The 461,373-nt window shown below is 71.6% G+C and carries 349 protein-coding genes, 1 tRNA gene, 3 rRNA genes, 7 pseudogenes and 1 riboswitch (1 of these 361 only partly in view); of the genes and pseudogenes, 152 read left to right on the forward strand and 208 right to left on the reverse strand.

Going from position 1 to position 461,373, the window contains the following annotated elements; genetic code table 11:
* On the forward strand, positions 1–19 hold the 3' portion of the coding sequence (locus tag OG711_RS09145; RefSeq protein ID WP_329559027.1) for an aldo/keto reductase. Its footprint begins 842 nt before the window's first position; only the last 19 of its 861 coding nucleotides appear in the window; its start codon lies off the left edge, out of view; its stop codon occupies positions 17–19.
* On the opposite strand, the gene OG711_RS09150 is transcribed toward OG711_RS09145, so the two are convergent.
* Entirely contained in the window at positions 7–864 is an 858-nt protein-coding gene (locus OG711_RS09150; protein WP_329559028.1) for a hypothetical protein, read from the reverse strand. The genes OG711_RS09145 and OG711_RS09150 overlap by 13 nt on opposite strands.
* A 629-nt stretch (positions 865–1,493) precedes the next feature.
* Here OG711_RS09150 and OG711_RS09155 point away from each other — a divergent pair.
* The 3 genes from OG711_RS09155 to OG711_RS09165 are packed head-to-tail and all read left to right on the forward strand — an operon-like array spanning position 1,494 to position 3,690.
* Positions 1,494–2,288 (forward strand): polysaccharide deacetylase family protein, encoded by a 795-nt coding sequence (locus OG711_RS09155; RefSeq protein ID WP_399505061.1) that lies wholly within the window; start codon positions 1,494–1,496, stop codon positions 2,286–2,288.
* A gap of 29 nt (positions 2,289–2,317) precedes the next feature.
* Complete coding sequence (locus OG711_RS09160) at positions 2,318–2,752, forward strand: SRPBCC family protein (RefSeq protein WP_329559029.1); 435 nt, start codon at positions 2,318–2,320, stop codon at positions 2,750–2,752.
* Positions 2,753–2,802: 50 nt separating this feature from the next.
* Positions 2,803–3,690 carry a hypothetical protein gene (locus OG711_RS09165; protein WP_329559030.1) on the forward strand — a complete coding sequence of 296 codons (888 nt, stop codon included), beginning with the start codon at positions 2,803–2,805 and terminating at the stop codon, positions 3,688–3,690.
* Here OG711_RS09165 and OG711_RS09170 read toward each other — a convergent pair.
* Genes OG711_RS09170 through OG711_RS09185 form a run of 4 tightly spaced genes read right to left on the reverse strand, consistent with a single transcriptional unit; the run spans position 3,647 to position 8,692 of the window.
* Positions 3,647–4,819, reverse strand: coding sequence for an XdhC family protein (locus OG711_RS09170; protein WP_329559031.1), 1,173 nt, complete (start codon positions 4,817–4,819; stop codon positions 3,647–3,649). The two genes, OG711_RS09165 and OG711_RS09170, sit on opposite strands and share 44 nt — an antisense overlap.
* A gap of 30 nt (positions 4,820–4,849) precedes the next feature.
* On the reverse strand, positions 4,850–7,234 hold the full coding sequence (gene pucD / locus OG711_RS09175; protein WP_073789805.1) for a xanthine dehydrogenase subunit D: 2,385 nt from the start codon (positions 7,232–7,234) through the stop codon (positions 4,850–4,852).
* A 1-nt stretch (position 7,235) separates the two neighbouring features.
* The gene (locus OG711_RS09180; RefSeq protein WP_073789803.1) at positions 7,236–7,802 is read right to left on the reverse strand and encodes a (2Fe-2S)-binding protein; all 567 of its coding nucleotides are present in this window, start codon (positions 7,800–7,802) and stop codon (positions 7,236–7,238) included.
* Positions 7,802–8,692, reverse strand: a complete 891-nt coding sequence (locus OG711_RS09185; protein WP_073789801.1) for an FAD binding domain-containing protein — start codon at positions 8,690–8,692, stop codon at positions 7,802–7,804. Before OG711_RS09185 ends, OG711_RS09180 begins: the two co-directional genes overlap by 1 nt.
* A 404-nt stretch (positions 8,693–9,096) precedes the next feature.
* Between OG711_RS09185 and OG711_RS09190 the strand changes: the two genes are divergently transcribed.
* Positions 9,097–10,800, forward strand: a complete 1,704-nt coding sequence (locus OG711_RS09190; protein ID WP_073790464.1) for a PucR family transcriptional regulator — start codon at positions 9,097–9,099, stop codon at positions 10,798–10,800.
* 170 nt (positions 10,801–10,970) lie between these two features.
* Positions 10,971–11,765 (forward strand): hypothetical protein, encoded by a 795-nt coding sequence (locus OG711_RS09195; protein ID WP_073789799.1) that lies wholly within the window; start codon positions 10,971–10,973, stop codon positions 11,763–11,765.
* Between the two features lie 303 nt (positions 11,766–12,068).
* Here the strand turns inward: OG711_RS09195 and OG711_RS09200 are convergent, their stop codons facing one another.
* Positions 12,069–13,022, reverse strand: coding sequence for a GntR family transcriptional regulator (locus OG711_RS09200; RefSeq protein ID WP_329559032.1), 954 nt, complete (start codon positions 13,020–13,022; stop codon positions 12,069–12,071).
* Positions 13,023–13,167: 145 nt separating this feature from the next.
* Here OG711_RS09200 and OG711_RS09205 point away from each other — a divergent pair, with 145 nt between their 5' ends.
* Positions 13,168–14,025, forward strand: coding sequence for a (2Fe-2S)-binding protein (locus OG711_RS09205; protein WP_073789795.1), 858 nt, complete (start codon positions 13,168–13,170; stop codon positions 14,023–14,025).
* Positions 14,026–14,212: 187 nt separating this feature from the next.
* Complete coding sequence (locus OG711_RS09210) at positions 14,213–15,280, forward strand: DUF2637 domain-containing protein (RefSeq protein WP_073789793.1); 1,068 nt, start codon at positions 14,213–14,215, stop codon at positions 15,278–15,280.
* Between the two features lie 116 nt (positions 15,281–15,396).
* Here OG711_RS09210 and OG711_RS09215 read toward each other — a convergent pair whose 3' ends face one another.
* The 3 genes from OG711_RS09215 to OG711_RS09225 all read right to left on the reverse strand — a co-directional run bounded on the left by OG711_RS09215 (position 15,397) and on the right by OG711_RS09225 (position 19,164).
* Positions 15,397–15,825, reverse strand: a complete 429-nt coding sequence (locus OG711_RS09215) for an ATP-binding protein (protein ID WP_099281006.1) — start codon at positions 15,823–15,825, stop codon at positions 15,397–15,399.
* Positions 15,826–15,997: 172 nt separating this feature from the next.
* A complete protein-coding gene (locus OG711_RS09220; protein WP_073789791.1) occupies positions 15,998–17,740 on the reverse strand; it encodes a pyruvate dehydrogenase in 1,743 nt (580 codons plus the stop codon).
* 128 nt (positions 17,741–17,868) lie between these two features.
* Entirely contained in the window at positions 17,869–19,164 is a 1,296-nt protein-coding gene (locus OG711_RS09225; protein WP_329559033.1) for a protein phosphatase 2C domain-containing protein, read from the reverse strand.
* A gap of 961 nt (positions 19,165–20,125) precedes the next feature.
* On the opposite strand from OG711_RS09225, the gene OG711_RS09230 reads away from it, so the two are divergent.
* Together OG711_RS09230 and OG711_RS09235 are read left to right on the forward strand one after the other, a co-directional pair.
* Positions 20,126–21,112 (forward strand): helix-turn-helix domain-containing protein, encoded by a 987-nt coding sequence (locus OG711_RS09230; RefSeq protein WP_266507248.1) that lies wholly within the window; start codon positions 20,126–20,128, stop codon positions 21,110–21,112.
* Positions 21,113–21,199: 87 nt separating this feature from the next.
* Positions 21,200–21,682, forward strand: coding sequence for a DUF456 domain-containing protein (locus tag OG711_RS09235; protein WP_073789784.1), 483 nt, complete (start codon positions 21,200–21,202; stop codon positions 21,680–21,682).
* A 112-nt stretch (positions 21,683–21,794) separates the two neighbouring features.
* Here OG711_RS09235 and OG711_RS09240 read toward each other — a convergent pair whose 3' ends face one another.
* From OG711_RS09240 to rsgA, 4 genes are all read right to left on the reverse strand, one after another.
* Complete coding sequence (locus OG711_RS09240) at positions 21,795–22,787, reverse strand: arsenic resistance protein (RefSeq protein WP_329559034.1); 993 nt, start codon at positions 22,785–22,787, stop codon at positions 21,795–21,797.
* 77 nt (positions 22,788–22,864) lie between these two features.
* Complete coding sequence (locus OG711_RS09245) at positions 22,865–23,410, reverse strand: methylated-DNA--[protein]-cysteine S-methyltransferase (RefSeq protein WP_266510283.1); 546 nt, start codon at positions 23,408–23,410, stop codon at positions 22,865–22,867.
* A gap of 5 nt (positions 23,411–23,415) precedes the next feature.
* Positions 23,416–24,885, reverse strand: coding sequence for a bifunctional transcriptional activator/DNA repair enzyme AdaA (locus tag OG711_RS09250; protein ID WP_329563704.1), 1,470 nt, complete (start codon positions 24,883–24,885; stop codon positions 23,416–23,418).
* A gap of 311 nt (positions 24,886–25,196) precedes the next feature.
* Complete coding sequence (gene rsgA, locus OG711_RS09255) at positions 25,197–26,321, reverse strand: ribosome small subunit-dependent GTPase A (protein WP_329563706.1); 1,125 nt, start codon at positions 26,319–26,321, stop codon at positions 25,197–25,199.
* A gap of 399 nt (positions 26,322–26,720) precedes the next feature.
* On the opposite strand from rsgA, the gene OG711_RS09260 reads away from it, so the two are divergent.
* On the forward strand, positions 26,721–27,266 hold the full coding sequence (locus tag OG711_RS09260) for a hypothetical protein (RefSeq protein WP_329559035.1): 546 nt from the start codon (positions 26,721–26,723) through the stop codon (positions 27,264–27,266).
* Positions 27,267–27,369: 103 nt separating this feature from the next.
* Here OG711_RS09260 and OG711_RS09265 read toward each other — a convergent pair whose 3' ends face one another.
* A complete protein-coding gene (locus tag OG711_RS09265) occupies positions 27,370–28,743 on the reverse strand; it encodes a radical SAM protein (RefSeq protein WP_073789780.1) in 1,374 nt (457 codons plus the stop codon).
* Between the two features lie 253 nt (positions 28,744–28,996).
* Here OG711_RS09265 and OG711_RS09270 point away from each other — a divergent pair, with 253 nt between their 5' ends.
* Entirely contained in the window at positions 28,997–29,383 is a 387-nt protein-coding gene (locus tag OG711_RS09270) for a VOC family protein (protein WP_099281003.1), read from the forward strand.
* 16 nt (positions 29,384–29,399) lie between these two features.
* On the opposite strand, the gene OG711_RS09275 is transcribed toward OG711_RS09270, so the two are convergent.
* The 3 genes and pseudogenes from OG711_RS09275 to OG711_RS09285 all read right to left on the reverse strand — a co-directional run.
* A complete protein-coding gene (locus tag OG711_RS09275; protein WP_329559036.1) occupies positions 29,400–30,095 on the reverse strand; it encodes a helix-turn-helix transcriptional regulator in 696 nt (231 codons plus the stop codon).
* A gap of 11 nt (positions 30,096–30,106) precedes the next feature.
* Positions 30,107–31,036 carry an AraC family transcriptional regulator gene (locus OG711_RS09280; RefSeq protein WP_099280931.1) on the reverse strand — a complete coding sequence of 310 codons (930 nt, stop codon included), beginning with the start codon at positions 31,034–31,036 and terminating at the stop codon, positions 30,107–30,109.
* Positions 31,037–31,483: 447 nt separating this feature from the next.
* Positions 31,484–32,665: pseudogene (locus OG711_RS09285) on the reverse strand (YihY/virulence factor BrkB family protein); the annotation flags it as partial.
* 17 nt (positions 32,666–32,682) lie between these two features.
* Here OG711_RS09285 and OG711_RS09290 point away from each other — a divergent pair.
* Positions 32,683–34,335: an acyl-CoA dehydrogenase family protein gene (locus OG711_RS09290; RefSeq protein WP_329559037.1), complete on the forward strand. Its 1,653-nt coding sequence runs from the start codon at positions 32,683–32,685 to the stop codon at positions 34,333–34,335.
* Positions 34,336–34,738: 403 nt separating this feature from the next.
* Positions 34,739–36,013, forward strand: a complete 1,275-nt coding sequence (locus OG711_RS09295; RefSeq protein WP_245876827.1) for a helix-turn-helix domain-containing protein — start codon at positions 34,739–34,741, stop codon at positions 36,011–36,013.
* Between the two features lie 46 nt (positions 36,014–36,059).
* On the opposite strand, the gene OG711_RS09300 is transcribed toward OG711_RS09295, so the two are convergent.
* Positions 36,060–36,305 (reverse strand): ATP-binding protein, encoded by a 246-nt coding sequence (locus tag OG711_RS09300; RefSeq protein WP_329563708.1) that lies wholly within the window; start codon positions 36,303–36,305, stop codon positions 36,060–36,062.
* A 301-nt stretch (positions 36,306–36,606) separates the two neighbouring features.
* Between OG711_RS09300 and OG711_RS09305 the strand changes: the two genes are divergently transcribed.
* The 14 genes from OG711_RS09305 (at position 36,607) to OG711_RS09365 (ending at position 47,506) form a co-directional block, all read left to right on the forward strand.
* Positions 36,607–36,789: a DUF397 domain-containing protein gene (locus tag OG711_RS09305; protein WP_329559038.1), complete on the forward strand. Its 183-nt coding sequence runs from the start codon at positions 36,607–36,609 to the stop codon at positions 36,787–36,789.
* Positions 36,790–36,912: 123 nt separating this feature from the next.
* A complete protein-coding gene (locus tag OG711_RS09310) occupies positions 36,913–37,482 on the forward strand; it encodes a GNAT family N-acetyltransferase (RefSeq protein ID WP_329559039.1) in 570 nt (189 codons plus the stop codon).
* A gap of 150 nt (positions 37,483–37,632) precedes the next feature.
* A complete protein-coding gene (locus OG711_RS39095) occupies positions 37,633–37,716 on the forward strand; it encodes a putative leader peptide (protein WP_353961789.1) in 84 nt (27 codons plus the stop codon).
* A 173-nt stretch (positions 37,717–37,889) separates the two neighbouring features.
* Positions 37,890–39,599, forward strand: coding sequence for a nitrite/sulfite reductase (locus OG711_RS09315; RefSeq protein ID WP_073789764.1), 1,710 nt, complete (start codon positions 37,890–37,892; stop codon positions 39,597–39,599).
* Complete coding sequence (locus OG711_RS09320; protein WP_073789762.1) at positions 39,596–39,775, forward strand: hypothetical protein; 180 nt, start codon at positions 39,596–39,598, stop codon at positions 39,773–39,775. The genes OG711_RS09315 and OG711_RS09320 overlap by 4 nt, the downstream gene beginning before the upstream one ends.
* Positions 39,772–40,551: a phosphoadenylyl-sulfate reductase gene (locus OG711_RS09325; protein ID WP_329559040.1), complete on the forward strand. Its 780-nt coding sequence runs from the start codon at positions 39,772–39,774 to the stop codon at positions 40,549–40,551. The genes OG711_RS09320 and OG711_RS09325 overlap by 4 nt, the downstream gene beginning before the upstream one ends.
* Entirely contained in the window at positions 40,548–41,147 is a 600-nt protein-coding gene (gene cysC / locus OG711_RS09330; RefSeq protein ID WP_073789760.1) for an adenylyl-sulfate kinase, read from the forward strand. The genes OG711_RS09325 and cysC overlap by 4 nt, the downstream gene beginning before the upstream one ends.
* Positions 41,144–42,133, forward strand: coding sequence for a sulfate adenylyltransferase subunit CysD (gene cysD / locus OG711_RS09335; protein WP_266507279.1), 990 nt, complete (start codon positions 41,144–41,146; stop codon positions 42,131–42,133). The genes cysC and cysD overlap by 4 nt, the downstream gene beginning before the upstream one ends.
* 2 nt (positions 42,134–42,135) lie before the next feature.
* Positions 42,136–43,494: a sulfate adenylyltransferase subunit 1 gene (locus OG711_RS09340; RefSeq protein WP_073789758.1), complete on the forward strand. Its 1,359-nt coding sequence runs from the start codon at positions 42,136–42,138 to the stop codon at positions 43,492–43,494.
* A gap of 2 nt (positions 43,495–43,496) precedes the next feature.
* Positions 43,497–43,664 (forward strand): hypothetical protein, encoded by a 168-nt coding sequence (locus OG711_RS09345; protein ID WP_178391046.1) that lies wholly within the window; start codon positions 43,497–43,499, stop codon positions 43,662–43,664.
* A 114-nt stretch (positions 43,665–43,778) separates the two neighbouring features.
* Positions 43,779–44,900, forward strand: a complete 1,122-nt coding sequence (locus tag OG711_RS09350; protein WP_329559041.1) for an aliphatic sulfonate ABC transporter substrate-binding protein — start codon at positions 43,779–43,781, stop codon at positions 44,898–44,900.
* A 29-nt stretch (positions 44,901–44,929) separates the two neighbouring features.
* Positions 44,930–45,718, forward strand: coding sequence for an ABC transporter ATP-binding protein (locus OG711_RS09355; RefSeq protein WP_073789754.1), 789 nt, complete (start codon positions 44,930–44,932; stop codon positions 45,716–45,718).
* The gene (locus tag OG711_RS09360) at positions 45,705–46,700 is read left to right on the forward strand and encodes an ABC transporter permease (protein ID WP_079184746.1); all 996 of its coding nucleotides are present in this window, start codon (positions 45,705–45,707) and stop codon (positions 46,698–46,700) included. Before OG711_RS09355 ends, OG711_RS09360 begins: the two co-directional genes overlap by 14 nt.
* 5 nt (positions 46,701–46,705) lie before the next feature.
* On the forward strand, positions 46,706–47,506 hold the full coding sequence (locus OG711_RS09365; RefSeq protein ID WP_079184745.1) for a sirohydrochlorin chelatase: 801 nt from the start codon (positions 46,706–46,708) through the stop codon (positions 47,504–47,506).
* Between the two features lie 111 nt (positions 47,507–47,617).
* Here OG711_RS09365 and OG711_RS09370 read toward each other — a convergent pair whose 3' ends face one another.
* The 7 genes and pseudogenes from OG711_RS09370 to OG711_RS09400 all read right to left on the reverse strand — a co-directional run bounded on the left by OG711_RS09370 (position 47,618) and on the right by OG711_RS09400 (position 55,001).
* Positions 47,618–49,159 (reverse strand): outer membrane protein assembly factor BamB family protein, encoded by a 1,542-nt coding sequence (locus tag OG711_RS09370; protein ID WP_329559042.1) that lies wholly within the window; start codon positions 49,157–49,159, stop codon positions 47,618–47,620.
* Between the two features lie 96 nt (positions 49,160–49,255).
* Complete coding sequence (locus OG711_RS09375) at positions 49,256–49,654, reverse strand: nuclear transport factor 2 family protein (protein WP_266507289.1); 399 nt, start codon at positions 49,652–49,654, stop codon at positions 49,256–49,258.
* A complete protein-coding gene (locus OG711_RS09380) occupies positions 49,647–50,264 on the reverse strand; it encodes a DUF1697 domain-containing protein (RefSeq protein ID WP_329559043.1) in 618 nt (205 codons plus the stop codon). The genes OG711_RS09375 and OG711_RS09380 overlap by 8 nt, the downstream gene beginning before the upstream one ends.
* A 111-nt stretch (positions 50,265–50,375) precedes the next feature.
* Positions 50,376–51,633: pseudogene (mgt, locus tag OG711_RS09385) on the reverse strand (macrolide-inactivating glycosyltransferase).
* Positions 51,634–51,814: 181 nt separating this feature from the next.
* Positions 51,815–53,146, reverse strand: a complete 1,332-nt coding sequence (locus OG711_RS09390) for an extracellular solute-binding protein (RefSeq protein ID WP_405673058.1) — start codon at positions 53,144–53,146, stop codon at positions 51,815–51,817.
* Positions 53,146–54,069: a carbohydrate ABC transporter permease gene (locus OG711_RS09395; protein ID WP_329559045.1), complete on the reverse strand. Its 924-nt coding sequence runs from the start codon at positions 54,067–54,069 to the stop codon at positions 53,146–53,148. The genes OG711_RS09390 and OG711_RS09395 overlap by 1 nt, the downstream gene beginning before the upstream one ends.
* Positions 54,066–55,001 carry a carbohydrate ABC transporter permease gene (locus OG711_RS09400; protein ID WP_399545569.1) on the reverse strand — a complete coding sequence of 312 codons (936 nt, stop codon included), beginning with the start codon at positions 54,999–55,001 and terminating at the stop codon, positions 54,066–54,068. Before OG711_RS09400 ends, OG711_RS09395 begins: the two co-directional genes overlap by 4 nt.
* A 206-nt stretch (positions 55,002–55,207) precedes the next feature.
* Here OG711_RS09400 and OG711_RS09405 point away from each other — a divergent pair, with 206 nt between their 5' ends.
* The gene (locus OG711_RS09405; protein ID WP_329559046.1) at positions 55,208–56,158 is read left to right on the forward strand and encodes a phosphotransferase enzyme family protein; all 951 of its coding nucleotides are present in this window, start codon (positions 55,208–55,210) and stop codon (positions 56,156–56,158) included.
* A gap of 648 nt (positions 56,159–56,806) precedes the next feature.
* Here the strand turns inward: OG711_RS09405 and OG711_RS09410 are convergent.
* The 6 genes from OG711_RS09410 to OG711_RS09435 all read right to left on the reverse strand — a co-directional run bounded on the left by OG711_RS09410 (position 56,807) and on the right by OG711_RS09435 (position 63,025).
* Positions 56,807–57,022, reverse strand: coding sequence for a ferredoxin (locus OG711_RS09410; RefSeq protein WP_329559047.1), 216 nt, complete (start codon positions 57,020–57,022; stop codon positions 56,807–56,809).
* Between the two features lie 5 nt (positions 57,023–57,027).
* Complete coding sequence (locus OG711_RS09415; protein ID WP_329559048.1) at positions 57,028–58,254, reverse strand: cytochrome P450; 1,227 nt, start codon at positions 58,252–58,254, stop codon at positions 57,028–57,030.
* Positions 58,255–58,593: 339 nt separating this feature from the next.
* On the reverse strand, positions 58,594–59,325 hold the full coding sequence (locus OG711_RS09420; RefSeq protein ID WP_329559049.1) for a 3'-5' exonuclease: 732 nt from the start codon (positions 59,323–59,325) through the stop codon (positions 58,594–58,596).
* Between the two features lie 96 nt (positions 59,326–59,421).
* On the reverse strand, positions 59,422–60,663 hold the full coding sequence (locus OG711_RS09425) for an SAV2148 family HEPN domain-containing protein (RefSeq protein WP_266507304.1): 1,242 nt from the start codon (positions 60,661–60,663) through the stop codon (positions 59,422–59,424).
* Between the two features lie 126 nt (positions 60,664–60,789).
* Positions 60,790–62,091, reverse strand: coding sequence for a copper amine oxidase (locus OG711_RS09430; RefSeq protein WP_073789735.1), 1,302 nt, complete (start codon positions 62,089–62,091; stop codon positions 60,790–60,792).
* Between the two features lie 40 nt (positions 62,092–62,131).
* Complete coding sequence (locus OG711_RS09435) at positions 62,132–63,025, reverse strand: Tat pathway signal sequence domain protein (RefSeq protein ID WP_329563711.1); 894 nt, start codon at positions 63,023–63,025, stop codon at positions 62,132–62,134.
* A gap of 171 nt (positions 63,026–63,196) precedes the next feature.
* Here OG711_RS09435 and glgX point away from each other — a divergent pair, with 171 nt between their 5' ends.
* Complete coding sequence (glgX, locus tag OG711_RS09440) at positions 63,197–65,362, forward strand: glycogen debranching protein GlgX (RefSeq protein WP_329559050.1); 2,166 nt, start codon at positions 63,197–63,199, stop codon at positions 65,360–65,362.
* 169 nt (positions 65,363–65,531) lie between these two features.
* On the forward strand, positions 65,532–67,964 hold the full coding sequence (gene treY / locus OG711_RS09445; RefSeq protein ID WP_329559051.1) for a malto-oligosyltrehalose synthase: 2,433 nt from the start codon (positions 65,532–65,534) through the stop codon (positions 67,962–67,964).
* 95 nt (positions 67,965–68,059) lie between these two features.
* On the opposite strand, the gene OG711_RS09450 is transcribed toward treY, so the two are convergent.
* Positions 68,060–68,611: a DUF1707 and FHA domain-containing protein gene (locus OG711_RS09450; RefSeq protein WP_073789727.1), complete on the reverse strand. Its 552-nt coding sequence runs from the start codon at positions 68,609–68,611 to the stop codon at positions 68,060–68,062.
* 259 nt (positions 68,612–68,870) lie between these two features.
* Between OG711_RS09450 and treZ the strand changes: the two genes are divergently transcribed.
* Both treZ and OG711_RS09460 read left to right on the forward strand, forming a co-directional pair.
* The gene (treZ, locus tag OG711_RS09455; RefSeq protein ID WP_329559052.1) at positions 68,871–70,616 is read left to right on the forward strand and encodes a malto-oligosyltrehalose trehalohydrolase; all 1,746 of its coding nucleotides are present in this window, start codon (positions 68,871–68,873) and stop codon (positions 70,614–70,616) included.
* A gap of 135 nt (positions 70,617–70,751) precedes the next feature.
* On the forward strand, positions 70,752–71,768 hold the full coding sequence (locus OG711_RS09460; protein WP_073789723.1) for an aldo/keto reductase: 1,017 nt from the start codon (positions 70,752–70,754) through the stop codon (positions 71,766–71,768).
* Between the two features lie 276 nt (positions 71,769–72,044).
* On the opposite strand, the gene OG711_RS09465 is transcribed toward OG711_RS09460, so the two are convergent.
* Together OG711_RS09465 and OG711_RS09470 are read right to left on the reverse strand one after the other, a co-directional pair.
* On the reverse strand, positions 72,045–73,172 hold the full coding sequence (locus OG711_RS09465; RefSeq protein ID WP_329559053.1) for an aminoglycoside phosphotransferase family protein: 1,128 nt from the start codon (positions 73,170–73,172) through the stop codon (positions 72,045–72,047).
* Positions 73,173–73,203: 31 nt separating this feature from the next.
* On the reverse strand, positions 73,204–74,328 hold the full coding sequence (locus OG711_RS09470; RefSeq protein WP_329559054.1) for an aminopeptidase P family protein: 1,125 nt from the start codon (positions 74,326–74,328) through the stop codon (positions 73,204–73,206).
* A gap of 332 nt (positions 74,329–74,660) precedes the next feature.
* Here OG711_RS09470 and OG711_RS09475 point away from each other — a divergent pair, with 332 nt between their 5' ends.
* A complete protein-coding gene (locus tag OG711_RS09475; protein WP_266507317.1) occupies positions 74,661–75,413 on the forward strand; it encodes a metallophosphoesterase in 753 nt (250 codons plus the stop codon).
* Between the two features lie 240 nt (positions 75,414–75,653).
* On the opposite strand, the gene OG711_RS09480 is transcribed toward OG711_RS09475, so the two are convergent.
* The 5 genes from OG711_RS09480 to OG711_RS09500 form a co-directional block, all read right to left on the reverse strand.
* Entirely contained in the window at positions 75,654–78,011 is a 2,358-nt protein-coding gene (locus OG711_RS09480) for a terpene synthase family protein (protein ID WP_329559055.1), read from the reverse strand.
* A gap of 377 nt (positions 78,012–78,388) precedes the next feature.
* On the reverse strand, positions 78,389–78,796 hold the full coding sequence (gene msrB / locus OG711_RS09485; RefSeq protein WP_073789717.1) for a peptide-methionine (R)-S-oxide reductase MsrB: 408 nt from the start codon (positions 78,794–78,796) through the stop codon (positions 78,389–78,391).
* A gap of 78 nt (positions 78,797–78,874) precedes the next feature.
* Positions 78,875–80,260 (reverse strand): UDP-N-acetylmuramate--L-alanine ligase, encoded by a 1,386-nt coding sequence (murC, locus tag OG711_RS09490; protein ID WP_329559056.1) that lies wholly within the window; start codon positions 80,258–80,260, stop codon positions 78,875–78,877.
* A 132-nt stretch (positions 80,261–80,392) separates the two neighbouring features.
* Positions 80,393–80,866, reverse strand: coding sequence for an indole-3-glycerol phosphate synthase (locus OG711_RS09495; protein WP_073789713.1), 474 nt, complete (start codon positions 80,864–80,866; stop codon positions 80,393–80,395).
* Between the two features lie 121 nt (positions 80,867–80,987).
* Positions 80,988–81,866, reverse strand: coding sequence for a pyrimidine reductase family protein (locus OG711_RS09500; RefSeq protein ID WP_329559057.1), 879 nt, complete (start codon positions 81,864–81,866; stop codon positions 80,988–80,990).
* Positions 81,867–81,902: 36 nt separating this feature from the next.
* Here OG711_RS09500 and zapE point away from each other — a divergent pair, with 36 nt between their 5' ends.
* From zapE to OG711_RS09565, 13 genes are all read left to right on the forward strand, one after another.
* Complete coding sequence (gene zapE, locus OG711_RS09505; RefSeq protein ID WP_266507324.1) at positions 81,903–82,997, forward strand: cell division protein ZapE; 1,095 nt, start codon at positions 81,903–81,905, stop codon at positions 82,995–82,997.
* A 528-nt stretch (positions 82,998–83,525) separates the two neighbouring features.
* Positions 83,526–84,020, forward strand: coding sequence for a hypothetical protein (locus OG711_RS09510; protein ID WP_073789709.1), 495 nt, complete (start codon positions 83,526–83,528; stop codon positions 84,018–84,020).
* Between the two features lie 289 nt (positions 84,021–84,309).
* A complete protein-coding gene (locus OG711_RS09515; protein WP_073789708.1) occupies positions 84,310–85,851 on the forward strand; it encodes a SulP family inorganic anion transporter in 1,542 nt (513 codons plus the stop codon).
* A 202-nt stretch (positions 85,852–86,053) separates the two neighbouring features.
* On the forward strand, positions 86,054–86,743 hold the full coding sequence (locus tag OG711_RS09520) for an alpha/beta fold hydrolase (protein WP_073789706.1): 690 nt from the start codon (positions 86,054–86,056) through the stop codon (positions 86,741–86,743).
* A gap of 171 nt (positions 86,744–86,914) precedes the next feature.
* Positions 86,915–87,832 carry a polysaccharide deacetylase family protein gene (locus tag OG711_RS09525; RefSeq protein WP_329559058.1) on the forward strand — a complete coding sequence of 306 codons (918 nt, stop codon included), beginning with the start codon at positions 86,915–86,917 and terminating at the stop codon, positions 87,830–87,832.
* A gap of 23 nt (positions 87,833–87,855) precedes the next feature.
* Positions 87,856–88,050 carry a hypothetical protein gene (locus tag OG711_RS09530; RefSeq protein WP_073789702.1) on the forward strand — a complete coding sequence of 65 codons (195 nt, stop codon included), beginning with the start codon at positions 87,856–87,858 and terminating at the stop codon, positions 88,048–88,050.
* A gap of 191 nt (positions 88,051–88,241) precedes the next feature.
* Positions 88,242–89,000 (forward strand): peptidyl-tRNA hydrolase, encoded by a 759-nt coding sequence (locus OG711_RS09535; RefSeq protein WP_329563713.1) that lies wholly within the window; start codon positions 88,242–88,244, stop codon positions 88,998–89,000.
* A 176-nt stretch (positions 89,001–89,176) separates the two neighbouring features.
* A complete protein-coding gene (locus OG711_RS09540; RefSeq protein WP_329559059.1) occupies positions 89,177–90,046 on the forward strand; it encodes a hypothetical protein in 870 nt (289 codons plus the stop codon).
* 236 nt (positions 90,047–90,282) lie between these two features.
* Positions 90,283–91,044 (forward strand): DUF4142 domain-containing protein, encoded by a 762-nt coding sequence (locus tag OG711_RS09545; RefSeq protein WP_329563715.1) that lies wholly within the window; start codon positions 90,283–90,285, stop codon positions 91,042–91,044.
* A 436-nt stretch (positions 91,045–91,480) separates the two neighbouring features.
* The gene (locus tag OG711_RS09550; RefSeq protein ID WP_405674805.1) at positions 91,481–92,845 is read left to right on the forward strand and encodes a DUF692 domain-containing protein; all 1,365 of its coding nucleotides are present in this window, start codon (positions 91,481–91,483) and stop codon (positions 92,843–92,845) included.
* Positions 92,846–92,852: 7 nt separating this feature from the next.
* Positions 92,853–93,980: a TIGR04222 domain-containing membrane protein gene (locus OG711_RS09555; protein ID WP_073789693.1), complete on the forward strand. Its 1,128-nt coding sequence runs from the start codon at positions 92,853–92,855 to the stop codon at positions 93,978–93,980.
* 528 nt (positions 93,981–94,508) lie between these two features.
* Positions 94,509–95,342 (forward strand): TIGR04222 domain-containing membrane protein, encoded by an 834-nt coding sequence (locus OG711_RS09560; RefSeq protein WP_073789691.1) that lies wholly within the window; start codon positions 94,509–94,511, stop codon positions 95,340–95,342.
* A 355-nt stretch (positions 95,343–95,697) separates the two neighbouring features.
* Entirely contained in the window at positions 95,698–97,422 is a 1,725-nt protein-coding gene (locus OG711_RS09565; protein WP_329559061.1) for an alpha/beta hydrolase, read from the forward strand.
* 136 nt (positions 97,423–97,558) lie between these two features.
* On the opposite strand, the gene hemQ is transcribed toward OG711_RS09565, so the two are convergent.
* Together hemQ and hemG are read right to left on the reverse strand one after the other, a co-directional pair.
* Positions 97,559–98,278, reverse strand: a complete 720-nt coding sequence (gene hemQ, locus OG711_RS09570; RefSeq protein ID WP_073789689.1) for a hydrogen peroxide-dependent heme synthase — start codon at positions 98,276–98,278, stop codon at positions 97,559–97,561.
* 4 nt (positions 98,279–98,282) lie between these two features.
* A complete protein-coding gene (gene hemG, locus OG711_RS09575) occupies positions 98,283–99,758 on the reverse strand; it encodes a protoporphyrinogen oxidase (protein ID WP_329559062.1) in 1,476 nt (491 codons plus the stop codon).
* A gap of 182 nt (positions 99,759–99,940) precedes the next feature.
* On the opposite strand from hemG, the gene OG711_RS09580 reads away from it, so the two are divergent.
* Positions 99,941–100,987, forward strand: a complete 1,047-nt coding sequence (locus tag OG711_RS09580) for a DUF4349 domain-containing protein (protein ID WP_329559063.1) — start codon at positions 99,941–99,943, stop codon at positions 100,985–100,987.
* Between the two features lie 27 nt (positions 100,988–101,014).
* The gene (locus OG711_RS09585; RefSeq protein WP_073789685.1) at positions 101,015–102,409 is read left to right on the forward strand and encodes an FAD-dependent oxidoreductase; all 1,395 of its coding nucleotides are present in this window, start codon (positions 101,015–101,017) and stop codon (positions 102,407–102,409) included.
* Between the two features lie 165 nt (positions 102,410–102,574).
* Here the strand turns inward: OG711_RS09585 and hemE are convergent, their stop codons facing one another.
* Complete coding sequence (gene hemE, locus OG711_RS09590; RefSeq protein ID WP_266507347.1) at positions 102,575–103,651, reverse strand: uroporphyrinogen decarboxylase; 1,077 nt, start codon at positions 103,649–103,651, stop codon at positions 102,575–102,577.
* Between the two features lie 103 nt (positions 103,652–103,754).
* Between hemE and OG711_RS09595 the strand changes: the two genes are divergently transcribed.
* From OG711_RS09595 to OG711_RS09615, 5 genes are all read left to right on the forward strand, one after another.
* Complete coding sequence (locus tag OG711_RS09595) at positions 103,755–104,426, forward strand: DUF3000 domain-containing protein (protein WP_073789680.1); 672 nt, start codon at positions 103,755–103,757, stop codon at positions 104,424–104,426.
* Positions 104,427–105,144: 718 nt separating this feature from the next.
* Complete coding sequence (locus OG711_RS09600) at positions 105,145–105,807, forward strand: response regulator transcription factor (protein ID WP_030687574.1); 663 nt, start codon at positions 105,145–105,147, stop codon at positions 105,805–105,807.
* A gap of 77 nt (positions 105,808–105,884) precedes the next feature.
* On the forward strand, positions 105,885–107,177 hold the full coding sequence (locus OG711_RS09605) for a ribonuclease D (RefSeq protein ID WP_073789678.1): 1,293 nt from the start codon (positions 105,885–105,887) through the stop codon (positions 107,175–107,177).
* A gap of 280 nt (positions 107,178–107,457) precedes the next feature.
* Positions 107,458–108,678, forward strand: a complete 1,221-nt coding sequence (locus tag OG711_RS09610; RefSeq protein WP_073789676.1) for a thiolase family protein — start codon at positions 107,458–107,460, stop codon at positions 108,676–108,678.
* Positions 108,675–110,807 carry a 3-hydroxyacyl-CoA dehydrogenase NAD-binding domain-containing protein gene (locus tag OG711_RS09615; RefSeq protein ID WP_329559064.1) on the forward strand — a complete coding sequence of 711 codons (2,133 nt, stop codon included), beginning with the start codon at positions 108,675–108,677 and terminating at the stop codon, positions 110,805–110,807. Before OG711_RS09610 ends, OG711_RS09615 begins: the two co-directional genes overlap by 4 nt.
* Before the next feature lie 217 nt (positions 110,808–111,024).
* Here OG711_RS09615 and OG711_RS09620 read toward each other — a convergent pair whose 3' ends face one another.
* The 7 genes from OG711_RS09620 to OG711_RS09650 form a co-directional block, all read right to left on the reverse strand.
* Complete coding sequence (locus OG711_RS09620) at positions 111,025–111,399, reverse strand: PIN domain-containing protein (protein ID WP_266507365.1); 375 nt, start codon at positions 111,397–111,399, stop codon at positions 111,025–111,027.
* A gap of 113 nt (positions 111,400–111,512) precedes the next feature.
* Positions 111,513–113,072 carry an amino acid permease gene (locus tag OG711_RS09625; RefSeq protein WP_329559065.1) on the reverse strand — a complete coding sequence of 520 codons (1,560 nt, stop codon included), beginning with the start codon at positions 113,070–113,072 and terminating at the stop codon, positions 111,513–111,515.
* A gap of 129 nt (positions 113,073–113,201) precedes the next feature.
* Entirely contained in the window at positions 113,202–115,124 is a 1,923-nt protein-coding gene (gene dxs, locus OG711_RS09630; RefSeq protein ID WP_329559066.1) for a 1-deoxy-D-xylulose-5-phosphate synthase, read from the reverse strand.
* Between the two features lie 1,049 nt (positions 115,125–116,173).
* Entirely contained in the window at positions 116,174–117,541 is a 1,368-nt protein-coding gene (locus tag OG711_RS09635) for a sugar ABC transporter permease (protein ID WP_079184740.1), read from the reverse strand.
* A complete protein-coding gene (locus tag OG711_RS09640) occupies positions 117,538–118,317 on the reverse strand; it encodes an ATP-binding cassette domain-containing protein (RefSeq protein ID WP_266507371.1) in 780 nt (259 codons plus the stop codon). Before OG711_RS09640 ends, OG711_RS09635 begins: the two co-directional genes overlap by 4 nt.
* Positions 118,318–118,534: 217 nt before the next feature.
* Entirely contained in the window at positions 118,535–119,653 is a 1,119-nt protein-coding gene (locus tag OG711_RS09645) for an ABC transporter substrate-binding protein (RefSeq protein ID WP_245876823.1), read from the reverse strand.
* A gap of 121 nt (positions 119,654–119,774) precedes the next feature.
* On the reverse strand, positions 119,775–120,983 hold the full coding sequence (locus tag OG711_RS09650; protein WP_073789660.1) for an ROK family transcriptional regulator: 1,209 nt from the start codon (positions 120,981–120,983) through the stop codon (positions 119,775–119,777).
* A gap of 734 nt (positions 120,984–121,717) precedes the next feature.
* Between OG711_RS09650 and OG711_RS09655 the strand changes: the two genes are divergently transcribed.
* Positions 121,718–122,233, forward strand: coding sequence for a response regulator transcription factor (locus tag OG711_RS09655; protein WP_266507374.1), 516 nt, complete (start codon positions 121,718–121,720; stop codon positions 122,231–122,233).
* A 153-nt stretch (positions 122,234–122,386) separates the two neighbouring features.
* Here the strand turns inward: OG711_RS09655 and OG711_RS09660 are convergent, their stop codons facing one another.
* From OG711_RS09660 to ngcE, 3 genes are read right to left on the reverse strand one after another with little or no spacing between them, the layout of a single operon-like run.
* Positions 122,387–123,307 (reverse strand): carbohydrate ABC transporter permease, encoded by a 921-nt coding sequence (locus tag OG711_RS09660; protein ID WP_073789655.1) that lies wholly within the window; start codon positions 123,305–123,307, stop codon positions 122,387–122,389.
* A complete protein-coding gene (locus tag OG711_RS09665; RefSeq protein ID WP_073789650.1) occupies positions 123,307–124,233 on the reverse strand; it encodes a carbohydrate ABC transporter permease in 927 nt (308 codons plus the stop codon). The genes OG711_RS09660 and OG711_RS09665 overlap by 1 nt, the downstream gene beginning before the upstream one ends.
* A 50-nt stretch (positions 124,234–124,283) precedes the next feature.
* Positions 124,284–125,732: an N-acetylglucosamine/diacetylchitobiose ABC transporter substrate-binding protein gene (gene ngcE / locus OG711_RS09670; RefSeq protein ID WP_073789647.1), complete on the reverse strand. Its 1,449-nt coding sequence runs from the start codon at positions 125,730–125,732 to the stop codon at positions 124,284–124,286.
* A 504-nt stretch (positions 125,733–126,236) separates the two neighbouring features.
* Here ngcE and OG711_RS09675 point away from each other — a divergent pair.
* A complete protein-coding gene (locus OG711_RS09675; RefSeq protein WP_329559067.1) occupies positions 126,237–129,635 on the forward strand; it encodes a GH92 family glycosyl hydrolase in 3,399 nt (1,132 codons plus the stop codon).
* 135 nt (positions 129,636–129,770) lie between these two features.
* Here the strand turns inward: OG711_RS09675 and acnA are convergent, their stop codons facing one another.
* Both acnA and OG711_RS09685 read right to left on the reverse strand, forming a co-directional pair.
* On the reverse strand, positions 129,771–132,497 hold the full coding sequence (gene acnA / locus OG711_RS09680) for an aconitate hydratase AcnA (protein ID WP_073790427.1): 2,727 nt from the start codon (positions 132,495–132,497) through the stop codon (positions 129,771–129,773).
* Positions 132,498–133,142: 645 nt separating this feature from the next.
* Positions 133,143–133,805 (reverse strand): TetR/AcrR family transcriptional regulator, encoded by a 663-nt coding sequence (locus OG711_RS09685; protein ID WP_329559068.1) that lies wholly within the window; start codon positions 133,803–133,805, stop codon positions 133,143–133,145.
* Positions 133,806–133,978: 173 nt separating this feature from the next.
* On the opposite strand from OG711_RS09685, the gene OG711_RS09690 reads away from it, so the two are divergent.
* A complete protein-coding gene (locus tag OG711_RS09690; RefSeq protein WP_079184737.1) occupies positions 133,979–134,491 on the forward strand; it encodes an SgcJ/EcaC family oxidoreductase in 513 nt (170 codons plus the stop codon).
* Between the two features lie 250 nt (positions 134,492–134,741).
* Positions 134,742–136,271: a helix-turn-helix domain-containing protein gene (locus tag OG711_RS09695; protein ID WP_073789641.1), complete on the forward strand. Its 1,530-nt coding sequence runs from the start codon at positions 134,742–134,744 to the stop codon at positions 136,269–136,271.
* 122 nt (positions 136,272–136,393) lie between these two features.
* Here OG711_RS09695 and OG711_RS09700 read toward each other — a convergent pair whose 3' ends face one another.
* The 4 genes from OG711_RS09700 to OG711_RS09715 all read right to left on the reverse strand — a co-directional run bounded on the left by OG711_RS09700 (position 136,394) and on the right by OG711_RS09715 (position 138,789).
* Positions 136,394–136,717 carry a site-specific integrase gene (locus tag OG711_RS09700; RefSeq protein WP_245876822.1) on the reverse strand — a complete coding sequence of 108 codons (324 nt, stop codon included), beginning with the start codon at positions 136,715–136,717 and terminating at the stop codon, positions 136,394–136,396.
* Complete coding sequence (locus tag OG711_RS09705) at positions 136,714–137,610, reverse strand: tyrosine-type recombinase/integrase (protein WP_245876821.1); 897 nt, start codon at positions 137,608–137,610, stop codon at positions 136,714–136,716. Before OG711_RS09705 ends, OG711_RS09700 begins: the two co-directional genes overlap by 4 nt.
* Positions 137,611–137,676: 66 nt before the next feature.
* Entirely contained in the window at positions 137,677–137,970 is a 294-nt protein-coding gene (locus tag OG711_RS09710) for a helix-turn-helix transcriptional regulator (protein WP_266507386.1), read from the reverse strand.
* A gap of 129 nt (positions 137,971–138,099) precedes the next feature.
* On the reverse strand, positions 138,100–138,789 hold the full coding sequence (locus OG711_RS09715) for a hypothetical protein (protein ID WP_329559069.1): 690 nt from the start codon (positions 138,787–138,789) through the stop codon (positions 138,100–138,102).
* Between the two features lie 812 nt (positions 138,790–139,601).
* On the opposite strand from OG711_RS09715, the gene OG711_RS09720 reads away from it, so the two are divergent.
* Positions 139,602–140,087, forward strand: coding sequence for an ATP-binding protein (locus OG711_RS09720; RefSeq protein ID WP_143201251.1), 486 nt, complete (start codon positions 139,602–139,604; stop codon positions 140,085–140,087).
* 83 nt (positions 140,088–140,170) lie between these two features.
* Here the strand turns inward: OG711_RS09720 and OG711_RS09725 are convergent, their stop codons facing one another.
* A complete protein-coding gene (locus tag OG711_RS09725) occupies positions 140,171–140,644 on the reverse strand; it encodes a MarR family winged helix-turn-helix transcriptional regulator (protein ID WP_073789635.1) in 474 nt (157 codons plus the stop codon).
* Positions 140,645–140,701: 57 nt separating this feature from the next.
* On the opposite strand from OG711_RS09725, the gene OG711_RS09730 reads away from it, so the two are divergent.
* A complete protein-coding gene (locus tag OG711_RS09730) occupies positions 140,702–141,478 on the forward strand; it encodes an alpha/beta fold hydrolase (RefSeq protein ID WP_079184736.1) in 777 nt (258 codons plus the stop codon).
* 415 nt (positions 141,479–141,893) lie between these two features.
* Here OG711_RS09730 and OG711_RS09735 read toward each other — a convergent pair whose 3' ends face one another.
* On the reverse strand, positions 141,894–149,387 hold the full coding sequence (locus OG711_RS09735) for a LamG domain-containing protein (RefSeq protein ID WP_266507392.1): 7,494 nt from the start codon (positions 149,385–149,387) through the stop codon (positions 141,894–141,896).
* 814 nt (positions 149,388–150,201) lie between these two features.
* Here OG711_RS09735 and OG711_RS09740 point away from each other — a divergent pair.
* Positions 150,202–151,293 carry a polyprenyl synthetase family protein gene (locus OG711_RS09740; protein ID WP_329559070.1) on the forward strand — a complete coding sequence of 364 codons (1,092 nt, stop codon included), beginning with the start codon at positions 150,202–150,204 and terminating at the stop codon, positions 151,291–151,293.
* Positions 151,294–151,429: 136 nt separating this feature from the next.
* Positions 151,430–152,347, forward strand: coding sequence for an isopentenyl phosphate kinase (locus OG711_RS09745; RefSeq protein WP_073789627.1), 918 nt, complete (start codon positions 151,430–151,432; stop codon positions 152,345–152,347).
* A 241-nt stretch (positions 152,348–152,588) separates the two neighbouring features.
* Here OG711_RS09745 and OG711_RS09750 read toward each other — a convergent pair whose 3' ends face one another.
* From OG711_RS09750 to OG711_RS09770, 5 genes and pseudogenes are all read right to left on the reverse strand, one after another.
* Positions 152,589–153,107, reverse strand: a complete 519-nt coding sequence (locus OG711_RS09750) for a pyridoxamine 5'-phosphate oxidase family protein (RefSeq protein ID WP_329559071.1) — start codon at positions 153,105–153,107, stop codon at positions 152,589–152,591.
* 115 nt (positions 153,108–153,222) lie between these two features.
* A pseudogene (locus OG711_RS09755) lies at positions 153,223–153,483 on the reverse strand (Imm21 family immunity protein); the annotation flags it as partial.
* Between the two features lie 239 nt (positions 153,484–153,722).
* Entirely contained in the window at positions 153,723–154,826 is a 1,104-nt protein-coding gene (locus tag OG711_RS09760) for an IS110 family RNA-guided transposase (protein ID WP_405673086.1), read from the reverse strand.
* Between the two features lie 372 nt (positions 154,827–155,198).
* Complete coding sequence (locus OG711_RS09765) at positions 155,199–156,044, reverse strand: helix-turn-helix domain-containing protein (RefSeq protein ID WP_073789619.1); 846 nt, start codon at positions 156,042–156,044, stop codon at positions 155,199–155,201.
* A gap of 57 nt (positions 156,045–156,101) precedes the next feature.
* Positions 156,102–156,992: an SRPBCC family protein gene (locus tag OG711_RS09770; protein ID WP_329559073.1), complete on the reverse strand. Its 891-nt coding sequence runs from the start codon at positions 156,990–156,992 to the stop codon at positions 156,102–156,104.
* Positions 156,993–157,338: 346 nt separating this feature from the next.
* Here OG711_RS09770 and OG711_RS09775 point away from each other — a divergent pair, with 346 nt between their 5' ends.
* Complete coding sequence (locus OG711_RS09775; protein ID WP_329559074.1) at positions 157,339–159,549, forward strand: methyltransferase domain-containing protein; 2,211 nt, start codon at positions 157,339–157,341, stop codon at positions 159,547–159,549.
* 228 nt (positions 159,550–159,777) lie between these two features.
* Here OG711_RS09775 and OG711_RS09780 read toward each other — a convergent pair whose 3' ends face one another.
* Positions 159,778–160,569 carry an SDR family NAD(P)-dependent oxidoreductase gene (locus OG711_RS09780; protein WP_329559075.1) on the reverse strand — a complete coding sequence of 264 codons (792 nt, stop codon included), beginning with the start codon at positions 160,567–160,569 and terminating at the stop codon, positions 159,778–159,780.
* 84 nt (positions 160,570–160,653) lie between these two features.
* Positions 160,654–161,361 (reverse strand): winged helix-turn-helix transcriptional regulator, encoded by a 708-nt coding sequence (locus tag OG711_RS09785; protein ID WP_073789609.1) that lies wholly within the window; start codon positions 161,359–161,361, stop codon positions 160,654–160,656.
* A 225-nt stretch (positions 161,362–161,586) separates the two neighbouring features.
* Between OG711_RS09785 and OG711_RS09790 the strand changes: the two genes are divergently transcribed.
* The 3 genes from OG711_RS09790 to OG711_RS09800 are packed head-to-tail and all read left to right on the forward strand — an operon-like array spanning position 161,587 to position 165,651.
* Positions 161,587–162,657, forward strand: coding sequence for a class I SAM-dependent methyltransferase (locus tag OG711_RS09790; RefSeq protein ID WP_329559076.1), 1,071 nt, complete (start codon positions 161,587–161,589; stop codon positions 162,655–162,657).
* A 46-nt stretch (positions 162,658–162,703) separates the two neighbouring features.
* A complete protein-coding gene (locus OG711_RS09795) occupies positions 162,704–164,215 on the forward strand; it encodes an alpha/beta fold hydrolase (protein ID WP_073789604.1) in 1,512 nt (503 codons plus the stop codon).
* Complete coding sequence (locus OG711_RS09800; protein ID WP_073789602.1) at positions 164,212–165,651, forward strand: alpha/beta fold hydrolase; 1,440 nt, start codon at positions 164,212–164,214, stop codon at positions 165,649–165,651. The genes OG711_RS09795 and OG711_RS09800 overlap by 4 nt, the downstream gene beginning before the upstream one ends.
* 65 nt (positions 165,652–165,716) lie before the next feature.
* On the opposite strand, the gene OG711_RS09805 is transcribed toward OG711_RS09800, so the two are convergent.
* Positions 165,717–166,739: a Rieske 2Fe-2S domain-containing protein gene (locus OG711_RS09805; RefSeq protein WP_073789600.1), complete on the reverse strand. Its 1,023-nt coding sequence runs from the start codon at positions 166,737–166,739 to the stop codon at positions 165,717–165,719.
* Between the two features lie 214 nt (positions 166,740–166,953).
* Here OG711_RS09805 and OG711_RS09810 point away from each other — a divergent pair, with 214 nt between their 5' ends.
* Genes OG711_RS09810 through OG711_RS09825 form a run of 4 tightly spaced genes read left to right on the forward strand, consistent with a single transcriptional unit; the run spans position 166,954 to position 170,514 of the window.
* Positions 166,954–167,430, forward strand: a complete 477-nt coding sequence (locus OG711_RS09810) for an ester cyclase (RefSeq protein WP_079184733.1) — start codon at positions 166,954–166,956, stop codon at positions 167,428–167,430.
* Positions 167,431–167,482: 52 nt separating this feature from the next.
* Positions 167,483–168,004 carry an ester cyclase gene (locus OG711_RS09815; protein WP_079184732.1) on the forward strand — a complete coding sequence of 174 codons (522 nt, stop codon included), beginning with the start codon at positions 167,483–167,485 and terminating at the stop codon, positions 168,002–168,004.
* Positions 168,001–169,143 (forward strand): FAD-dependent monooxygenase, encoded by a 1,143-nt coding sequence (locus OG711_RS09820; protein WP_073789583.1) that lies wholly within the window; start codon positions 168,001–168,003, stop codon positions 169,141–169,143. Before OG711_RS09815 ends, OG711_RS09820 begins: the two co-directional genes overlap by 4 nt.
* A 42-nt stretch (positions 169,144–169,185) precedes the next feature.
* Positions 169,186–170,514 carry an ABC1 kinase family protein gene (locus OG711_RS09825; protein WP_079184730.1) on the forward strand — a complete coding sequence of 443 codons (1,329 nt, stop codon included), beginning with the start codon at positions 169,186–169,188 and terminating at the stop codon, positions 170,512–170,514.
* Positions 170,515–170,598: 84 nt separating this feature from the next.
* On the opposite strand, the gene OG711_RS09830 is transcribed toward OG711_RS09825, so the two are convergent.
* The 5 genes from OG711_RS09830 to OG711_RS09850 form a co-directional block, all read right to left on the reverse strand.
* The gene (locus tag OG711_RS09830; RefSeq protein ID WP_073789581.1) at positions 170,599–170,979 is read right to left on the reverse strand and encodes a VOC family protein; all 381 of its coding nucleotides are present in this window, start codon (positions 170,977–170,979) and stop codon (positions 170,599–170,601) included.
* A 77-nt stretch (positions 170,980–171,056) separates the two neighbouring features.
* Entirely contained in the window at positions 171,057–172,727 is a 1,671-nt protein-coding gene (locus tag OG711_RS09835; protein ID WP_329559077.1) for an MFS transporter, read from the reverse strand.
* 27 nt (positions 172,728–172,754) lie between these two features.
* Positions 172,755–173,162 carry a VOC family protein gene (locus tag OG711_RS09840; RefSeq protein ID WP_073789575.1) on the reverse strand — a complete coding sequence of 136 codons (408 nt, stop codon included), beginning with the start codon at positions 173,160–173,162 and terminating at the stop codon, positions 172,755–172,757.
* A 42-nt stretch (positions 173,163–173,204) separates the two neighbouring features.
* The gene (locus OG711_RS09845; RefSeq protein ID WP_323181333.1) at positions 173,205–173,741 is read right to left on the reverse strand and encodes a helix-turn-helix transcriptional regulator; all 537 of its coding nucleotides are present in this window, start codon (positions 173,739–173,741) and stop codon (positions 173,205–173,207) included.
* A gap of 367 nt (positions 173,742–174,108) precedes the next feature.
* On the reverse strand, positions 174,109–174,483 hold the full coding sequence (locus OG711_RS09850; RefSeq protein WP_073789571.1) for a VOC family protein: 375 nt from the start codon (positions 174,481–174,483) through the stop codon (positions 174,109–174,111).
* Between the two features lie 553 nt (positions 174,484–175,036).
* Here OG711_RS09850 and OG711_RS09855 point away from each other — a divergent pair.
* The 11 genes from OG711_RS09855 to OG711_RS09905 all read left to right on the forward strand — a co-directional run bounded on the left by OG711_RS09855 (position 175,037) and on the right by OG711_RS09905 (position 191,920).
* A complete protein-coding gene (locus tag OG711_RS09855) occupies positions 175,037–176,014 on the forward strand; it encodes a DUF1702 family protein (protein ID WP_329559078.1) in 978 nt (325 codons plus the stop codon).
* A 14-nt stretch (positions 176,015–176,028) separates the two neighbouring features.
* A complete protein-coding gene (locus tag OG711_RS09860) occupies positions 176,029–177,978 on the forward strand; it encodes a CRTAC1 family protein (RefSeq protein ID WP_329559079.1) in 1,950 nt (649 codons plus the stop codon).
* Positions 177,975–178,976, forward strand: a complete 1,002-nt coding sequence (locus OG711_RS09865; protein WP_329559080.1) for an enediyne biosynthesis protein — start codon at positions 177,975–177,977, stop codon at positions 178,974–178,976. The genes OG711_RS09860 and OG711_RS09865 overlap by 4 nt, the downstream gene beginning before the upstream one ends.
* A complete protein-coding gene (locus OG711_RS09870; RefSeq protein WP_329559081.1) occupies positions 178,973–184,825 on the forward strand; it encodes a type I polyketide synthase in 5,853 nt (1,950 codons plus the stop codon). Before OG711_RS09865 ends, OG711_RS09870 begins: the two co-directional genes overlap by 4 nt.
* Complete coding sequence (locus tag OG711_RS09875) at positions 184,818–185,252, forward strand: acyl-CoA thioesterase (protein ID WP_073789563.1); 435 nt, start codon at positions 184,818–184,820, stop codon at positions 185,250–185,252. The genes OG711_RS09870 and OG711_RS09875 overlap by 8 nt, the downstream gene beginning before the upstream one ends.
* A 41-nt stretch (positions 185,253–185,293) precedes the next feature.
* Entirely contained in the window at positions 185,294–186,928 is a 1,635-nt protein-coding gene (locus tag OG711_RS09880; RefSeq protein WP_329559082.1) for an MFS transporter, read from the forward strand.
* A gap of 290 nt (positions 186,929–187,218) precedes the next feature.
* Entirely contained in the window at positions 187,219–188,529 is a 1,311-nt protein-coding gene (locus OG711_RS09885; protein ID WP_329559083.1) for an ABC1 kinase family protein, read from the forward strand.
* Between the two features lie 33 nt (positions 188,530–188,562).
* Positions 188,563–189,075 (forward strand): hypothetical protein, encoded by a 513-nt coding sequence (locus OG711_RS09890; protein WP_329559084.1) that lies wholly within the window; start codon positions 188,563–188,565, stop codon positions 189,073–189,075.
* Positions 189,069–189,830, forward strand: coding sequence for a KR domain-containing protein (locus tag OG711_RS09895; protein ID WP_329559085.1), 762 nt, complete (start codon positions 189,069–189,071; stop codon positions 189,828–189,830). Before OG711_RS09890 ends, OG711_RS09895 begins: the two co-directional genes overlap by 7 nt.
* A gap of 73 nt (positions 189,831–189,903) precedes the next feature.
* On the forward strand, positions 189,904–191,223 hold the full coding sequence (locus OG711_RS09900) for a HEAT repeat domain-containing protein (RefSeq protein ID WP_329559086.1): 1,320 nt from the start codon (positions 189,904–189,906) through the stop codon (positions 191,221–191,223).
* Between the two features lie 43 nt (positions 191,224–191,266).
* Complete coding sequence (locus OG711_RS09905) at positions 191,267–191,920, forward strand: DUF6073 family protein (RefSeq protein WP_073789556.1); 654 nt, start codon at positions 191,267–191,269, stop codon at positions 191,918–191,920.
* A gap of 156 nt (positions 191,921–192,076) precedes the next feature.
* Here OG711_RS09905 and OG711_RS09910 read toward each other — a convergent pair whose 3' ends face one another.
* Positions 192,077–193,141 (reverse strand): cobalamin-independent methionine synthase II family protein, encoded by a 1,065-nt coding sequence (locus OG711_RS09910; protein WP_073789554.1) that lies wholly within the window; start codon positions 193,139–193,141, stop codon positions 192,077–192,079.
* 560 nt (positions 193,142–193,701) lie between these two features.
* On the opposite strand from OG711_RS09910, the gene OG711_RS09915 reads away from it, so the two are divergent.
* Both OG711_RS09915 and OG711_RS09920 read left to right on the forward strand, forming a co-directional pair.
* Positions 193,702–196,449 (forward strand): hypothetical protein, encoded by a 2,748-nt coding sequence (locus OG711_RS09915; protein WP_329559087.1) that lies wholly within the window; start codon positions 193,702–193,704, stop codon positions 196,447–196,449.
* Positions 196,450–196,610: 161 nt separating this feature from the next.
* A complete protein-coding gene (locus OG711_RS09920; RefSeq protein ID WP_266507446.1) occupies positions 196,611–197,147 on the forward strand; it encodes an RICIN domain-containing protein in 537 nt (178 codons plus the stop codon).
* Between the two features lie 66 nt (positions 197,148–197,213).
* On the opposite strand, the gene OG711_RS09925 is transcribed toward OG711_RS09920, so the two are convergent.
* The gene (locus OG711_RS09925; RefSeq protein WP_266507448.1) at positions 197,214–198,008 is read right to left on the reverse strand and encodes an alpha/beta fold hydrolase; all 795 of its coding nucleotides are present in this window, start codon (positions 198,006–198,008) and stop codon (positions 197,214–197,216) included.
* A gap of 82 nt (positions 198,009–198,090) precedes the next feature.
* Here OG711_RS09925 and OG711_RS09930 point away from each other — a divergent pair, with 82 nt between their 5' ends.
* Both OG711_RS09930 and OG711_RS09935 read left to right on the forward strand, forming a co-directional pair.
* The gene (locus tag OG711_RS09930) at positions 198,091–198,741 is read left to right on the forward strand and encodes a TetR/AcrR family transcriptional regulator (RefSeq protein WP_329559088.1); all 651 of its coding nucleotides are present in this window, start codon (positions 198,091–198,093) and stop codon (positions 198,739–198,741) included.
* 303 nt (positions 198,742–199,044) lie between these two features.
* On the forward strand, positions 199,045–199,479 hold the full coding sequence (locus tag OG711_RS09935) for an ATP-binding protein (protein WP_178391052.1): 435 nt from the start codon (positions 199,045–199,047) through the stop codon (positions 199,477–199,479).
* 81 nt (positions 199,480–199,560) lie between these two features.
* Here OG711_RS09935 and OG711_RS09940 read toward each other — a convergent pair whose 3' ends face one another.
* The 6 genes and pseudogenes from OG711_RS09940 to OG711_RS09965 all read right to left on the reverse strand — a co-directional run bounded on the left by OG711_RS09940 (position 199,561) and on the right by OG711_RS09965 (position 205,840).
* Positions 199,561–200,835 (reverse strand): serine hydrolase domain-containing protein, encoded by a 1,275-nt coding sequence (locus OG711_RS09940; protein ID WP_329559089.1) that lies wholly within the window; start codon positions 200,833–200,835, stop codon positions 199,561–199,563.
* Between the two features lie 277 nt (positions 200,836–201,112).
* Positions 201,113–202,147: an ornithine carbamoyltransferase gene (gene argF / locus OG711_RS09945; protein ID WP_329559090.1), complete on the reverse strand. Its 1,035-nt coding sequence runs from the start codon at positions 202,145–202,147 to the stop codon at positions 201,113–201,115.
* 353 nt (positions 202,148–202,500) lie between these two features.
* Complete coding sequence (locus tag OG711_RS09950) at positions 202,501–203,733, reverse strand: arginine deiminase (RefSeq protein WP_266507457.1); 1,233 nt, start codon at positions 203,731–203,733, stop codon at positions 202,501–202,503.
* Between the two features lie 218 nt (positions 203,734–203,951).
* Positions 203,952–204,269 (reverse strand): annotated as a pseudogene (locus tag OG711_RS09955) (response regulator transcription factor); the annotation flags it as partial.
* A 179-nt stretch (positions 204,270–204,448) separates the two neighbouring features.
* On the reverse strand, positions 204,449–205,204 hold the full coding sequence (locus tag OG711_RS09960; RefSeq protein WP_079184723.1) for a class F sortase: 756 nt from the start codon (positions 205,202–205,204) through the stop codon (positions 204,449–204,451).
* A 60-nt stretch (positions 205,205–205,264) separates the two neighbouring features.
* Entirely contained in the window at positions 205,265–205,840 is a 576-nt protein-coding gene (locus OG711_RS09965; RefSeq protein WP_143201249.1) for a hypothetical protein, read from the reverse strand.
* A 342-nt stretch (positions 205,841–206,182) separates the two neighbouring features.
* Between OG711_RS09965 and OG711_RS09970 the strand changes: the two genes are divergently transcribed.
* From OG711_RS09970 to OG711_RS09980, 3 genes are all read left to right on the forward strand, one after another.
* Entirely contained in the window at positions 206,183–207,769 is a 1,587-nt protein-coding gene (locus tag OG711_RS09970) for a 3' terminal RNA ribose 2'-O-methyltransferase Hen1 (protein ID WP_329559092.1), read from the forward strand.
* Positions 207,766–210,528: a polynucleotide kinase-phosphatase gene (locus OG711_RS09975; protein ID WP_329559093.1), complete on the forward strand. Its 2,763-nt coding sequence runs from the start codon at positions 207,766–207,768 to the stop codon at positions 210,526–210,528. The genes OG711_RS09970 and OG711_RS09975 overlap by 4 nt, the downstream gene beginning before the upstream one ends.
* Positions 210,529–210,651: 123 nt before the next feature.
* Entirely contained in the window at positions 210,652–211,575 is a 924-nt protein-coding gene (locus OG711_RS09980; RefSeq protein WP_329559094.1) for an LLM class F420-dependent oxidoreductase, read from the forward strand.
* 248 nt (positions 211,576–211,823) lie between these two features.
* On the opposite strand, the gene OG711_RS09985 is transcribed toward OG711_RS09980, so the two are convergent.
* The 6 genes from OG711_RS09985 to OG711_RS10010 all read right to left on the reverse strand — a co-directional run bounded on the left by OG711_RS09985 (position 211,824) and on the right by OG711_RS10010 (position 216,205).
* Positions 211,824–212,306, reverse strand: coding sequence for a DUF6099 family protein (locus OG711_RS09985; protein ID WP_073789525.1), 483 nt, complete (start codon positions 212,304–212,306; stop codon positions 211,824–211,826).
* Between the two features lie 164 nt (positions 212,307–212,470).
* Complete coding sequence (locus OG711_RS09990; protein WP_405673100.1) at positions 212,471–212,968, reverse strand: nucleotide pyrophosphohydrolase; 498 nt, start codon at positions 212,966–212,968, stop codon at positions 212,471–212,473.
* A complete protein-coding gene (locus OG711_RS09995; RefSeq protein WP_329559095.1) occupies positions 212,968–214,275 on the reverse strand; it encodes an AAA family ATPase in 1,308 nt (435 codons plus the stop codon). Before OG711_RS09995 ends, OG711_RS09990 begins: the two co-directional genes overlap by 1 nt.
* A 140-nt stretch (positions 214,276–214,415) precedes the next feature.
* A complete protein-coding gene (locus OG711_RS10000) occupies positions 214,416–214,799 on the reverse strand; it encodes a cell division protein SepF (protein WP_073789520.1) in 384 nt (127 codons plus the stop codon).
* Positions 214,800–215,167: 368 nt separating this feature from the next.
* Positions 215,168–215,632 (reverse strand): pyrophosphohydrolase domain-containing protein, encoded by a 465-nt coding sequence (locus tag OG711_RS10005; RefSeq protein WP_329563719.1) that lies wholly within the window; start codon positions 215,630–215,632, stop codon positions 215,168–215,170.
* Between the two features lie 141 nt (positions 215,633–215,773).
* Positions 215,774–216,205: a hypothetical protein gene (locus OG711_RS10010; protein WP_329559096.1), complete on the reverse strand. Its 432-nt coding sequence runs from the start codon at positions 216,203–216,205 to the stop codon at positions 215,774–215,776.
* Positions 216,206–216,700: 495 nt separating this feature from the next.
* Here OG711_RS10010 and OG711_RS10015 point away from each other — a divergent pair, with 495 nt between their 5' ends.
* Positions 216,701–217,630, forward strand: a complete 930-nt coding sequence (locus tag OG711_RS10015) for a hypothetical protein (RefSeq protein ID WP_329559097.1) — start codon at positions 216,701–216,703, stop codon at positions 217,628–217,630.
* 147 nt (positions 217,631–217,777) lie between these two features.
* Here the strand turns inward: OG711_RS10015 and OG711_RS10020 are convergent, their stop codons facing one another.
* Positions 217,778–219,124, reverse strand: a complete 1,347-nt coding sequence (locus OG711_RS10020) for a M64 family metallopeptidase (protein ID WP_329559098.1) — start codon at positions 219,122–219,124, stop codon at positions 217,778–217,780.
* Positions 219,125–219,876: 752 nt separating this feature from the next.
* Between OG711_RS10020 and OG711_RS10025 the strand changes: the two genes are divergently transcribed.
* Positions 219,877–221,187 carry a helix-turn-helix transcriptional regulator gene (locus OG711_RS10025; RefSeq protein WP_329563721.1) on the forward strand — a complete coding sequence of 437 codons (1,311 nt, stop codon included), beginning with the start codon at positions 219,877–219,879 and terminating at the stop codon, positions 221,185–221,187.
* 69 nt (positions 221,188–221,256) lie between these two features.
* Here OG711_RS10025 and OG711_RS10030 read toward each other — a convergent pair whose 3' ends face one another.
* The 10 genes from OG711_RS10030 to OG711_RS10075 all read right to left on the reverse strand — a co-directional run bounded on the left by OG711_RS10030 (position 221,257) and on the right by OG711_RS10075 (position 230,686).
* Positions 221,257–222,054 carry an enoyl-CoA hydratase/isomerase family protein gene (locus OG711_RS10030; protein ID WP_073789511.1) on the reverse strand — a complete coding sequence of 266 codons (798 nt, stop codon included), beginning with the start codon at positions 222,052–222,054 and terminating at the stop codon, positions 221,257–221,259.
* Positions 222,051–223,181, reverse strand: a complete 1,131-nt coding sequence (locus tag OG711_RS10035) for a cytochrome P450 (RefSeq protein ID WP_079184721.1) — start codon at positions 223,179–223,181, stop codon at positions 222,051–222,053. The genes OG711_RS10030 and OG711_RS10035 overlap by 4 nt, the downstream gene beginning before the upstream one ends.
* A gap of 274 nt (positions 223,182–223,455) precedes the next feature.
* Positions 223,456–224,829, reverse strand: a complete 1,374-nt coding sequence (locus OG711_RS10040) for a cytochrome P450 (RefSeq protein WP_178391051.1) — start codon at positions 224,827–224,829, stop codon at positions 223,456–223,458.
* A 73-nt stretch (positions 224,830–224,902) separates the two neighbouring features.
* Positions 224,903–225,493, reverse strand: a complete 591-nt coding sequence (locus tag OG711_RS10045) for a GTP-binding protein (RefSeq protein WP_073789508.1) — start codon at positions 225,491–225,493, stop codon at positions 224,903–224,905.
* Positions 225,468–225,842: a DUF742 domain-containing protein gene (locus OG711_RS10050; protein WP_073789506.1), complete on the reverse strand. Its 375-nt coding sequence runs from the start codon at positions 225,840–225,842 to the stop codon at positions 225,468–225,470. The genes OG711_RS10045 and OG711_RS10050 overlap by 26 nt, the downstream gene beginning before the upstream one ends.
* The gene (locus tag OG711_RS10055) at positions 225,839–226,243 is read right to left on the reverse strand and encodes a roadblock/LC7 domain-containing protein (RefSeq protein WP_073789505.1); all 405 of its coding nucleotides are present in this window, start codon (positions 226,241–226,243) and stop codon (positions 225,839–225,841) included. The genes OG711_RS10050 and OG711_RS10055 overlap by 4 nt, the downstream gene beginning before the upstream one ends.
* Positions 226,240–227,481, reverse strand: coding sequence for an ATP-binding protein (locus tag OG711_RS10060; protein WP_073790395.1), 1,242 nt, complete (start codon positions 227,479–227,481; stop codon positions 226,240–226,242). Before OG711_RS10060 ends, OG711_RS10055 begins: the two co-directional genes overlap by 4 nt.
* 876 nt (positions 227,482–228,357) lie before the next feature.
* Positions 228,358–229,068: an anti-sigma factor family protein gene (locus OG711_RS10065; protein WP_073789503.1), complete on the reverse strand. Its 711-nt coding sequence runs from the start codon at positions 229,066–229,068 to the stop codon at positions 228,358–228,360.
* Positions 229,065–229,631, reverse strand: coding sequence for a sigma-70 family RNA polymerase sigma factor (locus OG711_RS10070; protein WP_073789502.1), 567 nt, complete (start codon positions 229,629–229,631; stop codon positions 229,065–229,067). Before OG711_RS10070 ends, OG711_RS10065 begins: the two co-directional genes overlap by 4 nt.
* 59 nt (positions 229,632–229,690) lie before the next feature.
* Positions 229,691–230,686 (reverse strand): DUF1996 domain-containing protein, encoded by a 996-nt coding sequence (locus OG711_RS10075; RefSeq protein ID WP_329559099.1) that lies wholly within the window; start codon positions 230,684–230,686, stop codon positions 229,691–229,693.
* A gap of 609 nt (positions 230,687–231,295) precedes the next feature.
* Between OG711_RS10075 and OG711_RS10080 the strand changes: the two genes are divergently transcribed.
* The 6 genes from OG711_RS10080 (at position 231,296) to OG711_RS10105 (ending at position 239,793) form a co-directional block, all read left to right on the forward strand.
* Positions 231,296–231,802: a hypothetical protein gene (locus OG711_RS10080; RefSeq protein ID WP_329559100.1), complete on the forward strand. Its 507-nt coding sequence runs from the start codon at positions 231,296–231,298 to the stop codon at positions 231,800–231,802.
* Between the two features lie 514 nt (positions 231,803–232,316).
* Complete coding sequence (locus OG711_RS10085; RefSeq protein ID WP_329559101.1) at positions 232,317–234,287, forward strand: hypothetical protein; 1,971 nt, start codon at positions 232,317–232,319, stop codon at positions 234,285–234,287.
* Between the two features lie 88 nt (positions 234,288–234,375).
* Complete coding sequence (locus OG711_RS10090) at positions 234,376–235,308, forward strand: SCO0930 family lipoprotein (RefSeq protein ID WP_329559102.1); 933 nt, start codon at positions 234,376–234,378, stop codon at positions 235,306–235,308.
* A 549-nt stretch (positions 235,309–235,857) separates the two neighbouring features.
* The gene (locus tag OG711_RS10095) at positions 235,858–237,330 is read left to right on the forward strand and encodes a DEAD/DEAH box helicase (RefSeq protein ID WP_329559103.1); all 1,473 of its coding nucleotides are present in this window, start codon (positions 235,858–235,860) and stop codon (positions 237,328–237,330) included.
* 173 nt (positions 237,331–237,503) lie between these two features.
* Positions 237,504–239,375 (forward strand): DUF2075 domain-containing protein, encoded by a 1,872-nt coding sequence (locus tag OG711_RS10100; protein ID WP_329559104.1) that lies wholly within the window; start codon positions 237,504–237,506, stop codon positions 239,373–239,375.
* Positions 239,376–239,664: 289 nt separating this feature from the next.
* On the forward strand, positions 239,665–239,793 hold the full coding sequence (locus tag OG711_RS10105; RefSeq protein ID WP_329559105.1) for a DUF6408 family protein: 129 nt from the start codon (positions 239,665–239,667) through the stop codon (positions 239,791–239,793).
* Between the two features lie 55 nt (positions 239,794–239,848).
* On the opposite strand, the gene OG711_RS10110 is transcribed toward OG711_RS10105, so the two are convergent.
* The 4 genes from OG711_RS10110 to OG711_RS10125 all read right to left on the reverse strand — a co-directional run bounded on the left by OG711_RS10110 (position 239,849) and on the right by OG711_RS10125 (position 245,117).
* The gene (locus OG711_RS10110; RefSeq protein WP_329563723.1) at positions 239,849–241,963 is read right to left on the reverse strand and encodes a DUF2075 domain-containing protein; all 2,115 of its coding nucleotides are present in this window, start codon (positions 241,961–241,963) and stop codon (positions 239,849–239,851) included.
* Positions 241,964–242,358: 395 nt separating this feature from the next.
* Positions 242,359–243,633 (reverse strand): NAD(P)/FAD-dependent oxidoreductase, encoded by a 1,275-nt coding sequence (locus OG711_RS10115; RefSeq protein WP_329559106.1) that lies wholly within the window; start codon positions 243,631–243,633, stop codon positions 242,359–242,361.
* Entirely contained in the window at positions 243,633–243,956 is a 324-nt protein-coding gene (locus OG711_RS10120) for a 2Fe-2S iron-sulfur cluster-binding protein (RefSeq protein ID WP_073789498.1), read from the reverse strand. Before OG711_RS10120 ends, OG711_RS10115 begins: the two co-directional genes overlap by 1 nt.
* 228 nt (positions 243,957–244,184) lie before the next feature.
* Positions 244,185–245,117 carry a LysR family transcriptional regulator gene (locus tag OG711_RS10125; RefSeq protein WP_073789497.1) on the reverse strand — a complete coding sequence of 311 codons (933 nt, stop codon included), beginning with the start codon at positions 245,115–245,117 and terminating at the stop codon, positions 244,185–244,187.
* A gap of 242 nt (positions 245,118–245,359) precedes the next feature.
* Between OG711_RS10125 and OG711_RS10130 the strand changes: the two genes are divergently transcribed.
* The 4 genes from OG711_RS10130 (at position 245,360) to cydC (ending at position 251,912) form a co-directional block, all read left to right on the forward strand.
* Entirely contained in the window at positions 245,360–246,712 is a 1,353-nt protein-coding gene (locus tag OG711_RS10130) for a cytochrome ubiquinol oxidase subunit I (RefSeq protein ID WP_266507492.1), read from the forward strand.
* 122 nt (positions 246,713–246,834) lie between these two features.
* Positions 246,835–247,887 (forward strand): cytochrome d ubiquinol oxidase subunit II, encoded by a 1,053-nt coding sequence (gene cydB / locus OG711_RS10135; protein ID WP_329559107.1) that lies wholly within the window; start codon positions 246,835–246,837, stop codon positions 247,885–247,887.
* Positions 247,888–247,968: 81 nt separating this feature from the next.
* A complete protein-coding gene (locus OG711_RS10140; RefSeq protein ID WP_329559108.1) occupies positions 247,969–250,110 on the forward strand; it encodes an ABC transporter ATP-binding protein/permease in 2,142 nt (713 codons plus the stop codon).
* Positions 250,111–250,172: 62 nt separating this feature from the next.
* Positions 250,173–251,912, forward strand: a complete 1,740-nt coding sequence (cydC, locus tag OG711_RS10145) for a thiol reductant ABC exporter subunit CydC (RefSeq protein WP_329559109.1) — start codon at positions 250,173–250,175, stop codon at positions 251,910–251,912.
* A gap of 330 nt (positions 251,913–252,242) precedes the next feature.
* On the opposite strand, the gene OG711_RS10150 is transcribed toward cydC, so the two are convergent.
* Both OG711_RS10150 and OG711_RS10155 read right to left on the reverse strand, forming a co-directional pair.
* The gene (locus tag OG711_RS10150; protein ID WP_329559110.1) at positions 252,243–253,463 is read right to left on the reverse strand and encodes an McrC family protein; all 1,221 of its coding nucleotides are present in this window, start codon (positions 253,461–253,463) and stop codon (positions 252,243–252,245) included.
* Complete coding sequence (locus OG711_RS10155; protein ID WP_329559111.1) at positions 253,460–255,307, reverse strand: DUF4357 domain-containing protein; 1,848 nt, start codon at positions 255,305–255,307, stop codon at positions 253,460–253,462. Before OG711_RS10155 ends, OG711_RS10150 begins: the two co-directional genes overlap by 4 nt.
* Positions 255,308–255,745: 438 nt before the next feature.
* On the opposite strand from OG711_RS10155, the gene OG711_RS10160 reads away from it, so the two are divergent.
* Entirely contained in the window at positions 255,746–256,435 is a 690-nt protein-coding gene (locus OG711_RS10160; RefSeq protein WP_329559112.1) for a hypothetical protein, read from the forward strand.
* A 372-nt stretch (positions 256,436–256,807) separates the two neighbouring features.
* Here the strand turns inward: OG711_RS10160 and OG711_RS10165 are convergent.
* The 6 genes and pseudogenes from OG711_RS10165 to OG711_RS10190 form a co-directional block, all read right to left on the reverse strand.
* Positions 256,808–258,148: pseudogene (locus tag OG711_RS10165) on the reverse strand (TIGR02679 family protein).
* Complete coding sequence (locus OG711_RS10170) at positions 258,040–262,125, reverse strand: TIGR02680 family protein (RefSeq protein ID WP_329559113.1); 4,086 nt, start codon at positions 262,123–262,125, stop codon at positions 258,040–258,042. Before OG711_RS10170 ends, OG711_RS10165 begins: the two are co-directional and overlap by 109 nt.
* Before the next feature lie 38 nt (positions 262,126–262,163).
* Positions 262,164–263,402 carry a TIGR02678 family protein gene (locus OG711_RS10175; protein WP_329559114.1) on the reverse strand — a complete coding sequence of 413 codons (1,239 nt, stop codon included), beginning with the start codon at positions 263,400–263,402 and terminating at the stop codon, positions 262,164–262,166.
* Complete coding sequence (locus OG711_RS10180; protein WP_329559115.1) at positions 263,399–264,961, reverse strand: TIGR02677 family protein; 1,563 nt, start codon at positions 264,959–264,961, stop codon at positions 263,399–263,401. The genes OG711_RS10175 and OG711_RS10180 overlap by 4 nt, the downstream gene beginning before the upstream one ends.
* Positions 264,962–265,581: 620 nt before the next feature.
* Complete coding sequence (locus OG711_RS10185) at positions 265,582–266,910, reverse strand: class I SAM-dependent RNA methyltransferase (RefSeq protein ID WP_073789487.1); 1,329 nt, start codon at positions 266,908–266,910, stop codon at positions 265,582–265,584.
* A gap of 121 nt (positions 266,911–267,031) precedes the next feature.
* The gene (locus OG711_RS10190) at positions 267,032–269,083 is read right to left on the reverse strand and encodes an APC family permease (RefSeq protein ID WP_329559116.1); all 2,052 of its coding nucleotides are present in this window, start codon (positions 269,081–269,083) and stop codon (positions 267,032–267,034) included.
* Between the two features lie 411 nt (positions 269,084–269,494).
* Here OG711_RS10190 and OG711_RS10195 point away from each other — a divergent pair, with 411 nt between their 5' ends.
* Positions 269,495–270,163, forward strand: a complete 669-nt coding sequence (locus OG711_RS10195; RefSeq protein WP_073789485.1) for a potassium channel family protein — start codon at positions 269,495–269,497, stop codon at positions 270,161–270,163.
* Positions 270,163–270,840 (forward strand): potassium channel family protein, encoded by a 678-nt coding sequence (locus OG711_RS10200; protein WP_073789484.1) that lies wholly within the window; start codon positions 270,163–270,165, stop codon positions 270,838–270,840. The genes OG711_RS10195 and OG711_RS10200 overlap by 1 nt, the downstream gene beginning before the upstream one ends.
* A gap of 137 nt (positions 270,841–270,977) precedes the next feature.
* Here OG711_RS10200 and OG711_RS10205 read toward each other — a convergent pair whose 3' ends face one another.
* The 8 genes from OG711_RS10205 to OG711_RS10240 all read right to left on the reverse strand — a co-directional run bounded on the left by OG711_RS10205 (position 270,978) and on the right by OG711_RS10240 (position 278,743).
* Positions 270,978–271,790 carry a DUF3159 domain-containing protein gene (locus OG711_RS10205; protein ID WP_329559117.1) on the reverse strand — a complete coding sequence of 271 codons (813 nt, stop codon included), beginning with the start codon at positions 271,788–271,790 and terminating at the stop codon, positions 270,978–270,980.
* Between the two features lie 3 nt (positions 271,791–271,793).
* Complete coding sequence (locus OG711_RS10210) at positions 271,794–272,201, reverse strand: OB-fold nucleic acid binding domain-containing protein (RefSeq protein ID WP_073789482.1); 408 nt, start codon at positions 272,199–272,201, stop codon at positions 271,794–271,796.
* Positions 272,202–272,377: 176 nt separating this feature from the next.
* Positions 272,378–273,061 carry a response regulator gene (locus OG711_RS10215; RefSeq protein ID WP_073789481.1) on the reverse strand — a complete coding sequence of 228 codons (684 nt, stop codon included), beginning with the start codon at positions 273,059–273,061 and terminating at the stop codon, positions 272,378–272,380.
* 62 nt (positions 273,062–273,123) lie between these two features.
* Positions 273,124–275,667, reverse strand: coding sequence for an ATP-binding protein (locus OG711_RS10220; protein WP_329559118.1), 2,544 nt, complete (start codon positions 275,665–275,667; stop codon positions 273,124–273,126).
* 183 nt (positions 275,668–275,850) lie between these two features.
* Positions 275,851–276,522 carry an ABC transporter ATP-binding protein gene (locus tag OG711_RS10225; RefSeq protein WP_107499290.1) on the reverse strand — a complete coding sequence of 224 codons (672 nt, stop codon included), beginning with the start codon at positions 276,520–276,522 and terminating at the stop codon, positions 275,851–275,853.
* 328 nt (positions 276,523–276,850) lie between these two features.
* Entirely contained in the window at positions 276,851–277,618 is a 768-nt protein-coding gene (locus OG711_RS10230) for a DUF3710 domain-containing protein (protein ID WP_073789478.1), read from the reverse strand.
* A 1-nt stretch (position 277,619) separates the two neighbouring features.
* Complete coding sequence (gene dut / locus OG711_RS10235) at positions 277,620–278,162, reverse strand: dUTP diphosphatase (protein WP_178391050.1); 543 nt, start codon at positions 278,160–278,162, stop codon at positions 277,620–277,622.
* Positions 278,159–278,743 carry a PaaI family thioesterase gene (locus tag OG711_RS10240; RefSeq protein WP_073789477.1) on the reverse strand — a complete coding sequence of 195 codons (585 nt, stop codon included), beginning with the start codon at positions 278,741–278,743 and terminating at the stop codon, positions 278,159–278,161. The genes dut and OG711_RS10240 overlap by 4 nt, the downstream gene beginning before the upstream one ends.
* A 90-nt stretch (positions 278,744–278,833) precedes the next feature.
* Here OG711_RS10240 and OG711_RS10245 point away from each other — a divergent pair, with 90 nt between their 5' ends.
* Positions 278,834–279,292 carry a DUF3093 domain-containing protein gene (locus tag OG711_RS10245; RefSeq protein ID WP_073789476.1) on the forward strand — a complete coding sequence of 153 codons (459 nt, stop codon included), beginning with the start codon at positions 278,834–278,836 and terminating at the stop codon, positions 279,290–279,292.
* A 63-nt stretch (positions 279,293–279,355) separates the two neighbouring features.
* Here OG711_RS10245 and OG711_RS10250 read toward each other — a convergent pair whose 3' ends face one another.
* From OG711_RS10250 to OG711_RS10265, 4 genes are all read right to left on the reverse strand, one after another.
* Positions 279,356–280,348, reverse strand: a complete 993-nt coding sequence (locus tag OG711_RS10250; RefSeq protein WP_073789475.1) for a hypothetical protein — start codon at positions 280,346–280,348, stop codon at positions 279,356–279,358.
* Positions 280,349–280,361: 13 nt separating this feature from the next.
* Positions 280,362–280,658 carry a DUF4193 domain-containing protein gene (locus OG711_RS10255; protein ID WP_073789474.1) on the reverse strand — a complete coding sequence of 99 codons (297 nt, stop codon included), beginning with the start codon at positions 280,656–280,658 and terminating at the stop codon, positions 280,362–280,364.
* A 395-nt stretch (positions 280,659–281,053) separates the two neighbouring features.
* Positions 281,054–282,298, reverse strand: a complete 1,245-nt coding sequence (locus tag OG711_RS10260) for a sensor histidine kinase (protein ID WP_073789473.1) — start codon at positions 282,296–282,298, stop codon at positions 281,054–281,056.
* 4 nt (positions 282,299–282,302) lie between these two features.
* On the reverse strand, positions 282,303–282,956 hold the full coding sequence (locus OG711_RS10265; RefSeq protein ID WP_073789471.1) for a response regulator transcription factor: 654 nt from the start codon (positions 282,954–282,956) through the stop codon (positions 282,303–282,305).
* Between the two features lie 331 nt (positions 282,957–283,287).
* Between OG711_RS10265 and OG711_RS10270 the strand changes: the two genes are divergently transcribed.
* On the forward strand, positions 283,288–283,467 hold the full coding sequence (locus OG711_RS10270; protein WP_073789469.1) for a hypothetical protein: 180 nt from the start codon (positions 283,288–283,290) through the stop codon (positions 283,465–283,467).
* A 264-nt stretch (positions 283,468–283,731) separates the two neighbouring features.
* Here OG711_RS10270 and OG711_RS10275 read toward each other — a convergent pair whose 3' ends face one another.
* Positions 283,732–284,550: an inositol monophosphatase family protein gene (locus OG711_RS10275; protein WP_073789467.1), complete on the reverse strand. Its 819-nt coding sequence runs from the start codon at positions 284,548–284,550 to the stop codon at positions 283,732–283,734.
* Positions 284,547–285,719 carry a ferrochelatase gene (locus OG711_RS10280; RefSeq protein ID WP_329559119.1) on the reverse strand — a complete coding sequence of 391 codons (1,173 nt, stop codon included), beginning with the start codon at positions 285,717–285,719 and terminating at the stop codon, positions 284,547–284,549. The genes OG711_RS10275 and OG711_RS10280 overlap by 4 nt, the downstream gene beginning before the upstream one ends.
* A gap of 210 nt (positions 285,720–285,929) precedes the next feature.
* Between OG711_RS10280 and OG711_RS10285 the strand changes: the two genes are divergently transcribed.
* Entirely contained in the window at positions 285,930–287,165 is a 1,236-nt protein-coding gene (locus tag OG711_RS10285; protein ID WP_073789462.1) for an MFS transporter, read from the forward strand.
* A complete protein-coding gene (locus OG711_RS10290) occupies positions 287,134–288,444 on the forward strand; it encodes a D-arabinono-1,4-lactone oxidase (RefSeq protein WP_073789459.1) in 1,311 nt (436 codons plus the stop codon). The genes OG711_RS10285 and OG711_RS10290 overlap by 32 nt, the downstream gene beginning before the upstream one ends.
* Positions 288,445–288,645: 201 nt before the next feature.
* On the opposite strand, the gene OG711_RS10295 is transcribed toward OG711_RS10290, so the two are convergent.
* Positions 288,646–289,785 (reverse strand): hypothetical protein, encoded by a 1,140-nt coding sequence (locus OG711_RS10295; protein WP_329559120.1) that lies wholly within the window; start codon positions 289,783–289,785, stop codon positions 288,646–288,648.
* A gap of 545 nt (positions 289,786–290,330) precedes the next feature.
* Here OG711_RS10295 and sepH point away from each other — a divergent pair.
* Complete coding sequence (gene sepH / locus OG711_RS10300; protein ID WP_073789455.1) at positions 290,331–291,419, forward strand: septation protein SepH; 1,089 nt, start codon at positions 290,331–290,333, stop codon at positions 291,417–291,419.
* Positions 291,420–291,539: 120 nt separating this feature from the next.
* On the opposite strand, the gene OG711_RS10305 is transcribed toward sepH, so the two are convergent.
* Entirely contained in the window at positions 291,540–292,367 is an 828-nt protein-coding gene (locus OG711_RS10305; RefSeq protein ID WP_073789453.1) for a sulfurtransferase, read from the reverse strand.
* 208 nt (positions 292,368–292,575) lie between these two features.
* Here OG711_RS10305 and OG711_RS10310 point away from each other — a divergent pair, with 208 nt between their 5' ends.
* Positions 292,576–293,379, forward strand: a complete 804-nt coding sequence (locus OG711_RS10310; RefSeq protein WP_329559121.1) for a VOC family protein — start codon at positions 292,576–292,578, stop codon at positions 293,377–293,379.
* 142 nt (positions 293,380–293,521) lie between these two features.
* Here OG711_RS10310 and OG711_RS10315 read toward each other — a convergent pair whose 3' ends face one another.
* The 4 genes and pseudogenes from OG711_RS10315 to OG711_RS10330 all read right to left on the reverse strand — a co-directional run bounded on the left by OG711_RS10315 (position 293,522) and on the right by OG711_RS10330 (position 299,114).
* The gene (locus OG711_RS10315) at positions 293,522–294,181 is read right to left on the reverse strand and encodes a thymidine kinase (RefSeq protein WP_073789448.1); all 660 of its coding nucleotides are present in this window, start codon (positions 294,179–294,181) and stop codon (positions 293,522–293,524) included.
* Between the two features lie 95 nt (positions 294,182–294,276).
* Entirely contained in the window at positions 294,277–295,464 is a 1,188-nt protein-coding gene (locus tag OG711_RS10320) for an alkaline phosphatase family protein (RefSeq protein WP_329559122.1), read from the reverse strand.
* Positions 295,464–296,051 (reverse strand): DUF5998 family protein, encoded by a 588-nt coding sequence (locus OG711_RS10325; protein WP_073789444.1) that lies wholly within the window; start codon positions 296,049–296,051, stop codon positions 295,464–295,466. The genes OG711_RS10320 and OG711_RS10325 overlap by 1 nt, the downstream gene beginning before the upstream one ends.
* A 175-nt stretch (positions 296,052–296,226) precedes the next feature.
* Positions 296,227–299,114 (reverse strand): annotated as a pseudogene (locus OG711_RS10330) (bifunctional acetate--CoA ligase family protein/GNAT family N-acetyltransferase).
* Positions 299,115–299,462: 348 nt separating this feature from the next.
* Between OG711_RS10330 and OG711_RS10335 the strand changes: the two are divergent.
* Complete coding sequence (locus OG711_RS10335; RefSeq protein WP_073789440.1) at positions 299,463–299,744, forward strand: HPr family phosphocarrier protein; 282 nt, start codon at positions 299,463–299,465, stop codon at positions 299,742–299,744.
* 265 nt (positions 299,745–300,009) lie between these two features.
* Here the strand turns inward: OG711_RS10335 and OG711_RS10340 are convergent, their stop codons facing one another.
* From OG711_RS10340 to OG711_RS10355, 4 genes are all read right to left on the reverse strand, one after another.
* Entirely contained in the window at positions 300,010–300,714 is a 705-nt protein-coding gene (locus OG711_RS10340; protein ID WP_073789438.1) for a GntR family transcriptional regulator, read from the reverse strand.
* A gap of 290 nt (positions 300,715–301,004) precedes the next feature.
* Positions 301,005–301,793: a M23 family metallopeptidase gene (locus tag OG711_RS10345; protein ID WP_073789435.1), complete on the reverse strand. Its 789-nt coding sequence runs from the start codon at positions 301,791–301,793 to the stop codon at positions 301,005–301,007.
* 13 nt (positions 301,794–301,806) lie between these two features.
* Positions 301,807–301,970: riboswitch (cyclic di-AMP (ydaO/yuaA leader) on the reverse strand.
* A gap of 396 nt (positions 301,971–302,366) precedes the next feature.
* Positions 302,367–303,737, reverse strand: coding sequence for a M16 family metallopeptidase (locus tag OG711_RS10350; protein ID WP_073790385.1), 1,371 nt, complete (start codon positions 303,735–303,737; stop codon positions 302,367–302,369).
* A 20-nt stretch (positions 303,738–303,757) separates the two neighbouring features.
* Positions 303,758–305,134: a M16 family metallopeptidase gene (locus OG711_RS10355; protein WP_245876846.1), complete on the reverse strand. Its 1,377-nt coding sequence runs from the start codon at positions 305,132–305,134 to the stop codon at positions 303,758–303,760.
* Positions 305,135–305,457: 323 nt separating this feature from the next.
* On the opposite strand from OG711_RS10355, the gene OG711_RS10360 reads away from it, so the two are divergent.
* Positions 305,458–307,908: a DNA gyrase/topoisomerase IV subunit A gene (locus tag OG711_RS10360; protein WP_329559123.1), complete on the forward strand. Its 2,451-nt coding sequence runs from the start codon at positions 305,458–305,460 to the stop codon at positions 307,906–307,908.
* 151 nt (positions 307,909–308,059) lie between these two features.
* Here OG711_RS10360 and OG711_RS10365 read toward each other — a convergent pair whose 3' ends face one another.
* Positions 308,060–309,196, reverse strand: a complete 1,137-nt coding sequence (locus OG711_RS10365) for a CobW family GTP-binding protein (protein WP_329559124.1) — start codon at positions 309,194–309,196, stop codon at positions 308,060–308,062.
* A gap of 277 nt (positions 309,197–309,473) precedes the next feature.
* Here OG711_RS10365 and OG711_RS10370 point away from each other — a divergent pair, with 277 nt between their 5' ends.
* The 3 genes from OG711_RS10370 (at position 309,474) to OG711_RS10380 (ending at position 312,820) form a co-directional block, all read left to right on the forward strand.
* Positions 309,474–310,409 (forward strand): sucrase ferredoxin, encoded by a 936-nt coding sequence (locus OG711_RS10370; protein WP_329559125.1) that lies wholly within the window; start codon positions 309,474–309,476, stop codon positions 310,407–310,409.
* A gap of 96 nt (positions 310,410–310,505) precedes the next feature.
* Positions 310,506–312,146 (forward strand): sensor histidine kinase, encoded by a 1,641-nt coding sequence (locus tag OG711_RS10375; protein ID WP_073789422.1) that lies wholly within the window; start codon positions 310,506–310,508, stop codon positions 312,144–312,146.
* Positions 312,143–312,820 carry a response regulator gene (locus OG711_RS10380; RefSeq protein WP_073789420.1) on the forward strand — a complete coding sequence of 226 codons (678 nt, stop codon included), beginning with the start codon at positions 312,143–312,145 and terminating at the stop codon, positions 312,818–312,820. Before OG711_RS10375 ends, OG711_RS10380 begins: the two co-directional genes overlap by 4 nt.
* Before the next feature lie 140 nt (positions 312,821–312,960).
* On the opposite strand, the gene OG711_RS10385 is transcribed toward OG711_RS10380, so the two are convergent.
* Complete coding sequence (locus OG711_RS10385) at positions 312,961–313,209, reverse strand: hypothetical protein (protein WP_073789417.1); 249 nt, start codon at positions 313,207–313,209, stop codon at positions 312,961–312,963.
* 331 nt (positions 313,210–313,540) lie between these two features.
* Positions 313,541–313,672 carry a hypothetical protein gene (locus OG711_RS10390; RefSeq protein WP_266507550.1) on the reverse strand — a complete coding sequence of 44 codons (132 nt, stop codon included), beginning with the start codon at positions 313,670–313,672 and terminating at the stop codon, positions 313,541–313,543.
* A gap of 146 nt (positions 313,673–313,818) precedes the next feature.
* On the opposite strand from OG711_RS10390, the gene OG711_RS10395 reads away from it, so the two are divergent.
* On the forward strand, positions 313,819–314,514 hold the full coding sequence (locus tag OG711_RS10395; RefSeq protein ID WP_073790383.1) for a response regulator: 696 nt from the start codon (positions 313,819–313,821) through the stop codon (positions 314,512–314,514).
* Positions 314,515–314,774: 260 nt separating this feature from the next.
* Here the strand turns inward: OG711_RS10395 and OG711_RS10400 are convergent, their stop codons facing one another.
* A complete protein-coding gene (locus OG711_RS10400; protein WP_073789414.1) occupies positions 314,775–316,898 on the reverse strand; it encodes a DNA gyrase/topoisomerase IV subunit B in 2,124 nt (707 codons plus the stop codon).
* Between the two features lie 442 nt (positions 316,899–317,340).
* On the opposite strand from OG711_RS10400, the gene OG711_RS10405 reads away from it, so the two are divergent.
* Complete coding sequence (locus OG711_RS10405) at positions 317,341–317,574, forward strand: DUF7455 domain-containing protein (protein ID WP_073789412.1); 234 nt, start codon at positions 317,341–317,343, stop codon at positions 317,572–317,574.
* A 156-nt stretch (positions 317,575–317,730) separates the two neighbouring features.
* Here the strand turns inward: OG711_RS10405 and OG711_RS10410 are convergent, their stop codons facing one another.
* From OG711_RS10410 to OG711_RS10435, 6 genes are all read right to left on the reverse strand, one after another.
* Positions 317,731–318,672: a S1 family peptidase gene (locus OG711_RS10410; protein WP_329559126.1), complete on the reverse strand. Its 942-nt coding sequence runs from the start codon at positions 318,670–318,672 to the stop codon at positions 317,731–317,733.
* A gap of 277 nt (positions 318,673–318,949) precedes the next feature.
* Positions 318,950–320,488 (reverse strand): RNA polymerase sigma factor, encoded by a 1,539-nt coding sequence (locus tag OG711_RS10415; protein ID WP_073790381.1) that lies wholly within the window; start codon positions 320,486–320,488, stop codon positions 318,950–318,952.
* A gap of 1,267 nt (positions 320,489–321,755) precedes the next feature.
* Positions 321,756–322,643: a FadR/GntR family transcriptional regulator gene (locus OG711_RS10420; protein ID WP_073790379.1), complete on the reverse strand. Its 888-nt coding sequence runs from the start codon at positions 322,641–322,643 to the stop codon at positions 321,756–321,758.
* A gap of 162 nt (positions 322,644–322,805) precedes the next feature.
* Positions 322,806–325,418: an ATP-binding cassette domain-containing protein gene (locus tag OG711_RS10425; RefSeq protein ID WP_329559127.1), complete on the reverse strand. Its 2,613-nt coding sequence runs from the start codon at positions 325,416–325,418 to the stop codon at positions 322,806–322,808.
* A 241-nt stretch (positions 325,419–325,659) separates the two neighbouring features.
* Positions 325,660–326,421, reverse strand: a complete 762-nt coding sequence (locus OG711_RS10430) for an NUDIX hydrolase (RefSeq protein ID WP_073790377.1) — start codon at positions 326,419–326,421, stop codon at positions 325,660–325,662.
* A gap of 234 nt (positions 326,422–326,655) precedes the next feature.
* The gene (locus OG711_RS10435) at positions 326,656–328,341 is read right to left on the reverse strand and encodes a DUF4192 domain-containing protein (protein ID WP_329559128.1); all 1,686 of its coding nucleotides are present in this window, start codon (positions 328,339–328,341) and stop codon (positions 326,656–326,658) included.
* A gap of 134 nt (positions 328,342–328,475) precedes the next feature.
* Here OG711_RS10435 and OG711_RS10440 point away from each other — a divergent pair, with 134 nt between their 5' ends.
* A complete protein-coding gene (locus tag OG711_RS10440; protein WP_329559129.1) occupies positions 328,476–330,659 on the forward strand; it encodes a RecQ family ATP-dependent DNA helicase in 2,184 nt (727 codons plus the stop codon).
* Between the two features lie 316 nt (positions 330,660–330,975).
* The gene (locus OG711_RS10445; RefSeq protein WP_073789402.1) at positions 330,976–331,617 is read left to right on the forward strand and encodes a hypothetical protein; all 642 of its coding nucleotides are present in this window, start codon (positions 330,976–330,978) and stop codon (positions 331,615–331,617) included.
* Between the two features lie 244 nt (positions 331,618–331,861).
* Here OG711_RS10445 and OG711_RS10450 read toward each other — a convergent pair whose 3' ends face one another.
* From OG711_RS10450 to OG711_RS10485, 8 genes are all read right to left on the reverse strand, one after another.
* Positions 331,862–332,530 carry a hypothetical protein gene (locus tag OG711_RS10450; RefSeq protein ID WP_073790375.1) on the reverse strand — a complete coding sequence of 223 codons (669 nt, stop codon included), beginning with the start codon at positions 332,528–332,530 and terminating at the stop codon, positions 331,862–331,864.
* A 69-nt stretch (positions 332,531–332,599) separates the two neighbouring features.
* A complete protein-coding gene (locus tag OG711_RS10455; protein ID WP_099279507.1) occupies positions 332,600–333,301 on the reverse strand; it encodes a ribonuclease HII in 702 nt (233 codons plus the stop codon).
* A 335-nt stretch (positions 333,302–333,636) separates the two neighbouring features.
* The gene (locus OG711_RS10460; RefSeq protein WP_073789397.1) at positions 333,637–334,275 is read right to left on the reverse strand and encodes a TetR/AcrR family transcriptional regulator; all 639 of its coding nucleotides are present in this window, start codon (positions 334,273–334,275) and stop codon (positions 333,637–333,639) included.
* A gap of 198 nt (positions 334,276–334,473) precedes the next feature.
* Positions 334,474–334,758 (reverse strand): hypothetical protein, encoded by a 285-nt coding sequence (locus OG711_RS10465; protein WP_329559130.1) that lies wholly within the window; start codon positions 334,756–334,758, stop codon positions 334,474–334,476.
* Between the two features lie 87 nt (positions 334,759–334,845).
* The gene (locus OG711_RS10470) at positions 334,846–336,429 is read right to left on the reverse strand and encodes a DUF4153 domain-containing protein (RefSeq protein WP_405673133.1); all 1,584 of its coding nucleotides are present in this window, start codon (positions 336,427–336,429) and stop codon (positions 334,846–334,848) included.
* A 711-nt stretch (positions 336,430–337,140) separates the two neighbouring features.
* Positions 337,141–338,073: an ADP-ribosylglycohydrolase family protein gene (locus tag OG711_RS10475; protein WP_329559131.1), complete on the reverse strand. Its 933-nt coding sequence runs from the start codon at positions 338,071–338,073 to the stop codon at positions 337,141–337,143.
* 12 nt (positions 338,074–338,085) lie between these two features.
* Complete coding sequence (locus OG711_RS10480) at positions 338,086–338,745, reverse strand: histidine phosphatase family protein (RefSeq protein ID WP_073789391.1); 660 nt, start codon at positions 338,743–338,745, stop codon at positions 338,086–338,088.
* Positions 338,746–338,910: 165 nt separating this feature from the next.
* Entirely contained in the window at positions 338,911–339,516 is a 606-nt protein-coding gene (locus OG711_RS10485) for a YdbC family protein (protein WP_073789388.1), read from the reverse strand.
* Positions 339,517–339,727: 211 nt separating this feature from the next.
* Between OG711_RS10485 and OG711_RS10490 the strand changes: the two genes are divergently transcribed.
* Positions 339,728–340,264 (forward strand): TerD family protein, encoded by a 537-nt coding sequence (locus tag OG711_RS10490; RefSeq protein ID WP_073789386.1) that lies wholly within the window; start codon positions 339,728–339,730, stop codon positions 340,262–340,264.
* Positions 340,265–340,489: 225 nt separating this feature from the next.
* Here OG711_RS10490 and OG711_RS10495 read toward each other — a convergent pair whose 3' ends face one another.
* Positions 340,490–343,387 (reverse strand): vitamin B12-dependent ribonucleotide reductase, encoded by a 2,898-nt coding sequence (locus tag OG711_RS10495; protein WP_073789384.1) that lies wholly within the window; start codon positions 343,385–343,387, stop codon positions 340,490–340,492.
* 166 nt (positions 343,388–343,553) lie between these two features.
* Positions 343,554–344,099, reverse strand: coding sequence for a transcriptional regulator NrdR (gene nrdR / locus OG711_RS10500; RefSeq protein ID WP_099279514.1), 546 nt, complete (start codon positions 344,097–344,099; stop codon positions 343,554–343,556).
* Between the two features lie 717 nt (positions 344,100–344,816).
* Here nrdR and lexA point away from each other — a divergent pair.
* Positions 344,817–345,602, forward strand: a complete 786-nt coding sequence (gene lexA, locus OG711_RS10505) for a transcriptional repressor LexA (protein WP_073789380.1) — start codon at positions 344,817–344,819, stop codon at positions 345,600–345,602.
* 96 nt (positions 345,603–345,698) lie between these two features.
* On the opposite strand, the gene OG711_RS10510 is transcribed toward lexA, so the two are convergent.
* From OG711_RS10510 to OG711_RS10530, 5 genes are all read right to left on the reverse strand, one after another.
* Positions 345,699–347,675 carry an ATP-dependent DNA helicase gene (locus OG711_RS10510; RefSeq protein ID WP_329559132.1) on the reverse strand — a complete coding sequence of 659 codons (1,977 nt, stop codon included), beginning with the start codon at positions 347,673–347,675 and terminating at the stop codon, positions 345,699–345,701.
* 40 nt (positions 347,676–347,715) lie between these two features.
* Positions 347,716–349,647 carry an IucA/IucC family protein gene (locus OG711_RS10515; protein ID WP_079184788.1) on the reverse strand — a complete coding sequence of 644 codons (1,932 nt, stop codon included), beginning with the start codon at positions 349,645–349,647 and terminating at the stop codon, positions 347,716–347,718.
* 153 nt (positions 349,648–349,800) lie between these two features.
* A complete protein-coding gene (locus OG711_RS10520; protein ID WP_405673139.1) occupies positions 349,801–350,523 on the reverse strand; it encodes a GNAT family N-acetyltransferase in 723 nt (240 codons plus the stop codon).
* Between the two features lie 28 nt (positions 350,524–350,551).
* On the reverse strand, positions 350,552–352,525 hold the full coding sequence (locus OG711_RS10525; protein ID WP_405673141.1) for an IucA/IucC family protein: 1,974 nt from the start codon (positions 352,523–352,525) through the stop codon (positions 350,552–350,554).
* 300 nt (positions 352,526–352,825) lie between these two features.
* Positions 352,826–354,187 (reverse strand): diaminobutyrate--2-oxoglutarate transaminase family protein, encoded by a 1,362-nt coding sequence (locus OG711_RS10530; RefSeq protein WP_073789374.1) that lies wholly within the window; start codon positions 354,185–354,187, stop codon positions 352,826–352,828.
* Positions 354,188–354,497: 310 nt separating this feature from the next.
* Between OG711_RS10530 and OG711_RS10535 the strand changes: the two genes are divergently transcribed.
* The gene (locus OG711_RS10535) at positions 354,498–355,712 is read left to right on the forward strand and encodes a trypsin-like serine peptidase (protein WP_073789372.1); all 1,215 of its coding nucleotides are present in this window, start codon (positions 354,498–354,500) and stop codon (positions 355,710–355,712) included.
* 455 nt (positions 355,713–356,167) lie between these two features.
* On the opposite strand, the gene hflX is transcribed toward OG711_RS10535, so the two are convergent.
* Positions 356,168–357,667, reverse strand: coding sequence for a GTPase HflX (hflX, locus tag OG711_RS10540; RefSeq protein WP_073789370.1), 1,500 nt, complete (start codon positions 357,665–357,667; stop codon positions 356,168–356,170).
* A gap of 231 nt (positions 357,668–357,898) precedes the next feature.
* Here hflX and OG711_RS10545 point away from each other — a divergent pair, with 231 nt between their 5' ends.
* Positions 357,899–358,039, forward strand: a complete 141-nt coding sequence (locus tag OG711_RS10545) for a hypothetical protein (protein WP_266507577.1) — start codon at positions 357,899–357,901, stop codon at positions 358,037–358,039.
* A 25-nt stretch (positions 358,040–358,064) separates the two neighbouring features.
* On the opposite strand, the gene OG711_RS10550 is transcribed toward OG711_RS10545, so the two are convergent.
* The 4 genes from OG711_RS10550 to miaA all read right to left on the reverse strand — a co-directional run bounded on the left by OG711_RS10550 (position 358,065) and on the right by miaA (position 364,084).
* Positions 358,065–359,630, reverse strand: coding sequence for a M1 family metallopeptidase (locus OG711_RS10550; protein WP_266507579.1), 1,566 nt, complete (start codon positions 359,628–359,630; stop codon positions 358,065–358,067).
* A gap of 125 nt (positions 359,631–359,755) precedes the next feature.
* Positions 359,756–361,915: a RelA/SpoT family protein gene (locus tag OG711_RS10555; protein WP_073789366.1), complete on the reverse strand. Its 2,160-nt coding sequence runs from the start codon at positions 361,913–361,915 to the stop codon at positions 359,756–359,758.
* Positions 361,916–362,519: 604 nt separating this feature from the next.
* Positions 362,520–363,038: a hypothetical protein gene (locus OG711_RS10560; protein ID WP_266510313.1), complete on the reverse strand. Its 519-nt coding sequence runs from the start codon at positions 363,036–363,038 to the stop codon at positions 362,520–362,522.
* 107 nt (positions 363,039–363,145) lie between these two features.
* Entirely contained in the window at positions 363,146–364,084 is a 939-nt protein-coding gene (gene miaA, locus OG711_RS10565) for a tRNA (adenosine(37)-N6)-dimethylallyltransferase MiaA (protein WP_073789362.1), read from the reverse strand.
* Positions 364,085–364,265: 181 nt separating this feature from the next.
* Between miaA and OG711_RS10570 the strand changes: the two genes are divergently transcribed.
* A complete protein-coding gene (locus tag OG711_RS10570) occupies positions 364,266–364,592 on the forward strand; it encodes a hypothetical protein (RefSeq protein WP_266507583.1) in 327 nt (108 codons plus the stop codon).
* Positions 364,593–365,058: 466 nt separating this feature from the next.
* Here the strand turns inward: OG711_RS10570 and OG711_RS10575 are convergent, their stop codons facing one another.
* Both OG711_RS10575 and miaB read right to left on the reverse strand, forming a co-directional pair.
* The gene (locus OG711_RS10575) at positions 365,059–365,784 is read right to left on the reverse strand and encodes a class III extradiol ring-cleavage dioxygenase family protein (protein ID WP_266507585.1); all 726 of its coding nucleotides are present in this window, start codon (positions 365,782–365,784) and stop codon (positions 365,059–365,061) included.
* A gap of 198 nt (positions 365,785–365,982) precedes the next feature.
* Entirely contained in the window at positions 365,983–367,491 is a 1,509-nt protein-coding gene (miaB, locus tag OG711_RS10580; protein ID WP_405674815.1) for a tRNA (N6-isopentenyl adenosine(37)-C2)-methylthiotransferase MiaB, read from the reverse strand.
* Between the two features lie 206 nt (positions 367,492–367,697).
* On the opposite strand from miaB, the gene OG711_RS10585 reads away from it, so the two are divergent.
* Positions 367,698–368,693 carry a TAXI family TRAP transporter solute-binding subunit gene (locus tag OG711_RS10585; RefSeq protein ID WP_266510315.1) on the forward strand — a complete coding sequence of 332 codons (996 nt, stop codon included), beginning with the start codon at positions 367,698–367,700 and terminating at the stop codon, positions 368,691–368,693.
* A 217-nt stretch (positions 368,694–368,910) separates the two neighbouring features.
* Here OG711_RS10585 and OG711_RS10590 read toward each other — a convergent pair whose 3' ends face one another.
* Together OG711_RS10590 and OG711_RS10595 are read right to left on the reverse strand one after the other, a co-directional pair.
* Positions 368,911–370,314: a sensor histidine kinase gene (locus tag OG711_RS10590; protein ID WP_073789352.1), complete on the reverse strand. Its 1,404-nt coding sequence runs from the start codon at positions 370,312–370,314 to the stop codon at positions 368,911–368,913.
* Between the two features lie 9 nt (positions 370,315–370,323).
* Positions 370,324–371,022, reverse strand: a complete 699-nt coding sequence (locus tag OG711_RS10595; RefSeq protein WP_073790369.1) for a response regulator transcription factor — start codon at positions 371,020–371,022, stop codon at positions 370,324–370,326.
* Between the two features lie 533 nt (positions 371,023–371,555).
* Here OG711_RS10595 and OG711_RS10600 point away from each other — a divergent pair.
* The 8 genes from OG711_RS10600 (at position 371,556) to OG711_RS10630 (ending at position 378,659) form a co-directional block, all read left to right on the forward strand.
* Entirely contained in the window at positions 371,556–372,332 is a 777-nt protein-coding gene (locus OG711_RS10600) for an amino acid ABC transporter ATP-binding protein (protein WP_329559133.1), read from the forward strand.
* Positions 372,333–372,512: 180 nt separating this feature from the next.
* The gene (locus OG711_RS10605) at positions 372,513–373,430 is read left to right on the forward strand and encodes a glutamate ABC transporter substrate-binding protein (protein ID WP_073789348.1); all 918 of its coding nucleotides are present in this window, start codon (positions 372,513–372,515) and stop codon (positions 373,428–373,430) included.
* A 153-nt stretch (positions 373,431–373,583) separates the two neighbouring features.
* Entirely contained in the window at positions 373,584–374,231 is a 648-nt protein-coding gene (locus OG711_RS10610; RefSeq protein ID WP_073789345.1) for an amino acid ABC transporter permease, read from the forward strand.
* The gene (locus OG711_RS10615; protein WP_073789342.1) at positions 374,228–375,178 is read left to right on the forward strand and encodes an amino acid ABC transporter permease; all 951 of its coding nucleotides are present in this window, start codon (positions 374,228–374,230) and stop codon (positions 375,176–375,178) included. The genes OG711_RS10610 and OG711_RS10615 overlap by 4 nt, the downstream gene beginning before the upstream one ends.
* A 384-nt stretch (positions 375,179–375,562) precedes the next feature.
* Positions 375,563–377,155: an FAD-dependent monooxygenase gene (locus OG711_RS10620; protein ID WP_329559134.1), complete on the forward strand. Its 1,593-nt coding sequence runs from the start codon at positions 375,563–375,565 to the stop codon at positions 377,153–377,155.
* Between the two features lie 252 nt (positions 377,156–377,407).
* Positions 377,408–377,455 (forward strand): hypothetical protein, encoded by a 48-nt coding sequence (locus OG711_RS39100; RefSeq protein WP_331454204.1) that lies wholly within the window; start codon positions 377,408–377,410, stop codon positions 377,453–377,455.
* Positions 377,456–377,625: 170 nt separating this feature from the next.
* Complete coding sequence (locus tag OG711_RS10625; RefSeq protein ID WP_245876814.1) at positions 377,626–378,123, forward strand: cupin domain-containing protein; 498 nt, start codon at positions 377,626–377,628, stop codon at positions 378,121–378,123.
* Positions 378,124–378,254: 131 nt separating this feature from the next.
* Positions 378,255–378,659: a rhodanese-like domain-containing protein gene (locus OG711_RS10630; RefSeq protein WP_266510317.1), complete on the forward strand. Its 405-nt coding sequence runs from the start codon at positions 378,255–378,257 to the stop codon at positions 378,657–378,659.
* A gap of 221 nt (positions 378,660–378,880) precedes the next feature.
* On the opposite strand, the gene recX is transcribed toward OG711_RS10630, so the two are convergent.
* The 4 genes from recX to OG711_RS10650 form a co-directional block, all read right to left on the reverse strand.
* Positions 378,881–379,633, reverse strand: a complete 753-nt coding sequence (gene recX / locus OG711_RS10635) for a recombination regulator RecX (RefSeq protein ID WP_266507592.1) — start codon at positions 379,631–379,633, stop codon at positions 378,881–378,883.
* A 3-nt stretch (positions 379,634–379,636) separates the two neighbouring features.
* Positions 379,637–380,761: a recombinase RecA gene (gene recA, locus OG711_RS10640; RefSeq protein ID WP_073789332.1), complete on the reverse strand. Its 1,125-nt coding sequence runs from the start codon at positions 380,759–380,761 to the stop codon at positions 379,637–379,639.
* A gap of 402 nt (positions 380,762–381,163) precedes the next feature.
* On the reverse strand, positions 381,164–382,462 hold the full coding sequence (locus tag OG711_RS10645; protein WP_266507595.1) for an AI-2E family transporter: 1,299 nt from the start codon (positions 382,460–382,462) through the stop codon (positions 381,164–381,166).
* Positions 382,463–382,717: 255 nt separating this feature from the next.
* The gene (locus OG711_RS10650) at positions 382,718–382,912 is read right to left on the reverse strand and encodes a DUF3046 domain-containing protein (RefSeq protein WP_073789327.1); all 195 of its coding nucleotides are present in this window, start codon (positions 382,910–382,912) and stop codon (positions 382,718–382,720) included.
* A gap of 79 nt (positions 382,913–382,991) precedes the next feature.
* Here OG711_RS10650 and OG711_RS10655 point away from each other — a divergent pair, with 79 nt between their 5' ends.
* A complete protein-coding gene (locus OG711_RS10655) occupies positions 382,992–383,993 on the forward strand; it encodes a hypothetical protein (protein WP_266507598.1) in 1,002 nt (333 codons plus the stop codon).
* Positions 383,994–384,012: 19 nt separating this feature from the next.
* Here OG711_RS10655 and OG711_RS10660 read toward each other — a convergent pair whose 3' ends face one another.
* From OG711_RS10660 to OG711_RS10670, 3 genes are read right to left on the reverse strand one after another with little or no spacing between them, the layout of a single operon-like run.
* Positions 384,013–384,321, reverse strand: a complete 309-nt coding sequence (locus tag OG711_RS10660; RefSeq protein WP_073789322.1) for an AzlD domain-containing protein — start codon at positions 384,319–384,321, stop codon at positions 384,013–384,015.
* A complete protein-coding gene (locus OG711_RS10665) occupies positions 384,318–385,235 on the reverse strand; it encodes an AzlC family ABC transporter permease (RefSeq protein WP_329559135.1) in 918 nt (305 codons plus the stop codon). The genes OG711_RS10660 and OG711_RS10665 overlap by 4 nt, the downstream gene beginning before the upstream one ends.
* Position 385,236: 1 nt before the next feature.
* A complete protein-coding gene (locus OG711_RS10670; RefSeq protein ID WP_329559136.1) occupies positions 385,237–386,097 on the reverse strand; it encodes an AraC family transcriptional regulator in 861 nt (286 codons plus the stop codon).
* 125 nt (positions 386,098–386,222) lie between these two features.
* Between OG711_RS10670 and OG711_RS10675 the strand changes: the two genes are divergently transcribed.
* Both OG711_RS10675 and OG711_RS10680 read left to right on the forward strand, forming a co-directional pair.
* Positions 386,223–391,085, forward strand: coding sequence for an ATP-dependent helicase (locus tag OG711_RS10675; protein ID WP_329559137.1), 4,863 nt, complete (start codon positions 386,223–386,225; stop codon positions 391,083–391,085).
* 173 nt (positions 391,086–391,258) lie between these two features.
* Positions 391,259–392,056 carry an Fpg/Nei family DNA glycosylase gene (locus tag OG711_RS10680; RefSeq protein WP_266507608.1) on the forward strand — a complete coding sequence of 266 codons (798 nt, stop codon included), beginning with the start codon at positions 391,259–391,261 and terminating at the stop codon, positions 392,054–392,056.
* A gap of 233 nt (positions 392,057–392,289) precedes the next feature.
* On the opposite strand, the gene OG711_RS10685 is transcribed toward OG711_RS10680, so the two are convergent.
* From OG711_RS10685 to OG711_RS10730, 10 genes are all read right to left on the reverse strand, one after another.
* On the reverse strand, positions 392,290–392,532 hold the full coding sequence (locus OG711_RS10685; RefSeq protein ID WP_399545650.1) for a hypothetical protein: 243 nt from the start codon (positions 392,530–392,532) through the stop codon (positions 392,290–392,292).
* A gap of 236 nt (positions 392,533–392,768) precedes the next feature.
* On the reverse strand, positions 392,769–393,239 hold the full coding sequence (locus OG711_RS10690; protein ID WP_073789312.1) for a Dps family protein: 471 nt from the start codon (positions 393,237–393,239) through the stop codon (positions 392,769–392,771).
* A gap of 396 nt (positions 393,240–393,635) precedes the next feature.
* Positions 393,636–394,007, reverse strand: a complete 372-nt coding sequence (locus tag OG711_RS10695) for a helix-turn-helix domain-containing protein (protein WP_073789309.1) — start codon at positions 394,005–394,007, stop codon at positions 393,636–393,638.
* Between the two features lie 109 nt (positions 394,008–394,116).
* Positions 394,117–394,641: a CinA family protein gene (locus OG711_RS10700; RefSeq protein WP_073789307.1), complete on the reverse strand. Its 525-nt coding sequence runs from the start codon at positions 394,639–394,641 to the stop codon at positions 394,117–394,119.
* On the reverse strand, positions 394,638–395,330 hold the full coding sequence (gene pgsA / locus OG711_RS10705) for a CDP-diacylglycerol--glycerol-3-phosphate 3-phosphatidyltransferase (protein WP_073789305.1): 693 nt from the start codon (positions 395,328–395,330) through the stop codon (positions 394,638–394,640). Before pgsA ends, OG711_RS10700 begins: the two co-directional genes overlap by 4 nt.
* Positions 395,327–396,853 (reverse strand): 30S ribosomal protein S12 methylthiotransferase RimO, encoded by a 1,527-nt coding sequence (rimO, locus tag OG711_RS10710; RefSeq protein WP_073789302.1) that lies wholly within the window; start codon positions 396,851–396,853, stop codon positions 395,327–395,329. The genes pgsA and rimO overlap by 4 nt, the downstream gene beginning before the upstream one ends.
* A 229-nt stretch (positions 396,854–397,082) precedes the next feature.
* On the reverse strand, positions 397,083–397,937 hold the full coding sequence (locus tag OG711_RS10715) for a helix-turn-helix domain-containing protein (protein ID WP_073789300.1): 855 nt from the start codon (positions 397,935–397,937) through the stop codon (positions 397,083–397,085).
* 426 nt (positions 397,938–398,363) lie between these two features.
* Positions 398,364–401,102 (reverse strand): DNA translocase FtsK, encoded by a 2,739-nt coding sequence (locus OG711_RS10720; RefSeq protein ID WP_329559138.1) that lies wholly within the window; start codon positions 401,100–401,102, stop codon positions 398,364–398,366.
* 252 nt (positions 401,103–401,354) lie between these two features.
* Positions 401,355–402,035, reverse strand: coding sequence for a response regulator (locus tag OG711_RS10725; RefSeq protein ID WP_073789294.1), 681 nt, complete (start codon positions 402,033–402,035; stop codon positions 401,355–401,357).
* A gap of 241 nt (positions 402,036–402,276) precedes the next feature.
* The gene (locus tag OG711_RS10730; RefSeq protein ID WP_329559139.1) at positions 402,277–407,817 is read right to left on the reverse strand and encodes a HAMP domain-containing protein; all 5,541 of its coding nucleotides are present in this window, start codon (positions 407,815–407,817) and stop codon (positions 402,277–402,279) included.
* A 262-nt stretch (positions 407,818–408,079) separates the two neighbouring features.
* Here OG711_RS10730 and OG711_RS10735 point away from each other — a divergent pair, with 262 nt between their 5' ends.
* Positions 408,080–410,779, forward strand: coding sequence for a SpoIIE family protein phosphatase (locus OG711_RS10735; RefSeq protein WP_329559140.1), 2,700 nt, complete (start codon positions 408,080–408,082; stop codon positions 410,777–410,779).
* A gap of 64 nt (positions 410,780–410,843) precedes the next feature.
* Here the strand turns inward: OG711_RS10735 and OG711_RS10740 are convergent.
* From OG711_RS10740 to thyX, 8 genes are all read right to left on the reverse strand, one after another.
* Positions 410,844–410,916, reverse strand: a tRNA-Thr gene (locus OG711_RS10740).
* A gap of 126 nt (positions 410,917–411,042) precedes the next feature.
* Positions 411,043–411,777 carry a DegT/DnrJ/EryC1/StrS family aminotransferase gene (locus tag OG711_RS10745; protein WP_329559141.1) on the reverse strand — a complete coding sequence of 245 codons (735 nt, stop codon included), beginning with the start codon at positions 411,775–411,777 and terminating at the stop codon, positions 411,043–411,045.
* Between the two features lie 102 nt (positions 411,778–411,879).
* Positions 411,880–411,996 (reverse strand): 5S ribosomal RNA (gene rrf, locus OG711_RS10750).
* 115 nt (positions 411,997–412,111) lie between these two features.
* Positions 412,112–415,233 (reverse strand): 23S ribosomal RNA (locus OG711_RS10755).
* A gap of 324 nt (positions 415,234–415,557) precedes the next feature.
* Positions 415,558–417,085, reverse strand: a 16S ribosomal RNA gene (locus tag OG711_RS10760).
* Together the 16S, 23S and 5S rRNA genes form the textbook arrangement of a ribosomal RNA operon.
* A 514-nt stretch (positions 417,086–417,599) precedes the next feature.
* Positions 417,600–419,285 (reverse strand): ribonuclease J, encoded by a 1,686-nt coding sequence (locus OG711_RS10765; protein ID WP_073793404.1) that lies wholly within the window; start codon positions 419,283–419,285, stop codon positions 417,600–417,602.
* A gap of 163 nt (positions 419,286–419,448) precedes the next feature.
* The gene (gene dapA / locus OG711_RS10770) at positions 419,449–420,348 is read right to left on the reverse strand and encodes a 4-hydroxy-tetrahydrodipicolinate synthase (RefSeq protein ID WP_073793403.1); all 900 of its coding nucleotides are present in this window, start codon (positions 420,346–420,348) and stop codon (positions 419,449–419,451) included.
* Positions 420,349–420,598: 250 nt separating this feature from the next.
* Positions 420,599–421,339 carry an FAD-dependent thymidylate synthase gene (gene thyX, locus OG711_RS10775; RefSeq protein ID WP_266507627.1) on the reverse strand — a complete coding sequence of 247 codons (741 nt, stop codon included), beginning with the start codon at positions 421,337–421,339 and terminating at the stop codon, positions 420,599–420,601.
* A gap of 231 nt (positions 421,340–421,570) precedes the next feature.
* Here thyX and OG711_RS10780 point away from each other — a divergent pair, with 231 nt between their 5' ends.
* Both OG711_RS10780 and OG711_RS10785 read left to right on the forward strand, forming a co-directional pair.
* On the forward strand, positions 421,571–421,813 hold the full coding sequence (locus tag OG711_RS10780) for a hypothetical protein (protein ID WP_099279622.1): 243 nt from the start codon (positions 421,571–421,573) through the stop codon (positions 421,811–421,813).
* A gap of 189 nt (positions 421,814–422,002) precedes the next feature.
* A complete protein-coding gene (locus OG711_RS10785; protein WP_073793400.1) occupies positions 422,003–422,560 on the forward strand; it encodes a hypothetical protein in 558 nt (185 codons plus the stop codon).
* Positions 422,561–422,621: 61 nt separating this feature from the next.
* On the opposite strand, the gene OG711_RS10790 is transcribed toward OG711_RS10785, so the two are convergent.
* The 6 genes from OG711_RS10790 to eccD all read right to left on the reverse strand — a co-directional run bounded on the left by OG711_RS10790 (position 422,622) and on the right by eccD (position 430,002).
* Positions 422,622–423,074, reverse strand: coding sequence for a hypothetical protein (locus OG711_RS10790; RefSeq protein WP_073793399.1), 453 nt, complete (start codon positions 423,072–423,074; stop codon positions 422,622–422,624).
* Positions 423,075–423,079: 5 nt separating this feature from the next.
* A complete protein-coding gene (gene dapB, locus OG711_RS10795; RefSeq protein ID WP_073793398.1) occupies positions 423,080–423,832 on the reverse strand; it encodes a 4-hydroxy-tetrahydrodipicolinate reductase in 753 nt (250 codons plus the stop codon).
* Between the two features lie 38 nt (positions 423,833–423,870).
* Positions 423,871–425,250: a M16 family metallopeptidase gene (locus OG711_RS10800; RefSeq protein WP_073793397.1), complete on the reverse strand. Its 1,380-nt coding sequence runs from the start codon at positions 425,248–425,250 to the stop codon at positions 423,871–423,873.
* Entirely contained in the window at positions 425,247–427,466 is a 2,220-nt protein-coding gene (locus OG711_RS10805; RefSeq protein ID WP_073793396.1) for a polyribonucleotide nucleotidyltransferase, read from the reverse strand. The genes OG711_RS10800 and OG711_RS10805 overlap by 4 nt, the downstream gene beginning before the upstream one ends.
* Positions 427,467–427,976: 510 nt before the next feature.
* A complete protein-coding gene (gene rpsO, locus OG711_RS10810; RefSeq protein WP_073793395.1) occupies positions 427,977–428,264 on the reverse strand; it encodes a 30S ribosomal protein S15 in 288 nt (95 codons plus the stop codon).
* A 184-nt stretch (positions 428,265–428,448) separates the two neighbouring features.
* Positions 428,449–430,002, reverse strand: a complete 1,554-nt coding sequence (gene eccD / locus OG711_RS10815) for a type VII secretion integral membrane protein EccD (protein WP_266510319.1) — start codon at positions 430,000–430,002, stop codon at positions 428,449–428,451.
* A 516-nt stretch (positions 430,003–430,518) separates the two neighbouring features.
* Between eccD and eccCa the strand changes: the two genes are divergently transcribed.
* The 5 genes from eccCa (at position 430,519) to OG711_RS10840 (ending at position 438,808) form a co-directional block, all read left to right on the forward strand.
* The gene (gene eccCa / locus OG711_RS10820; RefSeq protein ID WP_329559142.1) at positions 430,519–434,511 is read left to right on the forward strand and encodes a type VII secretion protein EccCa; all 3,993 of its coding nucleotides are present in this window, start codon (positions 430,519–430,521) and stop codon (positions 434,509–434,511) included.
* A gap of 456 nt (positions 434,512–434,967) precedes the next feature.
* Positions 434,968–435,459 (forward strand): hypothetical protein, encoded by a 492-nt coding sequence (locus OG711_RS10825; protein ID WP_073793392.1) that lies wholly within the window; start codon positions 434,968–434,970, stop codon positions 435,457–435,459.
* On the forward strand, positions 435,459–437,741 hold the full coding sequence (locus OG711_RS10830) for a DUF6571 family protein (protein ID WP_329559143.1): 2,283 nt from the start codon (positions 435,459–435,461) through the stop codon (positions 437,739–437,741). The genes OG711_RS10825 and OG711_RS10830 overlap by 1 nt, the downstream gene beginning before the upstream one ends.
* Positions 437,742–437,780: 39 nt before the next feature.
* The gene (locus OG711_RS10835; RefSeq protein ID WP_329559144.1) at positions 437,781–438,386 is read left to right on the forward strand and encodes a hypothetical protein; all 606 of its coding nucleotides are present in this window, start codon (positions 437,781–437,783) and stop codon (positions 438,384–438,386) included.
* An 83-nt stretch (positions 438,387–438,469) separates the two neighbouring features.
* Positions 438,470–438,808 (forward strand): DUF397 domain-containing protein, encoded by a 339-nt coding sequence (locus OG711_RS10840; protein WP_266507646.1) that lies wholly within the window; start codon positions 438,470–438,472, stop codon positions 438,806–438,808.
* A 70-nt stretch (positions 438,809–438,878) separates the two neighbouring features.
* Here the strand turns inward: OG711_RS10840 and OG711_RS10845 are convergent, their stop codons facing one another.
* The 7 genes from OG711_RS10845 to eccB form a co-directional block, all read right to left on the reverse strand.
* Positions 438,879–439,181 (reverse strand): WXG100 family type VII secretion target, encoded by a 303-nt coding sequence (locus tag OG711_RS10845; RefSeq protein ID WP_073793389.1) that lies wholly within the window; start codon positions 439,179–439,181, stop codon positions 438,879–438,881.
* A gap of 90 nt (positions 439,182–439,271) precedes the next feature.
* Positions 439,272–439,616 carry a WXG100 family type VII secretion target gene (locus OG711_RS10850; RefSeq protein ID WP_073793388.1) on the reverse strand — a complete coding sequence of 115 codons (345 nt, stop codon included), beginning with the start codon at positions 439,614–439,616 and terminating at the stop codon, positions 439,272–439,274.
* Positions 439,617–439,697: 81 nt separating this feature from the next.
* Complete coding sequence (locus OG711_RS10855; RefSeq protein ID WP_329559145.1) at positions 439,698–440,876, reverse strand: S8 family serine peptidase; 1,179 nt, start codon at positions 440,874–440,876, stop codon at positions 439,698–439,700.
* Positions 440,877–441,078: 202 nt separating this feature from the next.
* Complete coding sequence (locus OG711_RS10860) at positions 441,079–442,830, reverse strand: hypothetical protein (protein ID WP_329559146.1); 1,752 nt, start codon at positions 442,828–442,830, stop codon at positions 441,079–441,081.
* A gap of 50 nt (positions 442,831–442,880) precedes the next feature.
* Positions 442,881–443,324 carry a hypothetical protein gene (locus OG711_RS10865; protein ID WP_245876973.1) on the reverse strand — a complete coding sequence of 148 codons (444 nt, stop codon included), beginning with the start codon at positions 443,322–443,324 and terminating at the stop codon, positions 442,881–442,883.
* A gap of 250 nt (positions 443,325–443,574) precedes the next feature.
* The gene (gene mycP / locus OG711_RS10870) at positions 443,575–444,852 is read right to left on the reverse strand and encodes a type VII secretion-associated serine protease mycosin (protein ID WP_329559147.1); all 1,278 of its coding nucleotides are present in this window, start codon (positions 444,850–444,852) and stop codon (positions 443,575–443,577) included.
* 14 nt (positions 444,853–444,866) lie between these two features.
* The gene (eccB, locus tag OG711_RS10875; protein ID WP_266507656.1) at positions 444,867–446,387 is read right to left on the reverse strand and encodes a type VII secretion protein EccB; all 1,521 of its coding nucleotides are present in this window, start codon (positions 446,385–446,387) and stop codon (positions 444,867–444,869) included.
* Between the two features lie 272 nt (positions 446,388–446,659).
* On the opposite strand from eccB, the gene eccE reads away from it, so the two are divergent.
* The 3 genes and pseudogenes from eccE to OG711_RS39105 all read left to right on the forward strand — a co-directional run.
* A complete protein-coding gene (eccE, locus tag OG711_RS10880; protein WP_266507658.1) occupies positions 446,660–448,009 on the forward strand; it encodes a type VII secretion protein EccE in 1,350 nt (449 codons plus the stop codon).
* Between the two features lie 203 nt (positions 448,010–448,212).
* Complete coding sequence (locus OG711_RS10885; RefSeq protein ID WP_266510321.1) at positions 448,213–448,965, forward strand: hypothetical protein; 753 nt, start codon at positions 448,213–448,215, stop codon at positions 448,963–448,965.
* 383 nt (positions 448,966–449,348) lie between these two features.
* A pseudogene (locus OG711_RS39105) lies at positions 449,349–449,429 on the forward strand (SCO5717 family growth-regulating ATPase); the annotation flags it as partial.
* A 23-nt stretch (positions 449,430–449,452) separates the two neighbouring features.
* Here OG711_RS39105 and OG711_RS39110 read toward each other — a convergent pair.
* Complete coding sequence (locus OG711_RS39110; RefSeq protein WP_405675115.1) at positions 449,453–449,641, reverse strand: hypothetical protein; 189 nt, start codon at positions 449,639–449,641, stop codon at positions 449,453–449,455.
* 361 nt (positions 449,642–450,002) lie between these two features.
* Here OG711_RS39110 and OG711_RS10890 point away from each other — a divergent pair, with 361 nt between their 5' ends.
* The 6 genes from OG711_RS10890 (at position 450,003) to OG711_RS10915 (ending at position 459,842) form a co-directional block, all read left to right on the forward strand.
* A complete protein-coding gene (locus tag OG711_RS10890) occupies positions 450,003–453,239 on the forward strand; it encodes an AAA family ATPase (RefSeq protein WP_405674821.1) in 3,237 nt (1,078 codons plus the stop codon).
* A 299-nt stretch (positions 453,240–453,538) separates the two neighbouring features.
* The gene (locus tag OG711_RS10895) at positions 453,539–455,533 is read left to right on the forward strand and encodes an ABC transporter substrate-binding protein (RefSeq protein ID WP_329559149.1); all 1,995 of its coding nucleotides are present in this window, start codon (positions 453,539–453,541) and stop codon (positions 455,531–455,533) included.
* Positions 455,534–455,564: 31 nt separating this feature from the next.
* Positions 455,565–456,578, forward strand: a complete 1,014-nt coding sequence (locus tag OG711_RS10900; RefSeq protein ID WP_329563737.1) for an ABC transporter permease — start codon at positions 455,565–455,567, stop codon at positions 456,576–456,578.
* Positions 456,575–457,555, forward strand: coding sequence for an ABC transporter permease (locus OG711_RS10905; RefSeq protein ID WP_099279641.1), 981 nt, complete (start codon positions 456,575–456,577; stop codon positions 457,553–457,555). Before OG711_RS10900 ends, OG711_RS10905 begins: the two co-directional genes overlap by 4 nt.
* The gene (locus tag OG711_RS10910) at positions 457,552–458,679 is read left to right on the forward strand and encodes an ABC transporter ATP-binding protein (RefSeq protein ID WP_329559150.1); all 1,128 of its coding nucleotides are present in this window, start codon (positions 457,552–457,554) and stop codon (positions 458,677–458,679) included. The genes OG711_RS10905 and OG711_RS10910 overlap by 4 nt, the downstream gene beginning before the upstream one ends.
* Positions 458,676–459,842, forward strand: coding sequence for an ABC transporter ATP-binding protein (locus OG711_RS10915; RefSeq protein WP_329559151.1), 1,167 nt, complete (start codon positions 458,676–458,678; stop codon positions 459,840–459,842). Before OG711_RS10910 ends, OG711_RS10915 begins: the two co-directional genes overlap by 4 nt.
* Positions 459,843–459,929: 87 nt before the next feature.
* Here OG711_RS10915 and OG711_RS10920 read toward each other — a convergent pair whose 3' ends face one another.
* Positions 459,930–460,874 (reverse strand): bifunctional riboflavin kinase/FAD synthetase, encoded by a 945-nt coding sequence (locus tag OG711_RS10920; protein ID WP_073793379.1) that lies wholly within the window; start codon positions 460,872–460,874, stop codon positions 459,930–459,932.
* Between the last annotated feature and the right edge of the window lie 499 nt (positions 460,875–461,373).

The raw sequence follows: 461,373 nt of genomic DNA on the forward strand, positions 1-461,373 counted from the left end.
GGATCGTCAGCCTCGCTGAAGCTCGTCCGCTACCCGGGCCGCCATGTGACGCGCCGGATCGAGGCGCGGGTCCTCGGGGTGGGCGTCCGGAGCCAGGATCTTCGCGCAGACGAACAGGGTCATCAGCCGGCCGTCCCGGCTCTCCAGGTCGTGTCCCCGCTCCCGGCGGACCCGCTCGGCCAAGGCCGGGACGGCGAGGGAGTTACCCCACAAAGACGCGGCATCCAGCCCGCGCGGGGCCAAGCCCCAGTCCTCCCAGTCGAAGAGACAGAACTGCGGACCGGTCATGTTCGCCCAGTTGAGGTCGGCATGCGCCGACTGCCACTGCTGGACGGTTGGGTCGACGCCGCCGGGGAGGAATCGCTTGATCGCGCCTGTCACGTCGTGCTGCGTGATGGTGACGGTGTCCGGGGTGGCAACCCGGCTCGTGTGCTGGGCCGACAGCGCATCCAGCGACGCATTGAACTCCCGCCACCAACCGTTCGGCAGCTCGGGATCCGCGAGCAGGACGCTGCCACCGACCGGCGCCCCGGGCAGGAGGTCCGTCTCATCCGCACGCCACATCGCGGCCTCATCCGGCCTGCTCCACGCGATGGCCCGGTACCATCCGGGCTTCGCGATGCCCTCCAGCAGGGCCGCGCATTCCGTCCCGTTCCAACCCTGGCCTCCGATCCTGCCGAAGGGACGCCGCTCGATCCGTACCCACGTATCCCGGTCCGTACGGGCACCGATCGAGCGTCGCTTGCGCACCAGTGTGTGGCGGTCGACCCATGTTCGGAGGGAGCGCTCGACCTCGTCGAGCACGGTATCCACTGGCTCAACACGCAGGTCAACGACGGCAGTAGCGGGGAAAGAAGACGGCACTGAACCTCCTTGGCGACTGGCCGACGTTAGCAAGAAGCGGCTCACTCGGTTCCTGGTGACATCAGTGGGAAAGGCAGTGCCGGGGCACGTCAGAGGCGCCTCGGTCTGCCGGACACGTTCATCAGCGGTGACGCTGGGGCTGGCCAGTGCCCATAGGGAAGTAATTGCGGGGTGCGAATCCCAGGGCTGATGGATGGGACCGTGGGGCAAGGTGGTGCGTCGGCGGGCGGCTTCTGCTCGGCGGCCGGCAAGGCCAGGCGCAAAGGCAAGAAGAAGGACAAGCGGAAGAAGCGCGACCGCTGGACCGGCAGGCGGTCCGCTCACGAATCGTTCACGCAAGCCGACTCGCGGCGTCCCCACCGCGTGCCGCGCCCCGCCCCGGGAACGAGAGAAAGCCAGGTCACGGGCTATGTGACCTGGCCTTCCGCTGGAGCCCCCTCTCGGATTCGAACCGACGACCTGCGCATACAAGTGCGTCCAGCCGGACGGACCTCAGAAGCGCGAGCGAAGGCGACCCTTAGGGGGCGGACCAGCGGTTACCCCACTATGCGCTGCGCGTATACACCGTGCGTATAGTGGCGGCCATGCCAATCCACGACCAGCGCGGCGCGACGGCCGCGCGCAACAAGATGTCCACGCCACACAAGACGGGGAACCGACCGCGCGGGTTGCGTTCGCGCGCGGGTGTGGCCGTGATCACCCTCGTCACCCTCGGACTCACCACCGCGCTGACCGGGTGCGGCACCGACACCGAGGCGCCCAGCAAGGTCCGCTCCGACGCGGGTGACGACGGGAAGGGGAAGTTCGGGTCCGTCGACTGCCGCGAGGACAAGTGCATAGCCCTGACCTTCGACGCGGGGCCGCACGGCAAGCACACACCCCGGCTGCTGGACATCCTCAAGAAGGAGAAGGTCCCGGCGACGTTCTTCCTGCTGGGCAAGAAGCACATCGACACCCACCCCGAGCTGGTGCGGCGGATCGACGCCGAGGGGCATGAGATAGCCAGCCACACCTGGACGCACCGCAGGCTCACCGAGCTCGACGCCGACGAGGTGCGGTGGGAGCTGGAGCGCACGAACAAGGAGCTCAAGAAGCTGACGGGACGCGCCCCCACGCTGATGAGGCCGCCGCAGGGCCGCACCGACGAGGAGGTCAACAAGATATCCAAGAGCCTCGGGCTCTCCGAGATCCTGTGGACCGTCACGGCGAAGGACTACAAGACGACCGACTCCGCGCTGATCAAGCGCCGGGTGCTGGAACAGTCCGGGCGCGACGGGATCATCCTGCTCCACGACATCTACGACGGCACGGTGCCCGCGGTGCCGGGGATCATCGAGGAGCTGAAGTCCAAGGGCTACACGTTCGTCACCGTGCCGCAGCTGTTCGCGCCGGGGGTCCCGGAGCCGGGCAAGGTCTACCGCTGACCCGGGGCCGGGGGATCTAGGGTCGGGGGGTGGCTCTCATCGACCTGGAACGGCACTGCGCACTCGACGCGGACGAGGCATGGCGGCGGCTCACGGACTGGCCCCGGCACGGCGCTTTCGTCCCGTTCACCCGTGTCGGGGTGGACACCCCGGTGGGCGAGGGATCGACGGTGCTCGCGCGGACCGCGCTCGGACCCGTCGGCTTCGACGATCCGATGGAGATCACCGTCTGGCGCCCGCCCGAGGAGGGCCGGCCGGGCCTGTGCGGGCTGGAGAAACGCGGACGGCTGGTGCTCGGCCGGGCCGAGATCGAGGTCCGTCCCGACGGACCGGGCAGCCGGGTCCGGTGGCGCGAGGAGATCCGGGTCCGCGGTCTTCCCCAGTTCTGCGATCCCGTCCTGGCGGCGGCAGGCCGCCGGATGTTCGGGCGCACCGTGGACGGGTTGCTGCGCACCGGGAGTTGAGCCCCCGGGGAAGCCTTGGTGGCCGTGGCGTGTGTACCTATCATCTGATCATGTCCTCAGACAGAGCCCTGCCCGTGACCCCGGTGACCGTACTGACCCGGGGCGGGACCACGGCACGCTTCGACGGCGTCCGGCTGATCGTCGTACGGGGCCGGTCGACCTGGACCGTGCCGGTGCGGGCGCTGGAGTACGTCGAGCTGACGGACGACGGTGCGATACGCGCGCTGATCGCCGGTTCCGCCGACTCGGCGGATCACGGTCTGGGAGCCGTGGTCGATCTGCGGGGCCCCAACCGGTCGGCGGTCGAGGCGTTCTTCGGGCAGCTGAGCTCCGCCGTGGACCGGACCCCGTCGGCGGCCGACGGTCATGCGCTGGTCCGCCAACACGTCCGGGCGGCCGGCCGCGCCCCGCTGAGTCCCGGCTTGCGCAAGGGGCTCAGGGTCGCGGGGCTGATCCTGCTGCATCACACGGCGCTCTTCGTGTTCGGTGTGATCGCCGTGGGTTACCCCTGGCTGGTCCTGTTCACCGTGGTCACGACGGGGACGCTCGGGCTCGCGGGCGGGCTCGTCCTGTGGCGGGTCGGTCGGCGGTTCAGGTCGCTGTGGCTGCTGCGACGGCGCGGGATCGGGGTGGTCGGCGAGGCGGTCGGCCATGTCCGGATCTGGTCCAAGGGCGGGCACTGGTGGGAGTTCTCGCGGATGGACTTCGTCACGGTCGACGGGCGGCGGATGAAGGGCGTTCCCTCGGTCGTGACCGTCTGGTCCTTCTCCGACGCGTCGCGCGGCCGGGTCGAGCTCAGCTACGACCCCGAGAACCCGGAGCGCGCGAGCCGTCCGCTCACGGCCGGGTTCAGCTTGCGGACCCTGATCCTGGCCGCGCCGGGTGTGGCGCTGTTCAGCGGTTACGTGGTGACGTTCGCGCTGTTCCTGGAGGTCTGAGCTCCGGGCGGCGGACGCGGCCGGGCGCGTCGTGGTGGATCGGGGTGCGACCGCCGGTCAGGGGCGGTCCGGCGCCGCCGCGCAGTACGGCGACGATCTCCGCGGCGATCGACAGGGCCGTCTCCTGCGGGGTGCGGGCGCCGAGGTCCAGTCCGATCGGGGAACGCAGCCGCTTCAGCTGGTGTTCCGTCACACCGGTCTCGCGCAGCCGCCGTATCCGGTCCTCGTGGGTGGTGCGTGAGCCCATCGCGCCGATGTACGCGACGGGCAGCCGCAGGGCGAGCCGCAGCAGCGGTACGTCGAACTTCGGGTCATGGGTGAGGACGCAGAGCACCGTACGGGCGTCCACCTCGGTGCGCTCCAGATAGCGGTGCGGCCAGTCGACGACGACCTCGTGGGCCGCCGGGAAGCGGGCGGGGGTCGCGAAGACGGGGCGGGCGTCGCAGACGGTGACGCGGTAGCCGAGGAACGCGCCGAGGCCGACGAGGGCGGAGGCGACGTCGACCGCGCCGAAGACGATCAGCCGGGGCGGGGCGGCGGACGACTCCACGAAGAGGGCGGGCCGTCCGGTCGAGGCGCAGCCGGGAACGGTTCCGGTGCGGCCCGCCGCGAGCAGCGCCGCCGCATCATGGGCCGCCCACCGGTCCAGCTCCGGGGGGCCGCCGAGGGTCCCTTCGTGGGTGCTGTCCGGGTGGACCAGCAGGGGGCTGGGGTCCTCCGGGGTGTCGGCGGGGGGCAGTGGGCGGGCCAGGGCGGTGGGCCGGCCGTTCGCGGCGGCGGCCAGGGCGCGGGCGGTCAGGGAACGGGCGGGGCTGGTCCGGGGGACGGGGGTGACCAGGACGTCGATGCTGCCGCCGCAGGTCAGGCCGGTGGCGAAGGGGTCGTCGGCGGTGGGGCCGAAGGGTGCCAGGACGGTCCGGCCGTCCCGCAGGGCCTGTCGGCACAGCTCGTACACGGCGGCTTCGACACAGCCGCCGGAGACGGAGCCGACCGCTTCGCCGCCGGTGTCGACGGCGAGCGTCGCGCCGGGGCCCCGGGGGGCGCTGCCGTCCACGGCGACGACGGTGGCCACCGCGAAGTCGCGGCCCTGGCGGACCCATTCGTGGAGTTCCGCGGCGATGTCCAGCATCTCTCGCTCCTCGCCCTCGTCGTGCGGTCCCTACCCGGTGCCCGTCAGATGTTCGGGGCGCACGGGGGTCCGGTTCAGCTCCAGGCCCGTCGCGGCGCGGATCGCGGCGAGGACCGCCGGGGTGGCGGACAGGGTGGGCGCCTCCCCCACCCCGCGCAGTCCGTAGGGGGCGTTCGCGTCGGGGAGTTCGAGCATGTCGACGGGGAGCGAGGGGGTGTCGAGGATCGTGGGGATCAGATAGTCGGTGAAGGACGGGTTGCGCACCTTCGCGGTCACCGGGTCGACCACGATCTCCTCCATCACCGCGATCCCGAGGCCCTGGACGGTGCCGCCCTGGATCTGGCCGATGACGGACAGCGGGTTGAGGGCCTTGCCCACGTCCTGCGCGCAGGCGAGTTCGACGACCTTGACCAGTCCGAGTCCGGTGTCGACCTCGACCACCGCGCGGTGTGCGGCGAAGGAGTACTGGAGGTGGCCGTCGCCCTGGCCGGTGCGCGGGTCGAGGGACCTGGTGGGGCGGTGGCGCCACTCGCGTTCCTCCTCGATCACCTCGTCGTCGAGGACGTCCGCGAGGGAGGCGAGGACCTCCCCCGCCTCGGTGACCACGTGCCCGTCCTCCAGCCGGAGCTCGGCGGTGGCCCAGGCCGGGTGGTGGCTGCCGAATCTGCGGCGGCCCAGCTCCAGGGCGCGTTCGCGGACGAGTGCGCAGGCGTTGCGGACGGCACCGCCGGTCATGTACGTCTGCCGGGAGGCGGAGGTGGAGCCCGCGCTGCCGACCTGGGTGTCGGCGGGGTGGATGGTCACCTGGTCGACGCCGAGTTCGGTCCGGGCGATCTGCGCGTGGACGGTGACACCGCCCTGGCCGACCTCCGCCATCGCGGTGTGCACGACGGCGACGGCCTCCCCGCCCGCGCTCTCCAGCCGGACCTTGGCGGTGGAGTAGTCGTCGAAGCCCTCGGAGAAGCCGACGTTCTTGATGCCGACGGCGTATCCGACGCCCCGGACGACGTCCTCGCCGTGGGTGGTGTTGGACAGTCCGCCGGGGAGCTGGCGGATGTCGGCGCCCTCGGTGGTCTCCCACTGGCGTTCGGGGGGCATCGGCCTCGCCTTGACCCGGCGCAGCAGTTCGGCGACCGGGGCGGGGGCGTCCACGATCTGTCCGGTGGGCAGCCGGCTGCCCTGTTCCATGGCGTTGAGCCGCCGGAACTCGACGGGGTCCAGGCCGAGTTCGGCGGCGAGTTTGTCCATCTGCGCCTCGTAGGCGAAGCAGGCCTGCACCGCGCCGAAGCCGCGCATCGCTCCGCAGGGCGGGTTGTTGGTGTAGAGGGCGAGGGCCTCGATGTCGACGTGGTCGACCACGTAGGGGCCGACGGACAGGGAGGAGGCGTTGCCGACGACGGCCGGGGACGAGGAGGCGTAGGCGCCGCCGTCGAGGACGATCCGGCAGCGGACGTGGGTGAGTTTGCCGTCGCGGGTGGCGCCATGTTCGTAGTGGAGTTTCGCGGGGTGGCGGTGGACATGGCCGAAGAACGACTCGAACCGGTTGTAGACGATCTTCACGGGCCTGCCGGTGCGCAGGGCGAGCAGGCAGGCGTGGATCTGCATCGACAGGTCCTCACGGCCGCCGAACGCGCCGCCGACCCCGGCGAGCGTCATCCGTACCTTGTCCTCGGGCAGTCCGAGGACGGGCGCGATCTGGGCGCGGTCGTTGTGCAGCCACTGGGTGGCGATGTAGAGGTCGACCCCGCCGTCCTCGGCGGGGACGGCGAGCCCCGATTCGGGGCCGAGGAAGGCCTGGTCCTGCATCCCGAAGACGTATTCGCCGCGCACCACGGCGTCGGCGCGGCGGGCGGCGGCGTCGGCGTCGCCGCGGACGATGGGCTGGCGGTGGACGATGTTGGGGTGCGGGACCCGGTGGGAGTGGTGGTCGGCGCGGTCGGGGTGCAGGACGGGCGCGCCGGGCGCGGTGGCGGAGTCCTCGTCGGTGACGACGGGGAGTTCCCGGTACTCGACCTTGATCTTGGCGGCGGCGCGGCGGGCGGTCTCGGGGTGGTCGGCGGCGACGGCGGCGACGGGTTCGCCGTGGTGGCGGACCCGGCCGTGCGCGAGGACGGGGGTGTCCTGGATCTCCAGCCCGTAGTGGCGTACGGCGGTGGGCAGGTCGTCGTAGGTGAGGACGGCGTGGACGCCGGGCAGGGCGAGGGCCTCGGAGACGTCGAGGGAGACGATCTCGGCGTGGGCGACGGGTGAGCGCAGGATCTGGCCCCACAGCATGTCCTCGTGCCACATGTCGGAGGAGTACGCGAACTCGCCGGTGACCTTGAGGGTGCCGTCGGGGCGGAGGGTGGAGACGCCGATGCCGCCGGGGGCGCGGGTGGGGCGGGTGAGGCCGGTGGGGGTCGGGTCGGTGCCCATGTCAGGAGCCTTCCTGCCGGGCGGCGGCGAGCCGTACCGCGTCCATGATCTTCTCGTAGCCGGTGCAGCGGCACAGATTGCCGGACAGCGCCTCGCGGATGTCCGCGTCGGACGGGTCGGGGCAGCGGGCCAGCAGGTCGTCGGCGGCGACGAGGAGTCCGGGGGTGCAGAAGCCGCACTGGACGGCGCCCGCGTCGACGAACGCCCGCTGGACGGGGGCGAGGGTGTCGGCCCCGGCGGTGCGCGGGCCGCCGGTGGCCGGTTCCGGACGGTCGGTGTCCGGTACGTCCCGCTCGCGTCCGCGTTCGGCGGCGCGGTGGCGGGCGTGCTCGGCGAGGCCCTCGACGGTGACCACGTCCCGGCCCTCGGCCTGTCCGGCGGCGACCAGGCAGGAGCACACGGGGACATCGTCGAGGCGGACCGTGCAGGAGCCGCACTCGCCCTGTTCGCAGGCGTTCTTGGAGCCGGGCAGCCCGAGCCGTTCGCGCAGGACGTGAAGCAGGCTCTCGCCCTCCCAGACGTCGTCGGCGGTCCGGGTGCGGCCGTTGACGGTGAAGGTGACACGCATCAGAGGGCTCCTCCGCTCGCGGGGCCGGGGCGGCGGTACGACTCCCAGGCCCAGGTGAGGGTGCGGCGGGCCAGTACGGCGACCGCGTGGCGGCGGTACGCGGCGGTGCCGCGGACATCGTCGATCGGGGCGCAGGCGGCGGCGCAGAGCCCCGCGAACTCCTTGGCGACGGAGGGCGGGACGGGCCGTCCGCTGTCCCACAGGCCGTCCTCGTCGAGGGCGGCGGTCAGGAACTCCTCGGCGGTGCCCGCCCGGATCGGGGTGGGGGCGGCGGAGCCGACGCCGGTGCGGACGGTCCGGGTCCGGGGGTGCAGGGCGAACGCGAACGCGCACACGGCGATGACCATCGCGTTGCGGGTGCCGACCTTCGAGAACTGCTGGGGTCCGTCGGCCGTGTCGACATGGACGGCGCGGATCAGCTCGTCGGGGGCCAGGGCATTGCGCTTGACCCCGGTGTAGAAGGCGTCCACGGGGATGCGCCGGACGCCGCGCACCGACTCGGCCTCGATCTCGGCGCCGGCGGCGAGCAGCGCGGGGTGGGCGTCCCCGGCGGGCGAGGCGGTGCCGAGGTTGCCGCCGACCCCGCCGCGGTTGCGGATCTGCGGGGAGGCGACGGTGTGCGCGGCGAGCGCGAGGCCGGGCAGTTCGGCGCGCAGCTCGGTCATGACGCGGGTGTAGGGGACGGAGGCGCCGAGCCGGACGGTCCGCTCGCCGCGCTCCCACTCGTACAGCTCATCGATCCGGGTCAGATCGAGCAGGTGGTCCGGACGCAGATGGTCGAAGTTGATGCCGACCATCACATCGGTGCCGCCTGCGATCGGTACGGCGGCGGGGTGCGCGGCCTTCGCGGCCAGCGCCTCCTGCCAGGTCGCGGGGCGGAGGAAGTCCATCGGGCCCTCTTCGGGTCGGGCGTCGGCGGGGTGCCGGGCCGCACGGGCCCGGTCCGGTGGGCGGTCCGGTGGCCCCGGGGAGGGCGGGCCGGCCGGAGGGCCCGTTGCCCGCGCTGAGCGCGCGGTACCTCCAGTACACCGCTCGTGGGGGCCCCGCGTCAGTCAACGAACCCATGAAGAGGTCGTTCCGCCCTTCCGCGAGTCTTGTAGATTCGTATGAACAACGGGACCCGGACATCCCGGGGACTTCGTACGGAAAACCACCGCTCGCGAAGGCCGCGGGCGGGGAGCGGGTGGGCGCTGTTCCCCTGCTCCCCGTGTCCAGCGGTGCCCGGTACGGGCCGTCACCCATCGGCCCGTGCCATGACCGGATCACGACGGAACAGAACGGCGGCGACGACACCATGCGGCTGCGCGCACTGCTGGACACGGACGCGCTGGGGCTGCGGCTGCTCGGCGGCGAGGACGAGCTGGACCGGACGGTGCGCGGGGTGATGACCACCGATCTGCGGGACCCCAGCCGCTATCTGTCGGGGGGCGAGCTGGTCCTGACGGGGCTGGCGTGGCGGCGCGGACCGGCGGACTCCGAGCCGTTCGTACGCATCCTGGCGGGCGCCGGGGTCGTGGCGCTGGCGGCCGGGGAGGCGGAGCTGGGGGATGTCCCCGAGGACATGGTGCGGGCCTGCGCCAAGCACCGGCTGCCGCTCTTCGCGGTGAACGAGCGGGTGGCGTTCGCGACGATCACCGAGCACGTGGTGCGCCAGGTGTCGGGCGAGCGGGCCGGTGACCTCGCGGCGGTCGTGGACCGGCACCGCAGGCTGATGACCTCCGGGCCCGCGGGCGGCGGCCCCGACGCCGTACTGGACCTGCTCGGCTCGGACCTGGATCTGCGGGCCTGGGTGCTGTCCCCGACCGGACGCCGGATCGCCGGGCCGCACGGCCCCGGCCGGGACCTGCCGGCCGAGACGCGTACGGAGCTCGCCGCGGCCCATCTGGCGGCGGTGCGGGGCGGGCGGCGCGGGCCGCACCGGACGGCCGTCGGCGGGACCACGTACTCGCTGTTCCCGGTGCGCGGGACGCGGGGCGCCGGGGGCGGCGGCAGGGAGGGCGCCCTCGCCCAGTGGGTGCTCGCGGTGGCGGCGGACGCCGGGGAGTGGCCCGAGGAGCGTCTGGACCTGCTGCGCGGGGTGACCCAGCTGATCGCGGTGGAACGGGACCGCCGGGACTCGGCCCGCACGGTCCGGCGGCGGCTCGCGCACGAGGTGCTGGAGCTGGTGCGGTCGGGCGCCGCGCCCACCGAGATCGCGGCCCGGCTGCGGGTCGCGGCCCCGGTGCTGCTGCCGGGCCTCACGGCGGCGCCGCACTGGCAGGTGGTCGTGGCCAAGGTCGACTGGCGCGGCGAGCCGGACGGCGCCGAGCGGACCCCGGACACGGGTGACGGCGGGGCGGCCGTCCAAGCGCTGCTGGAGGAGATCCTGGTCGACCCCCGGACGGCCGGGACCGAGCCGTCGGACCGGATCGCCGTCACCCACGCGGGGGACGAGGCCGTCGCGCTGGTACCGCTGCCCGCGGTGGCCGCCGACGGGGCTCCCGTGGACGGCACGACCGGTTGCGAGCTGGCCGCCGACATCCTGCTGCGGACGGTGCGGGAACCGCTGTCGGCGGGGCTGGGCGACGAGGGGCGGCTCACCCTCGGGGTGAGCGCCACGGTCCACTCGGCGGAGGGGCTGCGCGGGGCGCTGGAGGAGGCCCGGCACGCCCGCCGGGTCGCCGCGGCCCGCCCGGGGCGGGTCAGCGCGGCGGGCCACCAGGAGCTGGCGTCGCACGTACTGCTGCTGCCGTTCGTGCCGGACGACGTGCGGCGCGCGTTCACCGCGCGACTGCTCGACCCGCTGCGGGAGTACGACCAGCGGCACCGGGCGGAGCTGATCGCGACGCTGGAGGCGTTCCTGGACTCCGACGGCTCATGGACCCGTTGCGCGGCGCGGCTGCACCTCCACGTCAACACGCTGCGCTACCGCGTCGGGCGTATCGAGCAGTTGACGGGACGGGATCTGTCGCGCCTTGAGGACAAGCTCGATTTCTTCCTCGCGCTGCGGATGAGCTGACGTCCCAAGGGGCCGCGCGGGTTCCGGGTCGTCGCTTCTACCCCGGTCGAACAGGTTTCGCACCCCAGGACTTTGTGAAATCCTTCACCTACCCCCTTGGCCGGGTGTGCCGATCCATGCTGAGATTCCGCATCGGCTCAAGACGCACGGGTGTGCTCCGGGAGGGCAATGTGGCGTATACCGCCAGGTCTGGTACAGGAACGACCAAAGGTGACGATCCACTCCAGACCGCGGTATGGCGGTTGCGTTCGCGCGCCTGCTGGACCGACGCGGCAGCCTTGCTGGAGCGGCGCGCCGCCACGGACGCGGGGGCCGCGCTCCAGCGGGTGGCCCTGCTGGGGGAACGCTGCCTCTACACGGCGCAGGGCTGGGCGGAGGCGGAGGACGCGCTGCGGACCGCCGAGGCGCTGGCCCAGGGTGACGACGAACGCGGGGCCGCCGCGTGCGAGCGGGGGCACCTGGCCTATGCCTCGACACTGCTCGGGGTACGGGACCGGGCCGACGAGGCGCGGTCCGCGCTGGGGCGGGCCGCCGCGCTCATCGCGCCCGGGGCGCAGGCGCGGGCCCTGCTCGACTTCCGGCGCGGACTGATCGCCGAGAACCTGTCGGACTCGCCGCAGTCCGCTCGCGCGGCGTACCGGCGGGCCCACGCGGGGGCCACCGCCTCCGGGGACGCGCTGCTGCTGTCCTTCACCTGGCGGCAGCTGGCGGGGCTCGCGCTCGCGGACGGGGAGCTGGCGGAGGCGCGGCACGGGTTCGCGGAGTCGCTGCGCATCCGGGAGGAGCTGGGGTATCTCGTCGGTACGGCGCCCGCGTTGGCGTCGCTCGCGCAGGCCGAGACGGAGCCGGAGGCGACGAGGCTGCGGCAGGAGGCCGCGCGGTTGCTGCGGTTGTTGGGGGGCGTCCCCACGTGGTTGGGTCCGCAGCTTGTCGCTGCGCAGGCTCGGGGGGTTCAGGCGGTGTGACGGGGCGCCGCCTCCCGTTGCCCGCCGGTTCCCCGGGGCGCGCCGCCGGTCCCCGGGGCCTGTCCGATGCTTCACCGGTGTCCGGGGTCGGCGGGGGGCTTGTCCGATGCTTCACCGGCATACGGGCTGGGGTACGCGCAGTTCCTCGCGCCCCTGGGTAATGCGTCCGGGTGTCGGACGTTGGCTCACCGGTGTCCGGGGTCGGCCGGGGGCTTGTCCGTTGCCTCGCCGGATTACGAGGTTGGGGTACGCGCAGTTCCTCGCGGCCCTTTGGGGCTCGGGGGGTGTCGGGCGTTGGTTGGGTCAGGTGCCTGCGAAGTGGTTTCGGACCAGGGACTGGACCTTGGTGGCGTCGCGGGCCGTGAGGGCGTCGAGGAGGGCGCTGTGCTCGGCCGCGTCGGAGACGAGGTCGGCGCGGCGCATCGGGAGGGGGCCGCTGATCAGGGGCCACTGGGCGCGGCGGTGGAGGTCGTCGGCGACCTGGACGAGCTGCTGGTTGCCCGACAGGCCCAGCAGCGCCCGGTGGAACGCGCGGTCGGACTCGGCGTAGGCCGCCCGGTCCCCGCACGCCGCCGCGACGGCGGTGGCCTCGGCCAGCGGACGCAGCTCCGCCCAGCGGGCGGCGGACACCGACTGGGTCAGCCGGAGCATCACCGGCACCTCGATCAGCGCCCGGACCTCCGCCAGCTCGGCGAGCTGGCGCTCACTACGCTCCACGACCCGGAAGCCGCGGTTGGGCACGACCTCGACGGCCCCCTCCGCGGCGAGCTGCTGCATGGCCTCCCGTACGGGGGTCGCGGAGACGCCGAGCCGTTCGCCCAGCACGGGCGCCGAGTAGACCGCGCCGGGCGCGAGTTCCCCTTCGACGAGGGCGACGCGCAGCGCGGCGAGGACCTGTCCCCGTACGCTCGCGCGGACCACCGGCCGGGGGCGGCGGGGCAGCGGGGGTTCTCCGTGGGTGTGCTCGCCCCGGGCGGGCACCGTGCCCGTCGCGGGTTCCCGGGCGGGCGGCGGTGCGGGGGTGGGCGGCGGTACGGGGGCGGGGCGGGGGGTGTCCGCGGCCTGCGGGTCGGGCTGGGGGGCCGGACGGGACCGGGGCTGCGGGGGGACACGGGTGTCGCCGCCGACCGGGCACCAGGGGGCCTCCGGGGGCCCTAAGGGCCGGGGAGCGCGGCCGGGCGGTGGGCAGGCACGGTCACCGCCGCCGGGTGCGGGGCCCGTCGAGCCCGGGGCGGGGAGCGGTCCGGGACGGGTCATCGGGTCCTCCTCCGGCGCTCGTGCGCTGCGGCGGCCGGTCGGCCGCACCCGGAGAACGATAGGGGGACGGGCCCTCAGTTCAAACCTCGATCACATCTTGTAAGGTTAGCCTTACCTGTAGACGATCGTGATTCGGTGGTCCCGTATGAGCGCTCCCACCCTGGCCGCGGCGCCGGAGGCGTCCTCCCCCGTGGCCGCGGCGTATGCCCGGCTCACCGAGGTGTTCCCGGGTGTGCGGATCGAGGAGCTGGGTCCGGGTGACCCGCTGCCCGGAGGCAGCGGCTGGGTGACCGCGGCGGAGCTCGCGCGGGGCGGCGCGGAGCTGGACTCCTTCCTCGACTGGGACGACGCGCAGGTGCTCAAGGACTACGGCACCCGGGCCCGTCCCGATGTCGTCGCCAGTTTCGGGCTGCACCGCTACGCCTGGCCCGCCTGTCTGCTCGTCACCATGCCCTGGTTCCTGCACCGCAGGGTCCCCCGCTTCCCCGCCGAACGCGTCGCGTTCCAGCGCGCGCTCGGCCGGATGGCCGTACGGACGGGCGAGTTCGCGTGTCTGGCCGACGACCCGCTCGCGGATCACCCCGACGCCCGGGTCGTGGCGGACGAACACGCCCTGCGCGAGGAGGTCCGGGCCGCGGTCGCGGAGCATCTGGAGCCGCTGCTCGGCGCGTTCGGGCCGCGGATGCGGCGCCGCGGCCGGGCGCTGTGGGGCATGGCGACCGACGAGATCGTCGAGGGCCTCTGGTACATCGCGCATCTCCTCGGCGAGGAGGGGCGCGGGATGAGCGAGCTGGAACAGCTGCTGCCCGGGGCCACCCAGCCCTACGTGGGCGCGGCCGGATTCCGTTCGCTGACCGGTCCGGCCGGTGAATCCCTGGCCACCCGGGACCGCGCGAGCTGCTGCATGTTCTACACGCTGCGGCCCGAGGACACCTGTGTGACGTGCCCTCGCACGTGCGATGCGGATAGGGTAGCCAGGTTGGGCGAAGCAGCTTCCTCCTGAACCACCCGTACCGGTAGTGTTTCTCGAACTCAACTCGCACGAATCGCGTGGGAGTTCGAGCGGACGGCGGCACTTGGCGGCTCCCCACACCCCCTTGGCGTTCTCTTGCACCGAAACCCCCTGAGCGGCTCCGGGTTTGAGGAACGATGACGCCCGAAAAGCCCTACTGCGATGCAAGGGACGCGTGATGAGATTGACCGACATATCGCTTGACTGGTTGCTTCCGGGCGCCGTACTGCTCCTGGGCATACTGGCGGCGGTTGCGGTGCTGGCGCGGTCCAAGCGGGCCAAGGACTCGACCAAGCCCGCGGACGACAGCTGGGAGCGCACCGAGGAACGCCGCAGGCGCAAGGAAGCGATGTACGGCACCGCCTCCTATCTGCTGCTGTTCTGCTGTGCGGCGGTCGCCGCGGCACTGTCCTTCCACGGCCTGGTCGGCTTCGGCCGGCAGAACCTGAACCTGTCCGGCGGCTGGGAGTACCTGGTCCCGTTCGGTCTCGACGGCGCGGCGATGTTCTGCTCCGTCCTCGCGGTGCGCGAGGCCAGCCACGGTGACGCGGCCCTCGGTTCGCGACTGCTGGTGTGGACGTTCGCCGGTGCCGCCGCCTGGTTCAACTGGGTGCACGCCCCCCGTGGCCTCGACCACGCGGGCGCCCCGCACTTCTTCGCCGGTATGTCCCTGTCGGCGGCCGTGCTCTTCGACCGCGCGCTGAAGCAGACCCGTCGGGCCGCGCTCCGCGAGCAGGGCCTGGTGCCCCGTCCGCTGCCGCAGATCCGGGTGGTCCGCTGGCTGCGCGCGCCCCGCGAGACCTTCGCCGCCTGGTCGCTGATGCTGCTGGAGAACGTGCGCACCCTGGACGAGGCGGTCGACGAGGTCCGTGAGGACCGCCGTCAGAAGCTGCACAACCGTCAGATCAGGCGTGAGCAGGACAAGCTGAAGCGTGCTCAGCTGAAGGCCATAAGCCGGAGCCAGCCCCGCGGCATCCTCCCGCGCGGTGGCGGTGGCGGCGGTGGTGGCCGGCAGGTCGACATGCAGCCCGCGATGAGCGGCGGTGGTGGCGGTGGCGGCTCGGACCCCGCTATATCGGACCCCGAGCCACTGCCCCCCGTCGCTTCCCGTCCCTCCCTCACGCCCGTCCGGCGCAAAAGTGAACCGATCACCGTCGACCTGACGGCCGAGGACGACACCCAGGCCCTGCCGAGGCTCGATTCCCTGGAGCGCAAGCTCAAGGACCTTGAGCAGCAGTTCGGCTGAGTCCCGGTCGGCCACGCCGACCGGTTGAACGGCGCTTTCGGGGCGGCGGTGCACGGCGTGAGCCGTGCCGCCGCCCCGGCCCCGTTCCAGGGCGGTGCACGGCGCCGGCGGAGCGCTCACGAGCGTCCGCTGTCGAGTCCGCTGTCCAGTTCGAACCACACCGCCTTGCCGAAGCCGAGGCCCTTCACCCCCCACGCGTCCGCCAGCGACTCCACCAGCATCAGCCCCCGGCCGCCCGTCCCCTCGTCGGGAACCGGGACCCGGCTCCTCGGGCGCCGGCGGACGAAGTCCCGCACCTCCACCCGCAGTCGCCGCGGTCCCGCCGCGACCGTGAGGACCGCCGGACGTTCCGTATGGACGAGTGCGTTGGTGACGAGTTCACTGGTGAGCAGTTCGGCGGTCTCCGCCTGTCCCGGCTCGCCCCAGTGCCCGAGAAGTTCGCGCACCGCGCGGCGGGACTCGGGCACCGCCCGCAGATCCGCCCGCGCGAGTCTTCTCCTCAGCCGTCGCACCCTTGCCTGCCCCGTCATGGCCCCCGCCCGCATGATGCCGTCCACCTCTTCCGAACGTCGGTCGAACACGTACACCGGAATGCATGCCCGCGACGGTCGCGGGCACGCCTCCCGATCGCCTCGGCTGTGACGGGTGTGGCGTGCGCCGGTGCGCGGCGCGGGGGTGGGCGCGGGCCCCGCGCACACCCTGCGGACCGGCCGGACGTCAAGGCCGGGGCACGTTGCGGAGGTTGGAACGGGCCATCTGCACCATCCGCCCCACACCTCCGTCGAGAACCATCTTCGACGCCGACAGGGCGAAGCCCGTGACCATCTCGGCGCTGATCTTCGGCGGGATGGACAGCGCGTTGGGGTCGGTGACCACATCGACCAGGGCCGGTCCCTTGTGCCGGAACGCCGCCTTCAGCGCCCCCGTCAGATCCTTGGGCTTCTCGACCCGGACCCCGAAGGCACCGCACGCCCGCGCCACCGCGGCGAAGTCCGGATTGAGATTGGTGGTGCCGTACGAGGGCAGCCCCGCGACCAGCATCTCCAGTTCGACCATGCCGAGCGACGAGTTGTTGAACAGGACCACCTTCACCGGCAGGTCGTACTGGACGAGGGTGAGGAAGTCACCCATCAGCATGGTGAAGCCGCCGTCCCCGGACATCGAGACGACCTGGCGTCGCCGGTCCACGAACTGGGCGCCGATGGCCTGCGGCAGGGCGTTGGCCATGGAGCCGTGGGAGAACGAGCCGATGATGCGGCGGCGGCCGTTCGGCGAGAGATAGCGGGCCGCCCACACGTTGCACATCCCGGTGTCGACGGTGAACACGGCGTCCTCGGCCGCGAGATCGTCGAGGACCGAGGCGACGTACTCGGGGTGGATGGGGATGTGCTTGTCGACCTTGCGGGTGTACGCCTTGATGACCCCTTCGAGCGCGTCGGCGTGCTTCTTCAGCATCTTGTCCAGGAAGCGCCGGTTGCTCTTCTCCTTCACCCGCGGGATCAGACACCGCAGGGTCTCCCGGACATCGCCCCACACCGCGAGGTCCAGCTTGGACCGCCGCCCGAGCCGTTCGGGCCGGACATCGACCTGCGCGATCAGCGCGTCATCGGGCAGGAACGCGTTGTACGGGAAGTCGGTGCCCAGCAGGATCAGCAGATCGCACTCGTTGGTCGCCTCATAGGCCGCGCCGTAACCCAGCAGCCCACTCATCCCCACGTCGTACGGATTGTCGTACTGGATCCACTCCTTGCCGCGCAGCGCGTGCCCGACCGGGGACTTCACCTTCCCGGCGAACTCCATGACCTCGGAGTGCGCCCCGGCCGTACCGCTGCCGCAGAAGAGCGTGACCTTGTCGGCGGCGTCGATCATCCGGACCAGCTTGTCGATCTCCTCGTCGCCGGGCCGCACGGTCGGCCGTGAGGTGACCAGCGCGCTCTCGGCGGCCTTGTCGGGGGCGGGCTGGTCGGCGATGTCCCCGGGCAGCGAGACGACACTGACCCCGCCCTGTCCGACGGCGTGCTGGATCGCCGTCTGGAGCAGCCGGGGCATCTGCTTGGGGTTGGAGATCAGCTCGCTGTAGTGGCTGCACTCGCGGAACAGCTGGTCCGGATGGGTCTCCTGGAAGTAGCCGAGACCGATCTCGCTGGACGGGATGTGCGAGGCGAGCGCGAGGACCGGGGCCATCGAGCGGTGCGCGTCGTACAGACCGTTGATGAGATGCAGATTGCCGGGCCCGCAGGACCCGGCGCACGCGGCGAGCTGCCCCGTGATCTGGGCCTCGGCGCCCGCCGCGAAGGCGGCGGTCTCCTCGTGCCGGACATGGATCCAGTCCATGTCCGGGCTGCGGCGGATCGCGTCGACGACCGGGTTGAGGCTGTCGCCGACGACCCCGTAGAGCCGTTTGACCCCCGCGCGGGAAAGGATGTCGACGAACTGTTCGGCGACGTTCTGCTTGGCCATGAGCTCACGTATCCCGTCCGTGTCGCGGGCGCCGCGCCTTCGCGTCGCCTGTGTTCTCCGGTCGCAGCGCCGGGTACCCGCTCACGGGCCCGGTATGTGCTGCGTCCATGAATTCACAGGCCGCGGGATCACGCCTCCCAGACGGCGGCGGCGGTGCGGTCGTCGGAGTAGCCCTTGACCCGGACGGTGGCGTCCGCGAGGAACGCGGCGAGCCCGGGTGGTCCCTCCGACCAGCGGGACGTGAGATGCGCGGCCAGCGCCCGCTCCCCGCGCAGGGGTTCCGCGAGGCCGCGTGAGCACAGCAGCAGGGTGTCCCCCGGGCGGGCGACGGACGCCCGGAAGCGGAACGGGTCGCGGGGCTGCTCCGGGGCCGGTTCGTAGGGGCTCGGGGGCGCGGCGATCCCCGGCTCCCCGGCCTGCGGGTCGTCCGGGACGCTCGCGTCCGGCGGTGAGCCGAAGCCCATCACCGGCTCACCGGCGGCGTCGGTGGCCCGGGGTTCGATGTCCTGCCACTCACCGTCGCGCAGCCGGAACAGTCCGCCGTCACCGACCCCGAAGAAGACCCGGGTCCGGCAGGCCGGGTCGGCGGGCAGCAGCAGACAGCGCAGGCTCACCGGGTGCTCCGGCGGCGCCTCGCTGGCCCGGGCGCGGAGCATCCCGAGACCGCGGTCGGTGAGCCGGTGCAGTCCGGACTTCAGATCGCCCCGGCGGGCCGCCCGGATGTCCCCCGCGAGCCGGGCGTGACTGCGGCCGACGGCACCGGCGATCCACCGGGTGGCCTCGACGGCGTCGGGCCGGGCGGTCGCCGATCCACGCGCGCCGGTGGCCAGGGCCACCAGGACCAGCGCGTCGTCGCCGCCGCCGAACCGGACGGTCAGCAGGGCGTCCCCGCGGTGCTCGCCCCGGTAGCGGGCCGAGTCCCCCCGGGTGGACACGGCCCGCAGCACGGACGTCCCGTACCGGGCCCCGTCCAGCACGGTGTCCGGCACGAGTTCCGCCAGCGCGTCCGGATCGGCGGCGGGCAGCGCGGTGGGCTCGGCCTCGTACGTGGGCGGACGGTCCCCCACATGGGCGACCACCGGCGGCTCCCCCGGTTCGGCGCGTTCCCGGCGCGCGCGTGCGGGACGGCCCAGCCGGAAGGTACGGGGTCCGGTGGACGAGCCGGCGGGCTGCCACGGCGGCGGCACCACAGCGGGCTCCGCCGGACGCGGAGCGGGTACGGGCGCCTCGGGCGGTTCCACCGGCCCGGCCTCGCTTGTGCCGGTGTCAGTCACGGTGGCGACGGAGACGAAACGGTCGTCGACGGTGTCGGTGTCCCCGGCGGGGGCCGGGTCCTCGCTCCGCCCCTCGGACCAGTCGGCGTACAAGTCGCCCCACCCGTCGTCCTCTTGGCGGTCCGACGGCTTCTCCCCCTGCTGGCTCATGGCGGTATTGTTCACGGCCCGCGGCGCCCGAAAACGGTCATACAGAAAATCCGTCGATACATAAGAAGACGAATCGACAAAGTGAGACCACGGGTCGCCTTCGCTTGCGCTTCTGAGGTTCCCCACCTGGACGTACCTGTTCCCGTGCGGGTACTCCGGGGGTGCGCAGTTCCCCGCGGGTCGCCTTCGCTCGCGCCCCATAGGGTTCCCCACCTGGACGTACCTGTCCCCGTGCGGGCCGTCCGGGGGTGCGCAGTTCCCCGCGGGTCGCCTTCGCTCGCGCCCCATAGGGTTCCCCACCTGGACGTACCTGTCCCCGTGCGGGCCGTCCGGGGGTGCGCAGTTCCCCGCGCCCCTTTGGGGGCGCCCCCTGCGGTAGCCGTTCGGCTGCGGGTGGCCCGTGGTTGCTCGCGCAGTTCCCCGCGCCCCTGAAGGGGCGGCCGACTGGGGCTGCCGTCCGTCTGCGGGCCGGCGTCAGCCCGGGCGGGGTTGGCACACCCTCCTCGCGCAGTCGCAGGACTCAGCGAAGGGGGTGGGCGGGAATCTCTGCCCGCAGACTCCGATGCTCTTCAGCCGGGTAAGGACACGTCGTACCGAGCGCGTTGGAGCGAGGACGGAGAATCCCGACCGGCACCGACCCGAAGAACCAGCAGATGGCGCCCCGACAGGGGCGCGGGGAACTGCGCGAAGACGAGAACCGGCCCGCACCCGACGAGCGACAGCAGGAGGCAGCATCCAGGGGCGCGGGGAACTGCGCAAAACCCACAAGCGACAGCACAGGAACAAGCGCGTCCACCCGGACAGACCTAGGAAGCGCAAGCGAAGGCGACCCGCGGGGAACTGCGCGAAAACGACGAACGACGGCACAGGAACGAAGTGCGTCCCGCCGGACCGACCTGGGAAGCGCAAGCGAAGGCGACCCGCATACTGCACATGAACGAACGGGGAGGGACACCGTCTGATGCTGTCCGCACTGGGACTGGACGAGGTGCACGAATCCGCGTACCGCGCCCTCGTGGCGGTGGGCGCCGCCGACATCCCCGAACTGGCCCGCAGGCTCACCCTCGCGGAACCGGCCACCGACCGGGCCCTGCGCCAGCTGGAACGGCACGGCCTCGCCGCACAGGCGTCGGGCCGCCCGGGCCGCTGGGTGGCCGCACCCCCGGGAGTCGCCCTCGCCGCCCTGCTGGCCCGCCGCCGCCGGGAGCTGGAGCGGGCGGAGCTCTCGGCCGCGCTGCTGGCGCAGGAGTACCAGGAGCGGGCCGCCGCACCCGCCGTGCACGACCTGGTCGAGGTGGTGACCGGCACCGGCGCGATCGCCCAGCGCTTCCTCCAGCTCCAGCTCGGCGCGCAACGCGAGGTCTGCGCCCTGGTGACCGGCGACCCGATCGCCGTGTCGGGCGCCGACAACGAGGCCGAGGCGGCTGCGGCGGGACGCGGCGTCGCGTACCGGGTGGTGGTCGAGCGCGAGGTGCTGTCGCAGCCGACCGGGGTGCGGGAGCTGTCCGCCGCGCTCGGCCGGGACGAGGAGGTCCGGGTCGCGGACCGCGTCCCGACGAAGCTGCTGATAGCGGACCGTTCGCTGGCGATGGTGCCCCTGGTGGCGCACTCGGCCGAGCCGTCCGCGCTCGTCGTGCACAGCTGCGGCCTCCTGGAGTCGCTGTCCGGGCTGTTCGAGGCGGTCTGGCGGGAGGCGCTCCCGCTGCGGCTGGGCCGGGGCGGCACCGTCGCGGCGCCGTCCCCCGACGGACCGGACGCGCTCGATCTGGAGATCCTCTCGCTGCTGCTGATGGGACTGACCGACGCGAGCGCCGCGCATCAGCTGGAACTCGGGCTGCGGACCGTGCAGCGCCGGGTGAAACGGCTGATGGAACTGGCGGACGTGACGACCCGGCTCCAGCTCGGCTGGCACGCGTACGAGCGCGGCTGGGTGTCCCGGACCCCCTGACCCGGCGGCGGTTCCGGGAGGCCGGAGCCGCCGAAGGCTCCCGACGCCCGGCGCGCGCGGTGGGGCGTACTCCGGCAGGCTGGGCGGATGGGAGCGTGGGAACTCCTGCTGGTCGGCGTGGTGATGCTGCTCGGCCTGTGCGGGGTGCTGGTGCCGGGCGTGCCGGGTTCGTGGCTGGTGTGGGCGGCGGTGGCGTGGTGGGCGGTGCAGGACACCCGGACGACCGCGTGGGGGGTCCTCGTCGGTTCCACCGTGCTGATGCTGGTGGCGCAGGCGGTGCGCTGGCAGCTGCCGCCCCGCAGACTGCGGCACAGCGGCGCCACCCGCCGGATGGCCCTGTACGCGGGGCTCGGCTCGGTCGTCGGTTTCTGTCTGGTGCCGGTGGTGGGGTCGGTGCCCGGCTTCGTCGGCGGTATCTATCTCGCGGAGCGGGTACGGCTGGGCGGCCACGGCGAGGCGGTCGCCTCGACCCGTACCGCGCTGCGGGCCGGAGGCTGGAGCGTCCTCGTCGAGTGGTGCGCCTGCCTGCTGGTCGCGGGCGCGTGGCTGGGCACGGTGCTGTGGGGCTAGCGCTCCCGCCACGGGGGACCACGCCATGAGCCCGAACCGGCCAGGACCCGGCCCGCTCACCCGTCCGGCCGTACGGGTCGGGTGCGACCGGACCGGTGCGTGGGGACCGGGATCAGACGGTGACGGTGGCCTCGCGGTCGGGGACGAGACGGGGGACGAGGCGGACGTAGGCGACCATGCCGAGGACCTCGACCAGGGTCTGGGTGACCACCACGACCGCGGCCACCGACAGGGCGTCGGGCAGCGCCAGCGCGAGGGGCAGGACGACCAGGGAGTTGCGGGTCGCGCCGGAGAAGACGACGGCCCGGGAGGCGGGGGCGTCCAGGCGGAACACCCGGGCGACGGCCTTCCCCGCGAAGGCCATGACGACGAGGAACGCCACGTAGAACGGGACGACGGCCGCGACATCGGTGAGGCCGGCGCCCAGCTTGGGGACCTGGGAGGCGACCACGACCAGCAGCGTGGCGGCCATCAGCGGCACCATCGTGGCCGTCGCGGCGTCGGAGACCCGCCGCCCGGCCGGGCGGCGCGCGGCCCATGCCTGGAGGGCCCAGGCCAGCGCCAGCGGGACGACGATCAGGACGGCGAACGCCTCCACGAACGGCCCGGTCTCGACGATGTCGGCGAGGTCCGGGCCCATGAACAGATACAGGAAACCGGGCAGCAGGAGCATCTGCGCGACCAGCAGCAGCGGGGTCGCGGCCAGCAGCCTGCGCGCGGAGCCACCGGCGAGTCCGGAGAACACGATCACGTAGTCCACGCACGGGCACAGCAGGACCAGCAGGACCCCGATCCGCACGGCCTGGTCGGCGGGCAGCAGGACGAACATCGCGGCGACCACCAGCGGCACCACCACGAAGTTCACCACCAGGGCGGCGGACAGGAACCGTCCGTCGCGCAGGGAGCGGACCAGCTCGGCGGCCGGGACCTGGAGGAAGGTGACGAACAGCAGCACGCCGAGCACCGGGTTGATGGCGTGCTCCAGGCCCGGTCCGGCCGCCGGGGCCGCCCAGCCGGTGAGGGCGCCCGCCGCCATCGCGCCGAGATACACCGCGATCTGGTGGCGCTCCATCCGCTCGACCGGACCGGACCGTTCCTGCGACACCCGTGCTCCTCGCTCCGTACCGGCGCCCGCCCCTGACTTTCAAGACCTCCATGGTCCCTCGCGGACGACCACCATTCTCAGGCCGACGGCGGTACCGGTGCTCCCCCGGGTCCGGACCCCTCCAGTGCGAGCAGCAGCCGCTTGCGGTCGAGGCCGCCCGCGTACCCCGTGAGGGAGCCGTCGGCGCCGATGACCCGGTGGCAGGGGCGCAGCACGAGCAGCGGGTTGGCGCCGATCGCGCCGCCCACCGCGCGGACGGCGGCACGGGACGCGCCGATCCGGGCGGCCAGCTCGCCGTAGCTGGTGGTCGTGCCGTAGGGCACGGCGTCGAGGGCGTCCCAGACGCGGCGCCGGAACTCGGTGCCCTCGGGGCGCAGCGGGAGCCGGAACTCCGTACGTTCCCCGGCGAAGTAGGCGGCGAGCTGTTCGCGGGCGTCCCGGAACGGTTCCTCCGCGGTGCGCCAGCCGTCCTCGGACGTCCGGCCGCCCTTCTGCCCGGGGACGGAGAGCGAGGTGAGGGCCCCGGAGTCGTCGGCGGTGAGCAACAGCGGGCCGAGGGGGCTGTCGAGGGTGGTGCAGAGGACGACGGGTGCGGTGGCGGCGGTCGTGCTCGGGCCGGTCATGGTGATCACGGGCTCTCTGTCGGGGTGTGCGGTCGGGGTGCGGGGCGCGGGCAGGGGGTGGCCACGGCGTGCGGTGGCCTGCCCGCCGCCCACAGATGCCACAGGGCGTAGGCGCGCCAGGGCCGCCAGGCGTCCGGGACGGGCAGACCGTATGAACCGGGTTCCGGGGCCGCGTCCGGGTCGCCGAGGGCGCGGGCGCGGATCGTCGCGGCGGTGCCCGGGTCCATACCGGGCAGGGCGAGCAGGGCGCGGTGGGCGGTGTCACGGTCGGCGCCCGCGTCGAGGCGCAGCGTGCCGTCGGCGAGCGCGGTGGTGAGCGCGCCGAGGAGGCCGCCGGGTTCGGCTGCGGCGAGCACGGCGGGCTCGGGGAAGAGATGGGTGAGGGTGCCGGACGGGGCGTCGAGTGCCTTGCCGTAGCGGGCGACGAGCCGCCGGACGTCGGCGGGGCCGAGCAGCGCGCGGACGGCCAGTTCGTCGGGGTCGGCGGTGCCGGGTGCGCGCAGTCCGGGGCGGGCGGCGACGAGCGGGGCGAGCCGGGGGTCCGCGCCGAGGCGTTCGTCCACGGCGTAGGGGTCGGCGTCCAGGTCGAACAGGCGCCGCAGTCGCTGGACGGCGGTGGTCAGGTCCCGCAGATCGGTGAGGTGCAGCCGGGCGTCGAGCCAGCCGCCGTGCCGGATGCCGCCGGTGGCGGTGCGGCGGGGTCCGCCGGGGCGTTCGTCCACGGCGACGACACCCGCGCCGTGCGGCAGCCGCAGGGTGCGGCGGTAGACGCGGGCGCCCGGGACCCCGGTGACCTCCTCGATGCCGGGGACGGCCTCCTCGGCGAGCAGGTCGAGGAGGGGCCCGGTCGGGCAGGGGCCCCGGTGGGCGAGGCGCAGGGGAAGGCCGGTCGACGGGGTGACCGGGCCGCGCGGGCCGCGGGGCGCGGCGGCGCGCAGTCCGGTGGGGGTCGTGCCGTAACCGTCGCGGATGGTGTCGTTGAACTGGCGGACGCTGGCGAACCCGGCGGCGAACGCGATCTCGGTGACGGGCAGGGCGGTGGTCTGGAGGAGGACGCGAGCGGAGTGCGCGCGCTGCGCGCGGGCGAGGGCGACCGGGCCCGCGCCGAGTTCGGCGGTGAGCTGGCGCTGGACCTGGCGGGCGCTGTAGCCGAGCCGGGTGGCGAGTCCGGCGACGCCCTCGCGGTCGATGACGCCGTCACCGATCATGCGCATGGCGCGGGCGACGGTGTCGGCGCGGGTGTTCCACTCGGCGGAGCCGGGTACCGCGTCGGGGCGGCAGCGGCGGCAGGCCCGGAAGCCGGAGCGCTGGGCCGCCGCCGAGGTGGGGTAGTAGTGGACGTTCTGCCGTTTGGGGGTCACCGCGGGGCAGCTGGGACGGCAGTAGATGCCGGTGGTCTCGACGGCGAAGAAGAACTCCCCGTCGAAGCGGGCATCGCGGCTGCGTACCGCCTCGTACCTGGTCTCTTCATCGATCACGGTTCCCATTGTCCGCGAGCCGAGGGCATGGTTCCGGCGGATTTCGGACATGGAGTCCGGGCGTCACGGCCGGTCCCCCGGATGAGCGCCCCGGGTGAGCGCCCGAAGGGGCACGGGGAACCCCGCGCCCCCGGACGTACCCGCGCGGGAACAAGCGGGCCCACTCGCACGAACCCGCGGCGGGCACGGGGAACCGCCCTCCCGCGGACGTACCCGCACGGGAGCGAGCACGTCCGCGGGCGAGCACCCGGGGCACGGCGGCACGGCGGCACGGCGGCACGGGGCACGACGGCACGCGGCACGACGGCTCAGAGCCGGCCGCCCCGCTTGATCGCACCCGCCGCCCGCCCCTCGGCGTCCTTCCGCTTCCATTCGCGCCGCAGTTCCGCGCGGGCCCTGGCGTCGGACTTGGCGACGATCCGCTGGTTCTCCCGCATCAGCTTGCGGAAGCTCTCCAGGCGCCGTTCGGGGAGGGTGCCGTCCGCGACGGCCGCGGTGACCGCGCAGCCGGGTTCGGCCTCGTGGGCGCAGTCGTGGAAGCGGCAGTCGCGGGCCATCGCGTCGATCTCGGAGAAGACCTGTCCCACGCCGCTGCCCGCGTCGAAGAGTCCGACGCCGCGCAGTCCGGGGGTGTCGATGAGGACCCCGCCCCCGGGCAGCACGAGGAGGTTGCGGGTGGTCGTGGTGTGGCGGCCCTTGCCGTCCACGTCCCGGTTGTCCTGGACGGTCTGGACGTCCTCGCCGAGCAGCGCGTTGGCGAGGGTGGACTTCCCGGCGCCGGACTGCCCGAGGAGCACGCTCGTCCCTCCGGCGACCACCGCGGCGAGCACGTCGAGGCCCTCCGCGGACCGGGCGCTGACCGGCAGTACGGGCACCCCGGGCGCGCTGGTGCCCACGTCCTCCACGAGGTGGGACAGGGTCGTGGCGTCGGGGACGAGGTCGGCCTTGGTGAGGACGACGACGGGCTGGGCGCCGGACTCCCAGCCGAGCGCGAGGAAGCGTTCGATCCGGCCGAGGTCGAGTTCCACGGCGAGGGACACGGCGATGATCGCGTGGTCGACGTTGGCCGCGAGGATCTGCCCCTCGGACCGCTTCGAGGAGGTGGAGCGGACGAACGCGGAACGGCGCGGCAGATAGCTGCGGACATAGCGGGGGTCGCCGCCCTCGGGGTCGACGGCGGCCCAGTCACCGGTGCAGATGACCCGCAGCGGGTCGTGGGGGACGACGAAGGCGGTGTCGGGACGGACGAGTCCGTCCTCGGTCATGACGTCGCACTGTCCCCGGTCGACCCGGACGACCCGGCCGGGCACGAGCCCCCGCGCGGCGTGCGGGGCGAACGAGGCCGCCCAGTCGTCGTCCCAGCCGTAGACCGCGAGCGGATGCGGGGCGGGCAGCGACGGGACGGCCGGGGAGTACGCAGAGCGCGCGGACAGCGCGGAAGAGGAAGGTACGGAGGATACGGAAGGCACAGCGGACAACGGAGTTGACCCTTCAGGGGTGTGGCTCCCGCCGCGCGAGGGGCGCGGGTCGCTGATGGAGAGAGTTCTCGCTGTCAGCCGGGAACCACGGAGGTGGCATACGTGGACTTCGGGTCGAGGGCAAGGCCCTTAGCGGCGACAGCCATGGTCGACACCTCCTGGATCACACTGCGCTGTGGTGCCGGCGGTCCGCCGGCACGGGAACGGGATCACCGTAGCGTCCGCACCCGGCGGCACGTCAACGGGTTTTCCGGGCCGGGCGTCCATGGATCACGGGAGCGTCACTTCGCCCGTCCGGCGGGGTCCGGCCGCGCATCATGTCCGTGGGGACATCCATCACGTACAGGGGGAATCGTGCACCGACGTATCGTCGCGCTGCTGACCACGGGGCTGCTGGCTCTCGCCGGGTGCGGGAGTCCGCAGGAGGAGAAGGCGAAGCTGCCGGATCTGGCGGGCAAGGGGCTCCATTCCGCGCAGGACCAGGCGAAGGAGGCCGGGTTCAGCCGTCTCACCTCGCACGACGCGCTGGGGCGCGGACGGCTCCAGGCACTCGACCGCAACTGGAAGGTGTGCGGCCAGAGTCCGGGGCCGGGGACGCATCCGAAGCGGACGAAGATCGATCTGGCGACGGTGAAGCTGGCGGAGAAGTGTCCGGCGAAGGACGGGGAGCTCCAGCGGACCCGGAGCACCCTGCTCGACTTCCGGGGCAAGTCGGTCCGGGCGGTACGGCAGTCCCTCGACAGTTCGGCGAGCGTCACCGTGAACGATCTGGGCGGGAAGGACCGTTCGGTGGTCGTGGAGTCCAACTGGAAGGTGTGCACGCAGAAACCGGCGCCGGGGAGCGCGTACGCGGGTGAGCCGGTGACGCTCGGCGTGGTGAAGTTCGGCGAGCGCTGCTGAGGTCCGGCGAGCGCCGATCAGGTCCCGCGGGTCCCCGGCCGGTGCGCGGCCGGGGACCGTCATGGGTCGGGGGCCGGCGCGGTCGGCCGGGGACCCCGCCGGGTCAGTCGCGGGTGACGGCGACCGGTTCCTGCGGGGCGAGGCTGTCCATGAACGAGCTGACGGAGAACACGGCGCGGCCGGGGCCCGCCGGACCGTAGCCGGGCGGGGAGGTCAGCCCGAACTCGTCCATCGTCGCGCGGTACGCCTCCAGCAGCCGGATGTGGTACTCCAGCGGCGCGCCCTGCGGGTTGGCCTTGCCGAGGGGGGTGGTCGGTTCGGGGCACCAGGTGGTGAACCGGGGGGTGATGCCGTGCGACATGAAGTAGCGCAGGCCCTCGGTGGTGGAGGCGATCGCCTCGTCCACGGTGGTGAAGCCGAAGGGCTCCGCCATCTCTACCCCGGCGACGAAGTTGGGGATGACGTTGCGGGCGCCGAACACGTCCGCCGAGTCGAGGACACGGCGGTGCCATTCGTCGCGGCCGACGTAACGTTCCTTCCCGGGGCAGTACAGCTGGAACAGCCTGCGGTCCCACACCTCGTAGTTGGGGTGGTAGATCTGCACGCCGTAGTCCTTGAAGCGCTGGACGTCGTCCTTGGGCAGCGCCTGGGCGACGACCTTGCCGATCCAGCGGCCGGGGAAGCGCTCCTCGATGGCCTTGGCGTAGTGGCCGTAGAAGTCGGCCTCGTCGCGCCCGGCGATCTTCGAGGTGACGGCGCCGCCGGTGAGGGTGTACGCGGTGGACGTCCTGGCGGTGTCGTACTTGTCGATGATCTCCAGGGCCTCCAGCACCTCGTCGACGTCCTTGACGCCGGTGTAGGGGCGGCCCGCGGCCTTCTGCTGGCGCCAGTTGTGGTTGATGTCGCAGTACTGGCACTCCTCCTTGGCGCCGAAGTACTGGCAGACCCGGAAGACCGTCAGATAGATGAGGTAGCCCCACTGGATGGTCGGGGCGACCTCCATCACGGACTTGCCGTTCGCGAGCTTGTGCCGGTAGTAGTCGGGCATCGGCGGCAGGCCCACATCGGCGATGCGGCGGCCGTCGAGGTACAGCCCGAGGACCCCGTCGTCACCGGCGGCGACCCGGTACGGGGACGCCGGGTTGACCCGGACCGAGACCACCGTACGGCGCAGGTCGTAGGGGCCGCCGGTGAGCACGATCTCCTCGGGCGGGCGGCGCAGCGCGGCGGCGCCCAGCTCGGGGAGGGTGCCGTGGTCGAAGGAGAAGATGAAGTACGACTTCGGTTTGACGTCGCCGGTGGCCTCGTTGCCGGTGTCGCTGAGGGCGGACTCGTCGAAGGCCATCCCGCCGCGCAGCAGGTCCTCCTTGAACACCGCCTCCCGGGGTACGTGCGGGAACCGTTCCAGCAGATCCTCGACCAGCGCGGTGCGTGGCACCGTGCCGTCCGCGGTGTCGGTGCTGTCGGTGGTACCCATCGTGTCTCCTCGCTCCCTGGCCGCGGACGGGTGCCGTGCACCGGGTCCGCGGCGCCGGTGCTCGCCGCTGTCCGTCTGCGTTCCGGTCCTCCACCGTATGCCCCCGCGCGCGGGGGACGGACCTGGGCCCGGGCCCAGGAGACCTACGACCTGCGACGTATCCCGTCCCGGTCGCGGCGGTCGCGGGGCCGACCGGGCGGCGCTGTCCGATTCGTTCAAGACCGGGGCGGCCGGAGGTGTCTACGCTCGCCCCATGAACGTACGATTCGATCTTGTCAGTGTCGTGGTCTCCGACATGGCGGCATCCGTCGCCTTCTACCGCCGGCTCGGCCTGGCGTTCCCCGCCGGTTCCGAGACCGCTCCGCACGCGGAGGCCGAACTGCCCGGGGGCCTGCGCTTCGCGCTCGACACGGAGGAGACCATCCGGTCCTTCCTGCCCGGGTTCACCACGCCGTCCGGTGACGGCCGGGTGGGCCTCGCGTTCCTCTGCGAGGACGGGGTGGACGCCGTCTACGAGGAGTTGCTCGCCGCGGGGTACAAGGGCGAGCACCCGCCGTGGGACGCGCCCTGGGGGCAGCGTTACGCGCTGGTCCTGGACCCGGACGGCAACTCGGTGGACCTGTTCGCGCCGCTGGGCTGACCGGGGGGCCGGTGGTTCAGGCGAGCAGACCGGTCAGCGGGGTGCCGGTGAGGGCGCGGGCCTCGCGGGCGAGGTGCGGCTGGTCGGCGTAGCCGCAGCGCACGGCGACCTCGGCGAGCGGCGCACCCGTCCGCGCGAGGTCCAGCGCCCGCTGGAAGCGCAGGACCCGGGCCAGGGTCTTGGGCCCGTACCCGAACACGTCGAGGGAGAGCCGGTGCAGGGCCCGCGCCCCGATCCCGGCCCCGTCCGCGACGGCCGCGACGCTGCGTCCGGCCCGCAGTCCCGCGACGATCCGTCCGACGAGCGGGTCGGTGCCCGCCGAGCGGCTCCACCCCTCCCCCGCGACAGCCTCCAGCTCACGCATCGGGTCGTCGGCCGCGTCCACCCGGCCGATGAGCGCGCGCACCAGCGGCCGGGGCCACAGCTCGGTGAGGTCGACCCGGCGGTCGCGCAGCACGCGGGCGGGCGTCCCGAGGACGGCCGGCGCGGTCCCGGGCGCGAAGCGGACGCCCACGACACGGCGCACGTCACCGCCGCCGCCGTGCTGGGCGCGGGTGTCCGGTCCGGCGACGAAAAGACGCCCCTCGGTCCACAGCAGATCCATGCAGCCGTCGGGCAGCACCGGTGTCCGGCGCCCGCCCGCGCCGGGCGGCATGTCCCGGCTCCACACCACCGCCCCGGGCACCCGGGAGGCGCGTTCCACGTACCCCATGCGTACCAAGGCTACGGCGCCCGGTGCTCCTGCGGGCTCACCCCGTACACCCGCTTGAAGGCGCTGGACAGGGCGAACGCGCTGCCGTAGCCCACCTGGCGGGCTATCGCGCCGATGGTCAGGTCGGTGTCCCGCAGCAGATCGGCGCAGAGCGCGAGCCGCCAGCCGGTGAGGTACGCCATCGGGGGCTCGCCGACGAGGTCCGTGAAGCGGCGGGCGAGGGCCGCCCGGGAGACTCCGGCCTTGGCGGCGAGCGAGGCGACGGTCCAGGGGTGCGCGGGATCGTCCTGGAGCAGCCGCAGGGCGCGTCCGACGACGGGGTCGGCCAGGGCGAGGTACCACGCGGGCGCCTCGGCCTCCGGGCGGGAGAACCAGGCCCGCAGCGCCTGGATGGCGATCAGGTCGAGCAGCCGGTCGAGGACGACGTCCTGGCCGGGTTCCTCACGGTCCATCTCCTGGGCGAGCAGCGGCAGCAGCGCGTGGTCCCAGCTCCCGGCGGTGAGGGTGAGCAGCGGGGGCAGCGCTTCGAGGAGACGTCCGCTGATCTCGCCGCGCAGCTGGTACGTCCCGATGAGCAGCGACACCGCCCCGTCGGCCCGTTCGCCCCAGTTGCGCGAACCCAGGTCGAGCGCGCCGCCGAGGAGTACGCCGTCGGGGGTCGCGCAGACCTCTCCGGGCAGGCAGTGGACGCGGGGCGCGGTCGCGGGGTCGTCGGCGCAGGTGTACGGGTCGGGGCCGCGGGCGATGGCGATGTCACCGGGGCCGATACGGACGGTGGCGCCGGACTCGGGGACGATGTACGCCTCGCCGCGGAGCATGACCATCAGGGACAGCGGCGCGCGGTCCTCGACCCGGACCGACCAGGGCGGGTCGAAGCAGGCGCGGATCAGGAAGGCGCCACGCGCGCGTGGGCCTTCCAGCAGACCGGCGAGGGCGTCCATGGCGGTCAGCGTAGCCGCGGCACCCCGGGCCCCGGAACCGGGTTCCCGCACCTGGGCCGACCGGTACGGGACGGGTGCCGGTGCGGGTACTCGCGCGGGTGCGGGCGTGACGGGTCAGGGGCGGTGGTCGTCGCGGCGGTGGCGTCCCGCCGGGCTGCCGGGGGGACGGGCCGTGCCGCCGCCCCACACGTCCTCGCCGTTCTCGGTCTCGGTGACCCACCAGCCGCCCTGACCGCCCTGGACGGCGGCGCCCTCAGTACTCCCCGCGGGCCCGGGGCCGACCGCCCAGCCGTTGGCCACGCCCCTGCCGTTCGTCCCATTCAGGCCGTGGGCACCGCTCCCACCCTGGGCGCCGTTCATCTCGCGGGTGCCGTCGGCGGGTGGTGGCTTCCCGGGGCCGCCCTCGGCGGTGGGGTCCTCGTCGGGGCGGCCGGGGTCGGCGCCGCGGCGCAGATGGTGACGGAGCCGGGAGCCCACGTCCTCCGGCGGCAGGAACCTCGACCAGCGCTCGGGGAACTCGGACGGCATCCCGGGTTCGTCCGAGTAGTCGGCGTAGTCCGCGTCGTCGGAGAAGCCCGTCGGCGCGGGCTCGCCGAGGTCGGGGAAGACGGAGTACTCCTCGCCGCCGTGCCGTCGCCAGGCGGCGGCGCGGGCGACGTACTCCGCGATCTGCGCCTGCCGCGCCCGCTCCTGCGCGGCGCGGGCCGCGGCGGTGGCGACGGACGGCCAGACCCGGTCGATCGCGGCGTTCACCGCGGCGCCCACGAGGACCGCGAACGCGGAGACACCGATCCACAGCAGCACCGCGACGGGCGCGGCGAGCGAGCCGTAGATGGTGGGGCCCTCGACGGTGTTCGTCAGATAGATACGGAGCAGGAAGCTGCCGAGCACCCACATGGCGAGGGCGACGAGCGCGCCGGGCACGTCCTCGACCCAGGGCGAGCGGACGGGTACGGACACGTGGTAGAGCGTGGTCAGGAAGGCCACGGACAGCACGATGACGACCGGCCAGTAGAACACCTGGACGACCGTCGCGGACCAGGGCACCACCTTCACCACCGCGTCCGGCCCGGCGACCATCAGCGGCAGCGCCACCGAACCGATCAGCAGGGCCACCAGGAACAGCAGGAAGGACAGGAGCCGGGTCCTGACGATGCCCCGGGCGCCGTCGAGGCCGTACATGACGGTGATGGTGTCGATGAAGACGTTCACCGCGCGGGAGCCGGACCACAGGGCGAACAGGAACCCCAGCGAGATGATGTCGGGCCTGCCGCCCTTCATCACGTCCTCCAGGATGGGTTGGGCGATCTCGCTGACGCCCTTGTCCGAGAGGACCGTTCGGGACGCCTCCAGGAGATTGGCCTCCACGCTGGCGATGGTGGAGGCGCCGGTCCAGGAGTCGACGTAGCCGAGCAGTCCGATGAGGCTCAGCAGCAGCGGCGGCACCGACAGCAGGGTGAAGAACGCGGCCTCCGCCGCGAGGCCGAGAATCCGGTACTCGATGCACGAGTTGACGGTGTCCTTGAGCAGCAACCAGGTGGTCCTGCGTTTGGAGACGTCCCGGTAGAGGGCTCGGGCCCGATGAAGACGACCGGCTGGCCGGTCAGGTGTTTCTTTTGCCTGCTGCACGTCCTTACCGTATCGGCATGGCAGCGAGCACCCACACAGTGACCAACCAGTCCCCGCCCCTGACGGGGTACGACGTTTTCGCCGCCGACCGGGCCCTGTCGGAGGCGGTGGCGCGGCATCTCGACCCGGTGCTCCTGCCGGTGGCGGCGGCCGAGTTGTCGGTGCTCGGGGAGGCCGCCGGGTCGGCGCAGGCGCAGGAGTGGGGTGCCCAGGCGAACGAGAACCCGCCGAAGCTGCGGACCCATGACCGCTACGGCCACCGGATCGACGAGGTCGACTTCCATCCGGCCTGGCACCGGGTGCTCGGCAAGGGGGTCGGGGCGGGGCTGACAGCCGCGTGGGCGACCCCGGGCGGGCATGTGCGGCGGGCGGCCGGATTCATGGTCTGGTCGCAGGTCGAGGCGGGGCACGGCTGCCCGCTGTCGATGACCCACGCGGCGGTGCCCGCGCTGCGCGCCGAGCCGGAGCTGGCGGCCGAGTGGGAGCCCCGGCTCACCTCCCGGGTGTACGAGGCGGGGCTGCGTCCGGCGGCGTCGAAGGCGGGGGCACTGCTCGGGATGGGGATGACCGAGAAGCAGGGCGGCAGTGACGTCCGGGGGAACTCGACGGTCGCGCGGGCGCTCGCCGCGGACGGCGAGTACGCGCTGACCGGTCACAAATGGTTCTGTTCGGCGCCGATGTCGGACGGTTTCCTGGTGCTGGCGCGGGCGGCGGACGGGCTGACGTGCTTCCTGGTGCCACGGGTGCTGGGGGACGGTTCACGGAACGTGTTCGCGATCCAGCGGCTCAAGGACAAGCTGGGCAACCGGTCGAACGCGTCCGCCGAGGTCGAGTTCGACGGGACCTGGGCGCGGCGGGTGGGGCCGGAGGGGCGCGGGGTGCGCACCCTCGTGGAGATGGTGGCGGCGACCCGGCTGGACTGCGTCCTCGGTTCGGCGGCGCTGATGCGGCAGGCGGTCGCGCAGGCGGTGCACCACGCGACGCACCGGGAGGCGTTCGGCGGGCCGCTGATCGACAAGCCGCTGATGCGCAATGTGCTGGCCGATCTGGCGCTGGAGTCGGAGGCGGCGACGACGCTGGCGCTGCGGCTGGCGGCGGCCTGCGACGCGGCGGAGGCGGCGGACGGCTCCGGGGAGTCGGAGCGGGCGTTCCTGCGGCTCGCGGTGCCCGTCGCCAAGTACTGGGTGACCAAGCGCTGCACCCCGCTGGTGGTGGAGGCGCTGGAGTGCCTGGGCGGCAACGGGTACGTGGAGGAGTCCGGGATGCCGAGGCTGCTGCGCGAGTCGCCGCTGAACTCCGTCTGGGAGGGCTCGGGCAATGTGCAGGCGCTGGACGTGCTGCGGGCGCTGCAACGCGAACCGTCGGCGCTCAACGCGTTCCTGGTGGAGGTGGGACGGGCGCGGGGCGCCGACCACCGGCTGGACCGGGCCGTGAGGGACCTGCTGACGGAGCTGGCGGACCTGAGCGGGCTGGAGGCGCGGGCGCGGCGGGTGGTGGAGCGGATGGCCCTGGTGCTGACCGGTTCGCTGCTGGTGCGGTTCGCACCGGCGGAGGTCGCGGACGCGTTCTGCTCCTCACGGCTGGGCGGCGACTGGGGCCACGCGTTCGGCACCCTCGCGCACACCCTGGACCTGGGGTCGGTGGTGGAGCGGGCCCGTCCCGTGGCGTAGGGGGACGCGCGGGCGGGAGCGCCGGAAGAGGGGAGCGCCGGAAGGCGTGCGGGCCCGGTGGATTCGCGGCCGGGCGGGGTGCGGCTCCGGCGGGATCGCGCGTGGCCGACGGCCACGGGCCCGGCGGGTGCGCGGCCGGGCGGTACGTACGGTCGCGGGGGTGGTGCCGCGCCGACACGGCGCCACCCCCGCACCCGGCCCCGTGAACGGAGCGCGCGCCGAACGAGCGGCGCCGTGCTCAGCTTTGAACAACGTTCGACGGTCCGCCAGAGTTGCACAGGGTTGCAACGGAAGCGCACGGTCCGTGTGCCCGGACCATGTATGGGGGCACCATGGGTACGGGGGAGCCCGCTCCCGGATGGCGGTACGCGCGGGCGGTGCGTGAATCGGGGAGGCTTTTGTGATGCCGTCAGCCATGGACGTGGCCAGGCTCGCCGCCATGGACGCGGAGCGGGCGGCCGGACTGCTCAAGGAGATCCGGGCGGCGACCCTGGCGGGCCGGCGGGCCGGCCCGCCGCCGCGCGCGGTGATCAACGAGTCCTGGATACGGGCGGTGCGTGACGGTCTCGATCCGGAGCAGTGCTGTGTGGGCGATCTGCTGAGCCTGGAGGAGCTGGCCGAGCGGCGTCAGCGCTCACCGCTGGCCGAGGTGCTGCCCCTGGTGAGGGAGTCGCTCGCGCCGGTCACCGACGAGGCGCAGTCGATCATGGCGATCTGTGACGCGGAGGGCCGGGTGCTGTGGCGGGAGGGGCATCCGGCGGTGCTGCGGAAGGCGGATCTGCTCGGCTTCGAGCCGGGCGCCGACTGGAGCGAGCGGGCGGTCGGGACCAACGGGGTGGGGACGCCGCTGGTGATCCGGCGGCCGGTGCGGGTCCACTCCGCCGAGCACTTCGTCCGCGCGCAGCACCCCTGGACGTGCGCGGGCGCGCCGATCACCGATCCGCGGGACGGGCGGCTGCTCGGCGGGATCGATGTGAGCGGCCCGCACGAGACCCAGCATCCGGCGACGCAGGCCTTGGTGGCGTCCGTGGCGAAGCTGGCCGAGGCGTGGCTGAGGGAACGCCATCTGACCGGGCTGGACCGGCTGCGGTCGGTGGCGGCGCCGGTGCTGGCGCGGGTCGGCGGGCGGGCGCTCGCGGTCGACCGGGACGGCTGGACGGCCGGGGTGACGGGGATGCCGCCGGTGGACCGGGTGGCGCTGCCCCGGGGGCTCGCCCAGGGACGGGCGTGGCTGCCGTCGCTCGGTGACTGCCGGGTGGAGATGCTGCCCGGGGGATGGCTGCTGCGGATCGAGGAGCCGCGTGAAGCGGCCGCTACGCGCGTCTTCCTGGATGTCTCCGGGACCCGGCGGTCGTTCGTGACGGTGTCCGGCGGGGCGGGCGACTGGACCCATGAACTGACGCCAAGGCACGCCGAGTTGCTGTACCTGCTCGCCGTGCACCGCCCCGGGCGCAGCGCCTCCGAACTGGCCGAGGCACTGTTCGGCGACCCGGGCCGCACGGTGACCGTCCGGGCCGAGGTGTCACGGATACGGAGGTACCTGGGCGGGCTGCTGGAGCACCGGCCGTACCGGTTCCGGGAGGACGCGGTGGTGGAGGTCGCCCGCCCGGAGCGGGGGTGCGACCTGCTCCCCCATTCGTCGGCCCCGTCGATCCGGGGCGGGCCGGAGGCGGGGTGACGGCTGCCATGTCCGCCATCGGCGCGGATACGGCACACGGCTACCGTCATCGCCGCACCTCCGCCCAGACGGCCTTGCCCAGCGGCCTCGCGTCGACACCCCACCGGGCCGACAGCACGTCGAGCAGGAGGAGACCGCGCCCACGGGTGCCCGGTGCGGCGTTCCGGCGGCGCCGTGGACGGCGTCGCGAATGATCCATCACCTCCACCCGCGTCCGGGACTCGTCGGCGTCGATGACGACGTGTACGGCGTCCCCCGGACGGGACCCGTACCGCACGGCGTTGGTCACCAGCTCGCGGCAGCAGCAGGGCGGGTGCGTTACCGGTGCCGGCCCGTGGTCGTTGCCATTGCTGGATCATGTGTCCCTTTCGAGCGGGTGCCACGCCATGCCCGGCACGCCGCTTCACGCGTCGACACAGGCCCTCTTCTCGCGGCCGGCGCCACCTACCCTGCTGGGGCGCTGGGGGGTACCACGACAAGATGGCCGAGTCATCACAGTACGAGCGCGCGTTCGCGGGTATCTGGTCAGTGGCACTCGACGAGGACGCGACACTCCGCGTCCTCGCGGACGGAGCAAGGAGATACAGGGAGTCATGAGTCAGGAATGGGTGAAGTCGTCGTACAGCAGCGGGCAGGCCAACTGCGTTGAGGTACGCCTCGGGGAGTCGGTGGCCCAGCGGGACAGCAAGCAGGCGGCAGGACCGGTGATCATGCACACCCATGAGGGGTGGCGGACGTTCGTGACGAGCCTGCGTCGCGGCGACCTCGCCTCGTAGCGGCGGTGCGGCCGGACCCGCGCGACGAAACGCCCCCAGCGCGGCCGTAGCCGCACCGGGGGCGTACTCCATGGACGCGAGGGGCCCCGTGACCTGCCCGGACGGGCTCCGTACCCTTGCCCCATGAGCATCTCCGTGACCACGTGGTCCCTGGAACAGACCGCCCCGGGGGACCTGGTCCCGGCGAAGGAGCCCGACGGCGACGTCCGGATCGTCCGCGCCGAGGTCCCGTCCCCGGAATTCAGCCGTTTCCTGTACACCGCCGTGGGCGGTGACATCCGCTGGACGGACCTGCTGCCCCGGACGTACGCCGAGTGGCGGCGGCATCTGGAGCGGCCGGGCACGGAGACGTGGGTCGCCTACGAGCGGGGCACCCCGGCGGGGTACGTGGAGCTCCAGGCCCAGGAACACGGTTCGGTGGAGATCGTGTACTTCGGCTTGATCCCGGCGTTCCGGGGCCGCAGGATCGGGGGTCATCTGCTGACGTACGGCACGGCCCGCGCCTGGGATCTGGCGGACCGCTGGCCCGGTCTGCCCCCGACCGACCGGGTCTGGCTGCACACCTGCAGCAAGGACGGGGAGCACGCCCTGGGCAACTACCAGCGGCGGGGCTTCCGGCTCTTCGACACCCGCGTCGAGGAGGAGCGGGACGTGGCGACGCCGGGGCCCTGGCCGGCCGCCGGACCGTACTGACCTGCGAGGACGCCGAACGACCCCGCGGGGCGCGCCCTGGCGCCCCGCGCCATGTGACCCACACCACCCTCGTCTCACGATGCGGGACCAGGGTGTCCACATCTCGGATAACGCTGGACCGGCCCGACAACCCCGTGCCACGCTTCCGCCATGCCTTCCGCTGGAATCCCCTTGGTGAGTCGACGTCATGTCGACCTCGGCCGCGTGTCCAGCGCCATCTGTCCGGCGCGCTGACCGCTCTCCGCAAGCCGTCGCACAGCCGTCCCCCCACCCGCAGCACCTCACGTCACCGCTGACGTCTTCCTCGAACGCAACTGCGCAGCGCAGCGCACGGATGCACACATCCGTGCCCTTCCCGTATGCGCAGGCAAGAGCCGCATTCCTGCCTGTCCGAAGGACGTATACCCATGGTCTCCACGGCCTCGACGCCGCCGCAGAAGCCCGCCGCAGCCGCGCCCCGCCGCAAGGTGAGCCGTCACCGCGGTGAGGGCCAGTGGGCCAAGGGGCACTACACCCCGCTGAACGGCAACGAGCAGTTCAAGAAGGACGACGACGGTCTCAATGTGCGGACCCGCATCGAGACGATCTACTCCAAGGCCGGTTTCGACTCGATCGACCCCAACGACCTCCGGGGACGCATGCGTTGGTGGGGTCTGTACACCCAGCGCAAGCCCGGGATCGACGGCGGCAAGACCGCGATCCTGGAGCCCGAGGAGCTGGACGACAAGTACTTCATGATGCGCGTGCGCATCGACGGCGGACGGCTCAGCACCCAGCAGCTGCGGGTGATCGGTGAGATCTCCCAGGAGTTCGCGCGCGGCACCGCCGACCTCACCGACCGGCAGAACGTCCAGTACCACTGGATCCGGATCGAGGACGTCCCGGAGATCTGGCGGCGGCTGGAAGCGGTCGGTCTGTCCAGCACCGAGGCGTGCGGCGACACCCCGCGGGTGATCCTCGGTTCGCCCGTCGCGGGCATCGCCGAGGAGGAGATCATCGACGGCACCCCCGCCATCGAGGAGATCTACCGCCGGATCGTGGGCAACAAGGACTTCTCCAACCTGCCCCGCAAGTTCAAGTCCGCGGTCTCCGGCTCACCGCTGCTCGACGTGGCGCACGAGATCAACGACATCGCCTTCGTCGGGGTCGAACACCCCGAGCTGGGACCCGGCTTCGACGTCTGGGTCGGCGGCGGGCTGTCCACCAACCCCAAGCTCGGTGTCCGGCTGGGCACCTGGGTGTCCCTGGACGACGTCCCGGACGTCTACGAGGGCGTCATCTCGATCTTCCGCGACCACGGCTTCCGCCGGCTGCGGACCCGCGCCCGGCTGAAGTTCCTCGTGGCCGACTGGGGCGCGGAGAAGTTCCGCCAGGTCCTGGAGGACGAGTACCTGCTGCGCAAGCTGCACGACGGGCCCGCGCCCGAACAGCCCGTGGAGCGCTGGCGCGACCATGTCGGCGTCCACCGCCAGAAGGACGGCCGCTACTACATCGGTTTCGCGCCGCGCGTCGGCCGGGTGGACGGCACGATCCTCACCAAGATCGCCCAACTCGCCGAGGACCACGGCTCGGGACGCCTGCGGACCACCGCCGAGCAGAAGATGATCGTCCTCGACATCACGGAGGACCGGGTCGACTCGGTGGTCGCCGCGCTCGAAGCGCTGGACCTGCGGGTCACCCCGTCCCCGTTCCGCCGCGGCACCATGGCGTGCACGGGCATCGAGTACTGCAAGCTCGCCATCGTCGAGACCAAGGCGCGTGCCGCGTCCCTCATCGACGAGCTGGAGCGCAGACTGCCCGAGTTCGAGGAGCCGCTGACCATCAACCTCAACGGCTGCCCCAACGCCTGTGCCCGTATCCAGGTGGCGGACATCGGTCTCAAGGGACAGCTCGTCCTGGACGACGACGGCAACCAGGTCGAGGGCTACCAGGTGCACCTCGGCGGCGCGCTCGGTCTGGAGGCCGGGTTCGGCCGCAAGGTGCGCGGGCTCAAGGTCACCTCCAGCGAACTTCCCGACTATGTCGAGCGTGTGGTGCGACGGTTCGAGGCGGAGCGCGAGGACGGCGAGCGGTTCGCCACCTGGGTGACCCGTGCCTCCGAGGAGGCACTGTCATGAGCGAGCGCGCGGCACCCTTCCACTGCCCCTACTGCGGCGACGAGGATCTGCGTCCCAACGAGCAGGGCCACGGCGCCTGGGAATGCGCGGCGTGCAGCCGCGCCTTTCAGTTGAAGTTCCTCGGGTTGCTCTCCCGGGGACTTCGACGGCAGGACAGCGGAGGGGACGAGATATGACGGCCACTCAGACCTCGGATCAGCGCGACACGGAAGGCCACCATCCGGACGGCCACCGCAGCGGAGGACCGGCCGGTCCGCCCACCGGCCGGGACGCCGAACTGAAGGCCCTCGCCGAGCGGGCCGGACGCGAACTGGAGGACGCCCCCGCGCTCGACGTCCTCACCTGGGCCACCACCACCTTCGGCCCCCGGTTCTGCGTCACCTCCTCGATGGAGGACGCGGTCGTCGCCCATCTCGCCGCCCGCGCCATGCCCGGTGTGGACGTCGTCTTCCTCGACACCGGCTACCACTTCCCCGAGACCATCGGCACCCGGGACGCGGTCGAGGTCGTGATGGACGTCAACCTCATCACCCTCACCCCCCGCCGCACCGTCGCCGAACAGGACGCCGAGCACGGCCCGCGGCTGCACGACCGCGACCCGGACCTCTGCTGCGCGCTGCGCAAGGTCAAGCCGCTGGAGGAGGGCCTGACCCACTACGACGCGTGGGCGACGGGACTGCGCCGCGACGAGTCCCCGACCCGGGCGAACACCCCGGTCGTCGGCTGGGACGCCAAGCGCCGCAAGGTGAAGGTCTCCCCCATCGCCCGCTGGACGCAGGACGACGTGGACCGGTACGTGACCGAGCACGGCGTGCTCACCAACCCCCTGCTCATGGACGGCTACGCCTCCGTCGGCTGCGCGCCCTGCACCCGCCGGGTCCTGGCGGGCGAGGACGCCCGTACGGGCCGCTGGGCGGGCCGCGCCAAGACCGAGTGCGGGCTGCACGGATGACCGCCCCCACCCAGGGCGCCCCCACCCCCCAGGAGGAGAACCACAGTGCCGAGGAGAACGACGTGACGGGAGCCACCGTCTGGCTCACGGGCCTGCCCAGCGCGGGCAAGACCACGATCGCGTACGCGCTGGCCGACCGGCTGCGCGCCGCGGGCCGCCGGGTCGAGGTGCTCGACGGTGACGAGATCCGTGAGTTCCTCTCCGCGGGCCTCGGCTTCAGCCGCGAGGACCGGCACACCAACGTCCAGCGCATCGCCTTCGTCGCCGAACTCCTCGCCTCCCACGGCGTGCTCGCGCTGGTGCCGGTGATCGCGCCGTACGCCGACAGCCGGGACGCCGTACGCAAGCGGCACCAGGCGGCGGGTACCACCTATGTCGAGGTGCATGTGGCCACCCCCGTGGACGTGTGCTCCGTACGCGATGTGAAGGGCCTGTACGCCAAGCAGGCGGCGGGCGAGATCTCCGGACTGACCGGGGTGGACGACCCGTACGAGGAGCCCGAGGCGCCCGATCTGCGGATCGAGTCGCAGGACCAGACCGTGCAGGAGTCCGCGGCGGCGCTGCACGCGCTGCTCACCGAGAGGGGTCTGGCATGACACCGACCGCGACCACGGCCCGCGGCGAGCACGGCAGCCACGGCGAGCACGGCGGCCACCGCGCACCGGCGCCGGCGCAGACACGGAGCCCGTACGCGCTGTCGCACCTGGACGCGCTGGAGTCCGAGGCCGTCCATATCTTCCGCGAGGTGGCGGGCGAGTTCGAACGGCCGGTGGTCCTGTTCTCCGGCGGCAAGGACTCCATCGTCATGCTGCATCTGGCGCTGAAGGCGTTCGCCCCCGCGGCCGTGCCGTTCACGCTGCTGCACGTCGACACCGGGCACAACTTCCCCGAGGTCCTCGACTACCGCGACCGGACGGTGGCCCGGCACGGACTGCGGCTGCACATCGCGTCCGTGCAGGACTACATCGACCGCGGGGTGCTGCGCGAACGCCCGGACGGCACCCGCAACCCCCTCCAGACCGTGCCGCTGACCGAGGCCATCCAGCAGCACCGCTTCGACGCCGTGTTCGGCGGCGGACGGCGCGACGAGGAGAAGGCCCGCGCCAAGGAGCGGGTGTTCTCGCTGCGCGACGAGTTCTCCCAGTGGGACCCGCGCCGTCAGCGCCCCGAGCTGTGGCAGCTCTACAACGGCCGGCACGCGCCCGGTGAGCACGTCCGGGTGTTCCCGCTGTCCAACTGGACCGAGCTGGACGTGTGGCAGTACATCGCCCGGGAGTCGATCGAGCTGCCGCGGATCTACTTCGCCCACGAGCGCGAGGTGTTCCAGCGCTCCGGTATGTGGCTGACCCCCGGCGAATGGGGCGGCCCGAAGGACGGCGAACCGCTGGAGCGCCGGCTGGTGCGCTACCGCACCGTCGGGGACATGTCCTGCACCGGAGCCGTCGACTCGGACGCGGTCACGCTCGACGCCGTGATCACGGAGATCGCCGCGTCCCGGCTCACCGAGCGGGGTGCCACCCGCGCCGACGACAAGATGTCCGAGGCCGCGATGGAAGACCGCAAGCGCGAGGGGTACTTCTAGCCATGACGAACAGCACTGCCACCACGGACCCGTTCGCCGGTCTCGCGGCGACGACCCTGCTGCGCTTCGCGACCGCCGGTTCCGTGGACGACGGCAAGTCGACGCTGGTGGGGCGGCTGCTGCACGACTCCAAGTCGGTCCTCACCGACCAGCTGGAGGCCGTCGCGCACGCCTCCCTCAGCCGTGGCCAGGAGACCCCCGACCTGGCGCTGCTCACCGACGGCCTGCGCGCCGAACGGGAGCAGGGCATCACCATCGACGTGGCGTACCGCTACTTCGCGACCCCGCGCAGACGGTTCATCCTCGCGGACACCCCGGGCCATGTGCAGTACACCCGGAACATGGTCACCGGCGCGTCCACCGCCGAGCTGACGGTGATCCTGGTGGACGCCCGCAACGGCGTGGTCGAGCAGACCCGGCGGCACGCGGCCATCGCGGCCCTGCTGCGGGTGCCGCACGTCGTCCTCGCGGTCAACAAGATGGACCTGGTGGACTTCGCCGAGCCCGTCTTCGCGGACATCGCGGAGGAGTTCACCGCGTACGCCACCGAGCTGGGCGTGCCCGAGGTGACCGCGATCCCGATCTCGGCGCTCACCGGGGACAACGTCGTGGACCCGTCGGCGCGGATGGACTGGTACGGCGGCCCCACGGTGCTGGAGCACCTGGAGACGGTCCCCGTCAGCCATGACCTGGCCGAGTGCCACGCGCGGCTGCCGGTGCAGTACGTGATCCGGCCGCAGACCGCCGAGCACCCCGACTACCGGGGGTACGCCGGGCAGATCGCCGCCGGGACGTTCCGGGTCGGCGAGGAGGTCATGGTCCTTCCGTCGGGCCGCACCTCCACGGTCACCGGGATCGATCTGCTGGGCGTACCGGTGGACGTGGCGTGGACCCCGCAGTCGGTGACGCTGCTGCTGGCGGACGACATCGACATCTCCCGCGGTGACCTCGTCGTCCCGGCGCGGGACGCGCCGTCGACCACCCGGGACATCGAGGCGACGGTCTGCCATGTCGCGGACATACCGCTCACCGTGGGGCAGCGGGTGCTGCTGAAGCACACGACCCGCACGGTCAAGGCGATCGTCCAGGAGATCCCGTCCCGGCTCACGCTGGACGATCTCTCGCAGGCCAGGAACCCGGAGCGGCTGGTCGCCAACGACATCGGCCGGGTCCGGGTCCGCACCGCCGAACCGCTCGCGCTCGACGCGTACGCGGAGTCACGGCGCACCGGGTCGTTCCTCCTGATCGACCCGGCGGACGGTACGACACTCGCCGCCGGAATGGCGGGCGAGTCGTTCGCGGCGACCGGGGCGGCCACGGCCACCGGCACGACGGACGACGAGGAGGGGTGGGACTTCTAGCGATGAGCACGCAGGGGGAGCAGGGGGAGGTGACCGGCAGGATGAACGACACCACGACCACGACCGTGGGTCTGTTCTCCGTCTTCGCGACCTTCGCGAAGGAGGGGGGCCGCGTCGGCAGCGGCGCACTGGGCAGTGGGCAGGGCGGTGTGGGGCGATGTGCGCGATGACGTACGCGCACCGCTTGCGCGCCCTCACCCCCCACCCGCCGTGCCGAAAACCCGCCGAATTCCCGGCCACGACTTGAGTACGTGAGCGCCGGGCCGACGAGAGGACCACCTCCCGTGCCTGCCACCTTCCGATCCACCGCCCTGCGCCGCCACCTGGCCGTCGCGGCGGCCCTGCCGCTCCTCGCGATCACCGCGGCCGCCTGCGGCTACGGCTCCGAGGCCGACGAGGACACGGCCGACAAGGCCGCCCCGGCCGCGAACGCCAAGAAGCTCTCCGCCGACACGGTGAAGATCGGATACTTTCCCAACCTCACCCATGCCACCGCGCTGATCGGTGACCACAGAGGGCTCTTCCAGAAGGAACTCGGCGGCACCAAGGTGTCGTACTCGCAGTTCAACGCCGGACCGTCGGAGATCGAGGCGCTGAACTCGGGCTCCATAGACATCGGCTGGATCGGCCCCTCCCCCGCGATCAACGGCTACACCAAGTCCAACGGTGAGAACCTGCGCATCGTCGGCGGTTCGGCCTCCGGCGGGGTGAAGCTCGTCGTCGACCCGAAGAAGATCAAGACGGTCGACGACGTCAAGGGCAAGAACATCGCCACCCCGCAGCTCGGCAACACCCAGGACGTGGCCCTGCTCAACTGGGCCGCCGAAAAGGGCTGGAAGATCGACGCGCAGAGCGGCAAGGGCGATGTCAACGTCGTCCGCACCGACAACAAGATCACCCCGGACGCCTACAAGGCGGGGTCCGTCGACGGTGCCTGGGTGCCGGAGCCGACCGCGTCCCGTCTGGTGGCCCTCGGCGGGAAGGTCCTGCTCAACGAGGCCGACCTGTGGCCGGACAAGAAGTTCGTGATCACGCATGTGATCGTGTCGCAGAAGTTCCTCAAGTCCCACCCGGACGTGGTCGAGGCGGTGCTGCGCGGCACGGTGAAGACCAACGCGTGGATCAACGCCAACCCGGACGAGGCCAAGAAGGCCGCCAACGACAAGCTGAAGGCCCTGTCCGGCAAGCCGCTGCCCGCGGACGTCCTCGACAGCGCCTGGCCGTCGATCGAGTTCATCGACGACCCGCTGGCGTCGACCCTGAAGACCGGGGCGGACTACGCGGTGAAGGCGGGTCTGCTGGAGGACCCGGACCTGGACGGCATCTACGACCTGTCGACCCTGAACAAGGTCCTGAAGGCCGAGGGCAAGCCCGCGGTCGAAGACGCCGGGCTCGGCGTCAAGTAGCGGTTCCCCGACCTCAGGAGGTGACGACCATGGCCACGACCTTCGCCAAGGCCGCCGACGGTATCCGGCACGCCGCTCCGGCGGCCCGGATCGAGCATGTCTCGAAGTCCTTCAACGGTCCCGCCGGGGCCCAGCTCGTCCTGGACGACATCACCCTCGATGTCGCGCCCGGGGAGTTCGTCACCCTCCTGGGGGCGTCGGGCTGCGGGAAGTCGACCCTGCTGAACCTGGTCGCCGGGCTGGACCGCCCGAGCACCGGGACCATCAGCACCGAGGGGCGGCCCGCCCTGATGTTCCAGGAGCACGCGCTGTTCCCCTGGCTCACCGCGGGCAAGAACATCGAACTCGCCCTGAAGCTGCGGGGTGTCACGAAGTCCGACCGCCGCGACAAGGCGGAGGAACTGCTGGAGCTGGTACGGCTGAAGGGCTCGTACGGCAAGCGGGTGCACGAGCTGTCCGGCGGGATGCGGCAGCGGGTGGCGATGGCCCGCGCGCTGGCGCAGGACAGCCAGCTGCTGCTGATGGACGAGCCGTTCGCCGCGCTCGACGCGATCACCCGCGATGTGCTGCACGACGAACTGACCCGCATCTGGCGGGAGACGAAGGTGTCGGTGCTGTTCGTGACGCACAACGTGCGGGAGGCGGTACGGCTCGCCGAGCGGGTCGTACTGCTGTCGTCCCGGCCCGGCCGGGTGGCGCACCAGTGGACGGTGGACATCCCGCAGCCGCGCCGTATCGAGGACAGCGCCGTCGCGGAGCTGTCCGTCGAGATCACCGAAAAACTGCGTGGGGAGATCCGCCGCCATGGCCAGCACTGACCCGACCGCCGGTCACGACGGCACCGACGGAACCGGCCGGGACACCGTCCCGGCCGGGGGCGGCACCGTCACCAAGGAGGACCCCGCCAAGGGCACCGGCGCCCAGGGCCGGGCCGACAGCGATCCGCACGACCTCGCGGGACTGGAGGCCGGGCTCGACGCGCTGGACGCCGTGCCGAGCAGCCGTACCCCGCTGCGCCAGACCCTGGTGCAGAAGGTGCTGCCGCCGCTGATCGCGGTGGCGCTGGTGCTGGTGGTGTGGCAGGTCCTCGTCTGGGCGGAGGTCACCGAGAGCTACAAGCTGCCCGCGCCGGCCGAGGTGTGGGACGAGGTGGTGACCGCCTGGCAGCGGGGCACGCTCCTCGAATACATCTGGACCAGTGTGTCCCGGGGGCTGCTCGGGTTCCTGCTGGCCCTGTCGATCGGTACCCCGCTGGGGCTGGTGGTCGCCCGGGTGAAGTTCGTCCGGGCGGCGATCGGTCCGATCCTCTCGGGCCTCCAGTCGCTGCCGTCGGTGGCCTGGGTGCCGCCCGCGGTGATCTGGCTCGGGCTGAACGACTCCATGATGTTCGCGGTGATCCTGCTGGGCGCGGTCCCCTCGATCGCGAACGGTCTGGTCTCCGGTGTCGACCAGGTGCCCCCGCTGTTCCTGCGGGCGGGCCGCACCCTGGGCGCCACGGGACTGCGGCACACCTGGCACATCGTCATGCCGGCGGCGCTGCCCGGTTATCTGGCGGGACTGAAGCAGGGCTGGGCGTTCTCCTGGCGTTCGCTGATGGCCGCCGAGATCATCGCGTCGTCGCCGGAGCTCGGGGTGGGCCTCGGACAGCTGCTGGAGAACGGCCGTACCGCCAGCAGCATGTCCATGGTGTTCCTCGCCATCCTCATGATCCTGATCGTCGGTATCGCGATCGACCTGCTGATCTTCAGTCCGCTGGAGCGGTGGGTCCTGCGCAGCCGCGGCCTGCTGGTGAAGAGCTGATCGTCATGAACGAACCGGTCCTGTTGGTCGTCGCCCACGGCAGTCGTGACCCGCGCCATGCCGCGACCGTGCACGCTCTGGTGGAGCGGGTACGGGCGCTGCGGCCGGGGCTGCGGGTGGAGACCGGCTTCCTCGACTTCACCGTGCCGTCGGTCGCGGCGGTACTGGAGTCACTGGCCGCCGAGGGCGTCCGGGACGTGGTGGCCCAACCGCTGCTGCTCACCCGGGCGTTCCACGCCAAGGCGGACATCCCCGCGGTGCTGCGGGAGGCTCCCGCGGCGCTGCGTATCCGGCAGGCCGGGGTCCTGGGACCGTCCCCGCTGCTCACGGCCGTGCTGGAACGGCGGCTGTACGAGGCCGGGCTCACGCCCGGCGACAAGCCCGCGACCGGGGTCGTCCTGGCCTCGGCGGGCTCCACAGACCCGGAGGCGATCGCGGTGATCGCAGAAATCGCGCGGGAGTGGCGGCACACCGGTTGGTGCGCCGTGCGGCCCGCGTTCGCCTCCGCGTCCCTTCCCCGTACCGAGGACGCGGTACGGGAGCTGCGCGCGCGGGGGGTCCGCCGGATCGCGGTGGCCCCCTATGTCCTGGCCCCGGGCAGGCTGCCGGACCGGATAGCGCGCGGCGCGGCCGAGGCGGGCGCCGATGTGATCGCCGGGGTACTGGGCCCCGCGCCGGAGGTGGCGCGGGTCCTGCTGCGACGCTACGACGAGGCGGCGGCCCGTCCGGCGGCGTACGGTCCCCCGGCTCATGGCGCCCCGTCGTACGGCCCTGGGGCCCGGCAGCGGGTCGCGCTGGGCGCCTGAGCGCCTGAGTACGAACCGGACACACGATCCGGACGCCGGTGTGTCCGGCAAACACGGTGGTCCCGTACCCGCTCGGGTACGGGACCACCGTGCTTGCCGGACCGGTCGGGGTCAGTCCTTGGGGGTGAGGCCCAGCAGCGGCGGGTACTCACCGCTGTCGGCGTTGACCAGGGTCCAGCCGTCACCGGGCCCGCCGAGGAGTTGTGTGTCCATGCCGATCTCCAACCCCGCTTCGTCGACCACGGCGCCGTGGTCGTGCTGCTTCGCACCGGTCCGCGGATCGAGACTCAGCACCCGCCGGTCCTCGACGTACACCCCGATCCGCCCGTCGGCCACCGTCAGCGATCCGACTGCGTCCCCCCAGCTGTCCGCGGCCTTGACCCGCCACTGCCGCGCTCCGTCCCGCAACGAGTACGCCGAGACGTGCTGCGGCACGTCCTCGCCGGTGGTCCGGGTGGCGGCGATCAGGGTGTTCTTGTGCACCAACGCCTTCAGCCCCGCCTGGGCCGGGAAGCGGGACTGCGCGGTGCCCAGGGCGAGTTCCTCATCCGTCCCGATCCGCTTCACCACGACGGGCTCGACGCCGTCCTCCCCGAAGGCGAGCACCGCGTCGAGCCCCCGCTCGTCACTCTCCGTCACACGGATCACGAAGGGGTCGGCGGAGATCACGTCGAGCTCGCTCAGGCTCGTCTCCGTCGGCAGGTCGTACCGACGGAGCTTCTTGCCGTCGCCGCTGTCCAGGGTCAGGACGCGGGCCGTCACCTTGCCGGCATCCAAGGGGTCGCAGACCTCCACGATCCGGGTCCGCCCACCGCCCGCGGACACGAGTGCCGGCGCGCAGTCGTCGTCCAGCCGGTACGACCAACGCGGCTTGCCGGCCCGCAGACCGAAGGCCCGGGCGCCGTCCTTCGTCGCGACGACCGCCGTCCCGCCGTCGCTCGCGACCCGCCCGCCCTGCGGCCGGGTGAAGCGGAGGTCGTCCGCGTCGACCGTCTTCCTCCACAGGGTGCGGCCGCTGTCCGTGTCGATCGCCGCCACGGTCCCACAGGGCTTCTCGTGCCGGGCGTACGCGGCGAGCGCGATTCCCTGCGACATGGTGTCACTCATCGAGCAGAGGGACATCCGCACCGGGGCGTCGACGCTCCAGCGGTGTTCACCGCCGCGCGGATCATGGGCGATCAGGGCGTCGGGGCGGCCCCGGACCACCGTTCCGTCACCGGTCACCCAAAGGCCCTGGGCATGTGTTGTCTCGGGTCGGTCGAGCGGGGTGGTCCAGGCGATGTCCAGCATGGGTCCGCGCAGCCACTCGGTGAGCTGCCAGCCCGGCCAGGCGATCAGCAGGGCACCGGCGAGGGGCAGCCCGATGAGACGGTTCTTGCCGAACCGGTCGGCGGCCATCAGCATCAGCCCCAGGATGAGCATGAGCACGCCGGTGAAGGTGAACACGAAGGCGAGGACGATCAGCGTGCCCGTCCCGTCCGCGCACGCCTGGGCCCTGGAGCCGCACGAACCCCCGGGTATCGAGCCCCAGCCCCGGATGTGGAAGATGACGGCCAGCACGACGAGCGCGCCCCCGAGCGGGCCGAGCACCCAGCCGAGGGGACTCCTCCTTCCCGATGGGGTACGGTCCGGCGGTCTGCGGTCCTGTGTCATGGATGTCCCCTTGTCCCCGGGTGCTCCCCAGCACCCCATGAATGAAGATCACATCGTAGGGGCAGGGCTCCCGGACGGGCGGAGGGACCAGGGCAATCAGAGCTCTTCGTCGTCGATGTACGGCGTGCCCTGGTGGAAGTACAGCAGCCAGCCCGCCTCGGTGCGGCGCCACACGGAACTGCGGTGGGCGAGGCGGCCGTTGTTGTCGGTGTCGAAGGTGAGGTGGACGCAGTCCGGGGTGAGCTGCACGCCCCGCATCCGTGAGGTGGTGATGGGGCGGACGCCGTTGCCGGGCCGCTCCGCGAGTGCGACGAGGACAGAGTCACGGTCCCAGAGCCGGCCGGAGGCACCGATCTCGGTGAACTCGGGGTGCAGCAGCGCGCCGACCAGTTCCGGGGAGGGCCGCACGTCCGGGTCGAGAAGCCGCAACTCCCCCTGGACGGCGGCGTCCACGGCGGACAGCGCGTCGGCCGCGGCGGACGGGGTGTCAGTCACGGGTCATCTCCATGAGTCTGGTGACGGTGTTCCAGTTGCGGGACGTGGCGACGACGCCCTTCCACAGCGCGGGCTTCGCGAGGGCGTCGGCGAGGCGGGAGCGGCCGAGCCCGTCGGGGACGTACAGGTACAGGGCGTGGTCGCCGACGCGGAACTCCTCAGGGAGGAACGCGGCCCGGTCCAGCGCCGCGAAGCGGTCCTCGTCCACGTCCTTCGAGAGGTAGGTGACGTGCAGTTGGCGTCCCTCCAGGCTCTCGGCCGGGAAGGGGCAGTCCTCGACGACGGCCCGCAGATATCCGTGGTCGCGGACCAGGATCTCCACGGCGAAGCCGAAGCGGTCCTCGACGGCCCTGCCCAGGGCGGCGGTTACGGCGTCGGTGTCCCCGCAGACGGCGGCACCGGAGCGGGCGGCGGGCCCGGCGCCACCGGTCGGCGCCCCGGCAGTGCCCGGCTCCGCCGCACCGGTCGAGAAGACCGCGTTGCCGCTCTGGAGATACGTCCGCACGTTCTCGTACCCGAGGTCCTCAAGGAGCCGTCGGAGGTCCGCCATGGGAACCTTCCGGTGGCCGCCCACGTTGATGCCCCGTAACAGCGCCGCGTACGTCGTCATGAGGTCACGATAGGGGACCTCGGGGGCCCTCTCAGGGACGCTCCGGCCCGTGCGGCCCACGGTCAGGGGGATCTGACCCATGACTTCCCGTACCGCCCGTGGGGTTCGCGTTCAGCCCTCGCGCGCCGCCGTGGCGGCCAGCTCCGCCTCGATCAGATCGGCCGCCCGCTTCGTCCCGCCCTCACCCGCCATGTCCGCCCGGATCTCCGCGAGCCTGCGCGCCACCTCCGGGTCGCCCACCAGGTCGAGGACGGCGGCGCGCAGCGTGTCGGCGGTCGCCTCCGCCTTGGGCACATGCCGGGCGACGCCGAGGCCCTGGAGCATGTCGGCGTTGCCGAACTGGTCGACCGCCTGCGGTACGGCGACCATCGGGGTACCCGTCGCCAGGCCCTCCTGGCTGCCGCCCGCGCCCGCGTGGGTGATGAAGGCGTCCGCCTGCCGCAGCACCGCGAGCTGCGGCACCCACGAGTGGACCTCCACATTGCCGGGCACCTCGCCCAACTCCGCGGGGTCCACGAACTTGCCGATCTGGAGCACCACATGCCAGCCCGGCAGATCCCCGAACGCCTTCACGCACTCACGGTAGAAGCCGGGTTCCTTGGTGAAGGTGGAGCCGAGCGACACCAGCAGCACCTGCTCCGCACCGGCGGGCCGGTGCCATACGCCCTGCTCACCACGGTCGCCCTGGCAGGCGCCGACGAAGGAGTACACGGATTCGTCGACCCGGTCCGCGTTCGGCTGGAGCACCTTGGGGATGAGGACGAGACTGCGGTCGGGCCTGCCGCTGAAGTCGTCCACGGACAGGTCGAGCCCGTTCTCCGTGAGCCATTCGCCGAAGGTGTCGTAGTACGCCTTGCCGCGCGGGGTCTGCTTCAACGGCTCGAACATGGGCCGGCCGACCTCCTCCTCGTACCCCTCCCACGCGACGAGGTTCGGGGAGAGCTGCACCTGGGGAACGCCCCAGCGGTGTGCGAGCACCCGCGCCGGATACGCGGTGATGTCGGAGAGCACGAGGTCCGGTTCATCGCCCTCGTAGGCCGCGATCAGCTGCGGCAGCGCCTGCCGGGCGTCCGCGAGGAAGGGCTCGATGTTGTCGATCAGCTCGGTGCCCCACTTCTCCGGTTCGTCGTCGGTGGGCAGGGTCGAGTTCCAGAGCCGGGGTTCCGCGCCGGTCGCGGCGACCTTCTCGGCGAAGGCCGGCGGAATGGCGTAGGTGACGCGATGGCCGCGGGCGACGAGTTCCCTGATCACTTCGAGGCTCGGGTTCACATGGCCATGGGCCGCGATCGAGAACATGGCGATATGGGCAGGTCGGGGGGTAGGCATACCGGGAACCATACGTGAGACGATACGTCTCGTCCAATCTGATTCCCGGACGCCGGGGATCACTCCGGGGGCGGGGGCCGGGGGCGGGGCGCCAGGGGGGCGGGCTCCGAGGGGCGCGGGTCGGCCAGGGGGCGGGGTCGGACGCCGGGGGCCGGGGCCGGGCCGGGGACGAGGTCGGGGCCCGGGACCGGGACCGGGACCACCGGAACCGGAACCGGAACCGCTCAACGCTGGTAGCGCGCCAGCACCAGGTTCCCGTCCCGCTCCAGCCTGCGACGCAGTTCGTCCAGCCCGATGGCGCCGCTGTAGTACTCCTGGAAGGCCGGTGTCGCCACCTTGTCCTTCCACTCGGGGTAGCCCCGTACCGACGGCGCGGGCGCCGCGCGCAGATGTGCCGCCAGCGCGGTACCGGTCGCCCAGCCATGGGAGGCGGTACGCAGCGCCGGGTCCCGCAGGGCCTCTTCGCCCGTGGGCAGCATCCAGTCACCGAGCGCCAGCCGGACCATGTTGCGCGGCTGGAGCAGGAAGTCGACGAACCGTGCCGCCTCCTCCTTGTGCGGGCTCTCCTCCGCGATCGACAGCGTCTGCGGGCTGACCCCCTGCACCGGTCCTTCCGGTCCGGCAGGCGCCGGAAGGACCCGCCAGCGGAACCCGGCCGGTGCCTGCTGCACGATCTGCTGCCGGTAGGAGAAACCGAGCGGCACCATCGCGTACCGCCCGCCGAAGAAGCCGGGCAGGGTGTCCGAACCGCCCATCCCGAGGGTGGTGCGCGCCGCGCTGCGGTCGTCGTTCACCTGATCGCGCACGGTCCGGGGCATCACCTCGTCACCCGGCCCGAACGTGACCCTGGCCTTGCCGTCCGCTCCCCGGACGAACATCCGGCCGCCGGTGGACAGCGACAGATTGAGCGTCGAGGAGACCGGCTCCCTGAGCGGCCAGCCCACCCCGTGCACCCCGTCCCCGGTCAGCCGCCGGGTGACCTCGCGGAACTCCGGCCAGCTCCACGGCTCCTGCGGGGTGGGGACGCGCACCCCGGAGCGCTCCAGCAGCTCCGCGTTGGCGATGAGCACCCTCGGCTCCTGGAGGAACGGAACGCCGTACACCCCGTCCCCGAAGGTCACCGTGTCCCAGCTGCGCCGGGGGATGTCCCGCTCCAGCCGCCGGGACAGCAGCCCCCGCAGATCGGCGAGATACCCCCCGTACGCGAAGTCCGCGAGATCGTCCGAGGCGTCATGGATGATGTCCGGCGCCTCGCCGCCCTCGAACGAGGTCAGCAACTGGTCGTGGACGCTGTCCCAACTGCCCTGGACATAGCTGACCCGCACCCGCGGATTACGCGCGTTCCACTCCCGGACGAGTTCCCGGGTGACGTCGACCGAGTCCTTCTGCCACGCGAGCGACTGGAACCGCAGGGTGATCCGGCCGTCGGGACCGGTGCCGTCCCCGCCTCCCGCGCACCCGCCCAGCAGCAGCGCGAGAACGGTGAGGACCGCGAGCACCCCCGAACGGCCGCGCACGGTCCCCGTGCTCCTCCCCTGCCGACGGCCGCGCCGCATCAGCTCTTCACCGCCCCGGCCATCATCCCGCCGGTGATCCGCTTCTGGATCAGCGCGAAGATGACCAGCGAGGGAAGCGTGGCGAGGAACGCCGCCGCGGCCAGCGGACCGAGATCCGCCGCGCCCTCCGCCCCGATGAAGTGCGTCAGCACCACCGGCAGGGTCTGCCGCTCGGGTGTCTTCAGCAGCACCAGCGCGAAGAAGAACTCGTTCCACGCGCTGATGAAGGCGAACAGCCCGGTCGCCACGATCCCCGGCGCCAGCAGCGGCGCCACCACCGACACCAGGGTCCGCGCCCGTCCCGCCCCGTCGACCGCGGCGGCCTCCTCCAGTTCGGGCGGCACGGCACGGACGTATCCGACGAGCATCCACAGCGCGAAGGGCAGGGCCCACACCACGTACACGAGGATCAGCCCCGGTACGGAGTTGACCAGCCGCAGTTCACGCAGCACCAGGAACAGCGGAATGATGACCAGGACGAACGGGAACGCCTGGCTCACCACCACCCATCCCGTCGCCGCCCGCGCCAGTACCGTCCGCCGCCGGGCCATCACATACGCCATCGGGGTCGCCAGCACGACCGCCACCAGCGCCGCGCAGAACGCCGCGACGAACGAGTTGAGCCCCGCGCGCAGCAGCGGCTGCTCGTCGAAGGCCTGCCGGAAGTTCGCGAGCGTCGGGTCGTCGGGCAGCCAGCCGGGGTGCAGTCCGCCCAGCTCACGCGGCGGCTTGAAGGCCGTCGAGATCAGCCACACGAACGGGAAGGCGAGGAACACCAGATACGCCAGCAGCGCCGCGTACTGTCCGGCCCGCCGGAGCCGGGCCCCGCCCCGGCGCCGCACCGGCCGGCGTTTCCCGGGCCGCCCCCGCCCGCCGGTGACCGGCCCTTCCCCCACCGCGTGTGTCACAGGGTCCCGTGTCATCGGTCGCCGCCCTCCCGCAGCCGCCCCACCAGATACAGCGCGAGCAGCACCGCGACCAGCGCCACCATCACACAGCCCATCGCGGCCGCGTACCCGAACTGCCCGTACCGGAAGGCCTCCTCGTACGCGAACAGCATCGGGAGCCGGGTCCGGCCGCCGGGGCCTCCCGCGGTCAGTACATAGACCAGGGCGAAGGCGTTGAAGTTCCAGATGAGGTTGAGCGCGGAGACGGCCAGCGCGATCGGGCGCAACGCCGGCCAGGTGACCGTCCGGAAGCGGCGCCAGGCCCCGGCGCCGTCCATCGCCGCCGCCTCGTGGAGTTCGCGTGGGGTGTTCTGGAGCCCGGCGAGCAGCACGACCGTGGTCTGCGGCATGCCCGCCCAGATCCCGACGACGATCACCGCGGGCAGTGCCGTGGCCAGCCCGGTCAGCCAGTCCCGGCCGTCGCCGAGCCCCAGATCCCGCAGGGTCTCGTTGAGGACGCCCGCGTCGGGGTGGTAGACGAGTCGCCATATGATGCCGACGACGACCTCCGGCATCGCCCAGGGGATGATCGCCAGCGCCCGTGCCAGCCAGCGCAGCCGCAGCCGCTCGTTCAGCAGCAGCGCCAGCCCGAGCGCGAGCACGAACTGGGGGATCGTCACCCCGACGGCCCACACCAGCCCGATCCGGAACGATTCCCAGAACAGGGTGTCCTGGAGCAGGTCCCGGAAGTTCAGCGTCCCGATCCACTGGGTGGAGCGGGTCCGGCCGGACTGCGCGTCGGTGAACGCCAGCGCGATCCCGTAGAGCAGCGGACCGACACTGAGCACGAGGATGGGGATCAGCGCGGGCAGTACCAGGAACCACGCCCCGTGATCCGGACGGCGCCGGGACCTGCCGGGGGTGGGCCCGGCCCGCTCGGCCCGTTCCGTCGGGGGCGCCAGTGTCACCGGTCCGGCTCCTTCCGGGGGCCTCGTCCGGTCCGCCCACGGCGGCGGCCCCGGCCATCGTGCTGTCGTCGGCGGACCTCGTCAAGACGCCCCGCTGGCCCTTGTGAACCCCGCGAACAGGCCGAATGCGACACTTGCGCCCGGCGCCGGTCCCGGAACGCGGACGCGGTGCGGTGCGGTCAGGTCGGTTCGGCGGAGGGTCGGGGATGGACGAGGCACGGGCGCGCGAGGTGCTGGAGGCCGCGCGGGTACTGCCCGCCGACGGCGGCGGAGGTACGGACACGGGCCCCGGTGGGATCGGTGGCCCGGGCGGTACGGGGGCCAGTACGGGAACCTGGCCCGGTACGGGGGCTGCGGGCGCCGAGCTGCTGGCGCTCGGTGAGAACGCGGTCTTCGCGGCGGGCGACCTCGTGGTCAAGGTGGGCCGTGGCGCCGAACTGCTGGCGCGGGCCCGCCGGGAACTGGCCGTCGCGGCCTGGCTGGCCTCGGCGGACGTACCCGCGGTCCGCGCGGCGCGTCCCGATCCGCTGCTGGTCGACGGGCACCCCGTGACCGTGTGGTGGCGGCTGCCCGACGCGGTCCGGCCCGCGGGCGGAAGTGACCTCGCGACGCTGCTGCGCAGGGTGCACTCCCTTCCCGCCCCGGAGATCGAGCTGCCCCGCCGTGAGCTGCTGGGCGGGGTGGAACGCTGGCTGCGGCTGGCCGGTGACGCGATCGATCCGGCCGACGCCGCGTATCTGCGGGAGCGGCGGGACGGTTTCGCCGCGGCCGCCGCCGCGCTCACCCCTCGGCTCGTCCCCGGGCCGATCCATGGTGACGCGCTCCCCCGCAATGTCCATGTCGGGCCGGACGGGCCGGTCCTGGTCGATCTGGAGACCTTCGCCCACGACTTCCGCGAACACGATCTGGTGGTCATGGCCCTGTCCCACGACCGCTACGGCCTGCCCGGCCATGAGTACGACGCGTTCACCGACGCGTACGGCTGGGATGTGCGGGAGTGGGACGGCTGCGGGGTGTTGCGGGGCGCGCGGGAGACTGCGAGCTGTGCGTGGGTCGCGCAGCATGCGTCGGCCAATCCGGGGGCCCTCGCGGAGTTCCGCCGCCGGGTGGGGTCCCTGCGGGACGGCGACGAATCAGTGCGCTGGCACCCGTTCTAACGGGTCGTCCTGGCTTCCGTCCCTATGGTTTCGCGTACTGGACGCACTTGTTCCTGTGCCGTCGCTCGTGGGTTTCGTGTGCTGGACGCACTTCGTTCCTGTGCCGTCGCTCGGTGGGTTTGCGCAGTTCCCCGCGGGTCGCCTTCGCTTGCGCTTCCCAGGTCTGTCCGGCAGGACGCACTTCGTTCCTGTGCCGTCGCTCGGTGGTTTCGCGCAGTTCCCCGCGCCCCTTTGGGGCGCGTTCTGCCGGTCCTTCGGGTCGGGGCCGGTCGGGATTCTCCGTCCTCGATCCGACACGCTCGGTACGACGTGACCTTGCCCGACTGAAGAGCATCGGAGTCTGCGAGCAGAGATTCCCGCCCACCCCCTCCCGCAGCCGAGCGCCTGCACGAGGAGGAGGGTGAAAAGCAACCCCAGGTGGGCGCCCCCGAAGGGGCGCGGGGAACTGCGCAAAAATGAGGACCGACCCGCACCCGACGAACAACCGCAAGAGGGCAGCACCTCAGGGGCGCGGGGAACTGCGCACCCACGGACGACCCGCACGGGAACAAGTACGCCCAGCACAGGAAACCCAGGGGCGCGGGGAACTGCGCACCCACGAGCGACCCGCAGGGGAACAAGTGGGTTCAGCCGGGGGACACGGACACGTCACCCGGTGAGGGTGATCGCTTCTGCGGGGCAGAGGCCGGCGGCCATCCGGGCGGCGGGGCGGTGCTCCGGAGCCGGCGCGGGGCTGAGGAGTACCACCAGGCCCTCCTCCTCGTCCTGGTCGAACACGGCGGGAGCCGTCAGCGCGCACATACCGGCGCCGACACAGCGCTCACGGTCGACACCGAGACGCAGCGGCGCTCGCGGGTCGCTCATGGCGGCTACACCTGATCCCAGGTGACGGGCAGGCTGACCACCCCGTAGATGTTGGAGCGCTCCCGCAGCGGCACCTCCCGCGGCGGCACCGCGAGCCGCAGCGTGGGGAAGCGGGCGAGAAGCGCCGGGAACGCGACGGCCATCTCGACGCGGGCGAGCTGCTGGCCCAGGCACTGGTGGACGCCGTGGCCGAACGCCAGATGCCCCGTGGCCTTGCGGTGGATGTCGAGCCGGTCGGGGTCGGGGAACCTGCGCGGGTCCCGGTTGACGGCCTGCACGGAAACGGTCACCGTCTCGCCCGCCTTGATGAGCGTGCCGTCCACCTCGACGTCCTCAAGCGCCGACCGGAGCAGGGGGTCGGCCACGCTGAGGTAGCGCAGCAGCTCCTCCACGGTCTGCGCGGCAAGGCCCGGGTCCGCGCGCAGGGCGTCCAGCTGGTCGGGGTTGCTGAGCAGGGCGAAGGTGCCGAGGGCGAGCATGTTCGCGGTGGTGTCGAGTCCGGCGGCGAGCAGCAGCCCGCCGAGTCCGGCCAGTTCCTCGTCGGTGAGGTCGGAGGTGGTCAGATCGCTGAGCAGGTCATCGGTGGGCTCGGCGCGCTTGGCGAGGACGAGTTCGCCCAGGTACTGGAGCAGCGCCGTATGGGCATCGCCCTTGGCTCCCGCGTCCGCCGTCTGGTCGAAGAGGGTCGCCACCTGGCTCTGGAAGCGCTCCCGGTCGGAGTACGGGACGCCGAGCAGTTCGCAGATCACGAGTGCCGGCACGGGTTGCGCGAAGGCCTCCACCAGGTCGGCCGTGGGTCCGGCCTCTTCCATGGCGTCCAGGCATTCCTTGGTGAACCGCTCGACGCGTTCGGTGAGTTGACGCATCCTGCGGACGGTGAACCGGCCGGTGAGCAGACGCCGGTAGCGGGTGTGCTCGGGGGCGTCGAGGCCGATGATGTCGCCGATCGGCGCCGGGGGTATCTGCCCCGGCATGCCTTCCATCGGCTCCGGCAGATGCAAGAGTTCGTAGCGTGAGCTGAAGCGGGGGTCGGCCAGGATCGCGCGGGCCGCGGCATGGCCGGTGACCAGCCGGCCCACATGTCCGTCGCCGTAGCGCATACGCCGCATCGGCTCATCGCTCAGGGCGGTGAGTCCTTCGGGCGGGTCGAAGGGGCAGCCGGTGTGCCGGTCGGTGGGCAGGGTGGGCAGATCGTCGGTGGTGGTGCCGACGGCGTTCGGGTCGTGCGACATGGGTTCTCCCGTGATCGTGGGCCCAGGTGCGGCTGATGCGAAGCGGTGAGGCGGTCCGAGGCGAGCGGCGGATACCGCGAAGGTGCGGCCCTGAAGGCGCGGATCACGCCCTCGGCCATGGCGCCATCATGGCACACCCTTGGCGCCACAGCGAGCCAACGTGACCCCTCAGTGCCCGCCGGAGCTCTGACCTGCAATGCTCTGCCGAACGCCGACGCGATAGCGCATATTCTTCAGCAGGAGCAGCGCCAGCGAGCCATCTCAGTGGCGCCAATATGACACCACCGGCGCCAGCCTCAGCGGCCTCCCCGGTGAACCCGGGACGGGGCGACCCGCTCGCTAGACGCCGCCGGTCACGGAGTCCGTGAGTTCCCGCATCGGCCACTCGGAGTCCACCACGGCGGTCTCGTTCCCCTTGCGCCGCAGGAAGCTCTGGAAGTCGGCGGCCCACTCCGCGTACCAGCCGACCTGCCGGCGGTGCAGCTCCGCGGGGCCCACCTCGGCGACCTTCGGGTGCCGCTCCGCTATCGCGCAGGCGAGGCGCGCCGCGGCCAGCGCGTCGGCGCAGGCGTCGTGCGCGGTGCCGAGCACCACCCCGTACTCGGCGCTCACCGCCTCCAGGTTCCGCTTGCCCCGGCGGTACCGCTCGACGGTCCGGTCGATGGTGTAGGGGTCGATCACCGGCGCCGGGTCGAGGCCCCCGAGCCGTTCGCGCAGGGACGGCAGGCCGTGGCGGCGGAGCTCGGCGGACAGCAGGGTGAGGTCGAAGGCCGCGTTGTAGGCGACCACCGGGACCCCGGTCTTCCAGTAGCCGGTGAGGACATCGGCGATCGCGTCGGCGACCTCGGGGGCCGGGCGGCCCTCCGCCTTCGCCCGCTCGTCGGATATCCCGTGCACCGCGGAGGCCTCCCGCGGTATCGGGACGCCCGGGTCGGCCAGCCACTCGCGGCGCCCCAGCGTCAGGCCCGCCCGCACTTCGATCACCGCGGCGGTGACGATCCGCGACTCACCCGGATCCGTCCCGGTCGTCTCCAGGTCGAATCCGACCAGCAACTCCTGGTGCCAGCCCATGCGGCGCCCCCTCCTTCGTGGTGCTTTATCCCCCGGTGGTTCTCACCCTCGCACGGGCCACTGACAACAGGACGGCAGGCCGACTCCCCGGCCGGTTCAGGACACGGGCCGGGAGTCGGCCCACGCCGTCTCGAACTCCTCCCGGTATGTCTCGAAAAGACAGCTCTCGCCGGGTTCACCCGGCTTCACGATCCGGCCGCCGCCGCGCAGGACGAACACCGGCGCCTCCATCCCGCGGCTGCGGCGCAGATACGTCTGGACGACACCGACGCCGTCGGGGCCGTCCCCGTCCACGAGGTAGGCGGTGAACCTCGGGGTCTCGTCGAAGACCTGGATCTCGAAGGCGCCCGGGTCCCGCAGCCGCGCGCGTACCCGGCGCATGTGCAGGATGTTCATCTCCACGGAACGGCTCAGCTCACCGCGTTTGAGCCCCAGCTCGCGCTCGCGCCGTTTGACCGAGCTGGAGGCGGGGTTCAGGAAGAGCAGCCGGACCCGGCAGCCGGACTCCGCGAGCCGCATCAGACGCCGCCCGGAGAAGTTCTGGACCAGCAGGTTCAGCCCGATGCCTATCGCGTCGAGCCGCCGCGCGCCGCGGAAGATGTCCTCGGCCGGGAACTGCCGCAGCAGCCGCACCCGGTCCGGGTGCACCGCCACCACGTCGGCGTACCGGTCACCGACCAGGTCCTCGACCGCGTCGACGGGAAGCCGGCGGCCGGACGGCGCGTCGGAGCCCGCGCCGAGGATCTCCAGGAGCCGCGCCGAGGCCCGCTCGGCCTGGGCGAGGACGGCCTCGGACAGGGCCCGGTTGCGGGAGACGACATTGCGGGTGACCTCCAGTTCGTCGAGTGCCAGCTCGACATCGCGGCGGTCGTCGAAGTACGGCTCGAAGCAGGGCCAGTGCTGCACCATCAGCTCACGGAGCTGCGGCAGGGTGAGGAAGCTGAGGACGTTGTCGTCGGCGGGGTCGAGCAGATACCCCTTGCGGCGGCTCACCTCCCGGACGGCGACCGCGCGCTGCACCCACTCCTGCCCGGCCGGTCCGGCCGCGGCGACGACCCAGTCGTCGCCGTGCACCGGTTCGTAGACCGGACGCAGTACAGCGGCCACGACGGTGCGCAGCCGCTGTTCCACGAGGTTCAGCCAGATGTAGGCCCGTCCCGCGCGCTGGGCACGGGTGCGGACCTCGCTCCACTGTTCGGCGCCCCAGACGAGTTCGGGGCCGATCTGTGATCCCGTCTCCATGGGGCGGGCCAGTGACACCGCTCCGGGCGGGCCCTCGGTGGAGCCCCCCTCGTGACCACTGTCACCAGGTGGCAGCTCCAGCCCTCCCGAGCTCACCCGCGCACCGCCTTCCGCACCCCTTGTGACTCCCCTGGTCAACGATCAAGGAAGGGTACTCCGGGAGCGGCCGGCGGTGCAGCCCGATGGGCAGGGTCGTCGATTCCCGCCGGAACGGGACACGGGCTACGGCAGCGGACCGACGTTGCCGTTGCGCCGCGCGAGGTCGGCGGGCGTGAGCGGGTTCATCGCGGTGACGTCACGGGGCGAGAGGGAGAATCCCTGCCAGTGGACCGGCATGGGCTCCTGGTCCTCGTCCCTGGCTATGTGGTGGAAACCTATGTTCACCCAGGTGACGGGGTTCTTCAGCGCCTGTCCGTTGACCCACTTGTCGACGCTGTTCGGGGTGCCGGAGGGGCAGCCCGCGTTGTGGCTCGCGTACTTCTCGCACTTCTTGTACTCGGTGAAGTACACATCGCGCTTGGTGTAGGACCGGCCGGGGAACTTGTCGGTGCGGCCGGGCACGATCTCGTAGCTGCGCGCGTGGCCGTCCTTGTTCTTGCCGGTGGTGCTCACGAGCCGCCACCAGCGCATGCTCTTCGCGTCGCCGCCGAGTTCCTTGGTGACGGCCGTGCGCTTGGTCTTCGTGGTGGGGCTGCCGCCGCCGGTGGGCGCGGTGACGGTGGAGTCGAACTGCTCGACCTTGTTCTTGGTGTTGCCGTCGAGCGCGGTGTCCAGCCGCCAGAAGACATTGTGGTTGTGGCTCTCGGCGTGCGCGGTGGCGTTCTTGCCGATCGGCCAGCCGCGGCTGTCGCCGCCGTCGTAGTCGAACGGGGACAGCATGCCGGTGGCACCCACGTTCGACGTGATGGTGCCGTCCGAGGCGAACCGCCACTCGGTGATGTACTCGTACCAGGAGGCCTTGTTCACCGAGTAGACCAGCAGGTCCTTGCCCTGGGCCTGCCACACCTTGGTGCCGGAGTCGTTGGCGAGGCGGTAGGCGTGGCCACGCGCGCGCGTGGTGGTGCACAGGCCCTTGACGTTGCCGCGCTGCGGGACCTTGACGGTCTTGATGGTGCCGCCGGGGCACTCGGCGGCACTCAGGTTCTGGAGGGCGTATCCGAAGTCGGTGCCCGTGACGTCGTCGTACTCGGTCTTGCCGTCGTCGTAGGGAACGTGGATCTGGGCGAGACGCGCGCTGTTGAGCACCCGGATGGGCTTCGGCTCACCCTTGGGCTGGTAGGTGACCTTGTCGAGGACTACCCCGGCCAGCGTGTCGTAGCGCCAGCACATACGCCATGTGGTGCCGCCGTCGAGCTTCTGTTCGATGCGGTAGGCGGCGCTGCAGTCGGCGGCGGGGGCGGGCGCCTCCGGCGGTGACTGGGGAGCGGCCTGGGCGGGCCCGACGGTGGCGGTGCCCAGGAGCGCGGTGACCGCGAGGGCCAGTCCGGCCCCCTTCTGGGCACGCGAAAGTCTGCGGACGTGCATACGGAATGACTCCTCGTCGAGAAGTGGAGGCGAAAGAGATTCAGCCGAGGCGGCCGACGGTGCGCGCGCTCAGATCGACGATGTTCGCGCGGGTGTCGATCCAGGGGCCGTTCTTGACCTTGAAGACCACGCTCAGGCAGCGGTTCTTGCCGCAGTCCTTGAGGACGGCCGGAACCTTGAGGGTGGTGTCCTTACGGAAGATCATGCCGCTGAGCTCAGCCTGACCGGGTTCCGTGAGGTTCTTCCCGGTGGCGTGGCGGAAGTCCTTCTTCAGGTCCCGGCCGAGCGGGTGCGCGATCAGCAGTCGCGCCGCCTCGGCGAGCTCCCCCTGGCTGGGCGGCGGCTGCGCGCCGCGCGTGGTGACGGTGTCCAGCACCTTGCCGCTGCCCAGGTCGACCGTCTTGGTGACGGTGGCTTCCTGGTCGTAGTCGTAGAAGACGACCTCGGCCATACGGTTCGCCTGACCGGCCGGCGCGTTCGGGTCCGGCTCCTGGAGGTTCGTGTAGAGGAGCTCCGGCCCCCGGTCCCCCTCGACATCGCGCGCGGCGCGGCGCAGATCGCCCGCCGACGCGAGCCGCTCGGCCTGCTTCAGCTCGTCGTCGGTCAGCGGGTCGCTGCCGATGCCCTTCTCGCCCTCGGTGGGCGCGGCCTGGATCTCGGCGGGCGGCGGCACGTCCGCGTCGGCCGAGCCCTGCCGCTGTCCGTCGTCCTGCCCGGCGCCCGCCTTGCCGTCCTCGGCCCGGCCCTGCTCGCCCTGCTCGCTCGGGTCGCCCTGACGGCTCTGTCCCGCGCTGTCGCCCTGGCTCTGCCCCGGGCGGTCGTCCGCGTTCTCGTCGGCGCCTGCCGTGCCCGGCAGGGTCACGGCCACCATGAGGGCCGTACCGGCCACCGCGATCGCCCCGCCCGCCATGACCTTCCCCAGATGGCGTCTCACCAATTGACGCACTGTCTCCCCCAACTCCCCCACGTGCTGTACCCGTAGACATACCGGGTATGCGGTCACCCGGTAGGACGGACCGAAGTCCTAGGAGGTTGCCTCGGTTTCGGGAAGACTCTGCCCGCAGTGGCCCCAGGGACAAGGGCCTGGAACGGAAGAGTCTCATCCATGCAGGTCTGGCCCGGACAGGCGTATCCGCTGGGTGCCACGTACGACGGCGCCGGCACCAACTTCGCGGTCTTCTCGGAGGCCGCCCACCGCATCGAACTGTGTCTGCTGCACGACGACGGCTCGGAGACACGCACGGAGCTGCGCGAGACGGACGCGTTCGTCCGGCACGCCTATCTGCCCGGTGTGATGCCGGGACAGCGCTACGGCTTCCGTGTGCACGGTCCGTACGCGCCCGAACGGGGGATGCGCTGCAACGCGGCGAAGCTCCTCCTCGACCCGTACGCGCGCGCGGTGAGCGGCGCCGTCGACTGGGGCGAGGAGGTGTACGGCTACCACTTCGGCTCGCCCGAACGGCGCAACGACATGGACTCGGGGCCGCACACCATGGCGTCGGTGGTGGTGAACCCCTACTTCGACTGGGGCGACGACCGGCCCCCGCGCACCGACTACCACCGCACGGTGATCTACGAGGCCCATGTGAAGGGCCTGACGATGACCCATCCGGCGCTGCCCGCCGAGCTGCGCGGCACCTACGCGGCGCTGGCGCACCCGGCGGTCCTCGAACACCTCACCGAGCTCGGGGTGACCGCGCTGGAGCTGATGCCGGTGCACCAGTTCGTCGACGACCACCGGCTGGTCGACATGGGGCTGAACAACTACTGGGGGTACAACACCATCGGCTTCTTCGCCCCCCACAACGCGTACGCGTCGTGGGGGGACCGGGGCCAGCAGGTCCTGGAGTTCAAATCGGCGGTCCGGGCCCTCCACAAGGCGGGCATCGAGGTGATCCTCGACGTGGTCTACAACCACACCGCGGAGGGGAACCATCTGGGCCCGACCCTGTCCTTCCGGGGGCTGGACAACGCGTCCTATTACCGGCTGGCGGACAGTCCACGGCACTACATGGACACCACCGGCACGGGGAACTCCCTGTTGATGCGGTCCCCGCACGTGCTGCAACTGATCATGGACTCGCTGCGGTACTGGGTCACGGAGATGCATGTCGACGGCTTCCGCTTCGACCTGGCGGCGACCCTCGCCCGGCAGTTCCACGAGGTGGACCGGCTGTCCTCGTTCTTCGACCTGGTCCAGCAGGACCCGGTGGTCTCCCAGGCCAAGCTGATCGCCGAGCCGTGGGACGTGGGCGAGGGCGGCTACCAGGTGGGGAACTTCCCCCCGCTGTGGACGGAGTGGAACGGCAAGTACCGGGACACGGTCCGCGACCTGTGGCGCGGTGAGCCCCGAACGCTCGCGGAGTTCGCGTCCCGGCTGACCGGTTCCTCGGACCTCTATCAGGACGACGGCCGCCGCCCGCTGGCCTCGATCAACTTCGTCACCTGCCACGACGGCTTCACCATGCACGACCTGGTCGCCTACGACGAGAAGCACAACGAGGACAACGGCGAGGACAACCGCGACGGCGAGAACCACAACCGCTCCTGGAACTGCGGCGCGGAGGGCCCGACGGACGATCCGGCGGTACGGGAACTGCGGCAGCGCCAGATGCGCAACCTCACCGCCACCCTCCTGCTGTCCCAGGGTGTGCCGATGCTCAGCCACGGCGACGAGTTCGCCCGTACCCAGGGCGGCAACAACAACGCCTACTGCCAGGACAACACGGTCTCCTGGGTGCGCTGGCCCGGCGCGGCGCCGGACGGACGGGCCGCCGGTGACGTGGCGGAGGAACCCGTCGAGGACTCGGTGGCGGCCCGGCATCTGGCGTTCACCCGGTCGATGGTGTGGCTGCGCCGGGACCACCCCGTCTTCCGCAGACGGCGGTTCTTCCAGGGCCGCACGCTCCGGGGCACCCCCGACGAACTGTCCGACATCGCCTGGTTCACCCCGGAGGGTGGTCAGATGCGGCAACGGGACTGGAGCGCGGCCCAGGCCAGGGCGCTGACCGTGTTCCTGAACGGCAACGCGATCTCGGAGCCCGGACCGCGCGGGGAGCGCGTCAAGGACGATTCGTTCCTGCTGATGTTCAACGCCTCCCCCGAGACGCTGGACTTCGTCGTCCCGCTCGACCACGGCCATCAGTGGCGGATCGTGGTGGACACGGCCTGCCCGGAGGGCGTGCCGCCGGGCGGCGCGACCAAGGTGACCGCCGGGGACCGGATCACCCTGGTGGACCACAGCATGGCGGTGCTCCAACGGCCGACGTGAGGGCGGCGGCGGAGCCGGTGACCGCCCCTGGAGGCCCCGGCACGGCTCCGCCCCGTACGGGCGGTGCCCCCGAGGCCTCCCGGGCCCGGACGTACGGTTCGCGGCCCGGACTGCGCCACCTGCTGCCGACGGTGACAGGAAGGGCGTCCGTCCGGGTACGTACCGTCGCATGACACCTGAGCCCGCCGAGCCATGGATTCCCGCGCCGCCGACCGCCACGTACCGTCTTCAGCTCCAGCCGGACTTCCCGTTCGCCGCGGCGGAGGCGGCCGTGCCCCATCTCGCCGGGCTCGGCGTGTCCCATCTGCATCTGTCGCCCGTCCTGGAGGCCGTACCGGGTTCCACCCACGGCTACGACGTGGTGGACCACGCGCGCGTGCGTGACGAGTTGGGCGGCGAGGAAGGGCTGCGGGCGCTGGCGGGTACCGCGCGGCGGCACGGGCTGGGGCTGATCGCGGACATCGTGCCCAACCACATGGCCGCCGCGCCCCGGTGGAACCGCTCCTGGTGGGAGGTGCTGCGCGACGGCCCGGGATCGCCCTACGCGCGCTGGTTCGACATCGACTGGGACGCCCACGGAGGGCGGGTGCTGCTGCCTGTGCTGGCCCACCGGATCGGCACGGAACCCGGCGCGCTCCGGGTCGACGGGGACGTCCTGCGCTATCACGAGCACACGTTCCCGCTGCGGGCCGGCACCGAGGGGCTGCCCGTCGAGCGGCTGCTGGACGCCCAGTGGTACCGCCTCGCCTGGTGGCGGCTGGCCCGTACGGAGCTGAACTACCGGCGTTTCTTCACCGTCCCGGAACTGATCGGGCTACGGGTCGAGGACCCGGAGGTGTTCCACGCGACCCACGCCAAGGTGCTGGACCTGCTGCGGGCGGGGGTCCTGGAGGGACTGCGGGTCGACCACCCGGACGGGCTGGCCGACCCGGGCGGCTATCTGCGGCGGCTCCACGCGGCCACCGGTGGCCGCTGGACGGTCGTGGAGAAGATCCTCACCGACGGGGAGGTGCTGCCCGCCTCCTGGCCGGTGGCGGGGACCACCGGGTACGACGCGCTGCGGCGGGTGGACGGGCTGTTCACCGACCCGGCGGGCGCGGCCGAACTCCGCCGCCGGTACCGGGACTTCACCGGCCTGCCCGCCGACCGGGGCGGCCGCTGGCCGGACACCGTGCGGCGGGCCGCCTACCGGGTCGTCACCCATGAGCTGGCCGCCGAGGTGGAGCGCCTCACGCGCGCGTGCCACCGGCTGTGCGCTGCGGACCCGGCACTGCGCGATCACGCGCCCTGGGCGCTGCGCACGGCGATCCGCGAGCTGCTGGTCCGGCTGCGGGTGTACCGCCCGTACGGCCCCGGGGACGCGGCACAGGTGCTGACCGAGGAGGCCGCGCGGGACGCCAGGAGCGTGTACACCGTGCCCGAGGAGGCCACCGCCGTCGACGCCGTACGGGGCCTGCTGACCGGGGAGCGGGGCCGGGGGGCGGAGGTGGACGCGTTCCGCGCGAGGTTCGCGCAGACGGCGTCCGCGGCGCACGCCAAGTCCGTCGAGGACACCGCCTTCTACCGCTACGCGTCCCTGCTGTCCGCCACCGAGGTGGGCGGTGATCCCGGCGTGCCCGCGTCGTCGGCCGACGACTTCCACCGGCACTGCGCGCGCGTGCAGCGCGACTGGCCGCTGAGCGGGACGGTGCTGTCCACCCACGACACCAAGCGCAGCGCGGACGTACGGGCGAGGATCGCCGTCCTCACCGAGGTCCCCGAACGGTGGGCCGCCCTCCTCGCCGACCTGACGGAACGTACCGCGCGTCCCGGGGGCGTCCCGGCGCCCGATCCGCTCGTCGCCTGGGCGGCCTGGCAGTTGGTGGTGGGGATCGGCTTCCCCGGCGCGGGACGGCTGGAGGGGGCCCTGCTCAAGCATGTGCGCGAGGCGGGACTGCGTACCTCGTGGACGGAGCCGGACGCGGACTACGAGCGGTCCGTGACGGACTTCGTCGCCGCGGGTCCCGGCGGGGCTCCCGTGGAGAGGGTGACGGAGTTCCTGGCCGGACTGCGGCCCCATGTGCGGGCGAACGTCCTGGGTGCGGTCCTGCTCCAGTTGACGATGCCCGGGGTTCCCGATGTGTACCAGGGCACCGAGGCGGAGTACCTGGCGCTGGTGGACCCCGACAACCGGCGGCCCGTCCGCTTCCGGCCCGAGGACCTTCCCGCACCGGGGGCCGCTGTCGCGGGGCCGGACCCGTCCGCCGAGAAGGCAGCGCTCACCGCCACGGCGCTGCGTCTGCGCCGCCGCCTGCCCGGGGTGTTCGGCGAGGCGGCCTCGTACACGCCGCTGTATGCCTCGGGGAGCGCCGCGGAGCATGTCGTCGCCCATGTGCGGCGCGGCGGGGGCCCCGAGGCGGTCCTGGTGGCCGTCACGCGGCTTTCCGCACGGCTGCTCGACGCGGGCGGCTGGGGCGGCACCGGGCTGCCCCTGCCGGACGGGGTGTGGCGCGATCTGCTCACTCCTGGGCGGGAGTTCACCGGCCAGGTGCTGACGCGGGATCTGTTCGCGGACCTGCCGGTCGCGTTGCTGCTGCGGGACTCCGCCGAGGGCGGCGGGTGAGACGCGGTCCGCGACGGGGGTCCTGGGCGGGGCCGGGTGTCCGTACGAGGTCGGGGCCGGGCCCCGGTCCGGTAGCGGCCAGGTACGACCAGGGTTCAGGAAGCGGTGAGGCGGTACGTCACGTTTCCGAAGCCGATGTGGTCACCGTCGCGTACCACCGCGGCGCCCACGACCCGCCGTCCGTTCACGGAGGTGCCGTTGGTCGACCCCAGGTCGCGCAGCACCCACAGACCGCTCTGCCGGGACAGTTCGGCGTGCACCCGGGACACCGTCTCGTGGTTGAGCCGGAGCCCGTTGCCGGGGTCCCTGCCGATACGCAGCGGGGACGTGGCGGTGTGCCCCGGCAGGAGCAGCTTCGGCAGCCGCTCGCCCTGCCAGGCCCGGCGCAGCCGCCCGGGGAAGCCGGAGGCCGCCGCGACCCCGCCGAGCACCACGCGCGACCAGCGGCCCTCGGACCGCAGATCGGCGGTCAGTACCGCGAGTTCGTCGGGCCGCCGCGCCACGAGGGCGAGTTCCATGCGCCGGATGTAGGTGTCCTGCGACAGCCTGCCCTCCGCGACACCGTCCCGCAGGGCGGTGAGCGCTCTGTCGCGGTCCGCGTCGGAGATCCGCGCGGGATACGTGGAGAACTCGGAGGACGACGTCACAGATCCGATTGTCGGACAACGCGACCCGAGGTGTCCACCACGGCGACGGTCCTGTGACCAGGCACGGACACACGGCACCGCCGCCGGTCCCCGGTGGCGTCCGGGCGGACGTACCGGCGGGGGCACCCGCGCGCGGGCCGTCGTCCGCCCGGCTCCCACGCGGTGGGGAGCACGCCGGCCGTGGCGGATCGACCGGTCGCGGCCCTGGTGCCGCACGATGGTTTCGTAGTCCGCCGTCCGACGACGAGGGGAACCGTCCGTGCAGTTCGAGGTGTGGGCACCGGAAGCCGGAGAGGTGGCCCTTGAGGTGGAGGGCGGCACGCGCGCGTTGTCACGCGACCCGGACCGCGCGGGGTGGTGGACGGGGGACGCCGAGGCCGTGGACGGCACCCGGTACGGCTTCCGGCTGGACGGCGGCCCCGTGCTGCCCGATCCGCGTTCCCGGCGGCAGCCGGACGGCCCGGACGGGCTCAGCGCGGTCGTCGTCCCGGACGGACAGGTCCGGGGTGCCCCATGGCCGGGGCGGGGGCTGCCCGGCGCCGTCCTGTACGAGCTGCATGTGGGCACGTACACCCCTGAGGGCACCTTCGACGCGGCGGCCGACCGGCTCGGCCATCTCGCGGAACTCGGCGTCACCCATGTGGAGCTGCTGCCGGTGTGCCCCTTCCCGGGGCGGCATGGGTGGGGCTACGAGGGTGTGTCCCCGTGGGCGGTGCACGAACCGTACGGCGGCCCGGCGGGGCTGAGGCGCTTCGTGGACCGGGCGCACGCGCTGGGGCTCGGTGTGGTGCTCGACGTGGTGCACAACCATCTGGGGCCGTCGGGCAATCATCTGCCCGCGTTCGGACCGTACTTCACGGACACCCATCACACCCCCTGGGGCGCCGCGGTCAATCTGGACGCCCCCGGCTCGGACGAGGTACGCGCGTATCTGCGGGACAGCGCGCTGGCCTGGCTGCGCGAGTTCGGTCTGGACGGGCTGCGGCTGGACGCCGTGCACGCGCTGCGGGACACCCGCGCCCACACGTTCCTGGAGGAGCTGTCGGAGGCCGTCGACACGCTCTCGGGCGAGCTGGGCAGGCCCCTGTTCCTGATCGCCGAGTCGGACCTCGGTGACCCCCGGCTCATCACCCCCCGCAAGGAGAACGGTCTCGGGCTGCACGCGCAGTGGAACGACGACTTCCATCACGCGCTGCACACCGCCTTCACGGGTGAGTCAGGCGGTTACTACGCCGACTTCGCCGAGGACCCGTTCGCCGCTCTCGCGAAGACCCTCACGGGCGGCTTCTTCCATGACGGCACGTACTCGTCGTTCCGGGGCCGCCGGCACGGCCGTCCCCTGGACCGGGGGCGGGTGTCCGGTCATCGGCTGCTGGGCTACGCGCAGACCCATGACCAGATCGGCAACCGTGCCCAGGGCGACCGGCTGTCGGCGTCCCTGTCCCCCGGGCTCCTGGCCTGCGTGGCCGCGCTGGTGCTGACCGCGCCGTTCACCCCGATGCTGTTCATGGGCGAGGAATGGGCGGCGGGCACCCCTTGGCAGTTCTTCACCGACCACACGGACCCGGAGCTGGCCGAGGCGGTACGGCAGGGCAGGAGGCGGGAGTTCACCGACCACGGCTGGGCCGCGCGGGACGTGCCCGACCCGCAGGACCCGGCGACGCGTGAGCGGTCCTGTCTGGACTGGTCGGAGCCGGGGCGCGAGCCCCACGCGCGCGTGCTGGCCTGGTACCGCGAGCTGATCGCGCTGCGCCGCACCCACCCCGATCTCGCGAGCACGGACCTGACGGCGGTACGGGTCACGTACGACCGGACGGCCCGGTGGCTGATGGTGCGGCGCGGTGATCTGCGGATCGTCGTCAACGTCTCCGAGCGACCGGCCGTCATCGGGCTGGGGCCCCGCCCCGCGCGCGCGGTGGCGGCCTGGGAGCCCGTGTCCGGGCCCGGTACCGACGGACTGCTCACCGTGCCCGCCGAGTCCTGCGCGGTGCTCGTCCAGCCCTGACGGCCCCGGAGCCCGTACCGCCCCTCCCCGCCCGATCCCGCCCGTCTCCCTCGCCGTCCCCTCGCCCGTCCACTTGCGTTGGAGCGCACTCCACCTCCTAGCCTTCGCCACGAACCGATCTGGAGGAGACACACCATGCGACAGCGATTTCTGGGCGGTACGGGACTGCGCGTCAGCGAGCTGTGCCTCGGCGCGATGACCTTCGGCGGCGGGGCCGACGAACCGGCCTCGCACCGCATGCTCGACACGTTCGTGGAGGCGGGCGGCACGTTCGTCGACACGGCCGACGTGTACGGCAAGGGCGTGTCCGAGGAGATCCTGGGACGGTGGCTCAAGGACCGGCGCCGTGACGAGCTGGTCATCGCGACCAAGGTGTTCGGCACCATGGGCGAGGCACCGAACGCGGGCGGTCTCGGACGCAAGCACATCCTGTCGGCGGTCGACGCGAGCCTGCGGCGGCTCGGCACGGACCACATCGACCTTTATCAGACGCATGTGTGGGACGCGTCCACGCCGATCGAGGAGACCCTGTCCACCCTGGACACACTCGTGACCGCCGGCAAGGTCCGCTACATCGGCGCCAGCAATCTGTCCGCTGCGCAGCTCCAGAAGTCGCTGGACGTGTCCCGCGCGGGTGGCTGGGAGCGCTATGTGTGCCTTCAGCCGCTGTACAACCTGCTGGCACGTGAGACGGAGTGGGAACTCCTTCCGCTGAGCCGCGCCGAGGGGGTCGGGGTCATCCCGTGGAGCCCGCTCCAGGGCGGCTGGCTGACGGGCAAGTACACCCGGGGGATGTCCTCGGCGCCCACCGGGTCACGGGAGGCCGGTGCCGAGCGGGACCATGGGCGGGAGACCTGGCGGGACAGGGACACCGAGGACACCTGGCGGGTCGTCGACGCGGTCCTCGCGGTGGCCGAGGAGACGGGACGCACCCCGGCTCAGGTGGCGCTGCGCTGGCTGCTCCAGCGCCCGGGGGTCACGGCGCCGATCATCGGCGCCCGCACGGTCGAACAGCTCACCGACAACCTCGGCGCGGTGGGCTGGGAGCTGTCCGCCGAGCAGGAGTCCCGGCTCACCGAGGCCGGTAAGCGGCCCCTGCCGTACCCGTACGACGTCCTGGAGCAGTTCCGGGACAAGGACGCCCGGGACTGACTCCTCGGCCGCCCCAGGGGCCACCGAGGGCCCGTACGGGCCCAACGGCTCACCCTCGCCCCGGTGTCGGCCCGCCCGCTCGGCGGAGCGGCACCGGGCCGGGTAGGGGCGGGCCGGGTAGGGGCGGGCCGGGTAGGGGTCGGCGGCGCGGGTGGTTCGCCGGGTCCCCGAACGGCCGACGGGCCGCCATCCGCCCGCTGCCCGTCGCTCGTCGCGCGCCGACCGTCACCCCCCGTCACCCCCCGTCGGCCGTCGGCCGTCGGCGACCGTCGACCGCTACCCGTCGTCCTCGCTGAGCCGCTCCAGCAGGATCGCCTCCCAGGCGCGCGCGAGTTGCGACCGCAGCAGCGGCAGCGGGCTGTCGTCCGTCCCGTGCAGGCGTTCGGCCAGCAGGATCAGGGTGTCGCACCGGGCGAGCCACAGTCCGCGCAGGCACTCACGGGGGCTGTATCCGGCGAGGGTCGCCGCACGGACCGCGGCCGGGGCGCCCACCGACAGGGCGAGGCCGCGGATGTCCTCGGCCGGGTCGCCGATGAGGGCGTCCGCCCAGTCCAGGACCCCGCGTACCCGGCCGTCCGCGCTGATCCGCAGATGCTCGCCCTTGAGGTCACCGTGCACCACCACGGCGGCGGCGCGCGGGGCGAGCTCCACGACCGCGCGGGGCGTGAGCCGGGCGAGCTTCCCCGCGTCGAACTCACGGTCCGGGACGAGTTGCCGGGCGGCGTGGCGCGCGGCCGTGCGCAGGTCGTCCAGGGAGCGCGGCGGGGTACGCGGCACCCCGAGCGCGGCGGCGTCCGCGACGGGCACCTCGCGCAGCCCGGTGAGCAGCGCCGCGAGATCCGGCTCCCCCACCGCCGAGACGCTCACGTCCTCACCGGATTCACCGAACAGCCGCTGATCGAGTGTGTACACATGGGCCTCGGCCCAGATCCCGGTGGCGGCGCTGACGGGCACGGGTACGGCGACATGCCGGCGGACCAGGTCCCGCAGCCGGATCTCCCGGCGCAGCCGCGCGGAGACCTCCCGGTCGGGGGCCATGCGCAGCACATGACGGGCGCCGACCCACCAGCTCCAGTGCTCCCCGCCCTCGGCCACGGGACGGACCCGCGGGCCGTCGTCCGCGCGCGGGACGCGGGCCGGGGTGGCGGTCGCGGACGGGGTGGTCGGGGCGGTCGCGGACGTAGCGGTCGGGGATTCGTGCCAGTGGGCGGCACCGGGGGTGGCGGTGTCCGCGCCGGTGCGCAGGGCGGCGCGGGCGATGCGCCGCACCGTGTCGTCGGTCGGACGTCGGGGGTGACCTGGTCGTGTTCCGGTGAGGGGTGAGGTGTGGTCACCCGGCGGCTCTTCACCGGTGCGCGGGTCCGCGGTGGCGCGGGTCCGTTTGTCGATGGGAGGCTGCTTCATCTCTCGTTCCCAGGGCCGGTCCGTCACGCGGTCAGTGCACGATGGCCATCTCGCGCGCGGTGTCGTTGAGTCGTCGACCGCCGTCCTCGGTGACGGTCACGATGTCCTCGATCCTGACGCCGAATCGCCCCGGGAGGTAGATGCCCGGCTCCACGGAGAAGCACATCCCGGGAACCAGGGGCTGCTCCTCGCCCTCGATCATGTAGGGCGGTTCATGCGTGGTGACCCCGATGCCGTGGCCCGTGCGGTGGATGAAGAAGTCGCCGTATCCCGCGTCGGTGATGTACGCGCGTGCCGCGCGGTCGATCTCCTGGCACGCCACTCCGGGGCGCACGGCCTGGAATCCCGCCTCCTGAGCGGCGCGGACGATGTCGTGGACGGTCTGTTCGACGGCGCCCGGCTCGCCGACGTGGACGGTGCGGGAGGTGTCGGACCCGTAGCCGTGTTTCAGACCGCCGAAGTCGAGGACGACCATGTCCCCCTGCCGGATGACCCGGTCGTCCGCCTCATGATGCGGATCCGCGCCGTTGGGTCCGGAGCCGACGACGGTGAAGTCCACCTGTTCGTGGCCGAAGTGCCGCAGCAGATCCGCCAGATCACCGGCGACGTCCGTCTCCTTCCGCCCGGCGAAGGGAACTTCCCTGATCGCCTCGTACGTTGCGTCAGCGGCGGCTCCGGCCGCTGTGAGACGTTCCAGTTCGGCCGTGTCCTTGACCGCGCGCAGCATCGGCAGGGAGCGCGTGAGCGAGACGTAGGAGGTGTCGGGCAGGGTGCTTTGGAGACCGAGCAGATGCATGGACCAGGCGTTGTCGCTGATACCGAAGCGGCCCCGGGGGTCGAGCAGGGGCGCTGTCACGTCGTAGGGGTCCTTGCCGTCGGTCCAGTCGCGCAGGGTGAGCGCGGGGGCTCCGACGGACCTGGCCGCGTCGGGGGCCTCCAGGGTCGGGACGACGAGGACGGGGTCGCGGCCGGGCGCGAGGACGAGCGCGGTGAGGCGTTCGGTGACGGCCGTGGGCCGGTATCCGGTGAGCCACACCAGGTCCGGTCCCGGGGCCACGACGATCCCGGCGAGACCCGCGTCGGCCGCGGCCCGCGCGGCCCGGTCCATCCGGGCCCGGTAGTCGTCCACCGTGAACGGATCGGGGGTGGTGGTCATCAAGGTCTCCGTCCCGTCGGGCGCGCGGCCCGGAAGGCCGCCGCGGCGGCGGGCCCGGGTCACCGCTGTGGAGCCTCGGCGGCCCCTGGGCAGCATCCTGCCCGTACGGCGGGGCCCACGCGAGCGGGATTCGCCGCGCGGCGACAGGGGAACAGTGGGTTCGGACAGGCGGGTTCGGAACCGCGCCCCACCCCGCGCGCGTCCTCCGCTCCGTCCCGCTCCCATGGCTTGCAACCCTGCTCCAGGTAATGCTTGTATGCGCTTCAACCATTAGATCGGAGCTGCTCCCGGCATCGGGGACGGGCAGCCCATGAGGGGGAGGGCCCACGACGATGGTGGTGCTGGCTCAGATCAGCGATCTGCACCTGGACGGGACCGCGCGGGCGACGGAGCGCGCGGAGCGGGTCATGCGCCGACTGCTCGCCCTGCCCGGGCCCCTGGACGCGCTGCTGGTCACCGGGGACATCACCGACCACGGTACGGAGGCCGAGTACGAGGAAGCCGCACGGATCCTGGGACTCCATGACCCGGACCCGCCCTTCCCGGTCCTGATGTGTCCGGGCAACCACGACAGACGTGAGCCCTATCGCAAGGCGCTGCTGGGCGAGCCGCCCGCGAGCGATCCGGTGAACCGGTCCTACTGGGTCGGCGAAGCCGTGGTCGTGATGCTGGACTCCAGCATTCCCGGCTCCGACGAGGGGGAGCTGGATCGCGGCACCTACGCCTGGCTTGAGGACACCCTGGACGAGTTGGACGGTGAGACACCCGTGCTGCTGGCGCTGCACCACCCGCCCGTGGCGGTGCACCATCCGCTGCCGGACGGCTTCGGCCTGCGTCGGCCGGCCCGGTTGGCCGCGCTGATACGGGACCGGCCGGAGGTCGCCGGGGTCGTCACGGGCCACGCGCACTCCCCCGCCGCCTCGGTGTTCGCGGGCCGCCCGCTGATCGTCGGCCCCGGTGTCACCTGGACGCTGCGGTTGCCCTGGGAGGGCGAGGACCCGGCCGATCTGGACGCGCCCGTCGGCTTCGCCTTCCATGTGCTCGACGACGAGAGACGGCTGACGACCCACTTCAGGGCCGCCTGACCGTCGGCGGGCCGCCTCACCCCCGGCGGGGCGCGCGCCCGACGTGGACGGCGCGGCGCGCACGACCCGTCGGACGAACCGCCGGAGGGCGCCCGCCCCGGCCCTTCGTACCCACAGGAGCGCGCCCGCCGGGATCACCCGCACGCGTCCCGTGAAGCCACCTCCGTGGTGTGCCGCACGGGTGCGCGGCACACCACGGGGCCACGGACAGCCACGGCGGTCAGCCGGGCCGACGGGCCGTCACAAGGCCATGGCCTGGGTAGCCGCCTTCCACGCGAACGGCAGCCCCGGGTTCGCGGGAACGATTCCGCGCGGCTCACCGGAGGACGCGCCCGCGCCCGGCGGACGCAGCGTCCCCACCCCGTGCGAGAGGTACTGCGACGAGTAGCGCTGGCAGCCGTAGTGCCAGGTCAGAATGCCCGCGAGCCAGTTCTCCAGCTCCTTGACATGCCCGGCGAGGATCTCCCGGACCTCGTCGTCGAGGTCGAAGTCGTCGTACAGGATCGGCAGTTCGTGCTCCGCGACATGCTGGAACTGGCGCAGCCGCCCGTTCATCAGGTCGTGGACGATCGTGAGCGCGGTCGGATAGTCGCAGCCGAAGAAGTTCTGGACGACCAGGATCAGGTTGTGCACCTCACCCTCGTACTCGATCTCCTTCTGGTACGAGAAGACATCGTTGATGAGCATGCCGTAGTCGATGGCCGCGTTCTCCAGGGAACGCATGGGGCCGCTCTCGTAGATCTCCGGCGGAACCTTTTTCCCATGGGCGATCCGCGACAGGCTCAGCGTCAGATCGGAGCCGAACGTCGCGCGCCGCATCTCGATGTAGTCCACGGGGTCGGGGATGCGGTGCTGCGCCTGGTTCATGAGTTCCCACATCCAGGAGTCGAGCATGACCTCGACGGAGTCGCGGAACATCACCCGCGAGTCATGGTCCATGGGACCCGCGGTCCGCGCCCAGAGGTCCACCAGGGCGCGTTCCAGTCCGTTCTGCGCAGCCACGCCCGCCCCGGCTCCGGCGCTGGCCGCGAGCGCCTCGGGGGCGCCGCCCCCGGAAGCGGCCCGGAGCGTCTCCCGTGCGGCGGCGCCGGCGTCCGCCGGGACGTCCCGCTCCGTACCCGGCTCGGGGAGCAGGGGCCCGTCGACCGGCATCAGCGCCTTCAGCCGGTCGGTGAGCGCCTGGGCCCCTACCAGGTCGCGGGTGCGGCCGTAGACCACCGGGTACCAGTCGTCGCCGTAGGTCCCCCAGGCCAGCCAGGCGGCGCTGAGGTCGATCTCGGCCTGGGTCCCGGAGGGGTCGAGTCCGGCGGAGCACAGGGGCAGGTCGTAGCGGCGCAGCGCCGCCTCGTCCCACACCCCCTCATGGACGATGCCCATCGCGTGGCACCAGTCCACGAGGTTCTCGCGGGCGGCGGGCAGATGCTGGTTGAGGGTGGTGGGGTAGGGGAGTTGGAAGTCCGGCAGGATGGACGGCCCCACCCGCTGATGGGGTACGTGGGTGTGCGCGCGGAAGCGTTCCGTGCCCGCGGCCGTCAGCAGGTCCGCGACACGGGCCGCCGAGGTGCCGAGGCCGGTGGGGCCGCCGAGCGGGGAGTCCTTCTCGTCGAGCGCGCCCTGGTTCATGTACCGGCTGGAGCGCAGATGCCACTCATGGCCGCCGGACTGCCAGTCCTGGAGGCCCTTCACATAGGCGGCGACCGCGGCGCACCGGGCCGGGTCGAGACCTTCCTGGACGCACAGCGCGGGTGTCTCGGTGAGGGCCGTGTGCTCGAACTGGTGCAGCCGTGAGGTGAGGATGTCGTTGACCATGTCGGCGGCCTGCTGTGTGGTGCAGCCGAAGAAGGTCTCCAGGACGAGGACGCCGTTGCTGAGCTCGCCCTCGTCCTCCACCTCCCGCTGGTACGAGAACAGGTCGTTGCGCAGATGGACCCCGTCGGAGAACGTCTCCATGAGGACACGCAGTGGCCGCGACCTGGCCACTTCGGCGGGCACCTCCGCGGTCGCGTACTCGATGAGCCCCGCCGACCAGGGCGCCCCGCCCACCTTGCGGCGCATCTCGATGTACTCGACGGGGTTGGCGACCCGTCCTTCGTTGATGTTGGAGAGTTCCCAGATCGACTCGTTGAGCAGATGTTCCGTACTGACCGCGAACCGTGCGCGCCACTCACGTGACATCGCCGGGACCGTACGGGCCCACAGATCCGCGAGGCCCGCCTCGACGGGGTTCGTCGGTTCGGGCACGGGGGTGGACAGGTCCAGCGGCATGAACATGGGCAGACGGTCCAGGTACGCCTTGCCGCCGACCCGGTCCTGGCTGCGCTTGAAGGTCTCCAGGAAGTGGTCGTCGAAGAAGAACACCCATACGTACCAGTCGGTGATCAGCGACAGCGCGGGGCCGTCGCAGTCGGGGTGGGTGTAGGAACAGAGCAAGGCGTAGTCATGGGCGTCGAGGTCGCTCAGCTCCCAGATGCCGGAGCCTTCCAGCATCCCCATGTCGCGGGCCCACTCCCTGGAGTGGACACGCGCCTGTTCGAGATGGGGATTCAGGCTCGCCTCGTACGGCATGTAGAACGATGGGAGTTCAAACGGCTGGGTCATGGCCCGGCCCTACCCCTGGTCGCGGAAAGCCATCCCCGACCGGTCTCACGATCGCTCCATAGCGTGAAACGACCGCCCGGGACGCATCGAATGGCGAAACCCTGTACACGCGATGCCCGTACACCTGACCAGCGCACAGATGTACGAAACGGGAGCACGTACGGCCGCACACGCGGGTGTCCACCCCTACGGAAAACCGGAAGGGCGCCCCCGGGCGCCTGGCGGGCTGCCAGGCACCGGGAGCGCCCTTCCGGACGCGTCCAGGGCCGCTCAAGCGTTCCGTACGGGACCGGCCGCCGCGCGGGTGTTCCGCGCGGCGTCGGAGCGCCGCGTGAGCGTTCCCTGCGGCAGCGACGGAGTCCGCCGCGGCCGGGGCGTCACTCCGCCTCGGGCGCCAGGGTCAGCGAGATGCTGTTGATGCAGTACCGCTGGTCGGTCGGCGTCGCGTAGCCCTCACCCTCGAACACATGACCGAGGTGGGAGCCGCAGCGGGCGCAGCGGACCTCGGTGCGGCGCATGCCGTGGGAGCTGTCCTCCAGGAGTTCCACGGCGTCGGTGTCCTTGGGGTCGAAGAAGGACGGCCAGCCGCAGCGGGAGTCGAACTTGGTCTCCGAGGTGAACAGCTCGGCCCCGCACGCGCGGCAGGAATAGACGCCCTTCGTCTTGGTGTCGGTGTACTCACCGACGAACGCGGGCTCGGTACCGGCCTGGCGCAGCACCGCGTACTCCGCCGGGTCCAGCTCGGCGCGCCACTGCTCGTCCGGCTTCTCGATGTCGTACGCCATGGGATCGGTTCCTCACTTCCGTCGGCGGATCACTGCGGTACGGGCCGTCCGGGGACGGCCGCGTACGGGTCCGTCCCGCTACTTCGCGAGCCGGTCCAGAATCCGTGGGCCGAGCTCCGTGACGTCACCCGCGCCCATGGTGAGAACGAGATCACCGGGCGCCGCCATTCCCGCGACGATCTCAGGAGCGGTGTCCTTGTCGTGTGCGGCCCGCACATCGGCGCCGGCGGCCCGCGCGGCGTCGATGATCATGGCGCTGGTGACACCGGGCAGGGGGTCCTCGCGCGCGGGGTAGATGTCCAGCACCACGGAGGCGTCCGCGAGGGCCAGGGCCTCGCCCATCTCCTTGCCGAGCTCCTGGGTGCGGGAGAACAGATGCGGCTGGAAGAGCACGAGGATGCGGCCGTCGCCGGCGGCGGCCCGCATGGCGTCGAGGTCGGCGGTCATCTCGGTGGGGTGGTGCGCGTAGGAGTCGATGACCTGGACCCCGGCCTCCTCGCCCTTGAGCTGGAGGCGCCGCTTGACACCCGTGTAGGTGGCGAGGGCGGGGGCCAGATCGTCGGCGGGCACGCCGAGGGCGACGCCCGCGACCAGGGCGGCGACGGCGTTGTGCGCGTAGTGACGGCCGGGGACGGACACCGTGAAGGTCGTCTCGTGGCCGTCGAGCAGGACGGTGACCTCGCTCATGAGGCCCTGGGGGACGACGGACAGGACGCGGACGTCGGCGTCGGCGGACTCGCCGTAGGTGACCACGCGCGCGTGGCGCACGCGCCGGGTCAGTTCCCGGGCGCCTTCGTTGTCGGCGTTGACGACCAGCGTCCCGCCGGGGACGACGCGGCCCACGAAGGTCTCGAATGACTCGTAGATCTCGTCCATCGACGCGTAGTTGGCGTGATGGTCGAGTTCGACGTTGAGGACGATGGCGACCTCGGGCGCGTACTTGTGGAAGCTGCGGTCGCTCTCGTCGGCCTCCGCGACGAAGATCTCGCCGTCGCCGTGGGTCGCGTTGGAGCCGGGCGCGTCCAGGTCGCCGCCGATGGCGTAGGAGGGGTCCAGACCGAGCGAGGTCAGGGAGACCGCCAGCATCGAGGTGGTGGTGGTCTTGCCGTGCGTGCCCGCGACCGCGATGGGCCGCACTCCGTCCATCAGGGACGCGAGGGCGTCGGAGCGGTGGACGACCGGCACGCCCAGTTCGGCGGCGCGGGCCAGCTCGGGGTTGTCCTGGCGGATGGCGGAGGAGACCACGACACAGGTGGCGTCGTCGGCGAGGTGGCCGGCGGCGTGGCCGATGTGGACGGTGGCGCCCAGCGCGCGCAGCGCGGCGGCGGTGTCGGAGTCCTTGGCGTCGCTCCCAGCGACCTTGGCGCCGCGCTGGGCGAGGATCTTCGCGATGCCCGACATCCCGGCGCCGCCGATGCCGATGAAGTGCGGTCGGTCCATGGCGGTGGGAAGGCCGGGTGCCATGCGTGTCTCTCCCTGCGGTGGTGTGGCGCTGTGTCGTGGTCCCCACGGGTGCCGTGGGATCGCCTGGCCGTGGCGGGTCCGGTGCCCTGGGCTGCCGGTCACGCGCGCCGGGCGGCCGGGCGCGGCCCCAGCCTAAGCCTTGCTGTGCGAGAACAGTTTCAGCACGGGTACGCCCACCTTGTGACGGGCCCGGGAGGCCCAGTCCCGGTGGAAGAACTCCTCCACGTAGTGCGGGTCGGTGAGGACGATCACCTCGTCGGCCCCGACCTCGTCCACGAGGGCCTTCAGGGCGTCCAGCGGATGGTTCTCGATGAGTTTGCCCTCGGCCTGGCAGCCGGCCGCCCGCAGGGCCGTCAGGGAGACGCTGAGCGCCTGTTCCGCCGGGCCGGTGGCCTCATGTCCTTCGGGGGTGTCGCCCTCGCGTGCGGCGTCCTCCAGCTCGCCGAGCGCCACGTCGTCGATGGCCCGCAGAAGGCGGTCCGCCTGGTCGCCGCGGGGCTGGAGGAGCACATGGAAGGTGGCGCCCTCGTCGCCGTGCAAGGTCGTGACGAACTCCACGTCGACGGACGTCAGGGCTTTTTCGATCATCAGTACGCTCGTGAACACGACAGGTGCCCTTCTCCATCCCGTGGGCCCCTTCCGGAGCCCGCTGCGGAAACCATCCTGCCCCGTGATCGCACGGGGTCTGCGTGTTTTAGTGTGCCCACCGGAAGCGAAGCGGAACAGATCATTCCGCTGAATGTCGACCTTGGTGGTACCGAGCGAACAAGAAGCCGTCCTCCTCCAGGAGCGAGCGGAGGGCGAACCGTTCCGGCACGGTGAGCGCGGGGCCGCCCGCGATCCGCTGGGCGTCCCCGGCGGTGAGCATCGGCGAGACGGTCAGACACAGCTCGTCCAGGACCCGCGCCGCCACGAACTGGCCGAGCAGCCGGGGTCCCCCTTCGGTGAGCAGCCGCCGCAGTCCCCGCTCCGCCAGGGCGCGCACCGCGCGCGCGGGATCCACCGCCGCACCGTCCCCGGCGATCACGATCTCCGCGCCCGCCGCGCGGGCGGCGGCGACCCGGTCGGCGGGGGCACCGGCCCCGGTCACCAGCAGGGTGGGCACCAAGGGCTCGGTGAACAGGGGAGACGAGAAGTCGAGGTCGAGACCGGCGCTGACGACCGCGACGGCCGGAGCGGGCGCCTGTCCGTCGGCGGCGCGGCGGGCGGCGAACGCCTCCCGCGCGCGGGCGGGCCGGTAGCCCTCCTGGCGTACCGTTTCTGCACCGACGACCACGACATCGGCCAGACCACGCAGGGTGCCGAAGACACGCATGTCGGCGGCGCTGGAGATGGGCTGTGAGCGGCCGTCGTGCTGGGCGGCACCGTCGAGGGTCGACACCATGTTGGCGCGCAGCCATACGTCGCGGTCCGCCGGATAGGCGTAGGCGTCCGCGAGTTCGTCCAGACTCCACTCACGGTCCGGGGCGGGAGCAGCGGCCTGCGTCTGCGTCTGCGCCGATAGGTCGTCCGGGGCGGACGCACCCGTGGGGACGCGAGCGCTCCCGGTCCCGCCCAGGGGCCCACGGCCGGATGTCTGGTCGGTCACAGGGAGCAGGCGTCGCATTCGTGCAGTCTCGCATGGCGCATAGAGTGGGGAATCGTGTCGTCATCCCCCGCCTCCGCAGGCCGCAGCCCCATAGCCGACCTGGCTCCGCAGTCCCTGTGCGCCCGCGAGCCCCATGTCGCGGCGGACCGTCTGGTCGCCGAGATGGTCCCGCCGCCACGCTTCGACTCGGTCCGTTTCGAGACCTACGTACCGGACCCGGACCAGCCGAGCCAGACCGAGGCGGTGCGGGTGCTCAGCGGTTTCGCCGCGGGCCTGGGGGGCGCCCACGCGACGGGGTCCGGCCGACGGCGATGGTTCACCCGGACGAAGCCCGCGGCCCCGGCGGGACCGCGCGGTGTCTACCTCGACGGCGGCTACGGCGTCGGCAAGACGCATCTGCTGGCCTCCCTGTGGCACGCCACCCCGGCGGCACCCGAACAGAAGGCGTTCGGCACCTTCGTGGAGCTCACGAACCTCGTGGGGGCCCTCGGCTTCCAGCAGACGGTGCGGACGCTCGGCGGGCACCGGCTGCTGTGCATCGACGAGTTCGAACTGGACGACCCCGGTGACACGGTCCTCGTGTCCACCCTGCTCGGCAAACTGGTCGAACAAGGGGTGGCGCTGGCGGCGACCTCGAACACGCTGCCGGGCAAGCTCGGCGAGGGCCGCTTCGCCGCGGCGGACTTCCTCCGGGAGATCCAGGGGCTGTCCGCCCAGTTCCGGCCCCTGCGCATCGACGGCGAGGACTACCGCCACCGGGGGCTGCCGCAGGCTCCGGCACCGTACTCGGACGAACAGGTGACCAAGGCGGCGTACGCCACCGAAGGTGCGTCGCTGGACGACTTCCCGCATCTGCTGAAGCACCTCGCCCGGGTGCACCCGAGCAGGTACGGGGCGCTGACGGACGGGGTACGGGCGGTATGCCTGACCGGGGTGGAGCCGGTGCCCGACCAGTCCACGGCCCTGCGGCTCGTGGTGCTGGCCGACCGCCTGTACGACCGCGAGGTCCCGGTCCTGGCGTCCGGGCTGCCGTTCGACCAGCTGTTCAGCGAGGAGATGCTGAACGGCGGATACCGCAAGAAGTACTTCCGGGCCATCTCGCGGCTCACCGCGCTGGCCCGTGACGCGAAGGCGCTGGTCGAGGACTGACGGCCGGTCGGCCCCGTGCTGATCCTGCCCGGGGCGGACGGTGGCCGGTTCCGGGCGGTGAACGGCGACCGGACGGCGGCGGGTTCCGGGGTTCCGGGGCGGTGGGTTCCGGGTGGCGGCGGTTCCGGGCGGCGGGCACCGCCCGATGGTCCGCAGCGTGTCGTCCGCACCCGTCGGCTGCGCGACGTCCGCACCGGGCGGCTGTCCGGGCGGCTGAATCGATGCGCGAGGGCGGGCACGTGGCGGGGGGCGCACTCGTCCCCTGAGGCGTATCAAGGTGCGCAGGGGCGCGTTACCGAGGGTCGCGCCCCCTTGTTTCGGTCATCACCTTCCTCCATCTGATCATTTCCGGTCGATCACCTCCCCGCAACGTCTCGGTAACCACATCAGGCGGTCAGCCCGCTAACGTGGTCGTTGCCGAAGGGAACGCGGCGCCCGCTCCCGACCGTTGAGGTCGACGGACGCCGGCGCTCCGTTCCGCCGACGCTCCTAGACCGGTGCCACAGGGACCAAGGGGGAGGTGGACAGATGACGCGCAGCCCGTTCGCGTGGATACTGCCGACCGCTCTCGCCGCCCTGCTGCTCGCCCTGCACCTCTTCACGCCCGTCTCCCCGTTGGCGATCGCACATTCTTCCGAACGGCCCACGGCGTCGGCGCCCGCGGCCTCCGCGGCCGTCGTGCACGGCGTCTCCGCCACGGTCGCCGAGGCGGAGACACCCACCGAGGCGGCCGACAGCGGGAGCCGGGCCCTGGTGCGCCCGCGCGCCACCCGTCTGGTCTGGTCGACCCCCGTCCATGACCGGCTGCGGCACCGCCACCCGGTGGAGGAACCGGCGCCGGTGCTGCGGGCCCGTGACCGGTACCGGTGCGAGGAAGCCGCGCCGCAGCTGCCGCCGGACATGGACCGGCTCGGGTCGGTGCCCGCCGTCCGGCCGCCGCAGGCGGTCGGCGCCACGGACCGGACCGCCGTCCGGCTCAGACCCACCACATGTCCGTCGGAGCTCCAGGTCTTCCGCTGCTGAGCGTTCCCGCGGACGGGTCCGGCCACGGCTGATCACTCGAACGGAGCAACTCCGCCCAGGAATCGCCCGCCCCGTCGTTGGGCAGGCGGGGCGGAAGCACACGGTTGCGATCACCTCCCGAACCACGACAGCGCCTGCCCGTGCGTCGGGTGCCGTCGGGGCTCCGGCGAAACGTGCCCGGGTCTCCCTACGCGGCCCGCACGGTACGAACGGTCCCCGTCCGATCCCTCGCACGACTTCCCCCACACGCAAGACCCACGCGCCCACCCGGCGCGCAGGAGGCATACCCATGAACACCCTCAAAGGACGCGTCAGCCGTCCTGGTTCCGCCGGACCCCCGGGTCCCGCCCCCACCCCCGTCACCGGCCGTGGGCTCTCCGCCCTCAGGCAGGATCTCCCCGCCTCGCTCGTCGTCTTCCTGGTCGCGCTGCCGCTGTGCGTCGGCGTCGCGGTCGCCTCCGGCGTACCGGCCGAACTCGGCCTGGTCACCGGCATCGTGGGCGGCATCGTCGTGGGCGCCCTGCCCGGCAGCAGTCTCCAGGTGTCGGGTCCGGCGGCCGGCCTCACCGTGCTCGTCCTGGAGGCCGTGCGGGCCTACGGGCTCGCCGCGCTGGGAGTCATCGTCCTCGCCACCGGACTGCTCCAACTGCTCATGGGCGCACTGCGCTGGGGCCGTTGGTTCCGCGCCATCTCGGTGTCCGTGGTCGAGGGCATGCTCGCCGGGATCGGGCTGGTGCTGATCGCGGGCCAGCTCTACTCCCTGACGGGCGCCGAGGCCCCCGCCGCCGGTCTCGACAAGATCGCGGGACTGCCCGGCATGCTCATCGAGGCCCTGGGCTCCCCCGGCCCCCGGGCGTCCCTGCTGCTCGGTGCCGGGACGATCGCCGTACTGGTGCTGTGGAAGCGGCTGCCCGCGAAGGTGCGCGTCGTTCCCGCCCCCCTCGCGGCCGTCGCCCTCGCCACGATCGCCACGGCGGCGCTCTCCCTGCCCGTGGCCATGGTGGAGGTCAAGGGACTCCTGGACTCCGTACGGCTGCCGGGCGCCGACGACTTCGCGTCGCTGGTCAGCGTCGGTGTCCTCGGCACGGTCCTCGCGTTCACCCTGATCGCCTCGGCGGAGTCCCTGTTCAGCGCCGCGGCGGTGGACCGGATGCACGAGGGACGGCGTACCGACTACGACAAGGAGCTGATGGCCCAGGGCGTCGGCAACACGGTGTGCGGGATCCTCGGCGCACTGCCGATGACGGCGGTGATCGTGCGCAGCGCCGCCAATGTGCAGGCGGGGGCGCGCACCAAGGCGTCCCGGGTGCTGCACGGCGTATGGCTGCTGCTCTTCGCGGCGCTGCTGCCCGGCGCGCTGGCGCTCATCCCCCTGCCCGCGCTGGCGGCGGTGCTGGTGCACGCCGGAGGCAAGCTGGTCCCGCTGCGGTCGCTTCCGCCGCTGTGGCGTGATCACCGGGGCGAGGTGGTGATCCTCGGGGTGACCGCGGTGTCGATCGTCGCCATCAGCATGTTCGAAGGGGTACTCATCGGGCTGGCCCTCGCGGTGGCGAAGACCGCCTGGGAGGCGTCGCATGTACGCCTGGAGGTCCAGGACACCGGGCGCGGTCCCGTACGGGCCCGGCTGTCGGGCAACGCGACGTTCCTGCGGCTGCCCCGCATCCTCGACACCCTGGAGTCCCTGCCGAGCGACCGGCCCGTCGAGTTGGACCTGTCGGGTCTGCACCATCTGGACCACGCGTGCCGCACCGCGCTGGAGAACTGGTCGGCACGGCACAGCGCCTGCGGTCCGGAGCGTGTGACGGTGACATCGACGGGCGGCCGTATCTGACCGTCCCGCCCGGGAGCGGCACCCGTCGGACGGCGGGTGCCGCTCCCGCTCCGCGCCCGGACACCGTGACGAACACCTCCCCCGTGCGGACGATCAGCTGCTCGGACGCACTCCTCGGGAGGGAGGGCGCCGTGTTACGTATGGGGAGCGCGTGCCGTTCCCGCAGGCGGCACCAAGGGTTCATCAGGGAAGGGGCGTCGCCGTGAAGTTGCACAGCCAGGAGTGGGGCACGGGCGATCGGGTGGCCGTACTCGTGCACGGGATCATGTCGGACCACCGGACATGGCGGAAGGTGGGTCCGGCCCTCGCGGCACGGGGCTACCGGGTCATCGGTGTCGATCTGCGTGGTCATGGAGCGAGCGGGCGGGGCGCGTACGACGCCTCGTCGTTCGCCGACGACCTGGTCGAGAGCGTGCCAGCGGGAGTGGAGCTGGCGCTGGGTCACTCACTGGGCGGGCTGGTGCTGTCGCTGGCCGTGGAACGGCTCGCGCCCGCACGGGCCGTGTACTCCGACCCCGCCTGGGCGCTCGGCACCACGCGGGTGGACCCCGTCGCGATGCGCGAGTTCCAGCACGCGGACCGGGCCCGGATCGAGATGCTCGCCCCCCGGTGGGATGCGGAGGACATCGACATCGAGCTGGCGACCTTGCGGGCGTGGGACCCGGACACCACGCTCGTCCTGACAGGGGACGGAGCGGTGGACCGGATACCGGAACGCGCGGTCACCAGGTCGTTGATCCAGCTCGCGGACCCGAGCCAACTGGTGCCGGCCGAGCTGAGGGACGACCTCACGGCACGAGGGTTCGAGATACGCACGGTGCCGGGCGCGGGGCACAGCATCCACCGGGACGACTTCGACGGGTTCATGGCGTCGTTGGACGGCTGGATCTGAGGATCCGCGGGCACAGGGGGCGCTGACCGGCCGGAAGGAACGCGGGAACGGCGCGGGTTCCGAGGGCGGCAAGGACCCGCAGTGACGGTAAGCGGGTGATGTTCGACGGGACATCACTCCGCCGGTCCGGATGATCACAGCGTGATGCTTATCTGACTATACGTTCGGATAATGATCATTTCCGTACGTAGAGCCGTCGGCGTGCGCGAGGTCGCCGCCCTCGGGCTGGTCTGTGCCGTACTCGCGGGGTGCGGAGCCGAGGGTGCTCAGCGGGCGGGCCGGAACGGGGTGTCGTCGTCCACCGTGTCACCGGCGCCCGCCGCCGAGCCCTCCCGGGTCCCCACGCTGGCACCGGGTCCGGGTGGTCTCACCCCGGTGTTCATGAACGGTTCCAGGGACCTGGGCAAGACCGTCGCGCTCACGTTCGACGCCGATATGACCGCCGATCAGGGACCGAGGGCCGCCGCCGGGGAGCAGTTCGACAACCCGGGGCTGATCGCGGCACTGCGGGGCCTGAAGGTGCCGTCGACGGTGTTCATGACCGGCCGGTGGGCCGAGCAGTATCCGGACCAGGCACGGTCGATCGGCCGTGATCCGCTGTTCGAGGTCGCCAACCACTCGTACAGCCATCACGCCTTCACCGGTGACTGCTACGGCCTGCCGACGGTGCCGCCCGAGCGGATGCGGTCGGATGTGGAGCGGGCCTACGCCTCCTTCCGGAAGGTCGGTGTCCCCGACCCGATGCCGTACTTCCGGTTCCCCGGCGGTTGCTACGACGATCGCGCGCTCAAGGCACTCGTCCCGGCGGGTGTGACGGCGGTGCAGTGGGACGTGGTGGGCGGCGACGCCTTCGCCACGGACGCCGGCGCGGTGGCACAGGAGGTGCTGGGCGGGGTGCGGCCGGGTTCGGTGGTCGTCCTGCACTGCACGAGGAGCGCGGCCCCGACCACCGAGCGGGTGATCCGGGAGGTGGTTCCGAAGCTGCGCGAGCGCGGGTACCGGTTCGTGAAGGTGTCGGAGCTGATCGGGCCGACGGGTACGGGGAACGGCCCGGACACGGCCGGCCCGGACGCGCCCGCCCGGCCGTGAGGGGGTCCGCCTACCCTGACCGTATGGACGAGTACCGCGCGCGACCCGCACGTTCCGGGCCGGTCCCCTCCGCTCCCGTACCGGACGGGGACGAGGTGGAGTACGCCGAGTGTGTGCTGTGCCGGGAGCGGACCGAGTACCCCGAGACGCACAAGGGGATCACGCTCTGCCCGGTGTGCGAGTGGCACGAGGCGCAGCGTTCGGCCTGCTCGGGCTGAGTACCGGCTGGCCGGAACCGGGTTACGGCTGGTGGTGACCGGGTTGCGGCCGGTCGGGCGGGCGAGGCGACCGGGGTGCCGTGCGGGCGGGGGCGGCGACCGTCACGGGTCGGCGCCCGGAAGGGTCCACGGGGTGGCCGGGCGGGGCGTCGCGCGGCCTGGTGACCGCCCGCGCCGGGGGCCGGTGGCGGATGTCCCGGGGCTGGCAGACTGGACGGGTGAGCAGCCAGGAGAGCCGGCCCGAGGGCCAGGAGAGTCCGTTCCGTATCGAGCCGACCGGGCGGGACGAAGCGCCGCAGTTCGTGTTGCCCATGGTCGTGCAGCTGGAGCGGGCCGATCCGCCGGGCCGGACCGACGCGCTGGAGACGGCCGCCCGATCGGTGCTCCTGATGCTGAGCGATCCGCGCTCGACGGGTGACGGCGAGTGGGCCGAGGCGGTCCGGCTGTGGCAGGACGCGCGTATCCGCAAGGTGGTGCGCAGGGCACGGGGCGCGGAGTGGCGGCGGGCCGAGGCGCTGCCGGGGATCACGGTGACCGGGAAGTCGGCGCAGGTACGGGTCTTCCCGCCGGTGCCGCTGGACGGCTGGCCCAAGGATCTGGCACGGCTCCAGGTCTCGGGGACCGAACTGGAGGACCCGCAGCCGCCGGGGGAACCGGCGCCCGGCGCGCCGGTGCTGTGGATGAGCCCCGAGGTCACCCTGACGGCGGGCAAGGCCATGGCGCAGGCCGGACACGGCGCCCAGCTCGCGTGGTGGGACCAGTCGGACGCGGAACGGGAGGCGTGGCGGGCCGCGGGCTTCCCGCTGTCCGTGCGGATCGCCGGGCCGGAGCGGTGGCGGACCTTGGTGACGAGCGGACTGCCGGTGGTGCGGGACGCCGGGTTCACCGAGATCGCGCCGAGCGACACGGTGGTGGCCGAGGGGCACCGGGGGTTCGGAGCTCACCAGTAGGGCGCCGCTCCCCCCGTACGCGGGACCTCCTGGACGCACGTTCGACACGTAACGTAACGCTTACGTCACCATCCGTAGGATCGCACTCGGATCGTGCGCGGCGCGCGGCATCGTCGGGCGGGTCGGGGTGGTGACCGGTGTGTCCACGGACCGCCGGGTGCCACGGGTGGGGAAGCGTGGGGAGTGTCGTGCTGGAGATCCTGCTCGTCGGGGTGCTCGGAGCGTTGGTGCTGGTTCTGGTGTTGCTGCTGCGGCAGTTGCGGGACCTGCGGCGCGGCGGTGGGCCCGCGCACGCGATGCCCCGGCGGCTCTCACGCGGGGTCAGGGCGCTGGCGCTCACGGGGGTGGCCGTGGCCGTGACGGTCGCGGCCACGACACTGTCGTGGATGGACCGGCCGCACGCCGGTGCCACCGCCGAACGGTGGGGCCGGGGGCCCACGGCCCTCGCCGCACCGGCGGAGACGCCCCCTCCGAGGCAGGACGTGGCCGCTCCGTCCCGACCGGACACCGACAGCGTCGGGGACCGGCGCGGCTCGGTGTCACCCGGTGACGGGACGCGGGCGCACCGGCCGACCGGTACGGAGGACGGCGCCCTGGGGTCCGGGTCCGCCGGGGGCAGCACCCCGGGAAACGGGGCGGAAGGGCCGCACGCCCAGGACACCCCGGACACCCCGGATGCCGCGGAGGCCGGAGGGCCGGGAGACACCTCGGGAGGCGGTCCGGGGCGAGAGGGCGGAAGCGGGAGCGGGGACCGGCCGGGTGCGGTGGACGGCGGGGCCGCGGGCCGTGGTCCCGGTGGCGGGAGCGGTGGCGGGAGCGGTGGCGGCGCGCCGGGCGGAGCGGCGGGCGGCGGGTCCGGCGGCGGCAGCCCGGCACCCACCACGCGGCCGGGCACGACTCCGCCGCATTCCCCCCGGCCGTCCGGCTCCCCGGCGCCGTCCGCCCCCGCGCCGTCCACCCCGCCGGGTCCCGTTCCGGTCGGCGAGAGATGCCTGGACTCCAGGCTGCTCCCCCTGCTCGGCCTGGGAATCTGCCTGGCCGACTGAGGGGCCGGAGCGGGCGAACGCCCGGCCCAAGGGCACATCCGGTCACGCACCGGCAGTTCGGCCACAGCGGACCGATCTGCTCCGCTCCGCAGGGCCGACGTTGAACGGACGGGCTCCCGGCTGCGTACGTCCCCATGTCACGAAGCAGGTCGGCCCCGCCCGTTCGGCCGGCGGTTCATCCGGGTATCCCGCGCGTCCCCACGCGTGAAGCACCGTCGCTCCAGGAGGTCCATTTGCTGCGGCGTATCAACGGCACAGCACTCATCATCGGCGCGCTCGTCGCCACCCTGGCCGCGCTGGCCTACCCGGTGTGGTCGTACGCCGACCGCTCGGGGACCCCGCGGGCGAACCTCGCGGCGGGCACCGTGGCCACGCAGTGGGGGCCGCTGACGGCCACCGACCGGGACTTCATCGTGCGGGTGCGGCTCGCCGGGCTCTGGGAACTGCCCGCCGGGCAGCAGGCGCTGGAGCGGGCGCCCACCGAGTCGATCAGGACCGCCGGGGACCATCTGGTCGTCGGGCACACCGACCTCGACAACCGGGTCCGCGAGGTCGCCGCGCAGCTGAACGTCGCCCTGCCGAACCAGCCCAACGACCAGCAGCAGGCATGGCTCCGCCGGCTCACCGACGCGACGGGGGAGCAGTACCAGAGGGACTTCGTGAACCTGCTGCGCATCGCGCACGGCAAGGTCTTCGCGCTGGTCGCCCAGGTCCGCGACAGCACCCGCAACACCCTGGTGCGCCAGCTCGCGACGGACGCCAACCAGACCGTGCTCGACCACATCACGGTGCTGGAGAACACAGGGCTGGTCGACTTCGACGCGATCGCCGACGGCGCGGCCACCGCCACCGCGAGTCCCACCGGGCCTCCCCCGCCCAGCGGGATCGCCCCGCCCGCGCCCGGAGTGACGGCCGGCGGGGACATCTCCACCACCTCGCGGCCCTCCGCGACCGCCCCGGGTACCGTGAACACGGACCGGGCGGAACCTCAAAACTAGCTCTGAACATCCTCCTCCGTGGATTCGGCGGCGCGCGACAGGGCCATGACCCCTGCACGCGCCGCCGCGTCCGCTTGTACCGCCGCGCGCTCCCGAGTGCCGGGGTCGCGGATACGGTCCCGCACCCGCGGGCGGCACACCCGCCCGGAGGGGGGCGGGCCGGAGCACGACCCATCCACGGTACGGGCGGGGCGTGCGCGGCTCATCGAAGGAGGGGGACATGACCATCACACCGACGGCAGGACCAGCACCGACCTCACGGCCCACAGCGGCCTCACGGCCCGAGGCGCTCCCACCGCCCGCAGCGCTCGCACAGCCCGCGGCACGGGACGCCGCCGCCCGGCGGACGCGGACCGGCAGCGGACTCGCCCGGAGCGCCACCCGGCTGGGGACCGGGATCGGCTGGCGTCCCGAGATAGCCGACGCGGTCGAGCGGATGCCCGGGATCGACTGGGTGGAGGCCGTGTCCGAGAACCTCTGCCCGGGTCATCTGCCGGAGTCCCTGCTGAGGCTGCGGGCGCGCGGGGTCACGGTCGTCCCGCACGGTGTGTCCCTGGGTCTCGGCGGCGCGGACCGGCCCGACGAGAACCGCCTCGCGGAGCTGGCCGCACGGGCCGAGGCGCTCGGCTCGCCGCTCGTCACCGAGCACATCGCGTTCGTCCGGGCCGGGGGCGGGCTCACCGCGTCGCCGCCGCTGGAGGCGGGGCATCTGCTGCCCGTGCCCAGGAGCCGGGACGCGCTGGACGTCCTGTGCGAGAACATCCGCATCGCCCAGGACGCGCTGCCGGTACCGCTCGCGGTGGAGAACATCGCGGCGCTGATCTCCTGGCCGCACGAGGAGATGACGGAGGGCCAGTTCCTGTACGAGCTGGTCGAGCGCACCGGCGTCCGGCTGCTGATCGACGTGGCCAATCTGCACACCAACCACGTCAACCGGGGCGAGGACCCGGCGCGGGCCCTGGACGAGCTGCCCGTGGAGGCGATCGCGTACGTGCATGTGGCGGGCGGCTTCGAGCGGGACGGCGTGTGGCACGACAGCCACGCCCACCCCGTCCCGGACGCGGTCCTGGACATCCTGGGCGACCTGGCCTCGCGAGTGGACCCGCCCGGGGTCCTGTTGGAACGCGACGAAGACTTCCCCGCGGCCCACGAACTGGAACGCGAACTGACGTCGATCCGCACCGCCGTGGTCAAGGCCCGCGCGACCGCCACCGTCCTCCCCCCGCCCCCGAACCCCATCACCGCCACCGCCACCGCCACCGACGTCTCCGACGCCGCCGCCTCCGAGACCCCTGGTACCTCCGGTGCCTCCGGTGCCTCCGGTGTCTCCGACGCCGCCCGGCAGCGCGTCGGGCTCGCGCAGGCGGCGCTGCTGTCCGCCCTGGTCGCCGGGACCCCGGTCCCGGAAGGCTTCGACCGGGCACGGCTCGCCGTACAGAGCCGTGCGCTGCTGGCCAAGCGGGCGGACATCATCGCGAAGGTCGCCCCGGAGCTGCCGGAGATCCTGGGCGCCGCGTACCGGCCCGCGTTCGTCGCGTACGCCCACGCGCGGCCGATGACCGGCGGATACCGGCGGGACGCGCTCGGCTTCGCCGAACACCTGCTGCTGGACCACGCGCCCGGGGACCCACGGACCCGAAGGCTGCTGACGCAATGGTGGCTCGAACGCTCGGGGGCGAAGCCGCCGTCCGGACGGCGGCTGGCCCGGCTCGTACGGGCGGCGCGGCTCAGGGCTCCGGCACGGTTCGCCGGACCGTCCCGGCCCCGCCCGGTCACCCGCTCCGTGCCGGGCAGGGGGTGACGGGACGATGCCCACCACCCTGCCCTGGCTGATCACCGCCGGGCTCTACAGCGTGCTGCTCGCCCTGCTGCTGGTGGCGGTCGGGAAGACGCGCGGTGCCCGCGCCGGCCGTTTCACGGGAAACGACGTGCCGGTCGGAACGCTGGAGGCCGCGTTCCTCGCCGGAGGTCCCGGCCGGACCACCGACGCGGCGATCGCCACGATGGCCGAGGACGGACGCCTCGCCGTCGGACTGCCGGGGATCGTCGCCGTCCGCCGCGCCGAGGCCCGGCACCCCGTCGAACAGGCCGTGCTCGACGCCTGCGCGGCAGCGCCCAGCGGCGACCTGTCCTGGGTGCGGGGCGTGGTGACACGCAGCCCGGCCGTCCAGTCGATGGGCGACGACCTCGCGGAGCGGGCGCTGATCGCCCGACCGGCCCGGCTGCGTCCCGTACGGGGATGGCTCGCCGCGCACCTCTTCGTCGCGTTCCTGGCGTTCATGGCGAGCATTCCGCTGACCGTCCTCCAGCTCGCGCTGTGGACCACGGGCTGGCACTCACCGCCGCTGCTCCTGACCACGACTCCGGCACTCGTCCTGGCCGTCGTCGCCATGTGGCGATACGGCAAGCGGGCCAAGAACCTGCTGACCCCGGCGGGTCGCCGGTCGCTGGAGCGCTACCGCACGGCGGGCTGGGGATCGGCCGACCCGGGATACACGGTGGCGGCGCGCAGCGCGTACCTCCTGGAGGACGAGACACTGCGCACCGTGCTGTGCGCCCGGGCGACCTTCCCCCGGACGGTGCCCCGAACGGCGGCGCTGCGGACCGGGGGCGGTGCGGGTGCCGGTTCCACCGGGGCGGACATCGCGTACTGGGCGACGGTGCCCACCGTGTGGTGCGGGGCGGGTCCGGGACGCGGTGCCTCAGCCGGCCGGGTGGACGGCGCGGACTGGGGCTGGGGTGATGTGCCCGCACCGGGTCCCTGGTCGGGCGGGTCCGGCGCCGGTCACGGGGGCAGCGGCTACGGCGGCGGATCGAGCTGCGGGAGCGGGAGTTCCTGCGGCGGTTCCAGCTCCGGCGGATCGAGTTGCGGGGGCGGTGGCGGCGGTTCCAGCTGCGGTGGCGGCGGATCGAGCTGCGGAGGCGGCTCCTCGTAACGGCCAAGGCGGCGTGGGCCGGGCGACGCGCGGAGCGGGCGGACACACCGGGACGGAGCGCACCGCACGAGACCGCCCGGCACCGCACGAGGACGACCCGGCACAGAGGTACGTACGCGAGACCCGAGGGACGGGCGAGCGCCGCCCTGACCGGGGAACCGGCCAGGGCCGCCTCGCATCCTCGTATGAGGGGTGCCCACGAAGGGGACGGGGGGCAGGGCCGGACCCGTCGTGCGACGGCTCCGCGGCGGGCCGTGGCCACCGCCAGGTCAGCCGTTCGTCCTGGTGCCCCTCCCCCGCCGCGTCGACCCGCGTCACCTGCGAACGGCCGGTGGCGAATACGCCGATCGCGGCAGAGTGCCGGTCGGGGTGCGCGTACCTGATCCGGTCCCCAGGGCAGGACGACAGAGCGGCGATGCCCTCCAGACGACAGCTGATGGCGACCGACACGTCACAGCGTGGCAACACCCGGTCCACATCGCGGATAAGTCATGGCGGTTACCCACCTCGGTCACATAGAAAACCGCCATGTTCTGGCTCTTCTTCCTGTCGGCCTGTGCGGTGGCCGGCATCTCGTGCACCAGGCTCTGCCGCGCGGCCGTCCGCGCGGCGGCGGCCGAGGGCGCGCCCATCCCTCGTGGGCACCGGCTGACGGTCTATGAGGCCGCGTTCCTGTCAGGCGGTCCCTATCGCGTCGCCGATGTCGCCATGGTCTCGATGGCGCGTCAAAGACGCCTGCTGCTCGCCCACACCGGTTGGGCGACCGTGATCGACCCACGCGGCCGGGACGCCCTGGAGCGTTCCGTCCTGGGGGCGATCGGCCCTGACGGACAGTCACGTATCGGCACGGTCCGGGAGGCCGCGGCGGTCGGCGACCCGGTGCGGGTGCTCGCCGACCGGCTGGTGGCGGCGGGACTCGCGGTGCCGGAGAGCGCGCGGGGCACGGTCGCGGAGGCGGTCCGCCAGGTGCGGGCCGCGCTGTTCGCCGTTCTCGTGCTCGGAGCGCTGGCCCTGTCCACGGCCCCACGGGGTTCCGGCGGCGACGAACCGGCCTGGTTCGCGCTGCCGCTGCTGCTGATCGTCAGCTGTCTGCTGATCGCCCGGGTCGAGGCGTACCCGTACACGCGCTGGGCGTCCGCCTCGGGCCACCGGCTGCTGGGCGGGCTGTCGTCGCGGTCCGCCGGTGACGACCGGACGTATCTGACGGCGGTGGCCCTCGGCGGGGTCACCGCCGTGGACGATCCGGACCTTGAGGCGGCGTTCGCCCGTCCCGACCGGCGCGGCGACCGGGAGGACGTCCCGGGTGCGCGCCGGGACGGACGCGACGGGCCGGACCGGGGCACGGCGAAGCGCGAGCGCTGACGCCCGTCTCGCGTGAGGTCGGGCGAGGTCGGGCGAGGTCGGGTGAGGTCGGGCGGGACGCGGGCACTCACGCCCGCACGCCCGCCTGACCTGAGCCCACGGTCACGCGGGAGTGTCAGCCCGTCCAGCTGCCGGCGCACCCGGTGGGCGCCTGAGCCCACGGTCACCCGGGGTGTCCCGCACCCGACGGGACACCCCCGACCCCCTCGGCCGCCGCGTCCCCTCGGCCCCCGCGACCCCGCGCATCGGAGTCATTGCGCCGACATCCGGGGCCGGGTGCTTTACAACGCGCATCACCGAACGAAACATCTTTCTTGTCAGCTTTTACGGCAAACCTCTCCCGCAGGAGCGCGCGATGAGAGCAGCCGCCCTCCGGGGCGCCGCCGGGTCCCTGGTCCTGTCGGCGCTGGCCGTCGCGCCCACCGGCGTGTCGGCCCTGCCCGGCGGCCCCGGGCCGCCCGCCCCCGCCCCGGCGGCGAGCCCCCTCGCCGCGCCCCGGACCGACACCCGGGCCCACGCCCAGGCCGACGCCCAGGCCGACGCCCAGGCCGACGCCCGGGCCGACACTCGGGCCCTCACCGCTCGGGAGAACGCGGGGACCAGGGCCGCCGCCGCCCGTGCCGCCGACGAGGGCATCCGGTTCGGGGCGTGTGCCGCCGAGGAGTACCTGGAGGCGCCCGTGGAATGCGGCACCGTCCAGGTCCCGCTCGACTACGCCGACCCGGACGGCCGCCGCATCACCCTCACCGTGAGCCGGGTACGGGCCACCGGCCGGACCCCGGACGGCGAACCGGCCGCCCGCCAGGGCGCGCTCGTCTTCAACCCGGGCGGACCGGGCGCCAGCGGAATGTACTTCCCGCTGGTCGGGGCGGTCCCCGCCTGGCGGAACATCGCCGCCGCGTACGACCTGGTCGGCTACGCCGCGCGCGGGGTGGGCCGCTCCGCGCCGCTGTCCTGCCAGGAGCCCAGGCACTTCCTGAAGGCGCCGACCCACGCGCCCGCGGACCCCTCGCCCTCGTACAAGAAGGAACGCGTCGCGGAGGCCACGTCGTACGCGCGGGGCTGCGCGCGGCGGGCCGGGGACGCGCTGGCGCACTACACGTCCCTCAACAACGCCCGTGACCTGGACGTCCTGCGGGCCGCGCTCGGTGAGCCGCGGCTGACGTTCATGGGCGCGTCGTACGGGACGTACATCGGCTCGCTGTACGCGACGCTGTTCCCCGAGCGGGTGCGCCGGATGGTGTTCGACTCGGCGGTCGACCCGAGGCCCGAGCGGATCTGGTACCGCAACAACCTCGACCAGGCCACGGCCTTCGAGCGGCGGTGGGAGGACTTCCGGACCTGGGTCGCGAAGCACGACGACGTCTACGGACTGGGCCGGACCGCCGACGCCGTGCGCCTCTCGTACGAGGAGGTGCGGGCGGCTGTCGCGGCACAGCCGGCGGGCGGCAAGGTCGGCCCCGGCCAGCTGCACTCGGCGTTCCTGCGGACCGCGTACTACGACGACTACTGGCCGATGCGGGCCGCCGCGCTCGCCGCGTACCGCGAGGGCGAACCGGAACTGCTGATCGCGCAGGCAACGCCGGTCGCGGAGGCCGCGGTGGAGGCGGAGAACTCGCACGCCGTGTACACGGCCGTCGAGTGCAACGACGCGCCCTGGCCGACGGACTTCAGGGTCTGGGACGACGACCACACCGCGCTCGCGCGCACCGCGCCCTTCGAGACCTGGGACAACGCGTGGGCCAATCTGCCGTGCGCGTTCTGGACAGCGCCCCAGCGGCAGCCGCTGGACATCAGGGCCGACGCCGGGTCGCTGGCCCCGACCCTGATCCTGGCGGCGGAACGCGACGCGGCGACCCCGTACCAGGGGGCGGTGGAGCTGCGGCGCCGACTGGGCGGTTCACGTCTGGTGACCGAGCGCGGCGCCGGTCAGCACGGGGTCGGGGGCGGCCCCAACACCTGTGTCAACGCCCACCTCGACGCCTATCTGCTGACCGGCGAGGTACCCGCCGAGGACACGGACTGCGCCGCCCACCCGGAACCCCGCCCGCTGGCCCCGCGCGCCGCGAAACACCGCTGAGACGCCCCGCCGGAAAGCCGGGGCAGGGACCGCCGGACCTCACGCCACCATGACGCCCCGGGGCCGACGCCACCACGGCGTCCCGGTGCCGCCGTCGCGGAGACCGGCGGACGGCATGGTGGCGGCAAGGGCAGGGTCAGGCGAGCCCGGCGACGAGTTCGGCGACGCTGCGGCGGCGGCCCGTGTAGAAGGGGACCTCCTCGCGGACGTGCATCCGCGCCTCGGACGCGCGCAGCAGACGCATCAGGTCCACGATCCGGTACAGCTCGTCGGCCTCGAAGGCGAGAATCCACTCGTAGTCGCCGAGGGAGAACGACGCGACGGTGTTGGCCCGGACGTCCGGGTAGCCGCGCGCCATCTTGCCGTGGTCGGCGAGCATCTTGCGGCGCTCGTCGTCCGGCAGCAGGTACCACTCGTAGGAGCGGACGAACGGGTACACGCTCACGTAGTCGCGCGGGGTCTCGTCGGCGAGGAACGCCGGGATGTGCGAGCGGTTGAACTCGGCGGGACGGTGCAGTGCCATGTTCGACCAGACCGGCACGAGCGCGCGGCCGAGGCGCGTACGGCGGAAGAGGTTGTACGCCTCCTGGAGCTCGTCGGCGGTCTCGGCGTGCCACCAGATCATGAGATCGGCGTCGGCGCGCAGCCCGGACACGTCGTACGTGCCCCGGATCTTGACGTCCTTGGCGGCGAGCTGGTCGAACAGCTCCTGGACCTCTTCGGCGTAGCCGGTGCGGTCGTCGGGGAGCACATCACGGAGTTTGAAGACGGACCACAGCGTGTAGCGGATGACCTCGTTGAGGTCCTTGGCCAGCTTGCCGCGGTTGGGTGTCCTTGCGGGGGCGTCGTCGCTCATGTCCTCATTCTCCCGCGCCGCCGTGACGGCTCGGCACCGGGTGCCTCCTGAGGTGTCCGGTGCTCGCCGTGTCCGCCGCGACCAGGTCGGCGGCGGCGTGTCCGCTCGCCACGCACGCGGGGATGCCGACGCCGTCGTAGGCGGCGCCGCAGACGGCGAGGCCCGGCAGAGCGGCCAGTCGCGCGCGGACCCTGGCCACCCGGGCGTGATGGCCGACCGGGTACTGGGGCAGCCCGTCGTCCCAGCGGGTGACCCGGGTGGCGACCGGTTCGGCGGTGAGGCCGACGGCGTCCCGCAGATCACCGCGGGACAGGGCGACCAGCTCGCTGTCGTCGCGCGCCAGGTCGGCCTGGTCGCCGTACCGTCCGACGGAGGTCCGTACGACCAGGAGTTCCGGGGCCCCGGCGGCGATCCACTCCCACTTCTGGGAGGCGAACGTCGACGCCTTGACGGTGTGCCCGTCGACCGGCGGTACGAGGAAGCCGCTGCCCGCGGGCAGCCGTACGGCGTCCCGCCGGTACGCGAGGGTGACCAGGGCCATGGAGGCGTACTCGACGGCGTTCAGTTCGGCGGCGGCCGCCGGGGCCCGGTCGGTGAGCAGCCGGGCGGCGGCGGGGGCGGGCAGGGCGACGACGACCCCGTCGGTGTCGAGGACCTGGTCCCCGGCCGTGATCCGCCAGCGGGCGTCGGGGGTGCGGCGCAGCTCCGTCACGGGTGCGCCGAGGCGGATGTCGCCGCCCAGGGCGCGTACGGCGTCCGCGACGGCGAGCGGGAGGGTGCCGACACCGCCCTCGATACCGAGGAAGACGGGGCCCGGGTCGGGGTGGGCGGCGGCGCGGCGCTGGATCGCGCGGACGGCGTCGGTGAGCGAGGGGTGGGTGCGGGCGGCCTCGAAGAGCTGGGGGACGGCCATCCGCAGGGAGATGCGGTACGCGTCCCCGGCGTAGACCCCGCCGAGGAGGGGTTCCACGAGGCGGTCGACGACCTCGCGGCCGAGGCGCGCGGCGACGAGGGCGCCCACGGCGATGTCCTCGCCGAGACTGTCGGGGTCCAGCGGCGGCAGTTCGTGCTCGGCGGCGGCGCGGCGCAGGCCCGCCGGGGAGAGGATGTCCGCGAGGGCGTCGGCGGTGCCGGGGACCCCCATCACATGGCCCTTCGGCATGGGCCGCAGGGTGTTCCGGGTCCACAGGGACGCGGTGGCCGTGGCCGGGGGCCGGAGCCGGTCCGCGAGGCCCACCTCGCGGGCGAGGTCCACCGCCTCGGGGCGGCGGGCCAGGATCGACTCGGCGCCGAGGTCGACGCGGGCGCCCGCGATCTCACCCGGGAGCAGCTTTCCCCCGACCCGCCCGGACGCCTCCAGCAGGGTCACCCGGGCGCCGCCGCGCAGCAGCCGGTGGGCGGCGGCGAGCCCGCTGATCCCGCCTCCGACGACGGCGAAGTGACGCGGGGACGGGCCGGACGGAAGGTGCTCTGCGCGCATGCCCCCACTCTCTCAAACGCCCCGGCCGGACGAGGCCGGAGGCCGCTCGCGGCGCGTGCCGATCGCGGGAGGCACGCCGAGTCCGGACCGTGATCCGTTCGGGACCGGACGGCGACATCGTCCGGGGGGTCCGCCGCGTCGAAGGGATGTCAGCAACCGGCCACCGCTCGGGGGAGAACGACATGAACACGATCCCAGGACCCGCCCGGGTCCGCGTCACGGCACACCCGGGCGGAGCGCGTCGCGCCCGTACCCGGCTCGTCGCCGCCGTCCTGCTCGCCGCGTCGCTGGGCCTCGCGGGGTGCTCCACCGGGGGCGACAGCGGCGAGTCGGGCAGCGCCAAGGCGTACGCGCCGTCCGCCGAGGGCGCGGGCGGCGGGGCCGCCGAGAAGGCGGACCGGAGCGCCCCGGCGGACGGGGACGGGAAGTCCGCCGGTGGGCTCAGGGCGGACCAGCTCACCGACCGGGAGATCATCCGGACCGCGGAGCTGAGCGTCCGGGTCGAGGATGTGCCGAAGGCGCTGGTCATGGCGCGCTCGGCGGTGCGGGCGGCGGACGGTCTGATCGGCGACGAGTCGACGGACCGCGACGACCTGGGCCATGAGCACTCGACGATCGTGATGCGGGTCCCGCAGGACCGGTACGACGACCTCCTCAAGAAGCTGGGCGACGCCGGTACGCTGCTCAGCCGCGACACGAAGGCGGAGGACGTCACCGAGAAGGTCGTCGATGTCGAGAGCAGGCTCAAGAACCAGCGGGCCAGCGTCGCCCGTATCCGGGAGCTGATGGACCGGGCGACGAGGATCAGCGACGTGGTGACCCTGGAGGGCGAGCTGAGCAGCCGCCAGGCCGATCTGGAGTCGCTGCTGGCCCAGCGGGAATCGCTGAAGAACCGCACGGCGATGGCGACGGTCACCCTGTCCCTCACCGAGGCCCCGGCCGAGGACGGCGGCGACGACGGGTTCCCCGGCGCGGTGGCCGACGGCTGGGACGCGTTCCTGTCCATGCTGCGCTGGCTTTCGGTCGCCCTCGGCACCGCGCTGCCGTTCCTGGCCCTGGCGCTGGCGCTGCTCGTGCTGTGGCGGTGGCTGGCGCGCCCGCTGCGGGCCCGGCGGGCGACGGCCGCGGCCCCCGCACCGGTCCGGGTCCCGGCCCCGGTGGGCGCCCCGGCCGCGCCCACCCGGGCCCCGGAGACCGCGCAGGCCCCGGAGCAGGGCGGCGACCACTGAAACACCCGTTCCACGTAGCGTGTTCGTATGAGCGATTCGAGGGAGCGGCTGGTAGTCGTCGGCGGCGACGCGGCGGGCATGTCCGCCGCGTCGCAGGCGCGCAGACTCAAGGGCCCGGACGAGCTGGAGATCGTGGCGTTCGAGCGGGGCCATTTCACCTCGTACTCGGCGTGCGGCATCCCGTACTGGGTCGGCGGGCAGGTGTCCGAGCGGGACGAGCTGATCGCGCGGACACCACAGGAGCACCGGGAGCGCGCGATCGATCTGCGCACCCGGACCGAGGTCGTGGCGATCGACCCGGAGCGGCGCCGGGTCCGCAGCCGGGTCCTGGACGGCCCGGGGCGCGGCACCGAGGAGTGGACCGGCTACGACAAGCTCGTCATCGCGACCGGCGCGCGTCCGGTGCGCCCGCCGCTGCCGGGCATCGACGCGCCCGGGGTGCACGGGGTGCAGACCCTGGACGACGGCCAGGCCCTCCTCGACACCCTGGAGGGCACCCCGGGACGCCGCGCGGTGGTCGTCGGCGGCGGGTACATCGGCGTGGAGATGGCCGAGGCGATGATCAACCGGGGCTACGAGGTCACCGTCGTCAACCGCGGCAAGGAACCCATGTCGACGCTGGACCCCGACATGGGCCGGCTGGTGCACGACGCGATGAGCTGGCTCGGCATCACGATGGTCAACGACACCGAGGTCACCGAGATCCGCACCGGGGACGACGGACAGGTCCGGGCGGTGGTCACGGCGGACGGTGAGTACCCGGCGGACGTGGTGATCCTCGGGCTCGGCGTCCGCCCGGAGACCGGGCTGGCGCGGGCGGCGGGACTGCCGCTCGGCGCGTACGGCGGGCTGCTCACCGACCTCGGGATGCGGGTGCGGGGCCATGACGACATCTGGGCGGGCGGCGACTGCGTGGAGGTCCTGGACCTGGTGTCCGGCCAGGAGCGCCATGTCGCGCTCGGCACGCACGCCAACAAGCACGGTCAGATCATCGGCACCAATGTCGGCGGCGGCTACGCGACGTTCCCCGGGGTGGTGGGGACGGCGGTCAGCAAGGTGTGCGATCTGGAGATCGCGCGGACCGGTCTGCGGGAGAAGGACGCGCGGGCCGTGGGCCTGCGCTTCGTGACGGCGACGATCGAGTCGACGAGCCGGGCCGGGTACTACCCGGGGGCGCAGCTGATGACGGTGAAGATGCTGGCCGAGCACCGTACGGGACGGCTGCTCGGGGTGCAGATCGTGGGCCGGGAGAGCGCGGCGAAGCGGGTCGACATCGCGGCGGTGGCGCTGACCGCCGGGATGACCGTGGAGCAGATGACGGCCCTGGACCTGGGGTACGCGCCGCCTTTCTCCCCGGTGTGGGACCCGGTACTGGTCGCCGCGCGCAAGGCGGTCCGGGCGGTACGGGAGGCGGGCTGGTGAGCCGCCGTCCCGTTCTCGCGCCGCACGGGCGCGAGAACGGCCGGAACTGAACGATTGGCGGCGGCCCCGGACGGACATCAAGGGTCGCCGCCGACCGATACGACTGCCCCGGCACGGCCGTGCCGGGGCAGTCATGTCAGCGCTTGTCGTACCGGCCCGGTCGGGTCAGCGGGCGGTGCGCGCGTGCACGTCCGCCACCAGCCGGGTGAGGGCGTCGGGGTCGGTGTCGGGCAGGACACCGTGGCCGAGGTTGAAGATATGGCCCTCCAGCCCACGGGCCGCGTCGAGCACCTCGGTGGTCTTGGCGACGACGGCCTCCGGGGTGGCGAACAGCACCGCGGGGTCGAGGTTGCCCTGGAGCGCCTTGCCCGGGCCGACCCGGCGGGCGGCCTCGTCCAGCGGGACACGCCAGTCGACGCCCACGACATCGGCCCCGGCCTCACCGAGCAGCCCGAGCAGTTCCCCGGTGCCGACGCCGAAGTGGATACGCGGGACGCCGTAGCCCTCTACCGCCTCGAACACCTTGCGGGAGGCGGGCATCACCGAACGGCGGTAGTCGGCGGGCGCGAGGGCCCCGACCCAGGAGTCGAAGAGCTGGACGGCGCTCGCGCCCGCCTCGATCTGGACCTTCAGGAACGCCGAGGTGATCCGGGCGAGCCGGTCCAGCAGGTCGGCCCACAGCTGCGGGTCGCCGTACATGAGGGCCTTGGTGTGCTCGTGGTTGCGGGACGGGCCGCCCTCCACGAGATAGCTGGCCAGGGTGAAGGGCGCGCCCGCGAAGCCGATCAGCGGGGTCGGGCCGAGTTCCGCGGTGAGCAGCCCGATGGCCTCCGTGACGTACCAGACGTCCTCGGGCGTGAGGTCACGCAGCCGGTCGAGGTCGGCGCGGGTACGGATCGGGCGCTCGACGACCGGGCCGACACCGGGCTTGATGTCGAGGTCGATCCCGATGGCCTTCAGGGGGACGACGATGTCGCTGAAGTAGATCGCGGCGTCGACGTCGTGCCTGCGCACGGGCTGAAGGGTGATCTCGGTGACCAGGTCGGGACGCATGCAGGAGTCGAGCATGGCGGTGCCCTCGCGCACCTTGCGGTACTCCGGCAGGGAGCGGCCCGCCTGGCGCATGAACCAGACCGGGGTGTGCGGCACCGGTTCACGGCGGCACGCCCTCAGGAACGCGGAATCCTTGACGCCGTCTCGCGTCGCTGTCGGCTGGTTCGTGGGGATGTCGTTGGCACTCACGCCGCAAAGTCTCCCACGCGGACAGGGTCGCGATCCGGACAGCCCTCACGCGTGCGGGTGTCTCTCCCTGCGCCGGGCGCGGGTTCCCCTTACTCTTCCGGGCATGGCTGCGGCTCAGGAACGACTGTCGGACGGCACGGGCGGGACGGACAACGGCGAGGGGGCGACACGGGAGACGGACCCGGGCCCCCCGGCGTTCCGCTCGGCGGTCGACGCGCTGCGCGCGGCGCGGCTGCGGCCGGGGATCGAGGTCGATCCGACCCCGGCGCCCAAGCGGCTCGCGCCGCACGCGTACGCGCTGGAGGCCGCGGTCGTCGAGGGCGACGAGGATCTCGCGGACGGCCGGCTGGTGCTGCTGCACGACCCCGACGGTCACGACGGCTGGCAGGGCACGTTCCGGCTGGTCACCCTGGTCCGGGCGGAGCTGGAGGCCGAGATGGCCGCGGATCCGCTGCTGCCGGAGGTGTGCTGGTCGTGGCTGACCGGGGCGCTGGAGGACCGGGGGCTGTCGTACGGGGAGCCGAGCGGCACGGTGACCCGGGCGGGGTCGCACTACTTCGGGGGGCTGGCGGAGCGGGCGCCCGCCTCCCAGATCGAGATCCGGGCGTCCTGGACGCCCCGGGAGGGCGTCGGCGGGGTGCCCGACACCGCGGCGCACCTGGCCGCCTGGTGCGATCTGCTGTGCCAGGTGGCGGGGCTTCCCCCGACCCCGGCGCCGGCGCCCGACGCCTCGGTGGTCACCCTCCCCCAGCGCAGGGGGCCCCGCCCGGCCTGATCCCCGTCCCGGTGCGGCTGCGCGGGTCGCCTTCGCTTGCGCCTTCGAGGTTTCCTGTGCCGGGCGCACTTCTCCCTGTGCCGTCGCTCGTGGGGTGCGCGGTTCCCCGCGGGTCGCCTTCGCTCGCGCCGCCGAGGTTTCCTGTGCCGGGCGCACTTGTCCCTGTGCCGTCGCTCGGTGGGTGCGCGGTTCCCCGCGCCCCTGGGTGCTGCCCCTTTGCGGTCGCTCTTCGGGTGCGGGGCGGTTCTCGTCTTTTGCGCAGTTCCCCGCGCCCCTTTGGGGCGCGTTCTGCTGTCTTTCGGGGCGGGGCCGGTCGGGATTCTCCGTCCTCGCTCCAACGCGCTCGGTACGACGTCCAGTGGCTGTACTGGTGGCGTCGGAGTCTGCGGGCAGAGATTCCCGCCCACCCCCTCCCGCAGCCGGGCGCCTGCGAGAGGAGAGGAGTGCCTCTTCAGGGGCGCGGGGAACTGCGCGAAAGCGACGAACGACGGCACAGGGACAAGTACGCCCAGCCGGACGAACCTCGGAAGCGCAAGCGAACACGACTCTCACGATGATCGATCGCGTGTCCGAATTGCACGAAATGTTCTCACGAATTCGTGATCTTTCTCTAAAGGCGACCGGGTTTGATGCCGAAGAGGTCTGTGACCTTGAAAGCACGGTTCGTCCCGGCTTCATCCCCAGAGCCGGCCCCGTCCCGCCACCCCAGGAGGGCCTTGTGTCCGTTCTCCTTGAGCAGCCCGCAAGCCTGGTCGCCTACCGTCCGAACAAGCCGACCGCCATGGTCGTCGTGGCCGACCCGCGCGTCCGCTCCACCGTCACCCGCCACCTGTGGGCGCTCGGGGTGCGCGATGTCATCGAGGCGTCGTCCATCGCCGAGGCCCGGCCCCGTATCGGCAATCCCCGAGACATCTGCGTCGCCGACGTCCATCTTCCCGACGGCAGCGGCCTCACCCTTCTCTCCGAGACCCGTGCCGCGGGCTGGCCCAACGGCCTCGCCCTTTCGGCCGCCGATGACATCGGCGCCGTCCGCAACGCCCTCGCGGGCGGCGTCAAGGGCTATGTCGTCACCGGCACCCGTACCAATGTCGGGCTCCCCACCCGGCCGGGTGCCGCTCCGATCGGGTCCGCCGCGGCCCGTATGCACCGCCGCCCCCCGGGTGCCCCGAGCCACCCGGGCGGCTACCGAGAACTGTCCGGACGCGAGGTCGAGGTGCTGCGGCTGGTCGCCGAAGGCCAGTCCAACAAGGCCATCGGCGTCTCGATGGGCCTGTCCGCCCTGACCGTGAAGAGCCACCTCGCCAGGATCGCCCGCAAGCTCGGCACGGGCGACCGTGCCGGGATGGTGGCCGTGGCCCTGCGTACGGGGATCATCCACTGACCCTTCTCACCCGCACCGCGCCCGCCGACGGAACGTTCCGTCGGCGGGCGCGGTGTTTTCGCAAGTACCCTTGACAGGTGACAGACGCCCAAGAGACCGCAGCAGACACATCACTGCGAACCACCGGGGGCGCCCCTCCGGACGACGGCGTCACCGGCGTCACCGAGGACGGAGCACCGATCGCGCTGCTGGAGCCGCGCGAGGGTGTTCCGCCGGTCGTCGCCGACGAGGGCGCCCTGGCGGACGTGATCGCCGCCTTCGCGGCGGGCAGCGGACCCGTCGCGGTCGACGCGGAACGCGCGTCCGGCTATCGCTACGGGCAGCGCGCCTATCTCGTGCAGCTGCGCCGCGCGGGCGCCGGGACCGCGCTCATCGACCCGGTGGCCTGCCCCGATCTCACCGCGCTCGGGGACGCGCTCGACGGCACCGAGTGGGTGCTGCACGCCGCGACCCAGGATCTGCCGTGCCTGCGGGAAATAGGCATGCGGCCGACCGAGCTGTTCGACACGGAGCTGGCGGGCCGGCTCGCCGGATTCCCCCGGGTCGGACTCGGCGCGATGGTCGAGGGCGTCCTCGGCTACGTCCTGGAGAAGGGCCACTCCGCCGTCGACTGGTCCACCCGCCCGCTGCCCGAGCCCTGGCTCCGTTACGCCGCGCTGGACGTGGAGCTGCTGGTCGATCTGCGGGACGCCCTGGAGGAGGAGCTGGAGCGCCAGGGCAAACTCGACTGGGCGCGCCAGGAGTTCGCCGCGATCGCCACCGCCCCGCCCGCGCCCCCGCGCAAGGACCCCTGGCGGCGGACCTCCGGCATGCACAAGGTGCGGCGGCGCCGTCAGATGGCGGTCGTCCGGGAGCTGTGGGAGGCGCGGGACCGGATCGCCCAGCGGCGGGACGTGTCGCCCGGGAAGGTGCTGGGCGACACCGCGATCGTGGAGGCCGCGCTCGCGCTGCCGCTGACCGTACGGGCGCTCGGGGCGCTGCCCGGGTTCGGCAGCCGGACCGGGCGCAGGCAGCTCGAACAGTGGCAGGCGGCGGTGGAGCGGGCCCGGGCGCTGCCCGAGACACAGCTGCCACAGCCTGGTCTGACGGTGGCCGGACCGCCGCCGCCGCGGGCCTGGGCGGACAAGGACCCCGCCGCGGCGGCGCGGCTGTCCGCGGCGCGGGCCGGGGTGTCGGAGGTGGCCGAGCGGCTCGGGATGCCCCAGGAGAACCTGATCGCCCCGGACACGGTGCGCCGGGTGTGCTGGGAGCCGCCCGTGGTCGTGTCGGTGGAGTCGGTGGGCGACGCGCTGCGGGCGCTGGGCGCCCGCGAGTGGCAGGTCGAGCAGGTCACCCCGGTGCTGACGGAGTCGCTGGCGGCGCATCCCTGACCGGACGCACCCGCCGGAACTGACGCATCCCTGACCGGACGCACTGCCGGACGCGGCACATCTGCCGGAGCGGGCCTGTCCCGGAGCGGCCACTTCGCCGCTCCGGCGCACCGGCTCCGGCGCGTCCGCCCCGCGCGGGGGCCGGTGTGATGTACGCCGCTCGCGGCGGGGGGACTGGGCAGTCTGGTTACCCGCAAGTAGCATGTGGGTACCGCGGTGCGCCGGTGCCTTCGGCGAGGTGGGCCGTGTCGTGCCAGTTCGCGTCTGGAGGAGAGCCATCGTGCCTCGTACCGTCAGGGATGTCGTCTTTGTCGACGGTGTCCGTACCCCGTTCGGCAAGGCGGGCCCGAAGGGCATCTACCACGAGACCCGGGCCGACGACCTCGTCGTGAAGGCGATCCGGGAGCTGCTGCGCCGCAACCCGGGCCTCGACCCGGCGAAGATCGACGAGGTGGCGATCGCGGCCACCACCCAGATCGGTGACCAGGGGCTGACCCTCGGCCGCACCGCCGGCATCCTCGCGGGCCTGCCGCAGTCCGTACCCGGGTACTCGATCGACCGGATGTGCGCGGGCGCGCTGACGGCCGTCACGAGCACCGCCGGATCGATCGCCTTCGGCGCGTACGACATCGTCGTGGCCGGTGGTGTCGAGCACATGGGGCGGCACCCGATGGGTGAGGGCGTCGACCCGAACCCCCGGTTCGTCAGCGAGAAGCTGGTCGACGAGTCGGCGCTGTTCATGGGGATGACCGCGGAGAACCTGCACGACCGGTTCCCGCATCTCACCAAGCGGCGGGCCGACGAGTACGCGGTGCGCTCGCAGGAGAAGGCCGCCAAGGCGTACGCCGACGGCAAGATCCAGCAGGACCTGGTGCCGGTCTCGGTACGGCGGACCAGCCCGGAGGCCGGGGAGACCGGCTGGGGGCTCGCCACCCAGGACGAGCCGATGCGGCCCGGCACGACGCTGGAGACGCTGGCCGGTCTGAAGACTCCCTTCCGTACCCATGGGCGGGTCACCGCGGGCAACGCGGCCGGGCTGAACGACGGCGCCACCGCCTCGCTGATCGCCGCCGAGGACTTCGCGCGCGCCCATGACCTGCCGGTCCGGATGCGGCTGGTGTCGTACGCCTTCGCCGGTGTCGAGCCCGAGGTGATGGGGTACGGACCGATCCCGGCGACCGAGAAGGCGCTCGCCCAGGCGGGCCTGTCGATCTCCGACATCGGACTGTTCGAGATCAACGAGGCGTTCGCCGTGCAGGTGCTCGCCTTCCTCGACCACTACGGCATCGCCGACGACGACAGCCGGGTCAACCAGTACGGCGGCGCCATCGCCTACGGGCACCCGCTGGCGTCCTCCGGGGTCCGGCTGATGACCCAGCTCGCCCGGCAGTTCGAGGAGCAGCCCGAGGTCCGTTACGGCCTCACCACCATGTGCGTCGGCTTCGGCATGGGCGCGACGGTCGTCTGGGAGAACCCGCACTTCGACGGAGGCACCAAGTGAGCACGTCCACCACCGAACTGCTCAAGGGCGCGGCCGAACTGTTCCCGGACGAGGTCGTCACCCAGGCGCACGTCCGTCATCTGGAGCTGCCCGACGGCGCCGGCCGGTTCGCGCTGATCACCCTGGACAACGGCTTCGACCACACCAAGCCGACCACCTTCGGCCCGCAGTCGCTGGCCAATCTGGACGCCGCGCTCGACCAGGTCGAGCAGGAGGCCACCGCCGGGACGATCGTGGGTGCCGGGCTCACCGGCAAGCCGTTCATCTTCGCCGTCGGCGCCGACCTCAAGGGTGTCGAGCTGCTGAAGCGGCACGAGGACGCGCTCGCCATCGGCAAGGGCGGCCACGATGTCTTCAAGCGCTTCGCCTCCCTCGCCGTCCCCACGTTCGCGTACTACAACGGCGCGGCGATGGGCGGCGGGGTCGAGGCCGGGCTGCACTGCTCGTACCGCACCGTCTCCCGGGCGGTGCCCGCGTTCTCGCTGCCGGAGGTCTTCCTCGGGCTGGTACCCGGCTGGGGCGGCTGCGCGCTGCTGCCGAACCTGATCGGCGCGGACAAGGCCGTCTCGGTGATCATCGAGAACTCGCTCAACCAGAACCGCCAGCTCAAGGGCGCCCAGGTCTTCGAGCTGGGGATCGCCGACGCCCTCTTCGACGGCGCCGACTTCCTGGAGCGGTCGCTGGTCTGGACCGCCGGGGTGCTGAACGGCTCGGTCACCGTGGAGCGGCCCGAGGTGGACCGCGGCGAGGGATGGGACCGGGCCGTGGCCCGGGGCCGGTCCGTCGCGGACTCCAAGGTGCACGGGGCGGCGCCCGCCGCGTACCGCGCGCTCGACATCATCGCCGCCGCCAAGGACGGTGACCTCCAGGCCGGGTTCGACGCCGAGGACCAGGCCCTCGCGGATCTGATCATGGGCGGGGAACTGCGCGCCGGGCTCTACGCGTTCAACCTGGTGCAGAAGCGCGCCAAGCGGCCCGCCGGCGCCCCCGACAGGAGCCTCGCGCGGCCCGTCACCAAGGTCGGTGTGGTGGGCGCGGGCCTGATGGCCTCGCAGCTCGCGATGCTGTTTCTGCGCCGCCTTGAGGTGCCGGTCGTGCTGACCGACATCGACCAGGAGCGGGTCGACAAGGGCGTCGGTTACGTCCACGCCGAGATCGACAAGCTGCTGCTCAAGGGCCGGGTGAACCAGGACAAGGCCAACCGGCTCAAGGGCCTGGTCAGCGGGGTGCTGGACAAGGCGGAGGGCTTCTCCGACGCGGACTTCGTCATCGAGGCCGTGTTCGAGGAGATCGGCGTCAAGCAGCGGGTGTTCGCCGAGGTCGAGGCCGTCGTCCCGGCGCACGCGATCCTCGCGACGAACACCTCGTCCCTCTCCGTGAGCGAGATGGCGGCCGGGCTGAAACACCCCGAGCGGGTCGTGGGCTTCCACTTCTTCAACCCGGTGGCGATCCTTCCGCTGCTGGAGATCGTGCGCGGCGAGCAGACGGACGACGCCTCGCTGGCCACCGCGTTCGCCGTGGCGAAGAAGCTGCGGAAGACCGCGGTACTGGTCAAGGACGCCCCGGCGTTCGTGGTGAACCGCATCCTGACGCGCTTCATGGGCGAGATCCAGAACGTCATCGACGAGGGCACGCCCGTCGTCGCGGCGGAGAAGGCCGTCGAGCCGCTGGGGCTGCCGATGTCGCCGCTGGTCCTGCTGGAGCTGGTCGGACCCGCGATCGGTCTGCATGTCTCCGAGACGCTGAACCGCGCGTTCCCCGACCGCTTCACCGTCTCCCCGAACCTGGCCGCCGTGGTCAAGGCGGGCAAGCGCGGCTTCTACGTCCATGACTCCGGCACCCCGGAGCTGGACCCCGAGGTCGCCGCGCTGCTGGTGCAGGGCGACACCGTGCTGACCGAGGAGCAGGTGCGGGCGCGGGTCCTGGACGCGGTGGCCCAGGAGATCGGGCTCATGCTGGACGAGGGTGTCGTCGCCGAGGCGCAGGACATCGACCTGTGCCTGATCACCGGCGCGGGCTGGCCCTTCCATCTGGGCGGCATCACCCCGTACCTGGACCGCGCGGGCGTCAGCGAGCGGGTCAACGGCAAGCCGTTCCTGGCGCCGGGCCTGGCGAGCGTCCCCGAGTAGCGGACCGGACGGACGACCGGCGGACACCGGCGGACACCGGCGGACACGTCGTGGCAGGGGCGGTACGGGGTCTCCGTGCCGCCCCTGGCGCATGCCCGGGGGCGGGGCGGCGGCTGCCCGGCCCGGGACCCGTCCGTACACCGCCCGGGACCCGTCCGTGCACCGCCCGGCCCACCACTCGTACACCGCCCGCGGCTGTCCCCGCACCGGCCGGGGCCTATCCGTACACCGTGCGGGGGCCGACCGTACGGGCTCCCACCGCGCTCACCCGCTCCCTCAGCTCACGGTCGGCGGTGACCACCACGCACTCCCCCGGCGCGCTCCGCGCCCCGGCGGCGAGCTCCACGATCCGGTCGTCCCCGCTGCCCGGCGCCTCGTCCACCCGGACCCCGGGGACCGGCGCGACCCCCTTGGCGGCGCCCTCGACGACCAGCACGATCTCGACCGGCCCCGGCAGCCCCTCGACGCCCTTCGCCGCCTGCCGGGCCAGCCGGTCGCGCAGCCGCTCGGCGGCGCCCCTGCGGTCCTTCCACCAGCCGTCGGGCACCGACCCCACGACGTTCGCCCCGTCCACGATCAGCAGTGTCGTCATCCGCCGGACACGCTCCCTTCCCCGGCCGCCCGGTGCCGCGCGCCGGACCGGAACACCCATCATCGCGTCCGGCGGGGCGTCCCGGGAGGTTGTCCACAGGGCTGTTCCTGCGGTCACGGGTACGGGATCTGGCTGTCGTCGCCCTTGGCCGGTGGGGTGGGACGGCGCGGCATGCCCTTGCCGAGGCGGCTGTGATGACGGCCGTAGAAGAAGTAGACGACCACGCCGATGACCATCCAGGCGCCGAAGCGGAGCCAGGTCTCGGCGGGCAGGTTCAGCATCAGCCACAGCGAGGCCAGGATGGACAGCGCGGGAATCCAGGGGACCAGCGGGGTGCGGAACGCGCGGTGCAGATCGGGCCGGCTGCGCCGGAGCAGGATGATGCCCGCGGCGACCACGACGAACGCGGACAGGGTGCCGATGTTGACCAGTTCGGCGAGTTCGCTGATCGAGGTGAAGCCCGCGACGATCGCCACGACGCCCCCGAGGAGGATCGTCGAACGGTACGGGGTGCCGAAGCGGGGGTGCACCTTGGAGAAGGTCTGCGGGATCAGCCCGTCCCGGCTCATCGCGAAGAAGACCCGGGTCTGCCCGAGCAGCAGGATCATGCAGACCGAGGTGAGGCCGACCGCGGCCCCGAAGCTGATCAGACCCGCCCAGAAGGGGTGCCCCACGGCCTTGAAGGCGTCCGCCAGGGGGGCGTCGACCGTCAGGTCCGTGTACTTCTGCATCCCGGTGACGACGATGGACACGGCGACGTAGAGGACCGTGCAGATCAGCAGCGAGCCGAGGATGCCGCGGGGCACGTCCCGCTGCGGGTTGCGGGTCTCCTCGGCGGCGGTGGCGACGATGTCGAAGCCGATGAACGCGAAGAACACCACGGCCGCGGCGGTGAAGATGCCCATCACCCCGAAGTTGGTCGGGGTGTAGCCGAACATCAGCTGGATCAGCGGCGCGGTGATGTCGGAACTGCCGCTGGTGTGCTCGGCCGGCGGGATGAACGGGTCGTAGTTGGAGCCGGTGATGAAGAAGGCGCCGACGACGATGACGATCAGGACGACCGTGACCTTGATCGCCACGACCACCCCGGTGACCCGTGACGACAGCTTCATACCCACCACCAGGACGCAGGTCAGGACGAGCACCAGCAGACACGCCAGCAGATCGAAGCCGAACTCCCCGCCGTGCGTCCCGGACAGCGGCTGCGGCATACGCAGACCCGCGCTGTCCAGCAGCGACTGGATGTACCCGGACCAGCCGACCGCGACCACCGCACAGCCCAGCGCCAGCTCCAGGATCAGGTCCCAGCCGATGAGCCAGGCGGGGAACTCCCCCAGCGACGCGTACGAGAAGGTGTACGCCGACCCGGCGACCGGGACCGTCGACGCGAACTCGGCGTAGCACAGGGCCGCGAGGGCGCACACGACGCCCGCGACGACGAAGCTGAGGGCGACCGAGGGGCCCGCGTTCTCCTTGGCGATCTTCCCGGTCAGGACGAAGATGCCCGTCCCGATGATGACGCCGACACCGAACACGGTCAGGTCGAGGGCGGACAGCGATTTCTTGAGCGCGTGTTCCGGTTCCTCGGTGTCCTGGATGGACTGTTCGACGGTCTTCGTCCGGAAGAGAGTGCTGCTCACAGACGTACCTCCCACGCTTGTCGTCCCCGACATGATCGAGAGGGCTGCCAGTGGTCAAGCTCCGGCGCGCGGGGGTTCACCCGTACGGGGTGGGCGGGTACGGATACGGGCCGGTGCCCCGCCCCTGGCGGGGAAGGCACCGGCCCGTGTCCACGGCTCGGGTCAGTCGCGGGCGCTCTCCACGGCTCCGGCGGCGGCGCCTTCGTAACGGCCGTCGAGCCGGGCCACCAGACCGGTGACCTGGCGGGCGATGTCGGGGGCCGTCAGCCCGATCTCCGCCATGACCTCCTTGCGGGAGGCATGGTCGAGGAAGCGCGGCGGGATACCGAAGTCACGCAGCGGTACGTCGACACCGGCGTCCCGCAGATGCTGGGCGACGGCGGAGCCGACACCTCCGGCGCGGGAGTTGTCCTCGACGGTGACGACGACCCGGTGGCCTTCCGCGAGCGGGGCCATCGCCTCGTCCACCGGCTTGACCCAGCGGGGGTCCACCACGGTCGTGGAGATGCCCTGCTTGTCCAGCAGGTCCGCGATCTCCAGGCACATCGGCGCGAGCGCGCCGACGGAGACCAGCAGGACATCGGGCCGGTCGGCGCCCGGCTCGCGCAGCACGTCCATCCCGCCGACCTTGCGCAGCGCGCGGACGGCGGGGCCGACGGCGCCCTTGGAGTAGCGGACCACGGTCGGGGCGTCGTCCACCTCGACGGCCTCGCGCAGCTGGAGCCGGACCTGGTCGGCGTCCCGGGGCGCGGCGATCCGTACGTTCGGGACGCACTGGAGGATCGACATGTCCCACATGCCGTTGTGGGAGGCGCCGTCGGTACCGGTGACCCCGGCCCGGTCCAGGACGAAGGTGACCCCGCACTTGTGCAGGGCGACGTCCATGAGGAGCTGGTCGAAGGCCCGGTTGAGGAAGGTCGCGTACACCGCGAAGACGGGGTGCAGTCCGCCCGTCGCCAGCCCGGCGGCGGACACCGCGGCGTGCTGTTCGGCGATCCCCACGTCGTACACCCGGTCGGGGAACGTCTGCGCGAACCGCTTCAGGCCGACCGGCTGGAGCATCGCCGCCGTGATCGCGACGATGTCCGGCCGCTCGTGACCGAGCTTGACCATCTCCTCGCCGAAGACGGACGTCCAGTCCATACCGCCCGCGGCGATGGGCAGGCCCGTGTCGGGGTGGATGGGGCCGATGCCGTGGAAACGATCCGCCTCGTCCTCCTCGGCGGGCTGGTAGCCCCGGCCCTTCTCGGTGAGGCAGTGCACGATGACGGGGCCGCCGAACCGTTTCGCGCGGGACAGCGCGGACTCCAGGGCCTCGATGTCATGGCCGTCGATGGGGCCGACGTACTTGAGACCCAGGTCCTCGAACATGCCCTGCGGGGCGATGAAGTCCTTGAGGCCCTTCTTCGCGCCGTGCAGCGTCTCGTACAGGGGGCGGCCGACGACCGGGGTGCGCTCCAGGAGGTCCTTGCCGCGGGCCAGGAAGCGCTCGTAGCCGTCCGTGGTGCGCAGGGTCGCCAGATGGTCCGCGAGGCCGCCGATCGTCGGCGCGTAGGAGCGCTCGTTGTCGTTGACGACGATGACCAGGGGGCGGTCCTTGGCGGCGGCGATGTTGTTCAGCGCCTCCCAGGCCATACCGCCGGTGAGCGCGCCGTCACCGATCACGGCGACGACATGGTCGTCCTTGGCGAGGACCTGGTTCGCCTTGGCGAGGCCGTCGGCCCAGCCGAGGACGGTCGAGGCGTGGCTGTTCTCGATGACGTCGTGCTCGGACTCCGCGCGGGAGGGGTAGCCCGACAGGCCGCCCTTGGCGCGCAGGCCGCTGAAGTCCTGGCGGCCGGTGAGAAGCTTGTGGACGTAGCTCTGGTGGCCGGTGTCGAACAGGACACGGTCCTTGGGCGACTCGAAGACTCTGTGCAGGGCGATGGTCAGCTCGACCACACCGAGGTTGGGGCCGAGGTGGCCGCCGGTCTTGGACACCGCCTCGACCAGGAAGGTCCGGATCTCTCCGGCGAGCTCGGTCAGCTCATCCGGGGTGAGCCGGTCCAGATCGCGCGGTCCCGTGATGCGGGTCAGCAACGGCACCCGTGCCTCCTTGCAATAGAGCATCGACCTTTGCCGGGTCTGTCGAGTCTAATGTTCCCCGCGGGTCGCCTTCGCTTGCGCCCCGAGGTTTCGCCTCCGGTCGTACTTTGTTCGAAGGGTTGCCCCTTCGGTTGCGCTTCCGGGGTCCGTCCGGCTGGACGTACTCCGTTCCTGTGCCGTGGTTCGGTGGTTTCGCGCAGTTCCCCGCGGGCCGCCTTCGCTTGCGCTCCCCAGGTCCGTCCGGCGGGACGCACTCCGTTCCTGCGCCGTCGCTCGTGGGGTGCGCAGTTCCCCGCGCCCCTGGATGCTGCTCCGGTCCGTCGCCCTTCGGGTGCGGGTGCGCCCTCGTTTTCGCGCAGTTCCCCGCGGGCCGCCTTCGCTTGCGCGCCTCCCAGGTCCGTCCGGCGGGACGCACTCCGTTCCTGCGCCGTCGCTCGTGGGGTGCGCAGTTCCCCGCGCCCCTGGATGCTGCCCCGGTCCGTCGCCCTTCGGGTGCGGGTGCGCCCTCGTTTTCGCGCAGTTCCCCGCGCCCCTTTGGGGCGCGTTCTGCCGGTCTTTTGGGTCGGTGCCGGTCGGGATTCTCCGTCCTCGATCCGACACGCTCGGTAAGACGTTCCCTTGCCCGACTGAAGAGCATCGGAGTCTGCGGGCAGAGATTCCCGCCCACCCCCTCCCGCAGCCGAGCGCCTGCACGAGGAGGATGGTCCAACCCCGTCCCCGCAGACAGAGAACAGCCCCAGGTGGCGCCCCCAAAGGGGCGCGGGGAACTGCGCAAAAGCGAGGACGGCCCGCACCCGAGGGACAACCGCAATGGGGCACCACCCCAGGGGCGCGGGGAACTGCGCAAAGACGAGGACGGCCCCGCACCCGAAGAGCGACCGCAACGGGGCAGCACCTCAGGGGCGCGGGGAACTGCGCAAAGACGAGGACGGCCCCGCACCCGAAGAGCGACCGCAAGGGGGCAGCATCCAGGGGCGCGGGGAACTGCGCACCCCCGGACGGCCCGCACAGGGACAGGTACGTCCAGGTGGGAGTACCTCGAAGGTCAGCTACACGCGACCCGCTGCCTTCTGGGTGCGGCGGGAGACCGAGTCGATCACGACCGCCGCCAGGAGGACGCCGCCCGTGATCATGTACTTGACCGGTTCCGCGATGGACTCCAGCTGGAGGCCCTTCTGGATGGAGACGATCACCAGTACGCCGAGCAGCGCGGACCAGGTCCGGCCCCGCCCCCCGAACAGGCTCGTCCCGCCGATCACCGCGGCGGCGATCGAGCTCATCAGAAGGTCACCCGCCCCCGCGCCCTGGTTCGCCGCGGCGATCTTCGACGCGATCATGAGGCCGCCCATCGCGGCCAGCGTCCCCGAGATCGCGAAAACCGTGATCCGGACCGCGGTGACATCGATCCCCGCCCGCCGGGACGCCTCGATGCTCCCGCCGAGCGCGAACACCTGGCGTCCGAAGGCCGTGCGGCGCAGGACGAGGTCCGTGACGACGACCACACCCACGAAGATCACCAGGGCCAGCGGCAGGCCCTTGTACTGGTTGAGCAGATACGCGGCGGAGTAGCACAGCACTGCCAGCACGCCCGCGCGCAGCGCCAGCTCGCTCAGCGGCCGGGAGGGGATGCCCGCGGCGTCGCGTTTGCGGGCGGCGTGCAGGGCGGAGAGGAAGTACCCGGCGACGGCGACGGTCGCGAGCCCGTAGGCGGCGGCGATGTCGGTGAAGTAGTAGCGGGTGAGCTGGGCGACGAGCCCGGCGTCGTCGAGGTTGATGGTGCCGTTCGCGCCGAGGATCTGGAGCATGAGCCCGTTCCAGGCGAGCAGCCCGGCCATGGTGACGACGAAGGCGGGTACGCCGATCCGGGCGAAGAAGAAGCCGTGGACGGCCCCGGCGGCGGTACCGGTGAGGATCGCGAGGATCAGCGCGGGCCACTCGGGCATTCCGTGGCTGACGCTCAGTACCGCGAAGGCGGCGCCGGCCAGTCCGCTGACCGAGCCGACCGCGAGGTCGATCTCGCCGATCAGCAGGACGAAGACGACGCCGACGGCGATGAGCCCCGTACCGGCGATGTCGACGGAGATGTTGGAGAGGTTCTCCGCCGAGAGGAAGGCGGGGTTGAGGGACTGGAAGACGGCCCAGATGACGACGAGCCCGACGACCACGGGGACGGAGCCCAGCTCGCCGGAGCCGAGCCGTCGGCGGAACTCCGCCGCGTAGCCGCCGAAGCCCTGTTCGCGGACCAGCAGCCGGGGGTCGGTCACGGTCACCGCGCCCCGGGCGGGCGCGGGCGCGTCGACCGGGGTGAGCACCGCGGCCGGGGCGTCGGACGGGGTGGCGGTGTCCGCCGGGGCGGGGGTCTTCCGCAGGTCGGCGGCGGGGTCGGGGGCCGGACCGTTCAGGTTGTCGGTGCTCATCGGACCGCCTCCTCGCCGCGTGCCGCGCGCCGGGTCACCGCGTTGTCGGTGGCGCCCGTGATCGCGGAGACGATCTCCTCCTGGGAGGTGGTGGCCATCGGGAAGAAGCCGTTGTTGCGGCCGAGCCGCAGTACGGCGACCCGGTCCGCGACGGCTTTGACGTCGGCCATGTTGTGGCTGATCAGGATGACCGCGAGGCCGCGTTCGCGGAGCCGTTCCACCAGGTCGAGCACCTGCGCGGTCTGTTCGACGCCGAGGGCGGCGGTCGGCTCGTCGAGGATCACGAGGCCCGGGTCCCCGAGCAGTGAGCGGGCGATGGCGACGGTCTGGCGCTGGCCGCCGGACAGCGAGGCGATCGGGATGCGGACGCTCGGGATGCGGATGGAGAGGGTGGTCAGCAGTTCACGGGAGCGGCGTTCCATCTCGACCTCGTCGAGGACCGCGTACCGGCGCAGCTCCCGGCCGAGGAAGAGGTTGCCGACGACATCGAGGTTGTCGCAGAGCGCGAGGTCCTGGTAGACGGTGGCGATGCCCAGTTCCTGCGCGTCATGGGGCTTGTCGATCCGGACGGGGGCGCCACGCCATTCGATGGCGCCGCCGTCGACGGGGTGGACCCCGGCGATCGCCTTGACGAGGGTGGACTTCCCGGCGCCGTTGTCGCCGACAAGGGCGACCACCTCACCGGCGTGGACCTCTAGTTCGACCTCGGTGAGCGCCTGGACGGCTCCGAAGCGTTTCGAGATCCCGCGCAGCGCCAGCACGGGGGTTGCGGACACGTGGCACCATCTCCTTCACCGCCTGACCGGCGGGGGTACCGCGCCTTGGGGGCCGGGCGCGGAGCTGAGGGGAAGGACGGGTTCGTGCGGTGGCCGTGCGGCCCTGGGTGGTCCGGTGCCCTGTCCGTGCTCGCGGGGCGTCGGTGACGGGACACCGGACGGGGGCGGGTCCCGCCGGGGACCCGCGCGGCCCGTGGGCCGCCTGCCATGGGGCGGGTCAGTCCGTCAGACCGAGCTTGTCGCAGTCGGCCCGGTACTTGGCGGTGCAGATCTCCGCGACGGAGTAGACGCCGTCCTTGAGGACGGTGTCCTTGATGTTGTCCTTGGTCAGCGCGACGACGGGGACGAGGACGGACGGGACGCCCTTGGTGGTGGGGCTGTCGACGGTGTCCTGGGTGAGGGTGTCGAGCTTCTCGCCCCTGGCCAGGGCGACGGCCATCTCGGCGGCGGCGTCCGCCTCGGGCGCGTACGGCTTGTAGACGCTCATGTACTGCTCACCGGCGACGATGCGCTGGACCCCGGCGAGTTCGGCGTCCTGGCCGGTGACCGGCGGCAGTGGGGAGACACCGGCGGCCTTGAGGGCCTGGATGATGCCGCCGGCCATGCCGTCGTTGGCGGAGTAGACGCCGATGATCTCGCCCTTGCCGAGGGCGGTGATGGCGCTCTCCATGTTGGAGTTGGCGTTCTCCGGCTTCCACTCCTTGGTGTCGAACTCCCGGCCTATGGTCACCTTGCCGTCGAGTTCCTCGTGGGCGCCCGCCTTGAACAGGGCCGCGTTGGGGTCGGTGACGGAGCCGTTCATCATGACGACCCGGCCGTCCTTGGGCTTGTCACCGAGGGCCGCCACCAGGGCCTTTCCCTGGACACGGCCCACCTCCTCGTTGTCGAAGGAGGTGTACGCGTCGATCGGGCCCTCGGCCAGCCGGTCGTAGGCGACGACGGGGATGTCCGCCTCCTTGGCCTTGCGGACGGCCCCGGCGATGGCCTTGGAGTCGACGGCGTCCAGGACGAGCACGTCGACCTTGTTCGTGATCATCGTGTCGACCTGCTGGTTCTGCACGGTGGCGTCCTGCTTGGCGTTGGCGTACCTGACGTCCGCCTTGCCGTCGGTGAGTTCCTTGACGCGCTTCTCGATGAGGGGTTTGTCGAACTTCTCGTACCGGGCGGTCTGGTTCTCCGGCAGGAGCAGACCTATCTTCAGTGAGTCGCTCTTCTTCGGGCTCCGGCTGCCGTCGGACTGACGGCCGGATTCCTTGGCACTGCCGCAGGCGGCCAGTGTGACAGCCGCGGCCGTGACGACAGCGGCCATGGCCGCCCGACGCGTACGCGTGTTCACCACAGATACCTCCCTGACGGGGCCGCGTCATTGCGGCCGAGGTGGCTGGCAGTCAACTCGGCCCCACCACAAGCGTCAAGGAGTTAAGCCTTAACGAGACGACAACGGTGCCATGTGTGAACTAAGTGAAGGCGGGAGTGGTCCGCCCGTTCACGGGAACGGACGCGTCCAGAAGAGTGGACGCGTCCATCTCGGTGAGCGCCAGCACGAGCGCGCCCAGCACCTCGGCCCGGCCGCCGAGCGCGCCGGGCAGTACGGAGAGCTGCCGTGCCGCGCTCGGTATCGCGTACCGGCCGACGGATTCGCGTACCGGGCCGAGCAGCAGTTCACCGGCTTCCGCCAGGTCACCGCCGATGACGATCCGGCTCGGGTTCAGCAGATTGCACAGGCTCGCCACTCCGGTGCCGATGTGGCGGCCGACGTCCGCGACGACCCGGCGGCATCCGGGGTCGCCGTCGCGGGCCAGCCTGACGACGCGCTCCATGGTCAGATCGGGGCCGTGGCTGGAGCGCAGCAGGGGCAGGACGTAGCGGGCGGCGGTGAACGTCTCCAGGCAGCCGCGGTTGCCGCAGCGGCAGACCGGGCCGGACTCGTCGAGGGTGATGTGCCCGATCTCCCCGGCGGTGCCGCCGGGGCCCCGGTAGATCTCCCCGTTGATCACCAGTCCGGCGCCGACCCCGCTGGAGACCTTGATGTACGCGAGGTCCTTGACGCCCCGCCCGCTGCCCCAGACGAGTTCGCCGAGGGCGCCGAGGTTGGCGTCGTTGTCGACGTGGACGGGGATGCCGAGCCGGCCGCCCAGTTCCTCGGCGGGCCTGGTGCCGACCCAGCCGGGCAGTATCGAGGTGGACCCGAGGGTGCCGGTGACCAGATCGATGGGGCCGGGGACCCCGAGGCCCAGGCCGGTGATCTTGGCGCGGTCCAGTCCGGCGGCCTCGATCAGCCGGTCGACCAGCCGTTCCGCGCGGTCGAAGCCGTCCTGCGCGGAGGCGTCGACGTCCACCGGTTCGGACTCCTCGGCGAGCACCTGGTGGGCGAGGTTGCCGATCGCCACCCGGAGGTGGGTGTGTCCGAAGTCGACCCCGACGACGATGCCCGCGTCCCCGCTGAGGGAGACGCTGCGGGCCCGCCTGCCACCCGCCGAGGTGGGGGTGACCTGGACCTTTCCCTGGTCCTTCAGCTCGCGGACGATGTTCGAGACGGTCGCCGCCGACAGTCCTGTGCCCCGGGCGATCTCCGCCTGGGTGAGGGAGCCCGCCAGCCGTACGGCCCGGACCACGCGTTCCAGATTGGCCCGGTGCAACGACGACTGCGAACCCGGAGTCTCCATCGGCCCATCCACTCCTGTTTCCCGGGGGCGGCCACGGTGCGCCGCCCCAGTGCCCGGGTCGGTGAAGCGGAACCGGGCTGTGTACAAGTCATGAACACCAAGCTCCGCCGAACGGGTTACCGCAGTCAAGTCCTTGAGGGAAATCGGTGACGAATCGCATCAAGTACCCCAAGGCCCCCGGACCGCTGCCGCGAGGTCTTCCCGGACCCGCCCCGGGCCCGCGGCACCCGTCGCGCGGTCCGGACAGCACGGGCGCCCCGGTTTGTCCAGCGCGGACCCGCCCGGTAGCCGTCCGCGGCTGATACCCACCCCTGTACGACCGTCCGGGGGAATTCGGTGCGATCCACGGGAACCGGACGGCCCCGTACATGGCACCCCCTCCGCCCTTCGGAGGACGGGGGGCGGGCAGGGGTTCGCTGGGGTCGCCCAGAGGGTCCGGCACCACCGATCGGCGGGGGCGATCCCCCGGTCACCCCCCGATCGGTGGGGCGCAATGTCACTCCAGTGGTGTAGACGTATACCTGACCACGTTCTACGTATGGACACATGCGTTCATGAGACCCGGGGGGGCCGTGATCGACATAGGGCTGTTTGACGACAGCGAAGTGTATCGAGCAGGGATCGAAGCCGTTTTAGCTACTGAAGCGGACATCAAGGTCACTGTCTCCGGAAAGGTGCATGAGGCGACGGCGCAATTGCGCCATGTTCGCCCGCAGGTAGTGCTGCTGGGCAGTGTGCGCGGGCATGATCAGGTGCTCACCGCGCTGGGACGGCTGCGGCGGATGGGCACCCCGCCCGTGCTGCTGCTGATCCCCGCGCAGGAGCGGATCTCGCTGCACGGACTGCTGGAGGCCGGGGCACTCGGCATCACCGACCGTGACGGCGGGGCGGCAGCACTCGCCCATGCCGTCAGAACCGTCGCCTCCGGAGGGTGGTCGCTGCCCGCGCAGCTCGCCCGGACGGTGGTGACGGGCTATCTGCGCGGTGGTGCGCGGGAGCACGGCAACCGCGCGCTCCAGGAGGTCCGGGAGAGACTGACGCCCCGGCAGCAGGAGGTGCTGACGCTGATGAGCGAGGGAATGACCAACCCCGAGATCGCCGAGGTCCTCTCCGTCGGCACCGCGACCGTCAAGGATCATGTCCAGACGATCCTGGACCGGCTGGGCACGCCCAACCGGACACTGGCGGCGCGGCTCGCCTGGGAGGCGCAGCTCGCGACATGCGGGCCCGCGACCCCTTCCGGGGTGTGACGCACGGGGGCGGACCTGGTCCGCCCCCGCTTCACCCGCGGGTTCCACGGGTGCGCGGTTCCACGCGTCGTACGTGCCGGGTACGGCGGAAGCCGGATACGACGGAAGGGGCCCGGGGCTTCGCGCCTCGGACCCCTTCCGGAGTGGTGCTTGTTACTTCAGGGCGCCGGCCGTGAGGCCGGAGACCACCTGGCGCTGGAAGACGATGTACGCGGCGAGCACCGGCAGCATCGCCATGACGAGACCGGCGAAGAGGCCGGACCAGTCACCCTTGTAGCCCTGCGAGACGGAGAGCTGCACCAGGCCCTGGGTCAGCACCCGGTTCTCCGGGTCGCTGTTGAGCACGGTGGGCAGCATGTACTGGTTCCACTGGCCCAGGAAGTTGAAGATGCCGACGCTGATCAGACCGGGCCGCGCCATCGGCAGCATGATCTGGAAGAACGTCCTGGTGTGGGTGGCCCCGTCCACGAACGCCGCCTCCGCCACCGAACTGGGCAGGCTGCGGAAGAAGGAGGTCAGGAAGAACACCGTGAACGGCAGTGAGTAGGCGATGTACACCAGGATCAGACCGTGGATGGTGTTCAGGAGCCCCATGTTGTTCACGACGTAGAACAGGGGCACCAGGGCCAGCATCACCGGGAAGCTCATACCACCGACGAACAGGTAGTAGAGGAACCGGTTCCCCGGGAACTCGAACCGGGCCAGCACATAGGCCGCCATCGAACCGAGGACCAGGGTGCCGATCAGCGACCCGCCCACCACCATGATGGTGTTCAGGAAGTAGTCGGCCATACGGGCCTGGCTCCAGGCCCTCGACCAGTTGTCGAAGTTCAGCGAGGTCGGGAGCGACCAGGGCGAGTTGAAGATCGCCGCGTCGTCCTTGAAGGAGGTCATCACCGCCCAGAGCAGCGGCATCACCACCAGGATCGCCCAGACGATCAGGATGCCGTGCGAGAAGACGTTGAGGACCTGGCCCTCGGACTTCTCCTTCGGACGCGGCGGGCGTCCGTCCTGCTTGCTGACCCGGGGCGCGGGAACGGCATCCGGGGCGGTGGGGGTCTCAGTGGTCTTCATCAGAACTCCAGCCGCTCGCGCCGGCCCAGCTTCATCACGATGGCCGCGAAGGCCAGGGTCACGACGAGCAGAGCGACACCGATCGTGGTTGCGTAGGCGGCCTGGCCGTCACGGAACGCCTTCTGGTACACGTACAGCACCATGACGGTGGTGGAGTAGTCCGGGCCGCCGGGGCCGATCGTCATGATCTGTACGACCGCGAACGACTCGGCGCCGAGCGCCAGGACACCGATGTAGACCCAGCCGGACTGGACCGTGTCCCACAGCAGCGGCAGGGTGACCCTGAAGAAGGTCGTGATCCTGCTGGCGCCGTCGAGCAGCGCGGCCTCGTACAGCTCGGTCGGGATCGACGCCATTCCGGCGGAGAAGAGGACCACGAAGAATCCGACCGTGGACCAGACGAGTACCGCCATCACGCACCAGAGCGCGAGATCCGGGTCCCCCAGCCACACCGGCTGGAGGTCGTCGAGTCCGATCGCCTTGAAAGTGGAGTTCAGGGCCCCGCTCTGCGGGTTGTAGGCGAACTGGAAGAGCAGGGCGACGATCGCGATCGACAGGACCTGCGGGAAGAAATAGACGATCTTGTAGAAGCCCGAGCCACGTACCCCGCTGACCACGGGGCCGCCCTTGCGGCGCCTTCCTCCGACGTTGATCATAAACGCGAAGAAAAGCGCCAGGCTGAGTGTCACCAGCGGCAGCAGCAACGCGAACAACATGCTGTGCTGCAACGATCTCCAGAAGATGTCGTCTTCGAACATCCTGCTGTAGTTGTCGAAGCCCACCATCTCGAAGTCCGGGCTCAGGCCGGTCCAGTTCGTGAAGGAATAGAAGATGGACTGGATGAACGGCCAGATGACGAAGAGTGTGTACAACGTCATCGGGATCACTAGGAATCCCACGATGAACCGGTACTTACCGTGCTGCATTGCTACCGACCCCGATCTTTCCGCGGGTGCCGCCGCTGGTGACCCATGGCTTACTGGTGCTTGTAGTGCTTGATCGAATCGTCCTTGGCCGTGGCGTCGGCGAAGTCCTGGATCCGCTTGACGGCCTCGGCCGGTGTCACGCTGCCGGCCAGCAGACCGCTGAGCACCGCGACACCGATCTGCTCACGCTGGAGCTGCCCGTACCAGTCCTGGAGACGCGGGTTCACCACGTTCTCCCCGGCCTTCTCCAGCGCGGCCACGCCCGCCTTGAGACCCGGGCTGAGGTCGATGCCCGTGGTGCCACCGTTGAAGGCGGTCAGGGACTTGACCTTGGAGGTGAAGTTCTTGGAGGACTCCTCGCTCAGCATGGTGCGCAGGAGCTCCATGCCTCCCTCGGGGTTCTTCGCCTTCGCGGGGACGATGAAGGGCTCGCCGCCGGACGCCCAGATGGTCCCGAAGGGCATCTTGTCGGAGGAGTCGATACCGGTCGGGGCGGAAACCGTGAGACCGAAGTCCTTCGGCATGGTGGACGCGGCCTCGTTCTCGACCCAGGAGCCGTTGGGGATGAACAGCGCCTTCCCCTTGGTCCACTCGGTCTGCGACTGGATGTGGTCGAGACCGGGGGTGCCCTTGAGGATGTAGCCCTTCTTGAAGAGCTCGTAGTACGCCTCGAAACACTCCTTGACCGCGGGGTGCTTCCACGCGTTGGGCTCAAGGTTGTCGATCGCGTCGAGGACCTCGCGGCCACCGCGCTTGGCGATCATCGGGTACAGCGAGAACGGCAGGTAGTACGGGTGCTTGCCCGCGTAGGTCCAGCCCGCGATGCCCTTCCTCTTGGCCTTCTCGCAGACCTTGAGCATGTCGTCCCAGGTCTCGGGGTAGGTCTCGTCCAGGCCGTCGAGGGCCTTCTGCGAGTACCAGACGCCGTACAGGGTGTAGGCGTAGTAGAGGATCCAGACCTGCTCGCCCTCGAACTGGCCCATCTCGACGATGCCGGGCCGCAGGGTGTCGCGGACCTTCTTGTTCGGGTCGTCGTACGACGCCGAGTCGAGCAGGGTGGTGAGGTCGGACAGCTGCTTCTTGCCGACCAGGACCCCCATGTCCATCTGGTCCTTGCCGGAGTTGTCGATGAGGTCCGGCGGGGTGCCCCCGTTGAAGCGGGGCTGGAGGACGGGCTGGATCGTCTGGGTGGTGGTGAACTTGACCTTCCCGGCCTTGGGGAAGTTCTTCTCGTAGATCTTGTTGGCGTCCTCGGCGTACTCCTTGCCGAATCCACCGTCGAAGAGGACGAATTCCACCTGGGCGCTCTCGTTCACGCCAAGCGGGTTCTTCTCCGTCTTCTTGCCCTTTTCCACCTTGTTGCCCGAATCGCTGTCGCCGCTCGCGCAGGCCGACAGGAAGCTCATCGTGGGCACGGCCACCAGGCCGAGTGCAGCGGACCGCTTGATCAGATCACGGCGGCCGACGCCGTTCTGCTTGTTCTGGGCGGAAGATCCCATGCTCAAGTCCTCGCCTTCTCCAGGACTCAGGCGGTGAACCGGACCCTCCCCGGCACCGCGGTGTGATGAAGCTGGGGTCGAACAGAAAACCACGGGATCGGCTGGAATGTGCGGTACCGGTGCCCCCTGACACCACTGTTCCGCGTTCCCCTCTTCCCCCCCGGTCGGCCCGCGGCCAGAAACTGCTGCGGACGCGCACAGGTATAGTCCACTTGAGGACGCGCGGGCAAGATCGAATGCAGGTTTGGGCGGCAGTCTTTCCCTAGTTGAGACCTCACGGATATATAGCCCGACCTCCCCCGGGCCCTCCCCGCGACCACCGCGGGACGCGTTCGCTTCCGCACATCCGATGACCCGATGAACCTCCCGGGCCCGGCGCGCCGAACCCCCCGTACGCCCCACGGCATCACGGACAACACCCTGGACACCTCACGCCACTTACCGCAGTACTGTTCCTTGCGCAACGGAATTGACAACGTTGTCCACTTCCCGGAGGGAACTCGGATGCGGCGTGGAACGCGGCATGGATCAGGTAACGGCCTCATCGTGGGCGTGGCGGCCCTCGCGCTGCTGGCCCCGGGGCGGGCGGACCCCGCCGTAGCCCTCCCCGGGGCGCCACCGCCCGGGCCCGCGGCGGGGTTCGCGTCCTCCTTCGAGAACGGTGAACCCGCGCCGGACTGGCTGGACTCCGCCGAGACCACGGCCACCGGTGAACGCCGGACCTCCGGTGTCGACGGCGGCTCCCCGGATCTCCCGCACATGCGGACCCGGGTCGACCGGGGCCCGACCGCCTCCCCCACCGCCAAGGCCCGGGCCGGCTTCACCGGGGCCAGGGCGCTCACCTACGCGGGGCGGCACCGCGGCGAGGGACGGGCGTACGCGTACCACAAGGTCTTCGACGTGGATGTGGCCGTCGGCCGGGACACGGAGCTGGCCTACCGGGTCTTCCCCGCGATGGCCGACGGGGACCCCGACTGGGCGGCGACCCATGTGGCCGTGGACCTGGCGTTCACCGACGGCGGCTACTTGAGCGATCTCGGCGCGGTCGACCAGCACGGTTTCCCGCTGAGCCCGCGGGGCCAGGGCGCGGCGAAGTCGCTGTACGTCAACCAGTGGAACGACGTGGTCGCGCGGATCGGCGCGGTGGCGCGGGGCCGGACGGTGGACCGGGTGCTGGTGGCGTACGACGCGCCCGGCGGTCCGGCGCGGTTCCAGGGCTGGGTCGACGACATCGCGCTGCGCACCGCGGAGCCGGAACCGGTGGCGGCGGCCGGGGTGCGGCCGTCGGAGCGGGTCTCCACGGTCCGGGGCACCCACTCCAGCCGGGCGTACTCGCGTGGCAACACCTTTCCGGCGACGGCCGTGCCGCACGGTTTCAACTTCTGGACGCCGGTGACCGACGCGGGCTCGCTGAGCTGGCTGTACGACTACGCGCGGAAGAACGGCGCGGACAATCTGCCGAGACTCCAGGCGTTCAGCGCCAGCCATGAGCCCAGTCCGTGGATGGGTGACCGGCAGACGTTCCAGATCATGCCGTCGGCCGCGCCCGGCATCCCGGACGCGGGGCGGCGGGCCCGCGCGCTGGCGTTCCGGCACGAGAACGAGACGGCGCGCCCGCATCACTACGCGGTGACGTTCGAGAACGGGCTGCGGGCGGAGATGACGCCGACGGACCACGCGGCGATGCTGCGCTTCACCTTCCCCGGTGCGGACGCGAGCGTCGTCCTCGACAACATCTCCGACCGGGCGGGGCTCACCCTGGACCAGGAGCGGGGGGTGGTGACCGGCTTCTCCGATGTGAGGTCGGATCTGTCGACGGGGGCGACACGGCTGTTCGTGTACGGGGAGTTCGACGCGCCGGTGCGTGACGGCGGCAGGCTGCGGAGCGACGCGGGCGGAGAGGTCGCCGGGTTCCTGCGGTTCGACGCGGGCCGGGACCGGACGGTCACGCTGCGGCTGGCGACCTCGCTGATCGGGGTGGAGCAGGCGAAGACCAATCTGCGGCGCGAGATCCCGGAGGGCATGCCGTTCGGCGCGGTGCGGGCGGCGGCGGGGCGGAGCTGGGACCGGCTGCTGGGCCGGGTGGAGGTCAAGGGCGCGACCCCGGAGCAGCTCACGACCCTGTACTCCGGTCTGTACCGGCTGTATCTGTATCCGAACTCGGGCTTCGAGCGGGTCGGCCGGCGGTTCCTCTACGCGTCGCCGTTCTCGCCGCAGCCCGGTCCGGACACGCCCACCCGTACCGGGGCGCGGATCGTCGAGGGCAGACCGTATGTCAACAACGGTTTCTGGGACACGTACCGCACGACCTGGCCGGCGTACGCGCTGCTGACGCCGCGGCACGCGGGCACCCTGGTGGACGGGTTCGTGCAGCAGTACAAGGACGGCGGCTGGACCTCGCGGTGGTCCTCGCCGGGGTACGCGGACCTGATGACGGGCACGTCCTCGGACGTGGCGTTCGCGGACGCCCATCTGAAGGGGGTCCGCTTCGACGCGGGGGCCGCGTACGAGGCGGCGCTGAAGAACGCGACGGTGGTGCCGCCGATGCCGGGGGTGGGCCGCAAGGGCATGGAGACCTCGCCGTATCTCGGGTACACGGCGACGGACACCCGGGAGGGGCTGTCCTGGGCGATGGAGGGGTACGTCAACGACCACGGCATCGCGCGGATGGCCGGGGCGCTGTACGCGCGGACCGGTGAGCGGCGCTACCGGGAGGAGGCGGAGTACTTCCTGGACCGGGCCCGGGACTATGTCACCCTCTTCGACGCGAAGGCCGGGTTCTTCCAGGGGCGGGACCGGCTGGGCCGCTGGCGGGTGCCGTCGCGGAGCTACGACCCGAGGGTGTGGGGCCATGACTACACCGAGACCAACGGCTGGGGCTACGCCTTCACGGTGCCGCAGGACTCCCGGGGGCTGGCGAACCTGTACGGCGGCCGGGCCGCGCTCGCGGCCAAGCTGGACACGTACTTCGCCACCCCGGAGACGGCGCGGTTCCCCGGTTCGTACGGTTCGGTCATCCATGAGATGACGGAGGCGCGGGACGTCCGGATGGGGCAGTACGGGCATTCCAACCAGGTGGCGCACCACACGCTGTACATGTACGACGCGGCGGGGCAGCCGTGGAAGACGCAGAAGAAGGTCCGCGAGGTGCTGGCCCGGCTGTACACGGGGTCGGGGATCGGCCAGGGCTACCACGGGGACGAGGACAACGGCGAGCAGTCGGCCTGGTACCTGTTCTCCGCGCTGGGGTTCTATCCGCTGGTGCTCGGCGGGAACGAGTACGCGGTGGGGTCGCCGCTGTTCACCGAGGCGCGGGTGCGGATGGACAACGGCCGCACGCTGGTGGTGAAGGCGCCGCGCAACAGCGCGCGCAATGTGTATGTGCGGGGGCTCAAGGTCAACGGGAGGCCGTGGCACTCGACGGCGCTGCCGCACGGGGTGCTGGCGCGGGGCGGGGTGCTGGAGTTCGAGATGGGGCCGGAGCCCTCGTCATGGGGTACCGGGCCGGACGCCGCGCCCGCCTCGATCACCGGGGACGACCGGCCGCCCGCGCCCCGTTCGGACATCCAGCGGGGCACGGGTCCGCTGTTCGACGACACCTCGGCGACCTCGGCCGAGGTGGGAGTGCTGGCGCTGCCGGTGGCCGGGGCGAGGCGGGCCGCGCAGTACACGCTGACCTCGGCGGACCGGGGGCGGGCGCCCACCGGCTGGACGCTGGAGGGTTCGGCGGACGGGCGGCGCTGGCGAATCCTGGACCGCCGGGCGGGTGAATCGTTCGCGTGGGACCGGCAGTTGCGGGTGTTCCCGGTCGGCGCGGAGCAGGGGGCACCGGTGGCCTATCCCCACTACCGGCTGGTGTTCGACGGTCCGGGGACCCTCGCGGAGGTGGAGCTGCTGGGCTGAGCGGCGCGTGGGTGCCCCGTACAGCCGTCCGTACGGCTCCCTGGCGGCCGGGGCCGCATGGAAAGGAGGGCCGCACCCCGTTCAGGGGGAGCGGCCCTCCTCGGTGTCCTGACGCGGGCCGGGGCCCGCCGCCGGCTACTTGCGGATCAGCGAGCGCAGCACGTACTGCATGATGCCGCCGTTGCGGTAGTAGTCGGCCTCACCCGGGGTGTCGATGCGGACGACCGCGTCGAAGTCCACGCCCGTGTCGGTGGTGACCTTCACGGTGCGGGGGGTGGAGCCGTCGTTCAGCACGGTGACGCCGGTGAAGGAGAAGGTCTCCTCGCCGGTCAGGCCGAGCGACTCGGCCGTGGCGCCCTCGGGGAACTGGAGCGGGAGGACGCCCATGCCGATGAGGTTCGAGCGGTGGATGCGCTCGTAGGACTCGGCGATGACGGCCTTGACGCCGAGCAGCGCGGTGCCCTTGGCGGCCCAGTCACGGGACGAGCCGGAGCCGTACTCCTTGCCCGCGAGGACGACGAGCGGGGTGCCCTGCTCGATGTAGTTGCGGGACGCGTCGTAGATGAACGACACGGGCGCGTCGGCGGACTCGGCGGCCTGGGTGAAGTCGCGGGTGTAGCCGCCCTCGGTGCCCGGCGCGATCTGGTTGCGCAGCCGGATGTTGGCGAACGTGCCCCGGATCATGACCTCGTGGTTGCCGCGGCGGGAGCCGTAGCTGTTGAAGTCGCGGCGCTCGACGCCGTGCTCCGTGAGGTACTTGCCGGCGGGGGTGTCGGCCTTGATGGCACCGGCCGGGGAGATGTGGTCGGTGGTGACCGAGTCGCCCAGCTTGGCCAGCACCCGGGCGCCGGTGATGTCGGAGACCGGGGTGGTCTCCATCGTCATGCCCTCGAAGTACGGGGGCTTGCGGACGTAGGTGGACTCGGTGTCCCACTCGAAGGTGTTGCCGGTCGGGATCGGCAGGGACTGCCACTGGGCGTCGCCCGCGAAGACGTCGCTGTAGGACTTGTTGAACATGTCCTCGCCGATGGAGTTGGCGACGACGTCGTTCACCTCGGCCTCGGTGGGCCAGATGTCCTGGAGGTAGACCGGCTTGCCGTCCTGGTCGATGCCCAGGGCGTCACGGGTGATGTCGACCTTCATGGAGCCCGCGAGGGCGTAGGCGACGACCAGCGGCGGGGACGCCAGGTAGTTCATCTTGACGTCGGGGTTGATCCGGCCCTCGAAGTTTCGGTTGCCGGAGAGCACCGAGGTGACCGCGAGGTCGTGGTCGTTGACGGCCTTGGAGACCTCTTCCGGCAGCGGGCCGGAGTTGCCGATGCAGGTGGTGCAGCCGTAGCCGACGAGGTTGAAGCCGACCTTGTCGAGGTAGGGGGTGAGCCCCGCCTTGTCGAAGTAGTCGGTGACGACCTTGGAACCCGGCGCGAGGGTCGTCTTGACCCACGGCTTGCGGGTGAGGCCCTTCTCGACCGCCTTCTTGGCCACCAGCGCGGCGGCGACCATGACGTACGGGTTCGAGGTGTTGGTGCACGAGGTGATCGCGGCGACGGTGACGGCGCCGTGGTCGATCTCGTAGGTGGACCCGTCGGGCGCGGTGACCGTGGTCGGGTTCGACGGCACGCCGTTGGAGGAGGCCGGGGCGTCGGACGCGGGGAAGGACTCCTTGCCCGCCTCCTCGTCGTCGGACACGTAGTTGCGGACGTCCAGCGCGAACTGCTGGGCGGCGTTGGCGAGGACGATCCGGTCCTGCGGGCGCTTGGGACCGGCGATCGACGGGACGACCGTCGAGAGGTCCAGCTCCAGCTTCTCGGAGAAGTCGGGCTCGGCGGCCGGGTCCAGCCACAGGCCCTGCGCCTTGGCGTACGCCTCGACGAGCGCGACCTGCTGCTCGCTGCGGCCGGTCAGGCGCAGGTACTTCAGCGTCTCGCCGTCGATCGGGAAGATCGCGGCGGTGGAGCCGAACTCCGGCGACATGTTGCCGATGGTGGCGCGGTTGGCGAGCGAGGTCGCGGCGACGCCCTCGCCGTAGAACTCCACGAACTTGCCGACGACACCGTGCTTGCGGAGCATCTCGGTGATGGTCAGCACCAGGTCGGTGGCGGTGGTGCCGGGGGTGAGCTCACCGGTCAGCTTGAAGCCGACGACGCGCGGGATGAGCATCGAGACCGGCTGGCCCAGCATCGCGGCCTCGGCCTCGATACCGCCGACGCCCCAGCCCAGCACACCGAGGCCGTTGACCATGGTGGTGTGCGAGTCGGTGCCGACGAGGGTGTCGGGGTACGCCTGGCCGCCTCGGACCATGATCGTGCGGGCCAGGTGCTCGATGTTCACCTGGTGGACGATGCCGGTGCCCGGCGGGACGACCTTGAACTCGTCGAACGCGGTCTGGCCCCAGCGCAGGAACTGGTACCGCTCGCGGTTGCGGCCGTACTCCAGCTCGACGTTCTGCGCGAAGGCGGTGTTGGTGCCGAACTTGTCGGCGATGACGGAGTGATCGATGACCAGCTCGGCCGGGGCCAGCGGGTTGATCTTCGCCGGATCGCCGCCCAGCTCCTTCACGGCCTCACGCATGGTGGCGAGGTCCACGACACAGGGCACACCGGTGAAGTCCTGCATGATCACACGGGCCGGGGTGAACTGGATCTCCTGGCTGGGCTGCGCCTGCGAGTCCCAGCCACCGAGGGCCCGGATGTGGTCGGCGGTGATGTTCGCGCCGTCCTCGGTACGGAGCAGGTTCTCCAGCAGCACCTTCAGGCTGTAGGGAAGGCGCGCGGAGCCCTCGACCTTGTCCAGCTTGAAGATCTCGTACGACTCGTCGCCCACACTCAGTGTGGCGCGGGCGTCGAAGCTGTTCGCCGACACGACAGTCTCCTTCATCAGTGCGCGTACTACCGCCATCGCAATCCTGCCGCCACGCCCCCTCGCCGATCCGCTAAGGTAAGGCTAAGTTAGGTAGACCTAACCGGGGTGGGCGGCTGCGGTACGCCTCGGCAGATATCTCGATGTCGAGATAACTCTAGTACATCGCGGCGGCGCGGTCATGCCCGGACCCGGTGTCCTGGCTCACCGCGCCGTCCCCCATGCCCCGGACCCGCCGCCCCTTCCCGCGCTCCCGCCCCCCACGACCCGGCCGCCCCATACGCGTTGACCACGGGCGGGGGGGCGATCGCCGGTCCGCGGCGGCACGGGGAGGTCCCGGACCGGCCACCGGAAGAGAATCGGTCACCGACGGGACGAGATCGGTCGCCGGTGGGGCCGGATCGGTCCGGGGCGGTGCCGGATCGGTCGCCGGGTGGGCGGGGCCGGTCGCCGGGTGGGCAGGACCGGTCACCGGAGGCGGTCGGCGGGGTGGACCCCGGTCGGTCGCGGACCCCGGCCACCGTCGCGGGGCCGGGTCGCGGACATGGGAGCGGGGCACGAACACGGCAGCGGGTCACAGTCACGGGGCCGGTCGCGAACAACGGGAGCGGATCGCAGGCACCGGCCCAGGTCGGCATCAGGGCCGGGTCAGTCGCGGGACCAGCGCTCCGTGAACAGCCGGAGCGAGGGGGGCGTGCCGGGCAGCCGACCCGCGCCCGGTGCGCGCAGACCGTCCAGCGCGAGGGCGACGAGTCGCCGCCGGGCCGCCTCGGCCTCGGGCACCAGATCGTCACGGCCCTGCTTGCGGAGCTGGTCCAGCACCGGGGAGGTCCCGAGCTGCTCGATGAGCAGCGCGATGTCGACCGGGGTGACGTCGGCGCGCAGCACTCCGGCCCGGTGGGCGCGGTCCACGAGCTCGTCCAGGAGCCGGTCCGAGCGGTCGCTCGCCTTCCGCATCCGGTCGGTGACCTCGATGGTCCCGGCGATCGGGCCGAGCGAACCCTGGCCGAACTCGACGCATGCGGTGAGGAACCCGGCCAGTCCGGACCAGGCGTCGGGGTCGGTCAGGCCCTGTTCGGCGGCGGCGATCCAGTGCTCGACGGAGAGCACGCTCAGCCGCTGGAACAGCTCCTCCTTGGTGCGGTAGCGGCGGTAGAGGCTGCCGATGCCGACCCCGGCGCGCGCGGCGATCGCGGCCACCGAGGCGTGCGCGCCCTCGGTGGCCAGCACCTCACGAGCGGCCCGCAGCAGCGCGCGGTCGTTGCGCTCGGCCTCCGCCTGGCGGGGGCCCCGTCGTTCGGGTGGCGTCATAGCGACGCATCGTAATCGCCGTGCGGGCGGGCAAAGCGGGCGGGATTCCCCGGACCTCTTGCGGAGCGAAACGCTCCGCGATTAGAGTCCCCCTCTAACCGGAGCAATTCGCTCCGCAGGGCGTTCGCGGGCAACCGGCCGGACGGCCCACCGACATGACGGGGAGCGGCACCATGACCAGCACACCGCAGGGGACGACCACGGGCGACGGACCGGGCACCGGTTCCACGGCACCCGAGGTGACCGGGGTCGGCGTGGCGAGCGGGGAGCGGGTGGCCGACATCGATGCCATCCAGCGGCTGATCGCGGACGCCGGCGAGCACCAGAACGATGTCGAGCGGCTCATCGCGCTGCACACCCCGGACGTGTCGATCGTGAACTTCGTCGGACGCCGGCTGCTGGGCCGGGACTCCATGGAGAAGGTCATGCGCGTGGCCGTCGCCTCGCCGCTGGCCAAGATCCTCACCACGGTCGACGTGCTGCACATCCGGTTCGTCCGCGCGGATGTGGCGGTGGTCGCCTGCGTCAAGCATGTGAGCGACGAGCGGGACCCGGCGACCGTGACAGGCGACGACGTACAGGTGCATACGACGACCGGTTCGCTCACCTATGTCCTGGAGAAGAGCGGAACGCCCGGTACCGGATGGCGGATCACCCATGCGCAGACCACTCCGGTCCTGGGCTGACCACTCGACCGGACGGGCGAGGTGCGGGGCCGGTGCCCGGGGAGGCGACGGCCCCGACTCCCCCACTGGGCCCAACAGGCGGTTCGCGCCCGGACGGAGCAGGCGCGGTTGCCCCGCCGGGCCGGGTCCCGCAGGATCGGAAGCAGACCGCCGACCGGGCGACAACGGTGGGTCCATCCGAGGGATTCGGCAACTCCAATGGCGCACCCTGGCGATAACGTCATCTCATATCTGAGATAGCCTGCGGCACATGGCAGACGACTACCTCGTACGCATCGGCAAGCTCATCCGTGACGCCCGGCAGCATCGTGGCTGGACCCAGTCCCAGCTCGCCGAGGCGCTCGGCACAAGTCAGAGCGCCGTCAACCGCATCGAGCGCGGAAACCAGAACATCAGCCTTGAGATGATCGCCCGCATCGGTGAGGCTCTCGACAGCGAGATCGTGTCCCTCGGCTACGCGGGCCCCATGCATCTGCGTGTGGTCGGTGGACGCCGACTGTCCGGTTCCATCGACGTCAAGACGAGCAAGAACGCCTGCGTCGCGCTGCTGTGCGCGACCCTCCTCAACAAGGGCCGTACGGTCCTGCGCCGGGTCGCCCGTATCGAGGAGGTCTTCCGGCTGCTGGAGGTCCTCAACTCCATCGGTGTGCGCACCCGCTGGATCAACGACGGTGTCGACCTGGAGATCGTGCCGCCCGCCGAGCTCGACATGGGGGCCATCGACGCGGACGCCGCCCGCCGCACCCGCTCCATCATCATGTTCCTCGGTCCGCTGCTGCACCGGATGGACCACTTCAAGCTGCCCTACGCGGGCGGCTGCGACCTCGGCACCCGCACCATCGAGCCGCACATGATCGCCCTGCGCCGGTTCGGCCTGGACATCACCGCGACCGAAGGGCTCTACCACGCGGAGGTCGAGAGCCGCACCGAGCTCGACCGGCCGATCGTCCTGACCGAGCGCGGCGACACCGTGACCGAGAACGCGCTGCTGGCCGCCGCCCGGCACGCCGGCACCACGGTCATCCGCAACGCGTCCTCCAACTACATGGTCCAGGACCTGTGCTTCTTCCTGGAGGCGCTCGGCGTACGGGTCGACGGCGTCGGCACCACCACCCTGACCGTGCACGGCGTCCCCACCATCGACGTGGATGTGGACTACTCCCCCTCCGAGGACCCGGTCGAGGCGATGAGCCTGCTGGCCGCGGCCGTCGTCACCGAGTCGGAGCTGACGATCCGCCGGGTGCCCATCGAGTTCCTGGAGATCGAGCTGGCGGTCCTGGAGGAGATGGGACTCGACCACGACCGCTCCGCCGAGTACGTCGCCGACAACGCGCGCACCCGGCTGATCGACCTCACGGTCCGCCCCTCCAAACTGGAGGCGCCGATCGACAAGATCCACCCGATGCCCTTCCCCGGCCTGAACATCGACAACGTGCCCTTCTTCGCGGCCATCGCCGCGACCGCGCAGGGCAAGACCCTCATCCACGACTGGGTCTACGACAACCGCGCGATCTACCTCACCGACCTCAACCGGCTCGGCGGCCGCCTCCAGCTCCTGGACCCGCACCGCGTCCTGGTGGAGGGCCCGACCCGCTGGCGCGCCGCCGAGATGATGTGCCCGCCCGCGCTGCGCCCGGCGGTGGTCGTCCTGCTGGCGATGATGGCCGCGGAGGGCACGTCCGTCCTGCGGAACGTGTACGTCATCAACCGCGGCTACGAGGAACTGGCGGAGCGCCTCAACTCCGTGGGCGCCCAGATCGAGACGTTCCGGGACATTTGACATACGAGCGCCGCCGCACCTCGTCTGACCTGCCAAAACAAAGGTCTGATGGGGGTGCGGCGGCGTCTGTGGGACTTCTCTGGGACTTTGGGCCCGGGAGCACTCCCGGGCCGCAATCTCGGTTAGCCGAACAGGGCGTCGATGGCGGCGGTGCCGCGGGCGCCCGCCCGGGGCAGGAAGTGCGCGTACTTCCTCAGAGTGAACCCCGGGTCGGAGTGTCCCAGCCACTGGGCGAGTGAGACGACCGACTCACCGGCCTCCAGCTGCTCCGAGGCGTAGAAGTGGCGCAGCGCGTGGAAGCCGTGTTCGCGGGAGGGTTCCCAGACGCGCTGTCCGTCGGCGCGCTGCTCCAGGCCGCCGATTACGCCGGCCTTGGTGAGTGCGGGTTTCCAGATGTAGGAGTTGAAGTAGTTCCGGTTGATCGCCTTGCGCTCGCGGCCGGTCACGAGCAGGTTGTACGTCCGGGGCGGCGGTGCTTGGCCTCCACCGGTGTCTCCGGTGGGCGGGGGTCGTCCCAGGCCATGGTGACCGGCACGGACGGGAACGCGGTCGCGTACCGTCGTGCTGCTTCGCCAACGCTGGAGGGCAGTGCCACGTCGCGGACCTTGCGGCCTTTGGGGAGCGCGAAGCACAGGCTCGCCCGGACCATCTTGATCTGGCGGCGGATGTGGACGACGCCCTCGTCGAAGTCGAAGTCGTCCAGGCTGAGTCCGAACGCCTCGCCCTGGCGCAGGCCGAGACCGGCGCCGATCTCCACGAGGATCCGGTAGCGGTCCGGGAGGGCGGCGCGGACTGTCCGTACGTGTTCCTGCGGCCATGCCTCCAGCCTGCCCGGAGCAGCGGCGGGCGGCCGGACGGTTTTAGCGCGGCACGGGTTGCGTGCGAGCCTGCGGTCCTCGACGGCTGCCTGGAGCACGCTGGACAGCGTGGCCCAGACGAGGCGGATGGAGGTGGGCCCGAGGTCCTGTTCCAGCCGCTTCTTCCAGCTTCGGAGGACGTCGGTGCCCACGGCGTTCAGGGGGAGCGCTCCGAGGTGCGGAAGGATGTGGCGCCGCACCCGCTGTTCGATGCGCTCGATCGTGGACGGGTCCCCGCTCTGGGTAGGCCACCAGTGCACGCTGATGTAGTCCTTGACAGGCAGGTCGCCGTCCCGCGGGTCGACGAATTCCTGGCGCCGCACGTCGGTCTGGGCTGTCGCGAGCCAGGTCTTGGCATCGTTCAGCGCGTCGAACGAACGGTCCTTGACACCCGGGATCCCCTTCACCCGGTAGCGGGTGCACTTTCCGTACATGGCGGTGCGCTCACGCCTGCCGGTCTCCCGGCTGGGGCGCTTCTTCAACCAGCGATCTTCGATGTAGCCGGGCAAATCTCTCCTTCGAACGGAAACGGGGGGCGCCCGATCAGGTCAGGCGACCGCTGAGCTGCCGGATCGGTAGTGACGCGGGGCGTTGAGGGGGCTCAGTTCCGTATTGCAGCGGGAGTCGGCCTGTTCTTGTTCATGGATCCAGGCGTCCAGGGTTTCCCGGCGGTACATGACGCGGCCCCGTGGCCCCATACGGAAACTCGGCGGCCCTTGGCGCCGGTGCCGCCAGACGTAGAGCGTATGTGGCGAGAGGCCGAGGTATTCGGCCGCGTCTTTCACATTCAGGAACGCCGCGCCGACAGCGACGAAGGGGGCGGGAAGTGGGTGTGTGGGCATGGGGAGTCCTGTGTGAGTGAAGCGAGTGGCCGACCGCGGGCGGGGAACGGCGAGGTTCTCCCACCCGCGGCAGTTGCTGAGAAAGCGACGAGATCTGTGATCCGGCCGCTGATCGAATGCGCGTTGCGGCTATCGGGCAGCGTGCGTCGGTGCGCGCTCCGGGCCGGCTGTGCCGAAGGCGGCTTCAATAAGGGCGTTGGAAGCTTCGGCCGACGCGGGCGGCTGAAAGCGGTGCGGGAAGCGGCGGGCGAGTGCAGAAACGCTGATGCCGGTCCGATCAGCCAGGTTGGAGATATCCCAAGCGGTGCGGTGCCCGCTCAGCCAGGTTGCAATACAGGTGTCTCGGAGGTCGGAGACCCTTCTGCCCAGAGGCGAGCTGAACTCGTGGGGCTCCAGGACGGCTTCCCGCGCGCTGCGCCATGCCTTGCGGTAGACGGCCCCGGGCAACGGTCGACCGTCATCGCGGGTGAACATCAGGTCCGCCGGACCTAGGCCACGCCGGGCGACTTCCGCCTTCAGAATCTCCACCAATTCCGGGCTTGCCGGAACCACCCGCACAACACCAACGCCCTCCACGGCTTCGTCCCCGCTCCTGAGACGGCCAGGAAGAACCATCAGCTCGCCCGGGCCTTGGTTGGGCAGATTCGCGTCACGCACCCGCAGAGCCAATGCCTCATGCGGCCTCAGTGCCGCCAGGGCTACGGACGACAGGAAGGCGCGCAGTGGGCGGCCGTTCCGCGGGCATTGACCGATCCGATTCAGCAAGTCGTCTCGCTGCCGATCCGACAGCAGGAACCTTTCATCAACAACAGCAGCCACAGGGGAGACTCCTCGAAATAGGGGTGCGTTTCCAACGGAACAAGACGCCCATCCGGCTTCAGCACCGAAGGACACCTACAAGGCTCCGGAAGATTCCCGGTTTCGCGAACCGGGGATTGCGTGGTACAAGGAGCGACGAAGCCCGACTTGCCGTTCGTGGTTGAGTCACATGGCCGGCGTCTCACGAGAGAGAAGAGTTCGGGTGCGCCGAGCACCTTGGCAGATCACTGGGCCACAGGTTTCGACTGTTTCCCGAGGCCCCTCAGCAGGCCCTCGCACCGACATGATCAAGGTTGACATATCTCTGGCGAAAATATCCAGTCAAATCAAGCACGAATTGGTCTGCCGTCGGCGAACTGCACTCGAACGCATCGCGCACCCAACGCCTCGCCGACACAAGGGGAAACCCGGAGGTGAGTTCTGCCAGACGTACAGCCACCCTGAACAAATACCGACCAGAGCGCCTCCCGCCAAGCCGCTGACACCTTTCCGCTCGATCGACTACTCGTCACTAAAAAAGCGAAACGGCCTCCGGAGCCGTGTGCGCAGGTTCGAATCCTGCCGGAGCCTCGCCTCAACCGGCACGATGTTGCGGTTGACCAGCGCAGATGCCAAGGATGAAGAGCGGGAACCAGTCTCACTGGTTCCCGCTCTTTGTCGTTGGTTCGCGCTGATCGCGATAGACCTGCGACAGGGGCTGACCTCCAGGCATCATCTGAAGACCGCAGCGGCGAACAGGGGCCGCGCAGCGACGGGATGCGCGACCCCGCGCCAAACGATCGCCCCCGTCGACACCCCTGGGAGGCCCTCCGTTGCCGCGAACCATCCGCTTCGACAAGACCCAAGAGGAACTTCAGTTCGAGAACACCTGTCGCCCGTATCGCGATGTTGAAGCCGCCGAGAGCGGGGAACTTACCCGCGAGACGACCATCGAGCCGCTCCGTGCGGGGCGGGCCGATGTTCTGATCGGCCAACCAGAAGGCTCATGGCTCGACGTAAAGCGTGCACATTATGACCTCGATACACAGCACGGAAAGATCTCAATTGCCCAGGCAGTAGCAAGGTTTGCAAACGCCGAGCACGGCGGCATCGTCGTGGTGGGCATGCGAGGAAAGAAAATTCCTTCGGGAGAACTGATTCACAGCATTTGCCCCGTACCCCTCGACGGACGCACGCTGCGTCGCTATCAGAGCGCCCTGGAGCACCACCTATACCCTCCTCCGAATCTCCTTGACATTGAGGAGTTCTCCCATGGATCAGGGCAATGGATTGTCTTTCTCCATATCCCGCCACAGTGACGGCGGCCAGTTGGGATTCCCCACGTACGGCCAGTTACTTTGTCACTCCCTGCGAGCAATCGGGCGATCTCCTGCGGCCTGGCTCAGTCGACGTCGCCGTTGCCCATGAGTTCGAGGAGGCGGGAGAGGACCCGAAGGCAGGCGTCGACCTCGGTGTCGGTGAGGTCACCGCCGACTTGGCGCAGCACTGCGCGTTCGCGGTCGAGCACGGCGGTGATAGCGGTCCGACCCTGTTCGGCCAGCCGGATGAGGGGGGACCTTTTGTGGGCCGGGTTGGGGGCAGGTTCGACCAGACCTCGTGTGGTCGCGTCGTTGACCATACGCTGGACGAACTGGCGGCTGAGTGTCTGCGCCCGTGCCATCTGAGGGACGGTCATGGGGCCATGTTCATGGAGCAGATTGAGTACGGCCCGCACCCCTACCGACAGTCCTTCGACGGACACGTCCTGCTCCACCTTGCGCTGGGTACGCCGGTACAGCGGGCCCACCAAGTCGAACACCTCGGTGAGTCGTTCAGTGAGTTCTTCGGATGCCAGGCCACGATCTGTCTCATTCATCCCACAAGGATGACACCCTGGTTGCCATTTTCCTACAGGAATGACACCTTGATTGTCATGAATGATCTGTTCTGGCTCGATACCGGCACTGGCCGCCCCCTCGTCCTGCTGCACGGTGGCTTCCTGGACCACCGCATGTGGAATGACCAGATCCCCGCCCTCGCCGCGCGGTACCGCATTATCGCGCCCGATGCCCGAGGCCACGGCCGGTCCGCCAACGCCACCGAACCGTTCCGGCACACCGACGTCCTCGCCGCGCTGCTACGACATTTGGGCACCGGCCCCGCCATCCTGGTGGGCGTCTCCATGGGGGGAAGCATCGCGGTCGACACCGCGCTGGAGCATCCGGAACTGGTCAGTGCGGTGGTCGTCAGCGGCTCCGGGACCAGCGAACCGTACTTCACCGACCCCTGGACCACTCAAACCTGGACCGCGTGGCAGTCGGCGATGTCCGCCGGCGACCTGGACGCCGCCGTCGAGGAGTTCACACTCTTCGCCGCAGGCCCGCACCGCACCCTCGACGATCTCGACCCGGAAGTCGTCAGCCGACTGCGCGAGATGACACGCAGCACCCTGTCCAAGCACACCCCCGACGAACCCGACCCGCGCATCCCCGTCCGCGACACCTGGAACCGTGCCGCCAAGATCGACGTACCCGTGCTGGCCATCAACGGCACCATCGACTCACCCGACCACCTCGGCATGGCCGAACGCCTCACCAACACCGTCACCAACGGCCACGCGACATCGATCGACGGAACCGCCCACTACCCCAACATGGAACGCCCGAACGTCTTCAATAGGGCGCTCGAAGACTTCCTACGCACCTTGTGACCACCCAACCGACTCCTCGCTCCACGATCACCGAATGTCACCAACGGCGGCCAGATAGCTCCCCCGCTAATTGGCCGCCAGTGGGGGAATCCCAACTGGCCAACATCACCACAGCCCGAGGAACTTAAGCCTTTCCTTGTCCATGGGTCAGTAGTCGACGGATGCATCGAGGGCGCCTTCATCAGCATCGTCCGCCGCAGAGGCGAAGGGTCGATCCCTATTACCGCGCCTGCAATTCACTCCACGCTGGCTGCTGGCCGCGCCCTACTCAGGCGCGGCCAACTGCCCAGGGGCCCACAGAACTAATCGGCCCAGGCAAACTCCTTCTCAATCTTCATTTGCTGCTTGGTGGCCGTAGACGCACCCTTCGTAAACGCGATGGGTCACTTCGACGGAGTGCGGGCCCGGTGCTCTGCTAGTCGGTGATGCCGTAGTAGTCGCCGAGGAACTGGGCGATCTCCGCTGCGTGGGGCAGGAGCAGGGGGAGGTGGGTGGTGAGGGCGGTGCGGGTGGCGTCGGCGAGTTCGGCGCGGGAGGAGGTGGCGGTGGAGACGTAGGGGTCGAGGCGTCGGATGAGTTCGTAGTTGCTGGTGACGTCGACGTCGTGGAGGGCCTTCTCCAGCGGGGGTGCTCCGGGTGGGGGGATGGCGGGGAGGATGCGGGAGATGTAGGTGACGCGGTGGAGGATGCGCCAGCAGGGGGGTTTGCGGTCGCTGTGGCGGGCCTGGCGCAGGGCGGCTGCGTTGGGGTTGTTGCTGTTGGCGAGCCAGGTGGGGTCGGCGACTTTGTTGTAGAAGTCGTCGAAGTGGGTGGTGTCCTGGCCGAGGTAGAAGGTCATGAAGCGGTAGGCGTCGACTTTGCCGGGGACGAGGACGGGTTTGCCCGCGGCGTATACCGGTACGCCCTTGTCGTCGTATTTCTGGAGGTCGCGGGTGGGATTGCACTCGACTTCGATGCTGTGGGAGCGGGTGGCTTCGCGGCTTCGGGTGCGGGTGACGGTGGTGCCGCCGCCGAGGCTGGCCTCGAACTGGAGGCCGACGCCGACGCCGGAGATTTCGAAGCTGGTTTCCAGGGTGCCGGTGACTTTGCCGGAGAAGGTGTAGGAGCCGCCGGTGGTCTGGGTGACGACGTCGGTGGTGCCGGTGGTTTCGGCGAAGAAGCCGCCGTCGGCGGTCCAGACGTAGGTGTTGGCGATGTTGCGGTTGGCGAAGGCGTCGGCGGTGGCGGTGGGCTGTTTGGCGTCGGGGCTGGGGGGTGTTGCTCCGATGAAGGATTCCAGGACCTTGCCGGCGCGCTCGGCGGTGGGGTCGCTCTTGCTCGTTTCGGTGGAGACGGTGTTGTAGTAGTTCTCCAGTTGCTGGCGTTCGCGCATGATGCGGCGTTTGATGGCGTACGCCTCGCGGGGTTTGAAGTAGCTGTAGTCGCCGCGCTGAGTGGCGTTGGGGTAGGCGGGGTCGAGAACCTTGCCGCGTTCGTTGAAACCGACGGCTCCGTCGAGGGTGCCCTGTTTGGTGTATTGGGGGTTGATGGGGAAGCTGATGATGTTCCAGTCCCTGGGGATGTCGGGGTTGGGCATCATCCGGTAGGCGACCAGGTCACCGGTGTGGGCCAGGCGCAGGGCGTAGACGTCGGCGGTCTCGGACTGGACGAGGGCGTAGCCCTGGTTGGCGGGGGCGTAGCGGCGGCCGATGGCGTCATTGAGGAGGGTGGCGGGGTCTTCCCAGGCGCCGGTGAGGGTGGCGGTGGTGTTGCGTTCGGTGCTGGTGCCCTGGGAGACGGAGGTCTCGTTGGTCCAGGCGTTGGAGAATTCGAGGCTGCCGCCGAGGCCGCCTTTGACCTTGGCGTCGAAGAGTGGCCTGGCGATGCCGAACCCGACGGGCGCGATGATCATCAGGGTTTCCTGGTCGACTTCGGTTGCGGCGGTGAGGCTGAAGCTGGTGTCGACGCTGCGTTCGTGGGCGGAGGAGAGGGTGGAGGTGACCTCGTCGGCCTGCTGGAAGGTGACGGTGGAGCAGCCGGCGGGGTCGGTGCCGCCGGTGAGGTTTTCGGAGGGGACGGGTGGGGCGCCTTCGATGTAGCCGATGAGCTGGGGGTCGAACTGGATCTGGCTGACCCATTCGCTGACCAGGTCGCCGACCTTGTAGCCGGTGGTCAGGTGCCAGAAGCCGTCGCTGAGGTGGCTGTAGGAGCGTTTGAGGACGCCGTATGCCTCGCCGCTCTGGGTGTACTGGAGGTCGGCGTATTCGGCTGCGGCGGGTCCGGCGGTGGCGCTCTGGTGGAAGAGGGTGCGGACGCCGGCGAGGGCTGAGCGGACGGTGGCGGTGTCGGTGGAGACAGGGGCGGTGGACAGAACGATGCGGGGGCGGGTGGCGTCGGTGCCGACATCGAGGTGGTTGCCGCGCAGGGAGTGGTCCGCCACGGTTTCGGCGGTGACCGTGGTGGAGTCGGAGTCGAAGGGCCAGTAGGCGAGCAAGTCCTGTTTGTCACCCTTGAGGCGGGTGAAGAGGTTGTCCAGGAGCTGTTCGGGGGTGCGGGCGGTGCGCCACAGGCGCACCTCTTCGAGGGTGCCGTGGAAGAAGTCGCTGACGGTGCCGGCACGGTTGAGAGCGCCGAGGGTGAGCTGTTCGTCGCCCCACTCGCCGAGAGGAGAGGTGGCGGGGGTGTCGCAGGGGATGGGGCGGCCGTCGCGGTAGAGGGTGAAGGCGCTGGCGCGGGGGTCGGGGTCGGTGGTCCAACGGGCCCGGCGCAGCTTCAGGTCGTATCCGCCGGCGGTGTCGGTGGTGGAGTTGCCCTCGTTCTCCTCGAACGTCCAGCGGGCGATCAGGCCGTCGTCCCTCGGCTGGAGTACGGTGCCGAGCTGCTGGTTGTCCCGGGCCTTGCCCCAGATGCGGACCTCGCCGATGGTGCCCTTGAGCGCATGGGCGGTGGTGCCGTCCTGGACGCGGCCGATCTCCAGGGCGCCGTCGTTGCCGCGGGGGCCGGGGCCGGTGTACCGGCCGTAGTCGACGGGGATGAGTGTTGCGGGCTGGTTCTGGGGCTGGGGCTGCAAAAGGAATGCGGGGTTGATGATGGCGAGCTCGGTGCCGTCGACGACGAACCGGATGTCCTGCCATTCCGCGACGTCGACGCGTTCCACGACGTCGAATTCCTGGCTTGTGGTGGTGCCGTCGGCGCCGGTGACGGGGAAGTTGCGTTTGCCCTTGACTTCCTGGGTGGTGCTGCCGGCCTTGCGGACGACGGCGATCCGGTGGAAGCCCGCGGTGATCGCGGTGGCGGAGGTGAAACGTTTGACGACCGGTCCCGGTTCCTCGAAGGCAAACTCCAGCTTCCCGTTCGCGAGGACAGTGAGCTGGTAGGGGACGCTGCCGCCGGTGCCGTCCCCGAGCCGGCCCTTGGAGATCAGGCCCTGGCGGGTGCCGATCGCGTCGATGGTGGCGAAGACCTCGACGGTCAGGTCCCCGGTGATGTCGAGGGCGTCCGCGTCCGGGGTCTCGGCCCACGCCGTGCCGTCGAACCGCAGCGCCCAGGACTGCTCGTGGACGGCCGCCAGATGGGACCAGTCACCGCAGGGGTAGCTGTCCCGGCTCTGCCGGACCTTGTCCCCGACGGCCGCCACGATGCGGTACTTCGTCAGGGCGGAATCGGACGTGGCGGGGTCGCCCCAGACGCCGCCGTGACGTCCGAGCGGACCCGTGTCCGTGAACAGGAGCTGGCCGTCCGCGTACGCGGTGTCCAGACGGGACTTCTCGTAGATCCAGGCGCCGGTCAGCCCCGGCTCGGTGGAGGTGATACGGCGGTAGCGGTCGGCGTTGATGTCGGCCGCCGACCGGGCCACGTTCCACGTCCGCAGCTCCGCCAGCCGCCCGGAGAAGAAGTAGGTGGTGCCGGTGTCGGTGCGGCCGACGACGATGAAGGTACTGGCGGTGGGCACCCCGGTGGCTGTGCGGCGGGCGACCTCCAGCCCGTCCCGGTAGATGACCTGGACCTTGCTGGTCCGGTCGAAGGTGACCGCCCAGTGATGCCACTCACTGTCGTTGTAGGCCGCGGCGGTGGTGAGAGTCTGCGCGGAGCCTGAGGCGTTGAACCCGAAGCTGAATTTCCCGTCCGCGGTGAAACCCATGGTCAGCCCGTTGACACCACAGCAGACGATGGTGTCCACGGAGGTGCGGTTCGCAGTGCGCTTGAGCCAGCACTCGATGGTGAAATCCGTCCCCGTGGGGTCGGCCTGGTTAATCCCCAGGGCGTCGTTGCTGCCGTCCAGGAGCATGCCCCCGGGGAGCGCCTCTGCGGAGGTGAGGGCGAGAGCCGCCTTGGTGTCCGCGCTCCTGGCGTGCAGGATCCGTGAGCGGGCGGCGGGGATGAGGTGGGGCTTGATCCATGCCTCCGCGGTCAGGTCCCCAGCCGGGGCGGTGACCTGTTCGAGCCGGGCGGCGGGCAGGGACAGCCGGTGCGAGGCCCCGTTGAACGAGAAGGCCCGGCCCGGGGAGTCCCCGCGCCACCGGCTGCCGTGCCCGGACACCCGCACGGTCGCGGTCCCGTTCGGCACCGGCGACTCGGCCTTGTCCGCGCTCACCGTGATCCACCGCGAGCCCCGGGTCAGTGACACACCGGGCTGCGAGGCGGTGGCCTTGGTGGTGTCGTAACGCACGAGGGAGATCACCGTCCCGGGGGTGATCCCGGCCGACGGCGGGGGCGTCACCCGCAGCGTGGTCGCACCGACCACGGCGGCCGTCGTCACCAGATGGGAGGCACTCCCGATCCACAGATACCCATACGCGGGAACCGCCACGGGAGTGGCCTGGGTCAGGCGCACCTGGTCGCCGGAGACACTGGCCACCGTGCCGACCTGGACCGGCTCGTCCGGCACACCGTTGACGATCGCCGCCAGATCCCGGGCCCGCCGCGGCAGCCGCGCGAACACCTCCGTCTCCGTACCCCGGGTGACCGTCAGATCACACAATCCTGCGGCCGCCGCGCCGTTCACCGTCGCATCGGTGACACGGATCTGCGTTCCCGCCCCCAGATCGAGCCCCGGATCACGGGCGGTGAACAGCGCCGTCACCCCGGCCGCGGCGATCTGCTGAACCCCGCGCACCGCACTGGTGTCCAGATACGCGGCGAACAATTGCCCGTTCGCCCCCCGGAAATACATGGCCACCCGCCCGGCCGCACTGTCCATCAGGAACGGTGTGGCCGAACTCCGCGCGAACCGCAGCACCGCCCCCGCACTGCTCAGACCGTTCGCGTCGACCGCGATGATCGGCACCGACAGCACCAGATCAGCCGAACCCAGCAGCGCCCCGGTCAGCCGCGACAGCTCCTCGCGCGCCAGCCCGAGGTCCGCCTGCTTCACCGCCAGATCCTGCTCCCGACGCTGGATAAGGGGACCGACGACAGCGAGCCGGCTCTGCTTCAGCAGCAGCTGCGGGTCCGGGGCCATCCCCACCTTCTCGGCCCGTAACGCGATGGCAAGGTCCTCCGGCCCCACTTGAAAGCCGCGATACCAGAGATTGGAGTCCACCTGCTGGAGGGTGAAGCCGGTACGTATGTCGCCCTTCACATACCACTGGACGTTCGTGGACGGCGTGCCGGTGACAGCGGGCTGCAGCACGCTGCCCACAGCGCCCGGTGGGTGGGGGCTGGGGAGTGCCGACGACGTGCCCATGACCCTGTCGCCCACATCCAGAGCGACCACCATCACCCTGGGGTTGCCGTAACGGCCCTCCACACCGGGCACCGGCCTCAACTGCCAACGCATCCCGGGCGTGGAAGTATCCCCCACCATATCGCCGGACCAGCGGCCCAGGTAAATTTCCTGGCCGGCCATCCTGATAGAGACGGCCCATTTCATCGGGTCGGTGGAACCCGACCCGATGATCCGGGCGATCTCCGCCTCAAGCCCCGCCTTCTCCACCGTCAGGGCAGTGACCTCGTTCTGAATGGTCCGCACTTCCTGCTCCAGCTGCCCGACCCGCCCTTCCTGAGCGGTGACCCGGTCGGCGGACTCCTCCACCGGGCGGCCGACCTCCGACAGGGTCACCACGTCCGGCACGTCGGCGAGACGCCCGTCCACCCCCACCCCGAAGTCGACAGCGGCGATGTGCGCCTCCGCCGCCGGGGTCCCGCTGGGCCGGGTGGCACACGCGAGCAGGACGCGGGCCTGACGTTTCGCCGGCTTGGCCTCGTCACCGTAGCCGGACACCGCCTCCTCCTGCTGGTAGTACAGCGAGGCCGACAGACCGGACACCACATCCCGCCCGGACACCGTGAAACTGTCCCGGCGCACCCCCGGATGGTCACCGACCGGGGCCAGCGAGGTCACCCACGCGGGCGTCCCGGTCAGTGTCCCGTGCGCGGCGCTGTCCGTCTGGTCAAAGGCCCGCGTCCCGGCGGCCTCGTCCAGCCGGTAGTACGCGGCGAGACCCGGCTCGTTGCCGATCAGCCGGTGGACCCGCTCCTCGGCCACCTCGTGCTGGGCCCGGCCCCGCCGCCAGATCCGCACCTCGTCGATCACCCCGGCGAAGAACCCGCCGCCCTGCGCCGCACCGATCCGCAGCCCCGCCGTGCCGTCCTGCCCGTAAGCGAGCACGGCGCTCCCGCTGAACGCACCGTTCACGTACACGGTGGCGACCGACCCGTCGAAGGAGACCGCCACATGCGCGTACACGCCGGCGGTGATCGTCTGCGCCGCGGTCAGCGAACCCGCGCCGTGGTCCAGCACCACCTGCCCCGTACCGGTCACCCGCAGGCGGAACCCGCCCTGCCCCGTACCCGACCAGCGCGCCACCACCGGACCACCGGCCGCATCCGGACGGATCCACGCTTCCACCGCATACGCCCGGCCCTCGAACCTCAGCGCCGGCGCCGCCCCGAGATCGACATACGCACTCGTGCCGTTGAACCTGAGCGCGGTCTCGGCGTGCCGGGTCTCCGAGCTGACCGGCACCAGCGCCAGACCCGTGAACGGGCACGTCCCCGGCTCCCGCTCGAACACCGAAGCCCGGTAACGCTCATCCGGACTCGTCCAGTACCGGCTGCCCTGCGTGTTGAACAGACCGTCCGCGCCCTGCTCCACATTGAACGAGTCGATCCGCCCGGTGACCTGGTTGAAGGCGAAGAACTGCCACCGCTGCTGCCCCTGTACCGCCGTCGGCGTCAGCACCGCCGCGAACCGTCCCCCGGTCAGATTCCGGATGAACGCCAGCTCCTGCGTCGGCTCGAAGAACGGCTGCCCGTCCATGTCCGCCGCGCCCAGACTGTCCTTCGCCGACTCCGGCTCGCTCTTGTGCCGGCTGCGCTTGAACCGCACCTCGCCCACCGGCTTCAGCGCACCGCCGACCAGCAGAAACCGGTCACACAACAGGGTGTCGGCCACCACCGGCACCTTCGCCCCCGCGGTGTCCGTCACCACGTCCGCCCGCGACCGGTCACCCGAGCAGCCACCGCCCGACAGCGCGAACACCGCATCCGCATGGGCCGCGCCGACCGCCTGCCGCAGCACCACCACATGGGTCCCGTCCGATATCACCTGGAACGGCACACCGGACGCGGTCAACCGCGCCGTCGACGACAGGAAACCATCGGTCTCCTCCGCCGACAGCTCCTCACCGTCCTCCGCCTCGACCCGACCACCCCGCTTGACCACCGGCATCGCCGTCGACCCCACCACCGCGTACCCGACGGTGACGATCTCCCCCGGGAACGGCAGCTCGACCGGGTTCTCCGACCAGTACGCGGCATCCAGCTCACCCCGCTTCTCGTCATGCAAGGACAGATCCAGCACCGTGTACACGATCCGCCGCCGGTCATCCAGCGCGAACGCCAGCACCGTCCCCTGATGCCGCACCATCGTCGTATACGTGTACGTCCGATCGCTGTACACCTTCAGCAAGCCCTGATCGACCGTCATGAACCATCCGTCCTCGAAGGCCACCCCCCGAAACAGCAAAGGGCAGCAGGCAGCGAAAGCACCGCGATATCCCGCCGCCCAAGAGCGGCGCAAATGACCAAGAAACCTTGGGCAGCAGTGGACCACGCCCCCATACCGCTCGGATATCGAACACCCAAGCCAATGGGCCCCCTCCCGCGCTCGGATGGCTGGTACCACACCAACGCCCGTGCCCAACCTGACTGAAATCGAGTCGAGACCCTTCTCTCGCATTGCCCTACAAGTGCCTGCACCGCATTACCCCGCTAGCACCAATGCGAGTCTCTGGTGCAGGAGGGTCATGTGTTCCCCGTGCGGTGTCGCGCACGCCGGGGGTGCACGCAAACGGGCAGGCGCAAACAAGTAGAACCGCTCTTCGCATCACACCGGGCCGGAAACCAGCCCGCCCCGTCCCGCCGCATCCCCTTGGATTGTCCGGAACCACTCTCGCCATCACACCTGGTCCACCCGACGCTTACACCGACCCATCCACCGGGCAGACAAGTGGTCCCGCCAGCAGGAGCAACCCCTCGTACCGGCCTGCGTACCCGACAAAACCGCAGCCCGGTCCGGGCACCATCCGGGGTATTGGTTTCCGGCACGGCTGAAACACGACTCTTGCTGCGCAAAAGACACGCACTTAGGCTCCCGTGAACGATCACCACATACGGAATTCTCGTATCCGGTTCCATGCAGCCCGGTACCGGGAAAATCCATCCGCCCGGGGAACGAAAGAATGCCGGTACTCGACCGGCTGGACGTGCATCGTGCAGAAAGCAGGAAGGGGAGTCGGTCAATGAACGCGCCGGAACTGACCCGAGCCGTTACCGATGCGCTGGACCTCCCCCTGCGGGCGGCCGTCGACCGCCTGGAGGATCCGCTGCGGGAGATGGCCCGGCATCATTTCGGATGGGACGATTCCTCAGGAGTCCCTCCCTCCCGCCACAAGGGCGCGATCCTCGCCTACTTGTGTGCCGGCAGCGACCCGGAGCGGGAGTGGGTCCGGGCCACGACGGCAGCGGTCGCGGCGACCGTCCTGCTCCACGGGTTCCTCATCCATGACGACATCATCGACAACGACCGGGTACGGCGGTTCAGGCCGACGTGCTGGACGGTGTACGGCAAGTCCGCGGCGATCGAACTCGGCGCCGCGATGGAGGCGCTCGCGTTCGAGCTGATCGCGGAGACCGACTGGGCGGCGAAGGGTGTCGCTGCGGCTGCCCGGTGCGCGCGGCGCATGGCGGCCGGGCAGACGATGGACATCGCACACGAGGACCGGGACGACATCACCCTGGAGCTCGCGCTGGAGACCTGCCGCCGCAAGGACGCGACCTGCACGGAACTCTTCCTGCTGCTGGGCACCCTCGCGGTGAGCGACGACCCCGACCGGCTCACCGCCGCCGCGGAAGTGGGCAGAAGCGCGGGCATGGCGTTCTCCCTCAACGGCTTCCTGGACGAGATCTGGGGCAGCCCGGACCACCACGGCAAACTCACCCTGTCCGACCTGCGGCAGCGGAAGAAGACCCCGCTGATCACCGCCGCACTCGAACGGCTCGGCCAGCGTGAGGGCCTGCGGCTCCTCGGCCTGCTGGACGCCTACTCCCGGGACGACAGCGGCGCACAGCAGCTCATCGCCCTCCTCGACAGCTCCGGGGCGCGGCAGCACCTCACGGGACTGATCGACGGATACACCGCCGAGGCCGCCCACGCTCTCCCCGCCGCCCTCACCGACCCCGCCGCGCGCCACGCGGCCCACGACTACATCCTGTCCCGGCTCGGCCGCCGCGATGCCGCCGCCGCAGGTGCGGCGGGCATGGCCGCCCAGCAGCCGCACCGGACCGCACCCGGCGATCCGGCAGCGGCCGGCGTACGGAAAGGACCGCGGTGAAGGTTCTGATCAGCCCCGTCAACGCCGCTGAAGCGGTGATCTCGGCACACAGCGGTCCGAAGGTGGAGGCGTTCATGACCCGGGCGAGACAGCTCAGCGGTCCGAACGACCCGGGAGCAGACGGGACCCGGCTCTCTTGACCTCCGACCGACCCCGAGCGAGTGGGCCCGCCGAAGCGGCCGGCTGCCGCATCGTCAAACTGGGCGGCAGCCTCATCACCACCACCGACCCCGACGGCAGTCCCCACGTCAACGAGCAGCGTGTGGCCGCCTTGGCGCAGGAGATCGCCGCAACCGGCCTGCCCACCATCCTCGTCCACGGAACAGGCGCCTTCGGCAAGCCCGCCGCCCGCCGCCACAACTACCTGGACGGCGTCATCACAGCCGGCCGCCAGAAAGTCTTCGCCGAGGTCTCCGCCCTGCTGGCCCGGCTGGAGCTCGCGGTCCTGGAAGCGCTGCAACGGGGTGGCCTGTGCGCGGTGCGGGTGCCGCTCTCCGGACTGTGCGCCTACACCGACGGCAAGATCCGGCTCCGGAGCGTGGATGGGGTACGGCTTCTGCTGAACCACGGCATCGTGCCGGTCCTCGGCGGCAACCTGGCCTGGGGACGAGACGGCTTCGCCGTCCACTCCAGCGACACACTCGCCGCCGACCTCGCCATCGCCTTGCACGCCACCGCACTGATCATGGCCACCAACGCGGGAGGCGTCCACCTCCACCACGGAGCATCCGACCGGATACACCGCGAACTGGACGCGGACGACCCCGTACTGAGCGGCTCGATCCCCCCGGACCGGCAGGACGTCTCCGGCGGCATGCGCGCGAAAGTACGCGAGTGCGGGAGAGTCGCCCGCACCGGCATCCCCACATTCATCATCGACGGCAGACTCCCCGGCAACCTCGCCGCGAGTCTGCGCGGAGCCACTCCCTCCGGTACACGCATCCGGGCAGGCGGCCCCCAAGACACTGATAGCCCGTCACCCGACCGACCCACCTCGACCACGCCGGAGGCACCCCCGGAAGAGGCGCTGCGCTTCCCTCGCGAGCAAGGGTGAACCCGTTGGCACTGTCCTGTGTCATCGAACTTTGAGCGATTGCCACCGAAGTTTGAGTGGTAGGGGGCCGAGCGTCAGGAGCGACAGTTTTCGATCGGGCGGGGCAGCCTTGGGGCGCTGCTGTACCGGCGGGCGCTGGGCGAGGCTGTCGCCACGGTGCCGGCGGTACGTGACGGCGCGCCGTCGACCGGCCCCGCACCCACGTACGCGCAGGTGCAGGTCCTCGTCGACGGTCCCGGCGTCACGGGCCGGTGAGCTTGTCGAGGTCGGGGGCGTAGACGGTCGTCCAGTGCGGGTTCAGCCGGTAGTAGACGACCTCGCGGTTCCAGTCGAAGGCGTCGTCGTTGTAGAAGTCCTTCAAGTAGGCGCGGAGTTCCTGCCAGTCGGCCGTGGTCCCGGCGTCCTCGGGGTTCATCTCCTCCACCGTGCCGTGGGTGAACACGCCGAGGTCCTCGCCGCGCATGTGCGCGACGCTGGCGGCCGGACGGGCCGCGAGATGACGCGCCTTGGCGGCGTTGCGCGCCGTGCCGAAGTGCCACCGGCCGTGCAGGAAGTGCCCGTCGGCGCCGCTGATCCGCGGTTCGCCCTTCGCGGTCACCGTGGAGAGGGCGAGCGTGCACATGCCGGTGAGGACCCCGGTGAGCTGCGCCGCCGTGATGGTGCGGCCCTCGACGATCGAGCGGAGGTGTGCGGTCGAGCCGGAGAGGGAGGAGTCGAGGAGGGACTGGAGCTTGTCGAGTTCTTCCGGGGTTTCGCGCATACGTCCATCGTCGGCCGTAAACCCGACACCCTCTGTCGTCATTGATGAAGCAGCGGTGAGGTTGCTCCGCGCGGGTCGCGCTCGGTGCTGCGTGGATGGCAACAGTGACCCACAGTCCGTTGTCCTCCCAAGCGGTGTCCGGATCGGCCAGAACCGCCTCGGCTGCCGTGAACACCTCGGCCTCGGAGTCCGCAGCCAGCCACCGCACGAACACCCGCTTCTCCGGCAGGAAGCACGTAGTCTGCCGCCCTCCACTGACACCGCTCGGAAGCCAGAGCCGGGTCGGCCCCCGACCACTCAAACTTCGGTGGCAATCGCTCAAAGTTCGATGACACAGGACAGGCACCCTCGCATACGACCAGCGCGCACCCCACACTCTGCACAGATCCGAAAGCGTGGCTGCGGGCAGTGGGATTCCCTGGGACTTCCGGCTACATCAACGGGCACGATCGTGAAAGAGCCGAAAGTTCATTTACGCAGGTCAGCAGCCCGACCGCAGCAAACGCAGCAGGTCACAGACCTGGCTGGTCTCTTCCCGGACATCTGACGACTCCCTCGGAGGACGGTTGCCGCACTCCGCCTGGCCTTCCGAGATGTGGGATGCTCTTATGGATGTCAAGCAGCGGTTGTGAGGTGGCTTGGGGCCGCTGCTGTGGCGTTCGTGGTGGTCAGGGCGTGGTAGATCTCGCGGGCGACGAACCGCTTGAGGCAGCGAATGATCTCTTTCTTCGACAGGCCCTGCCTGGTGCGACGTTCCATGTAGGTGCGGGTGCGCTGGTCCCAGCGCAGGCGGCAGAGAACGATCCGGTAGAGGGCCGCGTTCGCGGCCCGGTCGCCGCCCCGGTTGAGGCGGTGGCGGTGGGTTCGGCCGGATGACGCGGGCAGCGGGGCGACGCCGCAGAGCATGGCGAACGCCGCTTCCGAGCGGAGCCGGTCGGGGTTGTCCCCGGCCGTGACCAGCAGCTGGCCCGCGACGTCCGGGCCGACGCCGTTCAGTTCGGTCAGGGCAGGGTTGATCTTCTGGGTGAGCGGGGCTATCAGCTCGTCCAGTTCGTCGATCTCCTGGCCCAGGCCTCGGTGGCGGCGGGCGAGGGACCGCAGGGCGATCTTCGTCGCGGTGACCGGATCGCCCGCCTGGTCCAGGCCCGGGCGGAAGCCCGTGCAGACGGCCAGGAGGTCCTTGTCCTTCAGGTACCGCAGCATCGTGCGGACGCCTTCCGGCGCGGTGACGATCAGGTTCTTGATCTGCCGGGTGACGTCGGCCCGCTGCTGGACCGCGCTGCGGCGGGCGACCCGCAGCGCCCGCAGGGCCTCGACCCGGCCGTCCCGGAACTTCGGGGTGCCGGTGCGGCGTTCGGCGAGCGCGGCCCGCGCCGCCGCCTCGGCGTCGACCGGGTCGGACTTGCCCTGCCAGCGGCGTGTCTTGCGGTCCGGGCGGTCGATCTCGACCACCCTCACGTCGTGTTCACGCAGGTAGCGGGCAAGGCCGGCGCCGTAGGCGCCGGTGCCCTCGACCCCGACCATCAGCAGGGTGCCGAAGGAAGAGAGCCAGGTCAGAAGCTTGCGGTAGCCGAGCGCGGAAGCGGGGAACTGGGCCGAGCCCAGGACCCGGCCCGCCGAATCGATCGCCGCCGCGGTGTGGGTGTCCTTGTGGGTGTCGACGCCGCCGGTGACCTCGACCTGGTGCTGTGCCATCGTGGGTTGTGCCGTCCTGTCCATTCGACCGGGTGGGATGGCACCCGTCGGCCGGGAGGGCGGACAAGACAGTGATGGGGCCTCTGGCCAGGCTCTTATGAAGTCACGTCCCCCGGCCCGACGGATGCACACGAGCGCCCCCCGAACGGGGCCGACAGATCCCGTTGAGGACCCTGAGTCAGTCAGGCGGTGGGTCAGACCCCGCCGGGGAACGCTCACGAACATCCTCATTGTCAGGCGGGGACGCGGTCGCGTCCATGTGAATGTCGTGTGCGCGCATGCGATGCCCGGCGCGGCGCCGCTCCGGCCGCCCATTCCTGTGACGGACCTCGTGCCGGTCCACCTGCCGCCGCGGGCGGGGGCTGAGGCGGGGGCGTTCCCCCGGCCCCGCTGCGGTCACCTGACGGCCCGGTTCAGCAGCGGCAGGGCGACGACGATCGGCGGGTCACTGATCTCCGGGGCCCGCAGACGGACGCTGAACCTGACCCGGGAACCGCGCCGGGGCGCACGGGCCGCGCCGATGAGGCGGCGCTCGCCCGCGGGGTCGTCCAGCGCGTCGGCGACCCGGGTGTCCCGGTCGAACCGGACGGCGAGGACCCGGTAGGTCCCGTCGTCGGGCGGTCGCAGACGGACGGGGCCGGGCGCGGTGGTGACGGCGCAGCCGACCGGACCGTCCTGCGGCACCCCGTGCGGGAACAGGCCCGTGAACAGCACCCCGTCGGTGGCGGGGCCGCCGACGATCTCGCCGGCGATCTCGTCCGGCGCCGGCCGGTCGCCGTCTTGGGCAACGGACGTGACGGGACCGCGGGTGTCGACGAGTTCCCCGATCCGGCGGTCGCCGTGCTCGTCGACGAGGAGTTTGAAGCGGCTCGGCGACATGCCAACGAGCCGGGTGAACTGGGTGGTGAAGGTACCCAGGCTCGAATAGCCGACGGCCGTGCACACATCGGTGACACGCGGTGCGCCTCGGATCATCATCCGCTGGGCCTCGGCCATCCGCAGCGCCGCGAGGAATCGCGCGGGGGTCACGGCGGTGACGCTGCGGAAGACCCGGTGGAAGTGGAAGGGGCTGAACAGAGCGGCCTCGGCGTGATCGGAGAGGCACTGGACCTCGCCGAGACGTTCACGCATCCGGTGGACGGCACGTTCGACGGAGGCCAGCCGGTGATCGGCCGACAGGGGAGGCACGGTGGCCGTCGCTCCGGGCGGCAGTTCCGTCGGCAGGCCGTCGTGGACAGTCATGTCCGTCGTCCCCTTCGTACGAAGTCCGAACGAGCAGCACGGCAGGGCCGGGTACTGTCATCCCGGCCCGGGGGAACCGGCACGGGCGGCGACCGCCTCAAGGGAGGCGACCCATACCGCGGCGAAGCGCCCGCGCAGTTCCTGGGACCGCCGCGGCGTCAGCCCGAGCCGGGCCCAGCCCCGGTGCACGAAGGACAGCCGGACGGTGTCCCTCCCCACCGGGACGAGCGCGACATGGCAGGCGGGCCGGATCCGGGCGCCGGGGATCTCGACGGTGAAGGCCAGTTGCTCGTCGGACCGCAGCCGCCAGTCGTTGACGGCGAACCTGCGGGGGCCCTCGTCGTCGACGGTGAAGAACCAGGCGGGCCGGAACCCGTCGAAGGCGATGGGGAGCCAGTCGAAGACGGCCGGGTGCCGCAGCGGCCGGTAGGGCCCGGCGGACAGGTCGACCGAGCCGTCGATGTCGTCGCGCCACTGGTAGCGGGTATCACGCCCGGAGTCCAGACAGGCGCCCAGCCGGGTGAGGAAGTCGGTCCAGCCCTCGCGCAGTTGGCTCGCCTCGGCCTGGCCGCGCGTGCCGTCGTGGTCCTCGACGGTGAGCACGGACCCGGTGCCCCCGGGGCCCTCCGCGGGCCCGAGGGTCCACACGACGGACTGCCGGTTGCCGACGCCGAGGAATCTCCAGTCGAACGCGAGACTCCGTCCCGGGACGATCGATGTGGGGCGGAGGGTGAAGAAGTCCCCGTCCCCGAACTCCAGGCGGTTGTCCGCGCCGATGCGCAGAGGTCCGGCCAGATCGCCGAACCACCGCGCCAGACACGGCGGTTCGGTGAGCATCGGCCACACCGTTGCGGGCTCATGGGCCAGCCGGAGGATGACCCGGACCTTCCCCGGGAGCACTTCCCCGACGGGCGACTCCCTGGGTGAGGGGCCATGGCTGTCCGACATCGTTCCTCCGATGTTCGACGGTTGCCTGCGCCGCGCCGGTGGGCTACCGCCCACCACATCACTACCATATTATGTAGTCGCCAAGCAGTGTCAACGGTGCTGCTCCCCCGCAGTATCCCCTTGAGATCGCTGAAGTTCACGCCTCATCACATCCATGTCAGTAGTTCTTCAATGAGTCATCTCTTACGGGGACCACGGCGGGGAACCGGGGACGGCCGACCGCGCGGCACCCACCGCGACATGACGCGAGGCCGCCTTGCACCGCGGTGCGCCCGACCGCCCGTGCACGCCGGCGGCCCGCCCTCCCCGCCCGCCCGTTCAGCCGATCGGTGAGAAGAAGGTGCCCATGACGTTCGAAGACACGAACCCCCAAGGCCCACGTATCCACCGCCCGTCCGGCGCCGCCGACCTGGCGCGGGAATCGGCGGCGTTCCCGCCGTTGCAGGGCAGCGCGGTCCCGGTCGCCCAGGAGCGCTGGGAACGGCTGGTCAGCACCGTCACCGTCCCCGAGCCCCCGGACGAGGTGTGGACCGCGCTCACCGACCCGGAACGGGTGGCCAGTTGGCTGGCCGTCTGCCGTGGCCCCTGGGCCGTCGCGGGACAGGAATCGATGCTGGACTTCGAGGACGGCGAGTTCTTCTGGTGCCGGACCCTGGACGCCGTCGCCCCGCAGACACAGCGCCGTGGTGTGCTGCGACTGCTGTGGCGCTGGGTCGGGGTGGGTCCGGCCACCTCGGTCACCTGGAGGGTCGCCGCCGCGGAAGCGGGCGGCACCACGGTCACCGTCGTCGAGGAGGCCGAGAACCCCCCGTCGGACTGGCGTTCGTGGAACGGGATGGGGTGGCCGGGGATCCTCGACCAGCTCGCGGCACATCTGCGCACCGGCACGCAGTGGCGGTGGCCGTGGCGCCGGTTCGGCCCGTACCTCCAGATCCCGCTGCCCGTCCCCCCGTACCAGGCGTGGCAGGAACTCACCAGTGCGGCAGGGATACAGCACTGGCTCCAGCGCTCCAGCGGCACCCTCGCCCCGGGTGAGGAACTCACCCTGGTCATGGGGGACGCCAGCGGTACCGTCCGGATGCGTGTCACCAAGGTGGTGGACGCCGCCCAGGAGTTTCCCTCGTACCTGCCGTATCTGGAGTTCGAGCTGCGCCGTCCGACCTGGTCGGCGGCGCTCGGGGGACGGCTGTGGATCGAGCCCGCCGGCCTGGATTCGTCCCTGCTCCAGGTGTGTCACTTCGGCTGGGAGAACCTGGACATCCCCGAGCCGGTGACCGAGCGCAAACTGCTCACCGGCTTCTGGACGGCGGCGGCGGGCCGCGCGAGCATGCTGTTCCTCCCCCAGGGCCCGCCGGCCGGACCGCACGGCTGGTCGGTCTCGGGAGCTCCGCGACCGCGGGAGGCCACGGAGCGGGCACCCGGTCACGGGTCCGGCGGCGCCATGCCCGCGGCCATGCCCGCGATGCCGCCCGACGCGGACCCGTCGGCCGTGGGGGAGTTCCTCGACCGGGTCGTCTCGGACCTCGGCACCGCCATGGGCGGGGTGCTCTGTTCCCTGGGGGTCAGGCTGGGGCTGTTCACCGCGTTGGGCCAGGGCGGTCCGGCCACCGCGACCGAGCTCGCCGAGCGGACGGGACTGCCGGAACGTCAGCTGCTGGAGTGGCTGCGCGGTCTGACCGGCACCGGATACCTCACCCACGACCGTACCGACGGACGGTTCGCCCTGCCCTCGGCCCACGCGGCGGTCCTCGCCTTCGAGGACTCCCCCTTCCATCTCGGCCCCGGGTACGAGCTGCTGCCTCCGCTGGCCGCCGCCGTCGACGCGGTCGCCGCCGGTTTCCGCTCCGGCGGGGGCGTGGCCCGCTCGGCCTACGCGGAGCCGTTGTTCACCGCGATGGAACGGATGAGCGCGACGTGGCTGGACACCCAGCTGGTGTCCCAGTGGATACCCGCTGTCGAGGGACTCCTTCCCGCGCTGGAGCGGGGCGGCGAGGTGGCCGACATCGGGTGCGGCGGCGGCCGGGCCCTGGTACGTATGGCGCGCGCCTTCGGCAACTGCAGGTTCACCGGATACGACCTGCACCGGCCGAACGTCCTGCGCGCTCGCGAGGCCGTCCGTGCCGCGAAGGTGGACGACCGGGTGTCCGTGGAGGAGACGGACGCGGTCGGCGCCCTGGCCGCCGGCACCCGGGCGTCGGGCGATTCCCTCCCGCTCCTGCTGGTGACGATGTTCGACGTGCTGCACGATGTCGCGGCCCCGGAGGAACTGCTGCGCACGGTCCGTGAGTCGCTGTCCCCGGACGGGGCGCTGCTGGTGCTGGAGTCGCTGTCGGCCGACGACCCGGCGGACAACACCGGGCCCCGTTCCACTGTGCTGTACGCCACCAGCACCCTGTACTGCCTGCCGACCTCCCTAGCCGACGGCGCTCCGGGCCTCGGTACGCTCGGTCTGCCCCCGGCCACGCTGCGCCGGATGGCGACGGCGGCGGGATTCGGCCGCGTCGAGCAGGTGCCGACGGCGAACCCGTTCACGGCCCTCTACGCGCTGCGGCCCTAGAGAGCCGGACGGGGCGCGGTCGCGACGGGCTCCGCGACCGGGCAGTCCCTCGGGGGCGGCAACCCCCCGTCGTCCGTTCGTGGCCCGGTCCCGCGGTGTGCGGAACCGGGTCACGCGTTCCTCCGTACCGGGCTCGGCCCGTCCGCTACATGATCCCGTAGCAAGATCGCAGGCCGCTTCGATCCGGCGACCCCGTGGAGCGGACGTCCGTCCTTGGGGCGGGCCGGGTCAGTCCAGTTGTTCCGTCGGGCGCAGCAGTACCTCGTTGACGGCCATGTGCCGGGGGCGGGTCACCACATGGACGATCGTCTCCGCGACATCGGCCGGATCCAGCGGGACCCCGGGGTCGAAGCCACCGGCCAGCCGCTGGAGCACCTCAGGGCGTGAGTGCAGGGGCAGTTCGGTGGCGACGAAGCCGGGTTCGATCACGGCGACCCGTACATGACGGCGCGCCACCTCCTGGCGCAGCGACTCGCTGAAGGCGTTGACCCCGAACTTGGCGGCGTTGTAGACGGCGGTGTTGGGGGTGGCGATCCGTCCGCCGACGGAGCTGATGTTGACGAGGTCGGCGACGTACCGGGGGCCGGTGCCGGCGGCGCGCAGCAGATGGGGCAGTGCCGCACGGGACACCAAGGCTACGCCCAGCAGGTTGAGTTCGAGCATGCGGCGCCATTCCTCGGTGGGCGCGTCCTCGACGGGGCCGAGCAGCAGGACACCGGCGTTGTTCACCACGATGTCCAGTCGCCCCGACTCGGCGACCGCGGCCGCCACGGCGGCTTCCGCGCCGGGCTCGTCGCTCACGTCCGCCTCGACCACCAGGGCGGCGCCGCCTTTGGCCCTGATGTTCTCGGCGACCTGGGTGAGGCGGTCCCGGCGGCGGGCGGCGAGTGCCACCAGGGCACCCCGGGCGGCCAGCGCCCCGGCCACGGCTTCCCCGATCCCGCTGGAGGCGCCCGTCACCAGGGCGGTGGTGCCGGCCAGTCCGGTGGTGGAGGGTGAGTCCGGTGTCTGCGACGTCATGGAGGAGCCCCTTCGTCTGGGTGCGGCTGGTCGGGCGTCGGTCATGGCCCGGTCCGCTCCCCCAGGTCCTGGGGCGGCGGACCGTCATTCAGGCGCGGCTCCGGCCGGTACCGCCGGCGCGGTCGCGCGCCGTGGCGCGTCGAGCAGGCCGAGGAACTCCACGCATCTCTGGACGGCGTCCGCGTGGCCGTCGATCCTGAGACGGCCGGAGAGCAGCGCCTCGAACGGGGTGCGCATCTCCGCCCCGATCCGTACGAACGTCTGGGCGTCGGTGGTCACGACCAGCGCCGGATCGGCCGCAGGTCCGCGGTGGGTGACGGCGCTGCCGCCGCGTACCTCGATATGGAAGACCTCCTCGGCCACGCGGAACTCGTAGCTCTCGTCCACCGAGGGCACCGGCCGGCCGTTGATCATCGCCTGGACGGCGAGGAAGCCCCAGGCCGCCCGGGTGGTGCCGCTGACCGCGTCCTCCTCGGTCAGGAAAGGCATGCCCCAGCGGGCGAGTGCCAGCACCGGCTCCCTGAGCTGCTCGCCCCGGGCGGTGAGCCGGTACTGCTTGCCCCGGCCGTCGCCGCGTACCCCGCCCGCTTCGACCACCCCGTGCTCGGTGAGCGCACGCAGCCGGTCGGAGAGCAGATTGGGGCCGAGTCCGGGCAGATTGTTGAGGATCTCGTTGAACCGGGCCGGGCCGATGAGCAGTTCCCGCACGATCAGCAGGGCCCAGCGTTCACCGATGATGTTCAGCCCGGCAGCGAGTCCGCAGAACTGAGCGTAGTTCCGCTTACCTGTCATGACGCGTCCTCAGTATTCATGCGGAGTCACTACCACTCATAGTAGCAATATCGGCCAGCGTGCTCCAGGTCGGAGCGGCTCTCCCGGCGGCCGGGGTGCGCGGTCGCCGCCCCCGGCGTGAGCAACCTGAGAGAAGGCCGTCTTCGGCCGCGGCACCTAGAGTCGAGCCGCACGTGCCGCCGACGTGCGGTGCGGTCCGCTCACGAACCCGCTCGGGAGGCGCGCGTGAACGATGCGACGGTAACGGAGGCGTTCGTCACCCGTGTCATGGACGACATGAGCGGTGGCATGGTCAGCATCATGTGTGCCCTGGGAGACCAGTTGGGTCTCTTCCGGGCACTGGCCGAGCAGGGCCCCGCCGACAGCGCGGGACTCGCCACGCGGACCGGGCTCGACGAGCGGTATGTACGCGAATGGCTGCTGTGTCTGTCCAGCGCGGGCTATCTGACCGTCGGGAAGGCGGACGAGGAGGGGCGGGAGCGGTTCGTCCTGCCGCCCGAGCACGCGGCGGTGCTGGCGTTCGAGGAGTCACCGTTCTTCATCGCGGGCGCGGCGCGTCTGGTGCCTGCCCTGTCGATGATGCTCGACGGTGTGACCGAGGGTTTCCGCTCGGGCGGCGGGCTGACACCTGAGCAGTACCCCGAGTCGCTGTACCGGACGATGTGGCAGATGAGTGCGAGCTGGCTGGACTCCCTGCTGCTGCCGCAGTGGGTGCCCGCCGTCGACGGTCTGGCGCGGGCTCTGGAGGACGGTACGCGCGTCGCCCATGTCGGCAGCGGTGGCGGCCGGGCCCTCGTCCTGCTCGCCGGGCGCTTCCCCCGTTCCCGGTTCGTCGGGTACGACCGGCTGCGGCTGAACGTGGAGCGCGCCCGTCGGGCGGCCCAGGAGGCCGGGGTGGCGGACCGGGTGGAGTTCGTCGAGGCCGACGCCCGGGAGGCGCTGTCCGGGGAGCACGGCCTGATCATGTCCTTCGACGTCCTGCACGATGCCCCCGATCCGGGCGGGACCCTGCGCGCGGTGCGCTCGGCGCTCGCCCCCGGCGGGGTGTTCCTGCTGCTGGAGAGCAACGGCGTCGACCGTGCCGTCGAGAACACCGGGTCCGGTGCCGCCCTGCTGTACGGGGCGAGCGTGCTGTACAGCGTGCCCATCACCCGGGCCGGCGAGGGTCCTTCGCTCGGGATGCTGGGGCTGCCACCCGGCACCCTGCGCACGCTGTGCGAGGAGGCGGGCCTGACCTCGGTACGGCCGATGCCCAGCCCGACGCCCTTCAACGCGCTGTACGAGATTCGTCCCTGAACACGGTTCCCCGCACGATCCGGTACTCCCTCTCTCGGAAGGGAAGATGGTGACAGCACAGGTGCCGCCGCCGCGCGACGGACACGACAGGACCGGACCGGGCAGCGCGGAGTTCTCCGCGCAGCGCCCCGTGTGGCGCGCGCCCGACGACGACGCGCTCGCCGGGCTGGACTTCGCGACCGTCACGGTTCCGGTGGACCATGCCCGCCCCCAGGGCCCGACCCTCGATCTGGCGCTGGCCCGGCACCGGGCCCGCTCCCCCGGGCGGCGGCGCGGGGTACTGCTGGTCGGCCCCGACGACCCGGGCAACCGGGGCACCCTCCTGGTGCCGGATCTGGTGCGGTCGCTGCCGGGCGAGGTGCTCGACAGCTACGACCTCGTGGGGTTCGATCACCGGTTCAGCGGGCTCAGCGAGCCTCTGACCTGCGGGCTGAGCCCCGAGCAGTGGCTGTGGATCTTCCACAGCCAGCAGGGCTTCGACGCGGAGGTGGAGTTCCAGCGCGGTGTGGTCGAGCGGTGCTTCCAGGAGGCGGCGGACGTCCTGCCCCATGTGACGTCGCGGAACATCGCACGGGACATGGAGGTCATCCGCGCCGCGCTGGGCGAGGAGCGGATCTCCTATCTCGGCTACTCCTACGGCAGCTATCTGGGCGCGGTGTGGACCCAGATGTCCGGCGAGCACGCCGACCGGGTGGTCCTCGACAGCGTCATCGACCCCGACTCGGTGTGGCGTCCGATGTTCCTCGGCTACGCGGCCAGTTGCGAGACGGCACTGGGCAACTGGGCGCGCTGGGCCGCCGAGCGCCACGGCGAACTCGGCCTGGGCGCTACCGGGCAGCGGGTGCGTACGGCGGTCGACCGGCTGGTCGAGCGGGCGGACCGCTCCCCGGTGCCGGTCGCCGGGATGCCCGTGGACGGCACCATGCTGCGGCTGTTCACCATGGTGCTGCTGAGCATGGACCGGGCCTGGGGTGTCCTCGCCGACATCCTGCGGGCCGCCGCGCACGGCGGCGAGGCGTCGCCGTCGTCGCTGCGGACCCTGGGCGAGATGTTCGGGCGGGGCAAGGAGGAGAGCGCCGCCGTGGCGCAGTTGGCGGTCCTGTGCGGTGACGCGGCCTGGCCGCGGGACCTCGATGTGTACCGCCGGGGCCTGGCCGGGCACGGTGAGCGGTTCCGGTTCATCGGACCCGCGATGGCCGGCCCGAAGGCCGGTGCGTTCTGGCCGCTGCCGCCCCGGGAGCCGGTGACCGTGTTCGGTGCGGACAACCGTGCGGAGAGCCATTTGCTGGTGCAGTCGGCCGAGGACATGTTCACGCCCGCCCATGGTGCTGTTCGGCTGCGCGGGCAGTTGCCGCGCACCGCCCGGCTGGTCACGGTGGCCGGATCGGCGCATCACCGGGTCTTCCCGTTCCAGGGCGATCCCGGTGTGAACGAGGTGGCGACCGAGTACCTGCTCACCGGGAAGCTCCCGGACACGGACGTGACCCTCACCGGCCGGCCGTCGACGCCGGAGGAGCGACGGACGGACAGCGGCGGACAGCGGGGGAGCCGGTCATGAGCGAGGTGCGGACGGACGCCGTCCGGAGTTTCCAGACGCAGGAGCTGACCTGGACGGAGGCCGACGAACAGGCCCTGGGCAGTCTCGAATGCGCCCGGTTGAGCGTCCCGCTGGACTACGCCAGGCCGGACGGAGGCACCCTCACCCTCGGTCTGGTCCGGCACCGGGCGACCGCGCCGGAGCGGCGGCGGGGTGTGCTGCTGATCGGCCCCGGGGACGATCTGGGCAACCGGGGCACCCTCCTGGGCGCCCAACTGGTGGGAACGCTGCCGAAGGAGGTACTGGCGCAGTACGACGTGGTGGCGTTCGACCACCGGTTCATGGGGCGCAGCAGTCCGGTGGTGTGCGGCCTGGACCCGGAGGAGCGGTTCTGGGTCTTCCACCAGCCTCGGGACTTCGACCACGAGGTGCGGTTCCAGGCGAACGTGGCGGCGAAGGTCGCCGAGCACGCCCTGGACATCCTGCCGTACGCCAATTCGCGGAACATCGCACGGGACATGGAGGTGATCCGCGGGGCGCTCGGTGAGCAGCGGATCTCCTATCTCGGCTACTCCTACGGCACCTATCTGGGCGCGGTGTGGACCCAGATGTTCGGCGAGCACGCCGACCGGGTGGTCCTCGACAGCGTCTGCAGCCCCGACTGGGTGTGGCGCGGGCTGTTCACCGACTTCCCGCCCAACGGTGAGCGGGCGCTGACGCGCTGGGCGCGCTGGGCGGCGCCGCGCGACACGGGGCTGGGGCTGGGTGCTTCCGCGGCCCTGGTGCGGGCTTCCTACGACCGGCTGCTGGCCAGGGTGGACGCCGGTGAACCGGTGGCGGTGGCGGGGTTCCCACTGGACCGCACCCTGGCGCGACTGCTCGTGGTGGGGATGCTGAACAGTGACCGCAACTACGGCTTCCTCGGGGACATCATCCGTTCGGCCGTGCACGGCGGTCCGCTGGAGCCGGCGACGACGGGCTTTCTGGCCTCGATGTTCGGGCAGCCGAAGGAGGAGAGCGGTACGGTCGCGCAGATGGCCATTCTCGCCGGTGACTGGGCGTGGCCGCGGAACGTGGACGTGTACCGGCGGGACATGGAACGCGCGGCGCGCAGTCATCCGTTCACCGGGGCGGCGATGGCGGGGATCAAGGCGACGGCCTTCTGGCCGGTGCCGCCGAGCGAGCCGGTGACGGCGCTGGGCGAGGGCAACGCCGCGGAGAGTGTCCTGCTCGTGCAGTCGGCCGAGGACATGTCGACCCCGCACGCGGCCGCGGTACGGATGGGTGAGGTGCTGCGGCACAACTCCCGGCTGCTCACCCTGGAGGGCTCGGCGCACCATCGGGTCTTCCCGTTCTACGGTGATCCGGGTGTCGACGAGGTCGTCACGTCGTATCTGATCGACGGGGTGCTGCCCGGGTCCGATGTGACGCTCACCCACCGGGAGCCGCAGGTCTGACGGGTGTGCGGGCGTGGTCGCGGGGTGCGGTGCAAGCTGCCGCACCCCGCGCGGCCGGTCGCGGGTCAGGTCAGGAAGTCTCGTGCCGGGTTGGCCCGGGGGTAGCGCCTGACGTACTCCAGGAACCGGGCCAGGGTGTCGTCGCTGCGGGTCAGCATGCCGGGGCGGAACCGGATGGTCGTCAGGACCGGGGCGTCGTCGGCGAACATCCCCATCATCAGTTCCATGGCCCGGTCGAGGAACGCCTCCGTCGCCGGCGGTTCCTCGCCGTCCTCGCGGCGCGCGCCGAGGACGAAGACGGGCCTGGACGCCCCGGGCCGGACCGGGCACAGGGCGGTGATCCAGAAGAACCAGCGGCCGTCGAGAGTTCCGGTCTGCCAGAAGATGTTGGTTCCGTGAATGTCGACCCGCAGGTCGAGCCGGCTGCCGTCGGGTTCGCTGACGCGCAGGGGGTAGCCCATCGAGTGATCGGTGGCGCTGACCGCGTCCTTGGGGTCCTCTTCCATCGTGAACTCGTGCTGGAGGCCGAAGTGCTGGAGGTCAAGGGTCTGCGCGGTCACCAGCCAGGGGTCGAAGGGCGCCTCGTCGAGGACGGAGTGGCGGAACACCAGCTCGTCCTGCGGATAGGGGAGATCCGGGACGTCGAACGTGGGCCGCTCGCCGTTGAACGCCCAGACGATCCCGTGCCGCTCCCGTGCCGGGAAGCGGAACAGCCGTGCCCCCGGCGGCACCGGGTCGCCGATGCCCGTCACCGCGCACATCCCGGCGCCGTCGTACTCCCAGCGGTGGAAGCGGCACCGCAGCCGATCTCCCACCACCTCCCCCACCGACAGATCAGCGCCGAGATGGACGCAGTACGCGCTGAGCACCCGGGCCTCGCCGCCGCCGGCGGCCCGGAACGCGACCACCCGGCCACCCAGGAAGTCCGCGCCGACCACCGAACCCGCGGTCAGTTCGTCCGACAGACAGACCGGGAACCAACTCTGGCTGTACAGACCGTCCTCCCCCTCCCCGGGTACGGGAGGACCGAGTTCCCGGTGGGGTGATTCCTCGGCGGACGGAATGCCGGAACGATCGAGCCCGGTCATGACAACTCCCCTGCCGCGATAAGGCGGCCCGTAGTCATTGATGCTCTTTCTTTTTCCCTGCGAAATTGTTTCCACGGCCTGATCGGCACGTCAACCCCTCGCCCGATCAGGCAGGGCACAGCAATCTGCGAGAAGTGGCATACGGCGGCTCGCGGCTATTGTTTCCAGAACTGCGCACACCCACAGCAGACTGCGACTTCCGGAAGGAATTGGCATGCCGGCTCAGCGGGAAAACCCCCCGGGGAACGACTCCCCCGGCGCGTCGACGGCCGCGAACAAGGCGGTGGTGCGGCAGATGATCGACACCTGGAACAACGGCGACCTCGCGGGGATGATGCGGTTCTGGTCCCCGGACATGGTCCATCACGGCCGGGACGGAAGCCCGATGCCCGGCGCGGACGTCGCCGCCGAGATGGCGCGGTTCATGCGGGCCTTCCCCGATCTGCGTCTCACGGTGCACAGCCTGGTCGCGGAGGACGATCTGGTGTCCACCCGGCTCACCGTGGAGGGCACTCACCAGGGCGAGTACCTGGGTCTGCCGCCCACCGGCCGCAAGGTGAGCTGCGCGCTGCTCGGCCAGCTGCGCATCGATTCCGGCACCGTGGTCGAGCACTGGGGTGTGGCCGACGGACTGTATCTGCTGGAACAGCTCGGACTCCTGCCCGCCGATCTCCTCCAGGCCACCGCCTGACATCCCGTGCTCAGTTCTCCGTCGGTTCACGTCGCTGAGGGGAGTCGCTCTTATGACGCAGTACGCCACCGCGGCGCAGCGGAAATCCACTTACGAGGAAACCGTCCGCCGATTCCGTGGAGCCGTGCTTTTCACCCATGAATACTCGGTGATCCAGGATGTTCTCACACCGGATTTCGTGGATCATTTCGCGCCGCCCTGGGATCCGCCCGGGCGGGAGGGTGTGGCGCACCGGTTCGGTCAGGCCGCTGACGCCCTGACCACCCGCCGGGTGGAGGTGGTGGTCTCGGTGTGCGAGGGCGACATCCTCGCGCAGGCGATCGAACTGCACTTCGAACACACCGGTGAGTTCATGGGTCTGCCGCCCACCGGACGCGCCTTCACCATCGGCGGCTCCAACACCTTCCGGTTCCGGGAGGGAAGGATCGCCGAGCACTGGGGGGTGTTCGATGTCGCGAAGATCCCGGACCTGCTCGCCGCCGCCCCGGGCCCCGAAGGGGGCTGGAGTTCCATGTGGGAACCGGGTGCCCCCCATGGCGGGCGGCCCGCGAACGGTGCCCCGGGGCCGGGGTGAGAGCCCGGCGCGCGCTGATCATCGGGGCGGGCCCCGCCGGACTCGCAACCGCCGTCCTGCTGCGCCGCGCGGGTCTGGAGACCCGGGTGCACGAAGGCGCGCCAGGCCCGCGGACGGGCGGCAGCGCGCTGACGCTGTGGCCGAACGCGCTCACGGCGCTGGAGAGCGTCGGTGTCGCCGCGGCGGTGCTGGCCCGCAGCGCGCCGAGCGCCGGGCTCGCGATGCGTACCGCGGGTGGTGACACCTTGCAGTACACGTCCCCGGATCTTCTGGAGCGGTGCGGGGGCACCGGACGGGCGCTGCTGCGCGCTGATCTTCTCGACGCCCTGTACGGCGCGTACGGGGCGGAGGAGGTGCGGTTCGGGGACCGCTGTGTCGCCGTCGGGGAGGAGCACGGGGTCGTCGTCGCCCGGTTCGACGACGGCCGGGAGGAGGAGGGCGATCTGCTGATCGGGGCGGACGGCATCCGCTCCCGGGTGCGCGCGTCGCTCTTCGGGGGCGGCGATCTGCGGTACAGCGGGTACGCGGTGAGCCGTGGCGTGGCGTCCGTCGCGGAGCCCGGTCATCCGGCCCTGCTCTCCCTGGGCGCCGGACGGCAGTTCGGGCTGTTCCCGCTCCCGAACGGCAGGATGTACTGGTTCGCGGCCTTCGCCGCCCCCGAGAGGAGGACGGTGGGCAGTACCGGGCATCTGCCGTTCCTCCTGGAGCGTTTCGGTGACTGGCACGATCCCGTACCGCGGGTGCTGCGGGCCACCGATCCGGCGGACGTGAGTGTGACGGGCATCCACGACCGGCGTCCGCTGCGGCACTGGGGCACAGGTGCGGTGACCCTGGTGGGTGACGCCGCCCATCCGAGCGCCCCGGCGATGGGGCAGGGCACCTGTCAGGCGTTCGAGGACGCGGTGGTGCTCGCTCGTCATCTCGCCGGTACCGACGATGTCCCGGGGGCGCTGCGCGCGTACGCGGCGCGGCGCCGGCGGCGGGCGCATTCCGTCACCGTCCAGTCCCACTGGATGGGCCGGATGGGCCAGTGGCGCCATCCGCTGCTGTGCGGGGTGCGGGACGGACTGATCGCAGTGATGCCCCAGTCGGCCCAACTGCGGGGCTTGCGCGGCATGTTCGCGTTCGACGCCGCCTGACGGGCCTTCACCGACCGGATCGACGAGCTCCAAGGAGACCCCATGGATCAGCTGGATCCTGCGAAGGAGTCCGCCGCGACCGGCTCCCCGGCCGCCGGGGACCAGCCACCGAAGGTACGGGTCCCCGTGCACCGGGTCCTGCTGCGGCTGTGCTCCCTCACCCTCGCGGTGGCCGCCGAGGCTTTGGTGACCCTCCCGGTCCTGGCCGTCGTACGGGCGGTGCGGGGCCGGGACGCCGCCGGACGCTTCCTGCGCCGCCGGCTCGTACGGCGGATCCAGGCCCTCGGGCCCACCTTCGTGAAGTTCGCGCAGATCGCGGGCGCCCGCCGGGATGTGCTTCCGGGGCCCCTGTGCGACGAGCTGTCCCGGCTCCATGACTCGGTGCGGCCCATCACCGCCCGGCAGTCCCGGCGGGCCTGGCGCAAGGCGTACGGCGGCGCGCCCCCGCCGTTCCTGGCCGGACTCGACGCCGTTCCGGTGGCGGGTGGCAGCATCGCGTGTGTGTACCGCGGGGTGCTGCATGACGGCCGCGTGGTCGCGCTGAAGCTGAAACGTCCCGGTATCGACGGGGTGATGCGGGCGGACCTGGCACTGATCCGCGCGCTGGTACGGGCGTGCGAACGTCTTCCCCAGCTGCGGGGGATGCCGATGGCCGATCTCGTGGGGTATGTCAGCAACGCCATCCTGGGCCAGCTCGACCTGCGCCGCGAGGAGGCGAACATCGTCCGGCTGCGGGAGAACCTGGCGGCCGTGCCCGATGTGGATGTCCCCGAGCTCCATCCGCGGCTGTCCCGGCCGACGTGTCTGGTCTTCGAATTCATCCCGGAGTTGGACACAGGTACTCCGGGGACCCTGCCCGACCCGGTGCGGGCCAGACTCGCCTCCGCCGTGCTGTCCGCGGCGCACAAGATGATGTTCGTGGACGGGTTCGTGCACTGCGACCCGCATCCGGGGAACATCTATCTCCTGCCGCGGGGGCGGGCGGTGATCCTCGACGCCGGGTACAGCGTCCAACTCCCGGACCGGGTGCGGAACCTGATCGGCGGGTTCTTCTCCGCGCTGGCCTCCGGGGACGGCCGCCGGTGCGGGGAGATCATGCTGGCGAGCATGGCCGACGTCGGTCCTGACTGCGACACGGACGCCTTCGTGGACGACATCGCGGAGCTCGTCGCGCGGTCGGCGGGGCCGGGCAACGCCTTCGCCATGGCGCCGTTCGGCAACGGGGTCTTCGAGGTGCAGAGCGCCCACCGGCTTTACGCCGCCTCGGACTTCGCCTTCCCGATCATGTCGTTGATGATTCTGGAGAGCACCGTGCGGGGCCTGTGGCCGGAGGCGGACTTCCAGCAGGTGGGTGCCGCGGCGCCGCAGTGAGACAGCGGCGCCGTCCGTGACCCCGGGCGGACCACCGCCCGCCGGACCCCCGGAGGGCGGCGGGCGGCGGGCGTCCGTGCCGGGTCAGCCGGCGGGCTGGAGCAGGAAGAACTCGTTCCCGTCCGGGTCCTTGAAGCTGGCGTTGGAGCCGCCGAAAGGCATCTGCTCCGGCGGACGGGTGAAGGTCACGCCACGGCCCACGAGTTCCTCATGGGTCGCCTTGATGTCCTCGGTGACCAGCTGGATGTCCGTGAACCTGCCGATCTTGCCCTCCTCGTAGACGGGGAAGTCCTTAGTGCAGAGCACGATCCGGGTCTGGGAGCCGGGGGGCGCGACCTCGACCCAGCGGACGGGCCCGAAGCTCTGGTCCTCCCGGAGCTCGAAGCCGAGGGTGTTCACATAGAAGTCGACGGCCTTGTCCTGGTCGTTGACGAAGACGTCGATCGTACCGATGTGCGAGATCACGGTTCCTCCTGATATATCCGGGCACCGAGGGCGCCGTCGTTGATGTGCTGGACGAGTGGTGTGCGGTGGGAGCGCCGCTACGACGCGGTTTCCGCCCCGGCGGCGGTGTCCCGCTCACCGTCGGACGTCGGCGTGGCGTCCGCGTCCGCGTCCGCCACGATCTCCGCCCGGGGCGCGAGCAGCAGCACGAGCAGCGCGCCCAAGACGACGAACGCCGCACCGCCGAGCATGGCGAGCTGGAATCCCTCCATGAACGCGGCGTGTCCCGCGTCGGCCGCGGCCCGCGCCACCGAGGCCGGTGTGCCCTCCGGCACGGGCACGACGCCCTGGGAGACGACCTTGCTCATCTGTTCGAGTGACGTGGCGAGAGGTTCGGGCACGTCCGCGTCCGCCAGTTCCTGCGGCAGCACGGTGCTGACCCGGGCCGAGATCATCGAGCCGAGGGCGGCCGTACCGAGGACACCGCCGAGCATCAGGGCCGTCTGCTGGAGCCCGGACGCCACGCCCGTGAGCTGGCTGGGCGCGCTGTTGACAATCATCTCGATGGCGGTGGGGGCGACCATGCCCATGCCCACCCCGAGCGGGGCGAGGAACGGCCACATCGCGTGGTACGAGGAGTCCCCCGTCATCCAGGAGAGCCCCAGGAGGGCCACCGCGATCAGGGACAGACCGAGCGAGAGCGGGACCCTGGGCCCGAACCGCTGGTTGAGCACGGCTCCCGTCGGCGCGCCGACACCGAACAGCACGGTGAACGGCAGCAGTCCGAGTCCCGCCTGCATCGGCTCGAAACCGTGCACCTGCTGGAGGTACAGCGCCAGGTAGAACGTGGCGCCGAAGGCGGCGAACCCGCCGACGAGCAGGGCCGTCGTACCGATCGAGATGGCGCGCAGCCGGAACAGCGAGGGTGGGAGGAGCGCTTCGGCGGTCGTGCGTTCGCGCAGGACGAACAGCGTGCCGAGGACGAGCGCCGCGGCGAACGAGCCGAGTGTCCGGCCCGCCCCCCAGCCGTGTTCGGGGACCTGGATGATTCCCCAGACCAGGGCGAACAGCGTGGCGGTGAGCAGGACGACACCGGGCAGATCGAAGGACCGGCCGGCGCCCTCCGGGCGGATCGCGGGGATCGCCCATGCCCCGAGGGCGAACGCGGCGACCCCGACGACCAGGTTGACGAAGAAGACCCAGCGCCAGTTCAGCAGGTCCACCATCACCCCGCCGATGAAGGGTCCGGCCGCCATGGCCAGGGCGCCGACGGCGCTCCAGACCCCGATGGCCACCTTCAGCCTGTCCTTGGGGAAGGTGGCCTTGAGCACTGCGAGTCCGCTGGGTGCGAGCACCGCGCCGCTGATGCCCTGGAGGACGCGCCAGAAGATCAGCATGCCGATGTTGTCGGCGAGGCCCGCCATCACCGAGGTGGCGGAGAAGGCGGCCATCCCGATGAGGAAGAACTTCTTGTGCCCGTAGCGGTCACCGAGTTTTCCCGCGGTGACCAGCACACAGGCGACGGCCAGCATGTAGCCGTTGGTCACCCACTGGAGCGTGGAGAGGTCGGTGTCGAGATCGACGGCGATGACCGGGTTGGCCACGGCGACGACGGTGCCGTCCAGGGCCTCCATCATCGTGCCCAGGGCGACCGCGGTCAGGACGATCCAGGGGCTGCGGAGGCCGTTGCTGCTGCGGTCGCCGGCCGTGGGGGCCGCGGAGCCGGCCGGGCCCGCGCTCCGCCCGGCCTGCTTCGGATCTTGAACCACGATGTGGTCCTTCCCTTCTCAGCGGGTTCAGCCCCGGCTGTCGTTGAGGCTGAACCAGTTGCCGGAGTCGTCGCGGAACACCGCCTCCGTACCGAAGGGCCGCTTGACCGGTTCCTGGACGAACGTGACTCCCGCCTGGCGCAGCCGTTCGTACGTGGCACGGGTGTTCTCCACGTGCAGCACGCCGACGCCGATGACTCCCTTGGCGATGAGGTCCCGGAAGTGCGCGGTGGTCTCCTCGTCGTACTCGGGGGGCCCGACCTTGCGCAGGACCATCTCGACCTCGGGCTCGTCCTTGGGGCCGACGGTGAGCCAGCGCAGTTCGCCTATGGTCATGTCGTTGCGGACCTCGAACCCGAGCTTCTCGGTGTAGAAGGCCTTCGCGGAATCCTGGTCGAGCACCGGGATGGTGACATGGGAGAGACGAGCGCGCATGGACTTCCTTCCGACGTGGAGCAGTTGAGCTGTGAGCAGACGTTATCGAGGCGTCCGGTCAGTGACATCTCCTGGATTGCGGACCTTGGTTCCGCTTGTGTCCGGGGGGTTGCGCGGATCGTCCGGAGGGTCCTGGGGCGCGCTCGCGGTCCGCGGTCCGGCGGTGACGCCCTCACGGCGGGCACACATGAACAGGTAGCACCCGGGGATGGGCGGAGGGCCGCCCTGCCGCGCGATCTCCCCCCGGTAGGCGGTCGGGGAGACACCCACGACCTCGGAGAACCGGGAGCTGAACGAGCCGACGCTCGAATACCCGACGAGATGGCAGATCTCCGCCACCGTGAGGTTCGTGGCGCGCAGCAGATCGCGGGCCCGTTCGATACGCCGCTGGGTCAGATAGCGGCCGGGTGTCTCGCCGTACGCCGCCTGGAACGAGCGCAGGAAGTGGAAGCGCGAGCACCCGGCCTCGGCGGCCAGGGTGGTGAGATCCAGCGGATCGGCGTACGAGCGGTCCATCAGGTCCTTCGCCCGGCGCAGAAACGGGAGCAGTCCGGAGGAGGGGAGTTCGTGGCCTGGCATGACCTCATTAATGGGTGCACTTCCTCACCGTGCGAACGGATTCGGACATCCCGCGGCCACCGGCGTGGAGCGCTGCGCGGCAGGGTGCCGGCCGCCCACGGCCACCGCCCGAACGGGACGGGTGGACACGCGTCGGCGGTGCGGACGTGGCCCTCGCTCTCCCTGCCCGCGGTCCGGCCCGCCAGGACGGCGGGGCGAGCCCGCCGTCACCACGGGGGCCCACGCCGGTGCCCGTCGCCGTGTCCTCCCCGGCGGGCAGCCCGCCGACGGTGTCCGGCTACTCGATTGCGCAGTGACCTTTCTAGCAGCGGGGCAGGGTGCGGACAAGTGGCCTTCAGGTCGTCAGGTCCGGCCGTGACCTAGGGCCTCAACCGCGTTCGTCCGCACTCTGGTTGAGCCCCAGGACATTGCCGTCCGGATCGGTGAAGGTGGCCTGCCGTCCCCATGGAGTGGCCCTCGGGCCCTCGACCGTCACCCCGCGCTCCCGCAGCCGCGCGCAGTCCGCGTCCACGTCCGTCGTCCGCAGGAGCAGTCCCCGGCCGCTGCCCGGCGCCATCGTCTCGAACCAGTCGACGAGCACCAGGCTGGTGTCCGCCCCTTTCGGTGCGACCTGCAACCACCTTCCGTGCACGCCCGGCTGATCCCTGAGCAGTTCGAAGCCGACGGTCCCGACGTAGAAGTCCTTGGCCTTCTCCTGGTCCGACACCGGCACCGAGAAGAGCTGCACATGCGTGATTCCCATCCACCGACGATAGGAGGGGCCGCCGCCACGATCACCCACTTCGTCCGTGGACGTCATGGATTCCACCGAACGGCGGAATCCGGTTGCCGCACCGCCACTTCCCCCGAGGACGCCCCTCGGGGAGGGGGGTGTACAGGTCGGCGCCGGACCACCGGAGGCGTCCACTCCGGTCGCATCACGCGGTAATCCGGCATATATGGCGGTACATACACCTCAGCATGCCGCCCAGAACCTCAACTGATCCTATATCTTTACAAAGTGACCGACCGGCGGGACGATGCGATCCAGGCATGGCGGAAGGGTGCGACGACCCTCATATCCGCAGGCAGAGGGCACGCGTGCGAGGGAGAAGCAACGGGCACCTATCCCAGGAACGCTATATCTTATAGAAACACACAAGCTGCTTTGAGCCAGAATCCATCGGTTTGTGATCCTCTCTTCTATATGAAGAGCGAACTTATAAGAATATGACACGGCGTCTATGCCGTGTGCCGGCTGGACCCGTACGGCCTTGATTCCGTGGGCATCCAGCCGACTGGGGTGAAACGTGTCCGTGTCCGTGTCACAGCGCTTCCTCGCCCGGCCCCTCCAACGTCTGAGGGGCGGTCTGATCACCCCCGCGGCCACCGTCGCCACGTTCGAACGCAGAGGCTTCCATCCGGGCGCCGAGCCCGACCGGCGGGCCCTGGAGGCGGCGGGCACGACCTTCCTGTCCGGGCTGCGCAGCGCGACCTCCGGGACCGGGGTCGACCGGCTCGGGGACACCCTCACCGGCTCCGTACCCCGCGAACGGCAGGGATTCGCCTTCGAGGGGGCCGCGATGGGACTCGCCCTGCTCGACGCCGTCGGCCCGCGCCACGACCGGGTGGCCGGCCTGCTGAAGACCTCGGGGGCCGCCCACACCTATATGGTCCATGTCGGCGCGGGCTGGGCGCTCGCACGGCTGCCGCGCCCCCTGTGGCGGCACGCCGTCCCCACCGACCCGCTGCTGCGCTGGCTGGCCCTGGACGGCTACGGCTTCCACGAAGCGTACTTCCGGACCCCGGCCCGCGCCGACGGACGGTGGTCGGCCCGGCTGCCCGGCTGGCCGGGCCCGCCGGACGCCGTTGCCAACGTTGTCGACCAGGGGATCGGCAGAGCCCTGTGGTTCGTGGAGTGCGCGGACCCCGAACGCATCGCGGCACGGCTGCGCGGGTTCGCCCCGCGGCGCCACCCCGATCTGTGGGCCGGGGTGGGACTGGCGGCCGTCTACGCGCAGGCGGGCACCGACCAGGCGTTGCGGCTGCTGGTCGAGAAGGCGGGCGAGCACCTCCCCCCGCTGCGGCAGGGCGCGGCCTTCGCCGCGGAGGCCCGGACGCACGCCGGACTGACCACCGACCGCACCGAGCACGCCGTGCGGGTGCTGTGCGGTGTGGACGCCCGTACCGCGGCGGCGGTCACCCGTGAGACCCGGCAGGCACTGCCCCCGGACGGGAGGGAGCCCGCCTACCAGGAATGGCGTCGCAGGATCCAGCGGCACTTCACCGACTGACGGATTGGACACCCATGCCCGGAGACCGCTCCTCCCGCCTACGCAAGAGCATCCCCGTCCTGGTCGCCCTTGTCCTGATGACGACCACGATGGTCGCCGCACGCAAACCCGAACCGTCGCCCGGAGCCGTGGCCAGAACCGCCGCCGACTACGCCTTCACCCGCCTGCCGATCGCCTACCCCCCGGGCTACCAGCCGGGCGAGCGGACCGTCCGGCCGGTGCACCCCGCCTACAGCAGGATCCAGTCGTGGATCTCGTCGGTGGGCGCGGGGATCGCCATGAACGACCTGGACGGCACCGGCTCGTCCGCGGACCTGTGCGTCGTGGACTCCCGTACCGACAAGGTGGTGGTTACACCGGTCCCGGGGACGGGCACGCGCTACACCCCCTTCGTGCTGGACCCCGCGCCGCTGCCCATGGACTCCGTGATGGCGCCCATGGGCTGCGTCCCGGGCGACTACGACGAGGACGGGCGGATGGATCTGCTCGTCTACTACTGGGGCCGTACCCCGGTCCTGTTCCTGCGCGACGGCTCACGGACCCCGCTGTCCCACCGCTCGTACACCCCGCGTGAACTCGTACCGGCCGAGGGGCCGGCGGGCGGCACCTACCGGGGCCCGCGCTGGAACTCCAACGCCGTGTCCGTCGCGGACTTCGACGGCGACAGCCACCCGGACATCTTCGTCGGCAACTACTTCCCCGACTCCAGGATCCTGGACCCCGAGGGCACCGACGACGTCGTCATGCAGCACTCCATGTCCCACGCCCGGAACGCGGGAGGCGGGCATCTGCTGCGCCGCACCGCGGCCGGGGCCCGCTACACGGAGGTGCCGGGCGCCCTGCCGCGCGGCCAGGCGAAGGGCTGGACGCTGGCCGCCGCCGCCGCGGACATCGACGGGGACCTGCTGCCCGAGCTGTACATCGGCAACGACTTCGGCCCCGACCATCTGCTGCGCAACGACTCGTCGCCGGGCCGGATCGCCTTCACGGCGGTGCACGGGCGCCGGGGCCCGACGACCCCCAAGTCGAAGGCGCTCGGCAACGACTCCTTCAAGGGGATGGGCGTCGACTTCGCCGATCTGCGCGGCAGGGGACGCTTCGACATCTTCGTCTCGAACATCACGACGTCCTTCGGGCTCCAGGAGAGCAACTTCGCGTTCCTCAACGACGCCTCCGGACCCGAGGCGGCCCGGCGCGCGTTGAAGGACGGCCGTGCCCCGTTCACGGACCGCAGCGCGGACCTCGGGGTGGCGTGGAGCGGCTGGAGCTGGGATGCCAAGGCCGCCGACTTCGCCGGTGGCGGGCTGCCCGCGATCGTACAGACCAACGGCTTCGTGCGGGGCGACACCAACCGCTGGCCCGAGCTCCAGGAACTGGCCATGGCCAACGACGAACTGCTCAGGTTCCCCCAGGTCTGGCCGGATTTCGAACCCGGCGACGATTTGTCGGGCCGTCAGCCGCTGTCCTTCTGGGCACCCGACGGCAAGGGCGGGTACATAGACATCGCGGAGCGTCTCGGCATCGACGAGTCGATCCCCAGCCGGGGCGTCGCCCTCGGGCACTCCCGGCCCGGCGGCGCTCCAGGACTCGCCGTCGCCCGGCAGTGGGGCGCGCCCGTCTACTACCGCAACGACGCTCCGGCCGCCGACCGGCGGATCACCCTGGACCTGCGCAAGCCGGTCCGCGGGGACCGAGCGCCGTCCGGCGGCACACCGGCCGTCGGCGCCCAGGCCCGGATCACCGTCGACGGACGGACCACCCTGCACCAGGTCGACGGCGGCAGCGGCCACTCAGGCAAACGCGACTTCCTCCTGTCCGGCGGACTCGGCGACAGCGCGTCCGCCCACGTGGAGATCCGGTGGCTCGACGCGACGGGCACCCCGCGACGGCAGTCGCTCACGCTGAACGCCGGACGGCACACGCTCCTGCTCGACGCCCGCGCCACGGAGGTGACCAAGCGATGACCCATCTCGCCCGGCCCCAGCAGGACATACCCGACCGGACGCGCCCCGGTGCCGACCCGGAGGCACCGCCCGGGACGGAGAAGAAACGTCCCCTCCCCGATCCCCGCTATGTGGCCCTGCGCAACTTCGCCCTGTCGATCTCGGTACTCAACATCCTCGGCTACACCGTGCTGGGCTTCGAACAGCCGTGGCTCTGGCCGCTGGCGGCGGTCGCCGCCGCCTACGCGACGGAGATCCTGCTGGAGTGGCTCACCGCCTGGAGCGAGCGGCGGCCCACGCGCTTCGGCGGGGGGTTCCGGGCGCTCTACGAGTTCCTGCTGCCCGCCCACATCACCGCGCTCGCGTGCAACATGCTGCTCTACGCCAACGACCACATCCTGCCGATGCTGTGCGCCGTGGTGATCGGGGTCGCCCAGAAGACCGTGCTGCGGGCCCCGGTGAAGGGCCGGATGCGGCACTTCATGAACCCGTCGAACTTCGGGATCACCGTCGTGCTGCTCGCCTACAGCTGGATCGCCATCGCGCCGCCCTACCACTTCACCGAGCACCTCAACGCGTACGGGAGCTGGGGGCTGCCCGCCGTGATCCTGATCGCCGGGACCCTGCTGAACGCCAAGCTGACCCGCAAACTGCCCCTGATCGCGGGGTGGGTGGGGGCCTTCGTCCTCCAGGCCGTGGCCCGCTGGCTGTTCCTGGACAGCAGTCTGGTGTCGGCGCTCTCGGTGATGAGCGGGGTGGCGTTCATCCTGTTCACCAACTACATGATCACCGACCCGGGCACCACCCCGTTCCGGCCCCGGGACCAGGTGGTCTTCGGGGCGAGCGTGGGCGTCGTGTACGGACTGCTCATCCTCGCGCACATCCCGTACACGCTGTTCTTCGCGGTGAGCCTGGTGTGCGCGGTACGCGGCGCGGGCTGGTGGGCCGCGCACGCGCTGACCGTGCTCCGCCGTCCGGCGGTCCCCTCGGGCGCGCCCGCCGCCGGGGCCGGCGCGTGAACGCGGCGCCGCGGATCAGCGTGGTCGGGATGGCCTGCCGCTATCCGGACGCGGACGATCCGGACCAGCTCTGGGAGAACGTCCTGGCGGGCCGCCGGGCCTTCCGGCCCATCCCGCCGGAGCGGCTCGACACCGCGGACTACCTCCCCGGGGCAGCGGGCGCCGACTCGTTCGCGCTGACGCATGCCGCGCTCCTGGAGGGATTCACCTTCGACCGGGCGGACTTCGGGATCGCGGGCACCACGTTCCGCACCACCGACACCGTGCACTGGCTCGCGCTGGACACCGCGCGCCGCGCGCTGCTCGACGCCGGTCTGCCGCGGGGCCGGGGGCTGCCGCGGGCGTCGACCGCGGTGGTCCTCGGCAACTCCCTCACCGGGGACAGCAGCCGGGCCAACTCGCTGAGGCTGCGCTATCCGTACGTCCGGCGGATCGTCGCACGACTGCTCGACGAGCGGGGCATGGGCCTGCGGGAGTCGGCCGAACTGCTCAGGGAACTGGAGCACCGGTTCAAGGCGCCGTTCCCCGAACCCGACGAGGACACCCTCGCGGGTGGGCTGGCCAATACCGTGGCCGGACGGATCTGCAACCACTTCGATCTGCGGGGCGGCGGGTTCACCGTGGACGGCGCGTGCGCGTCGTCGCTCCTCGCGGTCGCGGACGGCTGCCGGATGCTGGCCTCCGGTGAGGCCGACGCGGCGATCGTCGGCGGGGTCGACCTCAGCATCGATCCGTTCGAGCTGATCGGTTTCGCCCGTACCGGGGCGCTCGCCACCGACGAGATGCTGGTGTACGACCGGGCGTCGCGGGGCTTTCTGCCCGGCGAGGGCTGCGGCGTCCTGGTGCTGATGCGCGAGCGGGACGCCGACGCCGCCGGTCTTGAGGGCCGCGCCGTGCTGACGGGGTGGGGGGTCTCCAGCGACGGCGCGGGCAGCATCACCCGCCCCACGGCCGAGGGGCATCTGCTGGCCGTCCACCGGGCCTACACACTGGCCGGGTACGCGCCCGGGTCCGTCGGCTGCTTCGAGGGGCACGGGACGGGCACCAAGGTCGGTGACACCACGGAACTGGGCGCCCTGTCCACCGCGCACGGCACGGACGGGCCGCCCGCGGTCATCGGCTCGGTCAAGGCCAACATCGGTCACACCAAGGCCGCCGCGGGGGTCGCGGGACTCATCAAGGCGGTCCAGGCGGTACGGCACCGCGTGCTGCCGCCCGCGACCGGGGTGCGGCTGCCCCATTCGCTGCTGACCGCGCGGGGCCGGTCGCTGCGGCTCGCGGAGCGGCCGGAGGAGTTCCCCGCGGGCCCGGTCCGGGCCGGGGTCTCCGCCATGGGTTTCGGGGGGATCAACACCCATGTCGCCGTCGAGGCGGCCGGGCCGCGTCCGGCGGCCCGTACGGTGGTGCCGCTCGCGGCCCGTACCCCCCAGACGTCCGAACTGCTGGTCCTCGCCGCGGCGGACGGCCCGGCGCTGCGGGAGCGGTGTCTGCGGCTCGCCGCCCTGACCGCGCGGATGTCGTACGCGGAACTCACCGATCTCGCCGCCACCCTGGCCGCCGGGCACAGCGGCCCGGCGCACGGGGCGCGGGGCGCCGTCGTCGCGGCCACCCCCCGGGAGGCGGGCGCCCGGCTGACCCGGCTCGCGGACCTCGCCGTCTCCGGGGCCGGTCAGGTCGTGGACCCGTCGGGCGGGGTGTTCCTCGGCCAGGGCTCCGGACGGCCACGGATCACCCTGCTGCTGCCCGGCCAGGGCGCCCGCGGCGCGGGACAGGCGTTCCGGGCGCGTTTCGACCGGGTGTGGGCCGAGGTCGCGGCCCTCGGCGGGGCCGGTGTCCAGGACGGCGCGGACACCCGGGTGGCACAGCCGCGCATCGTGTCCGCGTCCCTGGCCGCGCTGCGGGTGCTGACCGGGGTGGGGGTCGAGGCGGACACCGCGATCGGGCACAGCCTCGGGGAACTGACCGCGCTGCACTGGGCGGGGAGCTTCGACGCCGCGACCCTGCTGCGGCTCGTCGGGCACCGCGCGGAGCTCATGGCCGCGGCGCCCGGGGGCGCGGGCGCGATGACCGCGCTGAACGCGGCGGCCGACCGGGTGGAGGAGTGGGCCAAGGGCACCGGGGCGGTGGTGGCGGCGCTGAACGGGCCCCGGCAGACCGTGGTGTCCGGGCCGCCGCCGGAGGTCGCGGCCGTCACGGCCGCGGCGCGGCGGGAGGGGGTGGACGCCACCGCGCTCCAGGTGTCGCACGCGTTCCACTCACCGCAGATGGCCGGGGCCGCGCGGGCCCTCCCGGACGCCCTGGCCGGCGAGCCGGTCGGTCCTGCGCGGCGGCCGGTCGTCTCCACCGTCACGGGGCGGCTGCTGGGACCCGGCGACGATCTCTCCGCCCTGCTCGCCCGGCAGTTGGTCTCCCCCGTGCTGTTCGCGCGGGCGGTGGGCGCGGTGGCCGACACCACCGAACTGTTCGTCGAGGCGGGTCCCGGCCACTCCCTCGCGGCGTTCGCCGCGGCATGCGCCCCCGGGGTGCCGGTGGTCAGCGTCGCCACGGACGCCGCCTCCGTACGGGGGCTGCTGGACGTGGTGGCCGCGGCCCACGCGCTCGGTGCCCCGGTACGGCCGCGGGTCCTGTTCGACGACCGGCTGACCCGGCCGTTCCCCCTCGACCGGACGTTCCGGTTCCTGACCAACCCCTGCGAGGAGGTACCGCCCGCCCCCGTCGGCCATGAGCCCCCGCCGAGCGCCGCGGACGGCACGCCCGGGAAGGCCGAGGGCCCGGCGGCCGGGATCGCGGACGCCCCCGCCGACGCGCTCACCGCGCTGCGGGCGCGTGTCGCGGAGCGGGCGGAGCTGCCGGTGGCGGCGATCGGCCCGGAGCTGGCGCTCCTCGACGACCTCCATCTGAGCTCCATCACGGTCGGTCAGATCGTGGCGCGCACGGCGGCGGACATCGGTGTGGATCCGCCGGTGGAGATGACCCCGATGGCCACGGCGACGGTCGGCGAGATCGCCGCGCTGCTCTCCGCCGGGCCGGAGCGCGCCGACGAGGCCGCCTCCGCGCCGGTCCCCGGGGTGGGTTCCTGGGTACGCGGGTACCGGATGGACTGGGCGGCGGACCCGCTGCCCGCCACCGGCCCGGACACGGAACCGGACACCGCGCCCACCGGTACCGAAGGCTGGCAGGTCGTCGCGGACCCGCGCGACGCGTTGGCCGGTGTGCTGCCGGCCGCGCTGGCCCGGGTGTCCCGGTCCGGCGGCACCCTGCTGTGCCTGCCCGCACGCGCCGGCGCCGGGACGGCCGGGCTGCTCCTGGCCGCGGCCGGCGCGGTCAAGGACGACGGTCTGCTGGTCGTGGTCCAGCGCGGCCCGGTGGGCGGCGGCTTCGTCAAGTCGCTGCACCTCGAACGTCCGGCCACCACCGTCTGTCTGATCACCGTCCCCGGGATCCCGGACGGCGAGCTGCGCGGGGAGCGGTGGGTGTCGCGGCTCGCGGCCGAGACCGCGGCGGCGCGGGGCTTCACCGAGGCGCGCTATCGCGCCGACGGCACCCGGCTGACCCCCGCGCTGGCCCCGGTCCCGCTCCCGGCCGCGCCGGGGCCCGCGCTCAGCGCCGACGATGTCGTCCTCGTCACCGGGGGCGGCCGGGGGATCACCGCCGAGTGCGCCCGGATGCTGGCCGCGGGGAGCGGCGGAGCCCGGATCGCCGTCCTGGGACGTACCCGGCCCGAGGACGACGAATCGCTGCGGGAGAACCTCGCCCGGCTCGGCCCGGACGTGCGGTACACGCGCGCCGATGTCACCGACCCCGAGGCCGTCAGGTCCGCCGTCCGCGGCATCCGGGCCGCCCTCGGTCCGGTCACCGTGGTGGTGCACGGCGCGGGACGCAATGTGCCGACCGCGCTGCGGTATCTGGACGAGGAGGAGTTCGACGCCACCGTCCGCCCGAAGGTGGACGGACTGCGGCTGGTCCTGGACGCCCTCGGCGACCGGGCCCCGCGGCTGCTGCTCGCCTTCGGCAGTGTCATCGGCCGTTCCGGGCTGCGCGGTGAGGCGCACTACGCCGCCGCGAACGAGTGGCTGCGCGCCTTCGTCGACGACTACCGCCGTGACCGGCCCGGCTGCCGGGGCCTGACCCTGGAGTGGTCGGTGTGGTCCGGCACCGGGATGGGCGACCGGCTGGGGGTCCTCGACTCGCTCGCGCGGCAGGGCGTCAGCCCGCTCACCGTGGACGACGGACTCGATGCCCTGGGCCGGGTGCTGGCCGATCCGGCGCTGGCAGGTCCGGTGATCCTCGCTTCCCGGACCGGCACCCCGGCGACCCTCGCGTACCGGGACCGGACCGAGCGGGACGGACGGTTCGCGGAGCGTGTGCTGGTGGACTGCCCCGGCGCCGAACTGATCACCGAGGCGGAACTGTCCCTGGGCACCGACCCGTACCTCCAGGACCATGTGCTGGAGGGCCAGGCGCTGCTGCCGGGGGTGATGGCCCTGGAGGCGATGGCCCAGACGGCGACCGCGGTCCGCGGGCCGTCCCGGGTCACGGCGCTGACCGATGTCGTGTTCCACCGGGCGGTCACGGTCGCCGAGCGCGGCACCACGGTCCTGCGCATCGCGGCGCTCGCCCGGCACGACGGCACGGTCGACGTGGTGATCCGCGGCGACGGGACGGGGTTCGCGGTCGACCATATGAGCGGCACGGTCCAGTTGAGCTGGACCGGCGATCCGGCCGCCGTCGCGGAACCGGAACCGGCGCCCGTACGGGAGATGCCGGCCGGCCCGGTCTCCGACGGCCGCGGACCGGCGCTGGACCCGGGGCGCGATCTGTACGGCGGCCCGCTGTTCCAGAGCGGCCGCTTCCGGCGGGTGCTGCGGTACCGGGAGATCGCCGCCCGCGGTTGTGCCGCGGTGATCTCCACGGCGGACGACGGCGACTGGTTCGGGATGTTCCACCCGCGGACGCTCGTGCTCGGTGACCCGGGCGCGCGGGACGCCTTCCTGCACGCCGTGCAGGTCTGTGTGCCCCATCGGACGCTGCTGCCCGTCTCGGTGGGCCGGATCACCTTCGGGCGGACCGCCCGGGCGGCGGGAGAACTGCTGCTGACGGCGAGGGAGACGGCGCACGACGGCGACGAGTTCGTCTACCGGCTCACCGTCACCGACAGCTCGGGCCGGGTGGTCGAGCGCTGGGACGACCTGGTGCTGCACGCCGTCCGCGCACCGCGTCGCGCCGGAGGCCCGCGGCCCTGGCCCGCCGCGCTGCTGCCCCCGCTGCTCACCAGGGCGTGGGGGCCCGCCGGGCCCGGTCCACGGGTCCTGGTGGAGCGCACGGGGGGCCCGGGCCGGGGTAGTTCACGGGATGTCCTCGCCCGGCTCACCGGGGGCGGCCTCCCCGGTACCCGCCGCCCGGACGGCAGGCCGGACCCCGAGGACGGCGGCCCGCACGTCAGCGCGTCCCACGGCGCCGGACTCACCCTCGCGCTCGCGGCGGACCGACCGGTGGGCTGCGACATCGAGGAGGTCGCCCACCGGGACGAGCCGGACTGGGCCGGGCTGCTGGGCCCGGGCGGCACGGCGCTGGCCGCCGCCCTGGTCACGGCCGGCTGGCCCGCCGCCGCGCTGCCCGCCGACCACGCGCGGACGGCCGTCTGGGCGGTGGCCGAGGCCCTGCAGAAGGCCGGTGGCGGTCGCGGCGACCGCCCCCATCTGCGGCGGGTCCGCGACGACGGCGGCGCCGAGTTCACGGCGGGCCGGTTCACGGCTCTCGCCTATCCGGTCGTCACCAGGACCGGGCCGGACGGGACGGTGCCCTGTGTGGTCGCCGTCGCTCATGAGGAAAGGGAGGGTCATGCCTGATTTCTTCGAGTACCGGCACATCGTGGGCTTCGAGGACACCAACCTCGTCGGCAATGTCTACTTCGCCCACTACGTGTCCTGGCAGGGGCGCTGCCGGGAGAGCTTCCTGAAGGAACACGCGCCCACGGTGCTCGACGAACTGCGTGCGGGACTGAGGCTGTTCACCGTGAGCTGCCGTTGCGAGTACTTCCGGGAGCTGACCGCCTTCGACACCGTCGCCGTCCGGTTGCGGCTGGATGAACTCCTCAGCACCCAGGTCGGCTTCAGCTTCGACTACGTCCTTCTCGACGCGGAGGGCGAACACCTGGTGGCACGTGGTACCCAGCGGGTGGCCTGTCTGCGCAGCGACGGCCGGGAGACGGTACCCGTACCGGTGCCCGCCGCGCTGCGCGCCGCCCTGGAGCCGTTCCGCCGGATACCGGCGTGAGGGGCCCCCGCAGGTCAGGGAGCATCACCTTCCGCCGACCGGTGGTCTTCTGGACCGGGACGGCCCTGGGCACCCTGGGTGCCGCACTGCATCTGCCCATGTACATCGAGGCGCGGTCCATGGACTACCACATGGCCGGGATGCGCCCCGACGCCACGATGAACATCGGTATGGCCGTCATCGTCCTCGGGGTCGGGCTGGTCCTGTGGGGTCTGCTGCCGCCGCGCCGGGAGAAGCCGGCCCCCGCCGACCTGCGCGTCCGTCCGCTGGACGACTCACGGCTGCGCCCCGCGCACATGGGTCTGATCATCGTGCTGACGCTCGCCGTCACCATCGACGTGATGAAACCGACCACCCTCTCCTTCGTCGCACCGGGGATGGCGGCCGAGTACCACCTCACCTCGCCGCTGCACCCCGACGGAGGTCTCCCGGTGGCGCTGCTGCCGTTCTTCGGACTTCTGGGCACGGTGGTGGGCTCGCTGCTGTGGGGCACCCTCGCGGACCGCATCGGGCGGCGTCCGGCCATCCTCTTCGCGGGCGTGCTGTTCATCACCACGTCGGTCTGCGGGGCGATGCCCTCGTTCACCGGGAACCTGGTGATGTGCTTCTTCATGGGTGTCAGCGCGGGCGGCATGCTCCCGGTGACCTTCACCCTGCTGGCGGAGACGGTGCCCACCCGTCACCGCGGCTGGCTGCTCGTCCTCATCGGCGGGAACGCCGCCCTCGCCTACGCGATCACCAGTCAGCTCGCGGAGTCCCTGATGCCGCAGTACGGCTGGCGCATCCTGTGGCTGGTCGGCATGCCCACCGGGGTACTCCTGCTCCTGCTCAACCGGTGGATACCGGAGTCCCCCCGCTATCTGCTGCTGGCGGGCCGCGCCGACGAGGCCCGCGCGGTGATGGAGCGGTTCGGATCGGCGGCCGTCACCCCGGCGCGGACCGGGCCACCGGCCGGGCCGCGCACGGCGGAGCCCGGACCGCGTACGGAGTCCGGTACGAGGGCGGCGCCGGGGAGCGGAGCGGGAACCGGATCGCGAGCGGGGGCCGGCCACCAGGGCGGGCCGCTGCTGCTGGCCGGACTGCTGCTGCTGGCGCTCAGCGTCGGCATCGTCACCTACGGCTTCCAGTTGTGGGTACCGACCGACCTCCAGCGCATGGGCATCAAGGACATGGACGCCGACCGCATCCTGCGCAACGCGGCGCTGTTCGGACTGCCGCTGAACGTCGTGGCCGCGCTGGCCTACGGGTTCTGGAGTTCGAAGTGGACAGCCGTGGGACTGAGCGCCCTGACGGTGGTGCCGCTGGTCTGCTTCACCGTGCTCGGTGACGGGGTCGCCGACCGGCGCGGACTGCTGATGGCCCTGCTGGCGGTACCCATCGCCAGCATCTACGCCCTGGGGGCGATCACGATCGCCTACGCCGCGGAGATCTTCCCCACCGCCCGCCGCGGGGGCGCCACCGGACGGGTCGCCGGTCTCACCAAGTTCGGCGGGGTGGCGATGCTGGTGCTCACCCTGCTGTCCCTCACCGCACCGGAGTTGGGGGTCACGGCGGCGGCGGGCGCGATCCCCCTGGCCGCCGCCGTGCTGCTGCTGGCGGTGGCGGGGGTGGAGACCCGGCACCGCGCGATCGACGAACCCCTCGACGTACGACCCCGCCCGGTCGAAGTGCCGTAGTCCCGCCGCTCCCGGGAGCGGACGGACGGCCGGACGGTGTCGTACGGGTCCCTGGCCGGCCGCTCCCGAACGCGCGGACGCCCTGGCCGTTCCGCTGGGCCGACCGGGGGACCCGCTCTGCCGGGTGCGCCGGAGGGGCCAGGCCGGGATCGGCCCACGAACAAACAACGACTATACGATTCTTAAGCTTCACCCTCGTGCCAACGCCCCCGCGCGGACCGGTCGGACGAGTTCCGGCCCGGTCCGCGCTGGAGCACCTGTCCGACGCCGGAACCAGCCGAGGAGACACGATGGCCGTGCACACCCCGTCCGGAGCGCGAGCCGACGCGGCGCCGCCAGGGCCCTCCCCTGTCGGCTGGCCCCGTCGGTCCGGCCGCCTGCTGTCCCTCACCGCGGTGGCCGCGCGGCATCTCGCCGCCGGGGCCGCCGACCGGCTGGCCCGCCCCGGGCGACGGGGCCGGCCGCCGGAGCGGCTGCCCCGGCTCCTCGGCGACCTGGGCCCCACCTATGTCAAGGGCGCCCAACTCCTCAGCACCCGCGCGGATCTGCTGTCCCCGGCGGTCTGCGACGCGCTGGGACGGCTGCACGACCGGGTCCCCGGGATGAGCGCGGCGCAACTGGACCGCGCCCTGTCCGAGGCGTACCCGGACGGCTCCGCATGGCCGTTCCGGACGTTCGACCGGACGGCCGTCGCCGGGGGCAGCATCGCCTGTGTGTACCGGGCGGCCCTGCTGGACGGCACCGACGTGGCCGTGAAGCTGCTGCGGCCGGGGGTGCGCCGGGCGATGGAGACCGACTTCGCGCTGCTGGCGTCCGGCGCGCGCCTGGCCGAACGGCTGCCGCCGCTGCGCGGGGTCCCGGCCCGCAGGGTGGTCCGGCAGCTCGGCGACGCGCTGCTGCGCCAGGTCGACCTCGCACGGGAGGCGGACTCCCTGGCCCTGCTGCGGGCCAACCTCGCCGATCTGCCGTTCGTGCGGGTGCCCGCGCCGTTCCCCGCCGCCGCGGGTCCGGGCGCGCTGGTGATGGAGTACGTCGAGCGTCTCGAACGCTTCGCCCCGGGCGACTTCGGCAAGGAGGACCGCAGACAGATCGTCAGGAACGTGCTCCGGTGCGTGTACCGGATGCTGTTCATCGACGGTCTCGTCCACTGCGACATGCATCCGGGCAATCTGTATCTCGGCCCGGACGGCTCCATGGTGCTTCTCGACGCCGGGTTCGTGGTCCGGCTGGAGCCCCGGGTGCGGCTGCTGTTCGCCCGGTTCTTCATGAACCTCTCGCTCGGCCGGGCGGCGGAGGCGGCCGAGTCGGTGCTGCGGAGCGCCGAGCACGTACCGGCCGGCTGCGACCTCGACGCGTTCCGGGCCGAGATCGGCGCCCTGGTGGAGGAGAGCGCCGGGCGGACGGCCGGCCAGTTCAGGCTCGCGCCGTTCGCGACCAGGCTGTTCGACATCCAGCGCCGCAGCGGGGTGGCGGCGGCCCCCGAGTTCGTCTTCCCGCTGATGTCGCTGCTGGTGCTCGAAGGCATGATCAACGACTTCGACGTGGACGTCGACTTCCAGGGCGAGGCCATCCCCACCCTGCTCGCCGCCCTGAACCGCTGACGACCGCCCGCCGATCCCGGAAGAGGCACCGCGATGGACGAACTCGCCGTACACCGGTACGCGCCGGGACCCCGGGCCCGGCTGGGCAGCGGTCCGCCCCGCTCCTGGTCCGTGCTCGGGGAACCCTCCACCGCCGCCGAGCGGATGCACCGGGCCCGGGTGAGCGGCGCCGCGCCGGCCGTCGCCGTCGTGCTCGGCGAGCACTACGGGCGGCACGCGGACCGCGCGCTGCTCCAGGGACTCGCCCTGCGCCGGACGCACGGCTGGCCCCTGGTCCTGGTGCACCGGGGCGCGGGTGGCGGGAGCCTGCTGCGGGCCGTGGCGCTGGAGGAACCCGGCCCGCCGCTGGCCACGGTGGAACTTACGTGCGCCGGGGCCGAGGCGACAGTGGCCGAGGTCGCCCGCGCGGCGCTCGGCGACACCCGCTGGCCGGACCCGCCGGGAAGCCGCCGGGACGTACTGGCCGGCGCGGACGGGCGCACAGCCTTCGCCCGCTGGCGGCCGTCGGCGCTCCCCGCGGCGCGCCCGCCGACGGGCCCGTGCTGATCACGGGCGGACTCGGGGGCCTCGGACTGCGGATCGCGGCGGTGCTGGCGGCGGCCGGTGCCGACGACATCACCCTGCTCGACGTGACGCCCCCGGGCGCGCTGCCCCGCGCGGACGCCGCGGTGCTGGGAAGGCTGCGGGCCCGGGTCCCAGGGCTGCGTGTGCTGACCGCCGACGTGACCGATCGCGCGGCGGTGGCCCGGACGCTGGCCGGGGCACGGCCGGTGACCGTGGTGCACTGCGCGGGCCGGGTCGCCGGGGCCCCGGTGAGCGACTGCGCGCCCGGCGATCTCGCGGCGCTGCGCGGGCCGAAGTCCACCGGGCTGTCCCATGTCCTCGCCGCGGTACGGCACTCGTCGTTGCGCGCCCTGCTGTGTTTCGGCTCGGTGACGTCCCACCGCGCGCACCGGATGATGGGGGGATACGGGCTCGCCAACGAGATCCTGCGCAGAAGGGCGCTGGCCGTCGCCCCCCGGCTGCCCGGCTGCGCCGTGGTGGTGGCCGAGTGGTCGCTGTGGAGCGGTGCGGGGCAGGCCCATCGGATGGGCGTGGTCGCCGGGGCGGCCCGTCAGGGCATGGCCCCCATACCGCTGCGGACGGGGCTGGACGCGGTGACCCGGCTGTTGGCGTGGCCCCGGGGTCCGGAGCACGCCGCCGCCCTGCTGCTCACTCCCGTCGCTTACGGCGCTCTGCCCACGGCGGTGGTCGACGAGGGCGACACGGCGGGGCACTCCGGCAGGCGTGCCAATCTCTGAGAAGCGCTCCCCACCTTCCCTCACTTAATTTGTCTATAACGACCAGCCGACTACATGGTAGGGAAGGACTGGTATGGCCATCGACTTGCGCCGAAAGTCACCGGCAGATCTGGCGGAGGGCCGGGCGAACGGCTGGGCCGATACGGTCGAGGACCCGGTACTGCTGGAGGACCTCGGCACCGAACAACGCGAAGCGCTGAACTTCGCCTACCGGACCACGCTCAGCAATGTGGACCCCCGGTTCGTCGCCGGTGACCCCGCCGCGTGGGCGAGCGACTTCGGGTACGCCCTGGACCGGGTGGCGATCCGACTGGACAACCGCAGCAACGAGGAGCTGCGCCGTGCGGCCCTCCAGCACGCCGACCCCGCGATGCGGGAGCAGGCGCTGTTCGAGTACGCGGACCGTGACCACGCGGACGCGATCGAGCTGCTGGCCCAGGCGATCAGGCAGGACACCGACCGTCAGGTCCGCTGGGACGCGCTGTGGGCGGTCGAGAAGCTGGGCGGCCCCGAAGCCATCGCGGCGCTGCGGCAGTTCCTCGACGACCCCGACCCGGAGATCGCGGAGTGGTCGAAGCTGTTCATCAGCGAGTTGCAGACCGGCGACCCGGCCTTCGACGACCGTGAAGGCAGCTTCACCCCCGGCCGGACGTTCGACGAGACGATCTTCCTGCTGATCCACTGCGATCTGTATGTGCGGCTCGACCCGTCGAACCAGCACTGGGGCAAGATCTCCCTGGCCCCGCAGGGTCTGGCGCGCATCTACGGGCAGGCGCACGCGTGCCCGAACGTCGCCACGCGTGAGAAGCAACTGGTCATCGCGAAGACGATCGAGGGGCTGCACGCCGACGGCACCCCGCACGTGGACAACTATCTGTTCCGCGGGTTCACCGAGCGCAGCCGGCGGGACCGCGGCAACTTCTTCTTCGAGTCGCTGGTGCCCCGGCCGTTCTTCAAGTCCGGCCGCGCCGACGACCCGTCGGAAGGTGTCCGGGAGGCGAACATCGGCTTCGCCCGGTACGGGACCTGGCATCTCGACCCCAAGTTCCAGGTGCGCGGCGAGGCCGCCATCCGGTACGTACGCGGTCGCTTCCAGGGCTGGGGGCACGTCAATCTCTCCCGGATCGCCGGGCGCTCGCTGGAAGAGATCCTGGTCCCGGGCAACGGCGTCCTGTCGACCCTGCACGACGAGGAGGTCGGTCCGATGACCAACGCCTTCATCCTCGGCACGTTCAAGGGCAAGCTCAACGACTGGGACGGCGACGGGGTCATCGACCTCAACTCCCGGGACGTGTACTCGACGGCCGATGGGGACATCGACACCGACCAGGACGGGATCCCCGACCAGGCCGGACTCACCTGCTGCGACTGGACCACCCAGCAACTTCCGTGAGCGGCCGCCGGTTGCCACCTCCCAACGACGAAAGGCAATTGAGATGACCGACTCGTCATCCCGGCCCACCACCGTGTACGGCCGTCCGGTCACCACGGACGGTGTTCCCAACCTGTACGAGGGCACCGCGGTGGCCCCGTGGACACCTCCGGCGCCCGGTATCGACAATCTGGGCATCACCTCGGTCGACACCTTCGCCGTCCCGGGTGTCGGTGAGTACACCGTCGACTTCAGCGGCTATGTCCGGGTGGTGCGGTCCGAACCGACCTCCGAGGAATGGTCCAGCGCCGAGGTCTACACCAACCTGATCGAGATGAAGATGGTCGGTGAGTGCGCCGAACTCGGGCGCATCACCGTCACCCTCAACCCGGACTGCCTGTCGACGGGCCAGATCCGTACCCCGTTCGACCCCTACGCGGGTGAGGGTCCGGCCGCCAAGGCGTGCCGGATGGCGGTGGGAGCCATCTTCGACATGCCGAAGCTCGGTCTGCGGCTGGCGAACAAGGAACCCATCATCCTCACCATCGACGATGTGCGGCAGATCCCGCCCGCCGGTTCCCCCGGCAAGGGCCAGATCTACCGGATGCTGCCGCTGCACGACGTCCAGCGGCTCGACGACTCCCCGGTGGCCTATGTGACCAGCCTGCGCTTCACCATGGGCGGGTACACCACGGTGGAGGCCATGGCCGCACGGTGACGGCCGCCCGCGTCAAGGGGCGGGCAGGGGCCGGCTCCCGGCCTCTGCCCGTCGGGGCGCCCGGGCTTCCCTCCGCCCGGCGCCCATACCGCGGGCGGCACCAGGGTGCCGGACCCCGGCCCGGGGTCCGGCACCCGTCGCGGGTGCGCTACCGCTTCAGAGTCCGAGGGCCTCGGCGGCCAGGGCGGTCCCCCGTACCCGCGCGTCGATCTTCGCGAAGGCCACGTCGCGCGAGGTGGAAGTGTCGTCGGCGAACGGCGAGAAGCCGCAGTCGTCGCAGGTGCCCAACTGCTCCACCGGGAGGTGACGGGCCGCGAGCAGCACCCGGTCACGTACTTCCTCCGGGGTCTCCACCCTAGGGTCGATCGGATCGGTCACGCCCACGAACACCCGCACACCGGGCGGCAGATGCTCGGCGATGATGCCGAGGACGCGTTCGGGGTCGGGCTCGCTGGCGAGCTGGACGTAGAAGTTGCCCGCCTTCAGCTGGAAGAGCTTCGGCAGCAGGCCCGCGTAGTCGACATCGAGGCTGTGGGTGGAGTCGAGGTCGCCGCCGGGGCAGGTGTGCACCCCGATCCGGGCCCGGTCGGCCTCGTCGAACCGGCCGAGGACCTCATTGTTCAGGGCGATGAAGCCGTCGAGCAGGGCGCCGCCCGGGTCCAGCTTGAGTGCCAGACGGCCTTCGGTGAAGTCGAGCTGCACCACATGCGCGCCCGCTTCCAGACAGCCGCGGATGTCGGCCTCGGCCTCGTCGGCCAGATCGCTCAGGAACGCCTCGCGGGAGTATCCGTCGATGGCGTCGGCCGGGTACAGCAGGCTGAGCGCCGAAGGCGCGATGACCGCCTGCTTGAGGGGACGACCGGTGTGCCGCCGGGCGTCACGCAGATACGAGTCCGCGCGGACCTGGTAGCGGAAGGGGCCCTCGGTCAGATGCGGCAGCTGCCGGACATGGCCGTCGGCGAAGGGGAGGGTGACGCCGTGCGGGTCGAGGGTGGCCAGACCCGCGACCGGGTAAGTGGCGAAGCTCGGCTTGGACTGCTCGCCGTCGACCAGGACCGGGCAGCCGAGCGCCTCCAGACGGGCGAGCGTGTCCACCGTCGCCCGCTGCTGAAGCTCCGTCAACTTCCCTTCGCTTAGGCGTCCTTGGGCGTGCTCACCGAGCGCCTCCTGGAGGGCGCGGGGCCGGGGGATGCTGCCGACAGGTTCTGTGGGGATGCTCATGCGCGGACCATAGGAAGCCTCCCTCCTCCCACGCAAGGCAGCGTGACCGGGTCGAGCGGTCGTACTCCCGGGCGGCGGTCCGGGGCGGGCGGACCTCCGGACGCCGTATCGCCCCAGGTCACCGAGTTCCTCGCGGCGCGACCGCCCGCCGGTACGCACCGTGGACCGGCCCGCGCGACGAACCATGGGCCTTGGCGGGTTCACCGGTTCTGAGTACTTCCCCCGGTGCCGGACGGCGGCGGAGCGTGGCCCCGGATCGGAACCGCCGACAGCTCCGCCGCAGCACCGACGCCGCCCACGGGGAGCCCGCGCGCCTCGCGTCCGGACCGGGCGGCGCCGGGGTTCACGCCAAAGCCCGGCGGGGGCGTGCGCGGGCGGCGGCGGGGTGGTACCCCGGTTCCTCGTCGCAGGTGGGAGGTCCGGGCGCGGTGACACGGGAACGCCACAGAAATCGGACATGTCTTCTTGTTGTGGGGTATTCGGGGTGGTGCGGCGCTGCCAGAATCCCGCTCCGGCTGGGGCTTACCCGGGCTTCAGGGCCTTCGAGAGGAGAGCGTGTCATGGGGTTCATGCGGTTCAAGACGACGGGCTACAACTGGGTGCAGGCGTATCCGGCGGGCGGTGAGTGGCGGCTGCTGTTCGGGCGGGGCAAGGAGGGTGCCCTGGTCAGTGAGCAGCGCCTGCTGAGCCAGGAGTGGCTCAGCACGATCGTGCCGAAGCTGGTCCACGCCCAAGGGCTGTACGCGAGTGACTGCGCGCTGCTGCTGTCCCGTCCCGGGGAGTCCCTGCGGAGCCTGTTCCTCCGGGGCGACACCTACGAGTGGTTCGACTGGGAGCAGGGGAGGGTCCTGAGCGAGGGGCCGTGGGCCGGGCTGGAGAACTGGGGCGCCGCGCTCCCGGCCGGCTGGCGTTCGCAGATCGACGCCCTGTTCCCGGCGCCCGACGCGGCGGACGGGGCGCGGCAGACGTACTTCTTCAAGGGGAACCGGGTCCTCACCCTGAACTCGTCCACCGGGGTGGTGCGCGAGGCGCTGATCACCGACGGTCCGGACGCCTCGGACTGTGCGGGCTGGGCGCGGTTACCGGAGGAGTTCCGCCAGGACCTGGATCATGTCGCGGCGTACAAGGCGGCGTCCGACGGGACCCGGCAGAGTCTGCTGATCAAGGGCACCCAGGGTGTTCTGCTGAACTGGAGGACCGGGTTACTGGCCTCCGGCGCTCTCGACCGCCTCGGGATACCCGGCCTGGCGGCGCTCCCGGAGCGGTTCCGCGTTCCCTACCGTCCGGTCACCGGTCGCTGGACCGGTGCCGTCGGCAACCAGCGGATCGAGCTCCGGGTCGATCTGGAGGGCGAGCGTCCGCTGGGCGTCGTCAGCGGTGATCTGTTCACCGGCGACACCTGGACCGACTCCTTCCGCACCAGCGGCACTCTGATCGTCACACCGAGTGTCAACAGGTTCACCCTCATCCAGTCGGGTCTGTCCTGGGCGAACAACTCACCGCTGACCGACCTCTTCCTCACGCTCCCCCGGACCGCCGTGACCAGCCCCGAAGGCAGCAACGCCAGCCTGATCCTCCACGGCGCCGGCGCCGGCCAGGAACTGAACCTCGGCTGCTACTACGCCGGTCCGGCGCTGCGGTCGGTGGAGATGGAGACCGACGCCCTGGCGGGCACCCAGGTCTTCCAGCAGTACGACACCTCCCGGGGCAATGCCCCGCGGGGCTACCGCCACCGGAGCCTGACCGTCGCCTCCGCCTACGCCGAGGCGGGCGTCGAGCTCAAGAACGCGGGGCAGGTCAATGTGGTCGCCAATACCTCGGGCGACGACCTGCGGTGGTCGGAGGCGGAGCTGCATGCCGCGATGACGGCCAACTTCAGTCTGCACCGCGAGGTGGAGCAGTGGAAGATCTGGACCTTCGTCGCCACCCGCTACACCCTCGACGGCGCCGCCGGGCTCATGTTCGACCAGATGGGCAGGGAACGTCAGGGCATGGTCGTCTTCCACGACACCCTGCGGGACTACGGTCTCATCGGCGACTCCATGGAGCTGTTCTGCTACGTCCACGAACTCGGGCATGTCTTCAACATGCTCCACGCCTGGGAGAAGAACATTGCCAAACCGCCCGCCCCGCTGGGGCCGAACAGCGGCTTCGGCGAACTGTCGTGGATGAACTACCCGCAGGCGTACAACAACGGTGACCGGGCCGGAGGACAGCACTTCTGGCAGGACTTCCCCTACCAGTTCAGCGACAACGAACTGCGCCATCTGCGCCACGGCTACTACCGTCATATCGTCCCCGGCGGTGACAACGCCCTCACCAACGCCGCCCTTGACCTCAGCGCCACCGCACAGGCGTTCATCCTCCCGTCGGCCGGTGAGGACCCGGGGCTCTCCCTCTCCCTCGGGGGGAAGCAGGTCTTCGGCTACGGCGAACCGGTCATGGCCGAACTCCGGCTCTCCCGTACCGGTGTGACCGGGGACGCGACAGTGGCCGCGAGCATCGGCCCGAAGGGCGAACGCACCACCATCGTGATCAGCGACCCCTACGGCCGTACCCGCGCCTTCCGCCCCGTCGCCCGCGCCTGCACCGGCCACGGCGACGCCGAACGGACGGTCACCCTCACCGAGGACCGGCCGTCGGTGTACGAGACCGCCTACCTCGGATACGGCAGCGACGGACTGTACTTCGCCGAACCCGGCACCTACCGGGTCACCGCCGTCCACACCGGACTCGACGGCGCCCGCACCGTCTCCGCCACCCGCACCCTCCGGGTCCGGACCCCGCTGGACCGCGCGGACCAGGAGGTCGGTGAACTCCTCACCGGCGACCAACAGGGCACCCTGCTCGCCTTCCTCGGCTCCGACGCCCCCCATCTCACCAGCGGCAACGACGCCCTCCAGGAACTGATCGAACGCCACGGCGACCACCCGCTCGCCGCCTACGCCCGCCTCGCACACGGCGCCAACGCCGGACGCCACTTCCAGACCATCGGTGACGGACAACTCCATGTCCGCCAACCCGACATCACCACATCGGTCACCCAGCTCACCGAGGCCATCGCCACGTCGCGCACCGACCAGGACACCGGACTCGACAACCTCACCCTCAACGCCGCCCTGCGCCGTCTCGCCACCGTCCACGCCAAGGCCGGTGACCTCGAACGCGCCGACGCCACCCTCGACACCCTCGTCACCCACTTCCACGACCAGGGCGTCCCGGCCCACGTCGAGCAGCGCATCCAGCAGCAGGCCGACGAGACCCGCGCCCGGATCCACGAAGCGGCCGGAGAACCCACGGCTCCCTGAACCGGCAAGGCACCCGCCCCGGCAGCGGGGCCGTCACCCGAACGGCTGAACTGACGGCCTCGGCTGTTTCCCTCGGTCTCCGCTGGCAAGCCATCAGCTTGCCAGCGGGGCGGGCATGTCACGGCGCCCCGTCCGAGACGCAGAGGAACCGAGGTGTCGTCATGCGCACACGTCACAAGGCGCTGACCGCTCTGGCCGTACTGGCCGCCGCCCTGGGCGCCGTCACCGGTCCGGCTGCCCTGGCCGCACCCGAAGCCGCGGCGCCCGCCGAGCCGCCGGGCACCCAGGTCTCCATCGAGACCTTCGCCGCCAAATGCCTCGACGTGCAGACCCCGGACAGCGGCGCGCCGCTCGTCCAGGCCGACTGCGACAACACCTCCCGTACCCAGCGGTTCTGGGTGAACACCGTCGCCGGGGGTGTGGAGATCCGCACCGCCGACAACCTGTGTCTCGATCTGGAGGCCGCGAAGCGCGGCAACGGGACACGGATCATCCAGTACCCCTGCGGAACGCTTCCCAGGTTCTCCCAGACCTTCCTCACCTTCCCGGCCGCCGGGGACGCGACCTTGTCCACGATCCACACCATCGACCTCAGGTGCTTCGACGTCGCGAACGCCGACGAGGCGGCCGGCGCGGGCATCATCCAGTTCACGTGCAGCGGCGACTCCAACCAGAGCTTCAGGCTCCGCGAGGTCTAGCCGGGCTGTCGCGCCAGGCCGGGGGCGTGACCTGACACCGGCAGGCGGCGATCACTCCGGTCCGCGTCAGCGTTCCAGGTGGTCCAGGAAGTCCGTGATGAGCCCCAGCCATGCTTCGGGACGCTCGGCGAAGGGCAGATGGCCGGTCGGTATCCCGACGAGCCGGGCCCCGGGGATCCCCTCGGCCACCTCGTGGTGCAGCTCGGGACCGACCATGAAGTCCTCGGTCGTGGAGATCACGAGGACCGGCACCGCGATCCGGGCCAGATCCTCGCGGACGTCGGTCCGGACGACCAGGTCGGCGTGATCGCCGCCGCCCGGCGGGAGGGATCGCGCGGTCTCCCTCACCAGGGCGTCGAGCTCGTCCGAGCTCATGGCCGCCAGCGCCGACGTGCCGAGCGCCAGAGGTGTGAGGTAGCGGGCCAGCGGCACATGGGCGCCGGAGGTGTGGAGGTGCCGCCAGCGTTCGGCGAGACGGCGCAGCGCGGCGTCGGGCCGGGCCACCGGAGCGGTCAGCACCAGGGCGGTGACCCGCTCCGGGTGCCGGACGGCGGCCCGTATCGCGACGGCGGTACCCAGGGAGTAGCCGACGACCGCGAAGGTCTCCAGCCCCTCGGCGACCGCGGCGGCCACCAGCTGGTCGGCCAGCCCGTCCAGGGTGAGGGGTGCGGCCGAACGGGGGGTCGCCCCGGTACCGGGGTAGTCGGCACCGACGACGGTGCGGTTCGCGGCGAGCCCGTCGAGGATCGGTCCGTAGTTGCCCGCGACGCTTCCGCCCGCGCCGTGGGCGAGGAGCAGCCCCGGCCCGGCACCTTGGACGCTGCGGGCGAAAACCGGTACGGGCAGCGCGATTTCGGGCACGGGGATCTCCTCAGATGTTCTGTAGCGATCACTAGCAATCCGACGGTAGCAGGTTTCTTAGCGAGCGCTATAAAATGCCTCCATGACGAAGACCGGAGGCCGCCCCAGGAGCTTCGACCGTGAGGTCGCCCTGGAGCGCGCGCTCACCGAGTTCTGGCTGCACGGCTACGAGGCCACCTCGATCGCCGCGCTCACCGCGGCGATGGGGATCAACGCACCCAGCCTGTACGGAGCCTTCGGGGACAAGCGGAGGCTCTTCCGTGAGGCGATCGGCCGGTACCGGGTGACCTACGGCGCGTTCGGTGGACGGGCGCTGGCGGAGGAGACGACGGCGTTCCTGGCGATCCGGCGGGTGCTGCGCGAGGCCGCCCACGAGTACACCGACCCGGGCCATCCGCCCGGCTGCATGATCATCACCGCCGCGACCAACTGCACCCCGGCGGCCGACGAGGTCAAGGCCGAACTGCGCGCCCTGCGCGAAGCGGGCAGGGACGCGCTCCAGGAGAGGATCGCCGCCGACGCGCGGGCCGGGCGCCTGGCCCCCTCGGTCGACGTCCCCGCGCTCGCCATGTTCTACGCGGCCACGCTTCAGGGCATGTCCACCCAGGCGTGCGACGGTGTCGGCCGCGAAGCCCTGGAACGGGTCGCCGACATCGCCATGACCGCCTGGCCCGACGGGGCCGGGGCCAACCGGGCCGGTACTGGTACCGACCGGGCCGGGGCGGTGCGGTAGCGGTCCGGGCGCAATGGTGGGGCGCGGCGGCGGGGCCGGGGCGGCGCGGGGTACCAGGGGCGCGGCGGCAATGCCGGTGCTGGGCGGTGCCGGGGCGGGGCAGGGCTGGGCCGGTGCCGACGCGCGGTCGGCGGGGCCGGGGCGGGGCGGCACCCGGTCCCGGAACGGTGCGGCGGCGGTACCGGGCGAGGGGTCCCACCTGGGGTGGAGGGCGTGGGGGCGCCCTGCCGTCGGTGGGGCGGGGGCACCCCGTACCATTTCCTTGGTTGACGGCAGAACCATTCTCGCCCGATCGGATTCGCCTTGTACGAGCATTCCGCTCCCGCCTCCTGGCGTATCGCGTTGCCGCATTCCGCGGCCGCGGTGCCGGTGGCACGTGCGCTCGTACGGACCGCGCTCGCGGACATCGAGCACGCCGCCGACTGCGACACTGCGGAACTCCTCACGGCGGAGCTGGTGGCGAACGCCGTGGAGCACACCTCGGGCGACGACCCGATAGAGCTGGTGGTCGAGCTGCGGTCGGGCGGCTGTCAGGTCGAGGTGCACGATCCCGACCCGTGTCCGCCGGGCAGTCTCACCCGGCCCGATCCGGCGGGACCGCCGGACCCCTGGCAGGAGCACGGACGGGGACTGCTGCTGATCCGCGCGCTGAGCTCGTCCTGCGGGCACCGCCCCACCGAGTCCGGCAAGGCGGTGTGGTTCACACTGCCCGCGCTCCCCCGCCCGCGGCCCGCCTGACGCGACGGCCCCCGCCGCGGGACGACCGGCCCGGAACCGCGACGCGCCGTCGCCGGTGCGTCACCCGAGGTCGCCGGTGCGTCACCCGAGGCAGTCCCGGACGGCCTTGACCAGGTTCGCCGCCCGGGGGTCGTCCGGCCGGAAGTTCCAGAGGTTGGTGACATAGCCGAAACCGACACCGGCGTCGGGGTCCGCGAAGCCGATCGATCCGCCGGAGCCCGGGTGACCGAACGACCCCGGCCCGAGCATCGGCATCGGCGGGCAGGCCCGCCAGAACCCGAGCGACATGTTGAAGGAGCGTTCCGCCGGGATGTCGAGTCCCGGCGGCAGCCCATGCATCCGGGTGCCGCCCGTCTGGACGGCCGTCGCCCGCTCGACCGCCGGCGGATCGAGCAGCCGGACACCGTCCACGTCACTCACCGTGGCGGCGTACATCCGGGCCACCGAGCGCGCGTCCGAGAGCATGTTGGCCGCCGGGAACTCCGCCTCGCGCCAGGCCCGGGTGGTGTAGTAGTCGGAGGTGTTGTCCAGCGCGCCACCGAGCTCGCCGCTGCGGGCCTGGACCGAGTCGGCGCCCCACACGGCCTCGACCCACGCGACGACCGTGTCCGGGTCCAGCCCGGTCGCCGCGGCCATCCCGGCGATCAGCTCCTCCAGACCGAACGGCGCGGCGGCCGCGATCCGGGCCACCCGGTCCTCCTGCTCCTCGGGCAGCCCGATCCAGGCGCTCAGTCCGAGCGGGGCGGCCACCTCCTCGGCGAAGAACGTACCGAGCGACCTGCCGGAGATCCGGCGCACGACCTCGCCGACCAGGAACCCGTACGTGACGCTGTGGTAGACGTGCTCCGTACCCGGCCGCCACAGCGGCTCCTGCGTTTCGAGCGCGCGGATCACCGGGTCCCAGTCGCATGCCTGCTCGAACGTCAGCGGTCCGTCGACGAGCGGCAGTCCGGCCTGGTGCGACAGCAGCCAGCGCACCGATATCCGTTCCTTGCCCGCGGCACCGAACTCCGGCCAGTACCGGACCACCGGGGCGTCCAGATCCAGCTCACCGCGCTGCGCCAGCATATGGGCGCAGATCGCGGTGGCACCCTTCGTCGTGGACGCCACCTGGACGATGGTGTCCCCGCGCCACGGCCGGTTCGCCTCGCGGTCGGCGAGGCCGCCCCACAGATCGACGACGGGCCGCCCGCCCACGTAGACACCACAGGCCGCACCGACCTCGCCGGGCTCCCCCGCGAAGTTCGCGCGGAACACGTCGGCGACCTTTCCCCAGCCGTCCTCGACCCCGTGCCCGGCCACCCCGTACCCGGCGTCCTCGCTCAGCGCGGGGGTCCCGTTCGTCGTGTTCTCCATGCTGTGTCCTCTCCGGCGCGGTGACGGCTCCGCGCTCCCCTGGTCCCTCGGTGTGAAGAACATCAGGTACCGCTCGACAGCGTCGACCGACCGGTGGGAGTTGTCGGGAAGCCGCCTGACGCGTGCCTTGCACACACGCCGCCACCGCTGAATGCCGCTCCACCGGCGAGCGGTGGGACGGGCCAGAGCCAGGGCCAGGGTCAGAGTCAGGACGGGTACGGGTACGGGTACGGGTACCGGGACCGGGATGCGGGCAGCCGGGAGAAGCCGCCGCCCGTCAGCTGCCGGACCGGGCCTCCGCCGGGTCGGACAGGGTCGCCACCAGGACGGCCTTGATGGTGTGCAGGCGGTTCTCCGCCTCGTCGAAGACGACGGAGTGGGACGACTCGAAGACCTCGTCGGTGACCTCCAGCGACTCCAGTCCGTGCCGCTCGTACAGATCACGGCCCACCTGGGTGCCGAGGTCGTGGAAGGCCGGAAGGCAGTGCAGAAAGCGGACGTCCGCGTTGCCGGTGGCGCGCAGCACGTCCATGGTCACGGCGTACGGGCCGAGCGCGGCGATCCGCTCGTCCCACACCTCCTTGGGCTCACCCATCGACACCCACACATCGGTCGCGACAAAGTCGGCGCCGCGCACGCCCTGCCCGATGTCCTCGGTCAGGGTGACGGTGGCACCGCTGGCCGCGGCCAGCTCGCGGGCACGGGCGACGACTGCGGGCGCTGGCCAGTACGCCTCGGGCGCCACGATCCGGACGTCCATACCGAGCAGCGCGCCCGTGACGAGGTACGAGTTGCCCATGTTGAAGCGGGCGTCACCGAGGTAGGCGAAGGCGACCCGGTCGAGCGGCTTGGCGGTGTGCTCGGTCATGGTGAGCACATCGGCGAGCATCTGGGTGGGGTGCCAGTCGTCCGTCAGCCCGTTGTAGACGGGGACACCCGCGTACGCGGCGAGTTCCTCGACCGCGGGCTGGCTGTCGCCGCGGTACTCGATCGCGTCGTACATCCGGCCGAGCACCCGGGCGGTGTCCTTGACCGACTCCTTGTGCCCCATCTGGGAGCCGGACGGGTCGAGGTAGGTGGTGGCGGCCCCCTGGTCGGCGGCGGCGACCTCGAAGGCGCAGCGGGTGCGGGTCGAGGTCTTCTCGAAGATGAGGGCGATGTTCCGGCCGCGCAGCAGGGGGGTCTCGGTGCGCGCCCGCTTCGCCGCCTTCAGCTCTGCGGCCAGGGTGACCAGGGCCCGGAACTCGTCGGCGGTGAAGTCCACCTCCTTGAGGAAGTGACGGCCGGTGAAACCGGTCGGGACAGTCACCATGCTGAGCTCCAGGGGCGTGGACGGCTGACGAAGAGGTGGGAGGACTTGGAAGTCTATACGACAGGTCACATTTCTATGCAAGCACCCCGGTCCCCTGCCGCCCCTGGTCCCCTGGTGTCCGCCGGCCTCCTCGGTCCTCTGGTCTCCTGATGCGCTGATGCTCTTGGTCTCCCGGTCCCCGGGTGTCCCGGTCCCTCGGTCCCTCGGTCTCCCGGTCCTCGCGTGCCCGGGCAGCGGGCCCGCACCCCGCCCGGCCCGGTCACGCGGTCACGCGGTCACGCGGTCACGCGGTCACGCGGTCACTCAGTCCACCCCGGTCACCCCGGTCACCCCGGTCACCTCGGTCACCCCGGTCACGCGGGGTCCCGTTGCAGGGGGCAGCTCATGCAGCGCGGGCCGCCCCGGCCCCGGCCCAGCTCGCTGCCGAGGATCTCGATGACCTCGATGCCCTGCTTGCGCAGATGCGTGTTGGTCGTGGCGTTGCGCTCGTACGCGACGACGACCCCCGGTTCGACGGCGAGGACGTTGCAGCCGTCGTCCCACTGCTCCCGCTCCGCCGCGTGCACGTCCTGGGTGGCGGTGAGCACCCGGATCTCGCTGAGGCCGAGGGCGGCGGCAATCGCCCGGTGCATCTGCTCCGGCGGATGGTCGGTGACCTTCAGTTCGTGCGCCGCGTCGCCCGGTTCGATGGTGTACGAGCGGAGCATCCCGAGACCGGCGTACTGGGTGAAGGTGTCGGCGTCGACCATCGTCATCACCGTGTCGAGGTGCATGAAGGCACGCCGCTTGGGCATGTCCAGCGCCACGATGGTGCGCGCGGAACCGGCCGCGAAGAGCCGCTGCGCCAGCATCTCGACGGCCTGCGGGGTGGTGCGCTCGCTCATCCCGATGAGGACCGCGCCGTTGCCGATGACCAGGACGTCCCCGCCCTCGATCGTGGACGGGTAGTCGGTCTGCCCCTCGGACCAGATGTGGAACGGGCCCGCCGAGGCGGGCCGGAACAGCGGATGGTGCCGGTAGATCGCCTCGAAGTGGACGGTCTCGCGGCGCCGCGCGGGCCAGCGCATCGCGTTGATGGAGACCCCGTCGTAGATCCACGCGGAGGTGTCCCGGGTGAAGAGGTGGTTGGGCAGCGGGTCCAGCAGGAAGTCGTCCAGCTCCATCACATGGAAGCGGACGGAGACGGGCTCGGCGTGCCGCTCCAGGAACTCACGCTTCGTCATCCCGCCCACCAGCGCCTCGCACAGCTCCGCCGACGGCAGCCGCGCGAACGCGGCCCGCAGATGATCGGTGGCGAGCGGACCGTACTCCTTCTCGTCGAAGACCCGGTCCAGGACCAGCTCCCGGGCCTCCGGCACCTCCAGCGACTCGGTGAGCAGGTCACCGAACAGATGGACGCTCACACCCCGGTCGCGCAGGACGTCCGCGAACCCGTCGTGCTCCTGGCGGGCCCGGCGCACCCACAGGACGTCGTCGAAGAGGAGGGCGTCGCGGTTGCTGGGCGTGAGCCGTTTCAGCTCCAGGTCGGGCCGGTGCAGTATGACGTGGCGCAGCCGTCCGGTCTCGGAGTCGACGTGGAATCCCATGGAGCCATCCTTCCCCGACGCGGCGCATCGGGCGCGGCGTTCGCTCATCCGCCGACGGTAGCCCGCCCGGCCCGTGGAGGAGGGGCGCTCGTCGGCGGCGGCGCCGCGCGGGTCGCCGCCGTCGCTCGGGCGCCGGTCGGGCGCCGCTCGGGTTCGGCTCGGGTTCGGCTCGGGTTCGGCTGGGGCTCAGCTCGGCTCAGGCCCTGCTCGGGCGGCGCTCAGGCGCGCAGGTATGTGAGGACGGCGAGTACCCGGCGGTGGGTGTCTCCGGCGGGCGGCAGGTCGAGCTTGGCGAGGATGTTGCCGATGTGCTTGACCACGGCCGCCTCGGAGACCACGAGTTCCCGGGCGACCGAACCGTTGGACCGGCCCTCGGCGACGAGCGCCAGCACCTCGCGCTCACGCGGCGTCAGCCGTTCCAGCGGGTCACGGCGGCGGCGCAGCAACTGGCGGACGACCTCGGGGTCGACGACCGTGCCCCCGCCCGCGACGGTCCGCAGGGCGTCCAGGAACTGCTCGACCTGACCGATCCGGTCGGGAGGGGAACCGCGCACCCATGAACGACCCGCACAGGAACAAGTGCGCCCGCACGAGAGGACCCGGAGGCGCAAGCGAAGGCGCCCCGCGGGGAACCGCGCACACCCGGCACAGGCCCACGGGACCCTGGGACCCCGGGGCCCCAGGGACCCAAGAACCCCTGACCCGCCGGAAGGCTTCAGCGGACTCCGCTGAGGGTCGCGAAGACGACCACGTTGGCGTCGTAGCCCGCCTCACCGGTGAACGTCCCACCGCAGGTGATGAGGCGGAGTTCGGCGCGCCCCAGATCGCCGTAGACCCGCTCGGAGGGGAACCCGTCGCGCTTGAGGACCTCGATCCCGTACACGGTGAACAGGGCGGTCCGGCCGTCCGCGCGGGGCACCTCGACGGTCGCGCCCTTGTCCAGGGCGCCGAGCGGGTAGAAGACCGCCGGGCCGGTGCGGGTGTCCACATGGCCGGTGATCACGGCGGTGCCCCGTTCGCCCGGGGTGGGGCCCTGGGCGAACCAGCCCGCGAGGTCCGGCCGGTCGGGCGGCGGCGCCGCGATCTGCCCGCGCGGGTCGTACCCGATGTCCTGGAGCGGCGCGTCCACCCCGACGGCCGGGACGAGGACCCGGGCGGGGCGGCTGACGGCGAGGGGGGCGTGGGCGCTCCGGGCGGCCGGGCCGGAGGGTGCCGCCCGGACGGCCGCGGCGGGCGTGGGCCGTGGCGGCTCGGCGGGCGGCTCGCCCTGCACCAGCCGGATTCCGACGAGGACCGCGAGCGCCATCGAGGACCAGCCCACGCGCAGCCGTCTGCCGGTCTCGGCGCGGCTCGCCCGCTCATGGGCCGCGAGGGCCGCCCGCAGCACCTCGCCCTCGTCACGGCCCTGTTCCGTACCACCCGCAACGGCCGGAACACCCGCACGGCCCGAACCGCCCGTATACCGATCCATACCGAACCCTCCTCGTCACCCGCCGCGCACAGCCCCCCGACCGCCCCCGGGCGGCGGACCTCAGACGGCCTGCCGCACCCGCCGCAGCCGGTACAGGTATCCGCCGCCGAGCGCGGCCCCGGTGATCAGTACGGCTCCGGCACCGGTCGCCACCGCGGAGCCGTCCCGGTCACCGCCGAACCCCGCGTGGGAGCCGCCCGAGGGCACGACCTCCAGCACTCCGGTGAGACGCGCGCCGCTGTCGCACGTCCCGTGGACGTTGTAGCGGCCGGGGCGGGTGTTCCAGGGCACGTCGAGGCGTCCGCTCAGCTCGTCGCGTCCCCCGAGCTGCTGGCCGCGCCCGGCGTCCTGGTCACGGCCGTCGCCGCCGCGGCCGTCCCGGGTGAGCCGGACATGGCGTCCGCCGAGCGACTCCGTGTTGACCGTCGCGGACCGGCTGTTGCCGCAGGAGAAGGTGCGGACCGTCGTGTGGTTCCCGGCCCGGACCGGGTTCGGCGAGAACGACAGCGTTTCCGCGCCGGGCCGCGGTCCCGGCTCCCCGCCCGCCGGGGTGCCGGTGGCGAAGGCGAGCGGCGCGGTGAGGGCGACCGTGGCCGCGGCCACCCCGGCCGAGGCCAGCATGCGTCGAGCGTTCATTTGATCCTCCGTCAGGCGCCAGCCGCGTGCGGGGCCTTGCCCGCACGCTGACGAGAGCCGGTGCCGTCGCACCCTCATGTGACGGTCCGTCGGGTGCGAGCGCATCTCCACCGGCTCCCCGCACCAGCGGGGCGGCCCGCCCCACCGCCCCGTCCGCAGGGGATCACCGCAGGTCACCGCCGCCCGCGCCGGGCCACTCAGGTGATCTTCCGGCGGTACGTCCGCGCGGGTGGCCCGGCCCCGTACGGCGCACTCCCCCTCGCGGGTCCGGCCGGGCGGGAGCAGGGTGTACGCGGGAAAAGTCCCTCGCTCCGGACGGGCGGCGGGGGAATACTCGTACAGGTGCTTCTCACCGTCACCACCACCGGTACCCCCGAGCGTCCCGCGACCGACCTGGGATTCCTGCTGCACAAGCACCCGGACGGCTGCCAGGCGTTCTCCACGTCCCATGGCACCGCGCACGTCTTCTACCCGGAGGCGGCGCCCGGGCGCTGCACGGCGGCGCTGCTGCTGGAGGTCGACCCCGTGGCGCTGGTCCGCAGGAGCAAGGGCCCGGGGGGCTCCCCCGATCCGACGCACGCGAGCTATGTGAACGACCGTCCGTACGCGGCGACCTCGCTGCTCGCGGTGGCCCTCGCCCGGGTGTTCTCCAGCGCGCTGAGCGGTCGGTGCAAGGCGATGCCCGAGCGGGCCGCGCAGCCGCTGCCGCTGCGGATCGAGGTGCCCTCGCTGTCCGCGCGGGGCGGCCCCGAGCTGGTGCGCGCGCTGTTCGCGCCGCTCGGCTGGACGGTCACCGCGACCCCGGTGCCGCTGGACGAGCGGTTCCCCGAGTGGGGCGACTCCCGCTGTGTGGACCTGGTCCTGGAGGGCACGGAACACACTCTCGGCCAGGCCCTGCGGCATCTGTACGTACTGATGCCGGTGCTGGACGACGCCAAGCACTACTGGGTGTCGCCGGACGAGGTCGACAAACTGCTGCGCGCCGGGGAGGGCTGGCTGGCCGGCCACCCGGAGCAGCAGGTCATCGTGGGCCGCTATCTGTCGCACCGGGGGGCCCTGGCGCGTACCGCGCTGGAACGGCTGGCGCTGGAGCGGCTCGCCGAGAGCGACGGCACCGGGATCGAGGAGATCGACAACGCCGTCGACGAGGCCACGGACACCGAGGAGAAGCCCGTGCCGCTGGCGGTGGCCCGCCGGGAGGCGATCACGGCCGCGCTGCGTGAGAGCGGCGCGGCGCGGGTCGTGGATCTGGGCTGCGGTCAGGGACAGCTGGTGCAGGCCCTGCTGAAGGACCCGCGCTTCACGCGGATCGCGGGGGTCGATGTGTCGACCCGGGCGCTCGCGGTCGCCGCGCGGCGGTTGCGGCTGGACCGGATGGGCGAGCGGCAGGCGGCGCGGGCGACGCTGTTCCAGGGCTCGCTCACGTACACGGACCCCAGGCTGGAGGGGTACGACGCGGCCGTGCTGTGCGAGGTGATCGAGCATGTCGACCCGGCGCGGCTGCCCGCGCTGGAGTACGCCGTGTTCGGAGCCGCGCGCCCCGGGACGGTCGTGGTGACGACCCCGAACTCCGAGTACAACGTGCGCTGGGAGTCGCTGCCCGCGGGCCAGGTACGCCACCGCGACCACCGGTTCGAGTGGCGCCGCGACGAGTTCCGGGAGTGGGCAGGCTCGGTGGCCCGGCGCCACGGCTACACCGTGGAGCTGCGACAGGTCGGACCGGACGACCCGGAGGTGGGCCCGCCCACCCAGCTCGCCCTGTTCCAGCGGGACGACGAAGCGAGCGCGACAGCGCGTACGGCCGAGCGGGCGGGTACGGGCACTGTCGCGGGCACAGGCACAGGCACAGGCACTCTCGCGAACGCGGGCAATGTCTCGCACACGGGCAACGCGCCCACCGACGCGGTGAGGGAGGACGGAGCGGCATGAACGACGCAGTGAACACCGGCGCGGGGTCCACGTCGGACACCGGATCGCGGGCAGCACGGGACACCGACCGGGCCACGCCCCAGGACGCCTCACGTGACACGACGCGGGACGCCCCACCGGCCACCGCACCGGACACCGGACCGGACATCGCTCGGCACGCCGCGCAGGTAGCCACACCGAACACCACACCGGACACCGCACCGGACACCGCGCTCGTCACCGCGCCGGGGGCTCCCGCCCGCACGCTGCCGGTCACCGATCTGTCCCTCGTGGTGCTCGTCGGAGCGTCCGGCTCCGGCAAGTCGACCTTCGCCCGCAGACACTTCCGGCCGACCGAGGTGCTCTCCAGCGACTTCTGCCGGGGGCTGGTCGCGGACGACGAGAACGACCAGTCGGCGTCCGGCGACGCCTTCGACGTGCTCCACTACATCGCGGGCAAGCGTCTCGCGGCGGGCCGCCGGACCGTCGTGGACGCCACCAATGTGCAGTCCTCGGCGCGGGCCGGGCTGATCCGGCTGGCCCGGGAGCACGATGTCCTGCCCATCGCGATCGTGCTCGACGTGCCCGAGGCGGTGTGCGCGCGGCGCAACGCCGAGCGGGCCGACCGCGCGGACATGCCCGCGCATGTGATCCGCCGTCACCAGCGCGAACTGCGGTGTTCGCTGCGGGGACTGGAGCGCGAGGGCTTCCGCAAGGTCCATGTGCTGCGGGGGACCGAGGAGATCGACGCGGCCCGGATCGTCACCGAGAAGCGGTACAACGACCTGTCCCACCTCACCGGACCGTTCGACCTGATCGGGGACGTCCATGGCTGCCGCTCCGAGCTGGAGACACTGCTCACCGCGCTCGGCTACGCCGACGGGGTCCACCCCGAGGGCCGTACGGCCGTCTTCGTGGGCGACCTGGTCGACCGGGGACCGGACAGTCCCGGGGTGCTGCGCCGGGTCATGGGCATGGTCTCCGCAGGGAGCGCGCTGTGCGTGCCCGGCAACCACGAGAACAAGCTGGGCCGCTGGCTGAAGGGCCGCAAGGTGCGGCTCACCCATGGGCTGCCGGAGACGGTGGCGCAGCTGGAGCGCGAGAGCGAGGAGTTCCGGGCGGAGGTCGCCGCGTTCGTGGACGGGCTGGTCGGCCACTATGTGCTGGACGGCGGCAGGCTCGTCGTCTCGCACGCGGGTCTGCCGGAGAAGTACCACGGCCGTACCTCGGGCCGGGTGCGTTCGCACGCGCTGTACGGGGACACCACCGGGGAGACCGACGAGTTCGGGCTGCCGGTGCGCTACCCGTGGGCAGAGGAGTACCGGGGCGCCGCGGCCGTCGTGTACGGCCACACCCCGGTGCCGCAGGCCCGCTGGCTGAACAACACCCTGTGCCTGGACACCGGCTGTGTGTTCGGCGGGAAGCTGACGGCGCTGCGCTATCCGGAGCGCGAGCTGGTGGACGTCCCGGCCGAGCGGGTCTGGTACGAGCCGGTCCGGCCGCTGGTCGCCGAGGTGCCCGGCGGGCACGACGGACGGCCCCTGGCCCTGTCCGACGTGCACGGCCGCCGGACCGTGGAGACCCGGTACGGGGGCCGGGTCGCGGTGCGCGAGGAGAACGCGGCGGCGGCGCTGGAGGTCATGAGCCGGTTCGCGGTCGACCCCCGGCTGATGCCGTATCTGCCGCCGACGATGGCCCCGACCGCCACCTCCCGGGAGGACGGCTTCCTGGAGCACCCGGCGGAGGCGTTCGCCCAGTACGCGGCCGACGGGGTGGCGCGGGTGGTGTGCGAGGAGAAGCACATGGGCTCCCGGGCGGTGGTCCTGGTCTGCCGGGACGCGGCGGCGGCCCGTGAGCGGTTCGGGGTCGACGGTCCCACCGGCTCCCTCTACACCCGGACGGGTCGCCCTTTCCTGGACGACGCGGCGCTCACCGAGGAACTTCTGGGACGGCTGCGGACGGCCGCGGGCAAGGCCGGGCTCTGGGAGGCGCTGGACACCGACTGGCTGCTGCTCGACGCGGAGCTGATGCCCTGGTCGCTGAAGGCGTCCGGGCTGCTGCGCGCGCAGTACGCGGCGGTCGGCGCCGCCGCGGGCGCGGCCCTGCCGAGGGCGGTCGCGGCCCTGGAGGCCGCCGCCGCGCGGGGTGTCGACGTCGGCGGGCTGGCGGACGCGCAGCGCGGACGGGCCGTGGACACCGCCGCGTTCACCGAGGCGTACCGACGGTACTGCCGGCCGACCGACGGTCTCGACGGGGTACGGCTCGCGCCGTTCCAGATCCTCGCGGTACGTGGCCGGTCGCTGGCCGGGCTGCCGCACGACGAACAGCTCGCCCTCCTCGACCGGCTGGTGGAGCACGACCCGACCGGGCTGCTCCAGGGCACCCGGCGCCTCATGGTGGACACCGGGGACGAGGAGTCGGTGCGCGCGGGTGTCGATTGGTGGCTGGAGCTGACCGGCGCCGGGGGCGAGGGCATGGTGGTCAAGCCGCTCCAGGCGCTGGTGCGGGGCGCGCGGGACCGGCTCGTGCAGCCCGGCGTCAAATGCCGGGGCCGTGAGTACCTGCGGATCGTCTACGGACCCGAGTACACCCGTCCCGAACACCTGGAACGGCTGCGCTCGCGGCACCTCGGGCACAAGCGCTCGCTGGCACTGCGTGAGTACGCGCTGGGGCTGGAGGCGCTGGAACGGCTGGCCGAGGGGGAGCCGCTGTGGCGGGTCCACGAGGCGGTGTTCGCGGTCCTGGCCCTGGAGTCGGAGCCGGTCGACCCCCGGCTGTGAGCGGTACGCGCTCCGCGCCCCGGCCCCGGGGCGCGGAGCGCCCGCCGTGCCGGGGCACCCCGCTGACCAGCGGTGACGTCCCCGGTCCGGGCCGGACCGGGGGGCGGCGGGCATGATGGGGGCATGGATCTTCGAGTTTTCACCGAGCCCCAGCAGGGCGCCACGTACGACACGCTGCTCCGGGTGGCGCGGACCGCGGAGGAACTGAACTACAGCGCGTTCTTCCGGTCGGACCACTATCTCCACATGGGGGCGGTGGACGGGCTGCCCGGTCCCACGGACGCGTGGACCACCCTGGCCGGTCTGGCCCGGGAGACCGAGCGGATCAGGCTCGGGACCCTGATGACCGCGGGCACGTTCCGGCTGCCCGGTGTGCTGGCGATCCAGGTGGCGCAGGTCGATCAGATGTCCGGCGGCCGGGTCGAGCTGGGCCTGGGCTCCGGCTGGTACGAGGAGGAGCACACGGCGTACGGCATCCCCTTCCCGAAGGAGAAGTTCGGACGGCTGGAGGAGCAGCTGGAGATCCTGACGGGGCTGTGGAACACGCCCGTCGGTGAGCGCTTCGACTTCGACGGCACCTACTACCAGCTCAAGGACTCCCCCGCGCTGGCGAAGCCCCGGCAGTCCCCGCTGCCGATCCTCATCGGCGGGCACGGGGCGAAGCGCACCCCCGCGCTCGCCGCGCGCTTCGCCCATGAGTTCAACATCCCCTTCGCCTCGATCGAGGACAGCGAGCGGCAGTTCGGCCGGGTGCGGGCCGCCACCGAGGAGGCCGGGCGGGCCCCCTCCGAGCTGGTGTACTCCAACGCGCTGGTGGCTTGTGTGGGCCGCACCGACAAGGAGGTCGCCCGGCGGGCGGCGGTGATCGGCCGTGAGGTGGACGAGCTGAAGGCCAACGGGCTCGCGGGCTCCCCGGCCGAGGTCGTGGAGAAGCTGGGCCGGTACGCCGCGGTCGGCTCGCAGCGGGTGTACCTCCAGATGCTGGACCTGGACGACCTGGACCATCTGGAGCTGATCGCCGCCGAGGTCATGCCGCACGTGGCGTGAGCCGCACCGGGTACGGGCGCGCCCAAGGGCCGCCCGTACCCGGCCTCGCACACCCGGGCCCCGCGCACCCCGCCCCACACACCAGCGGCTCCGCGCACCCGGGCCCCGCACATCCCACCCCACACACCAGCGGCTCCGCGCACCCCGTCCCGCCCGCCACCGGCTTCCCGCGTCCCACAGCCCGCGTGCCCGACGGACCGCCCGCCCGACAAGGCCGCGTACCCCACGCCATGTGCCCTCGGCCGCCGCTACCACCTCTGCGCGCCCAGGTCCCGGCCCGGCAGGGTGCGGTCCGGGGGCGGGAGGCGGCGGATCATCTCCAGGACGCGGTCACGGCATTCGTCGGCCGCGTCGATCGCCTCCATGCACTGCCAGTACGCCCCCTGGTCCTCCGCCGCGCTGGCGATGCCGACCAGGGCGATGCCGACCTCGCCCAGCAGATCGCCGAGGGCGTGGAGGGTGACATGGACGTCCGCGATCCCGGTGAGCCGCGCGGCGCGTATGCCGTCGGGGCCCAGGGACGGGATGTGCAGCGCGGAGCAGCCCCGGCCGCCGATCTCGCTCAGCCCCAGCGCCTCGCCCCGCAGCTCGGACAGCCCCGTGACGGCGAGTCTGCTGCCCACCGCCTGGGCCAGCGCCTGGGCCTGCCAGGACTCGACCATGACCTCTGCGGCGTCCTCGCTCGCCGCCAGTGCCCCGCCGGTCGCCTTGATGAGTCGCACCGCGTCCATAGCGCTGCCCCCGCCTTCCTGGATACCGGGAGGCAGAACACCTCCTGGCACCTCTCCTCAGTTCATTACCCAGAGTGAGCGCATCTGAGACGAAGAACCAGAGGAAGGCCGAAATCTGTGGACAACCAGTCGATTCACGCACCGCCCACCACTCCGGAGAGTGACTAATAGGGAGGAGTGTGCTCCGGTTCGTCCACAGGTGCGGGGCGGCCCGTGCCGTCGGAACGGCCGGGCGTGGGGGCCGGGAACCGCTGCTCGTTGCGTTCGATCTTCGCGGCCAGCGCCGTCAGCGGGTCCACGCCCACGGCCGCGCAGAACTGGAGCAGATAGGCGAGCACGTCCGCGACCTCGTCCCTGACCCGGTGTGCCTGCCCCGGATCGTCCATCACCCGCGCGGACTCCTCGGGGGTCGACCACTGGAAGATCTCCACCAGTTCCGACGCCTCGACGCTCAGCGCGGCGACCAGGTTCTTCGGGGTGTGGAACGGCTGCCAGTGGCGGGCCTCGGCGAACGCGACCAGCCGGCGGCCCAGTTCCGCCGCCGAGGGCCCGTCGCCGTCACCGTCGGGTCCCGGCCATCCGGGCGCGGGCGGTACGGCGGACGGCCCCGCGCCGGGGTGGCGGGGGTGCGGGGAACCGGGGGGCTGAGGGGTCGTCGGCATCACCGTCCCAGGTCTACCACGGTGAGCATCCCGGCCTCCGACCCGTGTCCGCCCTCGGACCGGTATCCGTCACCGGCCCCGTATCCGTCACCGGCCGGGTGGTGTCCGTCCGCGGCCGTTCCGGCGGCGGCGACGCCCTCCCGGACCGCCGTGGCGTCCCGTACCGAGCCCACCAGCCGCACATGGCCGCGTGCGCACATCGACGCGGCGAGCCGGGCCAGCGCCCGGGTCTGCCGGTTGTCCAGACAGCGGTCGAAGTCGTCGGCGAGGACCGTGAGGCACTGGAACGCGGCCGGGACCTCGGCCACCGGGTCCACGTCGAGCACCCCGGGCCCGGTGAGCAGTACCAGGGCCAGGGCGAGATAGCGCAACTCGCCGTCCCCGAGCCGGTGCAGCGGCGTGAGATGGCCGTCCCCCCGGTCCAGCACCGCGCGGACCGTGCCGTCGGGCCGGTCCTCGGTCCGGACATCGGCCACCGGACCGGCGCATCCCGCGCGGGCGGCGGCGACGAACCTGGCGTGCCGCTGGGGGCATTCCGCGCGGGTGCGGCGCAGCACCGCGGCGAGGTTCCCGCAGTCGGTCCGCAGCCGTCCGTGCTCCGGACCCGGACGCGTTCCGGCACGGCCGGGCGCGGTGGCGGGGGTCGCGGTGGCAAGGGCGCGCATCCGGTCGGGGCGCGGATCGCAGACGAACACCGAGCGCAGGGCGACGACGAGTTGTTCGGCCGCGGCGAGCACCAGCCGTTGTCCTTCGGTGCTGCCCGCGACCCGCAGCGGCAGCAGGGCCGTGCCCAGCCGGTCGTCGGGGAGCGGGGCATGGGTCACCCGGGCGCCGCCGCCGGTGTGCCAGGCGGCCTGCACGGTGCGGCGGCGCGGATCGCGCAGCGCGCTGCTGAGCAGGACGGTGCCGTCGGCGGTGGTCAGCCGTTCGGCCACGAGCCGCAGTTCGGGTTCCGCCTGGATCGTGAGGTCGAGCCGCACCGGACCGGCCGGGCCTGCGGTGGTGCAGCCGAGCCGGAACCCCCGGCGCCGCTGCGGGTCGGGGCGGGCGCGTTCCGGTACCCAGGCGCCGGGGTCGGGGAACGTCTCGTCGAGCGGGGCACCGCCGCCGAGCCGCGCGAGTGCCTCGTACCCGCGCAGGGCGCTCGTACGGCCGCTGCCGCTCGGGCCGCTGAGGAACGTCAGCGGGCCGCATCCGAAGGTGGTGCCCAGATGCGCGGCGCACGCGGTGAGACGCAGTTCGGTGAGGCCGGGCCGCACCGGCGGTCGCAGGACCGGGGCGGCCCCGGCAAGGGTGAGCGGGGTCATCCCTGGACGGTAGGGACCGTCGGTGGCGGCGAACCGTTACCTCCGTACGGCTTTCCTACGAACGGGGGAACGCCGGGCCGGGGGCTGCCGGATCAGTTCCGGCAGCACCCGGCCCGGCGGCCGTCGGCGCGGTGGCCTGGTCAGGGGAACGACGCGCCCGCGACCAGGCCCTTGATCTCCGTGCCGGGCGGGGCCAGCAGGAAGACGTTCCGGTCGACCCGGTGCATCCCGCTGCCCAGGCCGAACACCACCCCGCTGCTGAAGTCCAGCACCCGCTTGGCGACATCCGTCTCCGCGCCGGTGAGGTCCAGCAGCACCGGGATGCCGGACATCAGGGTCTCGGCGACCTCTCGGGCGTCCGAGAAGACATTGACCCGCAGTACCACGAAACGGCGTCTGGGTTCGGTCTCGGGTTCGCGTTCGGCCCGGTGGCCCGGCCATGAGGGCCACTCGTCCCGCCCCCGGAGCGGAACGACCTGGGCGAGCCCCTCCCACTGTTCATCTGTGACGTCGTGGCTGTTCAACGGCCCACCCCGTCCTGGCTCGCACTCGTCTTACGCACCACACCATTCTTACGTCACCTCACCCGATCGGCCCAACAGCGACACGGGTGGGAGTCGACCGCCGACGGAAATCCGACGGTCGTACGAAGGACGTACCCCGCGACCGGGGCACGGAAATCCTCCTTGGCGGGGTGTCTCGCGCGGACCTGGACGGACGGGTGTCCGTGCTCGGCCGCACCGCGGGCGGCTGAACGACTGGCCTGCCGACGGGGCCGGCCGGGTCCCGTCGGCTGAGGGGCGGTCAACTCCCCGCGACATGGCCGAACCGCGTCGCGCCGCGCGGGAACTCACCTGGTACGGCGCGACGTTGGACGGTACGCGGTAGGTGCTCAGCCTTCGGTGGGGCGGTCCCCGGCCGGGTCCCAGCCCTGGCCGCGCAGGACCGCCGACACATCGGGGGCCACGTAGTGGTCGCCCTTGAGGACCTTGCCGTCGGCGCGTACCTGGGGTGTGCCGTCGGGGCCGAGCTTGGTCATGTTGGCGCGATGGATCTCGGCGATCACCTGGTCGAGGTCGATACCGTGGACCAGGGCGGTGCCGTAGGCGATGTAGACCACGTCCGCCAGTTCATGGGCGATCTTGTCGAGCGGTCCGTCCACGGCGACCTCCGCCACCTCGGCGACCTCCTCGGCCAGCAGGTCGTGCCGGTGGGCGGCGAGCGTCGGCGGGACCTCGGTGGGAACGCTGCCGGTTTCGAGCCCGAACGCCCGGTGGAACTCCCGGACGAACCGCGCGGGCGACGGGGCGGAGGACGCGGCGGGGCCGGTGGGGCCGGTGGGGCCGGTGGAACCGATGGGGCCGGTGGGGTCAGCAGATGATGTACGCACGGAACGGGAATCTACCGGGACGCGACCACGGCCGTCGCCGGGCCGGGGAAGCACCCCGACGCCCCATGGGGGCCGAGGGGCGGGAGGGGTGGACGGCGGTACCGAGCGCTAGCGGAGCCGTCGTTCGATCTCCGTGAAGAACGCGGCCGCCAGCCGGACGAAGTCCGCCTCGCGCAGCCGGACCCGGTCCCCCGCGGCGAGCCCCAGCACCGAGGACTGCCGGTCCGCACCGGGGTCGGCGCGCAGTGTGCCGTCCCCCGTCAGCAGGGCCTCGCTCAGCAGCCGTACCTCTTCGAGGGGGTCGCCGTAGGCGTCGCGGGGTCCGGGCGCGCGGTGGGCGAAGTGGAGTTCCAGGGCGAGCAGCAGATCGTTGAAGAAGACCGGCTCGAACGCGAGCAGCGAGGTCTGGAAGGCGATCTTCGCCTCCCCGCCCAGCTCGGCGGCGGTCGCCGCGAGCCGCCGGTACGACGCGACGCGGGCGGCGATCCGGGCGCGGCTGCCGTCGATGTACTCCTGGCCGTAGTGCTGGACGCTGGGCATGGCGGGCGCCGCCTCCCGTACGGTGACGGACTGCTGGGCCGGGCCCGGGGAGATCCGTCGGCACGCCCCGGACCGGGGGACACCTTCCGTTGTACACCGCGCGGGCCCGCCGTACCCGTGGCGGCACGGCGGGGTACTGCGGGGTACTGCGGGCGGGGTCCGGAGCGCGGGTCCGGCGGCGTGCGTCCAGGGGCGCGTGCTCAGGCCGTGCCGGGCGGGGCGGGGCGGGGCGGGTCCGACGGGAGCCCGGGGCGGGGGACGTTCCGTACGCGCACGGTCCCGCACCGCGAGCGGCACAGGCGCGCGGCGGGCCCCGGTGCGGGCCGCCCGGGAGGACGAAATCGGACTCCAGGGCCGTGTCCGCAGGTCGGGGCGGACGTTGACCGGCATGTGGATCGCGAGGAGCGCGGACCACATGTCCGAATCTGCTGGAGGTAGACGGTGTCACATCGGTGTCGGAGGCTGGGAGTACTGGCCACCGCGGCTCTCGTTCTGTTGGGTCCCTCGGTCACGCCGACCGCCGTCGCGGCCCCTCGGCCCCTCGGCGGCGCGCACGGGCAGGCCGTCGGTGCGGGTACGGCCGTCGAGGCGGACCCCGGCTTCGCCGAGCGGCGCCGGGCGGCGCAGAGCGCGGGGCTCATCGACGCCGACGGCAGGGTCCCGGGAAGTCAGCGCGCGGGACTCCGCGCGTGGCCGCGCGACGACACGGGGTACCGCGTCCGGACCCGGGACCTGGCGTTCCTCGGGCTGAAGTGGCGGCAGGTCGACTGGTGGCGCCGCTACCAGGCGCCCTTGGGCACCACTCCGCAGCAGTTCAAGGACATGTCGTCGTCCCTGTACACGGCGCTGTGCGGGGCCTGCGAACGTCCCCAGGACTACGACGTACGGCTCCAGGGATCCTGGGCGTTCTTCTTCTCGGGCCGCCACAAGAACTTCCCGACCGAGCAGGAGCTGGCGGGGCAGCCGGTGGCGCTGGAGCGGTTCCGGGAGTGGATGGGTTCCACCCCGCCCGCCGAGCGGCCGGCCCGCCGTCCCTTCGAGACGCTGTACAAGCTGGGGGCGCTCGACGAGAAGGGGAAGCCGGTCGGCCCCAGCGACGGTGACCTCCATGTGTCGTCCGATGTGCTGGTGACCGAGGCCCGTAAGAAGTGGGACGAGCTGAAGAACGACGGAAAGCTGACCGCTGACGAGCTCCGGACGGGGTTCATCCACCCGAAGTACAGCTTCGTCAACCGGACCGCGGTCCGGGAGGCGTTCCCGGATCTCGCGAAGTGGGCGACCGGGTGGAAGGAGCGGCTGGGACGTCCTGTCGCGCCCTCGCTGTTCCCCAGCTCCGGACCGCCGGACAAGTCCCAGGAGGGGACCGGGGTGTCCACCCACTACCGGGACTCCGACTGGGTGGTGGCGTACTCGCCGCAGTCCTGATCCCGATCCTGGTCCTGTTCCTGTTCCTGTTCCCGGACCGCCGGTGCCCCGAGACCTTGACCTCGGGGCACCGGCGGTCCGCGCCCACCCGCCTCCGGCGGACGGCTACCGGCTACCGGCTACCGGCTACCGGCTACCGGCTACCGGCTACCGGGCCATGGTCCAGGTCACCGTGCTGCTCGCGGCTTCCCGTACCTGCGGGTCGCGGATCGCGGAGGTCGTGTCGACCGCCCTCGCCGTGATCGTCCTGCCGTGCCAGTGGCCCCGGTGCTTGCGGACGCCCAGCTCACGGGGTGTCACCACGCGTTCCCCGCGTGCCTTGCGGACCTCGGCCCCGTCCACGTACCAGCGCAGTTCCACCCGGGCGATGCCCTTGCGGTCGAAGTCGGCGAGCCGGGCGCGCAGCCGCTGGTCCGACCGGACCGGGCGGTCCGTGGGTGTGGTGGTGGTGAGTGCCTTGGCGTAGCGGTAGAAGCCGTTGATCATGCCTTCGCGGCCGACGTGGTTGAAGGCGTCGGTGTCGAGCTTGCGCATCAGGGAGTTCTCGGTGGGCCGGTACAGGCCCTGGGGGTGGTAGCCGCTGCCCTCGTAGGTGCCGACCGTGCCGCCGGCCGGGTCCTGCTCGCCCATCCAGCGCCACCATTTGACGCGGTTGGCGAGCTGGTGGGGCGCCTGGTGGACGGAGGAGTTGCGGTCGGCGGGCTCGGCGCCCTGGTAGCGGCCGTAGCTGTCGTACGTGTACTCGTCGGCGAGATGGCCGATGGAGTGGCCGAGTTCGTGGGCCCCGATCAGGGTGGCGCGGTCGTTGTCGGAGGACATGGTGGCGATGCCGTCGTAGCCCACGTCGTTCTGGACGCCGCTGTAGCCCGCGCCGCCGTACATCGTGGTGTTCGCGAGGACGAAGACGATGTCGGCGGCCGGGGCCCGCGCGGCGTGCGCGCTGACCTTGTCGATGTCGACGCACAGCAGCCGCTCGATGTCACCGCACCAGAAGTACGAGGACAGCGCCGTGTTCCGTACGACGCCCTTGGTGGGGTCGCCGGACACCCCGGACTCCTGGGAGACGGCGTCCACGACCCAGATGTTGAACAGGTCGCGGTAGCTCTTGTACGGCTCGATCTGGAAGACGGCCTCGACCTTGGCCCTGGCGTCGGCCTGGAAGTCCCCCTGCTGGTCGGCGGTGTAGCCGTCGCCCATCACGACGAGGTCCAGCCGGGCGTCGGTGGGGCCGGTGTCCTGGATCGCGCCCACGGCCGCCCGGGCGGGGGCCCGGTCCGGCGCGGACCGCTTCTGGGCGGTGAGCCTGCCGGGCGCGGAGGCCGGGACCTCGGTGTACCTGCCCTCGGCGTCCGGCGAGGGGAAGTACTCGACGGACACCTTCCCGGCGCCCGCGCCGGACGGTTCGGGGGCGGCGGCCGCCGGGCCGGCCGCGGTGGCGGCGACACAGAGCAGCGCGGTCGCGCCGACGGCGGCGACGCGGGGACGTATGCGCACGGGAGTCTCCTGGGTGCGTGGATCGGGGCGGGGCGTTGCGGGGGGCGGCCACCGGGGTGGCGCGGTCCGGGTCCGTCCGGGTGGCGGGCGGACCGGACCGCGCCCGGCCGTGGTGAGGCCGGTTGAGGAGCCGGATCGGGCAGGGGGTACGGCCGGGGACGGTACGGGCCGTACAGTGCTTAACTGCGTTCTTAAACGCAGTTGAATCACGGCTTAACTTAGAATCGCCGGACGCCGGGCGCAAGGCCCGGAGCGGGTACGGCACGGGGAAGCACCGTCAGGAACGGTTGGCCCAGGGGAGGTTCCGCCCGGTCCGGAGGGTCGGTCGCGAGAGTGGCCGTCCCGTCGGGCGCGCGGGCCGGGCATCCGTGCGGCCCTAGGCTGGTGGGGCGTGACGGCACGTCATGGGCCTGATCGTGGGACGACGGAGCGGGGAGAGGTCGGCAGTGGCGCAGAGGGCGACAGGCAGACGAACGGCGGACGGACCATCCGGCGGCGGCCCCGCACCGCACCACCCGCCCGGCACGGCCCCGGACACCGCCGGGGACCTCACCGGGGCGGCCGGGGAAGCCCCGGACACCCCCGACACCGCGCCCGCGCCCGCCGCGGACACCCCGGACACCACGACCGTGACCACTGCGGACACCCCGTACACCCCGAACGACCCGAGCAACCCGGAAGCCCCAGCCGCCGCCGACACCCCAGCCGCCCCCGCCGCCCCGGACGGCTCCCCCGGGGCCATCGGCCGCCGGGTGCACCGGCTGCGCGCCGCGCTCGGGCTGACCCAGCGCCAGCTCGCCGAGCCCGCGTACACCGCCGCGTACATCTCCACCCTGGAGGCCGGGCGGGTCCAGCCCTCCGAGAGGGCGTTGCGTCATCTCGCCGAACGGCTGGGCAGCAGCTACGAGGAGCTGGCCACCGGACGTCCCGCCCATCTCGCGACCGGGCTGCGGCTGCGGCTCACCGAGGCGCAGCGCGTCCTCGCCACCCAGGACCCGGCGCGGGCCGCCGAACGGTACGCGGAGCTGGCCAGGGAGGCCGGACGGCACGGGCTGGACCAGGAACGCGCGACCGCCCTGGTCGGTCTCGGCCAGTGCGCGCTGGAGACCGGCGAGCTCGACGCGGCCCGTGAGCACTTCGAGGCGGCGGAAGCCGTCCTGACCGGGCTCGGGGTGCCGCTGCCGCGGCGGGTGCCCGCGATCCGGGGCCGCGCTCTGGCGCATCTGCTGGCCGGAGAACTCCGCTACGCCTGCTACCTGGTCGAGAACGCGCTCGACGAGCTGAACGCGTCCGGGCTGCACGACCCCGACGCGCTGGTGCTGCTGTACACGGCGGCCATCGGCCCGTACATGGACCTCGGCGCCCACGCGCGGGCCGCCCAGGCGGCGGAACTCGCGCTCGCGCTCGCCCCCCGGGTGTCGGACCCGGCCCTGGTCGCCCGGATGCACCGGGGGGTCGCCCGTACGCTGATCGCGGAGGGCCGGGCCGCCGAGGCTGACGCCTCACTGGCCAAGGCCGCCGCCTACTACCAGCAGCTCCAGATCGGCGCGGAGCTCGCCCTGTGCCACTGGATGCGCGGCTATGTCCGGGCCCAGGACGGCGATCTGGAGCGTGCGGAGGCCGAACTGCGCACCGCGCGGGACATGCTGACGGCCCGCCGGGCCACCCTCTACACCCATCAGGTCGGGGTGGAGCTGGCCGGGGTGCTACACCGGCGCGGCAAGGACACCGAGGCGCAGGCGCTGCTCGGGGAACTGCTCGGGGGGCTGAGCCCGGAGCGGGGTTCGGTCCACGCGGGCGGCGCGCACCGGCTGCTCGGGCTCATCGCGCAGCGGCGCGGGGACACGGAGAGCGCCGAGGAGCACTACGTACGGGCGCTCGCCCTGCTCGAACACGCGGGTGCGGCGGGCGATCTGGCGGACATCTGCCGGCTGCTCGGGGATCTGCTGCGCCGCGCGGGCCGTACCGAGGCCGCGCTGGACGCGTACCGTACCGGGCTCGGGCATCGCGCGGCCCCCGGCACCACCACTCTCGGGCCCCCGCCCGCGAGCCCTCCGCTGTGAGGTGACCCCCGGCGGGCCAGAAGAGGACGCCCGGCCGGTCGGCCGGCCCGGCGCCCTCGGGAGCGGGTGTCAGACGGTCTCGCCGGGCCGCGCGTGGTACCGGGCACCGACCACCGCGGCCAGCAGCTCCGCGTCCAGGCCCGTGGGGTCCGCGAGCCGGGTCGGCGCCGTGTACGAGGTGAGCATCGCCTTGGTGATCCGCAGGGCCATCGCGGGGCGGCGCACGATCGGCCCGGCCCAGGCCCGTACCGCGGCGTCCAGCGACTCCTCCGGCACCACCTTCTGGAGCACGGACAGCCGGTGGGCCTCCTCGGCGCGGAACACGCGAGCCGTGAGGACGAGTTCCCGTACCCGTGCCGCGCCGATCTCGTGCAGCAGCCGCGGCAGCGCGCCGCCCCACGCGGTGGGCATCCCGAGGGCGAGTTCCGGCAGCCGGAAGGTGGCCGTCTCGGCGCCGACGCGCAGGTCGCAGGCGAGGGCGAGGGCGAGTCCCGCGCCGATGGCCCGTCCCTGCACCCGGGCGATGGTGACGGCGGGGCTGTCCGTGAGGGCCTCGACCACCCGGCGGGCCTTGGTCCCCATCCGCTGCACCTGACGCCCCGTGGGGTCGCCCTCCGCCAGGAGTCCGAACTCAGCGCGGTCCCCGCCGAGGCAGAAGTCGTCGCCGGCCGCGGACAGCACGATGACCCGGACCTCGGGGTCCGGGTCCACGAGGGCGGCCAGGAGTTCGTCCAGCATCGCCTCGGACACCGCGTTGCCGTTGCCAGGGCTGTCGAGCCGTACCGTGAGAACGGCGTCGTCACGGGTGACGGCGACACACCCGGTCCGTGCGGCGGGCGGGAGGGGCGCAGCGATCGCCTCGCTCATACCGACACGCCCATGGAGGCCACCCGGCGGATCGCCATCCGCGGCTCGTAGACGGGGGGCGAGGTGACCCGCAGTCCGGGGAAGCGTTTCAACAGTCCGACGAGGAGCGCCCTGGCCTCCAGCCGGGCGAGGGCGGGGCCCATGCAGTAGTGGGATCCCGCGCCGAAGCTCAGATGGCTGCCCTGGCGGAGCATGTCGAAGGAGTGCGGGTCCTCGTTGCGCCGGGGGTCGTGGCTGGCCGCGCCGTACATCACATGCACCATGCTGTCCTTCGGTATCGGTACGCCCGCCAGGACGATGTCCTCCTGGGCGTAGCGGGTGTTGAAACGTATGGGCGGGTCGTAGCGCAGGACCTCCTCCAGGGCGTGGTCGATGTGTTCGGGGTGGTCGGCGAGCCAGGACCACCGGCCGGGTTCGCGCAGCAGTTGCCAGACCATGCTGGAGAGGTACGTCGCCGTCGTCTCCAGCGAGGCCAGGGCGATGAAGAAGGTCAGCGCGCGGAGCATCTCGTCGACCACCTCCCGGTCGGGTTCCGCGGCGTCGAGATCCCGTATCCAGTGGGACACGGTGTCGTCGGCGGGGGCGGCCCGGCGCTCGTCGACGAGTGCGGCGAAGAAGTCCCAGAGTTCCGCGCTGGCGTCGCAGGCGTCGGCGAGCTGGACCGGGGAGGGCAGGAGTTCCTGCGAGTAGGCCTGGACATGGGCGAGCCGGACCAGCTTCGGGTGGGACTCGGCCGGGATGCCCAGCCAGCCGCCGACGGTGCTGATCGGGAGCCGTTCCCCGACCAGGTCCGCGTAGTCGGCCTCACCGTGGGCCAGGGCGTCCGACAGCCCGTCGAGCAGCCGCCCGACGTCCTTCTCGACCTGGTCGGTCAGCGTGTTCATGGTGTCCCGGCCGAAGAGATTGCCCAGGCAGCGTCGCTGGAGCGGGTGGTCGGGGGCGTTGAGCCGGGTGAGCGTCTTGTTCATGTCCGACGATGCCCGGTTGTGCCAGCGGTAGTTCTCGGGCTGGCGCTCCTGCCACGCGGCGTCGAGCGCGAGCCAGTTCCTGCCGCGCAGCACCTGGCTGCACGCCTCGTAGCCGGTGACGAGATAGGCGTTCCACGGGGCGGGGACGACGTCGCCCATCGCGTGCAAAGCGTCGTAGATCCCCGCGGGGTTTGCCTGCCCTTCGGGTGACCGCAGTCGTCGCATCAGGGACACGACGGCACGGCGATCAGATGATATGTCGACTCTTTCACCCACGGAAGTCACTCAGGGGCTCCTTGAACTGGGAGGGGAGGGGGGCGGGCGAAACCTACCCACCCTCCTACCCAAGTCATGAGCCTCTGAGTGTTGCCTGTGTCACCTTCCCGGAGAATAGTCGCAGGGCCTCCGTGGATGTGCCCTTCTTGTGCGCTTCCTACATACGGAAGACATCAAGGAAGGAACTCCACCAGCCCTTCTGCTTCCGCGGTTCGGTCCTGGCGCCCTGGGGGCCGGGCATCATGCCGTCGGCGGCGCGGGCCGGGGCCGCGGGCCGGGGCGGGACCCGGCGGGCCGGCACCGGGCTGAAGTGCACCGGCATCGAGACGAGGGCCCGGTGGAAGGGGCCGGGGCGCCATTCCAGCTTCTCCTCGGGCACCGCGAGGGCGAGGTCCGGCAGGGCGTTGAGGATGCGCTCGATGGCCGCGATGGCGATCACCCGGGCCGGGGACTTCGCCGGGCAGGTGTGCGGCCCCGCGCCGAACGCCAGATGGGCGCCCTTGCTGAGGGTGAGCCGGGCGTCGGTGAGGCTGGGGTCCGTGTTGGCCGCGGCGAAGCTGATGACGACCGGGTCGTTGGCCCGCAGGGTGATGTCCCCGAGCATGATGTCCTGGACCGGGAAGTGCGTCGCGTAGTTGGCGAGCGGCGAGTTGTTCCACAGGACGTTGTCGAGGGCGTCCTCGACCAGCAGTCCGGTGCCTCTGCCGTGCCCGGTGCCGCTTCCGTTCAGCAGCAGGAGCACGGCGCTGCATATCAGGCTGCTCTGTGGCTCGATGCCGGCCGCCATCATGGTGACGAGCTGGTCCTTGAGCTCCTCGTCGGTGAGTCCGGCGTGGTGCTGGATCATCCAGGTCGTCACGTCCTCGCCGGGGCTGCGCCGCTTCAGTGCGACGAGTTCCAGCAGGGCCGAGGTCAGTTCCTCGTTGGCGCGGATCGCGTCCTGGCCGCCGTCGAAGATCCCGGCGATCCCCCGGGTCATCCGGTCACCGATGTCGGCGGGGCAGCCGAAGAGCTGGTTGAACAGCAGCATCGGGAGGATCTTGGCGTAGTCCCGGAGCAGATCGGCGCCGCCCCGCTCGCTGAACTGGTCGATCAGATAGTCGGCGACGCGCTCGACGTCCCGGGTGAGCCGGTTCATGTTGAGCTGGTTGAGGCTGTCGGTGGCCGCCTTGCGCAGCCTCAGATGCTCGGCGCCGTCGGAGAACAGGCAGTTGGGCCGGTAGTACATCATCGGCAGCACCGGGCTGTCGAGCGGCACCCGCCCTTCGTTCAGGGCCCGCCACCGCCGGGAGTCCCGGACGAACAGCGCGGGGTTCTGGAGGACCCGCAGGGCGGCCTCGTGCTGGATGACCAGCGTGGCGTCCACACCCGGCGCCAGTTCGACCGGCACCGCGGGGCCCTGGGCCCGCATCCGGTCGTACGTCCCGTACGGGTCCGCGGCGAACTCCTCCCCGTACAGGGGTGTCCGCCCCTGGTGCATCGGGCACCCGGGAGGAGGGGTCTGCGGGGTGGACCCCGAATGTGCGTCCATGCGTGTTTCCTCAGGGTGATCCCGGGGCCCACGCGGGGGCCCCGGGCGGTGGATGACGAAGTGCCGTGGGGGGTCAGGACGTCCGGGCGAGCAGGTGCTGGACGAGCGTGATCAGTGCCTGGGCCGACGAGTTCTGGTCACGTGCGTCACAGAACACGACGGGGGTGTGCGGCAGCAGATCCAGCGCTTCGCGCAGTTCCTCCTCGGCATGCCCGTTGTCCGCTTCGAAGCTGTTGACCGCGATCGCGTACTCAAGGCCGTACTTCTCGATCAGGTCGATGACAGGGAACGACTCGGTGAGCCGTGACGGGTCGACCAGGAGCAGCGCTCCCAGCGCTCCCCGCGCCATGTCCTCCCACAACTGCATGAACCGCTGCTGGCCGGGTGTACCGAACAGGTACAGCACCAGCTCCTCGCTCAGCGTCAGCCGCCCGAAGTCCAGGGCGACCGTGGTGGTCTCCTTGCCGGTGACCCCCCGCAGATCGTCGACGTGCGCCGACGCCTGCGTCATCTTCTCCTCGGTGCGCAGCGGTGTGATCTCCGACAGCGTGCCGATGAACGTCGTCTTGCCCACGGCGAAGTGGCCGACGACGAGGATCTTCGCGGCCGTGCGTACCGCCTCCGGTACGTAGACGCTCTCAGCCGAACCGGCGTTGGAGTCCATGCAGCACCTCTTCGAGGATCTTCCGGTCGACGAGCTTGGCGGCGGGGGGCGCCGCGCGGCGGAGCAGATGGCCCTGGTCGGCGAGGTCGGTCAGCAGCAGCCTGACCACCCCGACCGGCAGCCCGAGCCGGCCCGCCACCTCGGCGACCGACAGATAGCCGCCCACGCACAGGGTCCAGATGGCCTGGACCTCCGGGCTGGGACGGGCCGGAGGCGTCCGGTCGGCGCCGATGGTCACCAGGGTGACCAGGGACAGCTCCTCGGCGTCGGGCAGGGTCCGCCCGCCGGTGATGACGTAGGAACGGATGAAGCCGCCGCTGACCGGCTGCTCCTCGCCCGGCGCGGTCATATGTCGCTGCCCGCGTTCTGGCGCGGCGGCGAGGTCATCGCCTTGCCGAGGGCGCCCACCTGCTGCTGCATCCGGAACGACATGGACTCCATGTCCACGTCGGCGGAGGCGGCCGCCGCGAGGTAGGCACCGCTGCCCGCCGCGATGAGGAAGATCCAGCCGTCCTCGTACTCCAGGAGGGTCTGCCGCCAGCGGCCCGTGGTCCCGCCCCCGATGAACGGCGCGACGGCCCGGCTCAGCGACTGCATCGAGCTCATGGCGGCGGCGACGGTCTCCGCGTCGTCGCGGCCGATCGCGCTGGAGTGCTCCAGCAGGAGACCGTCGGCCGATACGAGGATCGCGTGCCGCGCCCCGCGCACCTGGAGCACGTCGTTGAGCACCCACGACAGATCGGGGTTCACTGGTGGTCAGGTCCTTCCGTGGTCGACTTCGTATCGCGCCCGGTCAGCGTGCCGCGCTGGAAGGCGCCCAGCAGTGAGGCGGTCTCCTCCTGGCTGCGGGGCGGCTCGGCGGTGGCCGCCGGCTGCGGTACCACCGCGACCGACCGCTGCCTGCGGCGCTTGGGCAGACCACCGGCGGTGGTACCGCGTCCCGGGTACGCCTCTGATCCGGGGACCGAGGAGAAGAGAGGGGTGGGCTGGGCCTGCGGAGGCTCGGCCGGGGCCCTGCGCTGCGAGATCTGCGGGACACCGTCCTGCGCCTCGTAGCCGACGACGGCCGGCGCGGGCGGCGCGTCGCTGGTGAGGAGTTCGTCGGGCAGCAGGATCACCGCGCGTACACCTCCGTACGGGGACACGGAGTCGACGGACACCTTGAAGCCGTAACGGGCGGCGAGCATGCCGGAGACGGCGAACCCGAACTGCGGCGGATTGCCGAGCCCGGATATATGGATCGGGGACTGCGGGGAGAGGAGGGCGGACGCCCGGTCCTTCTCCTCCTGGCCCATTCCGAGGCCCGCGTCGTCGACGATCAGACAGACGCCCTTGGGGACGGCCTGGATGTTGATCTCGACGGGGGCGCCGGGGGCGGAGTAGTTGGTCGCGTTGGCGAGCAGCTCCGCGAGGACGACCGCCACGGGTTCGACGACCTTGCTGACGACCGAGAAGTTGACCTGGGCATGGATCTGGACCCGGTCGAACTGCCGTATTCGGCCCTGGGCGCTGCGGGCCACGTCGTAGACGGAGGCGACCGTCTCACGGCGCCCCAGCCAGCCGCCGCACAGCACCGCGATGCCCTGGGCCCGGCGCCCGAACTGGCTGTTGGTGTGGTCGATGGACATCAGGTCGACGAGCATCTCCGGGTCGTCCCCGTACTTCGTCTGCACCTTCTCGATGACGAGCTGCTGCTCGTCGGCGAGCCCCTGAAGGGTGCGCATGGCCGACTTGAGTACCGCCTTGGTCTCCTCCTCCGCGTCCTTGCGGACCTCTGCCAGCTCGCTGGCGTGGCTGTTGCGCAGACCGCTGTGCGCCGCTCCGAGTTCGTTGCGCTGGCGTAGCAGCGTCTCGTTCTCGTTCTTGAGGTTGGCATTGCGTCTGCGCAGCCCGATGTTCGTTTGCCGTGCCCGCAGGACCCCGCCTATGGCGGCCAGCACTACGGTGACCAGGACCCAGAAGAAAGGGTCCTGCACAAATGACGTCATGAGACTCTCTTCGAGTGACATCCCGGCAGGAGCGGTCGCTTCTTCCCCGGCCGGGGGCACCCCCCGCGACTCGTAGAGACGCGGACCGTGCCGTCCGGTGCGGAGAACGTTCCTCCGGGACGGGGCCCGAGCGGCTGATTCCCCCGGGCGCGTCTAACGCGCCGTCAGCCCACATGGAAGATCACACACTGTACCAGCGGGGCACATCCCGCACGCAAGTGTCCACGGGCCCCGGGAGCACGCTGCGCACCCGGACAGTTACCGCATCCAGGACCTTCCGGCACCTACTCATGTATATGCCAATCACCTCGGCGGCCGGGGCCGCGGGGACCACCCCGGGACCCCGGCGGAGGAACCACCGCACCGCCCGCACCGCACGGCGTACCGCCCGGGGCGCCCGCCACCTCGCCTTTTTCTGCGAGGACATGACAGAGCAGCAGAGAACCGGAATCTGTCATTCCGATCAAGGAGAGCGAAACTTCCCGGCCGCACCCGGCGCCACATCCACCACAAGATGAACACTTTGCGAAGAGATCGTGCGAGTGCCACGATCACCGGCGGATTCCAGCCGATCACGGACCACTCCGGCCCCGCCCCGCGAACCAGGTCCGCACTACCCGAAGGTGACGCAGCGTCACCTTCACCCCAGCACGCCCTCCCGCTCCCCCGGGCAAACGCATCGGGCCGGGGCCACCCCCGCACCGCCACGATCAGGGTGGCGCGGTCACCGTGGCGGGCGGCGGCGCGCCGACCGGACGCTCACCGGGCCGGGGCCGCGCGCCGACCGGACACGCACCGGGCCGGGACCGCGAACCCGCCGCGGCCCCGGCCCCTGACCCGGAACCCGGGGCCCCTCCGGCCCCGGGGTGGATCACGTCAGACGATGTGCGCCGAAACGTACTGTTTGCCCTTGTCGTTCTCCACCAGGATCTCCTTGACGTCCTCCGGGGGCACCGCCGCCGAGCCGTCGAGATTGGCGCCCTTCTCCGCGCCCGCCACGAGCCAGCTCCCGGCGATCTCCCGGGTGCCGTCCCCGGCGACGACGACCAGCCGGCAGCGCTCCCCGGCGGGAATCCCGCTGACCGCCGCGTTCACCCGGACCCAGCCGACGGCCGGGGTCATCCGGACGGCGATCCGGGCACCGGTCCCGGGGTCGGTGGCCGAGGCGAACCGGGTGCCCTCGACGGGCAGCGTCGCCGTCGGCACCGCCCCCCGGTCCGGCTCCGCCACCTCATGGTCCGCGGTGCCCCGGCCGAACAGGAACCCGCCGCCGAGGACCGCCGCCGCGGCCACCGCCGCGACCGCGCCGACGACCGCCCGGCGCCGCGCACCCGCCCGGGTCCGCTCGGCGTCCGCCTGCCGCAGCGTGCGGCCCAGCAGCAGTTCGCCCCCTTCCGGGGGCCCCTCCAGGAACGCCTCGGGCGGGACCTCGCCGAGGGTGGACTCCATCTCCTCCAGCGCCGCCAGCTCAAGGCGGCAATCCCCGCACGCCTCCACATGTTCGTCGACCGTGCGCACCTCCCGCTCGTCCAGGGCGCCGAGCACATAGGCGCCGAGCAGTGTGTTGTCATGCTGCTGGATGCTCATGCCGCCGCCTCCTTCACCACGGCCAGCTTCGCTGTCCCGGGTCTCTCCGTGCAGAGCTGTCTCAACGCCTTCAAGGCATAGTGTGAACGGGATTTGACGGTACCCGCCGGTATCCCCAGGGACTTCGCGGTCTCCGCTACGGTCCGCCCCCGGAAGTAGATCTCCACCAGGACGTCGCGGTGCTCCGCGGAGAGCTGGTCGAGTGCCTCCATCACGACCATCGAGTCCACGACCGCCTCGGCGTGGTCCCGTTCCACCGGACCGGTGCCGGGCGACTCCGCGACCTCGGTGGGCCGCGCCGCCTTCGCCCGGTACCGGTCCGTCACGATGTTGCGGGCGACGGTCAGCAGCCAGCCGCGCACGGAGCCCTTGCCGTTCACCATGATCTCGGGGTGGCGCCAGGCCCGGATCAGCGTCTCCTGCACCACGTCCTCCGCGGCGCCGCGGTCCCCGGTGAGCCGCCCGGCGTACGCGAGCAGGGCTCTGCCGTGTTCCTCGTAGAGAGCCCTGATCAGTACCTCGTCACTCGTCCGCTGCCGAGTGCGCGACCACAGTGTCGCCATCCACTCACTCCGTCCTGGCCTGTCCGACGCGTTCAACACGGACGGCGGGTGCGGCCGGTTCACCCGGAGGCGCCCGGTGCCCCCGGACGGACCGCGCGGCAGCGCCGGCCCTCGTTGACGCAGTCCGTGAGCGCGGCGCGGCGCGCGTCGCTGAGGACGCCGATGAACATCGCGTGGTCGGTGACGGGCGCACGCCGCTGCTCGGGGAACGAGTCGACCGCGAACCGCACCCCGGCCGGGATGTCGTAGGTGAGGGTGAGCCGCAGCCTCGGCACCGGGAAGGTCGCCCGGGGGCAACCGCCGTCCGCGAGGGGGAACACGATGTGCGAGCGGTGGTCGGGGCTGTCCGTATGCAACCCGTTCCAGCAGCTCGGGAAGTCGAACGTACGGGTGACGCCGCTGCCCGCCGGACAGGTGGGGTAGTCCGTGGTGAAGCGTTCCGGATGGCCGGAGCAGCCCCACTGGGCGCGGGCCAGGCCGCGGTCGGTGGTCGCCGCCACCGGATCACCCGTGATCATCCGCAGCCCCTTCGGCGGGACGAGCACCTGGCTCACCGGACTGCCGTGGAACTCCACCCGGACCGCCGACGGGACAAGGATCTCCCCGGTGTTGCCGTGTCTGCCGCCGCCATGGGCGTCGGCGTCCGGCCCGTGCCGGTCCAGGCGGCGCAGCACGGGCCAGTAGTAGGCGGAGCGGTCGCCGCCCGCGCAGGTCGTCGCGGCGGCGGCCAGGCTCCGGTCGGTGGACAGCGCGTCGGTGGACACATTGCCCACATAGTCGTGCGTGTGGTGCGCGCCGCCGACCAGACCGGGCGAGACCACAACGTTGTCAGTGTTGCGGTGGCCGCGTTCGTTGCGTCCGCAGTCCACCGACAGCGAGCCGGTGGCCGCGTCCGGCCCGGGGCGCGGCAGGGGCGCCGGGTCCGGGATGTCCGCGAGGGCCGTGTAGGAGCCCTCCGGCGGCGAGGCGGGCGGCCCGGCCGGCCGGTTGGCCACGACACCCGTGACGACAAGTCCGAGGCACAGCGCCAACAGCGCTGACCTCATCGTCAACATGCCCCTGATAGAAGGGAGTTGCCTCACCACAATGTCAGCGTTCCAGCTTTCACCCAGGTGTTCAACAACGGTGGTTGAACCTTTTCGTACCGCCGTCCGTGCCCGGGGTGAGGCGGGTTCCGCCCGCCCTTCCGCGCGGTCAGGAGGGCCGATGGCCGAGATCGACGCTTCCGGTGACGACGAGCGGCCCACGGCCGCGCCGCCCGGACGAACGGGCGAACCGACCGGTATGAGGGCGGCCCGAAGCGGCGGAGGCATGGGGTGACCAGGGCACGTGGGGTGGTCGCGGTGCGGGGAGCGGGCCGGATGTGCGGGGGGACCGGGGTGGGTGATGTGCGCGAGTCGGGCGAGGGGACCGGGGTGCGCGGGGCCGGTGATGTGGCCGGAGTGGGTAGGGCGAACGGTGTGACCAAGGCGCTCGGGGCGGGTGGTGCGACCGGAGTGCCCGGGGCGGGTGGTGAGCCGGATTCCTTCGGTATCGCGGTTCCCGGGACATGGACGCGGTACGACCTGCCGGAGGACGGGACTCCCCCGGCTTGCGCGGAGATCCGGCGCGGGACGGCGGTGAGCGGGCCGGGCGGGTTGGACGGAAGAGGTAGGCCGGGTGGGGTGCCAGGCGGGCCTGGCGGGGGCCGGTCCGACGAAGGGGTCAGCGGCGCCCTGCGCATCCTGGAGGGCGCGCGGCGGCGCGGGGCGCTGTACGCGGCGGGCACCACGCCGTCGGACGGGAGCGAGCCCCTGACGGCCGGGGTGATGATCTTCAGCGTCACCCCGCCGCCCGGGAAGGCGGCTTCCGCGCACGCGCTGGCCAGGCGGTTTCCGGCGGCGGGGCGGCAGTGGGCGAGGGGCGGCGCCCGGACCTTCAGCACGGAGACACTGCCCCGGGTCGGGCCCGTCCGACGGCTGATGGGAGTGGAGGAGGGCGAGCTGGCCGACGGGGCCCCGTACCGGTTGCTGGTCATGCACACCGTGGTGCCGGTGCCGGGCTCCCGGCGGGTGCTCGTCGTGCTGTGCTTCAGCCCGGACCTGCCGCTGGTCGTGCGCGTGCACGAGCTGTTCGACACGGTGACCGCGACGTTCTCCTTCGGGTACGGGCCGCCGACGGCGACCGGCTGAGACGGGGATGCCGGCCGGGGTGCGGAGGTTGGCGGGGGTGGGGATGCTGGCCGGGGTGCGGAGGTTGGCCGGGGTGCGTGTGATCGCCGGGATGCCGGGGGCGGGGCGGAACCCTCGTCGGGGGCGGGGCTGGAGCCGGGGCGGGGATCAACGGGCCTCCTGGGCAAGGGGTCGGCCCCTCGCCTCCGACACGTGCACAACTGAAGCACGGTTCAGTATCGTCTCGGGCCGAACGCCCGTGAAATCCCTTCGGCGAACCGTTGAACCGAACCGGGCCCACCGTCCGTGTGCTCCCCGACGTGAGCCGTACGGCGCGCGTACGGCGCGGCGGGCGGACCCGGCACGGCCTGCCCGGCGGCCCGGGAATCCGGCGGAGAAGGAGACGGGGAAGATGCGAGACGCGCCCAGGAGGACGACCGCGCCTGCCACCGTTCGACGGCAGGGGAACCGGAACGGGAACACCCGGTCACTCGCCCATCGGCTGGGATCGGTACGGGGTCCCGCCGCGCGGCCGGTGGCACTGTACGGGGTGGCGCTCGGCGCCGCCCTCGCCGGACTGCTGGCGCTGCCCACGGAGGCCCACGCGCGGCCGGGCGCTCCGGCGGCCAGGGAACTGGAGCTACCGGCTGCGACAGGCCCGGGGACACGGACGGGCCTGGGACCGGGGGTCCGGACGGGCCTGGAGCCGGGGACTTGGACGGCCGCAGAACCGAGGGTGCGGACGGCCGTGGCCCCGAAGGCACAGGCAGGGGTGGAGCCGGGGGTGCGGGCCGCGGGGGTCGGCCGGATCTCCGCGCGGGCACCCGGGGCCCTACCCGCAGTCGACGAACTGAGCAAGTTCTATGTCGTCAAGGCGCCCGAGGACAACGGCGGCAGGGCCGAAACCCTGGTCGGCATCGCGGCCCGGACCCTGGGCGACGGCGACCGCGTCCAGGAGATCCTGGTGCTGAACACGGGGCGGGTGCTGCCGGACGGTGAGGTGTTCGCCGGAGCGGAACAGGTCGCGCCCGGCTTCGCCTTGCGGCTGCCCGTGGACGCGGAGGGACCCGGCGTCCGCTTCGGGGTGCTGCCCGACGGGCCAGGGGCCACCGGACCGGACGCCGGTCGGGCGGATGTCGCGCCGCACGTGCAGGTCGCGGTGGAGGGCAGGTCCGCCGGTCCGTCGACGTCCGGCGGCGACCCGGTCCCGTTCCCCGTGCTCGTCGGCGGGACGGCGGGCGTCGCGGCGCTGGCCCTGGCGGTCCTCGTCCGCCGGAACCCGGCCCCGGTGCCGGTGTCGGTGCCGCGCGGGGCGGGGGCGTCGGGGGCGGTCCTGGTCGGATCGGGCGCGGCGTGGGCCGTGGGGTCGGCGGGGGCAGTGGGTGTCGGCCGGGGGCGGGCGTCGGGGACGGGTGGGGCGTCGGGGACGGGTGGGGCGTGGGGTCCGGGAGCGGGTACGGGCCGAGCGGTTCGGGCTTCCGGGACGGGCATGTCGCGGGTGGCGCGGGGGCCGGGGAAGGGAGCGGCGGGCGCAACGCGGGGTCCGGCGGCGAACGTGGCCGGAATGGCGCGGGTGTCACGTCCCCGGTTGCCGCGGAGCATGGCGCTGGCCGTGGTGCGCCGTCGCCGGGGCGCGCTGGCCAGACAGCTCGCGGCGGACATCCGCACCCCGGTGGTGGTCCGGCACGCGCTGGAGGAGCTGATGACGGCGGGTACTCCCGACGCGCCGGTCCGCGTCCACACGGTGCTCGCGGAAGGTGACCGGCTGCGTGCCTGTGTGTCGGGTCCGCCGACCGGTACCGCGCCGGAGCCCTGGACCGTCGTCGACACCACGCACTGGCAGCGGGACGGACTGCCGCCGGCCCTCGGCCCCGCGCCGCCCGACCCGGTCCTGCCGCTGCCGCATCTGGCGCGGCTCGGGGTGGACGGCCGGGGTGCCCAGGTGATGGTCGGCCTCGGCCAGCTCGACGGCGCGCTGAGCGTGCGGGGGGATCTGCGGGTGGCACGGGACACCGTCGCGGCCCTGGCCCTCGGGCTGCTGGAACCGCCCTGGCAGAACACCGTGGTGGTGATCGTCGGCCCACCGGCGGGTGTGCTGCCCGGACAGCACGGGCTGGTACGTATCCCCTCGGTGAGCGATGTCCGCGACCGCGCCCCCGCGGAGGTCTTCGCGACGGCGGAGGATCTCGGCATCGGACCCGTCCTCGGCTCGGCCCGTTCCGGCGGGGTGACCGGCTTCCTCCTGATGCTCCAGCCCCCGGGGCCCGAGGAGGCAAGGGCGCTCACCGAACTGGCCGCGCCGCACGGCGGCTGGACGGTCCTCACGGTCGGCGACGTCCCAGGCGCCCACTGGCGCTGGTACGCGGAGCCCGGGGGCACCGTGGATCTGGGGCTGCTGGGCCTGCGGGTGACGGTCCCGGCCCACTGCCCCGCCGACGCGAGGACGGCCACGCCCGTACGGGATTCCCGTCCCAGGAATTCGAGAACACTCCCCACCGGAATCTGAACCCCACTCACCGGACCGCTACTCATTCCCGCACCGGCAAGCGGTCGAAGAACCCAGGCAATTCCATGAACGGGAAACAGGAGCAGTCATGCGGAACCCACGGAAAACGCGGAGCGCGACGGTCACGGCGGCCGGGACGGCGACCGCTCTCGCCCTGCTGAGCGCTTGCGGGAGCGGCCAGGGCGAGCCGGGTTCGGTGCGGTCGACGGTCGCCGCGTCGCCCGGGACGGCGGAGAGGGATACGGCGTCCCCGGACGCGGGGAGCGGACCGTCGGCGGCGGGGAAGCTGGGTGTGCGGACGGGCGGGGCACTCGGGAAGGTGGTGACGGACAGCGAGGGCCGCACGCTGTACCGCTTCGACAACGACGCCGCGAGGCCGTCCAACTCCACGTGCGACGGCGGCTGCGCGCAGATGTGGCCCCCGGTCCTCGCCACGGGCGCCCGGGCGGCGCGGGGCATGGACCCGGCCCTGCTCGGCGAGGTGACCCGCGCCGACGGTTCCCAGCAGCTCACGCTGGACGGCTGGCCGCTGTACCGCTTCGCCGAGGACACGGCGCCCGGCCGGGCCAAGGGGCAGGGGGTGGGCGGCACCTGGTTCGCGGCGGCCCCGGACGGCACGAAGGCCGGCGCCCCGGCCCCGGCGCCCGTCGAGCCCCTGCCCGCGCTGTCGACACGTGACGACGCGAAGCTGGGCGAGATCGTCAGGGACGCCGAGGGCCGCACGCTGTACCGCTTCACCAAGGACAGGGCCTCGCCGAAGAAGCCCGCTTGCGCGGACTCCTGCCTCAAGAAGTGGAAGCCCGCGAAAATGCTGGCAAGGGCGGCGTTGAAGAACGCGAAGGATATCGATCCGAAGCTCATCATTCCGTACCGGCGCCCGGACGACGGCGGGGTACAACTCACCATCGACGGCTGGCCGCTCTATTGGTTCACCGGCGACCTGAATCCGGGTGACACGAATGGCCAGGGCGTGGGCGGAACATGGTTCGCGATACGAAAGACCGGCAACCTGGCGAAGTAGCCCTGGGGGCCCCTCGCGGTACTCGTTCAGGTCGCCCGTCCAGTACAGGTCGCCTTCGCTCGCGCCCCTGGGTCTCCTGTGCGGGGCGTACTTGTCCCGGTGCCGTCGCTCGTGGGGTGCGCAGTTCCCCGCAGGTCGCCTTCGCTTGCGCTTCCCAGGTCTGTCCGGCTGGGCGCACTTGTCCCTGTGCGGGTCGCTCGTGGGGTGCGCAGTTCCCCGCGCCCCTTTGGGGGCGCCCCCTGATGTTGTTCTTCACACTCCTCCCCGTGCAGTCGCAGGACTCGCGTAAGGGGGTGGGCGGGAATCTCTGCCCGCAGACTCCGACGCCACCAGTACGGCCACTGGACGTCGTACCGAGCGCGTTGAGCGAGGACGGAGAATCCCGACCGGCACCGACCCGAAGAACAAACCGGATGCGCCCCAAAGGGGCGCGGGGAACTGCGCGAAACCACCGAACGACCTGCACAGAAACGAAGTACGCCCAGCACAGGAAACCTCGGAAGCGCAAGCGAAGGCGACCACAGCGGACCCCGTCGCCCTCCCTTCCCCGTGGCGGCAGCGAACGGCACGGCGGACGCGGACCCGGCGGCCGACCCGAGCGCGACTCCCGCCCCGGCCGCCGCACCCAGCGCGCTTCTGCGGTTCATGACGTGGCTCGGCCGCAGTGCGGAACTGTTGCACGGGGACACGAAGGAATCGCGCCGGCGCCGAATCCGGACCGACCCGCCGGACATCCTGCTCACCACCCCGGAGTCGCTGGAGGCCATGCTCATCGGGGTGAAGACCGACCACGCCCAACTGCTCGGCGGTGTATGGGCGGTCGTGGTGGACGAGGTGCACGCCTTCGCCGGGGACGACCGCGGCTGGCATCTGCTGGCCGTACTGGAGCGGCTGGAACGGGTCACGGGACGCCCCATCCAGCGGATCGGACTCTCCGCCACCGTCGGCAACCCCGAGCGGCAGATGACCTGGCTGCAGGGGGCGGGCGCGGGGAAGCGTCCGGGCCGGGCCATCGCCCCCGGCCTCGCCGGTCCGGGCGACGCCGGAGGGACCGCCGCGCCGCCCCCGGGCAAGGTGGAACCGCACCGTCGCCTCGTTCCTCCAGCGCATCGGTGGACCGGAAGGCGGCCGGGCAGTACGCGCAACTGTCTGCTGCTCGCCACCACGAAGGACACCCTGCTCCAAGCCGCCGCGCTGCTGCTCCGGGGCCGGGGCTGGGTCGAGGCGGTGACACCGCCGCCCGAGCCCCGCCACCTCGTGGCGCAGCAGCTCCTGGCGGCGACCTTGCAGGAGCACCGGGTGGGCGACCAGCTGTGGCCCGCGCAGTTCACGGTGCTGGCGGGCCGCAAGGAGATCGGGCAGACCGCCCCTTCCGTCCTGACCGAGGAACGGCCGGGTCCCCGGGGGCTGCTGCTCGGCGGGCGGAGCTGGCAGGTGACGTTCGTCGACTGGGGCCGCAAGCGCGTCTTCGTCGAGCCGGCCGACGGCGGCGGGGTCGCCAAGTGGACGAGCGGATCGGTGGCCGGACTGTCTCACACCCTGGCCCGGGCCATGCGCGAGGTGCTCCTCGGGGCGGACCCGCCGGTGTCGCTCACCGGCTGGGCCCGGGCGGGCCTGGAGCAGTGGCGCGACGAGGACGCTCCTGAGACGGTCCATCCCGGCGGGAGCCTGGTCACCCGCCACGGAACCGATGTGCGCTGGTGGACCTGGGCGGGCCATCGTGCGAACGCGACCCTCGCGGCGACACTCCCGTCCGTCTCGGACCCGGTCCAGCGGCCGACCGACTGCTGGGTGCGTCTGCGCGAGGACGCGACCCCCGAGCTGTGGCGCGCGGCCCGTGAAGGGGCCGAGGGAGGCAACGCTCTGGTGCTCCCGGACGTCGACCCGCGCGCGGTGCGGGGGCTGAAGTTCTCGGCGGCCCTCTCCCAGCGGCTCGCGGTGTCCACGCTCGCCGCCAGGCTCGCCGACTTCGAAGGAGTACGGGCGGCGCTCGCCGAGCCGGTGCGGTTCGAGAGCCGCTGACCGCTCCGGGACCCGCCGCGGGCAGCCCCCGGCCGACGGCCCGGCGTCGAGGACTGGTTCTAGAATGACGGGAACCTACTCAGCGGCCCGACAGGCTTCCGCTCCACCCCGGTGGACTTCGAGGACACGCCCCCACCCGCACGAGTCACTTCGTGCTGCCTGGGGGCGATCTCTTGCTGTTCCGTGAGTCCGCGACGTCCATCGCGGGACGTACCCGCCTCGAAGGACGACTCGCGGAGCTCCTCACCGAGAACTTCCTGCACAAGCACCGCCACCGGCCGCACCCTTCGGAGGTACGTTCCTGGGAGCGCAGCATCCCGGCGCTCACCAACGCGCTGGTCGAGGCCGGGCTCGGTGAGGTCGAGATGCTGCTGGAGTACGCCCTGCCCCTGACCAGCAAGCGGGCGGACGTGATACTCGCCGGGGTGCATCCGGTCACGGGCGGTCCGTCGTACGTGGTGGTGGAGCTCAAGCAGTGGAGCGAGGCGCATCCGGAGGAGGATGATCCGCTGCGGTGCCGGATCGACGCGTACCCCGAGCCCGTCCTCAACCCCATCGAGCAGGTGCGGGGCTACTGCGACTACCTCCTGTCGTTCAACGGCGCGCTGGAGCACGTTCCCGAGTCGGTGGCCGGGGTGGCGTACCTGCACAACGCGACCGAGTTCGGAGTGACGGGGCTGCGCCTTGTCACGGAGGACCACCGGGGGCGGATGTATACCGGCGAGCAGCGTGGGGCCTTCCTGGACTATCTGCGCTCGCTGCTGGCGCCGAAGGCGGGGGCCGACGCGGCCGACGCGTTGCTCCAGGGCAAGGTCCGCCCGTCCCGGCAGCTGATGGCGGTCGCCGCCGAGGAGGTGCGCGACCGGGAACAGTTCGTCCTGCTGGCCGACCAGCGGCTCGCCTACGCGACGGTGATGTCGGCCGTCCAGAAGGCGCGGCGGTCCGACCACAAGGAAGTGGTGGTGGTGGCCGGCGGACCGGGTTCCGGCAAGAGCGTGATCGCGCTGTCCCTGCTCGGAGAGCTGTACCGGCGGGGGGTGCCCGCCCTGCACGCGACGGGATCGCAGTCGTTCACCAAGACGATGCGCAAGGTCGCCGGGGCCCGGAAGCCCGAGGTCCAGCGGCTCTTCCGTTACTTCAACAGCTTCATGGAGGCGGAGCCCAACGACCTCGACGTGCTCGTCTGCGACGAGGCCCACCGGCTGCGCAAGACCTCCGTCAACCGCTACACCAAGGCCGAGCTGCGCACCGGCCGTCCGCAGGTGGCGGAGCTGATGGACGCTGCCCGGGTGCCGGTGTTCCTGCTGGACCAGCACCAGGTGGTGCGTCCTGGCGAGATGGGAACGGTGGAGCAGATCGAGGAGGCCGCCGCGGCGAAAGAGCTGAAGTGCACGGTCGTGCGTCTGGACAGCCAGTTCCGGTGCGGTGGCAGCGACGCGTATCTGGCGTGGGTCACGGGCCTGCTGGGCCTGGAGGGCGACGGGCCCGTCCTCTGGGAGCCGGACGGCAAGGTGGGGCTGCTGACCGTGGACGGCCCGCGGGAACTCGAGGAGTTCCTCGTCGCACGACGGGCCGAGGGCTACGGGGCCAGGATGTCGGCGGGTTACTGCTGGAAATGGACGACGAAGATCACTCCGGACATGACGGCACTGCCCGCCGACGTGGTCATCGGCGACTGGGCCAGGCCATGGAACCTGTACGGGGACCGCGCCTTGCTCGGTGCGCCACCCGCTCCCCTGTGGGCCACCGATCCCGCAGGTTTCGGACAGGTGGGGTGCGTGTACACCGCGCAGGGCTTCGAGTACGACTGGTCCGGCGTGATCATGGGCCCGGATCTGGTCTGGCGGACCGACCGCTGGGTCGTGGACCGCACCGCGTCCAAGGACCCCTCCTTCACCAAGGCGACCCCGGACGAGGACATCGACCGGCTGGTCCGCAACACCTACAAGGTACTGCTGACCCGGGGCATGATCGGAACGATCGTCTACTCGACCGACCCGGAGACCCGCGAGAAGCTCCGCTCGCTGATCCCTCCGGCCGGGTAAGCACCCGGCCGCGCAGGCCACCGGCCCTCCGATGGGGGCCGACGGGAGTGCCGTCCGGGGCCGGCGGATGAGCTGCGGACCGGAGTTGTCCCCTCAACCGCAACTTTCCCTTGCGGTATCGTGAGTTCACGCTGCGCACCTTCCCGGAGGGTACGTCGGCGGAGTTCCGGTGCTGGTCCTCGGCCGTGACTGACGAGTGGTTTCCATCGCGTGCTTCACGTGGTGTGACTGCGGATGCCCGGTAGGGCTGTCCCTGCCATTCCCAGCTCACGCCAAGGAGTGGTCACGTATGAACCCCGTTGAGTACAAGCCCGCACGTCGTCACCGGTTTCGCGAGATCCTGGTCGACGTCGCTGTCGGTGTCGTCGCCAATCTTGTGGTGGCGGCTCTGACCGTGGCAGCGCGCCTGGTCTTCTGACCGGGCAGGTGGCGGGCCCGGCGAGCCCGCCACTCCCTCTCTTCCCGCCGCTCCGTCAGAACAGCCGCAGTTCGGGTTCCTGGGGACCGGACTGCCCACGGTTGCGGCGCGAGCGCCTTCCTCGCCTGGGCCTGGGCAGATGCGGGACGCGTGCTTCCTGAGGCAGGTTCTGCCAGGTGGGGCGAAGTCCGTGGATCTCGACCGGACCGACGAGCGTCCGCAGATGATCCCGGGTCTCCTCGTCCGTGGAGTAGAGCACCGTGGCGCGGCTCGCCCGGGTCATCAGCACGTGATAGGCGTGACGGACGAGCCGGGCGAACTCCTGGTCGTCTACGCTTCCGGCCTTCACCTTGGGGTCGAACGAGCCGGGCCGGGCCACTCGCTTGGCGTCCGACTCAGGGTCCTTTCGGTCCTTGCCCCGGTTGAACACCCATCGGCCGTCGCGGCGCACCATGTCCTCACCCATGATGACGCCGCACCAGTCCCACTCGAGGCCCTGCGCCGTGTACACACAGCCGATCTGACCGAGACCGTTCTCGTGCACGGACCAGATCTTCGACGGGGGCGCGTCGTTCTCGCAGAAGCTCTCGCTGTCCGCGTTCCACGGCCGGTGCCAGTCACCGATGCGGACATCGTCCTCCAGTCGCCTCTCCTCGCCCAGCGGCTTCGTCCAGGGCCAGCAGTATCCGGCGACCATACGGGCGGAGGCCCCGGCGAGGGCTTCGGTACGGATGATGTCCTCGAGCTCCGCCGGAGTCTCCGCCACCTCGATGTGCATCAGCCCGTCAGGAGTCCAAGGGTCCAGCACCTCGTCCGTCACACCGAGCAGCCCGCGTACCCAGCGGATGTAGGCGTCGCTGCCGCCGCATCGGTACTGCTCCCGGAGGCCGTACTCCACGACCCGGGCACCGCGCCGCTGGCCGGCGTCCTTGATCAGGCCGACGGTGCCGACCTCGTTCGGACGGACGCACTGCCCCTCGTCGAGGAAGAACACGGTCAGGCGCGACGCGTCGAGCAACTCGTCCACCTGAGGCTGTGTGCCCTGGTCCTCGGGCTTCCAGAAGCGGCTGGTGGACCGGTCACGCAGGCGGTGCGCCTCGTCGCAGATCAAGACGTCCAAGAGCGGGTCCGGCGGGGTGACGAAGCTGCTGAAGTAGGTGAACGTCTCCCTGAACTCCCGGTCGCCGTAGCCGACGTGTTCCTGGAGCGCACCGTTGAAGGCCCTGCTGCCGCTCGCGTACTTGACCGTCCGCCCCTGGCCCTCCAGCTCCGCCTTCACCTGGAGCCCGATGGCGCTCTTGCCGGTACCGGCGCCCCCGGTCACCAGGAAGATCACGCGCTGCTCGTCCGGGATCAAGGCGGGGTGGGTAGAGGACGGCAGGACTCGTTCGGCGGCGTTCAGGATGTGGTCGGCGACTGTCTTCTGCCGCCCGCGCAGAGTGAACACGGTGTCGAGTCCCTCCGACCAGATCATGGCGTCCAGCAGGGGGGTGTTGCGCAGTCCCATCCTTCTCATGAGGCTCTCAGCGGCGGCGGCGCTGCCCTCCGGGGCGAAGTGCGTCCGCAGGTCGGCCAAGAGCTCTTCGCGCCGGTCACCCGTGTACACGGGTGCATAGACGCCGGTCGGAGCGTCCACATCGGTCAGGGGCCGCGCGGAGGAGTCCGTGGCATTGTGCAGATAGGCGAATCCCCCGCACTCGAAGTCGCTCCCGTACAAGGGCCCTTTGTCGCTCGTGAAGGCTTCGAAGTACTCGCGCAACTGCAGTGCGGGATGCTTCTTGGCTCCCATTCCCTCCACATACAGCAGCTCCGCGGTGGCATGCTCCACCCTGGTCACCATCGACCAGCGTTTCAACTCGACAAGTTGTACGGACAGCCGATGTTCCAGCGGATGCTGTCCCACGAGGACGACATCGATGAGACGAGGATCCCCCGGGCGGTCGGTCTCGTCGAGCGTGGCGGCGCACTCCACGATCATCTCGACGTTCCCACGGTCGGCGGCGACCAGGTCCGAAGCGAGGCTCACCAGGCTCTCCGCCCACGCCGCGCGCTCGGTCTCCGAGGCATCCGCGCCTCTGAAGTGCCGCCATCTGGCGGCGAGATGCGGCACCATACGATGCCTCGAGTTCAGGGTGAGCAGATCCTGCGCCGCCAATTTCAGCAGGAGCATGGACACGAGGTGGTTCCCCCCAGGGCACGAGTGATTCGTGCGGGTGGGGGCGTGTCCGTGTGAGGAAGCCCGTCGGGCCGCGACCGGTACCGATGATCTTAGGCAAACCGTCGCGGAAGCCGACAACGCCGTCCCGTCGCGGACCGGATCGGTGTGGTGGGTGGCTGGATCACGGGGTCGCGGATGGATGACCCCGCAGGGGCACCGGCCCGCGAGCGATGTGCCCCCTCGCGGCGTTGCGCCGGAGCCGCCGCTCCCGTCCTGTCCCGAGGCCGCCAGCACGGCATGGCACAGGACGGGAGCCGTCCTGGCAGGTCCGGACCGGATCCGACCGGGCCCGCCACCGCCCGGCCACCGCCCGGGCGGGGTCCGATCACCGCCCGGGCGGAGGCCGGTCAGCCGACGGAGCCCGCGTAGCCTCCGCTGCGGTTCGCCACGTGGTCCTGGAGCGAGAAGCCCTCCCCCCTCGCCTCGTCGAGGGTCAGCCCGGCCCCCGGTTGCATGAGTCGGCGGGCCGCCAGATGGTCCACGGGGCGGTTGACGGATTCGACCGCCAGCAGGGTTCCGCCTCTGAACAGGAGGACGGAGAACGCCCTGGGGCCGTCGCCGAGCAACACCTCCTCGTCGTGGCCGTCGGCATGTCCCGCGATCTGGAGCGTCGTCGAGAACTGGTCGCTCCAGAACCAGGGCGCTTCCTCGTAGGAGCCCGGTGCGCCGGTCAGCCGGGCCGCGACCAGCCGGGCGTGACCGACGGCGTTCTGGACCGATTCGAGCCGCCGCAGGTCTCCGGAGCGGACCTGCGGGAACGCCGCGCAGTCGCCGATGGCCGAGATGTGGGAGTCGCCGGTCAGCAACCGGGAATCGACGGTGATGCCGTCGCCCACGGCGAGACCGGCCGCGGCGGCCAGTTCCGTGCGCGGGGTGACTCCGACACCGATCAGGACGAGGTCGGCGGGGAGCCTTCGGCCGTCGGCCAGTTCCACCGCCGTCACCGCCCCGCGACGGTCCCCGTGCAGGGCCGCGACCCCCTGACCGCACAGCAACCGGGTGCCCTTGCTCCGGTGCAACCGTGCGAAGTGCCCGGCGGTTCGCGCCGAGACGGTCCGGGCGAGCGGGCGGTCCAGCGCCTCGACGACCGTCACCTCACAGCCCGACTCCCGCGCCGCCGCAGCGAATTCCAGCCCGATGAACCCGGCCCCCACCACGACCGCGTGCCGGGCGGAGGCGAGTGACGCCCGCAGTGCGACGGCGTCTTCCGCGGTACGCAGGACATGCACTCCGCGCAGTCCGGCCCCCGGCACACCGAGTGTGCGCGGCCGGGCTCCGGTGGCGAGGACGAGATGGCCGTACCCGTACCCGGAGCCGTCGGCGAGACGGACCGTGCGGGCGACCGGGTCGATTCCCGTCACCGTGCCCCTGACCAGGTCGATCGACCGGCGTACGTAGTACGTGGCGGGCCGCAGCCACAGCTGCGACTCGTCCGCCTCGCCCATGAGATACGTCTTGGAGAGCGGCGGGCGTTCGTAAGGAAGCGCGTCCTCGGCGCTGATGAGCGTGATGGGTCCCGGGTATCCGTGCTCGCGCAGGGACGCCGCTGTCTGGAACCCGCCCTGCCCCGCTCCCACCACGACGACGGATTCCGGCCGCGTGGGCCGTGCGGCGGCCGTCATCAGTACTGCCGTTCGGGCAGGTGGACGATCAGGCCGTCCAGGGCGCCGGTCACCTTGAGCTGGCAGCTCAGCCGGCTGTTGGGCAGCCGGTCGGCGGCGGTGAAGCCGAGCATGTGCTCCTCCTCCGGCTGCGCCTGCTCCAGCGCGTCCAGGGAGGTCTCGTCCACGTAGACATGGCAGGTGGCGCACTGCGCGTTGCCGCCGCACTGGGCCACGATGCCGTCGATGTCGTTGAAGACGGCGCCGCGCATGACGCTGGTCCCGAGGGGGACTTCGACCGAACACGCGGTCCCGTCGACGGCTACATAGGTGATTTCGGGCATGGCGAAGCTCCTCGATGGCGTCCGGCGGCGCACGAGGGTGCGCGGGGGCACGGATGCCGGTCAGGGGAATCGGAAGGTACGCGGAAAGTCGCTGATGGCCGGTGGGGGACGCGACACCCCTGCCGACCCGTATCGGACACCGGACCGTTCGGACACGCGACGTCCTCGGCCAGGGATACGGCAGCGCGATGGAAGTTAGCAGAGGAGTGCTGGGCGCGCCAGGGGTCGTCAGGAGGGGCGGCGGGGGGCGCGGCCGCGCCGCGGGTCCGGGAGGCGGTGCGTCATGAAGGGCCTGCTGGTGGTGAACTCACGGAACTTGAGGGCCGCGTCGGAGAGGTAGGTGTCGCGGTTCCACACCAGGGTGAGCACCCGGTGGCAGTCCGGCGCGACCATGTGGACCCAGGCGACCGGGACATGCGACTCCGTGCCGACCCGGCGGGAGATGGCCGGGATCAGACCGATGCCGAGGCCGGCGCTGATCATGTCCTGGCTGGCACCCGGCTCGTCGCCCTCGCAGGACAGCAGCGGGGTCAGCCCCTCGGACGCGAACATCCGGTCGAGGAGCGCGCGCTGCCAGTGGCCCGGACGGGTGGTGACGAAGGGCTCGTGGGCGATCTCGGGGATCGTCACGCTCTCCCGCCCGTCGAGCCAGTGCCCGCGCGGCACCGCGAGCAGCACCTCCTCACGGGCGAGCTCCACCGAATCGAGGTTCGCGCCGGTCAGCGGCTGTGAGGCGACACAGAAGTCGACTTCTCCGGCGCGCAGTTGGCGGTCCATCTCCTCCGCCGTCGACTGGTGGAGACGTACATCGGCCCGGGGGTACGCGGCCCGGAAACTGCCGAGGAGATGGGTGATCGTCAGCAGGGTCTCCGAGGCCACGCCGACCCGGCCGAGCCCCGTGTCGCGGGCGTCGAGCAGGGCCCTGCGGCCGTCGTCGAGCTCGCTCAGGGCGCGGTCGACATGGCGCAGGAACATCGCGCCGTACTCGTTCAGCCGGATACGGCGGCCCCGCCGGTCGAAGAGCGTAGTGCCGAGGTCGGCCTCCAGCCGGGCGATCGTGCGGCTGAGCGAGGGCTGGGCGACGCGCAGTTCCTCCGCGGCACGGCTCATGTGCTCGTAACGCGCGACGGCCTGGAAGTAGCGCAACTGCAACAGATCCACGGTCCACCTCCACTGATGCCTCTGGAGTCATCCTCACATGGCGAAACCGGTCTTGGAACGCATAAGCGATTCTCCCTACGGTCTCCAGTGGGGTCACCGCACAGGTGACGGGCAACGGCGCCCGGCATCTGCCCACGCGAAGCGGGGACCCCGCCCGCACCAATCCTCCTCCCCCGCCCCTTCCACCACTTTCACCACTTCCACCACTTCCACCACTTCCGACACTCCCGAAAGGTCGCATCATGAGCGCTGCGGAGCTGGCCCGGCTCCAGTTCGCGGCCACGACCGGCATCCACTGGCTGTTCGTGATCCTCACCATGGGGCTCGTCCCTCTCGTGGCGGTCATGCACACCCGGGCCGTCTTCACCCGGGACCCCGCCAGAAGAGCCGTCCGGGAGCGCATGACGCGCTTCTGGGGCCAGCTCTACGTCATCAACTACGCGGTCGGCATCGTCACCGGCCTGGTCATGGAGTTCCAGTTCGGGCTCAGCTGGAGCGGACTGAGCAAGTACGCGGGCAATGTCTTCGGCGCCCCGCTGGCACTCGAAACCCTCATCGCCTTCTTCGCCGAGTCCACGTTCCTCGGGATGTGGATCTTCGGCTGGGGCCGGTTGGGGCGCGGTACGCACATCACGCTGATCTGGCTGGTCACCCTGACCGCGTACGCGTCGGGGTACTGGATCATGGTCGCCAACGGCTTCATGCAGAACCCCGTGGGCCACGAGGTCCGCGGCGGCGTCGCCTATCTGACCGACTTCTGGGCGCTGCTCACCAACCCCAACGCGCTGATCGCCCTCGCCCACATCACCCTCGCCGCGCTGACGACGGGCACCGTCCTGGTCATGGGGATCAGCGCCTTCCATCTGCGCCGTGGCACCAAGGACACCGAACTGTTCCGGGGCTCCATGCGGCTGGGGCTCCTGGTGGGCACGCCCGCCGCCTGGTTCGTCGCCACGGTCGGCGAGATGCAGGTCCCGCTGATCCGCCGGAACCAGCCGATGAAGATGGCCGCCCTGGAGAACGGCGATGTCGCCCGGGTGGAAGCCGCGCTCGTCAAGGAGCACGGTCCCGGCGACTACGTGTTCGCGCACGACTGGCTGCGGTTCTCGATGGAGAGCATGACACTCATCGGCTACAGCATCTCCACGGTCACCCTCGTCGCCGTCGGCCTGCTGTGGAAGGGCCGCCTGTGGCGCGGGCGCCGCTTCGCCCTGCTGATGATCGCGATGATCCCGTTCCCGTTCCTCGCCTCGCTGGGCGGCTGGGCCCTGCGGGAGATGGGCCGCCAGCCCTGGATCATCTACGGCGAACTGACCGTCGAGGACGCGCTCTCCCCCGTGAGCAGGGCTTCCCTGATCGCGTCCTGCGTCCTGTTCATCGCCGTCTTCGTCGCACTGGCGGTGACGAACTGGACCCTGATCACCCGCTACGCCCGCCGCGGACCGGACGCCACCCAGCTGGGCACCACCGAGCCGCTCCCCGACGACGTACCCGGGGGACGCGCGGGACCCGGGACCGGGGGACGTGGTGGAGGCGCGGGTCCCGGAGGACCCGCGGACGGCGCGGGTCATGAACAGCCGGTCCCGGCCTTCTGAGCCACCCGTCCGGCACGCCCGCGCCCACCCCGGCCCGAATCCGGCCCGAACCGGGTCGACCACCTGACTGCCCTCCACCCACCTGCCGGGACGATCCCCCCTCTCATGGAAAGTTGAGCGAGATGAGCTTGGAGACCCTCTGGCTGCTCCTCCTCGGGCTGCTGCTCGCCGGGTACTTCGTGCTCGGCGGCTACGACCAGGGCGTGCAGATGCTGCACCCCTTCCTCGGCTCCCGGGACACACGGGACGGCCAGGACGCCGGAGCCCAAGGGAGGAACGGCCTCGGTGACCGGAACGCCGCCCTCGACGCAATCGCACCGTTCTTCCTGGGCAACGAGGTCTGGCTGGTCGCCTTCACCGGTGTCCTGTTCGGCGCCTTCCCGTACCTGGAGGGCACCCTGCTGTCCGGGCTGTACCCGCTGATCGTGGCGATCCTCGTCGGTCTGGTCCTGGGCAACGCCGCCGTCCAACTGCGTGGTCGTGCCCGTACCGCCCGGGGCCGCCGCCGCTGGGACGCGCTGATCGTGTTCGGCGGCGCGCTGCCCGCCCTGTGCTGGGGACTCGTCCTCGGTCTGCTGCTCCATGGCGTGCCACGGCGGGCGGACGGATACGTCCGGATCGGAACCGACGACGTGCTCACGCCGTTCGTGCTGGCCTGCGGGGTGACCACCGCGCTGCTGTTCGCGGCACACGGGGCGGCCTTCGTCGCGTTGCGCTCGGAACCGGAACTCGCTGCCAGGGCACGGAAGATGGGAACCGCCTTGCTGCGTGCGGTGGGCGCCGCAGGTTCCCTCGCGTTGCTGCTGACCCTCTTCGGCGCGGGCGCGTCGATGACGAACCGGGCGGCTTCGGCGGTCCTCGCCGCCCTGTTCGCGACGGCCCTCGTCGTCGCCTGGTGGTGCCTCGTTCGCGGACACCGGATCCGGGCGTTCGCGGCCACGTGCTCCGCGACCCTGCTGCCCGTACCGCTCCTGGGGGCCGGTCAGTACCCGTACGTCCTGGTCGACACGGCCGGCGGCGGACTGACGGTCCAGCAGGCCGCTTCGGACGGCGCCACGCTGACGATCCTGACCGCGTTCGGGGTCGTGGTGATCCCGGTGATCCTCGCGTACCAGCTGTGGAGCTGGTGGCTCTTCCGGGGCCGGACGGGCCGCCGTCACCCCCGCTACTTCTGAACCACCACCGCCACCGCCACCGCCACCGGCCACTTTCACCACCACTGCCCCCGATCCGCGGATGTCACGAGAGGTCCCAGGATGAAGCCGGTCGAACGCCGCATGCTGCGGGAACTGCCTGCGCTGCGCCGCCATATGACGTGTTCGGCGGTGCTGGCGCTGCTGGGCGCGGGGCTCGTCGTCGTCCAGGTGAGCCTGCTGGCGACGGTCCTCGCGGACGGCTTCGCGGGGCACGGGTTCCGGACGGCGACCCTGGCCGCGCTGGGTGCCGTCATGACGTCGCGCGCCCTGCTGAGCTGGACCCGTGGGGTGCTCGCGGAGCGCGCGGCGGCCGATCTCAAGCACGGCCTGCGCGACCGGATCACCGCCCGGCTGCGGCAGACCGGCCCCGTACACATGGCGGCCCGCCGCCACGGCGAGACCGCGACCCTGCTCACCCGCGGTCTCGACGCCCTGGACCCGTACGTCGTGGGGTACCTGCCGACCATGGCGGCCACCGCGGTCGTGCCCCTCACGGTCGTCGGCTGGCTGTGGTGGACCGACTGGACCTCGGCGCTGATCGTCGTCGTGACGCTGCCGCTGATCCCCGTGTTCGGTGCGCTGGTCGGCATGCACACGGCTCGCCGCACCGCGCATCAATGGCGCCTGCTGGCACGGCTGGGCGGCCATTTCCTGGACGTGGTGGCCGGACTGCCCACGCTGCGCGCGTTCGGCCGTGAGCGGCACCAGACCCGGGTGGTGGGCGAGATGGCCGACGCCCACCGGCGGGCCACCATGCGGACACTGCGGGTGGCGTTCCTGTCCTCATTCGTCCTGGAGACGGTCGCCACCTTCTCCGTGGCGCTGGTGGCCGTCCCGGTCGGACTGCGGCTGCTCGGCGGCGGGACCGACCTGCGTACGGCACTGGTCGTGCTGTTCCTCGCCCCCGAGGCGTATCTTCCGCTGCGCGCGATGGGCGCGGCCTTCCACAACAGCGCGGAGGGCATCGCGGTGGCCGAACGGGTCTTCGCGATCCTCGACGACGAGGCCCCGAAGCCGGGACGTGGCACCGGCGGTGTCCGGGCAGACGGCGCCCGTCGTGGCCAGGCAAGCGGCACCCGTCGCAGTCCGGTACGCGACACCACCCGCCGTGGCCCGGTCGGCAGCGTCCGCCGGGACCTGGTCAGCGGTGCCCGCCATGGCTCGGTCAACGGTGCCCGCCAAGACCGGGTCGCCAGCACCCGCCATGGTCCGGTCAGCGACACCCGCCGTGACCCGGTCAGCGGTATGCCCGACGCCCGGACGGCGCCTCTGTGCCTGGACGGAGTCACGGTCCGCTACCCGGACCGGGCCGCGCCCGCCCTGCGGAACGTCTCCCTCTCCGTGCGCCCCGGCGAACACATCGCCCTGGTGGGACCGAGCGGCGCGGGCAAGTCCACGCTCCTGGCGCTGCTGCTCGGCTTCGTGGCACCCGCGTCGGGCCGGGTCACGCTCGGCGGCACGGACCTGGTCACGCCCGACGCCGTCCCGCCCGACCCCTGCCCGTCCGACCACTGCTCGCCCGGCGCCTGCCAGCCCGACCCCTGCCCGCCCGACCTCGCCAGGCCCGACGCCTGCCCGCCCCACCGCTGCCCGCCCAACCGTTGCCCGCGCGACCAGGTCAGGCCCGACCTCGACGCGTGGCCCGACCTCGACGCGTGGCGCGCCCAAGTGGCGTGGGTGCCCCAGCGCCCGCACCTGTTCGCGGCGTCCGTCGCGGACAACATCCGGCTGGGCCGACCCGACGCGAGCGACGCCGAGGTGCGGCGGGCGGCCCGTGCCGCGTCGGCGGACCTCTTCGTCGAGGCCCTGCCGCAGGCGTACGACACCCCGCTCGGCGAACACGGCACCGGGCTCTCGGCGGGTCAGCGTCAACGGATCGCGCTGGCACGCGCGTTCCTCATGGACGCCCCCGTACTGCTCCTCGACGAACCGACCGCCCATCTCGACCCGGAGAGCGAGGCCGCCGTCACCCGCGCCACGGTCGACCTGATGCGCGGCCGGACCTCGATCGTGGTCGCCCACCGCACGAGCCTGCTGCCCCACGCCGACCGGATCATCACGGTACGGGCAGGCGGCCTCGTCCTCCCCCGACCTGAACCGGAACTCGTACCCGCGCTCGTACCCGAACCCGTACCCGAACTCGGACTCGCACCCGCACCCGCACCCGCACCCGCACCCGGGAAGGGAAAGGTGGCCTCATGACCCGAAAGGGTGCCCTCGTGGCCCGTAGGGATGATGCCCTCAGGACCCGGAAGAGCGACCGCATGACCCCCCACCCCAGGATCGCGGACCCCGTCCGTACGCGCGGACCCCGCCCCACCTCCCGGCTGCTGCGCCACCTGCTCCCGTACTGGCGCAGACTGCTGCCCGCCGCGCTCGCCTCGGCGGGCAGCGAACTCGCCGGTGCCGCGCTGATGGCGACCGCGGCCTGGCTGATCACCCGCGCCGCCGAACAGCCGCCGCTGGCCTCGGTAAGTGTCGCGATCGTCGCGGTACGGGCCCTGGCCCTGGGGCGCGGAGCGCTGCGCTACACCGACCGGCTGCTGGGCCACGACGCCGCGCTGCGGGCCGTGGCGGGATTCCGTACGCGGGTGTACGAGTCGCTGGTGCCGCTGGCCCCGGCGGGCACCCCGGCCTTTCGCAGCGGCGATCTGCTGACCCGGCTCGTGGACGACGTCGACGCCGCGCAGGATCTGCTGTTGCGGGTGCTGATCCCGGCGTCGGCCGCCGTCACGGTCGCGGTCACCGCCACCGCGACGGCCGCGGTGCTGCTGCCGCAGGCGGGTGTCCTGCTCGGCCTCTCCCTGGCCGTGGCGGGACTCGTCGTGCCCGCGCTGGTGCTCGCCCTGTCCCGTCGCACGGGCCGGACGGAGAAGGCGGCCCGCGCCGAACTCGCCTCGCTCACCCTCGACCTGACCCGGGGGGCGGCCGATCTCGCCGCGTACGGGGCGGGGGGCCGGGCCGAGGAGCGGGCCCGTCGGGCCTCGGCCCGGATCGCCGCGCTGGAACGCCAGGGAGCGCTGACCGCTTCGCTCGCCTCGGCCGTGGTCCTGCTGTTCCAGGGCGCCGCGACGGTCGGCGTCACCTGGCTCGCGCTGCGCGCCCACGCGGCAGGCGCGGTGCCCGCGCCGCATCTCACCGTGCTCGCGGTCCTCGCGCTGCTCTCCTTCGACGCGCTCGCGCCACTGCCGGCCGCCGCCCGCCGTCTCGCCGAGGTACGCGCGTCGGCGCACCGGCTGGCCGGCCTGCTCCACACCCCGCCCCCGGTCACCGAGCCCGCCGACCCGGTCCCGCTCCCCACCGACGGGCCGCTCGGCGTGGAGATCACCGGCCTGCGGGTGCGCCACCACCCGGGCGGTCCCCCGGTACTGGACGGGCTGGACCTGCGGCTGCCGCCCGGCCGCCGGGTGGTGCTGCGCGGCGCGAGCGGCTCCGGGAAGTCGACGCTGATCGCGGCGCTCATGCGGTTCGTCCCGTACGAGTCGGGGAGCATCCGCGTCGGCGGACGCGAACTGCGCGACTGCGCGAGCACCGATGTCCGCCGCGCGATCACCGGCGTGACCCAGGACGCACATGTCTTCCACACCACGATCCGCGCCAACCTGCTCCTGGCCCGACCCGACGCCACGGACAGCGATCTGCGCGCGGCGGCGGACCGGGCCCGGCTCCTGGACTGGATCGAGTCGCTGCCCGACCGCTGGGACACGGTCCTCGGCGAGAACGGCGCGGCGATGTCGGGCGGCCAGCGCCAACGCCTCCTGCTGGCCCGGGCCCTGCTGGCCGACCCACCCGTCCTCGTCCTCGACGAACCCACGGAGGGCCTGGACCCGGCCACGGCCACCGCGGTCCTCACCGACATCCTCACCGCCACCCACGGCCGCACCACCCTCCTGATCACCCACGCCCGCGCGGGCCTCACGGGGGCGGACCGGGTCGTGACACTGGAGGGGGGTGCGGTGGTCACGGCCGGGGGACGGCAGACGGTCCGAACGGGCGGACCGTAGTCCGCGGTGGAGACGTGCGGCAGGAGCGGCATGGTCAGGGCGGGAGGACGACGGCTTCGCACACCTCGCCCGCCACGGACAAGCCCACCCGTACACGTTCTGCGCCGCCGACCGGAACCGCGGGTGGCCACCACCGCTGACGACCTCGGCCCCGTGCGCAAGGGCATTCCGGGGCTGCTGGACGCCCTGCTCGGCGACGGTGGAGAACGCGTTCACCACTTGCACGGCCACCTTGCGAACGGATTCAGAGACGCCGACCAAGGCTGATGGCGATGTTCGACCAACACGGCCTGTGGGACCCCACCACCAGCTCATGCCGTACATCGACTGTCACAAGCCGCCTTCACCGGCACCCGTGACCATACGCCGGGTCAGTGCCCGGACTTCCGCCAACAGAAGTGCCGGCTGTTGGTCCAGGTCGAGGGCGTGCTGGTGCAGGACCGTCCTGGCACGGCGTACCCGGTGACTGGCGTGCGGCGCATTGCCCTTCGCATAGACCAGGTGGCCCTCGGTCAGCCCCAACGCGGTGCAGTAGGCCAGCATCTGATAGAGATCCTCGTTCGGATAGCTCCGCCGCTTGTCGACCTTGTACTTGGCGTCAGCGACTATGCCTGGCACCCCTGCGCCCGTGTACCAGAGGAAATCCGGCTTCAGGCGCACGGAATCGCTTTCGTCCAGGTGCGTGCCCCTGGCCTGAAGGACACTCCGTCCGCCGTAGGGCCGCATCGCCTCCCGCAGCGCCACGCACACGAAGTCCTCGTACACGCGGTTCATATCGAAGACGAAGCTGTCGATGCGCAGCCCGCCGGGCCGATGTTCGGCGGATGATCCGGCCAGAACAGCCTCGGCGAGGTGGAGGGCCTGGTGGTAGCGGGTGTTGAGACGGGTCGGTCGCCAGAGCGGGAGCGCCTGTCCCCGTACGACCGGTGTGATGTCCGCCAGCCGTGCCCTCTGGTGCACCAGGCGCGTCCGTACGGCCTTGGGCACACCTGGAAGGAGCAGCAGACGATCGACGGCGGTACGCAGAATCCGGTTCTCGGCGATATCGGTGGTGAACTCGTCGTATGTCACCTCCACCGGCAGAGACATGCCGAACCGGCGCCGGATCTGCTCGGTCTCCCGAATGCGGCCCCGTACGACGAAGGACGACTCCTCGACGCTCCGGTAGCCCTGCAGCAGGCCCCGTCCCAGAGCCCGGTCCGTCTGCCGTTCGACGGCATGGGCAAGAGCGGGGAGCAGTTCGGTGTGCTCGGCAGCATCGACCGTGCCGTCCCGCCAGCCGTGTGGGTCCTTGCTGTAGCCGAGCAGGAAGAAGAGGCGTGGGACGGGCACCTTGGGGGTGATCCGCACGGTGACCGTCTCCACACCGGGAACCGCGACGGCCATCGCCCCGACACGGCTCCCCGCACGCAGACGCCACACTCCCGGCTCATGGGCGTCGGGCGCGGCCTCTCCGAGGATCTTCAGGCCGGCCAGCGCGCGGCCGACCGCGTCCGGCAGTGGGAACCCCCTGGCAGGCGCGTGCTCGACGAGGGAGACGACGACTGTCACTCCGGGTCGAACCCCTCACTCGTCTTCTCTTGGCCCATGGCCACCGCACGGCGCAGCGCCGGCAGCCCGTAGCGGCCTTCGATGTCCACGTCGTCGCCGTAGTGGTGCTCCTCCAGCAGCGGAAGGATCTTGGTCCGCCACGTCCGATCCAGCCCGCCGTCCCGGAAGACTCCCGGCTTCATCAGGTAGGAGGGTCCGATCCGGAAGTCGGCGTCATCGATCCGGGCGTTGAGCGCGTCGAGCAGTTCGGCCGGTTCGGGACCCCTGCCCTCGGCCGCCAGCCAGCGGCGCAGCAGCCCGGCGGTCGGCTCGATACGCGGAGACAGCTCGACGAAGGCGAAGCGCCGTCGCATCGCCGCGTCCACGAGGGCGATCGAGCGGTCGGCCGTGTTCATGGTGCCGATGATGAACAGGTTCCGGGGGAGGAAGAAGTCCTCCCCCGAATAGGTCAGCCGAACCGAGCGGTCGCGGTACTCCAGGAGGAAGTACAGCTCACCGAAGACCTTGGCGAGGTTGGCCCGGTTGATCTCGTCGATGATCAGGAAGTGCGGGACGTGCCGGTTTCCCTCACGGCCGGCCACCTTGGCGAACTCACGCAGCGGGCCGGCGGTGAGGCGGAAGGCGACCTCGTGTGTCTGGGGGTCCTCGATGGGACGGAATCCCTCGAAGAAGTCCTCGTACGCGTAGGAGGGGTGGAACTGGACCAGCTTCACCTGCTCGCGCCCGGCACCGAGGTACTCGGCGATCTCCTGCGCGAGGAAGGTCTTGCCCGTCCCGGGCGGGCCGTAGAAGATCAGCTGCTTCTCGTCCTCCACGAGATCCCTGATCTCCTGCAACCAGTCCACGTGATGGACGTTGAGCCTCTCCCGCAGCTCTTCCGTGGGCCGGGGCAGCTCCACCTCGCGACGAGCGGTGAGGGCCGCGGGCTCGGCTCCGGACTCGGCTGTGGTGTCCCGGGCCTCCTCCACGAGCTCTTCATCACTGACGCCCAGACCATCGATGATGGCCTTGGACGTCGTCAGGTCGACCACTTCGTGCTTCAGCAACAGCCGCAGGCGGAGTTCCTCGGGCAGGGTCTCCAGCGCGAAGCCCTCCCTGCCCCATTCCACGGGCCGCCGCAGATTACTGCCGCCGTCCTCGGCGACGCGCTGCTCGACGCTTCCGGTGACCTCTCCGATGTAGAGGCGGCCCTCGGAGACCGCGCACACCGTGTCCCCCGGCCGCATCCGGGAGAAGAAGGCATGCAGTTCGTCGACGAGCTGCACCTTCTCGTTGTAGGCAGCGGTCGACTCGTAGTCCTCGTCGACGAAGGTGCGCAGTTGCTCCTTGCTGACGCCCTGGACGACCTCCGGCCGAAGCCAGGGCGCGGCGAGCGTCACCCTGCCCTCAGGGAGCCACACCCGCTGCACGAGGTCCGGGCCCGCGGGGTGGACGCCCCTCACGAGCCACGCGCGACTGGGACCCGACCAGACCTGCTCAAGAAAATCGGCGAGCGGCCGGCCGTCAGCGGTCTTCCACTCGAGCCATCCGTTGCTGCTGCGCCCCATCAGGATGTCGCCCGCGGCGGACGGTGAATTGCACTCGACGTCCCGGACGACCTCCAGCCATCCTGGAAAAGTGGTGGTCTCGCGTATCGCGCCTTCTGCGATCAGCTTCTCCCGCAGCCTGTGTGAGGAAGGCGTCCGCAGGAGGAAGGAGGGCACGACATCCGGGCGGGCCGGGGACCCGGCGAGCACGACCATCTTCTGGCTGCCGTTGGTCCCCATCTCGGAGAGCAGCCGCCCGTGTGCCGTCGGCCCGCCGTGCGGCAGGCGCAACTGGAACTCCGGGTATTCCTCGCCCATCGGGCTCCTCGTCCGTGTTGATGCGGTGACTCGTTCGGTCGATCTTGCGAAGGGTACGGTGGCGTGGCGTGGCGGTCAGGCGGCCGAGCGCCCGCGACCTGCACGGTCGGCGCGCAACCGGGGTAGCCGGTGACCGGGGGTCGGCTGGGAACACGTGTCTGCCCGATCGGGCGTGGACCGACCAGGGTGCCCGGGTCCGGGCAAGGCCCGGGACAGGATCGTCCTCGCCCCCGCGACCTCCGTCGCTGAAGCCGACCGCCTCGGTTCATGGATGGGCATGGAGGCATTGTGGCCCGGATGATCGACTGTGACGGGATGTAACCCATTTCCGGCCAACGACGGCACCGGGTAGCCACGGGTTCCGGCCATGGATTGCCTCAGGCGGCAACCGCTGCCCATGATCTACAGCGAGGACACCGTCACAGCAAGGGGGAAACGGTGGGAATCAGAACACCTGAGGGCACGGCCAGGCATCCGCACACCGACGAGTTGGCCGCCGCTGTCTCCATGACGGGCTCTCAGCTGGCCCAGGCGGTGGGCCGCTTCGACGGCGACAAGGCTGCCATGGTGCTCGCGGCCGTGCGCACGGCCGAGCGGGCTTTCACTGAACTCGACGACTGCGACAAAGTCATCGACGAGGCATCGGAGACAGGCCGTGCCATCGCCGACCGATTGGGCGAACTGCTCGCGGCCGAGGCGGCAGACGAGATCCCTCCCCAGCTCGACGCGTTGGCAGCCACGTCCGCACGCGTACGCGACACGGACGGCCCACGCACCCTGTTGAACCGCCTCCTCGGACGCGAGGAGGAAGCCGGACAGACACCGTCCACGGTCCGGCCCCTCACGTCCGTCGACCTTCCCGGCCTCCCCTCTGCTTACCAGGACGAGGAGAGGTTCACGGACTTGATAGCCATGGCCGCACGGGGAGCGGAGCTGGCACCACGGCTGCGGCACGCCCACGCCGAGCGGCTCGGCGATGTGGCTGCCCATCTGGTGCGCGTGGTGCGACAGGCGGCCGACGTCGGCTTCGCCGAGCCAGTGTTCGCCGACGAGTCGGTTCATGAGGCCCGCCGCGCGTACGCACTCTGGCTCCGATGTCTCGCGGAGCGCAAACGGGACCTCGACTAGCCCGGTCACATCGACGAGCGGTTCTTCCCTCCTGCGGGTACGGACCCACCATCCGATGGATACCGCGTCCCGAATCGCCCGAGAAAGGAGATCTCTCCTGATGGCACCTGGCTGAGCCCCGGGCGGCAAACCCGTCCCAGTCACGTGCCCCGTCGGCCGCGTAGCCGATTGTCCAGCCACGACTTCCGCCGTATGCAGGTTCGGGTGCCCGCCTGACCTCCACCAGGGTCGGCAGCCGTCCGCGTCCATGAACAAGTGCTCCAGCCAGCACGTGGAGCCGTTCTCGTGCCTGGTGGGCGCCTTCCCTCCCTCTTCCCGTACACCCCGATCGCAACTGCCGACAGGCATGTCCGACGACACTCACCACCGACTTCACGCAAGGTCGGACAGCAGCACGTCGAGGACCGTCTCCTCCTCGACTCGTACAGCGAGTTGCAAGAGGGCCTGCCGCAGATCCGGGTCCCAGGGAGCTTCAGCCGGCGGCCCCGCGAGTGGCAGGCCATCGGGCCTTGCGAGCGCTGCGGCACGGTAGTCGGCAGCCGTATAGCGCCAGGGCCGCCAGGGCACGCGACGCAGCAGTGCGGAAGCGATACGGAGCCCGCCCCAGTCGAAGTCCCCGTGGTATCGCAGTGCTGCCCCGCCCTCGTTCAGCCGGCTCAAGAGGGTGAGCGCCGCGGCGGACGGCTATCCCTGGACGCACACCAGCGGAGCGGAATCCGGCCCGTGGACGTCGGCTGCCGCTGCGAGGACCGCCGGGTTCTCGCAGATCCACACCGACGGGACGGAAAGGGCGACGGGGCAGCGGATGAGCTGACGGAGAGTGAGGACGGACGGCTCGCCCGCGTCGGCCATCCAGTCCATGGCGGGCGTGCCCCGCAGGTTCAGTGTCAGGACCGTCGAGGACAGCTCGTCGCGGAGCAGACCCGCTGATGCCCACGCCTCCCGGCGCCATGCGGCGCCCGTCCCGTCGGGAAAGCCTGTCAGCGCTCGGATGCCCGAGAGGGTGAGGGTGGCCAAAGGGGTGCCGTCGTCCAGGGCGTGGGCGCCACCGAGCAGCCGTGCCGCGAAGGCGGGAAGCGAGACGGGCGGGTCTACCGGCAGAGCACTCAGAACAGTGGCGACCTGATCCAGGAGGTCTTGAGCTGCGGCCGACGTGCCGGCGAGGCGGCGTACCAGGCCGTCGCCCCGGAGCCGGCCCGCCCATCCGGCAAGGCCCGGGGTCCGGTCCGCGAGAGCGTCGGTCACGGCGAACGCCTCTTGCCAGGCCCGTTCCTCGGCCTGGCGGGACGGGCCGAGCAGGACGGTCGGCCCGGTGAGCGCGACGACCGCTGCGGCCAGGCCCCCGGGACTGATCCCGGAGCGGCGCAGGACGGCGTCCACCTCGTCGAGCCGGATGGTCAGGGAGCGCCCCCTTCCGGGGGAGCGGCCCAACAGCAGCTCGGCCGCGGCCCGCTGGTCCGGCATGGGCGCCCTGAGGGAGACGGGTCCGGTGAGAGGCTGCTCACGCTCCAAGCGCCGACGCACCCGGTCGACCAGCCAGTCGAGGGCGGGATCTCCCAGCAGACGGCGCAGCCGGGCACCGTCGACCGGGCCGGTGGCGGACGTCAGGTCCACAGGGGCTCCGGCCCGGCTGTCGCCTCCGCGAGCGGGCCCGCTTTCGGAGTCTGCGACCGCACCGGGTCCTCTCGGCGGATCCTTCGGTTGCCGTCCCATTCCCAGCGGGTGACGAGTACCGCCGCCACCTCGTCGATCCGCGAGAGTTGGGCGATGGCGACGCCGGGCACCTGCGGGTAGCATGCCCACTCGCGCTCACTCGTCATCACCACGTCCAGGTCGAACGCGTGCAGCAGGCCGAGGCACTTGGCGCGCGAGTCGTCGTCCACTCCCGCGAAAGCCTCGTCGAGGGTGACCAGGCGTGGCGCGTACGGACTGCCGGCGCTCGCATAGTGCGAGGAAGCCGCGGCGAACAACGGTACGGACACGGCAAGGACGCGCTCGCCACCCGAGGCCGGGCCGGTGGCCGGGACCCAGCGGCCGTGCTGGTGCCGCTCGACCCCGAATTCGTGCCAGGCCCGGTAGTCGAGCGCGGCGGTGAGGTGTTCGAGCCAGCTGCCGGAGGTGTCGTCCGACTGCTGCCGGGCGATCTGTGTCTGGAGGAACTCACCCACCGCCGCCCGGTCCTCCGGGGTCCAGGCGTCAGCGGACTGGCGCAGCCGCTCACGGGCGGTGGCGAGACCGGAGGGGGCTTTGCGGGAGGCCCGCCAGACCAGCCGCAGCTTCATCCCTGTGGAGGTGGGGCGGTTATCCAGCTCGGCGTTCATGTCCCGCACCTGGCGTTCGGCGGCCCCGATGAGCTCCTGGAGGGTACCCGCGACCTCGGTGATCAGATGGGTTTCGAGGATCTCCCGTTCATGGGCGGAGAGGATACGGGTGAGTTCGCCGACTTCGGCGGTGAGTGCCGCCGCGAGCTCCGGTACGGCGCGTCCACGGCCCTGGTAGACGATGTCGACGACCATGCCGTCCTCCACCATCCGGGCGGAGGCGGTGTGCCCGTGCCGGGACAGGGTGTCCTGAAGGGTCTTGAGTTCCTCACTCAGTCGACGCTGTACGCGTTCCCAGGCGCTGTCCGAGTCGTCGGTCGACGCCAGCCCGGACTCGACGGCTCGGGCGAGCGCGATCGCCGGGGTGGCCGCCCAGGGTGCGTCCCCCGCCGTCGGCACCGTCAGATCGGGCAGGGCGACCTTGATCAAGCCGGTGGCGGTGAACCGCTGGAGTCCCGCGATGGCTTCCGCCCGTGTCCCGGCGGCTTCCGCGAGGTTCTTCTCCAGACGCTCGATATGGCCTTCGGCCTTGCTCGCTTCCCGGTCGGCGTCGCCATGGCGCTGCCGGGTGGTCCTCTGATCCGCCTCGCAGGCCCGCAGGGCTTCGGCGGTCTCGGTGAGGCGGCGTTCGAGTTCGACGACGGCGGCGCCGATGGTGGAGCGCAGGGTGGCGTGCCGCTCGTCGGCCGCCACCGCCTCGCGCCCGGCCTCGTCGGCGCGCCAGGTGAGTTCGGCGGTCCGCTCCCCGGCCTGCGCGACCTCGGTGCGTTCCTCCTCGGCCTGGAGGGCCGCCTCATCGCGTTCACGCAGGGTCGGCCACAAGGCGGCCAGGGACAAGGCGAGGGACCCAAGGGCCCGGCGCACCTCGGCAAGGCCCGCGCGGTCGGCCGGCAGACCGAGTTCGGCCGTGGTTCCCGCGAGTTCGGTGGTGGCCGCTTCGGCCCGCCCGGCCGCTTCCAGGAGGTCGGCGGCTCGCTCCTCGCGCCGTGAGCGAGTGCGACGCACCGCCTCGACGGCAGCGGTCACCTGGGCGTGCGCCCGGGTGAGCGGGCTCTCCTCGGGTACGCCGGCCAGCTCGGCATCGAGGGTGCGGCGGCGTGCGGCGACCCCTTCGGACCGCGCCACGAGGGTGTCCGACTCAAGTCTGAGAGCGCCGAGTTCTGCACGCAAGGTGGCGATGCGGGCCCGCCGCGCCGCCTCCCGCGCCCCCTCCCCGACGTACTCGGCGGCCGGTTTGGCCCAGCGGCCGGTCAGCGGGCCGACCCGGAAGCGCCCGTCCGGCCCCGCCCATGTGTCCGTTCCGCCGTCGCCTCCCGCGCCGATGGCGGCGAGCAGTCGTGCGACTGTGTCCTCGCCCACCGCCGCGGCCTGCGCGTCGCCGCTGTCCACGGCTGGGCGCAACAGCCCGCCGAGCGAGGGCCCGGCCACCGGCCCGGTCAGCGGAGCGAGGAGTACGTCGTACCCGTCCGCGGCGAGGGCGGTGCCGTCGGGGAGCACCCAGGCGTCAAGCAGTCCAGAGGCTTCCAACGCCGCCTCCAGTCCGGCGCGTTGCGCTTCCGGGAGGTGGTCGTGGAAGTCCACCAGTCGCCACAGGGGTGCGCCTGAGAGCCGCTCGCGCAGGCCGGGTGTGCGGCTGAGCGGCGGTCGGGGACCTCGTCGGCCGCCGGCCTCCAGCATGGTGAGTTCCTCGCGGAACCGGCCGAAACGTACCTCCAGCTCCGCCGTCCGGCGCGCCGCGTCGGCCGCCTCGTCCGCCAGTCGCGCCGAGGCCGTGCTGTGCGCTCGTGCCGCGTGCACGCGGGCCGGGTAGGGCCCGTCGAGGTGTCGCGTCCAGTCCTGGAGTTCGTCGAGCAGGCCGACCGGGTCGGGGCAGACCAGCTCGGTCCAGGCGCGCGCGTTCTCTCGTACGTCGTCCAGCAGTGCCCGCGCTGCCCGTGCGGCTGCTTCCTCCGCCTGGCCTTGCGCCGCGACGGTCTGGTCGAGGTCGGTATCCGCCTCGTCGAGGCGGACGGAAGCCTGCCGCTGCCCCTGGGCCGCCCGCTCAGCCGTCTCCGCGAGGTCCTCCGCATGGGCGAGCGCACGATGCCCGCGATCCATCGACTGGTCGGCCGCGAGCCGCAGTTCAGGCCACCGCTGCCCGTCGTCCCCCGGTAGGTCGATACGTGCGGCGGCGGCCGCCTCCCGTGCGGTGCGGAAGGTGTCCTCGGCAAGCCGTTCGGCCGCCCCCAGCCGGTTCTCGGCCGTGGTGAGCCGCCCGAGCGCCCGGGAGTGCAGGCCCGCGGCCTGGTGCCGGTCGTCCCGGGCCTGGATGCGGGCGCGATCGGTCCGCTCCGCCTCCTTGGCCGCTTGCTCCAGCTCCCGGGCACTGCGCATCTCGGGGCCCTCGCGCAGGGCCGCGTCCTGGGCCCGCAAGCGTGCCCGGGTCTCTTCCAGGGCGGTGATCCGTTCTTCCGCCGCCGCCCGTGCCTCCTGGGCACGGGTCTGCTGGGCCTGTGCTTCGACGAGGTCCCGCTGGATGTGTTCGTAGCGGGAGTGTTCCCCGCGTGGGGTGCGGGCGCGTCGGCGGGTGGCGATCCGGGCATAGCGCCGGTAGTGGTCCAGGAAGGCTGTGGCGGCCCGCTCCGCGGCGGTGGCGGCCGCCAGTTCCTCCTTCTCCTCGTCCAGGGAGCGGAAGGCTTCGGCCACGTCGGCGATGACCGCCTGGTCCATGGGCGGCAGGGCCTCGGTGAGGGCTCGGGACAGGGCTGCCTCGTTCGGGCGCTTGGACAGCTGGGGCTGGCGCAGCTGGATGAGCAGGTCGACCAGAGCGCCGTACCGCTGCTCGCCGAGTCCGAAGAGGGCCTCGTCAACGGCCCTGCGGTAGGTCCTGGCCTGGTCGTACACCATGCCGTGCCCGGTGAGGGCCTCAGCGAGACGGTCCCTGGACAGGGCCGTGCCGGTGGCGTCGAGCAGGCTGAGAGACGCCTCGGCGGCGGGTGCCGGACCGTGGTCGACGCGCTGACTGGTGAGTGCGTACCAATGGCGTGCGATACCCCGCCCGCTGACTGCCTTCAGTCCGCAGAGCAGCGTACGGAAGTGCCGCTCGCCGGTGGATTCGTCCACCCTGCCGAACTCGATCCAGGTGTAGCCGAGCCGCTCGGAGTGCGGGTGCTCGCCGCCGAGCAGCAGATTCCACTCCATCCGCTTGCCCGGGTCGCCGTCGGGTTCGACACGGCGTGAGGTGAGGTCGCCGTCGAGCAGGAAGGGCAGTGTCAGGGCAAGCACCTTGGACTTGCCGGTGCCGTTGTTCCCCCGGAGGAGCAGGCGACCATCCTTGAAGTGGAACTCCTCCACGTCGTAGTGGAAGAGGTCGACGAGTCCGATGCGCAAGGGTTGCCAACGGGAGCGCAGGGGATCAGGGAGGCGGGTCACGGCTTGCTGGCCTTTCGCTGCGCGGGCATACGTGAGGTGCCGGGTTCGAGTACGACGGCCTCGCCGACCGCGTACCGGGCGAGGGCTGGGCGCGGTGCCACGCCGTGGGCGGTACGGGAGACCAGCCCGAGGGCGGCGAGCCGGGCGACGGCCTGCTCCACGAGTTCGGCTTCCATGCCGGGTTCCCGCGCGGACTTGGCCCAGAATCCGCCGTGCTCGGCGGCGAGGTCCCGGACCCGGAGCCCCAGTTGATGGGTGGTGAGGGGAGCGTCCGAGGCTGCCAGGTACTCGGCGAGCAGCAGCGTGACGTGACCGTGGGTTCCCTGCTCGGGCATCCGGACGTCGGTGAGGTCGTCGTCCGGGTCGACCATCGCGATGCCCTCCGCGCGCACCTCCGGAACCAGACCGGTCAGCTCGGTGATCCGGGCGGTGAGGAACCCGCGCTGCCGGGTGAGGTAGCCGAGCTCCGCGTCGGTCAGCTCGTCGTAGTAAAGGACCGGATCGTCCAGGAGCCTGCGGGTCAGCGAGCGCCGCATCGCGCGGAAGCGCAGTTCGTCGCTGTCCAGAGCGGTCTCGGCGACGAGTTCGGCGAGGCGGTCCGCGAAAGCCTCGGCGTGCACGGTGGAGGGGCCGCGCCGCGCGGCGAGCAGCCCGGCCAGCACGCGCCGTTCCACGTCGTACAGCGCGTCGCCCGCTCCGCTGACGTACGCTTCCTCGTCGCCGGCCACCCTCCGCAGCACACCCAGGCTGAGCAGGAGCCTCACCACAGCGGCGAGGTCGAGGCGCTCGTCGCGGCGGTCCAAGGTGAACTGGATGCCCGCGCGGGCGAGGTGAGGGTCCGCAGCGTCGAGGACTACCTGGTCGGCGAGGCGGCCGAGGGCGATCTGGGCCTCACCTCGTTCGAGGGCGGCGAGGGCGAGGCAGAGCAGGACGTATCGGCGGCGTGTGAAGGGGGCCGCCGCACGGGTCGCATCACGCGCGGGGTGTGTGGGGTCGCTGAGGACGCCGGGTATCTTGCGCAGCCGAGCCGCCTCGGCATCCGTCTGGAGGGACCAACCGGTGTTGCGGTCGAACCATTCGCGCAATTCCGAGGCGTGCCGACGGACGAGACGGAACTCGTCGGCGTATCGGCCGCGGGCGAGCAGGAGTGGCTGCTTCAGCAGGGCACGAGCCGCCTTGCGAAGGTCAGCCGCGTGCTGGCCGTCGAGCACCTCGGCGAGCGGGTTGCTGTTCATCGGTCCTCGCCTCCGTCCGTGAGGTCGATGATCTCGATGAGGTGGTCGGGACCGCGGAAAGCGCCCCCAGCCGTCCGGATCTCTGCCGTACCGCCGTCGGCGAGCGCGCTGAGCCGGATCCCCATGGAGCCGTCGTTGCTGGTGGCCACGGTGTGGCGCATACCGGGCCGCCAGGTGGCCAGCGCGTCGCCGAGCAACTGGAGGAAGAGCCCGAAGGAAGCCGGGTCCAGTTCACCGAGTCCGGACAGCCGGGTGATTCCGTCGGTGACGAGCCGGGCGCGTGCCGCCGCGGTCTCGGCGGCCTGCTTGGCGGCCACCTCGGCGAGTCTGCGGCGCGACTCCTCCCGGCTCTCGACCCTGCGTGGCCTGCCGCGGCGCTCATAGCTGCCCGTACGGCGCAGCTGCGGGCTGATCCGCAAGGGCTCGGCGTCGGCCCAGGGAGTGGCCGTGGGGACCGGCAGGGCTGCGCGGGCGGCGAGGGTCCCGGCATCGACGGTGAGATGCCGTGCGGGGTACAGCCCGAAGGCGGTGCGCCACAGCCGGTGCCGGGCGTCGTCATCCGGGGCCTCGGCGAACCACCGGGCAAGGGTTCGGAAGTCGGCGGACCGGTCCGAGCGCCCGGCCCTGCGCTCGTTCAGCGACCGTACGACCGCGAGGAGCTGGGGAATCGCGCCGAGGGCCCGACCGCGCAGCAGCCTGGCCTGCGATTCACGCCCCTCCCTGCTGATGAACCACGCTGCGAGCCCGGTCCAGCGCCCGTACCAGCGCTGGTACGCCTCCCCCTCGGCGTGGTCCGCCTCCTCCGGTGAGGCGTCGGCAGCCTCACGGGCAGCGGCTGCCCGAAGCAGCGGTTCGATACGTCCGGCGTCTTCCAGTTCCAGGATCAGGCGGGCGATGCGCCCGCCGAGGGTGATCAGATCCTGGATGAACCGCTCCAGGTACTGGATCAGCCGGTCCTTGTAGGCGAGGAACACTTCCTCGCCGACGTCATGAAGGTCGATGGTCTGCTGCAAGGACCCCATGAAGGCGCGGGCGTTGTCGGCCAGGGCTGCGAACCGGCTGGCCAGTACGTCAAGAGCCAGGTGGATCTTGGCCCGATCCGGCTGTTCCTCGGCTGCCAGCACGAGGAGGGCCCGCAACTGGGTGATGATGTCGTGCAGGGCGACGGCCTGCAGCGCGCCACGCCGCCCGAGCGCGTCGTCGTATACGCCCAGGGCTTCCTCGGCCGCTTCCCCGGCCCGGGTGAGCTGGTAGATGAACCGCTTCCGGTAGAAGTCCTCCACGGCGGTGACACGCGCGGTGTCGGGATCGGCGCGGAGATTGCCCCAGCCCACGAGGCTCTCCAGCGCCTTCACCAAGGCGTCCAGGTCGGGGGGACGCACCTCGGCCGGCAGGGCCGTGTACACATCCTCGGGGCGCAGGTGTACGGCGAAGCGCTCCTTGGCGACGACGAAGGCCCCCATCACCTGACGGTAGAGGTCTGTGTTCTGCACGGTGAGGTGGGCAAAGGGGCTGAACCCGTACGGCAGCGGTTCCCGGGAGATGGTGGTGGCGGTCATTGCCGGCCATTGTCCCGCAGCGAACAGGATCGCAGACAGGGTCGGAAACAGTTGGCCGATTCACACCGGTATGTCATCTTGCGGACCTCTGTCCCACCGGGCTCCGGAGGATGCCAGGCCGTGGAAGGCAGCATGCGGATCTCCCGATCGACCGAGGCGGAGACCATGTGAAGCAGCAGCTCGACGAAGGTCGGCCAGCGGTGTTGCGGTCGATCGGGCAGGGGTGCCCGAATCGTCTCCGGGAAAACAGCCCTACAGGACCAGCTGTCGGGCTCCGCAGGGGCGCGGGCTGCTGGGGCCGGGCGACGGGGACAGTGGAGCGCCGGACGCACCGACGCGGGCCAGCACTACCGGAAGCAGTCGTCCACGCCCGTCCCCGGGGTATCCAGGGGCGCTCGCGGACGGTTTCCGCTGCCATGGGCGTTGGCAAACCATGGCAGCGAACAGTCAGGACTTCACGATGCCACGTCTCGGGACGCGGGCCCGGCGCCTATGTGACCTGCTCGAACACGGTGCTGGCGATCCGTCAGAACACGCGCCGGGACGAGGGCCGAACGCGCGTCAGGACACCGCCCGTAACGCCCCCCCACCGCACCTCACGCACACCGGCAAACCCCAGCTCACGCGTCCTTCTTCACCGGCTCCAAAATAGCCACGCACTCCACATGGTGCGTCATCGGAAACAGGTCGAACGCCCGCAGCGTCCGCACCTTGTACCCGCCCTCGGCGAAGTACGCGATGTCCCGGGCCAGGGCGGCCGGGTCGCAGGCCACGTAGGCGATCTTGCGGGCGCCGAGGCCCGCCAGGTGCTGGACCGTGCGGCGGCCCGCGCCCGCCCTCGGGGGGTCGAGGACGACCAGGTCGGCCTCGGTGATGCCGGTGCGGGGCAGCACCTGCTCGACCTTGCCCTGCTCCACCCGTACCCGGGGGAAGTCCCGCAGATTGTGCCGGGCGTCCTCCACCGACCGCTTGCCCGACTCGATGCCCAGCACCGCGCCCTGCTCGCCGACCCGGTCGGCCAACGCTCCGGCGAAGAGGCCGACACCGCAGTAGAGGTCCAGCGCGGTGTCGCCCTTGCGGGGCAGCAGGCCCTGCATGACCGCCTTCACCAGGGTGTCCGCCGCCTTGGGGTGGACCTGCCAGAAGCCGCCGTTGCCCACCCGGTACGTACGGTCGTCGGCCCGCTCGCGGACGAAGGGGCGGCCGTGCACCCGGTGCACCCCGCCGTCGTGCTCGTCGACCCGCAGCACCGACACCGGACGGTCCAGCTCCACCAGCGGCAGCCGCGCCCCGGGGCGCGGGGTGAGGATCACCTGACGGTCCTGGGACCCCGTCGCGGCGATCGCCTCGACCGACGCCATGCCCAGCCACTGCCGCGCCTCGACGCCCAGCTCCGTCACGCCCTGTGCGGCGATCATGCAGTGGTCGACGGGCTCCACCTCGTGCGAGCGGTGGCGACGCAGCCCGGCACGGCCCTCCGTGTCGACCGCGTACTGCACCCGGGTGCGCCACGCGGGCACCTGGCCGACGGGCAGCTTGTCGCCCTCGACGGGCATCACCGTGCCGTCCCAGCCCACCTGCTCGGGGGTGAGCCCCGCGAGCCGCTGGAGCTGCTCGGTGACGACCTCGCCCTTGAGCCTGCGCTGCGCGCCCGGCTTGGCGTGCTGCCAGTCGCAGCCTCCGCAGCGGCCCGGCCCGGCGTACGGGCAGGGGGCCATCACGCGGTCCTTGGACGGGTCGTGCACCTTCACGGCGTCCGCGCGCAGGAATCGGGAGTCCTCGTCACCCTCGGTGACCCTGGCGAGCACGCGCTCCCCGGGCAGCGCGTGCCGGACGAACAGCACCTGACCGTCGTCGGTACGGGCGACACAGTGCCCGCCGTGGGCGACGGGCCCGACCTCGACCTCGTACTCCTGACCCACCAGCGTTTTCTTCGGTTCTTCCTGCATGGCGGGGTGACTCCACTACTGGGTGAGGAAATGCGGCCGGACAACAGCCCACCAGTCTACGTGGGCGCCGTCCGACCGCTCACCACCTCGGACCCGGGGCGGGCCGCGGCGGCGGGGAACCTCACTTCTTCGCCGTGGGCTCCTTCGGTGACCGCTTCTCCACCGGGCCCCGGCGCACCGCTCCCGGCGCGCTCCACTCCTGGCGGCGGCGGGCCCGCTTCTTGGCCGCCTCGGAGGACTCCAGCTGGTACGGCACCGAGGTCACCATCACCCCGGGGGTGAACAGCAGCCGGCCCTTGAGCCGCAGCGCGCTCTGGTTGTGCAGCAGGTGCTCGTACCAGTGGCCCACCACGTACTCGGGGATGATCACGCTGACGGCCTCGCGCGGGGACTCGTGGCGCAGGTTCTTCACGTACTCGATGATCGGGCGGGTGATCTCGCGGTACGGCGAGTCGAGGACCTTGAGCGGGACGTCTATGGCGCGCCGGTCCCACTCCTCCTTGAGGGCGCGGGTCTCCTCCGGGTCGACGTTGACGCTCAGTGCCTCCAGGGTGTCGGAGCGCATGAGCTTGGCGTAGGAGAGGGCCCGCAGGGTGGGGCGGTGGAGCTTGGAGACCAGGACGATGGAGTGCACCCGGGACGGGCGGACCACGTCGTCGGTCGGTTCCTCGGGGGCGCTGATCTCCTCCGCGACCCGGTCATAGTGGCGGCGGATCGCGGTCATCGTCGCGTAGAAGATGACCATGCCGAGCAGCGCGACCCACGCGCCGTGCGTGAACTTGGTGACCAGGACGACCACGAGCACCAGGCCGGTGAAGAACGCGCCGAAGGCGTTGATCGCCCGGGAGCGCTTCATATGGCGGCGCTTGGCCAGGTCGTTCTCGGTGCGCAGATGGCGGTTCCAGTGCCGGACCATGCCGGTCTGGCTCAGGGTGAAGGAGACGAAGACCCCGACGATGTAGAGCTGGATCAGCCGGGTCGAGTCGGCTCCGTAGATCACCACGAGCAGGGTCGCGGCGCCCGCGAGGACGACGATGCCGTTGGAGAAGGCGAGCCGGTCGCCGCGGGTGTGGAGCTGGCGCGGCAGATAGCGGTCCTGGGCGAGGATCGAGCCGAGCAGCGGGAAGCCGTTGTACGCCGTGTTGGCCGCGAGGAACAGCACCAGCGCGGTGGCCGCGGCGAGGACCACGAACAGGAAGGTGCCGTCCCCGAAGACCGCCGCCGCCACCTGGGAGATCACCGGGTCCTGGACATAGCCGTCCCCGACCGGGGCGCCGTCGTGGACGAGGTCCTTGGCCGGGTTCTCGGCCATCCGGACGTCGGAGGCCATGGCGAGGCCGATGATCCCGCAGAACATGGTGACGGCGAGCAGTCCCATCAGCGCCAGGGTGTTCGCGGCGTTGCGGGACTTCGGCTTGCGGAAGGCGGGGACGCCGTTGCTGATGGCCTCGACACCGGTGAGCGCCGCACAACCCGAGGAGAAGGCCCGCAGCAGCAGGAAGACCAGGGCGAATCCCGCGAGCCCCTGGTGCTCGGCCTGGATCTCGAAGTCGGCGGTGGGCGCCTTCAGCGTGTCGTCGAGGACCAGCCCGCGGAACGCGCCCCAGGCGATCATCAGGAAGACCCCGGTGACGAAGACATAGGTGGGGATCGCGAAGAGCTTCCCGGACTCCCGCACCCCGCGCAGGTTCATCACGGTGAGCAGCACGATGATGGTGACCGCGACGAGGACCTTGTTCTCGACCACGAACGGGATCGCGGAGCCGAGGTTCTCGACCCCCGAGGAGATGGACACGGCGACGGTGAGCACGTAGTCGACCAGCAGGGCGCTGGCGACGGTGAGGCCCGCCTTGGGACCGAGGTTGGTGGTCGCCACCTCGTAGTCGCCGCCGCCGCTGGGGTAGGCGTGCACGTTCTGACGGTACGAGGCCACCACCGTGAACATCAGGACGACGACGGCGAGGGCGATCCAGGGGCTGAAGTGGTAGGCCGACACGCCCGCGATGGAGAGCACCAGCAGCACCTCACCGGGCGCGTACGCCACCGAGGAGAGCGGGTCGGACGCGAAGACAGGGAGAGCGATGCGCTTCGGCAGGAGCGTCTCACCGAGCCGGTCACTGCGCAGGGCGCGCCCGATGAGGATCCGTTTGGGCACGTCGGTCAGTTTGGACACGCAAGGGATCGTAAGCGTTCGAACGGGGGGCCGCCCACCCACCACCCCAGAAGTCATGGTGACGATCGGATGCCGTTCCCGGCGGTGCGGGCGGGTGCCGTCCCCCGACCGCGCGTGTGTAGCTTGGGCCCCGGTCTGAGACCCTGTTAAGCCTGAGTCGTCACGATCAGGGGGGACTTGGTAAAGCCCGGGTCAAGTCCGCAGGCCCGGCCCTCTCCTGACCCCGACCGACCCCGACGGCATCGCGGTCCGCCGCGACACCGTGTCCGCCACCGACGCCGGACAACGCCGGCGTCCACCACGACGTCAACCAAACCAACGACACCGAACGGTTCCTCCACGGCGGAGCGGCCGGGCGGTGGCGCCGACGAGATCCACGTCAACGACATATCGACAGCCGGAAGGACGGTCGTGCACATCGTCATCATGGGCTGCGGCAGAGTGGGCTCCGCTCTCGCCCAGACCCTGGAGCAGCAGGGCCACACGGTCGCCGTGATCGACCAGGACCCCACCGCCTTCCGGCGTCTGGGCTCCGGGTTCGGCGGCCGGCGCGTCACGGGTATCGGCTTCGACCAGGACACCCTGCGGGAGGCCGGGATCGAGGAGGCGGGCGCGTTCGCCGCCGTCTCCAGCGGCGACAACTCCAACATCATCGCGGCCCGGGTGGCCCGCGAGATGTTCGGGATCGAGCATGTGGCGGCCCGTATCTACGACCCCCGGCGCGCCGAGGTCTACCAGCGGCTGGGCATCCCGACGGTCGCCACCGTCCGCTGGACCGCCGACCAGATGCTGCGCCGGCTGCTGCCGTCCGGCTCCGAGCCGCTGTGGCGGGACCCGACGGGCGGTGTCCAGCTCGCCGAGGTGCACACCACCACCGCGTGGGTGGGCCACAAGATCAGCCGCCTCCAGGACGAGACAGGGGTACGGGTCGCGTTCCTCACCCGTTTGGGCGAGGCGATCCTGCCGACCTCGCAGACCGTGCTCCAGGAAGGCGATCTGGTGCACGTGATGATGCGTTCGGACGATGTCGAGAAGGTCGAGGCCGCGTTCGCGGAGGGCCCCGAGGAAGGCGGTCAGTGATGAGGGTCGCCATTGCGGGAGCCGGCGCGGTGGGCCGTTCCATCGCCGGTGAGCTGCTGGAGAACGGTCACGAGATCCTGCTGATCGACAAGGCGCCCACGGCGATCTCCGTCGAGCGCGTCCCGCAGGCCGAGTGGCTGCTCGCCGACGCCTGCGAGATCACCTCGCTGGACGAGGCGGCGCTCCAGCGCTGCAACGTGGTCATCGCGGCGACCGGTGACGACAAGGTCAACCTGGTCGTCTCGCTGCTCGCGAAGACGGAGTACGGCGTTCCCCGGGTGGTCGCCCGGGTGAACAACCCCAAGAACGAGTGGCTGTTCAACGAGTCCTGGGGTGTCGATGTCGCCGTGTCGACACCGCGGCTGATGTCGGCCCTGGTCGAGGAGGCGGTGAGCGTCGGTGATCTGGTCAGGCTGCTGCGCTTCAGCCATGGCGACGCCAACCTCGTCGAGCTGACGCTGCCGCCGGAGTCCGCGCTCGCGGGCACCCGGGTCGGTGACGTGGCGTGGCCGCAGGACACCTCCCTCGTCACGATCATCCGGGGCACCCGGGTACTGGCTCCGACCCGGGAGGACTCGCTGGAGGCGGGCGACGAGCTGCTGTTCGTCGCGGCGCAGGCCCGCGAGGAGCAGTTGGAGGACCTGTTGTCGGTCCGCCGCGGACCCGAGGACGACTGAGGTACCGCGCCCCGGAGGAACGACGAGAGGGGGCGCCCGGATCACTCCGGGCGCCCCCTCTCTCACGCTCTCAGGCACCTACGTCACGCGCGGACTGTCGCGCTTACGTCACGCACGGGCCGTGCGCACCACCGGGGTCACGTCCGGTGGCCGGGGTCGTCCCCGGCCGGGGCGGCGGCACGCGCCGCCTTCTCGGCCTTTTCGGCCTTCTCGGCCTTCTCGCGCTCCTCCTGCGCCTCCAGCTCCGCGAAGACGTCGATGGGCGGCGGGGCCTTGGCCAGGAACACCCAGGTGAGCCAGACCGCGAGCAGGAACGGCGGGATCTTCAGCGCGACGAGGACCCAGCCGAGCTGGGTGGTGTCGGCCCACAGGTACAGCGGGAAGAGGATCGCGCACTTGGCGAGCAGGATCGCGCCCCACGCGTAGCTGGCCTTGGCGTACGCCTTCTTGCGGCCGGGGTTGCGGGTGCGCCAGGAGAGGTTCTCCTTGAAGACCGGGCCGAGGACCAGTCCGATCAGGGGGACGCCCGCGAGCGTGGTGATGATGTAGGCGAGGCCGAGGCCCAGCGTGTAGAGCATGCCCGGGAGGTAGAAGTCCTTGGCGTTGCCGGTCATCATCGCGAAGACCACACCGAAGGCGACCCCGAAGACACCGCTGAAGGCGTGCTTGACGGTGTCCTTCATGGCGATGCGCACCACGACCAGCAGCAGCGACACGGCGAGCGCCGCGATCGCGGAGATGTGCAGATCCTTGTTGATCGTGTAGATGGTGACGAAGAGCAGTCCGGGGAGGACCGTCTCGACCATCCCGCGCACCCCGCCGAACGCTTCGAAGAGCGCCGCCTCGGTCACGGCTCTGGAGTCACCGCCCGTGGCGCCGTCCCCGGCCGTGGGACCGGTGCCGTCCGGGTCTGCGTTCCGGTGGTCGGTCGGCTTGTCGAGGGACGTCACCGGCTACTCCCGTCCAAGGGGTCGGAGTTCGTACTTGGGGTTGAACAGCACCCGGCGGCCGTGGCTCATCGCGATCCGGCCGGACGCGATCAGTTTGCGGCCCGGTTCGATCCCGACGATGGAGCGCCGGCCGAGCCACACCACGTCGAGCGCGGCCGAACCGTCGAACAGCTCGGCCTCCAGGGCGGGTACTCCCGCCCGGGGGCGCAGAGTGACCGTGCGCAAGGTACCAGTAACGGTGACGACCTCGCGGTCGCGGCAGTCGCCGATCCGGACGCACCCGGCCGTCTCGGTGTCCTCGCGCAGCTCCTCCGACTCGATGTCCTCCTGGGACGCCGATATGTCGGCCAGCCGGTCGAGCATGCGCCGGAACCGGCCCGTCGGCTTCTCGGAACGTGGGACAGCGCTCATACCCGAAGGGTACCGGGGCGCGCCGGTACCCGGCCCGGCCAGGGACCGCCGTGCTCGCGGACGGCCACGGCGCCCGTCCCGCCCGCCACCAGCGCACCGCGCACGCGGATATTCCTAGGTCACCGTGACACGCGCCGTCACCGCGGGGTCACCTCGGCGGGGTCACCGGGGCGGCGTCACCGTTCGAAGCGGTACCCCATGCCCGGCTCGGTGATGAAGTGCCGGGGGTGCGAGGGGTCGGACTCCAGCTTCCGCCGCAGCTGGGCCATGTAGACCCGCAGATAGTTGGTCTCGGTGCCGTAGGACGGCCCCCACACCTCCTGGAGCAGCTGCTTCTGGCTGACGAGCCGCCCCGTGTTGCGGACCAGCACCTCCAGCAGATGCCATTCGGTGGGCGTGAGCCGTACGTCACGGCCGCCGCGGTTGACCTTCTTGGCGGCGAGGTCGACGGTGAAGTCGGCGGTGTCGACGATCACGTCGTCCTCACCGCCGCCCGTCGGCTCGGCCCGTCGCACGGCGGCCCGCAGCCGTGCCAGCAGCTCGTCCATGCCGAACGGTTTGGTGACGTAGTCGTCGGCGCCCGCGTCGAGCGCCTCGACCTTCTCGTCGGAGCTGTGGCGCGCGGACAGCACCAGGATGGGGACGCGGGTCCAGCCCCGCAGGCCCTTGATCACCTCGACGCCGTCCATGTCCGGCAGCCCGAGATCGAGCACCACGACATCGGGATGGCGGGCGGCGGCGAGCTGGAGCGCGGTGGCCCCGTCGGGGGCGGCGTCCACCTCGTACTTCCGTGCCTTGAGGTTGATCACGAGCGCGCGGACGATCTGGGGTTCGTCGTCGACCACGAGCACCCGGGTCATGGGCGCCTGCCTTTCTGGTTGTCCGGGGCCCGGGACGTCCCCGGTCCGGCAGGAGTACGCGGTCATGAGGTGACCTGGGCGGACAGTTCGGCGCGCGGGCGGGCGCGGCCGGCGGCCGCGGTGAGCGTGAGGACCATGGTGAGGCCGCCGCCGGGGGTGTCCTCGGCGGCGAGGGTGCCGCTCATGGCCTCGGCGAAGCCACGGGCGACGGCGAGCCCGAGTCCGACGCCGGCACCGCGCGGGGCGTCACCATAGCGCTGGAAGGGCTCGAAGATACGGTCCTTGGCGTCGTCGGGGACGCCGGGGCCCCGGTCGACCACGCGCAGTTCGACCCGGTCGCCGAGCGTGCTCGCGGCCACGAGGACCCGCTGGCCCTCGGGGCTGTACTTGACGGCATTCTCGACGATGTTGGCGACGGCGCGTTCCAGCAGCCCCGGATCGACGCGGACCATCGGCAGACTCTCGGGGATGTCCAGGCCGACGCTGTCCTCGGGGACTCCGCCGAGGGCCATCGGCACCACTTCGTCCAGGTCGATCTCGCGGATCAGCGGCTGGACGGTGCCGGTCTGGAGGCGGGACATGTCGAGGAGGTTGCCGACAAGGTTGTCGAGCCGGTCGGCGCCCTCCTCGATCGCGGCCAGCAGCTCGGCCTCGTCGTCGTCGGACCAGGCCACGTCGTCGGACCGGAGGGAGGACACGGCGGCCTTGATCGCGGCGAGCGGGGTGCGCAGATCGTGGCTGACGGCGGCGAGCAGCGCGGTGCGGATGCGGTTGCCCTCCGCGAGGGTGCGGGCGCGTTCGGCCTCCTGCTGGAGGCGCTGGCGGTCGAGGACCACGGCCGCCTGGGCGGCGAACGCGGCGAGGACCCGGCGGTCCTCGGCGGGCAGCACCCGTCCGGAGAGCGCGAGCGCCATATGGTCGCCGACCGGCATGTCGACGTCGGCGTCCTCGGGCCGTTCCACCGGCGCCGGGCCGACGCTGCCCGCGCAGGTCCACGGCTCGCCGTCCCCGGCGCGTTCCAGCAGGGCCACCGACTCCATCGCGAACGTCTCCCGCACCCGCTCCAGCAGTGCGTCGAGGGTGGTCTCGCCGCGCAGCACACTGCCCGCGAGGAAGGACAGGATCTCCGACTCGGCGCGCAGCCGCGCCGCCTGATGGGTGCGCCGCGCCGCGAGATCCACCACCGACGCCACCGCCACCGCGACCCCGACGAAGATCACGATGGCGACGATGTTCTTGGGGTCCGCGATGGTGACGCGGTGCAGCGGCGGGGTGAAGAACCAGTTGAGCAGGAAGGACCCGAAGGCGGCGGACGCCAGTGCCGGGAGGAGTCCGCCGAGCAGGGCAGCGGCGACCGTCAGCGACAGGAACAGCAGCATGTCGTTGGCGAGACCGAGGTCGGCGTCGACATTGGACAGCGTCAGCGCGAGGACGACCGGCCCGGCGACCCCGACGAGCCAGCCCCAGATGATCCGCGGGCGGCCGAGCCGGGCGCCCCGGGCGACGGGCAGTCCGCGGCCCTTCGCGGCTTCCTCGTGGGTGACGATGTGCACGTCGAGGTCGGGTCCGGACTCCCGGGCGACGGTCGCCCCGACCCCGGGGCCGAACACGTACTGCCATGCCTTGCGGCGGGAGGACCCGAGCACGATCTGGGTGGCGTTGACCCCGCGCGCGAACTCCAGCAGCGCGGAGGGGATGTCGTCCCCTATGACGTGGTGGAAGGTGCCGCCCATGTCCTCCACGAGGGTGCGCTGGACGGCGAGTTCCTTCGGGGAGGCGGCGGTGAGGCCGTCGCTGCGGGAGATGTAGACGGCGAGCACCTCTCCGCCCGCGCCCTTCTCGGCGAGCCGCGCGGCACGCCGTATCAACGTCCGGCCCTCCGGACCGCCCGTGATACCGACCACGATCCGCTCGCGCGCCTGCCAGGTGGTGCGGATGTTGTGCTCGCCCCGGTATGCCTGGAGGTATTCGTCGACCCGGTCCGCGACCCACAGCAGCGCCAGCTCACGCAACGCCGTCAGGTTCCCCGGCCGGAAGTAGTTCGACAACGCCGCGTCGACCTTGTCCGACTTGTAGATGTTCCCGTGCGCCATCCGACGCCGCAACGCCTGCGGCGACATGTCCACCAACTCGATCTGATCCGCCCGCCGCACCACCTCATCAGGCACCGTCTCCCGCTGCCGCACCCCCGTGATCGACTCCACCACATCACCCAACGACTCCAGATGCTGGATGTTCACCGTCGACACCACATCAATACCCGCGGCCAGCAACTCCGCCACGTCCTGCCACCGCTTGCCGTTCCGCGAACCCGGCACATTCGAATGCGCCAACTCGTCCACCAGCACCACCGCAGGACCCCGCGCCAGCACCGCGTCCACATCCATCTCCGTGAACACCGCACCCCGGTACACCAGCTCCCGACGCCCCACCTCCTCCAGGCCGTGCAGCATCACCTCCGTACGCGGGCGGCCGTGATGCTCCACAAAACCCACCACACAGTCCGTACCCCGCTCCACCCGACGATGCGCCTCCGACAACATCGCGTACGTCTTGCCCACACCCGGCGCCGCACCGAGATAGATCCGAAGCTTGCCGCGTCCCATGGCCCCATTGTCTTCCACTCATGACCGCACACGGCGTCGGCCGCGCTCCGACGGTACAGCCATGAAGTCCGACAAATCGGACGTGTGATCGATCGGGTGGGGTCCTTGACGCAACCCTGATACGGGTGTGCACGGAGAGAGGAGGTGCTGGTCACGCAGGGGCAGGGGGACGTACCGGGCCGGTCAGACGGCCTCGGTGATCTCCCCGTCGCTGAGCTCCAGGACCCGGTCCGCGAGGTCGAGGAGGGCCGTGTCATGGGTGGCCACCAGGGCGGTGACGCCCTCGCTGCGGACGACCGCGCGCAGCAGTTCCATGACGGCGTGCCCGGTCTCGGCGTCGAGCTGGCCGGTGGGCTCGTCCGCGATGATCAGGGACGGCTGGTTGGCGAGCGCGCGGGCGATGGCGACGCGCTGGCGCTGTCCGCCGGAGAGCTCCCCGGGCCGCTGGAGAGCGTGGTCCGCGAGCCCGACGAGCGAGAGCAGCAGGGAGACGCGTTCGTCGCGCTCCTTGGGGTCGGCCTTGCGCAACCGCAGCGGTACCCCGACGTTCTCGGCGGCGCTGAGGATCGGGATCAGCCCGAAGGACTGGAAGATGAATCCGACCCGGTCGCGGCGCAGCTCCAGGAGCTCGTTCTCACCGAGCTCCGCGAGGTCGTGGCCGTCGACCCGGACGGAGCCCTGGTCGGGGGTGTCGAGACCGCCGACCAGGTTGAGCAGGGTGGTCTTCCCCGATCCGGAACGGCCCTTGAGCGCGACCAGCTCACCGCGCGGCACGCTGAAGGACACCCCGCGCAGCGCGTGGACGGCGGCCGCTCCGGTGCCGTACGAACGGTGCAGGTTGTCCACCCGCAGCATGGGGCCGCCGGTGTCCGGCCCGCCCGGGGCCACCGCCGTACCGCTGAGCCCACCGACTCCCTGCACCACAGCCCCTCCCCGGACCCCGCGTTCGATCAGCCGACAGTATCCCCCGCCCACCCCGTGACGCGAGCCCCGGCGGTCGGCGGACCGGCGGTCGCACCGTCGTGCGGCGCCCACGGAACCCGTGCGGGAACGTGCACGGCCGGGCCCGCGGACCAGGCGCACGAGCGGGGGCGCCCCGCACCGGGCCCGCCCCCGGACAGAGCTGTGCCCCGCCAAAGGAGCGCAGCGGCTTCCGGCGGGGCACAGGCCCGATGTCAGGGGTCTAGCGGATCTCGGTGATCTCCGGGCCCCGGGCCAGCTGTCCCATTCCGCCGGAGAACCGGCTGTTGGCCTGGTCCTCCTGCTGCACCCCTTCGGGCACCATCTGCGCGTTGTTGGGCAGCTGGAGGACGATCGGGTCACGGGGCGCCATCGGGCCGTCACCGCGCACCACCACGGTGTCCCGGAAGATCTGCTCCAGCAGTCCCGCGGCCTGCGGCTGCACGGCGCCCTGACCGGAGATGACTCCCCGCAGGAACCAGCGCGGCCCGTCGATACCGACGAAGCGGACGACCTGGAAGCCGCCGGTGCCGTCGGGCAGCTGTACGGGCACCTGGGCCCGCAGCTCCCAGCCGAGCGGCCCCTCGACCTCGTCGATCACGCCACCCTGCTGGGTGATCCCGGAGGCGATCTCCTCGCGTACCTCGCCCCAGATGCCCTCACGCTTGGGGGCGGCGAAGCCCTGGAGCTGGATGGCGCTGTCCTTGAGCACGACGGTGGCGGCGACGATCGCGTCACCGGCGACCTCGACCCGCAGCTCCATGCCCTCGACCCCGGGCACGAAGAGCCCGCCCAGGTCGACCCGGCCCTCGCCGGGCTCGCCGACCTCGGTGCTGTCCCAAGGTCCGTCGGGGCGCGGCTCCGGCTCCAGCCGTACGCGCTCCGCCTCGTCCGCCGCGTCGGCGTCGACGACCTGCTCGGCCTCGCCCGCCGCGTCCGCCGCGTCCGCCGCGTCCTCGGCGGAGCTCATCTTCTTGCGACGTCCGAACACGTCAATGTCCTTCCCGGTCGGTTCCGACCGATGCGTATTGATTCCCACCCACGGGCCCGCCTGCGCCGCCCACCGAGGCGTGGCCCCCGGTGGAGCCGAAGCCCCCCTCGGCCCGTGCCGAAGCGGGAAGCTCCGCGACCTCTTGGAAGCGGACCCTCTCGATCTGCTGGACAACCAGTTGAGCGATCCGGTCGAATCGTTCGAACCGCACATTCTCGCGCGGGTCGAGATTCACCACGATCACCTTGATCTCCCCACGGTACCCGGCATCAACCGTCCCTGGGGCATTCACCAGGGCGACACCGCAGCGGGCGGCCAGTCCGGAGCGCGGGTGCACGAAGGCGGCGTACCCCTCGGGCAGGGCGATGGCCACCCCGGTCGGCAGCACGGCCCGTTCACCGGGGGCGAGTTCGCATGCCTCGGTGGTCCGCAGATCGGCCCCGGCGTCACCGGGCCGCGCGTACGACGGGAGGGGTACGTCGGGGTCGATGCGCCGCAGCATCACAGGGAGTTCGGGGCGCGTCACACCCTCGGTGCCGATCATGGGTTCACCTCGAAGGCGCGCACGCGCCGGACGCTGTCGGGATCGTTCATGGCGGCCCGGATCTCCTCCGGGCGGCCGTTGTCGATGAAGTGGTCGACCTTGACCTCGATGAAGAGGGCCTCGGCGCGTACGGCGACGGGGCCGTCGGGACCGCCGATCCGGCCGGTGGCGCGGCAGTAGATCTTCCGGCCGGCCACGGCGGTGGCCTCGGCGTCGAGGTGCAGGACGGTGTCGACCGGCACGGGCAGGACGTAGTCGGTCTCCAGCCGGCCGGTGACGGCGATGACCCGCAGCAGCCAGCTCAGCGAGCCGAGGGTCTCGTCGAGCGCGGTGGCGAGGACCCCGCCGTGCGCGAGCCCGGGGGCGCCCTGGTGGGCGGGCCGTACGGTGAACTCGGCCGTGACCCGGACACCGTCGCGGGCACGGGTCGCGAGGTGCAGTCCGTGGGGTTGCTCCCCGCCGCAGCCGAAGCACTGGTCGTAGTGGGAGCCGAGGAGTTCGCCGGGCGCGGGGGCGTCGGGATGCCGCACCGGCGCCGTGGCGTCCGCCGGGGGCGTCAGGACCGTAGAAGTACCACTCACAGGCGCAGACCTTACCCGTCCGCGCGGCCGTCCCCGGACGGGCGGGCCCCGCTCCTGGCGGGCCCCGCGCAGCGTGCCAAGCTTGCGTGCATGGAGCTTTCCGCACCCCCTTACGAAGAACGTCTCACCACGCCCCGTTCGTGGTGGGTGGTCGCGGTGCTGGCGGGGGTCTCGATGGCGCTGATCCTGCTGCCGCTCGGCACCCTGCCGATGCTGGGCGGTCTGGTCGGCGGTACGGCGGCCGTGGGGCTGCTGGCCGGTTCGTACGGCTCGGTCCGGATCAGGGTCGTGGCGGGGTCGCTGGTGATCGGTGACGCGCGTATCCCGCTGTCGGCGCTCGGGGAACCGCAGCCGCTGGACGCGGAGGAGGCCCGCGCCTGGCGTTCCCATCGGGCGGACCCGCGCGCGCACATGCTGCTGCGGAGCTACATCCCGACGGCGCTGCGGGTGCCGGTCACGGACCCGGAGGACCCGACACCGTACGTGTATGTCTCCACACGTGATCCGGAGGCTCTGGCGAAGGCGCTGACGGCCGCCCGTACGGTCTGATCCCGTACCCCGTCAGCCGGTCCGGGGTCCTGTCCGGACCCCGGGCGCCCGCTCCCGCGGGGCTCAGCCCTCGATCTCGCGGCGGCCCGGGTCGTCCTCCAGCTCGCCCCGCCGCCCGCGCGCGGGCAGCCGCGGCAGGTCGGTCAGCTCTCTCCACGGGATCTGCTGTTTGCGCAGATCGGCCCGGATACGGGTGGCGAGCTTCCTGGTGTCCCGCCGGTTCATCACGGCACCGACGGCCGCGCCGACCATGAACGGCATCAGGTTCGGCAGATTGCGCACCATCCGCTTCATGATCTGCTGACGCAGCTCGCGTTTCATGTGCACGCCGAGAGCGGCGTTGACCGTCGACGGCTTGGTCACGTCGATGCCCCGCTCCTGCGACCAGGTGGCGAGGTACACGGTGGTGCGTTCCTTGACGCCACCGGGCGGGCGCCGGCCGTACACCTCGTACAGCTCGGCGATGAGTTTCAGTTCGATCGCGGCGACGCCGGTGATCTCGGCGGCCATCTCCGCGGGCATGGCGGGCGGGACGGGCATCATCGCGGCGGCGCCGACCCCGGCACCGACCGTCGAGGTGGCGTTCGCCGCGCCGGAGACGAGCTTGTCGGCCAGCTGCTCCGGCGTGAGGCCGGGGAACTGGGCGCGCAAGGTCTCAAGATCGCGGACGGGTACCCGTGGCGCGTTCTCGATGATCCGGTCGGCGAGGAACGCCAGGCCCGCCTTGGCCCGGCTGCCGCTCTTGCGGACGCCGTCGCGTACGCCGTCCCGGACGGCCGCCACGCGGCCTTTGGCGGGCCCTGGCGGCCCGCTGTGCGGGTCGGACGGCACAACCGCCCCGGCGGCCAGCAGGGCGTCCGCCCATGCCGCCGTTCCGGACTGTTCTGCGTCCGCCCCTCGTATGACCCCTGCCTGCCCCGGGGAACCGTCCCGATCGTCGCGCGCTTCGAGCGAGGCCGGGTGGCCCCGCTCGTGGTCACGCGCGCCGTCGGACGGTCCTGTGTCCGCTCCCCGCTTCAGGAAGCGGCGCTTCCGGGGTGGGGTCGAGCCAGTCACGGCCGACCCCTCCTCAGTCGCAGTCGCGGCAGATGGGCTGGCCGTTCTTCTCCCTGGCCAGCTGACTGCGGTGGTGGACCAGGAAGCAGCTCATGCAGGTGAACTCGTCCGCCTGCTTGGGCATGACCCTGACGGCCAGCTCCTCGTTCGAGAGGTCTGCTCCCGGGAGCTCCAATCCTTCCGCGGCCTCGAACTCGTCGACATCGACGGTCGACGCCGACTTGTCGTTGCGCCGGGACTTCAGCTCTTCGAGGCTGTCCTCGTTGAGATCGTCATCGGTCTTGCGTGGGGTGTCGTAATCCGTTGCCATATCGCTCTCCCCCTCTGGGTGTCTGCGGGTGTCTCAGCGCACGTAACGCGTGAGAGGCCGGACTTGTGCCCGACCTGAGGCGGAGATTTTGCCTCACATCAAGGTCTGTTACTCAATCGACACCCGAACGGACCCCCCTGGGGTGATCCGCGTGGATGGCGATCGGGACCCTATCCGGTCCTGATGGCGCACCTCACGGGCGCCACCCCGTGTACTTCCCGTGATCAGGACCCCTGAAAACCCGGACTTTCCAGGCCCGTCAGCGGCTTCACCGATCACAGAGAGTAGAAAACGGGATTCTCGCTCTTGTGATCGATCACACACGGATTTCCCGGGAACAGGTCCCGAAAATTCCGCGTAAAGCGAACATCCCCTGCGTGTCGGAGGGCAGTGTGTCAGATCGGGAGCGTGACACGCATCACGAGCCCTCCCCCTTCCCGCGGCTCCGCGATGATACGGCCGCGATGCGCCCGGGCCACCGACCTGGCGATGGAAAGACCGAGACCCACACCCTTGTCGCTGTTGGTCCGCTCGGTACGCAGTCTGCGGAATGGCTCGAAAAGGTTGTCGATCTCGTACGCGGGGACCACCGGGCCGGTGTTCGACACCACGAGGACCGCCTGTCCGTGCTGGACCTCCGTGGTCACCTCGACCCAGCCGTCCTCGGGGACGTTGTAGCGGACGGCGTTCTGCACGAGGTTCAGCGCGATGCGCTCCAGCAGCACGCCGTTGCCCTGGACCACCGCGGGCGCGCGCTCCCCGCGGATCTCCACGCCCTTCTGCTGGGCCTCGCCGTGCGCCTGGTCGATGGCGCGGGAGGCGACCTCGGCGAGGTCCACCGGCTTGCGCTCCACGATCTGGTTGTCACTGCGGGCGAGCAGCAGCAACCCCTCCACCAGCTGCTCACTGCGCTCATTGGTGGCCAGCAGCGTCTTGCCGAGCTGGTGCAGCTCGGGCGGCGCCTCGGGGTCGGAGAGATGGACCTCCAGCAGGGTGCGGTTGATCGCGAGGGGCGTGCGCAGTTCGTGCGAGGCATTGCCGACGAAGCGCTGCTGGGCCGTGAAGGCCCGCTGAAGGCGCTCCAGCATGTCGTCGAAGGTGTCCGCGAGCTCCTTGAGCTCGTCGTCCGGGCCGTCGAGCTCGATCCGCCGGGTCAGATCGGAACCGGCCACCTGGCGCGCGGTGCGCGTGATGCGGCCGAGCGGCGACAGGACCCGGCCGGCCATCGCGTACCCGAAGGCGAAGGCGATGACGCTGAGGCCGAGAAGTGCCATCAGGGAACGGCTGAGGAGTTCGTCCAGGGCCTGCTGACGGCGGTGGTTCAGGCACTGCGCCAGGGCGTCGTTGATCGCGTCCTGGGTGCGCGGGGTGTCGGCGAGGTCGGGACAGCTCTGGCTGGAGACCTGGAGCTCGCCGGAGACGATCGTGAACGGCATCTTGTTGCCGACCCCGATGGCCTGGGCCGCCAGCAGGTAGATGATCGACAGCAGCAGGATGCCCGCGATCAGGAACATGCCGCCGTACAGCAGCGTGAGCCGTATCCGGATGGTCGGGCGCAGCCAGGGGAAGGGCGGCTCGGGACGTGCCGGGTCCCAGGTGGGTTTCGGGGGCGCCGTGGGCGGCGGCGGTGTAGCGGCCATGTGCTCAGATCCGGTAGCCGGAGCCGGGGACGGTGATGATCACGGCGGGCTCACCGAGCTTGCGGCGCAGCGTCATCACGGTGACCCGGACGACATTGGTGAACGGGTCGGTGTTCTCGTCCCACGCCTTCTCCAGCAGTTGCTCCGCCGAGACGACCGCGCCCTCGCTGCGCAGCAGGACCTCCAGGACGGCGAACTCCTTGGGGGCGAGCTGCACCTCCTTGCCGTCGCGGAAGACCTCGCGGCGGTTGGGGTCCAGCTTGATGCCCGCGCGCTCCAGGACGGGCGGCAGCGGCACACTGGTGCGCCGTCCGAGCGCGCGTACCCGCGCGATCAGCTCGCTGAAGGCGAACGGCTTGGGCAGATAGTCGTCGGCGCCGATCTCCAGCCCCTCGACCCGGTCGCTCACATCGCCGGAGGCGGTGAGCATCAGGACCCGGGTCGGCATGCCGAGCTCGACGATCCTGCGGCAGACGTCGTCACCGTGGACGAGCGGGAGGTCGCGGTCGAGGACGACGACGTCGTAGTCGTTCACACCGATCCGCTCCAGGGCCGCGGCGCCGTCGTAGACGACGTCGACGGCCATGGCCTCCCGGCGCAGCCCGGTGGCCACCGCATCGGCGAGAAGCTGCTCGTCCTCGACGACGAGTACGCGCACGTCGTAGTCCTTCCTTAGGCGCCCGCGCGCTCGCGGGCGCGGACGGGCGACATGAAAATCGTGGGGTGGGGCTCCATCCTGCCTCTTTCGGTCATAAACCGGCTGTAAGGCGGGAACGGCCTGTGGAAGGGCCCGGGAATGGGGGATTTTCTCGCGGGGTTCAGGTTTCCGTGGAAGAGCGTGGGGGGAGGACGACCACACACCCGCGATCACACTGTGCATATGGCACGCCATGAACAGCTTTCCGCAGAGCTGCGACAGTCGTGATCGCCCCTTCCCAGGGCACACCCCCGTGCCATCGACCCACGACCCAGGACGAGGGGGCGCAACCATGGACGCATTCACCGCAGGACTCGTGCAGCGCATAAGGGCGACCGAGTCCGACCTGACCCGGGCCCGCGAGACCGGCGACGAATTCCTTGTCGAGGTGGAGCAGTCCGAGCTGGACGATCTCCGCCGTCTGGCCGCCGAGCACGGCGTCCAGGTCGAACTCGGCGGCGCGCGAGTCTGAGCCACCACCGTGGGAGCCGTCCGCGCGGCGGTGCCCATGGGAGCAGGCACACGGCCGGCGGCCGTACCCGCGTCCGCGCCACGGGAGAACCCTGGACGGTCTCCGGGGACGGCGGACACAGCACACGTGAGGCGCAGGGCCCGGCGGCTTCGCCGGGCCCTGCTCCGTTCGTGCGGCCCTGCCGGGGCCATGCGGGTGCCCTTCGGGCCCGTACAGCCTGTACGCGCCGTACAGGCCCATGGGGGGTCCGGGAGGGGGTCCCGGTCAGTCGTGCCAGGCGCCCAGCTCGTCCAGTCGGGTCTGGAGGAGTGCGAAGAGACCGGCCGGGGCCGCGACCACCAGGTCACCGGACGGAGGCTCACCGGGACGGCCGCCGGTCAGGGCGCCCGCCTCCCGTGCGATCAGATCGCCCGCCGCCAGGTCCCACGGGTTCAGGCCGCGCTCGTAGTAGGCGTCGAGTCGTCCCGTCGCCACGTCGCAGAGGTCGATCGCGGCCGATCCGCCGCGGCGGATGTCCCGCACCTTCGGAATGAGCCGGCGCACCACCTCGGCCTGCTGTTCGCGCCGCTCGGCGAGATAGCCGAAACCCGTGCCCACCAGGGCCCTCTCGAACGGGGGTGCGGGGCGGGTACGCGCGGGCTCGTCGTTGACGAAGGCCCCGCCGCCGAGGACCGCCCGGCAGGTCTCGCCGCGCATCGGGGCCCGGACCACCCCCACCAGGGTCTCGCCGTCCTTGCGGGCGGCGATGGACACCGACCAGCTGGGCAGCCCGTACAGATAGTTCACGGTGCCGTCGAGCGGGTCGATCACCCACTGCACGCCGGAGGTGCCCGTACGGTCGGCGCCCTCCTCCCCGAGCACGCCGTCGTCCGGCCTGCGCTCGGCCAGCAGCCCGGTGATCAGCTTCTCGGAGGCGAGATCCATCTCGGTGACGACGTCGACGGCGCTGGTCTTGGTCGCGGCCACCCCCAGATCGGCGGGCCGGGTGTCCCGCAGCAGGTCACCCGCGAGGCGGGCGGCCTCCAGGGCCACGTCCAGCAGCTCGGCCGTCAGCTCGTCGGTGGCTCGTACGCGCTCGTTCACGGTGTCGTCTCCTTCTCGCGGCCCCGGCCCTCGCCCCGCCGCTGGTCGTAGGGGCTGTCGGCGCCGGCCGCCGCCGCCTTGGGGGCCCGCGCCGGACAGCAGCCGACGGGGCACAGGTCGTGGCTGGGTCCCAGGGCGCCGAGGGCGCAGCGCTCCACCGGCCGGCCGCGCTCCGTCGCGGCCCGCTCCAGCACCAGCTCCCGGACCCCGGCGACGAACCGGGGGTCGGCGCCGACGGTGGCCGAGCGGCGGACCGGCAGGCCCAGTTCGGCGGCCTTGGCGGTGGCCTCGGTGTCGAGGTCGTAGAGGACCTCCATATGGTCCGAGACGAACCCGATGGGGACCATCACCGCCGCGGGCGCCCCGGCGGCGTGCAGCTCCTCCAGGTGGTCGCAGATGTCCGGTTCCAGCCAGGGGATGTGCGGGGCGCCGGAGCGTGACTGGTACACGAGGCTCCAGGGGTGGTCCACCCCGGTGCGCTCGCGCACGGCGTCGGCGATCAGCCGGGCCACGTCGAGGTGCTGGGCCACATAGGCCCCGCCGTCGCCGTGCTCCCCCACCGGCCCCGAGGTGTCGGCCGAGGCGTCCGGGATGGAGTGGGTGGTGAAGGCGAGCCGGGCGCCCGCGCGCACGTCCGCGGGCAGGTCGTCGAGGGCCGCGAGGACTCCGTCGATCATGGGCTGTACGAAGCCGGGGTGGTTGAAGTAGTGCCGCAGCTTGTCGACGCCCGGCAGCGGAAGGCCCTCGTCGGCCAGGGTCGCCAGGGCGCCCGCCAGGTCCTCGCGGTACTGGCGGCAGCCGGAGTACGAGGCGTAGGCGCTGGTCGCCAGGACCAGCACGCGCCGGCGGCCGTCCTGGACCAGCTCGCGGAGGGTGTCCGTCAGATACGGCGCCCAGTTGCGGTTGCCCCAGTACACGGGGAGGTCCAGGCCGTGGTCGGCGAAGTCCTCTCGGAGGGCGCCGAGCAGTTCGCGGTTCTGGTCGTTGATCGGGCTGACGCCGCCGAACAGGAAGTAGTGCTGCCCCACCTCCTTCAGCCGCTCCTTAGGGATACCGCGGCCCCGGGTCACGTTCTCCAGGAACGGGAGCACGTCGTCGGGGCCCTCGGGACCGCCGAAGGACAGCAGCAGCAGGGCGTCGTACGGTGTGGGATCGAGCGCGTCGGGCATGTCTTCGATCCTGCCACTCCGTACCGGGAGCACCGAAACGGCCATACGCGTGAGGTGTCCGTCCCCGGGGTGCGGCCGGTTCGCGGCCGCCCGTCCACCCTGTGGTGCGCCCGTCCACGCGGTGCCGTGGGCGGTCGGGCCGCCACGTAAGCTGTATATGCCATCCATATGCCTGACCGGCTCCGTCGCGGGCCCGCAACGGAGCGTGCCGTGCCCAGCCCGTATCGCGTGATCTTCGCCAGCCCCGGCACCAAGGCCTTCTCGGCCGCGGGCTTCATCGGGCGGCTGCCGCTGTCGATGATGGGCATCGGCGTGGTGACGATGGTCTCCCAGCTCACCGGCCGCTACGGTCTCGCGGGCGCCCTGTCGGCCACCATCGCGCTGTCGGCGGCCGTGATCGGTCCGCAGGTCTCCCGGCTCGTCGACCGGCACGGTCAGCGGCGGGTGCTGCGTCCGGCGACGCTGGTGACCCTGGTGGCCGCCACGGGGCTGCTGCTGTCGGCGTCGATGTCGCTGCCGGACTGGACGCTCTTCGCGTTCTCGGCACTGATCGGCTTCACCCCGAGCATCGGCTCGATGACCCGCGCGCGGTGGGCGGTGCTGTACCGCGACACCCCGCAGCTGCACACCGCGTACTCCCTGGAGTCGGTGATCGACGAGGCGTGCTTCATCTTCGGCCCGATCATCTCCATCGGGCTCTCCACGGTGTGGTTCCCGGAGGCGGGCCCGCTGCTCGCGGCCGTGTTCCTCGCGGTGGGCGTCTTCTGGCTGACCTCGCTGCGGGCCACCGAGCCGGTCCCCCAGTCCCGCGAGCACCACACCAAGGGCTCCGCGATGCGCTCCCCCGGGCTCCAGGTACTGGTGGCGACGTTCGTGGGCACCGGGGCCATCTTCGGGGCCGTGGACGTGGTGACCGTGGCCTACGCGGACGAGGAGGGCCACAAGGCGCTGGCGAGTGTCGTGCTCGCGCTGTACGCCGCCGGTTCCTGTCTCGCCGGGGTCCTGTTCGGTCTGGTGCGCTTCACCGGCGACCCTTCGCGCAGATGGCTGCTGGGTGTGTGTGCCATGGGCGTGAGTATGATCCCGCTTCAACTGGTAGGGAACCTGCCGGTCCTGGCCGTGGCGCTGTTCGTCGCGGGGCTGGCGATAGCTCCGACGATGATCACGACGATGGCCCTGGTCGAACAGCACGTGCCGCGCGCCAAGCTGACCGAGGGCATGACCTGGGTCAGCACGGGGCTCGCGGTCGGTATCGCGCTCGGCTCGTCGGCGTCGGGCTGGGTGATCGACGCGCGGGGCGCCGAGGCCGGGTACGTGGTGCCGGGGATCTCCGGTGCCGTCGTGGTGATCGTCGGGTTCCTGGGATACCGCCGGCTGAAGCAGCCGGCTCCACAGCGGGGAGGGGCCCTCGGAGATGGCGAACGGGAAGAGCGGCGCGTGGCGTAACTGGGCCGGGAACGTCACGGCCCGGCCGGCGCGGGAGGTCACTCCCGCCTCGGTGGACGAACTCGCCGACGCCGTACGCGAGGCCGCCGAGGACGGTCTGCGGATCAAGGCCGTCGGTACGGGGCACTCGTTCACGGCGGCCGCCGTCACGGACGGACTGCTGATCCGTCCCCGTCTGCTCACGGGGATCCGCCGGATCGACCGCGCCGCCATGACGGTCACCGTGGAGGCGGGCACCCCACTGGCGCGCCTGAACCTCGCCCTCGCGCGCGAGGGGCTCTCGCTCACGAACATGGGCGACATCATGGTGCAGACCGTCGCGGGCGCCACCAGCACCGGCACCCACGGCACCGGCCGGGACTCCGCGTCGACGTCCGCCCTGATCCGCGGCATCGAACTGGTCACCGCCGACGGGTCGGTGCTCACCTGTTCCGAGCAGGAGAACCCGGAGGTCTTCGCCGCCGCCCGCATCGGACTGGGCGCGCTCGGGGTGATCACGGCGATCACGTTCGCGGTGGAGCCGGTCTTCCTGCTCACCGCGCGGGAGGAGCCGATGTCCTTCGACCGGGTCACCTCCGACTTCGACGCGCTGGTCGCGGAGAACGAGCACTTCGAGTTCTACTGGTTCCCGCACACCGCGAATTGCAGCACCAAGCGCAACAACCGCAGCGCGGGTCCCGCCCGGCCGGTCCCGCCGGTGAGCGGCTGGATCGAGGACGAGCTGCTCTCCAACGGCCTCTTCCAGGCCGTCAACAGCGTGGGACGCGTGATACCCGCCGCGATACCGGCCATCGCGAAGGTCTCCAGCCGCGCCCTGTCGGCCCGCACCTACACGGACATCCCGTACAAGGTCTTCACCAGCCCGCGCCGGGTGCGCTTCATGGAGATGGAGTACGCCGTCCCCCGCGAGGCGCTGGTGAGCGCGCTGCTCGAACTGCGGACCATGGTCGAGCGGTCCGGGCTGCGGGTGAGCTTCCCGGTGGAGGTGCGTACCGCGCCCGCCGACGACATCCCGCTGTCCACGGCGTCCGCGCGGGACACCGCGTACATCGCCGTCCATATGTACCGGGGCACCCCCTACCAGGCGTACTTCACCGCCGCGGAACGTGTCTTCACGGCCCATGGGGGCCGCCCCCACTGGGGCAAGATCCACACCCAGGGCGCGGAGTACCTCTCCGAGGTCTACCCGCGCTTCGGTGAGTTCACCGCGGTACGCGACCGGCTCGACCCCGAGCGGCGGTTCGGCAACGACTATCTGCGGCGGGTCCTGGGCGACTGAGCACCCGGCGCGACCGGAGCGGCGAACGCCCTCCCCGCGCGCGGGGAGGGCGTCGTCGTTCCCGGGTCCGCCGGTTCCCGGGTCCGCCGACCTCCTGGGTCCATCGGCTCCCGTGGCCGCCGACCTCCTGGGTACGCCGACCTCCCGGATCCGTCGGCTTCTTGGGTCCTTGGGTTCCAGGGTCCGTCGGTTCCCGGTCCGTCAGGGCGAAGGTGTGGTGCCCTGGCGCTGCTCGGGGACGGACTGTGTGGGGCCGCCCGTCGAGGGCGACGGGGTCGGCGCGGGGGGCGGGGTGCTCCCGGTGCCGGTGCCGGGCGGGGTCGCGGTGCCCGGGCCGCCGTCCTGGCCGGTGCTGGGCTCCGGTTCGGTGCTGGGCTCGTCCGACGGCCGCTCGCTCTGCTGCCCGCCGGTCCCCGGGTCGTCCTCGGGTGTCGGTGCGGTCGGGTCGGTACCGCCGTCGCCGTCCCGGTCGGTGTCCTCCCCGCCGTCCGTGCTGTCCTGGCCGGGGCTGCCTGACGGCTCCTCGGCGGGCGCCTCGGGCGCGGGCGCCGGGTCGTCGGGGCGTGCGCCGCGACCGCTGTCGCCTGTGACCGCCTCTCCGATGGTGGTGCCCTTGCCCCCGCCGCTGAAGGTCTCCCCCGAGACGAGTTCATAGGTGGTGATACCGCCCATGGTCACGCCGAAGACCACCGCGGCGGCGATCAGGGGCCGCTTCCAGCGGCGGGTACGCGCGCGGTGCACCGTGCTTTCGCCGTACTCCTCGTACTCGTCACCGCCGACACCGTCCCCGTCGTGCGGGCCATACGGACCGCCACCGCGGTCCGCCCGGTCGCCGTGCGGGTGGGACGGGCGCACCGTGCCGAGCAGACGCGTGGGTGTGTCCCCCGCGGGTGGGTGACCGGGGCCGGCCGTGCCGAACCGTGCGGTGGCCTCCGGGTCCACGGCGGCGAGCAGTTGGGTGCGGGCCGGATCGGGGACCTGGGCACGCGCCGGGTCGCGGGTGTCGATGACACGGGTCGGTTCGGGATCGCCGGGCACACCCTCCGGACCGCCGGGGAACGGGACCTGACGTGCCCTCGGCATCGACTGGACGGCCGCGCCACGCACCCGTTCACCGGTGCGCGCGAAGAAGTGCTGGAAGACCGAACCTCCGCAGGTGGCGACGATGCTCACCAGTCCCGCGCCGATGATCGTGCCGTAGACACCGACGTTGGAGGCGAGTTTGGCGGCCACCACCGCGGCGACCGCGCTGCCCGCGACCTGAGGAACACTCAGGTCCAGCCGCTTCCTGCCGTCACTCTCCGCGTTCGCGGCTTCCGTCACCCCGGAGCCTGTCGGCACCGGGTGATCTTCCGCTGTGCGCGTCGGCCGGCGCGCTCGGCTCCCTTCGTCTCCCTGTGACCGCCTGCCGGTATCCGGCTTCTCACGCATCTCCGTACCCAGCCTGCCTTTCTCGACGTCTTGCACGAGAAAGGGACGTACACACGAAGTGATTAGTTCCGTTTAGGGGGATTACGTGAAGCTTGCCACGTCGATCCGTCGAGCTCAGCGGCGTGTTCCGGCCCGGGAAGGCGGCTCGCGCGCGCATCAACTCCCGCCCTCCACGAGAACTTCGGCGGCGTGCCGGTCTCCCCGGGTGGCCCGAATGGAGTACTGTTGCGAGCCCTGGGTCCGGTCCCCCACAGGGGTGCCCGGAGCCTTCCAGACCCACCCGGGAGGGGACTCGTTGCACAGGGCGACCATCACGGTCACTTAGCGTTGCGATCAGGTCACCGTGTCATAACGGCGGCCCCGGGCCCTCGCCCGACACGCCGAATCATCTCGGCAAGGTTGTGGCAGGCCGCACCCGGGCAGGCCACACTCGACTAGCGGAAGCAGCGACGCACGTGACGTCGGCAGGCACCACCCGGGAGGTCCCCATGCCCGAACTGCGTGTCGTGGCCGTCTCCAATGACGGCACACGGCTGGTGCTGAAGGCTGCGGACAGCACGGAGTACACGCTTCCGATCGACGAACGTCTCCGTGCCGCCGTACGTGGCGACCGACCCCGCCTCGGCCAGATCGAGATCGAGGTGGAGAGCCACCTCAGGCCCCGTGACATCCAGGCCCGTATACGCGCTGGCGCCAGCGCCGAAGAGGTCGCCTCGCTCGCCGGTATCCCCGTCGACCGGGTCCGCCGCTTCGAAGGCCCCGTCCTGGCCGAGCGTGCCTTCATGGCCGAGCGGGCGCGCAAGACACCGGTACGCCGCCCCGGGGAGAACGCCGGACCCCAGCTCGGTGAGGCCGTCCAGGAGCGCCTGGTGCTGCGCGGTGCCGAGAAGGACACCGTCCAGTGGGACTCCTGGCGCCGCGACGACGGCACCTGGGAGGTGCTGCTCGTCTACCGCGTGGCCGGTGAACCGCACGCCGCGAGCTGGACGTACGACCCGCCGCGCCGTCTGGTGCAGGCCGTCGACGAAGAGGCGCGCTCGCTGATCGGCGAGACCGACGACATGGCGGCGCCCGAGCCGAGCTTCCCGTTCGTCCCCCGCATCGCCCGGCTGCCCCGCGACCGGTCGATGGACCGCGCCCTGGACCGGCAGACGGACCGCGCGGGACTGCCGCCCGGGGAGTCCGACGAGATCACCGCCGAGCAGAACCGTGACTCGCTCACCAGCCTGCTGGAGGCCGTCCCGAGCTTCCGCGGCGACATGGTCGTACCGGAACGCCCCCCGGCGGCCACCGCCGAGCACCAGGCCGACGAGCCCGAGGCCGACCCCGAGGCCGAGGAGCCGCCCGCCCCGGCGGCCTCCGCCGGGGCCGGGTCCGCCTACGCCGATGTCCTGATGCCGCGTGCCGTCACGAGCCACCGGGACCGGCTGGTCGGGGCCACCGACCGGCAGGCGGAGGCGGACGGCGTCCGGCCGGGCCGCCGCGCGGCGGTGCCCAGCTGGGACGAGATCGTCTTCGGCACCCGCCGTAAGAAGCCCGACTGACCCCGCGTCCCGACCTGCACGATCCGTGTCCGCCGCGCCGCCCGGCCGGGTGGCGCGGCGGACACGCTCCACGCGCGCGGGGCGGCCACCCCCGGTGACCGCCCCTCATCCCGCCATCGGCTACTGGGGTTCCGGACCCGTCGCCACCGGACGGGAACCGTCCGACGACCACTCCGACCAGGAGCCCACGTACAGGGCCGCCGGGACACCCGCGACCGCGAGGGCCAGCACCTGGTGCGCCCCGGAGACCCCCGACCCGCAGTACACCCCGACCCGGCGTCCCTCCGACACGCCCAGCGACCCGAACCGCCCGGTCAGTTCACCGGCGGAGCGGAAGCGGCCGTCCGCGGTGACGTTGTCGCTCGTGGGGGCGGACACCGCGCCCGGGATATGACCGCCGACGCGGTCGATCGGTTCGACCTCGCCCCGGTAGCGCTCCCCCGCCCGCGCGTCGAGCAGCAGCCCGGTGCGGGCCAGCGCCGCGGCGCCGTCGGCGTCAAGCAGCGGGAGGGCGCCCGGCGCGGGCCGGAAGCTCCCCGGCTCCGGTTCCGGCTCTCCTGCCTCCAGCGGGCCCTCCCAGGCCGCCAGACCACCGTCCAGGACCCGGACCGAGGGGTGTCCGGTCCAGCGCAGCAGCCACCAGGCGCGCGCCGCGGCCCAGCCCTGACCGCCGTCGTACGTGACCACGTCCCGGTCGGCGTCGACCCCCGCCGCGCGCATCGCCGCGCCGAACTCCGCCACGTCCGGCAGCGGATGGCGGCCGCCCGCGCCGGCGGGACCCGCCAGATCGGCGTCCAGGTCGACGAACACGGCACCCGGTACATGCGCCTGCTCGTAGGCGGACCGCAGCGAGGGGCCGCCGAGCTGCCAGCGGACGTCGAGCACCACCGGCGGACGCGGGCCCGTCAGGTCGCTCGCGAGTTCGGATGCGGAGATGATGGCATTCATGGCCCCATCCTGGCGCACGGGCGGCCGACGCGGCCGTCCGCGGCTGGCATAGTGGGCCGGGCGTGGCTGAGCACTCGCTGTACGGGGCTGCGTACCCGGTGTACAAATGATCGGCATTGACTGCCCCACGGCGCAGAAATGACCGAGTGAGGTCGCTCGACGACCACTCCATGGCGACGGCGACCGGCAGACCAAGGAGAGACCGACGATGACCGAGGCACGGCAGGAAGCCGGCCGACGGGACGGCGCGGAACAGGTCCGGCGCGCTCCCGGCACACCCTGCTGGGTGAGTCTGATGGCGCACGGCATGACCGCGACCCAGGAGTTCTACCAAGCGTTGTTCGGCTGGGAGTTCCGTCCCGGCCCAGAGCAGCTGGGCCCCTATGTGAGGGCCCTGCTGGACGGACAGGAGGTCGCCGGAATAGGGCAACTGCCGGGCGGTGCCCGTCTTCAGGTGGCGTGGACACCGTATCTGGCGTCGGACCGGGTGGACCGGACCGCCGACACCGTGCGGGTGTGCGGCGGCACGGTGGCCGTCGGACCGCTGGACGCGGCGGACGCGGGACGGCTGGCCATCGCGTCGGACCCGGCGGGCGCGGTGTTCGGGATCTGGCAGGGAGCGGCCCATCTGGGCGCGGCCGTGTCAGGAGTGCCCGGGGCACCCGTCTGGAACGAGCTGATCACCCGCGACACCAGGAGTGTCGCGACGTTCTACCGGTATGTGTTCGGCTACGCGGAGGAACGCGCGCCGACCGCGGGCGGGGTCGACCGGCTGGACCTGCTGCTGGGCGGGAAGCCCGTGGCCACGGTCACCGGTGTCGGCACCCTGCCGCGGGACCGGGGCGCCCACTGGCTGACCTCGTTCGGGGTCACCGACATCGACGCGTCCGTGGGGCTGGTCACCCGGCTCGGCGGCCGGGTCGTGCACCCTCCCGCGGCGTCCGACCAGGGACGGGCGGCGACCGTCGCCGACCCCGAGGGGGCGGTGTTCGCCCTCGTCGAGCTGGGCTGAGGTGGTCAGTCCGTGAAACGACCGAACCCCGGGACGCTCATGGGCGTTCCGGGGTTCGGTCGTTTCACGGACTGACGGTCGAAGGCCTTGCGGTTCCCGGCCGGACGGTCGCCAGCCGGGGGGCCGGTTCAACGGCCGGGGGTCAGTTCACGGCTGGGCTGTCCACCGGCAGTACGTCCGGGGAGAGGGCGCCCGCGCGCGCGGTGGCCGCTGTCGCCCGGCGCCGGTGATGGCGGCGGCACAGCACCTCGTACCCGACCTCGTCCGCCGCCTGGTTGACGTCCCCGACGACGACCTGGGCGCCCTCGACGACCATGCGTCCGCCTATGGTGCGCGCGTTGTGCGTGGCCCGTGCCCCGCACCAGCACAGCGCCTCGACCTGGAGGACCTCGACCCGGTCGGCCAGTTCGACCAGACGCTGCGAACCGGGGAACAGCTTGGAGCGGAAGTCGGTGGTGATGCCGAAGGCGTAGACGTCGATCCGCAGATCGTCGACCACGCGCGCGAGCTGGTCGATCTGCTCCGGGGACAGGAACTGCGCCTCGTCGGCGATGACGTAGTCGGCGCGGCTGCCCTGGGACAGCACGCTGATCAGATGCGCGTAGACATCGAAGTCCGCGGCGACCTCCACCGCGTCGGTGACCAGACCCAGGCGTGAGGAGAGCTTGCCCTCCCCCGCGCGGTCGTTGCGGGTGAAGATCATTCCCTGGAGGCCGCGCGCCGACCGGTTGTGCTCGATCTGGAGCGCGAGCGTGCTCTTCCCGCAGTCCATGGTTCCGCAGAAGAAGACCAGCTCGGACATGGGGAGGTGAGCACCTTTCGGGGGCGGGGGCGTGGGAACCCGCCGCGGGTCGCGGTCGTTCCCAGGGGGACGGGCGGCGCGCGGAGCGCGGGCCCTCAGGAGCGTACTTGCAGCAGGGGGACGAGTTGTTCGACGGGGGTCATGGAGCCGTGGTTGCCCACCAGGACGGATTCCTTGGGCTCGCGTTCGCTCGCGATGATCAGCATGTCGTCGCGGGCGGCGGCCACCACGTCACCGACCCGTCCCAGCACCCGCTCGTCGACCTTCGGGCCGAACCACCCGGCGGCGACCGCCTCGTCCCGGCCGGCCACCCAGAACTGCTCCCCCAGCACCTCGCGCCATACGGCGAGGACATCGGAGGCGGCACCGGGGACGGCGTACACATGGCGGGCGCGGCCCTCGCCGCCCAGCAGGGCGACGCCCGCGCGCAGTTCCCAGTCCTCGTCGAAGTCGATGCGGTGCTCGGGGCCGAAGGGGATGTCGAGCATCCCGTGGTCGGCGGTCACATAGAGCGCGGTGCGCGGCGGCAGTTGCTCGGCCAGCCGCTGCACCAGCCGGTCGACGTACATCAGCTGGCCGCGCCAGGCGTCGGAGTCCACGCCGTAGCGGTGTCCGTTGCCGTCGACCTCGGAGTAGTACGTATAGACGAGCGAGCGGTCCCCCGCGGCGAGCTGCTCGGCCGCCAGATCCATCCGGCCCTCGCCGGTCAGCCGTCCGTGGAAGGTGCCGCCGCTGAGGGCGATCTTGGTGAGCGGGGTGTTCTGGAAGTGCGGTGCGGAGACCTGCGCGGTGTGGACGCCCGCCCGGTCGGCGAGCTGGAAGACCGTCGGATAGGGCTGCCAGACCTCCGGCGGGGTCCAGGGATACCAGCGGAGCTGGTTCATCAGTTGGCCGGTCTCGGGGTTGCGCGCGGTGTAGCCGGGCAGTCCGTGGGCCCCGGGCGGCAGTCCGGTGCCCACCGAGGCCAGCGAGGTCGCGGTGGTGGCCGGGAAGCCGGTGGTGAGGGGGCGGCCGGTGCCACCGAAGGAGCTGCCGAGGAGGGCACTCATGAAGGGTGCTTCCTCGGGATGGGCCTTGAGCTGTTCCCAGCCGAGCCCGTCGATCAAAAAGACGCAGTTCCGGTCGGCTGGGGTCAGCTCCGGTATCGCGGCGGTCGTCCCGGGGACGCCCATTCCCGCGGCGAGGGTGGGCAGCAGATCGGCCAGCGAGCCCGAGCCGTAGGCGGGCACGGGCGCGGAGCCGATGGGCAGCGGCTCCACCGGGTCCCAGTCGGGCTGGGCCATCAGCGGCTGGTCTCCACGGTCGCCTCGGACAGGGCCTGGGCGAAGGCCAGCGTATGGCGGACGGCGTCCAGACCGTCACCGGCCTCGCTGACCCGCAGGCTGAGGTCGTCGGCGGTGGAGTTCCCGGTGTAGCCGTGGTCCGCCTCGCAGTTGGGGTCACCGCACGCGGCGGGCTCCAGCTCGATCCGGGAGACGGCGCCCCATCCGATGGTCAGCACGACCTCGCGCGGCAGGGTGCCGGGGCTGTACGCCTCGGGGTTGGCGACCACCCGGCTGACCACGACGGAGGAGATGCGCTCGACCTTCACGGACTCCGTGGAGGTGGTGGCGTACGGCGTCGGGGAAGTGCCGTCGGCGGCCTGCTCGTCGGTGTGGCTGACGATGAAGCGGGTACCGGTGAGGACGAGCACGGTGACGTGCCTGCGGACCTCGTTGGCGTCGAAGGTGGTCTCCTGGTGGACCAGGTACGAGCCGATCGGCTCGCTGCCGACCGCGGCCTCCACCGCCTCGGCCACAAGAGCCGGGTAGTAGCCGCTGCGCTCGATCGCCGTGCGCAGCCCCTGGGTCGTCGTACTGGTCTTGGCCATGACGCCCATCCTACGGCCCCCGCACGTGCCTGAGGTGACCGAAGAGGTGACCTGGTGGGCGGGAGTGGGCGGCGCCACACAGGGAAAGGTTCACGCCACTCGCCGCGAGGCGGTCCGCCGGCGCCCGGGTGGGGACGGCCGGACCCGGATCAGGCCCGGCGGGAGGCGTGCGCGGTCAGTACGCGGGGAGCGTGCGCGGTCCCAGGTCGTCACGGGCGGGCGGATGCGCGAGCCGGACGGAGGCGCTGAGGACGGAGAGCCCGTGCTGGGCGACGACGACGGGTTCCAGGGTGATGCCGACCACCTCCGGGTGCTCGTCGACCAGCAGGGACACCCGTAGGAGGAGTTCCTCCAGGGCGTCCGTGTCGGCGGGCGCCGAACCGCGCCAGCCGAAGAGGACGGGCGCGGTACGGATGGCGCGCACCACCGACCGGGCGTCGCGGTCGGTGACCGGTATCAGCCGGTGCGCGGTGTCCCCGAGCAGTTCCGAGGCGGCCCCGGCGAGACCGAAGGAGAGCACCGCGCCGGCGACCGGGTCGATCACCGCCCGGACGACGGTGTCGACGCCGCGCGGCGCCATGGCCTGGACGACGGGCCGCAGCTCCGTCGGCCTGCCGAAGCTGTCGGAGAGTTCGGTGTAGGAGCGGCGCAGCTGGTCCTCGTCGGCGAGGTCGAGCCGGACCCCGCCGAGGTCGGCCCGGTGGCGCAGATGCGGGGCGGTGGCCTTGAGCGCGACGGGGTAGCCGAGGAGCTGGGCCGCCGCCACGGCCTCGTCCGGGGTGGGCGCGGGGAGCGTGGTGTGGACGCCGATGCCGTAGCGGGCGAGCAGTTCCCGGGCGGCTTCGTCGGGGAGGGTGAACCCGCTCGGGTCGTCGTCCGCGGCACCGAGCAGTGTCCCGATCAGTTCGGCCGCCCCGCCGCTGTCGACACCGTCGAACTCGGGCACCCGGCCGGGATCGGCGGCCTCCCGGCGCCACTGGGCGTACTTCACGGCTTCCCCGAGCGCGCGGACGGCCCGCTCGGTGGCCGGGTAGGCGGGGATACGGACCGCCGCGGCGAGGGTTTCGGCGGGGGCGGGTGCTGCGGCCGGTGTGGGGGCGTCGGCGGAGGCGGGGCGGGGCGCGGATGCCGCGGGTGCCGCGTGCGGGGCGGGGGTGCGGGGCCGGGCCTGGGCGTTGTCGGCACGCGGCCCCGTCCCGACGGCCTCCGAGAGGGCTTCCGCGAGTCCGCCGAGTTCCACATGGGCCACGGCGACCGGCTTCGCCGGATGGGCCGAGGCGGCGGCGCGCAGGGCGTCGGCGAGGTCCTCGTCGGTGCCCTGACCCTCACCGACCCGGGGGATCGCCGTGACGATCACGGCGTCGCAGGTGCGGTCGGCGAGGGCCCGGCCCAGCGCGTCCCGGAAGTCGTCGGGGGTGGCGGCGCGGTGCCGAGGTCCAGCGGCCCGAGCGGGCGCAGGCCCTCGGACAGGCAGGCGTCGTACGTGAGCAGGCCCAGCGACTCGGAGTTCCCGAGGATGGCGACCCGTGGCCCTTCGGGCAGCGGCTGACCGGCGAGCATGAGGCCCACGTCGACGAGTTCGGTGATGGTGTCGACCCGGATGACACCGGCCTGCCGCAGCAGGTCCGACACCGTGGCGTGCGGCAGCCGGGTCACGGGCACCGCGTGCCCGAGGGGTGCCACCCCGCTATGGCGGGCGCCCTGGACGACGACCAGGGGCTTGGTGGCGGCGGTGCGCCGGGCGAGCCGGGTGAACTTGCGCGGGTTGCCGATGGATTCGAGGTACATCAGGGCGACGTCGGTGTCGGGGTCGTCGTACCAGTACTGGAGCACGTCGTTGCCGGACACGTCCGCGCGGTTGCCCGCCGAGACGAACGTGGACACGCCGTGCGCGCCGGTCACGGCGCCGCCCCGGCGGTGCAGCCGGGACAGCAGGGCGATACCGATCGCGCCGGACTGGGCGAACATACCGATCCGGCCGGGCCTCGGCAGCTCCGGCGCGAGGGAGGCGTTGAGGCTGGTGGCCGGGGAGGTGTTGATGACGCCGAAGGCGTTGGGGCCGATGATCCGCATGCCGTACGAGCGTGCCTGGCGCACCAGGGCGCGCTGCCGCGCCCTGCCTTCCTCGCCCTGGTCGGCGTAACCGGCGGAGACCACGACGAGTCCTCGCACGCCGTGCGCCCCGCACTCGTCGACCACGGCGGGGACGTGTTCGGCGGGCACGGCCACGACGGCCAGGTCGACTCCGCCCGGGATGTCCGCGACGGACCGGTGGGCGGGTACGCCGTCGAGTTCCGCGAGGTCCTCGGGGAAGGCCCGGTTGACCGCGTGCAGGGGGCCGGTGAATCCGGCGGCGACCAGATTGCCGAGGAGGGTGCGGCCGACGCCTCCGGGAGCCCGTCCGGCGCCCACGACGGCGACGGAACCGGGGCGCAGCAGCCGCTGCACGGAGTGGGCCTCGGCGCGCTGTTCCCGGGCCCGCTGCACGGCGACGGACGCCTCCGTCGGCTCCAGGTCGAACTCCAGCCGGACCACGCCGTCCTCGAAGCTGCGCTTCTGCTGGTAGCCCGCGTCCGTGAAGACCTTGATCATCTTGGTGTTGGCGGGGAGCACCTCGGCGGCGAAGCGCCTGATGTCGCGTTCCCGTGCGACGGCGGCGATGTGTTCGAGCAGCGCGGAGGCCACCCCGCGCCCCTGGTGGGCGTCCTGCACCAGGAACGCGACCTCGGCCTCGTCGGCGGGGGCGGTCGCGGGCCGTCCGACGGCGTCGATGCGGTCGTAGCGCACGGTGGCGATGAACTCGCCGCCGATGGTCGCGGCGAGGCCCACCCGGTCCACGAAGTCGTGGTGGGTGAAGCGGTGCACGTCCTTGTCGGACAGCCTCGGGTAGGGCGCGAAGAAGCGGTAGTACTTCGATTCGTCGGAGACATGTTCGTAGAAGCTGACCAGCCGGTCGGCGTCATCCACGGTGATCGGTCTGATCCGGGCGGTGCCGCCGTCGCGCAGCACCACGTCGGCCTCCCAGTGCGCGGGGTACTCATGCCGGTCCGACGGGGTCTGCATGGGGCCAGCGTACGGGTCGCGCCCCGGTCGGGCGCGGGGCGGAGGCCGAGGGTTTCCGGCGGTCGGCGGAGCGGGCCGGGCGGGCCTCAGCGCGGGGCGCGAGGGGGTGCGGGGAAGGCTTGGGGGGCGGAGCGGAGGGGGTCCGGCGTGGATCTCCCGGCCGGGGGGCGACGCGGCCCGGGAGGGGCCCCGCAGGTGAGGCGGGCGCGGCCCGGGGGTGGCCCCTCAGGTGAAGCGGACACGGACACGCGGCCCGGTCGGCCCGGGGTCGGCGTACCCCGCTGTGGGACACTGGTCTAGACAACCATGCACAGCGAATCGCAACCTTGAGCACCCGAAGGGCATCACATGGCTGAGCGCCGCGTCAACGTCGGCTGGGCCGAGGGTCTCCACGCCCGTCCCGCCTCCATCTTCGTCCGTGCGGCCTCCGCTGCCGGCGTCCCGGTGACGATCGCCAAGGGCGACGGCGACCCGGTGAACGCCGCCTCCATGCTCGCGGTGCTCGGCCTCGGCGCCCAGGGCGGCGAGGAGGTCGTCCTGACATCCGGCGCGGACGGCGCGGACGCGGCGCTGGACCGGCTCGCGAAGCTGGTCGCCGAGGGTCTGGACGAGCTCCCCGAGACCGTCTGAACCGGGAGCGTGCGACCCCGGTCACGGTGAGCACAGGGCGATGTCCGCGACAGCGGGCATCGCCCTTTTCGTCGCCCTGCTGCCGCCCCAGCCCCGCCGGCACGCGTCCATAACCGCGCCACAAAAAATACCGACACCGATCGCACCATCAGGAATTCACCGGAAATGGGCACGGCGATTCCGCACCGTCGGACCGGATTCGCATTCTCACGGTCCATGTGAATACCGCTTCCGGAATTGCGCTTCCCTGTATAAGGCCGCTTTGTTACCGAAGGCCGCCTGTTGTGTGTACGGGATGTTGCGGATGCGGCGACAGCCGGGAGCGGTTGCGGGGCTCCGGGCGGCCCGGGACCCGCCGGTGGTACGCGGAGGCGGCGCGTTCGGTGTGCGCGGCCATCAGCGCGCGGGCCCGCTCGGCGTCACCACGGGCCACCGCGTCGACGATCGCGCCGTGCTCCGTCCAGGTCTCGGCGGGGTACGCGGCGGGCTCGACCACGTACATCCAGGCGATCTTGTGCCGCAGCTGGGTGAGCAGCGAGGTCAGGGGATGGCTGGCGGAGGCCTGGGCGAGGGTCTCGTGGAACCAGCCGTCCAGGGCCCGCAGATCGTCGCTGGTCCCGCTTCTGGCCCGGTCCTGGCCGAGCTTCACGAGTCCGCGCAGCACCTTCAGATGCGCGTCGGTCCGGCGCTGGGCCGCGCGGGCGGCCCCCAGCGGCTCCAGGAGCGCGCGGGCGTCCAGCAGGTCCGCGGCCTCCTGGACGGTCGGTTCGGCGACGCAGGCACCCGCGTGGCGCCGCGCCACCACGAACCCCTCCGCCTCCAGGGTGCGCAGCGCCTCGCGCACCGGGACGCGGGAGACACCGTAGCGGCGGGCGAGGACCTCCTCGGTGAGTCTGCTGCCGCGTTCCAGCGCGCCGCTGATGATGTCGTCCCGGATGGCCGTGCATACCGAGTGCGCGGGAATACGCATGACCGGACCTCCGCCTGAATCACCGCGAGTCGCGGTCGATCGCCGCTGATCCGGAGACTCTATTGCAGCGCGCGGCGATTTCCGACGGCGCACGGTATTCCGATGATGTTTTTGGACAACCGAAGCGGTACGGGACAGCGAAAAGCCCCGGCGTGGAGCCGGGGCTTTCGGGGGGTGCGCGACGGGAGGTCGTCCCTGTGCCCTCGTCCGTCACGTGCGCGCGCGTGGGGGGTGTGCGCCGGTCCTCGGGGCGGGTCCGCCGGACGCGCCCCGGGGGCCGGGCGGCGCGCTCAGAGGTTGACGCCGTGTCCGCGCAGATAGGCGAGCGGGTCGAGGTCGGAGCCGTAGTCGGCGGTGGCGCGGGCCTCGAAGTGGAGGTGCGACCCGGTGACGTTGCCGGTGGCGCCGGAGATGCCTATCTGCTGACCCGTGGTGACGGCCTGGCCGGCCTGTACGGCGACGGAGAGCAGATGCGCGTACTGGGTGTACGTGCCGTCGTGCATCTTGATGACGACGTTGTTGCCGTACGCGCCACCCCAGCCCGCCTCCACGACGGTGCCGTAGCCGACGGACTGCACGACGGTGCCGGTCTCGGCGTGGAAGTCGATACCGGTGTGGGTGCCCGAGGACCAGACGGCGCCGCCCGCGCCGTAGGACGTGGACACATGGCTGCCGGCGATCGGACTGACGAAGGTGTTCAGTCGCTTGCGCTCGGCCTCGCGCGCGGCGCGCTCCCGTGCCTCGCGCTCCTTCTTGGCGTCGGCCTCCGCCTGGCGCTTCTGCTCGGCGGCGCGCTGCTTGGCCTCCGCCTCGGCGTGCTCCTTGGCGGCGCTCTCCTGGGCCGCGATCTGCTGGGCGGTGGCCTGGGCGTCGATCTCGCCCGCGACCGCGTCGCCGATGGAGATGGTCTTGGTGAGGCCCGTGTCCTCAAGCGAGGTGTCCTCCGCGGCGAGCGCGGGGGAGGCGAGGGTACCGATGACACCGGTGGTGGTGAGGGTGGCGACGCCGGCGACGTTCGCGGTGGTCCGCGACATTCTGCTCGGACGGCGGTGCTTCCCGGTGGCGCGGGTGAACGCCATGGAGTGGGTGGTCCTTTCCTTCCTTCTCGCCTACCGGGTTAGCTGACGGGTTCGGAGCAGGAAGGTCTCCTACGGGCCCCCTCCGCGCGAGGCGACGGGCGTCCGATTCACCCCAGGGACGGTTGGGTCCCCGGCTCCCCTGGCTCGCGCCGTACGGGGACTCGGCGATGACTGCCCGCTGCCGCGGGTGCGGCGTACTGCACGACGAACAGCCGGACCGACGCTAAGGGGAGGATCTTTCGATCGACAAACGAATCATCGATTTTGTAGCGCACGCCACACCCGGGACGGGGCAGCGCACCGGTTTCAGGACAAAGGAGTCGTTGCCGGACGCGCCGGACCGGGGCGCGGTGGCCGGTTCCTGACGGCGGATGAGGCGGCGCCAGGGCGCGCGGGAACGCGGCACCGCCCCCACACACGCCCGTGGGGGCGGCGGTCGGAGGTGGCGGACCTGGATCCCGGCGACGGCCCCCACGCGTGTCCGTGGGGCGGCTCACGGCGGGGTACGACGGCCCCCGGCCGGTCGGACGGTCCGACCGGCCGGGGGCCGGGGTGACACGGAAAGCGGGCGGACTACTGGCCGCCGACCACGGTCACTTCACCGAGGCCGAGGGCCTTCACGGGCTCCTCGATCTGCGCCGCGTCCCCGACGAGGACGGTCACCAGACGGTCCACCGGGAAGGCGTTCACGACGGCCGCGGTGGCCTCCACGGTGCCGGTCGCGGCGAGCCGCTGGTAGAGCTGCGCCTGGAAGTCGTCCGGGAGCTCCTGCTCGACCTGGTCGGCGAGGGTGGCCGCGACGGCCGCGGCCGTCTCGTACTTGAGCGGGGCGACCCCGACGAGGTTCTGCACGGCGACATCCCGCTCGGGGTCCGTCAGGCCCTCCCGCGCGAGGGTGCGCAGGACCTTCCAGAGGTCGTCGAGCGCCGGGCCGGTGGAGCCCGTGTCGACGGAACCGGAGATGCCGAGCATCGCCGCGCCCGATCCGTCCGCCGTCGACCGCAGCACCTGCGCGAAGGCCCGCACCCCGTAGGTGTAGCCCTTCTCCTCACGCAGGACCCGGTCCAGCCGCGAGGTGAGGGTGCCGCCCAGGCAGTACGTGCCGAGGACCTGCGCGGGCCACACACGGTCGTGCCGGTCGGCGCCGACCCGGCCGATGAGGACCTGGGTCTGGACCGCTCCGGGACGGTCCACGATGAAGACCCGCCCGGTGTCGTCGGCGGACACCGGGGGCACGGGCCGGGGCTCGGCCTGACCGCCCGTCCAGGCGCCGAGGGTGTCCGTGAGGACCTCGTCCACGTCGACACCGGTGAAGTCCCCGACGATGACGGCCGTCGCGGTGGCGGGCCGCACATGCCGCTCGTAGAACGCGCGGACGGCCGCCGAGTCGATCGCCGAGACGGTCTCCTCGGTGCCCTGCCGCGGCCGGGACATCCGTACCTCGGCCGGGAAGAGCCGCTTGTACAGCTCCTTCGCCGCGCGGCGGGCCGGGTTGGCCGACTCGTGCGGGATCTCGTCCAGGCGGTTGCGGACCAGGCGCTCGACCTCGCTGTCCGCGAAGGCGGGCGCGCGCAGGGCGTCCGCGAGCAGCCCGAGGGCCTTCGGCAGCCGGGAGACGGGCACTTCGAGGGAGACCCGCACACAGGGATGGTCGGCGTGGGCGTCGAGGGTGGCGCCGCAGCGCTCCAGCTCCGCGGCGAACTCCTCCGCCGAGTGCTTGTCGGTGCCCTCGGAGAAGGCACGCGCCATGATGGTGGCGACACCGTCGAGTCCGGCCGGTTCGGCGTCCAGCGGGCTGTCGAGCAGGATCTCCACCGCGACGACCTGCTGACCGGGACGGTCGCAGCGCAGCACGGTCAGGCCGTTGCCGAGGGTCGCGCGGGTGGGCGCCGGGAAGGCCCACGGCTTGGCCTCGCCGGCCTGCGGCTGAGGATGGAAGTCCATGGTCACGGTGGGCTGGGTGGTCACTTGGCGGCCTCCTCGTCTGCGTGTCCGCCGGCCGCGGCGGCGGGTTCGGGGGTGTCGGCGGCCTCGTCCTGGTCGCCCTGGTCGGTGGGTTCGTACACGAGCACCGCGCGGTTGTCGGGGCGCAGCCGTGCCCCGGCGATCTCGCGGACCTCCTCGGCGGTGACGTCCAGCACGCGCTGGACGGCCGTCAGGGCGAGCTGCGGGTCGCCGAACAGCACCGCGTACCGGCACAGTTCGTCGGCGCGTCCCGCGACCGTCCCGAGCCGGTCCAGCCACTCGCGCTCCAGCTGTGCCTGGGCGCGCTCCATCTCCTCCGGGGTGGGCCCGTCCTGTGCGAAGCGGGCCAGCTCCTCGTCGACGGCGGACTCGATGTCCGGGACCTCGACACCCGCGGACGTCTTGACGTCCAGCCAGCCGAGCGAGGGGGCACCCGCGAGACGCAGCAGCCCGAATCCGGCGGCCACCGCGCTGCGGTCGCGGCGCACGAGGCGGTTGTACAGGCGTGAGGACTCGCCGCCGCCGAGGACGGTGAGCGCCAGGTCGGCGGCGTCGCACGCGCGCGTGCCGTCCTCCGGGAGCCGGTAGGCGGCCATCAGCGCGCGTGAGGGCACCTCCTCCTCGACGACCTCGCGCAGCTGCTCACCGATGGTGTCGGGCAGCGCGCCGTCCCGGGGGGCGGGCTTGCCGTCGTGACCCGGGATGGAGCCGAAGTACTTCTCGACCCAGGCCAGGGTCTCCTCCGGATTGATGTCCCCGACGACCGACAGCACCGCGTTGTTCGGCGCGTAGTAGGTGCGGAAGAAGGCGCGGGCGTCCTCCAGGGTCGCCGCGTCCAGGTCGGCCATCGAGCCGATGGGCGTGTGGTGGTACGGGTGGCCCTCCGGGTAGGAGAGGGCGGTGAGCTTCTCGAACGCGGTGCCGTAGGGCACGTTGTCGTAGCGCTGACGCCGTTCGTTCTTGACGACGTCACGCTGGTTGTCGAGGGACTCCAGGTCGAGCGCGGCGAGCAGTGAGCCCATCCGGTCGGCCTCCAGCCACAGCGCCAGCTCCAGCTGGTGCGCGGGCATGGTCTCGAAGTAGTTGGTCCGCTCGAAGCTGGTGGTGCCGTTGAGGGAGCCGCCGGCGCCCTGGACCAGTTCGAAGTGGCCGTTGCCGCCCACCTGCTTCGACCCCTGGAACATGAGGTGCTCGAAAAGGTGAGCCAGGCCGGTACGGCCCTTGACCTCGTGGCGTGAGCCGACGTCGTACCAGAGGCAGACAGCGGCGACCGGGGTCAGGTGGTCCTCGGAGAGCACCACCCGCAAGCCGTTGTCCAGGCGGTGCTCGGTCGCTGTCAGGCCGCCGGAGCCGGCCTGCGTGGCCGTGTGACCCATGGGCATGTACGTCCCTTCGATCGCGGAAACAGAAGAAGTTCCTGCCGGTTCTGCCACTGTATGCAAGCGTGCTGACACCTGGCGAAGTTCCCGGCCCGGCTACGCCGTGAGCGAGCGGCGCGGATCGTGCCGTCCCCGCCGCGCGCCGGCCGCGCGAGGCGGCGGAACACGTCGCCGGGGCCCGTCCGCGGGTCCGTCCGACGGCCGTCGCACACACCGTACGGACGGGTCGCGGTCCGCGTTGTCGGTGCGTCGGGCCACAATGGTCCGCGTCCGTTCCCGTTCGATGCCCTGGCACACACTGTGAAGGAGCCGCAGCAGCGATGGCCCGCCGCAGCACGAAAACCCCGCCGCCCGACGATTTCGAGGAGAAGATCCTCGACATCGACGTCGTCGACGAGATGCAGGGCTCCTTCCTTGAGTACGCGTACTCCGTGATCTACTCACGTGCCCTGCCGGACGCACGTGACGGTATGAAGCCGGTACAGCGCCGGATCGTCTATCAGATGAACGAGATGGGCCTGCGCCCCGACCGCGGCTATGTGAAGTGCGCCCGGGTCGTCGGCGAGGTCATGGGCAAGCTGCACCCGCACGGTGACGCGTCGATCTACGACGCGCTGGTGAGGATGGCGCAGCCGTTCTCGATGCGGGTGCCCCTGATCGACGGCCATGGCAACTTCGGTTCCCTGGGCAATGACGACCCTCCGGCCGCGATGCGGTACACGGAGTGCCGGATGGCCGACGCCGCCACGTTGATGACGGAGTCCATCGACGAGGACACCGTCGATTTCTCGCCGAACTACGACGGCCAGGAGCAGGAGCCGGTGGCTCTCCCGGCCGCCTATCCCAACCTCCTGGTGAACGGCTCGTCAGGGATCGCCGTCGGCATGGCGACGAACATGCCGCCGCACAACCTGGGCGAGGTCATCGCCGCGGCACGGCACCTCATCCGCTATCCGGGCGCCGACCTGGAGACGTTGATGAAGCACGTCCCGGGCCCCGATCTGCCGACGGGTGGCCGGATCGTCGGCCTCTCGGGGGTACGGGACGCCTACGAGACGGGGCGGGGCACGTTCAAGATCCGTGCGACCGTCTCCGTGGAGGCGGTGACGGCGCGCCGCAAGGGACTTGTGGTGACGGAGCTGCCGTTCTCGGTCGGTCCCGAGAAGGTGATCGCCAAGATCAAGGACCTGGTCGGGTCGAAGAAGCTCCAGGGCATCGCGGACGTCAAGGACCTCACGGACCGTGCGCACGGTCTGCGGCTGGTGATCGAGATCAAGAACGGCTTCGTCCCGGAGGCCGTCCTGGAGCAGCTCTACAAGCTGACGCCGATGGAGGAGTCCTTCGGTATCAACAACGTCGCCCTGGTGGACGGCCAGCCCCTGACCCTGGGTCTGAAGGAGCTGCTGGAGGTCTATCTGGACCACCGCTTCACCGTGGTGCGCCGCCGCAGCGAGTTCCGCCGCGCCAAGCGCCGCGACCGGCTGCATCTGGTGGAGGGTCTGCTGGTGGCCCTCGTCGACATCGACGAGGTCATCCGGGTGATCCGGTCCAGCGACAACTCGGCGCAGGCCAAGGAGCGGCTGATCGAGCGGTTCTCGCTGAGCGAGATCCAGACGCAGTACATCCTGGACACCCCGCTGCGCCGTCTGACCAAATTCGACCGGATCGAGCTGGAGTCCGAGCGCGACCGGCTGGACGCGGAGATCGCCGAGCTGACGCGCATCCTGGACTCGGACGCGGAGCTGCGCAAGCTGGTCTCCGGTGAGCTGGCGGCGGTGGCGAAGAAGTTCGGCACCGACCGGCGCACGGTCCTGCTGGAGTCCTCGGGCACCCCCGCGGCCACGGTGCCGCTCCAGGTCGCGGACGACCCGTGCCGTGTCCTGATGTCGTCCACGGGCCTGCTGGCGCGTACGGCCGACGGCGAGACGTCCTCGGAGGACGGCGGTCGCCGGGTGAAGCACGACGTGATCGTGTCCGCGGTGCCTGCCACCGCGCGCGGGGAGGTCGGCGCGGTCACCTCCACGGGGCGGCTGCTGCGGATCGCGGTGGTCGATCTGCCACAGCTTCCGGGCACCGCTTCGGCGCCCGTGCTGTCGGGCGGCGCGCCGATCGCCGAGTTCCTCACCCTGGAGGGCGACGAGACGGTCGTCTGTCTGACGACGCTCGACGAGGCGTCACCGGGTCTGGCGATCGGCACCGCCCAGGGTGTCGTGAAGCGTGTGGTGCCGGACTATCCGACGAACAAGGACGAGTTGGAGGTCATCGCCCTGCGTGACGGTGACCGGATCGTCGGGGCGGTGGAGCTGCGTACCGGCGAGGAGGATCTCGTCTTCATCACGGACGACGCGCAGTTGCTGCGCTTCCAGGCGTCCCAGGTGCGTCCCCAGGGCCGTCCCGCCGGAGGCATGGCGGGCATCAAGCTCACGGACGGCGCCAAGGTGATCTCGTTCACCGCGGTCGACCCCGCGGTCGACGCGGTGGTCTTCACGGTCGCCGGTTCACGCGGCACGCTGGACGACTCGGTGCAGACGACGGCGAAGCTGACGCCGTTCGACCAGTACCCGCGCAAGGGCCGTGCCACGGGCGGTGTGCGCTGCCAGCGGTTCCTGAAGGGCGAGGACTGTCTGAGTCTGGCCTGGGCGGGCGCGGCGCCCCCCCGCGCGGCGCAGAAGAACGGCACTCCGGTGGACATGCCGGAGCCGGACCCGAGACGGGACGGTTCCGGACTGCCCCTCGGCAGGACGGTCTCGGTGGTCGCGGGCCCGGTGTGACGGCGCCACGCGCGCGTGGCGCCTTCGGGTGCCCCGCGCGCGTGCGGACGGTTTCGGGGCGATGGTCCCGACGGTGACCGCGATGCGCGGGTGCCGCGCGTGCGGACGGTTCAGGGGCGGGCGGTGTCCGCGGTGTCCACCCCGCGGTGAGTCACCCGTCGCCGTACGGGTCGCCCAGTTCGGCGGGGTCGGCGGGGTCGTCCTGGCCGGACCCGTCCCCGTCGGGTTCCGGCTCGGGGACGTAGCGCAGCACTCCCCACATGACGTGCTCCTCGACGGCGCCTTCCGCGTCGCCGAGGGGACACAGGTCCAGCCGGGCGCGCAGTTCCCCGGTGTCGATGCCGGAGCCGATGAGGACGAGCTGGGTGAGCCGCCGCGCGTCGGACGGCCAGGGCTCGGGGGTGAAGCGCAGGAAGCGGCCCACCGCGTGGACGGCGTACCGGTTGCGCGGATCGGCGGCCCCGAAGTCGACATATCCCTTGATCCGGTACAGCCCGTCCGGCCTGCTGTCGAGGAAGTCCAGCAGCCGTCGCGGGTGCAGGGGCCGGTCGGCGGTGAAGGACACCGTCTCGTAGCCGGTGTGGGGATGCGCCGCCGGGTGTCCGTGACCCGGTGCGGCCTCCTCGCAGCCGTCACCGGCGAGCGCGGCGAGGTCGTCGAAGGTCAGCTGTCCGACGCGTTCACGGACCGCCTTGGGGTCGAACAGCAGCTCGGGGTCGACCCGCCCGTGGACGGAGGTCACCACGGCCGCGCCGTCGACGAGCCCCCGGACCGTGCCCAGCACCCTGCCCAGCGCCCCGTCGTCCACCCGGTCGGCCTTGTTCACGACCACGAGGTCGGCGATCCGCAGATGCCGGTCGAGCTCCGGATGGCGTTCGCGGGTGGCGTCGAACTCGACTGCGTCCACGACCTCGACGAGCCCTCCGTACACGATCCGCCGGTTGTCGCTGGCGAGGACCATCCGGACGAGTTCCTGCGGTTCGGCGAGGCCGCTGGCCTCGATGACGATGATGTCGATCCGGGCGGCGGGGCGGGTGAGCCGTTCCAGATAGGCGTCGAGTTCGCTGACGTCGACCGCGCAGCACAGACAGCCGTTCCCGAGGGACACCGTGGAGTCGCCGAGCCGGCCGGCCACCGCCATCGCGTCGATCTCGATGCTGCCGAAGTCGTTGACGATCGCTCCGATGCGGCTTCCCCCGCTGGTGTGGAGCAGATGGTTCAGGAGGGTGGTCTTGCCCGACCCGAGGAAGCCCGCGAGGACGACGACCGGGATCTGCTGCTGACTCAACGCGCGCTCTCTCCTGCTGCTCGGGCCACTGCTGCTCGGGCCACGCACGCTCGCACGCACGCGCTGGAGCCCTTCCGGCACGGCCGGGGCACCTGGGACCGGCCCGGCCCCAGGGCGGGACCCGGCCCGGTCCCAGGATACGAGGGCGCCCGGACACTCCCGGTCGCCCGTCGGCCTCCGAGCGGGCCAGGGCCACGTCCCGCGCGCGGGACGTCACCGACGGGGAGCGACCGCGCCCGGAAGTCCCCGTCGAGCACGTCAGGTTAGGCTCACCTCTGTGAGTACGTGCGCAACCGCTTCGCGGAGCTCCGACGAACCGCTGGCCGGCACCGCGGCCACGGCCCGGACCTGGCTGCTGCTCGAACAGCCCGGTCCCTGGGGCGCCAAGGCGCTGACGGCGAGCCATCTGGACCCGGCGGTGGGGCGTGCCCTGGAGTCGGCGGCGGAGGGCACCGGGGTGCGGATCGCGCTGATCCGCAGGCCGGGCAGGCACGCGGACCGTCACACGGACGGCACCCGCCGGGTGTACGCCGCGCACACCGTGCCGGGCGGGACCTGGCTGCGGGAGGCCGACATCGACGACCCGGCGCGGCTGCTCGGCCTGGACCTCGGGGCGCTCGGCGCGGGCGACGCCGACGGCTTCGACCGGGCGCTGGGCGGGCGGGCGCACACGGGCGCCCCCCTGGTCCTCGTCTGCACCAACGGCAAGCGGGACCGCTGCTGCGCCCTGCTGGGGCGCCCGCTCGCCCAGGAGCTCACCGACTCCGGTGAGCGCGGCGTCTGGGAGGTCACCCACCTCGGTGGGCACCGTTTCTCGCCGACGCTGCTGGTGCTGCCGTACGGCTACGCGTACGGCAGGGTCGAGGCCCCGCTCGTCAAGGAGATCCTGGAGGCCGTCACCGACGGCCGGATCGTGACGGAGGGCTGCCGGGGCGGCTCCGCGTGGGAGCGTCCGGGCCAGGCGGCGGAGCTGGCCGTCCGCAAGGCGGCCCAGGAGGCCGCAGCGGGCGTTCTGAGCGTCGAACGGACCGAGGGGGCCGCTCCCCGCTGGGAGGTCTCCGTTCGGCACGTGGACGGCCGTACGTGGCGTGTCACGGTCGCGCGGGGGGCGTCCCTGCCCGCCCGGCCGGAGAGCTGCGGGGCCGCCCTGGCGACCCCGGCGCGTATGGACGTCGTCGCGGTACGTGAGCTGGTCACCGCCGTGGAGGGCTGAACGGCGCGCCGCCGAAGGACCCAGCACAGCAAAGCCACGAGATCCGCACCACAGGGGCTTCGACTGGGACGCCCGCGCCCCGTACCGTTCGTACGCATGAGCCCGTCCCCCCCCGTCCGACGCCTGCGTCTCGGTCTGCCCCGCCGGGTCTTCTCGCAGGTGCTCCTGATGCAACTGGCGATCGCCGGCGGAGTCGTGGTGCTCGCCACCGGCCTGTTCCTCGCGCCCCTCAGCAACGAGCTGGACGACCAGGCCATGCAGCGCGCCCTGGCGATAGCGCAGACCACCGCGGCCCAGCCCCAGATAGCCGCGGACATGAAGACCTCGCTGCCCACGGTCGACGGTCCGGTGCAGGCGGTCGCGGAGCGCATACGGCACGCGAGCGGCGCCGAGTACATCGTGATCATGAACATGGACGGGGTCCGCTGGTCGCACACCGACACCCTCCAGATCGGCAAGGTCGTCTCCACGGACCCCAGCGTCCCGCTCGCGGGCCGGGAGATCATGCAGATCGACAACGGCACCCTGGGCCGCTCCGCGCGCGGGAAGGTGCCGCTGCGTGACGCGAGCGGCGACATCATCGGCGCGGTGTCAGTCGGCATCGAGTACGACAGCGTCCGGGCGCGGCTCTTCCACACGATCCCCAGCCTGCTCGCCTACGCGGGCGGGGCGCTGGCGGTCGGGGCGCTGGCGGCGTACCTGATCTCCCGGCGGGTGCAGAAGCAGACCAGGGACCTCGCCTTCTCGGACATCTCCGCGCTGCTCGCGGAGCGCGAGGCGATGCTGCACAGCATCCGCGAGGGTGTGGTGGCCCTGGACCGCGGCGGCCGCATCCGGCTGCTCAACGACGAGGCGCAGCGGCTGCTGGGCCTCGGCACGGAGGTCGTCGGCAAGTCGCTGGACTCGGCGCTGGGCCCGGGCCGCACCACCGATGTCCTCGCGGGCCGGGTGACGGGGACGGACCTGGTGACCGTGCGGGGGCAGCGGGTGCTGATCGCCAACCGGATGCCCACCGACGACGGCGGCGCCGTGGCCACGCTGCGTGACCGTACCGAGCTGGAGCAGCTCGGCCGCGAGCTGGACTCCACCCGTGGTCTCATCGACGCGCTGCGCGCGCAGGACCATGAGCACGCGAACCGTATGCACACCCTGCTCGGGCTGCTGGAGCTGGAGATGTTCGACGAGGCCGTCGAGTTCGTCGGGGAGGTCGCCGGGGCCCACCGGGTGACCGCCGAGCAGATCACGGAGAAGATCCACGACCCGCTGCTGGCGGCCCTGCTGGTCGGCAAGGCCACGGTCGCGGCCGAACGCGGTGTGACGCTCGCGGTGTCCCCGGACACCTCGCTGCCGGACCGGCTGATCGACCCGCGTGGGCTGGTCACCATCGTGGGGAACCTCGTCGACAACGCGCTGGACGCCTCGTCCGGATCGCCCCACGCGCGCGTGGAGGTCGTGCTGCGGGCGGAGGGCCGGGCCGCGGTGCTGCGGGTGCGGGACACCGGTCCCGGTGTCCCGCCCGAGCAGCGGGAGACGATCTTCATGGAGGGCTGGACCACCAAGAAGATCCCCGCGCGCGGCAAGCGCGGCATCGGTCTGGCGCTGGTGCGCCGGCTGGCCGAGCGGCAGGGCGGCGGCGCCGAGGTCGGCGAGGGCCCGGACGGCGGCGCGGAGTTCATCGTGCGGCTGCCGGAGGCCCTGTCGGAGGCACCACTGGCGAGCGCGGAGGAGGTGCGGTGATCGCGGTCCTGGTGGTGGACGACGACATCCGGGTGGCGGACGTCAACGCGGCGTACGTCGAGAAGATCGCCGGTTTCCGGGTGGCGGCGAAGGCGCACAACGCCGCCGAGGCGCTGCACTGCGTGGAGACCGACGAGGTCGATCTGGTGCTGCTCGACCACCATCTGCCCGACGAGACCGGGCTGGACGTGGTCCGCAGACTGCGGGAGCGCGGCCATGAGACCGACGTGATCATGGTGACGGCCGCCCGGGACGTGGGCACCGTGCAGGCGGCGATGCGGCTGGGCGCTCTCCAGTACCTGGTGAAGCCGTTCGCGTTCTCCGGGCTGCGGACCAAGCTGGAGGCGTACGCGGCCCTCCAGCGCACCCTCAGGGGCGGCGGCGAGGCCGAACAGGCGGAGGTGGACCGGATCTTCGGCGCGCTCACGGTGTCCGCCGAACCCGAACTCCCGAAAGGCCACTCCCCCACCACCGCGGAACTGGTGCGCAGGGTGCTGATGTCCGCCGAAGGACCGGTGTCCGCACAGGAACTCGCCGACAGCACCCAGTTGAGCCGGCAGACGGCCCAGCGCTACCTCAAACTGCTGGAGCGCGCCGGGCGGGTCCGGCTCAGTCTGCGGTACGGGGACACGGGCCGCCCCGAGCACCGGTACCGGTGGGCCACCCGGGGGTGAGCCCCCGCGCGGCGGGGGAAGTGGCGCGGGGGCTCACGTGGCGGGCCCGAGCGGTCGCGGCGCGCGGTGCGCGGCGGTCTCGTACGGGCCTTGCGGGCGGCGCACCTCGTACGGTGCGGCGCCGCGTCGGTGGCCGGGGTTCAGCCGTCGGTGGTGGCGGACCGGGCCCCGGTCGTGGTGCCGAAGTCGGCGGGCAGGGTACGGCCCGAGCGCCGGTTCACGGGCGCTTCACGGCGTTCCGCCTCGTCGACGGTCGTCCCCACATGACGCGGGGTGCGGGAGCCGTCGTCGCCGACACCTCCGCCGCTGACCGATGAGAGCCCCACGAGTGCGCCCAGCGCCATCATCCCCGCACCGGCGGCCGACGCCCATCTGGTGGTGTCCCGCATGCGCATCACGTCCTTGTGAGATGAAACGGCCTCAGAGCCCCGCCAGGGGCCTGGGGTTCTTCGGTCCGCCCCGGAGGACGGATGCGGTCTCGGAGGCCCGCAGCGGGGCGTACAGCGCGACTGTGGACACAAAGCCGGGCGGGGGCCGGGAACCGGAACGGGACGGGCGGCGGACCGGAGTACGGTCGACCGGCCGTCGGCCGCCCACGAGCGCCCGCCACGATGCGAGCCGCTCACGGGTTCACGCTCCCGTGACGGAAGAGCGGTCCGTCACCCCGGCGTCGGGGGCGGTGCCCCGTCGTCGGGTCGCGCTCAGGGTTCGGTGCCGGGCTCAGCGGTCCTCGACCACCGTGGCGTCCGGCCCCTCGGGGCACCTCCGCTTCCCGGCTCCGGGCAGCGTGCCGCGCGAGGACTCCCCGCCCGCGGTCCGTGACCCGGTGGCCCGGTTGGTTTCTGTGCTCATGGCCCGGCACGGTAAGTGCGATGTGCGTCGCAGTGCGATCCTTGTGCGCGCTGGCCCATCTTCTGATTGCAAACCCCTGTTGTGCTCATTTTGCGCGCGCTAGAACACGAAGCCTCACCATGGGCTTAACCAGAAAGGCCCGGTCGATGATTGACGTCCTGGTCGTGGACGACGATTTCCGAGTCGCAGAGATCAACGCCCGCTACGTGGCCAAAGTCCCGGGCTTTCGTGTGGTCGGTCGCGCCCACGACGCCGCCCAGGCGCTCGCCACCGTGGAACGCGAGCAGATAGACCTCGTCCTGCTCGACCACTACCTCCCGGACCGGACCGGGCTGTCGCTGGTGCAGCACATGCGTCAGCTCGGCCATCGCACCGACGTCATCATGATCACGGCGGCGAGCGATGTGACCACCATCCAGGACGCCATGCGGCTCGGCGCCCTGCACTACCTGGTGAAGCCCTTCACGTTCGACGCGCTGCGCAGCCGCCTGGAGGCGTACGCCGCCCTGCGCCGCACGGTCGACCGGGTGGGCGGCAGCGGGATGGCCGCACAGGAGCAGGTCGACCGGATCTTCGGCGCGCTGCGCACGACCACGACGACCCCGCCCCAGGGGCTGCCGAGCGGTCACTCGCTTCCCACCACCGATTTGATATGCGGCGTTCTGCACCGTGCCGCTCAGCCGTTGTCCGCACACGAGGTGGCCGCCCAGACCGGTTTGAGTCGCTCGACCGCCCAGCGTTACCTCCGTCATCTGGAGCAGGCGGGCCGGCTCCAGCTCACGTTGCGTTACGGCGACACCGGACGGCCCGAGCACCGCTACGCCTGGGTGTCGCCCCGCTGACGCCGCCCCCCCTCCGGCCCCGCGCCCCGGCCCGCGCGCGTCGGTCGTCCCGAGGGGCCGGTCGTCCAGGTCGTCCCGGAACACACGTCGCCCTCCCGTCCCGGACGGCGCAACCCGGGTGGGGAGGGCGACGAAGCATGTCCGCGGCGGCGGACGCGTGCGGCGGGCACGACCCCGACCGGGATCGGCCCGACCTGATTCGGCCCCATCCCGGACCGGCCGGAGCCGGTACGACCCGGACCGGACCGGACACGGCCGGATCAGGCGTCGATACGCGAACGGTCGAGGGTGGCCGCCGAGCTGGTGATGAACTCCTTGCGCGGGGCGACCTCGTTGCCCATCAGCAGGTCGAAGACCCGCTCGGAGGACTCCAGATCGGAGATGTTGATCCGGCGCAGGGTCCGGAACCGCGGGTCCATCGTGGTCTCGGCCAGCTGGTCGGCGTCCATCTCACCGAGCCCCTTGTAGCGCTGGATGGAGTCCTTGTAGCGGACGTTCTTGCGCTGGAACTCCAGCAGCGTGTCACGCAGCTCCCGGTCAGAGTAGGTGTACACGTACTTGTCCTGGCCCTTCTTGGGCTGGACGAGCTCGATCCGGTGCAGCGGCGGCACCGCCGCGAAGACGCGGCCCGCAGCGACCATCGGGCGCATGTAGCGCTGGAACAGCGTCAGCAGCAGACACCGGATGTGCGCGCCGTCCACATCGGCGTCGACCAGCAGGATGATCTTCCCGTACCGGGCCGCGTCCAGGTCGAAGGTACGCCCCGAACCCGCTCCTATGACCTGGATGATCGCCCCGCACTCGGCGTTCTTCAGCATGTCCGAGACGGACGACTTCTGAACGTTGAGGATCTTGCCCCGGATCGGCAGCAACGCCTGGAACTCGGAGTTGCGGGCCAGCTTCGCCGTACCCAGCGCCGAGTCACCCTCCACGATGAACAGCTCACTGCGCTCCACGTCGTCACTGCGGCAGTCCGCCAGCTTCGCCGGCAGCGACGACGACTCCAGCGCCGTCTTCCGACGCTGCGCCTCCTTGTGCTGACGAGCCGCGATCCGGGTCCGGGCAGCCGCGACCGCCTTGTCCATCACCGAGCGGGCCTGCGCCTTCGCGTCCCGCTTGGTGGACGTCAGGAACGCCTTCAGCTCCTTGGCGACGACCGCCGCGACGATGCGGTTGGCGGCCGACGTACCGAGGACCTCCTTGGTCTGCCCCTCGAACTGTGGCTCGGCCAGCCGTACGGTGACGACCGCGGTGAGGCCCTCCAGGGCGTCGTCCTTGACGATGTCGTCCTCGGCGACCCGGAGCAGCTTCTGGCCGCGGAGCACCTCGTTCATCGTCTTGGTGACGGAGCGTTCGAATCCGGTGACATGGGTGCCGCCCTTGGGGGTGGCGATGATGTTCACGAAGGACCTGAGCTTGGTCTCGTACCCCGTGCCCCAGCGCATGGCCACGTCCACGCCGAGTTCCCGGGTGACCTCGGTGGGTGTCATATGGCCGCGGTCGTCGAGGACCGGGACGGTCTCCTTGAAGCTGCCCGTGCCGGAGAAACGCAGGACGTCGCAGACCGCCTTGTCGGTGGCCAGGTACTCGCAGAACTCGCTGATACCGCCGTCGAAGCGGAAGGACTCCTCGCCCTTGCTGCCGCCCTCGCCCAGGCCGTACTCGTCGCGGACGACGATGGTCAGACCGGGCACCAGGAACGCGGTCTGCCGCGCGCGCTGGTGCAGGGTGTCCAGGGAGAGCTTGGCGTCCTTGAGGAAGATCTGGCGGTCCGCCCAGTAGCGCAGACGCGTGCCGGTACGGGCCTTGGGGACGCGCTTGGTCTTGCGCAGGCCGCTGTGGGGTTCGAAGGGCGACTCCGCCCCCGGCTTCGCGAAGGCCCCGGGAACGCCCCGGCGGAAGCTGATCGCGTGGGTGCTGCCACCGCGGTCCACCTCGACGTCCAGACGCGCCGAGAGCGCGTTCACGACGGAGGCGCCGACGCCGTGGAGGCCACCAGAGGCGGCGTACGAGCCGCCGCCGAACTTGCCACCGGCGTGCAGCTTGGTCAGGACGACCTCGACACCCGACAGCCCGGTCTTCGGCTCCACGTCCACGGGGATGCCGCGGCCGTTGTCACGGACCTCGACGGACCCGTCGTCGTGCAGCACGACATCGATGTGATCGCAGTAGCCGCCCAGGGCCTCGTCGACGGAATTGTCGATGATCTCCCAGAGGCAGTGCATCAGGCCACGGCTGTCGGTCGACCCGATGTACATACCGGGCCGCTTGCGAACCGCTTCGAGGCCCTCCAGGACGAGCAGGTGCCGCGCGGTGTAGTTGGAACCGTCCCGGTCTGCTCCGGTCAGCAGCGCAGTGGACGGCACGGACGTATCGGCGGTCACGCGGTTCGCTCCTCGCTGAATTTCAGATACGACCCTTTGGGGTAAGGGCCCGGCTTCGGTTGCCGCTCAGAGGGTACCGAGCCCTGGTAGAGCCGTTGTCACGCCACCCTCGCGCAGAACCAGCCTAGTCCAGAGTCGCATGCTTGTTCGATGCCTCGATGGAGTGAAGGGCATATCACGTTCCCTTCGAGGCATGAACCATTTAGGCTCCGGGCACGTCCTCTTGAACAACCGGCAAGCCAGCCGGGAGGACCGGACCCCATGCAAACCGCGCGAACCCGTAAGACACATAGACACGCAATACGGCACATTCGCCGCCAATGGGCAGCAGACAGCCACCTCGGGGAGAAATTTTCGAGGAGAAGCCGCGAGCGGGAACGTTTTCGGCCTGGTTGGATGTTGACCCTGGTACGACAGCTCGTCGAGCTAGAGAAGAGGCGACGTGACTACTGTTCTGACCCCCGCGAGCCCGCTGACGGCCGCTGACCGCTGCGACCGTTGCGGCGCCCAGGCTTACCTGCGCGTCGTCCTGTTGAGCGGCGGTGAACTGCTCTTCTGCGCCCACCACGGTCGCAAGTTCGAGCCGGAACTCAAGAAGATCGCCGCTGAGATACAGGACGAGACGGAGCGCCTGACCGCCGTCCCGGCCTCGGCCGAGGAGCAGCAAGAACGCTGACACCTCGCATCCACCGACGAGCCAGCACCGGCCCAGGCCGGCGAAATGGGCGGCACCCCGTACGCGGGGTGGCCGCCCGTTCACGTTCCCGCACCGCCCGACGCTCCCAGCGCCGGGCGGTCTCGACGCCCGGCGGTCTCGACGCCCGGCGCTATCTCAGCGCCGGGCGGTTTCCGGTGACTCGGGGGTGGTGCCACCGGGGAGGCGCGCTATGACAGGCCCTGCCCGGCCCCTGTCGCCTCGCTCAGCGGCTTCCGGGGCCGGTCCGGTCCCGGACACCTCGGGCTCGCCCAGCGCGGCGGAGAGGCGCGTGTAGACGCCCGGGCTACCGGCCCTGCCGCAGCCGCTCCCCCACGAGACGAGACCGATGAGCCGTCCTTCCGCGACGAGCGGGCCACCGCTGTCGCCCTGGCACGCGTCCCGTCCCCCTTCGCGCACCCCGGCGCAGAGCATGGAATCGGCCAGATACCGGCCTTCGGGTCCACCGGGGTACGCGTCCTGGCAGAGTTCGTCGGGCAGCACCTCGACCTGCCCGACCCGCAGGCTCCGCGCGTAGTCGCCCCGTCCGGTGGCGTCCCCCCAGCCGTAGACGGCCGCGGGGGTACCCGCCCGATACGCGGGGTCACCGGACTCCGCCATGGGGATCACATGGCTGTCGGGCAGCGGCTCCGCGAGGGTCAGCACGGCGAGGTCCCACGCGTTCGTCGTACGGTCGTGCTCCGGGCTGACCCAGATGTCACGTACCCGGACCTCCGTCCCGCCACCGGCCAGCAGATCGCCGCGGCCCGCGATCACCGCCAGATCACCGACCTCGCCGGGAGACGTGCCGAGCACCTCCGGCCCCACACAGTGCGCGGCGGTCAGCACCGTCGTGGGCCCCACCACGGCACCGCCGCAGAACTGTCCGGCACGGGTACCGCCGAACCGGTCACGGCTGGAGAGGGCCACCACCCAGGGACTGTGGACGATGTCGGCCGGTTGTCCGCCCACCACCAGACTGTCGGCGGCGGCGGGCCGCGGGTGGGCCAGGGGCAGCACGGTGGCGGCGGCCGTCAGGACCAGCACACCGGTCAGGGCGCGGGCATGGGGACGGGACATGCGCTCTCCTCACTCAGGGTCGCGATCTCCCACCCAGCGTCGATCAGCGGTACCGGACCCGCACCCGCGCATGCCGAAGGGCCCGGCTCCACGAAGGAGCCGGGCCCTTGGCCACGGTCACCGGCCGGCGTGCCGACCGATGGACGACCGCAGACCGTCCGTCCGGTCCGCACCGGTCGGCGGTGATCCTGGATGCCGTCCAGGTGGCCCCGGATCCGATCCCGCTGATCCCGCATCGGATCCGAGTGGCCCCGGATCCGATCCGAGTGGTCGCGATCTAGTCCAGGTAGTCGCGCAGTACCTGCGAACGCGACGGGTGGCGCAGCTTCGACATCGTCTTCGACTCGATCTGGCGGATGCGCTCACGGGTGACGCCGTACACCTTGCCGATCTCGTCGAGGGTCTTCGGCTGACCGTCGGTGAGACCGAACCGCATCGACACCACACCCGCCTCACGCTCGGAGAGGGTGTCGAGCACGGAGTGCAGCTGCTCCTGGAGCAGCGTGAAGCTGACGGCGTCGGCGGGCACGACGGCCTCGGAGTCCTCGATGAGGTCACCGAACTCGCTGTCACCGTCCTCACCGAGCGGCGTGTGCAGGGAGATGGGCTCACGGCCGTACTTCTGGACCTCGATGACCTTCTCGGGGGTCATGTCGAGTTCCTTGGCCAGCTCCTCCGGGGTGGGCTCGCGGCCCAGGTCCTGGAGCATCTGGCGCTGCACCCGCGCCAGCTTGTTGATGACCTCGACCATGTGCACCGGGATACGGATGGTGCGTGCCTGGTCGGCCATCGCGCGGGTGATCGCCTGACGGATCCACCAGGTGGCGTACGTGGAGAACTTGTAGCCCTTGGTGTAGTCGAACTTCTCCACCGCGCGGATCAGACCGAGGTTGCCCTCCTGGATCAGGTCCAGGAACAGCATGCCGCGGCCCGTGTACCGCTTGGCCAGGGAGACCACGAGACGGAGGTTGGCCTCCAGCAGGTGGTTCTTGGCGCGGCGGCCGTCCTCGGCGATGATCTCCAGCTCGCGCTTGAGCTTGGGCGCCAGCTTGTCGGCGTTGGCGAGCTTGTCCTCGGCGAAGAGACCGGCCTCGATGCGCTTGGCCAGCTCCACCTCCTGCTCGGCGTTGAGGAGGGGGACCTTGCCGATCTGCTTCAGGTAGTCCTTGACGGGGTCGGCGGTGGCACCGGCCGCGGCGACCTGCTGCGCGGGCGCGTCGTCCTCGTCGTCGTCGGACAGGACGAAGCCCTGGCTCCCGTCCTCCGCGGGCTCCTCACCGGGCTTGCCGGGGGTACCCGAGGTCTCCTCGGCCGACTCGTCGTCGACGATCTCGTCGGAGTCCTTCTTGCCGGTCGCCTTCTTGGCCGCGGTCTTCTTGACAGCGGTCTTCTTGGCGACCGCCTTCTTGGCCACCGTCTTCTTGGCGGCGGCCTTCTTGGCGGGCGCGCCCTCGGCGTCGGACGCGTCGCCCGACGCGGCGGTGGGGGCGGTCGCCGCCTTCTTGGTCGTGACCGTCTTGGCGGCCACGGTCCTGGTGGCGGTCCGCTTGGCCGGACTCTTCGCTGCGACGCTCTTTCGGGTGCGCTTCGGTTCCGCGGCACTGACCATCAGCGTCACACCCTCTTCCTCGAGGATCTGGTTGAGGCTGCGCAGTACGTTCTTCCACTGAGTGGCCGGAATCTGGTCAGCTTCGAAGGCCCGACGCACGTCATCGCCGGCGATCTGCCCCTCAGCCTTTCCCCGCTCGATGAGCGCCATGACAGAGACGGACTCGGCGATCTCCGGCGGGAGCGTACGGGATGTGCTGGCCGACACGAACAACCTCTCGGAACGTTGGAAAACGGCTTCCGGCCCCGTCCACAACGGACTGGGACCGACGACCGCCGACTAGGGATGGGCCGGCGGCGCGGGCGTGGTCCAGGAGATTCACAGCGCCATCGGCGGCTGCTGCATTCCCTCCTCGACTGTCACCTCTTAGGTCATCGCGCAGTTCCCAGGAGCGTTACGCCCAATCTGCGTGGCCCGAGTCACACCCCGTAAGCATACAAAAGCTTCTAGATACGGTCAGAAGTGGTCAGGTTTTGCGACTGTCTGCCCCACCTCGATCCGTCGCCGCCGCATTAGGTCATGTTCTTGACCTGGCGGGGCCGCCGAGCGGGGCAACCGGGCCCGATGACCGACCGACGGACCGCACGGTCGGCGGACACGGGGCCGGTCGGGTGTGCGACGGTCGGGACCGGCACACACCTGCCGGGTAGAAGGGATGCTTCCCCGTTCGATTCAAACCACGCATGGGACCACCCGGAGCAACCGCCCCGGGGCGGTTGGGGACACCTTCCCCGGGACCGGGAACCGGCTGCGGGCCGGGGGTCCGGCGGCGGACGGGAAAGCCTGGCGGAGGGGAACCGGCGGGGAGCGGGTGAGGGCCGGCGGGAGGCGTCGGTGGCGAGAAATGAGCTGCGGCAGAGCTGGGCGGGGCGGGTGCCGTTCGTGGGGCGGGTGCCGTCGCGGGATGGTTTCGGGTGCTGCGGCGGGGCGGTTCCATGGGCCGGCGGGGCGGGACCGGGCGGGGCGGGTATCGGGTGCCGTCGTGGGGCCGGGCGGGGCGGGTATCGGGTGCCGTCGTGGGGCCGGGCGGGGCGGGTGCCGTCGCAGGTGGGGCGGGGCCTCGGGGAGGACGGCGGAGCGGGAGTCGTCGCGTGTACGCCCCGGAAAGCGCGGCGGCCGGACCCGCCGCCGGGCCGGGTGCGGCCGCCGGGGAGGGTCCGGCCCGCATCAGATGCTGTGCCGGGGGTGTGCCACGTGTGCACACGGAGTTCGGATACGCGAGGCACGCGCACGCGTGGCCGTCGCGGGGGAACGCGAGAGGTACCAAGAGGCGCAGGAGACAGGGAACCGGGCGGGCGGGTGCCCGTACGCCTCGCCGGGGCGACCGCGGCGCCGCTCGTGCGCGGCGATACGGACGACACCTGGCGGAACGGTTCCCTGGGGCAGACACACGAGGGCCGTTCGCGGACGCGGTTCACGCGTGGGAACCGCCGACCGCGGGATGACCCGCGCGAAGGTGAGCGGAACGGTCCGCTCAGTGCTCCCGGGGGGCGGGAACCACCCGCTCCACCTCGGGGTGGACGGTCAGCAGCTGACGCATCGCGGCCTCGGCGGCGGCGGCGTCCCCCTGGGCGAGGGCTTCGGCGATCCGGGCGTGGTGCGCGAGCGAGTGCTCGTGCGGACGGTCACAGCCTGTGACAGGACCGCCGGAGACATGGAGCGCGGACGAGACGATCCCGGACAGGTGCTCCAGCATGCGGTTGCCCGCGAGCTGGATCAGCAGGGCGTGGAACTCGGCGTCCGCCCGGCCGAAGGTGATCGTGTCGGCCTGACCGAGGGCGTGGCCCATGATCTCGACCATGTCCGTCAGCCGCTGCTGCACGTCCTCACGTCCGTGCCCGGCGGCGAGACGGGCCGCGAGCGGCTCGATCGTCCACCGCAGCTCGCTGAGCTCACGGCGCTGGTCGTCCCGCTGGGGGCCGAAGGCCCGCCACTCGATGATGTCCGGGTCGAGGAGGTTCCAGTCGCTGACCGGCCGTACACGTGTGCCGACGTTGGGGCGGGCGCTGACGAGCCCTTTGGCCTCCAGCACCCGCAGGGACTCCCGTACGACGGTGCGGGAGACCTCGAAGCGCTGTCCGATCTCCTCGGGGACGAGCGGACGGTCGGCGCCCAGATCGCCGGAGACGATCATCTGGCCGAGCTGCTGGACGAGTTGGCCGTGCAGACCGCGGCCGCGGGTGCCCGCGGTACGGCGGCCGACGCGGCCGAGTTCCTGATCTGCGCCGTCCCAGACGGAGGCGCCGGCTCGTTCGGCGGCGGGTGCCTGCGGGTACGGGTAGCGGTCGAGTTCGCCCGGTCCGGCGATGCCGGACTCTGTGGAACGGGCGTTGGTCATCATGGTGTGCGCAAGGGTACTCACGGAACCTTTGTCGGCCTTGCTCTCAGGCGCCTTGAGGTCTTTGGTGAAAAGCACACGAAAGGGTGATCGCTCACCTCTTCGCAATTGACGCCTTATCGGAAAGAAGTGAGCGCCACCCAGGAAGTTGTGTCCGGCGGCCGACCAAGGGGGCAACTTCGGTCGTCAACGCGCCCTGCTGCGTACGGTCATGAGCAGATACGCGCACAGCAGGGCCGTCAGTGACAACGTCAACGCACTCCCGACCGGTTGAACGATCATCCGCAGACCCGCCGCGAGATATCGCTCGGTCCCGAACGGCCACATGGTGAGGTCACGCAATCGGGCCGGGAGACCCATCGCGGTGCGCACCGTCGGCCCCGCCAGCGCCTGCTGCACCGCGGGACCGACAAGCACCGGGACCGCGACGACGGCCGCCAGCCCCGCGGCGGTCGACTTGAAGATCCCGGCCGCGAGAACCCCTGCCCAGGCGCATCCGATCACCAATGCGCCCCAACTCACTACAAGAGTGGGCCAGTGCGGGGGAACTACGCCAACTTCCTGTCCGTACACGAGGTGGAGCGCCAGAGCGTCGCAGCCCACGGTGAGCAGTGCGAGGAGCAGCGCGGTCGCCGCCGCGACGGCGAGTTTGGCGCCGAGCAGCCCGAGCCGTCGGGGGACGTTCCCGCGGTCCACGGCGAGGGCGGGGTGTCGGAACTCGTCGCCGAAGGCCAGCGCGCCGAGCAGTCCCGCCCCCAGGGCGGCGGGCGGCAGCGGCAGTTGTACGGGCCAGGCCGCCAGCAGTCTGGCGTGGGAGGTGTGACCGTTCCGGGCCAGGAAGAGGGCGAGGACCACCGAGGTGACGAACACCGCCGCGCCGGTGCGGTAGCCGGCGCCGATCCCGGCGGCACGACGCAGCTCGTACCGCAGCGGCCGAAGGGGAACGCGTACGGAGCGCACGGTGATGGCGGGTGGCAGCAGCGAGAGATCCGCGCCGCCATCGGGGTACGGGGCGGGGGGGCGGAGGACAGAGGGGCCCGTGGCTGTGGGACGGGGGGCTGTGGGACCCGTGGCCGTGGGCCGACTCCGGGGTCGTTCGGGGGGCGCGGTGCGGTGGGAGGCAGCTGCCGGGAGAGCGGCGTCCGGTTCGTCGGCGGGGAGCGCGGCGGTGGCCTGCGGCTGTTCCTGACCCTCGGGGTGGGTCGGCTCGGGGCGAGCGGGCTGGGCGTAGGTGGGCTCTGGATGGGTGGACTCTGGGTGAGCGGGCTCGGGGTAGGTGGACTCTGGGCAGGCGAGTTCGGCGGGGCCGGGACCTGGGCTTTCAGAATCGGTGGGGACGGGGTTGGGGTCCGTGCGGTCAAGGTCGTCGCGGGCCGGGAGGTTGCCGTCGGGGCCGGGGTCGGGGTCCGTACGGTAAAGGCCTTCGTGGTCGGGGAGGTTGCGGTCGAGGGCGTGGTCGTTGACGTCCAGGCGGTCATGGTCAGGAAGGTGGCGTTCGGGGCCTGGATCGGTGACTGCAAGTCCGTTGGGCTCGAAGGTGGTGTGGTCAGGCCCGGTGGGGTCGGGGGCGGCGGGTACGGAGGCGGCGGCCTCAAGTTCGGTGACCGGCGGTTCGACGGTGTCGGATACGGCGCCTTCGAGCCCGATGCCTTCGGGGGCGGCATGGACCGGTACGTGCGGCACGCCCGGGCCGCCGTCGCTGATGGCCGCGCCGACGGAGTGGGGTGAGCGAGTGTCGACGGCGGAGTCGGTGGCGATGGCCCGGTCGGCGGCGGGGTCGGGGGCGATGGATGTGGCGGTGGCCGGGTCGGCGGCGGGGTCGGCGGCGATGGATGTGGCGGTGGCCGGGTCGGCGGCGGGGTCGGCGGCGATGAAGGTGACGGTGGCCCGTTCGGTGGCCGGGTGGGTGTCCGTAGCGCCTCCCGGTCCCATGTCCCCCGTCTCGTCGGCGAGCTGATGGACGAGGATGCCGTGCCGGTACGCGGCGTCACCGACGTCCGCGCAACTGCTTCCGTACACCGAGAGCCGGTTGCCGCCCTCCTGCACCACCTCGACCGAACGTCTCGCGGAGCGCGCCTCCTGAGTGATCAGCAGTCCGAGACGGGCGGCGTGCGGGCTGCGTACGGCGACCCTCGGCCGCAGTCGTGTCCTGGCGAAATCTGTCGCTTCCTGATCGGCGACGACACGCCCCTCCCCCAGCGTCACGACACGGTCCGCGTTCCGGGCCGCCTCCTTGGCGTCGTCCGTCGTGAACAGCACGGTGCCGCCCAGCGATGTGTGGGCGCGCAGGACGCCATGCAGCCAGGACCGGTCGCGCGCGGAAAGGCCGTGCGTGGGCGCGTCCAGCACCAGCGTGTGCGGGTCCGCGAGCAGGGCGCAGGCGACCGCGAGACGGCGGTCCAGGGCGCGGGAGAGGATGCCCAACGGCTCGTCACGCTGGCCGACCAGCCCCACGGTCTCCAACACGTCGTCGGCACGCTGGATCGTCACCCCGGCGGCCGCGCACAGCATCCTCAAGTGCCCTCGCACCGTACGTGCGGGGTGTCCCGGTACCTCACCGAGGACGACGCCGACCTCGCGGGCGGGATGGGCGATACGGTGCAGGGGGCGGCCCCGGAAATGGGCGACGCCCCGCCCCCGCTGGAGTTCGAGCATCAGACGCAGGGTCGTCGACTTCCCCGAACCGGGAACGCCGAGCAGTGCCGTGATCCGGCCCGTCGGAGCCTCGAACGACACGTCGTCGACGGCCGGCGGAGACTCCTTGCGCGGTGTGCTGGTCAGTCCGATGGCCTGGATCATCGCTTCTCTCACGGGAGGGGCGACCGTCTCGGCGGCGGGGGCCGTCAGCCGAGCGAGGCCGTCCGCCGGGCGGGGACGGACGACCCCGTGGATACCCCAGCAAGATAGCGCGACATTCCAGACTTTTCGGGCATCGACCACCGTTGAGTGTTGCCCCGGTAGCCGATCAGGAACGTACAGAACCGGTCAGGGCCCATCGTCACCCGAACCTCGCCGTCTGCGGCGGCCGGCCTCAGGACGCTCAGACCTCCGGTCGCAGCATCGGCGGATTGAGGAGTGTGGCGCCGCCCGCGCGGAACAACTGCGCGGGACGACCCCCCTGGCGCGTGGTCGTGCCACCCGTCGGAACGAGGAAGCCGGGTGTTCCGGTCACCTTGCGATGGAAGTTCCGGGGGTCCAGGGCCACGCCCCAGACGGCCTCATAAACCCTGCGCAGCTCCCCCACGGTGAACTCCGGTGTGCAGAAGGCGGTGGCGAGCGACGAGTACTCGATCTTCGACTTGGCGCGCTCCACCCCGTCGGTCAGGATCCTCGCGTGGTCGAAGGCCAGTGGAGCGGCCTGCTCCCCTTCGCGCCCGTATCCCCCTGAGGCGAGAAGCTCCTCCACAGGAGCCCAGCGTGCGTTGCTCGCGTCGCCGCCCGCGCGGGGCGCGGGCAGATCGGGCGCGAGGGCGAGATGCGCGACACTGACCACCCGCATCCGGGGGTCCCGCTGAGGGTCGCCATAGGTCGCGAGCTGTTCGAGATGCGCACCTTGGGCCTGTGTCGGGGTCGACGGATCATGAGCGGAGAGCCCGGTCTCCTCGACGAGCTCCCTCGCCGCGGCCAACGACAGATCCTCATCGGCACGCACGAACCCGCCGGGGAGCGCCCAACGCCCCTGGAACGGCGCCTCACCGCGCCGCACCGCCAACGCGCACAGGGCGTCGCGCCGCACGGTCAGTACCACCAGGTCGACGGTGACGGCGAAGGGCGGGAAAGCTGACGGGTCGTAGGGCGGCATGCTCGTGATCATAGTCGTCTGCCTGACGATAAACACTCCCTCGCCGAGCCACCGACCGATTCGTTCGCAATCCCTGGCCACGCCGGGGCGCCACCCGGATCGCCCGCCCGGTGCGCCCACCTGCGCGGCGAACCGCCCGGCGCCGGTGCCGCCCGGGCCCTGAGCACGTTCGGGCTGCGAACCCGGGCCATGATCGGCACAGGCGCTTGAGGCGCGCCCGGAGTGTTGGTGCCCTCATCGCTGCCTCCGGCTACCGCCCGACCGGGCCGGGCGGCCGCCGGGACGGGTGGACGGCCCCTTGGGACGCGGGCCGCGGGCTCCTCCGGCCGCCCGCTGCCGGGCATTGGCTCGCCGGAGGGCGGCCCCGGTCCGCGACGACCTCAGGGCGGTGGCCCCCACGGCGGGCAGGACGGGGCGGGAGGAGCCCATGCCCTCGGCGGCCTCGGCCTCACGCTCGACCGCTGTCAGCTCACGGTTCGTGGCTGTCAGCTCTTGGCCCGCGGCTGTCAGCTCGCCGTCCGCACCTGTGGCCTCGTCGTCCACGCCTGACGGCTCATGGCCAACAGCCGCCGACTGGCGATCCTCGGCCCCGGCCCCAGCCTCAGCCCCGGCAGCGGCAGCGGCAGCGGCAGCGGCAGCGGCAGCGGCAGCGCGCTCCTCGGCCGCCGCTTCGCGTTCGGCTCGACCCCGCCTGATGCACTCGCGGATCGCCTCGGCCCCGAGCCCTTCGTTGCATGCCGTGTGCAGCAGCAAGGCGAACAGGTAGTCGGGGTCGGCAGCGAGTGCCATGGCCAGCGCCTCACGCGCCTCCAGATTGTCGCCCGTCGACCAGGCGGCCCAGCCCGCGAGGGCCAGTGGCGCCGCGGCGTGATCGCCGTACGGGCCGACGCAGCGACGGGCCAGCGCCCGCCAGAGCCTGAGGGCGAGCTCCGCGTCCGTTCCCTCCATCCACTCCGCGGCCTCGTCGCGGGTCTCGCGGTCCTGGAGTCCGACGATGAGCGCCGCCGCCTCGTCATGGGTGAGCAGTGCGTCGTCCTGGTCGTCCATGTCCATCCGGCCGGGAGTCGTGGGCCGGTCGGCCAGGCGGACCATCGCACGGCGGGCCAGATCGAGTGTCGCGGTGGTCACGGCCGGTCGGCTCGTCTCATCGTCGATCCTCGGTCGGAGCGTGCGACGTGCCGCGTCGAGCGCGGCTTCCTGCTCGGGGGCGGCGCCGTCCTTCGGCCGCAGCCGGGCCTGGAACTCCTTCAACGATCCGCGTACCTGAAGTCCGGCGTAGGTCGCCGCCGCGGCCAGCGCGGAGGAGCCCGGCAGTCCCATGGACGTCCCCTCGGGCGGGCAGCATCCACCCGGGCAGCAGTAGGACCAGAAGCGACCGTCGGAGATGCACAGGGCCTCGACCACCGGCACCCCGAAGTCACCGCACGAGGTGCGCAGAAGCTGGACGAAGAGCTGAAGCCGGTCGCGCACGCGCCGGCCTGTCTCGCCCTCCGTCGGCTCCTTGCAGACGAAGACGACGATGGCGTCGGACTTGTCCCCGCGGTGCTCGCCTCCGATGATCAGGGACCGCGCCAGCTGGCGTGCCACGGCCGGCCAGTCCTCGGCTCGGGCGGGGATTCCGAGGCGGACGCGACCGCCGAAGCGTCCGTAGCCGTCCCGCTGGCGGAGCCCCAGCAGGACGACGCAGTCCTCCGGGCGGTAACCGAGGATGTAGGGCAGCGCGTCCGCCAGCTCCGAGGCGGATCGCACCTTGATCGGGGTGTCCGGCTCGGGGCAGTCGATCGGGTCGACCGCGCCATCGAGGTCAGGGACACCGGGTCCGCCGGGGTGAGCGCCGTGCGCCGGGCGGGATACCGGGGTCGGTCCGTGCGGGTCCGGCTGGTGCTCGGCGGGACCGGTTGCTCCGTTGTGGTTCGTCATGTGGCGACCATCTCGCGGAACTCAAGATTCCGGTTCTGCCTGTGGATAACCCACGACAGGGACACGACATTACTTGTCCACAGGTCAGGGAGGTGTGGTCGCGCGATGTCGGACCCATCAGGTTGCATGGGGGCATGAACAACGAAGACCTGCGTACAGCGGCGGACACCGTCCTCTCCCGGCTCGTCGGCGACCCGGCCGCCCGGCTGCGCGGGGACCAGTGGCGCGCCATCGAAGCGCTGGTCGCCGACAGACGCCGGGCCTTGGTGGTGCAGCGCACCGGCTGGGGCAAGTCCGCGGTGTATTTCGTCGCGACCGCGCTGCTGCGGGAACGCGGCGGCGGCCCGACGGTGATCGTCTCCCCCCTGCTGGCGCTCATGCGAAACCAGGTGGAGGCCGCGGCACGTGCGGGTATCCACGCCCGCACGATCAATTCGTCGAACCCGGAGGAGTGGTCGACCGTCCAGGCCGAGATCGGCGCGGGCACCGTCGATGTCCTCCTGGTGAGCCCCGAGCGGCTGAACAACCCCGATTTCCGGGACAACGTCCTGCCCGAGCTGGCCGCGGCGACCGGACTCCTGGTGGTCGACGAGGCGCACTGCATCTCGGACTGGGGGCACGACTTCCGGCCGGACTACCGACGGCTACGGACGATGCTGGCCGACCTGCCGTCCGGCGTACCGGTCCTGGCCACGACGGCGACGGCGAACGCCCGGGTGACCGCGGACGTCGCCGAGCAGCTCGGCACCGGCGGGCACCCGTCCGCGCCGGGTTCCAAGGAGGGCGAGGGGGCGCTGGTGCTCCGAGGCCCGCTGGACCGGTCGAGCCTGAGCCTGAGCGTCCTCGAACTGCCCGACGCGGCCCACCGTCTCGCCTGGCTCGCCGAGCACCTGGACAACCTGCCGGGCTCAGGAATCATCTACACCCTGACCGTCGCGGCCGCCGAGGAGGTCACCGCCTACCTCCGTCAGCGCGGGCACATCGTGGCCCCGTACACCGGCAAGACGGAGAACGCCGACCGCCAGCAGGCGGAGGACGATCTGCTGGCCAACCGCGTCAAGGCACTGGTCGCCACCTCCGCCCTCGGGATGGGCTTCGACAAACCGGATCTCGGATTCGTGGTCCACCTCGGCTCCCCCGCCTCCCCCATCGCCTACTACCAGCAGGTCGGACGCGCGGGCCGAGGCGTCGAGCACGCGGAGGTGCTGTTGCTGCCGGGCAAGGAGGACGAGGCGATCTGGCAGTACTTCGCCTCGCTGGCCTTCCCCTCCGAGGACCAGGTCCGCCGCACGCTGGACGTCCTCGCGGCAGCCGGGCGGCCCCTCTCACTACCCGCGCTGGAGCCCTTGGTCGAACTGCGGCGCAACCGCTTGGAGACGATGCTGAAGGTCCTGGACGTGGACGGCGCGGTGCGGCGCGTGAAGGGCGGCTGGATCTCCACCGGTGAACCCTGGGCGTACGACAGCGAGCGCTACGCGTGGGTGAGCAAGCAGCGATCGGCCGAACAGGAGGCGATGCGGGAGTACGTACGGACCACGGGATGCCGCATGGAGTTCCTCCGCCGTCAGCTGGACGACGAGGAAGCAGCGCCTTGTGGCCGGTGCGACAACTGCGCGGGCGGCCGGTTCAGCGCGGAGGTCTCCGGCTCCTCGCTCGACTCCGCGCGTGACGAGCTGCGCCGCCCCGGTGCTGAGGTGGAACCCCGCCGGATGTGGCCCACGGGGCTGTCCGCCGTGGGGATCACGCTCAAGGGCCGCATCCCCGCGACCGAGCAGGCCTCGACCGGGCGTGCGCTGGGCCGGCTCTCCGACATCGGCTGGGGCAACCGGCTCCGTCCCATGCTTGCTCCGGACGCGCCGGACGGGCCGATCCCGGACGATGTGGCACAGGCCGTGGTGGAGGTTCTCGCCGACTGGGCCAAGGGGCCGGGCGGCTGGGCCTCCAAGGCTCCCGACGCGATGCCCCGCCCCGTCGGCGTGGTGACGATGACCTCGCGCGCCAAGCCCGGTCTGATCCACTCACTGGGTGCCCGTATCGCCGACGTAGGGCGCCTCCCCCTGCTGGGCACCATCGAGTACGCCCCGGGACACGAACCCGCTCATGTCCCCAGGAGCAACAGCGCCCAGCGGCTCAGGGTCCTCGACGGCGCGCTGGTCCTGCCGCCGGAGCTGTCCGTGGCGTTGAAGGCCGCGGAGGGCCCCGTCCTGCTGGTGGACGATCAGACGGACACCGGCTGGACGCTCGCCGTGGCCGCGCGACTGCTCAGACGTGCGGGGGCGTCGGCGGTGCTGCCGCTGGTGCTGGCGGTGCAGGGCTGACCTGCGTTCCCGGCGGGCGAGCAGCCTTTGGGGCGCGTTGCCCCGGCGCACGGCGTCACGGGTGACGGTGGGATGCGATCATGGGAAACGACGGGTGGACACGTCGCCCCGAGATCTTCGGGTGAGGGATATAAGCGACGAATGGCAACACATGGGTCGACAGTCCCAATTGCTCGTTGCCGCAAGCCAATACGACGGGAAGAATTGGCATTGCTCCCCTGCGGCTCGCCCGTCACCCAAGAGGGTTTCGCCGTGGTGCGCTCCCCCACGTCCGACCCCGCCCCCAGTGTGTGGGCGCGTAGCCGAAGGGAGGGCCGTGACCTTCGGATTCGCTCCGTCCAAGGCGGCATCGATGTCTGCGTCCCCGACGCGTGCAAACATGCCGACCGACGCCGCCAACCAACTCGCCCGGATGCTCGAACCCGCCGAATGGGCAGAGGCCGGGATTCCGCTGTTGCGCAATCCGCGCGAGGTCGTCAGCGGGCTCCACGCCCGACACCGTCCGACACCCGCCACGGCGGTCGTCGCGGTCCTCGACCCGGATGAACGGCTCAACGCCAGCGCGTCGTTCACCCGCCGCGCCCCGACGGCGGACGGGTGGGTGTTCCGCAATGCCCTGCTCGCCCAGCTCCGCCGGGTGATCCCGCACGATCTCCGGCGCCGCACCCCGGTCCGGACCGCGGTGTTGCTCTACTGCCGGGACGGAGACGCCCGCTGGACCGAGGAGGACGGTGCCTGGATGTGGGGATTGCGCGACGCGTGCACCCTGCATGGATTGCGTTGCGGGGCGTACATCACGCTGACCCGTGACGGATGGCAGGTTCTCGGTGAGGGCCGAGGCGGCCGTCGCCCGAGTTCCCTGTCGTCGTCGCAGGACTTCGTCACGGATCTCGCTCCGCCTCAGCCACGAGCCGGTGGCGCCGCTTCGGATCTGCTGCGCCGCGCGGCGGCCCGCTGAGACCGCGACAACCAGGGCGGTGAGGCCTCCGAGCACGGCGACCTCACCCGCCCACCAGGTCGTGGACCCGAGGGAACCGCGCGGGCACCCGAAGGACGCGAGGCAAGGCACATATCCGGCCACAGCCGATCAACGAGCGCATCGGGCCCGGCCGCGCCGTCGCACGGAACCCGGGAGTCACACACGTACAGCTGGTTCCGGTGTCCGCACCCGGCGAATTCCCGGGTGCGGACACCGGAACCGGTCAGACGCCGACGCCCAGGATCGCGTTGACGCGCTGGGCCTCACCGCAGACGATGAGCAGAGCGCCCGCCTTGGCCAAGGCCAGCGGCAGGGCGGTCGCGGCGACGGAGTCGGCACCGCCGTTGACAGCGGCGACCACGACCGGCCGGGACGCGGCCCGGTCGAGGGCAGCCGCGTCGGCGTAGAAGACATCCTCGCCCGCGTCGTGCTGTGCCCAGTAGGCGTGCTCACCGAACGACAACTCGTGCGCGGCCCAGGGATGCGGATCGCCGGTGGTGATCACCAGGATCTCACTCGGGGTCCGACCGGAGTCGAGCAGCAGGTCGACGGCTTCCTCAGCGGCGTCCAGCGCACCCTCGGCCGAGGCCGGGATGAGCTGGAGCTGAGGAGTGGCCGACGCCCGGGAAGCGGGTGCGGGGGCCGACTGCCCGGGAACGGCGGCAGTCGCGACCGGGGCGGACGGCCCCGGCTCGGCGGTCGACGACTCGCGCGGCGTGCGCTGCGCGGGTGGCGTGGGCCGCAGCGGACCCGGACGGCCGGGGCGAGGTGGCGCCACGGGACGAGGACCGGGTACGGGACGAGGGGTCGGCGCGGTACGGCCGCTGGCCGGAGTGGCGCGGGGACCCTGGGCACTCTCGTGAATCTGAGGCTCCTCGGGAATGAGAGGAATGAACTGATATCTAACGAACGCCGGTGCGGCTCGCGTCGGCGGGTGGCACATGAGTGCGAGCGAGAACGATCAGAAGTCGAAGCCGAGCTGCCCCTCGATCTCCGGAACGCTTTCGTCCGCCCAGCTGCGGACCTTCTTGAGATGCCGCCACTGGGGCAGCGCATCAAGATACGCCCACGTCAGCCGGTGGTACGGGGTGGGGCCCCGTTCCGCCAGCGCGGCCTGGTGCACCGGTGACGGGTAACCGGCATTGGCCGCGAAGTCGAAGTCTGCATGGTCGACCCCCAGTTCGGCCATCATTTTGTCGCGGCGCACCTTGGCGATCACGGACGCGGCGGCCACGGCGACGCAGGAGCGGTCGCCTTTGATCACGGTACGCACACGCCAAGGCCCGCCCAGGTAGTCGTGCTTGCCGTCGAGGATCACCGCGTCGGGTCGCACCGGAAGCGCCTCCAGCGCGCGTACGGCCGCCAGCCGCAGGGCGGCCGTCATGCCCATGGCGTCGATCTCGTCGTGCGAGGCGTGTCCGAGGGCATGGGAGGTGACCCAGCTCTCCAACTCGGCGGCGAGCGGGGTGCGCCGCTTGGGGGTGATCAGCTTGGAGTCCGTGAGGCCGTCCGGGGGGCGCCGCAGTCCGGTGACCGCCGCGCAGACGGTGACAGGTCCGGCCCAGGCCCCGCGGCCCACTTCGTCGACACCCGCGATGACCTTCGCTCCCGTGGTGGCGCGCAGTGAGCGCTCGACGGTGTGCGTGGGTGGTTCGTATGCCATGACGTCTGTCAGCCTACGCCGCCCGGTTCACCCGCCGACACACCGGTCCCGGCCAACCGCGATACCGATGGCCGTTTCGCGACCGGACGGAGCGACGCCGGATGTCGCGACTGCGGGCCGACCACGCCTCACCAGGGCTGATCGGAGGCTGCCAGCTGTGCTGCGGACACCCTGACCACCCGACGCATGGGAGCGTGGGCGCCCCAGCCGCCCGACGGCACGGCCGCATGGGGCGTGACCGGATGACCACCCGCCCGCGTGAAGACGAGGGGCGTAACCGCGCGATCGACAGTCCCGACCCGGCCGGCACCACACCCCGGATAGGGGCCCATTGCTCAACTCCGCTGCCGCCAGGCGTCCGTGGGGCGCAGCAGCGGGACCATGACCCGGTCGATCATCCGCGTCAGTTCACCCTCCGTCCATTCGCTCGCGCACATCTTGGATCGGTACATCATGAGAGCGGGGATGACATCGCAGACGTAGTCGTCCAGAGCTTCGGGTCGGACCTCTCCACGTTCCACACCACGGGAGATGACTTCCTTGATCAGCCTCGCGCCGGGCTCGACCACACCTTCGTCGATCACCGAGTGGAACCGGTCCGCGGCTGCCGCATCGCATTCGTGAATCACAGAACGCAAGGCCATCCCGGATCGTGAGTACATGACCTCGCGCATTCGAAGGCAGAGGCTCAGCAGATCGTCGCGCACGCCTCCGAGGTCGGGCGCGCCATGGAACATCGGCAGCGCGACCCGGAGGGCGTCGGCGACCAGATCCTCCTTGGACGGCCAGCGGCGGTAGATCGCGGCCTTGCCCGTGTGGGCCTCGGCGGCGATCCCCTCCATGGTGAGCGCGCTCCATCCGACGCTACCGAGCTGCGCGAGGACCGCTTCGAGGATCGCGTGTTCCAGGACCGCGCCACGGCGGCGGGAGGGGCCGGCCGGGGCAGGGCTGTCGGGTCGGCGCGAACTGTCCATCTTCAAGTCTCCGAAGGGCCGTGGGCGGGCGAAAGGGCTATGGGCGGGCGGAAGGTGCGGGTGCGGGTGCGGGTGCGGGTGCGGGTGCGGGTGCGGGTGCGGGTGCGGGTAACCCGAACGAGGGACATCCCTAGTGAACGCTTGCGTTCACTATCGCGACCTCCCTACGGTGGAATGGACAGTGAACGAGGGCGTTCACTATTTTCCGGGGGACTCATTCATGCCGATCTTTCCCTTGAACCATTCCGCGAAGCCGGGTGCCGGACCCCCCTTCGGGCGCCGGGACCCCGCTCCGATGGCGATCGCGGCCTGCCAGCTCATGATCATGCTGGCCGCCACCGTCGCGAGCTCCGCTATCGCCCTGCCCCGCGCCCAGGGTGCGTGGAGGTTCCTCACCCCGGATCTCGCCCAGGTCATCAGCGTGCTCGGCCCCGCGATCGCCATAGCCGCCTTGGCCATGCTCCGCCAGGCCGAGTCGGCCAAGGTCCGCAGAAGAGATCCGGCAGAGCTGTCACCGCGGCCGGGGCCACGGTCGGCTCTGTTGCCGACCACCCGCTCCGCTGCCACCCGTCACCGATACGCCGTCGCGTGTGCCGCCTCCTGGCACTGTTCCCATGTCGCCTTCACCGGGCGGTTTTTGAGAACGGCGCGCGCCCGGACCACACCAAGGCTGGTGGCGTGCCAGGGATCGTCTTCGTACCGCAGATCCTCGTCGATCACCTGAAGCGCACAGGAGCGAAGCGGCTCGGGCAATGAGTCGAGGGCAGGGACGGCATCGGCGGAGAGCTCCCTGACGTACTGGAGGTCGAGTCTGCCCGTCTCCTCATAGCGTTCGGCGTTGCGCTCGGCGATCAGGGCGTCCGGGGACACCAATCCGAAGGCCAGTACTCCGAAGGCGGCACTGGCGGCGACGGCCCTCGGAAGCCACCGCGCGCCCCACACACCGGCCGCCATGATCAGCAGGATCACGACACCCAGCCACAGCTCGACCGTCACGACCGAGATCCGCAGCCGGGTCAGACCATATGCCTCGACGTACATGTCCATCCGCCGCACCGCGGACGCGACCACGACAAGCGTGAGAACGCAGAGGGTTCCGAGCACTCCCCGGACGAGTGCGCTATCACGCGGTCCACCGCGCGGCGCCCAGCGCAGGGCGACAACGATCACGACCAGCACGAGGAGGGTGGCGAGAAGAAGATGCCAGAAGCCTTGGCGGGCGTATCGGGCATACGAGAGGCCGGTCTTGTCCAGAACCGCGTCGTAGCCACCGAAGAGCACGGCGAGTTGGACGGCGTTGAACGAGGCGAAGAGCGCGTTGAGCACCAGCAGGGGCAAGGCCCACTCCACCCGGCCACGAGCGCGCCAAGGAGCCGACGAGACCTTGTCCCACTTCACCGGAGCGGCGGCCGTGTAGGCAGCCCCCAGAGCGCCCGCCAGCCCTGCGGCAAGCAGAAGGAGGTGCATCGGTCCGTCGGACGGGGACATGTCGGGCACCAGGCTGCCCAGCAGGTCGGCGAAAGCCGCGTCGGCCGCGCTGAACAGCGCCCCGAAGACGAGCAGCAATCCGGCCGTGACTCCAAAGACACGTAGCGCGGGACCGACCAGGCTGGAGGTGTCGCCCGTTCGGGCACGCAGCCCGCGCCAGCCCCAGACGAGTCCACGGGGTACGGCCTCGACAAGGCCAACGGCGCTCAACGCGATTCCCGCCCAGGTGCGCGAACCGTGCAGGGCGAGTGCCCCGAGTCCGAACGCCGTGGCGACTGCGAGGAAGGAGGGCCATGCCGCGTCACGGAACACGGGTACCACGAGCAGGGCGACCCCGCCGACGCCCCATAGCAAGGTCCAGGGGCGCGCCCGCCTTCCCGCCTGCTCGGCGGCGTAGTAGGCGGCGAGCGACGCCGGTAGCGCGACGATCAGGAGGTTGAGGCCGATGCCGTCACCCAGCAGAAGCGTGCTCAGGACACCGGTGGCGAGGACGGCCCACAAGGTGGCCGCGCGGATCGCGGCGGGTGGGTCGCCACGCAGTGCGGCGATCCTCTGATCGAGGGGCGCTACCTGCGGACGGTTCCGACCGGGCCGCGAAGGGAGGGAGTGCCCGACCGGCGACTGCTCCTGGGGGGACGTGGTCCTGGCCGACGCACGACGGGGCACGGCGGATGGGTCCTCGTTCGGCGCACCCTTCGCGGCAGTGGCCCCTTTCGGAACGATCGGGTCCGTGGCCGACAGCGCACCGGGGGTCGCGGGGTCGGGCGTCGGCGCCGGTTCGGAGACGGCCGGGGAGACCCCTGGCCCGAGTAGCGGCAAGTCCGCCGCGACAGGCCCGGAGCGCCCGATCGTCCCGGGTGGCTTCTTCGAATCGGCGGGTTCCGGCCGATCGGACGGCACAGGCTTCTCGGTCACGGGCCCCTCCACTCCGCTCCCGGCACACGTGTGACGCCGAAGCAGTGGGGAGCAGGTCCTCATACGGAGCACGCCATCCATGATCGACAGACGTGCGAGCGCCAGCGTAGGACGCGGACCGGGTCGGGGAAACGGTGGGAGACCACCCTGTGTCACGACCGTGACAGTTGGTACGGGTGGGGCGAAAGACCCCGGGAGGGGCAGGGAAGCGATGCGGTGAAAGTGTCGCCAGGGGCGGGAGGGCCAGGATGGCGTGGCGGAGACTGATCGTGCACAGCTCCAGGCAGGGCGTCCGGCGGGTGGGTAGGCCGGCCACCCCGTCGCGCCACGGCATCTCCCTGCCGGGGTGGCGACAGCGAGTACCGAGCCGCGGGGCCGCGGGGCCTCGACACGATGCGGAGCCCTGGCCATCGTGCAAAGCGGGGGCACCGGAGCGTGCCAGGTTGGCTTCGGGCGGTGGGGTTACGCGCTCGGGACGTCGTCCGAGCCGGGCAGCCGAAGAGGTACCCAGCCGGGCAGTGGTTCGGTGCGTTCCAGCCACGCGGCGGGCGGGGCGCCGGGCGCCGCGGCCGCCACCACTCCCCCAGCGATAGCGCAGGTGGTGTCCACGTCCCCGCCGACCTGTGCGGTCTGCCAGAACGTGGCCTCGAAGTCGCGGAGGCCCTGGGCGGCCGACCACAGGGCGAACGGGACGGTGTCATGGGCGCTGGTCCGTCGGCCGCACCCCAGGACAGCGGCGACGGTGCCCGGGTCGCCGTAGTCGAGCATGTCCCGGGCTCGCCTCAGTCCCGCTTCCACGGCGCTGCGCGGCATCAGGGCGATGACACCGTCGAGCAGTTCCTCGGCGGTGGGCGGCCCCGAGGGAGCCGCGGCGAGGGCGGCCGCTGCGGCGACCGCCATCGCGCCGACGACGGCCTCGCGGTGCTGATGGGTGGGGTAGGCGGAGATCTCGGCCTGGTGCGTCGCCTGTTCGGGATCGTCGGCGTACCACGCGCCGAGAGGCGCGATCCGCATGGCGGCGCCGTTGCCCCAGGAGCCCTGACCCTCGAAGAGGGCGGCGGCCAGTTCACGCCAGTCGCCACCTTCGCGGACGAGCCTCAGCAGCCTGTTCACGGCGGGGCCGTAGCCACGGTCGAAGTCATGGCGCTCGGCGAAGGACAGCGCCAGCGCGTCCTGGTCGGCGCGCTGGTGAGCGGCGAGCACGGTGACGACGGAGCAGGCCATCTCGGTGTCGTCGGTCCACTGCCAGTCACCTGCGGGCAGTTCACGACGCTTCAGGAGGGGATGGTTCGCGGGGACGAAGAACTGGGAGCCGAGCGCGTCCCCCACGGAGAGGCCGCGCAGACTGGCGAGGGCTCGCCCCAGGCGCTGTTCGGGTTCGGTGGCAGCGGTCATGTCTTCATCACTCTATCCGGTGATTCCGTACGGTTCCGGCTCTCGCCAGCGTTCGAATGGGCGGTTCAGCGTGTACCGGCCGTCGGCTCCGAGTTCCAGGACCCGGACCTCGCCGTTGCCGGGATTGGACAGCGATTCGAACTCGGCGACGCTCCAGTGGAACCAGCGCATGCAGAACAGCCGCATGGTCAGTCCATGGGTGACCAGCAGGACGTTGGGCGGATGGTCCGGTTCCTCGAAGCTGCGGAACAGGCTCTCCAGGAAGGCGCCCACCCGGTCGTACACATCGGCCCCGGACTCGCCTTGGGCGAAGCGGTAGAAGAAGTGGCCGTAGGCATCGCGGTAGGTCTTCTGGAGGCGTACGTCCTCGCGGTCCTGCCAGTTGCCCCAGTCCTGCTCGCGCAGTCGCGGTTCCTCTCGGACCCGCATCGACCCGGGGGCGAGATCGAAGGCGCGCAGTGTCTGATGGGTGCGTCGGTAGGGGGACACGTACACACTGACACGCTCGGGACCGAACAGGTCCCGGAGCTGCTTGCCCGTCTCCTCCGCCTGCCGTCGCCCGGTGTGGGTCAGGGCCAGTGCGTGGTCGGGCTCACGCTCGTAGACGGTGTCGTCGGAGTTGCCCTCCGACTCCCCGTGCCGGACAAGAACGATGCGGCGTGGTCGTACCATACGGAAACCCTAGATCGCTTCGCCGTTCGAGGGGTTGTCCGGGGGTCGCGCGGCGGGTCGTCCTCCGCGGGGACGTCCGAACGGTTCCCGAGCCGGCGGTGGCCGAAAACGTTCACACAGGTGGGGCCGCCCTGTCGGGCTCCTCTCGTCGGGCGCAGCCCCGGGTCAGACGGTCCATCCCTTCTCCATGTCCACGATGTCCCCGCTCAGCGCGGCCACATCAGCCTCCGTCTGCGCGCGCAGGGAAAGTCGTTCCACCCGCTCGGCACGGTACTTGCCGTGCTCGGCGTCGGACTGCCACATGGACAGGATCAGGAACTCGCTGCCCGGCGCCTCACCGAACAGACCGCGCACCATGCCCGGCGAACCAGCCATGGCGGGGTTCCAGACCTTCTCCTGCATCAGCGCGAAATGCTCGGCCCGTTCGGCGTGCACCCGGCAATGGGCCACCCGCAGCAGATCGCATTCCGTGAAGCGGGGTTCGAATCCGGTCTTCACATCGAAGCGGTGGTCGAACAGCTTGACCTGCGCGTTCGTGAACGTCCCGGCCTGAGAGGCGGCCAGCCGGTCATGGGAGCGCGCCATGAACGAGTCGTAGAAGGCACGGCTCTCCCAGAACGAGAAGACATGGGCGACACCCTGCCGGGTCCGGCTCCAGCCGCCGCCCTGCCCCCGGAACCCCGGCTCACCGAGAAGCCCCGCCCATTTCCGCTGCCCTCGTTCGAAACCACGACGGTCGACGACGGTGCAGCGAATCCACTTGACCAGCACCGCGCCATGGTAAGGCCGCGGAGCGTGGCGGGGACCATGCTCCGGTGGAGTGCGCCCCCTCGGTCCTCCCGTGAGCGGGGTGCGCGGGTCCTTCACCGCTCGCGCCCCTGCGCGTGCGGTATCCGACCGGGCACTGTCGGTGGTGCGTGGCACCATGGAGGGCAACACAGACATGGCATGCGGAAGTTGACCTCGACCGGAGGGGGAACTGGTGAGCGGCGGACTCAACAAGGGGCTCGCGAAAGTGGAAGTGGGCGTCCGGTGGGACCCGAGTCCCGCGGGTACGTCCGCGCACGATCTCGACATCATCGCGGCGGCGTACGCCAAGGACGCGCCCTACGGCTCCCCCGAGTACCTGGTGTACTTCGGCAGCCGTTCGCCGGACGGCACGATCACCTTGAACCGTGACAGCCGTACCGGCCAGGGCTTCGGGTACGACGAGGTCATGATCCTCGAACTGGACCGGCTCGCCCCGAGGTTCGAGCGCGTGGTCGTGGGGGTCGCCATCCAGCAGCCCGCCCAGGAGCTGACCTTCGGCGACATCGTGAACGCCTCGGTCCGTATCCGTACCGGCCCGACGGACATCGCTCAGCACGACTTCGTCGAGGTCCGGGAGCGGAACGCGACGACGGTGGCCGAGTTCACCCGGGACTCCTCGGGCGCCTGGCAGTACCGCCGGATCGTCCAGGGGTTCGACGCCGATCCGGCGTCGTTCGCGGAGCAGATGGGCCGAGTGATGAATCCCTGAGCCGTTCGTCGTCCACGGCGGTGGGGCGTGAGCGGGGGCCGCGCCGACCGGCATCGCACAGCCGACCGGCATCGCGTAAACGGGTCACCGCGGCCGGAGCGGAAAGCCTCGGCACCAAGGCGGAACCGCTCGGGAATGCCGGTGGGGCGGGGAGCACGTCGTCGTGTGCTCCCCCCCCCCCCGGCCCGGTCCGGCCCCGCCGAGACGGGTCCGGACCTCACACGGTCAGCTGCAACCGCTGGTCGAGCCGCATCCCTCGCAGATGTAGCACGAGCCGGCGCGCTGCATCTTCGTCCCGCAGGAGAAGCACAGCGGTGCGTCCGCCTGGATACCGAGCTGCATCTCCACCAGCTCGGCGCTGGTGTGCGCCTGCTGAGGAGCGGGCTGCACGGCCGGCGACTCCGCCTTGGGGGTCACGACCGCCTTCAGGGGCTCCGTCTGGCGGGGTGCCGACTGGGCCAGACCCTCGACGTCGACCTCGTCCTCGGTGGGCTCGTACGAGCCCGTCTCCAGATGACGCTGACGCTCCTCGGCGGAGTGGATGCCGAGCGCGGAGCGCGTCTCGAAGGGCAGGAAGTCCAGCGCGAGCCGTCGGAAGATGTAGTCGACGATCGACTGCGCCATCCGGACATCGGGGTCGTCGGTCATCCCGGCGGGCTCGAAGCGCATGTTGGTGAACTTCGAGACGTACGTCTCCAGCGGCACCCCGTACTGGAGGCCGACGGAGACCGCGATGGAGAAGGCGTCCATCATGCCCGCGAGGGTCGAGCCCTGCTTGGACATCTTGAGGAAGACCTCGCCCAGCCCGTCGTCGGGGTAGGAGTTGGCGGTCATGTAACCCTCGGCGCCGCCCACGGTGAAGGACGTGGTGATGCCGGGACGCCCCTTCGGGAGCCGCTTGCGCACCGGGCGGTACTCGACGACCTTCTCGACCGCGGCACGGATCGTGCCCTCGGTCTTCTCGGTGATCTCGGCCTTCGCGGTCTCCTTCTTCTTCGCGGAGAGCGGCTGACCGACCTTGCAGTTGTCGCGGTAGATCGCGAGCGCCTTCACACCCAGCTTCCACGCCTCGAAGTAGATCTCCTCGACCTCTTCGACGGTGGCGGACTCGGGCATGTTCACGGTCTTGGAGAGAGCGCCGGAGATCCACGGCTGGATAGCGGCCATCATGCGGACATGGCCCATCGCGGAGATGGAGCGCTCGCCCATGGCGCAGTCGAACACCTCGTAGTGCTCCTGCTTCAGACCGGGAGCGTCGACGACAACGCCGTGATCGGCGATGTGGGCGACGATCGCCTCGATCTGCTCCTCGTGGTAGCCGAGCCGACGCAGGGCCTGCGGCACGGTGCCGTTGACGATCTGCATCGAGCCGCCGCCGACGAGCTTCTTGAACTTGACCAGGGCCAGGTCGGGCTCCAGGCCGGTCGTGTCGCAGGACATGGCCAGACCGATGGTGCCGGTCGGGGCGATCACCGACGCCTGCGAGTTGCGGAAGCCGTTCTTCTCGCCCAGGCGGATCACGTCCTGCCACGCCTCCGTGGCGGCGGCCCAGATCGTGCTGTCCAGGTCGTCCACGCGGATGGCCTTGGTGTTGGCGTCGGCGTGCTGCCGCATGACCCGCTGGTGCGGCTCGGCGTTGCGCGCGTACCCGTCGTACGGGCCCACCACGGCCGCCAGCTCGGCGGAGCGGCGGTACGAGGTGCTCGTCATCAGGGAGGTGATCGCACCGGCGAGGGCCCGGCCACCGTCGGAGTCGTACGCGTGACCGGTGGCCATCAGCAGGGCGCCGAGGTTGGCGTAGCCGATACCGAGCTGGCGGAAGGCCCGGGTGTTCTCACCGATCTTCTGGGTCGGGAAGTCGGCGAAGCAGATGGAGATGTCCATCGCGGTGATGACCAGCTCGACGACCTTGGCGAAACGCTCGGCCTCGAAGGACTGGTTGCCCTGACCGTCGTCCTTCAGGAACTTCATGAGGTTCAGCGAGGCGAGGTTGCACGACGTGTTGTCCAGGTGCATGTACTCGCTGCACGGGTTCGAGCCGTTGATACGACCGGACTCGGGGCAGGTGTGCCACTGGTTGATCGTGTCGTCGTACTGGATGCCCGGGTCGGCGCAGGCCCACGCGGCCTCGGCCATCTTGCGGAAGAGGGACTTGGCGTCGACCTCCTCGATGACATCGCCGGTCATCCGCGCGCGGAGGCCGAACTTGTCGCCGTTCTCGACGGCCCGCATGAACTCGTCGTTCACCCGGACGGAGTTGTTGGCGTTCTGGTACTGGACGGAGGTGATGTCGTCGCCACCCAGGTCCATGTCGAAGCCCGCGTCACGCAGGGCGCGGATCTTCTCCTCCTCCTTGACCTTGGTCTCGATGAAGTTCTCGATGTCGGGGTGGTCGACATCGAGGATCACCATCTTGGCCGCGCGACGGGTGGCGCCACCCGACTTGATCGTTCCCGCGGAGGCGTCGGCACCCCGCATGAACGAGACCGGGCCGGAGGCGTTGCCGCCGGAGGAGAGCAGTTCCTTGGAGGAACGGATGCGCGACAGGTTCAGACCCGCCCCGGAGCCCCCCTTGAAGATCATTCCCTCTTCCTTGTACCAGTCGAGGATCGACTCCATGGAGTCGTCGACGGCCAGGATGAAGCAGGCGGACACCTGCTGCGGCTGAGGGGTACCGACGTTGAACCACACCGGAGAGTTGAAGCTGAACACCTGGTGCAGCAGGGCGTAAGCCAGTTCGTGCTCGAAAATCTCCGCGTCGGCGGGAGAGGCGAAGTACTTGTAGTCCTCACCGGCCTTCCGGTACGTCTTCACGATGCGGTCGATGAGCTGCCGCAGACCGGTCTCACGCTGCGGAGTGCCCACGGCACCGCGGAAGTACTTGCTGGTGACGATGTTGACCGCGTTCACCGACCAAAAGTCGGGGAACTCGACGCCGCGCTGCTCGAAGTTGACCGAGCCGTCGCGCCAGTTGGTCATCACGACATCACGGCGTTCCCAGGCCACCTCGTCGTACGGGTGCACACCCGGGCTGGTGTGGATGCGCTCCATACGCAGCCCCTTGGTGGCCTTCGCCCCCTTGGCACGGGAACCCCGCGCCGGGCCGCTCGCCGTCTCTGTCATGCCGCCTCCCTGTATCGGGCGATAACGCCCTGAAGTGCCTCGTTCTTCCCGTGGCACGGTGTGATGTGTACGCACCGGAGGCTTCACTGTGCCGCCCCCGGCAGATCTGTGGTCGCCGTCGACCGTCCGGTCGCCCCGGGTGACCCCACCCGGTCCGGCGTGTGTGTCAGCCGCCGGCCGTGGCGGGTGCGGGAACGTCCGCCGTCCGCCCCGCCGCGCGCCCGGTGGCCTCGGCCTCCGCCCCCGCGCCTGCGGCGGGTGAGCGGTCCGGCTGCTCCCGCAGCTCGGTGATGGCGGCCTCGAAGTCCTCCAGCGAATCGAACGCCCGGTAGACGGACGCGAAACGCAGATAGGCGACGAGGTCGAGTTCCTGCAAGGGCCCGAGTATGGCCAGTCCCACGTCGTGGGTGGTCAGCTCGGCGCTCCCGGTGGCCCGCACCGCTTCCTCGACCCGCTGGCCGAGCTGGGCGAGGGCGTCCTCCGTGACGGGCCGTCCCTGGCATGCCTTGCGCACGCCGTTGATGACCTTCGTCCGGCTGAAGGGTTCGGTGACTCCGCTGCGCTTGACCACCATCAGTGAGCACGTCTCCACTGTCGTGAAACGACGGGAGCAGTCCGGGCACTGACGGCGTCGGCGGATCGACGTACCGTCGTCGGTCGTACGACTGTCGACGACACGGCTGTCGGGGTGCCTGCAGAAGGGGCAGTGCATTACGTCCAAGCCTCCTTCGCGGCACGTCTCCATGGCCTCGCGGAACCCGCAGGTCCCTCGAAGCAGCCCCCAGCATAGGCGATGACCGGAGAGGCGAAGACCTCGGGACCACAACTTCTGGGCTGCTGTCGCAATCCAACCACTAGATCTGGGGTTTGGCCGCAATTCGCCGTCTGCGCGTGTCGTGATCCGACAGCCTCCCGGCGAGGCCGGCCGCCCCAGTACGGGCATTCAGGACGCGCGCCACCGCACCGCCCCCATGACCGGCCGCCATCGGGCGGCACTCGGCCCGGCACGGCACCTCGGCCCGCACTCCACCGGATCGGGGACGACCGCTCCGGGCGGCACGGGCCGACCGGACAGGGCGAAACACTCCCCGATCGGGGCGGCGGCCACACAGAGTGACCGACGTCCGGACCCCACCCACCGTAGCGACACCGGGTCCCGGGCCGAGGGCAGGGGCGCCTCCTTGCCGACGCCGACCAGGATGGCAGACTGAGGCCCGGTACGGAGCCCTCGCGCGAGCCCGCCCCGGCGGTGAAGCGCGGCGGGGGCCACGTCGGGCCGCTCAAGCGACCGACTGTCGTCCATACACCTGGACATGCGATCGCGTCAGTCTCTCCCCGGTTTTTCACTCGAACGTGTGTTTGGCGCAACCTTTCGAAAGCAACTACCGTTGGCTAGCTAGGGAGAGCACATTCGAGAGGGGCCGCCGAGATGACCACCACCGCAAACAGCGCCACGATCACCGCCCAGGACCGTACCCGGGGCCGACTTGAGGCGGTGCACGCCATGACAGACGCAGCCACGAACCCGGAGGGGCCCAAGCCCGCCCGCTCCCTTCCCGGGCGACCTCCAGGCATCCGCGCGGACAGCTCGGGCCTCACCGACCGGCAGCGCCGCGTCATCGAGGTGATCAGGGATTCCGTGCAGCGGCGGGGCTATCCGCCGTCCATGCGGGAGATCGGCCAGGCCGTGGGCCTCTCCAGCACCTCATCGGTGGCCCATCAGCTGATGGCCCTGGAGCGCAAGGGTTTCCTGCGCCGTGACCCCCACCGCCCGCGCGCGTACGAGGTACGGGGCTCCGACCAGTCGACCGCGCAGCCCACGGACACCGCGGGCAAGCCCGCCGCGTCGTACGTCCCGCTGGTCGGCCGGATCGCGGCCGGTGGCCCGATCCTCGCCGAGGAGTCCGTCGAGGATGTGTTCCCCCTCCCCCGGCAGCTCGTGGGTGACGGTGAGCTCTTCGTGCTCAAGGTCGTCGGTGACTCCATGATCGAGGCGGCCATCTGTGACGGTGACTGGGTGACCGTGCGTCGCCAGCCCGTCGCGGAGAACGGTGACATCGTCGCCGCGATGCTGGACGGCGAGGCGACCGTGAAGCGCTTCAAGCGCGAGGACGGCCACGTCTGGCTGCTGCCGCACAACTCCGCGTACCAGCCCATCCCCGGCGACGAGGCGACGATCCTCGGCAAGGTCGTGGCAGTACTCCGACGCGTCTGACCGTTCCCCCGGGCCACACGCCCACTCCCCCTGGCCGACCCCGGAACCTCCTGCGCCTGGTTCCGGGGTCTGTTCTTGCCCGCGAACGCTGGTCGGCTACTTGGCGTCGTCCGCCGCCGCGTCGATCGCCGCGAGCGAGCGACGTACCTGATTACGGTCCGTGGTGTACCAGAACTCGGGCAGCGACGACTTGAGGTAGCGGCCGTAGCGAGCGGTGGCGAGCCGGGAGTCGAGGACGGCGACGACCCCCCGGTCGCCGGAGGCCCGGACGAGACGACCCGCCCCCTGGGCCATCAGCAGCGCCGCGTGGGTGGCGGCCACCGCCATGAAGCCGTTGCCCCCCGCCTCCTCCACCGCCTTCTGGCGCGCGCTCATCAGCGGGTCGTCGGGACGCGGGAAGGGGATCTTGTCCATGACGACGAGCTGGCAGCTCGGGCCCGGCACATCGACCCCCTGCCAGAGGGACAGCGTGCCGAACAGACAGGTCCGGGGGTCTGCCGCGAAGTTCTTGATCAGCTCGCCCAGTGTCTCCTCGCCCTGGAGAAGGATCGGGTACTCGGGGATGCGCGAGCGCAGTTCCTCGGCGGCGTTCTGCGCGGCGCGCATCGAGGAGAAGAGCCCGAGGGTGCGGCCACCGGCGGACTGGATCAGGTCGGTGAGCTCCTCCAGCATGTCGGCGCGGTCGCCGTCACGGGCGGGCCGGGCCAGATGCTTGGCGACATAGAGGATGCCCTGCCTGGGGTAGTCGAAGGGCGAGCCGACGTCGATGCCCTTCCAGACGGGCTGATCGCCCTCGGCGGTCGCCGTGCCCTCGGGCGCGAGTCCGAGGGAGGCGCCCACGCCGTTGAAGTCGCCACCCAGTTTGAGTGTCGCGGAGGTGAGCACCACCGAGCGTTCGGCGAAGAGCTTCTCCCTCAGCAGCCCGGACACCGACAGCGGAGCGACCCGCAGGGAGGCCCCGAAACGGTCGTGCCGCTCGTACCAGACCACGTCGTACTCGGAGCCCAGGGTGATCCGCTCCGCGACCGCGTGGACCGTCTCGACGGAGGCGATGGCCTGTTTGCGGACGGCGTCCTCGTCCTGCACGGACTTGTCGCGTGTGGAGCCCAGCGCCACGATGACGTTCCGCGCGGCGTCCCGCAGGGCCATCAGCGCGTATCCGAGGTCCTCCGGGACCTCCTCCAGACGACCCGGCAGCGCCAGCTCCATGACCCGTTCGAAGCCCTCGGCGGCGGTCTGGAGCTGGTCGGCGACCTTCTCGTCGGCGAGCTTCGCGCAGCGGCGGACGGCACGGTTGACCTGGCCGGGGGTCAGCTCGCCCGTGGCGACACCGGTGACCCGGGAGACGAGCTCATGGGCCTCGTCGACGATCAGCACCTCGTGCGGCGGCAGCACCGGGGCACCCTCGATGGCGTCGATGGCGAGCAGCGCGTGGTTGGTGACCACGACCTCGGCCAGCTTGGCGCGCTCCCGGGCCATCTCCGCGAAGCATTCCGCCCCGTACGCGCAGCGTGAGGCGCCGAGGCACTCCCGGGACGATACGGAGACCTGTGCCCAGGCACGGTCGGAGACGCCCGGGGTGAGGTCGTCGCGGTCGCCGTTCTCGGTCTCGCCGGACCAGTCGCGCAGCCGCAGGAGGTCCTGGCCGAGCTTGCTGGTGGGTGCCGCCGCCTCGAACTGGTCGAAGAGGCCCTCTTCCTCGTCCTGCGGCATGCCCTCATGGAGCCGGTGCAGACACAGGTAGTTCGACCGGCCCTTCAGCATCGCGAACTCGGGGCGGCGGCGCAGCAGCGGATGCAGCGCGTCGACCGTACGCGGAAGATCGCGTTCCACCAGCTGCCGCTGGAGTGCCAGGGTCGCTGTGGCGACGACGACACGCTCGCCCTGGGCGAGGGCCGGGACCAGATAGCCGAGGGACTTTCCGGTGCCGGTACCGGCCTGGACCAGCAGGTGGGAGCCGTCGTCGACAGCTTCGGCGACGGCTTCGGCCATGGTCACCTGGCCGGGGCGCTCCGTACCGCCGACAGCGTCGACGGCGGCATGCAGGAGGTCGGGGAGTGAGGGCTTCGTCATAGGCCGACCAGCCTACGGGGCACCACTGACAACGCGCCGGTCACGTGCCGCTCAGCGGGTTGGGCACGGTCCCGTGGACGGCGGCGTGGGGGCGCTCGGCGCGGTCCCGGTAGCCGTCGAGGTGCAGTCGGTTCCGATTCAGGCACAGGCGGGCGATCTCGGGGGTCAGCAGGTCGAACGTCTCGTAACGTTCCTTGAGTTCCGGGAAGCGGGTCTGGTGCCGGAGGATCTCGGCCCGTACCAGTGACCAGAAGTCGGCCTCCGGCACACCGAGCTGCTGTTCGCACAGGAGCGCGAGGTAGCGGAAGACGCCGACGAAGAGCCCGGAGTGGATGAACTGGATCAGGTATCCGGGCGGCTCGGTGAGAAGCACCTCGCGGACCTCGTCGGGCATGGTGGCGTGCTCGGGCAGGGCCTCGGAGCTGACGTTGACGTCGTCCACGAAGTCCTTGACCGCGAGCCTGACCGGGACGTCCCGCTCGTCGAAGATCACGATGGCGTTCTCGCCGTGCGGTGAGAAGACGGTGCCGTACTTGTAGAGGAACCGCAGCAGCGGTGGCAGCAGGGCGGCGAAGAGATGGCGCAGCCAGGTGTGCGGGGGCAGGCCGGAGCGGGCGACGAGTTCCGCGGTGAAGGCCGTGCCGCCGGGGTCGGTGTGGAGCAGTGCGGCGAGGGTACGGGCGCGTTCGCCCGGGGCGAGGTGCCGGCCGAGGGGTTCGCGCCAGATCGCGCCGAGCAGTTCCTTGTACTGGTACGGCACCTCCCGGAGGGTGTCGTAGACGGGGTGCTCGACGGTGACCGACGCGACCTCGCCCAGCAGGACCACGCCGCACTCCTCCCGTAGGAACGGGTCGGAGTCCCGCAGCCCCAGCATCCAGGCGGTGACGGCGGGAGCCGCGAGGGTGCGTTCGGTGGGCAGCCCGCGCCAGACGAGGGTGTTGAGGACGGACAACGGCAGTTTGAGGGTGTGCCGGTCGGGTCGGGTGACGTTGAGGAACGAGCGGATGGACTGCTGGGGCAGCCGCTGGTCACCGTCGGTGGGGAGCGGGATGATCGCGTCGGCGGCCACCGCGGGGGCGAAGAGCGTCAGCACGATGTCGTCCCACTGCCAGGGGTGCACCGGCAGATAGAGGTAGCCGGACGGATCGACCCCCCTGGCCCGGAGGGTCGCGGCGAACGTGTCCCGGGTCTGCTGCTCCAGCTCCGCGGCATAGAGGTCGGCGGCCCTGTCGAGGCCGCTCACGCCCCGGTATGTGGCGAGGTCCTGGCGGACGGCGAGCCACGGCAGGGTGACCGGGGTGCGCGCTTCCGGGGCCCAGCGTTTCGTGTCGGTGGCCGAGAACCCGATACGGCCCTTGTTGAGGACGAGCCAGGGGTGACCGGTCTGGTGCCCTTCGAGGTCCGCGTACGAGAGGTCCGCGAGGGTCGCCGCCGAGAGCGCGAAGTGGTCGAGCCGCGCGTCGGCGGCGAGGGTGGCGGTCAGTTCCCGGATCACATGGCCGAGGGTCGCGCCATCGATCCCGAGGGTCTTGCGCGCCCGGGCGAGGAACGACAGCGGATCACCGAACGGCTTGGGCCACGCCCCGGCCTCGGTGAGGGTGATCGTCTCGGGGTCCACCTGCCAGCTGTCGTAGGCGTAGCGGCGGGCGTGGAAGGTCAGGTGGGTGGTCGGCGCGTCGAGGACCAGGGTGAAGGGCGCGAATCGCTCGGCGCGGTCCGGCAGGAGGTAGGGCGGGGCGATGTCGCCGTGGAGGTCGTCGTCGGTGCGCGGGGGTGGCACGGGTCCGTGGTGCGGGAACGACATGCGGGCGGACGGCGAGCCGTGGTGAGCGGGCGGCGTGCCGTGGCCCGCCAGGGGTTCCCCGCCGGGGAGAAATCCCTGGACCGGAGACGTTCCGTGGCCCGGGAGCGGGGCAGGGTCCACGCCCGGCACCGGCCGGATGATCTCCTCGTACGCGAACTCCCCGAGCATCTTGGCCAGCAGGCGTCGGCCCACCCGGGCCCAGTTCTCGCTGGTCAGCTCGGGTGGGACGGTCGGCGGGACTACGGCGCCGGAGGGCTGTTCGGCGTACGGACTCGGCACGGGTGCTCCTCGGGGCGGAACCGGATCGGGTCGGGCGGTGTACTAGGAGTGATGGGGGCACAGCGGATCGTCAGGGGATCTGTCCCGGACCATCAGTGCGGCTCGTTTGTCGGGGAGGGCCACCTCGGCGGTGAGTCGGAACCCCGCTCGCAGAAAGGCGGTGACGGAGGGGATGTTGCGCAGATCCGGCTCCGCGACCACCCGGGAGCAGGCGGGCCGATGGTCGAGGATGAGGTCGGCGACGGCCCTGATCAGTAAGGAGCCGAGCCCGCGTCCGCGGCGTATGGCTCCACCGATGAGGAGGTGAACACCTGTGTCATGAGGACGGGCGGGGTAGTGATCGGCGAGCGGATCGAGGTCGGCCCGGTAGATCTCCCAATAGCTCATGGGGGTGGTGCCGAGGACGCCGAGACAGGGGACGCTGCGTCCGTCACCGTCGAGTTGGGGGCGCAGATGCCGCTCGCTGACGGACGGGGGGCCGGCGAGTTCCCAGTAGGCGTCGACAGCGGGCGCGTTTATCCAGTGGGTGATGAGCGGAAGGTCCCGGCCGAGCGAGACGGGGACCAGCCGGAAGCTGCCTGCCGGGGTGGTGGCGGGGCACCAGTCGGCCAGACCGTTCAGGAGGTCGTCGCCAGCAGGTGCTGTCGCCGGAGTCGCACCGTCGGGTCCTTGTCCGGGCCGGAGCACGGAACGGGGGGTGCGAGGGTCGAGGGTCTCCCCTACCGGGTCGACACCGGGTGCGGGCTGGGCGTCGGTGGGTGGCACGGTGGCGTCCTCTCAGCGGAGGGAGCGGTCATGTTCCACAGAGATGAAGGGGGTTGGTGAGTGTGACGTAGACGGACTGGGTGTCGACCGGGCCGACGAGTTCGTCCAGGCCGTGCAGTCGGGTCAGCAAGTTGGCCTTGCAGCGCAGGACCGGGGAGTCCAACAGCAGTGGTGGCAAGGAGGAGCGCAGTCGGGTGGGTCCTGTGGCGGCGTCGGTGAGGAAGCGGCGGAAGGCCGCGATCAGCAGTCGCTCGTCCGCGAGCCGCTGGGACCCGAAGGCGCCGATCAGACCGAGGACGTTGTTGATGGCGAGGTAGTAGGCGAAGCGCTCGTCCGCGACGGCGTCCGCGACGAAGGTGTCGCTCTGCTCCCCGATGCCGGGGAGTCTGCGGTCGAGTTCGGCGCGGCGCGACTCGCGGAAGTAGTAGCCCTGGTTGTCGCGGTACCGGCCGCCGATGGGCCAGCCGTCGTGGTCCAGCAGCAGGAGGGCGTTCTGTTGGTGTGCTTCCAGGGCGATCCCCGCTTCGCTGTCGAGCCACAGCACCGGACGGACCACATGGTGGAGGTACCGCAGGAACCACTCGGTGGCCACCGCTCCGCGTGGTCGGCCGGTGCGTCCGGCAAGCCGGGTGATGATCTCACCGAGTCGGGAGCGCATCGGGCCGGCGGAGGGGTCCGGGGTCCGGCCAGGGGTTCCTGGTAGCGGTCCGGTCCTGTCCCGGACGGTCGGCTGGTCATGGGGCCGGTCGGTGGTGTGGCCTGTGGGCCTGGGTGAGACAAGCCCGGCTACACAGATCGCGGCGACATCGCTGGTGAACGGGTTGTGGCGGATCATCACATCGAGTCCGGCCACGGCTTGTCCGTCGGTTCCGGTCACACCGAGCCAGGCCGGGTCTCGGACGATGTCGAAGCCGGGGTGGGTCGTCTGCCACTGCTCGGCGAGTCCGCTGCGGAGCAGTCGGTGCACTTCCACTCCGCGGTGGAGTTCCTTGCGGAGGTTCTCCCGGCGGGAGTTGGTGATCCGCAGTCCGAGCGACAGTTTGAGCATGGCGGCGGCGCCGGACCGGTAGAGCGTTCGCACGGAGGAGGTGGGGAACCAGGCCGGGCCATGGGCGCCCATGTCGCGCAGGAGTCCGGAGTCGAAGAGGTCCGCGACATCGGGACGCGGGGTGAGCTCCCGCATCTGCCAGGGGTGCAGGGGGAGCGCGGCCCAGCCGTCGGGCAGGGGCAGGGTGGTACCGGCGAGACGGGCGGTGAGCTGCGGCGCGGGGACGGCGCGACCGCGTTCGGTCCAGGCCGAGTCACCGGCCAGCACGGAAGGGGCGACGGCGAGCCAGTGCAGGGGGAAGGAGCCACGCAGCTCGGGTGAGTAGCGATCCGATTCGGTGTCCGAGAGACCCTCGCGGCTCTTCGGGGTGGGGTGCAGGGGGTGTCCGAGCAGCAGCGCTTGCTCGCCGGCGAGGAAGGTGTCGGGGCCGTCCTCGGGTCGGTGCCGTCGGTCGGTGACGAAGGACGAGGTGCGGCGGACCGAGTCCGCGACCCGTCCGGCGAGGTCCGTGGTGTCCGTGTGGCCGGGTGCTTCACGGCCGAGGAGTGCGGCCAGCGTCACCGCGTCGATGGGCGGCGCCGTCTCGGGGGCGCCTTCCAAGTAGGGCGGGCCGAAGCGGTGCCATCCGCTGGCCGACCAGTACCGGACGGCGACGAGAAGGGCGGTGGCACTCGCCGGAAGGGGGATGCGCAGGACGCCGTGTGCGGGGGCGGTCAGATTCAGCTCCCGGACCCAGCAGCGAAGGAGGTTCTCGGTGGCCGCGGCTTGGGCGGCGATCCAGGGGTCGGGGTGGTCGAGCAGGTCGGCGGTGGCACCACGCAGCCGTTCCGTCCCGTGGCTTCCCCCCTTCTGCCGGGGAACCGTACGGGGCTCCGCCACCGACACGGACGGTACGGCGCTCCGGCCCCGTACCGAGAGGTGGGGAGGGTGATCGGGTGCGGGGTTGGCGTTCACGAGGGCTTCCTTGGAGGTTTGTCCGGCCTGTGCGACGACGGGCCCGGTTACTCAGTCTTCTTGGCTTCCTGCGGGGGTCCGGGAATGCGGCGGGGTGGGGGTGGGGCAGTCGGGACGAGCTACATGCGCCGGCTCCCGGTGCGCCGGACCGCGTGACCGGTCCTGGGGCCGACCTGGACCTGAGGCCGGCCTGCTCCCTGGAGCCGGCCTGGGCGTGATCTCTGGGGCTCAGGTCCGGGCCCTGGGTGCCTGGTCGTGGAGTGAGCGGGCAGGTGGGGAGAGGCTCGGGGGCATGGCTGGTCAGCGTCCGGTGGACAGGGTGCGGGCGGTGGTGGTGATCGCGTCGGCCAGTCGGTCGAGCACGGCGGACGCCTGTTCGTCGGTGAGATTGAGAGGCGGGAGAAGGCGGATGACACTGGCGTCACGGCCGCCGAGCTCGATGATCAGACCGCGTCGAAGGCATGCTCGCTGGACGGCTGCGGCGAGTTCAGGGGCGGCGGGTGGTGGGCCCGGGGCGGTGAGCACCGCTGCCGCAGGGTCGACCAGTTCCACCCCGATCATCAGGCCACGGCCCCGGACGTCACCGATGCAGGGCTGCTCGGCAGCGAGGGCCCGGAGCTGGGCGAGCATCCGGGCACCGAGCTGCGCGGCGCGTTCGGCCAGCCCGTTCTCGCGGACATGGGCGAGGGTGGCGGTGCCCGCGGCCATCGCGAGCTGGTTGCCGCGGAAGGTGCCGGCGTGGGCGCCCGGTCCCCAGACATCGAGGTCGTCCCGGTAGACGATGACAGCGAGCGGCAGACTGCCGCCGATCGCCTTGGAGAGGACCATGATGTCGGGCGTCACCCCGCTGTGCTCGACGGCCCAGAAGGCTCCGGTACGGCCGACCCCGGTCTGGACCTCGTCCACGATGAGGGGGATGTCGCGGGCGGCGGTGACGGCACGCATCCGGCGCATCCAGTCGTCCGGGGCGGGGATGACGCCGCCCTCGCCCTGGACGGGTTCGAGGATCATGGCGGCGGGCCGGGGGACACCGGACTTGCTGTCGTCGAGAAGGGACTCCGTCCAGCGCGCGGAGAGTTCGGCGCCGTGAGGTCCGCCGGTCCCGAACGGGCAGCGGTAGTCCTGTGGATAGGGCAGCCGGGTCACCCGTACGTCGCGTGCGCCGCCGGACGCTTCGAGCGCCCCCGCGGTCATCCCGTGGTAGGCGCCGGTGAAGGCGAGGAGTCCGTCGCGGCCGGTGGCCGTCCGGGCGAGTTTCAGGGCGGCTTCCACCGCGTCCGTACCGGCCGGGCCGCAGAACTGGATTCGGGCCCGGCGCGCGAACTCCTCGGGCAGGGTGCGGAAGAGTTCGGTGGTGAAGGCGTCCTTGACGGGGGTGGCGAGATCGAGGACGTGCAGGGGCGCACCGGAGTCGAGCACCTTGCGGATGGCTTCGAGGACGACGGGATGGTTGTGGCCGAGGGCGAGGGTGCCCGCTCCGGACAGACAGTCGAGGTAGCGCCGCCCGTCGGCGCCCTCGATGGTCAGCCCCCGAGCCCGGACGGGCACGATCGGCAGTGCACGGGCGTAGGTGCGTGCCGCCGACTCCCGGGCCGACTGTCTGCGGAGGATGCCCTCATGGGCGGTGGTCACCGCCGAGGGCGCGGGCTCGGTCATGGCCACGGCTGTTGTTCCTCCCGCTGCGGATGTCGTCTGCCCGCCGGAGCGGCGGGTGGGCAGGGGGATGAACGCCGTCAGCGAGTCCCCCGTACGTACCAACGACGGGAGTTGCCGGGGATCACGGGTGATCGGAAGATCCTTGCCGTGACGGAACCGTTGCGGTTCCGTCGGCCGTCCCCCACCGCACCGGCATAGTGTGGGGGGCCGTTCGGCTGTATCGGAGCAGGTGGCGTCACTCATGGCGCCGTTCGTCCGGTCCACCGGACGCCGCACTCGGCAGTACACAGGACCCGAAGCCAGGGGGAGTCACACCATGCGATCCATACGCCCGCTCTTCACCGCGCGCCGTGAAGGGGGCGCGCGCCGTAGAAGGCCGTTGACGGCCGTGGTCGCACTGGGCGCGGCCCTCGCGCTCACCGCGACGGCCTGCGGTTCGGAGGACGACACCGTGGGCGGTCAGCAGACCGGCCAGGCCGCCGACGACGGCAAGATCCAGATACCCGACGACATCAAGAACCGTCTCAAGGATCATGGGATCGATCTGGACAAGTGGCGGGACGGCGCCTGGAAGGACTGGGACAAGGACAAGTGGCTGCGCGAGGCGCAGGACTACGTCAACCCCATCATCGACGGTCTGTGGGACCCGGATCGGATGCGTGACGCCGAGCAGCCCGACCAGGGGGTCGAGGAGGGCGACATCTCCGACGACCAGGGGGTGACCGATCCGACGCCGGAGCCGGTGGACGCGCAGCCGGTGACCGCGCCGTACCGGACGGGTGCGGCCGAGGCGGGCAAGGTGTTCTTCGACGGCCCCGACGGTTCCATGGTGTGCTCGGCGACGGTCGTCAAGGATCCGGCGAACCCGGGCAAGTCCAACCTCGTCTGGACGGCCGGGCACTGTGTCCACGCGGGCAAGAGCGGCGGCTGGTACCGGAACATCGCGTTCGTGCCGTCGTACAACAACAACGGCAAGTCGTCGGCGGAGCTGGAGAGCGCGGCCCGCGAGGAGGTCGCTCCGCTCGGTGTGTGGTGGTCCAACTGGGCGCAGACGTCGACGCAGTGGATCGAGCAGGGCGGTCCGACCGGTGGGCAGGGCGCCCCGTACGACTTCGCGGTGCTGCATGTGACGCCCGAGGAGGGCGGCGACGGACGATCGCTGGAGGAGACGGTGGGCGCGGCGCTGCCGGTCGACTTCGACGCCCCGGAGGCGTCCGAGATCGGGAGCGTGACGGCGAAGGGGTATCCCGCCTCGGCACCGTTCGACGGACAGAAGCTGTTCCAGTGCCCCGACACGCCTGGACGGCTGTCGCTCTCGGCGAACGAGCCGACGATGTACCGGATCGGTTGCACCATGACGGGTGGCTCCTCCGGCGGTGGCTGGATCGCGGAGGGTTCCGACGGTCAGCCCGCCCTTGTCTCCAACACCTCGATCGGCCCGGTGACGGCCGGCTGGCTCGCTGGGCCGAATCTGGGCACGGAGGCGAAGGGTGTGTACGACGCGGTGAGCAAGAAGTTCGCCGGTCAGTAGCCTCCCGACGGCCGGTGTCCGGCAGTCGGGAGCCGTAGCCGTAGCCGTAGCCATAGCCATAGCCATAGCCGTCCGACGGCTGGTATCCGGCATCCGGCGGTGACGGACCCGGGCAGGCTGTCGGGCCTGGACGGAATGGACGCCACACCCATCCGGCAAGCACGGCTTGGCTGTGGAAGGCGAAGGGGTGGTGCTTGGTCCCCCGGGATCAGCGCGACCCCTTCGTGGTGCCGGGTGCCGGGGTCCGGGGTCCGGTGGGCGCCGGGGTACCGGGGTTGCCAGAGGCGGAATCCCTGTCCACCCGACGACGACGGCCCTGTGCCGGTCCCTCCAGGGAGGGACCGGCACAGGGCCGTCGATCATGACTGCTACGGGCCTGGCGGCGGTGCCGCGAGGGCCCCGGTACGACGAGCAAGGGGCGGAGCACTCAGGCGCCGCCCCCGCTCCTCACCGGATCAGGCTGTGGCCGACGCCTGGGGAGCGTACGGCGCCAGGTCGGCCGCCAGTTCCTGATGCACCCGGGCCTTGAGCAGGGTGCCCTCCGGGGTGTGCTCCTCGGAGATCACCTCGCCGTCGGAATGGGCGCGGGCGACGAGCTGACCGTGGGTGTACGGCACCAGGGCCTCGACCTCGACCTCGGGCCTGGGCAGTTCCGAGTCGATCAGCGCGAGCAGTTCCTCGATGCCCTGGCCGGTGCGCGCGGAGACGGCGAGCGAGTGCTTCTCGATCCGCATGAGTCGCTGAAGGACGAGCGGGTCCGCCGCGTCCGCCTTGTTGATCACGACGATCTCGCGCACATGGGTCGCGCCGACATCGCGGATGACCTCGCGCACGGCGGCCAGCTGCTCCTCCGGTGCCGGGTGGGAACCGTCGACGACGTGCAGGATGAGATCGGAGTCCCCGACCTCTTCCATGGTGGAACGGAACGCCTCGACCAGGTGGTGCGGCAGATGCCGGACGAATCCGACGGTGTCGGCGAGCGTGTACACCCGGCCGCCCGGGGTCTCGGCCCGGCGCACGGTCGGGTCGAGGGTGGCGAAGAGGGAGTTCTCCACGAGTACTCCCGCACCGGTCAGCCGGTTCAGCAAGGAGGACTTGCCGGCGTTGGTGTAGCCCGCGATGGCGACCGAGGGGACCTTGTTACGCCGACGTTCCTGGCGCTTGATCTCGCGGCCGGTCTTCATCTCCGCGATCTCCCGGCGCATCTTGGCCATCTTCTCGCGGATACGGCGCCGGTCCGTCTCGATCTTGGTCTCACCAGGGCCTCGGGTGGCGAGACCGCCGCCCTTGCCGCCGCCCATCTGACGGGACAGCGACTGACCCCAGCCGCGCAGTCGCGGAAGCATGTACTGCATCTGCGCGAGCGCGACCTGCGCCTTGCCCTCACGGGACTTGGCGTGCTGGGCGAAGATGTCGAGGATCAGGGCCGTACGGTCGATGACCTTGACCTTGACGACATCTTCCAGGTGGATGAGCTGGCCCGGGGAGAGCTCTCCGTCGCAGATGACGGTGTCCGCGCCCGACTCGATCACCAGATCGAGCAGTTCGCGGGCCTTGCCCGAACCGATGTACGTGGCCGCGTCGGGCTTGTCACGGCGCTGGATCACGCCGTCCAGCACCACCGCGCCGGCGGTCTCGGCCAGGGCGGCGAGCTCCGCGAGGGAGTTGTCCGCGTCCTGTGCGGTGCCGGAGGTCCACACCCCGACGAGAACCACACGCTCCAGGCGGAGCTGGCGGTACTCGACCTCGGTGATGTCCTCCAGCTCGGTGGAGAGACCCGCCACGCGCCTGAGGGCCGCGCGTTCGGAGCGGTCGAGCTGCTCGCCGTCCCGCTCGCCGTCGATCTCGTGGCTCCAGGCGACGTCCTCTTCCATCAGGGCATCGGCCCGAAGACCTTCGGTGTAGTTCTGAGCGAAGTTCTGCGTGTCCTGGGAAGGGGATGAAGAGGAGGTCATTTGATCCTTACGCCGTGGGGAGAGGTGGCTGGACGGGTGCCGACCCGACCGTACGACGAGCTGATGCCCGTCACTTCGTCAACGTGCGGGGCCGTCCGGAGATTCCCGGAGGTCCCGCTTCCGGCCGCGTTTCCTCGTGGAAGCGGAGGCGTCGCCGACCTGATGATGGTCGCACGGCACGGGCCGTCTCGTCACTGAGGTTTTCCGCAGAGCGCACTGAGGTTTTCCGCAGTGTCCATCGCCCGGCCCGGCCCGGACCGGACCGTGGCCGGGGAGCCGGTGCCGCCTGAGCGGGAGGAGCAGCCAGGGCCGGAGCAGGCGGGGCAGGAACAGGCCCGTGCGCGGTTCGGCCGGGGCGGCCTCACCAGGTGAGGCCGGCATCGTCGGGCGGTCGGCGTCATGGCCGGTGGTGGTGGGCCGTCGGGGCGGTCGGCTCGGCGTCGGGCGACTCGCCGCGCGAGGTGGCCGGGGGCGGTGGATCGCTCCATTCGGGATGGCCGGGCATGGGCGGTGTCGTCGTGCCGTGCAGCCAGCCCTGGAAGAAGTCGCGCAGGTCGCGCCCGGAGACCGCGGACGCCAGATCGGTGAAGTTCTCGGTGGTAGCCGTGCGGTCACGGTAGGTGGTCACCCAGAGGCGTTCGAGCCGCTCGAAGGCGCGGTGGCCGATCTTCTGCCGCAGGGCGTACAGGACGAGCGCGCTGCCCTCGTACACGATGGGGCGGAAGATGCTGATCTTCTGGCCGGGCTGTGCCGCCTTGGGCATGGCCGGCGGTCCTCCGGAGGCCCGCCACTCGTCGGATCTGAGGTAGGCGTCGCGCATCCTCGTTTCGAGCGGCCGGTGCCCGTTCTCGTCGGCGTGGACGGCCTCGTACCAGGTGGCGTGTCCTTCGTTGAGCCAGAGGTCGGACCACGCGCGCGGGGTGACGCTGTTGCCGAACCACTGGTGGGCGAGTTCGTGCACCATGATCGATTCGATGTACCAGTCGGGGTATCGCCCGCCGAGCAGGAGGTCACGTTCGAACAGGGACAGGGTCTGTGTCTCCAGTTCGAACCCGGTGCGTGCCTCCGCGACCAGCAGCCCGTATGTCTCGAAGGGGTAGCCGCCGACCTTTTCCTCCATCCAGGTGATCTGTTCGGGGGTGCGGCGCAGCCAGGGTTCGAGGGTGTCGCGGTCCTTGGTGGGGACGACGTCGCGCAGGGGCAGTCCGTGCGGGCCGTCCCGGTGGACGACGGTGGAGGCGCCGATGGACACCTGGGCCAGTTCGGTGGCCATGGGGTGGACGGTGCGGTAGGTCCAGGTGGTGGTCCCGCCGTCCCGGGTGACACCGGCGGGCAGTCCGTTCGCGACGGCTGTGAGGGCGCTGGGAGCGGTGACACGGAAGGTGAAGGCGGCCTTGTCGGAAGGGTGGTCGTTGCAGGGGAAGACCCGGTGGGCGGCGTCGGCCTGGTTGGCCATGGCGAGCCCGTCGGTGGTGCGGACCCAGCCGCTGTCGTTGTCTCCGCCGGGTGCGGGATCACTGGTGTGATGCACGGTGACGCGCAGGTGAGTGCCCCGTGGGACGGTCGTGGCGGGGGTGACCACCAGGTCCTCCTCGACGGCCGCCCAGCGCGCGGGGGCGCCGTTGACGACGACGGAGGTGACCCGGCCGTACGCGAAGTCGAGATTGAACCGCTCCAGCCGGTCGACGGCGAGTGCGTCGATCCGGGTCACCGCCGCCAGGGGCTTGTCGTTGCTGCCGGGGTAGGTGAAGGACAGGTCGTAGGCGGTCACGTCGTAGCCGGGGTTGCCGAGGTTCGGGAAGAGCCGGTCGCCGACGCCCAGCGGGACGGCCGGGGCGGGGACGCTCGCGGCGACCAGGGAGAAGGTGGCGGCGACGGCGAGCAGCGCGCCTCTGGTCCGGGGTGCCTTGGGGCCGGGCGGCCGGGACGGCCTGGGGGCCCTGGAACGGTCGATGAGCAACATGGATCACCGCTACCAGCGGTCGGCCCCCGTGCCGTGGCGACGCGCGCCAGGCGCACCCGAACGAGACCCACGCGCGCGGGTCGTGTCCCGGCCCGTCACCCTCCACGCGCGCGTGGAGGGTGCTTCTACGGTGCGGCGCCCGCCGGGTGCTGTGCGCGGCTGACGTCGTACACCCCCGCGACGTTCCGCATGGCCTTGATGAGGGCGGGGAGCCGGGCGGCGTCGGGGAGTTGCAGGGTGTAGGTGTGGCGTACCTGCTGACGGGCGGGGGGCTCGACGGTCGCCGAGACGATCGCGACGCCTTCCTGGGCGATGGCCTCCGTCAGGTCGGCGAGCAGATGGGGGCGGCCGAACGATTCAGCGACGAGGGTGACGCGGTACTCGGAGGTGTCTCCCCAGCGGACGCCGACGGCGGGGCGTCCCGCGCTCAGCATGCGGGTGACGGCGGAGCACCGGACGCGGTGGACGGTGGCCGCTCCCCCGCGGACGGCGAAGGCCGTGATCTCGTCCGGGGGCACGGGCGTACAACAGCCCGCCAGACGGACGGAGGCGCCGGGCAGGTCCACGACGGCCCCGGCGGCCCCGGGACGGGCGGAGGGAGCCGTCACGGGCGTCCTGGGGGCGTTCTGGGGGGTCTCGGTGTCGTCGGGGTGGGCGGCGAGCCAGCGGCCGATGGCGATCCTGGCGCCGGGGGTTACCGCGTGGTCCAGCCACTCCCTGGAGGGCCCGGACGAGGTGTCCTGGCTCATGAGGAGATGGACGGTGTCGCCGTCCCGCAGCACGGTGCTGAGCGTCGCCAGACGGCCGTTGACGCGGGCCCCGATGCAGGCGTGGGCGTCCTCGCCGTACCGGGCGTACGCGGCGTCCACGCAGGTGGCGCCCGCCGGGAGCCCGAGGGTGCCGCCGTCGGTGCGGAAGACGGTGATCTCCCGGTCCTGGGCGAGGTCCGCGCGCAGCGTCGACCAGAAGGTGTCGGGGTCGGGCGCGGCGCGCTGCCATTCCAGGAGCCGGGAGAGCCAGCCGGGCCGGGTGGGGTCGGCGCGCTCGCCTTCGGGCAGCATGCCGCCCAGGGTGGCGTCGGCCGTGCCGGGTGCCGCGGCGACGGGAACGGCAACCGGCTCGTCGGTGCCGGTGTACGGGTTGCCGAGGGCGACGACGCCGGCTTCGGCGGCCTTGTGCATCTGGTGGGTGCGGATGAGGACTTCGGCGACCTCGCCGTCGGTGCGGGCCACCGCGGTGTGGAGCGACTGGTAGAGGTTGTACTTGGGGACGGCGATGAAGTCCTTGAACTCCGAGACGACCGGGGTGAAGCAGGTGTGCAGTTCCCCGAGGACCGCGTAGCAGTCGGCGTCCTCGTTGACGAGGACCAGCAGGCGTCCGAAGTCGGCGCCGCGCAGCTCGCCGCGCTTGAGGCGGACCCGGTGCACGGAGAGCAGATGCCGTGGCCGGATGAGGACATCGGCCGGGATGCCCGCTTCCCTGAGGACCGCGCGTACCGCGTCGGCGGTCTCGGTGAGCGGGTCGTCCGCGCGGGCGTCGTTCTCCGCGATCAGGTGCCTGGTGTACGCGTACTCCTCGGGGTGGAGGATCGCGAAGACGAGGTCCTCCAGCTCCGTCTTGAGCGCTTGGACGCCGAGGCGTTCCGCGAGGGGGATGAGGACATCCCGGGTGACCTTGGCGATGCGTTCCTGTTTCTCGGGGCGCATGACGCCGAGGGTGCGCATATTGTGGAGCCGGTCGGCGAGTTTGATGGACATCACCCGGACGTCGTTGCCGGTGGCGACGAGCATCTTGCGGAAGGTCTCGGGTTCGGCGGCGGCCCCGTAGTCGACCTTCTCCAGTTTGGTGACGCCGTCGACGATGAAGCAGACCTCTTCGCCGAACTCCTGGCGTACCTGTTCCAGCGTCACTTCGGTGTCCTCGACGGTGTCGTGGAGCAGCGAGGCGGTCAAGGTGGTGGTCTCCGCGCCGAGTTCGGCGAGGATCAGGGTGACGGCGAGCGGGTGTGTGATGTACGGCTCACCGCTCTTCCGCATCTGTCCCCGGTGGGAGGACTCGGCGAGCACGTACGCGCGGCGCAGGGCGTCCAGCGCGGCGTCGGGGTGGTGGGCACGGTGGGCTTCGACCACATGCCCGATGGCGTCCGGCAGCCGGTCCCTGCTCGCGGGCCCCAGCAGGGCGGCGCGGCCCAGTCGGCGCAGGTCGATGCGGGGGCGGCCGCGCCTGCGGTGGGCTCCGGGCGTCAGGGAGTCTGGGGTCGCAGGGTTTGTGGCCTCCGCGCTCATGGGCACCTCCGGCTGCGTCGACCGGCGGTGCGGAAAGGTCGCCTCCAGGCGTTCAACTGCTGGAGGTGTGCGGGTGGTCTCCCGTCCGGGCCGGTGCTTGATGCTACCGAGCTCACCACGTCCGGCGGACCGGCTCTCGACGAGCGTGAAACGGATCACCCGTTCGTGGGAGTGATCGTGGGTTTACACATCCGGGAACGGGGAGATGGGTTCCGGCCAGGGTGAGCTTTTTCAGCCGTACGGCGTAGCCGTGGGGGGCGCCACGCGACTTCGGGCGCCCCGTTGCGCGCGCCCCGGAGGCGGCGTCTCGAAAGGTTCTTCGAGGAGTGCGGGGAGAACGCGGACACGACGTCCCACGCGCGGGACGTCACGGGATGGGCTCGATAGTCCCGCGCGCGGGGCTGTCATCGGGGACACGGGCGGGCGCGCTGCGCGGCTCGCTGCCACGGGCGGGTGCCATGCGGGTCGGGACCCACAGGCGGGTGTCGTACGCGGGTGCCCTAAGCGGCCATGGGGCGGGTGCAGCCGGAGAGCGTCGCCCCGCGCGCGAGGGCTCGGACAAGCCCCGGGGGGTCGACCTCAGTGGCGCGAGCCGGACGGGGGGTCAGCGCAGGCGGGCCACTCGCCACACGGCGAGGGCGACGACAGCGGCGACGACGACCACGTAGAGGGCGATGACCCGCCAGTCGGGGCGGCGGCCGGAGCCGCGCTGCGGCAGGCCCGGCCAGGTGTAGCCGACCCGGCGGGCGGCCATCATGCCCCAGCCCGCGGCGCAGGAGCAGATGAGCAGGCCCAGCATGGCGACGACCGCACCACCGTCACCGAACTCGAAGGCGAGCGGGAAGGCGAACATCAGCGAGCCGAGAGCGCCGAGTCCGACGATCGGGGCGAGCTGCCACAACCGCAGTTTGCCCCGGGGCCGCAGTTCCACCTCGACCTCGGGCCCGGTGTCGATCACGTCGGCCGTGAGGCCGTCGACCGGGACGATGCCGGAGATGCTGTCGGGTCCGTCAGGGGTGAGTCCGTCGCCCGCCTGGGGCGGTACCCGCGGGGTGCGGGCGGCGTCCGCACGCGCTGTCCCGTGCTGGTCGCCTGGTGCGGTGTCACGAGGGCCGGCCTCCATCGCCACGCGCCCTCCCACTTCGGACTTCACTGGTCGATCGTCGCTCGATGATGGCACGGCACAGGGGGCCGGGATGACGGCCGGAGCGTCCCGATGCCATCACGTGATCAGGCTGTGACCGCTCGTTCGAGCAACGCCAGGGCACGTGCCGGGAGTTCCCGGTGATCCGGCAGGGCGCCACTGAGCCAGTGGACCCGCGGGTCGCGGCGGAACCATGAATCCTGGCGGCGCGCGAAGCGCTTGGTGGCGCGGACGGTCTCGTCCCGCGCCTCCCGTTCGCCGTACTCCCCCGCGAGCGCGGCGAGCACCTGCTGGTAGCCGAGGGCCCGGGCGGCGGTACGGCCCTCACGCAGTCCCCGCTCCTCCAGTGCCCGCACCTCGTCCACCAGGCCGGCCTCCCACATACGGTCCACGCGCGTGGCGATGCGCTCGTCGAGTTCGGCGCGGGGGACGTCGACACCGATCTGCACGGTGTCGTAGACGGACTCGTGGCCGGGAAGATTGGCCGTGAACGGCCTGCCGGTGATCTCTATCACTTCGAGGGCGCGCACGATACGGCGGCCGTTGCTCGGGAGGATCGCGCGGCCTGCGTCGGGGTCCGCGGCCGACAGTCGCGCGTGCAGGGCTCCGGAGCCGCGCAGGGTCAGCTCGTCCTCCAGCCGGGCCCGCACGACCGGGTCGGTGCCGGGGAACTCCAGGTGGTCGATGGCGCCGCGGACGTAGAGGCCGGAACCGCCGACGAGGACGGGCCAGCGGCCCTCCGCGAGCAGCCGGTCGATCTCGGCACGGGCGAGGCGCTGGTATTCGGCGACACTCGCGGTCACCGTGACGTCCCAGATGTCCAGCAGATGATGCGGGACACCGCCGCGTTCCCCGGTCGTCAGCTTGGCGGTGCCGATGTCCATCCCCCGGTAGAGCTGCATCGAGTCGGCGTTGACGACCTCGCCGCCGAGTCGCTGGGCGAGGAAGACGCCCAGATCGGACTTTCCTGCCGCGGTCGGCCCGACGACGGCGATGACCCGCGGCGCGGGGGGTGCGGTACTCACCGCCCCAGTCTCGCAAACCTCGCGCCCCTTCCCGAACGAGTTACGTGACGGCACGCGCGCGGGGTCGTTGCCTGTTGCGAGGTCCTGGCGCCGGATTCGAGAACGGGGAACCCGGGGCGACGCAATGGGACGCACCGGACGGCGAGGGATTTCGCCCGAACGAGCAGGGTATGGAGTAGTTATGAGCGTTTTCGCACGGTTTCTCCGCAAGCCGAAGGGTGCGGAGGAGGCGTCGACGGCCAAGGCTGCGGATGTGACACCGGCAGCCGACGCCCCGGCCGAAGAGGGGTCGGCCCCTTCGGCCGCCTCGGACGCGCCGGAGGCCCGCACCGAGGACGCTCCCCGGAGTGATGTCCAGGAGAAGTCCGCGAAGGCTGCGCAGACCCCGGACGCCGCCGGGTGCTGCACGAGCAGGACGGGGGCGGTGGCGGAGCCCGTCGAGATCCCCAAGCAGCAGTCCGCCGAGCAGGCGGCGGACAACGAAGCGGGTGAGGGCGCCCGCAAGTAGCGGTCGCCCGCTCACCGATCCGGTCGTCGTCCGGTCGGCCCGGCCTCGGTCGCGAGTACAGCGACAAGATCCACCCGGGCTCCGGCGAGGCCGAGGACACCCTGGACCGGCCGACCACGAAACCCCCACCGGACGGCGCCGCCCCACCGAGTGCCACGAGCGGCCCGGCCGGGCAGGGACCCGAGGCCGGGGAACGGTCCGCGGACGGTCGCGCCGCAGGGCCCGGGTCCAAGGACGCCCAAGGCTCGCCGGAGGCCGTACGGGCCCCGCTGACGGCGGCGGGGGCACCGCGGGCAGGCCGGACGCCTCCTGGACCGGACTCGGCGGCCTGAGGCATGATCTGGGCGGCTGATGGGGCGCGTCCCGCCCCATCAGCCGCCCCCCCGTGGCCCGCCAGCCACCCGCTCCCCGTGGTCGACCCACCGCCCACAACCGTCACTCGTGCTCCCGAGGGCGCCGCGGCGGTTCAGCTCCAGGACGCCACGAAGTAGCCCACCCCGTAGGGCGCCTCGTCGTAGAGCAGCCGCCCCCCGAGGGCCGCGCCGGCGGCGCCGTCCAGGACCTGCCAAGGGGACCGTCCGGAGATCATCAGCTCCCGGGCCAGGTCCGCGTCCAGCCAGGGGAGGAAATGGTCCGTGCCGGTGCGGGCGAGTGCCGCGGCGATACCGGCGTCGGCCTCCTCGGCCCGCTCGTCCAGGTACCCGGGCGCCTTGAGGTCGCGACGCGCGCTGCCGTCGCCCATCACCAGGAGCCCCACCCTCTCGGCCAGGGCGGCCACCCGGAGCCCGTCCTCGCTGTTGGCCGGCCACTCCCGGCCCGCACCGACCTCCAGTCCGCGTACCGGGCCCCGCCAGCCCGCCCGCTCCAGCAGCCAGGCCCCCACCGTCAGCGACAACGGAAGCGGCGACCGCAGTACGGGCACCCCGGCGCCGCCCGCGGGTGTGGCGCCGAGCCGTACGTCCACCGCGACGCCGTACGGCCGGAAGCTGCCTGGCGCGCCCTGGTCGTGCCAGGCGGAGTCGGCCGCCGGACCGGGGCCGACGACCACGATCAGCTCGGGCCGGGCGTCGAGCACGGTGCGCAGCGCCTCGTCGCACGCGGCACGGAGCCCGTCCAGTTCGGGGGCGGCTCCCGCGGCGACCTCGGGCACGAGGAGCGGTGGACAGGGACAGACGGCGGCGGCGACAAGCATGATCGGCAGGGTAGTCCCGCGCGCGGGTGATGTCCCAGCGCGCCCACGCGCGGTAGGGGCGCCCGACCGTGGCACCCCACCGGCCGCGGTGACCGTACGCGCGGACAGGCCCCCGGCCCAGCGGTCAGGAGCTCACCACGAGTACCGCACGTGTCGCACGTGTGGCGCGTCGGCGTCGTTCCCCCCGCGCGGCAGCCGTCACAGACCGCCGCAGGCGCCCCCGGTGGCGGCGGGCAGGGGCGCGGGGACACCGATGCCCGGCAGGCCGAGCATGACTCCGGCGGACGGCGCGGCGGGCTGAGCGGTGCGCTTCTCCCAGGCGTCCCCCGCGCGCGTGCGGCGCACCTTGATGACGTCGCCCTCGGCGAGCAGATGGTGCGGTGCCGCGTAGGTGACCTCCACGGTCACCACGTCACCCGGGCGTACCTCTTCGTCGGGCTTGGTGAAGTGCACGAGGCGGTAGTCGGGGGCGCGGCCGGACAGCCGGTGCGTGGCCCCGTCCTTGCGGCCCTCGCCCTCGGCGACCATGAGGTCGAGGGTGCGGCCGACCTGCTTCTTGTTCTCGTCCCAGGAGATCTCCTCCTGAAGGGCGACCAGCCGCTCGTAGCGGGCCTGGACGACGGCCTTGGGGATCTGGCCGTCCATCTCCGCGGCGGGCGTACCGGGGCGCTTGGAGTACTGGAACGTGAACGCCTGGGTGAAGCGGGCCTCGCGCACCACATGGAGGGTCTGTTCGAAGTCCTCCTCGGTCTCGCCGGGAAAGCCCACGATGATGTCGGTGGTGATCGCGGCGTGCGGGATCGCCTCGCGGACCTTCCGGATGATGCCGAGGTAGCGCTCCTGGCGGTAGGAGCGGCGCATGGCCTTGAGGACGGGGTCGGAGCCCGACTGGAGCGGCATATGGAGCTGCGGCATGACGTTCGGGGTCTCGGCCATGGCGGCGATCACGTCGTCGGTGAAGTCACGCGGGTGCGGCGAGGTGAAGCGGACCCGTTCGAGACCGTCGATCGTGCCGCACGCGCGCAGGAGCTTGCTGAACGCCTCGCGGTCCCCGATGTCGGAGCCGTACGCGTTGACGTTCTGCCCGAGGAGGGTGATCTCCGAGACGCCCTCGGCGACGAGCGCGTCGATCTCGGCGAGGATGTCGCCGGTCCGGCGGTCCTTCTCCTTGCCGCGCAGCGCGGGGACGATGCAGAACGTGCACGTGTTGTTGCATCCGACGGAGATGGACACCCACGCGGCGTACGCGCTCTCGCGGCGGGTCGGGAGGGTCGAGGGGAACGCCTCCAGCGACTCGGCGATCTCGATCTGCGCCTCTTCCTGGACGCGGGCCCGCTCCAGCAGCACCGGCAGCTTGCCGATGTTGTGTGTGCCGAAGACCACGTCGACCCAGGGCGCGCGCTTGACGATGGTGTCGCGGTCCTTCTGGGCGAGGCAGCCGCCCACGGCGATCTGCATCCCGGGGCGCTTGGTCTTCATCGGGGCCAGGCGGCCGAGGTTGCCGTACAGGCGGTTGTCGGCGTTCTCCCGGACGGCGCAGGTGTTGAAGACGACGACATCGGCGTCGCCGTCGGCGCCCTCGGGCGCGCGGACGTATCCGGCGCCCTCCAGCAGCCCCGAGAGTCGCTCGGAGTCGTGGACGTTCATCTGACACCCGTAAGTGCGCACTTCGTACGTTTTCAAACCGTCCACTGTTCCGCCAGCCACGTCGTTACCGCTCACCTGTCCAGGGTAAGGGCTGCGGTCGGCCGGTCCGCCAGGCCGTCCTCCACGCGGTGGCGGACCTCGACGAGAAACCTGTCGGTGAGCCCGTCGGACACCTGGCGCGCCCGCGCGGGCGCCGCACCCGGGACCGGTTCGGTACCCCGATGAACACTATCCAGCCACGGCCCCGGCCTGGCAGGATCGCGGCCATGTTCCCGGCACTGCCCCGTATCGACCGACGCCGCGCCCTCCGGGGCGGCACCGGGGCGCTCGTCGTGCTCGGTCTGCTGCTGTGGTGGGTGCTGCCGCTGGAGGAGGACTCCCCCCGGGGCGAGGTCACCTTCAGCACCGGGGTGCGGTCCGGCGTCTACGAGCGCTACGGAAAGCTGCTGCGGACCGCGCTGGCCCGCGACGTGCCGGACCTCGACGTGACGCTGACCCCCAGCGAGGGCTCCCAGCAGAACGTACGGCGGGTGGCCTCAGGGTCCGCCGACTTCACCGTCGCCGCGGCGGACGCCGTCGAGAAGTACCGGCTGGACGGCCGTCCGGGAGCGGACCGGCTGCGCGGCTGCGCCCGCCTGTACGACGACTACGTGCAGCTCGTCGTGCCACGCGGCTCCTCCGTGCTGGCGGCGGACCAGCTACGCGGCAAGAAGGTCGCGGTCGGCCAGGTGGGGTCCGGGGTCCGGCTGATCGCGAACCGTGTGCTGAGGGCGGCGGGGCTCGATCCGCAGCGCGACATCGAGCCGGTGTCGATAGGGATCGACACCATGACGAGCGCGTTGAAGGGCGGCGACATCGACGCGTTCTTCTGGTCCGGCGGTCTGCCCACCAACTCGGTGCGCGAGCTCTCGGAGGAGTTCGACGTGCGCTTCGTGGAGCTCGGTGACCTGGTCGACGCACTGCACGACCAGGGCGGCGCCTCGCGCTACTACCGGGCGTCCGTGATGCCCGCCGACGCGTACCCGTCGGCGCAGCAGGGCACCGCGGTGTCGACCCTGGCGGTGGCGAATCTGCTGGTCACCACGGACCGGCTCGATCCCGAGCTGACCGAGCGGCTCACCCGCACCGTGATCGACAGCCGCGACCACATCGGGGGCAGGGTCCACGCGGCCCAGCTGGTCGATCTGCGCACCGCCCTCTACACCGACCCGCTGCCGCTGCACGACGGCGCCCGGAGCTACTACCGCTCGGTGAAGCCGTAGGGGCGTCCGGCACCAGTCCGGCCGGACCACGCGGTCGGCCGAGGCTCGCGGCACTGGCCCTGGCCCGCGTCACCCGGCGCCGGCGACCAGGAGATGCCTCGCCCCAGGGCCAGAGACGGCTCCGGCGGGCCCTGGGCGGCCCGTGGAGCCCGTTCCGAGGACCAAGCGGAGCCCGGGGACCCCTGGAGGACCGTCGGCCCTCAGAGAGGCTCCCCCGTCATTCGCCCCGCGTACGCGGCAGCGTGACGGTCACCCGCAGGCCGCCCGGCTCGTCGCGGGCGTACTCGATACGTCCGCCGCCGGGGGTCAGCAGGGCGCGGGCGATGGACAGGCCGAGGCCCGAGCCCTTGATGTTCTGGTGCTGGGCGCTGCGCCAGAACCGGTCCCCCACCCTGGCCAGTTCCTCGTCGGTGAGGCCGGGGCCGCCGTCCGTCACGACGATCGTGGAGCAGCCTCCCTCGGCGGTGACCGTGACGCCCACCTCCGCTCCCCCGGGGGTGAACTTGAGGGCGTTGTCGATGACCGCGTCCAGCGCGCTGGACAGGGCGATCGGATCGGCCCACGCCGTGACCGCGGGGGTGCGGTGCCGCAGGTGGACGCCCTTGTCGTCGGCGACGGGCCGCCACGCGTCGGCGCGCTCGGCGGTGAGCGCGCCGACGTCGATGAGCCGCAGATCCGCCTCGGCGTGCTCGGCCAAGGCCAGATCGAGCAGATCGTCGAGGACCTGGGCGAGCCGCTTGCCTTCGGTGCGCACGGAGGCGATCTCGGCGTTGTCCTCCGGGAGCTCCAGGGCGAGCAGGTCGATGCGCAGCAGCAGCGCCGACAGCGGATTGCGCAGCTGGTGGGACGCGTCGGCGACGAAGGCGCGCTGCTGTTCCAGGACGTCCTGGACGTTGTCGGCCATCTCGTTGAACGACCGGGCCAGACGTCGGAGTTCCGGAGGACCGCCTGAGGGCGCCACGCGTGACTTCAGCCGCCCGGTGGCGATGTCGTGGGTGGTGGCGTCCAGGACGCGGACGGGCCGCAGGACCCAGCCGGTCAGCCGGAGCGCGGCGCCGACGGCGACGAGCATCGCCGCCGCCTCACCCAAGGCGATCAGCAGCCAGCCGCGCAGGGTCTTGTACCGCATCTGCCCGGTCGGCGAGTCCGTGACGACGACGGCGATCACGTCGCCGTCCCTGATGACCGGGGAGGCCACCACCAGTCGGCCGCGCTCCCAGGGCCACACCTGCGCGGGGTCGTGACCGGGGCGCGACAGCAGGGCCTCGTCGAACGCGTCACGGACGTCGCCCTGTTCGGGCAGGGCCCAGTTCGCGGGGGCGCTGGCCATGGGCGCGTCGTCGCGGAAGTAGACGCCGGCCCTGATCCCGTAGACCTCGTGGTAGCGGGAGAGCTCCTGCTGGAGGGTCTCCCGGCGTTCGTCGGTGGTGGACACCCGGGAGCCGGTGCCGCGCGCGGTGACGAACTGGGCCAGCGACGCGAACCGTGCCGTGTCGTCGATCCGGTCGATGACGACGGTCTGCTGTTCCTGTGCCGCGACACTCGCCCCCAGCGGGAAGCCGAGGGCGAGCAGGACACCCGCCATCAGGACGATGAGCAGCGGGAGAAGACGTGCGCGCACCCTCGGCCTCTACGGTGCCGGGGCGACGAGCCGGTAGCCCACGCCACGGACGGTCTCGATGAGGGCGGGCATGCGCAGTTTGGAGCGCAGGGACGCGACATGCACTTCCAGGGTGCGTCCCGTGCCCTCCCAGCTGGTGCGCCACACCTCGCTGATGATCTGCTCCCGCCGGAAGACGACACCGGGGCGCTGGGCGAGCAGTGCCAGCAGGTCGAACTCCTTGCGGGTGAGCTGGACGGGGGTGCCGTCGACGCTGACGCGCCGGTTGGGCAGTTCGATGTGCACGGGCCCGAGCCGGAGTTCGTCGCACGCGGTGGTGGCCGTCTCGCCCGGGGCGCCGCGTCGGCTCACGGCGTGGATGCGCGCGAGGAGCTCACCCGTGTCGTAGGGCTTGACGACGTAGTCGTCGGCGCCGAGGTTGAGGCCATGTATCCGGGACCGCACGTCGGAGCGTGCCGTCACCATGATCACGGGGGTGCCGGTGCGTTTGCGGATCTTGCCGAAGACCTCGTAGCCGTCCTGGTCGGGCAGCCCGAGGTCGAGCAGGACCACGGCGAACGGCGGCTGGTCGGGTGCCGTGTCGGGCAGCAGCGCGCGCAGGGCCTCCTCACCGCTGCGGGCGTGGACGACACGGATGCCGTGCCGTGCCAGCACCGCGGACAGGGCGGCGGCGACATGGTCGTCGTCCTCGACGAGGAGGAGTCTCATGCGGGCTCCCTCCAGTTCACGTTCGGTTCCGTTCCGGTACGTCCGTACGTCGTCGTCGGCCTGTACACCTGTTGTCGGTGGGCGGGTGCCGGTCCGGGGACCGGGCGTACCGTGCCCCGCGGTGAGGCGGAGTGTGCCCCACGCGCATGTGCCCGTCGCCGGGCGGACCACGCTGTGCGGCGGGCGCCGGTCCGCCACGACCGGGGGTGCCGGACGGGACGTGACCGGGACGCCGGACGGGACAGCCGCGGCCGATTCCCCGTGAACGCTGTCCCACCCCCGCCGGTACGCACGCGCGATTCCCGTTCCCACACGTGTCCACGCATCCACTCCGATGACAAAGGACCACGTCAAGGGCGATCGGAGGCACGACGCGTTCCGTTACCCACCCGGTACGCGAGCGTGGTGCGATCCTCACACAACGTGAGTGTGCGCGATCAGATCGTTATGCTCAAGTTCCCCTCAGATGTACTGACTATGGCATCGGAGCGTCACTACTGTCCTCCCAACCGACGAGGACGGAGCTATGGCCGATGACTGAAGTGTCGGTGACCAAGGACGCCGCACCCACCGCCGACGAACTGGTCGTGCTGAAGAACGTCAACAAACACTTCGGCGCGCTGCATGTGCTCCAGGACATCGATCTGACCATCACCCGTGGTGAGGTCGTTGTCGTCATCGGGCCCTCCGGTTCGGGCAAGTCGACCCTGTGCCGCACGATCAACCGGCTGGAGGCGGTCGACTCGGGTGCCATCACGATCGACGGCCGGCCGCTGCCCCAGGAGGGGCGGGAGCTGGCCCGGCTGCGGGCCGATGTCGGCATGGTCTTCCAGTCGTTCAACCTCTTCGCGCACAAGACGGTGCTGGAGAACGTGATGCTGGGGCAGACCAAGGTCCGCAGGACCGAGAAGAAGGCCGCGGAGGAGAAGGCACGCGCGCTGCTGGACCGGGTCGGTGTCGGCACCCAGGCGGACAAGTACCCGGCGCAGCTCTCCGGCGGTCAGCAGCAACGCGTGGCGATCGCGCGGGCGCTGGCGATGGACCCCAAGGTGATGCTCTTCGACGAGCCCACCTCCGCACTGGACCCGGAGATGATCAACGAGGTCCTGGAGGTGATGCAGCAGCTCGCGCATGACGGTATGACGATGGTCGTCGTCACCCACGAGATGGGCTTCGCCCGCTCCGCCGCCAACCGGGTCGTCTTCATGGCCGACGGCCGCATCGTGGAGGAAGCGGTCCCGGAGCAGTTCTTCAACAACCCGCGCAGCGACCGCGCCAAGGACTTCCTGTCGAAGATCCTGCACCACTGACCTCCGCCCGGCCGCCCGACGGCCGCAGACGCCCCGGGAAGGCCCTCCAAGGCCCTTCCCGGGCGTCTTCCGCCACTTCGGACCGCGGGCGAGGTGCCCGCGCCCCGACGAACGCCGTACGCGCCGATTCCGCCGCTCCGCCGATCTCGCTGTTCCCGCCGACACGAAGGATGCCCCCTGATGAAGCTCCGCAACTCCGCCGCCGTGGCGGCGATCGCCGTACTCGCGCTCACCCTGACCGCCTGCGGCGGCGAGTCCGGCAACGCCGGTGACAAGCCCGCCGGGGGCACCGACGGCAAGGACGCCCCGAAGCTGCCCACCTACACGGTCGCCAAGGACGTGGCCGTGGACTCCCCGGTCCTCAAGAAGGCCCAGGGCAAGGGCAAGCTCGTGATCGGCGCCAAGAACGACCAGCCGTTCCTCGGCTTCGAGGCCACCGACGGCGAGCGGTCCGGCTTCGACATCGAGATCGCCAAGATGGTCGCCGCCGACCTCGGCTTCGCGGCCGACAAGATCGAGTTCAAGACCGTCGACTCGAACGTCCGCGAGACCGCCATCTCCAAGGGCGAGGTCGACCTGTACGTCGGCACGTACACCATCAACCCCGAGCGCAAGAAGCAGGTCGGCTTCGCCGGTCCGTACTTCCTCGCGGGCGCCGACCTGCTGGTCCGCAAGGACGACACCGCCATCACCGGGTCGGACTCCCTCAAGGGCAAGACGGTCTGTTCCATCAAGGGCTCCACCCCGCTCACGGAGATCAAGAAGCCCAAGTACGGCGCCAAGACGGTCGAGCTCTCCAAGTACTCCGAGTGCGTGCAGCAGCTGCTGAACAAGGAGGTCGACGCCGTCACCACGGACGACGCGATCCTCAAGGGCTACGCCGCGCAGCGCCCGGAGAAGCTCAAGGTGGTCGGCAAGACGTTCACCAAGGAGCCCTACGGCATCGGCATGAACAAGGACGACAAGGCCCTGCGGACCGCCGTGTCGGACGCCGTCGAGGCGCACCAGAAGAACGGCGACTACAAGAAGGCGTACGACGCGACGCTCGGCCTGTCCGGCTCCTCGTACATCGAGCCCCCGGCGCTCGAACGCTACTGAGCCGCTCCCTGACACCTCCCGCGGCCGTCCTCCGACGGCCGTGAGGAGGTCCCCGGTTCCCCGGCAGCACTCCGGCCGCCCCGGACGGCTCCTCCCCAGGACACGTCCGGCGGCGGCCCTCCCTGCCCGCCCGCCGCCCACGAGGACATCCCCGTGAACGTACTGCTCGACCATCTCCCGGAGTTCCGCGAGGGTTTCATCGGCACCATCCTGCTGACGCTGGCCAGCGGGCTGCTCGCGATGCTGCTGGGTGTCATCATCGCCGGATTCCGTGTCTCCCCCGTCCCCCCGCTGCGCTACTTCGGCACGGCCTGGGTGACCCTCTTCCGCAACACCCCCCTGACGCTGCTCTTCCTCGTCGCCTGGTTCGTGGTGCCGGTCATCTTCATGCCGGGGCTGAGTCCCTGGACGAAGGCCCTGCTCGCACTGGGCTGCTACACCTCTGCGTTCGTCTGCGAGGCCGTGCGCTCCGGCATCAACACGGTCCCCTTGGGCCAGGCCGAGGCCGCGCGCTCCCTCGGGATGTCGTTCTTCCAGACCCTGCGGCTGATCGTGCTGCCCCAGGCGACCCGGACCGTGCTGCCGCCGCTCAGCTCGATCTTCATCGCGCTGACGAAGAACTCCGCCATCGCGGGCGCCTTCAGCGCCACCGAACTGTTCGGCGTCCAGAAACTCCTCAGTGACCAGGGCTTCGCGATCGCCTGGATCTTCCTGTGGGTGGCCCTCGGCTACCTGATCATCACCTTCACCATCAGCGGCATGTTCCGGCTGCTGGAGCGACGCATGGGGGTCGCCCGATGAGTTCGAGCGTCCTGTACGACACACCGGGGCCCAAGGCCCGCGTACGCAACCGCGTCTACACCGTGGTCGGCTCCGCGGCCGTGCTCGCCCTGATCGTGTTCGCCGTGTACCGGCTGAACGTCAAGGGCCAGCTGGAGCCCGAGGTCTGGAACATCTTCAACAACGCCGGGGTGCGCGCCGACATCCGGGACGGCCTGCTGAGCACCCTGAAGGTGTTCGCCATCGCGGGCCTGCTGTCGTTGGTGCTGGGGCTGCTGCTCGCGGTGGCCCGGCTGTCCGACCACAAGCCGGTCAGTCTGGCCGCCACCTGGTTCATCGAGCTGTTCCGCGCGATCCCGCTGCTGATCACCATCTACGCGCTGTGGGTCGTCTTCCTGTCCTACCGGGACAGCCTCGGCCCCATCGGCGACAACACCGCCTTCTGGGCCCTGGTCATCGGGCTGAGCGTCTACAACGGATGCGTCCAGGCGGAGGTCCTGCGCGCGGGGATCAACGCCGTCCCGCGCGGACAGGTGGAAGCGGCGTACGCGCTGGGTCTGCGCAAGTCGCAGGTGATGACGATGCTGCTGCTGCCGCAGGCGGTGCGCTCGATGCTGCCGACGGTCATCAGCCAGCTCGTGGTGACCTTGAAGGACACCTCGCTCGGCTACATCATCCTCTACCCGGAGCTGCTGTTCGAGGCCCGCGAGATGGCCAACAACATCATCGTGAACGGCGAGAACCCGATCACACCCGTCGTCATCGTCGTGGGCGCCATCTACGTCACCCTCTGTCTGGCGCTGGCGTCGCTGGCGAGCTGGATCGAGCGACGCGGCAGCCGGACCAAGACCGGGATCGCGGTCGCCGCGACCACCGGTCCGGAGCCCTCGGACATGATCCCCGCCCAGCCGGCCGGGGAAGGCCCGGCCGTGGAAGCGGCGGGCGTCAAGAAGTCCGACCTGCCCTGAGAACGGCCGCCCTGGCGCCGCCCCGGGAGTCCGCAGGGTCTCCCTGGGGGCTCCCGGGCGGCCTTCCGGGGGCTTCATTCGGGCTCGGCGGCCTTCCAGGGGGCTCCCTGAGAGCTCCCGGGACCGCGCCCGGCCCGCGGTCCGAGGCGGGGTGTGCGGCGCGGCACAGGTCGCGTAACGTGGTCATCTGACGTCGTGTGAGCTGAATGTGTGCCCAGGAAGGCAGTGGCGTGCTCGCCACTGCCTTCGTCGCTTGACGCAAGCACCGGCAATGGGTTGCATACGTTCTGTGATCGCGCACCCTGCTCCGTTGTTCCGCCGCAGTACGTTCCGTACATCTGACCAGCCGTCACGGACTCCTCTCCGGGCAGGGGGCGCCACACCGTGGACCCGGTGATCGTCGTCGGAGCGGGCCCGGTGGGGCTCACGCTCTCCCTCGCGCTCGCACGGCACGACGTACCGTGCGTCCTGCTCGACGAGGGCCCCGGCAAGGACGAGCAGCGCCCCGCGCGGACCGCCGTCCTGCGCGACGACACGGCGCAGCTCGTCCAGCGGCTGACCGGGACCCCGCTCACGGAAGGGGGCGTCGGGACGCGCTGGACGGGCTGGCGCGCCCAGCGCCGCAAGCAGCTGGTGCAGCAGGTCACCTTCGACGACGCCGATCCGTCGCCGGTCCACCTCGCCCAGCACTCGCTGACCGCCGCGCTGCGCGACGCGATCGCCAAGGAGACGCTCGTCAAGGTCTCCGTCGACAGCCGGGTGGACGCGATCGAGCAGGAGCGGTCCGGTCTGACCGTCCACACCCGGGGCCCCAAGGGCACCTGGTGGCGCGGCAGTTACCTGGTCGGATGCGACGGCCCGCGGTCCACCGTCCGCAAGCTGCTCGACATCCGCTTCCCGGGCCGGACCGCCGTCGAACGCCACGCGGTCGCCGCGCTCCGCACGGAACTCCCCTGGGCCGGCGAGGCGCTGCTGCACCGAATGCCGCCCTGGCGGCTCTCCGGCAGCGAGGTGACCGGCCGGCCGCTGGCCGACGGGGTGTGGCGCCTCGACTGGCTGCTGCCCCCGAGGAACGAACTGGTCACCCCCGAGGCACTCGTCGCACGTGTCCACGAGACCCTCACCGGCTGGAACGGCGGAGTCACACCGCCCTACGAACTCATCGACACCGGGGTCCACACCGTCCATCACCGGCTGGCCCGCCGATGGCGCGTCGGACGGGCCTTCCTCGCCGGGGACGCCGCCCATCTGCTCGGCGCCCTCGGTACCCAGGGTCTCGACGAGGGGCTGCGCGACGCCGAGAACCTCGCCTGGAAGCTCGCCCACGCCTGGCACCACGGCCCCTCGGACGAACTGCTGGCCAGCTATCAGACCGAGCGCCGGGCCCTGGTGGCCGCCCGGCTGCGCGCCGCCGACCAGTCGCTCCCGGCGCTGCGCGGGTCGGGCGGGCTGCGGGCCTATGTCCCCGGCACCACCCGTGGGCATGACGCCCTGCTCACGGACGGTCATCTGGGGCGCGGCCCGCTCGGCGCGCCCGGCACCCACGCGGGCTCACCCCTGACCCCCGCGCCGTTCCCCGAATCCGTGCCGGTGGGCACCCCCGTGGGGGCGCTCGCCGTGGATGTGCGGGTGACGGCCGAGGACGGCTCCTTCGTGCGGTTGCGGGAGCGGCTGGGCCTCGACCATCTGATCGTACTCCTGGTCGCGCCCGGCACCGGGGTGTGGGAACGGCGGCACTGGGCCGGTGCCGGGATCATGCCCCGGCTCACGGCGGCGGTGGCCGCGCTCCCCTGCCGTGCCGAACTCCTCGTCACGGAGTCGTACCCCCGGGCCGCGGCGCACACCGTGCTGCTGATCCGTCCGGACGGACATCTGGTGGCCGCCTTCAACGGCGTCCAGCCCGGCGCGCTGTACGCGGCGGCCGATATCGCGCTGGGCGGGGCCGGCGAGGCCACGGAGACGTCCGACGCCGGATGACACCCCGCGCGCGTGGGCGTGTTCCCGGGGGAAGCACCGGGAGCACCGGCGTCCTGGCCGACCCGGCGGGACCGTCCTGACGGGGTCGGTCGGGGCACCGGATCGCGGGGCGCACGCCGGATCGCACACGCTCCGTGGCCGTTTGCCGCGTGCGACGTCCGTACTGCGACACTCGGTTGACCGGTCTTTCGGCACCATGGTCTACTCCGGAACGTGACCGACACCGATGTGCGCCTGTGGCGGAGGGTCCATATGGACCTCGTCCGCTACGCGGGCTGCGTGTGTCGCTCGTCCTGCTGACTTCGCTCCCCTCTTCCCACGCCGCCGCCGTACGGTTCCGCTTCCGTACGCGCGTACCTCCGTGTACGCCGCGTCCCGTCCGTGTCCGGCGCGTGACCCCTGCGAACCTCCAGGACGGCACCGTGTCCCCTTCCGCGTCCGTAGCCCCCTCCTCTTCCGCCCCCGGGTCCGTGCGACCCCCCGCGCAGGCGGAACTCCTCGACTTCGTCCGCCGCGCCGCCGCGGACACCGGCCTCATCGCCTCCCTGCCCCTGGACCCCGAGGGCCGTACCTGGGTCCGGATCGAGGGCCCGGGAGGCAGTGAGGCGTGGCTCATCGGCTGGCCGCCCGGGACGGGCACCGGCTGGCACGACCACGCCGAGTCCGTCGGCGCCTTCCTCACCGCGCGCGGTGAGCTGAAGGAACACTCCCTGAGCGCGCGACTGCCCAGCGACGGCTGGCGGACCCTCGAACTCACCGAGGGACTCGACCGGGAACGACGGCTGACCGCCGGCCAGGGACGCGCCTTCGGCCAGCATCATGTGCACGAGGTGCTGAACGAGTCGGTGACCGAACACGCCGTCTCCGTGCACGCCTACTACCCGCCGCTGCCCCGGATCCGGCGCTTCAGCCGCTCGGGGCAGGTCCTGCGACTGGAGCAGGTCGAACGTCCGGAGGACTGGCAGTGAGCGACGAAGGTACGCCGACCACGGCGACGCGATCCGTGACGCGATCCGAGAGGGACGACGTCCGCCGGGAGGAGTCGGCCCGGGGCAGCCGCACCGGCGGTTCCCTCCAGACCGACGGCCGTCCGGCGAAGGTGTCCATCGACGACCGGCTGGAGCAGGCGCGCGCCGGACTCGACCGGGTGACCGCCGAGGAGGCGTACGCCGCCGCGCGGGCCGGTGACGCCCTGCTGGTCGACACGCGGTACGCGGCCCTGCGGGATCGTGACGGGCTGATCCCCGGGGCCCTCGTGGTCGAGCGCAACGAGCTGGAGTGGCGGCTGGACCCGCAGGGCAGCCATCGCGCGGCCGAGGCGACGGGTCACGACCTGCGGGTGGTGGTCGTCTGCAACGAGGGCTACGCGTCGAGCCTGGCCGCCGAGTCGCTGCGGGGGCTGGGCTTGCACCGGGCGACGGATCTGATCGGCGGGTTCCAGGCGTGGAAGGCGGCACGACTGCCGGTCACGGAACCCGAGGCCCGCCCCAGGACGGCGAACTGATTCCTCTTCCGCCGACGAACGGCCGGTGAGCGGGTACGCAGGCCGGTGGCCGGCTGCGGTTGCGGTGGCTGACGGCTGACGGCTGACGGCTGACGGTCCGTCGTGGAGGGCGCCCGGGTGAAGGGTGCCCTCCCTCCCTGGCGGCCCACGCCTGCGCTGGCCCGCGCCTGCGGCGGCCCACGATCCGTGCGGCCGGGCCGCAGCCCGGCGGGGCGCCCGGCTCACTCCTGCGGGTACCCCCACTCGTCCGTGTCCTCGCCCTCCTGCTCCAGCGCCTGGCGTACGACTCTGAGGGCCAGGCCCTCGGAGTAGCCCTTGCGGGCCAGCATCCCCGCGAGGCGGCGGAGCCGCTTGTCACGGTCGAGCCCACGGGTGGCGCGCAGCTTACGGGCCACGAGCTCGCGGGCGGTGGACTCCTCCTGGTCGGAGTCCAGCTGGGACACGGCCTCCTCGATGAGGGTGGCGTCGACGCCCTTGGTGCGCAGTTCCTGGGCGAGGGCCCGCCGGGCGAGGCCCCGGCCGTGGTGACGGGACTCGACCCAGGCGTCGGCGAACGCACCGTCGTTGATGAGGCCGACGTCCTCGAAACGGGACAGCACCTCCTCGGCGACCTCGTCGGGGATCTCCCGCTTGCGCAGGGCGTCCGCGAGCTGCTTGCGGGTGCGCGGGGTGCCGGTGAGCAGACGCAGACAGATCCCGCGCGCCCGCTCGGCCGGGTCCCCGGGCGGCTCCCCCTTCTCGGCCCTCGACGAGGAGGGGGAGCCGCTGTCCTGGTGGGCACGGGGGCGGCCGCGCCGGCGGGCGCCGCGCCCGTGCTCCTCATGGGCCGGTGCACCGACGGCACCGGGCCCGGGGTGGACGGCCCCGGACTCCTCTGCCGCCGGGTCGTCCTCCCGGTCGCCGTCCGCCGCGCGCGCGTGGCGCGTGGGGCGGGCGGGCTCCCAGGGGTCCGGCCAGTCGGTTCGCCGTGTCACGGGCTAGCTCTTGGCCGCCGTGGCCTTGGCCTTGGTCATCTTGGCCGCTGGCGCGGGAACCGTCTTGGCGTCCTCCGCGGGCGCGGGGACGGCCGCGTCCGTGGCCGGCTCGACGGCCGGGGTCTCCACCCTCACACCGACACCGAGCTTCTCCTTGATCTTCCTCTCGATCTCATTGGCGAGATCAGGGTTGTCCTTGAGGAAGTTGCGGGCGTTCTCCTTGCCCTGACCGAGCTGGTCACCCTCGTACGTGTACCAGGCACCGGCCTTGCGGACGAAGCCGTGGTCCACGCCCATGTCGATCAGACCGCCCTCACGGCTGATGCCCTGGCCGTAGAGGATGTCGAACTCGGCCTGCTTGAAGGGCGGCGCGCACTTGTTCTTGACGACCTTGCAGCGGGTGCGGTTGCCCACCGCGTCCGTGCCGTCCTTCAGGGTCTCGATACGGCGGATGTCGATCCGCACCGAGGCGTAGAACTTCAGGGCGCGACCACCGGTGGTGGTCTCCGGCGAGCCGAACATGACGCCGATCTTCTCGCGGAGCTGGTTGATGAAGATCGCGGTGGTCTTGGACTGGTTGAGCGCGCTGGTGATCTTCCGGAGTGCCTGGCTCATGAGCCGGGCCTGGAGGCCGACGTGGGAATCGCCCATCTCGCCCTCGATCTCCGCGCGCGGCACCAGCGCGGCGACGGAGTCGATGACGATGAGGTCGAGAGCACCGGAGCGGATCAGCATGTCCGTGATCTCCAGGGCCTGCTCGCCGTTGTCGGGCTGGGACAGGATGAGGTTGTCGATGTCGACGCCGAGCTTCTTGGCGTACTCGGGGTCGAGGGCGTGCTCCGCGTCGATGAAGGCCACCTGCCCACCGAGCTTCTGCGCGTTCGCCACGGCGTGCAGGGTGAGCGTGGTCTTGCCGGAGGACTCCGGCCCGTAGACCTCCACCACCCGGCCGCGCGGCAGCCCGCCGACCCCCAGGGCGACGTCGAGCGCGGTCGATCCGGTGGGGATGACCTCGATGGGCTCGTTCGGCCGCTCACCCAGACGCATCACCGCGCCCTTGCCGAACTGCCGTTCAATCTGTGCGAGCGCGGCGTCGAGCGCCTTCTCGCGGTCGGTTCCTGCTGCCATGGGTTCCACCCGATTTACTTGAGTCGATCGCTTCACGTTCAAGACGCTAACGCCTGCCACTGACAATGGGTCCCGACGCCCGGTCCAGCCTGTGGATAACTCGGGGCGGAAGCGCCGCTGGACATCTCCCGAACACCCATAAGAACGGATGTTCGATTTTGGTGTCAAGCGAGCCACGCGGCACCACCGAGCGTACGTCCGGGCCGGTACAGGCGGGCCTGAACCGGCCCCACCACTCATCCCGCCACACGTCCTGACCTGGGGCGAGGCGCATGGCGGGGGAGAGTCCGAGCAGGGCGGGGAGATGTCCCGGAGCGGGACCGGGCACCGCCCGAAGGGGTGCCCGGCAGGTTCACCGTCCGGCGCGGGCCCGCTGTCGTCGGCCGCTATCAACGGGTGTTTTCACCCGTTACCGGCGGGTGTGTCGGCGTTGGGTACGGTTCCCGCGCCGGAGGAGGCGGCGGGAGCGGCGGAGCCGGTCCGGGCCGCCGCGCCGCTCAGCACGGTCCGCACCCGGGTGAGCACACCCCTGGCCCCCTTGCGCCGGTGCCCCTGGACCCTGGGGTCGTCCGTGACGTCGTACCGCTTCACATAGGCCCCGAGGAACGCCTGGAGGGTCGCCACCGCGGGGATGGCGATCAGCGCGCCCACCGCGCCCAGCAGCGCCGTGCCCGCGATGACCGAGCCGAACGCGACGGCCGGGTGGATGTCGACGGTCCGGGCCGTCAGCTTCGGCTGGAGGAGATAGTTCTCGAACTGCTGGTACACGAGGACGAAGAGGAGGACCCACAGCGCGTACCAGGGATCGACGGTGAACGCGATCAGCATGGGCAGGGCACCGGCCAGATACGTACCGATGGTCGGGATGAACTGCGAGATGAGCCCGACCCACACCGCCAGCGCGGGCGCGTACGGCACACCGAGGGTCTGGAGCAGCACATAGTGCGCGACGCCCGACACCATGGCCATGAGCCCGCGCGAGTACAGGTACCCGCCCGTCTTGTCGACGGCGATCTCCCACGCGCGCAGCACCTCGCTCTGCCGCGCGGGCGGGAGCACCGAGCACACCCCGCGCCGCAGCCGTGGCCCGTCCGCCGCGAAGTAGAACGAGAACAGCAGGACCGTCAGCAGCTGGAACAGACCTCCCAGTACCTGCGCGGAGACATCGAGGACGCCCGTCGCGCTGTCCTGGAGATACTTCTGGAGCCAGTCCGAGCGGACGAGACTGTCCTGGATCTTGACGCGGTTCAGCTCGGTGCTGAACGTCGTGTTGCTCCAGTTGATGACGGAGTCGAGGTACTTGGGGAAGTCCTCGGCGATGCTCGTGATCTGGCTGGCGAGCATCGAGCCCATGAGGAGCACGAAACCGGCCGTGACGACCACGATCCCGAGGAACACCGTGCCGGTGGCGGCCCCCCTGCGCATCCCCCGGGACGCCATCCAGCTCACGGCTGGTTCGATGGCCAGGGCCAGGAAGAACGCGATCAGGATGTTGATCAGCAGCCCGGTGAGCTGGTGGAACGCCCAGCTCCCGAGCTGGAAGCTCGCGTAGAGCCCGAGTGCCAGCACGATCGCGCGGGGAAGCCAGCGGGGCATACGGGTGCTGTGGTCGGCCACCGTGCCCGGCGGGGGCGGGGGCGGCGGAGCGCCCTCCGAAGCGGGTTCCTGGGCTATGCGCGCGGTCTCGTCAATGGGTGCCACGGCCCAAGTCTCGCCCACCGTGTACGAAATCCACCCCATCGCCCTCGGAAACGACCGTCCGCGGGAGTGCGTGGGCACACTCAGGGGCCCGCGCGGGCGGGCCCGGAGGGTCGTCCACCGACCCGCGCGCGTGCGTGCGCGGTGGCTCTCCGTCGGCCCACTGAGCGACCACGCGCGACCCGCACACGCGTGTGCGGGCGGCGGGTCGTCCCCGGGCGGCCGTGGCCGGTACGGGGGTGGCCGGTACGGGGGTGATCAGCGCCGATGGGCGGGCACGTCCATCGCGTGGCACACCGCGCGCCACACGTCCTTCGCCTCCCAGCCGGCGTCGAGCGCCTCGTTCACCGTGCGTCCGCCCAGCTCCGTCATCACATGGTCGCGCGCGAACGAGTCTGCGTACCCGGCGCCGAAGTGATCCGTCATCCGCTGTCTGAAGACCGTCAACCGCATGCGTCCAGTATCCCGCCCCTGAGAGTGCAGCCGAGCCGGTACGCCTCCTCGCGCGGGCGGCGGGCCCTACGGTCGTGCCATGGCCGAATCCGGAGCTTTCCCCCTGCCCACGACGTCCACCGGGGCATCGCGCCCCGCCCCGGGGACCGGGGCGCCGCAGCCCGTCCCGGCGCACACGCCGCTCGCCCGTGCGGCGGACTTCCTGTGGCTCACCGCGCGGGTGCTGGAGCAGCGCCGGTTCGCCTACGAGTTCCTGGGCGCGGGCGACGGCGGGGCCGACGCCGTGGAGACCGCTCTCGACGCCTACCGCACCGAGGACGGCGGCTACGGCCACGCGCTCGAACCGGACCTCAGGGGGCCCGTGAGCCAGCCGCTGCACGCCGCCCACGCGCTGGGCGTCCTCGACTCGATCGGGCGGTGCGGCGGCCAGCGGGTGGAGCGGCTGTGCCGCCATCTGACATCCGTGTCGACCCCGGACGGCGCGCTGCCCTCGGTACTGCCCCGTCAGCGGGCCTATCCGTCGGCACCCTTCGTGCCGATCGTGGACAACCCTCCGGGGGACCTCCTCGCGACCGGCCCGGTGGTGGGACTGCTGCACCGCAACGACGTCTGGCACGCCTGGCTGTTCCGTGCGACGGACTTCTGCTGGCACACCGTCGAGTCGCTGGAGAAGTCGCACCCCTACGAGGTCGAGGCCGCGATCGTGTTCCTGGACTCGGTGCCGGACCGCCCGCGCGCGCAGGCGGCGGCCGACCGGCTGGGGCGGCTGGTGCGCGAGCAGCGGCTCGCGGTCCTGGACCCCGACCGGTTGGACGACTTCCCCGTGGCGCCCGGTTACGCGCCCCGGGAGCACCACTTCCCGCACCACTTCGCGCGCTCGCCCGGGTCGCTGGCGCGCGCGTGGTTCACGGACGCCGAGATGTCACGGTCGCTGGACGTGCTGTCCGCGCAGCAGGAGAGCGACGGGGGCTGGCCCATCCACTGGCGTCTCTGGGCCCCGGGGACGGCCCTGGAGTGGCGGCCCCTGGTCACCCTGGACGCGCTGCGGACGCTGCGGGCCCACGGCCGGCCCATCGGCTGAGCCGGGCGTGGGGAGCCGCTCAGCCGGTCATGGCCCGCACCCCGGCCGTCACGATCACCGCGGCGGCGACGACGAACAGGAACGGGGCCCGCAGGAGCAGTACGACGGCGGCCGCGGCGAGCCCGGCGGCCCTGGCGTCCAGGACCACGGCACGGCCGTCGGCGAAGGTCTGCTGCGCGGTGAGCGCGGCGAGCAGCGCGACGGGCACCAGGGCGGCCATACGGCGGACCAGCGGGCGCTCCAGGACGCCCGCGGGCACCAGCAGCCCGAGCAGCTTGACCGCGTAGCAGCTGACGGCGGTGAGACCGATCGCGATCCATACGGTCATCGCTCCGCCTGTCCCGTGCCGTCGTGCCCGCGCTGGTCGTCCCCGCGCTGGTCGTGCGTGTCGTCGCCGGTGTCAGCGGCGGTCCCGGTGCCGGGACCCGTAGCGCTCTCGGTGCGGGTCCCCGGGTCCGTGGCGGGGTCCGGGTCGTGGGCGTCGCGCCCGTCGGTGCCATGGGGGGCGTCGTCCGTGGTGTCCTCCCGCGCGGGGGAGCGTCGGCCGGCGACGTACAGGACGGCGGGGGCGGCCAGCGCGGCGAGCAGGACGGGCACGCCGGCGGGCAGGACGGGCAGCAGACCGAGGCCGATGACGACGGCGAGGGCCGCGACCGCGCGTTCGGTGGTGGACGTGAGCATGGGCGCCAGCAGGGCGAGGAATACGGCGGGACCGGCGGCGTCGAGCCCCCAGGCGTCGGTGTCGCCGATGGCCTCGGCGCCCAGCGCGCCGAGGAGGGTGGTGAGGTTCCACAGCACGTAAAGGGTGGCGCCGGTCACCGTGAAGCCGATCCGGGCGGCGCGCCGGGTGGGCTGGGCCAGTGAGACGGCCGTCGTCTCGTCGATGACCCAGTGCGCGGCGAACGGGCGTACCGCGCGCGGGAGGGCGAGCAACTGGGAGAGCCGTAGCCCGTAGAAGGTGTTGCGGACACCGAGGAAGAACGCCCCGGCGGCGGCCGTGTACGGGTTGCCTCCCGCGGCCAGGGCGCCCACCAGCGCGAACTGGGACGCGCCGGTGAACACGAGCAGGCTGAGGGCGCAGGTCTGGAGCAGGGTGAGGCCGCTGCCCGCCGCAGTCACGCCGAAGGCGAAGCCGGAGAGTCCGACGGCGACCCCGACGCCCAGGGCGTCCCTGACGACGGCGGCGTCGCTCTTGGCCGGTGATGGGGTGCCCGCGCGTGCGGGCGCTGTCTGTTCTGCCACGTCACCGACGGTACGGCGGCCCGGCGGTCGGGTCTTGTACGTTCTTGCGCTCGCGCTGGTAGGCGCCCGGGGGGACACCGACGATCCGGGTGAAGTGGCGGTTGAGGTGCGGCTGGTCGGTGAAACCGACGGCGACGGCCGCGTCGGCGGGGGCGGTGCCGTCGTCGAGGAGTCGGCGGACACGCCGTACGCGCGCGTCGGTGAGCCAGGTGTGCGGGGGCATGCCGTAGGCGTCGCGGAACGCGCGCAGCAGGGCGAACGGGCCGGTGCCCAGCTCGGTGGCGAGACGCTCCAGGGTCGGGGGCCGGTCCATGCGTTCCTCCAGCACGGCACGCGCGCGGGCGGCGACGCCGCCTCCGGCGGAGCGGACGGTCCGCTGGGGCAGCGGGCCCCCGGTCCGTCGCAGCAGCCGGGTCACCGCCACCCGCAGCAGGGTGTCGGCGGCGAGCGCGTTGCCCTCGTCGGCGGCCCGCAGTACCCGGTGCACCAGCTCCGCGGCGTACGGGTCGTCCAGGACGGGGCTGGTGAAACCCGGCGCGCCCCGGATGCCGGTGGTCTCGGCGGCGATCTCGGCGACCAGGCCGGGGCTGGGGTAGACCGCCCCGTAGCGCCAGCCCTCGGGCCCTCCGGCGCGGCCCGTGTGCGAGGTGTCCGGGTTGACGAGGGCGAGGCTTCCGGGGCCCGCGTACTGGTCGGAGCCGCCGTGGTGGAATATCTCGACGCCCTGGCTGATCGCGGCGATCACGAAGTGCTCGTGGGTGTGCCGCACGAAGGTCTTGCTGATGTAGCGGGCCCGCAGCAGGTCGACACCGGGCAGTTCCGCGTACCGCCAGTGCCGTGCGCGCTCCCTCTCGCCGACCATGCCCCCATTCTGCGTCACCGGGCCCGCCCGGCTCCGCTCCGGGGACGGGTCCCCGCACCACGCCGGGTCCAGGGCGTTTGCCCAGGTCGGAGCGGATTGTCAGTGGCGGGGTGCAGGATGGGGGCATGGTGAGGTCCGCGCTCGACGCTTTCTCCCCCGCGACCCGCGGCTGGTTCTCGGGGGCGTTCTCCGCGCCCACGAGCGCCCAGGCCGGTGCGTGGCGCGCGATCGGTGAGGGCTCCGATGTCCTGGTCGTCGCGCCGACCGGCTCGGGCAAGACGCTGGCCGCCTTCCTGGCCGCGCTGGACCAGCTCACCTCGGCGCCCCTGCCCGCCGATCCGCGCAAGCGGTGCCGGGTGCTGTACATCTCCCCGCTGAAGGCCCTCGCGGTGGACGTCGAACGCAATCTGCGCAGCCCGCTGACCGGTATCCGCCAGGAGTCCGTCCGGCTCGGCCTGCCGGAGCCCGAGGTGCGGGTCGGCATCCGGTCCGGCGACACCCCGCCCGCCGAGCGCCGCGCCCTGGCGACCCGCCCGCCGGACATCCTGATCACGACCCCGGAGTCGCTGTTCCTGATGCTGACATCGGCCACCCGGGAGGCCCTGGCCGGTGTGGAGACGGTGATCCTGGACGAGGTGCACGCGGTGGCGGGCACCAAGCGCGGCGCCCATCTGGCGCTCTCCCTGGAGCGGCTGGACGAGCTGCTGCCGAGGCCCGCCCGGCGTATCGGCCTGTCCGCCACGGTCCGCCCGGTGGACGAGGTCGCGCGCTATCTGTCGCCGCACCGCAGGGTGGAGATCGTGCAGCCGCCGTCGGGCAAGGAGTTCGACCTGTCGGTGGTGGTGCCGGTGCAGGATCTGGGCGAGCTGGGCGGCTCCCCCGCCTCGGACGCCGCGGAGAGCGGTGAGCGGCCGTCGATCTGGCCGCATGTCGAGGAGCGCATCACCGATCTGGTGCAGTCGCACCGCTCCACGATCGTGTTCGCGAACTCCCGGCGGCTCGCGGAGCGCCTGTGCAACCGCCTCAACGAGATCGCGTACGAGCGGGCGACGGGCGTCCCGCTCGACGAGGCGCACTCCCCCGCCGAGCTCATGGGCGGTTCGGGCGCGGCCCAGGGGGCACCCCCGGTCATCGCGCGCGCCCATCACGGCTCGGTGTCCAAGGAGCAGCGGGCGCTGGTCGAGGAGGACCTCAAGGCGGGCCGGCTGCCCGCCGTGGTGGCCACGTCCAGTCTGGAGCTGGGCATCGACATGGGCGCGGTGGATCTCGTGATCCAGGTGGAGTCGCCGCCGTCGGTCGCCTCCGGACTCCAGCGGGTCGGCCGCGCGGGACACCAGGTGGGCGCGGTGTCGACCGGTGTGGTGTTCCCGAAGTACCGGGGCGACCTGGTGCAGTCCGCCGTGGTCACCGAACGGATGCGCGTCGGAGCGATCGAGTCGCTGCGCATCCCCGCGAACCCGCTGGACGTACTGGCGCAGCAGCTCGTCGCGATGACCGCGATGGACACCTGGCAGGCCGACGACCTGCTGGCGCTGGCCCGCCGGGCCGCCCCGTTCGCGTCGCTGCCGGACTCGGCGTTCACGGCGGTGCTGGACATGCTGGCGGGCCGCTATCCGTCCGACGCGTTCGCGGAGCTGCGTCCGCGCGTGGTGTGGGACCGCGTGGCCGGTACGGTCACGGGCCGCCCCGGCGCGCAGCGCCTCGCCGTCACCTCGGGCGGCACCATCCCCGACCGCGGGCTGTTCGGGGTGTTCCTCGCCGGAGCCGACCCCAAGAAGGGCGGCGGCCGGGTCGGTGAGCTGGACGAGGAGATGGTCTACGAGTCCCGCGTCGGGGACGTGTTCACCCTCGGTACGAGTTCCTGGCGGATCGAGGACATCACCCGGGACCGGGTGCTGGTGTCCCCGGCTCCCGGGGTGCCGGGGCGGCTGCCGTTCTGGAAGGGCGACCAGCTGGGCCGTCCGCTGGAGCTGGGCCGGGCGGTGGGCGCGTTCCTGCGGGAGGTCGGCGCCCTGTCCGAGGAGGACGCCCGGCTGCGGCTGCTGGCCGCCGGGCTCGACGCGTGGGCCGCGGACAACGTCCTCGCGTATCTGTCGGAGCAGCGGGAGGCGTGCGGGCACGTACCCGACGACCGCACGATCGTGGTGGAGCGGTTCCGGGACGAGCTGGGCGACTGGCGGATCGTCGTGCACTCCCCGTTCGGCGCGCAGGTGCACGCCCCGTGGGCGCTCGCCCTCGGGGCCCGCCTCGCCGAGCGGTACGGCATGGACGCCCAGGTCATGCACGCGGACGACGGTCTGGTGCTGCGGCTCCCGGACGCCGATCTGATGGGCATGGACCTCCTCGACCGGGAACCGGGCAGGGCGGGCACCGAGTACGACTCGGAGCAGGCGCCGATCGGCGCCGCGGACGTCATGTTCGACAAGGGCGAGGTCGCCCAGGTCGTCACCGACCAGGTCGGCGGATCGGCCCTGTTCGCGGCCCGGTTCCGCGAGTGCGCGGCCCGCGCGCTGCTGCTGCCGCGCCGCAGTCCCGGCAAGCGCACCCCGCTGTGGCAGCAGCGCCAGCGCGCGGCGCAGCTCCTTGAGGTGGCGAGCGAGTTCGGGTCCTTCCCGATCGTCCTCGAAGCGGTCCGCGAATGCCTTCAGGACGTGTTCGACGTACCCGGCCTGACAGAGCTCATGGGGGACATCGAGTCCCGCCGGGTCCGGCTCGTGGAGGTCACCACACCCGAGCCCTCGCCCTTCGCCCGCTCACTGCTGTTCGGCTACGTCGCCCAGTTCCTCTACGAGGGGGACTCCCCGCTCGCCGAGCGGCGCGCGGCGGCCCTGTCCCTGGACTCCCGGCTGCTCGCGGAGCTCCTCGGCCAGGCCGAGCTGCGGGAACTGCTGGACGCGGAGGTGCTGACCGAGCTGGAGCGCGAGCTCCAGTGGCGCACCGAGGACCGGCGGGCGAAGGACGCGGAGGGTGTCGCGGACCTGCTGCGGCTGCTGGGCCCGCTGACGGCGGCGGAGCTGGCCGAGCGGGGCGCGGAGGAGAGCTGGGCCCGGGATCTGGCGGGCGCGCGGCGGGCGATCCCGGTGCGGATCGCCGGGGCCGAGCACTGGGCGGCCGTGGAGGACGCAGGCAGACTGCGGGACGCCCTGGGCACAGCGCTGCCCGTGGGGGTCCCGGAAGCGTTCACGGAGCCCGTCAAGGACCCGCTGGGCGACCTGCTCGCGCGCTACGCGCGCACGCACGGTCCGTTCACCTCGGCCGCCGCGGCGGCCCGGTTCGGGCTCGGCCCGGCGGTCACCGACGGAGCGCTCCACCGGCTCGCGGCCAGCGGCCGGGTCGTCCAGGGCGAGTTCCATCCGGCGGGCATCGGCCAGGAGTGGTGCGACACATCCGTGCTGCGCCGGCTCCGCCGGCGCTCCCTGGCCGCGCTGCGGCAGGAGTTGGAGCCGGTGCCCCCGGCCGCGCTCGCGCAGTTCCTGCCACGCTGGCAGCACGTCGGCGAGCGCGGTGGGCTACGGGGGACGGACGGGCTGGTGCGCGCCGTCGAGCAGATGCAGGGTGCCTCGGTCCCCGCGTCCGCGCTGGAGAAGCTGGTCCTGCCGTCCCGGGTCGGCGGATACGGCCCCACCATGCTGGACGAGCTGACCGCGGCCGGGGAGATCGTATGGGCGGGCGCGGGAGCCCTGCCGGGCAAGGACGGCTGGATCTCCCTGTACCTGGCGGACGCGGCACCGCTGCTCCTTCCGCCGCCGCATCCGCTGGAGCTGACGGGGCTCCATGAGTCCGTCCTCGCGATCCTCTCCGGTGGCTACGGGCTGTTCTTCCGCCAGATCGCCGACCAGGTACGGGCCACCACGCATCCCGAGGCGGCCGATCCCCAACTCGCCGACGCCCTCTGGGAGCTCGCCTGGTCGGGCAGGCTCACCAACGACACCCTCGCGCCCCTGCGCGCGCTCCTCGGCTCGGGCCGCACGGCAGGGTCGACGGCGCATCGCGCCCGCCGGGCCGTCCCCCGGGGGCGGTACGGCGCTCTCACCGCGGGTGCCCGACCCGTGTCGCGCGGCGGCCCGCCCACGGTCGCCGGGCGCTGGTCGCTCCTGCCCGCCGCCGAACCCGACGCCACATTGCGCGCGCACGCGCTCGCCCGGACCCTGCTGGACCGCCACGGGGTGGTGACCCGTGGCGCCGTCGCGGCGGAGGGCGTCGAGGGCGGGTTCTCCGCGATGTACCGGGTGCTGTCGGTCTTCGAGGACAGCGGTCAGGCCCGGCGCGGCTATGTGGTCGAGGGACTGGGCGCGGCGCAGTTCGCGATGGACGGGGCCGTCGACCGGCTACGGGCCATCGCGACCGCGCGGGAGCGCGGGGACCGCGCGTCGGGCGACTTCCCCGGCGCCATGGCTGGGTCCCCCGGCGCCACGCGGGAAGCCGACGGCCTCCCGGGGGCGGGCGGGCCGGGCATCGCCCCGCCCGGAATCCCGGACTTCCTGGAGGACTTCCCGTTCGACGAGAACGGCGGCCGCCGCCCCACCGCGGCCGACCGCGGCGTCACCCCGCCGCCCCATCGCCGTACCGGTCCCGGTGGGCGGCCCTCGGACGCTCCGCGCGGGCTGGTGCTGGCCGCCGCCGACCCGGCCAACGCGTACGGTGCCGCGCTGCCCTGGCCCGAGCCCCCGACGGGAGCGGGGCACAAGCCGGGCCGCAAGGCGGGCTCCCTGGTCGTCCTGGTGGACGGTGAGCTGACGCTGTACATGGAGCGCGGCGGCAAGACCCTGCTGGCCTGGCCCACCCACCCCGACACGCCGGCCGACCGGCACGACGCCCGGCTGGTGACGGCGGCGGAAGCCCTGGCGACCGCCGCCCGCGCGGGTTCCCTGGGCACGGTCACCGTGGAACGCGTCAACGGCACCGCGGCCCTGACCTCGTCCGTGGGCACGGTCCTGGAAGCGGCCGGGTTCCACGCGACACCGAAGGGCCTGCGCCTGCGCGTATGACGGCACGGCGACCCACCGGCCGCGAGCCGCTGGGCGCACTGGACACCACCTGCCATCGACCCGCGGCACGAGCACCGGGCACCGGACACCGGACACCGACCGCGAATCCCGTCCCGTCACCCGTCCCCCACCGTCGGCCTCCCCCGCCCCCACCCCCGTGCGACCCTGGAGCCATGCCAGAAGGAGACACCGTCCGGCAGGCCGCGCGGCGTCTGGACCGCGCGTTGGGCGGGCAGACGCTGACCCACTGCGACCTGCGGGTTCCCCGATTCGCCACCGTGGACCTCACGGGCCGGACGGTGCTTGAGGTGGTGCCGCGTGGCAAGCATCTGCTCACCCGTGTCGAAGGCGGGGTCACCGTCCACTCGCATCTGCGGATGGACGGTTCCTGGAAGGTCTACGGCCCCGCCGAACGCTGGCGCGGTGGCCCCACTCACCAGATCCGTGCCGTCCTCGGGACCTCCCGGTCCACCGCAGTCGGCTACCGGCTGCCGGTACTGGACGTGCTGCGCACCAGCGACGAACACCGGGCCGTGGGCCATCTCGGACCCGATCTCCTCGGTCCGGACTGGGACCCGGACCAGGCCTTGGTGAACCTGCTCGCGCTACCGGAGCGCCCTCTCGGTGAAGCCTTGCTCGACCAGCGCAACCTCGCCGGGATCGGCAATGTCTACAAGTCCGAGCTGTGCTTCCTGCTCGGCGTGACGCCCTGGACCCCGGTCGGCGCCCTGCCCGCCGACATCGCCGCCCACACCCCGGAACTCGCGCGACGGCTGCTCGTCGCCAATCAGGACCGTCCGAACCGCTCGACCACGGGGCGCGAGGACCAGAGGCTCTTCGTCTACGGACGGGCACCCCGCCCCTGTCGGCGGTGCGGCACCCCGATCCGCCGCGCCGAACAGGGCGACGGTTCCCGCCCACGCCCCACGTACTGGTGCCCCACCTGCCAGCCCGGCCCCGCACCGACCTGACCCCGCACCCGCACCCGCACCCGCCGCACCATCACAACGAACAACCGTCCCCCGGCCACCGGCCACCCTCAAGCCGCACCCGCACCCGCACCCGCACCGGAACACGCAGGCCCACCCGCACAACACGTGCCCGCACCCACCCCCGCATACCCGCCGGCAGCCGTCCGCCCACGTCAACGTCTGCGTCTGCGTCTGCGTCTGCGTCTGCGTCAGCGTCTGCGTCTGCGTCAGCGTCAGCGCCCAGGGGCCCGTACCGTCCACACCCGGCGGACCGTACGGGCGGCCTCGTCCCGCGACACGCAGTGGACCGGGAGCAGGCTCAAACCCCAGCCCCCGGCGGCGACCGCACCTTCCAGCACCCCGGCGTCCGGGGCCAGTGCGAGCCGCAGCACCGCCCACCACCAGAGCGCACCAAAGACAGCGGCGGCGGCCCAGCGCGCCGCTCTGCGCGCACCGGAACCGCCGCCTCCACCCACTCCAACCACCCGCACAGCCGACGGCAGCCACCCGCGAACCGCACGCGCCACCCTCGGCACCCACGCGCGAGCCGACGGCGTCACCGCCCGTCCGGGCTCACCACCGCCAAGCCCACCGCCGGGCTCACCGCTGAACGCACCATCGGGCTCACCTCCGGGCGCACCGCAAGCCGCACCGCCGGACACACCGCTGGGCGCACCGCGCGAACCGCGGGACGCCCCCACGGCCCGGGGCCTCAGCCGTTCTCGGCCTGGAACATCCAGTGGTGCTTCTCAAGATCGGCCGTGATCCCGATGAAGATGTCCTGGCTCACGGGATCGGCCTCGGCGGTGACGCCGACCCGTTCCCGCATCCGGGTGATCACCGCGCCGAGCGCGTTCACCAGCGTGCCGACGGCGTCCGTGTCCTTCATCCAGCCGTCCGGCACGTCCGCGATCCCGCTGGTGCGGGACACGGTCGACGCACGGCCGTCCGGGGGGACACCGAGGGTCGACGCGCGCTCGGCGACGGTGTCGGAGTGCAGTCGGGCCGTGTCCACCACCTCGTCCAGCTGGAGGTGGACCGAGCGGAAGCGCGGGCCGACGACGTTCCAATGGATCTGCTTCGCGATCAGGGACAGGTCCACCAGATCGACCAGCGCGCCCTGGAGCGCGTCGGCCACGGTCTTCATGTCGGCGTCGGACAACGGGCTCTTCACCACGTACATCCCAGTCCTCCGGTTCCACAGTCGGGATCATGCATCTTCAACCATGGCACACCTGCCCAAAAGGGGTCACCTGAACCAAGGCCGATCTGTGACCTGGCACACGGGACGCTGCCACCCCGGCGACCGACCCCAGCGACCGTCCCCCAGCGTCCCGACCTGCGGCAACCCACCCGGAAGCACGAGAAAGCGCAAGCAAGTAGGCACACGAGAAAGCGTCGGCAAGCACCCTGGGAGCTTGCCCGGAACCCCGCAGCACCCGGGAAAGACGAAGGCCCCGCCCGGGAGCAGCCCCACGGACGAACCGTGGAACCACCCCGAACGGGGCCCTGCAAGCATCAAAAGGCGCTACGAAAAGCCGCCGGTCCCGCGAAGGACCGGCGAGGACGTGCGAAGCCGTCAGGCCGCGACCACGTCGACCGCTTCCGTGGGCGCCTTGATCGTGACCCGTTCCGGTGGCACACCGGTCACCGACACGGAATTGAGCATCGGGCGCACCCCCGCGGGCACCGGCTCGGCCGCAGCCGAGACCGCCAGCTCGGCGAGCGCGAGCTCGTCGCTGACCTCACGCATCAGCTCGGACATCCGTACGTCAAGCGCGTCGCAGATAGCGGAGAGCAGCTCGGAGGATGCCTCCTTCTGCCCCCGCTCCACCTCGGAGAGATAGCCGAGTGAGACTCGGGCGGACGAGGAGACTTCGCGCAGAGTACGGCCCTGGCGCTGGCGCTGCCGACGCAGCACGTCACCCAGCAGGCGACGGAGCAGAATCATCGGTTGCTCCCTCCTCGGACCGTGTAGCCGCATCCTTCACGCCCCACCGTACCGCCTTGCGCGGCGGCCGTGCGGGGAGCGATGTCGTGTTCACTCAGGGCTGCAAACATCAAGTCCCCCCGTTCTCTTCCGTATCCTGTGCCCGCTCATTCCCCGCCTGTTCACCGGACAGCCGATCCTGTAGGAGAGCGAGCACGCTGCGTACACTCTCCCTACGGATTTCCGTCCGATCGCCTTTCAACCGCAATGCGACCACTTTGCCGCCGTCCTGTGGCCCGCGCACGGCGACGTACACCGTGCCGACCGGTCGGCCGTCCTGCGGTTCGGGTCCGGCGACCCCGGTGGTGGCCGCCCCCCAGTCGGCACCGAGGGCGGTACGGACGCCGGCCGCCATCTGGAGCGCCACTTCGGCGTCGACGGCCCCGCGGACCGCGAGCAGATCGCCGTCCACCCCGAGCAGTCGCTCCTTGAGCGGGGTCGCGTACGCCGTCACCGCGCCGCGGAAGGAAGCGGACGCGCCGGGTACGTCGGTGATACCCGCCGCGACCAGACCGCCGGTGAGCGACTCCGCGACGGCGAGGGTCTCCCCCCGCGCGCGCAGCAGCCGCAGCACCTCGGCGGCCTCCTGACTCACCGCTCGGCCTCACGGTCCGCGGCGGCCACCGCGGTGGCGGCGAGCGCGCGCCGCTCGGCGATGCCCTGCCTGCGCAGCACGACGGCCTGCTTGATGTAGTCGAGACCGGTGACGACGGTCAGGACGACCGCCACCGCCATCACCCAGAACCGCAGGGTGGCGAGCGGCCCGGTCAGCGCCAGGACGTACATCCCGACGGCGGTGCCCTGGGCGAGGGTCTTCAGCTTGCCGCCCCGGCTGGCCGGGATGACCCCGTAACGGATCACGACGAACCGCAGCAGGGTGATGCCCAGCTCACGGCCGAGGATCACCCCGGTCACCCACCAGGGCAGATCCCCGAGCGAGGACAGACAGATGAGCGCCGCGCCCATGATCGCCTTGTCGGCGATGGGGTCGGCGATCTTGCCGAAGTCGGTGACCAGGTTGTACGCCCGCGCCAGATGACCGTCGAACAGGTCCGTGATCATGGCGACGGCGAACGCGGCCCAGGCGAGCGAACGCCACGCCGGGTCGTAGCCGCCGCCGGCCAGCATCAGGGCCACGAAGCCGGGCACCAGCAGCAGCCGGATCATGGTGAGGATGTTGGCGATGTTCCACAGGCTGGCCTGGTTGACCGCTGCGGCGCCCAGCTTGCCGCCGGGCGCCGGCCTGCCGGGACCGCCCGCCGCGGATGCCGGGACTCCGGTCATCTGGCCGCCTCCTCGGTGCCTACGCCGCTCGTGGTCAGCTCCATGACCTCCGCCAGGAGGTCGACGCCCTCGGTGCCCACCACCCTCGCCCTGACCATACGGCCCACGGTGAGCCCGGCGGCGCTCACGAACCGGACCTGTCCGTCGGTCTCCGGCGCCTGGTGCGCGCCGCGCCCGAGCGCGGGCTCGTCGGCGTCCAGGTCGTCACCGGGCGTGGCGGCGGAGCCGAGGGACTCGACGAGTACCTCCAGTGTCTCGCCGTGCCTCTCGTCGGCGCGCTGCGCGGTCAGCTCGTCGGCGAGGCGTGCCACGCGCGCGAGACGCTCGGCGACGATGTCAGGGTCGAGCTTGTTCTCGTAGGTGGCAGCTTCGGTGCCGTCCTCGTCGGAGTAGCCGAACACACCGATGGCGTCGAGGCGGGCGTGGGTGAGGAAGCGTTCCAGCTCGGCCAGGTCGTCCTCGGTCTCGCCGGGGAACCCCACGATGAAGTTGGACCGGACACCGGCCTCGGGCGCCTTGGCGCGGATCTGGTCGAGCAGTCCGAGGAAGCGGTCGGTGTCCCCGAAGCGGCGCATCGCCCGCAGCACGGCGGGCGCCGAGTGCTGGAACGACAGGTCGAAGTAGGGGGCGATCTTCTCGGTGGAGGTCAGCACGTCGATCAGGCCGGGGCGCATCTCGGCGGGCTGGAGGTAGCTCACCCGGACCCGCTCGATGCCGTCGACGGCGGCCAGCTCGGGCAGCAGGGTCTCCAGGAGACGGATGTCGCCGAGGTCCTTGCCGTACGAGGTGTTGTTCTCGGATACCAGCATGACCTCCTTGACGCCCTGCTCGGCGAGCCAGCGGGTCTCCCCGAGGACGTCGGAGGGGCGCCGGGAGATGAAGGAGCCCCGGAAGGACGGGATGGCGCAGAAGGTGCAGCGCCGGTCGCAGCCGGAGGCCAGCTTCACGGACGCGACGGGCGAGCTCCCGAGCCGGCGGCGCAGCGGTGCCCGGGGACCGGACGCGGGGGCGAGCCCGGCGGGCAGGTCGAGGGGGGCGGGGGTGTCCACCGGCGCGTGGCCCGGCAGGGCGACCCCGGCTCCCGCGCGCTGGCGCTCGGCGGGGCTGATGGGCAGCAGCTTGCGGCGGTCACGCGGGGTGTGGGAGGCGTGGACGCCGCCGTTGAGGATGGTCTGGAGGCGGTCGGAGATGTCCGCGTAGTCGTCGAAGCCGAGGATGCCGTCGGCCTCGGGGAGCGCTTCGGCGAGGTCCTTGCCGTACCGCTCCGCCATGCAGCCGACCGCGACGACGGCCTGCGTTCTCCCGTGTCCCTTGAGGTCGTTGGCCTCCAGGAGGGCGTCGACGGAGTCCTTCTTGGCGGCGTCGACGAATCCGCAGGTGTTGACGACGGCGACATCCGCTTGTTCGGCGTCCTCGACGAGCTGCCAGCCGTCCGCCTCCAAGCGGCCTGCCAGCTCCTCCGAGTCCACCTCGTTACGGGCGCAGCCAAGAGTGACGAGAGCGACGGTGCGGCGTTCGGGCATGGGCTCAAGACTACTTCGTCCCGGTGACACCCCTCGCCCGCGCCTCGGGCGGCGCTTCGGGGCTCCCGCACGACGTACGGCGGACCCCTCGACCCGGGGTCCGCCGTACGTCGTGCCGCTGTCCTGCTGTGCCGCCGTGCTGTGCGCTGCCGTGTCGCTGTCCCGCTGTCCTGCTGTACTGCGCCGACGGGGTGCGGGAGGCCGCCGCCGGAGGCGGCGCCCGGTGGGGTCAGCCCGCCGCCGGGTCGCCCTTGGTGTAGGTCAGGCGCTCGACCTGGCCGGGCTGGAAATCGTCCTCGACGGCCTTGCCGTTGACGGCGAGGTCGATGGCTCCGGCGTTGCCGAGGACGAGGTCGATGCGCTGCTTGTCCTCGAACGACTTGGCGTCGCCCTGTTCGAGCGGACCGTCGAAGAGGGTGCGGCCGTTCTGGTCCTTGACCGAGATCCAGCTGCGTCCGTCGGGCGCGCTCACCTTGACGGTGACCTTGTCCTGCGGGGCGGCGGCGATCGCGCTGTCGGACGGGTCGGGCTTGGGGTCGGCGGGCCGCGACGCACCGGTGCTCGGCTTGGCCGCGGGCTTGCTGGCCGCGGGTGCGGAGCCGCCGGCGGTGGGCGAGCCCGCGCCGTCGTCGCCGCCGTTGAACGCGGTGAAGCCGACGAAACCGATCACGGCGACGATCGCCGCGACCATGGCGGCGGTCCAGTTGGGGCGGCGCCGCTCGGGCCGGATGCGCTCGGCCTCGAACAGGGGTGCGGCGGGGGTCGGCGCGGGACGGCCGCCGTACTCCGTGGCGTACCGCTCCAGCAGGGGCGCCGGGTCGACACGCACCGCTCGCGCGAGGGTCCTGATGTGCCCGCGCGCGTAGACGTCGCCGCCGCAGCGGCTGAAGTCGTCCTGCTCGATCGCGTGGATGATCGGGATGCGCACCCGGGTGGCGGCACTGACCTCGTCAACGGTCAGCCCGGCCTCGATACGCGCCTGCTGAAGGACGCGTCCGATCGTGGGGCCGTCGTCCGCCGGGGCACCGGCGGGACCGGTGTCCTCGGTCGGGTGGTCGTCTTCAGGGGATTTGCCGATGGACACGGGGGCGCCTTTCGAGCGTGAGCCACCTGCTGGAGGTTCAGTCTAGGGGGGTTACGAAAGGGTGGGGCAACCGGGCGGTACGACTTTGTACGCCATCGGAATGGCCGGTTTCCCGGATGTGGTGGCGGATGGTTGTCCCTTCCCTCAACTTGACGAACGCGACCGGGAAACGGTTGCCCTGGATTCCCGAACGAGTGATGCCGGATTGACCCGGGCGGACGTGTGGTGCCACGACCGCCCGGCGGACCCGTCGTACAGGCCGGTGCACGCCCGGCGGACCGGACCCTTCCGCGGGCCCGGCGCACACCCCGGCGCGAGCACGGCGAGCACGGCGCGCGGACACCGCCGGGACCGCGCGTACAGCGTGAGCACCGGGCGTGTGCACCGTGGGCGCCCGACGCGCGTACTCCGTCGCGACGACCGGTCCTAGTTCTGCGTCTCCCCCCGGATGACGGCGAGCACTCCGTCCAGCTCATCGGCCTTCACCAGAACGTCACGTGCCTTGGAGCCCTCGCTGGGGCCGACGATGGCGCGCGATTCCATCAGGTCCATGAGACGCCCGGCCTTCGCGAAGCCGACGCGGAGCTTGCGCTGGAGCATCGACGTGGACCCGAACTGGGTGGAGACGACCAGTTCGGCGGCCTGGCACAGCAGGTCGAGGTCGTCGCCGATGTCCTCGTCGATCTCCTTCTTCTGCTTGCTGCCGACGGTGACGTCGTCCCGGAACACCGGCGCCATCTGGTCCTTGCAGTGCTGGACCACCAGCGCGACCTCGGCCTCCGTCACGAAGGCGCCCTGCATCCGGGTGGGCTTGTTGGCGCCCATCGGCAGGAAGAGCCCGTCGCCCTTGCCGATGAGCTTCTCGGCGCCCGGCTGGTCGAGGATCACCCGGCTGTCGGCCAGCGAGGACGTGGCGAAGGCGAGCCGGGAGGGCACGTTGGCCTTGATGAGCCCGGTGACCACGTCCACGGAGGGCCGCTGGGTCGCGAGCACCAGATGGATTCCGGCCGCGCGCGCGAGCTGGGTGATCCGCACGATGGAGTCCTCGACGTCCCGCGGGGCGACCATCATCAGATCGGCCAGCTCGTCCACGATGACGAGCAGATACGGATAGGGCTTCAGCTCGCGCTCGCTGCCCGGCGGCGCCTTGGTCTTGCCGCTGCGGACGGCCGCGTTGAAGTCGTCGATGTGGCGGAAGCCGAACGCGGCGAGGTCGTCGTACCGCAGGTCCATCTCGCGGACCACCCACTGGAGCGCCTCGGCGGCCCGCTTGGGGTTGGTGATGATCGGGGTGATCAGGTGCGGGATGCCCTCGTAGGCCGTCAGCTCGACCCGCTTGGGGTCGACCAGCACCATCCGGACGTCCTCCGGTGTCGCCCGCACCATGATCGAGGTGATCAGACAGTTGATGCAGGACGACTTGCCGGAACCGGTGGCACCGGCGACGAGGATGTGCGGCATCTTCGCCATGTTGGCCATGACGTAGCCGCCCTCGACGTCCTTGCCGAGCGCGACGAGCATCGGGTGATCGTCCTCGGCCGCGTCCGCGAGCCGCAGCACATCCCCCAGGTTGACCATCTCGCGGTCGGTGTTCGGGATCTCGATACCGACGGCGGACTTGCCGGGGATGGGGCTGATGATGCGGACATCGGGGCTGGCGACGGCGTACGCGATGTTCTTGGTCAGCGCGGTGATCCGCTCGACCTTCACGGCCGGTCCCAGCTCGACCTCGTAGCGCGTCACCGTGGGCCCCCGGGTGAACCCGGTGACCGCGGCGTCCACCTTGAACTCCATGAACACATTGGTGAGCGAGGCGACCACGACATCGTTCGCGGCGCTGCGCGACTTGCCGGGACCGCCGCGCTCCAGCAGGTCCAGGGACGGCAGCGAGTACGTGATGTCGCCGGAGAGCTGGAGCTGCTCCGCGCGCGGGGGCAGCTCCCGGTGCTTCTCGGGCGCCGACTTGGTGAGGTCCGGTACGGCGGACGTGCCGCGCGGTTCGTCGATCCGGGCGCCCTTCACGCGCGCGGGCGGCACGGACGGCGTCGGCTCGGGATCGCGTTCGACGCCCACGCCCTGGGTGAGGTCCGCGACGAGCGGCGAGGGCGGCATTCCGTGCATGACGGCCCCGTCGAGGGCGGCGGCAGCGGCGGCGGCCACGTCGACCGCGTCCAGCGGCCGGTCCCCGGCGGGCCGTGCGGGGCCCTTGCGCGGCTTGCGGCGCCGGACGGGCGCCTCGTCCTCGTCCTGCCCCGGGTCGTACGCCTCCGGGGGCGCGGAGCGCCGTCCGGGGCGCGCGGGCAGCGCTTCGCGCCACTGGTCGTCGTAGCGGGAGTCGTCCTCGCCGTAGCCGTCGTACCCGTCGGAGAGGTCGTCGGGGCCGGGCTGCACGAGCCCGAGCCGGACCCCGAGCGACCGCAGCCGCTCGGGAACGGCCTTGACGGGCGTCGCGGTGACGACGAGCACCCCGAAGACCGTGAGCAGTACCAGCAGCGGCACCGCGAGGACCGCGGTGACCGTGTACGTCAGCGGGGTCGCCGCGCCCCAGCCGATGAGGCCGCCCGCGTCCCGTATGTCCTGCATACCGTCGCTGCGGGCGGGTGCGCCGCAGGCGATGTGCACCTGGCCGAGGACGCCGATGACCAGCGCGGACAGACCGATGACGATCCGTCCGTTGGCCTCGGGCCGCTCGGGGTGCCGGATGAGGCGGGCGGCGATCACGGCCAGCAGTATCGGGACGAGCAGGTCGAGGCGGCCGAAGGCGCCCGTGACGAGCATCTCGACCAGGTCGCCGACCGGGCCCCGCAGATTCGACCAGGTCCCCGCGGCGACGATCAGGGACAGCCCGAGCAGCAGCAGCGCCAGTCCGTCCTTGCGGTGGGCGGGGTCGAGGCCCTTGGCGCCACGCCCTATCCCGCGGAACATCGCGCCCACCGCGTGGGCGGTGCCGAGCCACAGCGCGCGGACGAGCCGGTAGAGGCCGCCGGTCGGACTGGGCGCCGGTTTCGGCGGGGGCTTGGGCGCGGACTTCCTGGCGGGGGCCTTCCTGGCCGGGGCCTTCCCCGGGGGCGGCTTGCGGGCCGCGGCCTTCCTCGCCGGAGCCTTGGCCGGCGCGGTCGCCTTCTTGGCGGGCGGCTTCTTGGCTGCGGGCTGACGTGGGGCCATGGAGGTGAGGTTACCGGTGCGGGACACAGGGGACACCCGTGCCCACGGCTTCACCCGTTCGTGTCGCTGTCACGGAGGACAGGAACTGACGCCTCCCCATCCATGGCTCCTGACGCCCGCTCACCCGGCCGTGGAGCACGCACGCACCCGAGGCGGCCCCGGGGGCCTCCTACCGAAAGACCCGACCACACACACCAAAAGGACCCGCCCGACTTCAGGACGGGCCCGCCCGGTTTCCTCGGCGGCCGGTGTTCAGTTCTGCGAGGGAAGCGCGGCCGCGCCGCTGCCCGTACCGGGCTCCAGCGCGTCAAGGGCGCGGCGCAGACCGGTGAGCTTGCGCTCCAGATGAGCGGCCGTCGCCACCGCGGCGGCGTCCGCCGAGTCGTCGTCGAGCTGCTTCGACAGCGCTTCCGCCTGCTCCTCGACCGCCGCCAGCCGCGCGGACAGCTCCGCGAGGAGACCCGCTGGCTCCTTGCCGCCGTCCCCCGCGCGGGCGCCGCCCTCCAGCTGAAGCCTCAGCAGGGCCGCCTGCTCCCGCAGTTGGCAGTTCTTCATGTACAGCTCCACGAAGACCGACACCTTGGCGCGCAGCACCCAGGGATCGAACGGCTTGGAGATGTAGTCCACGGCACCGGCCGCGTAACCCCGGAAGGTGTGGTGCGGGCCGTGGTTGATCGCGGTCAGGAAGATGATCGGGATGTCCCTCGTCCGCTCCCGCCGCTTGATGTGCGCGGCGGTCTCGAAGCCGTCCATCCCCGGCATCTGTACGTCCAGCAGGATGACCGCGAAGTCGTCCGTGAGCAGTGCTTTGAGCGCTTCCTCCCCGGACGATGCCCGCACCAGTGTCTGATCGAGCGCGGAGAGAATGGCCTCCAGCGCCAGCAGATTCTCCGGCCGGTCATCGACCAGGAGGATCTTGGCCTTCTGCACCATGGCCCGCCCTCCTCGTCCCGGCAGTGCGCCGGGCGCCGCCCCTGAGGACGACTCTGTAGCGCCGTCCGTTCTTGTGCCGGTCATCGTAGCCGCACCCCACCTGTCGCCACACCCTGTCACCGCGATGTCACTGTGCACATAGCAAAAACGCCGCGGGGGTCCAGAAGGTTCCCCGAATCCCGCACTTCTACACGGGATCGGCCGGAGTCAGCCGACGATTCCGGGGAACCGCGCCCGCGGTTCACTCCTCACGCATCCACCGCTCCATCACGGTCAGAAGATAGTCGGGATCGACCGGCTTGGTCACATAGTCGGACGCCCCCGACTCGATGGCCTTCTCCCGGTCGCCCTTCATGGCCTTCGCCGTCAGCGCGATGATGGGCAGTCCGGCGAACTGCGGCATCCGGCGGATCGCCGTCGTCGTGGCGTAGCCGTCCATCTCCGGCATCATGATGTCCATCAGCACCAGCGTCACATCGTCGTGCTGCTCCAGGACCTCGATGCCCTCCCGGCCGTTCTCCGCGTACAGCACCGACAGACCGTGCTGTTCGAGGACGCTGGTCAGCGCGAAGACGTTGCGGATGTCGTCGTCGACGATCAGCACCTTCTCGCCGTCGAAGCCGAAGCTCCGTACCGCGGAAGCCAGCTGCTGCTCCTGCCCGTTGTCCTGTCCGGTGTCGTCCCGGCCGCCCGAGGCACGGCCCAGCTCCGGGAACCGACCGCCCGGCGCCGCCCCCGGCCGGCCCGAGGGCGGGGCGGGCTGCCGCAGCCCCGGCGTGGGCACCGCGGCCCTGCGCCGGCGGCGGAAGTTCGCGGCGGGACCGTTCTGGGTGTCCCGGTACGAACGCACCTCCGGCGGGGTCCCCGTCAGCACCGAGGGCGCCTCCAACTCGGGCAGCGCGGAACCCGGTTCGATCGCGGGCGCGATCTGCGTGTACCCGTGCGGCGGCAGCCCGCTCGGGTGCAGCGGCAGATACAGCGTGAACGTCGACCCGCGGCCGGGCTCGCTCGCCGCGTGGATCTCCCCGCCCAGCAGCCGCGCGATCTCCCGGCTGATCGACAGACCGAGACCCGTACCACCGTACTTGCGGCTGGTCGTCCCGTCCGCCTGCTTGAACGCCTCGAAGATGACCCGCATCTTGCCCGCGGCGATCCCGATCCCGGTGTCCGCGACGGAGAACGCGATCAGATCGGCGTCCGCGTCACCCAGCGAACCCGCCTCCAGGAGCTGCTCGCGGATCGCGACCGGAACGTCCGACCCGGCCGTCCTGATGACCAGTTCGACCGCGCCCGAGTCGGTGAACTTGACCGCGTTCGACAGCAGGTTGCGCAGCACCTGGAGCAGCCGCTGCTCATCGGTGTGCAAGGTGGCCGGCAGCTCCGGCGACACCCGCACCGAGAAGTCGAGACCCTTCTCCGCGGTGAGCGGCCGGAACGTGGCCTCCACGTAGTCGACGAGCTGGACGAGCGCGATCCGGGTCGGGGACACGTCCATCTTGCCCGCCTCGACCTTCGACAGGTCGAGGATGTCGTTGATGAGCTGGAGCAGATCGGAACCGGCGCCGTGGATGGTTTCCGCGAACTCGACCTGCTTCGGCGTGAGATTGGCGTCCGCGTTGTCCGCGAGCAGCTTCGCGAGGATCAGCAGCGAGTTCAGCGGGGTCCGCAGCTCATGGGACATGTTCGCGAGGAACTCGGACTTGTAGCGCATCGACACCGCGAGCTGCTCGGCGCGCTCCTCCAGGACCTGCCGGGCCTCCTCGATCTCGGTGTTCTTCACCTCGATGTCCCGGTTCTGCTGGGCGAGGAGCTCGGCCTTCTCCTCCAGCTCCATGTTGGAGACCTGGAGCGCCTTCTGCCGGTTCTCCAACTCGGCGGAGCGCTCCCGCAGTTGCTCGGTCAGCTCCTGCGACTGCCGGAGCAGGACCTCCGTCTTGGTGTTGACGCTGATCGTGTTGACGCTCGTGGCGATCATCTCGGCGATCTGGTTGAGGAAGTCCTTCTGGATCTGGGTGAACGGCTGGAACGACGCCAGCTCGATCACCCCCAGAACCGTTCCCTCGAACAGCACCGGCAGCACGATGACATGCGCGGGCGGCGCCTCACCGAGCCCCGAGGAGATCTTCAGATACCCCGGCGGGACGTTCTCCACCAGGATCGTGCGCTTCTCCTTGGCCGCCGTCCCGATCAGCGTCTCGCCCGGCAGGAACGACGTCGGCATGGACCCCATCGAGTAGCCGTACGAACCCTGCATCCGCAGCTCGTAGGCATCGTCCTGCGCCGAGCCGATGTCCTGGCCGTCGTCGATGGGCATCGCCAGGAAGAACGCCCCGTGCTGCGCGGACACCACCGGCGTCAGCTCGCTCATGATCAGCCCGGCCACGTCGTCCAGGTCGCGGCGGCCCTGCATCAGACCGGAGATCCGGGCCAGATTGCCCTTCAGCCAGTCCTGCTCGTTGTTCGCGATGGTCGTGTCCCGCAGGTTCGCGATCATCGTGTTGATGTTGTCCTGGAGGACCTGGATCTCGCCCGCCGCGTCCACGTCGATCTTCAGATTCAGATCACCGCGGGTCACCGCCGTGGCGACCGCCGCGATGGCCCGCACCTGACGGGTCAGGTTCCCGGCCATCTCGTTCACCGACTCGGTGAGGTCCCGCCAGGTCCCGTCCACGTCACGCACCCGCGCCTGACCGCCGAGCTGCCCCTCGGTGCCCACCTCACGGGCGACCCGGGTCACCTCCTCGGCGAACGACGACAGCTGGTCGACCATCGTGTTGATGGTCGTCTTGAGTTCGAGGATCTCCCCGCGCGCGTCGATGTCGATCTTCTTGGTCAGATCGCCCTTGGCGATCGCCGTGGTGACCATCGCGATGTTGCGGACCTGACCCGTCAGATTCGACGCCATCGAGTTCACGGACTCGGTCAGGTCCTTCCAGGTGCCCGACACCCCCGGCACCCGCGCCTGACCGCCCAGGATGCCGTCGGTGCCCACCTCACGGGCCACCCGGGTCACCTCGTCCGCGAACGACGACAGGGTCGTCACCATCGTGTTGACGGTGTCCGCGAGCTGCGCGACCTCGCCGCGCGCCTCCACGGTGACCTTCTTGGTGAGATCGCCGTTGGCGACGGCCGCCGACACCTGCGAGATGTTCCGCACCTGACTGGTCAGGTTGTTGGCCATCAGGTTGACGTTGTCGCTGAGGTCCTTCCAGATGCCCGTCACCCCGGGCACCCGCGCCTGACCGCCGAGATTGCCCTCGGTACCCACCTCACGGGCCACCCTGGTGACCTGCTCCGCGAAGTTCGACAGCTGGTCCACCATCGTGTTGACGGTGGTGACGAGCTCCAGGATCTCGCCCTTGGCGTCGACCGTGATCTTCTTCGACAGATCACCCCGGGCGACCGCCGTCGTCACCTCCGCGATGCTGCGCACCTGGATCGTCAGATTGTTCGCCATGAAGTTGACGGACTGGGTGAGGTCCTTCCACGTACCGGACACCCCCTGCACCTCGGCCTGACCGCCGAGGATGCCCTCCGTACCGACCTCACGCGCGACCCTGGTGACCTGCTCCGCGAAGTTCGAGAGCTGGTCCACCATCGTGTTGAGGGTGTTCTTCAGCTCCTGGATCTCGCCGCGCGCGTCCACGTCGATCTTCTGCGACAGATCACCACGCGCGACCGCCGTGGCGACCTGCGCGATGTTGCGGACCTGACCCGTCAGATTCGACGCCATCCCGTTCACGGAGTCCGTGAGGTCGCGCCACACCCCGGCGACACCCGGCACCTGCGCCTGACCGCCCAGCCTGCCCTCGGTCCCCACGTCCCGGGCGACCCGGGTCACCTGGTCCGCGAACGCGGACAGCTGGTCCACCATCGTGTTGATGGTGTTCTTCAGCTCCAGGATCTCCCCGCGCGCGTCCACGTCGATCTTCTGCGACAGATCACCACGCGCGACCGCCGTGGTCACCTGCGCGATCTGCCGCACCTGCGACGTCAGGTTCCCGGCCATGAAGTTGACGGAGTCCGTCAGCTCCTTCCACGTACCGCTGACGCCGTCCACCCGCGCCTGGCCGCCGAGCCGCCCCTCCGTACCCACGTCCCGCGCCATCCGCGTGACCTGGTCCGCGAAGCTCGACAGCTGATCGACCATCGTGTTGACGGTGTTCTTCAGCTGGAGCATCTCGCCGGACACATCGACGGTGACCTTCTGCGACAGATCACCGTTCGCGACCGCCGTGGTGACCTGCGCGATGTTGCGGACCTGACCGGTCAGGTTGCGGAACGCCGTGTTGACGGAGTCCGTGAGGTCCTTCCAGGTACCCGCGGCACCCTGCACATGGGCCTGGCCGCCCAGTTCACCCTCCACCCCGACCTCGCGGGCCACCCGCGTCACCTCGGCGCCGAAGCCGGAGAGCTGGTCCACCATCGTGTTGACGGTGTTCTTCAGCTCCAGCATCTCGCCCGCGACATCCACGGTGACCTTCTGCGACAGATCACCGTTCGCGACCGCCGTCGTCACCGCCGCGATGTCCCGCACCTGCGTGGTGAGATTGCGGAACACCGTGTTGACGGAGTCCGTGAGGTCCTTCCAGGTACCCGCCGCGCCCGGCACCTGCGCCTGACCGCCCAGCCGGCCCTCGGCACCGACCTCGTTCGCCACCCGGGTGACCTCGTCCGCGAACGTCCGCAGCGTCTCGGTCATCTGGTTGATCGTCTCGGCGAGCTGCGCGACCTCGCCGCGCGCGCTGACCGTCACCTTCTGCGACAGATCACCGTTGGCCACCGCCGTCGTCACCTGCGCGATGCCCCGCACCTGCGCGGTGAGATTGCCCGCCATCAGGTTGACGGAGTCGGTCAGGTCCTTCCACACGCCCGCGACACCCGGCACCTTGGCCTGGCCGCCCAGTTCACCCTCGGTACCGACCTCACGCGCGACCCGCGTCACCTCGGACGAGAACGACGACAGCTGGTCCACCATCGTGTTGACGGTGTTCTTGAGCTCCAGCATCTCGCCGTCGACATGGACGGTCACCTTGCGCGACAGATCGCCCTTGGCCACCGCCGTCGTCACCAGCGCGATGTCCCGCACCTGCGCCGTCAGCCGGAACGCCATCGTGTTGACGGAGTCCGTGAGGTCCTTCCACGAACCGGACATCCCCCGCACCCGGGCCTGACCGCCCAGCTTGCCCTCCGTACCGACCTCGCTGGCCACCCGGGTGACCTCGTCGGTGAACGTCGAGAGCTGGTCGACCAGGTTGTTGACCGTCCGGCCGACCTTCAGGAACTCACCACGCAGCGGCAGCCCGGCGCCGTTCGCCCCGTGCGGACGCAGCTCCATCCGCTGCTCCAGATCGCCCTCCGCCACCGCGGACAGCACCCGGCCCACCTCGGACACCGGCCGTACGAGATCGTCGACCAGCGCGTTCGACGCGTTGATCGCGGCGGCCCAGGACCCCTCGCAGGGGCCCGTGTCCAGCCGCTCCGTGATCTTTCCCTCACGGCCGACCATCCGCCGCACCCGTGCCAGCTCACCCGTGAGATGCAGATTGCGGTCCGCGACCTCGTTGAAGACGGTCGCGATCTCCGCGAGTACGTCGTCACCGGCCACCGGCAGCCGCTTGCGGAAGTTGCCGTCCCGCATCGACTCCAGTGCCGCCAGCAGACGGTGCAGCTCAGCCGTCTCCACGGGGGTCGTCCCCTTACGCGCGGGGCGTGCCCGTTTCACGGACTGTCCGCCCTTGCCTCGCGCGCTCGTGCCCCGCGCTGCCGCGCCAGACTCCACCGTGTCCCTCCCTGAAGGGTCGACCTCGTGCCTCGGACCGTCCTCTGAAGCCTGCCCAGTGTTTCACCCCGAAGGAACCAGGCCATAACAGTTCGGCAGCTTCGCACACCGCCGCCACACCCTGGGGGTGGAATCACTGACGGGTGGCATCCGCACGGACCGCGAAGGTAAGTAACCTGGCATGCGGCTGTCCACCCGTCCCGGCCCGCCCGGCCAGGAAGGTGGCAGAAGTACGAGCGGGCATCGGAGGCGCGGCCCCAGCATGACCACCGGACTGCAACTGCCCGGGGGGCAACCCCCGGAACCCCGGACCCGGCGTGACGCCGGCCCGGGAGCACAGCACGTCGAATCCCGGACAAGGAGTTCTGTGATCACCGCGCGCGCGGCCGCCACTTTCCCACCCGCGGGCAGATCCGTGGCAACGGCCCGTTCCTTCGTCCGGGACACGCTCCAGGGCTGGGGCTTCGCCGACATCATCGACGACGCCGTCGTCCTCACCAGCGAACTCGTCACCAACGCCGTCATCCACGCAGGTACGTCCGCCGAGGTGCTGTGCCTGCGCTCCGGCGACACCGTGCGGATCGAGGTCGCCGACCGCTATCCGGAACGCGAGATCCCGCTCCAGCACTCCCCCGGCGACATGGGCAGCCCCGACCGGGAGAGCGGCCGCGGCCTCCAGCTCTGCGCGGCCCTCGCCGGACGCTGGGGCGTCGAGTACAGCCCCTCCCACAAGCGCGTCTGGTTCCTGATGGAGCTGCCCGACCGGCCCGTCGGCACCCGCAGCGCGGGCCCCAGCCTGCCCGTGGCCCTGCTCCCCGTCACCGACGGCCGGGTCAGGGTCGCCGTCATCCAGATCGACGGCGCCGCCACGGTCTCCGCCTGGAACGAGGACGCCGGGGAACTCTTCGGCCACCGGCCCGACCAGGTCATCGGCAAACCGCTCACCGACCTCGCCGCCTGGCCCCACACCCCCGGCACCAGCACCGGCATCGCCGAGGCCCTCCAGCTCTCCCGCTGGGAGGGCAGCTACGGCATCCGCAACGCGGCGGGCCGGGTCGTCCCCGTCTACGCCTCGCATCTGCGGGTACGCGACACCGACGGCGAACCCTCGACGGTCTGTCTGCTCGTCCGCGACCACGAACGCGCCGTCATCCAGACACCCCTACGGCTCCCCGCGGCGGACACCGGAGCCCTCCCGGACAGCGGACCCGCCGATCCGTTCGAGGTGTTCATCGGCTCCCCCGCCCCCGACGACCTCGACGGACTGCTCCAGCGCACCGTCGAACGCGCCCGGGACATGCTCGACGCCGACGCCGCGTTCCTGCTGCTCGCCACCGACGACGAGACGGAGCTGGAGGTCCGCGCGTCCACCGGACTGCCCTCGGCCCGTCAGCGCTTCGCCCGGGTCCCCGTCGAGGCGGGCCCCGGCCGGTACGGCTCCGCCCGGATGCCCGCCGTCCACGAGGACCTGTCGGTCGTCCCGGGCGCCGTTCCGCTGCTCATCGGCACGGGCATGCGCTCGGTCGTCACCGTCCCGCTGAAGGTCGAAGGACGCCTCACGGGCTCCCTCGGGGTCGCCGCCGAGTCCCCCGACCGCTACTCCAACGAGGAGGCCCTGCGCCTCCAGTTCGCCGCCGACCGGATCGCCCTCGCCGTCGAGTCGGCCCGACTCGGTGAGCTGGAACGGCTCCGCCGCGGCTCGCTGAGCTTCCTGGTCGAGGCGTCCGACCTGCTCGCGGGCACCCTGGACCGTGACCAGACGCTCGCCCTGATGGCCCAGATGACCGTCCCGACCCTGGCCACCTGGTGCGCGGTCTACACGATCGCCGACCAGGCCTCCGACCCGTTCCTGTCGTACGTCCTGCACGAGGACGAGGACCGCATCGACGGGCTCAAGGAGCTGCTGTCCAGGATCGCCCCGCCCGACCCGGTACCGACCCCGGGCGCCCGGGTGTGGACGGCTCCCGCCCGCGCCGCGCAGGAGGCCGCGCGGGGCACCTCCCGGCGCAGCTTCGACCCCGAGTCGATGTCCGTCCACAACACCGCCTCGTCGGTCGGCGGCGAGACCGTGGTGCTGCCCCTGGTGGCCCGCAACCGGGTCATCGGCATGCTGACCCTCGGCCGTCCGGCCGACGACCACTTCCGCCAGGAGATCCTGGAGCTGGCCGAGGACCTGTCCCGCCGAGCGGCCCTCGCCCTCGACAACGCCCGGCTGTACTCGGAGCGCACGGCGATCAGCCAGTCGCTCCAGCGCAGTCTGCTGCCCCCGCAGACGCCCGAGATCCCGGGCGTCGAGGTGGAGGTCATCTACCGCGCAGCGGGCGAGGGCAACGAGGTCGGCGGCGACTTCTACGACCTCTTCCCGATCCGTGACGGCGCCTACGGCTTCGCCATCGGCGATGTCTGCGGCACCGGCCCGGAGGCCGCCGCGGTGACGGGTCTGGCCCGGCACGCGCTGCGGCTGCTCGCCCGGGAGGGCTTCAGCGGCCCGGCGGTCCTGGAGCGGCTGAACGCCGCGATCCTCGACGAGGGCGCCCGCAGCCGCTTCCTCACGCTCCTGTACGGCGAGCTGTGGCCGCAGGAGGACGGCAGCGCCGTACTGAAGGTGGTCTGCGCGGGCCACCCGCTCCCGCTGCGGCTCCGCCAGGACGGCACGGTCGAGGCCGCCGCCGAACCCCAGCCGCTGCTGGGCGTCATGGACGACCTGGAGCTGTACGAGCAGACGGTGACCCTCGACCCGGGGGATGTCCTGCTGTGCGTCACGGACGGCGTCACCGAACGCCGTGAGGGCAGCCGCATGCTGGGCGACGACGGTCTGGCGGAGGTGCTCGCGTCGTCCACGGGTCTCACGGCCGGCGCGGTCGCCGCCAGGGTGATGCGGGCGGTGGACCGCTTCGCCACCGCGGCCCCCTCGGACGACATGGCGATCCTCGTGATGCGGGTCCCCGGCCTCCAGATCTGAGGCCGGGCCCTCCGGGGCACACAAAAGGCCCCGGCCGATCGGCCGGGGCCTTCCTTTTGCGCTGAGCCCCCAAACGGAATCGAACCGTTGACCTTCTCCTTACCATGGAGACGCTCTACCGACTGAGCTATAGGGGCCTGTCGCTTCGCGGTGTTTCCCGCTTGGCAACGGAATAGATCATACCCCGAACGCGGGGGTGTTCGGCACCACCGGCCGCCCGACCGTCGGCCCGGTTCCCGCGGGTGTCCGGAAAGCGGGAGGGTTCAGAAAGCGGCGGCCATCCGGAATCCCGGCTCGGCCCGGAGCGGTCCGCCGAGCGCGTTGCACGCGGCGACGACGCGCCGGACCTGGCGCCGCGTCAGGGACGCGGCCATGGGCAGCGCCAGCGTCTCCGCGGCGGCCCGTTCCGTCTCCGGCAGCAGCACCCCGCGCCGAAAGCCCGGCATCCGGTGCACGGGCGTCCGCACCGGCACGGCGCACTCGACGCCCCGGGCCCGCAGCGCCCTGGCGAACGCGTCCCGGTCGGGCCGGCCGTTCCCCGGCACCCGGACGACATAGCTCCGGTACGTATGCCCGTCGCCGTACGGCGGGGTACGTACCCCACGCAGCCGGGAGTCGAAGTACGCGGCACGCGCCCGCCGCAGCCGCACCTGTTCCAGTTCGTCCAGCTCACCGACGCCCAAGGCATCCGGCGTGGTGTCTTCGTCGTCCTCCTCCAGTACCAGCAGCCCGTGCCGTCGCCCCAGTTGCCGGAGCCGGCCGAGGTCGGCGGGCCGCCCGAAACGATGCACGGCGACGACGGCGACCGTACGTGGACTCACCATGGCGGCCATGGAATCGGCGTCGAGGCAGTACGACGACGGGTCGATGTCCGCGAACACGGGTGCCGCCCCCACGGCGACCACCGCGCCGGCCAACCCGATGTCCCCGAACGACGGTACGACGACCTCGTCCCCCGGTCCGATCCCGGCGGCACGCAGTATTGCGACTGTCCCCATGCCGATGATGCTCACGCCACGATATGAACGGCGGATGAAGCAAACAAAAAAGGAGCAGGTACCGGATCATAAGATCCGGTACCTGCTCCTTCTATAAAGTTAGTTCGGCGGTGTCCTACTCTCCCACAGGGTCCCCCCTGCAGTACCATCGGCGCTGTAAGGCTTAGCTTCCGGGTTCGGAATGTAACCGGGCGTTTCCCTCACGCTATGACCACCGAAACACTACGAAACACACCCCGCACACCCCCACCGGCCCACACAACCATTGCTGGTCGGGGCAGGGGGGTGTTGGTTGTTCGTGGTTTCAGAACCAACACAGTGGACGCGAGCAACTGAGGACAAGCCCTCGGCCTATTAGTACCAGTCAACTCCACCGGTCACCCGGCTTCCATATCTGGCCTATCAACCCAGTCGTCTACTGGGAGCCTTACCCCATCAAGTGGGTGGGAGTCCTCATCTCGAAGCAGGCTTCCCGCTTAGATGCTTTCAGCGGTTATCCCTCCCGAACGTAGCCAACCAGCCATGCCCTTGGCAGGACAACTGGCACACCAGAGGTTCGTCCGTCCCGGTCCTCTCGTACTAGGGACAGCCCTTCTCAAGACTCCTGCGCGCGCAGCGGATAGGGACCGAACTGTCTCACGACGTTCTAAACCCAGCTCGCGTACCGCTTTAATGGGCGAACAGCCCAACCCTTGGGACCGACTCCAGCCCCAGGATGCGACGAGCCGACATCGAGGTGCCAAACCATCCCGTCGATATGGACTCTTGGGGAAGATCAGCCTGTTATCCCCGGGGTACCTTTTATCCGTTGAGCGACGGCGCTTCCACAAGCCACCGCCGGATCACTAGTCCCGACTTTCGTCCCTGCTCGACCCGTCGGTCTCACAGTCAAGCTCCCTTGTGCACTTACACTCAACACCTGATTACCAACCAGGCTGAGGGAACCTTTGGGCGCCTCCGTTACTCTTTAGGAGGCAACCGCCCCAGTTAAACTACCCATCAGACACTGTCCCTGATCCGGATCACGGACCCAGGTTAGACATCCAGCACGACCAGAGTGGTATTTCAACAGCGACTCCACAACCACTGGCGTGGCCGCTTCAAAGTCTCCCACCTATCCTACACAAGCCGAACCGAACACCAATATCAAACTATAGTAAAGGTCCCGGGGTCTTTCCGTCCTGCTGCGCGAAACGAGCATCTTTACTCGTAGTGCAATTTCACCGGGCCTATGGTTGAGACAGTCGAGAAGTCGTTACGCCATTCGTGCAGGTCGGAACTTACCCGACAAGGAATTTCGCTACCTTAGGATGGTTATAGTTACCACCGCCGTTTACTGGCGCTTAAGTTCTCAGCCTCGCCCACCCGAAAGTGAGCTAACCGGTCCCCTTAACGTTCCAGCACCGGGCAGGCGTCAGTCCGTATACATCGCCTTACGGCTTCGCACGGACCTGTGTTTTTAGTAAACAGTCGCTTCTCGCTGGTCTCTGCGGCCACCCCCAGCTCAAGCAGCAAGTGCTATCACCAGAAATGGCCCCCCTTCTCCCGAAGTTACGGGGGCATTTTGCCGAGTTCCTTAACCATAGTTCACCCGAACGCCTCGGTATTCTCTACCTGACCACCTGAGTCGGTTTAGGGTACGGGCCGCCATGAAACTCGCTAGAGGCTTTTCTCGACAGCATAGGATCATCCACTTCACCACAATCGGCTCGGCATCAGGTCTCAGCCTTGATGAGCGGCGGATTTACCTACCACTCGGCCTACACCCTTACCCCGGGACAACCACCGCCCGGGATGGACTACCTTCCTGCGTCACCCCATCACTCACCTACTACAAGTCCGGGTCACCGGCTCCACCACTTTCCTTTCCCCGAAGGGTCCGGAACGGCTTCACGGGCTTAGCATCGCCTGATTCGATGTTTGACGCTTCACAGCGGGTACCGGAATATCAACCGGTTATCCATCGACTACGCCTGTCGGCCTCGCCTTAGGTCCCGACTTACCCTGGGCAGATCAGCTTGACCCAGGAACCCTTAGTCAATCGGCGCACACGTTTCCCACGTGTGTATCGCTACTCATGCCTGCATTCTCACTCGTGAACCGTCCACCACTGCCTTACGGCGCGGCTTCACCCGGCACACGACGCTCCCCTACCCATCACAGCGGGCGTTGGCCCTCATGCTGCAATGACACGACTTCGGCGGTACGCTTGAGCCCCGCTACATTGTCGGCGCGGAATCACTAGACCAGTGAGCTATTACGCACTCTTTCAAGGGTGGCTGCTTCTAAGCCAACCTCCTGGTTGTCTGTGCGACTCCACATCCTTTCCCACTTAGCGTACGCTTAGGGGCCTTAGTCGATGCTCTGGGCTGTTTCCCTCTCGACCATGGAGCTTATCCCCCACAGTCTCACTGCCGCGCTCTCACTTACCGGCATTCGGAGTTTGGCTAAGGTCAGTAACCCGGTAGGGCCCATCGCCTATCCAGTGCTCTACCTCCGGCAAGAAACACACGACGCTGCACCTAAATGCATTTCGGGGAGAACCAGCTATCACGGAGTTTGATTGGCCTTTCACCCCTAACCACAGGTCATCCCCCAGGTTTTCAACCCTGGTGGGTTCGGTCCTCCACGACCTCTTACAGCCGCTTCAACCTGCCCATGGCTAGATCACTCCGCTTCGGGTCTTGAGCGCGCTACTATATCGCCCTGTTCGGACTCGCTTTCGCTACGGCTTCCCCACACGGGTTAACCTCGCAACACACCGCAAACTCGCAGGCTCATTCTTCAAAAGGCACGCAGTCACGAGACATCAGCAAGCTGATGTCCGACGCTCCCACGGCTTGTAGGCACACGGTTTCAGGTACTATTTCACTCCCCTCCCGGGGTACTTTTCACCATTCCCTCACGGTACTATCCGCTATCGGTCACCAGGGAATATTTAGGCTTAGCGGGTGGTCCCGCCAGATTCACACGGGATTTCTCGGGCCCCGTGCTACTTGGGTGTCTCTTCCAACGAGCCGTTGACGTTTCAGCTACGGGGGTCTTACCCTCTACGCCGGGCCTTTCGCATGCCCTTCGCCTACACCAACGGTTTATCACTCGCCGACCGGCCGGCAGACCGATCCAAAGAGATCCCACAACCCCCTGCATGCAACCCCTGCCGGGTCTCACACATACAGGGTTTAGCCTCATCCGGTTTCGCTCGCCACTACTCCCGGAATCACGGTTGTTTTCTCTTCCTGCGGGTACTGAGATGTTTCACTTCCCCGCGTTCCCTCCACATGCCCTATGTGTTCAGGCATGGGTGACAGCCCATGACGACTGCCGGGTTTCCCCATTCGGAAACCCCCGGATCAAAGCCTGGTTGACGGCTCCCCGGGGACTATCGTGGCCTCCCACGTCCTTCATCGGTTCCTGGTACCAAGGCATCCACCGTGCGCCCTTAAAAACTTGGCCACAGATGCTCGCGTCCACTGTGCAGTTCTCAAACAACGACCAACCACCCGTCACAGCCCGCCGAAGCAGACTTTCACCGGGGCCGGCAACCGAAGACACAAGCCAGTACGGCCGTGCCCTCAGACACCCAACAGCGCGCCCGACCCGACCCCGCCCGGAGATCATGCTTTCCACGCCCCGAAGGACAGTACTCGCAAGCCTCCGACCCGGAAACCGGACCGAATAGTCAACGTTCCACCCATGAGCAACCAGCACCGGACATTCGCCGATGAACTGGCCTCTGGACCACCAGGCAGAACCTGGCAGCCGAGAAGTGCTCCTTAGAAAGGAGGTGATCCAGCCGCACCTTCCGGTACGGCTACCTTGTTACGACTTCGTCCTAATCGCCAGTCCCACCTTCGACAGCTCCCTCCCCACAAGGGGGTTGGGCCACCGGCTTCGGGTGTTACCGACTTTCATGACGTGACGGGCGGTGTGTACAAGGCCCGGGAACGTATTCACCGCAGCAATGCTGATCTGCGATTACTAGCGACTCCGACTTCATGGGGTCGAGTTGCAGACCCCAATCCGAACTGAGACCGGCTTTTTGAGATTCGCTCCACCTCGCGGTATCGCAGCTCATTGTACCGGCCATTGTAGCACGTGTGCAGCCCAAGACATAAGGGGCATGATGACTTGACGTCGTCCCCACCTTCCTCCGAGTTGACCCCGGCGGTCTCCCGTGAGTCCCCAACCGGCCGAAACCGTTGCTGGCAACACGGGACAAGGGTTGCGCTCGTTGCGGGACTTAACCCAACATCTCACGACACGAGCTGACGACAGCCATGCACCACCTGTACACCGACCACAAGGGGGGCACCATCTCTGATGCTTTCCGGTGTATGTCAAGCCTTGGTAAGGTTCTTCGCGTTGCGTCGAATTAAGCCACATGCTCCGCCGCTTGTGCGGGCCCCCGTCAATTCCTTTGAGTTTTAGCCTTGCGGCCGTACTCCCCAGGCGGGGCACTTAATGCGTTAGCTGCGGCACGGACAACGTGGAATGTTGCCCACACCTAGTGCCCACCGTTTACGGCGTGGACTACCAGGGTATCTAATCCTGTTCGCTCCCCACGCTTTCGCTCCTCAGCGTCAGTATCGGCCCAGAGATCCGCCTTCGCCACCGGTGTTCCTCCTGATATCTGCGCATTTCACCGCTACACCAGGAATTCCGATCTCCCCTACCGAACTCTAGCCTGCCCGTATCGCCTGCAGACCCGGGGTTAAGCCCCGGGCTTTCACAATCGACGTGACAAGCCGCCTACGAGCTCTTTACGCCCAATAATTCCGGACAACGCTCGCGCCCTACGTATTACCGCGGCTGCTGGCACGTAGTTAGCCGGCGCTTCTTCTGCAGGTACCGTCACTTTCGCTTCTTCCCTGCTGAAAGAGGTTTACAACCCGAAGGCCGTCATCCCTCACGCGGCGTCGCTGCATCAGGCTTTCGCCCATTGTGCAATATTCCCCACTGCTGCCTCCCGTAGGAGTCTGGGCCGTGTCTCAGTCCCAGTGTGGCCGGTCGCCCTCTCAGGCCGGCTACCCGTCGTCGCCTTGGTGAGCCACTACCTCACCAACAAGCTGATAGGCCGCGGGCTCATCCTGCACCGCCGGAGCTTTCCACCCACCCCCATGCGAGGGCAGGTCGTATCCGGTATTAGACCCCGTTTCCAGGGCTTGTCCCAGAGTGCAGGGCAGATTGCCCACGTGTTACTCACCCGTTCGCCACTAATCCCCACCGAAGTGGTTCATCGTTCGACTTGCATGTGTTAAGCACGCCGCCAGCGTTCGTCCTGAGCCAGGATCAAACTCTCCGTGAATGTGTACCCGTAATCGGGTCAACCACCACGGGAGCGGAACAAGCCGGGAGGAATAGTCCCGAACTCGTCCACAGCATCCTCGCTGTGTTGTATTTCAAAGGAACCTCGCCCCCACCGGAAACAAATCCGGCAAGGAACGGGGTAATCAACATATCTGGCGTTGACTTTTGGCACGCTGTTGAGTTCTCAAGGAACGGACGCTTCCTTCGTACTCACCCCAGCCATTCGGCTCAGGCTTTCCTCCGGGCGCTTCCCTTCGGTGTTCCCGACTCTATCAGACCGTTTCCGTATCCGATTTCCTCGGTGCTTTCCGGGAAAACCGCTTCCGCGCTTTTCCTTTCCGGCGGTTCCGACTTTATCAGAAGATTCTGAGTCAGAATTTCCGTCTGCTCCGGGAGGCTTCCTCGCGCACTGGGCGCTCGGGGTTCCCCCTCAGGCGGAGCCGTAAACATACTGGGGCGGGGCGCCCCGACGCAAATCGAGGTGCCCCGCCCCAGGTTGGCGCTGTGTCAGGTCAGACCTCGACCACGACCGGCAGGATCATCGGGCGGCGCCGGTAGTTGTCCGAGACCCACTTGCCGAGGGTCCGGCGGATCAGCTGCTGGAGCTGGTGCGGCTCGACCACGCCGTCCTGGGCGGAGCGCTCCAGGACCTCGACGACCCTCGGAAGGACCTCACTGAACGCGGCGTCCTCGATACCGGAACCCCGGGCCTGGACATGCGGGCCCGCGGTGATCTTCCCGGTACTGGAGTCGATCACGACGAAGACGGAGATGATGCCCTCGTCGCCGAGGATCTTGCGGTCCTTGAGCGCGGGCTCGCCCACGTCACCGACGGAGAGGCCGTCCACATAGACATAGCCGGCCTGGACCTTGCCGACGATCTTCGCCTTGCCCTCGACCAGGTCGACGACGACACCGTCCTCCGCGATCACGATGCGGTCGTGCGGGACGCCGGTGAGGGCGCCCAGCTCGGCGTTGGCCCGCAGATGGCGCCATTCGCCGTGGACCGGCATCAGGTTGCGCGGCTTGCAGATGTTGTAGAAGTACAGCAGCTCGCCGGCCGAGGCGTGGCCGGAGACGTGCACCTTCGCGTTGCCCTTGTGGATGACGTTGGCGCCCCAGCGGGTCAGGCCGTTGATCACGCGGTAGACCGCGTTCTCGTTGCCCGGGATGAGGGACGACGCGAGGATCACGGTGTCGCCCTGGACGATCCGGATCTGGTGGTCGCGGTTGGCCATCCGGGACAGCGCGGCCATCGGCTCGCCCTGGGACCCCGTACAGACCAGTACGACCTGGTGGTCCGGGAGGTCGTCGAGGGTCTTGACGTCCACGACCAGGCCCGGGGGGACCTTGAGGTAGCCGAGATCACGGGCGATGCCCATGTTGCGGACCATCGAGCGGCCGACGAAGGCGACCCGGCGGCCGTGCTCATGGGCGGCGTCGAGGATCTGCTGGATGCGGTGGACGTGGCTGGCGAAGCTCGCCACGATGATCCGCTTGCGGGCGCCCGCGAAGACCGTGCGCAGGACGTTGGAGATCTCCCGCTCGGGCGGGACGAATCCCGGCACCTCGGCATTGGTCGAGTCGGAGAGGAGGAGGTCGATGCCCTCCTCGCTCAGCCGGGCGAAGGCGTGCAGATCGGTGAGGCGGTGGTCCAGCGGGAGCTGGTCCATCTTGAAGTCGCCGGTGTGCACGACCATGCCGGCCGGGGTGCGGATGGCGACCGCGAGCGCGTCCGGGATGGAGTGGTTGACGGCGATGAACTCGCAGTCGAAGGGGCCGATGCGCTCGCGGTTGCCCTCCGTCACCTCCAGGGTGTACGGACGGATGCGGTGCTCCTGGAGCTTGGCCTCGATCAGGGCGAGGGTCAGCTTGGAGCCGATCAGCGGGATGTCCGGCTTCTCCCGCAGGAGGAAGGGGACACCGCCGATGTGGTCCTCGTGGCCATGGGTCAGGACGATGCCCTCGATGTCGTCGAGGCGGTCCCGGATGGACGAGAAGTCCGGAAGGATCAGGTCGATCCCAGGCTGCTCCTCCTCCGGGAAGAGCACCCCGCAGTCGACGATCAGCAGACGGCCGCCGTATTCGAAGACCGTCATGTTGCGGCCGATCTCACCGAGACCGCCGAGCGGGGTGACTCTCAGGCCGCCCTTGGGCAGCTTGGGCGGGGCACCGAGTTCAGGATGCGGATGACTCAAAAGACTCTCCTCACCACGCACGCCACGTACCCGTTGGCACGTGGCGCGTGTGACGTTCGTGCACTTGCAGTTGTCGATGGTCGGCCGCGTACGGCGTGGGGGCCGGACGCGGGTGGTGCTTGTTCAGTTGTGAAGTCTGTGAGGGAGCTCTACCCCGGAAGGGCTAGAGCTGTACCCCGCCCGCGGCGAGATCCTTGGTGAGCTGGATCGTCTCCTCGGGGGTGAGCCCGATCATCGGCAGCCGCAGCGGACCGCCGGGCAGTGCCTGGAGGGCGAGCGCGGCCTTGGTGGTCATGACGCCCTGGGTGCGGAACATCCCGGTGAACACGGGCAGCAGCCGCTGATGGATCTCGGTGGCCTTCCGCACATCACCGGAGGTGAACGCGTCGATCATGGACCGCAGCTCCGGGGTGACGACATGGCCGACCACGGAGACGAACCCGACCGCCCCGACGGACAGCAGCGGGAGGTTCAGCATGTCGTCGCCCGAGTACCAGGCGAGACCGGAGCGGGAGATCGCCCAGCTCGCGCGGCCGAGGTCGCCCTTGGCGTCCTTGTTCGCGACGATCCGGGGGTGCTCGGCCAGCCGGACGAGTGTCTCGGTGTTGATGGGGACACCGCTGCGGCCCGGGATGTCGTACAGCATCACGGGGAGCCCGGTGGCGTCCGCGATGGCGGTGAAGTGCTGGCGCAGGCCGTCCTGCGGGGGCTTGTTGTAGTACGGGGTGACGGCGAGCAGGCCGTGGGCTCCGACCTTCTCGGCGGCGTGCGCCAGCTCGACGCTGTGCCGGGTGTCGTTGGTGCCGACCCCCGCGACGACATGGGCCCGGTCGCCCACGGCGTCCAGGACGGCTCGTACCAGCTCTGCTTTCTCCGTGTCCGTGGTGGTCGGGGACTCGCCGGTGGTCCCGTTGATGACCAGCCCGTCGTTGCCCGCGTCCACCAGGTGGGTGGCGAGCCGCTGGGCGCCGTCGAGGTCGAGTACGCCGTCCGCCGTGAACGGCGTGACCATGGCGGTGAGGACCCTCCCGAAGGGGGTCTGCGGAGTGGAGGTCGGAGCCATGGGTAACACGCTACTCGCTGCTCAGCGCGCGGTCCCCCCTTGGGGGGACGCCGGGTGGTGTGACAAAGCACCGGGGACATGACGGAGAAGGAGCCCGGCACTGCCTGCTCGGGGGTTCAAGCAGTGCCGGGTCCGTTTGTTCAGGCTAGATGAACTTCACGAAATGCCGCAATACGGACACCTCTGACGAGCCAACCGCACATCAGTACCGCTGAGCGGTACCCGGTGTCCGCCGAAAGGCCGTACGGGGTCAGGGGGCGACCCGGCCATTGGCGTTGAAGGCCTCGTACGTGAGCGGCATGAGTTCCGCCCAGCGCGCCTCCATCCGCTCCCCCACCATCTCGATCTCCCGCTGCGGGAACGAGGGCACCTTCGCGAGCTCGTGCTGGGTGCGCAGACCGAGGAAGTGCATCAGCGAGCGCGCGTTGCACGTGGCGTACATGCTGGAGTACAGGCCGACGGGGAGCACCGAGCGCGCCACCTCACGGGCGACACCGGCGTCCAGCATCTCCCGGTACGCCTCGTACGACCGGAGGTAGGAGTCCTCCATGGCCCGGCCGACGAGCTCCTGCTGCTGCTCGGTGCCCTCGTCGAAGACGTACTTGCCGGGGCGGCCCCGCTGGACCAGCTTGCGGGACCCGTCCGGTACGTAGAAGACGGGCTGGAGCTCCCGGTAGCGGCCCGACTCCTCGTTGTACGACCAGCCCACGCGGTGCCGCATGAACTCGCGGAACACGAAGATCGGGGCGCTGATGAAGAACGTCATCGAGTTGTGCTCGAACGGACTGCCGTGCCGGTCGCGCATCAGATAGTTGAGCAGGCCCTTGGAGCGCGCGGGGTCCTTGCCGAGCTCGTCCAGGGACTGCTCGCCGACGGTCGACACACGGGCCGCGAACAGCACATCGGCGTCACTCGCGGTGTGCTTGACCAGCTCGACGGTGATGTCGCCGCGGAAGCTCGGCTTCTGCTCGCCGGCAGGGGTGTCGGTCACGGTTCGGGGGGTCCTTCCGTCGTCGCTCGTGCGGCGCCCACTCTACGACCCGGTGCGAACCGGTACGGAACTGTGGCGTAGCGCGAGCAACCCCGTCGGCATCCGGTGAACTTCTGTGAATTCCGTGAAACGGGGCACCCCACGGGGTGTTTACGCGTCTGTACGGGTGAGGAGCTTCACGATCGGGACCGCCGATCGAGCCCTTCGACCGAGCCCCTTGAGAGGAGCCACATGTTCCGCCGACGCGAGCCCGTACCCTTCGCCTTCGTCGCCGAGGCCGACCAGTTCCGCAGCAATGTCACTCCCCCGCCCCGGGAGCGCGCCACACCCGGCCAGCTGGCCGGACGGACCCTGATGGGTCTGACGGTGGTGGCCGGCCTGGTGGGGTCCCTGCTGTTCGGGATGCCCGCGCTGTCGCCGGAGCAGTCCCCGGCGCGCACTCAGCAGTCCGAGGCCACGTCCGACGGACGCTGACCCGGGATCTCCGGTCACCGACGGTGACCGGGGGTATGCGTGACGGATCCGGGTCCGGCCGGGGAAACCTCTCCGACCTGCGAGGTTGTCCGGGCGTGACTCGTCCGGACCCCCAAGGGTGGTCGCCGACGTCACGTATCGATAGCCTCACCGGGCACAGTCCGTGCGTTGACCGAGTGAGGACCAGTCGTGCCCCTGCCCTTCCTGACGGCGGACCGCGCCTTCGACGAGGCATCGGACGGTGTCGCACTGCCGTTCGACGACCGCGACCGCTGGCGCCGCCCCTACCGGCCCGGACCCTGGCGGGTGGGCGCCGCCGCGCTGCTGCTGCTGCTCGCCTCGTACGTCCTGTTCGCGACCATGATCATGGCGCTGGCGAACTCCCTGAGCGCCGCCGGTATCTGTATGGCGGTGGCGCTGCTCGTCATCGGGGCCGCGCTGCGGCTGCTGCGGGTGGGTGTGTGGGTGAGCGCGCAAGGGCTGCGGCGGGTGGGGTTCCTGACCACCGTGAGCCTGGCGTGGAACCAGGTGGGTGAGCTGCGGACGGCCCAGCAGCCGGTGCGCTGGCTGGGGCTGCCGCGGACGGTCCAGGGACAGGCGCTCGTCCTGCTGCGGTCCGATCGGCGCGGTGACGCGCCCGTACCGCTGATGACGACCCACAACGCCGACTTCATGGCGCGGTCGGACGCCTTCAACCGGGCGGCGGACACCATCGAGGTCTGGGCGGACGAGTACCGGAGCCCCTGAGCCGCACCGCTGCATATGACTGCGCCCGGTCCCGGGTTCCGGGGCCGGGCGCAGTCATCTGTCAGACGCCGGTCCGGCGCCCTTCGCGCAGGGCGATCGCGTGCTGCATGGCCTTGCGGGCACGCGGTGTGTCACGGGCGTCGTGGTAGGCGACGGCCAGCCGGAACCAGCAGCGCCAGTCCCCCGGGGTCAGCTCCGCCTCCTCCTTGCGCCGGCGGAAGACCTCGTCGGCGGAGTCTCGGTCGATCCGGCCGCTGGGGGTGCGCCGCAGTTCGTCGAGGGGCAGTCCGCCCTCGCGTTCCAGTTCCTCGGCGAGGCGGTTGGCCTTGCGGACGAACTCGGTGTTCTTCCAGAGGAACCAGGCACCGATCAGCGGCAGGATCAGCACCGCCACCCCGAACGTGACGGTGACCAGGGTGCCTTCCCGGATCAGGAACACCCCCCGGCTGCCGACCAGGACGAAGTAGACGACGAGGACGGCCGCGGCGAGGGCGTAGGTCAGTTTCGCGCCCATCGGGATCAGCCGAGGTCCAGGAAGTGTTCCAGGCCGAAGGTGAGGCCTGGGGTGTCCACCACGCGGCGCACGCCCAGCAGGATGCCGGGCATGAAGCTGCTGTGGTGCAGCGAGTCATGGCGGACGGTGAGCGTCTCGCCCTCGCCGCCGAGCAGTACCTCCTGGTGGGCGAGGAGCCCGCGCAGCCGCACGGCGTGGACGGGGACACCGTCGACGTCGGCGCCGCGGGCACCCTCCAGCGCGGTGACCGTGGCGTCCGGCTGGGGGGCGCTGCCCGCTTCGGCGCGGGCGGCGGCGATCAGCTGGGCGGTGCGGGTCGCGGTGCCGCTGGGTGCGTCGGCCTTGTTCGGGTGGTGCAGCTCGATGACCTCGACGGACTCGAAGTAGGGCGCGGCGATCTGCGCGAACTTCATGGTGAGGACGGCGCCGATGGAGAAGTTCGGCGCGATGAGCACGCCGGTCTCCGGGGACGCGGCGAGGGTGGTGCGCAGTTGCGTGAGGCGGTCCTCGGTCCAGCCGGTCGTCCCGACGACGGTGTGGATGCCGTGCCGTACGCAGAAGTCGAGGTTGCCCATGACCGACCCGGGGGTGGTCAGCTCGACGGCGACCTGGACGCCCTGGTCGGCCAGGGTCTCCAGTTTGTCGCCGCGGCCGAGGGCGGCCACCAGTTCCAGGTCGGCGGCGGCTTCGACGGCTCGTACGGCCTCGGAGCCGATACGGCCCTTGGCTCCGACGACCGCCACACGCAGCTTGCTCATGTGCTTGTTCCTTACGGGGTGGGGGACGACACGGGGAGTCAGCCGACCGCTTCGCCGAGCCGGGCCGTCTGCTTGTCCTTCAGCGGGCCGATGACCGACAGCGACGGACGCTGCCCCAGGATGTCGCGGGCGACCTCCCGGACCTCGTCCGGGGTGACCGCGGCGATCCGGCCGAGCATGTCGTCGACCGACATCTGCTCGCCCCAGCACAGCTCGCTCTTGCCGATGCGGTTCATCAGCGCGCCGGTGTCCTCCAGACCGAGGACGGTGGAGCCGGCGAGCTGACCGACGGCGCGGGTGATCTCGTCGTCGGACAGTCCGTGCTCGGCGACCTGGTCCAGCTCGTCGCGGCAGATCTTGAGCACATCGTTGACCTGGCCCGGCCGGCAGCCCGCGTAGACGCCGAAGAGGCCGCAGTCCGCGAAGCCCGAGGTGTACGAGTACACGCTGTAGGCGAGGCCGCGCTTCTCGCGGACCTCCTGGAAGAGCCGGGAGGACATCCCGCCGCCGAGGGCGGTGTTCAGCACGCTGAGCGCCCAGCGGCGTTCGTCGGTCCGGGCGAGGCCGGGCATGCCGAGGACGACATGGGCCTGCTCGGTACGGCGGTCGACGACATCGACCCGGCCCGCGGTGCGGATGGCGCGGCGGCCCTCGCGGGGGGCGAGGGGGGTCGCGTCGGCGCGGTCGAGGGCGCCCGCCCGCTCGAAGGCGGCGCGGACCTGGCGGACGACCTTGTGGTGGTCGACATTGCCCGCGGCGGCGACGACGAGGTGGGTCGGGTCGTAGTGCTTCTTGTAGAAGCGGCGGATCCGGTCCGCGGTGAGCGCGTTGACGGTGTCGACCGTGCCGAGGACCGGGCGGCCGAGCGGGGTGTCACCGAGCATGGTGTGCGCGAACAGGTCGTGCACGCAGTCGCCCGGGTCGTCCTCCGTCATCGCGATCTCTTCGAGGATGACGCCGCGCTCGGCGTCCACGTCCTCCTGGCGGATGAGGGAGCCCGTGAGCATGTCGCAGACCACGTCGATGGCGAGCGGCAGATCGGTGTCGAGCACCCGGGCGTAGTAGCAGGTGTACTCCTTCGCCGTGAAGGCGTTCATCTCGCCGCCGACCGCGTCGATCGCGGAGGAGATGTCGAGGGCGGTCCGCTTGGCGGTGCCCTTGAAGAGGAGGTGCTCCAGATAGTGGGTGGCGCCGTTCAGCGTGGGCGTCTCGTCGCGGGAACCGACGTGGGCCCAGATCCCGAAGGTCGCGGAGCGTACGGAGGGCAGGGTCTCGGTGACGACCCGCAGGCCGCCCGGCAGGGTGGTGCGGCGCACGGTGCCGATGCCGTCCTTGCCCTTGAGCAGGGTTTGGGTACGGGCGACGGCCCGCGTCTCCGAGGAGACACGGGCCGTCGCGCGCAGACTACGGGACGTCACTTGGCGGCGTCGTCCTTCGCGTCCTCGGAAGCGTCCTCGCCCTCGACCACGGGGATCAGGGAGAGCTTGCCGCGGGAGTCGATCTCGGCGATCTCGACCTGGACCTTCTGGCCCACACCGAGCACGTCCTCGACGTTCTCCACACGCTTGCCACCGGCGAGCTTGCGGATCTGCGAGATGTGCAGCAGACCGTCCTTGCCCGGGAGCAGCGAGACGAACGCGCCGAACGTGGTCGTCTTGACGACCGTGCCCAGGTAACGCTCGCCGACCTCCGGCATGGTCGGGTTGGCGATGCTGTTGATCGTGGTGCGGGCGGCCTCGGCGGCCGGTCCGTCGGCGGCACCGATGTAGATGGTGCCGTCGTCCTCGATCGTGATCTCGGCGCCGGTGTCCTCCTGGATCTGGTTGATCATCTTGCCCTTGGGGCCGATGACCTCGCCGATCTTGTCCACGGGGATCTTCACGGTGATGATCCGCGGGGCGTTCGGGGACATCTCGTCCGGCGTGTCGATGGCTTCCATCATCACGTCGAGGATGTGCAAACGCGCGTCACGGGCCTGCTTCAGCGCGGCGGCCAGGACGGACGCGGGGATGCCGTCCAGCTTGGTGTCGAGCTGGAGGGCGGTGACGAACTTCTTGGTACCGGCGACCTTGAAGTCCATGTCGCCGAAGGCGTCCTCCGCACCGAGGATGTCGGTGAGGGTGACGTAGTGCGTCTCGCCGTCGATCTCCTGCGAGATCAGGCCCATGGCGATACCGGCGACGGGGGCCTTGAGGGGCACACCGGCGTTCAGCAGGGACATGGTGGAGGCGCAGACCGAGCCCATCGACGTGGAGCCGTTGGAGCTGAGGGCCTCGGAGACCTGGCGGATCGCGTAGGGGAACTCCTCGCGCGTCGGCAGGACCGGCACCAGGGCGCGCTCGGCGAGCGCGCCGTGGCCGATCTCGCGGCGCTTGGGGGAGCCGACGCGGCCCGTCTCACCGACGGAGTACGGCGGGAAGTTGTAGTTGTGCATGTAGCGCTTGCGCGTCACGGGGGAAAGCGTGTCGAGCATCTGCTCCATGCGGAGCATGTTCAGCGTGGTGACGCCCAGGATCTGGGTCTCGCCGCGCTCGAACAGGGCGGAGCCGTGGACCCGCGGGATGGCCTCGACCTCGGCGGCCAGGGTGCGGATGTCGGTGACACCGCGGCCGTCGATGCGCTTCTTCTCCTTGATCACGCGCTCGCGGACCAGGGACTTCGTCAGCGCGCGGTAAGCGGCGGAGATCTCCTTCTCGCGGCCTTCGAACTGCGGGAGCAGCTTCTCGGCGGCGAGACCCTTGACGCGGTCCAGCTCGGACTCGCGCTCCTGCTTGCCCGCGATGGTGAGGGCCTGGGCGAGCTCGTCCTTGACGGCGGCCGTGAGGGCCTCCAGGACGTCGTCCTGGTGGTCGAGGAAGACCGGGAACTCGCCGGTCGGCTTGGCGGCCTTGGCGGCGAGGTCGGCCTGCGCGCGGCACAGGACCTTGATGAAGGGCTTCGCGGCGTCCAGACCGGCCGCGACGACCTCCTCGGTGGGGGCGTCGGCGCCGCCCTCGATCAGCTTGATGGTCTTCTCGGTGGCCTCGGCCTCGACCATCATGATCGCGACGTCGCCGTCGTCGAGGGTGCGGCCCGCGACGACCATGTCGAAGACGGCGTCCTCGAGCTCGGTGTGCGTCGGGAACGCCACCCACTGGCCGCGGATCAGGGCGACGCGGACGCCGCCGATCGGGCCGGAGAAGGGCAGCCCGGCGAGCTGCGTGGACGCGGACGCGGCGTTGATCGCGACGACGTCGTACAGGTGGTCCGGGTTGAGCGCCATGATCGTGGCGACGACCTGGATCTCGTTGCGCAGGCCCTTCTTGAAGGACGGGCGCAGCGGGCGGTCGATCAGCCGGCAGGTGAGGATCGCGTCCTCGCTGGGGCGGCCCTCGCGGCGGAAGAAGGAACCGGGGATCTTCCCGGCCGCGTACATGCGCTCCTCGACGTCCACCGTGAGGGGGAAGAAGTCGAGCTGGTCCTTGGGCTTCTTGGAAGCGGTGGTGGCCGACAGCACCATGGTGTCGTCGTCCAGGTAGGCCACGGCGGAGCCGGCGGCCTGACGGGCCAGACGGCCCGTCTCGAAGCGGATGGTGCGGGTACCGAAGGCGCCGTTGTCGATGACGGCCTCGGCGTAGTGGGTCTCGTTCTCCACTAGCGATATCTCCTCGTCTGCGTCCCGCGCGCCCGTGTGGCGGGGGACGGGGGGCGGAGAAGCGCGCCGTGTGTGCTTGCCGGTCTTCGATCGAAGCCCTCGGGGTCTGCCCCGGGGGCCACTACCGAGGACCGGCGCGGCCGGGGACGCTTCTCCTCGTCGTGTCACCTGGCGCGGTACCGCCCTGTGCGGTGCCGCGCCGTGCTCACGGCACGGGGTGCCGTGGTGGTGCGGTGCGCCAGCGCGTGGTGCGCCGCCGCGGTCGTACGTGGTACGTCGTGGTGCTTTCGTACTGCGACCAGACTACAAAGCCGCAGTGACACTCCGCACGCAGAGCGGGTGCGACGGTGTGTGCCGTGCGTGCCGCGGGGCCTGCGGAGGGTGTGTGGTGCGGGCTGTCCGCACCGGCCGGGCGCTCCGCGGTGCCGCGGGGCGGTCGGCGCGGCGGGTTCCGCGCAATGCCGAAGGGAGCGGTCCCCTGGGGTGGGAACCGCTCCCTCTCACGGCGTGCTACTTGGCGCCCGCCGCGCCACGGCGGATGCCGAGGCGGTCGACGAGGGCGCGGAAGCGCTGGATGTCCTTCTTGGCCAGGTACTGAAGCAGACGGCGACGCTGGCCGACCAGGATCAGCAGACCACGACGGGAGTGGTGGTCGTGCTTGTGGATCTTGAGGTGGCCGGTCAGGTCCGAGATCCGGCGCGACAGCATGGCGACCTGGACCTCGGGGGAGCCGGTGTCACCCTCCTTGGTGGCGAACTCGGCCATGATCTGCTTCTTCGTAGCGGCGTCGAGCGACACTCGTACTCCTTGTTTCGTCTTCGTGAGGCCGCCGAGTGCCCCTGTCACAGCGCAGGGGATCTTCCATGACTCGGCAGGCAGGGTCCGCTGGGCGCTGCCTCCAGGTCTCGGAAGATCCGGGGGTGCGTACACACACGGCCGTCGACAAGGGTACCAGGGGGGCCGGGCGCGGCTGACGGGCCGGTCAGCTGGTCATCGCGCGGGCCTTGGCGTACACGTCGAAGACGGCGAGGGCCAGCGGGACCAGGGTGAGCAGGAAGAATCCCTCGGCGATCTCCAGGAAGCGGCCCCAGAAGGGGCTGACCCCGCCGCGCGAGGCGATCAGGCCCACGGCGGTGACGAGGGCGGCCAGCACGGCGAGCGCGGCGACGAGCCAGACGGTACGGATGTCCAGGGCGGCGCTGTCACCGCGCAGGGCGTCGCGCAGCAGGCCGGCCGGGGGGTTGAGGGCGAGGCCGAGGCCGAGCAGGACGAGCGAGCCGAGACCGGCGGCGAGGGTGGCGCCGACCTGGGCCGAGTAGCGGAAGAGCTGGGCGCGCAGCAGCAGGGACAGTCCGGTCGCGAGGGCGAGGAGCTGGCCCCAGACGTCGTCGGAGAAGCCGAGGACGGCGGCGGCGGCCACCGCGACCAGGGCGCAGCCGCCGACGAGTCCGACGAGGAGTTCATGGCCGCGGCGGGCCTGGGCGGCGATCCGGTCGGCGTCCACGGGCTCGGGGGGCGCGGGGTCGTCGCCGTAACTCCCGCTCGGGCCGTAGCCGCCGCGGGTGGTGCTGGGCGGGTCGAAGCCGATGGGGAGGCGGGCGAAGCGCAGCGAGAGGCCGGGCAGGAAGGCGAGGGTGCCGACGGCGAGGGGCGCGCAGATCGCGGCGGTCTCGACGGCGGTGAGGTCGGCGAGCAGGGCCACGAAGGTGGTGAGCAGGCCGATCGCGGCGGCGAGGACGAAGGCGACGAAGGGGCCGTCGCCGCGCGGGGAGGTGATGGTGAGGACCACGGCGGCGAGCAGGACGGCGGCGCAGGCCAGCAGGAACTGGAGTTTGCCGATGCCGTGGCCGTCGGCGAGGGGCAGCAGTCCGGAACCGGCGACGGCGAGGTTGGGGAGGGCGCCGAGGCCCAGCGAGATCGCGGAGGCGCGGTCGTCGTAGACGCGGGCGCGGACGGCGCCGAGGGTCAGCAGGAGGAGTCCGGCGACGGCGGCGAGGACGCCCGCGAGGCCGTTCATGTCGTGCCGGGGGTCGGCGGACCAGGTCACGAAGGCGATGAGGGTCGCGAGGAGTCCCCCGCCGGTGAGTCCGGCGGCGCGGGTCAGTTCGCCGCTCCACAGGGCTCGGTCCCGGGAGACGGCGTCGGCGACCGCTTGGGAGACGTCGTCGAAGACGGCGGGGGGCAGCGACTCGGCGAACGGGCGCAGGGTGAGCAGTTCGCCGTCGAGCACGCGCTGGGCGGCGAAGGTGCGGGCGCTGTCGAGGACGGTGCCGTCGCGGCGGACGAGGTGGTACCCGACGGGGACCGCGACACCGGAGCTCTGCTGGGAGAGCCGGAGGATCTCGGGGTGGAGGTCGGCGACGGGGACGTCGTCGGGGAGGGCCACGTCGATCCGGCTGTCGGGGGCGACGATGGTGACCCGGCAGAAGCCGAGGCCCGCGCCGGTGGTGCTCCCCGGTCCCCGTGCGCCGCTCGGGCCGCCGGGTCCGCCGGTCGTGGTGGGGCCGCTCGCCCCGCTGGGCGCGGAGGCCGTCATGCTCACCGTTCTGTTCCCCCTTCGGGTGGTGCCGCCGGACCGCGGGTCGCGGCGGCGGGCCGGGTTCGCCGGGTTTCGCCGGGTGGTGGGGCGCGGAGGTCCCGGGCGGGGTCCTCGGTCCTCGACGGTCCGGGTGGCCCGGGTGGTTCCGGTGGCCCGGCGGTACCGGTGGTCCGGGTGGTGCCGCCGGACCGCGGGGCGTGCGGCGGTGCCGTCCCGTCGCCGTCCGGTGCCGTTACGTCTCGTGCTGTCCCGTCGCCGTACCGGTGCCGTGGCGGCCGGCCGGGGAGTGCGGGACGTGTGGACATCCTGTGCCGGACCGGTTCCGGCCGCGGCCCCGGACCGTACCCAATGCCCCGGTTTGCTCGGCTCGTTCGTCGTGTGCGCCCGCACACGCAGCGCAGCCTATCGCCCACCGGGCCTATGGGATGTCAGTAGGATCACGCGCGCGGCCTATGTCCGCCTGACACGGGGCGGCGGACGGAAGATACGGGGCCGTCCACGGAATTGGTGCGTATGAGCCAGATCGTCGTCAAGCGCCCGCCTCGGGCTTTGCCGTCCGAAACACCCACGGGGGACATCGTCCTCCAACCACCGCCGGAACTCCCGCGCGGGCAGGACGAGGGCACCATGATGCAGCTCCTGCCGATGCTCGGCATGGGCGGTTCGGTGGTGTTCTTCTTCATGCCCACCGCGCATCCGTTCATGAAGGTCATGGGCATGGTGATGATCGCGTCCACGATCGCCATGACCATCGCCATGGTGGTGCGCTACCGGCGCGGCGCGCAGGGACAGTTGGCGGACCTGCGCCGAGACTATCTGCGGTATCTCGCGCAGACCCGGCGGTCCACGGTGGAGACCGCCCGCGCGCAGCGGGACGCCCAGTACTTCCTGCATCCCGCGCCGGAACAGCTCTGGGCGCTGGTCGCCGAGGGCAGCCGGGTGTGGGAACGCCGCTCGGGCGACGGTGACTTCGGACAGGTGCGGATCGGGCTCGGGCCGCAGCCGCTGTCCACCGCGCTGATCGCGCCGGAGGAGGGCGCGACGGACGGCCTGGAGCCGCTGACGCAGAGCGCGCTGCACCGGTTCGTCGCCGCGCACAGCACCCTCGACGCGCTGCCGATGGCGGTGTCGCTGCGCGCCTTCTACCACGTGACGGTCAGCGGGGACGCGCAGACGGCGCGCGGTACGGCGCGCGCGCTGGTCGCGTCGCTGGCGTCGCTGCACTCCCCCGACGATCTGCTGCTGGCGTTCGGCGTCGGGCAGCAGGACGCGGCGCACTGGGAGTGGACGAAGTGGCTGCCGCACAGCCAGGCGTCCGGGCTGGTCGACGGGGCGGGCACCCGGCGGATGATCGTGAGCGACGCGGCGGAGCTGGAGTCGATGCTGTCGGCGCGGCTCACCGGGCGTCCCCGGTTCCATCCGAACGGGGCGCCGGTGCCCGAGGAGCCCCATGTGGTCGTCGTCCTGGACGGGCTGTCGCTGTCGCCGGACTCGCTGCTCGCCGGCGCCGAGGGCCTTCAGGGCGTGACGGTCGTCGAGGTGGTGCCGGGTGATCCGGCCGGCGGCCGGGGCGATCTGTCGGTGGTCGTCCAGCCGCGGTCGCTGCGGCTGGAGGCGGCGGGCGGGCAGGTGTACGAAGGGGTGCCGGACGTCCTCGCGTACGAGGCGGCGGACGCGCTGGCGCGCCAGCTCGCGCCGCTGCGGATGGCGTCCGGCGGGGACGACGACGAGCCGCTGCTCGCTAACCTGGACTTCACCGAACTCCTCGGCCTCGGTGACGCCGCGTCGGTGGACACCCGGCGGACCTGGCGGCCCCGCTCGCTCGCGGAGCGGCTGCGGGTACCGATCGGGGTCGGTGAGGACGGCCGTCCCGTGATGCTGGATCTGAAGGAGGCCGCGCAGGAGGGGATGGGGCCGCACGGACTGTGCGTCGGGGCGACGGGTTCCGGCAAGTCGGAGCTGCTGCGGACACTGGTCCTCGGGCTCGCGGTCACGCACTCGTCGCAGACGCTGAACTTCGTGCTCGCCGACTTCAAGGGCGGCGCGACCTTCGCGGGGATGGCGCAGATGCCGCACGTCGCGGCGGTGATCACCAACCTCGCGGACGATCTGACGCTGGTCGACCGGATGGGCGACTCGATCCGCGGTGAGCTGAACCGCCGTCAGGAGATGCTGCGGGACGCGGGCAACTACGCCAACATCCACGACTACGAGAAGGCGCGGGCCGCGGGCGCCCCGCTCCAGCCGATCCCGTCGCTCGTCCTGGTGATCGACGAGTTCAGCGAGCTGCTGTCCGCGAAGCCCGACTTCATCGAGATGTTCGTCCAGATCGGCCGGATCGGCCGGTCCCTCGGGGTGCATCTGCTGCTCGCGTCGCAGCGGCTGGAGGAAGGGCGGCTGCGGGGGCTGGAGACCTATCTGTCGTACCGGGTCGGGCTGCGGACGTTCTCCGCGGCGGAGTCCCGGGCCGCGCTCGGGGTGCCCGACGCCTATGAACTGCCGAACGTGCCCGGTTCCGGGTTCCTCAAGTTCGGTACCGACGAGATGGTCCGCTTCAAGGCGGCGTACGTCTCCGGCGCCTACCGGTCCGCCGCCTCGCGGGACATCACCGCCGGCGGGCCGCTGCCGGTGGACCGGCGGCCGGCGCTGTTCACCGCGGCGCCCGTACCGCTGCACTACGTCAGCGTGCCCGCGCAGCGCACGGCCGGCCGCGGCGGCGAGGGCCAGGACGACGCGCTCGCGGACACCGTCCTCGATGTGATCGTGGGACGGCTGGAGGCCCAGGGCCCGGCGGCCCACCAGGTGTGGCTGCCGCCGCTGGACAGCCCGCCGTCGCTGGACTCGCTGCTGCCGGGTCTCACCCCGGTACGGGGCCGGGGGCTGACCCAGCCCGGCTACGAGGGCGCCGGCCGGCTGGTCGTCCCGCTCGGCCTGGTCGACAAGCCGTACGAGCAGCGGCGCGACCCGCTGTGGTGCGACTTCTCCGGCGCGGCCGGGCACCTTCAGCTGCTCGGCGGCCCGCAGTCCGGCAAGTCGACGCTGCTGCGCGCTCTGATCGCGTCCTTCGCGCTCACCCACACCCCGTACGAGGTGCAGTTCTACGGTCTCGACTTCGGTGGCGGCGGTCTCGCCGCGCTGTCCGGGCTGCCGCATGTCGGCGGCGTCGCGTCCCGCCTCGACCCGGAACGGGTACGGCGTACGGTCGCCGAGGTGTACGGGGTGCTGACCCGGCGTGAGGAGTACTTCCGGTCGGCGGGCATCGCGTCGATCGCGGACTTCCGGACCCGCCGGGCGCGCGGCGACATCTCGGTCACGGACCAGCCATGGGGCGATGTGTTCCTCGTCATCGACGGCTGGGGCACGTTCCGCGCGGAGTACGAGGGGCTGGAGCAGGCCGTCCTGGACATCGCGTCACGGGGGCTGGGCTACGGGGTGCACCTCGTGCTGTCGGCGTCCCGTTCCATGGAGGTCCGGTCGAACCTCAAGGACCATCTGATGAACCGGCTGGAGCTGCGGCTCGGTGACACCATGGACTCCGAGATCGACCGCAAGGTGGCCGTGAACGTGCCGACGGGAGTGCCGGGCCGGGGTATCTCACCGCAGCGGCTGCACTTCATGGCGGCGGTCCCCCGTATCGACGGGCTGTCGTCGGACACCGACCTCGCGGACGCCACGGAGGCGCTGACCGCCGAGGTCGCCCGGCACTGGGCGGCGCCCGGCGCGCCGGAGGTACGGCTGCTGCCCCGGGCGCTGCCCGCGGCCCAGCTCCCGCCGGGGCACATGTTCCCGGAGCGGGGTATCGCCTGGGCGCTGGACGAGGACAATCTGGAGCCGGTGTTCCTCGACTTCGAGCAGGACCCGTTCTTCCTGGTGTTCGGGGAGAGCGAGTCGGGCAAGACGAACCTGCTGCGGCTGCTCATCACCCGGCTGAGCGAACGGTACTCGGGCGACGCCTGCAAGATGTTCGTGATCGACAACCGGCGGGGACTGCTGGACGCGGCTCCCGCGTCGCACCTCGCCGAGTACGTGCCGATGTCCAACTCCATGGACCACCATGTCGAGGCGCTCGCCGATCTCATCCGGCGCCGCACCCCGACCGCCGAGGTCACGGCCCGGCAGCTGCGGGAACGCAGCTGGTGGCAGGGCCCGACGGTGTACGTGATCGTCGACGACTACGACCTCGTCTCCACGTCCAGCGGCAACCCGCTCGCCGCGCTCACCGAGCTGCTCCCCTTCGCCCGGGACGTGGGCGTCCGCTTCATCGTCGCCCGCTCGACGGCGGGCGCGGGCCGTGCCTCGTACGAGCCGTTCGTCCAGCGGATGAAGGAGCTGGGCGCGCAGGGTGTCGTCCTCGCGGGTGACCCCGGCGAGGGGGATCTGCTGGGCAACGTCCGCGCCCGTCCGATGCCGCCGGGCCGCGGCACGTTCGTCTCCCGCAAGCGCGGCAAGCCGCTCGTCCAGACGGGGGTGATGGAGCCGGAGCCGGAGCCGGAGGGCCGGGGGTAGCGGTTGGGGGGTGGGCGGCTGCCCCGAGAGGTGGGCGGCCGTCGGAGGGGTGGGCGGCTGCTCCGAGATGTGGGCGGCCGTCGGGTTCGGCGCCCCCGCCCCGTCCCGCTGTACGGGGGGCTGCCCGTCCGCCGGATCGCTGGGACACCGCTACCCTCGGACCGTCACTTTCAGTGATTGGGTGTCACGTTCGAGTGCGGGCGTCGTCCGGGTGGCTGTCGCGAGGGGTCGCCGTGGACGGTTGACGCGGGTGATTGACCGGTGGTTGACCGGGTGGCCGACGCGGGTGATCGAGGCAGGTGGTTGACCGGGTGGCCGACGCGGGTGATTCGACGCAGGTGGTTGACCGAGTGGCTGACGTGGGTGATTCGACGCGGGTGGTCCGCGTGAGGCGTGGCGTATCGAGTCGGACCTGGTCGGCCCGTCGGGGCCGGCCCTGGGGGAAGGAGCCAGTCCATGGGCTGGGACGAGTGGGAAGAGTTGAAGGCGCGGGCCGCCGAACGGCAGTCGACGTCGATGCAGGTGAACCATGTGCCGGGTGATCCGGGGGGTACCGAGGCGAGCCTGGAGGTCCGTCAGAGCGATCTGGCGAAGATCGGCGACCACGCCTTCAAGCTGCATATGCGGCTGTGGGACGAGGCGCGGGTCCAGGTGGCCAGCACGGAGACGGCGGGCGCGGGCCTCAAGGGAGAGGGGTTCGCGCTGGGTGGCGCGCTGGAGCATGTGTCCACCCGGTGGGAGGAACAGGTGAGATCCCTGCGGGACGCCTGCGGCCATATCTCGAACCATCTGGAGTTCACCAAGAAGACCCACCGCGGCGACGACCACCACATCGGCAGCGCGCTGAACACCATCGAGACCCTGACCCAGGGCTTCGACGACCGGGTCGGCGGGCCGGGGGCGAGGAATCCGGTGTACGGCACCGAGAAGGAGAAGAAGGACAGCTGATGGATTTCGCAGCCTTACAGCACGCGGATCTCGGACCACTCGGCACCGCGGTCTCCGACTGGTCCACCCTGATAGGAAATCTGGAGACCCTGGCGAAGGCCGCGCGGGACGGACTCAAGGGGCAGGCGGACAAAGCGGTCTGGGCCGGTGTGAACGCCGCCGTGTCGAAGACCTTCATCGCGAAGACCGCCGGCGAGTTCGACGACGCCCGCACCCAGGCCACCTCGATCCGCAACATCCTCCGTGACACCCGCGCGGATCTCCTGCTCCAGCGGCGCAACCTGGAGGAGGCCATCGGGCGGGGTGCGGCGAAGAATCTCACGGTCACCGCGACGGGCGACGGCGGATTCACCGTCACCATGCGCGTCCACCCCGACCGGGCGGGGAAGGGCGGCTCGGTGCCGGACCACGACGAGGCGGATCTCGTCGCGCTGCGCGACGAGGTGCAGAAGATCCTCGTGGCGGCCACGGAGATCGACGCCGGCGCGAGCAAGGTGCTGCGTGCGCTGGTCGACCAGAGCGAACTCGGTTTCTCGGAGGGCGCCTACAACGACCGCGACGCCGCGGTGAAGGCGGTACGGGAAGCCGAGGCACTGGCCGGGCTGGCCCGGCAGAAGCCGCAGGACCTGAGCGTCGCGGAGTTCGACCGGCTCGTCGCGGGACTGAAGCGGTACGCGGACGACCCGCTGTTCTCCGCGCGGTTCGCGGGTGAACTGGGTGCCAAGGGCACCCTGGAGTTCTGGTCCGGCATCAATGACCCCGGGCTGGCGGGTTACCAGCTGACCCAGGAACGCCGCGATCGTTTCGACGACCTTCAGAAGCACCTGGGTCTGACCCTGGCGCACGCGACACAGAGCGATTCGCAGGCGATGAACGACTGGAAGCGCGAGATGACCGCGCTGGGCGGGAAATCGGTCGGCCCGCACGGCAGCCATCTCGGATTCCAGGTCATGAGCAGCCTGATGCGCTGGGGCGACTACAACGACCGGTTCCTGACGCGATACGGCCGCGCACTGGTCAAGGCGGAGAAGGAGTACAGCGAGAACGGCACCCGGAGCCCGATCGCCTGGCACCGCTCGGCCGCGGACCCGCAGCTCAACCACACCGGTACGGACACGGGCGCCGATCCCTTCACCGGCTTCCTCAAGGCACTCGCGAACAGCCCCGACGCGTCGACCACGTTCTTCGGGGACCCCTTCCTGGCGAGGGACGAGTCGGACCACGCCAAGGGCGGCATGACGAACTTCGAGTACCTCTTCGAAGAACGCGACTGGCCGCCGGACACCGACAGCAAGGGCGAGAGCAGCATCGCGGGCCGCAACATCCTGGCCCAGGCCCTGGAGTCCGCGGTGACGGGCCACCCGGCGGGCGAGATGCCCACGGCGGACACCCCGGCGCACAGCTACGAACAGGCCACGCTCATGGAACAGATCGTCCACTCGGTCTCGGAGAAGCCTGAGCGCTTGCTGGACCACAAGTACATGGCGGACAGCCTGGGGCAGATCTCGGCGGAGTACATGCCGGACATCAGCCGGGGCCTGAATCCACAAGCGGACGGCGAGGCCCGTCTCATGCCTGTCGCGGGGTCCATGGCCGAGCCCGGGGCGCAGGACCTCACACGGTTCCTCTACACCCTGGGCCGAACCCCTGACGGATATGCCGCGGTCACTGTTGGCCAGCACAGCTATACGACGTCCCTGATGGAGTACCACTTCAGGAATCCCGACGCGTACATCTCCGACCCCCAGTTCAAGGAAGTGGAGAACCTGAAGGAGGGAGTCGGAAGTATCGCTCAGGTCGCCGGAGAGATCCAGGGCACGATCAGTGCGGGTCGCGCATACGAAGGGGAAGCCGAAGGGGGATCCAAGGACCGCGAGTACAACAATGCGCTGAATCAGGGCAAGGTCTGGGTCGGAAGCGCGGTCGGCATCGGGATCGGGCTGGGGACCGCAGCGTTCATCGGACCCGGGGGAATCGTCGCTGGCGGATTCGCCGGAACCACTGCGAACGAGATCCTCGGGTCCTTGACCGAAGGGTCCATGAAAGACAGTGCGAACGAGGTGATCTACCGCAATGGTGAACAGCTCAGCGGCACCCAGGAGTCCACGTACAGACTCTTGGAGCAGGCAGTGGTGAAGGCCGGAGAACAATCCGGAAATCCGTCTCAGCACATCGAGTCAATCGTCGCAAGAAGTGCGCAGAACGGATTCACCGCTGCTCACTCCAACGTGGGGCTCTACGTGAACGGCCAAGGCGTACCGAAGGCTCTCGAAAAGGACTGATGCATCATGCCCGCAAAGCGAAAGAGATTACGCACCTATGTGGCCATCACCAGCAGCATGGTCATCGCCGGGGCCACGGCATACTTCTTCGACATTCCCCCATTCTCATCCCGAGCGGAAATCCACGCAGCCGACGTGTGTGCCGTCCTTGGTGAATCAGAGAACCTTGTTCCAGCCCTAAGAACTGCGCTCCCGGAATCATCGGAGTACTCGTTCAAAAATCGGGAGATACTGCTGGGCGAAATGTCCGATCGTCGATCCCAGAGATTCATTTGCCGCGTCGACGGGGAAGATGGAAACTTTTCTCGCCTGTTCACGTCAGACACTCGGATAGCTCTCGCGGAAAGCTCGCAGCTGTGGATCGACAACTACGTGGATCCGTTCCGTCCGGAAGATTATCCCCTTAGGGAATTCAAGGCCGGAGACAAAGGCGTTGCCTCTATTCGGACCGCAGGGATCTTTGCCCCGTGCATACCTGATGGAAAGGTCATCGGGGGGCAGTACAACCTCAGCACCGTCGTTACCTTGAAGCAGGACAACGACTCCGACGACGGCGACACCAGGCAGGCATTGATCGATATTGCCCGAAGCGCGGCCGAGTACGCCCACAAGAAGGCAAAATGTGAACTCCCGTCGAAGCTTTAGAGCGCTTCGGTCGGGCATGCGAAGTAAAGTAGGCCACGGCTTGTTGGCGAGCCGTCAGAGAAAATGCGGGAAGGGGTCGGGAGATGACCGAGGTTCAGGGTTCCGGGGGTGTGGAGTCCGCGGAGGATGTCCAGGCCCGTAAGGAGCGGGAGAAGGACGAGCTGTACGGGCTCGACATCTCCGGGGTCGAGTGGGTGAGCGCTCCGGGCACCGAGGAGCACGAGGAGCGCGTGGAGATCGCGTATCTCCCGGGCGGAGCCGTGGCGATGCGTTCCTCGCTCGACACGGAGACCGTGCTGCGGTACACGGAGGGCGAATGGCGGGCGTTCGTCCTCGGCGCCAGGGACGGCGAGTTCGACCTCACGCCCACCGCCCGCAACGGCGGACTGGCCGCCGAGGCCGGGGCGAGCCCGGCCCAGTAACGCGAGAGCGCCGGGGTGGGCACCTCCCGTGCGTGCCCACCCCGGCGCGTTCTCCCCTGGCGCCGCCGTCCTACAGGAAGTAGCTGGCGGCCTTCTTGTCGCCACCCATGTAGTCACCACCGGCCCGGCCGACGACCTGGCCGATGCCGACCAGGGCCTGGTGGATGTCCTGGGCTTCCTTGTCCCACTTCGCCTGTTCCTGGGTGTACATCGTGTGGGCCTCGCCCTCCCAGCCCGCGGCGACGGTCGCCACCGCGCGCTTGATGCTGGCCAGGTCCTCCTCCAGCTTCTTGGCCTGGTTCGCCAGCTCGGTGGCGGTCGCGTCGAGGCCGCCGTACCTGACGACGAGTTCGTCGTAGTTACCCGTGGACATCGGTATGTCTTCCTCTCGGAGAATGCTCGGATCGGTACACGCTGTGCCGTCGGCCGTACGGAATCGCCCTTACGGCTGCGGCGGGGCCCGCTAGTAGCCGTTGAAGCTCGACTGGGGCCCGCCGGTCCCCTGGTTGACGTTGATGCTCTGCACCGCCGCGCGGACCTCGTCCTCGCTGCCGTCCTTGATCTTGCGGCTCGCGCTCATCGCTTCGAGGAACTTCACAAGGATGTTGCCGATGCGCACCATCGAGGTGTTGATCTCGTGCTGCTTGCTGTTGAAGGCACCGGCGCCGATGCCCTTCCACTGGCCTTCGAGGCTGTCGATCGTGCCCTGAAGGCGATGCAGCTGGCCCTTGATGTTCTCGAACCGGGTGGCGATGTCCTGTTCGAGCTTGATCAGTTCTGAATCTGACAGCCGCTGGCCCTGAGACATGGCTGCGGTTCCCTTCTGTGATGGGGTTGGGGACGGGGTCGGCGGATCCGCACCGCTAGGGGCGGCTCCGCCGTGGGTGGATCAGGCGTTGCGCCGCTTGCGCACGAGGACGAACGCGCCTGCGCCGACGACCGCTACGGCGACGGCCGAGCCGAGGATCAGACCGAGGTTGCCGCTGTCGCCGGAGGAACCGTCCGCGCTTGCCCCGGTCGCGGTCGCTCCGTCGTCCTTGGAGCCCTCGGAGCCCTTGGCCGGCTGTTCCGTCGAACCGCCGTTGTCGGCGGACGGCTTGTCGCCGGGGGCCGACGGCTTGCCTTCGGGCGCCGACGAAGTGCCCTCCGAGGGCTCCTTCGTTCCGGCGACGGGAGTCTTCTCGTTGGTGAGCGGGTTGACGTCGGCGGGGCCCGGGTCGATGTTCTTGTCCTCAAGGACCAGCCGGGGCCGGATCAAGCCGTAGCCGAGGTAGTCGCTCGGAGCGTCCTTCGGCCACTGACGTCCAGCCGTGTCGATCAGCGTCCGCAACACCTGGTTGGCGCTCCAGTCGGGATGCGCCGACCAGATGAGAGCGGCCGAGGCGGAGGCGATGGCGGTGGCCTGACTGGTGCCTTCGGAGGGGCAGTAGCGGGTGAAGGTCTCGTCGCACCAGACTGGGACATTGACTCCTGGGGAGGCGAGATCGACATAGTCCCCCTTCTGGGAGAACTTGCCGACGGTACCGGTCTTGTCGGCGGCACCGACCCCGATCGCTTCGAGATAGGCCGCCGGGTATCCCTTGAACTCTGTCTTGGGCCCGTCGTTCCCTGCGGCAGCGAAGACCAGTTTGCCCTTGCTGTACGCGTACTGAATCGCGCTCTCCAGAGAGGGGTAATGGAACTCCACACCGAGAGACAAGCTGATGATCCGCGCCTCTGAGTCCGCAGCAGCGCGAATCCCTTGCGTCACCGAGGCAGTCTTCTTCAGTTCGGCCTTGCCCTTGAGATCGTCATCCAGCGCCACTCTTACGGGAATGATCCGAGCATCCGGAGCAAGTCCACGGAGACCGCCACCGGTGCCGCTGCCGGCGATGAGCTCCGCCATGGTGGTGCCGTGGCCGTCGTAGTCCTTGACGGCCCCGTATGAGGCTGCGCGCGGAACTTCTCCGGTGAGCACCTTGCCTCTGAGTGACGGGGTATTGGGATTCACCCCCGTGTCGACCACAGCGACCTTGATGCCCTTGCCCGTGCTGGACTGCCACATCTTTTCGGCCTGCATGGCGTTCATGTACCACTGCTGGCTCTGTACATCGTTGGCGACCGCGGCAGGGGCCAGCGCCACACTGGTCGCACTCGCTGCCGCGCACAGCACAGCCACCGAGGCGAGTGCTCTCCGGGAGCGGCGCGAGAGAGACGCACCTGTCCTGCCGCGCCGCCTGATCCCTGGCCTCATGCTCGTCTCAGTCCTTGCCTGGCTCGGTCGATCGCTGCTATCGGGTGCTGGCGGTGCTGCTGGAGGGCTCGTCGGGGTCAGCGCCGACGTGTTCGGCCGAATCATCCCGTTCCTCCTGGGCCGACTGGTCCGGCAGTCCCCGCCGACCGCCGGCTCGTCGGACCAGCCCGGTGCCACCCGTGGTGAATCCCCGGCCACCACTTGTTCGAGTGGAGCGCGTCGGGGTACCACCGACCACTCCGCCGGAGCCCTGCGCTGCGGGTCGGCTCGGCTGACGGCCACGGCCGTCCTGGTTGGTCACACCGATCACCCCGCTGCGGGCAGGGCCGTTCCCGCGCCCGGCTGTGGCCCTCGGCTGTGATGCCGACGCCGGGCCGGCCCCTCCGACGACGTTCCGCGATGCGCCAGAACCCGCGGGGGTGGGCGTAGAGGTCATCGGCCGGCCACCGACGATGCCGCTGTTACCGGCCGGAGGCATCGGCCCGCCACCGGTACGCGGCATTGCCTGACCGCCGCGGGGCGAGCCCCCTGAGATGGCACGGCCGACCGGCGCCTGGCCCGAGGCCGTCCCTCCAGGCACGCCTTGCCTTGTCGCACCCTGACCCGAGGCCGTCCCCCCAGGCATGCCCTGCCTTGACGCACCCTGACCTGTCAGAGGGGCCCGGCCTGAGGCGCTTGCAGGCACCCGGCCACTCGACTCGGTTCCGCCGGCGCGGGCTTGGCCCGGTCGAGACGTCGCCTGCGCCTGGCCGAGAGACCTGGCGGTGCCAGCGCCTGCCGATCGCGGGATGGCCACCACCACAGGCGGACCCCCGACGGCCGGAGGCAACGGCGGCGTACCAGCGACCGGTGCGGGTCCGCTTGGCGGAGCTCCGACCACCGGCGTCGGAGGCGCAGAAGCGGGAACCGTTCCGACACTCGCGATCTCGGTGCCCACAGTCGGCGCCTCGAACTCCGGCACCGTGCGGCCCGGCTGCACGACAGGGGTGGTTGTACCGTCCAGACCCACACCGGGGCCAGTCACCTCAGCTGCTCGGCTGCTGCCACCCTCCGCGTATGCCTGTGTGCCGATTTGCGAAGTCTGGGCGACAGATTCGCCGCCCAGGGCCGAGGGAGAGCCGGTCGTGCCCTCAGGAACGTGTCGTTCCTTGCCGCCTTGAGGCTGCGGCACCCCCACCGCCGGCATAGGCGCGAACGTGGGGCCCTCCTGGGTGGACAGGACCTGTTCCGAGACCGCGTAGAAGGACGCCAACCGGTTCATCTGGTTGATCGCCTCCTGGCGGTGCTTCTCCGCCTTGAGTGCGGCCGTGTAGTCCTCGTTGTCGCTGTTCCGCTTGTCCGGGGGGAAGTCCTCGGCCGCCTTGGGGTCGGCTCGGGCGTCGCGGGGCGGCATGGAGCTGCGGACGGACGCGAGGCCCGTGCCCGCCGCCGTGATCTGGGTACCGGCCACGTCCGCGAAGTCGGACAGTTGCAGGGCGTCGGATACCAGGGCCTGGCCCCAGCGCCGGAACGCCTCGCCCGCCTCGCCCTCCCAGTCGGGCTGCCCGATATGGCCCTTGAGCGCCTCGGCCGCCTTCTTGATGGCGTCGCGGGCGTTCCACAGGGCGTTGCCCGCCTCTTCGAGTTCGGCCGGGTTCGTGTTCTGGACCAGGTCGATCATGTCGTTGAGGCGGTGGGACTCGAAGCTGGTGCGGCCGGGGCTGATGCTCGGCGCGTTGAAGAAGAAGGTGTTCTCCAGCAGATCGGAGACCTTGACCACCATGTCGGTGGCGCCGACCTGCTGGGCCACCCGTTCGAGGTCCGCCGTGTCCGGTGTGCTCTGGTTGTCGTCCGTCATGCCTACCACCCCGTCTCGGACTGCCTGTCGTCGGTGCGCTTGCGGCCGGGCGCGGCCAGCGACTCACGGAGAGTCGTCTGGATCGCCCAGAACTGCCGGCGGGTGTCCTCGTCGAGGTTGTCGAAGCCGACGTCCGCTCCGTGGACGGCGATGCCCATCGACTCGATCTGCTGGCCCAGTGCCCTGGAAAGGGTCGTCAGGCGCTGGTGGACGCGGTTGTACTGGCCGAACAGGCCGTCCGCCTCGGCGAAGCAGCTGTTCGCGCTGGAGAGGGACGCCCGGGAGACCTGCTGGGAGCCGACCTTGCCGGAACTGCCCGGTGATTCCTCGAACTCGGACAGCACCGTGTCGATGCTCTTCTTGAAGGTCTTGAGCGCCGCGACCCCTCGGCGCAGATCCGCGCCGCTCATGTAAGAGGCGCCGCCCACACTGTCCGGAAGCCCCACTTCGTCCTCCCCCGTATCCCCGTGGCCTCGCCCGGTCGCACGTCCGAACGAGTGTGCGCGGGTGTGGCCCGCGCCCCGTCACTGTAGTCACCAAGCGCTACCAAGCCAACCGAGCTTTGTGAAGCCTGAGTTGTATAGCTGGGCGTTTGCCCGGTTTGCACCGCGTTGTTTGCCGTGTCCCTCGTGACGGAGTCGTGAGGAGCTTACGGAGAGCTTGTCGCGGGGCGCATGAGTACGGGTACTCAATCGATCATCGGGTGTCCCGGCCGGCCGACGCGGCCCGTCGGCGGCCCGCGTCGCGCCAGGCGACCGCGACACCCGCGAGGGCGGTGGCGAGGACGGCGGCGGCGACCGTGACGTAGGTGGCGAGGCGGGCGTTGCGTTCGGACGCCGACTCGCCGAGGTCGACCTCGGGGGCGGTGGGCGCCTTCGCGCGGGTGACGCCCTCGGCGGCGGCCGGGGTCTCGACGGGGGTGTCGTCCTCGGTGAGGGCACGTACGGGGTCGACGACGCCCCAGCCGACCAGGCGGTCGTGTCCGGCGACGGAGCGTTCCGCGGTCTGCTGGATCTGGGCCACGATCTGACGGGCGGTCCAGTCGGGGTGCTTGGCCTTGACGAGGGCGGCGACCCCGGCGACGTACGGGGCGGCGAAGCTGGTGCCGTTGTCGGAGCAGTGGCCGCCGCCGGGGACGGTGGAGACCATGTCGACGCCGGGTGCGGCGACCCCGACGAACTCGCCGGACTGGGAGAACGGGGCGCGTTCGTTGTTGCGGTCGGACGCGGCGACGGCGAGGACTCCCGGGTAGGAGGCGGGGTACGTCTCCTTGACGTTGCCGCCGAGGCCGTCGTTGCCCGCGGACGCGACGACGACCACGTCCTTGTCGAGCGCGGCCTCGACCTCCCGGCGCAGGGCGTCGGTGGGTTTGACGGCGTTCGCGGTGTCCTGGGAGATGTTGATGACGTCGGCGCCCTCGTCGACGGCGTGCCGGATCGCGCGGGCGAGGGTCGCGGCGGTGCCGTTGCCGTAGGCGTCGTTCTGGTGGACGGGGATGATCCGCGCGGCGGGCGCCAGTCCGACGAAGCCGGTGCCCTTGGCCGGGCGGGCCGCGATGATGCCCGCGACCCGGGTGCCGTGGCCGACGGTGTCGCTGGTGCCGTCGGCCTTGCCGCGCGGGACGGGCTCGCCGTCGTCGTCCTTGGGCTTGGGCGGGAGCGAGTTGAGGCCCTTGGAGGTGTCCACCGCGCGGGTGAGCTGTGGGTTCTTGATGTCGACGCCGGTGTCGATGACGGCGACCTGGACGCCCTTGCCGGTGGACTGGGCCCACAGTTCGTCGAGCAGGACGCGTTGCAGTGCCCAGGGGCGTCCGGGGTACGCCTTCGAGGGGAAGGTGCACTGTCCGGTGTCGGCGAGCGCGGGGGGCGCGGCGGGCAGGACGGTCACCGTGGCGGTGGTGGCGGTGGCCGCGGTGAGGGCCGCCCAGCGGCGCAGGGTCCGGCGCCGGGCGGCGGGAGCGGGTGAGCGGGTCATGGCGGCGGCTCCCGTCACGCGCCCTGCGGCTGGCGGGCCGCGGCGGTCGACAGTCGGGGTCCGGTGGGCAGCAGGGCGGACCAGGCGGCCGGTACGGGGGTGGGCACGGCCCGCTCGTAGCCGAGACATGCCTGGGCGCGCTGGGCTTCCTGGAGCTGTTCCTTGCGCTGGGCGGCGGACATGCCGATGCCCGCGTCGTCGGAGGCGCTGTCGCTGTTGGACTGGAGGGCGTAGCGCAGCCCGGTGTCGGTGACGAGGAAGACGCCGCCGGTCTTGGTCTGGGCGCCCTTGACCTGGCGGAACAGCTGGCCGGAGCCCGGGGTGACGTAGGCGCTGGAGGAGCCGGTGGGCAGCGGGGCGGGGAAGCCGGTGCCGGCCCAGGTGCTCAGGGTGGTGGTGCCGTTGTCGCGGTCGACGGCGCGCAGGACGTTGCAGACGGTGTCGCGGCCGCCCGCGGCGATGTCGTTGACGGTGCGGGGTTCGGCGGTGGGCCAGTCGCGGTCGCCCGCGAACTCCCGGGTGGCGGGGGTGAAGGAGGCGGGTCCCACCTCGCGGGCCTTGCCGGCCTGGCCGAGGGGGTCGAGCTGGCGGCTGCTGAGCAGCAGCCGGGCGGTGAAGTCGGAGACGGGGGCGATCTCGTCGGGCAGCACGACGTAGTAGCGGGTGCGGTCGCCGTCGGGGGCCCGGAGGATCGTGCCGACCTTCTTCGTGTCCGTGTCGAGCGTGCCGGGCACGTCGGCGGTCGCGCCGATGGTGCCGTCGACGTCGGGGAAGTCGACGGGGTCCCCGGTGCGCAGTGTGGCGAGCCATTGGCGGGAGACGCGCTGGGGGGCGCGGTCGGAGCGGACGAGGGTGCGCAGCAGGAGTTCGTCGTCCGCGGGGACGCGGTAGGCGGTGCCCTGGGCGTCGACGACGTAGCGGGTGCGGTCGGGGCCGGTGACGTACAGGAGTTCGCCGCCGCGCAGCCGGGAGGGGCCGTCGGTGAGCTTCTTCTCGCGGTCGGCGAGGACGAAGGTGGCCTTCTGGATGGCGCGTCCGCCCTGGCCGGGCTGTTCGCAGACGGCCCAGCGCTTGGCGGTGTCGGCCTCCTTGGCGGGCGGCAGCCGGTCGGGGGCGTAGGGGATGCCGAGGGTGGCTCCGTGCGGGATGCGGCCCTTGTCGATGACGGACTCGTCGACGCTGATGACCTTGCCCTGGTCGGGTTCGAGGAGGAGCTTGGCGGACGCCATGTTGAGGACGGGGTGCAGCTGGCGTTTCCCGTCGGTCTTGAGGACGACGTACCGGGTGGTGGAGTCGCTGGCGATGATGACGTTCTGGTACGGCTTGGACCAGCCGGGCGGGGCGGAGGGTTTGAACATGCCCCAGGCGCCGAAGACGGCGAGGACGATCACCCCGACGATCAGGCCGGGCACGATGCCGCGCAGCGGTCGCGGGGCGTCCTCCTCGGAGCCTCCCGGGGAGGGCTGGAGGTAGGCCGCGAGCATGCGGCGCTTCGCGAAGGTGTAGGCGTTGAGCTCGTCGCGCCGTGATGCCATCGGTGTGTGTTTCTCCCCGTGTCCCCGAGTGCCCCGAAGCGGGTGTGACGTGCCGGGCGATCGCCCGTGCGTCGTCGGCTTCGTGGTGCGTCCCCTGGTGCGCCACCGGTGCGGACGGCCGGGGACCGCGTTGTCAGACCGGGCACCTACTATGCCTGGTACGTGGTCGTGCGCGCGGGCCGGGTAGGGTGAGCGGCCCTTCAACCGCCTTGCCGATCAGCGGTTTTCGGGAGACTTCGGGGAAGTTCAGGGAATTCGGGGGATATGGAGTGATGGTTTCCGCCACGCGGTCGCGTTCGCGGTCCCGTTCGGGCCCCGCTGCCGGGCGTGGTCAGGGCCGGTCCCGGGGCCGTTCGGCGCGGGGGCCGGTGGGCCCGTCCGCCGGGGGCCCGTCGGTGTCGCCCCGCGCGGGGGCGCGTTCGGGGGGCGCGGGGGCGTCCCGTCTGCAACAGCTCGCGATGGTGGAGGTGGCCGTCGCGCTGGCGGTCGCGGCGTGGGTCGTCGATCCGGTGGCGCTGGCGGTGGTCGCCCCGGTGGCGCTGGCGCTGGTGCTGCTCGCGGTGGTGCGCCGTCGTGGGCGTTCGCTGCCGGAGTGGCTGAGGACGCTGGTGGCGTTCCGCGCGCGGGTGCGGCGTGCCAGGTCGGCGCCCGTGCCGGACCCGGGGACGGACCCGGCGCTCGCGCCCCTGGTGGAGTGCGATCCGGCGTTGCGGACCTATCGTCACACCCCCGGTGACAGCCGGGACCGGCGGCCGATCGGTCTGATCGGGGACGGCGCGTTCCTGACGGCGGTGCTCCAGGTGGAGTCGGACGCGACGGCGCTGCGCGCGGAGCGGGACCGGCGTCCGCTGCCGCTGTCGCTGGTGCGGGACGCGCTGGAGGTGGACGGCATCCGGCTGGAGTCGGCGCAGGTCGTGGTGCACACCCAGCCCGCGCCCGCGCTGGGGCTGCCGCAGGACTCGATAGCGGTCACCAACTACACGCGGCTGGGCGCGGGGGCGGGTGTCCCCGCGGTGCGGATCACCTGGGTGGCGCTGAAGCTGGACCCGGAGCGGTGTCCGGAGGCGGTCGCCGCGCGCGGTGGCGGGCTGACGGGGGCGCAGAAGTGCGTGGCCCGGGTGGCGCAGCATCTGTCGAGCAGGCTGACGGGTGCCGGGTTCCGGGTCACGGTCCTGACGGACGAGGAGCTGACGGCCGCGGTGGCGACCTCCGCGGGCGCCAATCCGATGGTCACCGTGCAGGCGGCCACCTCGGGGCGGCGGCAGCGGCGTACGGAGGAGTCCAGCCGGGACTGGCGCTGCGACAACCGCCGTCACACCACGTACTGGGTGCGGCGCTGGCCGCAGCTGGGTGGTGCGGGGGCGTCGCTGGCGCAGCTCGTGGCGTTGCTGACGGCGGTGCCCGCGCTGGCCACCACGTTCAGTCTGACGCTGAGCGGCGCGGGTCGGGAGGTCGGGGTGCGGGGTCATCTGCGGATCACGGGGCGCAGCGAGACCGAGTTGACGGCGGCGCGGCGTGCGCTGGAGCAGGCGGCGCGGGAGGCCAGGGTCGGACTGTCCCGGCTGGACCGTGAGCAGCTCCCGGCCGCGTTGGCCACCTTGCCGTTGGGGGGAGCCCGCTGATGGCTTTCGCTTCCACACAGTCCGCCGGTGGGTCCGGCGGAGGGCCGTTCCCGGGGGCGTTCACGGGCGCGGGTTCCGCCGGTACGGGTTCCACTGGTCCAGGCTTCGCCGGTACGGGGCAGGGCCCGGGGCCGGGGTACGGGGCGCCCGGCGGGCAGCCGGGCGGTTATGCCGGGGGCGGTCCGTCCGGGACGGGTGGTCCGGTGGCCGGTGCGGGTGAGGCGCCGGGTGCGTCCCCGGGCGGTCTGCGGGCCCGGGTGCGGGCCGGGTTCGGGCTGATCGGGCCCCGGCATCCGCGCCAGACGCTGCCCGTGGAGCAGTTCGACTCGCTCACGCTGCCCCTCGGGGACGACGGTGTGGTGATCGGTGTCGACGCCGAGGACCGGCCCGCGGTGCTGGGGGTGAACCGCCCCACCCCGTACGACGTGGTGCTGATCGGCGGGCTGTGGACCGCGCAGGTGCTGGCGCTGCGCACGGCGGCGACGGGCGCGCGGCTGGCGGTCGAGACGGGCCGGGCGCCGATGTGGACGTCGCTGGCGCAGGCGGCGGGCGGCGCGGTGCAGTGCGTGACGCTGTACGACGTGGGCCAGGTGCCGCCGCTCGGCGCGTCCGCCGGTGGTCCGGTCGTCGTGGTGCGGGACTGCGGTATGCGTCCCCCGCGCGGGCGGGTGATGTCGGCGCCGTGGCAGACGGTGGTGACGCTGCTGCCGTATCTCAGTCCGGTGGCGCCCCGGTTGATGCGTCAGGCGCGGCTGGTGGGCGTGCAGCGGGTCTCGCCGGACGAGGCCGCGGAGATAGGCCGGGTCCTCGGGCTGCCCCCGGAGGACGTGGCGTCGCTGCCGACCCTCGCGGACGGTGTCACCCTGTGGTGCGCGGACCGGGACCGCCACTATGTGATGACACGGCCCACGGACATCGAGGAAGGCCTGCTCGGGCTGCCCCGCCGGATGGACTGATCGCACGGGTCCGGCCCCCGGAAAGCACGGGTGGCGGGGAGACACGCACATGTTCCGGGACAATCAAGGGCATTGGCACCGGGAGACGTCGAACGTGCTGACGAGGGCCCGTGTTCGGGCTTGACCGGCTTTGTCCGGTACGGGCGCGCGTGCGGGTGCCGCCGCCGGGCAGTTGTGACGGGACGGGGGACAACGGCGGGCCGACGGGCCTGCCGTACGGGCGCTCGCGGTGATTAGGCTGGGACCGGGCGCGCCTTCGTCACCCGTGAGCGGTCGCTGGTGGCCCCGGGGTGAAACCGTGGCGGACCGGTCGTACCGGGCCGCCGGGAGCGGTGCCCCACCATCGCGGCAAGCAGGGTGCTCGAACCACACCAGGAGGAATTGTGAACAGCGATCGGGACGGGAAGCGCGGGGGCTGGGCTACACCCGACGATGACCAGTCCGACGCCGAGTCCGCTGTGGAGACGACGGGCGAGTTCACCATCGACTACGCCCCGCCCGCCTGGTACACGCAGAACGCCTCGGGGAGCGCGGGTGAGACCCCGTCGGCGTCCCCGGCGCCGGTCGCGCCCGCCGCGTATGCGCCGCCGCCCACCGGGGCGGCCGTGACGATGCCCCCGCCGCCGGGTGAGTTCGTACCGCCCGCAGCGGAGGCGACCGGTCGGCCGGACGCCACCGGTCCGTCGGGACCCACCGGTCCGTCGGGGGGCGCCTCGGTGCCCGGGTTGCCGTTGGGAGCGGGGTTCGAGCCTGTCGCGGCACCCGGTGGGGCGCCCGCCGGGCCGGATCCGGTCGTGAGCGCCCCTGTTCCGGGGTATCCGATGCCCACCGGTACGCCGACGACGGCCCCCGGCGCGGCCCACGGGACGCCCCCGCCCCCTCCGGCCGAACCGCCCGCCGTGCCTGCCGTGAACGCGGGTGCCGCCGAGGCCGGTTCAGGCAGTACGCGTGGTACAGGCGGTACGAGTGGTACAGGGAGTACGAGTGGTACGGGCGCGGGCGGCGCGGGCAGTGGGGATCTGGAGAGCGGGGCGACCATGCGGATCTCCTCCGCCGCCCTGAAGCGGGAGTTCTCGCAGCGGGCACAGGAGGCCGTGCGCCCCGGTGCGACGGGTGCCGCCGGGGACCCCGGTACCGGTGATGCCGCCGCCCCCGCCGCTGGTGACCCGAGCGGTCCGCAGGGCCGCGCGGGCAGCGGGGACGCCGTGGTACCCGGTCCCCGTACGCCGTCCGCCGGCCCCGCGTCCGGATCCGGCGCGGACCCGTCCCGTACGGAGTCCGCGGTCGCGTCGTCCAGCGACGGGTCCCGGAGCGAGGGCACCGGCTCCGGAGCCGCCCCGGAGTCCCCGACGCCGGACACCTCAGCCGCTGAGGCCGCTGAGGACGACGGCACCGCCGCGTCCACGACCGCCGCCACGGCCGACTCCGTCGAGGGGGTCTCCCCCGACAGCGGTCCGCCCGCCCCGGTGCCCGGTCAGGCCGGCGGCGACGCCAAGAGTGGCGGCCACCCGGGGGCCGACCCGGAGAACAGTGCGGACACGGCCGAGGGCACGCCGAGTGACGTTCCGGCGGACATCCAGGACGCGGTACCCCCCGTGCCGTCCGCACCGGCTGTTGCTCCCGTCGCCGACGGCACCGCGACGGACGGTCCCGGTACGGCTACCGGTACCGCTCCCGACGGGGCGGGCCACGGCACACCGCCGCACTGGACCCCGCCCCCTGCCCCGCAGGACGGTCTCCCGCCCCTGCCCCCCGCCTTCCAGCCCGCCACCCCGGGCCCCGCCGGACAGTGGCCCGTCACGGACCGCCCGGGACCCGGCGCCCCCGTGACACCGCAGCTCCCGCCGCCCGCGCAGCCCCCGGGCGTACCGCAGGCACCGCAGGGCGCGCCCGGCGCCTGGGCCGGTCCTGGTGCGCCCCTGGCCGGTCCCGGTGCGTCAGGTCCGGCCGGTCCCGGCACGGCACCCGCCGGATCTGACACACCGGCCGTCCCCGGGCAGGCCGCACACCCCGGCCACCCCGGCCACCCCGCACAGCCCGGCCAGCCCGGCCAGCCCGGCCAGCCCGCCCACCACACGGCACCCGTGCCGCCCCCGCCCGCGTCGGCGCCCGGCGCGTACCCCGCGCCCCAGGCGCCCGCGCACCCGACGGGTGGTCAGCCCGTCCCCGGTGGATACGGGTTCCCCCAGCCGGGCCAGGTGCCCACCGGACAGCCGCCGCTGCCGGACCCGTCCGTGGCGCAGGGCGGCGGGTACGGCTTCCCGCAGCAGCCCGTTCCCCCGGTGGCCCAGCCGCCCGCGTTCCCCGCCCAGGAAGGGTGGAACCCGGCCGCGCCGTCGTCGTACCCGCAGCCCTCCCAGGCGGCGCACCACCCCCAACAGCACGTCCAGCAGCCGCCCGCCGCACCGCCCGGCCCCCCGCAGGGACAGGTTCCGGGCGGGCCCCTGCCCGGACAGCAGCAGCCGTACCCGCCGGGACCCCACCAGTCCCAGCCGCAGGCACAGCCTCAGCAGGGAGGCGGCTACGGCTTCCCGCAGGCACCCGGTCACCCCGGCGCCCAGCCGCAGCAGGCACCGCAGCCGCAGCAAGCCCCGGGCATCCCGACCGCCCACCAAGGCCATCAGAGCCACCAGGGCCACCAGGCTCCGCAGCCACCGCACGCCCCTTGGCCGGAGCAGGCGCAGCCGCAGCCGCAGCCGCAGCCCCAGCAGGCACCGCAGGCACCCCAGCCGCCCCAGGCATCGCAGCCGCCGCAGCAGGGTGGGCCGGGGCAGCCGTTCCCGGCTGACCCCCGGGCGGGCAGCGCCTGGCCGCAGCCGCTCCAGCACGACCAGCGCGAGCGCACCAACCCCGGTGCCCCGCTCGGGTACACGGCCGCGGTGGAGCTGTCGTCGGACCGGCTGATCGGCAAGAAGCAGAAGGCGCGCAGCGGCAGGCCCGCTGCGGGTGGTTCGCGGTTCAAGCTCGGTGGCAAGAAGGAGGAGGCGGAGCGGCAGCGCAAGCTCCAGCTCATCCGTACGCCCGTGCTGTCCTGCTACCGCATCGCGGTGATCAGCCTCAAGGGCGGTGTCGGCAAGACGACCACGACGACCGCGCTCGGGGCGACGCTGGCCACCGAACGCCAGGACAAGATCCTCGCGATCGACGCCAACCCCGACGCGGGCACCCTCGGGCGCCGGGTGCGCCGGGAGACCGGGGCGACCATCCGTGACCTGGTGCAGGCGATCCCGTACCTCAACTCGTACATGGACATCCGCCGGTTCACCTCGCAGGCGCCGTCCGGTCTGGAGATCATCGCCAACGACGTCGATCCGGCGGTGTCCACGGCGTTCAACGACGAGGACTACCGGCGCGCGATCGACGTGCTCGGCAAGCAGTACCCGATCGTGCTGACGGACTCCGGCACCGGGCTGCTGTACAGCGCGATGCGCGGGGTGCTGGACCTCGCGGACCAGCTCATCATCGTCTCGACGCCGTCGGTGGACGGGGCGAGCAGCGCGAGCACGACGCTGGACTGGCTGTCCGCGCACGGGTACGCGGATCTGGTGTCCCGTTCGCTGACGGTGATCTCCGGGGTCCGCGAGACCGGCAAGATGATCAAGGTGGAGGACATCGTCAGCCACTTCGAGACCCGGTGCCGCGGTGTGGTCGTCGTGCCCTTCGACGAGCATCTGGCGGCCGGGGCCGAGGTCGACCTCGACATGATGCGGCCCAAGGTGCGGGAGGCGTACTTCCAGCTGTCGGCGCTGGTCGCCGAGGACTTCTCCCGGGCGCAGCAGGCCCAGGGCCTGTGGACGTCCGACGGGAATCCGCCTCCGCAGCTGGCCCCGCCGATGCCGGGTCCGTACAGCCACGGCCAGGCGCAGCAGGCTCCCGCGGCGCCGGGCCAGGTTCCCGGGCAGATGCCCGGTCAGGTACCCGGGCAGCCGCCCGGTCAGGTACCGGGGCAGATGTCCGGCCAGGTCCCCGGGCAGATGCCGCCGGGTCAGCTTCCCGGGCAGCAGCAGCCGATGGGCGGGGGCGGGTACCCCGGCGCCGGTCAGGCGTACGCCCCGCAGGAGGGCGGCTACGGATGGCCGCCGCACCCCGGTGGGCCGGCGGCGGGTCCTCCCCCGGGGATGCCCCTGCCTCCCGCCGGGGCACCGTACCCCTACGCCGGTGCCGGTACCGATCAGCCCATGGCACCCGGCGCGGTGCCCCCGCAGATGCCTCAGCCGCCGCAGGGTCCCCCTGCTCCGGCGGGTACGGAGGAGGGGGACTCCCCCAGCCGCTGAGGTCCCGCCCTCGAACGTGTCGACGAACGAGCTCACCCACATGGGTGGCCCGTGGCCGGCCGGAGACGCTTCTCGCAGGCGTCCCCGGCTTTTCGGCGTGTGCCGACGGGGCAGGCGGGACGCGTGTGGGCCAGGTGGACCAATTTCCGCCGCGAGGGGGCTGGAGGGCTTGTTCTCGCAGGCCACGTCGGGGGCGGGGGTTGTTGACGGGACGTACCTACGCTGATAAACACACAAGCAATCCTGTGTCTCATCAACAAGCCGTCCCTGCGTGAGTCATGACGCGAGGTCATCGATCGATGGACCCAGATCCGCACGGCCCACCCCCCACATCCCCCACATCCCCCGCACCCCCCAGGCCCCCCTCACCCCCCGCTCCCCCACCCCGCGCCCTCCCGCCCGGTACCGTCCCACCGCGTACCGCGCCGCCCGGTGCCCTCCCGACCCGTACCGTCCCGCACCGCGGCGTTCCGTCGGCCGCGCTCGCCGCCGCCCTGGTCCTGCTCGCGCTGCTGCCCGTGCTCGGTGCCGCGCCGGCGTCCTGGGACGGGACCGGCGCGCGGGTGTCCGGCCGGGACGAGGACCGGCCTCGGCGGACCCTCAAGGTCGCCGTCTCGCAGAGCGTCGACTCGCTGAATCCTTTCCTCGCCACACGGCTGCTCAGCACCAGCGTGCACCGGCTGATGTACGAGAACCTCACCAACTACGACCCGGCGGACAGCCGTCCCGTACCGGGGCTCGCGACCGCGTGGAAGCCCTCGTCCGACAAGCTGACCTGGACGTACACCATCCGGGAGAACGCCCGCTGGTCGGACGGCAGACCGGTCACCGCGCGGGACGCGGCCTGGACTTTCACGACGATGATGACCGACGAGGACGCGGCCACCGCGAACGGCAGTTTCGTCACCAACTTCCGTGAGGTGACCGCGCCGAGTGCGACCCGGCTGGTGATCCGGCTGAAGAAGCCGCAGGCGACGATGGCGGCGCTGGACGTGCCGATCGTGCCCCGGCACATCTGGTCGAAGACCGGGGACCTGGCGGAGTTCACCAACGACCGGACGTTCCCGGTGGTCGGCAGCGGTCCGTTCGTCCTGACGGGGTACAAGGCGGACAGCTATGTACGGCTCACGGCGAACCCGGTGTTCTGGCGGGGCGCGCCCGAGTTCCACGAGCTGGTCTTCACGTACTACAAGGACGGTGACGCGGCGGTGGCCGCGCTGCGCAAGGGCGAGGTGTCCTTCGTCCAGGGGCTGACGCCCGCGCAGGCGAGGGCGCTCGCCGACGAGCCGGGGGTCACCGTCAACGACGCGCCCGGCCGCCGTTTCCTGGCCCTGGCCACCAACCCGGGCGCCCGCGCCCAGGACGGGCGGGTCTTCGGGGACGGCCATCCGTCGCTGCGGGATCCACGGGTGCGGCGGGCGCTGTTCATGGCGGTGGACCGGGACATGCTCGTCGACAAGGTGTTCCAGGGGTACGCGGTGCGCGGCGAGGGCTACATCCCGCCGCGCTTCAGCCGGTACCACTGGCGACCGGCCGCCGGTCAGCGCGTCCCCTACGACCCGGGGGAGGCCGCGCGGCTGCTCGACGGGGCCGGGTACCGGAAGAACGCCGAGGGCCTGCGGACCGGCGCCGACGGGAAGCCGATCACGTACCGGCTGCTGTGCCACGCCACGGACCCGAACGACAAGGCCATCGGGCGCTATCTCCAGGAGTGGTACGCCGAGCTCGGCCTCGGACTGCGCGTCGACTGCCTCGACAATGTCACCGACCCCTGGACCGCGGGCGAGTACGACCTGGCGTTCGACGGCTGGTCGGTGAACCCGGACCCCGACTTCGTGCTGTCCATCCACACCTGTGCCGCGCTGCCCGCGACCCCCGGCGCGCCGGGCGCCACGGACAACTTCATCTGCGATCCGCGCTACGACGGCCTGTACGGGCGCCAGCGTGCCGAGTACGACCCGGCCGCGCGCGCCGCGCTGGTCCGGCGGATGCAGTCGCGGCTGTACGACACGGGCTATATGAACGTGCTGGCGTACCCGAACGCGGTCGAGGCGTACCGGTCCGACCGGATCGCGTCGATCACGACGATGCCGGAGGCGGCGGGCAACATCTACGGCCAGGACGGCTACTGGAGCTGGTGGTCGGCGACCCCGGCCGAGCCCTACGGAGCCGGGCCGGGCGGCGGGCCGCCGACGGGGGCCCTCGTCGGGATCGCGGCGGCCGGGACACTGCTCGCGGGCGGCGCCGGGGCACTGGCGCTGCGCCGCCGCCGGACGGTGGACGACCGTGAGTAGCGTCCGGGCGGAGCCCCGCGCGGACGGGACCGTGCCCGGTGCGGAACCCGCCCCCCGCCGGCGGACCGGGTCCGGCTACGGGCGATACGTCGCGGGTCGTCTGACGGGTGCGGCGGTGTCGCTGCTGGCGGTGCTGGTGACGGGGTTCTTCCTGTTCCGGCTGATCCCCGGTGACCCGGTGAAGTTCATGACCGGCGGCCGTCAGGTGTCGGTGGAGCAACTGGCCGCCTACCGGCGCGAGTTCGGTCTCGACCTGCCGTGGTGGCGGCAGTTCACGGACTACTGCGGCAAGGCCCTGACCGGGGACCTCGGCACGTCGTACCAGTTCCGCACCCCGGTCATCGACAAGATCACCGAGGCGCTGCCGAACACCCTGCTGCTGACGGGGACGGCGTTCGTGCTGTACACGGCGCTCGGGCTGTTCCTCGGCACCCGGGCGGCCTGGCGGGGCGGCGGGTTCGGGGACCGCTTCCACACGGGTCTCGCGCTGACGCTGTACTCGGTGCCGTCGTTCTGGCTGGGGCTGCTGCTGATCGTGGTGTTCTCGGTGGGCGCGGGTCCGGTGCCGGGGTTGTTCCCGACGGGCGGGATGGAGTCGGGGGACACGACGGGCTTCGCCCACGTGCTCGACGTCGCCCATCATCTGGTGCTGCCGGTGGTCACCCTGGTCGCGGTGGAGTACGGGCAGACGCTGCTGGTGGCCCGCTCCGCGCTGCTGGACGAGAAGGGCGCCGACTATCTGACGACGGCCCGTGCGAAGGGCCTGCGCGATGTCCAGGTCAAGCGGCGGCACGCGGTGCCCAACGCGGCGCTGCCGACCGTGACGCTGGTCTTCGTGAACCTGGGGCGGGTCGTCGCGGGCACGATCCTGGTGGAGACGGTGTTCTCCTGGCCGGGTCTTGGCGGGCTGTTCTACCAGGCGCTGAGCGTGCCCGACCTGCCGCTGGTGCAGGGGCTGTTCCTGGTGTTCGCGGCGGCCGTGATCCTGATGAACATGGTGGCCGATCTGATCTGTCCGCTGCTCGATCCCCGGGTGGGCCGATGACCACGGAAAGCGTTGCCGTCCCCCCGCCGGGCGAGGCCGGGGCCGGTGCCCTGGGTGCCGGTGCCCCCGTCCCCGAGCCGCGCGGACCGGGCCCGCGTGCCCTGGCCCGGCGGCGAAGGCGGCACAGCGCGGCCCGCTTCTGGCGGGCGTACCGCACCCGGCGCTCGGGGATGTTCGGGCTGGCCCTGCTGGTACTGCTGGCGCTGCTCGCGCTGACCGCACCGCTGACCGTCGGGGCGGAGGTGCGGAGCGTGACCCGGGCGACCGGCGGGCCGATGGAGGGCCCGAGCGGCGCGTTCTGGCTGGGTACGGACCAGTTCGGCCGGGATCTGTTCGGGCTGCTGGTGTGGGGCGCGCGGGTGTCGCTCATGGTCGGGCTGCTCGCGGCGGTCCTGTCGGTGGCGATCGGCGCGGTGGTGGGGGTCACGGCCGGGCACTTCCGGGGCTGGTACGCGACGGTGGTCATGCGGGTCACCGACTGGTTCCTGGTGATGCCCACACTGGTCCTCGCGATCGCGCTGGCCACCGTGCTGTCCCGGTCGCTGACCACGGTGGTGCTGGCCATCGGGGTGACGACCTGGCCGACGACCGCCCGGCTGGTCCGGGCGCAGACCCTCGCCGTGGAGTCCCGCCCGTACATCGAGCGGGCCCGCGCGCTCGGCGGCGGCCACGGTCACGTCATGAGCCGTCATGTGCTGCCGAACGTGATGCCGCTGGTGCTCGCGCAGACCACGCTCGGGATCTCCGGCGCGATCCTCGCCGAGGCGACGCTCGCGTTCCTCGGGCTCGGTGATCCCACGGTCACCTCCTGGGGCGGGATGCTCCAGGACGCGCGGGAGGCGGGCGCGGTCAGCGCGGGCCACTGGTGGTACCTGGTGCCGCCGGGCATCGCGATCGCGACGGTCGCGCTGGCGTTCACCCTGTGCGGACGCGCGGTCGAGTCGGTGCTGAACCCGAGGCTGGGAGCGACGGGATGAGCGGGCCACTGCTCCAGGTACGGGATCTGACGGTGACGTACCCGGGCGGGGCGGCGGCCGTGCGCGGGGTCGATCTGACGGTGGCGGCGGGCCGCAAGCTGGGTATCGCGGGCGAGTCCGGCTGCGGCAAGTCGACACTGGCGCTGGCGCTGCTGCGGCTGCTGCCGCCCGGGACCCGGACGGGCGGCGAGATCCTGCTCGACGGCGAGGACGTGCTCACCATGCGGTGGGGACGGCTGCGGGCAGTGCGCTGGGCGGGGGCGTCGATCGTCTTCCAGGGCGCGATGCACTCCCTGAACGCGGTACGCCGGGTCGGGGACCAGATCGCCGAACCCCTGCTGCTGCACGGCCGGGTCACCCCGGGGCAGGCGCGGCGGCGCACCGCCGAACTCCTCGAACAGGTCGGACTGCCCGCCGCCCGCGCCGCCGCCCATCCGCATGAGCTGTCCGGCGGGCAGCGTCAGCGCGTGATGATCGCGATGGCGCTGGCGTGCGACCCCCGGCTGATCATCGCGGACGAGCCGACGACGGCGCTGGACGTGATGGTCCAGGCCCAGATCATGCGGCTGATCGAAGGGCTCGTCACCGACCGCGATCTGGCGCTCGTCCTGATCAGCCACGATCTCGCGGTACTGGCGGACACCTGCGACCGGCTCGCGGTGATGTACGCGGGCCGGGTCGTCGAGGAGGGCCCGGCCCGCGCCGTGTACGAGGACGCCCTGCACCCCTACGGCCGGGCGCTGTCGGCGGCGTTCCCCCGGATCGGTGACCCCGCCTCCCGGTTCGCCCCGCGCGGACTGCCCGGCGACCCGCCGGACCCGTCGGCGCTGCCGCCCGGCTGTTCCTTCCATCCGCGCTGCACGGCGGCCCTCGACACCTGCGCCGAGGACGACCCCGCGCTGCGCGGGACCGAGGACGGTCGACGGCGCGCGGCGTGCGTCCTGGTGGGGGTCGGCGATGTCCCGGGCCCGGGAGCCGTCCCGGCGGCGGAGGCCGTCCCCGTGCCGGGGGCGGTCACCGAAGCGGGCGGGCCGGGCGGCGGACCTGCCGACGGGCCCGGGGCGCCGGAGACCGCGCCCGGCCAGGAGCCGGAGGACGGCGTGAGGAGCGGGACGACACCATGAACGCTGACCACGACGGCATCGGCCACGGCCCGGGGGGCGACGGAACCGGCCCGGCGGGTGACGGGAACGGCCCGCGGTACGACGCGAGGGGACCCCACGGCAACGGGGACAGCCCGGGGAACGACGGACCCGGACCGCACGGCGGCGGAACCGGCCCCGGGCACGACGGGACCGCGCCACCGCTGCTCAGCGCCCGCGACCTCCGGGTCTCCTTCCCCGGCAGGCGGGGCGCGGCCGAGGCCCGCGCGGTCGACGGTGTCGACCTCGATCTGCGGCGCGGCGAGATCGTCGCCCTGGTCGGTGAGTCCGGCTGCGGCAAATCGACCCTGGCCCGCACCCTGCTGGGACTGGTGCGCCCCACCTCGGGCACGGTCGGCTTCGCCGGGAAGCCGCTGGAGTACGGCGGCCGGGCCCTCAAGGCGTACCGCCGCCGGGCGCAGCTGGTGCTCCAGGACCCGAGCGGATCGCTGAACCCCCGGCACACCGTGTACGACGCGGTGGCCGAAGGGCTGCGCATCCACCGGTACGGGGGCGACGAGCGGGCGGCGGTGACCGGGGCGCTGGCCCGGGCGGGGCTCCGGCCGCCGGAACGGTTCCTGCTGCGGTACCCGCACGAGCTGTCGGGGGGCCAGCGGCAGCGGGTGGTGATCGCGGGCGCGCTCGTGCTGGAACCGGAACTGCTCGTCGCGGACGAACCGGTGGCCTCGCTGGACGCCTCGGTGCGCGGGGAGATCCTGGCGCTGCTGCTGCGGCTGCGCGCCGAACTGGGGCTGGCCGCGCTGGTGGTGACGCACGATCTGGGCCTCGCGTGGAACATCGCGGACCGGGTCGCGGTGATGTACCTGGGGCGGATCGTGGAGACGGGTTCGGTGGAGACGGTCCTGACCGCCCCTCAGCACCCGTACACCCGGGCGCTGCTCTCGGTCCTGCCGGAGGCGCCCGGCACCCCGGTGATCCTGTCGGGCGAGGCACCCGACCCGTCACGTGTGCCGTCCGGCTGCCGCTTCCATGTGCGCTGCCCGGTGCTGGCGGAGGGCGGGGCGGGGCACAGGGGCGTCGCCGCCGCCTGCCGCACCCAGGACCTCCCGGTCCTCCCGGCGACGCCCCTGGCCCATACGGCGTGCCACTGGGTCGCGGCGGGGCGGACCGGCGGACCGGGGTAGATCAGGCCCGTACGACGTGAGGGCACGGGTAAGGGCGGGCGGGCCGGGGCGCGACACGTAGGCCGCGTACCGGCCGTACGGCCGGTGCTACGCCTCGGCGATCAGTTCGCGGGCCTGTTTGACGTCCTCGGCCATCGCGACGAGCAGCGCGTCGATCGTCTCGAACTTGGCCATCCCCCGGACGTACGCCAGGAAGTCCACGGCGACGTGCAGCCCGTACAGGTCCAGTCCGACGCGGTCGATCGCGTACGCCTCGACCGTGCGGGCGGTGCCGTCGAAGGTCGGGTTGGTGCCGACGGAGATCGCCGCGGGCATCGCCTCGTCCCCGACGTTCAGCCAGCCCGCGTACACACCGTCGGCGGGGATCGCGGTGTGCGGCAGGGTCTCGACGTTGGCCGTGGGGTAGCCGAGCTCCCGGCCCCGCTGCGCGCCGCGGACGACGACGCCCTCGACGCGGTGCGGACGGCCGAGGATCTCCGCGGCCCCCGCGACATCGCCCGAGGCGACCAGCCGCCGGGTCAGCGTGGACGAGAACGGTTCGCCGCCGCCCGCCGTGCCGCTCACGTACAGATCGACCAGGTCGACCTTGAAGTCGTTGGTGGCGCCCAGCTGTTCGAGCAGGGCGACGTTCCCGGCGGCCTTGTGGCCGAAGCGGAAGTTGGGGCCCTCGACCACGGCCTGGGCGTGCAGCTTGTCGACGAGGACCTTCTCCACGAAGTCGGCGGGCGACAGCTTCGAGAACTCCGCGGTGAACGGCAGGATCAGCAGCGCGTCCACCCCCAGCGCGGCCATCAGTTCGGCGCGCCGGTGGTGCGGGGCGAGCAGCGGGGGGTGGCTGCCGGGGCGGACCACCTCGCTGGGGTGCGGGTCGAACGTGACGACGACCGCGGGTACGCCCAGCTCGCGGGCGCGTGACACGGCACGGCCGATGATGAGCTGGTGCCCGCGGTGGACCCCGTCGTAGGACCCGATGGTGACGACGCTGCGCCCCCAGTCCTCGGGGATGTCCTCCAAGCCACGCCAGCGCTGCACTGTGCCGCTCCTTGTCGCAATTCCTGGTCGAACCTGTGCCGTACGTCGGTTCCGCGCCATGGGCCGGACCCCGGCCGGACGCGGACGGACCGCCGGGGCGGTCCGCCGGAACCGTACCGCTCCGCCGGAACCCGGTGACCCGGTGCTGTCCGCCGGACCCGCCGAATCCGCAGGTCTAAGAGTGCCATGCCGTACCGGTCGGCCCGGCATCGGCATCGGGCTGTGACACGACGCACCCCCGGGTGTCCGGACTGTCCCGGTAGGCCGATGGGGCGAAGCCGTCCGGAACACGGCCGGGGGCGGGGCCGGGGGGACCGGGGAGGGCCGGGGGGACCGGCAGGGCTGGAAGAGCCGGGAGAGCGGGGAACGCGGTGAGAGCAGGGAGGACCGCGCGGCCGCCAGGGCCTTCGGGGCGGGCGGTCGAGGTGTGACGGGCGGGTCCCGGGCGGGGCGGGGCGGCCTCCCCGGCGCGCGCGGTCCCCCGGCGGCGGCACGCAGC

Source organism: Streptomyces uncialis, from assembly GCF_036250755.1.
Classification (GTDB): domain Bacteria; phylum Actinomycetota; class Actinomycetes; order Streptomycetales; family Streptomycetaceae; genus Streptomyces; species Streptomyces uncialis.

Excerpts from the sequence above, each read along its gene's own strand:
- OG711_RS10515 (WP_079184788.1), bottom strand. The coding sequence starts at position 349,647 with ATGCTCGGGGAGTTCGCGTACGAGGAGATCATCCGGCCGGTGCCGGGC.
- OG711_RS10830 (WP_329559143.1), top strand. The coding sequence starts at position 435,459 with ATGGATTTCGCAGCCTTACAGCACGCGGATCTCGGACCACTCGGCACC.
- OG711_RS09215 (WP_099281006.1), bottom strand. The coding sequence starts at position 15,825 with ATGCGGGCGGGGGCCATGACGGGGCAGGCAAGGGTGCGACGGCTGAGG.
- OG711_RS09965 (WP_143201249.1), bottom strand. The coding sequence starts at position 205,840 with ATGAACGCTCGACGCATGCTGGCCTCGGCCGGGGTGGCCGCGGCCACG.
- OG711_RS10130 (WP_266507492.1), top strand. The coding sequence starts at position 245,360 with ATGAGCGCTGCGGAGCTGGCCCGGCTCCAGTTCGCGGCCACGACCGGC.
- OG711_RS09780 (WP_329559075.1), bottom strand. The coding sequence starts at position 160,569 with ATGACGTCGCAGACACCGGACTCACCCTCCACCACCGGACTGGCCGGC.
- OG711_RS10105 (WP_329559105.1), top strand. The coding sequence starts at position 239,665 with ATGAACCCCGTTGAGTACAAGCCCGCACGTCGTCACCGGTTTCGCGAG.
- OG711_RS09960 (WP_079184723.1), bottom strand. The coding sequence starts at position 205,204 with ATGGATCGGTATACGGGCGGTTCGGGCCGTGCGGGTGTTCCGGCCGTT.
- OG711_RS10320 (WP_329559122.1), bottom strand. The coding sequence starts at position 295,464 with ATGGCCCAGCCCGACTGGGACCCGGTGGAGCCGCTGCCCATCGGCTCC.
- OG711_RS09815 (WP_079184732.1), top strand. The coding sequence starts at position 167,483 with ATGACGCAGTACGCCACCGCGGCGCAGCGGAAATCCACTTACGAGGAA.
- hflX (WP_073789370.1), bottom strand. The coding sequence starts at position 357,667 with ATGACCTCCTCTTCATCCCCTTCCCAGGACACGCAGAACTTCGCTCAG.
- OG711_RS10245 (WP_073789476.1), top strand. The coding sequence starts at position 278,834 with ATGGAGCTTTCCGCACCCCCTTACGAAGAACGTCTCACCACGCCCCGT.
- OG711_RS10735 (WP_329559140.1), top strand. The coding sequence starts at position 408,080 with ATGACCACCGGACTGCAACTGCCCGGGGGGCAACCCCCGGAACCCCGG.
- OG711_RS09980 (WP_329559094.1), top strand. The coding sequence starts at position 210,652 with ATGGATCTTCGAGTTTTCACCGAGCCCCAGCAGGGCGCCACGTACGAC.
- OG711_RS09825 (WP_079184730.1), top strand. The coding sequence starts at position 169,186 with ATGGATCAGCTGGATCCTGCGAAGGAGTCCGCCGCGACCGGCTCCCCG.
- OG711_RS09180 (WP_073789803.1), bottom strand. The coding sequence starts at position 7,802 with ATGCGTGTCACCTTCACCGTCAACGGCCGCACCCGGACCGCCGACGAC.
- OG711_RS09620 (WP_266507365.1), bottom strand. The coding sequence starts at position 111,399 with ATGACGACACTGCTGATCGTGGACGGGGCGAACGTCGTGGGGTCGGTG.
- OG711_RS10910 (WP_329559150.1), top strand. The coding sequence starts at position 457,552 with ATGAGCGGGCCACTGCTCCAGGTACGGGATCTGACGGTGACGTACCCG.
- OG711_RS09800 (WP_073789602.1), top strand. The coding sequence starts at position 164,212 with ATGAGCGAGGTGCGGACGGACGCCGTCCGGAGTTTCCAGACGCAGGAG.
- OG711_RS09840 (WP_073789575.1), bottom strand. The coding sequence starts at position 173,162 with ATGCGCGCTCGTCTCTCCCATGTCACCATCCCGGTGCTCGACCAGGAT.
- OG711_RS09875 (WP_073789563.1), top strand. The coding sequence starts at position 184,818 with ATGCCTGATTTCTTCGAGTACCGGCACATCGTGGGCTTCGAGGACACC.
- OG711_RS09315 (WP_073789764.1), top strand. The coding sequence starts at position 37,890 with ATGGTCTCCACGGCCTCGACGCCGCCGCAGAAGCCCGCCGCAGCCGCG.
- OG711_RS09585 (WP_073789685.1), top strand. The coding sequence starts at position 101,015 with ATGAGCGATTCGAGGGAGCGGCTGGTAGTCGTCGGCGGCGACGCGGCG.
- OG711_RS09245 (WP_266510283.1), bottom strand. The coding sequence starts at position 23,410 with ATGACCGGCCCGAGCACGACCGCCGCCACCGCACCCGTCGTCCTCTGC.
- OG711_RS10570 (WP_266507583.1), top strand. The coding sequence starts at position 364,266 with ATGAGCGTTTTCGCACGGTTTCTCCGCAAGCCGAAGGGTGCGGAGGAG.
- OG711_RS10345 (WP_073789435.1), bottom strand. The coding sequence starts at position 301,793 with ATGGCGTTCACCCGCGCCACCGGGAAGCACCGCCGTCCGAGCAGAATG.
- recA (WP_073789332.1), bottom strand. The coding sequence starts at position 380,761 with ATGGCAGCAGGAACCGACCGCGAGAAGGCGCTCGACGCCGCGCTCGCA.
- OG711_RS10045 (WP_073789508.1), bottom strand. The coding sequence starts at position 225,493 with ATGGACTCCAACGCCGGTTCGGCTGAGAGCGTCTACGTACCGGAGGCG.
- OG711_RS10615 (WP_073789342.1), top strand. The coding sequence starts at position 374,228 with ATGAGTTCGAGCGTCCTGTACGACACACCGGGGCCCAAGGCCCGCGTA.
- OG711_RS10840 (WP_266507646.1), top strand. The coding sequence starts at position 438,470 with ATGACCGAGGTTCAGGGTTCCGGGGGTGTGGAGTCCGCGGAGGATGTC.
- OG711_RS09795 (WP_073789604.1), top strand. The coding sequence starts at position 162,704 with ATGGTGACAGCACAGGTGCCGCCGCCGCGCGACGGACACGACAGGACC.
- OG711_RS10720 (WP_329559138.1), bottom strand. The coding sequence starts at position 401,102 with ATGGCCCCACGTCAGCCCGCAGCCAAGAAGCCGCCCGCCAAGAAGGCG.
- OG711_RS10215 (WP_073789481.1), bottom strand. The coding sequence starts at position 273,061 with ATGACCCGGGTGCTCGTGGTCGACGACGAACCCCAGATCGTCCGCGCG.
- cysC (WP_073789760.1), top strand. The coding sequence starts at position 40,548 with ATGACCGCCCCCACCCAGGGCGCCCCCACCCCCCAGGAGGAGAACCAC.
- OG711_RS10050 (WP_073789506.1), bottom strand. The coding sequence starts at position 225,842 with ATGACCGCGCCGGGCGAGGAGCAGCCGGTCAGCGGCGGCTTCATCCGT.
- OG711_RS09695 (WP_073789641.1), top strand. The coding sequence starts at position 134,742 with ATGGCAGACGACTACCTCGTACGCATCGGCAAGCTCATCCGTGACGCC.
- OG711_RS10290 (WP_073789459.1), top strand. The coding sequence starts at position 287,134 with ATGGCGAACGGGAAGAGCGGCGCGTGGCGTAACTGGGCCGGGAACGTC.
- pgsA (WP_073789305.1), bottom strand. The coding sequence starts at position 395,330 with ATGACCGGAGTCCCGGCATCCGCGGCGGGCGGTCCCGGCAGGCCGGCG.
- OG711_RS39095 (WP_353961789.1), top strand. The coding sequence starts at position 37,633 with ATGCCTTCCGCTGGAATCCCCTTGGTGAGTCGACGTCATGTCGACCTC.
- OG711_RS10435 (WP_329559128.1), bottom strand. The coding sequence starts at position 328,341 with ATGACGAACCACAACGGAGCAACCGGTCCCGCCGAGCACCAGCCGGAC.
- OG711_RS09480 (WP_329559055.1), bottom strand. The coding sequence starts at position 78,011 with ATGACCCAGCCGTTTGAACTCCCATCGTTCTACATGCCGTACGAGGCG.
- mycP (WP_329559147.1), bottom strand. The coding sequence starts at position 444,852 with ATGACCCGCTCACCCGCTCCCGCCGCCCGGCGCCGGACCCTGCGCCGC.
- OG711_RS10595 (WP_073790369.1), bottom strand. The coding sequence starts at position 371,022 with ATGAGACTCCTCCTCGTCGAGGACGACGACCATGTCGCCGCCGCCCTG.
- OG711_RS10305 (WP_073789453.1), bottom strand. The coding sequence starts at position 292,367 with ATGAATGCCATCATCTCCGCATCCGAACTCGCGAGCGACCTGACGGGC.
- OG711_RS10340 (WP_073789438.1), bottom strand. The coding sequence starts at position 300,714 with ATGCGTATTCCCGCGCACTCGGTATGCACGGCCATCCGGGACGACATC.
- OG711_RS10695 (WP_073789309.1), bottom strand. The coding sequence starts at position 394,007 with ATGATTCTGCTCCGTCGCCTGCTGGGTGACGTGCTGCGTCGGCAGCGC.
- OG711_RS10575 (WP_266507585.1), bottom strand. The coding sequence starts at position 365,784 with ATGCTTGTCGCCGCCGCCGTCTGTCCCTGTCCACCGCTCCTCGTGCCC.
- OG711_RS09410 (WP_329559047.1), bottom strand. The coding sequence starts at position 57,022 with ATGAGCGACCCGCGAGCGCCGCTGCGTCTCGGTGTCGACCGTGAGCGC.
- OG711_RS09275 (WP_329559036.1), bottom strand. The coding sequence starts at position 30,095 with ATGGGGTACGTGGAACGCGCCTCCCGGGTGCCCGGGGCGGTGGTGTGG.
- OG711_RS09170 (WP_329559031.1), bottom strand. The coding sequence starts at position 4,819 with ATGCTGGACATCGCCGCGGAACTCCACGAATGGGTCCGCCAGGGCCGC.
- OG711_RS10895 (WP_329559149.1), top strand. The coding sequence starts at position 453,539 with ATGGACCCAGATCCGCACGGCCCACCCCCCACATCCCCCACATCCCCC.
- OG711_RS09635 (WP_079184740.1), bottom strand. The coding sequence starts at position 117,541 with ATGAGCACCGACAACCTGAACGGTCCGGCCCCCGACCCCGCCGCCGAC.
- OG711_RS10335 (WP_073789440.1), top strand. The coding sequence starts at position 299,463 with ATGGCTGAGCGCCGCGTCAACGTCGGCTGGGCCGAGGGTCTCCACGCC.
- OG711_RS10510 (WP_329559132.1), bottom strand. The coding sequence starts at position 347,675 with ATGACGAAGCCCTCACTCCCCGACCTCCTGCATGCCGCCGTCGACGCT.
- OG711_RS10745 (WP_329559141.1), bottom strand. The coding sequence starts at position 411,777 with ATGGGGACAGTCGCAATACTGCGTGCCGCCGGGATCGGACCGGGGGAC.
- OG711_RS09900 (WP_329559086.1), top strand. The coding sequence starts at position 189,904 with ATGGCCATCGACTTGCGCCGAAAGTCACCGGCAGATCTGGCGGAGGGC.
- OG711_RS09810 (WP_079184733.1), top strand. The coding sequence starts at position 166,954 with ATGCCGGCTCAGCGGGAAAACCCCCCGGGGAACGACTCCCCCGGCGCG.
- OG711_RS09515 (WP_073789708.1), top strand. The coding sequence starts at position 84,310 with ATGAACACCCTCAAAGGACGCGTCAGCCGTCCTGGTTCCGCCGGACCC.
- OG711_RS09340 (WP_073789758.1), top strand. The coding sequence starts at position 42,136 with ATGACGAACAGCACTGCCACCACGGACCCGTTCGCCGGTCTCGCGGCG.
- OG711_RS10550 (WP_266507579.1), bottom strand. The coding sequence starts at position 359,630 with ATGTTGCTCATCGACCGTTCCAGGGCCCCCAGGCCGTCCCGGCCGCCC.
- OG711_RS09360 (WP_079184746.1), top strand. The coding sequence starts at position 45,705 with ATGGCCAGCACTGACCCGACCGCCGGTCACGACGGCACCGACGGAACC.
- OG711_RS10455 (WP_099279507.1), bottom strand. The coding sequence starts at position 333,301 with ATGGCATACGAACCACCCACGCACACCGTCGAGCGCTCACTGCGCGCC.
- OG711_RS09865 (WP_329559080.1), top strand. The coding sequence starts at position 177,975 with ATGACCCATCTCGCCCGGCCCCAGCAGGACATACCCGACCGGACGCGC.
- OG711_RS10680 (WP_266507608.1), top strand. The coding sequence starts at position 391,259 with ATGCCAGAAGGAGACACCGTCCGGCAGGCCGCGCGGCGTCTGGACCGC.
- OG711_RS09355 (WP_073789754.1), top strand. The coding sequence starts at position 44,930 with ATGGCCACGACCTTCGCCAAGGCCGCCGACGGTATCCGGCACGCCGCT.
- OG711_RS10495 (WP_073789384.1), bottom strand. The coding sequence starts at position 343,387 with ATGACAGAGACGGCGAGCGGCCCGGCGCGGGGTTCCCGTGCCAAGGGG.
- OG711_RS09555 (WP_073789693.1), top strand. The coding sequence starts at position 92,853 with ATGCCCACCACCCTGCCCTGGCTGATCACCGCCGGGCTCTACAGCGTG.
- OG711_RS09765 (WP_073789619.1), bottom strand. The coding sequence starts at position 156,044 with ATGACTGTCCACGACGGCCTGCCGACGGAACTGCCGCCCGGAGCGACG.
- OG711_RS10360 (WP_329559123.1), top strand. The coding sequence starts at position 305,458 with ATGGCCCGCCGCAGCACGAAAACCCCGCCGCCCGACGATTTCGAGGAG.
- OG711_RS09295 (WP_245876827.1), top strand. The coding sequence starts at position 34,739 with ATGCCGTCAGCCATGGACGTGGCCAGGCTCGCCGCCATGGACGCGGAG.
- OG711_RS09290 (WP_329559037.1), top strand. The coding sequence starts at position 32,683 with ATGGCAGCGAGCACCCACACAGTGACCAACCAGTCCCCGCCCCTGACG.
- OG711_RS10070 (WP_073789502.1), bottom strand. The coding sequence starts at position 229,631 with ATGGCGACACTGTGGTCGCGCACTCGGCAGCGGACGAGTGACGAGGTA.
- OG711_RS10255 (WP_073789474.1), bottom strand. The coding sequence starts at position 280,658 with ATGGCAACGGATTACGACACCCCACGCAAGACCGATGACGATCTCAAC.
- OG711_RS09975 (WP_329559093.1), top strand. The coding sequence starts at position 207,766 with ATGAACGACGCAGTGAACACCGGCGCGGGGTCCACGTCGGACACCGGA.
- OG711_RS10605 (WP_073789348.1), top strand. The coding sequence starts at position 372,513 with ATGAAGCTCCGCAACTCCGCCGCCGTGGCGGCGATCGCCGTACTCGCG.
- OG711_RS09345 (WP_178391046.1), top strand. The coding sequence starts at position 43,497 with ATGAGCACGCAGGGGGAGCAGGGGGAGGTGACCGGCAGGATGAACGAC.
- OG711_RS09465 (WP_329559053.1), bottom strand. The coding sequence starts at position 73,172 with ATGAAGCAGCCTCCCATCGACAAACGGACCCGCGCCACCGCGGACCCG.
- OG711_RS09920 (WP_266507446.1), top strand. The coding sequence starts at position 196,611 with ATGCGCACACGTCACAAGGCGCTGACCGCTCTGGCCGTACTGGCCGCC.
- OG711_RS09665 (WP_073789650.1), bottom strand. The coding sequence starts at position 124,233 with ATGCAGCACGGTAAGTACCGGTTCATCGTGGGATTCCTAGTGATCCCG.
- OG711_RS09200 (WP_329559032.1), bottom strand. The coding sequence starts at position 13,022 with ATGACCCGTCCCGGACCGCTCCCCGCCCCGGGCTCGACGGGCCCCGCA.
- OG711_RS09270 (WP_099281003.1), top strand. The coding sequence starts at position 28,997 with ATGAACGTACGATTCGATCTTGTCAGTGTCGTGGTCTCCGACATGGCG.
- OG711_RS09595 (WP_073789680.1), top strand. The coding sequence starts at position 103,755 with ATGGCTGCGGCTCAGGAACGACTGTCGGACGGCACGGGCGGGACGGAC.
- OG711_RS09460 (WP_073789723.1), top strand. The coding sequence starts at position 70,752 with ATGCGACAGCGATTTCTGGGCGGTACGGGACTGCGCGTCAGCGAGCTG.
- OG711_RS10460 (WP_073789397.1), bottom strand. The coding sequence starts at position 334,275 with ATGGACAGTTCGCGCCGACCCGACAGCCCTGCCCCGGCCGGCCCCTCC.
- OG711_RS09525 (WP_329559058.1), top strand. The coding sequence starts at position 86,915 with ATGATCATTTCCGTACGTAGAGCCGTCGGCGTGCGCGAGGTCGCCGCC.
- OG711_RS09535 (WP_329563713.1), top strand. The coding sequence starts at position 88,242 with ATGTCCCGGGGCTGGCAGACTGGACGGGTGAGCAGCCAGGAGAGCCGG.
- OG711_RS09660 (WP_073789655.1), bottom strand. The coding sequence starts at position 123,307 with ATGAAGACCACTGAGACCCCCACCGCCCCGGATGCCGTTCCCGCGCCC.
- OG711_RS09890 (WP_329559084.1), top strand. The coding sequence starts at position 188,563 with ATGGACGAACTCGCCGTACACCGGTACGCGCCGGGACCCCGGGCCCGG.
- OG711_RS10825 (WP_073793392.1), top strand. The coding sequence starts at position 434,968 with ATGGGCTGGGACGAGTGGGAAGAGTTGAAGGCGCGGGCCGCCGAACGG.
- pucD (WP_073789805.1), bottom strand. The coding sequence starts at position 7,234 with ATGGGCACCGACCCGACCCCCACCGGCCTCACCCGCCCCACCCGCGCC.
- cysD (WP_266507279.1), top strand. The coding sequence starts at position 41,144 with ATGACACCGACCGCGACCACGGCCCGCGGCGAGCACGGCAGCCACGGC.
- OG711_RS10180 (WP_329559115.1), bottom strand. The coding sequence starts at position 264,961 with ATGACCGCCACCACCATCTCCCGGGAACCGCTGCCGTACGGGTTCAGC.
- OG711_RS09690 (WP_079184737.1), top strand. The coding sequence starts at position 133,979 with ATGACCAGCACACCGCAGGGGACGACCACGGGCGACGGACCGGGCACC.
- OG711_RS10325 (WP_073789444.1), bottom strand. The coding sequence starts at position 296,051 with ATGGCCAAGACCAGTACGACGACCCAGGGGCTGCGCACGGCGATCGAG.
- hemQ (WP_073789689.1), bottom strand. The coding sequence starts at position 98,278 with ATGAGCGACGACGCCCCCGCAAGGACACCCAACCGCGGCAAGCTGGCC.
- OG711_RS10655 (WP_266507598.1), top strand. The coding sequence starts at position 382,992 with ATGGCCGAATCCGGAGCTTTCCCCCTGCCCACGACGTCCACCGGGGCA.
- OG711_RS09550 (WP_405674805.1), top strand. The coding sequence starts at position 91,481 with ATGCCCGGGATCGACTGGGTGGAGGCCGTGTCCGAGAACCTCTGCCCG.
- OG711_RS09165 (WP_329559030.1), top strand. The coding sequence starts at position 2,803 with ATGTCCTCAGACAGAGCCCTGCCCGTGACCCCGGTGACCGTACTGACC.
- OG711_RS10690 (WP_073789312.1), bottom strand. The coding sequence starts at position 393,239 with ATGTACGTGGTGAAGAGCCCGTTGTCCGACGCCGACATGAAGACCGTG.
- OG711_RS10395 (WP_073790383.1), top strand. The coding sequence starts at position 313,819 with ATGATTGACGTCCTGGTCGTGGACGACGATTTCCGAGTCGCAGAGATC.
- OG711_RS09475 (WP_266507317.1), top strand. The coding sequence starts at position 74,661 with ATGGTGGTGCTGGCTCAGATCAGCGATCTGCACCTGGACGGGACCGCG.
- OG711_RS10850 (WP_073793388.1), bottom strand. The coding sequence starts at position 439,616 with ATGTCTCAGGGCCAGCGGCTGTCAGATTCAGAACTGATCAAGCTCGAA.
- OG711_RS09850 (WP_073789571.1), bottom strand. The coding sequence starts at position 174,483 with ATGGGAATCACGCATGTGCAGCTCTTCTCGGTGCCGGTGTCGGACCAG.
- OG711_RS09710 (WP_266507386.1), bottom strand. The coding sequence starts at position 137,970 with ATGCCCACACACCCACTTCCCGCCCCCTTCGTCGCTGTCGGCGCGGCG.
- OG711_RS10660 (WP_073789322.1), bottom strand. The coding sequence starts at position 384,321 with ATGACCGTATGGATCGCGATCGGTCTCACCGCCGTCAGCTGCTACGCG.
- OG711_RS10890 (WP_405674821.1), top strand. The coding sequence starts at position 450,003 with ATGCGGATCTCCTCCGCCGCCCTGAAGCGGGAGTTCTCGCAGCGGGCA.
- nrdR (WP_099279514.1), bottom strand. The coding sequence starts at position 344,099 with ATGCACTGCCCCTTCTGCAGGCACCCCGACAGCCGTGTCGTCGACAGT.
- OG711_RS09860 (WP_329559079.1), top strand. The coding sequence starts at position 176,029 with ATGCCCGGAGACCGCTCCTCCCGCCTACGCAAGAGCATCCCCGTCCTG.
- OG711_RS10410 (WP_329559126.1), bottom strand. The coding sequence starts at position 318,672 with ATGTCCCGTCCCCATGCCCGCGCCCTGACCGGTGTGCTGGTCCTGACG.
- OG711_RS09915 (WP_329559087.1), top strand. The coding sequence starts at position 193,702 with ATGGGGTTCATGCGGTTCAAGACGACGGGCTACAACTGGGTGCAGGCG.
- OG711_RS09430 (WP_073789735.1), bottom strand. The coding sequence starts at position 62,091 with ATGCACGTCCGCAGACTTTCGCGTGCCCAGAAGGGGGCCGGACTGGCC.
- OG711_RS09735 (WP_266507392.1), bottom strand. The coding sequence starts at position 149,387 with ATGACGGTCGATCAGGGCTTGCTGAAGGTGTACAGCGATCGGACGTAC.
- OG711_RS09775 (WP_329559074.1), top strand. The coding sequence starts at position 157,339 with ATGACGTTCGAAGACACGAACCCCCAAGGCCCACGTATCCACCGCCCG.
- OG711_RS10220 (WP_329559118.1), bottom strand. The coding sequence starts at position 275,667 with ATGGGACGCGGCAAGCTTCGGATCTATCTCGGTGCGGCGCCGGGTGTG.
- OG711_RS10110 (WP_329563723.1), bottom strand. The coding sequence starts at position 241,963 with ATGCTCCTGCTGAAATTGGCGGCGCAGGATCTGCTCACCCTGAACTCG.
- OG711_RS10675 (WP_329559137.1), top strand. The coding sequence starts at position 386,223 with ATGGTGAGGTCCGCGCTCGACGCTTTCTCCCCCGCGACCCGCGGCTGG.
- OG711_RS10790 (WP_073793399.1), bottom strand. The coding sequence starts at position 423,074 with ATGGGCGCGAAACTGACCTACGCCCTCGCCGCGGCCGTCCTCGTCGTC.
- OG711_RS09210 (WP_073789793.1), top strand. The coding sequence starts at position 14,213 with ATGAGATTGACCGACATATCGCTTGACTGGTTGCTTCCGGGCGCCGTA.
- OG711_RS09885 (WP_329559083.1), top strand. The coding sequence starts at position 187,219 with ATGGCCGTGCACACCCCGTCCGGAGCGCGAGCCGACGCGGCGCCGCCA.
- lexA (WP_073789380.1), top strand. The coding sequence starts at position 344,817 with ATGACCACCACCGCAAACAGCGCCACGATCACCGCCCAGGACCGTACC.
- OG711_RS09950 (WP_266507457.1), bottom strand. The coding sequence starts at position 203,733 with ATGGGATTCCACGTCGACTCCGAGACCGGACGGCTGCGCCACGTCATA.
- OG711_RS09905 (WP_073789556.1), top strand. The coding sequence starts at position 191,267 with ATGACCGACTCGTCATCCCGGCCCACCACCGTGTACGGCCGTCCGGTC.
- OG711_RS09580 (WP_329559063.1), top strand. The coding sequence starts at position 99,941 with ATGAACACGATCCCAGGACCCGCCCGGGTCCGCGTCACGGCACACCCG.
- OG711_RS09500 (WP_329559057.1), bottom strand. The coding sequence starts at position 81,866 with ATGCGACGCCTGCTCCCTGTGACCGACCAGACATCCGGCCGTGGGCCC.
- OG711_RS10200 (WP_073789484.1), top strand. The coding sequence starts at position 270,163 with ATGAGGGTCGCCATTGCGGGAGCCGGCGCGGTGGGCCGTTCCATCGCC.
- OG711_RS10355 (WP_245876846.1), bottom strand. The coding sequence starts at position 305,134 with ATGGGTCACACGGCCACGCAGGCCGGCTCCGGCGGCCTGACAGCGACC.
- dapA (WP_073793403.1), bottom strand. The coding sequence starts at position 420,348 with ATGGCTCCGACCTCCACTCCGCAGACCCCCTTCGGGAGGGTCCTCACC.
- OG711_RS09805 (WP_073789600.1), bottom strand. The coding sequence starts at position 166,739 with ATGACCGGGCTCGATCGTTCCGGCATTCCGTCCGCCGAGGAATCACCC.
- OG711_RS10140 (WP_329559108.1), top strand. The coding sequence starts at position 247,969 with ATGAAGCCGGTCGAACGCCGCATGCTGCGGGAACTGCCTGCGCTGCGC.
- OG711_RS09390 (WP_405673058.1), bottom strand. The coding sequence starts at position 53,146 with ATGCGGCGCGGCCGTCGGCAGGGGAGGAGCACGGGGACCGTGCGCGGC.
- msrB (WP_073789717.1), bottom strand. The coding sequence starts at position 78,796 with ATGGCGTACGACATCGAGAAGCCGGACGAGCAGTGGCGCGCCGAGCTG.
- OG711_RS09280 (WP_099280931.1), bottom strand. The coding sequence starts at position 31,036 with ATGGACGCCCTCGCCGGTCTGCTGGAAGGCCCACGCGCGCGTGGCGCC.
- dapB (WP_073793398.1), bottom strand. The coding sequence starts at position 423,832 with ATGAGCAAGCTGCGTGTGGCGGTCGTCGGAGCCAAGGGCCGTATCGGC.
- OG711_RS09675 (WP_329559067.1), top strand. The coding sequence starts at position 126,237 with ATGCGGCGTGGAACGCGGCATGGATCAGGTAACGGCCTCATCGTGGGC.
- OG711_RS09995 (WP_329559095.1), bottom strand. The coding sequence starts at position 214,275 with ATGACCCCGCTCACCCTTGCCGGGGCCGCCCCGGTCCTGCGACCGCCG.
- ngcE (WP_073789647.1), bottom strand. The coding sequence starts at position 125,732 with ATGGGATCTTCCGCCCAGAACAAGCAGAACGGCGTCGGCCGCCGTGAT.
- OG711_RS10585 (WP_266510315.1), top strand. The coding sequence starts at position 367,698 with ATGTTCCCGGCACTGCCCCGTATCGACCGACGCCGCGCCCTCCGGGGC.
- OG711_RS09220 (WP_073789791.1), bottom strand. The coding sequence starts at position 17,740 with ATGGCCAAGCAGAACGTCGCCGAACAGTTCGTCGACATCCTTTCCCGC.
- OG711_RS10310 (WP_329559121.1), top strand. The coding sequence starts at position 292,576 with ATGACCGAGGCACGGCAGGAAGCCGGCCGACGGGACGGCGCGGAACAG.
- OG711_RS10780 (WP_099279622.1), top strand. The coding sequence starts at position 421,571 with ATGTTCCGCCGACGCGAGCCCGTACCCTTCGCCTTCGTCGCCGAGGCC.
- OG711_RS10270 (WP_073789469.1), top strand. The coding sequence starts at position 283,288 with ATGGACGCATTCACCGCAGGACTCGTGCAGCGCATAAGGGCGACCGAG.
- OG711_RS09910 (WP_073789554.1), bottom strand. The coding sequence starts at position 193,141 with ATGAGCATCCCCACAGAACCTGTCGGCAGCATCCCCCGGCCCCGCGCC.
- OG711_RS09415 (WP_329559048.1), bottom strand. The coding sequence starts at position 58,254 with ATGTCGCACGACCCGAACGCCGTCGGCACCACCACCGACGATCTGCCC.
- OG711_RS09685 (WP_329559068.1), bottom strand. The coding sequence starts at position 133,805 with ATGACGCCACCCGAACGACGGGGCCCCCGCCAGGCGGAGGCCGAGCGC.
- OG711_RS10555 (WP_073789366.1), bottom strand. The coding sequence starts at position 361,915 with ATGAGCGCGGAGGCCACAAACCCTGCGACCCCAGACTCCCTGACGCCC.
- OG711_RS09725 (WP_073789635.1), bottom strand. The coding sequence starts at position 140,644 with ATGAATGAGACAGATCGTGGCCTGGCATCCGAAGAACTCACTGAACGA.
- OG711_RS09985 (WP_073789525.1), bottom strand. The coding sequence starts at position 212,306 with ATGGACGCGGTGCGACTCATCAAGGCGACCGGCGGGGCACTGGCGGCG.
- OG711_RS10475 (WP_329559131.1), bottom strand. The coding sequence starts at position 338,073 with ATGACCGCTGCCACCGAACCCGAACAGCGCCTGGGGCGAGCCCTCGCC.
- OG711_RS10905 (WP_099279641.1), top strand. The coding sequence starts at position 456,575 with ATGACCACGGAAAGCGTTGCCGTCCCCCCGCCGGGCGAGGCCGGGGCC.
- eccE (WP_266507658.1), top strand. The coding sequence starts at position 446,660 with ATGGTTTCCGCCACGCGGTCGCGTTCGCGGTCCCGTTCGGGCCCCGCT.
- OG711_RS10060 (WP_073790395.1), bottom strand. The coding sequence starts at position 227,481 with ATGACGTCATTTGTGCAGGACCCTTTCTTCTGGGTCCTGGTCACCGTA.
- OG711_RS09190 (WP_073790464.1), top strand. The coding sequence starts at position 9,097 with ATGCGGCTGCGCGCACTGCTGGACACGGACGCGCTGGGGCTGCGGCTG.
- argF (WP_329559090.1), bottom strand. The coding sequence starts at position 202,147 with ATGGTGACTGTCCCGACCGGTTTCACCGGCCGTCACTTCCTCAAGGAG.
- OG711_RS09560 (WP_073789691.1), top strand. The coding sequence starts at position 94,509 with ATGTTCTGGCTCTTCTTCCTGTCGGCCTGTGCGGTGGCCGGCATCTCG.
- OG711_RS09990 (WP_405673100.1), bottom strand. The coding sequence starts at position 212,968 with ATGCCGACGACCCCTCAGCCCCCCGGTTCCCCGCACCCCCGCCACCCC.
- eccCa (WP_329559142.1), top strand. The coding sequence starts at position 430,519 with ATGAGCCAGATCGTCGTCAAGCGCCCGCCTCGGGCTTTGCCGTCCGAA.
- OG711_RS09940 (WP_329559089.1), bottom strand. The coding sequence starts at position 200,835 with ATGGAGAACACGACGAACGGGACCCCCGCGCTGAGCGAGGACGCCGGG.
- OG711_RS09750 (WP_329559071.1), bottom strand. The coding sequence starts at position 153,107 with ATGCGCGAAACCCCGGAAGAACTCGACAAGCTCCAGTCCCTCCTCGAC.
- OG711_RS09235 (WP_073789784.1), top strand. The coding sequence starts at position 21,200 with ATGGGAGCGTGGGAACTCCTGCTGGTCGGCGTGGTGATGCTGCTCGGC.
- OG711_RS09325 (WP_329559040.1), top strand. The coding sequence starts at position 39,772 with ATGACGGCCACTCAGACCTCGGATCAGCGCGACACGGAAGGCCACCAT.
- OG711_RS09405 (WP_329559046.1), top strand. The coding sequence starts at position 55,208 with ATGGACGAGGCACGGGCGCGCGAGGTGCTGGAGGCCGCGCGGGTACTG.
- OG711_RS10090 (WP_329559102.1), top strand. The coding sequence starts at position 234,376 with ATGCGGAACCCACGGAAAACGCGGAGCGCGACGGTCACGGCGGCCGGG.
- OG711_RS10185 (WP_073789487.1), bottom strand. The coding sequence starts at position 266,910 with ATGCAGGAAGAACCGAAGAAAACGCTGGTGGGTCAGGAGTACGAGGTC.
- treY (WP_329559051.1), top strand. The coding sequence starts at position 65,532 with ATGACACCTGAGCCCGCCGAGCCATGGATTCCCGCGCCGCCGACCGCC.
- OG711_RS10350 (WP_073790385.1), bottom strand. The coding sequence starts at position 303,737 with ATGGACTTCCATCCTCAGCCGCAGGCCGGCGAGGCCAAGCCGTGGGCC.
- OG711_RS09565 (WP_329559061.1), top strand. The coding sequence starts at position 95,698 with ATGAGAGCAGCCGCCCTCCGGGGCGCCGCCGGGTCCCTGGTCCTGTCG.
- rimO (WP_073789302.1), bottom strand. The coding sequence starts at position 396,853 with ATGCCCGAACGCCGCACCGTCGCTCTCGTCACTCTTGGCTGCGCCCGT.
- OG711_RS10385 (WP_073789417.1), bottom strand. The coding sequence starts at position 313,209 with ATGCGGGACACCACCAGATGGGCGTCGGCCGCCGGTGCGGGGATGATG.
- OG711_RS10560 (WP_266510313.1), bottom strand. The coding sequence starts at position 363,038 with ATGGAGGCCGGCCCTCGTGACACCGCACCAGGCGACCAGCACGGGACA.
- OG711_RS09155 (WP_399505061.1), top strand. The coding sequence starts at position 1,494 with ATGTCCACGCCACACAAGACGGGGAACCGACCGCGCGGGTTGCGTTCG.
- OG711_RS10315 (WP_073789448.1), bottom strand. The coding sequence starts at position 294,181 with ATGTCCGAGCTGGTCTTCTTCTGCGGAACCATGGACTGCGGGAAGAGC.
- eccB (WP_266507656.1), bottom strand. The coding sequence starts at position 446,387 with ATGGCATCACGGCGCGACGAGCTCAACGCCTACACCTTCGCGAAGCGC.
- OG711_RS09760 (WP_405673086.1), bottom strand. The coding sequence starts at position 154,826 with ATGGACAGGACGGCACAACCCACGATGGCACAGCACCAGGTCGAGGTC.
- OG711_RS09650 (WP_073789660.1), bottom strand. The coding sequence starts at position 120,983 with ATGGAGACTCCGGGTTCGCAGTCGTCGTTGCACCGGGCCAATCTGGAA.
- OG711_RS10725 (WP_073789294.1), bottom strand. The coding sequence starts at position 402,035 with ATGGTGCAGAAGGCCAAGATCCTCCTGGTCGATGACCGGCCGGAGAAT.
- OG711_RS09395 (WP_329559045.1), bottom strand. The coding sequence starts at position 54,069 with ATGACACGGGACCCTGTGACACACGCGGTGGGGGAAGGGCCGGTCACC.
- OG711_RS09770 (WP_329559073.1), bottom strand. The coding sequence starts at position 156,992 with ATGTCGGACAGCCATGGCCCCTCACCCAGGGAGTCGCCCGTCGGGGAA.
- OG711_RS10280 (WP_329559119.1), bottom strand. The coding sequence starts at position 285,719 with ATGCCCGACGCGCTCGATCCCACACCGTACGACGCCCTGCTGCTGCTG.
- OG711_RS09265 (WP_073789780.1), bottom strand. The coding sequence starts at position 28,743 with ATGGGTACCACCGACAGCACCGACACCGCGGACGGCACGGTGCCACGC.
- cydB (WP_329559107.1), top strand. The coding sequence starts at position 246,835 with ATGAGCTTGGAGACCCTCTGGCTGCTCCTCCTCGGGCTGCTGCTCGCC.
- OG711_RS10155 (WP_329559111.1), bottom strand. The coding sequence starts at position 255,307 with ATGGGCGAGGAATACCCGGAGTTCCAGTTGCGCCTGCCGCACGGCGGG.
- murC (WP_329559056.1), bottom strand. The coding sequence starts at position 80,260 with ATGGCACCCGGCCTTCCCACCGCCATGGACCGACCGCACTTCATCGGC.
- OG711_RS10120 (WP_073789498.1), bottom strand. The coding sequence starts at position 243,956 with ATGCCCGAAATCACCTATGTAGCCGTCGACGGGACCGCGTGTTCGGTC.
- OG711_RS10375 (WP_073789422.1), top strand. The coding sequence starts at position 310,506 with ATGAGCCCGTCCCCCCCCGTCCGACGCCTGCGTCTCGGTCTGCCCCGC.
- OG711_RS09625 (WP_329559065.1), bottom strand. The coding sequence starts at position 113,072 with ATGTCGGGGACGACAAGCGTGGGAGGTACGTCTGTGAGCAGCACTCTC.
- OG711_RS09845 (WP_323181333.1), bottom strand. The coding sequence starts at position 173,741 with ATGCCAGGCCACGAACTCCCCTCCTCCGGACTGCTCCCGTTTCTGCGC.
- OG711_RS10425 (WP_329559127.1), bottom strand. The coding sequence starts at position 325,418 with ATGATCCAGGCCATCGGACTGACCAGCACACCGCGCAAGGAGTCTCCG.
- OG711_RS10040 (WP_178391051.1), bottom strand. The coding sequence starts at position 224,829 with ATGGACGCACATTCGGGGTCCACCCCGCAGACCCCTCCTCCCGGGTGC.
- OG711_RS09365 (WP_079184745.1), top strand. The coding sequence starts at position 46,706 with ATGAACGAACCGGTCCTGTTGGTCGTCGCCCACGGCAGTCGTGACCCG.
- OG711_RS10535 (WP_073789372.1), top strand. The coding sequence starts at position 354,498 with ATGCGATCCATACGCCCGCTCTTCACCGCGCGCCGTGAAGGGGGCGCG.
- OG711_RS10650 (WP_073789327.1), bottom strand. The coding sequence starts at position 382,912 with ATGCGGTTGACGGTCTTCAGACAGCGGATGACGGATCACTTCGGCGCC.
- OG711_RS09310 (WP_329559039.1), top strand. The coding sequence starts at position 36,913 with ATGAGCATCTCCGTGACCACGTGGTCCCTGGAACAGACCGCCCCGGGG.
- eccD (WP_266510319.1), bottom strand. The coding sequence starts at position 430,002 with ATGACGGCCTCCGCGCCCAGCGGGGCGAGCGGCCCCACCACGACCGGC.
- glgX (WP_329559050.1), top strand. The coding sequence starts at position 63,197 with ATGCAGGTCTGGCCCGGACAGGCGTATCCGCTGGGTGCCACGTACGAC.
- OG711_RS09305 (WP_329559038.1), top strand. The coding sequence starts at position 36,607 with ATGAGTCAGGAATGGGTGAAGTCGTCGTACAGCAGCGGGCAGGCCAAC.
- OG711_RS10390 (WP_266507550.1), bottom strand. The coding sequence starts at position 313,672 with ATGAGCACAGAAACCAACCGGGCCACCGGGTCACGGACCGCGGGCGGG.
- OG711_RS09380 (WP_329559043.1), bottom strand. The coding sequence starts at position 50,264 with ATGACGACGTACGCGGCGCTGTTACGGGGCATCAACGTGGGCGGCCAC.
- OG711_RS09730 (WP_079184736.1), top strand. The coding sequence starts at position 140,702 with ATGAATGATCTGTTCTGGCTCGATACCGGCACTGGCCGCCCCCTCGTC.
- OG711_RS10115 (WP_329559106.1), bottom strand. The coding sequence starts at position 243,633 with ATGACGGCCGCCGCACGGCCCACGCGGCCGGAATCCGTCGTCGTGGTG.
- OG711_RS09785 (WP_073789609.1), bottom strand. The coding sequence starts at position 161,361 with ATGACAGGTAAGCGGAACTACGCTCAGTTCTGCGGACTCGCTGCCGGG.
- OG711_RS10430 (WP_073790377.1), bottom strand. The coding sequence starts at position 326,421 with ATGCCGCCCTACGACCCGTCAGCTTTCCCGCCCTTCGCCGTCACCGTC.
- OG711_RS10225 (WP_107499290.1), bottom strand. The coding sequence starts at position 276,522 with ATGCTGCGGGTGGACAACCTGCACCGTTCGTACGGCACCGGAGCGGCC.
- OG711_RS09225 (WP_329559033.1), bottom strand. The coding sequence starts at position 19,164 with ATGAGCCAGCAGGGGGAGAAGCCGTCGGACCGCCAAGAGGACGACGGG.
- OG711_RS10210 (WP_073789482.1), bottom strand. The coding sequence starts at position 272,201 with ATGAGCGCTGTCCCACGTTCCGAGAAGCCGACGGGCCGGTTCCGGCGC.
- OG711_RS10010 (WP_329559096.1), bottom strand. The coding sequence starts at position 216,205 with ATGCCCAGCGTCCAGCACTACGGCCAGGAGTACATCGACGGCAGCCGC.
- OG711_RS10065 (WP_073789503.1), bottom strand. The coding sequence starts at position 229,068 with ATGAGCATCCAGCAGCATGACAACACACTGCTCGGCGCCTATGTGCTC.
- OG711_RS10030 (WP_073789511.1), bottom strand. The coding sequence starts at position 222,054 with ATGAGCGAGGCGATCGCTGCGCCCCTCCCGCCCGCCGCACGGACCGGG.
- OG711_RS09370 (WP_329559042.1), bottom strand. The coding sequence starts at position 49,159 with ATGACACAGGACCGCAGACCGCCGGACCGTACCCCATCGGGAAGGAGG.
- OG711_RS10670 (WP_329559136.1), bottom strand. The coding sequence starts at position 386,097 with ATGGTCGGCGAGAGGGAGCGCGCACGGCACTGGCGGTACGCGGAACTG.
- OG711_RS09740 (WP_329559070.1), top strand. The coding sequence starts at position 150,202 with ATGAACGCGCCGGAACTGACCCGAGCCGTTACCGATGCGCTGGACCTC.
- OG711_RS10260 (WP_073789473.1), bottom strand. The coding sequence starts at position 282,298 with ATGGCCGCTACACCGCCGCCGCCCACGGCGCCCCCGAAACCCACCTGG.
- hemG (WP_329559062.1), bottom strand. The coding sequence starts at position 99,758 with ATGCGCGCAGAGCACCTTCCGTCCGGCCCGTCCCCGCGTCACTTCGCC.
- OG711_RS09530 (WP_073789702.1), top strand. The coding sequence starts at position 87,856 with ATGGACGAGTACCGCGCGCGACCCGCACGTTCCGGGCCGGTCCCCTCC.
- OG711_RS09470 (WP_329559054.1), bottom strand. The coding sequence starts at position 74,328 with ATGACCACCACCCCCGATCCGTTCACGGTGGACGACTACCGGGCCCGG.
- OG711_RS10915 (WP_329559151.1), top strand. The coding sequence starts at position 458,676 with ATGAACGCTGACCACGACGGCATCGGCCACGGCCCGGGGGGCGACGGA.
- OG711_RS09230 (WP_266507248.1), top strand. The coding sequence starts at position 20,126 with ATGCTGTCCGCACTGGGACTGGACGAGGTGCACGAATCCGCGTACCGC.
- OG711_RS09930 (WP_329559088.1), top strand. The coding sequence starts at position 198,091 with ATGACGAAGACCGGAGGCCGCCCCAGGAGCTTCGACCGTGAGGTCGCC.
- OG711_RS10600 (WP_329559133.1), top strand. The coding sequence starts at position 371,556 with ATGACTGAAGTGTCGGTGACCAAGGACGCCGCACCCACCGCCGACGAA.
- cydC (WP_329559109.1), top strand. The coding sequence starts at position 250,173 with ATGACCCCCCACCCCAGGATCGCGGACCCCGTCCGTACGCGCGGACCC.
- OG711_RS10075 (WP_329559099.1), bottom strand. The coding sequence starts at position 230,686 with ATGTTGACGATGAGGTCAGCGCTGTTGGCGCTGTGCCTCGGACTTGTC.
- OG711_RS09420 (WP_329559049.1), bottom strand. The coding sequence starts at position 59,325 with ATGGGCTGGCACCAGGAGTTGCTGGTCGGATTCGACCTGGAGACGACC.
- OG711_RS09205 (WP_073789795.1), top strand. The coding sequence starts at position 13,168 with ATGAGCGCTCCCACCCTGGCCGCGGCGCCGGAGGCGTCCTCCCCCGTG.
- OG711_RS10480 (WP_073789391.1), bottom strand. The coding sequence starts at position 338,745 with ATGGTACGACCACGCCGCATCGTTCTTGTCCGGCACGGGGAGTCGGAG.
- OG711_RS09320 (WP_073789762.1), top strand. The coding sequence starts at position 39,596 with ATGAGCGAGCGCGCGGCACCCTTCCACTGCCCCTACTGCGGCGACGAG.
- OG711_RS10845 (WP_073793389.1), bottom strand. The coding sequence starts at position 439,181 with ATGTCCACGGGTAACTACGACGAACTCGTCGTCAGGTACGGCGGCCTC.
- OG711_RS09510 (WP_073789709.1), top strand. The coding sequence starts at position 83,526 with ATGACGCGCAGCCCGTTCGCGTGGATACTGCCGACCGCTCTCGCCGCC.
- OG711_RS09185 (WP_073789801.1), bottom strand. The coding sequence starts at position 8,692 with ATGGACTTCCTCCGCCCCGCGACCTGGCAGGAGGCGCTGGCCGCGAAG.
- OG711_RS10035 (WP_079184721.1), bottom strand. The coding sequence starts at position 223,181 with ATGGGCGACGTCGTCCCCGCCCCGTGGAACGCCTATCTCGTCACCGGC.
- OG711_RS10440 (WP_329559129.1), top strand. The coding sequence starts at position 328,476 with ATGAACAACGAAGACCTGCGTACAGCGGCGGACACCGTCCTCTCCCGG.
- OG711_RS10175 (WP_329559114.1), bottom strand. The coding sequence starts at position 263,402 with ATGAACAGCAACCCGCTCGCCGAGGTGCTCGACGGCCAGCACGCGGCT.
- OG711_RS10855 (WP_329559145.1), bottom strand. The coding sequence starts at position 440,876 with ATGAACGCCATGCAGGCCGAAAAGATGTGGCAGTCCAGCACGGGCAAG.
- dut (WP_178391050.1), bottom strand. The coding sequence starts at position 278,162 with ATGATCGGCACCGAGGGTGTGACGCGCCCCGAACTCCCTGTGATGCTG.